Annotated in this window: 405 protein-coding genes, 3 tRNA genes, 1 pseudogene, 2 riboswitches and 1 other annotated feature (2 of these 412 running past the window's edge); of the genes and pseudogenes, 198 read left to right on the top strand and 211 right to left on the bottom strand. The window is 67.9% G+C overall.

All coding sequences use genetic code 11. The features are described 5' to 3' along the window. The 3 genes in view from SPHME3_RS0108910 to glmU are tightly spaced (at most 51 nt apart) and all read right to left on the bottom strand, a layout consistent with a single transcriptional unit that may run on beyond the window. Positions 1–818: the 5' portion of an ROK family protein gene (locus SPHME3_RS0108910; RefSeq protein ID WP_017979506.1), read on the bottom strand. 115 nt of this gene lie to the left of the window's left edge; only the first 818 of its 933 coding nucleotides appear in the window; it begins with the start codon at positions 816–818; the stop codon falls past the left edge of the window. A gap of 51 nt (positions 819–869) precedes the next feature. Next, positions 870–2,693 carry a glutamine--fructose-6-phosphate transaminase (isomerizing) gene (gene glmS, locus SPHME3_RS0108905; RefSeq protein WP_017979507.1) on the bottom strand — a complete coding sequence of 608 codons (1,824 nt, stop codon included), beginning with the start codon at positions 2,691–2,693 and terminating at the stop codon, positions 870–872. 1 nt (position 2,694) lies between these two features. After that, positions 2,695–4,047, bottom strand: a complete 1,353-nt coding sequence (glmU, locus tag SPHME3_RS0108900; RefSeq protein ID WP_024310413.1) for a bifunctional UDP-N-acetylglucosamine diphosphorylase/glucosamine-1-phosphate N-acetyltransferase GlmU — start codon at positions 4,045–4,047, stop codon at positions 2,695–2,697. A 62-nt stretch (positions 4,048–4,109) separates the two neighbouring features. On the opposite strand from glmU, the gene SPHME3_RS0108895 reads away from it, so the two are divergent. Further along, positions 4,110–4,802, top strand: coding sequence for an HAD-IA family hydrolase (locus SPHME3_RS0108895; RefSeq protein ID WP_017979509.1), 693 nt, complete (start codon positions 4,110–4,112; stop codon positions 4,800–4,802). Positions 4,803–4,935: 133 nt separating this feature from the next. On the opposite strand, the gene SPHME3_RS0108890 is transcribed toward SPHME3_RS0108895, so the two are convergent. Genes SPHME3_RS0108890 through SPHME3_RS0108875 form a run of 4 tightly spaced genes read right to left on the bottom strand, consistent with a single transcriptional unit; the run spans position 4,936 to position 7,529 of the window. Then, the gene (locus SPHME3_RS0108890; protein ID WP_017979510.1) at positions 4,936–5,970 is read right to left on the bottom strand and encodes a nucleotidyltransferase domain-containing protein; all 1,035 of its coding nucleotides are present in this window, start codon (positions 5,968–5,970) and stop codon (positions 4,936–4,938) included. Continuing rightward, positions 5,955–6,809 carry an HprK-related kinase A gene (locus SPHME3_RS0108885; RefSeq protein WP_017979511.1) on the bottom strand — a complete coding sequence of 285 codons (855 nt, stop codon included), beginning with the start codon at positions 6,807–6,809 and terminating at the stop codon, positions 5,955–5,957. Before SPHME3_RS0108885 ends, SPHME3_RS0108890 begins: the two co-directional genes overlap by 16 nt. After that, a complete protein-coding gene (locus tag SPHME3_RS0108880) occupies positions 6,806–7,087 on the bottom strand; it encodes an HPr-rel-A system PqqD family peptide chaperone (RefSeq protein ID WP_017979512.1) in 282 nt (93 codons plus the stop codon). Before SPHME3_RS0108880 ends, SPHME3_RS0108885 begins: the two co-directional genes overlap by 4 nt. Before the next feature lie 4 nt (positions 7,088–7,091). Beyond that, entirely contained in the window at positions 7,092–7,529 is a 438-nt protein-coding gene (locus SPHME3_RS0108875; protein WP_017979513.1) for a hypothetical protein, read from the bottom strand. 166 nt (positions 7,530–7,695) lie between these two features. Between SPHME3_RS0108875 and SPHME3_RS0108870 the strand changes: the two genes are divergently transcribed. From SPHME3_RS0108870 to SPHME3_RS0108830, 9 genes are all read left to right on the top strand, one after another. Then, positions 7,696–8,931 (top strand): ATP-binding protein, encoded by a 1,236-nt coding sequence (locus SPHME3_RS0108870; RefSeq protein ID WP_017979514.1) that lies wholly within the window; start codon positions 7,696–7,698, stop codon positions 8,929–8,931. Positions 8,932–9,228: 297 nt separating this feature from the next. Beyond that, a complete protein-coding gene (locus SPHME3_RS0108865) occupies positions 9,229–10,299 on the top strand; it encodes a substrate-binding domain-containing protein (protein ID WP_051066234.1) in 1,071 nt (356 codons plus the stop codon). 169 nt (positions 10,300–10,468) lie between these two features. Next, positions 10,469–11,845 carry a phosphate ABC transporter permease subunit PstC gene (gene pstC, locus SPHME3_RS0108860; protein WP_017979516.1) on the top strand — a complete coding sequence of 459 codons (1,377 nt, stop codon included), beginning with the start codon at positions 10,469–10,471 and terminating at the stop codon, positions 11,843–11,845. Then, positions 11,838–13,088 (top strand): phosphate ABC transporter permease PstA, encoded by a 1,251-nt coding sequence (pstA, locus tag SPHME3_RS0108855; protein ID WP_020486555.1) that lies wholly within the window; start codon positions 11,838–11,840, stop codon positions 13,086–13,088. The genes pstC and pstA overlap by 8 nt, the downstream gene beginning before the upstream one ends. Beyond that, positions 13,082–13,843, top strand: coding sequence for a phosphate ABC transporter ATP-binding protein PstB (gene pstB, locus SPHME3_RS0108850; RefSeq protein WP_221204744.1), 762 nt, complete (start codon positions 13,082–13,084; stop codon positions 13,841–13,843). Before pstA ends, pstB begins: the two co-directional genes overlap by 7 nt. After that, positions 13,843–14,547: a phosphate signaling complex protein PhoU gene (gene phoU / locus SPHME3_RS0108845; protein ID WP_017979519.1), complete on the top strand. Its 705-nt coding sequence runs from the start codon at positions 13,843–13,845 to the stop codon at positions 14,545–14,547. The genes pstB and phoU overlap by 1 nt, the downstream gene beginning before the upstream one ends. Then, on the top strand, positions 14,547–15,239 hold the full coding sequence (gene phoB, locus SPHME3_RS0108840; protein ID WP_020486556.1) for a phosphate regulon transcriptional regulator PhoB: 693 nt from the start codon (positions 14,547–14,549) through the stop codon (positions 15,237–15,239). The genes phoU and phoB overlap by 1 nt, the downstream gene beginning before the upstream one ends. Positions 15,240–15,349: 110 nt before the next feature. After that, positions 15,350–15,772, top strand: coding sequence for a hypothetical protein (locus tag SPHME3_RS0108835; RefSeq protein WP_017979521.1), 423 nt, complete (start codon positions 15,350–15,352; stop codon positions 15,770–15,772). 100 nt (positions 15,773–15,872) lie between these two features. Next, entirely contained in the window at positions 15,873–16,778 is a 906-nt protein-coding gene (locus SPHME3_RS0108830) for an SDR family NAD(P)-dependent oxidoreductase (protein WP_017979522.1), read from the top strand. A gap of 49 nt (positions 16,779–16,827) precedes the next feature. On the opposite strand, the gene SPHME3_RS0108825 is transcribed toward SPHME3_RS0108830, so the two are convergent. Further along, complete coding sequence (locus SPHME3_RS0108825; RefSeq protein WP_018250683.1) at positions 16,828–17,649, bottom strand: ferredoxin--NADP reductase; 822 nt, start codon at positions 17,647–17,649, stop codon at positions 16,828–16,830. 137 nt (positions 17,650–17,786) lie between these two features. Between SPHME3_RS0108825 and uvrB the strand changes: the two genes are divergently transcribed. The 3 genes from uvrB (at position 17,787) to SPHME3_RS0108810 (ending at position 20,638) form a co-directional block, all read left to right on the top strand. Further along, on the top strand, positions 17,787–19,982 hold the full coding sequence (uvrB, locus tag SPHME3_RS0108820; protein ID WP_017979524.1) for an excinuclease ABC subunit UvrB: 2,196 nt from the start codon (positions 17,787–17,789) through the stop codon (positions 19,980–19,982). A gap of 82 nt (positions 19,983–20,064) precedes the next feature. Next, positions 20,065–20,346 carry a type II toxin-antitoxin system RelE/ParE family toxin gene (locus tag SPHME3_RS0108815; RefSeq protein WP_017979525.1) on the top strand — a complete coding sequence of 94 codons (282 nt, stop codon included), beginning with the start codon at positions 20,065–20,067 and terminating at the stop codon, positions 20,344–20,346. Next, the gene (locus SPHME3_RS0108810; RefSeq protein ID WP_018250682.1) at positions 20,318–20,638 is read left to right on the top strand and encodes a HigA family addiction module antitoxin; all 321 of its coding nucleotides are present in this window, start codon (positions 20,318–20,320) and stop codon (positions 20,636–20,638) included. Before SPHME3_RS0108815 ends, SPHME3_RS0108810 begins: the two co-directional genes overlap by 29 nt. On the opposite strand, the gene SPHME3_RS0108805 is transcribed toward SPHME3_RS0108810, so the two are convergent. Continuing rightward, positions 20,635–21,012 carry a PRC-barrel domain-containing protein gene (locus tag SPHME3_RS0108805; RefSeq protein ID WP_017979527.1) on the bottom strand — a complete coding sequence of 126 codons (378 nt, stop codon included), beginning with the start codon at positions 21,010–21,012 and terminating at the stop codon, positions 20,635–20,637. The genes SPHME3_RS0108810 and SPHME3_RS0108805 overlap by 4 nt on opposite strands. A 103-nt stretch (positions 21,013–21,115) precedes the next feature. Here SPHME3_RS0108805 and SPHME3_RS0108800 point away from each other — a divergent pair, with 103 nt between their 5' ends. Further along, positions 21,116–21,658 (top strand): hypothetical protein, encoded by a 543-nt coding sequence (locus SPHME3_RS0108800; protein WP_017979528.1) that lies wholly within the window; start codon positions 21,116–21,118, stop codon positions 21,656–21,658. A 365-nt stretch (positions 21,659–22,023) separates the two neighbouring features. On the opposite strand, the gene SPHME3_RS0108795 is transcribed toward SPHME3_RS0108800, so the two are convergent. Next, positions 22,024–22,515, bottom strand: a complete 492-nt coding sequence (locus SPHME3_RS0108795; RefSeq protein WP_017979529.1) for a GNAT family N-acetyltransferase — start codon at positions 22,513–22,515, stop codon at positions 22,024–22,026. After that, entirely contained in the window at positions 22,512–22,940 is a 429-nt protein-coding gene (locus SPHME3_RS0108790; protein WP_231292038.1) for a hemerythrin domain-containing protein, read from the bottom strand. The genes SPHME3_RS0108795 and SPHME3_RS0108790 overlap by 4 nt, the downstream gene beginning before the upstream one ends. Positions 22,941–23,083: 143 nt before the next feature. On the opposite strand from SPHME3_RS0108790, the gene SPHME3_RS0108785 reads away from it, so the two are divergent. The 4 genes from SPHME3_RS0108785 to SPHME3_RS0108770 are packed head-to-tail and all read left to right on the top strand — an operon-like array spanning position 23,084 to position 24,850. Continuing rightward, the gene (locus SPHME3_RS0108785; RefSeq protein ID WP_017979531.1) at positions 23,084–23,320 is read left to right on the top strand and encodes a helix-turn-helix transcriptional regulator; all 237 of its coding nucleotides are present in this window, start codon (positions 23,084–23,086) and stop codon (positions 23,318–23,320) included. Beyond that, positions 23,320–23,832, top strand: a complete 513-nt coding sequence (locus SPHME3_RS0108780; RefSeq protein ID WP_018250680.1) for a hypothetical protein — start codon at positions 23,320–23,322, stop codon at positions 23,830–23,832. The genes SPHME3_RS0108785 and SPHME3_RS0108780 overlap by 1 nt, the downstream gene beginning before the upstream one ends. Next, a complete protein-coding gene (locus SPHME3_RS0108775; RefSeq protein WP_017979533.1) occupies positions 23,829–24,335 on the top strand; it encodes a hypothetical protein in 507 nt (168 codons plus the stop codon). The genes SPHME3_RS0108780 and SPHME3_RS0108775 overlap by 4 nt, the downstream gene beginning before the upstream one ends. Then, positions 24,332–24,850, top strand: coding sequence for a hypothetical protein (locus SPHME3_RS0108770; protein ID WP_017979534.1), 519 nt, complete (start codon positions 24,332–24,334; stop codon positions 24,848–24,850). The genes SPHME3_RS0108775 and SPHME3_RS0108770 overlap by 4 nt, the downstream gene beginning before the upstream one ends. 128 nt (positions 24,851–24,978) lie before the next feature. Here the strand turns inward: SPHME3_RS0108770 and SPHME3_RS0108765 are convergent, their stop codons facing one another. Next, positions 24,979–26,511 (bottom strand): fumarate hydratase, encoded by a 1,533-nt coding sequence (locus SPHME3_RS0108765; RefSeq protein WP_020486557.1) that lies wholly within the window; start codon positions 26,509–26,511, stop codon positions 24,979–24,981. 160 nt (positions 26,512–26,671) lie between these two features. On the opposite strand from SPHME3_RS0108765, the gene SPHME3_RS0108760 reads away from it, so the two are divergent. From SPHME3_RS0108760 to SPHME3_RS0108745, 4 genes are all read left to right on the top strand, one after another. Continuing rightward, positions 26,672–29,266: a putative bifunctional diguanylate cyclase/phosphodiesterase gene (locus SPHME3_RS0108760; protein WP_018250679.1), complete on the top strand. Its 2,595-nt coding sequence runs from the start codon at positions 26,672–26,674 to the stop codon at positions 29,264–29,266. Positions 29,267–29,413: 147 nt separating this feature from the next. After that, positions 29,414–30,151, top strand: a complete 738-nt coding sequence (locus SPHME3_RS0108755) for a prolyl hydroxylase family protein (RefSeq protein ID WP_017979537.1) — start codon at positions 29,414–29,416, stop codon at positions 30,149–30,151. 13 nt (positions 30,152–30,164) lie between these two features. Then, positions 30,165–30,494 carry a hypothetical protein gene (locus tag SPHME3_RS0108750; RefSeq protein ID WP_017979538.1) on the top strand — a complete coding sequence of 110 codons (330 nt, stop codon included), beginning with the start codon at positions 30,165–30,167 and terminating at the stop codon, positions 30,492–30,494. 78 nt (positions 30,495–30,572) lie between these two features. Beyond that, positions 30,573–31,100 carry a P-loop NTPase family protein gene (locus SPHME3_RS0108745; RefSeq protein ID WP_017979539.1) on the top strand — a complete coding sequence of 176 codons (528 nt, stop codon included), beginning with the start codon at positions 30,573–30,575 and terminating at the stop codon, positions 31,098–31,100. A 60-nt stretch (positions 31,101–31,160) separates the two neighbouring features. On the opposite strand, the gene SPHME3_RS0108740 is transcribed toward SPHME3_RS0108745, so the two are convergent. Beyond that, positions 31,161–32,072 carry a protein-L-isoaspartate(D-aspartate) O-methyltransferase gene (locus SPHME3_RS0108740; protein WP_017979540.1) on the bottom strand — a complete coding sequence of 304 codons (912 nt, stop codon included), beginning with the start codon at positions 32,070–32,072 and terminating at the stop codon, positions 31,161–31,163. 413 nt (positions 32,073–32,485) lie between these two features. Here SPHME3_RS0108740 and SPHME3_RS0108735 point away from each other — a divergent pair, with 413 nt between their 5' ends. After that, a complete protein-coding gene (locus tag SPHME3_RS0108735; RefSeq protein WP_017979541.1) occupies positions 32,486–34,396 on the top strand; it encodes a ribonucleoside-diphosphate reductase subunit alpha in 1,911 nt (636 codons plus the stop codon). Between the two features lie 137 nt (positions 34,397–34,533). Continuing rightward, positions 34,534–34,926 (top strand): endonuclease domain-containing protein, encoded by a 393-nt coding sequence (locus SPHME3_RS0108730; RefSeq protein ID WP_018250678.1) that lies wholly within the window; start codon positions 34,534–34,536, stop codon positions 34,924–34,926. Between the two features lie 77 nt (positions 34,927–35,003). Here the strand turns inward: SPHME3_RS0108730 and SPHME3_RS0108725 are convergent, their stop codons facing one another. After that, positions 35,004–35,252, bottom strand: a complete 249-nt coding sequence (locus SPHME3_RS0108725) for a DUF2171 domain-containing protein (protein ID WP_024310411.1) — start codon at positions 35,250–35,252, stop codon at positions 35,004–35,006. A gap of 74 nt (positions 35,253–35,326) precedes the next feature. Between SPHME3_RS0108725 and SPHME3_RS0108720 the strand changes: the two genes are divergently transcribed. The 5 genes from SPHME3_RS0108720 (at position 35,327) to SPHME3_RS21025 (ending at position 38,527) form a co-directional block, all read left to right on the top strand. Next, positions 35,327–35,527: a hypothetical protein gene (locus SPHME3_RS0108720; protein ID WP_017979544.1), complete on the top strand. Its 201-nt coding sequence runs from the start codon at positions 35,327–35,329 to the stop codon at positions 35,525–35,527. Beyond that, positions 35,524–35,736 (top strand): hypothetical protein, encoded by a 213-nt coding sequence (locus tag SPHME3_RS0108715; RefSeq protein ID WP_017979545.1) that lies wholly within the window; start codon positions 35,524–35,526, stop codon positions 35,734–35,736. Before SPHME3_RS0108720 ends, SPHME3_RS0108715 begins: the two co-directional genes overlap by 4 nt. A 4-nt stretch (positions 35,737–35,740) precedes the next feature. Further along, positions 35,741–36,802, top strand: a complete 1,062-nt coding sequence (locus tag SPHME3_RS0108710; RefSeq protein WP_017979546.1) for a ribonucleotide-diphosphate reductase subunit beta — start codon at positions 35,741–35,743, stop codon at positions 36,800–36,802. Between the two features lie 77 nt (positions 36,803–36,879). Beyond that, positions 36,880–37,644, top strand: coding sequence for a HipA family kinase (locus SPHME3_RS21530; protein WP_231292039.1), 765 nt, complete (start codon positions 36,880–36,882; stop codon positions 37,642–37,644). Continuing rightward, a complete protein-coding gene (locus tag SPHME3_RS21025; RefSeq protein ID WP_145957878.1) occupies positions 37,628–38,527 on the top strand; it encodes a hypothetical protein in 900 nt (299 codons plus the stop codon). The genes SPHME3_RS21530 and SPHME3_RS21025 overlap by 17 nt, the downstream gene beginning before the upstream one ends. A gap of 21 nt (positions 38,528–38,548) precedes the next feature. On the opposite strand, the gene SPHME3_RS0108700 is transcribed toward SPHME3_RS21025, so the two are convergent. Continuing rightward, complete coding sequence (locus SPHME3_RS0108700) at positions 38,549–38,974, bottom strand: ExbD/TolR family protein (protein WP_017979548.1); 426 nt, start codon at positions 38,972–38,974, stop codon at positions 38,549–38,551. A gap of 119 nt (positions 38,975–39,093) precedes the next feature. Here SPHME3_RS0108700 and SPHME3_RS0108695 point away from each other — a divergent pair, with 119 nt between their 5' ends. The 3 genes from SPHME3_RS0108695 (at position 39,094) to SPHME3_RS0108685 (ending at position 40,117) form a co-directional block, all read left to right on the top strand. After that, positions 39,094–39,294 carry a hypothetical protein gene (locus SPHME3_RS0108695; protein WP_017979549.1) on the top strand — a complete coding sequence of 67 codons (201 nt, stop codon included), beginning with the start codon at positions 39,094–39,096 and terminating at the stop codon, positions 39,292–39,294. Between the two features lie 176 nt (positions 39,295–39,470). Next, entirely contained in the window at positions 39,471–39,800 is a 330-nt protein-coding gene (locus tag SPHME3_RS0108690; protein ID WP_024310410.1) for a hypothetical protein, read from the top strand. Beyond that, positions 39,797–40,117 carry a hypothetical protein gene (locus SPHME3_RS0108685; RefSeq protein WP_017979550.1) on the top strand — a complete coding sequence of 107 codons (321 nt, stop codon included), beginning with the start codon at positions 39,797–39,799 and terminating at the stop codon, positions 40,115–40,117. The genes SPHME3_RS0108690 and SPHME3_RS0108685 overlap by 4 nt, the downstream gene beginning before the upstream one ends. 48 nt (positions 40,118–40,165) lie before the next feature. On the opposite strand, the gene SPHME3_RS0108680 is transcribed toward SPHME3_RS0108685, so the two are convergent. The 6 genes from SPHME3_RS0108680 to glnE form a co-directional block, all read right to left on the bottom strand. Further along, positions 40,166–40,501: a hypothetical protein gene (locus SPHME3_RS0108680; RefSeq protein ID WP_017979551.1), complete on the bottom strand. Its 336-nt coding sequence runs from the start codon at positions 40,499–40,501 to the stop codon at positions 40,166–40,168. Between the two features lie 115 nt (positions 40,502–40,616). Continuing rightward, on the bottom strand, positions 40,617–41,276 hold the full coding sequence (locus SPHME3_RS0108675) for a hypothetical protein (protein ID WP_017979552.1): 660 nt from the start codon (positions 41,274–41,276) through the stop codon (positions 40,617–40,619). Between the two features lie 349 nt (positions 41,277–41,625). Further along, a complete protein-coding gene (locus SPHME3_RS0108670; RefSeq protein ID WP_017979553.1) occupies positions 41,626–41,967 on the bottom strand; it encodes a hypothetical protein in 342 nt (113 codons plus the stop codon). Between the two features lie 54 nt (positions 41,968–42,021). Continuing rightward, on the bottom strand, positions 42,022–43,290 hold the full coding sequence (locus SPHME3_RS0108665) for a multidrug effflux MFS transporter (RefSeq protein ID WP_018250676.1): 1,269 nt from the start codon (positions 43,288–43,290) through the stop codon (positions 42,022–42,024). A 73-nt stretch (positions 43,291–43,363) separates the two neighbouring features. After that, the gene (locus SPHME3_RS0108660) at positions 43,364–43,819 is read right to left on the bottom strand and encodes a peroxiredoxin (RefSeq protein WP_017979555.1); all 456 of its coding nucleotides are present in this window, start codon (positions 43,817–43,819) and stop codon (positions 43,364–43,366) included. After that, positions 43,812–46,502 carry a bifunctional [glutamate--ammonia ligase]-adenylyl-L-tyrosine phosphorylase/[glutamate--ammonia-ligase] adenylyltransferase gene (gene glnE / locus SPHME3_RS0108655; RefSeq protein WP_017979556.1) on the bottom strand — a complete coding sequence of 897 codons (2,691 nt, stop codon included), beginning with the start codon at positions 46,500–46,502 and terminating at the stop codon, positions 43,812–43,814. The genes SPHME3_RS0108660 and glnE overlap by 8 nt, the downstream gene beginning before the upstream one ends. Positions 46,503–46,575: 73 nt before the next feature. Here glnE and SPHME3_RS21325 point away from each other — a divergent pair, with 73 nt between their 5' ends. Continuing rightward, positions 46,576–46,746, top strand: coding sequence for a hypothetical protein (locus SPHME3_RS21325; RefSeq protein ID WP_017979557.1), 171 nt, complete (start codon positions 46,576–46,578; stop codon positions 46,744–46,746). Positions 46,747–46,770: 24 nt separating this feature from the next. On the opposite strand, the gene SPHME3_RS0108645 is transcribed toward SPHME3_RS21325, so the two are convergent. The 3 genes from SPHME3_RS0108645 to SPHME3_RS0108635 all read right to left on the bottom strand — a co-directional run bounded on the left by SPHME3_RS0108645 (position 46,771) and on the right by SPHME3_RS0108635 (position 48,569). Next, positions 46,771–47,427, bottom strand: a complete 657-nt coding sequence (locus SPHME3_RS0108645; RefSeq protein WP_017979558.1) for a sigma-70 family RNA polymerase sigma factor — start codon at positions 47,425–47,427, stop codon at positions 46,771–46,773. A gap of 99 nt (positions 47,428–47,526) precedes the next feature. Further along, positions 47,527–47,664, bottom strand: a complete 138-nt coding sequence (locus SPHME3_RS21320; protein WP_024310409.1) for a hypothetical protein — start codon at positions 47,662–47,664, stop codon at positions 47,527–47,529. Between the two features lie 95 nt (positions 47,665–47,759). After that, the gene (locus tag SPHME3_RS0108635; protein WP_017979560.1) at positions 47,760–48,569 is read right to left on the bottom strand and encodes a response regulator; all 810 of its coding nucleotides are present in this window, start codon (positions 48,567–48,569) and stop codon (positions 47,760–47,762) included. Positions 48,570–48,812: 243 nt separating this feature from the next. On the opposite strand from SPHME3_RS0108635, the gene SPHME3_RS21315 reads away from it, so the two are divergent. From SPHME3_RS21315 to SPHME3_RS0108620, 3 genes are all read left to right on the top strand, one after another. Then, a complete protein-coding gene (locus tag SPHME3_RS21315; RefSeq protein WP_017979561.1) occupies positions 48,813–48,983 on the top strand; it encodes a NepR family anti-sigma factor in 171 nt (56 codons plus the stop codon). Between the two features lie 62 nt (positions 48,984–49,045). Next, positions 49,046–50,584 carry a sensor histidine kinase gene (locus SPHME3_RS0108625; protein ID WP_017979562.1) on the top strand — a complete coding sequence of 513 codons (1,539 nt, stop codon included), beginning with the start codon at positions 49,046–49,048 and terminating at the stop codon, positions 50,582–50,584. 278 nt (positions 50,585–50,862) lie between these two features. Further along, positions 50,863–50,997 (top strand): entericidin A/B family lipoprotein, encoded by a 135-nt coding sequence (locus tag SPHME3_RS0108620; RefSeq protein ID WP_017979563.1) that lies wholly within the window; start codon positions 50,863–50,865, stop codon positions 50,995–50,997. 66 nt (positions 50,998–51,063) lie between these two features. Here the strand turns inward: SPHME3_RS0108620 and tatC are convergent, their stop codons facing one another. The 31 genes from tatC to SPHME3_RS0108465 form a co-directional block, all read right to left on the bottom strand. Beyond that, positions 51,064–51,843 (bottom strand): twin-arginine translocase subunit TatC, encoded by a 780-nt coding sequence (gene tatC, locus SPHME3_RS0108615; RefSeq protein ID WP_017979564.1) that lies wholly within the window; start codon positions 51,841–51,843, stop codon positions 51,064–51,066. Continuing rightward, the gene (gene tatB, locus SPHME3_RS0108610; protein ID WP_017979565.1) at positions 51,840–52,247 is read right to left on the bottom strand and encodes a Sec-independent protein translocase protein TatB; all 408 of its coding nucleotides are present in this window, start codon (positions 52,245–52,247) and stop codon (positions 51,840–51,842) included. Before tatB ends, tatC begins: the two co-directional genes overlap by 4 nt. Positions 52,248–52,276: 29 nt before the next feature. Next, a complete protein-coding gene (locus tag SPHME3_RS0108605; RefSeq protein WP_017979566.1) occupies positions 52,277–52,516 on the bottom strand; it encodes a twin-arginine translocase TatA/TatE family subunit in 240 nt (79 codons plus the stop codon). A 27-nt stretch (positions 52,517–52,543) separates the two neighbouring features. Next, positions 52,544–53,122, bottom strand: coding sequence for an SMC-Scp complex subunit ScpB (gene scpB, locus SPHME3_RS0108600; protein WP_017979567.1), 579 nt, complete (start codon positions 53,120–53,122; stop codon positions 52,544–52,546). Further along, the gene (locus tag SPHME3_RS0108595; protein ID WP_017979568.1) at positions 53,119–53,844 is read right to left on the bottom strand and encodes a segregation and condensation protein A; all 726 of its coding nucleotides are present in this window, start codon (positions 53,842–53,844) and stop codon (positions 53,119–53,121) included. Before SPHME3_RS0108595 ends, scpB begins: the two co-directional genes overlap by 4 nt. Before the next feature lie 10 nt (positions 53,845–53,854). Beyond that, a complete protein-coding gene (gene nagZ, locus SPHME3_RS0108590) occupies positions 53,855–54,856 on the bottom strand; it encodes a beta-N-acetylhexosaminidase (protein WP_017979569.1) in 1,002 nt (333 codons plus the stop codon). Between the two features lie 59 nt (positions 54,857–54,915). Continuing rightward, on the bottom strand, positions 54,916–55,635 hold the full coding sequence (locus SPHME3_RS0108585; RefSeq protein ID WP_017979570.1) for an SPOR domain-containing protein: 720 nt from the start codon (positions 55,633–55,635) through the stop codon (positions 54,916–54,918). Continuing rightward, complete coding sequence (gene argS, locus SPHME3_RS0108580) at positions 55,635–57,362, bottom strand: arginine--tRNA ligase (protein ID WP_017979571.1); 1,728 nt, start codon at positions 57,360–57,362, stop codon at positions 55,635–55,637. The genes SPHME3_RS0108585 and argS overlap by 1 nt, the downstream gene beginning before the upstream one ends. A gap of 267 nt (positions 57,363–57,629) precedes the next feature. Then, entirely contained in the window at positions 57,630–58,778 is a 1,149-nt protein-coding gene (locus tag SPHME3_RS0108575) for a DUF1501 domain-containing protein (RefSeq protein WP_017979572.1), read from the bottom strand. Positions 58,779–58,782: 4 nt separating this feature from the next. Beyond that, on the bottom strand, positions 58,783–60,297 hold the full coding sequence (locus tag SPHME3_RS0108570; RefSeq protein WP_024310408.1) for a DUF1800 domain-containing protein: 1,515 nt from the start codon (positions 60,295–60,297) through the stop codon (positions 58,783–58,785). A gap of 191 nt (positions 60,298–60,488) precedes the next feature. Next, complete coding sequence (locus SPHME3_RS0108565) at positions 60,489–61,655, bottom strand: deoxyguanosinetriphosphate triphosphohydrolase (RefSeq protein ID WP_017979574.1); 1,167 nt, start codon at positions 61,653–61,655, stop codon at positions 60,489–60,491. 10 nt (positions 61,656–61,665) lie between these two features. Next, positions 61,666–63,684 (bottom strand): tetratricopeptide repeat protein, encoded by a 2,019-nt coding sequence (locus SPHME3_RS0108560; protein WP_017979575.1) that lies wholly within the window; start codon positions 63,682–63,684, stop codon positions 61,666–61,668. 552 nt (positions 63,685–64,236) lie between these two features. Then, the gene (ftsZ, locus tag SPHME3_RS0108555; protein WP_017979576.1) at positions 64,237–65,763 is read right to left on the bottom strand and encodes a cell division protein FtsZ; all 1,527 of its coding nucleotides are present in this window, start codon (positions 65,761–65,763) and stop codon (positions 64,237–64,239) included. A 113-nt stretch (positions 65,764–65,876) separates the two neighbouring features. Then, on the bottom strand, positions 65,877–67,139 hold the full coding sequence (gene ftsA, locus SPHME3_RS0108550) for a cell division protein FtsA (protein WP_017979577.1): 1,263 nt from the start codon (positions 67,137–67,139) through the stop codon (positions 65,877–65,879). Further along, entirely contained in the window at positions 67,139–68,107 is a 969-nt protein-coding gene (locus SPHME3_RS0108545) for a cell division protein FtsQ/DivIB (protein ID WP_017979578.1), read from the bottom strand. The genes ftsA and SPHME3_RS0108545 overlap by 1 nt, the downstream gene beginning before the upstream one ends. After that, a complete protein-coding gene (locus tag SPHME3_RS0108540; RefSeq protein WP_017979579.1) occupies positions 68,104–69,036 on the bottom strand; it encodes a D-alanine--D-alanine ligase in 933 nt (310 codons plus the stop codon). Before SPHME3_RS0108540 ends, SPHME3_RS0108545 begins: the two co-directional genes overlap by 4 nt. Positions 69,037–69,193: 157 nt before the next feature. Continuing rightward, positions 69,194–70,075, bottom strand: coding sequence for a UDP-N-acetylmuramate dehydrogenase (gene murB, locus SPHME3_RS0108535; protein WP_017979580.1), 882 nt, complete (start codon positions 70,073–70,075; stop codon positions 69,194–69,196). A 5-nt stretch (positions 70,076–70,080) separates the two neighbouring features. Further along, positions 70,081–70,281, bottom strand: coding sequence for a hypothetical protein (locus tag SPHME3_RS0108530; RefSeq protein ID WP_024310406.1), 201 nt, complete (start codon positions 70,279–70,281; stop codon positions 70,081–70,083). Next, positions 70,278–71,693: a UDP-N-acetylmuramate--L-alanine ligase gene (gene murC, locus SPHME3_RS0108525; protein ID WP_024310405.1), complete on the bottom strand. Its 1,416-nt coding sequence runs from the start codon at positions 71,691–71,693 to the stop codon at positions 70,278–70,280. The genes SPHME3_RS0108530 and murC overlap by 4 nt, the downstream gene beginning before the upstream one ends. Beyond that, complete coding sequence (gene murG, locus SPHME3_RS0108520) at positions 71,693–72,850, bottom strand: undecaprenyldiphospho-muramoylpentapeptide beta-N-acetylglucosaminyltransferase (protein ID WP_017979583.1); 1,158 nt, start codon at positions 72,848–72,850, stop codon at positions 71,693–71,695. Before murG ends, murC begins: the two co-directional genes overlap by 1 nt. Next, positions 72,835–74,052 carry an FtsW/RodA/SpoVE family cell cycle protein gene (locus SPHME3_RS0108515; RefSeq protein WP_020486562.1) on the bottom strand — a complete coding sequence of 406 codons (1,218 nt, stop codon included), beginning with the start codon at positions 74,050–74,052 and terminating at the stop codon, positions 72,835–72,837. The genes murG and SPHME3_RS0108515 overlap by 16 nt, the downstream gene beginning before the upstream one ends. Before the next feature lie 11 nt (positions 74,053–74,063). Next, on the bottom strand, positions 74,064–75,356 hold the full coding sequence (gene murD, locus SPHME3_RS0108510) for a UDP-N-acetylmuramoyl-L-alanine--D-glutamate ligase (protein WP_018250675.1): 1,293 nt from the start codon (positions 75,354–75,356) through the stop codon (positions 74,064–74,066). Between the two features lie 157 nt (positions 75,357–75,513). Next, positions 75,514–76,584: a phospho-N-acetylmuramoyl-pentapeptide-transferase gene (gene mraY / locus SPHME3_RS0108505; RefSeq protein WP_017979586.1), complete on the bottom strand. Its 1,071-nt coding sequence runs from the start codon at positions 76,582–76,584 to the stop codon at positions 75,514–75,516. Continuing rightward, positions 76,585–77,994 carry a UDP-N-acetylmuramoyl-tripeptide--D-alanyl-D-alanine ligase gene (locus tag SPHME3_RS0108500; RefSeq protein WP_017979587.1) on the bottom strand — a complete coding sequence of 470 codons (1,410 nt, stop codon included), beginning with the start codon at positions 77,992–77,994 and terminating at the stop codon, positions 76,585–76,587. 157 nt (positions 77,995–78,151) lie between these two features. Next, a complete protein-coding gene (locus SPHME3_RS0108495; RefSeq protein WP_017979588.1) occupies positions 78,152–79,567 on the bottom strand; it encodes a UDP-N-acetylmuramoyl-L-alanyl-D-glutamate--2,6-diaminopimelate ligase in 1,416 nt (471 codons plus the stop codon). A gap of 25 nt (positions 79,568–79,592) precedes the next feature. Then, complete coding sequence (locus SPHME3_RS0108490; protein ID WP_017979589.1) at positions 79,593–81,308, bottom strand: peptidoglycan D,D-transpeptidase FtsI family protein; 1,716 nt, start codon at positions 81,306–81,308, stop codon at positions 79,593–79,595. Further along, the gene (locus tag SPHME3_RS0108485) at positions 81,305–81,940 is read right to left on the bottom strand and encodes a hypothetical protein (protein ID WP_017979590.1); all 636 of its coding nucleotides are present in this window, start codon (positions 81,938–81,940) and stop codon (positions 81,305–81,307) included. The genes SPHME3_RS0108490 and SPHME3_RS0108485 overlap by 4 nt, the downstream gene beginning before the upstream one ends. Then, on the bottom strand, positions 81,937–82,863 hold the full coding sequence (rsmH, locus tag SPHME3_RS0108480) for a 16S rRNA (cytosine(1402)-N(4))-methyltransferase RsmH (RefSeq protein ID WP_026151831.1): 927 nt from the start codon (positions 82,861–82,863) through the stop codon (positions 81,937–81,939). Before rsmH ends, SPHME3_RS0108485 begins: the two co-directional genes overlap by 4 nt. Beyond that, on the bottom strand, positions 82,856–83,359 hold the full coding sequence (locus tag SPHME3_RS0108475) for a division/cell wall cluster transcriptional repressor MraZ (RefSeq protein WP_024310403.1): 504 nt from the start codon (positions 83,357–83,359) through the stop codon (positions 82,856–82,858). The genes rsmH and SPHME3_RS0108475 overlap by 8 nt, the downstream gene beginning before the upstream one ends. A 301-nt stretch (positions 83,360–83,660) precedes the next feature. Further along, positions 83,661–83,930, bottom strand: a complete 270-nt coding sequence (locus SPHME3_RS0108470) for a hypothetical protein (protein WP_286165109.1) — start codon at positions 83,928–83,930, stop codon at positions 83,661–83,663. 206 nt (positions 83,931–84,136) lie between these two features. Next, positions 84,137–85,105: a cysteine synthase A gene (locus SPHME3_RS0108465; RefSeq protein WP_017979594.1), complete on the bottom strand. Its 969-nt coding sequence runs from the start codon at positions 85,103–85,105 to the stop codon at positions 84,137–84,139. A gap of 141 nt (positions 85,106–85,246) precedes the next feature. On the opposite strand from SPHME3_RS0108465, the gene SPHME3_RS0108460 reads away from it, so the two are divergent. Together SPHME3_RS0108460 and SPHME3_RS0108455 are read left to right on the top strand one after the other, a co-directional pair. Continuing rightward, positions 85,247–85,633 carry a hypothetical protein gene (locus tag SPHME3_RS0108460; RefSeq protein WP_017979595.1) on the top strand — a complete coding sequence of 129 codons (387 nt, stop codon included), beginning with the start codon at positions 85,247–85,249 and terminating at the stop codon, positions 85,631–85,633. 167 nt (positions 85,634–85,800) lie between these two features. Next, positions 85,801–87,900: a TonB-dependent siderophore receptor gene (locus tag SPHME3_RS0108455; protein ID WP_017979596.1), complete on the top strand. Its 2,100-nt coding sequence runs from the start codon at positions 85,801–85,803 to the stop codon at positions 87,898–87,900. Positions 87,901–87,921: 21 nt separating this feature from the next. Here SPHME3_RS0108455 and SPHME3_RS0108450 read toward each other — a convergent pair whose 3' ends face one another. Continuing rightward, positions 87,922–88,920, bottom strand: coding sequence for an alpha/beta hydrolase (locus tag SPHME3_RS0108450; protein ID WP_018250674.1), 999 nt, complete (start codon positions 88,918–88,920; stop codon positions 87,922–87,924). A gap of 185 nt (positions 88,921–89,105) precedes the next feature. Here SPHME3_RS0108450 and SPHME3_RS0108445 point away from each other — a divergent pair, with 185 nt between their 5' ends. Continuing rightward, complete coding sequence (locus tag SPHME3_RS0108445) at positions 89,106–89,816, top strand: ParA family protein (RefSeq protein WP_017979598.1); 711 nt, start codon at positions 89,106–89,108, stop codon at positions 89,814–89,816. A 109-nt stretch (positions 89,817–89,925) separates the two neighbouring features. Beyond that, positions 89,926–90,669 (top strand): leucyl/phenylalanyl-tRNA--protein transferase, encoded by a 744-nt coding sequence (gene aat / locus SPHME3_RS0108440; protein WP_017979599.1) that lies wholly within the window; start codon positions 89,926–89,928, stop codon positions 90,667–90,669. 35 nt (positions 90,670–90,704) lie between these two features. On the opposite strand, the pseudogene SPHME3_RS21020 reads toward aat, so the two are convergent. The 5 genes and pseudogenes from SPHME3_RS21020 to SPHME3_RS0108415 form a co-directional block, all read right to left on the bottom strand. Further along, positions 90,705–90,938 (bottom strand): annotated as a pseudogene (locus SPHME3_RS21020) (DUF2155 domain-containing protein); the annotation flags it as partial. A 209-nt stretch (positions 90,939–91,147) separates the two neighbouring features. Continuing rightward, a complete protein-coding gene (locus SPHME3_RS0108430) occupies positions 91,148–91,543 on the bottom strand; it encodes an NADH:ubiquinone oxidoreductase subunit NDUFA12 (protein WP_017979601.1) in 396 nt (131 codons plus the stop codon). Positions 91,544–91,655: 112 nt separating this feature from the next. Further along, positions 91,656–92,165 carry a DUF192 domain-containing protein gene (locus SPHME3_RS0108425; protein ID WP_017979602.1) on the bottom strand — a complete coding sequence of 170 codons (510 nt, stop codon included), beginning with the start codon at positions 92,163–92,165 and terminating at the stop codon, positions 91,656–91,658. Continuing rightward, positions 92,165–92,779, bottom strand: a complete 615-nt coding sequence (locus SPHME3_RS0108420; protein ID WP_020486563.1) for a cold-shock protein — start codon at positions 92,777–92,779, stop codon at positions 92,165–92,167. The genes SPHME3_RS0108425 and SPHME3_RS0108420 overlap by 1 nt, the downstream gene beginning before the upstream one ends. A 133-nt stretch (positions 92,780–92,912) precedes the next feature. Then, positions 92,913–93,476, bottom strand: a complete 564-nt coding sequence (locus SPHME3_RS0108415; protein WP_017979604.1) for a RecX family transcriptional regulator — start codon at positions 93,474–93,476, stop codon at positions 92,913–92,915. A gap of 98 nt (positions 93,477–93,574) precedes the next feature. Between SPHME3_RS0108415 and SPHME3_RS0108410 the strand changes: the two genes are divergently transcribed. Together SPHME3_RS0108410 and SPHME3_RS0108405 are read left to right on the top strand one after the other, a co-directional pair. Continuing rightward, positions 93,575–95,344: a fatty acyl-AMP ligase gene (locus tag SPHME3_RS0108410; RefSeq protein WP_017979605.1), complete on the top strand. Its 1,770-nt coding sequence runs from the start codon at positions 93,575–93,577 to the stop codon at positions 95,342–95,344. A 72-nt stretch (positions 95,345–95,416) separates the two neighbouring features. Beyond that, the gene (locus SPHME3_RS0108405; protein ID WP_017979606.1) at positions 95,417–97,774 is read left to right on the top strand and encodes a putative bifunctional diguanylate cyclase/phosphodiesterase; all 2,358 of its coding nucleotides are present in this window, start codon (positions 95,417–95,419) and stop codon (positions 97,772–97,774) included. A gap of 2 nt (positions 97,775–97,776) precedes the next feature. Here the strand turns inward: SPHME3_RS0108405 and SPHME3_RS0108400 are convergent, their stop codons facing one another. From SPHME3_RS0108400 to SPHME3_RS0108375, 6 genes are all read right to left on the bottom strand, one after another. Continuing rightward, entirely contained in the window at positions 97,777–98,121 is a 345-nt protein-coding gene (locus SPHME3_RS0108400; RefSeq protein WP_024310400.1) for a DUF3140 domain-containing protein, read from the bottom strand. Positions 98,122–98,177: 56 nt separating this feature from the next. Next, positions 98,178–99,587, bottom strand: coding sequence for a hypothetical protein (locus tag SPHME3_RS0108395; RefSeq protein WP_017979608.1), 1,410 nt, complete (start codon positions 99,585–99,587; stop codon positions 98,178–98,180). A 140-nt stretch (positions 99,588–99,727) separates the two neighbouring features. Continuing rightward, entirely contained in the window at positions 99,728–101,122 is a 1,395-nt protein-coding gene (gene lpdA, locus SPHME3_RS0108390) for a dihydrolipoyl dehydrogenase (RefSeq protein WP_017979609.1), read from the bottom strand. A gap of 47 nt (positions 101,123–101,169) precedes the next feature. Further along, positions 101,170–101,556, bottom strand: a complete 387-nt coding sequence (locus SPHME3_RS0108385) for an acyl-CoA thioesterase (RefSeq protein WP_017979610.1) — start codon at positions 101,554–101,556, stop codon at positions 101,170–101,172. Further along, positions 101,553–101,786 carry a hypothetical protein gene (locus SPHME3_RS0108380; RefSeq protein WP_017979611.1) on the bottom strand — a complete coding sequence of 78 codons (234 nt, stop codon included), beginning with the start codon at positions 101,784–101,786 and terminating at the stop codon, positions 101,553–101,555. Before SPHME3_RS0108380 ends, SPHME3_RS0108385 begins: the two co-directional genes overlap by 4 nt. Before the next feature lie 16 nt (positions 101,787–101,802). After that, positions 101,803–103,140 carry a pyruvate dehydrogenase complex dihydrolipoamide acetyltransferase gene (locus SPHME3_RS0108375; RefSeq protein WP_017979612.1) on the bottom strand — a complete coding sequence of 446 codons (1,338 nt, stop codon included), beginning with the start codon at positions 103,138–103,140 and terminating at the stop codon, positions 101,803–101,805. Positions 103,141–103,250: 110 nt separating this feature from the next. Between SPHME3_RS0108375 and SPHME3_RS0108370 the strand changes: the two genes are divergently transcribed. From SPHME3_RS0108370 to SPHME3_RS0108360, 3 genes are all read left to right on the top strand, one after another. Then, the gene (locus SPHME3_RS0108370; protein WP_017979613.1) at positions 103,251–103,706 is read left to right on the top strand and encodes a universal stress protein; all 456 of its coding nucleotides are present in this window, start codon (positions 103,251–103,253) and stop codon (positions 103,704–103,706) included. A gap of 75 nt (positions 103,707–103,781) precedes the next feature. Then, positions 103,782–103,931, top strand: coding sequence for a hypothetical protein (locus SPHME3_RS21310; RefSeq protein WP_017979614.1), 150 nt, complete (start codon positions 103,782–103,784; stop codon positions 103,929–103,931). Positions 103,932–104,044: 113 nt separating this feature from the next. Beyond that, positions 104,045–105,349, top strand: coding sequence for a M20/M25/M40 family metallo-hydrolase (locus SPHME3_RS0108360; RefSeq protein ID WP_017979615.1), 1,305 nt, complete (start codon positions 104,045–104,047; stop codon positions 105,347–105,349). Between the two features lie 15 nt (positions 105,350–105,364). On the opposite strand, the gene SPHME3_RS0108355 is transcribed toward SPHME3_RS0108360, so the two are convergent. From SPHME3_RS0108355 to SPHME3_RS0108340, 4 genes are all read right to left on the bottom strand, one after another. Continuing rightward, positions 105,365–106,216, bottom strand: a complete 852-nt coding sequence (locus SPHME3_RS0108355; protein ID WP_018250673.1) for a D-alanyl-D-alanine carboxypeptidase family protein — start codon at positions 106,214–106,216, stop codon at positions 105,365–105,367. 14 nt (positions 106,217–106,230) lie between these two features. Then, positions 106,231–106,563 carry a hypothetical protein gene (locus SPHME3_RS0108350; protein WP_231292041.1) on the bottom strand — a complete coding sequence of 111 codons (333 nt, stop codon included), beginning with the start codon at positions 106,561–106,563 and terminating at the stop codon, positions 106,231–106,233. Positions 106,564–106,578: 15 nt separating this feature from the next. Continuing rightward, positions 106,579–108,033 (bottom strand): L,D-transpeptidase family protein, encoded by a 1,455-nt coding sequence (locus tag SPHME3_RS0108345; protein WP_375292650.1) that lies wholly within the window; start codon positions 108,031–108,033, stop codon positions 106,579–106,581. A 255-nt stretch (positions 108,034–108,288) separates the two neighbouring features. Then, positions 108,289–109,782: a replicative DNA helicase gene (locus tag SPHME3_RS0108340; RefSeq protein WP_017979619.1), complete on the bottom strand. Its 1,494-nt coding sequence runs from the start codon at positions 109,780–109,782 to the stop codon at positions 108,289–108,291. A gap of 74 nt (positions 109,783–109,856) precedes the next feature. On the opposite strand from SPHME3_RS0108340, the gene SPHME3_RS0108335 reads away from it, so the two are divergent. The 3 genes from SPHME3_RS0108335 to SPHME3_RS0108325 are packed head-to-tail and all read left to right on the top strand — an operon-like array spanning position 109,857 to position 111,465. After that, complete coding sequence (locus SPHME3_RS0108335) at positions 109,857–110,339, top strand: UPF0262 family protein (RefSeq protein ID WP_017979620.1); 483 nt, start codon at positions 109,857–109,859, stop codon at positions 110,337–110,339. An 11-nt stretch (positions 110,340–110,350) separates the two neighbouring features. Next, positions 110,351–111,016, top strand: coding sequence for a GH25 family lysozyme (locus SPHME3_RS0108330; protein ID WP_024310398.1), 666 nt, complete (start codon positions 110,351–110,353; stop codon positions 111,014–111,016). Next, complete coding sequence (locus SPHME3_RS0108325) at positions 111,013–111,465, top strand: cytidine deaminase (RefSeq protein ID WP_017979622.1); 453 nt, start codon at positions 111,013–111,015, stop codon at positions 111,463–111,465. The genes SPHME3_RS0108330 and SPHME3_RS0108325 overlap by 4 nt, the downstream gene beginning before the upstream one ends. A 54-nt stretch (positions 111,466–111,519) precedes the next feature. Here the strand turns inward: SPHME3_RS0108325 and SPHME3_RS0108320 are convergent, their stop codons facing one another. The 4 genes from SPHME3_RS0108320 to SPHME3_RS0108305 all read right to left on the bottom strand — a co-directional run bounded on the left by SPHME3_RS0108320 (position 111,520) and on the right by SPHME3_RS0108305 (position 114,473). Continuing rightward, complete coding sequence (locus tag SPHME3_RS0108320; protein WP_017979623.1) at positions 111,520–112,758, bottom strand: RcnB family protein; 1,239 nt, start codon at positions 112,756–112,758, stop codon at positions 111,520–111,522. 111 nt (positions 112,759–112,869) lie between these two features. Continuing rightward, positions 112,870–113,352, bottom strand: a complete 483-nt coding sequence (locus SPHME3_RS0108315; RefSeq protein WP_017979624.1) for a GAF domain-containing protein — start codon at positions 113,350–113,352, stop codon at positions 112,870–112,872. A gap of 28 nt (positions 113,353–113,380) precedes the next feature. Next, on the bottom strand, positions 113,381–113,806 hold the full coding sequence (arfB, locus tag SPHME3_RS0108310; protein WP_017979625.1) for an alternative ribosome rescue aminoacyl-tRNA hydrolase ArfB: 426 nt from the start codon (positions 113,804–113,806) through the stop codon (positions 113,381–113,383). 10 nt (positions 113,807–113,816) lie between these two features. Next, positions 113,817–114,473: an RluA family pseudouridine synthase gene (locus SPHME3_RS0108305; protein WP_017979626.1), complete on the bottom strand. Its 657-nt coding sequence runs from the start codon at positions 114,471–114,473 to the stop codon at positions 113,817–113,819. Positions 114,474–114,521: 48 nt separating this feature from the next. Between SPHME3_RS0108305 and SPHME3_RS0108300 the strand changes: the two genes are divergently transcribed. Further along, positions 114,522–115,289: a M15 family metallopeptidase gene (locus SPHME3_RS0108300; protein WP_017979627.1), complete on the top strand. Its 768-nt coding sequence runs from the start codon at positions 114,522–114,524 to the stop codon at positions 115,287–115,289. A 3-nt stretch (positions 115,290–115,292) separates the two neighbouring features. On the opposite strand, the gene trmB is transcribed toward SPHME3_RS0108300, so the two are convergent. After that, positions 115,293–115,973, bottom strand: coding sequence for a tRNA (guanine(46)-N(7))-methyltransferase TrmB (trmB, locus tag SPHME3_RS0108295; RefSeq protein ID WP_017979628.1), 681 nt, complete (start codon positions 115,971–115,973; stop codon positions 115,293–115,295). Between the two features lie 96 nt (positions 115,974–116,069). Here trmB and SPHME3_RS0108290 point away from each other — a divergent pair, with 96 nt between their 5' ends. The 3 genes from SPHME3_RS0108290 to SPHME3_RS0108280 all read left to right on the top strand — a co-directional run bounded on the left by SPHME3_RS0108290 (position 116,070) and on the right by SPHME3_RS0108280 (position 117,670). Then, positions 116,070–116,885 carry a formate/nitrite transporter family protein gene (locus tag SPHME3_RS0108290; RefSeq protein WP_017979629.1) on the top strand — a complete coding sequence of 272 codons (816 nt, stop codon included), beginning with the start codon at positions 116,070–116,072 and terminating at the stop codon, positions 116,883–116,885. Next, positions 116,882–117,247 carry a hypothetical protein gene (locus SPHME3_RS0108285; protein WP_231292042.1) on the top strand — a complete coding sequence of 122 codons (366 nt, stop codon included), beginning with the start codon at positions 116,882–116,884 and terminating at the stop codon, positions 117,245–117,247. The genes SPHME3_RS0108290 and SPHME3_RS0108285 overlap by 4 nt, the downstream gene beginning before the upstream one ends. An 81-nt stretch (positions 117,248–117,328) precedes the next feature. Continuing rightward, positions 117,329–117,670: a PilZ domain-containing protein gene (locus tag SPHME3_RS0108280; protein ID WP_017979631.1), complete on the top strand. Its 342-nt coding sequence runs from the start codon at positions 117,329–117,331 to the stop codon at positions 117,668–117,670. Between the two features lie 92 nt (positions 117,671–117,762). Here the strand turns inward: SPHME3_RS0108280 and metK are convergent, their stop codons facing one another. Together metK and lnt are read right to left on the bottom strand one after the other, a co-directional pair. Next, positions 117,763–118,980 (bottom strand): methionine adenosyltransferase, encoded by a 1,218-nt coding sequence (gene metK, locus SPHME3_RS0108275; RefSeq protein WP_024310397.1) that lies wholly within the window; start codon positions 118,978–118,980, stop codon positions 117,763–117,765. Between the two features lie 42 nt (positions 118,981–119,022). Then, positions 119,023–120,564, bottom strand: a complete 1,542-nt coding sequence (gene lnt, locus SPHME3_RS0108270; protein WP_017979633.1) for an apolipoprotein N-acyltransferase — start codon at positions 120,562–120,564, stop codon at positions 119,023–119,025. 473 nt (positions 120,565–121,037) lie between these two features. Between lnt and SPHME3_RS0108265 the strand changes: the two genes are divergently transcribed. Beyond that, positions 121,038–123,782 carry a [protein-PII] uridylyltransferase gene (locus SPHME3_RS0108265; protein ID WP_026189068.1) on the top strand — a complete coding sequence of 915 codons (2,745 nt, stop codon included), beginning with the start codon at positions 121,038–121,040 and terminating at the stop codon, positions 123,780–123,782. Positions 123,783–123,860: 78 nt separating this feature from the next. On the opposite strand, the gene SPHME3_RS0108260 is transcribed toward SPHME3_RS0108265, so the two are convergent. The 5 genes from SPHME3_RS0108260 to SPHME3_RS0108240 form a co-directional block, all read right to left on the bottom strand. Further along, positions 123,861–125,624, bottom strand: coding sequence for a cation:proton antiporter (locus SPHME3_RS0108260; protein ID WP_017979635.1), 1,764 nt, complete (start codon positions 125,622–125,624; stop codon positions 123,861–123,863). 183 nt (positions 125,625–125,807) lie between these two features. Further along, positions 125,808–128,642 carry a TonB-dependent receptor gene (locus SPHME3_RS0108255; RefSeq protein ID WP_017979636.1) on the bottom strand — a complete coding sequence of 945 codons (2,835 nt, stop codon included), beginning with the start codon at positions 128,640–128,642 and terminating at the stop codon, positions 125,808–125,810. 218 nt (positions 128,643–128,860) lie between these two features. Further along, positions 128,861–129,394, bottom strand: coding sequence for a translation initiation factor IF-3 (gene infC / locus SPHME3_RS0108250; RefSeq protein WP_017979637.1), 534 nt, complete (start codon positions 129,392–129,394; stop codon positions 128,861–128,863). Between the two features lie 86 nt (positions 129,395–129,480). Continuing rightward, entirely contained in the window at positions 129,481–131,478 is a 1,998-nt protein-coding gene (thrS, locus tag SPHME3_RS0108245; protein ID WP_024310393.1) for a threonine--tRNA ligase, read from the bottom strand. Between the two features lie 395 nt (positions 131,479–131,873). Continuing rightward, entirely contained in the window at positions 131,874–132,689 is an 816-nt protein-coding gene (locus SPHME3_RS0108240; protein WP_024310392.1) for an LD-carboxypeptidase, read from the bottom strand. A gap of 63 nt (positions 132,690–132,752) precedes the next feature. On the opposite strand from SPHME3_RS0108240, the gene SPHME3_RS0108235 reads away from it, so the two are divergent. From SPHME3_RS0108235 to SPHME3_RS0108195, 9 genes are all read left to right on the top strand, one after another. Then, the gene (locus tag SPHME3_RS0108235) at positions 132,753–134,273 is read left to right on the top strand and encodes a glutamate ligase domain-containing protein (protein ID WP_017979640.1); all 1,521 of its coding nucleotides are present in this window, start codon (positions 132,753–132,755) and stop codon (positions 134,271–134,273) included. A gap of 22 nt (positions 134,274–134,295) precedes the next feature. After that, positions 134,296–134,532 (top strand): DUF6356 family protein, encoded by a 237-nt coding sequence (locus SPHME3_RS0108230; RefSeq protein WP_017979641.1) that lies wholly within the window; start codon positions 134,296–134,298, stop codon positions 134,530–134,532. 68 nt (positions 134,533–134,600) lie between these two features. Beyond that, positions 134,601–135,035, top strand: a complete 435-nt coding sequence (locus SPHME3_RS0108225) for a hypothetical protein (RefSeq protein WP_017979642.1) — start codon at positions 134,601–134,603, stop codon at positions 135,033–135,035. Beyond that, a complete protein-coding gene (locus SPHME3_RS0108220) occupies positions 135,032–135,235 on the top strand; it encodes a helix-turn-helix transcriptional regulator (RefSeq protein WP_017979643.1) in 204 nt (67 codons plus the stop codon). The genes SPHME3_RS0108225 and SPHME3_RS0108220 overlap by 4 nt, the downstream gene beginning before the upstream one ends. Position 135,236: 1 nt before the next feature. Next, a complete protein-coding gene (locus tag SPHME3_RS0108215; RefSeq protein ID WP_020486564.1) occupies positions 135,237–136,139 on the top strand; it encodes an alpha/beta fold hydrolase in 903 nt (300 codons plus the stop codon). Positions 136,140–136,510: 371 nt separating this feature from the next. Then, positions 136,511–137,605: a YjgN family protein gene (locus SPHME3_RS0108210; RefSeq protein WP_017979645.1), complete on the top strand. Its 1,095-nt coding sequence runs from the start codon at positions 136,511–136,513 to the stop codon at positions 137,603–137,605. Positions 137,606–137,609: 4 nt separating this feature from the next. Further along, entirely contained in the window at positions 137,610–138,662 is a 1,053-nt protein-coding gene (locus tag SPHME3_RS0108205) for a M48 family metallopeptidase (protein ID WP_017979646.1), read from the top strand. 427 nt (positions 138,663–139,089) lie between these two features. Continuing rightward, positions 139,090–140,370: an ATP-binding protein gene (locus SPHME3_RS0108200; RefSeq protein ID WP_017979647.1), complete on the top strand. Its 1,281-nt coding sequence runs from the start codon at positions 139,090–139,092 to the stop codon at positions 140,368–140,370. Further along, complete coding sequence (locus SPHME3_RS0108195; protein ID WP_017979648.1) at positions 140,367–140,903, top strand: response regulator transcription factor; 537 nt, start codon at positions 140,367–140,369, stop codon at positions 140,901–140,903. The genes SPHME3_RS0108200 and SPHME3_RS0108195 overlap by 4 nt, the downstream gene beginning before the upstream one ends. Before the next feature lie 157 nt (positions 140,904–141,060). Here SPHME3_RS0108195 and SPHME3_RS0108190 read toward each other — a convergent pair whose 3' ends face one another. The 9 genes from SPHME3_RS0108190 to wrbA form a co-directional block, all read right to left on the bottom strand. After that, positions 141,061–141,363 carry a polyhydroxyalkanoic acid system family protein gene (locus tag SPHME3_RS0108190; RefSeq protein WP_017979649.1) on the bottom strand — a complete coding sequence of 101 codons (303 nt, stop codon included), beginning with the start codon at positions 141,361–141,363 and terminating at the stop codon, positions 141,061–141,063. Further along, positions 141,360–141,791, bottom strand: a complete 432-nt coding sequence (locus SPHME3_RS0108185) for a VOC family protein (protein ID WP_017979650.1) — start codon at positions 141,789–141,791, stop codon at positions 141,360–141,362. The genes SPHME3_RS0108190 and SPHME3_RS0108185 overlap by 4 nt, the downstream gene beginning before the upstream one ends. 136 nt (positions 141,792–141,927) lie before the next feature. Beyond that, positions 141,928–142,290: a hypothetical protein gene (locus SPHME3_RS0108180; RefSeq protein WP_017979651.1), complete on the bottom strand. Its 363-nt coding sequence runs from the start codon at positions 142,288–142,290 to the stop codon at positions 141,928–141,930. Further along, positions 142,287–142,706: a hypothetical protein gene (locus SPHME3_RS0108175; protein ID WP_231292043.1), complete on the bottom strand. Its 420-nt coding sequence runs from the start codon at positions 142,704–142,706 to the stop codon at positions 142,287–142,289. The genes SPHME3_RS0108180 and SPHME3_RS0108175 overlap by 4 nt, the downstream gene beginning before the upstream one ends. 29 nt (positions 142,707–142,735) lie before the next feature. Beyond that, positions 142,736–143,464, bottom strand: coding sequence for a hydroxyacylglutathione hydrolase (gene gloB, locus SPHME3_RS0108170; RefSeq protein ID WP_017979653.1), 729 nt, complete (start codon positions 143,462–143,464; stop codon positions 142,736–142,738). A gap of 4 nt (positions 143,465–143,468) precedes the next feature. After that, on the bottom strand, positions 143,469–143,918 hold the full coding sequence (locus SPHME3_RS0108165) for a VOC family protein (RefSeq protein ID WP_017979654.1): 450 nt from the start codon (positions 143,916–143,918) through the stop codon (positions 143,469–143,471). Positions 143,919–144,324: 406 nt separating this feature from the next. Beyond that, positions 144,325–145,095 (bottom strand): tetratricopeptide repeat protein, encoded by a 771-nt coding sequence (locus SPHME3_RS0108155; protein ID WP_017979656.1) that lies wholly within the window; start codon positions 145,093–145,095, stop codon positions 144,325–144,327. Beyond that, positions 145,092–145,826, bottom strand: a complete 735-nt coding sequence (locus SPHME3_RS0108150) for an alpha/beta hydrolase (protein WP_017979657.1) — start codon at positions 145,824–145,826, stop codon at positions 145,092–145,094. Before SPHME3_RS0108150 ends, SPHME3_RS0108155 begins: the two co-directional genes overlap by 4 nt. Positions 145,827–146,020: 194 nt before the next feature. Beyond that, positions 146,021–146,623 carry an NAD(P)H:quinone oxidoreductase gene (gene wrbA / locus SPHME3_RS0108145; RefSeq protein ID WP_024310391.1) on the bottom strand — a complete coding sequence of 201 codons (603 nt, stop codon included), beginning with the start codon at positions 146,621–146,623 and terminating at the stop codon, positions 146,021–146,023. 136 nt (positions 146,624–146,759) lie between these two features. Here wrbA and SPHME3_RS0108140 point away from each other — a divergent pair, with 136 nt between their 5' ends. Then, on the top strand, positions 146,760–147,665 hold the full coding sequence (locus SPHME3_RS0108140; RefSeq protein WP_017979659.1) for a LysR family transcriptional regulator: 906 nt from the start codon (positions 146,760–146,762) through the stop codon (positions 147,663–147,665). A 121-nt stretch (positions 147,666–147,786) separates the two neighbouring features. Here SPHME3_RS0108140 and SPHME3_RS0108135 read toward each other — a convergent pair whose 3' ends face one another. Beyond that, positions 147,787–148,536: an SDR family NAD(P)-dependent oxidoreductase gene (locus SPHME3_RS0108135; RefSeq protein ID WP_017979660.1), complete on the bottom strand. Its 750-nt coding sequence runs from the start codon at positions 148,534–148,536 to the stop codon at positions 147,787–147,789. Positions 148,537–148,716: 180 nt separating this feature from the next. Here SPHME3_RS0108135 and SPHME3_RS0108130 point away from each other — a divergent pair, with 180 nt between their 5' ends. Further along, positions 148,717–151,917 carry a TRCF domain-containing protein gene (locus tag SPHME3_RS0108130; protein ID WP_018250669.1) on the top strand — a complete coding sequence of 1,067 codons (3,201 nt, stop codon included), beginning with the start codon at positions 148,717–148,719 and terminating at the stop codon, positions 151,915–151,917. Between the two features lie 170 nt (positions 151,918–152,087). On the opposite strand, the gene SPHME3_RS0108125 is transcribed toward SPHME3_RS0108130, so the two are convergent. After that, positions 152,088–152,897, bottom strand: a complete 810-nt coding sequence (locus SPHME3_RS0108125) for a DUF1134 domain-containing protein (protein ID WP_017979662.1) — start codon at positions 152,895–152,897, stop codon at positions 152,088–152,090. Between the two features lie 162 nt (positions 152,898–153,059). Between SPHME3_RS0108125 and SPHME3_RS0108120 the strand changes: the two genes are divergently transcribed. Continuing rightward, positions 153,060–153,149: transfer RNA gene (locus SPHME3_RS0108120), tRNA-Ser, on the top strand. A gap of 120 nt (positions 153,150–153,269) precedes the next feature. On the opposite strand, the gene SPHME3_RS0108115 is transcribed toward SPHME3_RS0108120, so the two are convergent. Together SPHME3_RS0108115 and SPHME3_RS0108110 are read right to left on the bottom strand one after the other, a co-directional pair. After that, positions 153,270–154,820, bottom strand: a complete 1,551-nt coding sequence (locus SPHME3_RS0108115; RefSeq protein WP_018250667.1) for an alginate export family protein — start codon at positions 154,818–154,820, stop codon at positions 153,270–153,272. A gap of 63 nt (positions 154,821–154,883) precedes the next feature. After that, on the bottom strand, positions 154,884–156,230 hold the full coding sequence (locus SPHME3_RS0108110; RefSeq protein ID WP_017979664.1) for a dicarboxylate/amino acid:cation symporter: 1,347 nt from the start codon (positions 156,228–156,230) through the stop codon (positions 154,884–154,886). A 224-nt stretch (positions 156,231–156,454) separates the two neighbouring features. Here SPHME3_RS0108110 and SPHME3_RS0108105 point away from each other — a divergent pair, with 224 nt between their 5' ends. The 7 genes from SPHME3_RS0108105 to SPHME3_RS0108075 all read left to right on the top strand — a co-directional run bounded on the left by SPHME3_RS0108105 (position 156,455) and on the right by SPHME3_RS0108075 (position 165,150). Then, on the top strand, positions 156,455–158,170 hold the full coding sequence (locus tag SPHME3_RS0108105) for a sensor histidine kinase (RefSeq protein ID WP_017979665.1): 1,716 nt from the start codon (positions 156,455–156,457) through the stop codon (positions 158,168–158,170). Continuing rightward, on the top strand, positions 158,167–159,483 hold the full coding sequence (locus SPHME3_RS0108100; RefSeq protein WP_017979666.1) for a sigma-54-dependent transcriptional regulator: 1,317 nt from the start codon (positions 158,167–158,169) through the stop codon (positions 159,481–159,483). The genes SPHME3_RS0108105 and SPHME3_RS0108100 overlap by 4 nt, the downstream gene beginning before the upstream one ends. Positions 159,484–159,727: 244 nt before the next feature. Then, a complete protein-coding gene (locus SPHME3_RS0108095) occupies positions 159,728–160,348 on the top strand; it encodes an RNA polymerase sigma factor (RefSeq protein WP_017979667.1) in 621 nt (206 codons plus the stop codon). Positions 160,349–160,439: 91 nt separating this feature from the next. After that, positions 160,440–162,161, top strand: coding sequence for a vWA domain-containing protein (locus tag SPHME3_RS0108090; RefSeq protein ID WP_018250666.1), 1,722 nt, complete (start codon positions 160,440–160,442; stop codon positions 162,159–162,161). A gap of 102 nt (positions 162,162–162,263) precedes the next feature. Next, entirely contained in the window at positions 162,264–163,229 is a 966-nt protein-coding gene (locus tag SPHME3_RS0108085) for a tetratricopeptide repeat protein (RefSeq protein WP_017979669.1), read from the top strand. A gap of 51 nt (positions 163,230–163,280) precedes the next feature. Continuing rightward, the gene (gene der / locus SPHME3_RS0108080; protein WP_017979670.1) at positions 163,281–164,654 is read left to right on the top strand and encodes a ribosome biogenesis GTPase Der; all 1,374 of its coding nucleotides are present in this window, start codon (positions 163,281–163,283) and stop codon (positions 164,652–164,654) included. Between the two features lie 82 nt (positions 164,655–164,736). After that, the gene (locus SPHME3_RS0108075; protein ID WP_017979671.1) at positions 164,737–165,150 is read left to right on the top strand and encodes an Hpt domain-containing protein; all 414 of its coding nucleotides are present in this window, start codon (positions 164,737–164,739) and stop codon (positions 165,148–165,150) included. A gap of 301 nt (positions 165,151–165,451) precedes the next feature. Here the strand turns inward: SPHME3_RS0108075 and SPHME3_RS0108070 are convergent, their stop codons facing one another. Then, a complete protein-coding gene (locus SPHME3_RS0108070) occupies positions 165,452–166,510 on the bottom strand; it encodes a threonine aldolase family protein (RefSeq protein ID WP_017979672.1) in 1,059 nt (352 codons plus the stop codon). A gap of 57 nt (positions 166,511–166,567) precedes the next feature. Further along, positions 166,568–166,675: riboswitch (SAM-I-IV-variant riboswitch) on the bottom strand. Positions 166,676–166,681: 6 nt separating this feature from the next. Then, a complete protein-coding gene (queG, locus tag SPHME3_RS0108065; protein ID WP_017979673.1) occupies positions 166,682–167,752 on the bottom strand; it encodes a tRNA epoxyqueuosine(34) reductase QueG in 1,071 nt (356 codons plus the stop codon). A gap of 66 nt (positions 167,753–167,818) precedes the next feature. Here queG and SPHME3_RS0108060 point away from each other — a divergent pair, with 66 nt between their 5' ends. Genes SPHME3_RS0108060 through SPHME3_RS0108050 form a run of 3 tightly spaced genes read left to right on the top strand, consistent with a single transcriptional unit; the run spans position 167,819 to position 171,284 of the window. Next, positions 167,819–168,772 (top strand): ABC transporter ATP-binding protein, encoded by a 954-nt coding sequence (locus SPHME3_RS0108060; protein ID WP_017979674.1) that lies wholly within the window; start codon positions 167,819–167,821, stop codon positions 168,770–168,772. Then, the gene (locus SPHME3_RS0108055; protein ID WP_017979675.1) at positions 168,769–169,998 is read left to right on the top strand and encodes an ABC transporter permease; all 1,230 of its coding nucleotides are present in this window, start codon (positions 168,769–168,771) and stop codon (positions 169,996–169,998) included. The genes SPHME3_RS0108060 and SPHME3_RS0108055 overlap by 4 nt, the downstream gene beginning before the upstream one ends. A gap of 50 nt (positions 169,999–170,048) precedes the next feature. Beyond that, on the top strand, positions 170,049–171,284 hold the full coding sequence (locus tag SPHME3_RS0108050) for a cytochrome P450 (RefSeq protein ID WP_018250665.1): 1,236 nt from the start codon (positions 170,049–170,051) through the stop codon (positions 171,282–171,284). A gap of 120 nt (positions 171,285–171,404) precedes the next feature. On the opposite strand, the gene SPHME3_RS0108045 is transcribed toward SPHME3_RS0108050, so the two are convergent. Further along, positions 171,405–171,683 carry a hypothetical protein gene (locus SPHME3_RS0108045; RefSeq protein WP_017979677.1) on the bottom strand — a complete coding sequence of 93 codons (279 nt, stop codon included), beginning with the start codon at positions 171,681–171,683 and terminating at the stop codon, positions 171,405–171,407. Between the two features lie 110 nt (positions 171,684–171,793). Between SPHME3_RS0108045 and msrB (SPHME3_RS0108040) the strand changes: the two genes are divergently transcribed. Beyond that, the gene (msrB, locus tag SPHME3_RS0108040) at positions 171,794–172,288 is read left to right on the top strand and encodes a peptide-methionine (R)-S-oxide reductase MsrB (protein WP_026151835.1); all 495 of its coding nucleotides are present in this window, start codon (positions 171,794–171,796) and stop codon (positions 172,286–172,288) included. Between the two features lie 129 nt (positions 172,289–172,417). On the opposite strand, the gene SPHME3_RS20015 is transcribed toward msrB (SPHME3_RS0108040), so the two are convergent. Together SPHME3_RS20015 and SPHME3_RS0108030 are read right to left on the bottom strand one after the other, a co-directional pair. Continuing rightward, positions 172,418–172,975, bottom strand: coding sequence for a CHAP domain-containing protein (locus tag SPHME3_RS20015; protein ID WP_017979679.1), 558 nt, complete (start codon positions 172,973–172,975; stop codon positions 172,418–172,420). 169 nt (positions 172,976–173,144) lie between these two features. Further along, positions 173,145–174,542 carry an MFS transporter gene (locus SPHME3_RS0108030; protein ID WP_017979680.1) on the bottom strand — a complete coding sequence of 466 codons (1,398 nt, stop codon included), beginning with the start codon at positions 174,540–174,542 and terminating at the stop codon, positions 173,145–173,147. A 219-nt stretch (positions 174,543–174,761) separates the two neighbouring features. On the opposite strand from SPHME3_RS0108030, the gene SPHME3_RS0108025 reads away from it, so the two are divergent. Together SPHME3_RS0108025 and SPHME3_RS0108020 are read left to right on the top strand one after the other, a co-directional pair. Then, positions 174,762–175,907, top strand: a complete 1,146-nt coding sequence (locus SPHME3_RS0108025) for an acyl-CoA dehydrogenase family protein (RefSeq protein WP_017979681.1) — start codon at positions 174,762–174,764, stop codon at positions 175,905–175,907. Positions 175,908–176,026: 119 nt separating this feature from the next. Then, the gene (locus SPHME3_RS0108020) at positions 176,027–176,815 is read left to right on the top strand and encodes an SDR family oxidoreductase (RefSeq protein ID WP_017979682.1); all 789 of its coding nucleotides are present in this window, start codon (positions 176,027–176,029) and stop codon (positions 176,813–176,815) included. 46 nt (positions 176,816–176,861) lie between these two features. Here the strand turns inward: SPHME3_RS0108020 and SPHME3_RS0108015 are convergent, their stop codons facing one another. Further along, entirely contained in the window at positions 176,862–178,133 is a 1,272-nt protein-coding gene (locus SPHME3_RS0108015; protein ID WP_231292044.1) for a hypothetical protein, read from the bottom strand. A gap of 89 nt (positions 178,134–178,222) precedes the next feature. Next, positions 178,223–180,481 carry an NADP-dependent malic enzyme gene (locus SPHME3_RS0108010; RefSeq protein WP_017979684.1) on the bottom strand — a complete coding sequence of 753 codons (2,259 nt, stop codon included), beginning with the start codon at positions 180,479–180,481 and terminating at the stop codon, positions 178,223–178,225. A gap of 89 nt (positions 180,482–180,570) precedes the next feature. Between SPHME3_RS0108010 and SPHME3_RS0108005 the strand changes: the two genes are divergently transcribed. From SPHME3_RS0108005 to mutS, 3 genes are read left to right on the top strand one after another with little or no spacing between them, the layout of a single operon-like run. Continuing rightward, positions 180,571–180,759: a hypothetical protein gene (locus tag SPHME3_RS0108005; protein ID WP_017979685.1), complete on the top strand. Its 189-nt coding sequence runs from the start codon at positions 180,571–180,573 to the stop codon at positions 180,757–180,759. Next, positions 180,752–181,030, top strand: coding sequence for a type II toxin-antitoxin system RelE/ParE family toxin (locus SPHME3_RS0108000; RefSeq protein ID WP_017979686.1), 279 nt, complete (start codon positions 180,752–180,754; stop codon positions 181,028–181,030). The genes SPHME3_RS0108005 and SPHME3_RS0108000 overlap by 8 nt, the downstream gene beginning before the upstream one ends. 24 nt (positions 181,031–181,054) lie before the next feature. Beyond that, positions 181,055–183,634 (top strand): DNA mismatch repair protein MutS, encoded by a 2,580-nt coding sequence (gene mutS / locus SPHME3_RS0107995; protein WP_017979687.1) that lies wholly within the window; start codon positions 181,055–181,057, stop codon positions 183,632–183,634. Positions 183,635–183,846: 212 nt separating this feature from the next. On the opposite strand, the gene hslU is transcribed toward mutS, so the two are convergent. The 4 genes from hslU to SPHME3_RS0107975 form a co-directional block, all read right to left on the bottom strand. Beyond that, entirely contained in the window at positions 183,847–185,139 is a 1,293-nt protein-coding gene (gene hslU, locus SPHME3_RS0107990) for an ATP-dependent protease ATPase subunit HslU (protein WP_017979688.1), read from the bottom strand. 67 nt (positions 185,140–185,206) lie between these two features. Beyond that, a complete protein-coding gene (gene hslV / locus SPHME3_RS0107985; protein WP_017979689.1) occupies positions 185,207–185,752 on the bottom strand; it encodes an ATP-dependent protease subunit HslV in 546 nt (181 codons plus the stop codon). A 273-nt stretch (positions 185,753–186,025) separates the two neighbouring features. Then, on the bottom strand, positions 186,026–186,292 hold the full coding sequence (locus SPHME3_RS0107980) for a 3TM-type holin (RefSeq protein ID WP_017979690.1): 267 nt from the start codon (positions 186,290–186,292) through the stop codon (positions 186,026–186,028). Continuing rightward, positions 186,289–186,828: a glycoside hydrolase family 108 protein gene (locus tag SPHME3_RS0107975; RefSeq protein WP_017979691.1), complete on the bottom strand. Its 540-nt coding sequence runs from the start codon at positions 186,826–186,828 to the stop codon at positions 186,289–186,291. The genes SPHME3_RS0107980 and SPHME3_RS0107975 overlap by 4 nt, the downstream gene beginning before the upstream one ends. 397 nt (positions 186,829–187,225) lie before the next feature. Continuing rightward, positions 187,226–187,281, top strand: a sequence feature (sul1 is cis-regulatory element that is thought to sense ions involved in sulfur or methionine metabolism; They are found in Alphaproteobacteria). Between the two features lie 75 nt (positions 187,282–187,356). Here SPHME3_RS0107975 and SPHME3_RS0107970 point away from each other — a divergent pair. Further along, positions 187,357–188,826, top strand: coding sequence for a SulP family inorganic anion transporter (locus SPHME3_RS0107970; protein ID WP_017979692.1), 1,470 nt, complete (start codon positions 187,357–187,359; stop codon positions 188,824–188,826). Between the two features lie 155 nt (positions 188,827–188,981). Here SPHME3_RS0107970 and sdhA read toward each other — a convergent pair whose 3' ends face one another. Genes sdhA through sdhC form a run of 3 tightly spaced genes read right to left on the bottom strand, consistent with a single transcriptional unit; the run spans position 188,982 to position 191,595 of the window. Continuing rightward, entirely contained in the window at positions 188,982–190,787 is a 1,806-nt protein-coding gene (sdhA, locus tag SPHME3_RS0107965) for a succinate dehydrogenase flavoprotein subunit (RefSeq protein ID WP_017979693.1), read from the bottom strand. Continuing rightward, positions 190,784–191,167, bottom strand: coding sequence for a succinate dehydrogenase, hydrophobic membrane anchor protein (gene sdhD / locus SPHME3_RS0107960; RefSeq protein WP_017979694.1), 384 nt, complete (start codon positions 191,165–191,167; stop codon positions 190,784–190,786). The genes sdhA and sdhD overlap by 4 nt, the downstream gene beginning before the upstream one ends. Further along, positions 191,167–191,595 carry a succinate dehydrogenase, cytochrome b556 subunit gene (gene sdhC, locus SPHME3_RS0107955; RefSeq protein ID WP_024310390.1) on the bottom strand — a complete coding sequence of 143 codons (429 nt, stop codon included), beginning with the start codon at positions 191,593–191,595 and terminating at the stop codon, positions 191,167–191,169. The genes sdhD and sdhC overlap by 1 nt, the downstream gene beginning before the upstream one ends. 166 nt (positions 191,596–191,761) lie before the next feature. On the opposite strand from sdhC, the gene SPHME3_RS0107950 reads away from it, so the two are divergent. From SPHME3_RS0107950 to SPHME3_RS0107935, 4 genes are all read left to right on the top strand, one after another. Next, positions 191,762–193,123, top strand: coding sequence for a methyl-accepting chemotaxis protein (locus SPHME3_RS0107950; protein ID WP_017979696.1), 1,362 nt, complete (start codon positions 191,762–191,764; stop codon positions 193,121–193,123). 48 nt (positions 193,124–193,171) lie between these two features. Continuing rightward, positions 193,172–194,500, top strand: a complete 1,329-nt coding sequence (locus SPHME3_RS0107945; protein ID WP_017979697.1) for a methyl-accepting chemotaxis protein — start codon at positions 193,172–193,174, stop codon at positions 194,498–194,500. Between the two features lie 64 nt (positions 194,501–194,564). Continuing rightward, positions 194,565–195,272 carry an SDR family NAD(P)-dependent oxidoreductase gene (locus tag SPHME3_RS0107940; RefSeq protein ID WP_017979698.1) on the top strand — a complete coding sequence of 236 codons (708 nt, stop codon included), beginning with the start codon at positions 194,565–194,567 and terminating at the stop codon, positions 195,270–195,272. After that, positions 195,262–196,224, top strand: coding sequence for a 50S ribosomal protein L11 methyltransferase (locus SPHME3_RS0107935; protein WP_024310389.1), 963 nt, complete (start codon positions 195,262–195,264; stop codon positions 196,222–196,224). Before SPHME3_RS0107940 ends, SPHME3_RS0107935 begins: the two co-directional genes overlap by 11 nt. Before the next feature lie 176 nt (positions 196,225–196,400). On the opposite strand, the gene phhA is transcribed toward SPHME3_RS0107935, so the two are convergent. Next, a complete protein-coding gene (phhA, locus tag SPHME3_RS0107930) occupies positions 196,401–197,270 on the bottom strand; it encodes a phenylalanine 4-monooxygenase (protein WP_017979699.1) in 870 nt (289 codons plus the stop codon). A gap of 26 nt (positions 197,271–197,296) precedes the next feature. Here phhA and SPHME3_RS0107925 point away from each other — a divergent pair, with 26 nt between their 5' ends. Together SPHME3_RS0107925 and SPHME3_RS0107920 are read left to right on the top strand one after the other, a co-directional pair. Continuing rightward, positions 197,297–197,971 (top strand): DUF2459 domain-containing protein, encoded by a 675-nt coding sequence (locus SPHME3_RS0107925; RefSeq protein ID WP_231292045.1) that lies wholly within the window; start codon positions 197,297–197,299, stop codon positions 197,969–197,971. Next, positions 197,962–198,750, top strand: coding sequence for an alpha/beta fold hydrolase (locus tag SPHME3_RS0107920; protein WP_017979701.1), 789 nt, complete (start codon positions 197,962–197,964; stop codon positions 198,748–198,750). The genes SPHME3_RS0107925 and SPHME3_RS0107920 overlap by 10 nt, the downstream gene beginning before the upstream one ends. A gap of 587 nt (positions 198,751–199,337) precedes the next feature. Here the strand turns inward: SPHME3_RS0107920 and SPHME3_RS0107915 are convergent. Then, entirely contained in the window at positions 199,338–199,625 is a 288-nt protein-coding gene (locus tag SPHME3_RS0107915) for a hypothetical protein (protein ID WP_017979703.1), read from the bottom strand. Further along, positions 199,626–200,645, bottom strand: coding sequence for a glycerophosphodiester phosphodiesterase (locus SPHME3_RS0107910; protein ID WP_020486569.1), 1,020 nt, complete (start codon positions 200,643–200,645; stop codon positions 199,626–199,628). 141 nt (positions 200,646–200,786) lie between these two features. Between SPHME3_RS0107910 and SPHME3_RS20010 the strand changes: the two genes are divergently transcribed. From SPHME3_RS20010 to SPHME3_RS0107875, 6 genes are all read left to right on the top strand, one after another. Beyond that, positions 200,787–201,335 carry a 2Fe-2S iron-sulfur cluster-binding protein gene (locus SPHME3_RS20010; RefSeq protein WP_017979705.1) on the top strand — a complete coding sequence of 183 codons (549 nt, stop codon included), beginning with the start codon at positions 200,787–200,789 and terminating at the stop codon, positions 201,333–201,335. Further along, positions 201,332–202,312, top strand: a complete 981-nt coding sequence (locus SPHME3_RS0107900; protein ID WP_017979706.1) for an FAD binding domain-containing protein — start codon at positions 201,332–201,334, stop codon at positions 202,310–202,312. Before SPHME3_RS20010 ends, SPHME3_RS0107900 begins: the two co-directional genes overlap by 4 nt. Positions 202,313–202,315: 3 nt before the next feature. After that, positions 202,316–204,550, top strand: a complete 2,235-nt coding sequence (locus SPHME3_RS0107895; protein ID WP_017979707.1) for a xanthine dehydrogenase family protein molybdopterin-binding subunit — start codon at positions 202,316–202,318, stop codon at positions 204,548–204,550. Between the two features lie 216 nt (positions 204,551–204,766). Beyond that, complete coding sequence (locus SPHME3_RS0107890; protein WP_017979708.1) at positions 204,767–206,971, top strand: xanthine dehydrogenase family protein molybdopterin-binding subunit; 2,205 nt, start codon at positions 204,767–204,769, stop codon at positions 206,969–206,971. Positions 206,972–207,126: 155 nt separating this feature from the next. Beyond that, complete coding sequence (locus SPHME3_RS0107880; RefSeq protein WP_017979710.1) at positions 207,127–208,050, top strand: XdhC family protein; 924 nt, start codon at positions 207,127–207,129, stop codon at positions 208,048–208,050. Continuing rightward, entirely contained in the window at positions 208,037–208,651 is a 615-nt protein-coding gene (locus tag SPHME3_RS0107875) for a nucleotidyltransferase family protein (RefSeq protein WP_017979711.1), read from the top strand. The genes SPHME3_RS0107880 and SPHME3_RS0107875 overlap by 14 nt, the downstream gene beginning before the upstream one ends. Before the next feature lie 258 nt (positions 208,652–208,909). Here SPHME3_RS0107875 and SPHME3_RS0107870 read toward each other — a convergent pair whose 3' ends face one another. From SPHME3_RS0107870 to SPHME3_RS0107850, 5 genes are all read right to left on the bottom strand, one after another. After that, the gene (locus SPHME3_RS0107870; protein WP_017979712.1) at positions 208,910–210,115 is read right to left on the bottom strand and encodes an ABC transporter permease; all 1,206 of its coding nucleotides are present in this window, start codon (positions 210,113–210,115) and stop codon (positions 208,910–208,912) included. A gap of 154 nt (positions 210,116–210,269) precedes the next feature. Beyond that, positions 210,270–210,983, bottom strand: coding sequence for an ABC transporter ATP-binding protein (locus tag SPHME3_RS0107865; protein ID WP_017979713.1), 714 nt, complete (start codon positions 210,981–210,983; stop codon positions 210,270–210,272). A 218-nt stretch (positions 210,984–211,201) separates the two neighbouring features. Then, a complete protein-coding gene (locus SPHME3_RS0107860; protein WP_017979714.1) occupies positions 211,202–212,599 on the bottom strand; it encodes an efflux RND transporter periplasmic adaptor subunit in 1,398 nt (465 codons plus the stop codon). Further along, complete coding sequence (locus SPHME3_RS0107855) at positions 212,599–214,092, bottom strand: efflux transporter outer membrane subunit (protein ID WP_017979715.1); 1,494 nt, start codon at positions 214,090–214,092, stop codon at positions 212,599–212,601. Before SPHME3_RS0107855 ends, SPHME3_RS0107860 begins: the two co-directional genes overlap by 1 nt. 70 nt (positions 214,093–214,162) lie before the next feature. Then, a complete protein-coding gene (locus SPHME3_RS0107850; protein ID WP_017979716.1) occupies positions 214,163–214,945 on the bottom strand; it encodes an enoyl-CoA hydratase-related protein in 783 nt (260 codons plus the stop codon). A 366-nt stretch (positions 214,946–215,311) separates the two neighbouring features. On the opposite strand from SPHME3_RS0107850, the gene SPHME3_RS0107845 reads away from it, so the two are divergent. Continuing rightward, the gene (locus SPHME3_RS0107845; RefSeq protein WP_018250663.1) at positions 215,312–218,362 is read left to right on the top strand and encodes a TonB-dependent receptor domain-containing protein; all 3,051 of its coding nucleotides are present in this window, start codon (positions 215,312–215,314) and stop codon (positions 218,360–218,362) included. Between the two features lie 47 nt (positions 218,363–218,409). Next, the gene (locus tag SPHME3_RS0107840) at positions 218,410–218,685 is read left to right on the top strand and encodes an XRE family transcriptional regulator (protein ID WP_017979718.1); all 276 of its coding nucleotides are present in this window, start codon (positions 218,410–218,412) and stop codon (positions 218,683–218,685) included. Between the two features lie 100 nt (positions 218,686–218,785). Here SPHME3_RS0107840 and SPHME3_RS0107835 read toward each other — a convergent pair whose 3' ends face one another. Together SPHME3_RS0107835 and SPHME3_RS0107830 are read right to left on the bottom strand one after the other, a co-directional pair. Beyond that, complete coding sequence (locus SPHME3_RS0107835) at positions 218,786–219,562, bottom strand: enoyl-CoA hydratase (RefSeq protein WP_017979719.1); 777 nt, start codon at positions 219,560–219,562, stop codon at positions 218,786–218,788. Positions 219,563–219,575: 13 nt separating this feature from the next. Further along, complete coding sequence (locus SPHME3_RS0107830) at positions 219,576–220,643, bottom strand: enoyl-CoA hydratase/isomerase family protein (RefSeq protein ID WP_020486570.1); 1,068 nt, start codon at positions 220,641–220,643, stop codon at positions 219,576–219,578. 104 nt (positions 220,644–220,747) lie between these two features. Here SPHME3_RS0107830 and SPHME3_RS0107825 point away from each other — a divergent pair, with 104 nt between their 5' ends. Then, entirely contained in the window at positions 220,748–223,750 is a 3,003-nt protein-coding gene (locus tag SPHME3_RS0107825) for a PAS domain-containing protein (RefSeq protein ID WP_017979721.1), read from the top strand. Between the two features lie 28 nt (positions 223,751–223,778). Here SPHME3_RS0107825 and SPHME3_RS0107820 read toward each other — a convergent pair whose 3' ends face one another. Both SPHME3_RS0107820 and SPHME3_RS0107815 read right to left on the bottom strand, forming a co-directional pair. After that, positions 223,779–224,279: a methylated-DNA--[protein]-cysteine S-methyltransferase gene (locus SPHME3_RS0107820; protein WP_017979722.1), complete on the bottom strand. Its 501-nt coding sequence runs from the start codon at positions 224,277–224,279 to the stop codon at positions 223,779–223,781. 41 nt (positions 224,280–224,320) lie between these two features. Next, positions 224,321–224,740, bottom strand: a complete 420-nt coding sequence (locus tag SPHME3_RS0107815) for a DUF3597 family protein (protein WP_020486571.1) — start codon at positions 224,738–224,740, stop codon at positions 224,321–224,323. A gap of 132 nt (positions 224,741–224,872) precedes the next feature. On the opposite strand from SPHME3_RS0107815, the gene SPHME3_RS0107810 reads away from it, so the two are divergent. Next, positions 224,873–225,478 carry a DUF4142 domain-containing protein gene (locus SPHME3_RS0107810; RefSeq protein ID WP_024310388.1) on the top strand — a complete coding sequence of 202 codons (606 nt, stop codon included), beginning with the start codon at positions 224,873–224,875 and terminating at the stop codon, positions 225,476–225,478. Positions 225,479–225,497: 19 nt separating this feature from the next. Here the strand turns inward: SPHME3_RS0107810 and SPHME3_RS0107805 are convergent, their stop codons facing one another. Continuing rightward, positions 225,498–225,869 (bottom strand): reverse transcriptase-like protein, encoded by a 372-nt coding sequence (locus SPHME3_RS0107805; RefSeq protein WP_017979725.1) that lies wholly within the window; start codon positions 225,867–225,869, stop codon positions 225,498–225,500. A gap of 73 nt (positions 225,870–225,942) precedes the next feature. Here SPHME3_RS0107805 and SPHME3_RS0107800 point away from each other — a divergent pair, with 73 nt between their 5' ends. The 7 genes from SPHME3_RS0107800 to treY all read left to right on the top strand — a co-directional run bounded on the left by SPHME3_RS0107800 (position 225,943) and on the right by treY (position 235,343). Next, positions 225,943–226,194, top strand: a complete 252-nt coding sequence (locus SPHME3_RS0107800) for a glutathione S-transferase N-terminal domain-containing protein (RefSeq protein WP_017979726.1) — start codon at positions 225,943–225,945, stop codon at positions 226,192–226,194. A gap of 16 nt (positions 226,195–226,210) precedes the next feature. Next, a complete protein-coding gene (locus SPHME3_RS0107795) occupies positions 226,211–226,762 on the top strand; it encodes a DNA-3-methyladenine glycosylase (protein WP_017979727.1) in 552 nt (183 codons plus the stop codon). A gap of 234 nt (positions 226,763–226,996) precedes the next feature. Then, positions 226,997–227,239: a hypothetical protein gene (locus SPHME3_RS0107790; protein ID WP_017979728.1), complete on the top strand. Its 243-nt coding sequence runs from the start codon at positions 226,997–226,999 to the stop codon at positions 227,237–227,239. 106 nt (positions 227,240–227,345) lie between these two features. After that, a complete protein-coding gene (gene glgX, locus SPHME3_RS20005; protein ID WP_231292046.1) occupies positions 227,346–229,469 on the top strand; it encodes a glycogen debranching protein GlgX in 2,124 nt (707 codons plus the stop codon). After that, positions 229,466–231,160, top strand: a complete 1,695-nt coding sequence (gene treZ / locus SPHME3_RS0107780; protein ID WP_017979730.1) for a malto-oligosyltrehalose trehalohydrolase — start codon at positions 229,466–229,468, stop codon at positions 231,158–231,160. The genes glgX and treZ overlap by 4 nt, the downstream gene beginning before the upstream one ends. Next, entirely contained in the window at positions 231,157–233,052 is a 1,896-nt protein-coding gene (malQ, locus tag SPHME3_RS0107775) for a 4-alpha-glucanotransferase (RefSeq protein WP_017979731.1), read from the top strand. The genes treZ and malQ overlap by 4 nt, the downstream gene beginning before the upstream one ends. Next, entirely contained in the window at positions 233,049–235,343 is a 2,295-nt protein-coding gene (gene treY / locus SPHME3_RS0107770) for a malto-oligosyltrehalose synthase (RefSeq protein ID WP_017979732.1), read from the top strand. The genes malQ and treY overlap by 4 nt, the downstream gene beginning before the upstream one ends. On the opposite strand, the gene nhaA is transcribed toward treY, so the two are convergent. Further along, on the bottom strand, positions 235,317–236,714 hold the full coding sequence (gene nhaA, locus SPHME3_RS0107765) for a Na+/H+ antiporter NhaA (RefSeq protein ID WP_018250662.1): 1,398 nt from the start codon (positions 236,712–236,714) through the stop codon (positions 235,317–235,319). The two genes, treY and nhaA, sit on opposite strands and share 27 nt — an antisense overlap. Positions 236,715–236,829: 115 nt before the next feature. Here nhaA and SPHME3_RS0107760 point away from each other — a divergent pair, with 115 nt between their 5' ends. Beyond that, complete coding sequence (locus SPHME3_RS0107760) at positions 236,830–238,095, top strand: hypothetical protein (protein ID WP_017979734.1); 1,266 nt, start codon at positions 236,830–236,832, stop codon at positions 238,093–238,095. Positions 238,096–238,114: 19 nt separating this feature from the next. On the opposite strand, the gene SPHME3_RS0107755 is transcribed toward SPHME3_RS0107760, so the two are convergent. Together SPHME3_RS0107755 and SPHME3_RS0107750 are read right to left on the bottom strand one after the other, a co-directional pair. Beyond that, on the bottom strand, positions 238,115–239,560 hold the full coding sequence (locus SPHME3_RS0107755; protein ID WP_017979735.1) for a sugar porter family MFS transporter: 1,446 nt from the start codon (positions 239,558–239,560) through the stop codon (positions 238,115–238,117). 124 nt (positions 239,561–239,684) lie between these two features. Further along, positions 239,685–240,713, bottom strand: a complete 1,029-nt coding sequence (locus tag SPHME3_RS0107750) for a LacI family DNA-binding transcriptional regulator (RefSeq protein WP_017979736.1) — start codon at positions 240,711–240,713, stop codon at positions 239,685–239,687. A 451-nt stretch (positions 240,714–241,164) separates the two neighbouring features. Between SPHME3_RS0107750 and SPHME3_RS0107745 the strand changes: the two genes are divergently transcribed. Genes SPHME3_RS0107745 through xylA form a run of 3 tightly spaced genes read left to right on the top strand, consistent with a single transcriptional unit; the run spans position 241,165 to position 244,997 of the window. After that, entirely contained in the window at positions 241,165–242,241 is a 1,077-nt protein-coding gene (locus SPHME3_RS0107745) for a glycoside hydrolase family 43 protein (RefSeq protein ID WP_017979737.1), read from the top strand. A gap of 4 nt (positions 242,242–242,245) precedes the next feature. Continuing rightward, positions 242,246–243,688, top strand: coding sequence for a xylulokinase (gene xylB / locus SPHME3_RS0107740; protein ID WP_017979738.1), 1,443 nt, complete (start codon positions 242,246–242,248; stop codon positions 243,686–243,688). Position 243,689: 1 nt separating this feature from the next. Continuing rightward, complete coding sequence (gene xylA / locus SPHME3_RS0107735; RefSeq protein WP_017979739.1) at positions 243,690–244,997, top strand: xylose isomerase; 1,308 nt, start codon at positions 243,690–243,692, stop codon at positions 244,995–244,997. Between the two features lie 98 nt (positions 244,998–245,095). Here xylA and SPHME3_RS0107730 read toward each other — a convergent pair whose 3' ends face one another. Then, positions 245,096–246,592, bottom strand: a complete 1,497-nt coding sequence (locus tag SPHME3_RS0107730) for a glycerol-3-phosphate dehydrogenase (protein WP_017979740.1) — start codon at positions 246,590–246,592, stop codon at positions 245,096–245,098. 122 nt (positions 246,593–246,714) lie between these two features. On the opposite strand from SPHME3_RS0107730, the gene glpK reads away from it, so the two are divergent. Beyond that, positions 246,715–248,205, top strand: coding sequence for a glycerol kinase GlpK (gene glpK / locus SPHME3_RS0107725; protein ID WP_018250661.1), 1,491 nt, complete (start codon positions 246,715–246,717; stop codon positions 248,203–248,205). Positions 248,206–248,295: 90 nt separating this feature from the next. On the opposite strand, the gene SPHME3_RS0107720 is transcribed toward glpK, so the two are convergent. Together SPHME3_RS0107720 and cpdR are read right to left on the bottom strand one after the other, a co-directional pair. Beyond that, a tRNA-Val gene (locus SPHME3_RS0107720) sits at positions 248,296–248,370 on the bottom strand. A gap of 61 nt (positions 248,371–248,431) precedes the next feature. Further along, the gene (gene cpdR / locus SPHME3_RS0107715) at positions 248,432–248,809 is read right to left on the bottom strand and encodes a cell cycle two-component system response regulator CpdR (RefSeq protein WP_017979742.1); all 378 of its coding nucleotides are present in this window, start codon (positions 248,807–248,809) and stop codon (positions 248,432–248,434) included. A gap of 102 nt (positions 248,810–248,911) precedes the next feature. Between cpdR and SPHME3_RS0107710 the strand changes: the two genes are divergently transcribed. After that, complete coding sequence (locus SPHME3_RS0107710) at positions 248,912–249,829, top strand: N-formylglutamate amidohydrolase (protein WP_017979743.1); 918 nt, start codon at positions 248,912–248,914, stop codon at positions 249,827–249,829. Between the two features lie 209 nt (positions 249,830–250,038). Here the strand turns inward: SPHME3_RS0107710 and SPHME3_RS0107705 are convergent, their stop codons facing one another. The 3 genes from SPHME3_RS0107705 to SPHME3_RS0107695 form a co-directional block, all read right to left on the bottom strand. Beyond that, positions 250,039–250,593, bottom strand: a complete 555-nt coding sequence (locus SPHME3_RS0107705) for a cytochrome b (protein WP_017979744.1) — start codon at positions 250,591–250,593, stop codon at positions 250,039–250,041. Between the two features lie 151 nt (positions 250,594–250,744). Continuing rightward, on the bottom strand, positions 250,745–251,515 hold the full coding sequence (locus tag SPHME3_RS0107700) for a SapC family protein (RefSeq protein ID WP_017979745.1): 771 nt from the start codon (positions 251,513–251,515) through the stop codon (positions 250,745–250,747). Between the two features lie 69 nt (positions 251,516–251,584). Continuing rightward, positions 251,585–253,018 carry an FAD-binding oxidoreductase gene (locus SPHME3_RS0107695; protein WP_020486572.1) on the bottom strand — a complete coding sequence of 478 codons (1,434 nt, stop codon included), beginning with the start codon at positions 253,016–253,018 and terminating at the stop codon, positions 251,585–251,587. Between the two features lie 121 nt (positions 253,019–253,139). On the opposite strand from SPHME3_RS0107695, the gene SPHME3_RS0107690 reads away from it, so the two are divergent. The 7 genes from SPHME3_RS0107690 to SPHME3_RS0107665 all read left to right on the top strand — a co-directional run bounded on the left by SPHME3_RS0107690 (position 253,140) and on the right by SPHME3_RS0107665 (position 259,415). Then, a complete protein-coding gene (locus tag SPHME3_RS0107690) occupies positions 253,140–253,628 on the top strand; it encodes a hypothetical protein (protein WP_020486573.1) in 489 nt (162 codons plus the stop codon). Between the two features lie 380 nt (positions 253,629–254,008). Next, the gene (locus SPHME3_RS21015) at positions 254,009–254,296 is read left to right on the top strand and encodes a hypothetical protein (RefSeq protein ID WP_156002634.1); all 288 of its coding nucleotides are present in this window, start codon (positions 254,009–254,011) and stop codon (positions 254,294–254,296) included. Positions 254,297–254,376: 80 nt separating this feature from the next. After that, entirely contained in the window at positions 254,377–254,706 is a 330-nt protein-coding gene (locus SPHME3_RS0107685) for a hypothetical protein (RefSeq protein ID WP_017979749.1), read from the top strand. A 110-nt stretch (positions 254,707–254,816) separates the two neighbouring features. Beyond that, positions 254,817–256,238 (top strand): DEAD/DEAH box helicase, encoded by a 1,422-nt coding sequence (locus SPHME3_RS0107680; protein WP_017979750.1) that lies wholly within the window; start codon positions 254,817–254,819, stop codon positions 256,236–256,238. 21 nt (positions 256,239–256,259) lie between these two features. Continuing rightward, positions 256,260–256,442, top strand: coding sequence for a DUF1289 domain-containing protein (locus tag SPHME3_RS0107675; protein ID WP_017979751.1), 183 nt, complete (start codon positions 256,260–256,262; stop codon positions 256,440–256,442). 37 nt (positions 256,443–256,479) lie between these two features. Next, positions 256,480–258,267 carry a copper resistance system multicopper oxidase gene (locus SPHME3_RS0107670; protein ID WP_017979752.1) on the top strand — a complete coding sequence of 596 codons (1,788 nt, stop codon included), beginning with the start codon at positions 256,480–256,482 and terminating at the stop codon, positions 258,265–258,267. Then, on the top strand, positions 258,264–259,415 hold the full coding sequence (locus SPHME3_RS0107665; RefSeq protein WP_017979753.1) for a copper resistance protein B: 1,152 nt from the start codon (positions 258,264–258,266) through the stop codon (positions 259,413–259,415). Before SPHME3_RS0107670 ends, SPHME3_RS0107665 begins: the two co-directional genes overlap by 4 nt. Here the strand turns inward: SPHME3_RS0107665 and SPHME3_RS0107660 are convergent. After that, on the bottom strand, positions 259,383–259,844 hold the full coding sequence (locus SPHME3_RS0107660) for a MarR family winged helix-turn-helix transcriptional regulator (protein WP_024310385.1): 462 nt from the start codon (positions 259,842–259,844) through the stop codon (positions 259,383–259,385). The two genes, SPHME3_RS0107665 and SPHME3_RS0107660, sit on opposite strands and share 33 nt — an antisense overlap. Positions 259,845–259,953: 109 nt before the next feature. Between SPHME3_RS0107660 and SPHME3_RS0107655 the strand changes: the two genes are divergently transcribed. The 7 genes from SPHME3_RS0107655 (at position 259,954) to SPHME3_RS0107625 (ending at position 268,138) form a co-directional block, all read left to right on the top strand. Then, positions 259,954–260,379 (top strand): organic hydroperoxide resistance protein, encoded by a 426-nt coding sequence (locus SPHME3_RS0107655; RefSeq protein ID WP_017979755.1) that lies wholly within the window; start codon positions 259,954–259,956, stop codon positions 260,377–260,379. Positions 260,380–260,542: 163 nt separating this feature from the next. After that, positions 260,543–261,112: a type 1 glutamine amidotransferase domain-containing protein gene (locus tag SPHME3_RS0107650; protein WP_017979756.1), complete on the top strand. Its 570-nt coding sequence runs from the start codon at positions 260,543–260,545 to the stop codon at positions 261,110–261,112. Next, positions 261,109–261,876, top strand: a complete 768-nt coding sequence (locus SPHME3_RS0107645) for an SDR family NAD(P)-dependent oxidoreductase (RefSeq protein ID WP_017979757.1) — start codon at positions 261,109–261,111, stop codon at positions 261,874–261,876. The genes SPHME3_RS0107650 and SPHME3_RS0107645 overlap by 4 nt, the downstream gene beginning before the upstream one ends. A gap of 10 nt (positions 261,877–261,886) precedes the next feature. Then, complete coding sequence (gene msrB / locus SPHME3_RS0107640) at positions 261,887–262,336, top strand: peptide-methionine (R)-S-oxide reductase MsrB (RefSeq protein WP_017979758.1); 450 nt, start codon at positions 261,887–261,889, stop codon at positions 262,334–262,336. 111 nt (positions 262,337–262,447) lie between these two features. Further along, positions 262,448–265,198 (top strand): TonB-dependent receptor, encoded by a 2,751-nt coding sequence (locus tag SPHME3_RS0107635; RefSeq protein WP_017979759.1) that lies wholly within the window; start codon positions 262,448–262,450, stop codon positions 265,196–265,198. Positions 265,199–265,232: 34 nt separating this feature from the next. Continuing rightward, on the top strand, positions 265,233–267,047 hold the full coding sequence (locus SPHME3_RS0107630; RefSeq protein WP_017979760.1) for a methyl-accepting chemotaxis protein: 1,815 nt from the start codon (positions 265,233–265,235) through the stop codon (positions 267,045–267,047). 26 nt (positions 267,048–267,073) lie between these two features. After that, entirely contained in the window at positions 267,074–268,138 is a 1,065-nt protein-coding gene (locus SPHME3_RS0107625) for a DUF2332 domain-containing protein (protein WP_017979761.1), read from the top strand. 72 nt (positions 268,139–268,210) lie between these two features. On the opposite strand, the gene SPHME3_RS0107620 is transcribed toward SPHME3_RS0107625, so the two are convergent. The 12 genes from SPHME3_RS0107620 to SPHME3_RS0107560 form a co-directional block, all read right to left on the bottom strand. Beyond that, positions 268,211–269,914 (bottom strand): hypothetical protein, encoded by a 1,704-nt coding sequence (locus tag SPHME3_RS0107620; RefSeq protein WP_018250660.1) that lies wholly within the window; start codon positions 269,912–269,914, stop codon positions 268,211–268,213. Positions 269,915–269,958: 44 nt separating this feature from the next. Beyond that, complete coding sequence (locus SPHME3_RS0107615; RefSeq protein WP_017979763.1) at positions 269,959–271,032, bottom strand: protein-glutamate methylesterase/protein-glutamine glutaminase; 1,074 nt, start codon at positions 271,030–271,032, stop codon at positions 269,959–269,961. 1 nt (position 271,033) lies between these two features. Beyond that, the gene (locus tag SPHME3_RS0107610; protein WP_017979764.1) at positions 271,034–271,888 is read right to left on the bottom strand and encodes a CheR family methyltransferase; all 855 of its coding nucleotides are present in this window, start codon (positions 271,886–271,888) and stop codon (positions 271,034–271,036) included. Between the two features lie 108 nt (positions 271,889–271,996). Next, positions 271,997–272,476, bottom strand: coding sequence for a chemotaxis protein CheW (locus SPHME3_RS0107605; protein ID WP_024310384.1), 480 nt, complete (start codon positions 272,474–272,476; stop codon positions 271,997–271,999). An 88-nt stretch (positions 272,477–272,564) separates the two neighbouring features. Continuing rightward, positions 272,565–274,361, bottom strand: a complete 1,797-nt coding sequence (locus SPHME3_RS0107600) for a methyl-accepting chemotaxis protein (RefSeq protein ID WP_017979766.1) — start codon at positions 274,359–274,361, stop codon at positions 272,565–272,567. 41 nt (positions 274,362–274,402) lie between these two features. Further along, positions 274,403–274,924 (bottom strand): chemotaxis protein CheW, encoded by a 522-nt coding sequence (locus SPHME3_RS0107595; RefSeq protein WP_018250659.1) that lies wholly within the window; start codon positions 274,922–274,924, stop codon positions 274,403–274,405. After that, positions 274,911–276,926 (bottom strand): chemotaxis protein CheA, encoded by a 2,016-nt coding sequence (locus tag SPHME3_RS0107590; RefSeq protein WP_017979768.1) that lies wholly within the window; start codon positions 276,924–276,926, stop codon positions 274,911–274,913. Before SPHME3_RS0107590 ends, SPHME3_RS0107595 begins: the two co-directional genes overlap by 14 nt. Then, complete coding sequence (locus SPHME3_RS0107585; RefSeq protein WP_017979769.1) at positions 276,923–277,291, bottom strand: response regulator; 369 nt, start codon at positions 277,289–277,291, stop codon at positions 276,923–276,925. Before SPHME3_RS0107585 ends, SPHME3_RS0107590 begins: the two co-directional genes overlap by 4 nt. Continuing rightward, positions 277,288–277,602 carry an STAS domain-containing protein gene (locus SPHME3_RS0107580; protein ID WP_226341841.1) on the bottom strand — a complete coding sequence of 105 codons (315 nt, stop codon included), beginning with the start codon at positions 277,600–277,602 and terminating at the stop codon, positions 277,288–277,290. Before SPHME3_RS0107580 ends, SPHME3_RS0107585 begins: the two co-directional genes overlap by 4 nt. A gap of 240 nt (positions 277,603–277,842) precedes the next feature. Further along, positions 277,843–280,332, bottom strand: coding sequence for a sulfite reductase flavoprotein subunit alpha (locus SPHME3_RS0107575; RefSeq protein ID WP_017979771.1), 2,490 nt, complete (start codon positions 280,330–280,332; stop codon positions 277,843–277,845). Positions 280,333–280,638: 306 nt separating this feature from the next. Beyond that, positions 280,639–280,893: a hypothetical protein gene (locus tag SPHME3_RS0107565; protein ID WP_017979773.1), complete on the bottom strand. Its 255-nt coding sequence runs from the start codon at positions 280,891–280,893 to the stop codon at positions 280,639–280,641. A gap of 10 nt (positions 280,894–280,903) precedes the next feature. Then, positions 280,904–283,468: an ATP-binding protein gene (locus tag SPHME3_RS0107560; RefSeq protein ID WP_231292047.1), complete on the bottom strand. Its 2,565-nt coding sequence runs from the start codon at positions 283,466–283,468 to the stop codon at positions 280,904–280,906. A gap of 197 nt (positions 283,469–283,665) precedes the next feature. On the opposite strand from SPHME3_RS0107560, the gene SPHME3_RS0107555 reads away from it, so the two are divergent. Together SPHME3_RS0107555 and SPHME3_RS0107550 are read left to right on the top strand one after the other, a co-directional pair. Further along, on the top strand, positions 283,666–284,076 hold the full coding sequence (locus SPHME3_RS0107555) for a hypothetical protein (protein ID WP_017979775.1): 411 nt from the start codon (positions 283,666–283,668) through the stop codon (positions 284,074–284,076). A 34-nt stretch (positions 284,077–284,110) separates the two neighbouring features. Then, positions 284,111–284,392 (top strand): hypothetical protein, encoded by a 282-nt coding sequence (locus SPHME3_RS0107550; protein WP_017979776.1) that lies wholly within the window; start codon positions 284,111–284,113, stop codon positions 284,390–284,392. Here the strand turns inward: SPHME3_RS0107550 and SPHME3_RS0107545 are convergent. From SPHME3_RS0107545 to SPHME3_RS0107520, 6 genes are all read right to left on the bottom strand, one after another. Then, on the bottom strand, positions 284,370–286,160 hold the full coding sequence (locus SPHME3_RS0107545; protein WP_017979777.1) for a discoidin domain-containing protein: 1,791 nt from the start codon (positions 286,158–286,160) through the stop codon (positions 284,370–284,372). The two genes, SPHME3_RS0107550 and SPHME3_RS0107545, sit on opposite strands and share 23 nt — an antisense overlap. After that, on the bottom strand, positions 286,157–286,837 hold the full coding sequence (locus SPHME3_RS0107540) for a DUF6445 family protein (RefSeq protein WP_017979778.1): 681 nt from the start codon (positions 286,835–286,837) through the stop codon (positions 286,157–286,159). The genes SPHME3_RS0107545 and SPHME3_RS0107540 overlap by 4 nt, the downstream gene beginning before the upstream one ends. A gap of 60 nt (positions 286,838–286,897) precedes the next feature. Then, complete coding sequence (locus SPHME3_RS0107535; protein WP_017979779.1) at positions 286,898–289,945, bottom strand: outer membrane beta-barrel protein; 3,048 nt, start codon at positions 289,943–289,945, stop codon at positions 286,898–286,900. Positions 289,946–290,157: 212 nt separating this feature from the next. Next, the gene (locus SPHME3_RS0107530) at positions 290,158–291,705 is read right to left on the bottom strand and encodes a tryptophan halogenase family protein (protein WP_017979780.1); all 1,548 of its coding nucleotides are present in this window, start codon (positions 291,703–291,705) and stop codon (positions 290,158–290,160) included. A gap of 56 nt (positions 291,706–291,761) precedes the next feature. Next, positions 291,762–293,183 (bottom strand): glucoamylase family protein, encoded by a 1,422-nt coding sequence (locus tag SPHME3_RS0107525; protein ID WP_017979781.1) that lies wholly within the window; start codon positions 293,181–293,183, stop codon positions 291,762–291,764. Further along, positions 293,180–294,181, bottom strand: a complete 1,002-nt coding sequence (locus SPHME3_RS0107520; protein ID WP_017979782.1) for a LacI family DNA-binding transcriptional regulator — start codon at positions 294,179–294,181, stop codon at positions 293,180–293,182. Before SPHME3_RS0107520 ends, SPHME3_RS0107525 begins: the two co-directional genes overlap by 4 nt. A gap of 180 nt (positions 294,182–294,361) precedes the next feature. Between SPHME3_RS0107520 and SPHME3_RS0107515 the strand changes: the two genes are divergently transcribed. Continuing rightward, positions 294,362–296,638, top strand: a complete 2,277-nt coding sequence (locus SPHME3_RS0107515; protein WP_017979783.1) for a glycoside hydrolase family 3 N-terminal domain-containing protein — start codon at positions 294,362–294,364, stop codon at positions 296,636–296,638. A 158-nt stretch (positions 296,639–296,796) separates the two neighbouring features. Here SPHME3_RS0107515 and SPHME3_RS0107510 read toward each other — a convergent pair whose 3' ends face one another. Both SPHME3_RS0107510 and SPHME3_RS0107505 read right to left on the bottom strand, forming a co-directional pair. Next, positions 296,797–298,122: an MFS transporter gene (locus tag SPHME3_RS0107510; RefSeq protein ID WP_017979784.1), complete on the bottom strand. Its 1,326-nt coding sequence runs from the start codon at positions 298,120–298,122 to the stop codon at positions 296,797–296,799. Positions 298,123–298,164: 42 nt separating this feature from the next. After that, positions 298,165–299,157 carry an alpha/beta hydrolase gene (locus SPHME3_RS0107505; RefSeq protein WP_017979785.1) on the bottom strand — a complete coding sequence of 331 codons (993 nt, stop codon included), beginning with the start codon at positions 299,155–299,157 and terminating at the stop codon, positions 298,165–298,167. A 141-nt stretch (positions 299,158–299,298) separates the two neighbouring features. On the opposite strand from SPHME3_RS0107505, the gene SPHME3_RS20000 reads away from it, so the two are divergent. Next, positions 299,299–301,668, top strand: coding sequence for a hypothetical protein (locus SPHME3_RS20000; protein ID WP_020486576.1), 2,370 nt, complete (start codon positions 299,299–299,301; stop codon positions 301,666–301,668). Positions 301,669–301,765: 97 nt separating this feature from the next. Here the strand turns inward: SPHME3_RS20000 and SPHME3_RS0107495 are convergent, their stop codons facing one another. After that, the gene (locus SPHME3_RS0107495; protein ID WP_020486577.1) at positions 301,766–302,869 is read right to left on the bottom strand and encodes an SGNH/GDSL hydrolase family protein; all 1,104 of its coding nucleotides are present in this window, start codon (positions 302,867–302,869) and stop codon (positions 301,766–301,768) included. A gap of 207 nt (positions 302,870–303,076) precedes the next feature. On the opposite strand from SPHME3_RS0107495, the gene SPHME3_RS0107490 reads away from it, so the two are divergent. Beyond that, positions 303,077–305,572: a TonB-dependent receptor domain-containing protein gene (locus SPHME3_RS0107490; RefSeq protein WP_017979788.1), complete on the top strand. Its 2,496-nt coding sequence runs from the start codon at positions 303,077–303,079 to the stop codon at positions 305,570–305,572. A gap of 66 nt (positions 305,573–305,638) precedes the next feature. Here the strand turns inward: SPHME3_RS0107490 and SPHME3_RS0107485 are convergent, their stop codons facing one another. Together SPHME3_RS0107485 and SPHME3_RS0107480 are read right to left on the bottom strand one after the other, a co-directional pair. After that, positions 305,639–306,832 carry an MFS transporter gene (locus SPHME3_RS0107485; protein WP_020486578.1) on the bottom strand — a complete coding sequence of 398 codons (1,194 nt, stop codon included), beginning with the start codon at positions 306,830–306,832 and terminating at the stop codon, positions 305,639–305,641. 55 nt (positions 306,833–306,887) lie between these two features. Continuing rightward, complete coding sequence (locus tag SPHME3_RS0107480) at positions 306,888–309,155, bottom strand: beta-glucosidase (protein WP_017979790.1); 2,268 nt, start codon at positions 309,153–309,155, stop codon at positions 306,888–306,890. A 201-nt stretch (positions 309,156–309,356) separates the two neighbouring features. Between SPHME3_RS0107480 and SPHME3_RS0107475 the strand changes: the two genes are divergently transcribed. The 5 genes from SPHME3_RS0107475 to SPHME3_RS0107455 all read left to right on the top strand — a co-directional run bounded on the left by SPHME3_RS0107475 (position 309,357) and on the right by SPHME3_RS0107455 (position 316,777). Then, a complete protein-coding gene (locus SPHME3_RS0107475; protein WP_017979791.1) occupies positions 309,357–312,383 on the top strand; it encodes a TonB-dependent receptor in 3,027 nt (1,008 codons plus the stop codon). Between the two features lie 108 nt (positions 312,384–312,491). Beyond that, the gene (locus SPHME3_RS0107470) at positions 312,492–313,214 is read left to right on the top strand and encodes a SapC family protein (protein ID WP_017979792.1); all 723 of its coding nucleotides are present in this window, start codon (positions 312,492–312,494) and stop codon (positions 313,212–313,214) included. Then, positions 313,207–314,238 (top strand): cupin-like domain-containing protein, encoded by a 1,032-nt coding sequence (locus SPHME3_RS0107465; protein ID WP_017979793.1) that lies wholly within the window; start codon positions 313,207–313,209, stop codon positions 314,236–314,238. The genes SPHME3_RS0107470 and SPHME3_RS0107465 overlap by 8 nt, the downstream gene beginning before the upstream one ends. Continuing rightward, entirely contained in the window at positions 314,235–315,728 is a 1,494-nt protein-coding gene (locus SPHME3_RS0107460; protein ID WP_018250658.1) for a tryptophan halogenase family protein, read from the top strand. The genes SPHME3_RS0107465 and SPHME3_RS0107460 overlap by 4 nt, the downstream gene beginning before the upstream one ends. Continuing rightward, entirely contained in the window at positions 315,728–316,777 is a 1,050-nt protein-coding gene (locus SPHME3_RS0107455) for a LacI family DNA-binding transcriptional regulator (protein ID WP_024310382.1), read from the top strand. Before SPHME3_RS0107460 ends, SPHME3_RS0107455 begins: the two co-directional genes overlap by 1 nt. A gap of 6 nt (positions 316,778–316,783) precedes the next feature. Here SPHME3_RS0107455 and SPHME3_RS0107450 read toward each other — a convergent pair whose 3' ends face one another. Together SPHME3_RS0107450 and SPHME3_RS0107445 are read right to left on the bottom strand one after the other, a co-directional pair. Further along, positions 316,784–317,719: a FecR family protein gene (locus SPHME3_RS0107450; RefSeq protein WP_017979796.1), complete on the bottom strand. Its 936-nt coding sequence runs from the start codon at positions 317,717–317,719 to the stop codon at positions 316,784–316,786. Further along, on the bottom strand, positions 317,716–318,261 hold the full coding sequence (locus SPHME3_RS0107445) for an RNA polymerase sigma factor (protein ID WP_017979797.1): 546 nt from the start codon (positions 318,259–318,261) through the stop codon (positions 317,716–317,718). The genes SPHME3_RS0107450 and SPHME3_RS0107445 overlap by 4 nt, the downstream gene beginning before the upstream one ends. Before the next feature lie 170 nt (positions 318,262–318,431). Here SPHME3_RS0107445 and SPHME3_RS0107440 point away from each other — a divergent pair, with 170 nt between their 5' ends. From SPHME3_RS0107440 to SPHME3_RS0107430, 3 genes are read left to right on the top strand one after another with little or no spacing between them, the layout of a single operon-like run. Then, on the top strand, positions 318,432–321,830 hold the full coding sequence (locus tag SPHME3_RS0107440; protein ID WP_017979798.1) for a TonB-dependent receptor: 3,399 nt from the start codon (positions 318,432–318,434) through the stop codon (positions 321,828–321,830). Further along, positions 321,830–323,566 carry a gamma-glutamyltransferase gene (gene ggt, locus SPHME3_RS0107435; RefSeq protein ID WP_017979799.1) on the top strand — a complete coding sequence of 579 codons (1,737 nt, stop codon included), beginning with the start codon at positions 321,830–321,832 and terminating at the stop codon, positions 323,564–323,566. Before SPHME3_RS0107440 ends, ggt begins: the two co-directional genes overlap by 1 nt. Before the next feature lie 23 nt (positions 323,567–323,589). After that, positions 323,590–325,047: an amidohydrolase gene (locus SPHME3_RS0107430; RefSeq protein ID WP_017979800.1), complete on the top strand. Its 1,458-nt coding sequence runs from the start codon at positions 323,590–323,592 to the stop codon at positions 325,045–325,047. Positions 325,048–325,207: 160 nt separating this feature from the next. Here the strand turns inward: SPHME3_RS0107430 and SPHME3_RS0107425 are convergent, their stop codons facing one another. The 5 genes from SPHME3_RS0107425 to SPHME3_RS0107405 all read right to left on the bottom strand — a co-directional run bounded on the left by SPHME3_RS0107425 (position 325,208) and on the right by SPHME3_RS0107405 (position 333,275). Then, positions 325,208–326,686 (bottom strand): tryptophan halogenase family protein, encoded by a 1,479-nt coding sequence (locus SPHME3_RS0107425; RefSeq protein ID WP_017979801.1) that lies wholly within the window; start codon positions 326,684–326,686, stop codon positions 325,208–325,210. Positions 326,687–326,725: 39 nt separating this feature from the next. Then, complete coding sequence (locus SPHME3_RS0107420; protein ID WP_017979802.1) at positions 326,726–328,774, bottom strand: glucosidase family protein; 2,049 nt, start codon at positions 328,772–328,774, stop codon at positions 326,726–326,728. Next, positions 328,771–331,644, bottom strand: a complete 2,874-nt coding sequence (locus tag SPHME3_RS0107415) for a TonB-dependent receptor domain-containing protein (protein WP_017979803.1) — start codon at positions 331,642–331,644, stop codon at positions 328,771–328,773. The genes SPHME3_RS0107420 and SPHME3_RS0107415 overlap by 4 nt, the downstream gene beginning before the upstream one ends. A 90-nt stretch (positions 331,645–331,734) precedes the next feature. Continuing rightward, positions 331,735–332,685 carry a FecR family protein gene (locus SPHME3_RS0107410; RefSeq protein WP_017979804.1) on the bottom strand — a complete coding sequence of 317 codons (951 nt, stop codon included), beginning with the start codon at positions 332,683–332,685 and terminating at the stop codon, positions 331,735–331,737. Continuing rightward, positions 332,682–333,275: an RNA polymerase sigma factor gene (locus SPHME3_RS0107405; protein WP_226341845.1), complete on the bottom strand. Its 594-nt coding sequence runs from the start codon at positions 333,273–333,275 to the stop codon at positions 332,682–332,684. Before SPHME3_RS0107405 ends, SPHME3_RS0107410 begins: the two co-directional genes overlap by 4 nt. A 161-nt stretch (positions 333,276–333,436) precedes the next feature. On the opposite strand from SPHME3_RS0107405, the gene SPHME3_RS0107400 reads away from it, so the two are divergent. Next, on the top strand, positions 333,437–334,291 hold the full coding sequence (locus SPHME3_RS0107400) for an alpha/beta hydrolase family protein (RefSeq protein WP_017979806.1): 855 nt from the start codon (positions 333,437–333,439) through the stop codon (positions 334,289–334,291). Between the two features lie 6 nt (positions 334,292–334,297). On the opposite strand, the gene SPHME3_RS0107395 is transcribed toward SPHME3_RS0107400, so the two are convergent. The 3 genes from SPHME3_RS0107395 to SPHME3_RS0107385 all read right to left on the bottom strand — a co-directional run bounded on the left by SPHME3_RS0107395 (position 334,298) and on the right by SPHME3_RS0107385 (position 339,382). Further along, on the bottom strand, positions 334,298–335,503 hold the full coding sequence (locus SPHME3_RS0107395) for a DUF1624 domain-containing protein (protein ID WP_375292662.1): 1,206 nt from the start codon (positions 335,501–335,503) through the stop codon (positions 334,298–334,300). A 148-nt stretch (positions 335,504–335,651) separates the two neighbouring features. Continuing rightward, the gene (locus tag SPHME3_RS0107390) at positions 335,652–336,968 is read right to left on the bottom strand and encodes an alkaline phosphatase family protein (RefSeq protein ID WP_017979808.1); all 1,317 of its coding nucleotides are present in this window, start codon (positions 336,966–336,968) and stop codon (positions 335,652–335,654) included. Next, entirely contained in the window at positions 336,968–339,382 is a 2,415-nt protein-coding gene (locus tag SPHME3_RS0107385) for a TonB-dependent receptor domain-containing protein (protein ID WP_018250656.1), read from the bottom strand. Before SPHME3_RS0107385 ends, SPHME3_RS0107390 begins: the two co-directional genes overlap by 1 nt. A 272-nt stretch (positions 339,383–339,654) precedes the next feature. Between SPHME3_RS0107385 and SPHME3_RS0107380 the strand changes: the two genes are divergently transcribed. The 3 genes from SPHME3_RS0107380 to SPHME3_RS0107370 all read left to right on the top strand — a co-directional run bounded on the left by SPHME3_RS0107380 (position 339,655) and on the right by SPHME3_RS0107370 (position 344,757). Next, complete coding sequence (locus tag SPHME3_RS0107380; protein WP_017979810.1) at positions 339,655–342,219, top strand: TonB-dependent receptor; 2,565 nt, start codon at positions 339,655–339,657, stop codon at positions 342,217–342,219. Positions 342,220–342,365: 146 nt separating this feature from the next. Continuing rightward, a riboswitch (cobalamin riboswitch) is annotated at positions 342,366–342,589 on the top strand. Positions 342,590–342,713: 124 nt separating this feature from the next. Continuing rightward, complete coding sequence (locus SPHME3_RS0107375) at positions 342,714–343,700, top strand: putative oxygenase MesX (RefSeq protein ID WP_017979811.1); 987 nt, start codon at positions 342,714–342,716, stop codon at positions 343,698–343,700. A gap of 28 nt (positions 343,701–343,728) precedes the next feature. Further along, on the top strand, positions 343,729–344,757 hold the full coding sequence (locus tag SPHME3_RS0107370; protein ID WP_024310380.1) for a methionine synthase: 1,029 nt from the start codon (positions 343,729–343,731) through the stop codon (positions 344,755–344,757). A gap of 28 nt (positions 344,758–344,785) precedes the next feature. Here the strand turns inward: SPHME3_RS0107370 and SPHME3_RS0107365 are convergent, their stop codons facing one another. From SPHME3_RS0107365 to SPHME3_RS0107330, 8 genes are all read right to left on the bottom strand, one after another. Next, a complete protein-coding gene (locus tag SPHME3_RS0107365; RefSeq protein WP_018250655.1) occupies positions 344,786–345,775 on the bottom strand; it encodes an alpha/beta hydrolase in 990 nt (329 codons plus the stop codon). A gap of 50 nt (positions 345,776–345,825) precedes the next feature. Next, positions 345,826–348,861, bottom strand: a complete 3,036-nt coding sequence (locus SPHME3_RS0107360) for a TonB-dependent receptor (protein ID WP_017979814.1) — start codon at positions 348,859–348,861, stop codon at positions 345,826–345,828. Between the two features lie 243 nt (positions 348,862–349,104). Further along, positions 349,105–350,664: a carboxylesterase/lipase family protein gene (locus tag SPHME3_RS0107355; RefSeq protein ID WP_017979815.1), complete on the bottom strand. Its 1,560-nt coding sequence runs from the start codon at positions 350,662–350,664 to the stop codon at positions 349,105–349,107. Then, on the bottom strand, positions 350,651–351,661 hold the full coding sequence (locus tag SPHME3_RS0107350; protein ID WP_017979816.1) for a sugar kinase: 1,011 nt from the start codon (positions 351,659–351,661) through the stop codon (positions 350,651–350,653). The genes SPHME3_RS0107355 and SPHME3_RS0107350 overlap by 14 nt, the downstream gene beginning before the upstream one ends. Then, positions 351,658–352,410, bottom strand: coding sequence for a 2-dehydro-3-deoxy-D-gluconate 5-dehydrogenase KduD (gene kduD / locus SPHME3_RS0107345; protein ID WP_017979817.1), 753 nt, complete (start codon positions 352,408–352,410; stop codon positions 351,658–351,660). Before kduD ends, SPHME3_RS0107350 begins: the two co-directional genes overlap by 4 nt. 147 nt (positions 352,411–352,557) lie before the next feature. Then, positions 352,558–353,400, bottom strand: a complete 843-nt coding sequence (gene kduI / locus SPHME3_RS0107340) for a 5-dehydro-4-deoxy-D-glucuronate isomerase (protein ID WP_017978069.1) — start codon at positions 353,398–353,400, stop codon at positions 352,558–352,560. 2 nt (positions 353,401–353,402) lie between these two features. Further along, a complete protein-coding gene (gene uxaC, locus SPHME3_RS0107335; protein ID WP_018250654.1) occupies positions 353,403–354,851 on the bottom strand; it encodes a glucuronate isomerase in 1,449 nt (482 codons plus the stop codon). Positions 354,852–354,930: 79 nt separating this feature from the next. Beyond that, on the bottom strand, positions 354,931–355,959 hold the full coding sequence (locus tag SPHME3_RS0107330) for a LacI family DNA-binding transcriptional regulator (protein ID WP_017979819.1): 1,029 nt from the start codon (positions 355,957–355,959) through the stop codon (positions 354,931–354,933). A gap of 113 nt (positions 355,960–356,072) precedes the next feature. On the opposite strand from SPHME3_RS0107330, the gene SPHME3_RS0107325 reads away from it, so the two are divergent. The 6 genes from SPHME3_RS0107325 (at position 356,073) to SPHME3_RS0107300 (ending at position 366,187) form a co-directional block, all read left to right on the top strand. Next, the gene (locus SPHME3_RS0107325) at positions 356,073–357,572 is read left to right on the top strand and encodes a UxaA family hydrolase (RefSeq protein ID WP_017979820.1); all 1,500 of its coding nucleotides are present in this window, start codon (positions 356,073–356,075) and stop codon (positions 357,570–357,572) included. Further along, positions 357,569–358,999: a mannitol dehydrogenase family protein gene (locus SPHME3_RS0107320; protein WP_020486580.1), complete on the top strand. Its 1,431-nt coding sequence runs from the start codon at positions 357,569–357,571 to the stop codon at positions 358,997–358,999. Before SPHME3_RS0107325 ends, SPHME3_RS0107320 begins: the two co-directional genes overlap by 4 nt. 63 nt (positions 359,000–359,062) lie before the next feature. Further along, the gene (locus tag SPHME3_RS0107315; protein ID WP_051066235.1) at positions 359,063–359,857 is read left to right on the top strand and encodes a 2-keto-4-pentenoate hydratase; all 795 of its coding nucleotides are present in this window, start codon (positions 359,063–359,065) and stop codon (positions 359,855–359,857) included. A 59-nt stretch (positions 359,858–359,916) separates the two neighbouring features. After that, positions 359,917–361,203, top strand: a complete 1,287-nt coding sequence (locus SPHME3_RS0107310; protein ID WP_017979823.1) for an MFS transporter — start codon at positions 359,917–359,919, stop codon at positions 361,201–361,203. Next, positions 361,200–365,000, top strand: a complete 3,801-nt coding sequence (locus SPHME3_RS0107305) for a LamG-like jellyroll fold domain-containing protein (RefSeq protein WP_017979824.1) — start codon at positions 361,200–361,202, stop codon at positions 364,998–365,000. Before SPHME3_RS0107310 ends, SPHME3_RS0107305 begins: the two co-directional genes overlap by 4 nt. Then, positions 364,997–366,187 carry a DUF885 family protein gene (locus SPHME3_RS0107300; RefSeq protein WP_026189065.1) on the top strand — a complete coding sequence of 397 codons (1,191 nt, stop codon included), beginning with the start codon at positions 364,997–364,999 and terminating at the stop codon, positions 366,185–366,187. The genes SPHME3_RS0107305 and SPHME3_RS0107300 overlap by 4 nt, the downstream gene beginning before the upstream one ends. A 19-nt stretch (positions 366,188–366,206) precedes the next feature. On the opposite strand, the gene SPHME3_RS0107295 is transcribed toward SPHME3_RS0107300, so the two are convergent. Next, positions 366,207–367,811 (bottom strand): family 43 glycosylhydrolase, encoded by a 1,605-nt coding sequence (locus SPHME3_RS0107295; protein ID WP_017979826.1) that lies wholly within the window; start codon positions 367,809–367,811, stop codon positions 366,207–366,209. 133 nt (positions 367,812–367,944) lie between these two features. After that, positions 367,945–371,493, bottom strand: a complete 3,549-nt coding sequence (locus SPHME3_RS0107290; RefSeq protein WP_231292049.1) for a TonB-dependent receptor domain-containing protein — start codon at positions 371,491–371,493, stop codon at positions 367,945–367,947. Positions 371,494–371,977: 484 nt separating this feature from the next. On the opposite strand from SPHME3_RS0107290, the gene pelA reads away from it, so the two are divergent. The 5 genes from pelA to SPHME3_RS0107265 all read left to right on the top strand — a co-directional run bounded on the left by pelA (position 371,978) and on the right by SPHME3_RS0107265 (position 378,439). Beyond that, entirely contained in the window at positions 371,978–373,258 is a 1,281-nt protein-coding gene (pelA, locus tag SPHME3_RS0107280) for a pectate lyase (protein ID WP_231376746.1), read from the top strand. Between the two features lie 164 nt (positions 373,259–373,422). After that, a complete protein-coding gene (locus SPHME3_RS19995; RefSeq protein WP_196795642.1) occupies positions 373,423–375,222 on the top strand; it encodes a flavin-containing monooxygenase in 1,800 nt (599 codons plus the stop codon). Continuing rightward, complete coding sequence (locus SPHME3_RS21305) at positions 375,219–375,986, top strand: alpha/beta hydrolase fold domain-containing protein (RefSeq protein ID WP_196795643.1); 768 nt, start codon at positions 375,219–375,221, stop codon at positions 375,984–375,986. The genes SPHME3_RS19995 and SPHME3_RS21305 overlap by 4 nt, the downstream gene beginning before the upstream one ends. Then, positions 375,983–376,750, top strand: a complete 768-nt coding sequence (locus SPHME3_RS0107270) for an SDR family oxidoreductase (protein ID WP_017979830.1) — start codon at positions 375,983–375,985, stop codon at positions 376,748–376,750. Before SPHME3_RS21305 ends, SPHME3_RS0107270 begins: the two co-directional genes overlap by 4 nt. Positions 376,751–376,807: 57 nt before the next feature. After that, positions 376,808–378,439: a GMC family oxidoreductase gene (locus SPHME3_RS0107265; RefSeq protein WP_018250650.1), complete on the top strand. Its 1,632-nt coding sequence runs from the start codon at positions 376,808–376,810 to the stop codon at positions 378,437–378,439. Here the strand turns inward: SPHME3_RS0107265 and SPHME3_RS0107260 are convergent. Both SPHME3_RS0107260 and SPHME3_RS0107255 read right to left on the bottom strand, forming a co-directional pair. Then, on the bottom strand, positions 378,428–379,468 hold the full coding sequence (locus SPHME3_RS0107260) for an AraC family transcriptional regulator (protein ID WP_017979832.1): 1,041 nt from the start codon (positions 379,466–379,468) through the stop codon (positions 378,428–378,430). The two genes, SPHME3_RS0107265 and SPHME3_RS0107260, sit on opposite strands and share 12 nt — an antisense overlap. A 219-nt stretch (positions 379,469–379,687) precedes the next feature. Continuing rightward, positions 379,688–379,778 (bottom strand) — tRNA-Ser (locus SPHME3_RS0107255). 86 nt (positions 379,779–379,864) lie between these two features. Here SPHME3_RS0107255 and SPHME3_RS0107250 point away from each other — a divergent pair. Next, on the top strand, positions 379,865–380,719 hold the full coding sequence (locus SPHME3_RS0107250) for a peptidylprolyl isomerase (RefSeq protein ID WP_017979883.1): 855 nt from the start codon (positions 379,865–379,867) through the stop codon (positions 380,717–380,719). 139 nt (positions 380,720–380,858) lie between these two features. On the opposite strand, the gene SPHME3_RS0107245 is transcribed toward SPHME3_RS0107250, so the two are convergent. The 7 genes from SPHME3_RS0107245 to SPHME3_RS0107215 form a co-directional block, all read right to left on the bottom strand. Continuing rightward, complete coding sequence (locus SPHME3_RS0107245) at positions 380,859–381,446, bottom strand: ABC-type transport auxiliary lipoprotein family protein (protein WP_017979884.1); 588 nt, start codon at positions 381,444–381,446, stop codon at positions 380,859–380,861. 4 nt (positions 381,447–381,450) lie between these two features. Next, positions 381,451–382,413, bottom strand: a complete 963-nt coding sequence (locus SPHME3_RS0107240) for an MlaD family protein (RefSeq protein WP_017979885.1) — start codon at positions 382,411–382,413, stop codon at positions 381,451–381,453. Next, positions 382,413–383,309: an ABC transporter ATP-binding protein gene (locus SPHME3_RS0107235; RefSeq protein WP_018250648.1), complete on the bottom strand. Its 897-nt coding sequence runs from the start codon at positions 383,307–383,309 to the stop codon at positions 382,413–382,415. The genes SPHME3_RS0107240 and SPHME3_RS0107235 overlap by 1 nt, the downstream gene beginning before the upstream one ends. Then, complete coding sequence (locus SPHME3_RS0107230) at positions 383,309–384,415, bottom strand: ABC transporter permease (RefSeq protein ID WP_017979887.1); 1,107 nt, start codon at positions 384,413–384,415, stop codon at positions 383,309–383,311. Before SPHME3_RS0107230 ends, SPHME3_RS0107235 begins: the two co-directional genes overlap by 1 nt. Before the next feature lie 123 nt (positions 384,416–384,538). Next, a complete protein-coding gene (locus SPHME3_RS0107225; RefSeq protein ID WP_024310370.1) occupies positions 384,539–385,804 on the bottom strand; it encodes a DUF445 domain-containing protein in 1,266 nt (421 codons plus the stop codon). 282 nt (positions 385,805–386,086) lie between these two features. Further along, entirely contained in the window at positions 386,087–389,308 is a 3,222-nt protein-coding gene (locus SPHME3_RS0107220; protein WP_018250647.1) for an efflux RND transporter permease subunit, read from the bottom strand. Between the two features lies 1 nt (position 389,309). Beyond that, positions 389,310–390,485 (bottom strand): efflux RND transporter periplasmic adaptor subunit, encoded by a 1,176-nt coding sequence (locus tag SPHME3_RS0107215; RefSeq protein WP_017979890.1) that lies wholly within the window; start codon positions 390,483–390,485, stop codon positions 389,310–389,312. A gap of 220 nt (positions 390,486–390,705) precedes the next feature. Between SPHME3_RS0107215 and SPHME3_RS0107210 the strand changes: the two genes are divergently transcribed. Further along, positions 390,706–391,440: an SIMPL domain-containing protein gene (locus tag SPHME3_RS0107210; RefSeq protein WP_017979891.1), complete on the top strand. Its 735-nt coding sequence runs from the start codon at positions 390,706–390,708 to the stop codon at positions 391,438–391,440. 231 nt (positions 391,441–391,671) lie between these two features. On the opposite strand, the gene SPHME3_RS0107205 is transcribed toward SPHME3_RS0107210, so the two are convergent. Then, positions 391,672–391,929: a GlsB/YeaQ/YmgE family stress response membrane protein gene (locus SPHME3_RS0107205; protein ID WP_017979892.1), complete on the bottom strand. Its 258-nt coding sequence runs from the start codon at positions 391,927–391,929 to the stop codon at positions 391,672–391,674. Between the two features lie 98 nt (positions 391,930–392,027). After that, positions 392,028–392,327: a CtrA inhibitor SciP gene (gene sciP, locus SPHME3_RS0107200; RefSeq protein WP_024310369.1), complete on the bottom strand. Its 300-nt coding sequence runs from the start codon at positions 392,325–392,327 to the stop codon at positions 392,028–392,030. Between the two features lie 494 nt (positions 392,328–392,821). On the opposite strand from sciP, the gene mnmA reads away from it, so the two are divergent. Both mnmA and SPHME3_RS0107185 read left to right on the top strand, forming a co-directional pair. Next, positions 392,822–393,934, top strand: coding sequence for a tRNA 2-thiouridine(34) synthase MnmA (mnmA, locus tag SPHME3_RS0107190; RefSeq protein WP_017979895.1), 1,113 nt, complete (start codon positions 392,822–392,824; stop codon positions 393,932–393,934). Further along, positions 393,931–394,185: a UvrB/UvrC motif-containing protein gene (locus tag SPHME3_RS0107185; RefSeq protein ID WP_018250646.1), complete on the top strand. Its 255-nt coding sequence runs from the start codon at positions 393,931–393,933 to the stop codon at positions 394,183–394,185. Before mnmA ends, SPHME3_RS0107185 begins: the two co-directional genes overlap by 4 nt. 138 nt (positions 394,186–394,323) lie before the next feature. On the opposite strand, the gene SPHME3_RS0107180 is transcribed toward SPHME3_RS0107185, so the two are convergent. Genes SPHME3_RS0107180 through pdxH form a run of 3 tightly spaced genes read right to left on the bottom strand, consistent with a single transcriptional unit; the run spans position 394,324 to position 396,649 of the window. Beyond that, positions 394,324–395,121 carry a PhzF family phenazine biosynthesis protein gene (locus SPHME3_RS0107180; RefSeq protein WP_017979897.1) on the bottom strand — a complete coding sequence of 266 codons (798 nt, stop codon included), beginning with the start codon at positions 395,119–395,121 and terminating at the stop codon, positions 394,324–394,326. Then, positions 395,121–396,074: a cation diffusion facilitator family transporter gene (locus SPHME3_RS0107175; RefSeq protein WP_017979898.1), complete on the bottom strand. Its 954-nt coding sequence runs from the start codon at positions 396,072–396,074 to the stop codon at positions 395,121–395,123. Before SPHME3_RS0107175 ends, SPHME3_RS0107180 begins: the two co-directional genes overlap by 1 nt. Continuing rightward, positions 396,071–396,649: a pyridoxamine 5'-phosphate oxidase gene (gene pdxH / locus SPHME3_RS0107170; protein ID WP_017979899.1), complete on the bottom strand. Its 579-nt coding sequence runs from the start codon at positions 396,647–396,649 to the stop codon at positions 396,071–396,073. The genes SPHME3_RS0107175 and pdxH overlap by 4 nt, the downstream gene beginning before the upstream one ends. 121 nt (positions 396,650–396,770) lie before the next feature. Between pdxH and ku the strand changes: the two genes are divergently transcribed. From ku to SPHME3_RS0107150, 4 genes are all read left to right on the top strand, one after another. Then, the gene (ku, locus tag SPHME3_RS0107165) at positions 396,771–397,646 is read left to right on the top strand and encodes a non-homologous end joining protein Ku (protein WP_017979900.1); all 876 of its coding nucleotides are present in this window, start codon (positions 396,771–396,773) and stop codon (positions 397,644–397,646) included. After that, a complete protein-coding gene (gene ligD / locus SPHME3_RS0107160; RefSeq protein ID WP_017979901.1) occupies positions 397,639–400,143 on the top strand; it encodes a DNA ligase D in 2,505 nt (834 codons plus the stop codon). Before ku ends, ligD begins: the two co-directional genes overlap by 8 nt. A 229-nt stretch (positions 400,144–400,372) precedes the next feature. After that, positions 400,373–402,847: a circularly permuted type 2 ATP-grasp protein gene (locus tag SPHME3_RS0107155; protein WP_017979902.1), complete on the top strand. Its 2,475-nt coding sequence runs from the start codon at positions 400,373–400,375 to the stop codon at positions 402,845–402,847. A 25-nt stretch (positions 402,848–402,872) separates the two neighbouring features. After that, a complete protein-coding gene (locus SPHME3_RS0107150; protein ID WP_024310368.1) occupies positions 402,873–403,751 on the top strand; it encodes a transglutaminase family protein in 879 nt (292 codons plus the stop codon). Between the two features lie 126 nt (positions 403,752–403,877). On the opposite strand, the gene SPHME3_RS0107145 is transcribed toward SPHME3_RS0107150, so the two are convergent. Further along, positions 403,878–404,141, bottom strand: a complete 264-nt coding sequence (locus tag SPHME3_RS0107145) for a hypothetical protein (protein ID WP_017979904.1) — start codon at positions 404,139–404,141, stop codon at positions 403,878–403,880. Between the two features lie 97 nt (positions 404,142–404,238). Between SPHME3_RS0107145 and SPHME3_RS0107140 the strand changes: the two genes are divergently transcribed. From SPHME3_RS0107140 to SPHME3_RS0107115, 6 genes are all read left to right on the top strand, one after another. Then, positions 404,239–405,180 (top strand): DnaJ C-terminal domain-containing protein, encoded by a 942-nt coding sequence (locus SPHME3_RS0107140; RefSeq protein ID WP_017979905.1) that lies wholly within the window; start codon positions 404,239–404,241, stop codon positions 405,178–405,180. After that, the gene (locus SPHME3_RS0107135) at positions 405,138–406,124 is read left to right on the top strand and encodes a YihY/virulence factor BrkB family protein (protein WP_018250645.1); all 987 of its coding nucleotides are present in this window, start codon (positions 405,138–405,140) and stop codon (positions 406,122–406,124) included. Before SPHME3_RS0107140 ends, SPHME3_RS0107135 begins: the two co-directional genes overlap by 43 nt. A gap of 24 nt (positions 406,125–406,148) precedes the next feature. Continuing rightward, positions 406,149–406,940, top strand: coding sequence for an enoyl-ACP reductase FabI (gene fabI, locus SPHME3_RS0107130; protein ID WP_018250644.1), 792 nt, complete (start codon positions 406,149–406,151; stop codon positions 406,938–406,940). Beyond that, positions 406,940–407,458: a GNAT family N-acetyltransferase gene (locus SPHME3_RS0107125; RefSeq protein ID WP_017979908.1), complete on the top strand. Its 519-nt coding sequence runs from the start codon at positions 406,940–406,942 to the stop codon at positions 407,456–407,458. The genes fabI and SPHME3_RS0107125 overlap by 1 nt, the downstream gene beginning before the upstream one ends. Beyond that, positions 407,455–408,525, top strand: coding sequence for a chorismate synthase (gene aroC, locus SPHME3_RS0107120; protein ID WP_017979909.1), 1,071 nt, complete (start codon positions 407,455–407,457; stop codon positions 408,523–408,525). The genes SPHME3_RS0107125 and aroC overlap by 4 nt, the downstream gene beginning before the upstream one ends. Positions 408,526–408,593: 68 nt before the next feature. Then, positions 408,594–409,019 (top strand): hypothetical protein, encoded by a 426-nt coding sequence (locus tag SPHME3_RS0107115; protein WP_018250643.1) that lies wholly within the window; start codon positions 408,594–408,596, stop codon positions 409,017–409,019. A 63-nt stretch (positions 409,020–409,082) separates the two neighbouring features. Here SPHME3_RS0107115 and SPHME3_RS0107110 read toward each other — a convergent pair whose 3' ends face one another. The 4 genes from SPHME3_RS0107110 to SPHME3_RS0107095 form a co-directional block, all read right to left on the bottom strand. Beyond that, the gene (locus tag SPHME3_RS0107110) at positions 409,083–410,372 is read right to left on the bottom strand and encodes an adenylosuccinate synthase (protein ID WP_017979911.1); all 1,290 of its coding nucleotides are present in this window, start codon (positions 410,370–410,372) and stop codon (positions 409,083–409,085) included. A gap of 188 nt (positions 410,373–410,560) precedes the next feature. Continuing rightward, a complete protein-coding gene (locus tag SPHME3_RS0107105; RefSeq protein ID WP_026151845.1) occupies positions 410,561–411,661 on the bottom strand; it encodes an ATP phosphoribosyltransferase regulatory subunit in 1,101 nt (366 codons plus the stop codon). Between the two features lie 68 nt (positions 411,662–411,729). Continuing rightward, on the bottom strand, positions 411,730–413,307 hold the full coding sequence (gene serA, locus SPHME3_RS0107100; protein WP_017979913.1) for a phosphoglycerate dehydrogenase: 1,578 nt from the start codon (positions 413,305–413,307) through the stop codon (positions 411,730–411,732). 117 nt (positions 413,308–413,424) lie between these two features. Further along, positions 413,425–414,582, bottom strand: a complete 1,158-nt coding sequence (locus SPHME3_RS0107095; RefSeq protein WP_017979914.1) for a phosphoserine transaminase — start codon at positions 414,580–414,582, stop codon at positions 413,425–413,427. 168 nt (positions 414,583–414,750) lie between these two features. Between SPHME3_RS0107095 and SPHME3_RS0107090 the strand changes: the two genes are divergently transcribed. The 5 genes from SPHME3_RS0107090 (at position 414,751) to SPHME3_RS0107070 (ending at position 417,754) form a co-directional block, all read left to right on the top strand. After that, positions 414,751–415,404 (top strand): DUF4328 domain-containing protein, encoded by a 654-nt coding sequence (locus tag SPHME3_RS0107090; protein WP_017979915.1) that lies wholly within the window; start codon positions 414,751–414,753, stop codon positions 415,402–415,404. 86 nt (positions 415,405–415,490) lie between these two features. Then, complete coding sequence (locus SPHME3_RS0107085) at positions 415,491–415,955, top strand: DUF4328 domain-containing protein (protein ID WP_017979916.1); 465 nt, start codon at positions 415,491–415,493, stop codon at positions 415,953–415,955. After that, positions 415,956–416,114 (top strand): hypothetical protein, encoded by a 159-nt coding sequence (locus SPHME3_RS21300; RefSeq protein WP_017979917.1) that lies wholly within the window; start codon positions 415,956–415,958, stop codon positions 416,112–416,114. Positions 416,115–416,212: 98 nt separating this feature from the next. Beyond that, a complete protein-coding gene (locus SPHME3_RS0107075) occupies positions 416,213–416,839 on the top strand; it encodes an extensin family protein (protein WP_017979918.1) in 627 nt (208 codons plus the stop codon). 39 nt (positions 416,840–416,878) lie between these two features. After that, complete coding sequence (locus tag SPHME3_RS0107070; protein ID WP_017979919.1) at positions 416,879–417,754, top strand: LOG family protein; 876 nt, start codon at positions 416,879–416,881, stop codon at positions 417,752–417,754. 281 nt (positions 417,755–418,035) lie between these two features. On the opposite strand, the gene SPHME3_RS0107065 is transcribed toward SPHME3_RS0107070, so the two are convergent. After that, positions 418,036–418,740: a c-type cytochrome gene (locus tag SPHME3_RS0107065; RefSeq protein ID WP_017979920.1), complete on the bottom strand. Its 705-nt coding sequence runs from the start codon at positions 418,738–418,740 to the stop codon at positions 418,036–418,038. 114 nt (positions 418,741–418,854) lie between these two features. Here SPHME3_RS0107065 and SPHME3_RS0107060 point away from each other — a divergent pair, with 114 nt between their 5' ends. Further along, complete coding sequence (locus SPHME3_RS0107060; protein WP_017979921.1) at positions 418,855–419,745, top strand: prephenate dehydratase; 891 nt, start codon at positions 418,855–418,857, stop codon at positions 419,743–419,745. Here the strand turns inward: SPHME3_RS0107060 and SPHME3_RS0107055 are convergent, their stop codons facing one another. The 5 genes from SPHME3_RS0107055 to SPHME3_RS0107035 all read right to left on the bottom strand — a co-directional run bounded on the left by SPHME3_RS0107055 (position 419,746) and on the right by SPHME3_RS0107035 (position 423,486). Beyond that, complete coding sequence (locus SPHME3_RS0107055) at positions 419,746–420,519, bottom strand: hypothetical protein (RefSeq protein ID WP_017979922.1); 774 nt, start codon at positions 420,517–420,519, stop codon at positions 419,746–419,748. A gap of 68 nt (positions 420,520–420,587) precedes the next feature. Further along, positions 420,588–421,037 carry a membrane protein gene (locus SPHME3_RS0107050; protein ID WP_033374148.1) on the bottom strand — a complete coding sequence of 150 codons (450 nt, stop codon included), beginning with the start codon at positions 421,035–421,037 and terminating at the stop codon, positions 420,588–420,590. A 66-nt stretch (positions 421,038–421,103) separates the two neighbouring features. Continuing rightward, the gene (gene rlmN / locus SPHME3_RS0107045; RefSeq protein WP_017979924.1) at positions 421,104–422,342 is read right to left on the bottom strand and encodes a 23S rRNA (adenine(2503)-C(2))-methyltransferase RlmN; all 1,239 of its coding nucleotides are present in this window, start codon (positions 422,340–422,342) and stop codon (positions 421,104–421,106) included. 23 nt (positions 422,343–422,365) lie between these two features. After that, entirely contained in the window at positions 422,366–422,842 is a 477-nt protein-coding gene (locus SPHME3_RS0107040; RefSeq protein WP_017979925.1) for an invasion associated locus B family protein, read from the bottom strand. Then, on the bottom strand, positions 422,839–423,486 hold the full coding sequence (locus SPHME3_RS0107035; protein WP_017979926.1) for a histidine phosphatase family protein: 648 nt from the start codon (positions 423,484–423,486) through the stop codon (positions 422,839–422,841). The genes SPHME3_RS0107040 and SPHME3_RS0107035 overlap by 4 nt, the downstream gene beginning before the upstream one ends. A gap of 136 nt (positions 423,487–423,622) precedes the next feature. Here SPHME3_RS0107035 and SPHME3_RS0107030 point away from each other — a divergent pair, with 136 nt between their 5' ends. The 12 genes from SPHME3_RS0107030 (at position 423,623) to SPHME3_RS0106975 (ending at position 435,456) form a co-directional block, all read left to right on the top strand. After that, entirely contained in the window at positions 423,623–424,228 is a 606-nt protein-coding gene (locus SPHME3_RS0107030; protein ID WP_017979927.1) for an outer membrane protein, read from the top strand. Positions 424,229–424,426: 198 nt separating this feature from the next. After that, complete coding sequence (dnaN, locus tag SPHME3_RS0107025; protein WP_017979928.1) at positions 424,427–425,542, top strand: DNA polymerase III subunit beta; 1,116 nt, start codon at positions 424,427–424,429, stop codon at positions 425,540–425,542. 67 nt (positions 425,543–425,609) lie between these two features. After that, positions 425,610–425,849, top strand: a complete 240-nt coding sequence (locus tag SPHME3_RS0107020) for an exodeoxyribonuclease VII small subunit (RefSeq protein WP_017979929.1) — start codon at positions 425,610–425,612, stop codon at positions 425,847–425,849. A gap of 4 nt (positions 425,850–425,853) precedes the next feature. After that, on the top strand, positions 425,854–426,756 hold the full coding sequence (locus SPHME3_RS0107015; protein WP_017979930.1) for a polyprenyl synthetase family protein: 903 nt from the start codon (positions 425,854–425,856) through the stop codon (positions 426,754–426,756). Between the two features lie 45 nt (positions 426,757–426,801). Continuing rightward, a complete protein-coding gene (gene coaD / locus SPHME3_RS0107010) occupies positions 426,802–427,308 on the top strand; it encodes a pantetheine-phosphate adenylyltransferase (RefSeq protein ID WP_017979931.1) in 507 nt (168 codons plus the stop codon). A 228-nt stretch (positions 427,309–427,536) separates the two neighbouring features. Continuing rightward, entirely contained in the window at positions 427,537–428,274 is a 738-nt protein-coding gene (locus tag SPHME3_RS0107005; protein WP_017979932.1) for a peptidylprolyl isomerase, read from the top strand. Then, a complete protein-coding gene (gene queA, locus SPHME3_RS0107000; RefSeq protein WP_017979933.1) occupies positions 428,271–429,305 on the top strand; it encodes a tRNA preQ1(34) S-adenosylmethionine ribosyltransferase-isomerase QueA in 1,035 nt (344 codons plus the stop codon). The genes SPHME3_RS0107005 and queA overlap by 4 nt, the downstream gene beginning before the upstream one ends. A gap of 40 nt (positions 429,306–429,345) precedes the next feature. Then, the gene (locus SPHME3_RS0106995) at positions 429,346–429,795 is read left to right on the top strand and encodes an EF-hand domain-containing protein (protein WP_017979934.1); all 450 of its coding nucleotides are present in this window, start codon (positions 429,346–429,348) and stop codon (positions 429,793–429,795) included. A 43-nt stretch (positions 429,796–429,838) separates the two neighbouring features. Next, positions 429,839–430,975 (top strand): tRNA guanosine(34) transglycosylase Tgt, encoded by a 1,137-nt coding sequence (tgt, locus tag SPHME3_RS0106990; RefSeq protein ID WP_017979935.1) that lies wholly within the window; start codon positions 429,839–429,841, stop codon positions 430,973–430,975. A gap of 2 nt (positions 430,976–430,977) precedes the next feature. Continuing rightward, complete coding sequence (locus tag SPHME3_RS0106985) at positions 430,978–431,166, top strand: hypothetical protein (RefSeq protein WP_017979936.1); 189 nt, start codon at positions 430,978–430,980, stop codon at positions 431,164–431,166. Positions 431,167–431,369: 203 nt separating this feature from the next. Continuing rightward, entirely contained in the window at positions 431,370–434,201 is a 2,832-nt protein-coding gene (locus SPHME3_RS0106980; RefSeq protein WP_018250642.1) for a M16 family metallopeptidase, read from the top strand. A 211-nt stretch (positions 434,202–434,412) separates the two neighbouring features. Continuing rightward, complete coding sequence (locus SPHME3_RS0106975) at positions 434,413–435,456, top strand: cell wall hydrolase (protein ID WP_017979938.1); 1,044 nt, start codon at positions 434,413–434,415, stop codon at positions 435,454–435,456. Between the two features lie 4 nt (positions 435,457–435,460). Here SPHME3_RS0106975 and SPHME3_RS0106970 read toward each other — a convergent pair whose 3' ends face one another. Continuing rightward, a complete protein-coding gene (locus SPHME3_RS0106970; protein WP_017979939.1) occupies positions 435,461–437,362 on the bottom strand; it encodes a S9 family peptidase in 1,902 nt (633 codons plus the stop codon). A gap of 113 nt (positions 437,363–437,475) precedes the next feature. Here SPHME3_RS0106970 and SPHME3_RS21295 point away from each other — a divergent pair, with 113 nt between their 5' ends. Beyond that, complete coding sequence (locus SPHME3_RS21295; protein ID WP_017979940.1) at positions 437,476–437,649, top strand: hypothetical protein; 174 nt, start codon at positions 437,476–437,478, stop codon at positions 437,647–437,649. 54 nt (positions 437,650–437,703) lie between these two features. Here SPHME3_RS21295 and SPHME3_RS0106960 read toward each other — a convergent pair whose 3' ends face one another. Continuing rightward, on the bottom strand, positions 437,704–438,102 hold the full coding sequence (locus tag SPHME3_RS0106960; RefSeq protein WP_024310365.1) for a glycine zipper 2TM domain-containing protein: 399 nt from the start codon (positions 438,100–438,102) through the stop codon (positions 437,704–437,706). A gap of 63 nt (positions 438,103–438,165) precedes the next feature. Then, positions 438,166–438,618, bottom strand: a complete 453-nt coding sequence (locus tag SPHME3_RS0106955) for a hypothetical protein (protein ID WP_017979942.1) — start codon at positions 438,616–438,618, stop codon at positions 438,166–438,168. A gap of 167 nt (positions 438,619–438,785) precedes the next feature. Between SPHME3_RS0106955 and SPHME3_RS0106950 the strand changes: the two genes are divergently transcribed. The 4 genes from SPHME3_RS0106950 to gyrB all read left to right on the top strand — a co-directional run bounded on the left by SPHME3_RS0106950 (position 438,786) and on the right by gyrB (position 444,245). Continuing rightward, a complete protein-coding gene (locus SPHME3_RS0106950; RefSeq protein ID WP_017979943.1) occupies positions 438,786–439,568 on the top strand; it encodes a Coq4 family protein in 783 nt (260 codons plus the stop codon). 30 nt (positions 439,569–439,598) lie between these two features. Next, a complete protein-coding gene (recF, locus tag SPHME3_RS0106945) occupies positions 439,599–440,654 on the top strand; it encodes a DNA replication/repair protein RecF (RefSeq protein WP_017979944.1) in 1,056 nt (351 codons plus the stop codon). A gap of 116 nt (positions 440,655–440,770) precedes the next feature. Next, entirely contained in the window at positions 440,771–441,538 is a 768-nt protein-coding gene (locus SPHME3_RS0106940) for an OmpA family protein (protein ID WP_018250640.1), read from the top strand. Between the two features lie 211 nt (positions 441,539–441,749). Next, positions 441,750–444,245, top strand: a complete 2,496-nt coding sequence (gyrB, locus tag SPHME3_RS0106935; protein ID WP_017979946.1) for a DNA topoisomerase (ATP-hydrolyzing) subunit B — start codon at positions 441,750–441,752, stop codon at positions 444,243–444,245. 153 nt (positions 444,246–444,398) lie between these two features. Here gyrB and SPHME3_RS0106930 read toward each other — a convergent pair whose 3' ends face one another. Beyond that, positions 444,399–445,283, bottom strand: coding sequence for a LysR family transcriptional regulator (locus SPHME3_RS0106930; RefSeq protein ID WP_017979947.1), 885 nt, complete (start codon positions 445,281–445,283; stop codon positions 444,399–444,401). Between the two features lie 80 nt (positions 445,284–445,363). On the opposite strand from SPHME3_RS0106930, the gene SPHME3_RS0106925 reads away from it, so the two are divergent. The 4 genes from SPHME3_RS0106925 (at position 445,364) to mmsB (ending at position 449,526) form a co-directional block, all read left to right on the top strand. After that, complete coding sequence (locus SPHME3_RS0106925) at positions 445,364–446,860, top strand: CoA-acylating methylmalonate-semialdehyde dehydrogenase (protein WP_017979948.1); 1,497 nt, start codon at positions 445,364–445,366, stop codon at positions 446,858–446,860. 5 nt (positions 446,861–446,865) lie between these two features. Continuing rightward, complete coding sequence (locus tag SPHME3_RS0106920; RefSeq protein ID WP_020486595.1) at positions 446,866–447,393, top strand: hypothetical protein; 528 nt, start codon at positions 446,866–446,868, stop codon at positions 447,391–447,393. A 7-nt stretch (positions 447,394–447,400) separates the two neighbouring features. Next, entirely contained in the window at positions 447,401–448,546 is a 1,146-nt protein-coding gene (locus tag SPHME3_RS0106915) for an acyl-CoA dehydrogenase family protein (protein WP_018250639.1), read from the top strand. A gap of 92 nt (positions 448,547–448,638) precedes the next feature. Further along, a complete protein-coding gene (gene mmsB, locus SPHME3_RS0106910) occupies positions 448,639–449,526 on the top strand; it encodes a 3-hydroxyisobutyrate dehydrogenase (protein ID WP_257785353.1) in 888 nt (295 codons plus the stop codon). Here the strand turns inward: mmsB and SPHME3_RS0106905 are convergent. Next, complete coding sequence (locus SPHME3_RS0106905; protein WP_017979952.1) at positions 449,513–450,442, bottom strand: DUF4886 domain-containing protein; 930 nt, start codon at positions 450,440–450,442, stop codon at positions 449,513–449,515. The two genes, mmsB and SPHME3_RS0106905, sit on opposite strands and share 14 nt — an antisense overlap. Before the next feature lie 105 nt (positions 450,443–450,547). Here SPHME3_RS0106905 and SPHME3_RS0106900 point away from each other — a divergent pair, with 105 nt between their 5' ends. Genes SPHME3_RS0106900 through SPHME3_RS0106890 form a run of 3 tightly spaced genes read left to right on the top strand, consistent with a single transcriptional unit; the run spans position 450,548 to position 453,491 of the window. Further along, positions 450,548–451,642 (top strand): 8-amino-7-oxononanoate synthase, encoded by a 1,095-nt coding sequence (locus tag SPHME3_RS0106900; RefSeq protein WP_017979953.1) that lies wholly within the window; start codon positions 450,548–450,550, stop codon positions 451,640–451,642. Further along, entirely contained in the window at positions 451,639–452,256 is a 618-nt protein-coding gene (bioD, locus tag SPHME3_RS0106895) for a dethiobiotin synthase (RefSeq protein ID WP_017979954.1), read from the top strand. The genes SPHME3_RS0106900 and bioD overlap by 4 nt, the downstream gene beginning before the upstream one ends. Next, positions 452,253–453,491 carry an adenosylmethionine--8-amino-7-oxononanoate transaminase gene (locus tag SPHME3_RS0106890; protein WP_017979955.1) on the top strand — a complete coding sequence of 413 codons (1,239 nt, stop codon included), beginning with the start codon at positions 452,253–452,255 and terminating at the stop codon, positions 453,489–453,491. Before bioD ends, SPHME3_RS0106890 begins: the two co-directional genes overlap by 4 nt. 403 nt (positions 453,492–453,894) lie before the next feature. On the opposite strand, the gene SPHME3_RS0106885 is transcribed toward SPHME3_RS0106890, so the two are convergent. The 5 genes from SPHME3_RS0106885 to SPHME3_RS0106865 all read right to left on the bottom strand — a co-directional run bounded on the left by SPHME3_RS0106885 (position 453,895) and on the right by SPHME3_RS0106865 (position 458,907). Beyond that, complete coding sequence (locus SPHME3_RS0106885) at positions 453,895–454,836, bottom strand: Gfo/Idh/MocA family protein (RefSeq protein WP_017979956.1); 942 nt, start codon at positions 454,834–454,836, stop codon at positions 453,895–453,897. Then, the gene (araD1, locus tag SPHME3_RS0106880; protein ID WP_017979957.1) at positions 454,833–455,822 is read right to left on the bottom strand and encodes an AraD1 family protein; all 990 of its coding nucleotides are present in this window, start codon (positions 455,820–455,822) and stop codon (positions 454,833–454,835) included. Before araD1 ends, SPHME3_RS0106885 begins: the two co-directional genes overlap by 4 nt. After that, positions 455,819–456,457: a 2-dehydro-3-deoxy-6-phosphogalactonate aldolase gene (locus tag SPHME3_RS0106875; protein WP_017979958.1), complete on the bottom strand. Its 639-nt coding sequence runs from the start codon at positions 456,455–456,457 to the stop codon at positions 455,819–455,821. Before SPHME3_RS0106875 ends, araD1 begins: the two co-directional genes overlap by 4 nt. 151 nt (positions 456,458–456,608) lie before the next feature. After that, the gene (locus SPHME3_RS0106870) at positions 456,609–457,496 is read right to left on the bottom strand and encodes a 2-dehydro-3-deoxygalactonokinase (protein WP_017979959.1); all 888 of its coding nucleotides are present in this window, start codon (positions 457,494–457,496) and stop codon (positions 456,609–456,611) included. A gap of 4 nt (positions 457,497–457,500) precedes the next feature. Next, the gene (locus tag SPHME3_RS0106865) at positions 457,501–458,907 is read right to left on the bottom strand and encodes an MFS transporter (protein WP_231292051.1); all 1,407 of its coding nucleotides are present in this window, start codon (positions 458,905–458,907) and stop codon (positions 457,501–457,503) included. Positions 458,908–459,023: 116 nt separating this feature from the next. Here SPHME3_RS0106865 and SPHME3_RS0106860 point away from each other — a divergent pair, with 116 nt between their 5' ends. Next, positions 459,024–459,666, top strand: the 5' portion of a protein-coding gene (locus tag SPHME3_RS0106860) for an aldose epimerase family protein (RefSeq protein WP_018250638.1). The gene runs 506 nt beyond the window's last position; only the first 643 of its 1,149 coding nucleotides appear in the window; the start codon lies at positions 459,024–459,026; the stop codon falls past the right edge of the window.

Below are 459,666 nucleotides of genomic sequence, written 5' to 3'. Positions count from 1 at the left end.
ACGATGAACGCGGGTTCGGCGATCTCGGGCAGCGCGATATAGCCGGCGAGGCTCTGCACCATCGCGTCGCGGACGCGCGGGAACAGATGGTCGTTGCCGACCATCACGCCACCGCCCATCACGATCCGCCGCGGCACGCCGGTCAGCACCAGCGTATGGCACAATTGGCCCAGCACATGCGCGACGGGTTCCCACACCGGATGGTCCGCGGGAATGTCTTCCCCCTTGCAGCCGGCGCGCGCGCCGATCGCGGGCCCGGCGGCCAGGCCCTCCAGGCAGCTGCCGTGGAACGGGCAGATGCCCATCCAGTCGTCGCCCGGCATACGCTGCGGCCGGATATGGCCGAATTCGCTGTGCGTCAGGCCGTCGACCGGCTTGCCGCCCGCGATCAGGCCGACGCCGATGCCCGTGCCGACGGTGACATAGGCGATATCGGGCAGGCCCTTCGCTGCGCCCCAGCGCGCCTCGGCCAGCGCCGCGCCGACCACATCGGTGTGGAAACCGGTCGGCACCTGATAGCGCGCGGACAGACGGCCCGCGACGTCGGTGCCCGCCCAATGCGGCTTGGGCGTCGAGGTGACGTGACCGTAATCGGCGGCATGCCGGTCGATCGAGATGGGGCCGAAGCTCGCGATACCCAGCGCCTCGAACCCGCCCCAACCGTCCAGCACGGCCTCGACCGCCGCCAGCGCCTCGTCGGGCCGGGTCGTCGGGATCTGCACGCGGTCCTGGATGTCGTCCGGTCCGCGCGCGAGGATGCAGACGATCTTCGTGCCCCCCAATTCGATGCCGGCAACCAACGGGGGCACACGGTCCATTCTGTCATCCCATCCCATGAAAGCAGCGCAACGATCGCGCGGGGCCCGCGCTTATTCTACCGTCACCGATTTGGCGAGGTTGCGCGGCTGGTCGACGTCGGTGCCCTTCGCTACCGCGACGTGATAGGCGAGCAGCTGCACCGGCACCGCATAGACCAGCGGAGCGATCAGCGGATGGACCTTGGGCATCGTGATCGTCGCGACGCAATTCTCGCCCGCGGCCTGGATGCCGTCATAGTCGCTGATCAGCACGACCTTGCCGCCGCGCGCCTGCACTTCCTGCATGTTGCTGACCGTCTTTTCGAACAAAGGACCCGACGGTGCGATGACGATGACGGGGACGTTTTCGTCGATCAGCGCGATCGGCCCGTGCTTCATCTCGCCGGCGGCATAGCCCTCGGCGTGGATATAGCTGATCTCCTTCAGCTTCAGCGCGCCCTCCAGCGCCAGCGGATAATCGGTGCCACGGCCCAGATACAGCACGTCGCGCGCGGCGGCGACGACGCCCGCCATCTCCTGGATCGATTCGTCATAGGCGAGCGCGGCGTTGAGCGCCGCCGGCGTCTCGGCGAGATGCTTGACGATCTCGCGCTCCTCGCCGTCCTTGAACTTGCCCTTGGCGCGGGCGAGGTTCGCGGCAAGCGCGGCGAGCACCGCGAGCTGGCAGGTGAAGGCCTTGGTCGAGGCGACGCCGATCTCCGGCCCGGCATGCGTCGGCAGCAGCAGGTCCGCCTCGCGCGCCATGCTGCTCGTCGGCACGTTGACCACCGCGGCGATCGTCTGCCCTTCCGACTTGGCGTGGCGCAGCGCGGCGAGCGTGTCCGCCGTCTCGCCCGACTGGCTGATGACGATCATCAGGCCGCCCGGCTCCATCACCGGCGCGCGGTAACGGAATTCGGACGCGACGTCCAAATCGACCGGCACGCGCGCGAACTGTTCGAACCAATATTTGGCGACCATGCCGGCGTAAAAGCTGGTGCCGCACGCGACGATCGTCACGCGCTTGATGCCCGCCAGGTCGAAGTCGGGGATCGGCAGCGTCACGCGATCCTCCATCCGCTGCAGGTACGACCGCAGCGTCTGGGCGACGACGATCGGCTGTTCGTAGATCTCCTTCAGCATGTAATGGCGATGATTGCCCTTGCTGATGAGTTCGCCGGTGACGCCCGAGATGGTGATCGGCCGCTCGACCGGATGATTGTCGCGGTCATAGACCTGCGCGCCTTCGGTCGTGCAGACGACCCAGTCGCCCTCGTCCAGATAGGCGATGCGCTGCGTCAGCGGGGCGAGCGCCAGCGCGTCCGAGCCGAGATAGGTCTCGCCCTCGCCATAGCCCACGACCAGCGGCGAACCGAGGCGCGCGCCGATCAGCATGTCGGGGTGCTTGCGGAACAGGATGGCAAGCGCGAACGCGCCGTGCAGGCGCGGCAGCACCTCGCGCACCGCGCCGACGGGATCGAGGCCGGCTTCCACCTTCTCGCTCACCAGATGCGCGACGACTTCGGTGTCGGTCTCGCTGGTGAACACGCGGCCGCGCGCGATCAGTTCGTCACGCAGCGCCTTGAAGTTCTCGATGATGCCGTTGTGGACCACCGCGACCTCGTCGGTCGCATGCGGGTGGGCGTTGTTGGTGGTCGGGCCGCCATGCGTCGCCCAGCGCGTGTGGGCGATGCCGGTCGTGCCGGGCAACGGCGCGGCGGCGAGTTCCTTCGCAAGGTTGACCAACTTGCCCGATGCACGACGCCGCTCGATCATGCCGTCATGGTCGGTTGCAATACCCGCCGAATCATAGCCGCGATATTCCAGCCGCTTCAGACCGTCGAGCAGACGATCCGCAACATCCTCGGCCCCGACGATCCCTACGATTCCGCACATGTTATTTCGCTTCCTTCTTGGCGCGCATCATCGCGCGGAATTTGGTGGCCCAGCCGGGTTTGGCAATCTGCGGCGGCCGGACGAGCGCGAGCGCGCCGGCTTCGACGTCCTTGGTCAGCACCGATCCCGCCGCGACGATCGCGCCGTCACCGACCGACACCGGCGCGACGAGCGCCGAGTTCGATCCAATGAAGGCGTCCGCGCCGATGCTGGTCTTGTACTTGAAGAAGCCGTCGTAATTGCAGGTGATCGTACCGGCGCCGATATTGGCGTTCGCCCCCACATCGGCATCGCCGATATAGGACAAATGATTGACTTTCGCGCCTTTCCCGATCGTCGCCTTCTTCACCTCGACGAAATTGCCGACCTTCGCCTTTTCGGCCAGGTCCGCGCCGGGGCGCAGGCGGGCATAGGGGCCGACATCGGCCCTGGCGCCGACCTTTGCGCCCTCCAGATGGCTGAAGGCGCGGATCGTCGCGCCATCAGCGATGGAGACGCCGGGGCCGAAGACGACGTTGGGCTCGATCACGACGTCGCGGCCGATCTGCGTATCATGGCTGAACCACACCGTGTCGGGCGCGATCAGCGTCGCGCCGTCCGCCATCGCCTGAGCACGGCGCGCCGCCTGCCAGCCTGCCTCGACCGCGGCGAGTTCGGCGCGGCTGTTGACGCCCGCCACCTCGTCCTCGCCCGTTTCGATCACCACCGCGCGGCCGCCTTCGGCGACGGCGAGCGTGACGATATCGGGGAGGTAATATTCACCCGCCGCATTGTCGTTGCCGACCGCCTCCAGCAGCCGCCACAGGTCGCGCGTGCGCACCGCGGTGACGCCCGAATTGCACAGGTCGACCGCGCGCTCCTCGGGCGACGCGTCCTTGAACTCGACCATCTTGGCGATCGTGCTGTCCGCATCCGCAATGATCCGGCCATAGGCGCGCGCATCGGCGGGGCGGAAGCCGAGCACCGCGACCGTCGGCGCATCCTCCGCCTCCAGCCGCGCCGCAAGTCGCGCCACCGTCTCGGTCGCGAGCAAAGGCGTGTCGCCGAAGCAGACGATCGCGACCCCGTCGAAATCGCTGAGAGCGTCCTTCGCCTGCAACGCGGCATGCGCGGTGCCCAGCTGCTCGCGCTGCCACGCGATCTCGACACCCGTGGCGGCGACCGCCGCTTCGACCTGCTCGCCGCTCGCGCCGACCACGACGACGCGGCGCGTCGCCCCGGCCTGGTTCAAACTGTCGATCAGGTGGATCAGCATCGGCCGCCCGGCGATCGGGTGCAGCACCTTGTGCAGATCGGACTTCATGCGCGTACCCTTGCCCGCGGCAAGGATGATGACGGCGAGAGGACTGGTCATGGCGACGTCGCCTGCCACGGAAGACTTGCCATTTCCATAGGGAGACGTCACCGGCCCGGCATATGACGCTAAATTCATCGCCCGATCCGTTTTTCGACATTGTCGGCTTCGACCTGGACGGCACGTTGCTCGATACGAGCGGCGACCTGGCGGCGGCGGTGAACCATGCACTCGCCTCCATCGACCGGCCGCTGCTGACCGTCGAACAGGTGAAGCCGATGATCGGCGGCGGTGCGCGGCACATGCTGGCACAGGGGCTCGCCGCGACCGGTGGCTGCGACGACGCGACGCTCGACATGCTGCATCGGCGGCTGCTCGACCATTATGAAGCAAACATCGCGGTCTTGACCCGCCCCTATCCCGGCACGCTCGCGGCGCTCGACACATTGGCGGCGCGCGGCGTGCGGATCGCCGTCGTCACCAACAAACTGGAATCGCTCGCCCGCAAGGTGATCGACGCATTGGACCTGACGCGGCGCTTCGCGTGCATCATCGGCGGGGACACGATGGGCCCGGGCAATGGCAAGCCCAGCCCCAAGCCGATCTACGAAATGCTCGCCCGCTGCGGCGGGGGCACCGCGGCATTCGTCGGCGATTCGATCTTCGACGTGCAGGCGGGCCATGCCGCGGGACTGCCGACCGTGGCATGCTCGTTCGGATTCCTGATGCAGCCGGTCGAGGAACTCGGCGCGGATGCGATCATCGACGGCTTCGACGCGCTGATCCCGACGCTCGAGCGGCTGGCGGTGCGCTAAACCCCACCCACCCCGTCACCCCGGACTTGGTCCGGGGTCCACTATGCGGCGAGGGGGACGGCTTGAGGCTCGTACGCTGCCCCCGCGGCCCGGTGGACCCCGGACCAAGCCCGGGGTGACGGAGCGGGTGGGGCTAAGGTCGCGCCCCACGCCGCCACTTGATCCACAGATGCCGCGCCAGCATCGCCGGCGGCATACGCAGCCAGTGCGAGCGCACATAGAACGCCAGCCGCGTCACCGGACGGATCGGCCGCCCCCAGTCGTCCCGCGCCAGCAGGCGGCGGCGGAAGAGTCGGTCGCTCCACCGCGGCGTCAGGCGGATACGGCCCGAACTTTCGTACGCCCGCACCTGCGTCCCGAACAGCTGCTGCGACAGCCGCAGCGCGCGCACCACCGCATCGTGCAGGCTATGCCGCGCCGCCTCGTCGACCAGCGTCAGGCCGAAGGCGGCATCGCCCTCCGCCGCCTCGCCATACAGGCAGTGGATATCCCACAGGTTGCGCAGGCCGCCCGCCAGATCGCCGTCGGCGAGCAGATGCGCCGCCGCATGGACGATCATCGCCGCGGGCGACAGCACCGACAGCCCGTTGCCCAGCGGCACCGCCCTCGCGATCAGCGCCGCCGCGTCGGGCCGTACCCGCGCGGTCAGCGGCAGGATCGTATGGTGGACGTCGATCATCCGGTCGCGCTCCGCATGGATCAGCGGCGGCAATTCGTGCATCCAGCGCCGGTAATAGGCGTCATCATACGGATCGGGCTTCACCCATTCCCAGCCCGCCGCGATCAGCGCCGCCTCAACGGCCTCCATCGACTCGCGCGGCACCAGGATATCGAGGTCGCCGATCGACCGCCCCTGCCCCGCCGCCAAGCCCGCTGCGACGAAAGCGGTCCCCTTCAGCAGCACGACCGGAACGCCGAGCGGCGCCAGCGCCCGCCGCGCCATCTCCGCCTCCCACAAGGCCGTGCGGCGCCCATTCTCGGCCGCGGCGCGCGCATCGCTCAGCAGCAGCGCGACGTCCTCGGGCAGCGGCAGGCCGTGCAGCCGCCACGCGAGCGTGCCCAGCAACTGTTCGGCGCGCGCCATGGTGACGAGGCCCGCCCAATCGGTGTCGAGCGCCAGACTGGTCGGATCGGCGAGCGCGCGGGCGAGGATCAGAGCGTCCGCCACAGCGCCTCCACCTGCTCCACCGCCGCCGCGCCGTCGGGATAGTCGATCGCCATGGCCGGCGTGTCGCACACCAGGCGGGTCAGTGCGTCGAACCCGGTCTCGCCGAGCATGACGTAATTGGTCGACGCCTGCGTCAGCCGAACGAACGCCTCCGATGCGGCAACCGCGCGGGTTTCCGCTGCAAAGCCGTGCCGTGGGAAAAGCAGCAGGGCGGGCTGCGCCGGCTCGTCCATCGCGCCGACACTCAGCGCATCGGGCACCATGTGGCGGATGTCACCCTTGGGCGTAGCCGCCAGCAGTGGCCCCATTCGCGCGCTCGGCCAGGCAGCCATCGCCGCGGCGATCCCGTCGTTCTTCAGGCTGATCAGACGCGGAAAGGCGTGGACCAGCCCCGTCTCGGGATCGATCAGCGCGAACTCATCCCCCATGAAGCGCCAGCCGCGCACGGCGAGCAACGTCGCCAGCGTCGATTTGCCCGCTCCCGATTCGCCCGTCATCAGGAGCGCCCGCCCATCGCGTTCGACGCACGAGGCATGGATCAGCAGATAGCGCCGACACCCCAGCGCCAATTGCAGGTTCATCGCCATCTCGGCGGCGAGCAGCCCCTGCGCCAGCGGCAGCGGCGCGGCTTCGGGCAGCATGTAATCGCCGCCGATCCGCACCGACGGCCGCACCCAGCGCCGCCACGGCCGCGTCGCCTCCAGCCGCACGGTGAAGTCGGGCAAATTGGGCGAGGGATAATAGCGATACAGCTCTTCCAGCGCCGCAATCGGCGCGCGCCAGTCGCTGCCGATCCGAAAGCCGATCGGTCCGATCCGAACGCAGAAGACGTGCCTCATGCCGCCCCGATCGGCTCCGCTTCGACCAACCCGGCCACGACCAGCTCGTCGAGCCGCGCCGCCAGTGCATCGGCACCGCCGTCGCCCAGCTCGAACGCCTCGCCGAGCCGGGCGAGCAGCTCGTCCCGATCGAGCGGTCCCGCAGCCAATGTCTCCAGAATTTCGGGCGCGGGGCTGGCAAGCAGATGCGTGATCCCCGACGATCGATGGAAGACCGCGACCAGCATATCCAGCTCGCGCCTCAGCAGCGTGTCGGGCGCCGCGGCGCGATAGCGCATCGGGTCAGCGCGGCATCTGCAACGAGGCGAAACAGGTAAAGCCGCCCTGCCCGCGCTGCAGCCGCCGGATATAGGCCATATAGGCACGGCTGCTGTCGTAGGTCGTACCGGGCAGCTGCCCGCCGGCGAGCGCGCGCTTCACCTCGTCGCCCTTGAACGGGCGACCCGGCGGCGCGAACGCGCCCTTGGTGCCCGCCGGCACGACATTGCCATATTGGTCGATATACTGGCCCGCCCGGCCCAGGTCGGGCACCGGGATCTCGCATGTCATCACCGACGCCGCGCTCTGTGCCAGCGCCGGGCGGATCGAGACGACCGCACCCGCGGTCACCGCGCCCAGCATCAACACCCGGCGACGCGTCGACACGCCCTCCGTCACCGGCGCAGCATCAGGCTGTCCGGCGGTCTGGTCCGCACCGTCGATCGGCGTTTCGTCGCTCATGACACCCCTGTTATCGCAAGCGTGCCTTTCATATTCGTAAGCCACTGGCAAGTATGGCGGGCGTACCGTGGCGGGACGGCCAGCCGGGACGCTGGTGCCGCGCGGCCCGCAAATTGCGTCGCGATCCCCCTCCCGCAAGCAATCATCCTCCGCTAGCGAGGGCGCCATGCTAACCCGATTCGCCCGGCGGCTCAGCGGCGCGCTCGTCATCGCGCTCGGCACGGGCGTGGGCGTCTATGCGGTCGGCGGCAGCATCGACGGCGCGGCGGTGACGGTGGTCGGCGCCATGGCCGCCGCGCTCGCCGCCATGGGCCGCGGCGATCAGGGACAAGCGGCCGCCCGCGCACGGGGGCCCGACGCCGATACGCTGCTCGGCGAGGTGCTCGACGTCATCGCCGAACCCGTCTTGCTCGTCCGCCGCGGCATCGTCACCTGCGCCAACGCGTCGGCGCGATCGGTGCTGGGCAAGCATATCGTCGGCGAAGACGTGCGCGTCGCCATCCGCCATCCCGCCGCCGCCGACCGCCTGGGCCCGACCGGCACGCTGCCCGGCCGCCCGGTCGAGCTGGTCGGCGTCGGCGCGCCCGACCAGCGCTGGGAGATGCGCACCGGCGAAACCGCCGACGGCATGCGCATCGTCCATCTCGTCGACCAGAGCGGCAATTATGCCGCCGAAAAGATGCGCGTCGATTTCGTCGCCAACGCCAGCCATGAATTGCGCACCCCGCTCGCCTCGATCCTCGGCTTCATCGAGACGCTGAACGAAGAGGCCGGCGAAGACCCCGCCCTGCGCGCCCGCTTCCTGAAGGTGATGTTCGACGAAGCCCGGCGCATGCAGCGGCTGGTCGAAGACCTCATCTCGCTGTCCCGCATCGAGGCGGAGAAATACCGTCTGCCCGGCGAACGGCTGGACCTCGGCGAATTGCTGGAAGACGTCGCCGCGGAGATCGCCGCCGCGCGCAGCCCGCGGGCGGGCGATGTGTCGGTCACGATCGATCCCGGCCTGCCCGCGGTCACCGGCGACGAGGCGCAGCTGTCGCAGCTGTTCCACAACGTCATCGGCAACGCGATGAAATACGGCCGTGCGAACACGCCGGTGCGCGTGTCGTTGAGCCTCAACCGCTCGAAACTGGTCCAGCTCGTCGTCCGCGACGAAGGCGAGGGCATCGCGCCGCAGCACATCCCGCGCCTCACCGAACGCTTCTACCGCGTCGATGCCGGCCGGAGCCGCAGCGTCGGCGGTACGGGGCTGGGCCTCGCGATCGTCAAGCATATCGTCGAACGCCACCGCGGCCGGCTGGATATCGCGAGTCGCGTCGGCATCGGCACCACGGTGACGATCGCGCTGCCGGCAGCGGAGGCGGAGACGGCGGTCGCCACGCCGACGGCGGCGAAGGCCTGACGCCGACCGTTCGGCTGCGAGCCGCGCGACGCGTCCCCACCCCCACCCCGTCACCCCGGACTCGTTCCGGGGTCCACCGGGCCGCGGGGGCAGCGTGCGAGCCTCCTGCCGTCCCCCTCGCCGCGAAGTGGACCCCGGACCAAGTCCGGGGTGACGGGGGAGGTGCGGCGGCCGCCTGCACATTAAAAGTGCCCTTACGGCCCCGACCACCCCCCACCCGCCACCCATGTCATCAAAAGGCAACAAAACCGTCACAGAGGCGGGTTGGGCGACGCGCGAGTCGCCCGCGGGGATCCGATGCGCTGTCTTCCTTCCGGCCGCTTGCTGGCCGGCTCTCTGCTGACGCTGGCGCTCTGCCTTGCAGGGTGCAAGGATCAGGCGAATGGCGGCGGCAGCGGCGCGCGCGATCAGATCGCCGTCGTCGGCTCGTCCACCGTCTATCCCTTCACCACCGCGGTGGCCGAGGCGTTCGTGGCGGACAATCCCGACGCACGCTCGCCGGTGATCGAATCGACCGGCACGGGCGCCGGCATGAAGCTGTTCTGTGCTGGCATCGGTGCGGGACACCCCGATATCGAGGATGCCTCGCGCCGGATGAAGCGCAGCGAATATGCCGCCTGCGAGGCGCACGGCGTCGGGCCGGTGCTCGAAATCCAGATCGGCATCGACGGCATCGCCTTTGCCGAGGCGAAGAACGGGCCCGGCATGCGCCTGACCCCCGCCGATTTGTATCGCGCGCTCGCCGCGACGCCCTTCGGCAAGCCCAATCGCGCGAAGACGTGGCGCGACGTGAACCCGGCGCTGCCCGCGACGCCGATCCAGGTCTATGGCCCGCCCGCGACCAGCGGCACGCGCGATGCGCTCGCCGAACTGATCCTGACGCGCGGCTGCGACGCGATCGATCCGCAGGCGCGCCTGCTGGCGCGGACCAAGCCCGACGCGCATCGCGCACTCTGCACGCGGGTTCGCGAGGACGGCGCCTATGTCGATGCGGGCGAGAACGACAATCTGATCGTCCAGAAATTGAGCGCCAACCCCGATGCGATCGGCGTGTTCGGTTACAGCTATCTCGAACACAATGCCGATACGGTGAACGGCGTCGCGATCAACGGCGTGCTGCCGACCTATGCGGCGATCGCCGACGGCCGCTATCCGGGGTCGCGCCCGCTGTACCTCTACGTCAAGAAGGGGCATCTGCGCGCCATCCCCGGCCTCGACACCTTCCTGCGCCTGTATGCCGCGGCTTGGGGACCGGGCGGCCCGCTCGTCCGCCGCGGCCTGATCGCGGCGCCCGCTGCGGTGCGTGCGGCGTCGGCGGCGGTGATCGCGAACGAGACGCCGCTGAACCCGGCGGATTTGCCGTCGTGACGGCCGCCAACCTCACTCCGTCACCCCGAACTTGGTCCGGGGTCCACTTTGCGGCGAGGGGGCGGGCTGGAGGCTCCGGCGCTGCCCCCGCGGCCCGGTGGACCCCGGACCAACTCCGGGGTGACGGAGTGCGTGTGGCCGGCGTCCCAAGCTCCACGCGAGCCGCAGCATGAGCGGCCTCGCCCTCGTCATCGTCGTCTTCGGCCTCGCGCTGATCGGCTGGCTCGCCGCGCGGATGCGGGCGGCGACGTTCCGCAAGCCGGGGGTCGCGCGCTTCACCGCTCTGCCCGTCCATTACGGCTATTTCGTCGCGCTTGCCGCCTTGGTGCCGCCGCTCCTGTTCCTCGCAGCATGGAGCCTCACCTCGCCCGCGCTCGTCACCGATGCGGTGATCGCCACCCCCGCCGCCGCGACGCTGCCCCCGCCGGGCTTCGAGCGCGCCTCGATCCTGTCGGAAGCACGCGCTCTGGCAAGCGGGCGCAGCCATGTACCGTTCCACGCGCTCTCGGTCCGCCTCGCCCCCGCCTATGCCGCCGCGCAGGCGCGCTACGACTGGATCGCCACCGCGCTGGCCTTGTGCCTCGCGATCGGCGGCGGCGCGCTCGCCTTCACACGCGTCCGCCCCGATTTCGCCGCACGCACGCAGGTGGAGCGCGTCGTCATGCTGCTGCTGCTGTGCGCGTCGCTCATCGCGATCCTCACCACGGTCGGCATCGTCGCGTCGCTGCTGTACGAATCCGGGCGCTTCTTCGGCATCGTGCCGATCGGCCAGTTCCTGTTCGGCACGCATTGGAGCCCGCAGGTCATCCTCCCCGACGATCCCGGCGCCAGCCTGGGCGCGGTGCCGCTGTTCTGGGGCACGTTCTTCATCGGCGCGGTGATCGCGATGGCGGTCGCCGTCCCCTTCGGCTTAATGAGCGCGATCTACCTCACCCAATATGCGCATGCCGCGACGCGCCGCTGGATGAAGCCGGTGCTGGAGATGCTCGCAGGCGTCCCCACCGTCGTCTACGGCTATTTCGCCGCGCTCACCGTCGCGCCCGCGGTCCGCCAGCTGGGCCTTGCGCTCGGCATTGCGAACGCCTCGTCCGAAAGCGCGCTGGCGGCGGGCGTGGTGATGGGGATCATGATCATCCCCTTCGTCTCGTCGATGGCCGACGATTCGATCGCGGCCGTCCCCGCCGCGATGCGCGACGGCAGTCTGGCGATGGGCGCCACGCAATCGGAAACGATCCGCAAGGTGATCCTGCCCGCGGCCCTGCCCGGCGTCGTCGGCGGTATCCTGCTCGCCGTTTCCCGCGCGATCGGCGAGACGATGATCGTCGTCATGGCGGCGAGCGGCGTCGCGACGCTCACCGCCAACCCCTTCGCCAGCACCACCACCGTCACGAAGCAGATCGTCGACCTGTTGACCGGCGAGGCGGAGTTCGACAGCGCCAAGACGCTCGCCGCCTTCGCGCTCGGCCTTACCCTGTTCGTCATCACGCTGGCGCTCAACGTCGTCGCGCTGACCGTCGTGAAGCGGTATCGGGAGGCCTATGACTGATCCCCGCCCCCTCCGCGATCCCGCCGCGGTGAAGCGGCGGACGCAGCGTCGCTATGCCGCGGAACGTCGCTTTCGCCGGCTCGGCCTTGCCGCGGTCTGGCTATCGGCGGGGTTCCTCGCCTTCCTGCTCGCGACGATGATCTGGCAGGGGGCGAGCGGCTTCCGCCAAACCCGCATCGCGCTGCCGGTCGATCTCGCCGCCGCGCACCTGCCGATCGCGTCGGCACAGCTGAAGGGCCGCGGCGCCAATCTTGCGCTCGCCGATGCGGGGCTCGAACAGGTGGTCGATGCCGCGGCGATCCGTGCCTATGGTCCGCGCGGGCCGGAGCTGTTGTCCGACGCCGCCTGGCTCACCGTGCGCGACGCGATCAAGCGCGACCCCGCACTGCTCGCCACGCGCACCACATTCGCCCTCCCCACCGCGACCGAGATCGACGTCGCCGCCAAGCATGACGGCACGCGCAGGGCCGAGGCGGTCGTCGCCCGCCTACAGGCGCGCGGCGTGCTGTCCGAAGGGTGGGACATGCGCTTCCTCGCCGGCGCCGATGCGACCGACCCGGTGCGCGTCGGCATCTGGGGCGCGCTCAAGGGATCGCTGCTCACCATGGCGGTGACGCTGGGCCTCGCCTTCCCGATCGGCGTGCTGTCTGCGCTCTACCTCGAGGAATATGCGCCGCGGAACCGCTGGACCGACCTGATCGAGGTATCGATCAACAATCTCGCCGCCGTGCCCTCGATCATCTTCGGGCTGCTCGGCCTCGCGGTCTTCCTCAACACCTTCCACCTGCCGCGCTCGGCGCCGCTGGTCGGCGGGCTGACGCTGGCGCTGATGACCATGCCGGTCATCGTCATCGCCGGCCGCAATGCGATCAAGGCGGTGCCGCCGTCGATCCGCGACGCCGCGCTCGCGATCGGTGCCTCGCCGGTGCAGGTGGTGTTCGACCATGTCCTCCCCCTCGCGCTGCCCGGTATCCTGACCGGCACGATCATCGGCATGGCCCGCGCGCTGGGCGAAACCGCACCGCTGCTGATGATCGGCATGCGCGCCTTCATCGCCGCGCCGCCCTCGCGCCTGACCGATCCCGCCACCGTCCTGCCCGTGCAGATCTTCCTCTGGTCGGATGAGGTCGACCGCGGCTTCGTCGAAAAGACCAGCGCCGCGATCATCGTGTTGCTCGTCTTCCTGCTCGCGATGAACGGCCTCGCCATCTACCTCCGCAACCGTTTCGAGACCCGCTGGTGACCCCCAAGATTTCCGCTCGCGATGTCAGCGTCCGCTATGGCGACACGCAAGCGATCGACCACGTCTCGATCGACGTCGATTCGGACAATATCGTCGCCTTCATCGGCCCGTCGGGCTGCGGCAAGTCGACCTTCCTGCGCACGCTCAACCGCATGAACGACACCGTCGCGAGCGCGCGCGTCACGGGCCAGATCCTGCTCGACGGCGAGGATATCTACGCCCCCGACATGGACGTCGTGCAGCTGCGCGCGCGGGTCGGCATGGTGTTCCAGAAGCCGAACCCCTTCCCCAAATCGATCTACGAAAACGTCGCCTACGGCCCGCGCATCCATGGCCTGGCGACAGCCCGCGCCGACCTGGACGATCTGGTCGAGGAATCGCTGCTGCGCGCCGGTTTGTGGGACGAGGTGAAAGATCGCCTGTCCGACAGCGGCACGGCCTTATCGGGGGGCCAGCAGCAGCGGCTGTGCATCGCCCGCGCCATCGCGGTGGAACCCGAAGTCATCCTGATGGACGAACCGTGCAGCGCGCTCGATCCCATCGCCACCGCGCGCATCGAGGAGCTGATCCACGAACTGCGCGGTCGCTACGCCATCGTCATCGTCACGCACAACATGCAGCAGGCCGCGCGCGTCTCCCAACGCACCGCCTTCTTCCACCTCGGCCAGCTGGTCGAATGCGGCGCGACCAGCGACATCTTCACCAACCCGCGGGAGGAACGGACCCGCGACTATATCACCGGACGGTACGGCTAATGGTGGATCACACGGTCAAGGCATTCGACGCCGATATCGGCCAGCTGCGCGGCATGATCTCGCAGATGGGCGGGCTTGCCGAGGATGCCATCGCACTCGCCATGCAGGCGCTCGCCCGCCCCGATCCCGAACTCGCCGCGCGCGTGCGCGCCGACGACAAGGCGATCGATGCGATCGAGGCGGAGGTGGAGCGGCTCGCGGTCCGCATCATCGCGCTGCGTGCGCCGATGGCGGTCGATCTGCGCGAGGTGGTGGCGGCGCTCAAGATCGCCGCCGTCGTCGAACGCATCGGCGATTACGCCAAGAACATCGCCAAGCGCGTGCCGATGATCGATGCCGATGGCGGCAGCCACCGCATCGAACCTTTGTCACTGCTCCCCTCGATGGCGCGCATGGCGAGCGACATGGTCCGCGCCGCGCTCGACGCTTTCGCGGCGCGTGATCCGGAAGCCGCGATCCGCGTCGTCGAAAGCGACGCCGCGCTCGACGATTTCTACGACAGCATCTTCCGCACGCTCGTCACCTACATGGTCGAGAACCCGCGCACGATCAGCCAGGTCGCCCATTTGCTGTTCGTCGCCAAGAACCTGGAGCGCGTCGGCGATCACGCCACCAACGTCGCCGAGATGGTCTATTTCGCCGCAACCGGAACCCAGATGGCCGATCGCGACCGCGACGGCGCTACGCACGAGGACATATTCTGATGGCACGCGCATCCATGCTGCTCGTCGAGGACGATGCCGCTCTCGCCGAATTGCTCATCTATCACTTCAAGCGTGAGGATTTCGACGTCGCCCATACTCCCGATGGCGAGGAGGCGTTACTGCTCGCCAAGGAGAAGACGCCCGACATCGTGCTGCTCGACTGGATGGTCGAAGGGCTGTCGGGGATCGAGGTCTGCCGCCGCCTGCGCCGCATGACCGAAACGCAGAACGTGCCGATCATCATGCTGACCGCGCGCGGCGAGGAAGAGGATCGCATCCGCGGTCTGGAGACCGGCGCCGACGATTATGTCACCAAGCCCTTCTCGCCCCGCGAACTCGTGGCCCGCGTCAGCGCGGTGCTGCGCCGCGTCCGCCCGGCGCTGGCCGGCGAAGCGCTGACCTATGACGACATCGAGATGGACACGGTCGGCCATAAGGTCCGTCGCGGCGGCGAGGTCGTGCCGCTGGGGCCTACCGAATTCCGCCTGCTCAAGCATTTCCTGGAACACCCCGGTTGGGTGTTCAGCCGCGAACGCCTGCTCGACGCGGTATGGGGCCACGACAGCGATATCGAGAGCCGGACGGTCGACGTCCACATCCGCCGCCTGCGCAAAGCGATCAACATCGGCGACCGGCCCGATCTGATCCGCACCGTGCGCTCTGCGGGTTATTCCCTCGATTCAGGGACTTAATCGCAAAGAATCGAATCGGCGGCGAAACGAAGGAGAAAAGTTTGCGATGAGACGTTGGGCCTCGGTGCTGACACCTGTCGGCGCATGAGGTTTCAAAGGAGATTCCCGCGATGAAGCTCATTCTGCTCGCCGCCACGGCGATGATCGCAGCGCCGGTGATGGCGCAGACCACGCCGGCCCCCGCGCCCGCCGACCAGACGATGACCCCGGCTCCGGCCGATCCCGCCGCGGCGCCCGCCGACGCGCAGACCCCGCCGCCGCCGCCCGCCGCCCCGGCACCGCAGGCGAGCATGCCCCCCGCCGAGACCACCGGCTCGCCCGCCGGCGGCTATGCGCCGACCGGCCCGGCCGTGACCGGCGGTACGCCGGGTTCGACCCTGCCCCCGGTCTTCCGTCAGGCGCCGACCCCGGATCAGGCCTTCCCGCCGCCCCCGGCGAAGGAAAGCTACCCGATCTGCAAGAAGGGTCAGTATGACGGCTGCATGCAGGCGAGCCAGGCCCCGCACAAGGCGAAGCGCCGCGCGCGTCGCTAAGCAAGGCTGACCATCGGCGGGCGCGACATCCTGTGTTGCGCCCGTTCGAAGGTCCGGTATGGAAGGCGCTTCATTCCATCGTGGAAGGAGCGCCTTTTCCATGTCCAGTCCGATCCGCTTCGATGATCGCGTCGCTATCGTCACCGGAGCCGGCGGCGGCCTCGGTCGCCATTACGCCCTCGAACTCGCCAGGCGTGGCGCCAAGGTCGTCGTCAACGATCTCGGCGGCGCCCGCGACGGCACGGGCCATTCCGACGCGGCGCTCGCCGTGGTCGAGGAAATCCGCGCTGCTGGCGGCGAGGCGATGTCGAACGGCGGCAACGTCGCCGAATACGATCAGATGGTCGAGATGGTCGCCCGCGCCAAAGAGGCTTGGGGCGGCGTCCACGTCCTCATCAACAACGCCGGCGTCCTGCGCGACAAGACCTTCGCGAAGATGGAGCCCGCCGATTTCGAATTCGTGGTCCGCGTCCACCTGCTGGGCTCGGCCTTCGCCACCAAGGCGTGCTGGGAGACGTTCCGCGAGCAGAATTACGGTCGCGTGCTGATGACCTCGTCGTCCAGCGGCCTCTTCGGCAATTTCGGCCAGGCCAATTACGGCGCCGCCAAGCTAGGCCTCGCCGGCCTCGCCAAGACATTGGGGATCGAGGGCGCGAAGAACGACATCCGCGTCAACACCATTGCCCCGACCGCCGGCACGCGCATGACCGAGGATCTGTTCCCCGCCGCCGCCTTCGAAGCCTTCGCTCCCGAAAAGGTCGCGCCCGGCGCGCTGTATCTGGTCAGCGAGAACGCGCCGAGCAACGTCATCCTCGGCGCCGGCGCCGGCGTCTTCCAAGCTTCCTATGTCACGCTGACGCCCGGTACGCTGCTGACCGGCGAGGCGCTCTCACCCGAAGGCGTCGCCGATGCGTGGGACGCGATCGCCGACCGCGAGGGAGAGATCGTGCCGAAGACCGGGGCCGAACAGGCGATGACGATCGGCAAGCTGCTCCAGGGCGGCTGAGCCGCCAGCCTGCGCGCCCCGCCGGCTCGGGCCGGCAGGGCGCCAGGGATCAGTCGACGAACGCGCGCTCGATCACATACGTCCCGGCCTTGGCGTTCGAGCCTTCTTCGAAGCCGATGCCGTCCAGCATCGCCGCCGTTTCGCGGATCATCGCCATCGACCCGCACAGCATGATGCGGTCGGTTTCGGGATCGAGCTTCTTCGCGCCCTGCACCGGGTCGCCGAATAGCGCCGCGCTCTCGATCAGGTCGCCGATGCGCCCCGTCGTACGGAACGGCTCGCGCGTCACCGTCGGGATATAGTGGAACTGCGTCGCCGCTTCCTCCGACACCAATGGATCGTCGGCAAGGCGCGCCTCCAATTCGTCGTGATAGGCCAGGTCGCTGACCTGCCGCACCGAATGGACCAGGATCACCTGGTCGAACATGCTGTACACGTCGGGATCGCGTGCCAGGCTGAGGAACGGCGCAAGGCCCGTGCCGGTCGAGAAGAAGAACAATCGCTTGCCGCCGATCAGCGCGTCGGTGACGAGCGTCCCCGTCGGCTTCTTCCCCATATACACTTCGTCGCCCGCCTCGATCAGCTGCAGCTTCGACGTCAGCGGCCCGTCCTCGACCTTGATCGACAGGAACTCCAATTCCTCGGCATAATGCGGGCTGGCGATCGAATAGGCGCGCATGATCGGCTTGGCGCCCTCGCCGTCACCGGGCAGGCCGATCATCACGAACTCGCCCGAGCGGAAGCGGAAGCTGGCCGGGCGCTCGACCGCGAAGCTGAACAGCCGGTCGTTCCAGTGGCGCACCCACAGCACCTTGACGTTGGCGAACGCCTTGGTTTCGGGGATCGTCTTCGGCGTGCGGGTATCGGTCATCGCGGGCAGGACTTCGGGTTGTTCGAGAAGCGTTCGCAATATGAAGCACGCGCCCCACGGTCAACCGAAGCAAAGCTTGTCGGGGCCCCGTCCGGACATTGCCGAGCCTTGCCCCCCACCCCATATCCGTTCCCGATATGGTCATCCAGATTCGCACCACCCTCGACGAGCCGGAAACCGGCCAGAGCTTCATCCCCCACCGCCCCGCGCGCCCCGACAAGGTGGAGGGCGGCCGCCCGTTCAAGCTGGTCAGCGAATATCAGCCATCCGGCGATCAGCCGACCGCGATCGCCGAGCTGACCGCGACCGCGCGCGCGGGTGAGAAGGACCAGGTGCTGCTCGGCGTCACCGGCTCGGGCAAGACCTTCACCATGGCGAAGGTGATCGAGGAATTGCAGCGGCCGGCGCTGATACTCGCGCCCAACAAGATCCTCGCGGCGCAGCTCTACGGCGAGTTCAAGAGCTTCTTCCCCGATAACGCCGTCGAATATTTCGTCAGCTATTACGATTACTACCAGCCCGAGGCGTACGTGCCCCGGTCGGACACCTATATCGAGAAAGAGTCGTCGACTAACGAATCGATCGACCGCATGCGCCATTCGGCGACGCGTTCGCTGCTCGAACGCGACGACGTCATCATCGTCGCCTCGGTGTCGTGCCTGTACGGTATCGGCTCGGTCGAAACCTATTCGGCGATGATCTTCGACCTGAAAAAGGGCACGACGGTGGACCAGCGTGAGATCGTGCGCAAGCTCGTCGCGTTGCAATACAAGCGCAACGACGCCGCCTTCCAGCGCGGCAACTTCCGCGTGAAGGGCGACACGCTCGAAATCTTTCCGTCGCATTATGAAGACAGTGCGTGGCGGATCAGCTTCTTCGGCGACGACATCGAAGAGATCACCGAATTCGATCCGCTGACGGGCAAGAAAGTCGCCTCGCTCAACAGCGTGCGCGTCTATGCCAACAGCCACTATGTCACCCCTGGCCCGACGCTCAAGCAGGCGGGCGAGGCGATCAAGCACGAGCTGTCCGAACGGCTGAAGGAGCTGATCGCGGAAGGCAAATTGCTCGAGGCTCAGCGCCTCGAACAGCGCACCAACTTCGATCTCGAAATGATCGCGGCGACCGGCAGCTGCGCGGGCATCGAGAATTACAGCCGCTTCCTCACCGGTCGCCTGCCCGGCGAGCCGCCCCCCACCCTGTTCGAATATCTCCCCGAAAATGCCGTGCTATTCGTCGACGAAAGCCACCAGACCGTGCCGCAGATCGGCGCGATGGCGCGCGGCGACCATCGACGGAAAATCACGCTCGCCGAATATGGCTTCCGCCTGCCGTCGTGCATCGACAACCGGCCACTCCGCTTCAACGAATGGGACGCGATGCGCCCGCAGACGGTCAGCGTCTCGGCGACGCCGGGCAATTGGGAGATGGAGCAGACCGGCGGCGTCTTCGCCGAGCAGGTGATTCGCCCCACCGGCCTGATCGACCCGCCCGTCGAAATCCGCCCGGTCGAGGAACAGGTGCAGGACCTGATCCAGGAGTGCAAGGCGACCACCGCCAAGGGCTATCGCACGTTGGTGACGACGCTCACCAAGCGCATGTCCGAGGACCTGACCGAATATATGCACGAAGCGGGGATCAAGGTCCGCTACATGCACTCCGACGTCGAGACGCTGGAGCGTATCGAGCTGATCCGTGACCTGCGGCTGGGCGTCTACGACGTCCTCATCGGCATCAACCTGCTGCGCGAAGGCCTCGACATTCCCGAATGCGGGCTGGTCGCAATTCTCGACGCCGACAAGGAAGGTTTCCTGCGCTCCGAAACCTCGCTGATCCAGACCATCGGCCGCGCCGCGCGCAACGTCGATGGCCGCGTGATCCTCTACGCCGACCGCATCACCGGCTCGATGGAGCGGGCGATGAACGAGACGCAGCGCCGTCGCGAAAAGCAGGAAGCGTATAACGCCGAACACGGCATCACGCCGACGACGATCCGCCGCAATATCGGCGACATCATCGCGCACGTCAGCCAGGGCGATCAGGTCACCGTCCCCATCGACGAAGACCGCCCCCACATGGTCGGCCACAACCTGCGCGCCTATATCGAAGACCTCGAAAAGCAGATGCGCAAGGCCGCCGCCGACCTCGAATTCGAAACTGCCGGCCGCCTCCGCGACGAAATCCGCCAGCTCGAAAACGAAGAACTCGGCCTGCCCGTACACGAGCAAAAGGCCCCGATCATGGGCCGCAGCAACGAAGGCAAACCGGGAACGCGCAAGACGCGCTATGGGAAGGAACAGAAGATGCGGATGGGAGGCCGACGGGGGCGGTAGTCTTGTAGAATTGCATTCTACAAGGGCAGGGAGTTAACTGCCTCAGCTACTGCAGCTACGGATCAGGGGAAAGGACGATGCCATGATCCGTAGCTTCGCCGACCCCGAAACCGAACGCATATGGAACCGCGACCGCAGCCGCCGATTGCCCCCGGATATTCAGCAACGAGCCGTGCGGCGACTGACGCTGTTAGACGCCGCGCTTAGTCTCGAAGAATTGGCCGCAATGAAAAGCAACCGCCTGCATCCCCTGAAGGACGACCGCGCGGGACAGCATGCGATTGCCATCAACATGCAATGGCGGATATGCTTCGTGTGGAAGGACGGAGACGCACATGACGTCGAGATCACCGACTATCACTGATGCGGACTGGCTGGAGAACGAGCATGCCGGCCAGCTGCTGGTCAGCGAATTTCTGGAACCAGAAGAGTTGAGCATTGACCAGCTCGCTCGGGCGATCGATGTCGACAGCGATCGCGTGTTGGATGTCGTCGAAGGACGCCGCGCGATCGACGCCGAGCTCGACCTTCGCCTCGCCCGCTATTTCGGCCTCTCGGACGGCTTTTTCCTGCGCCTGCAGGATCGGTATGAAATCGTCGAGGCCAAGCGCGCCCTAAACGACGCGCTCGACCGGATCGTGCCGCGCGCCGCTTAACCCGCCGCCAAATTCTCGCTGCCGACGCCGTAGTAGCTCGCGACGCGATCGGCATAGGCCTGATCGAACACGGGGGCGTTGTTCGCCCAGCTCGGGCCGCCTTCCAGGATACGGCGATCGATGGTGATGACGTACAGGTCGCGGACGGGATCGAACTGCAACAGGCCGAACGGCACCGGGTAGAAGCTCTTGCCCATCCCCAGGAATCCGCCGAGGCTCAGCACGGCGTGCGTCGTGCGGCCCGATCCCTTGTGGACCATCAGCGCATAGACCGCGCCCACCTGGTCCCCGTCGCGGCTTTCGACCTTCAGCGAATGGGCGATATTGGCCTGCGCGAGCAGCTGGGTGGTGGCGGTCTGCGTGTCGGTGGACATCGAAAAGCTCCTGTTTCGTGCCGGGTGAACCGCCTTGTGGCCGCGCCGGTTCCATGTTCACGCGCCTTGAGCGCGCCTGCCGCTTCGCCCATAAGCCCCGCCCATGCGCCGTCTCGCCTTCAATCCTGCCCCGGGTCTCGCCATCGCCCTGCTCGCCGCACTCGGTGCCTGCGTGCCCCAGCCGATCGCGCCGCCGGCCACGCCGACGCCTGCTCCGGTTCGCCCGCAGCCTGCACCAGTCGCAGCGCCGCGCGGCAGCGACTGGCGCGACTGGCCGCTGACGCCGGGCACCTGGACCTATCGCCGCGATGCACGCGGCAGCCTGGCGCTGTTCGGGATGGCGGGCAGCGACGCGGTGGTGACGCTGCGCTGCGACCTGTCGGGCCGTCAGATCTTCCTGTCGCGCGCCGGCAGCGTGCTCGCGCCGCTGACGATCCGCACCACCAGCACCACCCGCGCACTGGCGATGCGCCCGACCGGCGGCACGCCGCCATATGTCGCGACCACGCTCGCGCCCAACGACAGCCTGCTCGACGCGATGGGCTTCAGCCGCGGACGGTTCGTAGTGGAGCAGCCCGGCAGCGGCACGTTGGTCCTGCCCGCCTGGGCGGAGATCGAGCGCGTGACCGAGGATTGCCGGCGCTAGCCCAAAGGCCCGGGGCCAAGGGGCGCGATGCTCGTGCAAAACGCGTTACATTACAAGTCTTGCATGTGGCCGCGGCGATGCGCACATTGCCGGTGTGGCGGGGGTCCCCGGCACATGGCTATCACAAGCGAAAGGAGGTGATCCGATGTCTCATGGTTCAGCAGTGGGGTCGGTTCAGTTCGTTCGGGGGACTGGCTTCTAACACCCGATACGGCGGCACCGGGGGGTATCCTCCCCCAATCAACGATGTCGTCATGGGTTGAAGAGGCCTCATGGTCTCCCGGGCTGGAGCTCTCCGGCCGCTGACCATGTTTGGGGGGTGTCGGGTCGCCGCGAGGCGCCCGGCACCCTCTTCTCATTTCGGGCTACAGGAAGCGGTGCATCACCAAGGCATCGACCGGGCCCAGCCGCGGATGGTCGAACGCCTCCGGCACCCGCCCGACGATCGCAAAGCCCAGCGCCTGCCACAGCTTCGCCGCCACCGTGTTGCTGGCAAGCACGAAATTGAACTGCATCGCGCGAAAGCCCGCTGCCCGCGCCGCGTCGAACGAATGTTCCGCCATCGCCCGCGCGACGCCCTGCCCGCGCGCCGCTTCGGCCGTGACATAGCCCGCATTGGCGACATGCGCGCCGCCGCCCGCCTGATTGGCTTGTATGTAATAACTGCCCAGCAGCACGCCATCGCGCTCGGCCACGAACACCTGATGCGCCGCCGCGAACCAATGGTCCGCGATGGCCGCCGACGTCATGTCGCGCGGCAGGGCATAGGCCTCGCCCAGGGCAATCACGGGCGCGAGCATCGCGACGACGCCCGCCACGTCGTCGGGGCTTGCCGGGCGGATCGTCGGCGCCGTCACGCCGCTGTCCGCCGCGACGGGGTCTCCTCGATCAGCGTGTAGAGCATTGTCTCTTCCCCCTCGATCCGACGCAGCAGCAGCTGCAGGATCTGCCGCGTGGCGGCCCCGAAGGCAATCCAGTCGTCCGCGATCCGCTCCGCCGGCCAGGCCGCGACATAAGCGCGGTAGCGGTCGGCGAGCGACCCCATCTCGGCGGCGAAGCGGGTTGCGACGGCCGCCACCCGCGGATCGGGGCTCGCGCACAGCCGAGGATAGAGCAACGCATCCTCCTTCGCGAGATGCGCCAGCAGCTTGCGGGTCAGCAGCCACCGCGCCTTCCCCAATGTCGTCAAATCGGGCTGCGGCGCCGCCACACAGGCCAGCAGCGCTGCAGTCAGCTCGCGCAGCTCGTCATGCTCGGCGGACAAAGTCCTCCTGCTCAACATGAGCCATCCCCACATATTTCGCGTCGAATCAAATACTAAGCCGTCTCGGTTTCTGGCGGGTAAATGCGGGAGGCCGCCAAGCCCCCTTCTTGAAGCCAAAACGAATCGTTGTGTAAACACAACAGATCATGCAGAATGGACGCATGCACAACCGCATCGCCTTGTTCCGGAACGACCGCAACGTGTCGCGGCGCGAGCTGGCGGAGGCGGTCGGCGTCAATCCGCAGACGATCGGCTATCTCGAACGCGGCGATTACAACCCCAGTCTGGAATTGGGCCTGAAGATCGCCGCCTATTTCGACGTCCCCGTGGACCTGATCTTCTCGCTCGCCCCCTTCCCCTCGCTCACCGACGCGCTGCGCCGGGCCGGAGACGCCTGATGGGCTATGACAGCCGCCGCTGGACCGGGCGCTATGCACCCGGGGAGATGCCGCCGGAGTTTGCCGGTGGCCGGCCCTATCGGCGTCGTTCTTTGCGATGGTGGCTGATGGCCGCCGTGGTCGTCAGCCTTGGCCTAGCTCTCGTCCAGTTCTGGGTGCCGGGCGACCAAAGAACCGGCCTGCCAATCGGATGGTTCGTCGTCATCGGCATCATGAACATGGGCTCGGGCCGCTCACCCTTTGCCAAGGGAGGCTGGATGCAAGACTCGTACGACGAGTTCGAACGTGCCGCCCTGATGCGCGCGACACAGCGCGCCTATTGGGTCGTCACATTGCTCGGCGCCGGTGCGCTCGGCTGGTGCGCACTCGCCACGTCCTATGGCTGGCCGATGCCGCACCGCTGGGGCGACTGGGCGGTCTGGGGCCTTGCGCTTGTCGCCACCGCCTCCAACCTGCCGACCCTGTTCGCCGAATGGGCGATCCCTTTTCCCGTTTCCGAGGACGCCGCATGAGCTACCGCGACGGCTACGACATCCGCAAATGGCAGGCGAACGAGATCAAGCAGCGTCCGCGTCGATACTGGGTTCGCTGGGGCATGAGCGCTGGCCTCCTCTTCGTTCTCACGATTCCCGTCTTCGCGATGGTCGGCGCCTATGATCGCGGCTCCACGCTGCCGAACGTCATGCCGATGAGCATGCTGCTGTTCATCACCTCGCTCCAGTCCCCTTTCACGCGCGAGGCGTGGCTGAGTCCGGCCGGATTTGCGACCTTCGACGAGTTCGAACGTACCGCGCTGTCGGACGCGATGCGCCGCGCCTATCTGATCGACATCCTCGTCGTCAGCATGCTGTTCGTCTGGCTGATGCTCGCCAGCCGCCTCGACTGGCCGATGCCGGCGACCACCAGCCAATGGGGCGCGATCGGCTATGCCACGGTGATGACCATGCTGACGCTCCCCGTCCTCTTCGCCGAATTCATGGTGCCGATGCCCGACCCGGAGGATGAGCCGCTGTGACCGACAAGACACCCCTTCAGCGCCTCGACGCGCTCGTCGGCTGGACCGGCATTCCGGCGCTGTCGCAGCACCCGCCCCGCCGTCGTCCCTTGCGCTGGCCCGCGACGATCGCGCTGGCCCTGGCCTTCGCCGGCATCGCCCTGTCGCTCAGCCGCGGCATGCAGACGCCGCTCGCGCTCGCCGGTTATGGCATCGAAATGCTGGGCTTCATGCTCGCCATGGTCGTCAAGATCGTCGGCCCACTCAAACCCTATGGCGGCGTCGAGAAGGCCGACGAATGGGACCGCGCGGTCCGCGCCCGCGCCTATCTGTCGACCTTCGCCGTCTTCGCGATCACGACGATGCTCGCGCTGTTCGCGCTGATGGCCGGCCTCGCGCTCGACTGGCCCAAGCCTGCGCTGATGCAGGGCGCGGCACAGACGCTGTTCCTGCTCTTCACCATCCTCAACGCCACCCCCGCCGCCCAGGCGAGCTGGGCGGTCCGCTGGCAGCAGGACGACGATCAGGCGGGGTGAGGCCTTACCCCGCGCCCCGAAGTCCCCGGCGTCGCCCCAGTGCAGGCTGTGGCCTCTGCCGGTTCTTGTCGCGAGCTCTCACCGGAAGATCCCAGCCTGCGCTGGGATGACGGACATGGCCACCAGCATCACGCCGGCTGCAACAACCCTTCCTTCGCGATCTTGTCGCGCCACACCAGCGGCGCGAGCTGGTGGACGTTGTTGCCCTCGCTATCCACCGCGACGGTGACGGGGAAGTCGCTGACCTCGAATTCGTAGATCGCTTCCATCCCCAGGTCCTCGAACCCGACGACCTTGCTGCCCTTGATCGCACGCGCCACCAGATAGGCCGCGCCACCGACCGCCATCAGATAGGCGCTCTTCGCCTCGCGGATCGCGTCGGTCGCGGCGGGGCCGCGCTCTGCCTTGCCGACGCAGGCGAGCAGGCCCTGATCCAGCATCATGCGCATGAACTTGTCCATGCGGGTGGCGGTGGTGGGGCCGGCGGGACCGACCACCTCTTCACCGACCGGATCGACCGGACCGACATAATAGATCACCCGGCCCCTGAACTCGACCGGCAGCTCCTCGCCCTTCGCCAGCATGTCGGCGATGCGCTTGTGCGCCGCGTCCCGCCCGGTCAGCATCTTGCCGTTGAGCAGCAACCGGTCGCCCTGCTTCCACGACTGCACCACCTCCGGCGTCAGCGTGTCGAGATCGACGCGGATCGCGGCCTTGTCGGGCGTCCAGTTGACGTCGGGCCATTCGCTGAGCTTCGGCGCCTCCAGATAAGCCGGGCCGCTGCCATTGAGCGTGAAATGCGCATGGCGGGTCGCGGCGCAATTGGGGATCATCGCCACCGGCTTGCCCGCCGCATGGCACGGCGCGTCCTTGATCTTGACGTCGAGGATCGTGGAGAGGCCGCCCAGCCCCTGCGCGCCGATGCCCAGCGCATTGACCTTGTCGAAAATCTCGATGCGCAGCGCCTCGATATCGTTCTTCGGCCCGCGCGCCTTCAGCGGCCCCATGTCGATCGGCTCCATCAGCGCCTGCTTGGCGAGCAGCACGCAATGCTCCGCGGTGCCGCCGATGCCGATGCCCAGCATGCCCGGCGGGCACCAGCCCGCGCCCATCTGCGGCAGCATCTCGATCACCCAGTCGACGATCGAATCGCTGGGGTTCATCATCTTGAACTTCGACTTGTTTTCGCTGCCGCCGCCCTTCGCCGCGACATCGACCGAGACGGTCGCACCCGGCACCATCTCGACATGCAGCACGCACGGCGTGTTGTCGCGCGTGTTGCGACGCGTGAACGCCGGATCGGCCAGCACCGAGGCGCGCAGCTTGTTCTCCGGGTGGAGGTAGGCGCGGCGCACGCCCTCGTCGATCACCTCCTGCATCGATCGGCTGTTGTCGTCCAGCCGGCAGTCCATGCCCCACTTCACGAACACGTTGACGATGCCCGTGTCCTGGCAGATCGGGCGATGCCCCTCCGCGCACATACGGCTGTTGGTCAGGATCTGCGCGATCGCATCCTTGGCGGCCGGGCTCTGTTCGGCCTCATAGGCCTCGCCCAGGGCGCGGATGTAATCCATCGGGTGATAGTAACTGATGAATTGCAGGGCGTCGGCGACGCTGTCGATCAGGTCGGCGGCGCGGATGGTCACGGGCAGGCTGGTCACAGGCGAAAGCTCCTTCGGGAAATAGCCTTTACCCCCCGGCTGCGCGCCCGCCAAGCATCGCTGCGATGCAGCCGTTTCGGCCCCCTTTGCAGGGATTTATCAAGGATCGCGGGGGTATTCCGGTGCCATGAATCGCATGACCCGACCTCAACCTCTCGATATGCGGGGACCGGACGCGTCGGCGATGACGATTCTGGGCGTGCGCTACGACAGCCCGGACTATGTCGTCGTGTCGCTCGGGCAGCGGCTCGGCATGGTCGCGACGCTGTGGCCGCTGGCCTGCGCGTCGCTCGCCGCAATGTCCGTGCTGCTGGGCGTCGGTGCCCATGCGACGGGCCTCTCCCTGCCCTTCGTCATCGCCATCCTGCTGATGATCGCAAGCGCCAGCGTGCTGTGGTTCGCCGCGTTCGGGCAGCATAGCGATCGCTGGCCGGTGTTCCAGCGCGTGCGCGTCACCGGGGTCGCCGCGCTCTCCATCGGTGGCGCGCTGGCCGTACTCGCCGCCGATCTACCGCACGGGTCGTTCGCCATCGTCTGCTGGGTCAGCATCGCGGCGACGATCGCGCTGGTCGCCCTCGCGCTCCAGCCGATCCGCATCGCCACGCTGTCGCTGGCGGTCGGTTTCTCGCTGATGCCGGCGGCGGCGGGTCATATCCTCGCCACGCTCGCCGCGCTCCCCTTCGTCATCGCCTTCGGCTTCGTGATCGTCCGCCTCGCCCGGATCGACGCGCGCACCGCTTATGATCATATGATCGACAGCGGCAACGGCCGCCTCGCGCTCAAGATGATCGCCGAATTCGAAGATCACGGCACCGGCTGGTTCTGGGAAAGCGACCGGCAGGGCCGGCTGACCTATCTGTCGCGCAAGGTCGCCGACGATCTGGTCCAGAACGGCCAGCCGCATCCAATCGGCCAGTTCCTCACCGACGTCTTCCGCATGGACGGCGCCGCGATCGGGACCGAGCGCACGCTCGCCTTCCATCTGTCGTCGCGTACCGCCTTTGCCGATTACATGATCTGCGGCGCGGGCGACGCGCCGGAGGTTGCCGAACGCTGGTGGTCGATGTCCGGCCGGCCGATGATCGACGATCTCGGCCGCTTCGGCGGCTTCATCGGCTCGGGTAGCGACCTGACCGAAAAGCGGCGGTCGGATGCCGAAATCACGCGCCTCGCCCTGTTCGACAGCCTGACCGGTCTCGCCAACCGCCAGCGCATGCGCCACAGCCTCGACAAGACGCTGCAGCAGCAGGCGATCACGCACAGCCCCGCCGCGCTGTTCCTGATGGACCTCGACCGGTTCAAGGCGGTGAACGACACCTTAGGCCATCAGGCGGGCGACGAGCTGTTGAAACAGGTCGCACAGCGCCTGCAACGGATCGTCGGCGATGCCGGCCTCGTCGGGCGCCTCGGCGGCGACGAATTCCAAGTCCTGCTGCCCGGCAACGACCGCGGCGACGCGCTCGCGCTTCTCGCCCGCGATCTGATCGCCGGCCTGTCGCAGCCCTATTTCGTCGCCGCCACGTCGGTGACGATCGGCTGTTCGATCGGCATCGCGATCGCGCCCCAGGACGGCAAGGATGCCGAGGCGCTGATCCGCAACGCCGACCTCGCGCTCTATGCCGCCAAGGCGGACGGGCGCGGCGTCCACCGTTTCTATTCCGACGACATGCTGGCCGGGGCGAAGAGCCGCAAGGCGCTCGAAGACGACATGCGCCTCGCGCTGACCGAGGGCGGCTTCGTCCTCCACTATCAGCCCGTCGTGTCGACCAAGGACGCGAAGATCGTCGGCTATGAAGCGTTGATCCGTTGGCACCATCCGGTACGCGGGCCGATCTCGCCGGCCGATTTCATCCCGGTTGCCGAGGAATGCGGACTGATCGAGCCGCTGGGCGAATGGGTGCTGCGCACCGCCTGCGCCGATGCCGCGCGCTGGCCGGGGGACGTGCGCGTCGCGGTCAACGTCTCGCCGATCCAGTTCGCCAACCCCGCCTTCCCCGCGCTCGTCACCTCCGCGCTCGCACATAGCGGCCTGCCCGCGCGCCGCCTGGAATTGGAGATCACCGAAGGCGTCTTCCTCGCCGGCTCGGGCTCGACCGATGCGATGTTCAAGGCGCTGAAGGCGATCGGCGTCCGCCTAGCGCTGGACGATTTCGGCACCGGCTATTCCAGCCTCGGCTATCTGCGCACCGCGCCGTTCGACAAGATCAAGATCGACCAGAGCTTCGTGCGCGGCGCCGCCGCGCCGGGCAACCGCAACGCCGCGATCATCCGCGCGATCGTCTCGCTTGCCGAGACGTTGGGCATGGAGACGACCGCGGAGGGCGTCGAGATCCAAGACGAGATCGACTTGGTCCGCGATCTCGGCTGCAGCCACATCCAGGGCTATGTCTATGGCCGCGGCGTGCCCGCCGCCGACGTCATGGCGCAGCTTGGTGAAGCCGCACCCGCCCACCCCGTCGGCCACCGCATCAGCCGGGCGCCGCGCACGCGCATGCTGCGCTCCGCCCGGATCGAGATCGGCCGCAAGCAGGGCGACGTGCGCATCCGCAACATGTCGAGCAGCGGCGCGCTGATCGACGGCATCAACATCGATGGCGAGGCGGTGGGCGTCGATGTGATGCTCGAGGTGGCGGAGGACATGATGGTCGCCGCGCGCATCGCCTGGGCGCATGACGGCCGCGCCGGCATCGCTTTTAACGAACGCATCGACCTCGACCGGCTCAGCACTCTACAGAACCGCCTGCGTCACGGCTGATCCGACGTCACCCCGGCCGCGCGCCACAGTGCTCCAAGCGCCGCCGCCCTCACGCCATCCCGGCGTTAAACACGCATTTACCATCACCCGCTAACCCGGTTCGCACCCGCCGGCATTCCGCCGAGCGGGTGGCAGGAACCGCCCTCGATGAGCATGCACGCGCCGATCGACATCACCACGCTCGGTCTCGACGAAGCCGCCATCCACGCCATGCGCTTTGCGGGCGGGGTCGAACTGCACAATCCCTACATCGATCTCGTCATGGCGCGCGGATTCCTCAATGCCGACGAATGCGCGCTGATGTGTACGATGATCGATGCCAACCGCCAGCGGTCGCGCGTCGCCGATGGCGTGTCGCAGATGCGCACCAGCGAAACCTGCGCGTTCGATGTCGACGAGCCGCTCATCCAGTTGCTCGACCTGCGCATCTCGCTGTTTCTCGGCGTCGGTCCGCAGTTCGGCGAAAGCGTGCAGGGTCAACGCTATGCCGTCGGTCAGGAATTCCGCAGCCACGCCGATTATTTCAAATCGACCGATCCCGAAGACACCTCGCACCTGCGGCGCTGCGGGCAGCGCACGTGGACCGCGATGATCTACCTCAACGAGCCAGAGGCAGGCGGCGAGACCTATTTCCACCATCTCGACCACGATTTCGTGCCCGAAATGGGCACCATGTTGTGCTGGAACAACATCGACGCCGAAGGCAAGCCCAACCCTTACACGGTCCATCAGGGCAAGCCGGTGATCGCCGGCACCAAGTACATCGTCACCAAGTGGTTCCGCGAGCGCCCCTGGAACAGCCCGCTGCCCACGCCGGCGCCGGTAGCGCCCCCCGCCGTCGACAGCTCGGTCCGCGCGATGCGCGCGCTAAAGGGTCGCCGCTGACACGGACGCGCCGGTGCTGCTCGCCCTCCTCCTCGCCCAGCTCGCCACCGCGCCCATCGGGCCCGCCGCGCCGCCGCAACCCGACATAGAAGTCACCGGCCGCCACCTCTCGCGCCTGCGCCTCTCGCTCGACCTCGACGGCGGCGTGCTGAAGGCCTGCCGCATCACCGTCTCCAGCGGCGACGCGCTCATCGACGCGCTGGCCTGTCCCGCCGCCCGCACCTGCGTCGCACAGCGGCCGCGGACCAGCACCGTCCTGCTCGCCTGCATCGACCAGCGCATCGGCACCGCGGTGCGGGCGCATGATGGCGTGCCAGGCAGCATCAACGGCGCGGAACGTTAAGTCTCGATCCCCCTCCACCATCCGTTGTGAAGCCCCACCCGCAGGCATAGTACATCCCGCGAGGAGCTATGCCGCGCCATGACGCTGACCGAGCTGGGCACACGCATCTGCATCATGGGGCCGTCGAACAGCGGCAAGTCGACGCTGGCGCAGGCGATCGCGAAGGCCCGGGGCTTGCAGGTGGTCCACCTCGATCAGCTCCACCATCTCCCGCACACCGACTGGGTGCCACGACCGCCAGCCGAGTTCGCGGCGCTCCATGATGCCGCGATCGCCGGCGACCGCTGGGTGGTGGACGGCAATTACTCGCGGCTGCTCCCGCAACGCCTGCAGCGGACGACCGGCCTCATCCTGCTCGACGTTCCGACGACGACCAGCCTGTATCGATACATCCGACGTTGCTGGTTCGAGCGCGACCGCCGCGGCGGGCTGGAAGGCGGTCGCGATAGCGTGAAATGGGATATGATCCGGCACATCGCCATCGCCACCCGAGCCAACCGGACCCGCTACCGCACCCTGTTGGACGGCATCGCCCTGCCCAAGATACAGATCGCGTCCACCGCGATGCTAACCGCCTTCTACCGCGCCAACGGCTTGCGGCGATAAGGTCGCAACTGTCATTTGACGGACAGCGGGGTCAGCGCAAACAGACGACGCCCCGCCCCCTCAAACCACCCCCACAATCGGCGCGCGGAAGCAAAGAGGGATCGACCGGTCGGTCAGTGCGCGCGGCGCGAACGGGGGAACGCGGCCGCCGGTGAAGGGGACGAACAGCGCCGGGCCGAGCGTGCATCGATCCAGCGTACCGTCGGCGCGCTTGGTCATGCGCAGCAATTGGGTGCTCGTGTCGGACGGGCCGATGGGCATGACGATGCGGCCGCCGACCTTCAGCTGGTCGACCAGCGGTTGCGGCACCGCGGTGGCGCTGGCGGCGACGACGATCCCGTCGAAGGGCGCCCGCTCCGGCCAGCCGAGGAAGCCGTCGCCCGCCCGCACGGTGACGGTCGCATAGCCCATCCGGCGCAGCCGCGCGGCCGCCGTGCGGGCGAGCGGCGCGACGATCTCGACCGAGGCGACGCGCGCCGCGACCGTCGCGAGCACCGCCGCCTGATAGCCCGATCCCGTGCCGATATCGAGCACATGGGCGCTACGATCCGCGGGCAGGTCCAGCGCCGCGGTCATCACCGCGACGACATAGGGATCGGAAATCGTCTGGCCGTGGCCGATGTCCTGCGGCAGGTCGACATAGGCCGCCGCGCGTCCCCTGGCGTCGACGAAGTCCTCGCGCGGGATCGTGCCGATCGCCGCCAGCGCGCGCGCCAGGGCCGGCGTGTCCGCCGCCGGATCGTTGCTGCGAATATCGGCACGGATGTCGGCGACCATCGCCGCGCGCTGCTGCGCCGGGGTCTGGTGCGCCCGCGCCTTGGCCAGCATGGTCAGCATATCGACCCCCGCCACCGGTCGCGGCGCACAGCCGGCGAGCGTCAGGGCGGAGAGGACGAGGGCGAGGGACGAACGACGGCGCATCGCCGCGGCTTCGACGGTATCCCGGGCCGCCGCAACGAAACTTTCGTTCATGTTTGGCGGACGGGACGACATGGGTTGAATCGCGTCCGAATTGGCCTCTTCGGTCGCTAAAAAAATTTTCATCGCGCCACTCGCCGCTTGCACTTTCCGGAAGCCGCGGAAGTCCACGCGTCGCGGCCCCTCGACCGACCCGCCGCGCCCCGTCCGCACCGGAACCACACGGCTGCCGCGTCATTAAGCCTCTTGCCCGCGGCGACGCTTTGCCACAATTTGTGGGGGTTGCGTTCGGGGGTGAACCCAATCGCTGGTAGAGATCGATGGCGGCATCCCGTGCCGGATTCGCCATGGGGCACAACGCGGCCGTGAACCGCGACCCCTTTTTGTTCTCACCATCGGGGCGCCCGGGTGATATGCTGTGCATGTCGCCCCGAGTCGAACATGTATGGAACAAGGGACGGTAATCGATGGATTTCAGGGACACGCAGGGTGAGGCCATGACCGATACGATCGACGCCACCGTCGCCGCCGAGGCGCCCGCCGCAGAGGCGAATGGCGGCAGCAAGGCGATCCACGCCCGCCCCTATCCCGTCGAGGTCGATCATAGCCGCGATGCGCTGCTGACCGATTTCGGCAAGGAAACGCTAAACGATCGCTACCTGTTGCCGGGCGAAAGCTATCAGGACCTCTTCGTCCGCGTCGCCTCGGCCTATGCCGACGATGCCGCGCATGCGCAGCGCCTGTACGATTACATCAGCCGCTTGTGGTTCATGCCCGCAACGCCGGTGCTGTCGAACGGCGGCACGGGGCGCGGCCTGCCAATCAGCTGCTACCTCAATTCGGTGCCCGACAGCCTGAACGGCATCGTCGACACCTGGAACGAGAACGTCTGGCTCGCCTCGCGCGGCGGCGGCATCGGCACCTATTGGGGCAGCGTGCGCGGCATCGGCGAACCCGTCGGCCTCAACGGCAAGACCAGCGGCATCATCCCCTTCGTCCGCGTGATGGACAGCCTGACGCTCGCGATTTCGCAAGGGTCGCTGCGCCGCGGTTCGGCCGCCTGCTACCTCGACGTCAGCCACCCGGAGATCGAGGAATTCCTCGAAATCCGCAAACCCAGCGGCGACTTCAACCGCAAGGCGCTGAACCTGCACCACGGCGTGCTGCTGACCGACGCCTTCATGGAAGCGGTGCGCGACGGCCGCGAATGGAATTTGCTCAGCCCCAAGGACGGCACCGTCCGCGCGACGCTCGACGCGCGCTCGCTGTTCCAGAAGCTCGTCGAAACCCGCCTGCAGACGGGTGAGCCGTACATCGTCTTCGCCGATCACGTGAACAAGGCGATGCCCAAGCATCACCGCGACCTGGGGCTGAAGGTCTCGACGTCGAACCTGTGCTCGGAAATCACGCTGCCGACCGGCCGCGACCATCTCGGCAACGATCGCACCGCGGTCTGCTGCCTGTCGTCGCTCAACCTCGAAACGTGGGACGAGTGGAAGGACGACAAGGTCTTCATCGAAGACGTGATGCGCTTCCTCGACAACGTGCTGCAGGATTATATCGACCGCCACGAACCGGGCATGGAACGCGCCGCCTACAGCGCCGCGCGCGAACGCTCGGTCGGCCTCGGCGTCATGGGCTTTCACTCCTTCCTCCAGGCGCGCGGCCTGCCGTTCGAAGGCGCGATGGCGAAGAGCTGGAACTTGCGCATCTTCAAGCACATCAGCGCGCAGGTGAACCAGGCGTCGATGACGCTCGCCGCCGAGCGGGGCCCTTGCCCCGACGCCGCCGACGTTGGCGTGATGGAGCGGTTCAGCTGCAAGATGGCGATTGCGCCGACCGCGTCGATCAGCATCATCTGCGGCGGCACCAGCGCCTGCATCGAGCCGATCCCGGCGAACATCTACACGCACAAGACGCTGTCTGGCAGCTTCTCGGTCAAGAACCCGTATCTGGAAAAGCTGCTCAAAGAGAAATCCAAGAACAGCGACGCGGTGTGGAATTCGATCCTCGAACACGGCGGCTCGGTCCAGCACCTCGACTTCCTGTCGGTGGAAGAGAAGGATTGCTACAAGACCAGCTTCGAAATCGACCAGCGCTGGCTGCTCGAACTCGCCGGCGACCGCACGCCGTACATCGACCAGGCGCAGTCGCTGAACCTGTTCATCCCGGCGGACGTCGAGAAGTGGGACCTCCTGATGCTCCACTTCCGCGCCTGGGAGCTCGGCATCAAGTCGCTCTATTACCTGCGCTCGAAGAGCGTGCAGCGCGCGGGCTTCGCCGGATCGGGCGGCGTGGAAGCGGACAACACCATCGCCGCGCCGAAGTTCGAGATCGGCGAGACGACGGACTATGACGAATGCCTGGCGTGTCAGTGAGGTGTGGGAGTCCGCTGATCGCCTGACTTGAAGGTCACGGCATGCCGCAACCCCCTCGCCCTTCCGCGCCCTCGGCGCTCCCTCCCTCTCCCCTTGTGGGAGAGGGAAGGGGCCCGCGGCCGCAGGCCGTGGGAAGGGTGAGGGGGAATGCGGACGGCCTGACCAAGCGGCAGCAGTTGCCGGCCTCGACCGTAGCCCGCTCGCGCACGCTCCGTCAGGAAGCCGGCGAACCCGAACGCCGCCTCTGGCGGGCCTTGCGCGAGGCTCTGCCCAAGGCAAAGTTCCGCCGTCAGGTTCCGTTCGGCCCGTATCATGCCGATTTCTGCGCGCACGCTGTACGACTGATCGTCGAAGTCGACGGCGACGACCATGCCGCCAAAGTCAAACGCGACGCCGCCCGCACCCGCTTCCTCAAGAACGAAGGCTATGACGTGATCCGCTTCGCCAATGCCGATGTGATGGGGAACCTCGAAGGCGTCATGACCGCGATCGCTGCGGTTGTCGCGACTAAGCAAAAGGGCTGCCCGTGATGGACAGCCCCCTCACCCTCCCGCAGCCTGCGGCTGCGGGCCCCTCCCTCTCCCACAAGGGGAGAGGGGATCATGGCTCACGCCTCTTCGAACATGTCCTGGGCGTTCTGCGCGGTGGCCGACAGGCGGACCGTGTCGCCTTCGATCTCGGCGACCAGGCCGGCCGGCAGGTAATGGTGCTTGGCGCCCTGCCCGTCTTCGGTGCTGGGGCTGTCGGTCTTGGTCAGCTTGATGCGCTCGCCCTCGACATGGTCGACGGTGCCGACGTGGACGCCGTCCGCGCCGATGACCTTCATATGTTCCTTGATGTTGCTGTGATCGTGCATCATGCGTCTCCTGGCTTGGGTTCGGCGATGAAACGACCCGTGTTCCAAATGGATGCATCGGAGGCGCAGCACTGATGCCGCGCGAGAGCCTCATCATGTTCGCCGTCGCCGCGGTGCTGGGCCTCGCCGGCCTGTGGCTGCTGCTCCAGTTGCGCAGCCCCCAGGGCCCGGCGCGCGTCTACGTCTATCGCATGGCCGGCATCATGATGGTCGCCGGCGGCATCGTCCTCGGCTTTTCGGCCTATGCGATGTGGCAGTGGAGCGCGCAGCCATGATCGCTGCGATCGAACCGTGGATTCGCGTCGCGTTCGGTGCATGGCTAATCGTTCTCGGCTATCGCTGGGCGCGCCACCCGAACCGATTCGTCGGCCACGGCGTGATCCCCATCACCGTACCCCGCACGATCCGCGGCCTCGGCATCGTCGCGATCCTCGTCGGCGCGATGACCCTGGCCAGTTATTCTTCCAAGCTTATCCCGGAGTAACCCCATGTCCCTCCTCCAAGCCTCCAAGCAGTACAAGCCGTTCGAATACCCCTGGGCGTTCGAATTCTGGAAGCGTCAGCAGCAGCTCCACTGGCTCCCCGAAGAGGTGCCGCTGGGCGAGGATTGCCGCGACTGGGCGCAGAAGCTGACCGACCACGAGCGCAACCTGCTGACGCAGATCTTCCGCTTCTTCACGCAGGCGGACGTCGAGGTGCAGGATTGCTACCACGAGAAATACGGCCGCGTGTTCAAGCCGACCGAGATCAAGATGATGCTGACCGCGTTCAGCAACATGGAGACGGTCCACATCGCCGCCTACAGCCACCTGCTCGACACGATCGGCATGCCCGAGAGCGAATATGGCGCCTTCCTCGAATATGCCGAGATGAAGGAAAAGCATGATTACATGCAGAACTTCGGCGTCGACAGCGACGAGGATATCGCCCGCACGCTCGCCATGTTCGGCGGCTTCACCGAAGGCGTGCAGCTGTTCGCCAGCTTCGCGATGCTGATGAACTTCCCGCGCTTCAACAAGATGAAGGGCATGGGCCAGATCGTCAGCTGGTCGGTGCGCGACGAATCGCTGCACTGCGAAGGCATCATCAAGATGTTCCACACCTTCGTGAAGGAACGTCAGTGCCTGACCAAGGCGGTGAAGGACGATATCGCCGACGTCTGCCAGACCACGATCCGGCTCGAGGACAATTTCATCGACCTCGCGTTCGAAATGGGCCCGGTCAACGGCATGACGCCCAAGGAGATCAAGAAGTACATCCGCTACATCGCGGACTGGCGCCTGGGCCAGCTCGGCCTGAAGCCGATCTACATGATCGACGAACACCCCCTGCCCTGGCTCGCCCCGCTGCTCAACGGCGTCGAGCACGCCAACTTCTTCGAAACCCGCGCGACCGAATATTCGAAGGCCGCGACCAAGGGCCAGTGGAACGACGTCTGGGACAGCTTCGACAAGCGCCAGAAGGCCAAGGCGGTCAAGCCCGCGAACGAGGACCTAGGACTGCTTGACGGCGGCGACATGTTCTCGCGCGCTGGGGTTGCGGCGGAGTAAAGGGAATGCCGACATTTAGGGGATCCCGACCTGAGGACTTGCTTATCAAGAGCGATGGTAGGATCGTGCCCCCATTCATGTCGGCCGAACCAAGCCTTTTTCCTGTTCGCGCGAGCACGATCTATCCAGCTCCCCCAAATGGGGCAGATATACTATTTCACTGTGAGGGAGACCGGGGCGGGACATACTACTGCAAAGGGGATCACAGCGGCCGACAAATTCGAGCCACTGAATGGTTCTTCACGCACCTTGCTCATCATGTCGGCTTTGCCACACCAGAGTGCGCTATCGTCGAACGAAGGGACGCAAACACCTCCTTCTTCGGCTCGCGCCAAATTGCATCCCCGGCATCGGCGATGGAACTCCACAACCTCTTGATGACCCCCCAGCGGGGGGAACTTGGCCAGCCTTCAAGCTGGCCGGGCGCATACCTTTCGCAGTTATATGCCTTTGACCTTTTCGCCGGAAACTGGGACCGAAGCATCCAGAATTTTCTGCTGCAAAATGAGGGCTTTACGAGACGGCTATGCGTTTTCGATTTTGCCTCATGTAGCTTAGAAGGGCTGGCGGCTATCAAGTTCCCGGTTGCCAGCGACCCCACAGTCCGCATAGGTAAGTTCCTACGGCTTCGGCACGGCTTTTTTCCGAAAGCGGCGATCGAAATGATCGACCGACTTGCGGCAATTCCGGCAGAGACGATCACCCGTTTTCTGAGCCTAATGCCGGATGACTGGATGAGCGCCGAACAGAAAGAGAGCATCTGTGAGCTTTGGTCAAAACACCAGATTGCGAGTCGGCTTGCGGCCTTACGGTCGGGGCTAGGCGATGAGTCACTGCTATAAATTCGCAGTTGCACAATTTCCCGCGGACGAAGTGCGCAACGAGCGCCTGAACCTCGCGATTGTAATCCTCAAAGACAATAAGCTGGATGTACGCGCGCCCAAGAGCCTTGATAAGCTTCGCGCCATTTCCGGGGCGGTAGACCTTGACGCCGTTCGTGAGACGCTAAACGATCTAGCCGTTATTGATGATTTTGCTCGCGAGAATGTGAGCGCGAATGCAATCGATCGCATTGCCTTTATGTCAAATGCAACGCCCATAGCTTTCTCATCGCTAGGGGAATTCTATTCTAACGACGAAGCTTCTTATAACGCAAATATAAGCAAGCTACTAGAAAAGCTAGTCGAGCCGGAAAAGGCACCGCCTCGCGCAGTGCGCCGTCGGCCTACTAAGCTTTTGCTGGAGGTTAAATCCGCATTTAAATCTGAACGTGTCCTTGCCAAAAAGGGTGAGGGTTTGGAAACACATCGGATTGTTGAGAATCACAAAGTAGCGGAAGGGCTATCAGCAGATTTAATCCTGAAAAATGGCGCAATGCACGTTATTCAGACTGCGGACGCCTCAGCCGAAGACAGTTCGGTTCGTCGCACGATCGCCAATATCGCAATATCTGCACTTGTATTTGAACAGGCTCGCATGACGTTCGGCGAGGATAACACCAAGCCAAAGCTTGTTTACAAGGCAAGCTCAGGCATGGAATCCATTATTGCCCCGTCACTTGAAGCGGCTGAACACCAGGGCGCAACGCTGATCAATTGGGAAAGCCGCGACGACCGCAATCGGTTCGTTATAGAACTGGCATCTCTAGCCGAACCGACTCCCAAGAAAGGTCAGCCAAACATGAGTGTCCATGCGAGTGTGCAGCCTCGACTAAAACTTAACTAGGTTTTAGTTTCAAAGTAATCCTCACTCCACCATCGCCTCATTCCCCGCGAACCCCAGCCGCGTGATCCCGGCGCGCTTCACCTCGGCCAGCACCGCATCGAACCGGGCGTAGCGCGCCTCCGGGTCGGTGCGCATCACCAGCAGCGCCTTGGGGTCGGCGTCCAGCGCCTTGAACCGCGCGGGCATGCCGGCGTCGCTCAGGCCCACGCCATCCAGCGTCACCGTGCCGTCGCGCGCGAGCACCAGCGGGTGCGTCACCGTTTCGGACGGCGGTGCCTTGCCCTGCGGCAGGTCGATCGGCACTTTGTGCAGCACCGTCGGCAACGTCAGGATCATCATCACCAGCAACACCAGCATCACGTCGATCAGCGGCGTGATGTTGAGGTCGGACAGCGGCGCGTCGAAGGCGGGGCCGGCCGGGGCGGAGAAGGCACGCTTGCGTGGCATCCTGACGTCTCCTTATTGATGTGATGGTAGAACATCACGACGCCTGTCCGTCGTCAAGGGGCGGTGATTAACCCTCCCCCGCAACCATCCGGCAAGGCGGGCCGGGCCAGACTGCCGCGATGCTCCCCAACCCGCGCCTCTTTCGCAGCCGCTGGGCGGCGCTGCTCTGGGCGGGCGGCGTCCTGTGGTTCGCCTATGACGTCGCCGGATCGGCGCCCGCCGGCAACGGCGCCGCCACCCCTGCGACCACCACAGATGCGACCGCCACGGGCGCCAATGCCGCCGACGTCGCCGCCGTCGCCAACCTGCTCGCCCCCTGATCGCGCGCACCGGGGCTGCCCCGCGGCGCTCCGGCATGGCCTGTTGGATCGCACCGCCCCCGCCGCCCGGCCAAGCCGCTGATCGATGGCGGCTTTTCCGGCGTCCCATGACGCCCCCTGTCCTACACGCCCGATCGCGCGTAGCTGGATCGGCTCCTCGAACAGGAGCATCGTGCATGTCATCCTTCCCCGACGACGATCCCGGCCCCATCCCGCGCTCGCATGCGGACGACGACGCCTTCGACCCGCCGTCCTATCGCCGGCCCAAGCGCAAACCCCCGCCCCGCGCGCCGCGCGAGATCGTCGAGGATCGCCTGACCGTCGAGCTGCGCCGTCGTCACGACGGCTGGACCGCGGAACGCCAGCGCATCTTCCTCAACACGCTGGCCAACACCGGCCGCATCACCGAAGCGGCGGAGATGGCGGACATCACACCGCGCTACGCCTATCGCCTGCGCAACCATCCGCAGGGCGCGCCCTTTGCCAGGCGTGGGATGCCGCGATGATGCGGGCCAGCGGCCGATTGCTCAGCGTCGCGATGGAGCGCGCGATCAGCGGTACGCCGCAGGTCGTCTGGCGCGAAGGCCGCATCGCCGCCGAAATCTGCCGGCCGTCGGACCCGATGCTGATGTTCCTGCTGCGGCACCTCAATCCGGGGCTGTTCGATTCGCGCGATGCGGCGAACCTGCGCGCGCATCATCTCGCCGCGCGCGCGATGGGCTTCGGGCCGGCGATGGACGCGATCACCGACACCGATGTCGAAGCGGACCTGATCGACATCGACGATTACCGCCCGCACCCGCCGCCCGACCATGAACCGTAAAACACGTGCGTCGGCGTGACTTTTGTGACTTTTCGAACCGTCCGCGGCTCAGCGTCGCCGCCGCACCGGCACATGGAAGTCGGCGGGCTTGTCGGCGATCCACGCCAGAAAGCGCGCGATATCGGGATGCGCGCGCAGCACCGCGGGCTCGGCATAGTCGCGGGCCAGCTGCGCGTTGGGCAGGGTCGCATGGATGGTGCGATGGCAGATCGGATGGACCGGCGCGGTCACGCGCCCGCCTTCGGATTTGGGGACCAGATGGTGCCACTCCACCTTTGCGCCCAGCGGCCGCTCGCACAGCGCGCACGTCGCGGGCGCCGTGGTGCGGGCGGCCAGGGCCTCGGCGGCGGCCAGCCCCGCCTTGCGCTTCACGCGTCCGGTCATGGCCCGGATATAGGGACGCCCGCGCCCCGCCCCAATGCAAAGGGGGCGGACCTGCCCGCAGCAGATCCGCCCCCTCGCGTGTCAGTCGTCACCCGTTGCCGGGTGCGTCATGCCCTTAGAAGTGCGCGACCACGCCGCCCATCGGACGGAAGCTGTGCGCGTTGTCGAAGGTCGACACTTCGAGACGCAGGCGCAGGCCCGAATTGCCGGTCAGGCCGCCCAGGCCGATGTCCTTCGGGCCGACTTCGGTGCCGATGCCGTACACGGTCGCGTGATAGTCACGCTTCAGGTCGCCCTGCACGCCCGGTGCGAAGTTGTTGAAGTTGTTCCAGCGGTAGCCGACCTTGCCGTAGAACAGGCCGCTGTCGCCGGCGCGGAAGCCGAAGCGGCCATACGCGCCATACTGCCAGTCGATGTCACCCGACACGCCCTTGGCAACCGCGCCCTCGGCGCCGACGAACACGGGGCCCAGCGGCACGTTGAAGCCGACGATGCCTTCGATCAGCGCGCCGTCCAGGTTATAGCCCTTGGGCTGCGCGGGGATGCCGGCGACGGTCTGACGATCGAACTGCTCCCAGCCGCCCATCACGGCGACATAGGGCTCGATACCGAAAGCGCGCGTGCCGTCCGGAGCCTTGGGAGCGGTGTCGGCCTGCGCGTCAACGGGGGCCGGCGCAGTCGCGTCGGTCGTCGCGGTGGTCGACATGTCCTGCGCGAAGGCGGGGACGGCAAAAGACGCTGCCGCAACGGCGGCCGCGAGGGCGAGCTTACGCATGATGTGAATACCTTTATTGCCTCAACTCGGGCGGCGGGGACCGTGTCCGCTCGCTGCCCAGGCCCCTCCAAACACGGAGATTACGGCTTTGTTGCAGCGCGGGACGGCTTTTACCGGATCGGCCGGGAAACGTGACAAACTTGCCACAGTTCCTGTCTAGCCGATGAACGAAAGCGCGCAATTCCAAGGCAGATGCCCCAGCAGCGCCGCAATTTCGGTGTGACGGAAATACCAAGGCGCTGGCAAATCTACTAACGCAGGTGCGAAAGGATCGGGGCCAGACGTGGCTACGGCGCCACCTTATGAATGGAAGGCAGCGCCGTCAGCGCATGGTGGAACGGGGGGTCGATCAGGGACGCAGCGCGGCGTCGTCGGCGTCGTCCAGCGTGTCGTCGTCGGTCGCGTCGGCGTCGAAATCGTCCTGCGCGTCGTCCTCGTCCATGTCGGCTTCGTCCATGGTCACGCTGGCGTCGGTCTCGCCGACCTCTTCGGAATCCATGTCGACCTCGTCGATCGATTCGTCCTCGACGTCGTCATCGCCCAGGTCGGGGTTCAGATCGGTCAGGACCAGGCCGTCGCTGGGGCCGTTGCGCGTCGCCTCCAGGATTTCGGCGCGCTGGCTCTCGTCATAGCCTTCCTCGTCATAGCCGTCGTCGCCCGACCCGTGGCTCTGCACCTGATGTCCACCCATCGTATCTCTCCTGGATTACCCGGGTCGAACGGCGGGGATGCGGGCCGGGTTCCGTCAGGCGGGACGGAACAGGCGGAAGCGCTCGGTGATCGCGACGACCAGCAGTGACATCAGGCCGCAGATCAGGAACCCCGCGGCCAGCGGCGCGGTGGTCCCGTTGAACGCCTGCCCGATGACGACGCCCACCACGGCGCCGACGGTGATGCTGGTGAACCCCTGCACGCTGGAGGCGGTGCCGGCGATCCCGCCCATATTCTCCATCGCCATCGACGAGAAGTTGGACGTGGCGAGGCCGAAGCACCCCATGGTCAGCGCCTGCAACACGACGAAGCCGACCAGCGTCTCATAGCCGGCCATCGCGATGGCGAGGTGGATCGCGCTCAGCACCACCAGCATCGTCACCGCGCTATGGCTGATCAGCCGCGTGCCCAGCCGCATCACCAGCCGCGCATTGGTCAGGTTCGCGCCCGCCATCAGCGTCGCGGTCACGGCGAACATCACGGCGAGCAGCTTGGGCCGGTCGAACGTGTCGAACATGATCTGCTGCACCGAATTGAGGTAGCCGTACAGCGCCCCCATCAGCGACGTCGACGCCAGCGTGTACCCCAGCGACAAACGGTCGCCGAGCGTCTGCTTCCACCCCGCCCAGATCCGCGACACAGACAGCGGCTGCCGCGCTTCGGGGCGCAGTGTCTCGGGCATGCGCACGAAGAACCACATCCAGATGCCGAGGCTGAGCCCCGCGACCACCCAGAAGATGCCGCGCCAATTGGCGAACAATAGCACCGTCTGTCCGAACGCCGGCGCCATGACCGGCACGACCATGAACACCATGAACGCGATCGACATCACCCGCGCCATCGGCCGGCCGTGATAGCAATCACGCACGATCGCCACCGTCGCCACCCGCGTCGCCGCGACCATCGCACCACCGAACACGCGCGCCGCGAGCAAGAGCGTGAAGCTCGCCGACACCGCGCAGGCGATATTGGCGACCACATAGCCCCCAATCGCCCACAGCAGCACCGCCCGTCGCCCATAGCGATCCGCCAGCGGCCCATGCGCCAGCTGCGCGATGCCGAAACCCAGGATGAAGGCGGTGATGATGAACTGGCGCTGGTTCTCGGTCGCCACGCCCAGCGACCGCCCCATCGCCGGCAGCGCGGGGAGCATCGAGTCGATACCCAGCGCCGCCAGCGACATCAGCGCCGCCACCAGCGCGACGAATTCGACGAAGCCGATCGGGGCGCCCGCAGGCTCCGGGGCAACGATGGACGGGGCGCCGGCAACGGCCGGCGCGGTGGACAAGGTCTGACGGGTCACGATGGCTTCCCTGTAGGCGCAAGCGACGCGAACAGGAACCCGCTACGGCACCGATGGTGCCGCCCACCTGCCGTCAGAGCGCGCGCACCGCCTCCAGTACGGCAGCGGCATGGCCCGGCACCTTCACCTTGCGCCACGCGCGCACCAGCGTGCCGTCGGCGCCGAACAGGAAGGTCGCGCGCTCGATGCCCATATACGTCTTGCCGTAGAGCTTCTTCTCACCCCACACGCCGAACGCGTCGCAGACGCTGCCGTCCTCGTCACTGCCCAGGTTCACGGTCAGGCCATGCTTGGCGCTAAACTTGGTGTGTGAGGCCGGAGAGTCCTTGCTGACCCCCATCACACGCGCGCCCGCCGCGGCGAAGTCCTCGGCCAGCGCGGAGAAATCCTGTGCCTCGCGGGTGCAGCCGCTGGTGTCGTCCTTGGGGTAGAAATAGACGACGGCCGGCAGCGGCAGATCGTTCAGCTGGATCGTCTGGCCATCCGGGGTCGTCACGCTCACCGCCGGGATCGGCGCACCGTCATCCATCGCATCCTCCTGTCATGCCGCGCCATACGGCCTCCACCTCCTGCCGCGTCGCCGCGAAGGCAGCAAGCACCGCCGGCCAGTCGGGCAGCCGCAACGCCCGCGCAATCAGCACCTGCGTCGCGGGCGGCGGCTCCTGCGCATCCGGCGCGACCAGCCGCAGCGTCACCAGCAGCCGCGTCAGCAGATCGTGCGCGGTCAGCAGCCCATCGGGCAACGCCCCCGCCGCGGTCAGGGCAGGGATGGCGACGCGCAGATCGGGATCGAAGCCACTCCGATGCAGCAGCTGCGCCAGATGCACGGTGAACTCCAGATCGACGAGCCCTCCCGGTAGTAGCTTCGCGTCGAGCGGCCCGGCGGGCGGCTTGTGCCGCGCCATGTCGGCACGCATCGTTGCCGCCTCTGCGGGCAGATCCCGCTCGGGCCGCGCGCCCTCCAGCACCTCGGCGATCACCCCGGTGACGGCAGCTCGGGCTGCGGGCGATCCGAACACCGGCCGCGCCCGCGTCAGCGCCATATGCTCCCACGTCCAGGCGTCCTCCCGCTGGTAGCGCGCGAAGGACTCGACCGACACCACCAGCGGCCCTTGCGTTCCCGATGGCCGCAGCCGCGTATCCACCGGATAGAGCGGCCCCGCCGCCGTCGGCACCGACAGCGCGGCCGTGATCCGCTGCGCCAGCCGATTATAATAGAGCGTCGCACCCAACGGCTTCGCGCCGTCCGACTCCGCTGCGAAGTCGCCGGTAAACAGATAGACGAGATCGAGATCGCTGGCGTGCGTCAGCGCACCACCGCCCGTGCGACCGAAGGCGAGGATCACCAATTCACTGTCCGGCACCCGGCCATGCGCCCGCGCGAATTCGGCGACCGTCCCCGCCGCCAGCACCTCGATCGCCGCCTCCGCCAGCCGCGCGTAGCCGCCCGCCGCATCGAGCGGGTCCGCCGCCCCCGCGACGATCTGCGCGCCCACCGCAAAGCGCTTCTCGCCGACCAAGCGCCGCACGGTATCGAGCAGCGCTTGATAATCGCCCTCGTCCGCCGCCCCCAATTCGGTGGCCAGTTCGACGACGCTCCCCAGAGGTTCGAACGCGCTCGCGTCGATCAACCAGTCGATCAGTTCCGGCCGTGTCGCCAGGGCGTCGGCGAGCGGCGCAGCATGGCTGAGAATCGTCGCAAGCAAGGTCGCCAGCCCCGGCCGTGCCTCCAGCAAGCGCAGGATGTTGATCGCGCTCGACAGCCGCTCGAACAGGACATCGAGCCGCAGCAGTGCCGCGGCGGGGTCCGGCGCTCCGGCCAGCGCCGGCATCAGCACGGGCAGCACCGCCTCCAGCGCCGCGCGCGCCGCCGGGCTGCGGAGAGCGGGATAGCGTCCTGCCCGCCACCCTGCGATGCGCGCGGCGGCCTTGCTCCCCCCCTCGCCATCGGCCGCGAACCCCGCCGTCTCGAGCCAGTCGGCCAGCGCCTGTGGCTCGTGCGGCAGCCCCGCCGCCTGCCCGTCGTCGAGCGCATCGTAGATACGGCCAGCGGTCGCGACCGGTTCGCGCAGCAGCTCGACCAAGTCGGCGCCGTTGGCCAGCCCATGAAGCCGCGCCACCCCGTCCAGCGCCTCGCCGGTCGGCAGCGTGTGCGTCTGCCGATCGTCCACCATCTGAACGCGATGCTCGATCGTGCGCAGCAGGGTATAGGATCGGGTGAGCGCAGCAGCCTCGTCGGCGCCGATCCAGCCCGCCCCGGCAAGTGCCGCCAATGCATCGCGCGTCGCCGGTGCCCGCAGCGCCGGGTCGCGCCCGCCGTGGATCAGTTGATGGATCTGCGCGAAGAACTCGGCCTCGCGAATACCGCCCCGCCCCCGCTTCAGGTCGTAGCCGGGGCCGAAGCGTTGACCACTCGCATAATGGTCGCGAATGCGCCGCGACAGGTCGCGGATTTCGCCGATCGCGCCGAAGTCCAACCCGCGCCGCCACACGAACGGCCGGATCGCATCGAGGAAATAGCTGCCGAGCGCCTTATCACCAGCCGCTACCCGGGCCCGGATGAACGCCGCCCGCTCCCATGCCAGCGCCTGACTTTCATAATAGCCGATCGCCCCTTCGACCGGCAGCGCGATCGGCGTCGCTTCGGGCGATGGGCGCAGCCGCAGATCGACACGCAGCACATAGCCATCGCCATCGCGCGCCTGCAGCAACTCGACGACACGCTTGGCGATCCGCACCGCCGCCTCTTCCGGCTCCTCACGGGCGCGGTGCGGCAGCGTTTTCGGGTCGAACAGCAGGATCGGATCGATGTCGGACGAATAGTTAAGCTCGCGACTGCCCTGCTTGCCCAGCGCGATCGCGACGAAGCCGCGCGGCTCCTCCCCCGGGGTACGCTCCGCAATCGCGGCACGGATCGCGCGATCGAGCGCTGCGTCGGCGAAATCTGTCAAGGCGTGTGTGACCGCGGTGAGATCGAGCGCCCCGGCAAGATCGCCGATCGCCACCGACAGCGCCAGCGCCCGCCGATCCAACCGCAATTGCCGTGCGACTGGCATATCAGAATGGGCGCTGGTGAATCCCAGGTCGATCTGCCCCGCCGCCAATCGCTCCGCCAGCACCGGCTCACGGTCGAGCAACAGCGACAGGAAGGGCGCATGTACTCGCGCACGCTGGATGGCATCGGTAAAATCGGGGCCAAAACCGGGGGGCATCGCGTCACATCCTTCGCGAACGACCGGTTTCGTTCGCACGCAACAATTCGCGTATCCGGCCGTTGGAACGATTATGAACGCCAATGCGCATCCCGTCGAGAAAAGCCGTCAGGGCGACTATGTCGTCCGGCGCCCGCGCTCGACCGACGCACTCGGCCACAGCCTGCGCGGCGCGTTCGGCAGCTCCGACATGCCCGATGACTTCGCGATGCTGCTAAAGCGGATTGACCGCGCGACACATTGATTGCGGCACTAGCCGCGGGTCGCTTCAGCGCCCCCGGCTGAGTTCGTCGACTTCACCCATGATCGTATCGAGCGCCGTTTTGTTGACGTCCTGCTCGTGCTCGCGGCGCGACGGCAGCGTGCCATCGTTCAGGATCGTTTCCAGCGCCACACGCCCACGCGCGACGCGGCTCTTGATGGTGCCGACCGCGACCTGACAGATTTCGGCGGCTTCTTCATAAGCGAAACCGCCGGCACCAACGAGGATCAACGCCTCGCGCTGCGGCTGCGGCAGGTGGAGCAAGGCGCGCTGCATGTCGCCCAGTTCGACGTGACGATCCTGGCTTGCCGGAGCCGCCAGAATGCGGTCGGCGACCAGATCGTCCCACTCGCCCTTGAAGCGCGCACGCCGCATCTGCGACAGATATAGATTGCGCAGGATGATGAAGGTCCAGGCACGCATATTCGTACCGGCCTGGAAGCGCTGACGCGCCGCCCATGCCTTCAGCAGCGTTTCCTGAACAAGATCGTCGGCGAGATCGCGGCTGCCCGACAACGAGCGACCGAAGGCGCGCAGATGAGGGATGACCTGCGCCAGCTGTTTCTTGAACTCGGGATCCGACAGCGCAACGTGTTCGACCGGCTCGACCACCGCATCGTCGTCATCGTCATACTGGTCATCACGCGTAGCGGGCTGGGTCATGCAAATCCGTTCGAAGCCGGGGACAACATCGCCGCCTGTCTGGCGAAAATAGGTGTCTCTTCCGGCAAATACCAGTCGTGCGGCCGAAAAGCCTTGCGGTCAGCGCAAGATCAGAAAGGCGAATATGGCGATGACGAGCACCAGCGAAATGCCGAGCACATAGCGGGCAACTCCCGGAGTCGCGCCCGCACGGGCCTCGGTTGCGGTGACATGCACTGGTTCGTTCGGATCAGCCATGATCATCAAACCCCCGAAACCCGTTTTGGGTCCGTAACTTTTCGTCAATGCCTCACGGGCGGGCGGGACAGCGCCCGACCACGCCCGCTACGCCGTCACGCAACCGCCGTCGGCACCGTCGCTTCGTCGAAGAACAGCGCCTGACTGATCGCCGCCTTCACCGTCGACCGCTGGAACGGCTTGGTGATGAGGAACGTCGGCTCGGGCCGCTCGCCGGTCAGCAGGCGCTCAGGGAAGGCCGTGATGAAGATCACCGGCACTTCGAACTCGGCAAGGATGTCCTTCACCGCGTCGATGCCCGAGCTATCGTCGGCCAGCTGGATGTCCGCCAGCACCAGACCGGGGCGATCTTCCATTGCCAGCGCGACGGCTTCGTCGCGGGTGACGGCAACACCGGTCACCTCATGGCCCAGATCACGGACGATCGTCTCGATATCCATCGCGATGATCGGCTCGTCCTCGATGATCAGCACGCGCGCACGCGTCTGCTTCTCGATCTCGGCCAGCGCCTCGGTGACCAGCGTTTCCACCTCGCTGGTGTCGACCTCGATCAGATACGCGGCATCCTCGGGGGAGAAGCCTTCCATGGCGGTTAGCAGCAGCGCCTGCCGCGACAGCGGCGTCATGCGAGCGAGGCGCGCACGCGCCACCGCTTCGGTGCCCTCGGCGTCGCTCTGCGAGGTCTGCGCTTCACCATCGGCATTGGCCGACGCCCAGATACCCTGGAACATACGATACAGGCCAAGCCGCGGATCGACGTCGCGCGGGAACTGGTCCGGCGCCGCAACGATCGCCTCCAGCGTCGCACGGACGTATTTGTCGCCTTGATTCTGGCTGCCGGTCAGGGCCCGGCCGTAGCGCCGCAGGAAAGGAAGGTGCGGTGCGAGTTGCTGTCCAAGCGACATGGGTCGTGTTCACTCCCTGAGATACTGAACGGGCACCCCATCTGAGCGGGCGCCCGTACCTTTACAACGGTGTTTGTCGAAGAACCCACCCGCCCCCTCGGACCTGCGGAATTTTCGCGCTGCAATGGAACCAACGAACGCGACTTTGGTTTCATCGCCACTTGAACGGCCAGACCGCACCTGCAAAGCGGGGCTGTTCGTGTAGCGTCGACTGCCCGGGTTCAGCCGGGTCACCAGGGGGACATGTTGGATTTGCCCGGCAACAAGGACAAGAAGGCGTCTTCCAAGAAGTCTCCTGCCAAGGTTCAGAGCAAGGATCGCGACATGGGCGCGGCCCTGCGCTCGGCCTATCAAAAGACGATCGAGGAACAGGTGCCGGACGAAATGCTCGACCTGCTGAACAAGCTCGCCTAGCAGGGGGCATGGCCTCCCAACCCGACGCAGCCTCGTTACCGCGCCGTACGGCGATGGCCCCCATGTTCATGCTGTCGCGCCTGCCAACTGGCGCCAAGCTCTTCATCACGCTCAGCGTCGCGTTGCTCCTGCTCGCCTTGATCGCGATCGGCGCGACATTGCAGACCGGGCGGACCGCCGACGCCGAGGCACGCGCCCGGCTGCGCATCGCCGCTAACGAAAGCGCGCGCAGTATCGCCATCGAGCTTGTCGGCGACATGACCGCATTGCGCGTCGCCGTCACCGCATTGCAGGCCGACGCCGGTGACGCGCCCAGCTGCGCCCGTGCGCAGGGTGTGTTCGCCCAGCAATCGACGATCGGCACGCGCTTTTCGATCGTCGATCGCAATGGCCGATTGCTGTGTGGCGAACCGTTCGACGCCAATGTCGCGCTTGATACCAGCACGCCGGTCGGCGCGGCCATCGTACCCGACCGCGGCCTGATCCTGTCACTGCCGGGCTTGCGCCATGGCCCCTCGGCGCGCGTCTTCTTCCCCAAAGCCTTTCTGACGCAACTTGCAGCCCCCGGCACGCGGGCGATGCCGCTCGCGAGCGCGCTGGTGCATGACGACGAAACGCTGACCCTCTCGCGCATTCCTGACCTGGGCGCGTTCGATCGGGTCGAGACTGTACAGACCGATCTGGGCCTCGGCGGCCTGGCGTTGCGCACCAGCATCCGCAGCGCGCCCATCACCTCGTCCTTCCTCGTGGCGCTGATGCTGCCGCTGCTGATGTGGGCCGCTGCGGCAGGCCTGTCATGGTTCATCGTCGACCGGCTGCTGATTCGGCCGCTGCGCGTGCTCCGTGCAAGTGTCGCTGCCTACACGCCCGGTGAGGTGATCGATCCGGGCAAGCTCGGCCCTCTGCCCGCGCAGGAGATCCGCGAACTCGGCGATACCTTCCGCGCGATCAGCCGCACGGTCGCGCTGCACGAAGCCGGCCTGGCGGAGGCGGTGGTGCGTCAGACCAAGCTGACGCGCGAAGTCCATCATCGCGTAAAGAACAACCTCCAGGTCATTTCCAGCCTGATCAACTTCCACGCCCGCGGCGCACCCAGCCCCGATGCGACGGCAGCCTATGCCTCCATCCAGCGCCGCGTCGATGCCCTCGCCGTCGTCCACCGCAACCATTTCGCCGAGATGGAGGACAATCGTGGCCTTAACCTGCGATCGGTGATCGGCGAACTCGCCTCCAACATCCGCGCGACCGCACCGGAAGGGGCCACCAGCCTGTCGATTGTGCTGGATGTCGATCCCTACCTTGTGAACCAGGACGTCGCCGTCGCCGTCGCCTTCCTCGTCACCGAGACGATCGAACTAGCGATGAACTGCGATGCCGCCGCCCAGGTCCGGGTCGCAATCAAACCCGGCGAGGACGACAAGAAGGCAAAGCTGCGCGTCGTCTCGCGCGCTTTCGTGGAAAGCGAACGCCTGGAGACGTTGCTGTCGACCCGCTACGGCCGCGTGATCGAGGGTCTGTCGCGCCAGCTGCGCGCGCCCCTGCATCACGATCCGATGACCGGTGCCTATGAAATCGCGATCGCCGTGATGGGCCGCGATTGACGGCTTATCGACGATAAAGATTCGCAAAAATTCGCCGAAGGACGTGGAACCGCGGTCCGTCGGCCGTGTTATGCACTGCGGATCGCGGCCTTATGCCCCCCGCTCTCGCGATCCACGACATAGGCCCGGAAGCATCCACCCTCCCCCCCCCGGTGATGCTTTCGGGCCTTACTCATTTCCAGCCGGAAAACTTTCGTCTCCCTGCCCGCTCAGTTGCGGAGCCGGAACGAATGGCCCGACCGATCATTGTTCTCGGGCTATCACGTTCAGGAGGTTTTATGCGCAAGGTTCTCGGTTTTGCCGTCGTTGCTGGCGCGCTCATGGTCAGCGCGTGCAACACGGTGGAAGGCGTCGGCAAGGACGTCAGCTCGGCGGGCCAGACGGTCGCCAAGACGGCCGACAAGTCCAAGTAAGCCTTCGGGCTCAGCCTCACCCGGCTGCGCAGGGCCTTCGCTCCTCGACGAGCGGAGGCCCTTTTCTTATGCCTCGACGATGTCGGTGCCGGTGTCCTTGCTCCGGCGACGCTCGGTGAACCAGATACCGATGATGGCGAGTTCGTAGAGCAGGATCAGCGGCACGGCGAGCAACACCTGGCTCATCAGGTCGGGCGGCGTCAGCACCGCCGCAATCGCCGTCGCCGCGACGATGGCATAGCGGCGCGCGCCGATCAGCTGCTTGCGCGTCACGATGCCTGCGCGCTCCAGCAGCATCAGCAACACCGGCAGAAGGAAGGCGAGACCGAAGGCGAACAGGAACTGCATTACGAACGACAGGTAGTTGCCGATGCCCGGCAGTGCCTCCTGCTGTACGCCGCCGATATTTCCCTGGAATCCTAGCAGGAAATGCAGCGCCATCGGGATCGCCATATAATAAGCGAGCGCCGCGCCGGCGATGAACAGTACTGGTGTCGCGAGCAGGAACGGCAGCAGTGCGCGCTTTTCTTTGCGGTACAGGCCCGGCGCGACGAACTGCCAAAGCTGGTTGGCGATCACCGGAAAGGCGATCATCATTGCCGCGAAGAAGGCGACCTTCACCTTGACGAAAAACGCTTCGAAAATCTGGGTGTAGATCAACGTCTTCTGCCCCACGGCCAGCAACGGCTGGACGAGGAAGGCAAAGATATTCTCGGCAAAGAAATAGCTGACGCCGAAGGCCAGGACGATCGCGACGATGCAATAGAGCAGGCGACGGCGCAATTCGATCAGGTGATCGAGCAGGGGCGCGCGGCTGGCATCGATCTCGTCTTCCACGTCGCTCATGACGGCGTAACGTCGGACTGCGGGGCGGGTTTATGCTCGGGCGCGGGGGCAACCACGGGCTTTTCCACCATAACCGGCTCTGCCTCGTCATGCTGGACCTCATGCTGCCCGGCAGGCGTCGGCGCGGGCGAGACACCAGCCGCCGCCTCGGACTCCGCATCGGAGGTCATCGGATGCTCCGCCATGATCCGCGCATTTTCGGCGGCCCAGCGCTTTTCCATCTCGGCCAGTTCCGCCTCACGGACCATATTGTCGAAGCCCTGCCGGAATTGGCGCGAGACACCGCGCGCCTTGCCGACCCAATAGCCGACGACGCGCATCGCCTTTGGCAGGTCCTTTGGCCCGATCACGACAAGCGCCACGATCGCAACCAGCAGGAACTCGCTCGAATCGATGTTGAACATGGACGCCGGATACTATCGGGCGACGCGGATCAACGCTGTTCGTCGCGGATGCGGTTACCGTCGCGATCGAACGCAGGGTCGGCAGTCTTCTGCGCCTCGATGCGCGCGGCAGGCTTGGCGGCCGCGTCGTCGTCTTCGGCCATCCCCTTCTTGAAGTTCTTCACACCCTTGGCGACGTCGCCCATCAGGTTCGAGAACCGCCCGCCACCGAGCAGCAGGATCGCGACGACGGCGAGGACGAGCAGATGGATCGGGCTGAAGCTGCCCATGGCATATCTCCTAGAATGCCCAACTATCTAGTCGCTCTCATCGTCCTTTGCCACCTCCAAAGCTTCCTCCAGTGCAAGATCGACGGGGTCGAGCAGACCAGCGGCGCGCAGGTCGTCAATGCCCGGCAGATCGCGCCGACTGGAAAGCCCAAAATGCGCGAGGAAACCGGGCGTCGTCGCGAACATCAGCGGGCGCCCGGGCACCTCGCGCCGACCGGCAGGACGCACCCAGCCTGCCTCCATCAGCACGTCGAGCGTGCCCTTCGCGGTCTGTACGCCGCGGATCGCTTCGATCTCGGCGCGCGTGACGGGCTCATGATAGGCGATGATCGCCAGCGTCTCGGTCGCGGCGCGGCTGAGGCGGCGCACCTCGTCGCGGTCGCGGCGCAGCAGATGCGCCAGATCGGGCGCGGTCTGGAAATGCCAGCGCCCACCACGGTGGACGAGCGTGATGCCCCGCCCCGCATAATCCTGCTCCAGCCGGGCCAGCGCCGCGCGCACGTCGATGCCGCCGACATGCGCACGGATCGTATCGATTCCCAATGGTTCGGCGGCGGCGAACAGCAGCGCCTCCACCGCCCGCACGCCATCGTCCGACGGAGTCATGCGAGCGCCCGAACGTAGAGCGGTGCGAACGCGGACTGCTGGCGCAGTTCGACGCGCCCCTGCTTGGCGAGTTCCAGCGCGGCCAGGAACGACGAGGCGAGCGCCGACTTGCGCAACCGCCCCGACCCTTCCGGCAGGAAACTCTCGAGCATCGACCAGTCGAGCCGCTCGCCGACGAGGCTCGCCACGCGCTCCAGCGCCGCCTCCAGCGTCATCACCTCGCGATCGGCGACGACGTGCATCACGGGCCGCGTTCGCGCGCTGACGCGGCCGTAGGCGGCGATGAGGTCATAGATCTCTGCCTGCCATTGCGCGTGCCGGATCGTGCGTAGCCCCTCCGGCGCGGCACGCACGAAAACGTCACGGCCCAGCCGGTCGCGCGCCATCAGTCGCGCGCCCGCCTCGCGCATCGCCTGCAACCGTTCGAGGCGCAATTGCAGCCGCAGCGCCAGTTCCTCGGGATCCGCTTCGTCCTCCGCCTGGCGCGGCAGCAACAGCGCGGATTTCAGATAGGCCAGCCATGCCGCCATCACGAGGTAATCGGCCGCGACCTCCAGCTGCACCGACTGCCGTTGGTGGATGTAGCGCAGATATTGCTCGACCAGCGCCAGGATCGAAATGCTGCGCAGATCTACCTTTTGCGATCGCGCCAGCGTCAGTAGCAGGTCGAGCGGCCCTTCCCAGCCCTCGAGGTCGAGCGTCAGCTGTTCGGGTTGCGCCACCGATCCGCCGTCAGGCCAGCGCGAGGAAGGCGTCGCGGCGTGCGATCAGCTCCGCGAAATCGCCCTCGGGCGCGCCGACGCTCGCCATTGCCGTGTCCAGCCGCGCGCGTGCCGAGTCGCTGATCGACCCCAGCCGCCCGGCGATCTCGACCATCTCGTCCATCCGCGCCCAGCAGTCGAGGACGAGGTCGCATCCCGCGGCGATCGCGCCTGCCGCCTTTTCGCCTGCGGTGCCCGACAGCGCCTTCATGTCGATGTCGTCGGTCATGAGCAGCCCGTCGAAACCGATCATCTCGCGGATCACGTCGTTGACGATGGTCGGGGAAAGGGTTGCCGGACGCTCGGCATCCCAGGCCTCGAACACGATGTGGGAGGTCATGCCCATCGGCGCATGGCGCAGGGTACGGAACGGTTCGAGGTCCGCCTCCAGCGCCTCCGCCGACGCGCTGACCGTGGGGAGCAGATGGTGGCTGTCCACCACCGCGCGGCCATGGCCCGGCATATGCTTCACGACGCCGACGACCCCGCCGGCCGCCAGTCCCTCCAGCATCGCACGTCCCAAGGCGGCGACCTGCATCGGCTCGGCGCCATAGGTCCGGCAGCTGATCGCCTCCGTCGTATCGGTCTGAGCGATGTCGAGGATGGGCGCGCAATCGACGGTGATGCCGACCTCTGCCAGCATGAGCCCCAGCGCCTGCCCGTTGGCGCGCATTGCCTGGATCGCCGACATGGGTGCGGTGTTGTACAATTTGGCGAAGGCCGGACCGGCAGGGAACGCCGGCCATTCGGGCGGCCCCATGCGCGCGACACGTCCGCCTTCCTGATCGATCAGGATCGGCAGGCGATCGTTGCCCGACAGCGCGCGTAGCGAATCGGTCAGCGCCCGCACCTGTTCGCGGGTCGCGATGTTACGCTTGAACAGAATGTAGCCGGCGGGCTCCGCCTCGGTGAAAAAGGCGCGTTCGTCGGGGGAGAGCTCTAGGCCGGCGATGCCGAAGATGACGGGCTTCATGCCGAACCGGTTAGCGCGGACGCCGCCAATATGCGAGCGCCGCGCCACCGCATCACGCCTCAGCTGGCGACGAAGCAGCTTTCGCCGGCCACACGCAGGCGGCCGCAGATGTCCGCCGCCTGGTTGGCGCTGCCCGCGTTGACGCGCAGGCGGTACAGCGTGCGGCCGCCGATCGCGACCGACTGGACCGACTTGCCGAGCGGCGCGAGATAGCTGAACCGCTTCGAAAAACCGGTCCATGCCGTGTTCGCCGCCGCCTCGCTGGGATAGGCGCCGAGCTGGACCAGCGAGCCGCTGGCCGCCGGGCCCGCCGCCGCGCTGCGCTGCGCGCTGACCGGCTGTGCCGCGACGAGGCGACCGCCCGAGGCCGGCACCTGCGCCACCGCATTGGCACCGCCCGTACCGCTGGGCTTTGCGGTCGGCGCGACGCGATGGCCGTCGATCGGCTTCTCCGGCACCGCGCTCAAGTCGATCGAACCGTTGCCCGCCTTGCCGGCGCTGGTCGCGATGGCGGCATTGCCCTCGCCCTTCACCTTCAAGCCGCCGGGATCGTCGGGCTTGACCTTATAGTCACCCTCCTGCGCGGCGATCAGATCGCCGTCGGGGGTGGCGCGGTTCTGAAGCTTGTAGATGCCGAAGATGATCGCGGCGAGTACGGCCAGGCCCAGTACAACCAATGCGAGCACCTTGCCGATCGGCGCGCCGCGCTCCTCGTCCGGCTCGACCGTTTCGAGCCAGGGCAGCCGCTCCTCGTCGCGCAGGTCCAGACCGTCCGTCATCACTTCATCTCCGAAACCGCGACAACACCCATGATGCTGAGGCCATTACGAATAATCTGTGCGACGGCGCTCGCCAAGGCGAGACGCGCACGCGTGGCATCATGATCCTCGACCACCAGGAAACGCCGCTCCGGACGATCGTTACCGACGTTCCACAGGGCATGGAACGCAGCAGCTAAGTCATACAGATAAAACGCAATTCTGTGCGGCTCGCGTGCCGTCGCGGCGGTTTCCACGATACGCGGAAATTGCGCCGCCAGCTTCACCAGCGCCAGCTCTTCCGTATCAAGCCGGGACAGGTCGGCACCCTCGGCCGCGATCCCCGCTTCCTCGGCACGGCGGTGGAGCGAGGCGACGCGGGCGTGGGCGTATTGGACGTAGAAGACCGGATTGTCCTTTGACGCTTCGACCACCTTGGCGAAATCGAAGTCCATCTGCGCGTCCGACCGGCGGGTCAGCATCGTGAAGCGGACGACGTCCTTGCCGACTTCGCGCACGACGTCGGCGAGAGTCACGAAATTGCCCGCGCGCTTCGACATCTTCACCGGCTCGCCGCCGCGCAGCAGGCGGACCATCTGGACGAGCTTGACGTCGAAGCGCGTCTTGCCCTCGGTCAGCGCGGCGACGGCGGCCTGGATACGCTTGACGGTGCCGGCGTGATCGGCGCCCCAGATGTCGATCAGCTGGTCGGCGGACTGGCTCTTCTGGAAATGATAGGCGAGGTCAGCGCCAAAATAGGTCCACTGACCGTTCGACTTCTTGATCGGGCGATCCTGATCGTCGCCGAATTGCGTCGAGCGGAACAGCGGCAGCTCGACAGGCTCCCAATCCTCGGGCGTTTCGCCCTTGGGGGCTTCGAGCACGCCGTCGTAGACGAGGCCATGCTCGCGCAGCCACTTCTCGGCGGCTTCGGGCTTGCCCGCCGCCTGCAACTCCGCCTCCGACGAGAACAGGTCGTGGTGGATGCCGAGGAGGGCGAGATCGTCCTTGATCATGACCAGCATCGCCGCGACCGCGCGGGCGCGGAACAGCGCGAGCCATTCGCCTTCCGGCGCCGTCGCATAGCGGTCGCCAAATTCGTCGGCGAGCGCCTTGCCGACCGGGACCAGATAGTCGCCCGGATAGAGGCCTTCGGGGATCGCGCCGACGTCTTCGCCCAGCGCCTCGCGGTAGCGCAGGTGCGCCGAGCGGGCGAGCACATCGACCTGGCCGCCGGCGTCGTTGACGTAATATTCGCGGATCACATCGTGCCCGGCGAATTCGAGCAGGCTGGCGAGCGCATCGCCGACCACCGCGCCGCGGCAATGGCCCATGTGCATCGGGCCAGTCGGGTTGGCCGAGACATATTCGACGTTGACGCGCACGCCCTTGCCGCTGGTCGAGCGGCCGTAATCGTCGCCCGCCGCCGCGATCTGGGTCAGTTCGTCGCGCCACGCCGCATCCGTCAGGCGCAGGTTGATGAAGCCGGGGCCTGCGACGGTTGCTTCCGCCACTTCGTCCAGCGTGCCAAGTTCGGCCGCCAGCGCTTCGGCGAGGGCGCGGGGGTTGGTCTTGGCGGGCTTGGCAAGCACCATCGCCGCGTTGGTGGCGAGGTCGCCATGCGTCACGTCGCGCGGGGGCTCGACCGTCACGTTGCGGCGGTCGAGATCGGCGGGCAGCGTGCCGGCGGCGACCAGGGTATCGAGGGCCGCGGCGACATGCGCGGCAAAGCGGGTGTAAAGCGTCATGAGCGTCCGTTCGGCGAAAGCGCCGCGCTCTACCGCAAGACGGGGGTGGGTTCAAATCGCCCGAAGATAGACACCATGAACACCTTGAGCGAAACGATCCGGGGTTATCGTTTCCGTTTGCGAGACAGTGAGAACGAGCCGTGTGAGACCATAGCCTGCGCTGGGGTGACGGTGTGGGCGATGAAGCACAAACTTGCCCTGCGGCACAGAGCCGCTCGATTAAACTTCGTACTCAGCGGGTTACGCCACACACCCGCCAACACTCGATCAGACGCGCAGCAATCCGCCGATCGCCGCGGTGCGCTGGCTGGCCGGGAAGAGCGCGGTCATCGCGCGGGAGGGGTCGACGGCGAAATGGTCCGCCACCGCGCCGCCGATCAGCGCATCGAGCTGCGTGGTCGGTTTCAGGTCACGCGCTTCGTACAGGTTGGCGGTGGCGAGGCCGGGCCAGTCGGCGAGGACGCGGCCGCCCTTCACCGCGCCACCGAACAGCATCGTAGCGGTGCCGGTGCCATGATCGGTGCCGCCGGTGCCGTTGACCGCGACGGTACGGCCGAATTCGGTCGCAACGAGGACCAACGTGTCATCCCACACCGGTCCAAGTCCCGTCTGGAGCGCGGCGAGCATCGCATCGAGGCCCTTCAACTGCTGCGCCAGCCGGCCACGCTGACCGGCGTGCGTATCCCAGCCGCCGGTTTCGATCGTCGCAATCCGAGCCCCATTGGCGGGGGCGAGCAGCCGCGCGGCGAGTGCGCCGGTGGCGGCGGCGTTGCGGCCATTATCCTTGGCCAGATCGTCGGTCAGCTCGCGCGTCTGAATCGCCTCGCCCCAAAGACGGTGGAGCTGGTCGTCGCCGCGATAGAGCTGCGTCACCCGCGCCATCAGGTCACCCGAAGCATCGGGCAGCGACGAGGGCGCGTAACTGGCCACCTCGCGCGCGCCGCGCAGCGCCATCGGCACGGTGGCAGCGACGGCGATCGCCTTGGCATCGTCGGTCGGCACGATCCCGAGCAGCCGGTTCATCCAGCCGTCCTTCAGCTGGTAGGCGCCGGTGCCGCCCGTCTCAAGCACGTTCTGCCCGTCGAAATGCGACCGATCACGGTAGGGCGAGGCGACGGCGTGCGCGAACAACGCCTGCCCCTTGCCGTACAGCGCCGCCGCCGTCGTCATCGCCGGGTGGAGCGCGAACATCGCGTCGAGCTTCGTACCGTTGGCGACATCGGCGGCGAGATCGCCGCGCGCGCCGACGAAGGCCGGATCGCCGACTGCGCCGATCGTGCCCAGGCCGTCGGCGGCGCCGCGCTGGATGATGAAGACGAAGCGCTTGGCCGTCGCCGCCTTGGCGAAGGCGATGCGGGGGGCGAAGGTGCCGAGCAGGCCAAGGCCGCTGCGGGCGAGGAAGGCACGACGGTCCATGGGATTACCTCCGCATCATTTCGGGCGAGACGAGCAGCAGCGCGAGCGCCTGCGTCGGGCTTTCGGCACGGGACAGCGCCTGAGCGGTCATAGGGGTCAGCGCGGCGGGAAACAGCTGCGGCGCCAGCGCGCGCGCGTCGATCGAGGGCGGCGCCTTAGACGCGAAGCGCTGTGCCGCCTCCACCCGGCGCAGCACCGCGTCGGGGGCCGCCCAACTGGCGGCGGTGTCGTCGTAACCGATCGGCTGACCCGGCTTCCACATCGGCTGGCCCAATTGGTCGAGCAGGCCCTGCATCGCCTTCGCCGGCACCTCCGTAGCCCCGAGCGCGCGATAACTGGAGACGCTCCATTCCCATGGTGTCTTGAACTTGGCGGGCGCCGCAACCCAGGCTTCGGGCGAAGCGATCAGTGCGCGATAGACCGTAGGCAGATCGCCGCGCGACGACAGGAACGCTTTTTCTAGCCGCGCGACCATTGCGGGGGGCGGATTATCACCGGCGAAATGGCGGGCGAGCTTGGTCGCGATATGGCCTGCGGTCGCGGGATGCACCGACAAATCGGTCAGGACCGCGGAGGCCTGCGCCTCGCCGTCCTGCCCGTACGCCTTGCCCATGATCGTGCGCGTGCCCGGTTGATGCACCTGCGGCACGAAGGCGAAGTTACCCACCGGCCGATCGGCGACGAAGCGCGCCGCCGGGCCGCCGCCGATCCCGCCGACCGTCCAGCCGGTCATCGCGCGGGCGAATTCGGTCACGTCCGCCTGGGTATAGCCGGTGCGCACGCCGAGCGTGTGCAGCTCCATGATCTCGCGGGCGAGGTTTTCGTTGAGGCCGGAGCGGCGGCGGCCCTTGGCGCGCAGCCCAAGCGGGCTGTCGGGGCCGATCGACACCGCCTGATCGAGGTAGATCAGCATCGCCGGATGCCGCTCGACGGCGAACAGCATGTCGGCGAAGCGGCCCATGACGTGCGGGCGGATCGCCTCATTCTCCAGCGTGCCGGCGAGGCCGATCAGTTCGAGCTTGTCGGCCGAAGTGGCGAAATGGTTCGACCAGAAATGCACCAGCCGTTCGGCGAAGGGCGTCGGCGTGGTGAGCGCGGAGGCGGTGCGCAGGCCGACGAGGTTGGTGTAATCGTCCTGCGCGAGCCGCCGGGCATCCTGTCGCGCGACCTGCTGCGCGCTGCGTTTTTCCTGCGCGGGCGATGGGGGTGCCATGACGGTGGCCGCCATGTTGGACGTCATCGGCGTAATCGTCGACGCGGGTGGTGGTGTCACGACCGCCGCCGGAGCGGGAACGCCCTGCCTGGCCATTGCGGCTTGCCGAATGGCCCGCTGTTCGGCTTGATAAGCGGCGATATCCTCCGCCACCGCGGCGCTGGTCGGGGCGGTGGCCAGCACGGGCGTGGCGGGTTGATAGGCGTCGATCTGGTCGAGCAGCCACCGTTTGGGATTGCCGGGCGGCTCCTGCCCCCGCGTGGCCCCCAGGCCAAACCGGTTCATTGCTACGGCAGCGTCCGACATCACGACTCACTCCACCTCGTAAGAGTGGGCATAATCGAGGTTTGTCGCAGAAGTATGCCGGTGGGACGGGCAATGGGACGTCACCCCAGCGCAGGCGCAGGCTGGGGTCCTTCGCGGCTCTTGCATCGTGCCATGCCAGCCAGCGCTGGGATGACGCGTCTAGATGACGGATGGGGTGGCTGCACCTTGCCTCAGAACCCTTCGGGCAGGTCGATGTCGCCGACCAGTTCGCGGTAGCGCGCGATGGCGTAGCGGTCGGTCATGCCGGCGATGAAGTCGGCGATGTGGCGGCTGCGGGCGGGCTCTTCCGCCGGCACGTCGGCGGCCCATTCGGGACTCATCGTCGCGGGATCGTCGCGATAGGCGGCGAACAGGCCGCGGACGATACCATGCGCGGCATCCGCCGCCGCGAGCTGGCGCGGGTGGTGATAAAGGTTGGCGTACATGAAGCGTTTGAGGTCGCGCTCCTCCTCGCGCATCGCAGGCGAGAAGCCACACAGCGCCTGGCCCGCTGCGCGCACGTCATCGACGGTGGCGACGCCCGACGCGGAGATGCGCCGGCGCGTTTCCTCGATCAGGTCGTTGACCATCATGCCGATCTGGCTGCGCACCAGCTCATGCGCCAGCCGGCGCGGCGTGATGTCGGGGAAGCGCGCACGCGCCGCATCCCAGCCGCGCGCGACGATCGGCACCGCGAGCAGCTGGTCGAGCGTCAGCAGCCCGGCGCGCAGGCCGTCGTCGATGTCGTGGTTGTCGTAAGCGATATCGTCGGCGATCGCGGCGACCTGCGCCTCCAGGCTGGCGTGGCTGGTCAGGTCGAGCGAGAAGGCGTCGTCCGCCTCGCGCAGCGCCCAGCCGGGATGGCGGACCGGGCCGTTGTGCTTGGCCAGCCCCTCCAGCATCTCCCACGTCAGGTTGAGGCCGTCGAAGCGTGGATAGGGCCGTTCGATATGCGTCAACGTGCGCAGCGTGTGGCCGTTGTGGTCGAAGCCGCCCGCGTCGGCGAGCGCCGCCTTCAGCGCATCCTCACCGGCATGGCCGAAGGGCGGGTGGCCGATGTCATGTGCGAGGCATAGCGCCTCGGTCAGATCCTCGTTGAGGCCGAGCACGCGCGCGATCGTGCGGCCGATCTGCGCGACCTCCAGGCTGTGCGTCAGGCGGACGCGGAAATGATCGCCGTCGGGGGCCATGAACACCTGCGTCTTGTGGCGCAGGCGGCGGAAGCTGATCGAATGGATAATACGGTCGCGGTCGCGCTGGAAATCGTCGCGGGGGCCGCGCGCCGTCCCCTCCCCTTCGGGATGGAGGCGGCCACGGCTGGTGGCGGGATGGGAAGCCCAGGGGGCGATGGCGGTCATGCCGCCGGCCTTACTTTGCCGACAGCCGCTCCACCACCTGTCCCGCGTCGCTGGTGAAGGTAAAGGCGCCGATCCCCTGCTTGGTCAGCTGGTTGACGAAGCTGCGCGCCTCCGCATCGGTCTTGAACGGGCCGGTCAGCACGCGGTTGGTAGCGCGCAGCGGCGTCTTCCACCCGCTCTTGCCGGCGAGCGCGGGTGCCTTTGCCTTGGCCGCCGCCCAAGCCTTGGGCAGATCGTCCTCGTTCGCGCCGCCCGCCACCTGTACCCAGATCCGCGAGGGATTGGCGCGGGCGAGTTTCTTCGCCTCGGCGGCTTCCTTGGCCTCGGCGAGTTTCTTCTCGGCCGCTTCCTTCTTGGCGGCGGCGGCTTTCTCGTCGGCGAGCTTCTTCGCGGCGAGCGCCTTCTTGTCGGCCAGCGCCTTGCGATCGGCGGCGCGCTTGTCGGCGGCGGCCTTCAGCGCGAGCGCCTTTTCGGCGGCGGCGTCGCGTTCCTCCTTGGCCTTCGCCTCGGCGAGCACGCGGGCGGCGGTGTCGTCGGCGGTGGCGGGAGCGGGCGTGGCGCGGACCGGCTCGGTCACGCCCAATTCGGACGCCGGGATCGACAGGCTGGCGACGATGCGCGCGAGCACCGAATCGCTGTCGGGCTTGGCCGGGGGTACGGACACGATGGGTGTCGCGGTCGCGACCTCGGCCGGGCGGGTCGCGGGGAGCGGCTGCACGACCGCGGTCGCTGGCGTGGATGCCACCGTCGTGCTGACGGCGGCTGGCTTGGTGGGCGTTGCCGTGGCGGGCGTTGGCGCGACTGCCGCCGCCGTGACGACGGGCTGTTGCGGCGTGACGGTGGCGGCCGCCGGGTTCGCCGTAGCCGGCGCGGGCGTGACCACCGGGCGCGTGATCGCGCTGGCGATCGCGACATTCGCGGCGGACGCGGTGGTCGGGGTCGCCACTGCGGGCGCGCGCGACGGCAAGGGCTGCACCATCGCCGTCGTACTCGCCTGCGTGACGGGGGCGGGACTGGTGGCGGCGTGCACCGGCTGGACGCGCGCGAGGGCCGCGGTCACCGCTTGATAGGACGGAGCGCCCGCGGGCGTGGCGACGGGCGGCGTGTTGGCCGCCAGCGCGACCGTCGGCTGCTTCGTCTCGCGCGTAATCCGGCCGCGACGCGCTTCGCGACCCGTGGGACGCGTCGGCGTCTGGACCGCGGCCAGTGCCACCGGCGGCCGCTCGGGCGCCAGCTGCGGCAGGACGGGCGCGAGGCGGGCGTCGGCGATCCGTTCTGGCGAAGTGTGAACCTCACCGAAATGGACGGCGAAGGCGCGATCGGCAGGCGACAGCGCCGGCAGGCGCTGGAAGAAAGGCAGCAGCCCCTGCGCCATGCCCTGCGGCAGCATCGTGGTGACAATCTTTTCCGCGCCGGGCTGGTCGCCGGTCATCGCCAGCACGAAAGCGCGCGTCCGCCATGCGCTGCGATCCTGCTTGCGGACCAAGGGATCGAGCAGCTGCAAGGCCGCGTCGCGCTGGCCGACGATGCCGAGCGACAAAGCGTAACGCTGGATGACCTCGTCATTCGCGCCGGCCTGCATCGCCAGCCGATAATCGCGCTGCGCCCGCTCCGGCTGGCCGATCAGATCGTAGGCGAGGCCGCGATCGCCGGCATAACGGCGCACGTCATATCCCGCCGCCTCGGCCTGCGCGAAATAGCGCAACGCCTCGCCGGGCCGTTCCGACCGGACCAGGATCGCGCCCTCCCCCGCCTTGATGCGGGGATCGTTCGGCGAGACCTTTTCGGCGCGCGCATACAGCGACGCCGCGCCGCTGAGGTCGCCCAGCGACAGCGACAGGTCCGCCGCGGCGACCAGCGCGTTCAGATCGCGGGGATTGGCAGCGAGCGCCCGCATCTGCTCGGCGAGCCGATCCGCGTCGGTGGTGCCGGGCAGCGGCTGCACGACCTCCTGCGCCGGAGATGCGGCCTGGACGGATGCCAGCAGCAGGGCCGCGGACGCCAACAAAGCGGGGACGATGACACGCATGAGATACCATCACGCTAAAGCCGGAACCGGCTGAACCGGCAATGTCCGGCGCCCGGCGGCGCGGTGAAGCGAGACGCGCCGGCGACGAATGCGGCTTAGGTGGTCAGGAATGGGACGCGGTGGCGGTGAGGAAGGGGCGCGCTTGGAATCGGCATTGCCTGAGACCTACGCACCGCCGGTTGGTGGGGGCAGCGGCGTTGACCCCAAGTACCACGTCACCCCGGAACAAGTCCGGGGTGACGAACGACGTGGGACAAGCGGTCCCTGCCAATCGGTCACGGGGCGTTAGGAGGTGGGCAGTCCGGACGATGCCCTTGCTCTCGCCCGCCGGTGGCGTGCATGATTGATGGAGCGGGTCGGAAGCCCTGCGAACCGTCAGTTTGGGAACCGGCGCGGCTTGCCCCAAGTACCACGTCACCCCGGACTTGGTCCGGGGCCCACTGCACGGCGAGGGGATGGCTGGAGGCGCCAGCGTTACCCCTGCGGCCCGGTGGACCCCGGAACGAGTCCGGGGTGACGGGTTGGATGGGGCGAGCGGTCGCCCCAATCCGATTACTGGTTGTTCTGGCGGTGCAGGAAGCGCGGCAGGTCGAGCGGCTCCTTCGAATCGCCTTCGCTGTCGTCGCGCGCCGGGCCGCGGGCGGCGTTCGACATGCGTTCGAACAGCGTGCCGCCCAGCTTCACGCGCGGCTGCGGGGCGGCGTCCGCGGGGGCGGCGTCGCTGCCGGGCGCGATCCACGAGCGGCGGCCGGCGGGGGCCTGAGCCGGCGCGGCAGGCTCTTCGCCGTAGGTCTTGGGCGTCGGCGGGACCATCGTTTCAGCGCCCAGCACTAGCTCGTCGTCCGCGGCGGCAGGCGCGGAGGGCTGCACCGCCTGCGTCGGCTGCAGATCGAGCGGCGCAGGCTGCGGCACAGGCTGGGCGGCCGGCGGCGCGGTGAACGACACCGACGGCGACGGCGAGGCAGCCGGGGCGGGCGCGGGTTCCGGCGCGCTCACCGGCGTCGACGCGGTCGCGCTGGGACGGAACGAGGTGCTGTCGTCGGTCTTGCGGCCCATGCCGAAGCTGAACGACTTGGTCGGCTCGGTCGCCGGCGCGGCGAGGCCGGGCTTGGCGTCCGAATCGATGCCGGTCGCGACGACCGACACGCGGATGCGGCCTTCGAGTTCGGGGTTGAACGCCGAGCCCCAGATGATGTTCGCGTCGGGATCGACTAGATCGCGGATGTGGTTCGCCGCTTCGTCGACCTCGAGCAGGCGCATGTCGTCGCCACCCGTAATCGAGATGATTACGCCTTTGGCTCCCTGCATGCTGACGCCGTCGAGGAGCGGATTGGCGATCGCCTTTTGCGCCGCCTCGAGCGCGCGATTGTCGCCGGACGCTTCGCCGGTGCCCATCATCGCCTTGCCCATTTCCTGCATCACGCTGCGGACGTCGGCGAAGTCGAGGTTGATGAGGCCGGGCATGACCATGAGGTCGGTGATGCCGCGCACGCCCTGCTGCAGCACCTCGTCCGCCATCTCGAACGCTTCCTTGAAGGTCGTGTTCGCGTTGGCGATCAGGAAGAGGTTCTGGTTGGGGATGACGATCAGCGTGTCGACATACTTCTGCAGTTCCTCGATGCCGCCATCGGCGCTCTTGGCGCGACGGTTGCCTTCGAAGCTGAACGGCTTGGTGACGACGCCGACGGTCAGGATGCCCATGTCGCGCGCGGCCTTGGCGATGACGGGCGCGGCGCCAGTGCCGGTGCCGCCGCCCATGCCGGCGGCGATGAAGCACATGTGTGCGCCTTCCAGACGCTTGGCGAGATCGTCGATCGTCTCTTCGGCAGCGGCACGGCCGATTTCGGGCCGCGAGCCGGCGCCCAACCCTTGCGTGATCTTCGCACCCAGCTGGATGCGTTGCGGCGCGATCGACGACTTCAGCGCCTGCGCGTCGGTGTTCGCGACCAGGAAGTCGACGCCCTGCACGTCGGCACGCATCATGTTGGCGATGGCGTTGCCACCCGCGCCGCCCACGCCGATCACGGCGATACGGGGGGTCAGTTCGTCGACCTCGGGAGTGATGAATTCGATGCTCATGGCCTAAACTTTCTCCGCCCCTGTCCGGAATTGCGCGCCGGGACCCTGATTAACCTTTTGCCTCAACGATTCACGCTCTTCCATAGGAAAACAGCGCGAAAGGTCATCGGCGCTTAATAATTTGCCCGTGCCGCCTGAATCAGCTTGCGAACCATGCCCATGCCACGCTGGCGATGAACGGTGGTTTGCTGGGGTGCCACCCCGCGCAGGTCGATCGGATCGGACGCTGCGTAGAAGGCAAGGCCCGCCAATGTCGCGAACGCGGGCCCACCATGCGCCTCCGGCAGCGCGGTCAGCCCGCGCGGCCGGCCGATACGTACCGAACGGCCGAGCGCCTGCTGCGCATAATCGGCGATGCCCTTCAGCTCCGCACCGCCGCCGGTCAGCACGACCTGCCGCCCCACGGGCCCTTCGAACTTGAGCTGGGCGAGCGACTTGCGGATTTCGTCCATCTGATGCTCCAGCCGCTGGCGGACGACGCCGATCAGCTGCGCCTTGGTGATCTGCATGCCGCCATGCACATCGTCCTCGGCGGCGATCGGCATCACCGGGATCATCTCGTGATTGTCGCGTGGGCTAGCATTGGCCGATCCGTGGAAGCACTTCATCCGCTCGGCCTGCGCGCGGCGGGTGCCAAAGGCGCTGGCGATATCGTCGGTGATGTCCTGCCCACCCATCGGGATCGAGCAGAGGCCGACGAGCATGCCGCCCGCGAACAGCGAGACGTTGGTGATCCCCGCCCCCATTTCGACCAGCGCGACACCCAGCTCGCGCTCTTCGTCGCTGAGGCAGGCGAGACCGGTCGCGACTGGCGCGGCGATGATCGACTTCACTTCCAGATGCGCCGAGCGAACGCACAAGTCGAGGTTGCGCACCGGCGAGCCATCTGCGGCGACGACGTGGATGTGGACGCCGAGGCGATCGGCGTGGAGCCCCAGCGGCTTCTTCACCCCGGTGAGCCCGTCGAGCGTGTAGAGCGCGGGCTGCGCGTGCAGCACCATCCGCCCCTGCGGGTCGATCGAATTGCGCCCGGCCGCGAGCAAGGCGTCGATATCCTGCTGTTCGACGCGATGGCCGCCCAGTTCGAACTCGACCTCGGCGACGTCGCTGACGAGGCCGCCGGCGGAGAAGCCGACCCAGACGTTTTCGATGTTGATGCCGGCGATGCGTTCGGCCTGCTCGACCGCCTCGCGCACCGCGGCTTCGGTGGCGCCCATGTCGGCGATATAGCCGCGCTTGACGCCGCGGCTTTCGCGCTGGCCGGTGCCGAGCACGATCAATTCGCCGCCGTCACCCTTTTGCGCGATCATCGCCGACACCTTGGACGAGCCGATGTCGAGCGCGGTGATGAGTCCTTCCGGTGCTACTTTCGCCATTATCCCTCGGCCCCCGTGTGCGCGTCTGCCGCGTGTCGATCGCCGGTGTTTCCCGCACCGGTATCGGTCTGTGTACCCGCCGGTGCCGCGATCTCACTGGGATCGGGCACGTCATGCGCCATGCTGGCGCCGGGCTTGCGCGCGACGAGCTTGCTCGGATCGCGCATGTCGAACCGCATCCAGCCGCGCCCCAAAAGGGGCCGCGCGCCGTCGAGTTCGGCGAATTTGAGCAAGGCTGCGGGCGCGCCGTCTTCGGGCAGCGCCAGCGTCTCGCCGCTGTCGAAGGTCAGGTCCCAGCGGCGGTTGCCGATCCAGGTCGCCGCCTTGACGCGGGGCTTGAGCGCAGGGGCCGCGGCGAGCAGCGCCTGATAGCCTGCCTCCTGCCGGTCCGCGCCGGGGCCGATCACCAGCGGCAAATCGGGGATCGCATCCGGCTTCACCGGTTCCAGCAGCACGCCGTCCTTGTCGATCAGCGTCAGCTGGCCATTGTCCTGCCACACCGCGGCGGGGCTACGCTCGACGATGTCGATCAGCAGCGTGTCGGGCAGCCGGCGCGAGACGTGCGCGTCGGCGATCCAGCCGTAGCGCAGCAGCTTCTGGCGCACTGCCTCCAGATCGACGAGCGGCATCGCGCGGCTCTGCTGGTCGAGCGCGACGGCATAGACGCTCATCCGGTCCATGCGCTTGAGGCCGGTGACCTCGATCTGCTCGACGCGGAAGCCCGCCTGCCCCGCGCCTTCGGCGATGGCGGTGCCGATCATGCCGGGAATGCCGATCCAGGTTAGCGCGGCGAGCGCCACGGCGATGCCGCCGCCGGTGATCGTCCACGTCGCCGCCTTGCGGATCGTCTCCTCGCTGACCGGCAGCGCGGCGATCGCACGCTCGAACAGCCCGACCTTGCGGACGGGCTGTTTGCGCCGGGCAGCGGGGCGCTTGGGCGGCGGGCCGCGCTTGATCGTGCGGCTCATCCCGCAGCAGCTTTCGCGTCGGCGAGCGCCTCGTCCACGATCGCCTGGACGAGCTGTTCGTAGCTCATTCCGATGTGGCGCGCCTGTTCGGGGACGAGGCTCAAGGGCGTCATGCCGGGCTGCGTGTTGACCTCGAGCAGGAACAGGCCGTCGACGCCGCGCTCGTCGTCCCAGCGGAAGTCGGAGCGGCTGGCGCCCTTGCACCCCAACAGGCGATGCGCCTCCAGTGCGAGCCGCTTGCAGGCGTCCGCAATCTCGTCGGGGATGTCGGCAGGGCAGACGTGTTCGGTCAGGCCATCGGTATATTTGGCGTCGAAATCGTACCAGCCGGTCTTGGGCTTCAATTCGGTGACGCCCAGCGCGCGTTCGCCCAGCACCGCGGTCGTCAGCTCGCGGCCGCGGACATAGGGTTCGGCGAGAAGTTCGTCGAACTCGGCCCAAGGTCCCGCCACGTCGCGGCCGATCGGATTGCCGTAATTGCCGTCATCGGTGACGATCGCGACGCCGACCGACGAACCTTCGTTGATGGGTTTGAGGACATAGGGGCGCTGCAGCGGATCGCGTTCGTGGATGTCGGCGGACTTGACGATCCGGCCGCCTGGCATGGGGATGCCGGCGGGGACGAGCACCTGCTTGGTCAGCACCTTGTCGATCGCGATGACCGACGTGGCGAGGCCCGAATGGGTATAGGGGATGCCCATCAGGTCGAGCATGCCCTGCACGCTGCCGTCCTCGCCGGGCGAGCCGTGCAGCGCGTTGAAGACGAGATCGGGCTGCGCCGCGGCAAGGCGCGCGGCGACGTCGCGGCCCATATCGATCCGGGTGACGCGGTGGCCGTTCGCCTCGAGCGCATCGGCGCAACCCTTGCCCGACAGGAGCGATACGGGGCGTTCGGCGGACCAGCCGCCCATGAGAACCGCGATGTGCATCAATTCCTCCCCCGCAAGGGGGAGGTGGCATGCGCAGCATGACGCAGGGGGAGGACACGGAACAGCGGAGAGGACACTGCCGTCCTCCCCCTCCACCACTCGGCTGACGCCGAGCGGTCCCCCTCCCCCTGGCGGGGGAGGAACTGGATCACGCCGCTCACGCCGCCACTCCCACGCGCTGAATTTCCCATTCCAACGTCACGCCCGACTGCGCCTTCACCTTGTCCCGCACCTCTTCGCCCAGACCTTCGATATCGGCGCTGCTGGCCGAGCCGAGGTTGAGCAGGAAATTACAATGTTTCTCAGATACCTGAGCGTCACCGCGCCGCAAGCCCCGGCAGCCGGCGGCGTCGACCAGCGCCCAGGCCTTGTGCCCATCGGGGTTCTTGAATGTCGAGCCGCCGGTCTTCGACCGCAGCGGCTGCGATGCCTCGCGCGCGGCGGCGATGCGATCCATTTCCGCCTGAATCACGGCCGGCTCGGCGGGCGCGCCGCGGAAGGTCGCGGATACGACGACCGCGCCGTCGGGCAGCGCGCTGTGGCGATAGGTGTAGCCGAGGTCCGCGAGGCCGAGCGTCACGCGTTCGCCAGAGCGCAGCACGACATCAGCCTCGACCAGCACGTCCTTGACCTCACGGCCGTAGGCGCCGCCGTTCATCCGCACGAAGCCGCCGACCGTGCCGGGGATCGAGCGCAGGAATTCGACGCCGCCGATGCCCGCATCGCGCGCGGTCGAAGACACGAGGATGCCGCTCGCTCCCCCGCCACAGCGGAGGGAGACGTCGTCGAGCCGCTCGACTTGCGCGAAGGCCTTGCCGAGCCGCACCACGACGCCCGGCACGCCACCGTCGCGGACGATCAGGTTCGATCCCAGCCCCAGCGCCATCACCGGCACCGCCGGGTCGAGCGCGGCGAGGAACGCGGACAGATCGTCCGCGTCCTTCGGTTCGAATAGCCATTGGGCATTGCCCCCCGCCTTGAACCAGACGAGCGGCGCCAGCGCGGCGCCCTCCGTCAGGCGCCCGCGGACCGGGGGCATTGCTTTCACCAAGGCCCGACGCCCCAGAGTCGCGTCCACGCCTGGAAGGCGGCGAGGTTCGCCTCGGCCGCCTTGCGCGTCGCCTCCTGGGCCTCGACCATCGCAGCGCCGGCGTCGACCGCGTGACCACCGGCCTCCAGCGCCTGGCGCTGCGCGTCGAGCATCTGCTTCTGGAGCTTCAGGCCTGCATCGAACCAGTCGGTCATCGCCGCGCTCCGATCGCGGCGGCGAGGCCCGCCGCCCATTTGGTGATGTCGCCCGCACCCAGGCAGACGACCATGTCGTTGGGCTGCACGGTCGCGGCGAGTTCGTCGGCGAGCGCATCGGCATCGGCAACGGTCGCGGCGGAGCGGTGGCCGCGACGCTTCAATCCCTCGACCAACGCCTGCGCGTCGACGCCCTCGACCGGCGCTTCGCCCGCAGCATAGACTGGAGTCACGAGCACGCGATCGGCGTCGTTGAACGCGGTCTGGAACTCTTCCATCAGGCTACCCAGGCGCGAATAGCGGTGCGGCTGGACGACCGCGATGACGCGGCCCTCGGCGCCCTCGCGGGCGGCGGCGAGCACGGCGCGGATTTCGACCGGGTGGTGACCGTAATCGTCGATGATCGTGACGTTGCCGTCCTCCATCGCCACCTCGCCGACGTGCGTGAAGCGGCGCTTGACGCCCCCGAACGCGGAAAAGCCACGCTGGATCGTCTCGTCGGGAATGCCGAGCTCCAGCGCCACGCCGATCGCGGCGAGCGCGTTCTGGACGTTGTGGCGGCCGGGCATCGGCAGCTCGATATTCTCGATCGAGCGGCTGGTGCCGTCCCGCTCGCGCACGATGCATTCGAAGCGGTTGCCGCCCGGCACCGGGGTGACGTTGACGCCGCGGACGTCGGCCTGCGCCGAGAACCCATAGGTCACGACGCGCCGGTCCCGGACGCGCGGCAGGATGTTCTGCACCTCCGGGTGGTCAAGGCACAGAAGCGCCGCGCCGTAGAAGGGGACGTTTTCGACGAACTCGACGAACGCGTCCTTCACGCCATCGAAGTTGCCGTAATGGTCGAGGTGTTCGGGATCGATGTTGGTGACGACCGCGATCGTACCGTCGAGGCGCAGGAAGCTGCCGTCGCTCTCGTCGGCCTCGACGACCATCCAGTCGCTCGCGCCGAGGCGTGCGTTGCTGCCGTAGCTGTTGATGATGCCGCCGTTGATGACGGTGGGGTCGACGCCGCCCGCATCGAGCAGCGCCGCGACCATGCTGGTCGTCGTCGTCTTGCCATGCGTGCCCGCGACCGCGACGGTCGACTTGAGGCGCATCAGTTCGGCGAGCATTTCCGCGCGGCGGACGACGGGGATGCGCCGTTCCAGCGCCGCCTCAACCTCCGGATTGGTGCGGGTGATCGCGGTGGAAGTGACGACGACGGCGGCGTCCGCGACGTTCTCGGCAGCGTGGCCGATCGTGACGGCGATGCCCTTGTCGCGCAGGCCCTGCACGACATAGCCCTCGGCAACGTCGGAGCCCTGCACGGTATAGCCGAGGTTCTTCATCACCTCGGCGATGCCGGACATGCCGATACCGCCGATGCCGACGAAGTGGATCGGGCCGATGTCGGTCGCGACGCCCCTAATCATGCGGTCACCGCCTTGGGCTTGGTCGGCACGCCGACGGGGAGGCGCGACAGCGGGGCGTCGAGGCTTTCGACCAGATCGGCGAGGTCGCTGACCGCGGTCGGGCGGCCGACGCTCTTCGCGCGCGCGGCGGCGTTTTCCAGTGCCGCGGGGTCGAGGCCCAGTTTCTGCATCTGCTTGGCTAGCTCCACGGCGGTGAATTCGGGCTGCGGGATGGTGCGCGCGCCGCCCGCCTTGGTGATCTCGCGCGCGTTCGCGGTCTGATGGTCGTCGGTGGCGCCGGGCAAAGGCACGAGGATGGCGGGCCGACCCGCCGCGGTCAATTCCGCGATCGTCGAGGCACCGGCGCGGGCGATGACGAGGTGCGCCCAGGCCAGTTGCTCAGGCATGTCGGGCAGATAGGTGGCGAGTTCGGCCGGGATCTGATGCTCGGCATATTGCGCGCGCACCGCGTCGATATCCTCGATCCGCGCCTGATGCGTCACCTGCAGGCGGCGGCGGAAGGTGACGGGCAGCATGGCGAGGCCGTCGGGCACCACCTGGCTGAGGATGCTCGCCCCCTGGCTGCCGCCGGTGACGAGGACGCGGAAGATGCCGTCCTCTTCCAGCAGCGGATAGGGTTTCGCGCGCAGTGCCAGCACCGCGTCGCGGACCGGATTGCCGACGAGATGGACCTTGTATTCGTGCTTCGCCGCCAGCCGTTCGGTCGTCTTGTACGAGGTCGCGATCGCATCCACCTTGCCCGCGACGACGCGGTTGACGCGGCCGAGGACGGCGTTCTGTTCGTGGACGGCAGTCGGGATCTTCTCCGCGAACGCCGCGAGCAGCGCGGGGAACGCGGGATAGCCGCCGAAGCCGATCACCGCGGCGGGCTTGAACGTGCGGTACAATTCGCGCGCCATCGCCCGGCCGCGCAGCATCTCGCGCACCGCGCTCGCCCAGCCCTGCGGCTTCTTCACCTGGAAGCGGCCGGCGGGCAGGACGTGCGTCTGGACGTTGTCGAATAGGCCGGGAAAGCGCACGCCGCGCGCGTCGCTGACCAGCGCGACGCGATGGCCGCGCCGGGTCAGCTCCTCCGCCAGCGCCGCGGCGGGGACCATGTGACCGCCCGTGCCACCGGCTGCCAGGACGTAATGCTTGCTCAATTCGAACCCCATCTCACCACATACGGGCTGCGCGTCAGGAACGGATTGCGCCGGGTGAAGGCAAGCAGCAACCCCATGCCGATCGACAGCGCGATCATCGACGACCCGCCATAGCTGATGAACGGCAGCGTCATACCCTTGGACGGCGCGAGGCCCGTGTTGACCGCCATCGATACCAACGCCTGCGCGCCGAACTGCACGGCGAGGCCGCTGGCGGCGAGCAGCTTGAATTCGTCCTGTTCGTCCAGCAGCTTGACGAACACGCGCACGACGATCGCCAGGAAGACGAGCGCGATGATCGCGCAGGCGATCAGGCCGAATTCTTCGCCGATCACCGAATAGATATAATCGGTATGCGCTTCGGGCAGACCGAACTTCACGGTGCCGCCGCCGGGGCCGGTGCCGGTCCAGCCGCCGCTGGTGATCGTCGCATGCGCGGCATTGGTCTGGAAGTGATCGCTCGCGCCCTCCCCCTCGACGCTCGGGAACAGGAAGGCGTCGATGCGGTTGCGGGCGGTGCTGTAGAACATGTAGGCGCAGACGAGGCCGACCGGCACCATCGCGATAATCCCGCCCAGCACGCGCATCGGCGTGCCGGCGATCATCAGCAGCGCCATCCATACGGTGCAGAAGATCACCGTCTGCCCGAAGTCGGGCTGCATCATCAGCAGCAGCGCGATCAGCCCGGTCATCGCGCCGGTGATGAGCACGGTGGGCAGCGTCGGGTCCTTCGCCTTCAGCGACAGCAGCCAGGCGACCGTGACGATGAAGAGCGGTTTCAGAAACTCGGACGGCTGGAACGAGGCGAAGCCATAGCCGATCCAGCGCCGTGCGCCGTTGATGCTGTTGCCGACGAAGGGCGTAAGCGCGAGGCACACGATCAGCACCGCAGCGCCGATCAGCGCGAGCCGCCGCGCGAGCGGCACCGGCAGCATCGACACGCCGAACAGCACGGGCAGCGAAATGCCGACCCAGATCAGCTGGCGCCAGAAGTAATAGAGCGCGGTGAATTTGTGATGTTCGCCCGAATAGCGAACCGCGGTCGCGGGGCTCGCTGCCGCCACCGCCACCAGCCCGATCGCGATCAGGAACAGGGTGAGCAGCAGGAGCATCCGGTCGATGTCCCAGAACCAGGTGCCGAGCGGCGATCGGTCGCCGCGGCCGCCGGAGCGCTTCACCTTGGCGATCAGGGTGTCGCGCTTGTCGTCGGTCATGCTGGCGCCCGTCATGCTAGAGCCTCGACAGCCGCGCGGAACGCAGCGCCCCGCGCCTCGTAATCGCGGAACTGGTCGAAACTAGCACAGGCCGGCGACAACAGCACGACCTCTCCGGGCTGAGCCGCAGCGGCGGCGGCGCGGACGGCGGTGGCGAGGTCGCCGCTGCGTTCGACGTGGGGGAGTTTTGGCGTCAGGATGTCGGCGAACAGCTCGGCCGCCTCGCCGATCGTATAGGCCGCGACGACGTGGCTGAGGTACGGCGCGCAGGCGTCGAGATCGTCGCCCTTGCGCTTGCCGCCGACGATCCAGTGGATGCGCTCGAATGCGCCGAGCGCGGGCGCGGTGCTTTCGGGGTTGGTGGCCTTGCTGTCGTCGATGAAGGCGACGCCGTTGCGCTCGGCGACGCGCTCCATGCGGTGGGGCAGGCCGGTGAAGGTTTCGAGCGCTGCGGACAGTTCGCCGGCGGGCACGTCGAGCCTCGCCGCGACGATACGTGCGGCGGCGACGTTCTGCGCATTGTGTGGACCGCGCAATGCGGGTCCGAACACCGCGCCGTTGTATTCGGCGGTCGACACTTCGATCAGATCACCCTGATCGCGAAGCGCGATGGCAATGTTCCGCGTGGCGTCGTCGTCGATGCCAACAACCGCGAGATGACCCGCTGATTGCATCTCGAACAGCCGCGCCTTGGACGCCGCATAGCCCTCGAAGCCATCATAGCGGTCGAGGTGATCGGGCGTGATGTTGAGCAGCACCGCGACGTCGCAGTCGAGCGTCTGCGTCAGGTCGATCTGGTAGCTCGACAGTTCGAGCACGTAGACGCCGCCGTCCGGCAGCGGGTCCTGTTCCAGGATCGGCAGGCCGATGTTGCCGCCCATCAGTGTGGGCACGCCTGCGGTCTTGAGGATATGATGGACCAGCGCGGTCGTGGTCGACTTACCGTTGGTGCCGGTGATGCCGACGACCTTGTGCGGCGGCAGTTCGGCGCGGGCCTGGGCGAACAGTTCGATGTCGCCGATCACCGGCACGCCCGCCGCGCGCGCCTGCGCGACCAGCGGATGGGTGTTGAGCGGCACGCCGGGCGAGACGACCAGCCCGGCCGCGCCCGTGAGGTCGAGGGCGGCGGGATCGTGGACAATGACGCCGTCGATCGCTTGCGCCCGTTCGCGCGCGGTGGGGTCGCTGTCCCAGGCGACGACGTACGCTCCGGCGGCGGCGAGCGCGCGAACGGCCGCCATGCCGGAACGGGCGAGGCCGAGGACGGCGTAGCGTTGGACCTTCCAGGCGGTGGAGAGGATCATGCAGCGTTTGCCCAAATCGATCCGTCACCCCGGACTTGGTCCGGGGTCCACTTTTCGGCGAGGGGGATGGCTAGAGGCGCACAACGCCCCCATGTGGCCCGGTGGACCCCGGACCAAGTCCGGGGTGACGGTGTGTTTGGGGCGACCGGCATCGTCCTCACCGCAGCTTCAGCGTGGACAGGCCGGCAAGCGCCAGCACCAGGCTGATGATCCAGAAACGAATGACGACGGTCGGCTCGCTCCAGCCTAATTGTTCGAAATGATGGTGGATCGGCGCCATGCGGAACACGCGCTTGCCGGTGCGCTTGTAGAAGAACACCTGGATGATGACCGACAGCGCCTCGACGACGAACAGGCCGCCGATGATGCCCAGCACGATCTCGTGGTGCGCGACGACCGCGATCGTCCCGAGCGCGCCGCCCAATGCGAGGCTGCCGGTATCGCCCATGAACACCGCAGCGGGCGGTGCGTTGAACCACAGGAAGGCGAGTCCGGCGCCGACCACCGCGCCGCAGAAGATCGCGAGCTCGCCCGCGCCGGGGACGTGCGGGATGCCCAGATACGTGGCGAACTTCACGTTGCCCGCCAGATACACGATCAGCATGAACGCCACGCTGGCGATGATGACCGGCATCGTCGCCAGGCCGTCGAGCCCGTCGGTCAGGTTCACCGCATTGCCGAAGGCGACGATCGTGAAGGCGGCGAACAGCGGGAAGGCATAGCCGAGGTCGAGGTACAGCCGGTCGGTGAACGGCAGATACAGGTGCGGGCCGTTCTGCTGCATGATGATCCACGAGGCGATGCCGGCGATTGCGAATTCGAGCAGCAGCCGCGTCTTACCCGAGACGCCGGCGGTGCTCGCCTTTCGCACCTTGTCGTAATCGTCGAGGAAGCCGATCGCCCCGAAGCCGAGCGTCACGAACAGGCACGCCCAGACATAGGGGTTGCTGAGGTCCATCCAGATCAGGATCGCGAGCGCCATGCTGGTCAGGATCATCAGTCCGCCCATCGTCGGCGTGCCCCGCTTGGCGAGGTGCGTCTGCGGGCCGTCGGCACGGATCGGCTGCCCCTTGCCCTGGCGGACGCGCAGCCAGCCGATGAAGCGCGGCCCGATGATCAGGCCGATGAACAGCGCGGTCGCCACCGCCGCGCCCGTCCGGAAGGACTGGTAGCGGATAAGGTTCAGCAGCCCGGTGAAGCCCAGGTGCTCGGCGATCCAGTACAGCATTTACGTTCCGCCCCCCATGCGATCTGCGATCGCAACACCTGCCTCCAGCCCCGCGACCAGGCGCGACAGGCCGACACCATTAGACCCTTTGACGAGTACCGCGTCTCCTGCCCGGACCAGGTTCTTCAGCCGGTCGAGCGCCGTCGCAGCATCCGGCACATGCATGATGTCGACGCGTCCCTCAAGGGCCTGTGCCAGCGGCGCCATCGCTTCGCCGACGAGCAGCGCCGTTTCGACGCGCGCGGCCAGGATCGGTTCGGCGAGGGCGGCGTGATAGGTGGCGGAATCGTCGCCGAGCTCGCGCATCTCACCCAGCACCGCGACGTGCCGGCCTGGCTCTTCGGCCAGCACCGCCAGCGTCGCGCGCATCGAGGCGGGGTTGGCGTTGTAGCTTTCGTCGATGACCAGCATCTCGCCTTCACCCACACGCGCCGTGACGCGGAGGCCGCGCCCGGCAAGGCCGCCCATCTCGGCGAGCGCGAGGCCGGCACGGGCGAGGTCGGCGCCGGCGGCATCGACCGCCGCCAGCACGGCCAGCGCGTTCGACACCCAGTGCATGCCCGGCTGCGACAGGGTGAACGACAATTCGCGGGCGCCGACCTTCGCGGTGACGAACGACCCGCCCGAGGGCAGACGCATCGCCTCGACCGCATGGACGTCGGCGCCCTTGGTCAGACCGAAGGTGACGGTGCGCGCGGCATAGGGGGCGGCGGCCGCCATCAGCCGGTCGCGGTGCGGGCTGTCATAGGGGACGATGGCGATGCCGCCGGGTGATCCGTCAGACGCCTCAAGACCCTGGAAGATCTCGCCCTTGGCATCGGCGATGGCGCTTTCGTCGGCGAAGAATTCGGTATGGGCAGGCGCGATGGCGGTGACGATCGCGATGTGCGGACGCACCAGGCGCGTAAGCTGGGACAGCTCGCCCGCGTGGTTCATGCCCATTTCGAACACGCCGACCTTCGTGTCGCGCGGCATGCGGGCGAGGCTGAGCGGCACGCCGGTGTGGTTGTTGTAACTCTTGACCGAGCGATGCACCGCGCCGGTCAGCGAGCGGTCGAGCGCGGCGAACAGCGCCTCCTTGGCGCTGGTCTTCCCCACCGAGCCGGTGACGCCGATCACCGTGCCGCTCATGCGGGCGCGGGCGGCACGACCGAGGTCATTCAGGGCCGCGAAGGTATCGGCGACGCGGACGTGCGGATGGGGCGTGTCGGCGGATACGATCGCGCCGGCGGCCCCTTGCGCGAAGGCCTGATCGAGGAAGCGGTGGCCGTCGGTGCTGTCGCCGGTGAGCGCGATAAACAGGTCGCCGGGACCGACCTCACGGCTGTCGAACGCGACGCCGGTGACGGCGAAGTCGGTCAAGGCGGTGCCCGAGGTGGCAGCGGCGATTTCGGCGGCCGTCCAGAGCATCAGATCCTCCCCAAGCGCGCTTGGGGAGGGGGACCAGCGAAGCTGGTGGAGGGGCGGCGGGCGCAGGCCGCCGTCTGCGACGGCGCCCCCTCCACCACCGGTCTGCGACCGGCGGTCCCCCTCCTCCCGCTGCGCGCGGGGAAGACTGACAGAGGACTCACGCCGCATACTCCCGGGCCACGCTGACGTCATCGAACGGCAGCACCAGGTCGCCGACGATCTGGCCCTGTTCGTGGCCCTTGCCGGCAATCAGCACGATATCCTGCGGGCCGGCTTCGCGGATCGCGGTGGCGATGGCTTCGCGGCGGTCGCCGATCTCGCGGGCGTCGGGCGCGCCCTTCAGGATGGCGGCGCGGATCGCGGCGGCATCCTCGGTGCGGGGATTGTCATCGGTGACGATCGCGAGGTCGGCCTGCATCTGCGCGACCTGCCCCATCGTCTCGCGCTTGCCGGCATCGCGGTCGCCGCCCGCACCGAAGACGACGATCATCCGGCCACCGGCATGCGGCTTCAGCGCGGCGATCGCCGCCTCCAGCGCGTCGGGCGTGTGCGCGTAATCGACGTAAACGGGCGCGCCGCCGCGCGCGATCGCGGCGCGCTCCAGCCGCCCGCGTACGGGTTGCAGGCGGGCGAGATTGGCGATCGTTTGCGTCACGTCGCCGCCGGTCGCGATGACCAGCCCCGCCGCGACGAGCGCATTCGCCGCCTGATAGCCGCCGATCAGCGGCAACGTGACGCGATGCGTTGCGCCCTCCGCCTCGATCACCAGCCCCTGCCCCAGCAAGGTCGGATCGCGCTCGACCAGGCGCAGCGTGCTGCCGCGTTCGCCGACCGTCACCAGCCGGTTGCCGCGCGCCTGGGCGAGATCGATCACCCGCGCCGATTCGACGTCGTCCGCCCAGACGACCGCGGCGCCATCCGGGCTGAGCACTTCGGAAAACAGCCGCAGCTTGGCGGTGAGATAGGCGCCCATGTCGCCATGATAGTCGAGGTGATCGCGGCTGAGGTTGGTGAAGGCCGCCGCGGCGACGCGCAGCCCCTCGGTGCGATATTGCGTCAGGCCGTGGCTCGATGCCTCGAAGGCGACATGCGTCACGCCCTCGCGCGCCAGCCCGGCGACGTTGGACAGGAAGGTGACGACGTCCGGCGTCGTCAGGCCGGTCGTCACGCGCTCGTCGGCGGTGGTGACGCCCAGCGTCCCGATCGAGGCGGCATGCTCGCCCGCCATCCGCCACAATTGCCGCGTCATTTCGACGGTGGAGGTCTTGCCGTTGGTGCCGGTCACGGCGACCGCGACCTCGGGAAACGGCGCGAAGAACTGCGCGGCAAGCTGCGCGAAGCGTTCACGCGGGCTGTCGGAGGGGATTGCCACCGCCCCCTCCACCGGCACGCCGGGGCGCGTCACGACGGCGATCGCACCCGACCGCACCGCGTCGGCGATATAATCCTCGCCATTCACCCGCGCGCCCTGAAACGCGCCGAAGACGGTGCCCGGCGCGACCTTGCGATGGTCGATCGCAAAGCCGGTGACCACCGCCTCTTCACTACCGCCGGTGAGCGTCCCCAGCTTCATGTCGCGCTCCTCAATAGTCGGCTCGTCAATTGCCGTTCGCCTGCTTCGGCGGCGTCTCCTGCCAGATCAGCGGCATCATGTCAGCGACGTCGATGTCGCGCTGCGCATCGGGCACCACGCCGAGCATCGATCCTACGCGCGCGATCGTGCGGCCGACGACGGGCGCGGCGTTCCAGGCGGCGGTCTTCCACCCGCCCGTCTCCTTCGTGCCCTGCGGCGAATCGAGCATTGCGAGCACGACATATTTCGGCGCGTCCATCGGGAAGGCCGCAGCGAAGGTCGCGACGTTGCGCGAATGGTCATAGCCGCCCGCGACCGCCGCCTCGGCGGTGCCGGTCTTGCCGCCGACGCGATAGCCCGGCGCATCGCCCTTGCGGCCCGTGCCGCGCATGACGATCAGCCGCAGCATCTGGCGCATCTTGTAGCTCGTCGCCTCGCTGATCACGCGGCGGCCGGCGGGGGCTTGGCCGGGGGCGATCTTCATCAGCGTCGCCGGGCGCCAGATGCCGCCGTTGACCAAAGCCGCATAAGCGCTGGCGAGGTGCAGCGGCGTCACCGCGATGCCGTGACCATAGGCCGTCGTCATCGTCGTCGTCCGCGCCCAATACCGCGGCCAAAGCGGCCGGCCCTTTTCGCGCAATTCGATGTCGGGCCGGGTGTCGAAGCCCAGCTTGCGGAACATCGTCTGCATCTTCTGCGGACCCACCTCGTCGGCGATGCGCGCGGTGGCGATGTTGGACGAATAGATCAGCGTTTCGGGCATCGACAGCCAGCGCTGCGGATCGCCGCGCTCGTCATGGATGGTGAAGCCGCCGACCTTCAGCGGATGCGTCGCGTCGAACTTGCGGTTCATCGTGATCGTGCCGGTGTCGATCGCGGTCGCAACGGTAATCGGCTTGAACGTAGAGCCCAGCTCGAACACGCTTTGCGTGGTCAGGTTGCGCAGTTCCTCGCTGCCCGCCATCCCGACGCGATTGGGGTTGAACGTCGGCAGCGAGACCATCGCGAGCACTTCGCCGGTATGGACGTCCATCACGATGCCGCCCGCCCCGCGCGCGGAGAAGGTGCCCATCGCGCGACCGAGTTCGCTTTCCATTGCCGCCTGCACGCGTGCGTCGATCGCCAGCGCGACCGGCTTGCCCGCCTGCGCCGGATCGAGCAGCCGCTCGTCGAGCACGCGCTCCATGCCGCTCATGCCGTGGCCGTCGGTCGACAGGAAGCCCAGCGCATGCGCCGCCATCGTCGACTGCGGGTACAGGCGCTGCGTTTCGCGCGCGAAGACCAAAGCCGGCTCGCCGATCGCATTCACCTGCTCGACCAGCGCGGGGCTGGCGCGCCGCTGGAGGTAGACGAAGCTGATGTTGCGGGTGAGCTGGTGGTAGAACCACGCCTGATCGCCACGATCGGGCATCAGCGCCGCGAGCCGGGCGGCGATCTCCATCTTGTCGCCGATGATCTTGTTCGGATGGACGGCAATCGTCCACGCATCGATCGTCCGGGCGAGCGGCGCGCCGTTGCGATCGACGATATCGCCGCGAGCCGCCAGCGCCGCCGTGCGCGCCGCCGCCTCGCCGCCCGACAGGATGCCGAGCATCGCCAGCCGGCCGATGATCAGGACCACCGCCGCCGCGAACAGCATCATCAGCATCATCAGCCGCATATGCGACGTCGCGACCAGCGCGTGACGCTGGCCGGCGCTGCGATGCTGGGCCTGGGCCGGACGGGCGACGATGACGGTCAACGTTTGCGGGCCTCGGCGCGCGCGCTGCTGAGGATATCGCCCAGCGTGCTGTCGGACAGCAGCTTCTTGTCGAGCATCGCGACCGCTTCGGGCCGAACCTTCGCCACCGCCGCCTTGGCGCGGGCCGCCTCGTTCAGCTTCGCCATCATCGGCGCGCTCTTTTCGATGGCCGCGACCTTGATCACCGCGCGCTGCGCCTTGGGCATGGCGGCGGCGACCTGCACCACGGCGGGGGCCGGCGTGGCGGCGGGCGCGGCGGCGCTGACGCCCGGCTGCGACGGCACGACCAGCGACGCCATTTGCATCCCGGACTTGCCATCGGTGGGCACGCCCACCTGATTGACGTCGAGGCTGGCGAGCGCCGCCTCATCGGTCACGAACTGGCCCGCGGTCGGCGCGGCGAGCGACAGCGTCTCCCCGTTCCACTTTTCGAGCTGGGCGAGATTGGCGCGCGTTTCGAACTCCGTCTCCAGCGCGCGGATATCGCGCTGCGCGGCATCGATCTTGCGATCCATGCTCTCGAGCTTCTTGCGCTCGGTCGCGACCTGCAGCGAGACCAGGTAGAAACCGAGGACGATGGCGACGCAGCCACCGAACCATCCGATCCCCTTCAACCGATACGCCGCCGTCATGCCGTCACCTCTTCATTCCATGCAGGGGCGGCCGTCCGGATGGCGGTCCGCAATGTTGCCGATCGTGCGCGCGGGTTGCGCGCGAGTTCCGCCTCGCCGGCACGGATGCCGCGGCCGACGGTCGCGAAGCTGGGTGCTCGCGTCGCCCCCGCCTGCGGCAGGTGCCGAGAGCCGCCGGGCGTGTTGCCCGAGCGTTCGCGCAGGAAGCGCTTGACCATGCGATCCTCCAGGCTGTGGAACGTCACCACCGCCAGCCGGCCGCCGGGCTTGAGCAGCCGCTCGGCAGCGGCGAGGCCGTCGGCCAGCTCACCCAACTCCCGGTTCACATGGATACGGATCGCCTGGAAGGTCCGCGTCGCCGGATCCTTCTTGTCGTGCGGCCGGTGGCCCAGCGCCTTGCGCACGACGGTGGCCAGTTCGCCCGTACGGGTCAGCGGCCGCGCGGCGACGATCGCACGCGCGACGCGGCGCGACTTGGGCTCGTCGCCATACTGGTACAGCACGTCGGCGATGGCTTCCTCGTCGGCGGTGTTGAGGAAGTCCGCCGCGCTGGGGCCGTCCTGCGCCATCCGCATGTCGAGCGGGCCGTCGGACTGGAACGAAAAGCCGCGCTCCGCCTGATCAAGCTGCATCGACGACACGCCGATATCCATGGTCAGGCCATCGACGGGGGCATCGATCGCCGCCTCCATCGCGGAGAAGTCGCTGTGGACCAGCGTCAGCCCCTCGATCCCGGCGGCCCGCCCTTCGCGAATCGCGTCGGGGTCGCGATCGAAGGCGATGACGGTGGCGCCGGTCTTCAGGATCGCGCGCGTGTAGCCGCCCGCGCCGAAGGTGGCATCGACCATCACCTCGCCCGGGGCGGGGGCGAGTGCGGCGACCACTTCGTCGAGCAGCACGGGGATGTGGGGGGCGTCAGTCAAGCGGCACCCCCTTGTCCTGGCAATAATAGCGGCAGGCAGCGACCATCTGGGGCGCGATGCCCGGCGTCGACAGCAGCGTCTTGGGGTCCCAGATCTCGATATAGTCGAGCGTGCCCCAGAAGAAGGCGTGCGCGCCGATATTGGCGTAGAAGCGCGGAAATCCGGGCATGATGAACCGGCCGGAGCCGTCGAAGGGCACCGCCTCGCCGTTCGCGCCGCCGCGCTTGATATTGTGGTCGATCTTGCCGTCGGCGCCGCGCGACAGGGCGACGCGCTCGTTTAGTTCGCGCTTCAGTTCGGCGATATAGGCGGGATCATAGGCGATCAGGCAGGGCTGATCCTCATGCGCGGCGATGATGACGGTGCCGCCGTCCTTGCCGTCGGCGCGGGGCGCATTGGCGGCCAGCGTGTGGCGGAGCGCATTGGGGATGGCGACGCGACCCTTGTCATCGACAAGAGCGAGTCCACTTCCCTGATAGTCGCCCCTTTCCAACACGCCCGTCTCGCACCCTGACGCGCACGGCTCATCGTCTGGAAAGTCGGACTTTCACCGCCTCCCACGCATTTGCGCCCAAACGCAAACGATGATGCCTGCCCCGTTGTTAACTGTCGCTACCAACAGCCAACCGGGGATGCAACGGGATTTTTGGGGATGAGCGGGGAAAAGCCCCCTGAAGGCGGCTAATCGAGCGGGAAACACCCCCATGGTGGCATGGATGCCACAACCGCCAACCGCCCGTGCGGGCGTGCGATTCCGCCGGCGCGGGGCGCCGTCCCCGGTTTTCCCCGAAAATGGATCATCGTGCGGCTTGCGCGTTGCCCGTGGCTGGCGCGACGCCGAGTTCGGCCAATGGCTCGCCCGAGGCATCGGCCGCCGCTGCGGCGCCGGCATTGGTCATGGCGATATTTGCGACGACGTCGGCCTGGGCGGATCCGGCGGTGGCGATGGGCTTTTCGCGCGTTGCCGACCCCAGAATCGCGGTGGCGATCGCGATGAGCATGACGACGGCGACAAGGCCGATCACGCCGACCTTGATCCGTTGCATCGTCTGGTGAGTGTCTCGCACGGCTCTCATCTTGTCGCGCGGCTGTACCGCTTTGTCGGGCACTTGTCGATTGGGCGGCGAGTCGGGGGCGCTTTCCGCCCATTCTTCCGTCACCCCGGACTCGTTCCCGGGTCCACTCCGCGGCGAGCGGAGTGGCTCGAGGAGCAGGCCGCCCCCGCGCGGATGGGTGGACCCCGGAACACGTCCGGGGTGACGGGGGAGTAGTGTTACGCCAGCCCCTTCTCCGCGCGCCATGCCGGATCGTGCAGCGTCGAGAGATACCGGAAGCCCGTGTCGCACAGGATCGTCGCGATCCGTTTGCCCGGCCCCAATTGCTCCGCCAGCCGGACCGCGCCCGCGACGTTGATGCCCGACGACAGGCCCAGGCACAGCCCTTCCTCGTCGAGCAGGCGGCGGACCCAGTGATAGCCTTCCTGGTCGGAGATACGGAACTGCGTGTCGATCGGCGCGCCCTCCAGATTGGCGGTGATCCGCCCCTGCCCAATCCCCTCGGCGACCGACGATCCCTCGCTGCGCAGCTCGCCGTGCGCGTAATAATCGTACAGTGCCGCGCCGTGCGGGTCGCTCAGCGCGATGCAGACGCTTTCGTCCTTCGCCTTCAGCCCCAGGCCGACGCCCGCGATCGTACCGCCGGTGCCCGCCGCGCAGGTGAAGCCGTCGATCCGCCCGTCCATCTGCTGCCAGATCTCCTCCGCCGTGCCGACGATGTGCGCGCGGCGGTTGGCGACATTGTCGAACTGGTTCGCCCAGATCGCATTGTCGCGTTCCTCCGCGATGCGGCGGCTGGTGTGGACGAAGTGGCAGGGGCTGGAATAGGGCGCCGCCGGCACCAGCACCAGTTCGGCCCCCAGCGCACGCAGCGTGTCCATCTTCTCACGGCTTTGCGTTTCGGGCATCACGATGATCGTGCGATAGCCCTTGGCATTGGCGACGAGCGCCAGACCGATGCCGGTATTGCCCGCCGTGCCTTCGACGATCGTACCGCCGGGATGCAGCACGCCCCGCGCCTCCGCATCCTCGACGATGCCCAGCGCCGCGCGATCCTTCACGCTCGCGCCCGGATTGGCGAATTCGCATTTGCCAAAGATGTCGCAGCCGCTGGCCTCGCTCGGCCCCTTCAGCCGGACGAGGGGCGTGTTGCCGATCAGGGCAAGCGTGTCTGGGGTCGTATGCATGCCTGCTAGATGGCGCGTGGCCGGGCCTGCGACAAGCAAAGCTGCACTTGGGAAGCGCAAAGCCGCGCGATCAACCGAACGACCAAATCCGACGGATCGCCTTGACGCTCCCCCTTCGCATGCGCAAAGCGTGCCCTCGCTATGAAGAGCCTCCCCCTGTTCGCCGCCACCGCCGCGCTTCTCGCGCTGGCCGCCTGCAACTCCAAGCCCGCGCAGCCGGACGTGCTGGATTCGAATCCGGATCCGATGGCCAACCAGCTCGCCAACCGCGCGCCGGTGGAACTGCCGCCCGCGATCAAGGCGGAAAAGACCTTCCGCTGCAAGGACAACAGCCTGCTGTACGTGACGCTGTTCGACGGCGACAAGCTCGCCCTCGTCAAGACGTCGCAGACCGGCACGCCCACCCGCCTGACCGCCGAAAAGGCCGGCGAGCCGCTGACCGCCGAGGGTGGCTGGAAGCTGACCGGCAATGCGTCGAACATCACCGTGTCGCAGCCGGGCAAGGCCTCGCAGACCTGCAAGTCGTAAGCCACGACGGACCGACTTTTCACAAGGGCCGGCGGAGCGATCCGCCGGCCCTTTTCTTATGCGCGGCGCACGACCACCCTTCCCACATTGCTATTGCGAACGATCCGCAGGTTCAGTAGCTGGCCGTCGAGACCGGAACTGTCCGGCCGATTCCAGGAATTTGCTGCGTGATCCTTGCACACGACCGGCGCGTCGCCGTGTCCGTTCTTGCCATCGCCTTCGGGCTTGCGGCGCCGGCCATGGCGCAGACCACCGACGGCGATGCGGCCTCGCCCGAGACCCCTGCCGACATCGTCGTCACGGCGCGCTCGGCCAGTGCCAGCATCACCGGCAGCCACACCCCGCTGCTCCGCTATCCGCAGTCGGTGCGCGTGCTGGACGAGGACGACCTCACTCCGCTCAACGCCACGCGGCTACAGGATGCGCTGGATTATGCGGGCGGCGTCACCCGCCAGAACGATTTCGGCGGCCTGTGGGACAAATATGCGATCCGCGGCTTCGCGGGCGACGAGAACACCGGGCCCGATATCCTGATCAACCGCTTCGGCAGCAACCTCGGCTATAATCCCCCGGTCGACAGCGCGACGATCGAACGCGTCGAGGTGATGAAGGGCGCGAGCGCCGCTTTGTCCGGCCGCGGCGAGCCGGGCGGATCGATCAACATCGTCACCAAGGCGCCGCTCGATCACGCGCATGCCGCCGTCAGCGCGATGGTCGGCAGCTGGGACCAGCGGCGCGTGACGGGCGACGTCGGCGGCCCGATCGCCGATGGCCTGTCCGTCCGCCTGATCGGGGTCGTGGAAGACCATGACAGCTTCCGCGACCATGTCGGCGGATCGCGCCGCCTGATCGCGCCCTCGATCGCCTGGACGCCCGCGCCGGGGCTGCGCCTGCTGTATCAGGCCGAATATATGCGCAACCGGTCGGTGCTCGATCGCGGCGTGGTCGGCATTGGCGGCAACGCCCGCGCGATGGGTCGCACCACCTTCCTCGGCGAGCCGGCAGACGGCCGCATCACGCAGCGCATCCTATGGCAACAGGCCAGCCTGTTCGCCGATCTGGGATCGGGCATCGGCCTGGAGCTGGGCGGCAGCCAGCGCGACGGGTCGCTGCGCGGATTCGGCACGATGGTCGATTTCGGCGCCCGCGGTCTGCAAAGCGACGGACGCACCGCCGGGCGCGACCGCCGCTATCACGACTTTGCGTGGAACGATCTGTCGTTGCGTGCCGAACTGACCGGACGCGTCCGCCTGCTGGGGCTGGAGCACGACCTGCGCGTCGGCATCGACCGCGTACGGCACGCGCTCGACTTCCGGCTGGATCGCGCACGCGGCACGACGACGCGGCCGATCCTGCTCATCGATCTGTTCGCCCCCGTCTACGGTCAGCCGCTGCCGACCCCGCCCGCCTCGCTCAGCCGTACCGCATCGTTTCGCAGCGAGAGCCTCTATGCGCAGGACGTGATCCGGCGCGGTCCCCTCACCTTGCTGCTCGGCGCACGATGGAACAGCTTTCGCGAGGACGTCTTCAACCGCCTGACCGTCCGCGAACTCGACACGCGCGACGCCGGCGTCACGCCGCGCGCGGCGGTGTCGTGGCAAGTCCGGGAGGGCGTATCGCTTTACGCCAGCCGGGGCGATTCGCTGCGGCTCAACCCGTCCGACGGCACGGCGACGTTCGATGCCGAACGCAGCCATTCGACCGAGGCGGGGGTCAAGGTCAGCCTGTTCCAGCGCCGCCTGACCGGCACCGCCGCCGTGTTCGACATGGAAAAGCGCAACGTCCTCAACCCCAATTCGGTCGATCCGTTCGTCAAGAGCCAGATCGGCCGCCAGCGGTCGCGCGGCGCGGAGGCGGAACTCACCTATGTCCGCCCCGACGATCTCTACGTCACCGCCGCCTATACCTATGTCGACGCGACGATCCGCAACGATCAGGACCGCACGCTGATCGGCAAGCCGCTGTCGAACGTGCCGCGCCATGCGGGCAGCCTGTTCGCGCTGAAGACGGTCGGCCGCCTGGGCGTGGGTGGTGGGATCACGTACGTGGGCACGCGCGCTGGCGATCCGTTCGGCACCAGCTATCGCCTGCCCGCCTATACGATCGCGCGGGCGACGCTGAGCTATGCCGTCACGCCGCAGCTGAGCGTGCGGGCGGACGTCGATAACCTGTTCGACACTTATTATATCGCCAGTTCGTACGCGAACGTGTGGACCGTTCCCGGTGCGCCGCGGAACGTGCGCGTGACGCTGGCGAGCCGGTTCTAGGGCGATCCGCGGCCGGACCGGTCACAGCATGCCGATATCGCGCAGCCACTGCTTGAGCGCCCCCGGCCATTCGCGCGTCACCGGGTCGGCGGTCGGGCGCATCCCAAAGGCGTGGCCGCCTTTGGCGTACAGGCGCATGTCGACCGGCACGCCCGCGTCGGTCAGCGCCAGGGCATAGGCCATGGGCTGGCGGATCGGGTCGGTGGCATCGTTCATCGCGTGCAGGATGAAGGTCGGCGGCGCCTTGGGGCTGATCGTCACCCATGGCCGCAATTCCAGGCTGTTGCGGCCCTTGCTGTCGTCGAGCATGCGCGCGGTATAGGCGATCACCGCAAAGTCGGGGCGCGGCGATTGGCGATCGGCGGCATCGGCGATGGGATAGGTTCGCGCTTCGGTATTGCTCATCGCCGCGGCCAGATAGGCGCCCGCCGAAAAGCCGATGACGCCGATACGATGCGGATCGATGCCATAGCGCGCCGCCCGCACGCGCAGCAGCCCCATCGCGCGCTGCGCGTCCTCCAGCCCCAGCAACACCTTGGGCCGCTGCTGCCGGCCGTTCACCACCGGCCATGCTTGCGGCACGCGGTATTTCAGCACCGCGCAGGTGATCCCCTGCCGCACCGCCCAGTCGCAGATTTCGGTCCCCTCCAGGTCCATCGCGACGACGGTGAAGCCGCCGCCCGGCAGGACCAGCATGGCCGTGCCCGTGTTGCGCCCCTGCGGCCGGAACACCGTCATCGTCGGCCGCGTGATCGATCCCGCCCAATGCCACATCCGCCCGCCGACGATCGCCGAACCGTTGCCGGTTTCCTCCGGCGCATCCCCGCTGTCCGGCTTGGCGAGCGGGACGGCGGCCGCCCATAACGGCTCCTGCCGCCCACCGGCCGGCGCCTGCCACACGCCGGGCCGCGAAACGATCGGCACGGTCTTGCGCACCGGCCCGGTTGCCCGCCCACCCGTCGACGATGCAAGCGACACGGCAAGCAGGATCGCAGACCCAAGGACGGCACGGCGCAGCATATCGAACTCCCGATCCCGACAGCGACGCAGCGCATCGCCACCCGATGCCGCCGCGTCTTGCGTCCGGTCCGTATCGGGCGGCCTCGCGCCCGACAAAGCACCTTTGCTCGGGCCAGCCCCCAGTTTCCCTCATGGCGCGGATGGCGCATTGCCCCATCGGGTCCAGAACGGTACGATCCCGCCCCATGGCAACGATCGCGATCTACAGTTCGAAGGGCGGCGTCGGCAAAACCACGCTGGCCGTCAATCTGGCCTATTGTGCCGCCACCCTGTCGAAGCGGCGCACCGCCTTGTGGGACCTCGATCCCCAGGCGGCGAGCAGCTGGGTGCTGGGTCGCGATCCCGCGGGCGATCAGGCGCGCGCGTTGTTCACGAAGGATACGAAGGTCGCGCGCCACGCCCGCCCGACCGAGATCGCGAAGCTCGACCTGATCCCCGCCGACGCATCATTGCGCGACCTCGACGTGCTCCTGCACGATCTCGGCAAGAAGCGGCGGCTCGACAAGCTGGTCGCCGACCTCGGCAGTTACGATCACGTCCTGCTCGATTGTCCGCCGGGGCTTACCGAAACCAGCGAGCAGGTGATCCGCGCCGCCGACCTGATCGTGATGCCGATCATCCCCTCCGCCCTGGCGCAACGCGCCGCAGAGGAAGTGGTGCGCCATCTCGGCGGCAAGGTGCCGGTTCTGCCCGTCCACATGATGGTCGACCGCCGCCGCCGCCTGCACGCCGCCGCGCTCGCCGCGCAGCCCGACTGGCCCGCGATCCCGATGGCGAGTGCGGTCGAAGCGATGGCGGATCATCGCGCGCCCGTCGCCACCTATGCGCCGCGCAGCGCCGCCGCGACCGCCTTCGGCGAGCTGTGGCGCGCGATCGAGAAGCGGGTGGCGCGCTGATCCGGCGCGGGATGCGGGTCGCCCGGATCTAGGCCCGTACGGCCGCCCGTCGTCCGGCCGGAGCGGACCACCTTGCCATCGCCCCTGGGCGCCGCCACCTTGGCCGGCGATGGAGACGCTCGACCCGAAACTCGTGCTCGGCGCCTATGCCATGGGCGTCTTCCCGATGGCGGATCACCGCGACGCCGACAGCGTCTATTGGGTCGAACCGCGCACCCGTGCGATCCTGCCAATCGATGGCTTCCACCTCTCCGCGTCGCTGCGCAAAACGATCGCGCGTGACCGCTTTCGCGTCACCGCCGACACCGCCTTCGAGCGAATGATCCAGCTGTGCGCCGAAAGCGCCGACGATCGCCCGGAAACCTGGATCAACAGCGGCATCGAGCAGGTGTTCGTGACGCTGCACCGCATGGGCTATGCGCATTCGATCGAATGCTGGGACGGCGACGATCTGGTCGGCGGCCTGTACGGCCTGGCGCTGGGCCGGGCCTTTTTCGGCGAATCGATGGTCAGCCGACGGACCGATGCGTCGAAGGTCGCGCTCGCCTGGCTCGTCGCGCGTCTCAAGGCCGGCGGGTTCACCTTGCTCGACTGCCAGTTCCAGACGCCCCACCTCGCCTCATTGGGCGCGGTGGAGATCGACCGGAGCGATTATTGCGCGTTACTGGCCGGCGCGCTCGACGGGGCGACCGGCTCGTCGGCGGGCGCCGCATCGTCGCCCTCGCTCGCATCGGCGTCCGCCCCGCCCGATTTCTTCGCGCTGGAGCGCGCCGCGCCGCCACTCGCCGCCGACACCGTGTCGGGGCCGGTTTCCGGCCAGGACATCGTGCAGCTCTTGGTCCACACGTCATAGACGGGGTGCTGGACGACGTTCAGCGCCGGCCGTTCCTTGAACAGCCAGCCGGAAAAGGCGCGACGCCAGTGCCGGTCGGTGCCGCGCACGTCGAGCTGGACGAAGGCGCCGGTCAGCGGATCCTGCTCCCACGGCGCGGTCTTTTCGCAGGCGCGCAGGCGCACGATCGCATCGCCGACGCGCACCGCCTGCCCCGGCTTCAGCGTCAGGTCGCGGCTAACGCCGTTGCGCTTGTTGAGCAGGCCGACGACGGCGACCCGCTCGGCCATCGGCGTACCGCCGGTGGGCAGCGTCGTATCGGAGGCGGCGATCGTCTCGATCCCGTCGCCCTTGGCGGGATCGGCGGGCAGGTCCTGCGTCGCGACCGTCCGGTTCGCCGGGCCGTTACTACCATGCCAAGCGCGATAGCCGAAGACGCCGGCCACCGCGAGCGCGACCAGCAGGACGCCGGCGGCCAGCCAGCGGCCGATCCGTGGACTCACCCTTCGGGCGTCCACGCCTCGTAATCGCCGGTCGCGGCGGCGCGCTTGCCGCCCTTCTCCAGCGAGCCCGAGGGACGATAGGCGAGCGGCGTGCCGGTCATGTTGGGGATCGCCGGCTTCTGCCACGCACGCACCGGCGGCAGCGCGCGATCGGGCACGTCGTCGATGTGATGGTGCAGCCAGCTGAACCATTCGGGCGGCACCCGGCTGGCATCGTTCGCACCCTCATAGATCACCCAGCGCCGCTTGCGGCCGCTGCCGTCCTTGCCGCCTTCGTAATAGACGTTGCCGAGCTGGTCGGTGCCCATCTGCGCCATGCCGCGCAGGCCATAGAGCATCGTGCCCCACGACGCGCCGGTCCACCAGGTGAAGGGATTGAGGTTGATGCCCATAGTGGCTCAGCGCTTACCCGTGTCCGCTGCGCCCTTCAACAGGGGATCGCGATCGGGGATGACGGCCGTGACGAGAATCCGCGCGAAGAGCGTCGGCGGTCGGGCCGCCCCCTCACTTGGCCCAGGTCACCTTGTCGCCTTCGGCGATGCCAAGGTCTGCCGCGCGGCCGCCGACCAGTTCCAGCACTGCGGCCACCGGCTCGCGCGACAGGACCGGCGTTTCGGAGAAGGGCACGGCATTTTCGGCGATCGTCGCGATCGTGCCGTCGGCGCGGATGAACAGGATGTCGAGCGGCGTCGGCGTGTTCTTCATCCAGAAGCTCGCCTGACGCGGACCGCCGCCCTCCGGCGGATACGGCCAGAACAGCATGCCGCCATCGGGCTTCAGGTCGGTGCGATACATCAGCCCGCGTTCCTGCTCAGCGTGCGTCACCGCGCGTTCCACCGTAAACTTATGCGTGCCGTTGGCGCTGGTGATCGTAATCGGCAACAGCGTCTTGGCCTGCGACGCGGTGGCGTCACCGTCCTTCGCGCCCGACGAGCAGGCCGTGGTCGCCATCGTCAGCGCCATGGCGGCGGCCAGCGCCAGCCGCCTGCCACGCACACCCATCGGGATCGTCATCACGCTTCCTCTTCGACGCTGACCGCCAGAGGCCCCTTGTTGCCCGCGACGATCCGCGCGCGCAACCGCTGGCCGGGTTCGACCACCGCCAGCCCCGCACGACGCAGCGTTTCCATATGGACGAACACGTCCGCCCCATCCGCATCGCGGACCAGGAAACCATAGCCCTTCAGCCGGTTGAACCATTTCACCACCGCGCCTTCGAACGCGCCGGCCGCATCGATCAGGCTGAGCGGATCGACGCGATCGGGATTGCGCGGCGGCCGGGGCGCATCCTCGATCGCGTTGGTCAGGTCGATGCCGATCACTTCGCGCGCCTGATAGCCGCGGCCGCGCTGCACCGACAGCGTCTCCACCCGCGCCCCTTCGGGCAGGCTGCGCCGGCCGTGCGGCTGCAACACCGAAAAATGGATCAGCACGTCGCCATAGGCCGGATCGTCCGCCACCGCGAAGCCGAAGCCGCGCGTCGCGTCGAACCATTTGACGACGCCGCCGATCGCGATGGGGCCATCGTCTGCGACGGCGGCGCGGGTCGTCGCGTCCGGCGCGGCGGTGTCGATCGTATCCCCGGATTCCACCTGTCGGCCGAACGCGCGTTCGCGGTCGCCGGGCATCTGCCCGTCGTCTCGCTCGTCGCACTCCCGTTGCGGCTCGCCACGCATCACTGCACCCCTGTCGCCGACACGCTAGCACGGTTCGTCGCAGCCGCAATTATGAAACGAAAGCCTTTGCGGGTTTTTAGGCCGCTCAGGGCAAGAAAAAGGCTTGAACCGCAGCCTCATCGTCCGATTCGAGCCCCAGATCGGACAGGTCGCGCGCCGCCAGGATGCGTCGGGACAGGTCGAGCGGATGGCCGGCGCGCAGCATCGCGGCGAGCTGCCGGTCACGGAGCGCGCGGTCCGCGACCTCTGGCCCGAACGGTCCGACGCGCCGTCGCCGCGCAAAGGTGAGCGCGGCGGTCAGCGCCCGCGCGGCGATGTCCGGCGCCAGATCCTCCGCCACGTCCGCAACATGCGCCTGACGCAGCGCCGCGCCGACCCGTCGTGCGCCCAGCCCGCGCCGCGCCAGCGCCGCCGCCTTGCTCTCGGCGTAGAGGCGGTCGTCGACATAGCCCAGCGCCGCCATGCGCGCGGCGATCGCTGCCGGATCGGCGGGCTCGCCCTCCCAGCCCCTTTCGCGCACCTTGCGCCGCAGATAATCCGCCAGTTTGCCTTGCGTCGTCGCGAACCGTTCGACGTAGCGCAGCGCCAGTCGGTCGAGCGCGGCAGCGTCCAGGGGACGCGGAGGGCGACGTTCGGCGGGCATGGCCATGTTGTTGCCACAGTGGCAACGGAATGAGAACGTTGATCGCGCGTTAAAGCGCCAGGATATGACAGCCGCATGATAGCGGCGCGTGAACAGGAATTTCGATGACCGATCAGTCTGCGGCTTCGCCGACTCCCCGACCGGCCCCTACCCCGACGCTCGACGCGCTGCCGCGCCGCTTCGCCGATTTCGCCACCTTGGGCGAGGCGCTGGACTATGCTGCCACCGGCGTGCGCGGGCTGAATTTCCATGACGCGCGCGGCACGCTGGCGCGCCCCTATCCCTTTGCCGAGCTGCGCAGCGACGCGATCGCCGCCGCCTATCGCCTGATCGCGGCGGGCGTGCAGCCCGAGGACCGCATCGCGCTGGTCGCCGAAACCGGGCCCGAATTCGCCGCGCTGTTCTTCGGCACCATCTATGCCGGCGCCTGGCCGGTTCCGCTGCCGCTGCCGACCAGCTTTGGCGGCCGCGACTCGTATATCGAGCAGCTGCGCGTCCAGCTGGCGAGCTGTGACCCCAAGATGCTGATCTTCCCGCCCGAACTCAGCGCGATGGCGGCAGAGGCTGCGCGGCTTGCGGGCACGGACGGCATCGACTGGTCCGAATTCGCGACCCGCGCGGCACCGGAGGCCATGCTGCCGCAGGCGCATGGTGAGCAGATCGCGTACCTGCAATATTCCAGCGGCTCGACCCGCTTCCCGCACGGCGTCGCGATCACGCACCATGCGCTGCTCAACAACCTCGCCGCGCACAGCCACGGCATGCAGATCGACGGCACCGATCGCTGCATCAGCTGGCTGCCCTGGTATCACGACATGGGCCTCGTCGGCTGCTTCCTGTCGCCGATCGCCAACCAGGTCTCGACCGATTACCTGAAGACCGAGGATTTCGCGCGCCGCCCGCTCGCCTGGCTCGACATGATCTCGCGCCATGACGGCACTGCTTTGTCCTATTCGCCGACCTTCGGCTACGACATCTGCGCGCGCCGCATGTCGTCGCAGACCAAGGCCGCCGAGCGGTTCGACCTGTCGCGCTGGCGCGTCGCGGGCAATGGCGCCGACATGATCCGCCCGGATGTGATGCAGGCGTTCGTCGACGCCTTCGCCGATGCGGGCTTCAAGGCGAGTGCCTTCCTGCCCAGCTACGGCCTTGCCGAAGCGACGCTCGCCGTATCGCTGATGCCGCCGGGCGAAGGCATCCGCGTCGAGCTGGTCGAGGAAACGCAGCTGTCGGGCGGGGGCGATTCGCTCGCTGCCAACGACGGCCCCCGCCCGCAGCGCTTCCGCGCCATCGTCAATTGCGGCAAGCCGGTGCGCGACATGACGGTCGAGATCCGCGAAGAGGACGGCACGCCCCTGCCCGACGGTGCGATCGGCAAATTGTGGTGCAAGGGCCCCAGCGTCATGGTCGGCTATTTCCGCGATCAGGAGGCAACCGACGCCTGCATGGTCGACGGTTGGCTGGATACCGGCGACATGGCCTATATGTCGGACGGCTACATCTATATCGTCGGCCGCGCCAAGGACATGATCATCGTCAACGGCAAGAACCACTGGCCGCAGGACATCGAATGGGCGGTCGAACAGCTCCCGGGCTTCAAGTCGGGCGACATCGCCGCCTTCGCGATCACGACGCCCGGCGGTGAGGAGACCCCCGCTGTCCTCGTCCAGTGCCGCAGCAGCGACGATGCCGAGCGGCTGCGCCTGCGCGACGAAATCCGCGAGCGCGTCCGGTCGGTCACCGGCATGAACTGCGTGATCGAGCTGATCCCGCCGCGCACGCTGCCGCGCACCAGCTCGGGCAAGCTCAGCCGGGCCAAGGCGCGCAACCTGTATCTCAGCGGCGACATCAAGCCCTATCCGATCGCCGCATAATTCGGTCGTCAGGGCGGCGAACCGGCGCCGCCCTAACTATCCGTAAACGTTCAACACCTTACCATCTCAGGCGTGACAGTCGCGCCGCTCCAAACCCTCGATTCCGAAACGATCGGATTCGCCCAATTGCTGGGCCTGACCGACGGCGCCGATGCCGCGCAATGGGCACGGATCCGATCCAAACAGCTCGATGCAGGGCGCCATCTGGCGCTGTTCCTGCTCGCCGCGAATCTGATCGGCGCGGCCCTGGTCGTTCCCCTGTTCGCGGGCAACGAGCCCCTAACGTATCTGATCGGCTGGGCCGCGCTGGTCGGCATCGTGGCGGTCGCCGTGGCGATCCGCCGCCTGAGCACGCATCACCGCGACGGCGGCTATGCCAGCGCCCGCGACGTCCGCACCACGCTGTGGGAAGGGGTGGCGCTCGCCGTCGTCTGGGCGGTTCCCGTCTTCGCCTTTCGCGTCGATCCCGGCTCGCACGGCACCTACGCCCTCTGGATGATCCTCGCGCTGCTGATGACCGCGGGCGCGATGGCGATGGCACCGCTGGCGCTGGCGACGATCGCCTTTTTGGGCGGATTGGGCGCCGCCGTGTCGCTGGGCATCGCGTTGGACGGCAGCCCGACCGGCGCCGCGGCGACGGCGCTGTTCACCGTCATGCTGATCGTCATCTGCCTCCATCGCGCGCGCGCGCTGGTGGTGATCCGCGCGGTCCAGATCGCGCTCGCCGAACGGAACGACACCGTCAGCCTGCTGCTGCGCGAATTCGAAGAGACCGCCGCCGACTGGCTGTGGGAAACCGACGCGGGCAAGCAGATCGTCAAGGCCTCGCCGCGCTTCGCCTATGCCTGCGGCCTCGATCCGATCGCGATCAACGGCCAGTCCTTCCTGCGCGTCCTCGCCGGGCCGGCATGGGACACGGGCCACTTTTCCGACGCACTGCGCGAGCTCGCCGCCAAGATGAAGGCGCGCGAGAGCTTCCGCGACCTGCGCATCCCGGTTGAGGTGAATGGCGAGCAGCGCTGGTGGCAGGTCTCGGCCAGCCCGCGATTCGACGAAAAGGGCAGCTTCTGCGGTTTCCGCGGCGTCGGGTCCGACGTCACCGAACAATGTATGAGCGCCGATCGCATCGCCCGGATGGCGCGCTTCGACACGCTGACTGGCCTGCCCAACCGCCTGATGATCAACGAAACGCTGGTTCAGGCGATGGCGGAGGCGGAGCGCAACGGCCAGCGCTGCAGCTTCATGATGATCGATCTCGACCGGTTCAAGGCGGTCAACGATACGCTCGGCCATCCTATCGGCGACCGTCTGCTCGCCCGCGTGTCGGCACGGCTGGCGCAATTGATGGACGCCTCCACCGTCTGTGGACGGCTGGGCGGTGACGAATTCGCCGTCGTCGTGCGCGACGCGACGCGGATCGACGCGGTCGAGGCGCTCGCCCGCCGCATCATCGACACGCTGTCGCAACCCTATGAGATCGACGCGCACACGCTCTACATCGGCGCGTCGGTAGGCCTGGCGATCGGTCCGCGCGACGGGCGGACAGCCGAGATGCTGATCCGCTCCGCCGACCTTGCCCTCTATCGCGCCAAGGATGCGGGCCGCGGCGTCTACCACGCCTACGAACCCGAACTCCACGTCCAGGCGGAGGAGCGCCGCGTGCTCGAAATGGCGCTGCGACAGGCGGTGGAACGCAACGAGCTCCACCTGCAATACCAGCCCGTGGTCGATGCCGGGAACGGGCGGCTGACCGGTTTCGAGGCGTTGCTGCGCTGGCGCCACCCCGAGCTGGGGCTGATTTCGCCCGAGAAATTCGTCCCCCTGGCCGAGGAATCGCGCCTGATCGGGCCGATCGGCGAATGGGTCGTGCGGACCGCCTGCGCCGAAGCCGCGCAATGGCCGTCGACCGTCCGCATCGCGGTCAACGTGTCGCCGGACCAGCTGCAAAACCCGCAGTTCGTCGCCGTCGTCGCCTCCGCCCTCGCCAACTCGCGCCTGCCCCCCGAACGGCTGGAGCTGGAGGTCACCGAAAGCGTGTTCCTGCACGAAGGGCTCGGCACGACGAAGGTTCTGGACCAGCTGCTGTCGCTCGGCATCCGGCTGAGCCTGGACGATTTCGGCACCGGCTATTCCAGCCTCGGCTATCTGTCGCGCACGCGCTTTTCGTCGATCAAGATCGACCGCAGCTTCGTGCAGGGCGCGTCGAGCGGCGTGAAGGAAGCGGTGGCGATCATCCGCGCCGTCGTCGCCCTCGCCCAGAGCCTGGGCATGGCGACCACGGCCGAGGGCGTCGAGACCGAGGAGGAGCACCGGCTCGTCCAAGAGCTGGGCTGCACGAAGGTGCAGGGCTTCTTCTTCAGCCGCCCGCTCAGTGTCGAAGACGCCCGCGCGCTCGTCGCGCGCAGCTGGAACGCCTCGGCCGCCGCCTGACCCTATTTCTCGGGGTCGTGCCCCCAGTTCATCAGCGAATAGCGCCAGTCACTGTGTGCCTTGTCCTTGTCGGGTCCGCCCTGCGCTAGATGGCGGCGGACATAGCCGACCACCTTCTTCATATGCGCATAATCGTCGTCGGTCAGGTCCGCCTTGGCCTTGCGCTTGATCGCAACGATCCGCTTGCCCGATTTGTGGCCGACGCTCTCGCCCGATCCCTCGCCGTCCTCGCCCTTCCAGCCCACGCGCTTGCTGTCATCGGTGTCGAGGAATTTCTCGAGTTCGGCCGGCGCCATGTTCACCGCGTCCTTGAAATCCTTGTAGATCTGTTCGTGATCGTCGGCCATCGCATCGCTCTCCTTGCGCGCCGCCAACGATCGCCCGCTGCCACAGTTGCACGCGATCAGCCGAGCATCCCGCTATAGGTCTGCGCCGCCTGCGGCAGCCAGAGGCGCGCCGCGATCCCGCCGACGAGCACGACGATCACCGCACCCCACGCCCATCGGCCCCGCGGCATGCGGCCCAGCACCACCCAGCCGATCGCGGTCGCTGTCATCGCCCACAGATGATAGCGCAGGTCGGACGCGATGCTGATCACGGCAAAGCTCGCCTCCTGCCCGACCGCCGAGGCGAACAGCGCCGCCGCGAGGCCGCCCGCCGCATCCTCCGCCCGCCATGTCGCGGCCAGACCGATGACGGCGAGCACCGCCCAGAGCACCGGCCAGCCGAATGGCGTTTCGACGAGCACGCCGGCCAGCTGCTGCCAACGCCCCGCCGCCTTGCCCGGCACGCGGAAATCATAGGGGTTGGGCTCGTTGGCCACGGGCGGCGCCGCGCCATACCAATGCAGGGGCACCAGCCAGCGATCGGTCGCATTCAGATGGGCCAGCCGATGCGCGGCATAGGCGAGCGGATGATGTAGCACGGCCCGCGCCAGCGCGCCGTAGAGCGCCCCGACCGACGCTGCGCGCAGCTTGGCCGTCTCCGCCCCGCATCGCCCGCCGTCGCCCAGCGGGTCCCAGAAGAACGGGCGCACGCAAGTCTTGGCCCGCAGCGTCGCGATCTCGGGCCGCGTCAGGCCGGTGTCCGTGTCGTCGGTCGCGACCGCAATGCCCGACAGGTCATACATCGCCTGCGTCCGCTCCACCCCGCTCGCGCCCGCGCCGAGCAGCCGATGGTTGATCGGCCCCGCCGCCGCAAGCACCAACGGTACGGCCACAGCGATCGCCGCCAGCCGCCAGACCGTCCAGCGCGGCGGGATCGCCGCCATCGCCGCCAGCGGCAAGACGGCAAAGACCGCATTGGCGCGGACCAGCATCGCATAGCCCGCCAGACACCCCGCCGCCGCCCATGCCCCCGCGGGCACGCGCATCCCGCGCAGCCGCCACGTCGCGACCAGCCCGGTCGCCGCCAGCAGCGCCGCGAGCATCTGCAGATCCTTCAGCACCACCGCCTGCCAGCCGAGCAGCGCCGGCCAGCACGCCAGCCCCAGGATCGCGAGCGCCGCCAGCCGCCGCCCCTGCGCGGTCAGCGTCACCGCTAGCGCGCCGAAGCCACCCCAATAGCAGAGCATCTGAAGCACCAGCATCGGTGCGGGGCCATGGGCGCCGAACAGCGCCCACAGATGCGCCATCGCCGGCGGGTGCCAGTCGTCATACCGGCCGCTAAGCGCCTGCCGATATTGGGCGAGGCTGTCGTATGAGACGTAGCCCGGCCAGAACAGGGCAAGGCTGCCGCCGAACAGGATCGCGACCGCAAGCGCCACGCGCGCGGCGGTGACGCGGTCGGTATGTGGATCAGACGCTCGGTTCATCGCCTCGTGTCCATCAGTGCGCGATTAGTCGACGGACGTCGTCATTGCGAGCGCAGCGAAGCAATCCAGGGCGTCGTGGTACGGCTCTGGATCGCTTCGCATGCGCTCGCAATGACGGTAAATCTCGGCGTCTTACCGCCCTAGAAGTGCAGCGCGCGACCGTAGGCGCTGAGCGTGCTTTCGTGCATCATCTCGCTCAGCGTGGGGTGCGCGAACACCGTTTCCATCAGCTCGTGCTCAGTCGTTTCCAGCTGGCGCGCGATGACATAGCCCTGGATCAGCTCGGTCACTTCCGCGCCGACCATGTGCGCACCCAGCAGCTCGCCGGTCTTGGCGTCGAACACCGTCTTGATGAAGCCTTCCGCCTCGCCCAACGCGATCGCCTTGCCGTTGCCAATGAAGGGGAACTTGCCGACCTTCACGTCATGGCCCGCATCCTTGGCCTTCGTTTCGGTCAGGCCGACGCTGGCGACCTGCGGGCGGCTGTAGGTGCAGCCGGGGATGTTCCACGTCTCGAACGGGTGCGGGTTCTGGCCGGCGATCTTCTCGACGCAGACGATGCCTTCGTGGCTCGCCTTATGCGCCAGCCAGGGCGCGCCGGTGACGTCGCCGATCGCGTAGATGCCCTCGACGTTCGTCCGGCCGTAGCCGTCGACCTTGATGTGGCCGCGCTCCGTCTCGACGCCCAGCGCCTCCAGCCCGATATTCTCGGTGTTCGGCACGATGCCGATCGCGACGATCGCATGGCTGAATTCGGTGCTGGTGACCTTGCCGTCTGCGTCCTTGATCGCGGCGGTGACGCCGTTCGCGCCCGGCTCCAGCTTTTCGAGGCCCGACTTGGTGAGGATCTTGATCCCCTGCTTGGTCAGCGCCTTGGTCATGAATTCGCTGACTTCGGCATCCTCGACCGGTAGGATACGGTCGAGCATCTCGACGATCGTCACGTCGGCGCCCATGTCGTTGTAGAAGCTGGCGAACTCGACGCCGATCGCGCCCGATCCGATGACCAGCAGCTTGGTCGGCATCACTTCGGGCACCATTGCGTGGCGATAGGTCCAGATGCGCTTGCCATCGGCCTTGGCGAACGGCAGGTCGCGCGCGCGCGCGCCAGTGGCGACCATGATGTGCTTGGCGGCAAGCTCGACGGTCTTGTCGCCCTGCTTGACGCTGAGCTTGCCCTTGCCGGTCAGCGTGCCGAAGCCCTCGACCACCGTGACCTTGTTCTTCTTCATCAGGCCTTTGACGCCGGCGTTGAGCTGCCCCGCCACCTTGCGGCTGCGATCGACGATCTTGCCAAGGTCGAAGCCGACATTGTCCGCCTTCAGCCCATAGGCATCGGCGTGGGTCATATAGTGATAGACCTCCGACGTGCGCAGCAGCGCCTTGGTCGGGATGCAGCCCCAGTTGAGGCAGATGCCGCCGAGGCGTTCACGCTCGACGATCGCGACCTTCATGCCGAGTTGGCTGGCACGGATCGCCGAGACATAGCCGCCGGGGCCGGAGCCGAGGACGATGAGATCGTAGGTGTCAGCCATGGTCGTTCCCTGGGGAAAGGAGTTTGGGGAGAGAAGAGATCAGAATGTCACGCCGGCAACGACGCGACGCGCCGGGGCTGGCGGTTGGTGTCGGTGGCGACGAAGACGAAGCGCGCCTGCGTCACCTTGCACGCATCGTTGGCATGACGGGCGCGGCGCCATGCCTCGACCTCGATCGTCATCGACGTGTTGCCGACCGCGACGAGGCTGGCATAGACCGACACCTCGTCGCCGACGAGCACCGGCGCGTGGAACTTCATCGCGTCGCAGGCGATCGTCACCGCCCGGCCGCCGGCATGGCGCGAGGCGACAGAGCCTGCGGCCAAGTCCATCTGTCCCATCAGCCAGCCACCGAAGATGTCGCCATAGGGGTTGGCGTCGGCAGGCATGGCGGTGACGCGGATCGTCGGCGATCCGTCCGGCAGGCCGCTCATGCGCTCATCCGATCGGCAGCGCGGGCACGGCGCAGCGGGCCGATGCCCATCAGCACCGTCGCGACCATCGCGGCGGCGCCGCACCACCAGATCACCTCACGGCCCAGCGGATAGGACCAGGCGGCGGCCCAGGTCATCGCCACGGCCGCGATCAGGCCCGCTGCGATGGAGATCACCTCCATCGCCGCGCGCGAGATCGGCAGGCGGGACAGGAAAGCCAGACGCGTCATCGCAGGCGTTTCCCGGTCAGGCGAGCATGCCGAGCGGACGCTCGACCAGATCCTTGAACACCTTCATCAGCTCGGCGCCATCGGCCCCGTCGATCGCGCGGTGATCGAAGCTGCCGGTCGCCGACATGACGGTCGCGACCGCCAGTTCGCCGTTGACGATATACGGACGCTTCTCGCCCGCGCCGATCGCCATGATCATGCCCTGCGGCGGGTTGATGACCGCTTCGAACTGCTTGATGCCGAACATGCCCATGTTGCTGATCGACGCGGTGCCGCCCTGGAATTCCTCCGGCTTCAGCTTGTTGTCCTTGGCGCGCGCAGCGAGGTCCTTCACTTCCGTGGAGATCGCCGACAGGCTCTTGGTGTCCGCGCCGACGACGATCGGCGTGATCAGGCCCGACGGGGTCGACACCGCGACCGAGATGTCGGCGCGCTTGAAGCTGATCAGCTGGTCCGGCGTGAACATGACGTTGCACTTGGGCACCGCGATGAGCGCCTGGGCCAGCGCCTTCACCAGCATGTCGTTGACCGACAGCTTGACGCCGCGGCTTTCCAGGCTGGCGTTCAGCTCGCCGCGCAGCTTGAGCAGCGCATCGAGCTGGATATCCACCGTCAGGTAGATGTGCGGCACCGTCTGCTTCGATTCGGTCAGGCGGCGCGCGATCGTCTTGCGCATGTTGCTGAGCTTGGTCGCCTCGTGCGGGATATCCGGCACGGTGGCGGGCTTGGCCACAGCGACCGGCGCCGGAGCGGCGGTGGGGGCGGCGTCGGCCTTTGCGGCAGCCGGAGCGGCGCCGGGCTTGGCGCCCTCGACGTCCGCCTTCACGATGCGGCCGTTCGGCCCGGAACCGCTCAGGCCGGACAGGTCGATGCCCTTGTCAGCGGCGATACGGCGCGCGAGCGGGCTCGCCTTGACGCGGCCGCCCTTGTCGGATGCGCCGGCATCGGCGGGACGACCGTGGTCCTCCGCCTGCGTGACGGTGCGTTCGACGGGCTTCGCCTCGCTGCCGGTCTTGTTGGGATCGGCGGGGTTGGGCTTGGCCTCCGATTCCTTGGCGGCCGGCTGCGGCGTCTCGCTCTTCGTCGGAGCGGATACGGAGGCGGCGTCTTCGCCTTCTTCGGCCAGGATCGCGATCACCGCGCCGACCTTCACGCCGTCGGTGCCTTCGGCGATCAGGATCTTGGCGATCGTGCCTTCGTCGACCGCCTCGAACTCCATCGTCGCCTTGTCCGTCTCGATCTCGGCCATGATGTCACCGCTCTTGACGGTGTCGCCTTCCTTGACGAGCCATTTGGCCAGCGTACCCTCCTCCATCGTCGGCGACAGCGCGGGCATCTTGATCTCGATCGACATGCAGGTCCTCTTGCCTGGGGAGCGGATTGCTCCTTCGCGCCGCAAAGCCGGGGGGTCAACCCTTGCACGCGCTTCATCCACGCGGCACGTAACGGAAAAGGGGAGCAGCCATGCGGATCTACCTGGTCGTGATCGACGATAGCCCGGAGGCGGAGATCGCGCTGCGCTTTGCAGCGCGCCGCGCCGTGAAGACCGGCGGCGGCGTCGAAATTCTCACTTTGATCCCGCCGCAGGAGTTCATCGCCTTCGGCGGCGTGCAGGCGACGATCGAGGAAGAGGCGCTGCAACACGCCGAAGGACTCGTCGCCGCCGCCGCGGGCACGCTGGTCGCCGAATCCGGCCTGAAGCCGGCGATCACCGTCCGTCAGGGCGACGGCCCGCGGATCATCCGCGAGATCATTGCGGCCAATCCCGATATCGCCGCGCTGGTGCTGGGCGCGGCGGCCGGCGGTGCGCCGGGCAAGCTCGTCGCGCATTTCACCGGGACCGACGCAGGCGCCCTGCCCGTCCCGGTCATGATTATCCCCGGCTCGCTGACCCGTGAGGCAATCGATCGCCTCAGCTGAACCCAATGAAAAAACAATGGAAATTTGCTTTTGAATAGCATAAAATAGGACATCTTGGAGACCAGCATGATACCTGTGGCGCGATACATCGACACGCTGGCGCTCTTGACCCAGGCGCTGCAGACGCTCGACGAACTGGGCGAAGGCATCGCCGCCGCGCATCTCAGCGGCGTGATCGACATGATCAGCCAGTGCGGCGACGTCCCCTCGCACCTGCACCACTGACAACCCTGCACCACTGACAACTCGGATGGCGCACCGGCCAAGCCGCTGGCGTGCCGGATAAATCCGCGCCTTCCCTCTTGAGCCGACCCGCGCGGCGGTCCACACCGTCGGCCATGATCCTCGCGCCGCTTCTCGCCGCCGCCGTTGCGGCCGCCACGCCCCCCGCACCGCCCCCCGCACCGCCGATGCCCAGCGCCGCCCGCCTGCGCGGCGACGTGACCGCGCTGGTCGGCTTCGGCACGCGCCACACGCTGTCATCCACCACCGACCCCAAGCGCGGCATCGGCGCCGCACGCAACTGGATGGCGGCGCAGCTGACCGCGATCGGCAAGAATTGCGGCGGCTGCATCCGGGTCGAGCGGATCAGCCGCCGCTTCACCGGTCCGCGCGCACCCAATGGCGTCGTGGTCGAGGATGTGCTGGGCATCCAGCCCGGCCGCGATCCCAATCGCGTCATCATCGTCGGCGGCCACATCGACAGCCGCGTCACCGACGTGATGGACGCGACGCACGACGCCCCCGGCGCCAACGACGATGCCTCTGGCGTTGCGCTGGTACTGGAGACCGCGCGCCTGCTGTCGAAGCGGCAATTCGATGCGACGATCATCTACGTCGCCTTCTCGGCCGAGGAACAGGGGCTGTGGGGCGCCGAACTGCTCGCCGATACCGCGCAGCAGCGCGGCTGGCAGGTCAGCGCGATGCTCAACAACGATATCGTCGGCAATTCGATCGGCCAGGGCGGCGTGAAGGACGCCGGCCGCGTCCGCGTCTTTTCCGAAGGCATTCGCGCCGCCGAGGACCTGCCCGGCCAGATGCGCCGCCGCGGCGATGGCGGCGAGGACGACGGCCCCAGCCGCGCGCTCGCCAAGGTGATCGACGGCATCGCCCGCCGCATCCCCGGCGGCCTCGACGTGGTGATCGACCGCCGCCCCGATCGCTTTGGCCGCGGTGGGGACCACGAACCGTTCCTGAAGCGCGGCTATCCCGCGGTCCGCTTCTCGGTCGGTGCAGAGAATTGGGACGCGCAGCATCAGGACCTGCGCACCGAAGCCGGCGTGACCTATGGCGACACGATCGACCGTATGGACTTCGCCTATCTGGCCAAAGTGACCGCCATCAACGCTGCGACGATCGCCCGCCTCGCCGCCGCTCCCGCTGCGCCGGCCGCCGTGACGCTGTCGGGCGACCTGTCGCGCGACACGAAGGTCAGCTGGACGCCGGTGCCGGGCGCCGCGGGCTATCGTGTCCGCTGGCGCGCGAACGACACGCAGGACTGGAGCACCGCGCGCGACGTACAGGGGGATCAGACGACGATCGCGCAGGTGCCGGTCGACGACACCTTCTTCGCCGTATCCGCGCTGGCGGCGGACGGCAGCGAGAGCGTGCCGACCTTCGGGGGGCGTGCCGTCCGGCGCTGACCGGACGGCCGGCGGTCAGCCCTTCGCGCCGCCCTTGCGCGCGTCGGCAATCTCCGCAAACCCCTGATCGAGCAGCCTTTCGACCCGCCGGTCGCGCGCCTGGATCGATCGTTCGCCGATCACCACCGCAATCAATCGCCGGCCGGCGCGCTTCGCCGATGCGGCCAGCGCGAATCCGGCCTCGGCGGTATAGCCCGTCTTGATCCCGTCCGCGCCTTCGAACGCGCCGAGCAGATGGTTGTGATTCTGCACGCGCCGCCCGGCCCAGCTAAACGAGCGCGTCGAAAACACCGCATAGCGTTTGGGATGTTCGCGCAGCAGCGCGAGCGACAGTTTCGCCATATCCTCGGCGGTGCTGAGGTTCGCGCCGGGCAGGCCCGTGGCGTTGGTGAAGGACGTGTCCGTCATGCCCAGCGCCCGCGCGCGTTCGGTCATCATCCGGGCGAACCGATCCTCGGTGCCGCCCACCGCCTCTGCCAGCGCCACCGCGACATCGTTGGCGGAGAGTACAGCAACCGCGCGAATCGCGTCCTCCACCCCCATGCGCGCGCCCGGCTTGAACCCGACGCGCGAGGGTCGCTGGCTCGCGGCATAGCGCGAGATGAGGATCGAGCCGCTGGGATCGAGCTTGCCGTCGTCGATCGCATCGAACGTCAGCAACAGCGTCATCATCTTGGTCAGCGATGCCGGCCGCCGGACGATGCCGGCATTTTCCGCATACAGGACGCTGCCGTCGCGCGCGTCCATCACGATCTCGGACACCGGACGCGGCGCCGCCAGCGCCGGCACGCTCCCGCCGACGAGTCCCGTCAGGGCCAGCGCCACGCCCCAGCGATGAAGCGCGCGCCGGTTCGGCATCCGCGTCATGGCGCGACCGTCGCTTATTGCGGCGCCGCGTCGTTGCCCGCGGCGGTCGGCGCATCATCGCGCGAGACGCGCGCGGTCATGCCCGTCGCGTCGGCATCCTCGATCATCTGCGCATCGGGAGCGACCGGCTTTTCGGGCGGCACGTCCGCGACATTGGCGATCGGCGTCGGCGTGGCCACCGGCTCGGCGGAGGGCAACGCCTCGGGCGTCGCATCCGCGGTCGGCATGGTCTCGACCACATTGTCTTCCCCAGCGGGCTGCTCGGGCTCGGGGCGCGAGCAGGCGGCCAGCGCCAGCAGCCCCGCCGCCGCCAGCAGCGTCGTCATCCGAATCGTGCGTCGTGTCATCTGCGTCGTTCCTCGTCAGCGGCTGGCCAGAACGGCGCGCGCCGAGCGCGCCTCGATCTTCGCGGCGAGTGCCGCATCCCAGCCATAGGGATCGTCCCGGAAGTTCATCTGCCCGTTACCGCTGGCAAAGGCAGTCCAATAGAGCAGGTATACGGCCACCGGCTTGGGCAACCGCGCGCGGACCGTCTCGCCCTTCTGCACCTGCGCGGCGATCGCCTCGGGCGTCCAGGTCGGATCGCCCTTCAGCAACAGGTCGGCCAGCTGCTCCGGCTTTTCCAGCCGCACGCAGCCATGGCTCGCGAGCCGGCTGAAGCTCGCGAACTTCGCGCGCGACGGCGTGTCGTGCAGATAGACCGAGAAATTGTTGTCGAAGTCGAACTTGAACCGGCCCAGCGCGCTCTGGTCGCCCGCCTGCTGCTGCAGCCGGGTGCCGTCGATCACCTTGAAGCCGTTGCGCTTCAGATAACCGGGGCTCTTCTTTTCCTTCGGCCACAGCTCCTTGGTCGCGATCGACGTCGGCACGTTCCACGGCGGATTGATGACCACGCTGTGGATCATCGACGACAGCATCGGCGTCTCGTCGCCCGGCCGCCCCGTCACCGCGCGCATCGACAACACGGGTGCATCGCCGTCGAACACCGTCATCACCGCCGCGGCGATATTCACCTGCACGCGATCCTTGGGCAGCTCCTGCGGCAACCAGCGCCAGCGCTCCATATTCGCCATGATCTGGCGCACGCGCGCGATGGCCGGCACGTTGAGCGCCGCCAGCGTCTGCCCGGCGACGGTGCCGGTGGGATTGAGGCCATAGCGGCGCTGCGCCCGACGCACCGCCTCCAGCAACGCAGCGTCGAAGGTGGTGCCGCTGGTCGCGACGTCCTTGTCCTCGACCGCCAGGCGCTGGCGCAGCGCAAGTACGCGCGCGCCGCTCGACCCCAGCGTCAGGTCGGGGCCCGCCGCCAGCGTCGGCCAGCCGCCCGCCGCGGCAATGGCACGATAGCGGACCAAGCCCGCCTTCAGCCCGTCGTAGCCGGCATAAGGTGGTGGCAGCGATGCGATCCACGCCGCGATCCGGTCGGTGCGGACGGCTTCGGCGAATCCCGGCAGCGGGTCATAGGCCGGCGGCCGCAGGCCCCAGTCGCGTTGGAAATCCTCTTCGGCGAGCCGCCCCGAATGCACCGCGCGCGCATGGTCCAGCGCGTCGCGTACCAATTGCTCGCGCGCCGCCGGGTCCTCAGGACGCGGGTTCAGGCTCAGTCCCTGGGCGATCGTGTCGGCGGGCAGCAACGCCGCCAGCTGCGTCGCCTGCGCCTCGCTGATCTGCGGCAGCACCACCGGCGCAGCCGCACTGGCGGGCACCGGCACCTGCTGGATCGTCGGCTGTACGGTCGGGGGCGCCACCTGCGCCGCCGCGGGCAGTGCAGACAGGATGGTGGCCGCCATGGCAGCCGCCGCGATCGTTCGTCTCATGTCGTGTCCCTACGGGGTATGCGTCACCGGCGCTGTCGCACCGGCTACCTCGCTCTAGGCTGAACGCGATGCGCGTGGCCATGGCTTGGGCATGGTTTATTTTGCCGGCGGGGTGGGCGAACCGCCCTCCGCCACCCCGGACTTGGTCCGGGGTCCACCGGGCCGCAGGGGGATGGCAGGAGGCGCGGGCCGCCCCCTCGCCGCAGAGTGGACCCCGGACCAAGTCCGGGGTGACGAAGGAATGGGGAGCTTGCCTCAATACCCCGCGTAATCGCTGAACTTCGTGATCGTCGGATCGAACTTCAGCACCACCTTGCCCGTCGCACCGTGACGCTGCTTGGCCACGATCATCTCGGCCAGGCCATAGACGCGCTCCATGTCGCTCGCCCATTTTGCGTGATCTTCGAACACCTTGGCCTCGTCGCCTTCCATCGGGCGCTTGGGCTCGCGCTGCGCGGTGTAATAATCCTCACGGAACACGAACCACACCATGTCTGCGTCCTGCTCGATCGATCCCGATTCGCGAAGGTCGGACAGCATCGGGCGCTTGTCTTCGCGACTTTCGACCGCGCGGCTCAGCTGCGACAGTGCCAGCACCGGCACGTTCATGTCCTTGGCTAGCGTCTTCAATCCACGCGAAATCTCGGAGATTTCCTGCACGCGGTTCTCTTTGCCGCCCTTGCCGCCGCTGGTCAGCAGCTGGAGATAGTCGACGACGACCAAGCCGATCTGGTTGTTGTGGCGGCGTTGCAGGCGCCGCACGCGCGTGTGCAGCGCGCTGATCGACAGGCCGCCGGTATCGTCGATGAACAAGGGCAGCTTTTCGAGCTCGGCTGCTGCGGCGGCGAGCTGGCCGAACTCCGCCTTGCTGATCTTGCCCATGCGCAGCGATTCGGAACTGATCTGCGACTGTTCGGCCAGAATACGCGTCGCCAGCTGGTCGGCGCTCATTTCCAGGCTGAAGAACACGACCTTCGCGCCGACCGATTCGCTTGGCGGGATGCCGTCCTCCATGTCGCGCATCCAGCGCCGCGCCGCATTGAACGCGATGTTGGTGGCGAGCGAGGTCTTGCCCATGCCGGGGCGTCCGGCGAGGATCATAAGGTCGGAATGGTGCATGCCGCCGATCTTGGCGTTGACCGAATCGAGACCCGTGGTGACGCCCGACAGGTTGCCGCCGCTGTTCAGCGCACGCTCGGCCATCTTGACCGCCATCGTCGTCGCCTGCGCGAAGGTCTTGGTGGCGTTTTCCGCGCCGCCGTCGCCCGCGACCTTGTACAATTCCTCCTCGGCCAGCTCGATCTGCGCGCGCGGATTGACCTCCTCGGACGTATCCATCGCACGTTCGACGAGCGTCCGGCCGACCTGCACCAGCGCGCGCAGCATCGCGAGGTCATAGATCTGCGTCGCGAACTGGCGCGCACCGATCAGGCCGGCGCCCGATCCGGTCAGGCTGGCGAGATAGGACGGACCGCCCAGCTCCTTCATCCCCTCATCCGCTTCGAACATGGGCCTGAGCGTGACGGGGGTTGCCAGCATGTCGTTGACCCGCAAAGTCTTGATCGCGGCGAAGATGCGGCCGTGGACGGGTTCGTAGAAATGCGCGGGTTCCAGCCGGTCGATCAGGTCGTCGGCCAGCCGGTTGTCGATCATCATCGCGCCCAGCATCGCGGCTTCGGCTTCGACGTTGCGGGGCAGCTGCAGGGGTTCGGCGGGGGCCGCCGGGGTCGGAAATGCTAGAGTCGCCATGGGAGACGCTCTTACCCGAAATTTCGCGCGACGACACGATTTGTCGGATCGCCTCAACCCGACTATCGGACCGTATGGCCGACCCGCGGATCATCGACATCACCCTGGACGAGCACAGCATCGGCTGGCGCTCGGCCGATGTCGAGCAGGAGCGGCGGATCGCGATCTTCGACCTGTTGGAGGGCAATCACTTCGCCCCCCAGCGCCAGCACGCGGACGGCTATGCCGGCCCCTACAAGATCAAAATCGAATCGGCGGAGGGTCGCCTCGGCATCCACATCCATCGCGCCGACGATACCCATCTTGAGACGCTGGTGCTGGCGCTCGGGCGATTCCGGCGCGCGATCAAGGACTATTTCGCGATCTGCGACAGCTATTACCAAGCGATCCGTGCATCGACACCGCAGCAGATCGAGACGGTCGACATGGCCCGCCGCGCCATCCACAACGATGCCGCCACGTTGCTGCGCGAACGGCTGGAGGGAAAGATCGACGTCGATTTCGATACCGCACGCCGCCTGTTCACATTGATCTCCGTCCTGCACCTGCGCGGCTGATGGCCTACGGCATGTTGAAAGCGGTGGGCGCGATGGTCGTCGCCGGTGCGATCGGTATCGGTGGGTGGAGCTATGCGACGGCCTGGCATCCCAAGACCAGCCAATATCCGTTGCAGGGCATCGATCTGGACGAGCGCCCCGGACCGATCGAATGGGGCACGGTGCGTGCGCGCGGCGCCGACTTCGCCTATCTCGTCGCCACCTCCGGCGCCGACCGCCGCGATCCGGGGTTCGAGGCGAATTGGGCGGCGCTGCCCGATGCCGGGCTACGCCGCGGCGCGATCCATCTCTATTCTCTCTGCCAGCCGGCGAAGGATCAGGCGAACGCGGTCAACGCCTTCGTGCCCCGCACCACCGACGCGTTGCCGATGGCCGTCGACGTCAGCTTCCGCGGCGATTGCACCGCGCGGCCGGATCGCGACGCGCTGATCGCCGACCTGAAGACGTTCATCCATATGGTCGAGACGCACACCGCCAAGCCGGTGATGCTGCGGGTCAGCAAGCCCGTCGAATCGACCTATCAGCTCACCGCCGCGATCGAGCGCCCGATCTGGGCGATGCGCACCTTCTTCGCCCCCACCTATCCGGCCCGCCCGTGGCAGATGTGGCGGGCAAGCGATGTGCGCCGCATCGACGGCATCGAAGGCCCCGTGAATTGGGACGTAGTCGCACCATGACCGAAACCACCCCCGCCGATCTGATCGCCGCTGCACGCGAAGCGGCGACACGCGCCCATGCACCCTATTCGCGCTTTGCGGTGGGCGCGGCGCTGCTGATGACCGACGGCAGCCTCGTCACCGGCGCGAATGTCGAGAATGCGAGCTACGGCCTGTCGCTTTGCGCGGAGACGGTGGCGATCGCCACGGCCAGCGCGGCCGGACGGCTGCGCGAAGTCGTCGCAGTGGGCGTGATCGGCGGCGCGATGGATGCGGAAGGCCGTGCGACCGGCACCACCCCCGTCAGCCCGTGCGGCCGCTGCCGCCAAATCCTCAACGAAGCCGCACAATTGGGCGGCCGCGACCTGCTCGTTCACTGCGGCGCGGCCGAGGGTGACGCGATCGCGACCTACCGTTTGTCGGAACTGCTGCCCGCCGCGTTCGGACCGGCGGATTTGGGGATCGGGTAACCACTCAGGAGAAAGCCGGCGCGACGCGGATCGCCGCATCGCGCCGTGCTTCGCTTATTGGCAGGCGCAGGTCGGCGCCGGGCGCCAGACGCGCTTGGTCTTCGTATGCGCCGCGATCGGGCGCCGCACAGCCTTGGCGCGGCGGGTGTAGGTCACCGCATCTTCATAGGTTTCCGTCGTCGTCGTCGTCGTGACCACGGGCGCGGTCTGCACTACGACCGTCGTGGTCGTCGCGCCGGGGTAATAATAGCCGCCCTGGTAATAACCCGAGCCACCTGCGCTGGTCGTCACCGTAGTGACTCCGTCAGCCGAGCGCCATGCGCGACCATTGTCGACATAACCCACCGGCGGGGGCGGGGGCGGGGCATAAGCCGGAGGCGGGGGTGGCGGCGGCGCATAGGCCTGCGGCGGCGGGGGCGGCGGATAATCCGGCGCGACCGGGATCGCATAGCCCCGATCGTCGCGGCGATGGCGGCGGCCACGGTCCTCCGCCTTGTCGATCGCATAGCCCGCTGCGGCCCCTACGCCCGCGCCGATCAGCGTGCCTCCCAGCCGATTGCCGCGCCCGGCGATCAGATTGCCCGCGACACCACCGACGACGGCGCCCGCCACGGCACCACCGACGCCATTGTCGCGGTGCTCATAGGCACGGGGATCGTAGCCGCTATCCGCATAGACGCGGTCATCGCTGGCATAATAGTCGCTGTCATAGGCATCCCAATTGATGCCGGGCCGCGTGTCGTAGACCGCGCCGTGCCCATCGACGAGCACTGCATCGTCATAATAACGGACCCAATTATAGCCCGCCGTCGGCTGCGTCAGGCCATAAGTCTGCCAGTCGGTGATGTAGAAGCGCGGCGACACCCAATAGCTGGGCAGCGCATAGCCCCGATACGGCCGGCGATAGGCCCGCCAGCCGCCGGGTGCGTTGGCCCCGCCCCACCAGCGGCCATCCACCTTACTGCCCCAGCGCGACCGGCCGAGTTGCACGCGTGGCGGCTGACCTGCCGGGCCGTTCCACTGCGGCTGTGGCTGCGGCGGGACGGGGCGCACGACGGGCGCCGGTCCGGGCTGCCCCGGATAGCCGCCGCGCTGCCACGGCGCCGGCTGCCACACGCCGCGCCCCTGGATCGCCGGAGCCGGTGCCATGCCAGCGCGGGGTACCGGGAAGTTCGCCCCCGGCCCCTGCATCACCACGCGCTCTTGCGCGCTCGCACCGGTAGCGGTCAGCGCAAGAATGGCGGTCGCGATCAGCACGCTGCGCATCGTCGTCTCCCTGTTGCCGAGGCGCATGCCTTCGCCCCGGATATTAACACGTTATTCACCTTGCGGCGTATCACGCGCCAAACGGAGTCGCCAGAGCGCGGGTTCCCTGCCCTGTGAGGTGGCCTGTCCCGATTCGGTTCAGGCGATCCGCGCGGCCAGCCGCGCGCACAGCGCCTCGCACCCTGCGGCATCCTCCGCATCGAAGCGGGCGGGCTCGGGACTGTCGAGGTCGAGCACGCCGATCAGCCGCCCATCGTGGACGATCGGCACGACCAGTTCGGACCGGCTTGCCGCGTCGCAGGCGATATGGCCGGGAAAGGCATGGACGTCCTCGACCAGCTGCGTCTCGCGCGTCGCCGCAGCGGTGCCGCACACGCCCTTGCCCAACGGGATCCGGATGCACGCCGCCTTGCCTTGGAACGGCCCCAGCACCAGCTCGCCCTCGACCATGCGATAGAAGCCTGCCCAGTTAAGGTCCGGCAGATACTGCCACACCAGCGCGGCGGCATTGGCCATGTTGGCGATGGCGTCGGGTTCGTCGGCGGTCAGCGCGTCGAGCGCCCCCAACAGGTCGCGGTACAGATCGGCCTTGGAGCCAGCGGTGATATCAAACTGGTACATGGCCCGCGATGTAGGCAAGCGCCGCGCATCAATCCAGCCGCACGCGACCGCGGTTCGCCTTCACCGTGCTGCGGCCCTTTTTCTCGTCGACGCGCTTCGCCTTGGCCGATCGGCTCGGCTTGGTCGGACGGCGCTTCTTGGGGACGATCGTCGCCTCTTGGATCAGCGCAACGAGCCGTTCGCGCACCTCGCGCCGATTCAGTTCCTGCGACCGCGATCCGTCGCCGCGAAGCGTCAGCACGCCATCCTTGCTCAGCCGCGATCCAGCGAGCACGGTCAGCCGCTGCTTCACCAGATCAGGCAGATTGGGCGATCCCCACACGTCGAAGCGCAGCAGCACCGCGCTGTCGGTGGTGTTGACGTGCTGGCCGCCGGGACCGGACGCGCGGGTGAAGCTTTCCTCGACCTCGCGCTCGTCGATCGCGATGGCACGGGTGACGTGGATCAGCGGCACGGGGGCACCGTCAGGCCTCGGCGAGATCCGGCCAGGCGCCGAACCGCTCGGGCAGCGGCGCCTCGGCACGCACCGGCTCCTTATTGGCGCGCGGCACGGTCAGGGCGGCGGCGTGCAGCATCATGCCGCCCGTCTCGCCCGCGCCATAGATCGGATCGCCGACCACCGGCAGACCCAGACCGCTTGCCGCATGGACGCGGATCTGGTGGGTGCGCCCCGTCGTCGGCCGGAATTCGACCAAGGCGCGCCCGTCCTGCACCGCGAGCGTCCGCCATGCGGTATGCGCGACCTTGCCGGCCGGATCGGCGACCATGCGCCAGCCCGTCTCACGCGTGCTGACCTTGGCGAGCGCCAGATCGATCTCGCCCGCCGATTCGCGCGGCACACCCGCCAGAATGGCGAGATAGCGCTTCTCGACCTCGCCGCGCTCGAAAGCCTGCTGCAAACGCGCATGCGCTTTCGGATTGCGCGACAGCAGCAGACACCCGCTGGTATCCCGGTCCAAGCGATGCACCGCCTGCGGCCAGCGCTGGAAGCCGAACTTCAAAGAATCGAGATGGTTCTCGAGACTGAGGGAGCCGTCACGGGGCTTGTCCACCGGCAGCCCGGCGGGCTTGTCGATGACCAGGGCCTCGCCGTCGATGAACAATACGCGGTCGCCATGCATGCGAAACGCCTTGCCACTCCATCGGTCTTCGCGCCAGAGGCAGCCGCGATGCGCCTCCCCGCCCTTCTCGCCTTGCTGTCCCTGGCATCGCCCGCCGGTGCGCAGGTATGCGCCGGTGCCGCAGCGGCGATGGCGAACGACGGTCGCGTCTATGGTCACCTGGCCTATGGCGACGCGCCGCCGGACGATCTGGTCGAGGCGCCGCGCGGCTTCGGGCTGCACGGCTGCCTGTTGCGGCGCGACGTCATCCCCGATCTCGAACGCCTGCTCGCCGCGGCAAAGGGCGATCCCACAGTGATGGGCACGCTACGTGGCCTGTCCTGCCATCGTTCGATCCTGCGCCAGGCATCGGTGTTCTGTCGCGAACATCCCGACAGCGCCGTCAATGCCGATGCCACGCGTGCGATTTCGGTCGCCCCGCCCGGGCATAGCGAACATGCGACGGGCTATGCGCTCGATTTCGCGGTCCGCCCGGCGAACGGCTGCCCCGATGCCGAAGCATGTATGGCGGCGACCCCGGCCGCGCGCTGGCTGCTCGCCAATGCGCCGCGCTTCGGGTTCGAGCTGTCCTTCCCGGGCGGCAATCGTCAGAATGTGAAGTGGGAGCCGTGGCATTGGCGTTGGGTCGGCACTAGTGCGACCGCGCCGGGCGCCGCCCGCGCCCGCTTCCTCTTCGCTCGCGCGCGCGATCAGTTCCCCGCCGACCCCGCGGTCGACCCGGTCAGGACGATCGCCCGCGTGACGCCGGTGGTCTACGTCGCCGTGCCGACCTGGGTCGCCCCACCCCAAAAGGGAAAGACGAAACGCCGCCGCTGACGGCTACCGTCGGACGTAGCGGAAGTACCACACCTCGTGACCCTGCCGGCGCGCCTTGCGCTCGTAGCGGGTTTCGGGCCAGTCGTCGGGACGGACCAGGAAGTCGGCCGGCTCGCGCGCCTGCCATTCGAAGTCGCGGCGCTGGTCCATCACCATCATCGCCCAGCGGCAATAGGTCGGATCGTCGGTGCCCAGCCGGAATTCAGCGCCCGGCTTCAGCTTGGCAGCGATCGCGTCGAGCGGGCCATGGTTGACCATGCGGCGCTTGGCATGGCGCGCCTTCCGCCACGGATCGGGGTGGAGCAGATAGACGCGCGACAGGCTGGCATCGGGCAGACGCTCCACCACGTCGAGCGCATCGCCCATGTGCAGCCGCACGTTGGTGAGGCCGCCATCGCGGATATGCCCCAGTGCGCCGACCACGCCGTTCAGGAACGGTTCGCAGCCGATGAAACCCGTTTCCGGCCGCATCGTCGCCTGCCCCGCCAGATGCTCGCCCGCGCCGAAGCCTATCTCCAGTTCCAGCGGCCGGTCATCGCCGAACAGCGCCTTACCCTCGATCGGTCCCGTCTCGGGAACGCTGAGCGCGTCGAGCGTCTCCTCGACCAGCGCGGCCTGACCGACGCGCAATTTGTGGCCCTGACGGCGGCCGTACAGGCGGCGGATGGTGGCGGGATCGTTCATGGCGCCGCGCCCTAGAACAGATGGGGGAAGAGGGAAACGCCCCAATCGCCCTGACACGCGGGAGCCAAGCGCCACCACCGACCGTTGCACGTCACGATGGACGCCCCTTCAGACACCTCCGACGATGACGATCTGAAGGCGGCGGACGCCAAGGATCTGCACCGCACCGTTCGTGAAGAGGGTGAGGAGGAACTGCGCCGCCCGATCCGATCGCTGTTCTTTTCCGGGCTGGCGGCGGGCATTGCGATCACCGTGTCGCTGCTGGCCGAGGCCGCGTTACATGCAGCCCTGCCCGCCATGCCCTGGCGCGAATTGGTCGTGGGGCTTGGCTATCCAGTCGGGTTCATCGTCGTCATCCTCGGCCGGATGCAGCTGTTCACCGAAAGCACGATCACCGCGATGCTCCCGCTAGTCACGCGGCCGTCGCGTTGGGCGCTGGGGCGAACGCTGCGCCTGTGGGGCATCGTGCTCGCCGCCAATTTGTGCGGGACCGCCATCGCCGCCTTCGCAATCGCCAGCGGCGCCATGGGCAATGCGGCGATTCACGATGCGGCACTGACCATCTCACAGGGGATTACCGAGCTGTCGCCGGGGCGCACCTTCGTCAATGCGGTGCCGGCCGGCTTCCTGATCGCCGTCCTCGCCTGGGCGCTGCCCAATGCGCGGGAACAGAGCGTGACGGTCATCGGCATCTTCACCTATGTTCTGGCGATCGGCAGCTTCAGCCATTCGATCGTCGGGTCGGCGGAGGCATTTCTATTATGGTTCGCCGGTCAGACCGGGGCGTGGCAGACGCTGGGCGGATTGATCGCGCCGGCCGTGCTTGGCAATCTGTTCGGCGGCGCCGGCATCTTCGCACTGCTCGCCCACGCACAGGTTCGTGGCGAAATGCCACAGGGAGACAATCGGTGAGCCACGCTATCGTACCGGCAAACGACACCACGCGACGTCTGCCGGCATTTCTGGGAGATATCGCGCAGCAGCCCCAGTTGGTCGCGGCATCGGTTGGCACGATCGCCGCCGGGCTGGTCACCCGCCGGCCCGACCTGATTCGGGGCGGGGCGCGGATGCTCGCGGTGCATGTCGTGGCCAGCGCGGTCCGTACGGCGATGCGGCAGCGAACGCATGCCGCGAAGCCGGCGGCGAATACCGCTGGGTCGCCCTCGCCCCTGTCGGAGGCGATCGTGGCAGGCCTAGTAGGATGGGTTGCGGAAGCCGCGATCGATAGCGCGCTCAACCACTTAGTTCCGGACCGCGAAACAGCGCCGAAATAGCCCCATTTGAGGGGCAACCGCCCCACATCGGGTCGTTTACAAACCGGTGACTAATCTCTGTCAGATCGATCCGCGCACGCCATGGAACCGATACCCGAACCCACGCGCGAAAAGCGCAACAGCGTCATTGTCCGCGCCATCGTGATGACCGCCGATGGTCGATCGCGCGAGCGCCGCGTCCGCAATCTGTCGCGGCATGGCGCCTGTATCGAACATGACAACGACCTCACCACCGGCGCGACGGTCATGCTGCACATGGGTTCGATGCCCGATCTGGTCGCGACGGTGCGGTGGGTCAGCGACCGGCTCGCCGGACTGAGCTTTAACGAGCTGATCGACCTCGACGAGGCGCGCAAACCGCGCGGCGTCGGCGTCACGCCCCGTGCGGGCTGGATCGCCGAGCTCAACAATCCCTACCGCTGACGCCCAGGGCGTCTCTGACCCCAAACCGAAACGCCCTCCCCCATCATACGACGGGGAAGGGCGCTGTCATGCAACCTCAGGATGCGTGATCGTCAGGCGACGGCGGCCTTCAGCGCGTCGACCAGATCGGTCTTTTCCCAGGTGAACAGATCGCCTTCCGGTTCGCGGCCGAAGTGACCGTAAGCGGCCGACTTCACGTAGATCGGCGCGTTCAGCTTCAGATGCTGGCGGATGCCCTTGGGGGTCAGGCGCACGAGCTGCGGCAGCACCGCCTCCAGCTTGTCCTCGGCGACCGTGCCGGTGCCGTGGGTGTCGACATAGACCGACAGCGGCTCGGCGATGCCGATCGCGTACGACAGCTGGATCGTGCAGCGCTTGGCGAGGCCGGCGGCGACGACGTTCTTGGCGAGATAGCGCGCGACATAGGCGGCCGAGCGGTCGACCTTGGTGGGATCCTTGCCGCTGAACGCGCCGCCGCCGTGCGGCGCGGCGCCGCCGTAGGTGTCGACGATGATCTTGCGGCCGGTCAGGCCTGCGTCGCCGTCCGGACCGCCGATTTCGAACGCGCCGGTCGGGTTGATGTACACCTTGGTCTCGTCGGTGACGAAACCGTCGGGCAGCACGTCGGTCAGAACGCCGGTGACATAGGCGCGCAGTTCCTCATACTTGGCCGGATCGGCGTTCTGGCCCTGCAGGCAATAGCCCGCCTTGTGCTGCGTCGAGACGACCAGGGCGGTCGCGCGGACCGGCACGCCGTTTTCATACTGCAGCGTGACCTGGCTCTTGGCGTCCGGCTCCAGGAACGGCGCCTTGCCCGAATGGCGGTCGGCCGCCATCGTTTCCAAGATCTTGTGGCTGTAATAGAGCGTCGCCGGCATCAGGCCCGGCGTCTCGTCGGTCGCATAGCCGAACATGATGCCCTGATCGCCCGCGCCCTCGTCCTTGTTCGAGCCTTCGTCGACGCCCATCGCGATTTCAGCGGACTGGCCGTGCAGGTTGTTTTCGAACGTGAACTCGTTCCAGTGGAAGCCCGACTGTTCGTAGCCGATGCGCTTCACCGTCGCGCGGACCGCCGCCTCGATCTCGGCGAGCGCGCCGTCGGCCCAGGCGTTGTTCTCATACACGCCCTTGCAGCGGATTTCGCCGGCCAGCACGACGAGATTGGTCGTGGTCAGTGTTTCGCAGGCGATGCGCGCTTCCGGGTCCTTCGACAGGAACAGATCGACGATCGTGTCGCTGATCTGATCCGCGACCTTGTCCGGATGACCTTCCGAAACCGATTCCGACGTGAAGATGTAATTGCCGCGCATCATTGCCTCATAACGATATAAAGATACCTTTATATGTCGTCCTTACCGCGCTGAACGGCGGTTGGCAATTGCCGCCACCAGGAAGGCGAGCGCGACGATCAGCGCCGCCCAATTGCCCAGCCGGCTGAACAGCGTGGGCGGCAACGCGGGCGGCATCCGCACCTCCAACACCCCTGCCCGCTCATGCGGGATCGTCGCGACGAGACGCCCATCGGCGGCGATGACCGCGCTGATCCCCGTAGGCGTCGCGCGGACGATCGGCAGCCCCTCCTCGATCGCGCGCATGCGGGTCTGCGCCAGGAATTGCGGCGATCCCCAGCTGCCGAACCAGGCATCGTTCGAAGGATTGAACAGCAACCGCGGGCGGTGGCCCGGCTCGATCAACTCGCCCGAGAAGATCGTTTCGTAACAGACCTGCACGCCGATCGCGCCGAAGCCGGGCAGGCTCAGCGTCCGCGGGCCGGGGCCAGGCGTGAAGTCCATGTCGCCGGGCACCAGCCGGGCAAGGCCGAGCGGGCGCAGCAGCCACGGCATCGGCAGATATTCGCCATAGGGGACGAGATGCGCCTTGTCGTAGCGGCCGACGATCCGGCCGACGGCATCGATCGCGAGCACGGAATTGGCGGCGCCGGACACCTCGCCGCGCGCGTCGAAGGACAAGGTGTCGGCGCTGGTCATCAGGATGTCGCCCGGGCGCAGCGCGGCGGCGATCCGGCGGCGCGTCCACGACGACGGCCGATCGCCATAGATCCAATAGGGATAGCCGCTTTCCAACAGGTCGCGCAGCAGCCCTTCGGGCCACAGTACCAGCCGGGGCGCACCGGCGGCGTGACGCGTACCGCGCAGCAACGTCGCCAAAGCATATTCGCCCGCATTCTCGCCGCGCACGTCGTTGCCGATATTGGGCTGCACGACACGCAGGATCGGTGCATCCGGTGCTGCCGGGGGCGCATGGGTCCACAGCGCGGATAGTGCGGCGCCGGCCAGCACCACCGCAAGGCCCGCCGCCAACCGCCAGTGCCGCCGCACCGCCATCAGCAGCGCTACCGCGAACAGCACGGTCACGCCGGACAGCGCATAGGTGCCGATCCACGCCGACAGCCGCGCGATGCCGATGACGGGCACCCAGATCACGCCGATCGGGTCCCAGGCGTAGCCGGTGAACAGCGTGGCGCGCAGATATTCGCTGCCGATCCATGCCGCGGCGAAGACAAAGGCGAAGGCCGCATCCACGCCGCCGCGCCCCCGTAAGCGCCAGCCGACCAGCGACGCCAGCATCGGAAACACCGCCAGATACAGCGCAAGCCCGACCGCCGCGAAATAGCCGAGCACCGGCGGCATCTTGTCCTGGAAGTCGAAGGCGTGCTGGAACCAATTGTTGTTGATCGTGAAATGTCCGACGCCCCAGCACCAGCCGATCCACGCGGCGCGGCGACCGGTGGGCGCGGCCTGCACCAGCGCGGCGAGGCCCGCGAGGCCGAGGAGCGTCAGCGGCCACAATTGCAACGGCGCAAAGCCGGTGGCGGCGACGGCGCCGAGCAGGAGGGCGGTTAGCGCGGGACGGCGGGACACAGCGGCGATCATGCGCGGCGCTTTACTGTACCGCTGGTGGCTTGTCCCAGGCCTTTCACCCCCACGCGTCACCCCGGACTGGTCCCGGGGACCACTCTGCGGCGAGGGGGTGGTTCGAGCCTCCGGCCATCCCCTCGCGGCCCGGTGGACCCCGGAACCAGTCCGGGGTGACGGGGGATTTGTGGCCGCGTCGCGCATCCACCACCCACCGATTCGCGGGCTCGCTTCGACGCCCTGAGGCCCCGATGAACCGCGGAAGTGGACGAAGTGGACGGTACGTTATCGTCGGAATGCCCTCCCGTCCGTTGGCACGCGCAAAAGCCGGCTTCACGGTATCAAAGAGCGATGGGAGGGTAGGCACAATCGGGTCGTGTAGGACAGCGAAAAATGCGGACGTCGCCGGCGCGAGACGACCGGGACAGGCGACCGCGGCCACCCCACCAAGCCCATGTCGCGTTAACCCTGTCTCCGCTATGACCGCCGCCATGCAGGGCCGTTTCGACCACATCCCCAATCGCCGCGCGATCATCGATCGGCGCGCTCTTGCCGAGCGGATCGCGGCGATCGATGCCGCCGATGCGCCGTTGCGCGCGCAGGCGACGCAATTGCTCAAGGCCGCGCTCGCCGACGGGCGCACCGAAATCCAGCGCCGTCTCGCCGCGCATCCCTCGCGCGGGCTGGAGGCATCGAACGCGCAGGCGTATCTGACCGACCAGCTGCTGAGTCTGCTCTACGATCTCGCGACGCAGCGGCTGCATCCGCTCGCCAACCCCACCGCGGGCGAGCGGATGACGCTGATCGCGGTCGGCGGCTATGGCCGTGCCGAGATGGCGCCCTATTCGGATGTCGATATCGGCTTCCTGACGCCGGGCAAGCAGACGCCCTGGGCCGAGCAGGTCATCGAATCGATGCTGTATGCGCTGTGGGACCTGGGGCTGAAGATCGGCCATTCCAGCCGCTCGCTCGACGAGATGGTGCGCCAGGCGAAGGCCGACGTGACGATCCGCACCGCGTTGCTCGAGGCGCGCTACGTTATCGGCGACCAGTCGCTGTACGACGAGGCGGCGCGGCGCTTCAAGTCGGAGGTGCAGCACGGCACCGAGCGTGAATTCATCGCCGACAAGCTCGCCGAACGCGACGCGCGCCACCGCAAGATGGGCGACACGCGCTACGTCGTCGAACCCAACGTCAAGGAGGGCAAGGGTGGCCTGCGCGATCTGCATGCGCTCTTCTGGATCGGCAAATATATCTACGACGTGCAGCGTGGCGCCGATCTCGTCGGCGTCGGCCTGCTGACGCCGGAAGAATATAAGCTCTTCCACCGCGCCGACAATTTCCTGCAGGCCGTGCGCTGCCACCTGCACAGTATCACCCGCCGCGCGGAGGATCGCCTGACCTTCGACGTGCAACGCGAAGTGGCGGCGCGGATGCGCTTTTCCGACCGGCCGGGCAAACCCGCGGTCGAGCGGTTCATGCAATATTACTTCCTGCAGGCGCGCACCGTCGGCGACCTGACCGGTGTGTTCCTGGCGCATCTGGACGAGCGGTTCGCGGCGCGTGGGCGCCGGTTCGGCCTGCCGACCATCCGGCGCCGTCCGGGCAAGCTGCACGGCTTCGTCCTCGATCGCGGACGCCTCGCGCTGCCCCGCGACGACTATTTCGCCGAAGACCCGGTGCGGCTGATCGAGATCTTCCAGCTCGCCGACCTGCACGGCGTCGAAATTCACCCGCTCGCGATGCGCGCCGCCAAGCGCGATGCCAAGCTGATCGACGGGCACCGCCGCGATGCGCGCGCCAACGCCTTCTTCCTCGATGTGTTGACGTCGCCGCGCGATCCCGAACTCGTGCTGCGCTGGATGAACGAGGCGGGCGTGTTCGGCCGCTTCGTGCCCGATTTCGGTCGTGTCGTCGCGCAGATGCAGTTCGATATGTACCACCATTATACGGTTGACGAGCATACGATCCGCGCGATCGGGCTGCTGAGCCGGATCGACAAGGGCGAGCTGAAGGAGGACCATCCGCTGTCCTCCGCGATCATCAAGCACATCATTTCGCGCCGCGTCCTCTATGTCGCGGTGCTGCTGCACGACATCGCCAAGGGGCGCGGCGGCGACCATTCGATTCTGGGCGCGGAGGTGGCCGAGCGGCTGTGCCCGCGCTTCGGCCTGTCACCCGCCGAGACGGAGACGGTGGCGTGGCTGGTCCGCTGGCACCTGCTGATGTCGGCGACCGCGTTCAAGCGCGACCTGAGCGATTTCAAGACGATCCTCGATTTCTGCGAGGTGGTGCAAAGCCCCGAACGCCTGCGCCTGCTGCTGGTGCTGACCATCGTCGACATTCGCGCGGTGGGGCCGGGCACGTGGAACGGCTGGAAGCGGCAGCTGCTCGCCGATCTGTTTGAGGCGGCGGAAGAGGTGCTGCGCCTGGGCCACAAGCAGCGCGGGCGCGCCGAGCGGATCGCCACGCGGCAGGAAACGCTGCAGGCGACACTGGGGTGGGACGACGCGCGCTTCGCCGCCTTCGTCCGTCGCTTTCCCGAGGCCTATTGGATCGCCGAGCCGGACGACGTGCTGGCCCATAACGCGCGCTTCATCGATGCCGCCGGGGACGCGCAGCTCTCCATCGACGCGCAGGTCTATGCGACGCGCGGCGCGACATTGGTGACGATCTATGCCGCCGACCATCCAGGGCTGTTCTATCGCATCGCCGGCGCGATCCATGTCGCGGGCGGCAACATCATCGACGCGCGCATCCATACGACGCGCGACGGCATGGCGATCGACAATTTCCTCGTGCAGGACCCGTTCGGCCGCCCGTTCGACGACGCCAGCCAGCTGACGCGGCTGACGATGGCGATCGAGGATGCGCTGGCCAATCGCGGCAAGCTCGCCGACCGGCTGGTCGCCAAACCTGCGGCGCGGACACGGGCTGATGCGTTCGAAATCGTGCCGAACGTGTTGATCGACAATCATGCGTCGAACCGCTTTACGGTGATCGAAGTGAACGCCCGCGACCGGCCGGCGCTGCTGAACCAGCTGGCGCATGCGCTGTTCCAGTCGAAGGTGACGCTGCATTCGGCGCATGTCGCGACCTATGGCGAGCGGGCGGTCGACACGTTCTACGTCACTGATCTGACGGGCGACCGCATCACCCAGCCGGCGCGTCTGAAGACTTTGGAACGGCGGCTGCGCACCGCGGCGGCGGGCGAGACGGAGGACGTGACGGCTTAGGGCCCTTTCGCCGGCACCCCGGACGTGATCCGGGGTGACGGTGGATTGTGTGGGATCACGGGATGATGAGTGGTTTCGTCACACCGGTTCGGGCGGGGCGAAGGTGAGCATCGTGTCGCCCGGCTCCACCACCGGACGCTGCGTCGTCGAAAAGAGCAGCAGGCGGCGGTCGGGCTTCATCACCGCGACCGGCTCCGCCTCGGGGGCGAGGCGTGCGCGATAGGCTTCGTAGGGGAAGACGCTGGTGATCCGCGTCCGGCCGAACGCCCAGCCGGCGGCGACGCGCACCTGCAATTCGTCCACCGTCTCGCCGCCTTCCAGCAACATGCGCGCACGGCGGCGGCTGAGGCGCGTTTCGTCGACGCCCGTCTGTGTCAATTTGTCCTGCCCGACTTCGGGGCCGAGGTCTGCGCAGACGAGGCTGTTGTAGGAATCGTTGTCAGTCGCGGCAATCACATGCTGGAACTGCTGCATGTCGAGCGTGTCCTGCGTCACCTCGTCCAGGATGTCGCCCTGATGGACGTCGAGCGACTGTTTGCGCGCGGCACGGAGCGCGAACTTGGCGGTGTCGGCGATCATCACCGTCAGCCCCATCTTCTGCAACGCGCCGCCCAATGCGGTGGTGAAGGCGTTGGCGCCGACCAGCAGCACGCCCTCGCCCTTCCCCTTGTCGATCCCCAGCCGCCGCGCGACCCAGCCCGCGGAGAAGCCGTGCGCGAAGATCGTCGCGACGACGACACCGAACACCAACGGCACCAGCGCGTCGGCATCCTTCATGCCGAAATCCTCGAGCCGCAGCGCGAACAGGCTGGTGACCGCGATCGCGACGACGCCGCGCGGCGCGATCCACGCGACGAACAGCCGCTCGCGCCACGGCATCTTCGAAAAGGCGAGGCTGGCGATGACGGTCAACGGCCGCACGACAAACAGCAGCAGGAAGAGGAAAATGAGGAATCGCGCCTGGAAGCGCTCCACCACCTCCCATTGCAGCGTCGCGGACAGGATGACGAAGACGCCCGAAATCAGCAGGACGGCGAGGTCTTCCTTGAAATGCTTGAGCGCGGCGGTCGACTGGGTCTGGCGATTGCCCATGACGACGCCCATCAGCGTGACGGTGATGAGGCCGGTTTCGTGCTTGATCAGGTCTGCCGCGACGAAGCCGGCGATCACCGCGACGAGGACGGTCGGCGCCTTGAGATATTCGGGGATATAGGCGCGGCGGAACGCGGTGGTGAGGCCGAAGCCCAGACCGACGCCGATCGCGCCCGCGATCAGCGTCGCCGCGGCGACGTCCAGCCCGATCGCGATCGCGCTGCGGTCCGGGCCGATATAGGTGATATAGGCATAGATCGCGACGGCGAGCAGCGCGCCGATCGGATCGTTGACGATGCCTTCCCATTTCAGCGTGTCGCGCACCCGTGCGGGGACGCGCAGGGATCGCAGCATCGGTCCGATTACCGTGGGGCCGGTGACGACGAGGATGCCGCCGAAAAGCGCCGATATGCCGAGCGGCAGTCCCGCACCGTAGAAGGCCGCGGCGGTGCCGAGCACCAGCCCGACCGGCACGCCGATGACCACGAGCCGCAGCACGGCCGGGCCGGCGTGGCGCAGATCGCGGAAGTTGAGGCTCAATCCCCCTTCGAACAGGATCACCGCCACGGCGAGCTTGATGATCGGCTGTTGCAGCGCGCCGAAATCGCGTTGCGGATCGATCAATCCCGTCACCGGGCCTGCCAGCACGCCGGCGATCAGCATCAGCGCGATGGCGGGCTTGCCCGTCCGCCACGCGATCCACTGCGCGCCGATGCCGAGCAGGCCGATCAGCGCGAATTTGACCAGCATCGATTCGAAGATCAGCGATCGTCCCCTTCATCGCTCCAATCGGCGATAGCGGGTGCCGGTTCCCTACCCCCCGTCAAAACGCTTGCGGTACGACGAGCCTGCGGCCGGGTCAGCCGTGCCGCAAAAGAAACGGGCCGGCGCGCATCGCTGCGGCCGGCCCAGGGGTCGTTGCCTGGCTTGAGGTCAGAAGCGCGCGCGGATCGTCGCACCATAGGTGCGCGGTTCGGCGAGATATTGCGAGAACAGCTGGCGGCCGCCCGGATATTGCGGATCCTGGAACGCCGCGGTCGCGGCGCCTTCCTGGAACGGCGAGTTGAACGCGACCTGCGCGTAATTCACGTTGGTCAAATTCTGCGCCCAGAATTCCAGGCTGAACTTCTCGTCCGGCGTACGCAGGCCGATGCGGGCGTTCACGATCGCATAGCCGTCCTGCACCTTCTGCGGGAACAGATCCGACCCGGTGTTATAGTCGCTGGTCATGCGCGTATCGACGTAGAACAGCGCCGAATAACCACCGCCGAGCTGCGGCGTCCACGCCGCCGACGCGGTCGTCACCACGTCCGCCGAGTTGGACATGCGATTGCCCGGCAGCTTGCGCAGCGCCTGATCGAGCGGTGCGCCCGCGTCGGTGCCGACCAGCTGGTCGCGATAGCTGGTGTCGGTCAGCGTCAGGCCCAAGGTCACGCGGAAGTCGCGCGCCGGGACCAGCGAGGCCTCCAGCTCGACGCCCTTCGACCGGACGCCCCAGCCCACGTCGCCCGACGGGCAGGCACCGGTGGTCGCCGCTGCGGCATTGTAATTGCCGGCCGCGGCGAACTTGCTCTGGTCGCGATCGCCGCCGTTGAGGTTCGACGAGCAGCCGTTGATGTTCTGGACCAGGAAGACGGTGCCGTTGAACGTGTTGAGCTGGAAGTTCTTGAAGTCCTGCAAGAACGCCGCGGCGGTCAGCGTGAACGGTCCGGTCGCGTATTTGGCGCCGATTTCATAGGCATTGACCGTTTCCGGCGCGAATTGCAGCGCATTGACCAGCGCCTGCGCACCGCCCGAGGCCGAGAAGGGCAGGATCGGCGACTTCAGCGCCGAACGGTCGAGGTTGAAGCCACCCGCCTTGTAGCCGCGCGAATAGCTGCCGTAGACGAGCAGGTCGTCGATCGGCTTCCACGACAGCACCGCCGTGCCGGTGAACTGGTCTTCCTTGCGGACGCTGTTGATCGACACGCCGTTGAGCTCTGCGGTCGAATTGCCCTGGCACGACAGGCCGATGATGCCGCCCGCGGTGGCGGCAAGGCCAGCGTTCGACAGGAAGGGCAGCAGCGCGCGCTGGTTAGCGACGCAGCCGACGTTGTCGTTGGTGAAGGTCGCGTCGAAGCGCTTGCGTTCGTTGGTGTAGCGCAAGCCCAGCGTCAGATCGACGGTGCGGGTGACGTGGAAGATGTTATGCGTGAACAGCGCCCAGTTGCGGCTGTTCTGATTGTAGACGTCGCGCGTCGCGCCCTTGTCGTTGATCGCATCCAGCGTATCGATCGCGCCGACGATCGTCGGACCTGCCGCGCCGAAGGGCGAGGCGACGCCCGGCACCACGCCGCTGAGGACCGCACGGCCCGTCGCGCTCAAGCAGCCCGCATTGCCCGGCGCATAGAATTGCGCGAGCGCGCTGCCCGACACCAGGCGGCAGGTCGCGAAGCGGCCGTACTGGCTGCCGAAGCGGAGGTTATCGAGGACGCGGAGGTCTTCGTTCGCGAAGAAGCCGCCGACCAGCCAGTCGAGCTTGTCGTTGAACAGCGAGCCGTTCAGGCGGAGTTCCTGCGTGAAGGTGCGGAAGCGACGCGCCGAATTGCCGTTGGCGGCGCGATACAGGATGTCGACGCGGCTATAGTCGGTGTCCGACCCCTGGCTCGAATCGTAATCGCGATAGGCGGTGATCGAGGTCAGCTTGGTGCCGCCGATATTCCAGTCGAGCTGACCGGACACGCCCCAATCCTTGGTGATGCCGGCGAAGCTGCGGCCGGGGCTGACCGACACGTCGCGGCTATAGCCGGCGGCGTTGACGTAGTTCAGCGGCTGGCCGAGGTCGCGGATGACGTTGACGATGTTGTTGCCGTTGCTGCCCGCGGCGAGACCCGCGTTCACCGAAGCGACCGGATCGTTCAGGTTGCCGACGGCTTCGTTGACCGAACGATCGACATAGGTCGCCGCGCAGCACTTTTCGTCGCGATGCGTATAGTCGCCGATCAGGCGGAAGGTGACGTCGCTGCTCGGTTCGAACAATAGCTGGCCGCGCAGGAAGTAGCGATCGCGGTTATTGACGTCGGTGTTGTTGGTGTAATCGCGGTAGAAGCCGTCGCGCTTTACATAGACGCCGTCGACACGCGCCGCGATCGTTTCGCTCAGCGGCAGGTTGAGATTCCCGGCGAAGCGGTAGAAATTGTAGTTGCCGTAGGTCGCTTCCGCGCCGCCGCTGAAGCCCGAGAAGGACGGCGCCTTGCTGACGATGCTGATCAGGCCCGCCGACGAGTTGCGGCCGCCGAGCGTGCCCTGCGGGCCGCGCAGCACCTCGACCCGGTCGATTTCACCGAGTTCGGTGAGGCCGATGCCGGAGCGCGAGCGATAGACGCCGTCGATGAATACCGCGACGGAGCTTTCGAGACCGGGGTTGTCGCCGACCGTACCGATTCCTCGAATACGCGCCGAGCCGTTAGCTTCCGATCCGGTCGACGAGACCAGCAGCGACGGCGCGAGCTGGTTGAGCTGACGGATGTCGCTGGCGCCCGAATTCTGCAGCGTTTCGGCCGAGACGGCCGAGATCGCGACCGGCACGTCGGCCAGCGCCTGCGCGCGGCCCTGCGCGGTGACGACGATGTCCGCCCCCATCTGGTCGTCCTGCGTCACCGACCCGGCGGCGGTGGGCGTCGTCGTCTGCGTCGCCGCGCTCGAGGGTTCGGGGCTGTTGTTCTGGGCCATCGCGGGCGAGGCGATGGCGATCGTCGCTGCCGACAGCAGGTACGCGGTAAGGCGCATGGGCTTCCTCTCCAGATCGATTTCGATTGTTTTCGAATATCGGGTTTTCTTTTGAGGCTAGGTGGTCGCAGGCGTGAGCGTCCACTATTTTCATAATGGCGTCATGCTTTTCGAATGCAGTGTCTCCCATACGCAACACCGGGCCCGTTGCCGGACCCGGTGTTCAAAAAAGACCGATTTCAGATGACGCTACGGAAAGCGCCGATCCGGCCGGATGCTTATTTCGGCGCGAGCACCATGAGCATCTGACGGCCTTCCATGCGCGGATAGGCTTCGACCTTGGCGATCTCCTGCACCTGCTCCGCAACGCGCTGCAGCACGTTCATGCCAAGCTGCCCGTGGCTGAGCTCGCGACCGCGGAAGCGCATGGTGACCTTCACCTTGTCGCCATCCTCGATGAATTCGGCGACCTTCTTCATCTTGGTATCGTAATCGTGGTCGTCGATGTTCGGACGCATCTTGATCTCCTTGATCTCCTGCGTCTTCTGCGACTTCCTCGCGAGGTTCGCCTTCTTCTGCGCCTCGTACTTAAACTTGCCGACGTCGAGGAACTTGGCGACGGGCGGATCGGCGTTCGGCGACACCTCGACCAGATCCAGGCCGACTTCCTGCGCCTGCGCCATCGCCTCGCGCGTGTACATCACGCCAAGATTCTCACCCTCATGGTCGATGACGCGGACCTTGGGGCTCTGGATCCATTCGTTGAAACGAGGACCGTTCATCGGCGGCGCCTGGTTCGGCCGGCGCATCATGGGAGGACGTATGGGTATTGCTCCTGTGGTGGTTTGCCAACGTATATAAGGGATCGGCGCGCCTTTTGAAAGACGCGCCGTCTCCTTCAGCCGCGCATGTCCGGCGCCAGTGCCTCGTCGCGGAGCATAGCGAGCGCTTCGTCGATGGTCACGATCTGCTGGGCCTGGCTGCCGAGACGGCGGATGGCGACCTTGCCTTCTTCCGCTTCGCGCTTGCCGACGACGAGCAGGACCGGGACCTTGGCGACGGAGTGTTCGCGGACCTTGTAGTTGATCTTCTCGTTGCGGAGATCGGTTTCGACGCGCAGGCCCGCCTTGCGCAAGCGCGCCGCGACGTCCTCGGCATAATCATCCGCATCCGAGACGATCGTCGCGACGACCGCCTGCACCGGCGACAGCCAGAGTGGGAAGCGGCCGGCGTGGTGTTCGATCAGGATGCCGATGAAGCGTTCGAACGTGCCGAGGATCGCGCGATGGAGCATGATCGGACGGTGACGGTTGCCGTCCTCCCCCACATAGCTCGCATCGAGCCGGTCGGGCAGCACGCGGTCGGACTGGATGGTGCCGACCTGCCACGTCCGGCCGATCGCGTCGGTCAGATGGAATTCGAGCTTGGGCGCGTAGAAGGCGCCCTCGCCCGGCAGTTCCTCGAACTTCGCCTTGATGTCCTCAGGGAGGTTCGACGCCTGCACCGCGTCGCGCAGTTCCTGTTCGGACTGGTCCCACATTTCGTCAGAGCCGAAGCGCTTTTCGGGGCGCAGCGCCAGCTTCACCGCATAATCGGTGAAGCCGAGGTCCTGATAGACCGAGTGGAGCAGCTCGCAGAACTTGCGGACCTCCTCGACCAGCTGGTCCTCGCGCACGAAGATATGTGCGTCGTCCTGCGTAAACTGGCGGACGCGCATGATGCCGTGGAGGGCGCCGTGCGGCTCGTTGCGGTGGCAGCAACCGAATTCGGCCATGCGGATCGGCAGGTCGCGGTACGATTTGATCCCCTGTTTGAAGATCAGAACGTGCGCGGGGCAATTCATCGGCTTCAAAGCCATCAGGTCGGCATCGCCCGACAGGATTGCGCCCTCGTCCTCGGTGTTCGGAATCTCGTCCGGCACCACGAACATATTTTCGCGATACTTGCCCCAGTGGCCCGACTGTTCCCACTGGCGCGCGTCCATCAGCTGCGGCGTCTTCACCTCGGCATAGTCGGCGGCGTCGAGACGGCGGCGCATATACGCTTCCATCTGCCGCCACAGGACGAAGCCCTTGGGGTGCCAGAACACCGAGCCTTGCGCCTCCGACTGGAGGTGGAACAGGTCCATCTCCGCACCGATCTTGCGATGGTCGCGCTTGGCGGCCTCTTCCAGCATGAAGAGGTGCTGGTCGAGCTGCTTCTTGTTGAGCCAGCCGGTGCCGTAGATGCGGCTGAGCATCGCGTTCTTCTGATCGCCGCGCCAATAGGCGCCCGACACGCGCGTCAGCTTGAAGGCGTTGGGATCAAGCTTGCCGGTCGAGACCATGTGCGGCCCGCGGCACATGTCGAGCCATTCGCCCTGACGGTAGATCGTCAGTTCCTCGCCCTCAGGCAGTTCGGCGGCCCATTCGGCCTTGAAGGTCTCGCCCTGCTTCGTCCAGGTCTCGATCAGCTGTTCGCGGCTCCACACTTCGCGCGTGAACGGTTCGTTCTTCGCGATGATGCGGCGCATTTCGGCCTCGATCGCGGGCAGGTCGTCCTCGGTAAAGGGGCGGTCCTTGGGCGCGAAGTCGTAATAGAAACCGTCGTCGGTCGCGGGACCGAAGGTGATCTGCGTGCCCGGGAACAGATGCTGCACCGCCTCGGCCATCACGTGCGCGAGGTCGTGGCGCACGAGTTCGAGCGCGTCGGCTTCGTCCTTCGCGGTCACCAGTGCGAGCTGCGTGTCGCCGTCGAAGGGGCGATTGAGATCGCGCACCTGCCCGTCGATGCGCGCGGCGAGCGCCGCCTTGGCGAGACCCGGACCGATGGCGGCGGCCACGTCCGCGGGGGTAGTCCCCGGCGCAACCTCGCGGACGGAACCGTCGGGCAGCGTGATACGGAACATGACAGACATGGGTTCAAGGCTTCCTTGGGTATTGAGAGCGCGGCTTATGCACGCGGGGGAGCGAAGGACGCAAGGCGAGTCGCGGGGGCGATTCGGGGGCGCGGCGGCCGTTCGGCGCGCTGGAAGTGGACGAAGTGGACGATAGGTTATGGTCGGAAGGGCCACCCGTGCTGTCCCAACGCGGCGGTGCCGGCGTGATGGGCGGAGGCGCGACATGGGCCATCGCGGGGAGCTTAGGCATAAACGGGGCGTGTAGGACAGGGCCTCTTTTCGTCACCCCGGACTTGGTCCGGGGTCCACCGGGCCGCGGGGGCGGGGCTAGAGCCTCTGGCCTCCCCCCTCGCCGCGGAGTGGACCCCGGAACGAGTCCGGGGTGACAGAGTGGAGGTGGCTACCGTCGCGCCTCACACGATCCCGAACGGCACCACGCGGTTGGTCTGGGTGTGGCCGACGTCGGCCCTCCCCAAATAGGGCACGCCGAGGTCACCGCACCAGCGGCGGACCATGTATTCGATGTCCTCGTTCCACTGCGGCTCGTTCGGGGTCACCGCGGTGACGCTGCCGAGGCGGACGCCGGCGATGCCCTTCAGCTGCGTCGCATGGCCCATGTGGAACAGCAGCCGGTCGATATTGTACATGGGTTCCGACACTTCCTCGATGATGAGGACGTGGTCGGTGAGGTCGGGCAGATAGGGCGTGCCGATCAGCGCGCCGAGGATCGACAGGTTGAACGCCGCCGCCGGACGCCCGTCGAGCCCCGGCTCCAGCCCCTGCCGGTCGCCGCGCGCCAGCCAGCCGAGCGAGCGCGCGATCGTCTGGTCGCCGTGCGTACGGCGGATGTCGCTCGCCATCGGACCATGGACCGGCCGGCCGATCCGCCGGGCATAGAGCGCGCCGAGCAGGAAACCCATGTCGGAATAGCCGAGATACGTCTTGTGCCGCGCCGCCGGCCCCAGCTGCGGCATGACCAGCGGCAGGATGCGGTTCGAACCATAACCGCCGCGCAGGAACCAGATCGCGTCGAAGCCGGGATCGTTGGCGAATTCGAGGAAGGCGTCGGCGCGGCGGCGGTCGCTGCCCGCGAAATGGCCGTCCGTCTCCCAGCATTGCGGGTGAACGATCAGGTCGACCTCGGGATAGGCCAAAGCGGTGAAGGCGATGAACGGCGCCTCGGCATCCTTGTTGCCGATGCTCGCCGGCGCCACCACTCCAATCCGCATGCGCGTATCCCCGCTCGCCGACAGAGCCTTGTGCCTGCCGATGCCCGGCGATAGCGCGGGCCGATGGCGAACGGCAACATTTCCGAGACGGTACAGGGTCAGCGCTTCTTTCTGGTCGGCATCGGCGGATCCGGCATGCTGCCGCTGGCGACGATCCTGGCCGGACGCGGCGCGATCGTCGAAGGATCGGATCGCGGGCTGGACCAGGGGCGCGTGCCCGCCAAGTTCGACAGCCTGATCGCGCGCGGCATCCGCCTGCATCCGCAGGACGGCAGCGGCATCGTATCGGGGGAACAGATCGTCGTCGCCTCCGCCGCGGTCGAGGACACGGTGGCGGATATTGTCGCCGCCACGCGGCTGGGCTGCGCGCGGATGAGCCGCGCCGAGCTGCTGAGCGCCCTGTTCAACGCGAGCGACCTGCCGATCGGCATCGCCGGCACCAGCGGCAAATCGACCGTGACGGGCATGATCGGCTGGATCCTGCACGCGATGGGGCGCGACCCCACGGTGATGAACGGCGCGGTGATGAAGAACTTCGCGGCACCGGATGCGCCGTTCGCGAGCGCGCTGGTGGGGGCCAATAGAAAGGAGGGGGGCGACGCCTTCGTCAGCGAGGTGGACGAAAGCGACGGATCGATCGCGCGCTACGTGCCGCGGGTTGCGGTGCTGAACAACGTCAGCCTGGATCACAAGGCGCTGGACGAATTGCGGCGGCTGTTCGCAGACTTTGCGGGCAAGGCGGAGGTCGTCATCGCCAATGTCGGGGATGCGGAAACGGCGGCGCTGGTCGCCGGGATGGCGAATGTGGTTCGGGTTGCGGTGGAGGCGGAGGCGGATCTTCGCGCCGAAAATTTGGTGCCGGAGCCGTTTGCGATTGGGTTCGATCTCGTGATCGCCACACCCTCACCCTTCGGGCGCTTCGCGCCCTCTTCCCTCTCCCGATGGAAGAGGGAGGGAGCGCCGGAGGCGCGGAAGGGTGAGGGTGAGACGCGGTTGCGGGTGCAACTCGCCGTGCCCGGCCGGCACAATGTCGCCAACGCGCTCGCGGCGATCGCCGCCGTCGTTGCGGCCGGCATTCCGCCGGAGCAGGCGGTGGAGGCGATCGGCGGCTTTACCGGCCTCAGGCGCCGGTTCGACTTCGTCGGCGCGGCGGGCGGGGTCGCGGTGATCGACGATTTCGGGCACAACCCCGACAAAATCGCCGCGACGCTCGATACGCTGCACGCCTTTCCCGGGCGCCTGCGCATCCTGTTCCAGCCCCACGGCTATGGCCCGCTGAAGGTGATGCGGCGCGAGCTGGTCGAGAGCCTGACGCAGCGGCTGCGGCCCGACGACCTGCTCGTCCTGCCCGATCCGGTCTATCATGGCGGCACGGTGAACCGCGAGGTGACGAGCGCCGACATCGTGGCGGACCTGACCGCCGCCGGCCGCGATGCGCGCCATGTCGCTAACCGGGCGGAGGCGGCGGCGCTGCTGGTCGCCGAAGCGCGGCCGGGCGATCGAATCGTCGTGATGGGCGCGAGAGACGACACGTTGAGCCTGCTCGCCGCCGAGATGCTGGAAAGCCTGCGCGCGAGAGGATAGCATCCGGGGCAGGAGGTGTCCGATGAACCCCTTTACCCACCACCCCGCCTCGGTCGGCGAAAGCTATACGCAGCATCTGGGCGTCGCGACGCGGTTCGGCCTGCGGATGATCGCGGGCGGGCTCGGCGCGCTAGCGCATGGCGTCTTCCCGTTCCTGTTCACCACCACCGGCAGCCGCACGATCAGCGCGCTCCACGCCGAAATCGTCGCCAAGCGCGCCGACGAGGCGCAGCGCCGATCGGTGGAGTTCGTTATCTGATGTAAAGCGTGCTTGACGTAAAGCGAGCTTTCCATGTAAAGCCTCCTTCACATACGAAGGAGGCCGTGATGTTCTCGATTCGACGCAGCGAAAAGCTGAACCCCGCGCAGCGCCGCTATCTGCGCCGCTTCTTTCCAGCGATGACGATGTACGTGCTGGTGCTGTTCGCCTGCACGGCCATGATCCGTGATCAGAAGCCGCAGGGGGCGCTGCTCGCGCTTCTGTCCGTAGCGCCGGCGCTGCCGATCGTGGCGGCGATCCTAGTGATGGGCGCCTATCTGATCGAGGAGCGCGACGAGTTCATCCGCACGCGGCTGGCCACGGCGATGCTGGGCGGGCTCGGCGTCATGCTGGTCATCACCACCGTCTGGGGGTTTCTGGAGAATGGCGGCGCGGTCGGGCACTTCCCGACCTTCCTGACCTTCCCCGTCTGGTGCGGCTGTTTCGGCCTGTGGCAGTGCGCGATGGGGCTGCGCGACCGCCTTGCCGGGGACGGCGCATGAACAACCACCTGCGCGCGCTGCGGGCGACGCGGGGGTGGAGTCAGCAGCATCTCGCCGAACAGCTCGAGGTCAGCCGGCAGAGCGTCAATGCGATCGAAACGGGGCGCTACGATCCCTCGCTCCCCCTCGCCTTCCGCATCGCCGAACTGTTCGAGCTTGCCATCGAAGACGTCTTCGTCAGTCCGTCCAAGGAGAAGTAACATGATCCGGTTTCTCGGTATGCGCCTTGCCGCCTCCGCCCTGACGCTGGGCGTCGTCCTGCAGCCGGCGCCGAGCCATGCCGCGACGCCGGCGGCCGAAACGCGGATGCCGCATATCTCGGTCGTGGCGACCGGCAAGGGCAGCCCAGTGATCCTGATCCCCGGCCTGTCATCCCCGCGCACGGTGTGGGACGGCGTGGTGCCGGGCCTTGTGAAGACCCATCGCGTCTATGTGGTGCAGGTCAACGGCTTCGGTGGCGATGCGCCGGGGGCGAATTTGTCGCCGGGGGTGCTGGACGGCGTGGTCGCGGACCTGCACGCGCTGATCGCCAAGGAAAAGATCGCAGGCGCTGCGGTGGCTGGCCATTCGATGGGCGGGCTCGCCGCGCTGATGCTGGCGAAGGCGCATCCGGGCGATGCGGGCAAGCTGATGATCGTCGATTCGCTGCCGTTCATCGGCACGCTGTTCGCGCCGACCGCGACCGTCGCGATGATCGAACCGCGCGCGAAGGCGATGCGCGACATGCAGGCGGCGAGCTATGGCAAGCCCGCCGATGCCGCGACCGCGACCGCGATCGCCGACCGGCTGGCGCTGCGCCCGGAAGCGCGTGCCAAGGTGACGGCCTGGGCGATGGCAGCCGATCCGCGCGTTTCGGCACAGGCGATGTACGAGGACATGACCACCGACCTGCGTCCCGCGATGCCGCAGATCGCGACGCCGATCACGCTCGTCTATCCCTGGGCGGCGTCGGGACCGAGCGAGACGCAGGCGAAGGCGCTGTACACCGCGGCCTATGCGGGCGCGCCGAACGTGCGGTTCGTGGGGATCGGCGATGCGGCGCATTTCGTGATGCTCGACCAGCCCGCGGCGTTTCAGGCGGCGGTGGAGAAGTTTGCGGGGTGATGCTGGTTCGGTCTTGATCTGAGCGGCCGTGGTGCAGAAGCGGGACCCCGGATCACGTCCGGGGTGACGGAGGGGGTTTGGGGTGGCGGTCCGTTTTTGCCAGCGCGCCCGTCATCCCGGCCTTGAGCCGAGATCCCGCTTCTTCTCTTGGGGGCGAGGAAGCGGGACCCGGGACCCGAGCCGTCGTCCCGCTTCAGTGGCAAAAAATGCTGGATCATGATCCGGGCGACGAAGGCGAGCGTGGTGAGGGGCTTAGGCGCCGGCTAGCCGTGCGGACGGCTCGCCGGCGGGGGGATTGCCCTGTCCATGGCCCAGATTGTCGTTGACCCGTCCCCGGCGCTCGGCTCCACTGCCCCGCGAGGGGGACGGACATGAGTGACGAACAGGCAGCGACGCGGGCGTTCCGCTTCACCGGGCGGTGGCAGGATTATGCGCCGATCGCCTTCACCAACCTGCTGCTGACGATCGTCACCCTGGGCGTCTACGTCTTCTGGGCGCGGACGCGGACGCGGCGGTATCTATGGAGCCGGACGCAGTTCATCGACGACCGGCTGGAATGGACGGGCACGGGGCTGGAGCTGTTCGTCGGCTATCTGCTCGCCTTCGTCCTGTTCGTCCTGCCGCTCGGCATCATCAACCTCGTCCTGCAGGGCGTGATGATGCGCGGGCATCAAGGTGCGGCGGGGCTGATGGTGGGGCTGCTGTATCTCGCGATCCTCTACCTGTTCGGCGTCGCGCGGTTCCGGGCGCTGCGCTACCGCCTCAGCCGCACGCTGTGGCATGGCATCCGCGGCGGCAGCGACGACCAGGGCGTCGCCTATGGCTGGAGCTATTTCTGGCGGACATTGCTGTCGTTCCTGACCATCTATCTGATGACGCCCTGGGCGATGGCCAGGCTGTGGAACCAGCGGTGGAATGCGATGAGCTTCGGCTCGCTGCCCTTCCGCAGCGAGGCGCGCTGGCAGCCGGTGTTCAAGCGGTTCCTGCTGTTCTACGTCGCGCCGATCCTCATCGTCGTGGCGGCCGGCATCCTGGGCTTCCTGTTTGCAGGGGCGTTTGCCGGGATGAAGCCCGGTACGCCGCCGACGGCGGGCGTGATCGCGACGGTGGTCTTGGCCGTCGTCGGCTTCTACGTGCTGTTCTTCGGCGTGCTGGGCCTGATCGCCATGGCCTTCTACGCCGCCTTCTTCCGCGAAGCGATCGGCGCGACGTCGCTGGGCAAGCTGGAGTTCGGGTTCGAGGCGTCGACGATGGACTGGGTGAAGCTGTACCTCGGCAATTTGGGACTGACGGTGGTCACCTTCGGCGTCGGCTATATCTTCGTGCCGTACCGCAACTGGGCGTTCTTCATCCGTCACCTCGCGGCCTATGGCGAGGTGGAGATCGACACGCTGACCCAGTCGCGCACGCGCGAACCGGGCCAGGGCGAAGGGCTGCTCGACGCGTTCGACGTCGGCGCGTTCTGAGCCCATGCGCGCAGGCGTCTGGCATTACGACGGCGTCACCGCGCTGCGCCGCCGGGTGGAGCTGGTCGCCGAGGGCGACGGCTTCACGCTGGTGGACGACGGGCAGGCCGGCGCGCGGGTGCCGTTCGCCGAGCTGACGCCGGGCGACGGCGACGCCGGCCATGCGAGCTTCGGGCGCAAGGGGCACCCCGGCTGGCGCATCACCTTCGATGGCGCGGTGCCGGCCGATCTGGCCGCGGCGCTGCCGGGCGCGCATCGCTATGGCCGCTGGGTCGACCGGCTGGGGCTGTGGCGTGCGGTCGGCATCTTTGCGGTGCTGGCGGCCATCGTCGTGGTCGTCGTCCTGCGCACCCCTGCACTGCTCGCGCGGCTGATCCCCGCATCGGCCGAACAGCGGCTGGGCGACGTGATGATGGGCGATTTCGGTCGCAAGGGCTGTTCCGATCCCGCCGGACGCGCCGCGCTGGCGACGCTGGTGCAGCGCATCGACCCCGACGATCGCACGCTGGAGGTGCATGTCGTCAAACTGCCGATGGTCAATGCGGTGACGCTGCCCGGCGGGCGGATCGTGGTGTTCGACGGGCTGATCCAGGCGGCGCAGTCGCCCGACGAGGTGGCGGGCGTGATCGCGCATGAAATCGGCCATGTCCGCGGGCGCGATGTGATGGAATCGCTGCTGCGGCAGATGGGCCTGTCCGTGCTGCTCGGCGGGATGGAGGGGCATGTCGGCGGCTATACCAACGCGCTGCTCGCCACCGCTTATTCGCGCGATGCAGAGGCGCGCGCCGATGGCCGGGCGATCGAGATGCTGCGCGACGCCAAGCTGTCGCCGGTGCCGACCGCGCGCTTCTTCGACCGTCTGGGCAAGGGCGCGGGCGGGACGGAGCGGATGTTCGCCTATATCGCCAGCCATCCGATGTCCGCAGACCGGGCGAAGCGGTTCCGGGCGAGCATCGTGAAGGGCGCGGTGTATACGCCTGCGCTGGACGCACGCGAGTGGGCGGCGTTGCGCGGGATCTGCAAGGGCGAGACGGATAGGGTCGACTGGGGGTTCTGAGGGGGGCGTCGTTTGCTTCGTTGCTCCGGGGTTTGTTCTGCGGCGAGGGGGGAGTTGGAGGCGCTGGCCGTTCCCGTGCGGCGCGGTGGACCCCGGACCAAGTCCGGGGTGACGCGGTGGGTGGGATAGGCGGTCGGGCCGATTTCCGTGGATGGGTTAGACAGGGTGGCGGCTTGGGGCATCCAGCTCGTACGCCTGCTCTTGTCGGCTGGCGGCCGTGCGGGGCGTTGCCCCACCCGCTCCGTCACCCCGGACTTGGTCCGGGGTCCACTCTGCGGCGAGGGGGGCGCTAGAGGCTCTGGCCGTTCCCGTGCGGCGCGGTGGACCCCGGAACGAGTCCGGGGTGACGGCGTGGGTGGGGTGTGTTTCGGCCCCTCCCCTTTGCGCCGGGATGACGGGCGGGGCGCCGCGCGCTACCACGGTGAGTATGACCCATGCCGTCCGCCTGCCGCCGCCTGCGCCTGACGATGCCGCGGCGCGCAATATGCGGCAGCTGGTGCTGCTGCGCTGGATGGCGGTGGGTGGGCAGCTCGCGACGATTCTGACGGTGCATTACGGCTTCGGGATCACGCTGCCGATCGCGCAGATGTTCGTCGTGCTCGCCGGGCTCGTGATGCTGAACGTCATGACGTGGTTGGGACATCCGCATTGGCCGGTCACCAATTTCCAGCTGTTCGGCACTTTGGTGTGCGACGTCTTCGCGCTGTCGGTGCAGCTGTATCTGTCGGGCGGCGCGAACAATCCGTTCGTGTCGCTGTACCTGTTGCAGGTCGTGATGGGCGCGGTGCTGCTACATGCCTGGTCGAGCTGGGCGCTGGTCGGCTTCACCGCCGTCGCCTTCGCGGTCGTTGCGGCGGTCAGCCCGCCGCTGGCGTTGCCGCCGTGGTTCGCGACACATCTGTCGCCCGTCTATGTGCTGGCGCTGTGGTGCAATTTCGTACTCGCCGCGGTGCTGCTGGTGCTGTTCGTGACGCGGATCGCCGCCAATCTGCGCGAGCGCGACGCCTATCTGGCCGACCTGAGTCGCCGAGCGGCGGAGGAGGACCAGATCGTGCGCATGGGTCTGCTGGCCAGCGGCGCGGCGCATGAGCTGGGTACGCCGCTCGCGTCGATCGCGGTGCTGCTGGGCGACTGGAAGGCCGATCCGGCCGTCACGCACGATCCCCGCCTCGCCGCCGAAGTCGCGGAGATGCAGGCCGAGGTGATGCGCTGCAAGACGATCGTGTCGGGCATCCTGTTCGCCGCGGGCGAGGTGACCGGCGTCGCCCCCGAACGCACGACGGTGCGCCGGTTCCTGCGCCAGCTGATCGACGCCTGGCCAGGCACCGTCGCCTTCCACGATGCGTTGTCCGACGATACGCCGATCGTGGCCGATCGCGCGCTGGGGCAGGCGCTGACCAACCTGCTCGACAATGCGGTTGAGGCGGGCGCGGAGCGGATCGCGCTGACAGCGCAGATGGAGGAGGCGATGCTGGTGCTGACGGTGCAGGATGACGGCAGCGGCTTTCCCCCGCAGGTGCTGGACAGCCTGGGGCGGCCGTACAACACCAGCAAGGCGCGACGCGGCGCGGGGCTGGGCCTGTTCCTCGCGACCAACGTGTTGCGGACGCTGGGCGGCACGTTGCAGGCGCGCAACCGCGCGGAGGGCGGCGCGGAGACGGTGCTGCGGCTGCCGATCGCCAGCCTGGCGCTGGAGGCGCGCGGATGAGCGAGGCCCGCCGCCTGCTGATCGTCGAGGACGACGCCAATTTCGCGCGCACGCTGGGCCGATCGTTCGAGCGGCGCGGCTATGCGGTCGCGATGATCGACGGGCCGGACACGCTGGAGGCAACGGCGACGGCGTTCAAGCCCGACCATGCGGTGGTCGACCTGCGGCTGGGCGGGGCGTCGGGCCTTACCTGTGTCGCGGCGCTGCATGCGCTCGATCCGGGGATCAAGATCGTCGTCCTCACCGGCTTTGCCAGCATCGCGACCGCGGTGGAGGCGATCAAGCTGGGCGCGACCAACTATCTGACGAAGCCCGCCAATACCGACGATATCGAGGCGGCGTTCGCACGCGTCGAGGGCGATGCCGACGCGACGATCGCCCCTGCCCCGCCGACGTCGATCAAGACGCTGGAATGGGAGCATATCCACCAGACGCTGGCCGATGTGGACTTCAACATTTCGGAGGCCGCGCGGCGGCTGGGGATGCACAGGCGAACCTTGGCGCGGAAGCTCGACAAGCGGCATATGGGGTAGCATCGATCCTCCCCCGCCAGGGGGAGGTGGCGCCGCGTAGCGGTGACGGAGGGGGAGGTAAGAATTGCCCTCAGTCATGACGGGCGCCGCCGTCCGCCCCCTCCACCATTCGGCTGACGCCGAACGGTCCCCCTCCCCCTGGCGGGGGAGGAATGTTTCACTTTAGCAGCTTGGGCGCTTCCTGCTGGATCACGTCGCGGATCTTGCCGGCGAACAGGCCGAGGAAGCCGGGCAGGTCGACGATCGCGTGGACGTTGCTGTCCGACACAGTGGCGCGGCAGCCGATCTGCTGGCCCATCGCGCCGACGGTGAAGTGCATCGTGTCGCCCTCCCACCGGTGATCGACCTGCGCGCCGCCGGGGATCAGCCGGCCGATCTTGCCGATACCGCCGTCCAGGCGGTCGCGGACGCCCTGCTTGCCGAGCTGGTGGGGGATGTTGATCTCGATCGGCGCGGTCATGCGGGGTCCTTCGTGGTGGCGAACAGCATCGCGTCGTCTGCAAACGCCTTGAACTCCAGCGCGTTGCCAGAGGGGTCGTAGAAGAACATCGTCGCCTGCTCGCCGGGTTGGCCGACGAAGCGGACATGCGGAGCGATGCCGAAGTGCGTGCCCGCCGCGACGAGGCGGTCTCGCAGGGTTTCCCAGTCCGGCATGGTCAGCACCACGCCGAAATGCGGGACCGGCACGTCATGGCCGTCGACGGCATTTCGGACGCGCACCGCGCGGGCGGCGGGATCGAGATGGGCGACGATCTGATGGCCGTACAGGTCGAAATCGATCCAGGCATCGCTCGACCGGCCCTCCGCGCAGCCCAGGGTGCCGCCGTAGAAACCGCGCGCGGCGGCGAGATCGTGGACGGGAAAGGCGAGGTGGAAGGGGCGTATCATGCCGGCACGATAGGGGGATCGTGGTGCCGGTGCCAGCGTCGCCGTCATCCGATCCGGCCATCATCCCGGCATAGGCTGGGCGCGGCAGGAGCCGCGAATAACTCCAGCCTGCGCTGGGGTGACGTCTACAGGTCAATCAGCGCTTGTCCGGCAGCGTATAGGGCGTGAAGCGGGTGAAGCGGCAATAGGGGGAGGGGATCGACGTACCCGGCGTCAGCACGCGGAAGCGATCGTTGCGGCAGAGCTGCCCGCCCCACACGTCGACGATCAGCGTATTGAGCGGCGCGAGCGACGGGCAGGCACCGACCGGCCCCGTCTTCCACACCGTGCGGCCCGCACCCTGGCGATAGAGGATGGTGTGCGCATCGACGATCTCCGGACCGTTGGTGCTCGACAGCGAGATGCAGTCGGCGGGCTGCCCGGCGATGCGGTCGGCAAGCGGGTCCGACCGTGCCGCCATCAGCGGCAGCGCGAGGGCGAGCAGCGCCAGCGCCTTCATCGCGCCGGCCGCTCGTAGCGGACGAAAGGACCGAGCGAGCAGCTGCCCGACATCATCCGCGATCCCTGGTCGACGGTGGTCGCGATATCGCCCTGGCACGCCTGGCTCATCGGGCTTTGCGTGACGAGGATGTCGCCGCGCGCGACGCGCTCGCAGCCGCCCGACGTATCGGTGCGGTATTTGAGCGTACGGCTGACCGAATAAACCAATGTCAGGCCGAACGCCTTGACCTGCGTATTGTTGAAACGCGGCATGCACGCCATCGGCTGACCGGGGGTGAGGCCGGCGAGTTCCTTCTGTAAGCCGCTGGCCGCGGCGGCGCTGTCATGTCCGGCGGCAAGGCGCTGCTGAGGCGTCTGGGCACAGGCCGCCGCCAGCAGCAGCGTCGCCAACGCAAGGGGTGTCCTGATCGCCATATGTCGCTCCTGTCGCCGGGTAAAACGTCTTAGCCTTTGAAATTGTCCTTGCCGGCCCGCAGCTTGGCAAATTCGTCCGCATCCCCTGCCCGCAGGAACGGGTTGGTCGCGCGCTCCAGACCGATGGTGGTGGGCACGGTCGCCTCGCCGGCCGCGCGCGCCGCGTCGACGTCGCGCATCCGCTCCACCAGCGCCGCATTGTCCGGCTCGACGCTGAGCGCGAAGCGGCCGTTGCTTTGCGTATATTCATGGCCGCAATAGACACGCGTCGCGTCGGGCAGCGCGGCGTAGCGCTGCATGTTGGCGAACATCTCTGCCGGCGTGCCTTCGAACAACCGGCCGCAGCCGAGCGCGAACAACGTGTCGCCGGTGAAGATCGCCTGATCATCGGCGAGGTGGAAGGCGATGTGGCCGGCGGTGTGGCCGGGCACGTGCAGCACCTGCGCAACCGATCCGCCGATGCGGACCACGTCGCCTTCGTCCACCGTCGCGTCGAGCGTCGGGATCTTCGCGGCCTCGCGCGCCGGACCGGTGATGCGGGCGCCCGCCGCCCGCAACGCCGCGTTGCCGCCGACGTGATCGGGATGCCAGTGCGTCGTCCACACCTGATCGATCCGCCAGCCACGCTGCGCGGCGGCAGCCTGCACCGGCGCCGCCTCGCCGGGATCGACCGCGACCGTCTCGCCGCTGGCATCGTCATGAATCAGCCAGGCGTAATTGTCGCTGAGCACGGGAACGCGGACGATCTCCAGCGTCATGGCGTTACCAGCTGCCGGTGTTGGGCATCGACGCCCAGGGCTCGGCCGACGGCAGCGGGTCGCCCGCCTGCAACAGCTCGATCGAAATGCCGTCGGGGGTCTTCACGAACGCCATGTTGCCGTCGCGCGGCGGGCGGTTGATCGTGACGCCGTGGTCCATCAGCGCCTGGCAGCTGTCATAGATATTGTCGACGCGATAGGCGAGGTGACCGAAATTGCGGCCGCCGGTGTAGCTTTCGGGCGCGCTGCCGTCCTGTGCCGGCCAATTGTAGGTCAGCTCCACCTCGGCGCGGCGTTCGCCGAGCTTGGCGTCTTCGGGCGTCGCGAGGAAGATCAGCGTGAAGCGGCCCTGGTCGTTGTCGATGCGGCGGACTTCGTGGAGGCCTAGCACGTTGAAGAAGGCGATCGTCGCGTCGGGATCGCTGACGCGGATCATGGTGTGGAGGTAATGCATGCCTTGCCCTTGGACTTGGGGAACGATCGTGCCCCAACGCGTAAGGGACGGCGTCGGTGCCGTCGAGGGGGTCCACTTCGTCACCCCGGACTTGTTCCGGGGTCCACCGTGCGGCGGGGGGACGGCAAGTGGCTCAGGCGCTGCCCCTGAGGATCAGTGGACCCCGGACCAAGTCCGGGGTGACGGGGTGGGGGTGGCGGCCTTATTCCTCCCCCGCCAGGGGGAGGTGGCGCCGCCGAAGGCGGTGACGGAGGGGGAGGTAAGGGTAGCGCTTCGTTACTAGAGACGTTCCCGTCCGCCCCCTCCGTCATGCCTTCGGCATGCCACCTCCCCCTGGCGGGGGAGGACTGAGGGCCGCGCGGATCGTCGGCTTGCCCTTCTGCTGCATGACGGAGTGGGGCTGGCGTCAGCGGCCCACCGGCGCCGCCTTTGCCGCCGACACGTCGCCGAACTGAGCAAGCGCGGCGCGGGCTTCCTTGCCGGCGGGGGCGTTGGGGGCGAGGCGTGCGGCTTCGGCCCAGGCGGCGCGGGCGCCGGCCTCGTCGCGGGCGAGTGCGGCGATATTGCCCGCCTCGAGTTGCACCGAGGCGTCGTCGGCGGAGCGTTTCAGCGCCTCGGCAATGTCCGTCTTGGCGCGGATCACGTCGCCCTCGCGCCGCGCCAGTGTCGCCGACAGCAGCCACGCCAGCGGATCGTCGCCCGCGGTCTTGAGCGCCATGTCGATATCACGACGCGCGCCCTCGGGCTCGCCGGCCGCGACCAGGACGCGGGCGTGGTCGAGCTGTGCCTCGCCGAGCGCCAGCCCCTCCAGCGTCCCCGCGATCAGCGCGGTGTCGAGGTTGGACCGCGCCTTGGGCACGTCGCCGGCCGCGAGCCAGGCATTGCCCGCCTGCGCACGGTAATTGGCGGCGCGTTTGTCGTGCGCGGTTTCAGCCGCCTTGGCCGCCGCTTCGAATTCGACGGCGGCGGCGGGGAAGTTGCCCTCCTGCGTGTACGCCAGGCCGGCGCATTGGCGCGCGAACCAGGCGCCGCCGCTGGCGCCCCAGCGGACCGCTTCGGCGCGGGCGGCGGCGGGATCGGTGCGGGCGAGCGCGACGCAGCGGTCGAAGCGCGCCTCCCTCGGGTCGGCAGGTTGGGCGGTGGCGGATTGCAATGCGGCGGCGAACAACAGGATCATAAGCGGCTCAGCACGTCCTCGACCGCGCGGACGATCAGCGCGACGTCGGTGTCGCGCGACAGGCGGTGGTCGCCGTCCTTGACCAGCCACGTCTGCACGTCGGCTGAACGGATCAGCTCGGCCAGATGCACGGTGCGATGCCAGGGCACGTCGGGGTCCGCCTGCCCCTGCACCAGCCGCACCGGACCGTCGAAGGGAATAGCGCCGAACATCAAGCGGTTGGCTTCGCCCGACTGAAAAAAGGCGCGGGTATAGAGCGTCGGTTCGGGGCCATAGGGGTTGGCGTGCTCCAGCTTGCCCTGCTGCAGGATCGCCATCTTTTCGTCGAGCGTGAAACCCCAGTCGGTGAAATCGGGGGCGGGCGCGATGCCGACGAGGCCGAGCACGCGATCGGGCCGTGCCCTGGCGGCGAGCAGCATCAGCCAGCCGCCCATCGACGAGCCCACCAGCACCACCGGCCCGGCGACGATCTGGTCGATCATCGCCAGCGTATCGTCGCGCCAGCCGGCGAGCGTCTGGTCGGCGAAGTCGCCTTCGCTCGCACCGCAGCCGCCGTAATCGAAGCGCAGGAAAGCGCGGCCGGTGCGGCCCGCCCAGGCCTCCAGCGCCAGCGCCTTGGTGCCGGTCATGTCGGAGGCGTAGCCGGGGAGGAACACGATCGTCGGACCGGTGCCCGGCGTGTGGTGATAGGCGAGACGCGGGCGTGGGGTGTGCGTGGGGGCTTGGGTCATGCGCGGGTGGTAGCGCGGTGACGGGCGGGCGTCATCATGGCGTGGGGGGCGTGACGCGTGCCCCAAATATCCCGTCACCCCGGACTTGTTCCGGGGTCCACCGTGCGGCACGGGGATGGCCGGAAACTCCAGCCTTCCCCTTGCAGCGCATCGGCATAGTCCTCCCCCGCCAGGGGGAGGAATGAGCACGGCCGTTACGCCTTCAGCTTCGCCGCCGTCTCGGCGATGCGCTTGCCCTGGTAGCGGGCGCCGGCGAGTTCCTCGGCATGCGGCTGGCGCGAGCCGTCGCCGCCGGCGATCGTGGTGGCGCCGTAGGGCGAACCGCCGCGGACTTCGTCGACGCCCATCTGGGCCTGGAAGCCGTAATCGAGGCCGACGATCGCCATGCCGTGGTGCAGCAGGTTGGTGATGAGCGAGAACAGCGTCGTTTCCTGCCCGCCGTGCTGGCTGGCGGTCGAGGTGAAGGCGCCGCCGACCTTGCCGATCAGCGCGCCCTTGAACCACAGGCCGCCCGTCGTGTCCCAGAAGGCCGCCATCTGGCTGGGCATCCGGCCGTAGCGGGTCGGCGCGCCGACGATGATCGCGTCATAGTCGGCGAGCGCATCGGGCCCCTCGATCAGCGGGTGCGCGGTGTCGGTCTTGAAGCCTGCCGCCTTGACGATCTCGTCCGGCGCGGTTTCGGCGACGCGGCGTATGGCGACCTCTGCCCCACCCTCGCGCGCGCCCTCGGCGACGGCGTCGGCCATCTTCTCGATATGGCCGTAGGAGGAATAATAGAGCACCAGAACCTTGGTCATCGCGAACATCTCCATCTGTCGTGGGCAGCAAGATGGCGCGCGGCCATCAGCGCGTAAACGGAAACGCTGGAAACCGATCGTTTCCTCAAGCGGTTCCTTTGGGTAAGGCTGGCGGTTGCAACCTGTGGGGGGATCGATGCGACTGCCGGATCTGGAAGCCTGGGCGATCTTCGCCGCGGTGGTGGAGCACCGATCCTTTAGCGGCGCCGCCGATGCGATCGGGTTGAGCAAGGCGACCGTGTCCAAGGCGATCAGCCGGCTGGAGGCGCATATCGGCCAGTCGCTGTTCCACCGCACGTCGCGCCGGCTGGCGCTGACCGAGGCGGGGCGACCGCTCGCCGACCATGCGACGCGCATCCTGGGCGAGGCGCGCGCCGCGGAGGAAGCGGCGCGCGATGCGGCGAGCGTACCGACCGGACGCGTCCGACTGGCGGCGCCGATGAGCTTCGGGATCAGCAACGTCGCGCCGCTGCTCGCGACGTTCCTGAAAGAGCATCCGGGCGTCGAGATCGACCTGCATTGTTCGGACGCACGGGTGGATATCGTCGCCGAAGGGTTCGACGTGGCGCTGCGCATCGGCGAACTGGCCGACAGCAGCCTGCGCGCGCGGCGGCTGGGTGATATCGCGGCGCATCTGGTCGCGTCGCCTGCCTATCTGGCCGAGCATGGCACGCCCACGCATCCGGCGGAGCTGTCGGCGCATCGGCTGCTCGGCTATTCGAACGTCACGGGGCCGTGGCATTTCCAGCACGCCGACGGCAGCGACGTCGCGATCCGACCGCAGGGGCCGCTGGTCGCCAACAGCGGCGAGGCGCTGGTGCCCACGCTGCTCGCCGGCCTGGGAATCGCGCGCCTGCCGGCCTTCATCGTCGGCCCGCACCTGGCGAGCGGCGCGCTGGTGCCGCTGCTGGCGGACTGGGCGTCGGCGCCAATCGGGCTGCACATCGTCACCCCGCCCAGCGCGCTACGCCCCGCCCGCGTCGAGGCGCTGATCGCCTTTCTGTCGCAGCATCTGCGCGACCCCTGCGCGGGGCGGGACTAACGGGCCATATATCCCCCGTTCGTGCTGAGCCTGCCGAAGCACGCCTGTACGCACGAACCGCACCGCGCGGAGCACCCAGCCCTTCGACAGGCTCAGGGCGAACGGAGTTTTTAGTCCGCCCCTACCCCTTCCGCGCCACCTGGAAGCCGGCGAAGGACTGGCTGACGGGCATCAGTTCCAGCCGGTTGATGTTGAGGTGCGGCGGCAGCGTCGCGACCCAGAGCATCGTCGCGGCGATATCCTCCGCGGTCATCGGGTCAGCGCCTTTGTAGAGCGTGTCGGACGCGCCCTGATCGCCGCCGGTGCGCACGACGGTGAATTCCGTTTCGACCATGCCGGGCTCGATCGAGGTGACGCGCACGCCGGTGCCGTGCAGGTCCGAGCGTAGCCCCAGCGAGAATTGCTCCACGAACGCCTTGGTCCCGCCGTAGACGTTGCCGCCGGTATAGGGATAGGTCGCCGCGACCGACGACAGGTTGATGATCGCGCCCTGGCGTTCGATCAGGCCGGGGAGCAGCCGGTGCGTCAGCGCGACGAGCGCCGACACGTTGGTGGCGATCATCGTGCGCCAGTCGTCGAGCTTCGCCTCCTGCGCGGGCTTGGTGCCGAGCGCGAGGCCGGCGTTGTTAATGAGCAAGTCGATATCGCGCCAGTCCGCGGGCAGGCTGTCGAGCGCGGCGGCGGTGGCGGCGTCGTCGGCAATATCGAAGGCGAGCGTGTGGACCGCATCGCCCAGTTCCGCCTTCAGCGCGTCCAGCCGGTCGGCGCGGCGGCCGGTGGCGATGACGCGCCAGCCGGCGCCGACGAATTCTTGGGCGGCAGCGGCACCGATGCCGGCGGTGGCGCCGGTGATGAGGGCGGTCTGGGTCATGGCGTCTCTCATGAAAGGGAGGAGTGTCTGCGGGTCTGATGCCGCGACGCGGGCGCGCTGCCAACGATCATCTGCGCGGGGCGATCCGCGGGCATGCGGGCGATCTTCTTTTGCCGACGCGCGGAACGGCGATGGGCGGGCGGGTGTTTCCCGTTATCCTTCAACAGGATGCCCCAGTTCATGCGTACGCTGTCCGCCGCAGAGATCGCGACCCTCGCCCCCGGCGACGACCGGCCCCACCGGCGGCTGGGCATTGCCGAAACCGCGGCGGGGCTCGCCGGCCTGCTGCGCAAGGGCGACGTGCTGGCGGCGGAGGCGGACGAGGTGCGCGCGGCGGCGCTGGCCCGCGCGCTCGCCGCGATGATGCCCGCGGCGACGGTCGTGGTGTGTCCGGGCACCGACGCGCTGCCCGGGGACGAGGCGCCCGCCTCCCCCGCCAATGTCGGGCAGCGCGTGTCGGCGCTGCGCACCGTCCGCTGCACGCTCGCCAAGCGTCGCCGGCCGCGGATCGCGCTGATCACGACGGGTGAGGCGCTTGCCCGCGCCTGCCCTGCCCCCGCGGCCTTCGACGCCGAACCGCCGCGGGTGACGGTCGGCAGCGCATGCGATCTGGCGACGCTGGCCGAGACGCTGACCGACCTTGGCTATATCGCCGACGAGCGGGTCGACGAACCGGGCGAGCTGGCGCTGCGCGGCGCGGTGCTCGACGTGTTTCCCGCCGATGCGGACGCGCCGCTGCGGATCGAGGTGGGCGATGGCCATGTCGTCGCGATCCGATCCTACGACCCCGCCGACCAGCGCAGCACGGGCGAGGTCAAGCAGCGCGAGCTGGGCCGCGTCGCCGAACCGCCGCTGGGCGAGGCACGCTGCACGCTGATCGACCATCTCCCCGATGCGACGATCGTCGTGTCGCCCGCGGCGGACGATCGCCGCCGCCGCCTGCTGCTGCTGAGCGCGGATGCCGCCACGCGGGGTGCCCGCCGGGCGGCGCGCGAGGTCGTGGACGAAGACGCGTGGACCGCGGCGATGGCCGAACGGACCGTCAAGACTCTGCCCAAGGCGGGCGATCCCCCGCCCCGCTTCGTCGAACAGCGCGGGCCGATGCGAGCCTTCGCGAAGGTCGCCAAGGCGGCGCTGGCCGCGGGCACGCGGGTCGTCCTGCTCGGCAGCGCGCGCGACCTGCGCTTCCTGACCAAACGGATCGAGAAGGCGGTCGACGCAAGCGCGACCGCGCTGGACGACTGGACCGCCGTGGCCAAGGCGCCGAAGGGATCGCTGCTGACGCTCGCCGCCCCCGCCGATCGCGGGTTTACGACGAAGGGCGTGCTGGCGGTCGCCGCTGCCGACCTGATCGGCAGCCGTGCGGATCGCGACGACGGGGCGGTGCGGCGCGTCGACCCGGACCTGCTCCAGACCACCGAAATCCGCGTCGGCGATACGGTGATCCATGAGGATCACGGCATCGGCACCGTCGCAGGGCTGGAGTCGCTGGCCGAGGACGGGGAGACCGGCGGCGACGCGATCAAGCTGGTCTATGCGCGCGACGCGGTGCGGCTGGTGCCCGTCGCCGACGCCGACCGGCTGTGGCGCTATGGGGCCGAGGACGATGCGGTGAAGCTCGACACGCTCGACGGCAAGAGCTGGCACGAGCGCCGCGTCGGCATCGACGCCGCGATCGCCGAAACCGCGCGCGGCCTGACGAACCTCGCCGCCGAGCGCGGCGAGCGGACGGCGCCGGTGCTCGATCCCGATCCCGCCGCATATGAACGCTTCGCCGCGGGCTTTCCCTTCTCCGAAACGCCCGACCAGCTGCTCGCGATCGAGGCGGTGCGCAGCGATCTGGCCTCCGGGCGGCCGATGGACCGGCTGGTGATCGGCGACGTCGGCTTCGGCAAGACCGAGGTCGCGCTGCGCGCCGCGGCCATCGCCGCGCTGTCGGGCAAACAGGTGGCGCTTGCCGCGCCGACGACGGTGCTCGCCCGCCAGCATCTCGACAGTTTCACGCAGCGCTTCGCAGGCACGGATATCGTCGTCGCGGGCCTGTCGCGCCGGTCGACCGCCGCCGAGGCACGCCGGGTGAAGGCGGGGCTGCAGGACGGCAGTATCCATATCGTGATCGGCACGGGCGCGGTTGCCGGCAAGGGCGTCGCCTATCGTGACCTGGCGCTGGTGATCGTCGACGAAGAGCAGCGCTTCGGCGCCGCGGACAAGGCCAAGCTGCAGGCGCTGTCGGCCGGCGATGGGTCGGCTGGCCATGTTCTGACGCTGTCGGCGACGCCGATCCCGCGCACGCTGCAGGCGGCGCTGGTGGGGCTGCGCCAACTATCGGTGATCGCGACGCCGCCGGCGCGCCGCCAGCCGATCCGCACCGCCGTCTCCACCTTCGCGCCCGAGACGCTGCGCGCGGCGCTGTTGCGGGAGCGCGCGCGCGGCGGGCAGAGCTTCGTCGTCGTGCCGCGCATCGCCGACATGGCGCCGCTCGCGGACCAGCTCGCCAAGCTGGTGCCCGAACTCGAGCTGTTGCAGGCGCATGGCAAGATGCCGGCTGCCGAGATCGACGAGGCGATGGTGCGCTTTGGGCGCGGCGACGGCGACGTCTTGCTCGCAACCAACATCATCGAGGCGGGGCTGGACGTGCCGCGCGCCAATACGATGGCGATCGTCCACGCCGACCGCTTCGGCCTCGCCCAATTGCACCAGCTGCGCGGGCGCGTCGGGCGCGGGCATCGGCGCGGGCAGGTGCTGCTGTTCACCGATGGCGAGCATGACATCGCGCCGCGCACATTGAAGCGCCTCAGGACGCTGGAGGCGTTCGACCGACTGGGCGCGGGGTTCGCGATCAGCGGGCGCGATCTCGACATGCGCGGCGCGGGCGACCTGCTCGGCGAGACGCAGGCGGGGCATATGCGGCTGATCGGCGTCGAGCTGTACCAACAGTTGCTCGAAGGCGCACTGCGCACCGCGCGCGGCGAGACGGTGGAGCGCTGGACGCCCGAACTGCATTTGGGGCTGGAAGGGCAATTGCCGGCCGACTGGATTCCGGACGAGGATTTGCGGCTGTCGCTCTACGCCCGGCTCGCGCGATTGCGCGACGTCGAGGACGTCGAGGCGTTCGAGGAGGAATTGCGCGACCGGTTCGGTGATGTGCCCGACGCGGCCATGCGGCTGATCGCGCTGGCCCGGGTGCGCGAACTGGCCCGCGCACATGGCGTCGCACGGATCGATGCCGGCCCCGCCGCGGTGGCACTGACGCCGCGGGCGGACAGCGATATCGCCGGGCAGCTCGAGGGGCTGGAGGCAAAGAACGGCCGGCTGATCCTGGCCGAACGGATTGCCGACGCTGGCGAACGGATGGAGCGGATCGCGACGCTGCTCGCCTGAGCTTCACTGCAAAGGGCTGCGGGTCTCCGTCGTCATTGCGAGCGCAGCGCAGCAATCCAGAGCCGGACTAGGACGCCCTGGATTGCTGCGCTGCGCTCGCAATAACGGATGGGCCTAGGCATTACGGGTGGAGCGTCGCTCCGACCAGCGTACAGCGCTCGCCCGACCGATCAGAACGGCAGCCACTTCGCCTTGTGCGTAATCTTCATATAGCCGACGTTGACGCCCGCGCGGTAACCGACGCCGAGGCGGATCGGGATCAGCACGATGTTGCCGCGGCGCAGATAGGTCGCGGCAAAGCCGCCGACCAGATACAGCCGCCCTTCCACCGCCGGGAAGCGGCGGAACAGCTCTTCGGTATCGTAGAGGTTGTAGACGAGGACGAACACCTTGTTGGCGTCGCCGCCGACGTCGAAGCCCACCGACGGGCCGGTCCAATAGACGGGCTGCTGCCCCTCCACCTTGTGGCTCATGATCCCCGAGCCATAGCGCACGCCCAGCACGAACGCGCCCGCGGCTTCGCGGCCTGCGATATAGGCGTTGGGCTCGCCCTGCTCCTTCAGCACCTTTTCCAGCATGCCGGCGAGGCCCGCGGCGCCCTTGCCGAACACGCCCTCGCCCGCGGCGAGCAGGTCTTCGCGCTGATAGGTGGAAGCGGCCTTCAGGGTGGCGTCGGCCTGCGCCTGCTGCTGCGCCTCGGTTGTCTGACCGGCATAGGCGGGTGCGGGGGCCTGGGTGAAGCCGGCACCGGACGCGCCGGCCGTGGTCTCCGGCTGCGCCGCCCAATCCCGCTCCACCGAGGGAGCCGGGGTCGGCGTGGGGCGCGGCGCGGTGCGCGGGGTGGAGGATGTCGTCCGCCCCTGCGTCGACAGATCGCCGTCGATCGCGCGATTGGGATCGATCGTCGTCACCTGTGCGGGCGCACTTGCTGCCACCAGCGCACTCGCCGCCAGCGCGAAACCGATCACCCGCATCACCATTCCCCCTCGTCGCGCCACACGGCGCCGCCCCTCGTTAACCACCCCGGCGCTTGCCCGGCAATGAACGAACGGCGGGCGGCGCCGAAATTACGATCGAATGCGGGCCTCAACCCCGTTGATCCCCCGAAAGACCCTCGCTATAGCCGCCCGACGCCGCAGCTCGGAGACGTGGGTGAGTGGCTGAAACCAACGCTTTGCTAAAGCGTCGTACGGGAAACCGTACCGAGGGTTCGAATCCCTCCGTCTCCGCCACTTGCTTGTTCAGGTGGTTCGTTCAGCCGACGATGAGCGGCGGCGTGTATCTCGTTCGAGACGACATTAGGCCACGTTCCCCGCGGGACGTGGCCTAATGTCATATGGGCCCCCGCCCGATCAGAAGCGCAGGCTGAGCCAGCCGGCGAGGAAGTCCGAACTGCTGTAGCCGGCGTTCTTCAGCGCCGGACCCGCCATCAGATGTTCGTAGCGGCCGGTGACGCTGACGCGTGGCGAGATCGTCCAGACCGCTTGCAGGCGCGCGGTGTCGGCGATCTTGCGGCCGGGGACATTCTGCGTGCCGGCAAAGGCGGTGCCATTCGCACGATACACCGCATCGCGGACCGTATCGCGCCAGCTGAGTTGATATTCCGCCGACAGGCGCACGGTCTTCAGCGGGTTGAAGGTGAAGGTCGGCGCGAGCGCGATCAGATTGGTCGGCGTCGCGTACAGCTGGTAGCTGTAATAGATGTTGTTGCCGAAGGGCGCGAGCGCATTGCGCAGCGTGCCGCCGGTATAGGCCCCGCCGCCCGACGCGTAATCGGCGTGGAAGCCGACGCGCGGGGCGCCGCGATCCTTGCCAAGGCGATAGTTCTGCGCGAACAGCAGCAGCCAGGCGCTGATCGGCCGACCGTCGTAATGGCCGCCCTGATGATTGACCGTCCAGTCGAGGTTGACCGGGCCGATGTCCCCCAGCGTGTGCAGGCCGTAGAAGAAGCGTTCTTCGCGGGTCGTCGTACGGCCCCAGGTGGCGGCACTATTGCGCAGCCGCCAGAAGAAGGGGTCGAGGTAGAGCTTCGACCCGCCGAACAGCGTCTTGGGCAGAACGATACCGCCCGAAATGCCCGAGAAGCGGCGGCCGCGATCGCTGATGTCGTCGCCGGTGCCGCCGACGCCCAATTGGGTCGTATGGAAATCGAACAGGTCCACGCGCACCTGCTTCGCGCGCGCCCAGGCGCGGGTGCCGTTGTAGACGGTGAAGATCGTATTGTTGTCACGCGGCACGACCATCAGGTTCGGACCGTCGGCGAAGGTCTGGCGACCGTAGCGGATGCCGACGTCGGCCTGCGCGATGGTGCCGGTGAGGTCGACGAAGGATTGCTGGACGACCAGATCGTTGCGCATCTGCGGCGTGATCGTACCGAGATTCTGGCCGGCGAGGCCGCCATGCGCCAGTTCGCCGAACAGACGGACGTGGCTGCCCAGATGCAGATCGGCACCGCCGACGATGCGTGTGATGTCCTGCCGTTGCGCCTCACCCGCGCGCAAATTGGGGTTGGTCGTTTCGTTGACGCGGAAGCGTAATTCGCCCGACAGCGTCAGATAGATGTCGCCCTTGCCGTCGAGCGGGATGAACTTCAGCCGGTCGAGGATGTCGTCGCGCTTCTTGGGGTCGCGATAGCGGCGCCAGTCCTCCACCCAGCGCGACTGGTTGTAGCCGCCGCTGGTGACGCCATCGCCGATCGCTTCGGCGGGATAGGCTTCGGACACGGGAGAGGCTGGAACCTGATTGCCCCGTTCCTTGGGCGGTAGCGCCTGTCCGGCGGTCGCGGTTGCAGTTGCGGCGGCGGTTGCAGTTGCGGGGGCGGCGGGAGTCTCGGCCAGCGCCGGAGTGGCGGCGAGAAGGGCGAGCGTGGCGGTGGCGACCAATTGGCGCGCGATGTTCGACATGGGATCGATCTTTCAGTCGGTGGTGGGACGGCGGCGCATCACCGGCGCCGCCGTCTGGTGCGGTCATTCGGCCGCGACGGCACCCGCGGGCAGATCCTCGACGCGGGGCAGACGACCGGCCACCGCCAGGTCGAACTGCTGCTGGTCGAACTTGCCCTCCCACCGCGCGACCACGACGGTGGCGACGGCGTTACCGATGAAATTGGTCAGGCTGCGGCATTCCGACATGAAGCGGTCGATGCCCAGGATCAGCGCCATGCCGGCGACCGGCACCGACGGAACGATCGACAGCGTCGCCGCCAGCGTGATGAACCCGGCCCCGGTGACGCCCGCCGCGCCCTTCGACGAGAACATGGCGACGCCCAGCAGCAGCAATTGCTGGCCGATCGTCAGATCGACGTTGCACGCCTGCGCGATGAACAGCGCCGCCAGCGTCATGTAGATGTTGGTGCCGTCCAGGTTGAACGAATAGCCGGTGGGGACGACCAGGCCGACGATCGACTTGGGGCAGCCGGCGCGCTCCATCTTTTCGATCAGCGCCGGCAGCGCGCTTTCCGACGACGAGGTGCCGAGCACCAGCAGCAATTCCGCCTTCAGATAGCGGATCAGCGTGAAGATCGAGAAACCGGCGAGCTTCGCGACGATACCGAGGACGACGATGACGAAGAGGAAGGAGGTGAAGTAGAAGCTGCCGACCAGCCAGGCGAGGCCCTTCAGCGCCACAATCCCGTATTTGCCGACGGTGAAAGCCATCGCGCCGAACGCGCCGATCGGCGCGACCTTCATGACGATGCCGACCAGCTTGAAGAAGGCGATCGACACGTCCTCGAGCAGGTCGAGCACACGCGCGCCGCGATCGCCGACCAGCGCCAGCGCCACGCCGAACAGGATCGAGACGAGCAGGACCTGCAGGATGTTGCCTTCCGTCATCGACGACAGGAACGTGTCGGGGATGATGCTCATCAGGAAGCCGACCAGCGTCGTTTCATGCGCCTTTTCGGCAAAATCGGCGATCTTGCTGGTATCGAGCGTCGCGGGATCGATGTTGAGCCCCGCGCCCGGCCGGACGACATTGGCGACGACCATGCCGATGATCAGCGCCAGCGTGGAGAAGAACAGGAAGTAGATGAACGCCTTGCCCGCGACGCGGCCGACCGAGGCGAGATCGCGCATGCCGGCGATGCCGGTGACGATGGTGAGGAAGATGACCGGCGCGATCACCATCTTCACGAGCTTGATGAAGGCGTCGCCGAGCGGCTTGAGCGCTTCGCCGGTGGTGGGCGCGAAATGGCCGAGCAGCACGCCCGCGACGATCGCGGCGAGCACCTGGACATAGAGGTGTGCGTACCAGGGGCGTGCCGCGGGCGGAACCGCGTGCGGCGTTCCGCTGGTGGCCGGATAGATCGTCATGGATGCGGCTCCTCTCGAATGACCCGCGTGCGTCGCGGTGTGGTTGGGTCGAGTGTTGCCGGACGCGCCGCGCGGACTGAAACAGTGCACCGCGTATATTTAAATCTTTTTTTTGTAGCGGCTTAGCGTAGATCATCCGTTGAACGACGTGTCACTATTCGCCTCCGCCAGACCGTCCAGTGCCGAAAATTGCACACGCGCCGTCACCGGCGTACGATGCCGGCATGCGGGATTCGAGAATCGTGCGCCGGATCGGATGGGTGCTCGCCGCGCTGGCAGCCAGCGTGCTGGCGGCACTGGCGATCGGCATGGTCGCCGAACGCAATGCACGCGCGCGGTTCGAGGCCGCGCTGACCGCCGACGTCCGCCTGCGCCAATCGCTGCTGACCAGCGAGATCGCCCGGTTTCGCCTGTTGCCCGAAGCGCTGTCGGACGATCGCGACGTCGTGGGCACGCTGGCCGGCATGCCCGGGATGGCGGCGGCACTGAACCGGAAGCTGGAGGGGCTGGCCACGAGCACCGGCGCGGCGGTGATCTATGTGATCGACCGCGACGGCAACACGCTGGCGGCGAGCAACTGGCGCATGCCCGACAGTTTCGTCGGCAACAATTATCGCTTCCGCCGCTATTATGCTCAGGCCGCGCGGACCGGTCAGGCGGAGCAGTTCGCGCTCGGCACCGTCAGCCATCGGCCGGGCCTGTACCTGTCCAGGCGCACCCGCGACGGCGGCGTCGTGGTGGTGAAGCTGGAGCTCGACCGGGTCGAGCGCGAATGGCGGCAGGCCGGCGGCATCACCTTTGCCACGGGACCGCAGGGCGTCATCCTGGTCACCAGTCGCGAATCGTGGCGCTTTGCCGAGACGCGCCCGCTGGCGCCCGCCGCCGCCGCCGCCGCCCGGGCCGACTTCGGCATCGCGGCGCTGGGCCCCCGCCCCTGGCGCGATGCCGACGGCCGCCTGACCGATGGCGCGAGTGGCGAGACGCTGATGATGGCGACCAGCCCGGCCGATGCTGCCGGCTGGCGGGTGACGCTGGCGATGCCGACGCGCGGCGCGATCACCGCGGCGATGCGCAATGCCGCTGGCGCGGCGGCGCTGGCGATGCTGGCGCTCGTCGCGATGGGCTGGGCGTTGCGCGAGCGTGCCCGCCGCCGCGCCGAACGGACAGAGGCGCTGGAGGCGGCGGTGGCCGAACGCACCGCGGACCTGAGCCGCGAGATCGCTGAACGGGCCGCGGCGGAGGCGCGCGCCGACGACCTGCGCGAGGGACTGCGCCAGGCGAACCGCCTCGCCGCACTGGGCCAGATCACCGCCAGCGTCGCGCATGAGACCGCACAGCCGGTCGCGGCGATCCGTACCTATGCCGCCGCGGGCGAGGCGCTGCTGGATCGCGGCGCACTGGAGGAGGTGCGCGGCAATTTGCACGCCATCGCCCGGCTGACCGAACGGATCGGCGCGGTGACGGCGGAGCTGCGCGGCTTTTCGCGCAAGGGGTCGGGCGCGATCGGCCCGGTGGCGCTCGCCGAAGTGCTCGACGGCGCGCGGCTGATCCTGAAGGAACGGTTGGCGCGCGTCGCGGTGCGCTGGCCCACCCTGCCGCCCGGCCTGATGGTGGTCGCCGGTCGCGTGCGGCTGGAACAGGTGGTGGTCAACATCCTGCAGAATGCGGTCGAGGCGCTGGATGGCCAGCCGGCACCCGCGATCACGATTGCGCTGGACGATCAGGGCGAGTGCGTGGTGCTGACGATCGCCGACACCGGCCCCGGCATCGCGCCGGACATCGCCGAACGGCTGTTCACCCCCTTCGCCACCAGCCGCCCGACTGGGCTGGGGCTGGGGCTGACGATCGCGCAGGATATCATGCACGACCTCGGCGGATCGCTGCGGCTGGTGCCGAGCACGCACGGCGCCGCCTTCGCCATCGCGATGCGGCGCGCATGAGCGATATCACGCCCCGCGTCGCGCTGGTCGACGATGACGACGATCTGCGCGCCGCAACCGCGCAATGGCTGTCGCTGGCCGGCTTCACCGTCGACAGCTTCGCCGCCGCGCCGCCCGCCCTCGACGCGCTGGGCGCCGACTATCCCGGCGTCGTGGTCAGCGATATCCGCATGCCGATCATGTCCGGGCTGGAGCTGTTCGCCACACTGCATGCGCGCGACCCGGCGCTGCCGGTGATCCTAGTGACGGGCCATGCCGATGTGGCGACCGCGGTCGGCGCGCTGAAGGCGGGCGCGTGGGATTTCCTGAGCAAGCCGTGCGATCCCGATGCGCTGGTCGCGGCCGTCGGCCGCGCCGCGACGGCCCGGGCGCTGACGCTGGAAAACCGGCAGTTGCGCGCCGCGGCCGAGGAGGCGGAGAGCGGCGGCGTCGCCGCGGCGCTGGTCGGCCGCAGCCCGGCGATCCGGCGGCTGCGCGAAATGGTGCCGGTGCTGGCCAATGCCGACATCGACCTGTTTATCGAGGGCGAGACGGGGACGGGCAAGGAATTGCTCGCGCGGCTGATCCACCGGGCGGGGCGCCGCGGGCGGCACCGCTTCGTCCCCGTCGCCTGCGCCGCGATCCCTGAGGAGCTGATCGACGGCGAGCTGTTCGGCCCCGGCGACACGGGCGTGATGGCGTCGAGCCGGGGAACGCTGTTCCTCGACGATATCGATCGCGCCTCGCCGCGCCTCCAGGCCCGGCTGGTGCCGCTGATCGAGGAGCGCGCGGTGCGGACGGGCACGCGGGCGCCCGCGCCGATCGATCTGCGTATCATCGCGGCGGGCGGCGAAGCGGGTGAGCATGGGCCGGCGGCGATTAGCCCCGAGCTCTTCTATCGCCTCGCCGCAGTCCGCCTGCGGCTGCCGCCGCTTCGCGAACGGCGCGAGGACATCCCCCTGCTGTTCGCGCATCTGGTCGACGCGTCCGCCGCGCGGCTGCGCATGCCGGTGCCGCCGCTGACCGCGATGGCGCGCGAGCGGCTGGCGGAGCATCACTGGCCGGGCAACGTGCGCGAGCTGGCGCATTTCGCCGATCGCGTCGTGCTGGACCTGGAACCGGGCGATGGCGCCCCCGCCGTGTCCTCCGCGACGCTGCCCGACCGCGTCGCCGCCTTCGAACGCGAAGCGATGGTCGAGGCGATCCGCGCGGCGGGCGGCGACGCCAGCATCGCGATGGAGCGGCTGGGGCTGCCGCGAAAGACCTTCTACTATAAGGTGCAGCGGCATGGCATCGATCTGACCGCGCTACGCCGAGGATTGCGCAGCGATTAGGGGCGTATTCGTCCAATTCGCTGGGGCCGCGGTCAGCCACGCATAGCCGGCCTAAACCTCTTGGCGACGCCAGAGACGGCACCGCAGAACATCCCCGATCGTCATTGCGAGCGCAGCGAAGCAATCCAGAGCCGGATCAGGACGCCCTGGATTGCTTCGCTGCGCTCGCAATGACGAAGCATACTGCTCTCATCCCACGACGTCGCCCCGCCGCTGGTGAAAACGGGTGTCCTGCACACCGGCCATGGCGTCGCGCGGCGCGATCGGGCAGACAGCGGGCATGGCGGGGGACGGTCTTGATGGGCAGGCGCGATCGGACGATGCGCTGTCATCCACTGCGCCGACCACAGACCCCGACGCCGATCTGGTCGCTGCGGCGATAGCGGGAGATCGCGACGCGTTCGGGACGCTGATCGATCGGCATTATGACCGAATCCACGCGCTCGCCTGGCAGCTGACCGGATCCCGCAGCGATGCGGAGGATATCGCGCAGGATGTCTGCTGTGCGCTCGTCCGGCGGATTGGCAGCTTTCGCGGCGAGGCGCGCTTTTCGACCTGGCTGTGCGGTATCGTCTTCAACGCCTGCCGCGATGCGCGGCGCCGCGGCCGCGCGTTTCGGGGGCTGACCGACCGGCTGGCGGTGATCGCCGGGATCGGGCGCGGCGGCGACCCTGCCGATCTGCACGATGCGATGTGGGTGAAGAGCGCGGTGATGAAGCTGCCCGCCGCCTATCGCGACGCCGTAGTGCTGGTTGCGGGGCAGCAGCTGACCCATGCCGAGGCGGCGGCGATCCTGGGTGTCGCCGAAGCGACGGTGTCGTGGCGCCTGCACGAGGCGCGCAAGCGGCTGGGCGGGGGCGTGTAAAAAAATGCGCGGGCGCTCCCAAGGATCATGCGGGCTGCCGCGTCGAAGGAACAGGCGGACGATGTGCCGCCGGTTCTTCGAGGAGACTGCCATGACCCGTGCCCGCTTCGCCCGCCCTGTCCTGCTCGCCGCACTGGGCCTGCCCGCGCTGTTCGTCGTTGGATGTGCCGATACCACGCGGCGGACCGGCGCAGAGAGTCCGACGCCTGTCGCGCAGGAGGCGGCCAACGATATCGTCCTGACGGGATCGCGCGTCACCACCCCCAACGAACCGGCACCGCCGCCCCCGCCGCCGCCCGCACCGGCGCCGATCATGATGTCGTCAGCGTACCGCGTGAACGCCCCCTTCGCGCCGCACCTGCCGCCCCGCCCGATGACCGGCCGCGACCGCTTCACGCCGATCAAGCAGAATGCCTTCCAGCGCGTCGCCGAGGCGCCCGTCTCCACCTTTTCGCTCGATGTCGACACCGCCTCCTATGCGTTCGTGCGTGCGTCTTTGAACCGCGGCACGCTGCCGCCGCGCGACGCAGTGCGGACCGAGGAGCTGGTGAACTATTTCCCCTATGACTATGCCCCCGCGAAGAGCGCGGCGGAGCCGTTCAGCACCGATCTGTCGGTCTTTCCCAGCCCCTGGGCGCCGGGGCGGCTGATCGTCCGCGTCGGCGTGCGCGGCTATGACCTGACCCGTACCACGCGGCCCCGTGCGAACCTCGTCTTCCTGGTCGATACGTCGGGATCGATGATGAAGCCCAACAAGCTGCCATTGGTGAAGCAGTCGCTGACGCTGCTGCTCGACAGCCTGGGCGAGGACGACCGGGTCGCGATCGTTGCCTATGCGGGTCAGGCCGGCACCGTGCTGGAGCCGACGCCCGCCAGCGACCGGACCCGCATCCTCGCGGCGCTCGACCGGCTGGAAGCGGGCGGCAGCACCGCGGGCGCCGAGGGCATCCGCCAGGCCTATGCGCTCGCCGAGCGCGACTTCGATCCCAAGGGCGTGAACCGCGTGATCCTTGCGACCGACGGCGATTTCAACGTCGGCATCACCGATCAGGACCAGCTGAAGGGCTATATTGAGGCGGAGCGGACGAAGGGCGTCTATCTGTCCGTGCTGGGCTTTGGCATGGGCAATTACAACGATGCGCTGATGCAGACGCTGGCGCAGAACGGCAATGGCGTCGCCGCCTACATCGACACGCTGAACGAGGCACGCAAGACGCTGGTGACGGAGGCGACCTCGTCGCTGTTCCCGATCGCCAAGGACGTGAAGGTGCAGGTGGAGTTCAATCCCGCCGCGGTCGCCGAATATCGCCTGATCGGCTACGAAAACCGGCTGCTGGCGCGCGAAGACTTCAATAACGATAAGGTCGATGCCGGCGATGTCGGCGCCGGGCGGACGGTGACGGCGCTGTACGAAGTGGTGCCGGTCGGCGGTCCGCGCACGGTCGATCCGCTGCGTTATCGCAAGGACGCCAAGGCCAGCGCGGCAAAGGCGCGCGCCGCCGAGCTGGGCTTCGTCAAGATCCGCTACAAGCTGCCGAAGGCATCGACCAGCCGGCTGATCGCGCGGCCGATCCCCGCCACGCATGCCGCCCGCTTCGCCGATGCGCCGCGCGACGCGCGCTTCGCCACCGCTGTGGCCGGGTTCGCCGAACTGCTGCGCGGCGGCACCTATGAAGGGCGGTTCGACTATGGCGATGTCGCGCGCATCGCGATGGGGGCGAAGGGGGCCGATCCGTTCGGCTATCGCGCCGAGTTCGTCGACCTCGTCGCCAAGGCACGCGCCGCGCAGGCGATGCCGCCGCTGGTGCGCTGAGCGATGGCGGGCGGCATTGACGCTTTCGGTGGCCGCGTCGATGCCGCTATAGCCGGGGGGATGGCGCGCGTCCTTCCCCCCTGCCCGGCCGGTTGAGCCGCGATGGACGACGATCTCGCCCGCCAGCTGCCCGATCCACCGCCGCCGCGCCCCGCCGCGCGGCGGGCGGCGCTGGATGCGGCGATGGCGCGGTTCGATGGGGTGGAGGCGCCCGCTCCGCCCAGCCGCCGACCGCCCGCACGTGCCGGCTGGCGCTTGCGGCCGGGGCCGGTGGGCGCGCTCGCCTCGATCGCGCTCGTCGCACTGGTGGGCATCCCGATGGCGCTCGATCATCGCGACGTGCCAAGCGAGGTCGCGCGCCAACAACCCAACGGCGATGCACGGCCGGAACGGATCGTGGCGGACCGGACGACGCCGGCGCCGCCATCCGCCGTGAAGGCCGAACCGACCCCCACCCCCGCCGCAACGGCACGCCGCGCGACGGATACGCAGGAGGATGCCGTTCCGCCGCCGCCTTCTGTGCCCGCGCCGGTATCCGCGCCCGCACCCGTGTCCGCATTCGCGCCCGCGCCGGTGCCGGAAGCCGTGGTGGAACCTGCGCCGCCTCCACCGCCGCCCCCGCCCCCCGCGCCCGCGGCACCGATGTCCGCCCCGGCTCAGGCGCAGGACGTCGTGGTTACGGGATCGCGCGTCGCGCGCCGCACCGGCGTCGGTCGCTACACGGAACGCGCCTCCAGCATTGCCGCCGACCCCGCAGATATGGCCTTGCGCACCGGTCTCGCCGCGCTGGAGACTGGCGATTCTACTGCCGCGATCGGCGCGTTGGATCGCGCCATCGCGCTGCGCCCCGACCTGGCGAGCGCCTACCTGAACCGCGCGCTCGCCTATCGGCAGCGCGGCGACCTGGCGCGGGCGGAAAAGGATATGGACCACGCGATCCGCCTCGATCGCTCCGCCCGCGCCTATCGCCTGCGCAGCGACATTCGGGAGGCGCGCGGCGATGCCAAGCGCGCGCAGAAGGATCGCGAGCGTGCCGAGCGATTGGAGGCGGACGGCGCCGGGCGATAGGCGTGTCCCCCGGGACTTGGTGTTTGCACCCGCCTCCCCTAAAGCACCGCCATGTCCCGTCTTCCTATCGTCGCGATCGTCGGCCGTCCCAATGTCGGCAAGTCGACGCTGTTCAACCGCCTCGTCGGCAAGAAACTCGCGCTGGTCGACGATCGGCCGGGCGTAACGCGCGACCGGCGCGAGGGCGATGCGACGCTGATCGGCATGGACTTCCGCGTCGTCGATACCGCCGGCTACGAGGATCACGACGCCCAGACGCTGCCCGGCCGCATGCGCCTGCAGACCGAGGCGGCGATCGGCCAAGCCGACGTCGCGCTGTTCCTGGTCGATGCGCGCGCGGGCGTCGTGCCGCTCGACGAAGAGATCGCGCGCTGGCTGCGCTCGTCGTCCACCCCCGTCGTGCTCGCCGCCAACAAGGCGGAGGGGAAGGCCGGCGAACAGGGCGTGCTCGAGGCACTGGCGCTGGGCTTCGGCGATCCGGTGCAACTGTCCGCCGAACATGGCGAAGGCATGAGCGACCTGTTCGAGGCGCTGCTGCCGCATTTGGAAGCCGCGATCGAAGCGATGCCGGTGGAAGAGGACGACGACTCCCCCGACGCGCCGCTGAAGCTCGCCATCGTCGGGCGCCCCAATGCGGGCAAGTCGACGCTGATCAACAAGATGCTGGGCGAGGACCGGATGATCACCGGGCCCGAAGCCGGCATCACCCGCGATTCGATCGCGGTCGACTGGACGTGGTACGACCGCGATAACATCCCCCGCGCCGTCCGGCTGATCGACACCGCCGGCATGCGCAAGCGCGCCAAGGTGCAGGACAAGCTGGAAAAGCTGTCGGTCGCCGATGCGCTGCATGCGGTCGACTTCGCCGAGGTGGTCGTGCTGCTGCTGGATGCGACGCTGGGGCTGGAGGCACAGGACCTGCGCATCGCCGACAAGGTGCTGTCCGAAGGCCGCGCGCTCGTGATCGCGCTGAACAAATGGGACGTCGCCGAAAACGCCTCATCGCTGTTCAACGGCGTCAAGCGCGCGCTGGAGGACGGGCTCTCCCAGGTGAAGGGCGTCACGGTGATGACCGTGTCAGCGGCGACCGGCAAGGGTATCGACCAGCTGATCCAGGCCTGTTTCGAAACGCGCGAAGCCTGGTCGCAGCGCGTCGGCACCGGCGAGCTCAACCGCTGGTTCGAACGCGCGGTCGAAGCGAATCCCCCGCCCGCCCCCGGCGGCAAGCGGATCAAGATGCGCTACGTCACGCAGATCAAGACACGGCCGCCCAGCTTCGTGATCTTTGGCACGCGCGTCGATCAATTGCCGGCGAGCTATGAACGCTATCTGGTCAATTCGATGCGTAAGGATCTGGGATTTGGGGCAGTTCCTGTTCGCCTGACCTTCCGCGCGCCGAAGAATCCCTTCGACACCAAAGATTAGGGTCCGCCCTAATCGGCCGCATCGGCAACCAGCTGTTTACCGCTGCTCAATATGGTTGGCCTGATCCTGAGGGGAGAAGGCCGTGTCGTTCGAAGGCAGCACGTTGGTGGATTGGGCGGCGTTCGCCCAGGCGCGCGCCGAACTGGGCGCCGGCTTCGTGCGCATATTGGGCTATTTCCGCGAAGACGGCGTGAAATCGGTGTCGGCGATCGAACAGGCGATGCGCGCGCAGACCGCCGCCGCGATGGTGATTCCGGCGCACACGCTGAAGGGCGAGGCGCGTCAGTTCGGTGCCGAGCCGCTGGCGATGCTGGCCGAGACGATCGAGGAATTCGCGCGCGACTGCGTCGAGCGCCACGAAACCTGCGAAGAGGCGCTGGAGCATGTCGTGCGCCTGCGCCCGCTGTTCTTCGAAACGCTGGCGCTGCTGGAGCGCGAGGCGAACCCGCTCGTGCCGCGGCGGCCCGGTGCAGGTTTCGGGCGGCGGTTGGGGTGAGCCAAGGCCGATCGGCATTCACCGTCGTGATGGATTTCCCGACGAGCGGAAAGACCTGAAGAAAAAGAGTTTTGTTCGCGTGGAGGACGCAGAGGTGTCACGCGCGTTGCAACGCTTCGCCTTGACCTCGACCAAGATAGACAGGCCGCTCGCGCGGCCGACCCCACACCTCTGCGTCCTCCGCGCCTCCGCGTGAATCGTCTTGTCTTCATGTCTTCGCATCTTGGCGTGAAGGAATGTCGATCGATCCTGGGGATACGTCATCCCAGCGCAGGCTGGGATGAGGAAGAAGGCGGGGCCGCTACGCCGCCAGTTCCACCTGTGATCCGACGCACGCCTCGCGAATATCCGCTGCGAGTGCATCGACCCGCACCGGATCCGCATCCCATGCGAACATGAAGCGCGCGCCGCCGCCGATGAAGGTGTAGAAGCGCCAGCCGCGCTGCCGCAGCGCATCGAGCACCGGTTCGGGCGCGATCAGGAACACCGAATTGGCCTGGACCGGGAACAGCAGGTCGATACCGGGCAGCCCCGACACCTGATCCGCCAGCCGCCGCGCCGCGGCATTGCCGTGTTCGGCGTTGCGCAGCCATGCGCCGCTGTCGATCAGCCCGATCCACGGCGCCGACAGGAAGCGCATCTTGGACGCGAGCTGCCCCGCCTGCTTGCAGCGATAGTCGAAATCCTCGGCAAGGCTGCGGTCGAAGAAAATCACCGCCTCGCCGATCGCCAGGCCGTTCTTGGTGCCGCCGAAGCACAGCACGTCGACGCCCGCTTCCCATGTGATCGCGGCGGGGGAGCATCCCAGCGCCGCACAGGCATGCGCGAAGCGCGCGCCGTCCATGTGCAGCTTCAGTCCCAGTTCGCGGCACACCGCGGAAATCGCCTGCACCTCGGCAATCGTATAGACCTGCCCCGTCTCGGTCGGCTGGGTGATCGTGACGACGCGCGGCTTGGGAAAGTGAATGTCCGACCGGCTGGTGGCCAGCGCGCGGATCGCATCCGGCGTCAGCTTGCCGTCGGCGGACGGCGCCAGCAGCAGCTTCGATCCGTTCGAGAAGAACTCCGGCGCGCCGCATTCGTCGGTTTCGACATGCGCCGCCGACGAACAGATAACGCTGTGGTACGATTGGCACAGCGAGGCGAGCGCCAGCGAATTGGCCGCGGTGCCGTTGAACACGAAGAACACCTCGGCATCCTTCGCGAACAGCGCGCGAAGACGGTCGGCGGCCGCCTGCGTCCAGTCGTCGTCGCCATAGGCGACCGCCGATCCGGCATTGGCAGCGAGCATCGCCTGCATCGCCTCGGGGCAGGCGCCCGCATAATTGTCGCTCGCGAATTGCTGGGGCTGGGCGGTCACGGCGTCGGATCCTTGTGCAAAACGGTCTGCACCCGGAGACGAACGACGATGTGGCGTGAGGTCCCGTTTGGTTGCCGGTCCGGCCACATCCCCCCGTTGCCGGGGGCGCCACCTTGCTCGGGGAGCAGGTTGGCGTCGAACGTCGTTCGACTCTTGATGCTGGCGGGGCGGTTAGCCGCCGCTCCCCGTGCGGTCAAGCCGCGCGCGGGCCCAGGCCGCCGCCTCCGCCACCACCGGGTCATCGTCGCCAAGCAACCGATCGAGCGCCGGGATCAGCGCCGGCGAGCCGCTGTTGCCCGCGGCAATCGCAGCATTGCGGACCATGCGATTGCGCCCGATGCGCTTGATCGGCGATCCGGAAAAGACCTGCCGGAACCCCGCATCGTCCAGCGCCAGCAAATCGGCGAGCGCAGGCGCGGTCAGCTCGGCACGCGGGTGGAACGCCATGTTGGCCGCGGCGCTGGCGGCGAACTTGTTCCAGGGGCACACCGCCAGGCAATCGTCGCAGCCATAGATGCGGTTGCCGATGCCGTCCCGAAACTCCTCCGGGATCGGCCCGGCATGTTCGATGGTGAGGTAGGAGATGCAGCGCCGCGCATCGAGGCGATAGGGCGCGGGGAAAGCATCGGTCGGGCAGGCGCGCTGGCAGGCGTCGCACGATCCGCAGCTGTCGCGCCCTGGCGTGTCGGGCACGAGGTCGAGTGTCGTGTAGATCGCGCCGAGGAACAGCCAGCTGCCGTGATCCCGGCTGACGAGATTGGTGTGCTTCCCCTGCCAGCCGAGGCCCGCCGCCTCGGACAGCGGCTTTTCCATCACCGGCGCAGTGTCGACGAACACCTTGAGATCGCACCCCGCCTCGCGCGCCAGCCAGCGGCCCAGCGCCTTCAGCGCGCGCTTGACGACATCGTGATAATCGCCGCCCTGCGCATAGACGGAGATGCGGCCGCGCTCCCCCTCGCCCGCCAGTGCGAGCGGATCGCGTGCGGGCGCGTAGCTCATGCCGAGCGCGATGACGCTGCGCACGTCGCTCCACAGGGCGGCCGGCGCGGCGCGCTGGGCACTGCGTTCCTCCATCCAGATCATGCCGCCGTGACGGCCTTCATCGAGCCATTGGCGCAGCCGTTCGCCACTGCGCGGCGCGGCATCGGCGTGCGCGATCCCGCACGCGACGAAGCCGAGCGCCGCCGCCTCGGCCTTGATCCGCGCTTCGATAGGGGTCGGGGAAGGCTTGTCTTTCGCCACGCGCGCCCGCTACCACAGACGTCACGACGACACACTCACCCATTCGGGTCGAGCGAATGGGGGCGGATGGTGGGATCAAGCGAACCGGCGGTTTTTGCCGAACATCTGGTCAAGCGCTTCGGCGAGCGGCGCGTCGTCGACGGCGTCGATCTGTCGGTGCCGCGCGGCGCGATCTACGGCGTGCTCGGCCCCAATGGCGCCGGTAAGACGACGACGCTGCGCACCCTGCTCGGCATCATCGAACCCGACGAGGGGCACCGCTCCATCCTGGGCCACGCCGCCCCACGCGAGGCGAGCGACCGCGTCGGCTATCTGCCCGAAGAGCGCGGCCTGTACCCGTCGATGAAGGCGCGCGACGCGATTGCCTTCATGGGCGCACTGCGCGGCCTCGATCGCCGCACCGGCCGCGCACGGGCCGCCGAGATGATGGAGGCGGCGGGCCTCGGCCATGCGATCGACGAAAAGATCAAGAAACTGTCGAAGGGCATGGCGCAGCTCGTGCAGCTGCTGGGGTCGGTCGTGCATCGCCCCGATCTGCTGGTGCTCGACGAACCGTTCAGCGGCCTCGACCCGGTCAATCAGGAAAAGCTCGAATCGCTGATCCTCGCCGAGCGCGACCGCGGTGCGACGGTGCTGTTCTCGACGCATATCATGGCGCATGCCGAGCGCGTGTGCGACCGGCTGGCGATCATCGCCGGCGGCAAGCGCCGCTTCGAAGGGACGGTGGACGCGGCGCGGGGCACGTTGCCCAGCCAGGTCCGCTACCTGCCGACGCATCCTGATGCCGCGATCGCCGAGGTGTTGCCGCACGATGCCGTCCGCGACGGCGAAGGCTGGCGCTTCCAGCTGCCCGGCGAGGGGATCGAAGGGCTGCTCGGCACGCTGATCGCGCGCGGCTATGGCATCGGCGGCCTGTCGATCGAACGGCCCAGCCTGCATGACGCCTTCGTCCGCATCGTCGGCCGCGATGCCGCCAACCCGCCGGGCGCCAGTCAGCCGAATGGGGGAGCCACCGCATGACCAACCTCGCCCGCACGCTGCGCCAGGCGCTCACCATCGCACGCCGCGACTTCATAGCGACCGTGTTCACGCCGATCTTCCTGTTGTTCCTGTTCGCGCCGGTCATCATGGGATCGTTCGGCGCGATCGGCGGCATGGGTGCGGCGAGCGTCGCCGATGGCCGCGCCGACAAGACGCGGATGGTCGCCATCGTATCGCCCGATCAGGCGCGCGTGATGACCGACGCGGACGATCGCCTGCGCGACGTGTTCCGCCGCGACGAGGAAGCGCCCCCCGCCCTCGCCACGCTGACGCCGACGGGCGACGCCGCGGCGCAGGCGCGCGCCGCGTTCGAGAGCAAGGATTACGAGGCGAGCGCCGTGCTGTACGGCCCGCTCGACCGGCCGCAGATCCTGTACGGCCCGCGCGGCAAGCGTGCCGCCGATTATCTGGGCGTACTGGCGCAGGAAACGCTGACCGCCGACAGACTGGGCAGCGCCGTGCCGCGCGTCGTCGCGACCAAGATGCCATTGGAACGGCAGAGCGGATCAGCGGGCAATCGCCGCCAGTCCGCGTCGTTCGCGGTGTTCGGCGTGTTCCTGCTCAACCTGTTCCTCGCCAGCCAGGTCGTCGGCACGATGGCCGAAGAGCGCAACAACAAGGTGATCGAGGTGCTCGCCGCCGCGGTGCCGCTGGAAAGCGTGTTCCTGGGCAAGCTGCTCGGCATGTTCGGCGTCGCGTTGCTGTTCGTCGGCTTCTGGGGAACGATCATCGCGAAATTGGGCTCGTTCCTGCCGCCAGAGATCGCGCGCGCGCTGGCGATCCAGACCGCGGTCGGCACGCCGGTGTTCGTCGCGCTGTTCGTCACCTATTTCACCATGGCCTATCTGCTGCTCGGCTCGGCCTTCCTCGTCGTCGGCGCGCAGGCATCGACCCCGCGCGAGATCCAGATGCTCGCGCTGCCGATTTCGGTGTTGCAGATGGGCATGCTGGCGCTGGCGCTGGCCGGCACCGCCAACCCCACCGGCTGGGTGGCGACGGTGGCGGAGCTGTTCCCGCTGTCGTCGCCCTTCGCGATGGCCGGCCGCGCCGCGACCTCGCCGGCGATCTGGCCGCATCTCGCGGCGATCGCCTGGCAGCTGTTGTGGGTATCGATCTTCATCACGCTCGGCGCGCGGCTGTTTCGGCGCGGCGTGCTGCAATCGGGCAGCGCCCGGCCGTTCTGGAAGCGCGCGAAAGCCAATTGACATAAGTGTCAGTCGGGTATCTCCTGTCGGCAAAAGACGGGAGAGTGATGATGGCGACCCTCATGCAGGCGACCGCACCCGCGGTCGATCCGTTCGACGTCAGCCGCGCGGAGCTGTACCGCGACGACACCTGGCACGCGCCCTTCGCGCAATTGCGAGCCGAGGCCCCGGTCTATCGCTGCGAGCATAGCGACTACGGCCCCTATTGGTCCGTCTCGACCTACAAGCCGATCGTTGAGGTCGAATCGCTACCTGAGATTTATTCGTCCGAGGTCGGCGGCATCACCCTCGCCGACTTCATCCCCGAAAGCGACGTGCGCATGCCGATGTTCATCGCGCGCGACCGGCCGGTGCATACCGGGCAGCGGCGCACCGTGGCGCCCGCCTTCACGCCGTCCGAAATGGTGCGGATGAGCGACGACATCCGCCGCCGTACCGCCGAAATCCTCGACAGCCTGCCGTGGAACACGCGGTTCGACTGGGTGGATACGGTCTCGATCGAGCTGACGACGCAGATGCTCGCGATCCTGTTCGATTTTCCGTGGGAGGACCGGCGCAAGCTCACCTTCTGGTCCGACTGGGCGGGCGATATCGAGCTGGTGAAGAACGAGGAACTGCGCAAGCAGCGCCTCGGCTACATGTACGAATGCGGCGCCTACTTCCAGAATCTGTGGAACGCGAAGGTCGGCCAGCCGCAGACGCCCGACCTGATCAGCATGATGATCCATTCGGACGCGATGAGCCACATGGATCATTTCGAATTCATCGGAAACCTGATCCTGCTGATCGTCGGCGGCAACGACACGACGCGCAACTCGATGACCGCGCTCGCGTATGGCCTCGATCGTTTCCCCGACGAGCGGGCGAAGCTGGAGGCGGACCCATCGCTGATCCCCAACACGACGCAGGAGATCATCCGCTGGCAGACGCCGCTCGCGCATATGCGCCGGACCGCGACGCGCGATACCGAACTGATGGGGCAGACGATCCGCGAAGGCGACAAGCTGGCGCTGTGGTATATTTCCGCCAACCGGGATGAGAGCGTGTTCGGCCCGGATGCCGACAAAATCGTGGTCGACCGGCCCAATGCACGCCGGCACCTCGCCTTCGGCCACGGCATCCACCGTTGCGTGGGCGCACGGCTGGCCGAGTTGCAGATCGGCATCCTGATGGAGGAAATGGCGAAGCGGCGGATGCGGGTGAACGTGGTCGGGGAACCGACGCGCGTCGCCGCCTGCTTCGTGCATGGTTACCGGCAGTTGCCAGTGGAGATCAGCCGCTATTGAGCGTCACGTCCGGAATTTCGTCATTGCGAGCGTAGCGAAGCAATCCAGAGCCGCACCAGGACGCCCTGGATTGCCGCGCTTCGCTCGCAATGACGAAGGAGGGTCACGCAGGGCCGTCCCTCAGTTCGGCTTCACCACCTCGACGCTCACCGGCGCCACACCCGAGCAGTCGCCCGCTTCCGCCTTGGCGACCGCAGCCGGCTTCCTGCGACCCATCGTCCAGTTCGCCTGCATCCGCACGCGTGGGTTGGGCGCGCACCAGATTTCGCCGGTGTCGTTGATCGCGGTGACCCAGATGAGATTGTGCTCCTGCCCGTAATCGATGACGGCGAAGGCATAGCCTGCCCCCTTGTCGAGGACGTGGACGGGAAGCGGCGGATCGAGCTGCTGAAACGACATGGTATCACCTCTCGGTCATGCCAAGCGCGCGAATGGGAAGCGAGGTTCCCGGCTAGATCAATAGCATGGGTGGGGATGAAACCCGCCGCATCGCGTCTTACATCACGATCATGACCGATCAGCCCAGCCGCCGCTCGCTTCTCTCCCTCGCCGCTACCGGTGCCGTCGGCGCCTTTCTGTGGGGGTGCCGCAACGCGCCCGCCGCAGCCGCGGAACGCTATCCTGTGGAGATGAGCGATGCGGCCTGGCGGAAGAAGTTGGGCGATGCAGCGTGGACCGTGCTGCGGCACGAGGGCACCGAGCGGCCCTATTCCAGCCCGCTCAATGGCGAACATCGCGCCGGCACCTTTGCCTGCAAGGGCTGCGCGCAGCCGCTGTTTTCGTCCAAGACCAAGTTCGAAAGCGGCACCGGCTGGCCCAGTTTCTATGCGCCGCTGAAGGGTGCGGTCGGCACGCGCAGCGATCGGTCCCTGATGATGGAGCGTGTCGAGGTGCATTGCAGCCGCTGCGGTGGGCATCTGGGCCATGTGTTCGACGACGGGCCGAAGCCGACCGGCAAGCGCTATTGCATGAACGGCGTGGCGATGACGTTCCGGGCGGGATAGTCGTCCGTGCTCTTTTGTTCGCGCTGAGCCTGTCGAAGCGCGCCCCTGCCCCAAGCGTCACATCCGCGGATAGCTGCCCTTCGACAGGCTCAGGGCGAACGGCGCTGAAGGTAAGCCCGTGAGTGTGGATTACTTCGCGGCGACCGGAACCACCGGCACGGCGGCAGCGGTGGCGATGATGCTGGTGTCCATGTCGACCGTCGGCGTGGCGGGCTCGTCATCGATCGCCGGGGCATGGCCCGAATAGATGAAGCCGTTGGTGGGATAGCTCGAGGTGCCGAGGCCGCCGGTCGGGCCGTACCACACCTTCACTTCGCTCCAGTCGCCGGCCGCCGAGACGTCGATCGCGCGAACGTTGCGCTCGATCGCGCCGGGGCGCGACCAGTTGGCGTGGGTGAGGAGCACTTCGCGATCGCTGACGACCCGCGACACCATCGCGACATGGCCGACGCGCATGCGGCGGGTGGACTGGAAGGCGAGGACCGCACCGACCTTCGGCGTGTGGCCGCGTTCGTACCGGCCGGCGGCCTGGCTCCACCAGGTGTTGGCGTTGCCGTGGATGTCGATGCCCGAGATTTCGCGAGCATAGGGCGCGCACTGCCAGAACTGCGCCATGGCCGGGGTGGCCATCATCAGGCCGCACGATACCACCAGCGCAAAACGCGCTGCCAACGCCTTCAAAGTCATTTGCTGACCCCCCGGTCAAAACCCGTTCGTCGAGGATGTCGCTACACAGGGGGTCGGCTTTCGCCAACAGGCGCGGGAACCATAAGCGCCCAACGGTGTTTGCGCGCCGACGAAGCGATGGGATGAGCGGTGAATCGCGATCCTGTCGCCAGGCTGAACGGCGAAATGCTCAGGAATCAGCCAGTTTTGCTGCCCCAAGTCGCGCCAGCCGCGCTTCATGCTCAGCACGGCCGAACGGAAAGCGGGTGAAGACGAACGCCGCGCAGCCGGCGATCAGCAGATAGGTGACGCCGAAGGTCAGCGTCAGCCGGTTGATCGTGTCGACCGGTACGGTGCCGGGCACCGCCTTTTCGGGGAAGCCGGCGATCGCCAAGATGACGCCCGCCAGAAAGATGCCGATCCCCGACGTGCATTTCTGGACGAAGAAGGAGCCGGCGAAGAACACTCCTTCCGAGCGGCGACCGGTGCGCATCTCCGAATCCTCGACGACGTCCGCCATCATCGACGCGCCCAGGATGAACGCGCTGACGTTGCAGGCGGTCGCGGCGGCGAAGAAGACGAGCAGGATCGGCAGCAGCGCGGGTTGCCCCACATCCGGCAACACATGAAGCAACCGCAGCGCGTACGGCGCGATGTTGAGCGTCGCGCCGATCGCCACCGCGCCCGCCGCCGCGCGCGGCTTGCTCATCTGCTTGCCGATGCGCGGCGCGGCGACGAAGGCGACCAGGACGCCGCCGAACAGCGCGACCGTCGCATAGACGAACACGACGCCCTGGAAGCCCCAGACATAGGTGTAGAGATAGGTCGACATCGCATAGCTGATGCCCTGCACCGTATAGGCGCACAGGCCCGCCAGCATCAGGATGGCGAAGGCGCGGTTCTTCACCGTGTCCGCCAGTTCGCGCAGGTTCTCGCGGAACGTCTGACGCTCGATCGGCGGGTTGGGCAGATTGGGGATCTCCTTATGCGTCCCCGCCGCCGAGGTCAGGATCGCCGCGCCCATCAGCAGGGCGCCGAGGATCGAATAGCCGATATAGCCCTGCCGGTTGAGCAGCCCGTTGGCATGCTCCGGCGTCGGCGCGAGGAAATAGAGATAGGCCGACACCAGCATGGTGAGCCCGCCCGCCCACCCGAACAGATAGCGCCACGCCATGATCCGCGTCCGCTCGTCATAGTCCGACGACAGTTCGGGTGTCAGCGCGACCGAGGGGACCTCATAGGCACTCACCGCGGTGCGCACGAGGACGGCGCAGGCGAACAGCCAGCCGAGCGTCGCGCCCTGCCCCCAACCGGCCGGCGGATTCCACAGCAGCACCCAACCGACCATGATCGGCAGCGCCGAGCCATACATCCACGGGTGCCGCCGTCCCCAGCGCGTGCGCGTCCGATCGGACAGGAAGCCCACGGCGGGGTCAACGAAGGCATCGATCAGCAAGGCGACCATCACGACGAGGCCGACGGTGGCGGAGGGCAGGCCGACGACCTGATTGTAGAACAGCAGCAGGAAGGTGCCAAACCCGGCATCCTTCACGCCATAGGCGACCGCTCCGAAGGCGTAGCTGCCCATCGCACCGCTTCGCAGGCGCCGTGCCGCCGGTACGGCCGCCGTCCCTGCTGTCGCCTCTGCCACCGGTCGCATGCAAGCTCCTGTTTTGTCGGGGATCATAGCCGCGCACCGGGGGTGGTCAATCACGCTTTCGAATTTCGGGTTTGCAGCCGCTTCGTCCAGATCATAGGATAATCAGGTCACAACCCGCCCGCATCAGGGCATCGCAGTGGATACGGCATGGCCCTCGACCCCGAAACCTTCGACGCGCTGATCGACACCGTCCGTCGCTTCGTCGGCGAACGGCTGCGCCCCCTCGAAGCCGATGTGGAGGCCGCCGACGCCATCCCCGACGCGGTCGTCGCGGAGATGAAGGAGATGGGCCTGTTCGGCCTGTCGATCGCCGAGGAATACGGCGGTTTGGGCCTCGACATGGTCGAGGAATGCCGCGTCGCGATCGAGATGGGGCGGACCACGCCCGCCTTCCGATCGACGTTCGGCACCAATGTCGGGATCGGCAGCCAAGGGCTGGTGATGGCCGGCACGCCCGAACAGAAGGCCGAATGGCTGCCGCGCATCGCGAGCGGCGAGATCGTCACCAGCTTCGCGCTGACCGAACCCGATGTCGGCAGCGATTCCGGCAGCGTGAAGACGCGCGCGGTGCGGGATGGCGACGTCTACCGCCTGTCAGGCACCAAGCGCTACATCACCAATGCCGACAAGGCGCAGCTGTTCACCGTGATGGCGCGCACCGGCGACGAGAAGGGCGCGCGCGGCGTCTCGGCCTTTCTGGTGCCCAAGGACCTGCCCGGCATCACCATCGGCGAACCCGAAAAGAAGATGGGGCAGAAGGGCGCCAAGGTCGCCGACGTCCATTTCGACGACGTGCCGGTGCCGGTCGCCAATCGCTTGGGCGCGGAGGGCGAAGGCTTCAAGATCGCGATGCGCGTGCTCGACCGCGGCCGGCTGCACATCAGCGCGGTCTGCGTCGGCGTCGCCGAACGGCTGATCGCCGACAGCGTCGCTTATGCCACCGGCCGCCAGCAATTCGGCAAGGCGATCGCCGAACACCAGCTGATCCAGGGCATGATCGCCGACATGAAGACCGAAGCGCTCGTCGCCCGTGCGATGGTGCTGGAAACGGCGGCCAAAAAAGATCGCGGCGAAGACGTGGTGCTGGAAAGCGCGGCGGCGAAGTATTTCGCCAGCGAGATGGTGGGTCGCGTCGCCGACAAGGCGGTGCAGGTCTATGGCGGCGCCGGCTATATCGCCGATTACGGCATCGAACGCCTGTACCGCGACGTCCGCTTGTTCCGCATCTACGAAGGCACCAGCCAGATCCAGCAGGTCATCATCGCGCGCGAAACGATGAAACGCGGGGGGTAGGCCGCAGCGGATCAGCCCGCTGATCCGCGACTCGGCGGCCTACCGCGGCCTGCGGGACGCGGCACGCAAACCCGACTGACGACGCGGCTTTGCCGCGGCGCGTAACCAGGAGAAACATCATGGACACCACCAACCTCTTCCGCCTCGACGGCAAGGTCGCGCTCGTCACTGGCGGCAGCCGCGGCATCGGCAAGATGATCGCCGCCGGCTTCATCGCCCAGGGCGCGAAGGTCTATATCTCTAGCCGCAAGGCGCCGGCCTGCGACGACACCGCAGCCGAACTCGGCCCCAATTGCATCCCCTTGCCGTGCGACGTCAGCACCGTCGCCGGCTGCAAGGCGCTCGCCGAGCAACTCGCCGCGCATGAGGACAAGCTCGACATCCTCGTCAACAACGCTGGCGCCGCCTGGGGCGTGCCGTTCGAGGAATTCCCGGAAAGCGGCTGGGACAAGGTGATGGACCTCAACGTCAAATCGCCCTTCTTCCTGACGCAGGCGCTGCATGGTCTGCTGAAGGCCGCCGGCACACCGGGCCGCCCGGCCAAGGTCATCAACATCACCTCGATCGACGGTCAGCGCCTCAATCCGTGGGAGACGTACAGCTACCACGCCTCCAAGTCGGCGCTGATCTATCTGACGAAGCGCATGGCCGCGCGGCTGGTGCGCAACCACGTCAACGTCACCTCGATCGCGCCGGGCGCCTTCGCCAGCGACATGAACAAGGCCGCCCGCGACCATGGCGACGACGTCGCGCAAGGCATACCCGCCGGCCGCATCGGCACAGATGAAGACATGGCTGGCGCCGCCATCTACCTCGCGTCGCGCGCTGGCGATTACGTGATCGGCGAGACGATCACGGTCGATGGCGGCCTGGTCCACGCCGCGCTGGGCACCAGCATCGACGCCTGAGCGGAGCGGCCGGGACGGCGATGTCCGTCCCGGCCAGCGCGTCCCCTCACCCCGCCGCGCTGACGGCAGCCGTCTCGGCGGGTGCGGGCGTATCGGGCAACGCCTCGACGCCGGGCAGGTCCCAGCGATCCATCGTGATCGCCGAACAGGCATAGGTCGCCTTGTTGCGGAAGGTCGCAGGCTTCATCGCGGCGGCGAGGGCCGGCTGCGATCCGGCCAGCGCCTTTTGCGCGTCATCGGCATGGCGGACATAGGCGATGCCGGAGGTCGAGACGCCGAGCGCCGACTTGCTGTCGACGACAGGAATGAAGTCGCCGAGATAGGCCACCTCGCCCGCCTCGACGTGGAAGGTCGGAGCGCCGAAGCAGTTGGTCGTCGTCGCCATCTTGGTGATGACCGCGGTCGAGGCGATGACATAGTCGCCCGGCGTCACGCGCAGCACCTGCACCTCATAGGGCGCCTTGCGATCGGCGCTGCCGACGGCGAGGTCGTAGACGGTCTTGTCGCCCGTCTTCTTCCAGTCCTTGGGGCGATAGACGAGGTCCCGCCCCTTCGTGTCGTACCGCGTCAGCTGCACGAAGCCGGAGCGGCCCGCGCTCGCCGCGTTCGGGCGGCGGAAGGCGACGACCACCGCCGCCTCGCCGGGCGCCAGGACGAAGGGCGCGGCGGCATCCACCTTCTTGCCCAGGAACAGCGTACCGGGTGCGCTGAGCGGCGCATCGACGCGTGCGACGAGGTCCTCGGGCTGCGCGAAGGTCGTGCGTTCGGTGATCGTGCCATCGACGGTCTGCGCGCCAACAATGCCGTTGAAATAGGCGTCGCGATCCGCGTCGGTCATCGCACCGACCCGCGCGGCATTCTCCTTCGACACCTCGACCACCCGCCAGCCATCGATCAGCAGGCAATTGCGGCGGTTGGCGCGGCGCTGCTGCCCCTCGGCGATCGCGCCGGCGATCAGGCCGCCCAGCCCGCCGCCGATCCCCGCGGCGATCGGCGACATCAGCGCCGGGTTGTAGTAATAAGGGATCGACCCCGACGGCGTCCGCGACCCGCGCGCGATCAGGCGGCAGCGCTGCCAGGCCGCGTCATATTGCGCGCGCGTCGCGCCCGGCCGATTATAGAAATGGCTGTCCTTCAGGTCGCGCGCCGCATCCTTGGCGATCTCTTCAGGCGTATCGCGCGGATCGGCGGCCGGCGTCTGCGCCACGGCGGGCGGTTTGGTGCCGCCATAGGTCACCGGCAGCGTCGCCTGTGCGTAAGCGATATGCGCCGTGCCGCACGCCGCGAGCAGGCTCGCGGCCACCATCATCCTGTTCATGCATCCCCCCGGAACTGGTTCCGAAGCGGATCATACGCAGGCCGAGACCGGCGGCAAGACGCTATCGCCCGCCGCCGGCCCGTGTCCGGTCAGCGCGCTATGCCGCCCGCCGCCAGCACCGCCAGCGTCACCAGCTCGCTCGCCGTCGAGGTCATCGGCGCGATCTGCACGGGCTTTTCCATGCCGATCAGCATCGGGCCGATCACGCTGTCGCCACCCAGTTCGCGCAACAGCTTGGCGGCGATGTGCGCCGATTGCAGGCCCGGCATGATCAGGATGTTGGCGGGGCCCGACAGGCGCGCGAAGGGATAGTTGGCCAGCTGCTTGGGGTTCAGCGCGACGTCGGGCGGCATCTCACCTTCATATTCGAAGCCGACATTGCGCTTGTCGAGTTCGGACACCGCGTCGCGGATATTGTCGACCCATGCGCCCTTCGGGTTGCCGAAGGTCGAATAGCTGAGCATCGCGACGCGCGGTTCGTGGCCCATGCGGCGCGCGACCTGCGCGGTCTGTTCGGCGAAGTCGGCGAGCTGTTCGCCGGTCGGCCGTTCGTTCACCGTCGTGTCGGCGATGAAGACGGTGTGGCTCTGCCCGACGAGGACGTGGATGCCGAAGGGGGTGCGCCCCGCCTCGGGATCGATCACGCGCTTCACCTGGCGCATCGATTCCGCCCAGGTGCGGGTAATGCCGGTGATCATCGCATCCGCTTCGCCCAGCTGGAGCAGCGCAGACCCGAAGACGTTGCGGTCCTGGTTGATCATCCGCTCGACATCGCGACGCAGATAGCCGCGGCGTTGTAGGCGGTTGTACACGAAGTCGACCATCTTCGGCACCAGCGGCGAATGGCGGCTGTTGTGAACCTCATATTCCTGCGGATTGGAGACGCCGAGCGCCTTCAGGCGATCGTAGACGTCGTCGCGGCCGACCAGCACCGGCGTGCCATAGCCGCCTTCCTTGAAGGCGATGGCGGCGCGCAGCACCACTTCCTCCTCGCCCTCGGCGAACAGCACGCGCTTGGGCCGCGCGCGCGCGCCTTCATAGGCGAGGCTGAGCACGGACGTCGTCGGGTTCAGCCGCGCGCGCAGCTGCTGGCGGTACGCCTCCATGTCGAGGATCGGCTTGGTCGCGACGCCCGAATCCATCGCCGCCTTGGCGACGGCGGAGGGCACCAGCTCCATCAGCCGCGGATCGAACGGCGCGGGGATGATATATTCGGGGCCGAAGCTGTGCTGCACGCCATAGGCCATCGCCACCTCTTCCGGCACGCGTTCGCGCGCCAGTTCAGCGATGGCATTGGCGGCGGCGATCTTCATCGCATCGTTGATGCCGGTCGCGCGCACGTCGAGCGCTCCGCGGAAGATGAAGGGGAAGCCGATGACGTTGTTGACCTGGTTCGGATAGTCCGACCGGCCGGTGGCGATGATCGCATCGGGGCGCGCCGCCTTGGCGAGTTCGGGACGGATTTCCGGTTCGGGATTGGCCATGGCGAAGATGATCGGCGCCTTCGCCATGTCCTTGACCATCTCGGGCTTCAGCGCGCCCGCGGCGGACAGGCCCAGGAAGACGTCGGCGCCGTTCAGCGCCTCGGTCAGCGTGCGGCGGTCGGTGGCGGCGGCATGCGCCGACTGCCACTGGTTGATGTCCTCGCGACCCTGGTAGATCACGCCTTCGCGATCGCACATGATGACGTTGTCGTGGCGCACGCCCATCGCCTTCATCAGTTCGGTGCAGGCGATCGCCGCGGCGCCCGCGCCGTTGACGACGACCTTCACCTCGTCCAGCCGACGCCCGGTCAGCAGGCAGGCGTTGATCAGCCCCGCCGCACAGATGATCGCGGTGCCATGCTGGTCGTCATGGAAGACCGGAATGTTCATGCGTTCCCGAAGGGTCTGCTCGATGATGAAGCATTCGGGCGCCTTGATGTCCTCCAGGTTGATGCCGCCGAAGCTCGGTTCCATCAGTTCGATCGCATCGATGATCCGGTCGACGTCCTCGGTCTTCAGCTCGATGTCGATCGAGTCGACATCGGCGAAGCGCTTGAAGAGGACTGCCTTGCCCTCCATCACCGGCTTGGACGCCAACGCGCCCAGATTGCCCATGCCCAGGATCGCGGTGCCGTTCGAGATGACCGCGACGAGGTTGCCCTTGGCGGTATAGTCGTAGGCGGTGGCGGGATCGTCGGCGATCGCCTGCACCGGCACCGCGACGCCGGGCGAATAGGCGAGCGCGAGGTCGCGCTGCGTCGCCATCGGCTTGGACGCGATGATCTCGATCTTGCCGGGGCGCCCCTCCGAATGGAACAGCAGCGCCTCGCGCTCGGAAAACTGGACGGACGCTGTGTCGGACATGGGACCTCGCTGCCGGGGAAGGACGCTACGGCTCTTGGCCGTTCCGGCACAGGCTTTCAACCCAAAGGCGGAGCAGGTATGATCGCGGGATGAAGCACGAGGCCGACATCGTCCCCCGACCGCGCCGCATTCCGGACGCCGGCGACTTTGCGCGTGCCAAGGCGGCGTGTGCCGCGGGCGCCCCGGTCGAGCACGCCGTCGTCGGACAATGGCTGCTGACCTGGGGCAAGCCCGGTCGCAAGACTTTCGAGGACTGGCTCAACGACCAGAATGGCTGAGGTCGTCTGGGACCCAGCGGCGCTCGCAGACCTGAACAGTACGATCGCCTATATCGAACAGTTCGATCCACAGGCGGCGGACAGGATCGGCACGAGGCTGTTCAACCTCGGCGAGAGCCTTGCCGACTTCCCCCATCGCGGGCATCCCGCGGGTGGCAGTCAGCGCGAGATGACGAATGTTCCGCCCTATATTCTACGTTACGACGTACACGGCGATCTGGTCACGATCCTCGCCATCCGGCATGGCGCACGCCAACCCGATGCCGACTGACGAATCATGACCCCCCCCACCCCGATGATGGCGCAATACCTCGGTCTAAAGGCGGAGGCGGAGGATTGCCTGCTGTTCTACCGCATGGGCGACTTCTTCGAATTGTTCTTCGACGATGCGCGGGTGGCGAGCCAGGTGCTCGACATCGCCCTTACCGCGCGCGGCGAGCATGACGGCGAGAAGGTGCCGATGTGCGGCGTGCCCGTCCATGCCGCGACCGCCTACCTTCAGCGCCTCATCAAGGCGGGCCACCGCGTCGCCATCGCCGAACAGACCGAAAGCCCCGAGGCCGCCCGCAAGGCCCGCGGCAGCAAGGCGCTGGTCAACCGCGCGATCGTGCGGGTCGTCACCGCCGGCACGCTGACCGAGGAGGCGCTGCTCGACGCGCGTAGCGACAATTGGTGCGTCGCCATCGGCGAGGCGGCGGGCGCGGTGGCGCTGGCGGCGGCGGACGTGTCGACCGGGCGGTTCGTGGTGATCGACTGTTCGGCCGACGCGCTGGGTGCGGAACTGGCGCGCCTGGGTGCGGCCGAGGTGGTGGCGTCCGAAACCAGCGACCATGCGGACGCGGCGACCAGCCTGCGGCCGCGCGGCGGCTTCGACAGCGGCAGCGCGGAGGCGCGGCTGAAAGCCCTGTTCGGCGTGGCGACGCTCGACGGCTTCGGCAGCTTCTCCCGCGCAGGCCTGGCGGCGGCGGGCGGCCTCGTCGCCTATCTGGAGCATACCGCCAAGGGCGCCCTGCCCTTCCTCCGCCCGCCGCAGCTGGCCCGTGCCGCGGAGACGATGGCGATCGACGCCGCAACGCGCGAAAGCCTGGAGCTGACCTGCACCACCAACGGCCAGCGCAAGGGCAGCCTGCTCGACTGTATCGACCGGACGGTGACGGGCGCGGGCGCACGGGCGCTGGCGAGCGATCTCGGCGCACCGCTGATGGACGCCCGTGCGATCGACGAGCGGCTGGATCTGGTGCAGCACTTCCACGATCAGGCGGGCCAGCGCGAGCAGGTGCGGGCCGCGCTACGGGCGCTGCCCGATATCGGGCGCGCCATCGGCCGGCTGGCGGCGGGGCGCGGGTCGCCGCGCGATCTGGGGCAGCTGCGCGACGGGCTGGACGGCGCGTGGCACCTCGGCGAGCGGCTGGGCCAGATCGACGCGCCGCTGGCGCTGCTCCGCCGGATCGCGCCCGCGCTGCGCGGCCATGGCGCGTTGATCGACCTGCTCCGCCGCGCGCTCGTCCCCTCGCCGCCGATCGAGGCGAGCGACGGTGGCTATATCGCGGCGGGCTATGACGACGCGCTCGACGCGCTACGCGATACCGGCGCGGGCGGGCGCCGTGCGATCGCCGCGCTGGAAGCGGAGATGAAGGCCGCGACCGGCATCGCAACGTTGAAGGTCCGCCACAACAATGTGCTCGGCTATCACGTCGAGGTGCCGGCGCGATCGGCCGACGCGCTGATGCAACCAGATAGCGGCTTCACCCATCGCCAGACGCTGGCGGGCGTCGTGCGCTTCAACACGCCCGCACTGCACGAGGTCGCCGCTAAGGTGTCGCAGGCTGGCGCGCATGCGCTCGCCGCCGAAGCGGCGCACTTGGAAGAGCTGACCGCCGCGGCACTGGCGCAGCGCGAGGCGATCGCCGCCACCGCCGATGCGCTCGCCCGGATCGACGTCGCCGCAGGCCTTGCCGAACGCGCGGCCGAAGGCGGCTGGGCGCGCGCGACGATCGCCGACCATCCCTGCTTCGACGTGATCGGTGGTCGGCATCCGGTGGTCGAGGCCGCCGTCGCCAAGGCCGGCGAGCGCTTCGTCGCCAACGACTGCACGCTGTCGCCCGACTCCCGCCTGTGGCTGGTGACGGGCCCCAACATGGGCGGCAAGTCGACCTTCCTCCGCCAGAACGCCCTCATCGCCGTGCTGGCGCAGGCTGGCAGCTTCGTGCCCGCGACCAGCGCGACGCTGGGGCTGGTCGACCGTCTGTTCAGCCGTGTCGGCGCGTCTGACAATCTCGCCCGCGGCCGCTCGACCTTCATGGTCGAGATGGTCGAGACCGCCGCGATCCTGGCGCAGGCGACACCGCAGAGCTTCGTGATCCTTGACGAGGTCGGTCGCGGCACCTCGACCTATGACGGCCTCGCGATCGCCTGGGCGGTGGTGGAGGCGATCCATGAGGACAATCGCTGCCGCTGCCTGTTCGCGACGCATTACCACGAGCTGACCCGCCTTGCCGAACGCTGCGACGCGCTGACGCTTCACCATGTCCGGGCACGCGAGTGGAAGGGCGAGCTGGTGCTGCTCCACGAACTGGCCACCGGGCCGGCGGATCGCAGCTACGGCCTCGCCGTCGCGCGGCTGGCGGGGATGCCGCCGGCAACGGTGGCGCGGGCGAAGGCGGTGCTCGCCAAGCTGGAAGCGGGGCGCGCGAAGACCGGCGGTCTGGCTGCGGGGCTAGACGACCTGCCGCTGTTCGCGGCCGCCGCGCAGGTGGAGGAAGAGACGTGCGACGCGATCCGGGCGGAGGTGGAGGCGCTCGACGTTGACGCGCTGACGCCGCGCGAGGCGCTGGACACGCTGTATCGCCTGAAGGCGTTGGCGAGGGAGGGGTGAGCAGGTTGCCGGGCCAACGGCCCGGTTGAAACCATCCGGGGGATGGTTTCACCTGCTCACATTCCGGGCGGATCGCGGGGTGCGTATGCGCCTGCCCTACACCCGCCGTAACCCCGGGCTTGACCCGGGGTCCCGCTGTTTTGCGGCGGTGCAGAAGAAGCGGGACCCCGGCTCAAGTCCGGGGTGACGGGTTGGGTGGGGCGGCGTCCCGGTTACAACACGAACCGGCTCAGGTCCGTGTTCCTTGCGATCCCGGCCAGTTGCTTTTCCACATAGGCCGCATCCACCGTCACCGGTTCGCTGCGGTCCTCGGCATCGAAGCTCACCTCTTCCAGCAGCTTTTCCATTACCGTCTGCAGGCGGCGCGCGCCGATATTCTCGACCTGGCCGTTCACTTCCGCAGCGATGCGGGCGATCGCGGCGATGCCGTCGTCGGTGAAGGTGACGTCGACGCCCTCGGTCGCGATCAGCGCCTTGTACTGCGCCGGCAGCGACGCCTTGGTGTCGGACAGAATCGCGATGAAGTCGGCTTCGGTCAGGCCCTTCAGTTCGACGCGGATCGGCAGGCGGCCCTGCAACTCGGGCAACAGGTCGCTGGGCTTAGCGACATGGAAGGCGCCGCTGGCGATGAAGAGGATATGGTCCGTCTTCATCGGCCCGTATTTGGTCGCGACGGTCGTGCCCTCGATCAGCGGCAGCAGGTCGCGCTGCACGCCTTCGCGGCTGACCGAACCGCCGCGGACGTCGCTGACCGCGATCTTGTCGATCTCGTCGAGGAAGACGATGCCGTTCGCCTCGGCGTCGGCCAGCGCGGTGCGGCTCACCTCATCCTGGTCGAGGCGCTTGTCGGCCTCTTCCTCGACCAATTTGTCCCAGGCCGCGCGCACGGTCAGCTTGCGGCGCTTCAACTGCTGGCCACCGCCGAACGACTTCATCATCTCGGTCAGGTTGATCATCTGCGGCGCGCCACCGGGCACCTCGAACGGCATCGACGGCGCCTGTTCCAGCTCGATCTCGATCTCGGTCTGGTCGAGATGGCCGTCGGCAAAGCGCTGCTTGAAGCTTTCGCGCGTCGCCTGGCTGCTGTCCTTGCCGACGAGCGCGTCGAGCAGCCGCTTCATCGCCGCATCCTCCGCCTTGTCCTTCACCGCGAGGCGGCGGCGCTCCTTCTCAAGCCGGATCGCTTCCTCGACCAAGTCGCGGGCGATCTGTTCGACGTCGCGGCCGACATAGCCGACCTCGGTGAACTTCGTCGCCTCGACCTTCAGGAACGGCGCGTCGGCCAGCTTCGCAAGGCGGCGGCTGATCTCGGTCTTGCCGCAGCCGGTGGGGCCGATCATCAGGATATTCTTCGGCGTCACCTCATCGCGCAGGTCGGGCGAGAGCTGCTGGCGGCGCCAGCGGTTGCGCATCGCGACCGCGACCGCGCGCTTGGCGTCGGCCTGGCCGATGATATGGGCGTCGAGCGCGGCGACGATCGCCTTGGGGGTAAGATTTTCGTTCATTATCTGCCTGTTCGCCGGAATCTGGCGATCTGAAAGGTCACAAAAGTCACGCGGATGCGCGTGTTTTTCAGCTCGCGCTGTCGAGCATTTCGATCGTCGTGCGGTCGTTGGTGTAGACGCAGACCTCCGCCGCGATCGCCATCGCCTTGCGGCAAATCGTCTCGGCGTCCTGTTCGTAATCGACCAGTGCGCGGGCCGCGGCGAGCGCGTAATTGCCGCCCGATCCGATCGCCGCGACGCCGTTTTCCGGCTCCAGCACGTCGCCGTTGCCGGTCAGGATCAGCGTGACGTCCTTGTCCGCGACGATCATCATCGCTTCCAAGTTGCGCAGGTACTTGTCGGTGCGCCAGTCCTTCGCCAGCTCGACCGCGGCGCGCATCAGCTGGCCCTGATGGCGCTCCAGCTTCGCCTCCAGCCGCTCGAACAGCGTAAAGGCGTCGGCAGTGGCGCCGGCGAAGCCGCCGATCACCTGTCCCTCGCTGCCGAGGCGGCGGACTTTCTTCGCATTGGGCTTCATAACCGTCTGGCCCATCGAGACCTGGCCGTCGCCGATGACGACGACCTTGCCATTGCGACGGACGGACAAAATGGTGGTGCCATGCCAGACCGGCATGGCGTGTGGATCGTTCCCGCTCATGGCCCGCGATGTAGGGTCGCGCACCGGGGGTGCAAAGGGGGCTGCTCACGCGAAGACGCGAAGACGCGAAGAGGGGGTTCACGCGGAGACGCGGAGACGCGGAGGGGTTGCGCCTGACGCGAAGCGTCTCTCCCCCCAACGAGACGATCGCAGGGGGGCCGCTAACGCGGCGCGCCCTCTTCTTCTCCGCGGCTCCGCGTCTCCGCGTGAATCACCCTTCTCCTTCGCGTCTTAGCGTCTTAGCGTGAATCACCTTTCCACCCCCTTCGCCTTCCCCCACGCCCGCGCGGCCGTGTAACCGAGGTAGCCTGTACCGAAGAGCGCATAGAGCGGTTCGGGAATGGCATTGAGGTACGCGCCCGCCCCCCGCGCCATGGCGATGGCGACATCGGGCCGGATCGCGGCGATCAGGCTCATCGGGATGGTCCACAGGATCAGTGCGTACATCACGTAGAGGAAGGCGGGACGCGCACGCCGCACCCAGGGGTCCTCCGCAGACGGCCGGCGCGGCGTCACGAGACGCGCCCCGCGAGCCAGCCGTACAGAAAGGCCTCGTTGGCGGGGCGGCGCTCGGCGAGCGTGACATAGCGTTCGCCCTGCAAGGCATCGATCGCCTTGACCAGCACCGCCTCCCCCGCTTTGCCGCGCCGCGCGAGGAAGGCATCGAGCGCCGCGAGCGTCCGCGCGCCCACCGCTCCGTCGGCGGCGAGGTCGGGATAATCGGCCTGCCCGCGGTTGAGTGCGTTGAGCGCACGCTGGAGAAACCCGATCGCGGTCGCGGTGCCCATGTTGACGCCGGTATCGAACAGCTCGCCCGCCAGCACGGGCGCCCGCGTGGCGATCCGGTCGAAGCCCGGCCCCCGCCAATAGACGCGTTCGTAGATTTCGGCGGCACGCATCCGCGGCAGATCGCGGATCGCCCCCTGCCAGCCGTTGGCACGGGCGACCGCGGTGGTGATCCCCCAATTGGTGGCGCCGCCCCGATCGGCGGGATGGTCGACATAGCCGCCCTCGCGGGCGATCAACCGGTCGATAAGGGCATGGATGGTCATGATGCGCTCCCCTGCTGTGACGGTGTGGGAGGATCATGGTTTTGGGGAATAGGACAGGGGGTGGGTCTGGCGGCGGGATTTCCGGTTGCCGGGCAATGAGATGCGCCGACCGGGTTGTGATCGGCGTCCAACACGCTTTGGCGGCGACTCATTTCCGTCGCCCTGCACACTTCGTCACCCCGGACTTGGTCCGGGGTCCACTGGGCCGCGGGGGAGCGTTCGCGCCTCCAGCCTTCCCCCTCGCCGCGGAGTGGACCCCGGACCAAGTCCGGGGTGACGGAGGGGGTGGGGCGGCCGCGGCGATCCCCTCGCCGTCCCCCATCCTCCCCATCGCCCCGGATTTGCATCGCCTCGGATTTGCATCGCGGCGCGCTTCGCGCTAACCGCGCCGCATTCGCATGGACCCGGTGCAATTCCGGGTGGCTATTCCGGCCGCCGATCCGCCGGACAACGTATACCGCGCCACTTCATACCATTGCCTTTGCCGGTGATGCCTCACCTTGCGCGGTCGATACGGACCCTCGTTACATGACTTTCGATTTCGCCCGCTACCGCGCCGAATGGTATAGCGGCCCCGCCGCCGCGCGCCGCGACATCCTCGCCGGCATGGTCGGCACCTTCGCGTTGATCCCAGAGGTCATCGCCTTTTCCTTCGTCGCCGGCATCGACCCGCAGGTCGGCCTGTTCGCCTCCTTCGTCATCGGTATCGTCATCGCAATCTTCGGCGGGCGCCCCGCCATGATCTCGGGCGCGGCCGGCTCGGTCGCGCTGGTCGCCGCCGCGCTGGTGACGGCGCATGGCCTGTCCTACCTGCTCGCCGCGACCGTGCTGGCGGGCCTGTTGCAGGTGCTGTTCGGTCTGCTGCGGCTCGACGTGCTGATGCGCTTCGTGTCGCAGTCGGTGCGCACCGGCTTCGTCAACGCACTCGCGATCCTGATCTTCTCGGCGCAGGTGCCGCAGCTGCTCGGCGTCGACTGGCACACCTATGCGATGATCGGGCTGGGCCTCGCAATCATCTACCTCACACCGCGCGTGACGACCGTCATTCCGTCGCCGCTGATCTGCATCGTCGTGCTGACCGCCGTCAGCGTCGCGTTTCCGATGCCGCTGCGCACGATCGCCGACCTCGGGCGCCTGCCCGACGCCCTGCCCGCCTTTGCGCTGCCCGCGGTGCCGATCGAATGGCGCACGCTCGCCATCGTCGCTCCCTATGCCCTGGCGATGGCCGCGGTCGGCCTGCTCGAATCGCTGATGACCGCGCGCGTCGTCGACGACTTGACCGAGAGCGGCAGCGACAAGGCGCGCGAGGCGACCGGCCTCGGCCTCGCCAATGTCGCCGCGGGGTTGTTCGGCGGCATCGCCGGCTGCGGCATGATCGGCCAGACCGTCGGCAACGTCCGCTATGGCGGGCGCGGGCGGCTGTCGACGCTGGTCGCGGGCGTGTTCCTGCTCGTCGTGATGGTGCCGCTGCGCCCCTGGGTCGCGCAGGTGCCGGTCGCAGCGCTGGTCGCGATCATGGTGATGGTGTCGATCAGCACCTTCTCCTGGGGATCGCTGCGCGACCTCGCCCGCCATCCCAAGGTGTCGGGCGTCGTCATGCTGGCCACCGTCGCGGTGACGGTGGCGACGCACGATCTGTCGGCGGGCGTCGCGGTCGGCGTGCTGCTGAGCGGCGTGTTCTTCGCGTTCAAGGTGATGCGGATGATGCGCGTCGACGTCGCCTATGACGCCGGCATCGACACGCGCGTCTATACCGTGTCGGGGCAGGTGTTCTTCGCCAGTGCCGAAATGTTCGCCGACCGGTTCGACCTGCGCGACACCGCGACGCGCGTGCGGATCGATCTGACGCACGCGCATCTGTGGGACGTGACGGCGGTCGCGGCGCTGGACGACGTCGTCGCCAAGATGCGCAGCCATGGGATGGTGGTGGAGCTGGTCGGGCTCAACGCGGCGAGCGCGGTGCTCGTCGACCGGCATGCGCCGCTGGTGATGGGCTGACGGTAAAGCCTCCCCCGCCAGGGGGAGGTGGCAGTGCGAAGCACTGACGGAAGGGGAGGATACGGCACGGGCGCCGTATGCGGAGACGCCCCCTCCACCACCGGCTACGCCGGCGGTCCCCCTCCCCCGGCGATGCCGAGGGAGGAATTAGGCGATCAATACACCCGCTTCTTCGGCTTGATGTATTCGACGTCGTCGGTGAGCGTATAATCGTGGACCGGGCGATAATCGATCGCGGTCGCGCCGCCGACGCCGCCCCAGCCGGTGAAGGTGGCGATCGTGTGCTTCATCCAGTTCGCATCGTCGCGATCCGGGTGATCCTCGTTCACATGGGCGCCGCGCGATTCCTTGCGGTTGGCCGCCGAATCGATCGTCACCAGCGCCTGCGCCACCAGATTGTCGAGTTCCAGCGTCTCAATCAGGTCGGTGTTCCAGATCAGGCTGCGGTCGTTGACCTGCACGTCCTGCATCGAGGCGTAGATGTCCTTCATCAGCGCCTGGCCTTCGCTGAGCAGCGCGTTGTCGCGGAACACCGCGCAATGCTTCTGCATCGTGCGCTGCATCTTGCCCCGGATTTCCGCGGTCGGCGTGCTGCCGGCGGCGTTGCGGAACTTGTCGAGGCGCGTCAGCGACAGCTCTTCCGAACCCTTGGGCAGCGGATTGTGCGTCGTGTTGGGCTTGCAGATGTCGGCGATGCGCTTGCCGGTCGCGCGGCCGAACACCACGAGGTCGATCAGCGAGTTCGAGCCAAGGCGGTTCGCGCCATGGACCGACACGCACGCCGCTTCGCCGACCGCGAACAGGCCGGGGACGACCGTGTCCGGATTGCCGTCGACCAGGTTGACGACCTCGCCGTGGAAGTTCGTCGGAATGCCGCCCATGTTGTAATGGACGGTCGGCGTGACGGGCAGCGGCTGGCGCGTCAGGTCGACGCCGGCGAAGATCTTGCCCGTCTCGGTGATGCCCGGCAGGCGCTCATGCAGCACCTTGGGATCGATGTGGTCGAGGTGCAGGAAGATGTGGTCGCCGTTCTTGCCGACGCCGCGGCCTTCGCGCATCTCCATCGCCATCGAGCGCGACACGACGTCGCGTGACGCCAGGTCCTTCGCCGACGGGGCATAGCGCTCCATGAAGCGCTCGCCTTCGGAATTGGTCAGATAGCCGCCCTCACCGCGCGCGCCCTCGGTGATGAGCACGCCGGCGCCGTAGATGCCGGTCGGGTGGAACTGGACGAACTCCATGTCCTGCAACGGCAGGCCCGCGCGCAGCACCATGCCGCCGCCGTCGCCGGTGCAGGTGTGCGCCGAGGTGGCCGAGAAATAGCAGCGGCCGTAGCCGCCCGTCGCCAGCACGGTGTTGTGGCTGCGGAAGCGGTGGATGCTGCCGTCTTCCATGCACAAAGCGATCACGCCGCGGCAGACGCCGTTTTCCATGATCAGGTCGAGCGCGAAATATTCGACGTAGAAGTCGGCGTCATAGCGCAGCGACTGCTGGTAGAGCGTGTGGAGCATCGCATGCCCCGTACGGTCCGCCGCGGCGCAAGTGCGCTGTGCGGGCGGGCCTTCGCCCATGTTCTGCATCATGCCGCCGAACGGGCGTTGGTAGATGCGGCCCTCGTCGGTGCGGCTGAAGGGCATGCCGGCATGTTCCAGCTCGTACACTGCCGCCGGCGCCTCGCGGACCATGTACTCGATCGCGTCCTGGTCGCCGAGCCAGTCCGACCCCTTGACGGTGTCGTACATATGCCAGGTCCAGTGATCCGGGCCCATGTTGCCGAGGCTCGCGGCGATGCCGCCCTGCGCCGCGACGGTGTGCGACCGGGTCGGGAACACCTTAGTAATGCAGGCGGTCTTCAGGCCGTTCTGCGCACATTCCATGACGGCGCGCAGGCCCGAACCGCCCGCGCCGACGACGACGGCGTCATAGGTGTGGTCGATGATCTTATAGGCAGGCGCGTTCATGCCGCAGCTCCGAAGGCGACCTTGAGGATCGCGAAGATGGCGATCGCGGCGGTCGCGACCGTGAAGAAGTTGAGCGCGATCATATAGGCGACGCGCTTTTCGCCGTGCTGGTAATCCTCGATCACCACCTGCAGCCCGAGCCGGAAGTGGTAGAAGACCGACACGATCAGCAGGATCATCGGCACCGCGACCCAGCTGTTGCGCAGCCAGTCGTGGACGCTGGCATAGTCATAGCCCGGCAGGCGCAGCAGCGAGAAGACGAACCAGAGCGTCAGGAACAGGTTCGAACCCGCGGTGACGCGCTGGCGCCACCAGTGATGCGCGCCTTCCTTGGCGCTGCCGAGGCCGCGGACGCGGCCGATGCTGGTGCCCGAACCCATTACTTCATCCCCAGGTAGAGCCAGAAGGCCGCGGTCAGCACCACGCCGCCGACGATGACGACCATGCTGAACATCTTGTTGCGCTTCAGTTCGAACGCGGCGCCCGCGTCCATCACCAGGTGGCGGATGCCGTTCAGCGCGTGCGTGAAGAACGCCCAGGTCATGCCGACCCCGATCACCCAGCCGAGCGGATTGAGCGCGCCGCTGTCATGCGTGAAGACGTCGCGGAAGGTCGCGTAGCTTTCCGCCCCGCCCGCGATCGCGGCGAGCCACCACACCAGCAGCACCGTGCCGACCGTCGCCATCCCCGAACCCGTGGCGCGATGGAGGATGGAGACCAGCATATGCGGCCCCCAGCTGTAGTGGAGCTTCATAAAGCCCGAGAAAAGATGCGGGCTGCGCGGGCGCGCCGGGGTACGGGATGCCATGAACGGTCCTCGGGCAAGATCGATTGCAGTGCCTATTAGGCCACGCGTTCGCCGATGCAACCCATAGCATCCGCTCCTAACGGAGCATTAACCACTTGGGCGGTAGGCACGACGGTCGAGAGGCCCGTTTACCGGGCACGTCGCTCGTTCGCCGGAGACTTCAGCTTTGCCCGACATTGCCCTGCCGCCCCCGGCCAGCATCGCCGCCAGGATCGACCTGCCGAGTCGAATCAAGGCGTTCGACGGCGGCGACGACACATTGGTCGCGCAGGCACGGGAATTGTGGACGATCATCGAACCCGATGCGGGCGAGATCGTCGATGCCTATTGGGATCATTGGCGCGCCGCCAATCCGGGCGCGCCGACCTGGACGCCGATGGAAGGCGAGCGTCGCCGCGCAGCGGGCGTGGCCTATCTGCGCAACCGCTTCTGCCATCTGGAAGGGATCGCCTGGGTCGAATCGCTCGAACGCTCGGTCGCCGCCGCCTATGCAGCGGGTGTCGAGACGATGGAATTGCTCGCCATGTCGTGCGCCAGCGACCGCGCCGTCCTGAAGGCGCTGAAGAAGCGCCTGCCCGAAGATACGATGCACCGCACCGGACTGGTGGACGCACTGATGCGGCTGTTCGGCATGGAGACCGAGCTGACCGTCGCCCTGTTCGCCGGCTTTGCCGGCTATAGCGCCCATGCGGCGCGCGAGCGGCTGGCGGGCGATTTCCGCGAAGGCATCGCCGACGCGGTCGAGACCGCGACCGTCGAAGGCCGCACCTTGCGCGCACAGGCGGAGCGCAGCTCCGGCTCGGCACGCGGCATGCTGGGCAAGACCAGCGAGGTCGCCGCCGCCGCCGAACAATCCGCCGTCGCGATGCGCGAGGCTGCGCAGACCGCCGCGGGCCTGATCCGCGCGATCGAGGACGCACGCACCGAGGTGGAGGCCGCCGCCGAGATCGCCAGCCGCGCCTCGCGCCAGGCGACCGATGCGGTCGGCATGTCGGAAACGCTGTCCGACCACGCCAAATCGATCGAATCGATCCTGGGCCTGATCCGCGACATCGCCGGCCAGACCAACCTGCTGGCGCTGAATGCGACGATCGAGGCGGCGCGCGCCGGTGACGCCGGCCGCGGCTTCGCCGTCGTCGCGCAAGAGGTGAAGAGCCTCGCCAACCAGACCGCGCGCGCGACCGACGACATCGCTGCCAAGATCGCCTCGATCCAGTCGGCGACGAAATCCACCGTCGAAACCAACGCCAGCATCCGCACGACGGTGACCGAGGTGCAGGAATCGGCCGATCGCATCCGCTTCGCCATGGAGGCGCAGGCGCAGACGGTCACCGCGATCACCGCCGCGGTCGACGAAACCGCGCTCGCCGCCGATTCGATGGCGAGCACGATCGCCACGATCCGCATGGACACCGAAACCGTCGCCGCCGAGATCGACGGCGTGGGCCGCGGCTTCGACAGGCTCGACGGGCGCTTGCAGACGCTGAAGAGCAGCGCGGGCGATTTCGTCGCCAAGGTCGCCGCCTGATGGCCCGTGCCATTCCGTCGCTCCGTTCGCAGCGGGGCTGACAGCATCATGCAACGCCGCATCGTCGACCATCTGGGCGAATATGACTGGGACGGCACGCTCGCCGACACCTCGCGCGATATCTGCGCCTTGCTGTCGGAGGCGGATTATCGCGACATCGCGCGCTGCTTCTGGGACCAGTATCTGTCGCTGCCCGCGACGCAATCGGTCCGCCACCTGTTCCATGGCGATCGGCTGGAGCGCCGGATGCGCGAGAGCATCGAATATGCCCGGCTGAAATACGGCGACCCGTTCGACGACGGCTGGGTGAAGATCGCCCACCGCCATGCCGACCAGTGCATGCGATCGAACGTCCCCCTGCCCAGCTTGCAGGCCGCGCTCGCCCATTCGCACAGCCACACGGTCCGGATCCTCGAAGGCTATTGCACGGGCGACACGCCGCGCCTGCTGCGGATGTGCGATGCGGTGCAGCGCATCTCGCTGGTCGAGGCCGATCTGATGTCGGGCTATCTTGCCGAGGTTCATGAGAACGAGGCGCGCAGCGAACGGCAGGAACGCTCCGCCGCCTTCCGCGAAAGCATCGCCGTCTCGATCGAAGCGGCGGTGGCGCTGGGCGCGCGCATCCGCGTGCAGGCCGACGCGGCCTCCACATCGACCCGCACCGTCATGGAAAAGGCGCGGATCGTCGCCAGCAACGCCGAGGAAACCGCGCTGGCGATGCGCAGCGCCGCGCAGACCGCCGCCGGCCTGACGCATGCGATCGACAGCGCCCGTACCGAGGTGGAGGCTGCCGCCGGCATCGCGACGCGCGCCAGCGAACATGCCGTCGATGCGGTGCGTGCCAGCGAAACGCTGTCCGATCACGCCAAATCGATCGAATCGATCCTGGGCCTGATCCGCGATATTGCCGGGCAGACCAACCTTCTTGCACTCAACGCGACGATCGAGGCGGCGCGGGCGGGCGATGCCGGCCGCGGCTTCGCCGTCGTCGCGCAGGAGGTGAAGAGCCTCGCCAACCAGACCGCGCGCGCGACCGACGATATCGCTGCCAAGATCGCCGCGATCCAGGCAGCGACGCGGTCCACCGTCGAAACCAACATCAGCATCCGCCAGACGGTGGACGCGGCGCGCAACTCGGCGCTGCGCATCCGCAGCGCGATGGAGGAACAGGCGCGCACCGTCGACACCATCACCGCTGCGATCGACGAAGGCGCGCTCGCCGCCGACACGATGGCGGCGACGGTCGATACGATCCGCGACGACACGCATGCCGTCGTCGGCGAGATCGTGTGCCTGGGCGCCGGCTTCAGCGAGGTCGGCGACCGGCTGGCGCAACTGCAACGCTCCGCCGAAAGCTTCTCCGCCAGCGTGGGCTGACGCGGCTTTCCGCGCCTATCACCGACGGTTGCCCGCCCGGCCACCGCCGGTTAGGGCCGCGGCCATGACCATCATCGTTACCGGATCGAGCCGCGGCATCGGCGCCAGCATCCTCGCGACGCTCCGCGACGGCGGCCATGCCGTCATCGGCCAGGCGACCGCCACGGGCAACGGGGCCGACATCGCCGCCGATTTCGCCGACCCCGCCGCCCCCCGCGCGCTGTGGGATGCCGCGCTCGCCCGCGCGGGCGGCACGATCGACGTCCTGATCAACAATGCCGGCGTGTTCGAGGCCAATCCGCTGGACCGCGCGTCCGACGACTGGGTCGCCGACTGGGAACGGACGCAGCGCATCAACCTGACCGCCGCCGCCGAACTGTGCCGCCTTGCCGTGCTGCACTGGCAGGACCGGAAGGTCGGCGGCCGCATCGTCAACATCGCCAGCCGCGCCGCCTATCGCGGCGACAGCCCCGCGCACTGGCATTATGCCGCGGCCAAGGCAGGCATGGTCGCGATGACCAAGACGATCGCGCGCGCCTATGCGAAGGACGGCATCCTCGCCTTCGCCATCTGCCCCGGCTTCACCATGACCGGCATGGCCGACGACTATCTGGCCAGCCGCGGTGGCGACAAACTGCTCGCCGACATTCCGCTGGGCCGCGTCGCCGATCCGGACGAGGTGGCGACGCTCGCCCGCTTCTGCGCGCTGGAGGCACCCGCTTCGATGACCGGCGCGGTGCTCGACATCAATGGAGCCTCCTATGTCCGCTGAGTCCAACGGCACGAGCTGGCGGATCACCCTGCCCTGCACCCGCGCCGAGGCGGAGGCGATCGACAGCGCGTCCGATCTCGCGATCGATGCCGTGCTGATGACCACCGAAGAGGTCGAGGACGACGTCGAACGCTGGCGGCTCGACGCCTATGTCGAGCATGAGCCCGACGCGGCGATGCTCGCGACGATCCACGCCCTGGTGCCGAGCGCGAGCGGCCACGATCCGGTGGTCACGCAGCTGGGCGACGAGGATTGGATCGCGATGAGCCAGGCGGGATTGGAGCCGATCCGCGAAGGCCGCTTCGTCGTCCACACCAGCGCGCATCCCGTCGCGGCGCCCGCGGGTGGGCGCGCCTTCCTGATCGATGCGGGGCAGGCCTTCGGCACCGGTCATCACGGCACGACCAGCGGTTGCCTCGCCATGCTCGATGACCTGGCGGTGGCGGGCAAGACCTTCACCCGCGCGATCGACGTCGGCACCGGCACCGGTCTGCTCGCCTTCGCCGCGGTCGAGCTATGGCCCGACGCGCTGGTCGTCGCGACCGACATCGATCCCGTCGCGGTCGACGTGACGCGCGACAATGCTACGCTGAACGGCATTGCGGCAGACGCGGTGACGCTGTTCGTCGCCGACGGTGCGCGCCACCCCGATATCGACGCCGCCGCGCCCTACGATCTGGTGATCGCCAACATCCTCGCCGGCCCCCTGGTATCGATGGCGCCCGAGCTCGCCGCGATCGCCGCGCCGCACGCGACCATCGTGCTGGCGGGCCTGCTGGAAACGCAGCGCGACACCGTCGTCGCGGCCTATGTCGCCTGCGGCTGCACGCTCGACGCGATCGACCGCCGCGGCGACTGGACCGTCCTGCGCCTCACCGCCGGCGCGGAGCGCTACGTGCCGACGGCGCCCTTCGACCCCAAGGGCCGCGACGGCTGGGCGTTGGATCTGTAATCCCCCTTCCCCCCGTCACCCCGGACTTGTTCCGGGGTCCACTCCGCGGCGAGGGGGGGGGGGCAAGAGGCTCAAGCGACCCCGTGCGGCCCGGTGGACCCCGGAACACGTCCGGGGTGACGAATCGTATCGGGAACGACTGCCCCCCCCCCCCNCGCGTGACATCGGCGGAACGCTCAGCCCGCCTTCCCCCGCGCATACTCCTGCGTGCCGTGCGTCAGCACCTCGTCCCCCTCGACGATCGCCGCGACCGGAATGTCGTCCTGCGCCTTCAGCGCTTCGTACAAAGGCGCGAAGTCCGTCTCGACCGTCACCCGCAGCAGTTCGTCGAAGCTTGGAATGACGAAGTAATTCTGCTGGAAATCGTCGATCCGATACTCCGTCCGCATCACCCGCGCGATATCGAAGCCGATGCGATTGGGGCTGGGATCGTCGAGCGCGAAGCGGCTTTCGGCATAGCTCGACACGATGCCCGAGCCGTAGATACGCAGGCCTTCCGGCTCCTGGATCAGCCCGAATTCCACCGTATACCAGTATAGCCGCCCCAGGTATTTCAGCGCATCATGCTGCATCGCGCGCTGGCCGCCGCGGCCGTACGCCTCCAGGTAGTCGGCGAACACCGGATCGGCGAGCATCGGCACATGGCCGAACACGTCGTGGAAGACGTCGGGCTCCTGCAGATAGTCGAGCTGGTCCGGCCGGCGGATGAAATTGCCCGCGACGAAGCGGCGATTCGCCATGTGATCGAAAAAAACATCGTCCGGCACCAGCCCCGGCACCGCCACCACCTGCCACCCGGTCAGCTTCATAAGCCGTTCGGACAGTTCCTCAAAATCCGGGATGCCCGGTTTCGACAGCTTCAGCACGTCCAGCCCGCGCAGATAGGCGTCCGATGCGCGGCCGGGAAGCAGTTGGGATTGGCGCGCGAACAGCGTATCCCAGGTCGCATGCTCCTCCGCCGTGTAATGCTGCCAGTTCTGGGGGATCGTCCAGTCTGCGGCGGCATCGGTGGGGGGCGAAGCGAGCGCGTGCGTGTCTGTGGCCATGACGACGGCGTAACATAAGGTTTCGGATGATACTATATGCGGCGATACGACGGATGGGACGGGGGCTGCTCGTGGCGCTTGCCGTGCTGGCCGTCGTCGTCGCAGGCTATGCCGGCGCCGGGATGATCGGTGGGGCGATCCCCGCCAACGCCGGCTGGCGGCCGCCGACGCGCGGCATACCCGTCTATCTCGAATCGAACGGCGTGCATGTGTCGCTGGTGCTGCCCAAGGTCGCGGCCGGAATCGACTGGCGCGACTGGGCCCCGGGAGCCGACCTCGCCGATCCGCGTTATGCCCGTTATGACCATATCGCGATCGGCTGGGGCGAACGGACCTTCTTTCTCGATACGCCGACTTGGGCGGACGTACGGCTGGCGACCATCCTGCACGCCGCGATCGGAAGCGACGCGACGCTGCTCCATGTCGAGCACGTGCCTGCGCCCGCGCCTGGCGACGGCATCCGCGTCGTGACGCTGCGGCCCGAGGAATATCGCCGGCTGGCGGCCGGCATCCGCGCCAGCGCCGCGCCGGTCCGCCGCAGCTTCCGCGGCTATGGCGCGAACGACGTCTTCTATGCCGGCACCGGCCATTACAGCGCGCGGCGCACGTGCAACGCCTGGGTCGGCGCGACGCTGGCGAACGCGGGCGTGCGGGTCGGGCGCTGGACGCCCTTCCCGATCACGGTGCTGTCATGGTTCTGAGCCGGTTGCAGACGGGCCTCGCCCGCTGGCGCAGCGAACCGCCGTCGCACGCCCGCTTCGGCGACCGCTTCGACGCGCCCCCGCCCCCGCCCAAGGCGCTCGCGGCGAGCGAGGTGCCGCGCGTCGCCTGGATGCTCGCGACCCGCTGGCGGCACGCCGCCGCGCTCGCCGCCGTGCCGCAGGGCGCGGGCGGCACGGTAATGATCCTGCCCGGCCTGTTCGACGCCGACGGCTCCAGCCTGGTGCTGCGGCGCTTCCTCGAAGGCCTCGGCTATCGCGCCGAAGGCTGGGGGCTGGGCCGGAACCTGGGCGTGAAGAGCGTCGGCGCGGAGGCCGAACGGCTGATCGCCCGGGTCGAGGCATTGGAGGCGGAGGACGGGCCGGTGACGCTGGTCGGCGTCAGCCTCGGCGGCATCATGGCACGGCTGGTCGCGCATCGCCGGCCCGATCTGGTGCGGCGCGTGGTGACGGTCAGCTCGCCCTATGCCGGCTGGGGCCGCGCCACCAACGTCTGGCGCGCGTTCGAATGGGCGACAGGCGAGCGCGTCGACGACCCCGCCGTCATCGCCCGCAGCGAAGCGATCGCCGCCCCGCTGCCGGTGCCCTGCACCGCGATCTGGAGCCCGCACGACGGATTCGTCAACGGCTTCATCTGCCACGATCCGAGCGCCGAGGCGGTGCAGGTGAACAGCGGCCACCTGGGCGTGCATATCCATCCGGAGGTGATGATCGCCGTGGCCGCGGCGCTGGCGAAGGGCGCAGTGGCGCAGGATCGGTGAGGAGACGTTCGGGAACGCCTTGCCCACCACCACCCGTCATTCCCGCGAAGGCGGGAATCCATACGGGCTGACCGTGCGGCTCCATCGCAACCGTTAGAGGTTCTGAATTCCGCCTTCGCGGAAATGACGGACGTGGGGGTCTCAGGCGCCGCCTCTCCCCCTCTCGTCATCCCGCCGAACGCCGGGATCCATCGTTGCGGTGAACGCCATCGTCGCGCGGCTCTATCAGTCGCCCGTGTCCATGGATCCCGGCGTCCGCCGGGATGACGAATTGGCGGGGGCGTGCCGGATGAATACTTTAGCTAAAGCCATATAGGTGTCATTCCCGCGTAGGCGGGAATCCAGACTGGCTGACCGTGCGGCTCCATCGCAACCGTTAGAGGTTCTGGATTCCCGCCTTCGCGGGAATGACGGACGTAGGGGTCGCAGGCGCCGCCTCCCCCCTCTCGTCATCCCGGCGGACGCCGGGATCCATGGTTGCGGTAAACGCCGTTGTCGCGTGCTACCATCAGTCGCCCGTGTCCATGGATCCCGGCGTTCGCCGGGATGACGGAAGGGGCGTAAGGAAACGCGACGCCACGCCCCCCTCAATACCCCGCGCGATACCCGGAATAGCGGCACGCATCCTGATCGTCGGGATGCTTGCGGCATTGCTCTGCGGCCTTGCGGCGTTCGCGCCCCTCTTTCGCTTCCTGCTTGCGCATCTTGCGGCCGTAATTGCGGTCGGCCTCGTCCTGGCTGGTCGTCGTCCAGTCGATCGCCTTGCCGGCGACCTTGAACGGCGCCTTCACGATCGTAGCGGCGGTGCTGACGCAGCCGGTGGTGGCGAGCGCGAGCGGTATCAGAAGAACGCATGAAACAGGAGCGATACGCATTTACGGATGATCCTTGGCCGACCGAAGGGTCTCTACGCCAATTAGCGGATAATCCGTGAAGAATCCGTCGATCCCCTGCGCCAGCCCCGCCGTGATTTCGCCCGCGATATCGCCATGCGCGGCCTTGTCCGTCCCCCGCTGGAAGCGCGGCGGCAGGAAGGCGTTTTCGGCGCGGTACGTCCAGGGGTGGACGCGGACGCCGGCGGCATGCGCATCGGCGACGAGCGTGGAGGGCGTGGTCGCCGTCTTGTCCGTCCACAGCTGCGCCTTGTCGGGCCCGATGCCAAAGGCATAGGTCCCGATTTGCTTCAGCCCCCCCGGCGTCAGCATCGCGGCATAGGAGGGCGCGGCGCCGTCCGCAGGCGCCCCCTCGCCCGCGACGAGCTGGATCAGGCGGATGCCGGTCATCGCGTGGATGCGTTGCAGGTTCTTCACCTCGAACGACTGGATGAACACCGGTGCGCTGGCGTCATGCCACCCCGCCTTGCGCAACTGTTCGACCAGAAGGACGTCGGTCGGATGGCCGATGCTGGCGAAATAGGTCGGATGCTTGGTTTCGGGATAGATGCCGATCGTCCGCCCCAGTTCCTTGGACCGCCGCTTGGCGAGGTCGATGATCTCGGCCAGCGTCGGCACCTGATACTTGCCGTCGTAGGTCGCATTACCGGGGCGCAGCTGCGGCAGGCGCTCCTTCGCGCGGAGCGTCTTCAATTCGGCGAGCGTGAAATCCTCGGTAAACCAGTCGGTCAGCGTCTGGCCGTCGATCGTCTTGGTCGTCTTGCGGCTGGCGAATTCGGGATGTTGCGCGACGTCGGTGGTGCCACCAATCGCATTTTCGTGGCGCGCGACCAGCACATTGTCCTTGGTCGGCACTAGGTCGGGCTCGATGAAATCGGCGCCCTGTTCGATCGCGAGCTCGTACGAGGCCAGCGTATGTTCGGGGCGCGATCCACTCGCGCCGCGGTGCGCGATCACGATAGGGGGCGACAGGGGCGGCGATGACAGGGGAGCATGCGTCATGGGGCGATCCTGCCCGGTTGCGGGAACGGATGCCAGCAGCATCCCGGTGAGAGCGATTCGCAAAGCGGAAACCATCATGACCCAGAGCGTTACGGCCCTAATCTGACAGGGGTGCGACACCCCCGAACTGCGAGGGTTTCCATGCACTTCACGATCAACGGGCAGTCCTATCAGGCGGAGCCCGATATCCGCACCTCGCTGCTCGACCTGTGTCGTGAGCATCTGGGGCTGACGGGCAGCAAGAAGGGCTGCGACCACGGCCAGTGCGGTGCGTGTACGATGCTGGTCAACGGCCGCCGCATCAACAGCTGCCTCAGCCTCGCGGTGATGCACCAGGACGACGAGATCGTGACGATCGAGGGGCTGGGCACGCCCGACGACCTCCACCCGCTCCAGGCCGCCTTCGTCCGCCACGACGGCTATCAGTGCGGCTATTGCACGCCGGGCCAGATCTGCTCCGCGGTCGGCATGATGGACGAGGTAAAGAAGGGCTGGCCCAGCCACGTCACCGACGACCTCGACGCGCCGCGCTTCGACGATGGCGAAATCTCCGAACGGATGAGCGGCAATCTGTGCCGCTGCGCCGCCTATCCCAACATCGTCGATGCAATCCGCGAGGTGGCGGAGGCGAACGGTACGGTCGATATCGCGCTGCGCCATAGCAACACCAAGGCGGAGGCAGAGGCATGAAGACCTTCACCTATGCCAAGGCGGACAGCGCCGATGCCGCGGTGCGCGACGCGCACAGCTCGGGCGCCAAATTCATCGCGGGCGGCACCAATCTGCTCGACCTGATGAAGCTGCAGATCGAAACGCCCGAAAAGCTGGTCGACATCAGCCGGCTGCCCTTGGGCGAGATCGAGGAGCGCGAGGATGGCGGGCTGACGATCGGCGCGCTCGTGCCCAATTCGGACCTCGCCGCCGACCCCCGCGTCATCGCCAAGTACGAGGTGCTGAGCCGCGCCCTGCTCGCCGGCGCGAGCGGCCAGTTGCGCAACAAGGCGTCCACGGGCGGCAACCTGCTGCAGCGGACGCGCTGCTATTATTTCTACGATACCGCCATGCCCTGCAACAAGCGCGAGCCCGGCACCGGCTGTTCGGCGATCGGCGGGTTCAACCGCATCCTCGCGGTGCTCGGCACGTCGGAGCAGTGCATCGCGACGCATCCCAGCGACATGGCGGTGGCGATGCGCGCGCTCGATGCCACGATTATCACGCAGCGCCCCGACGGCGACAAGCGCCGTATCTCCATCCACGAATTCTACCGCCTGCCCGGCGACACGCCGAACATCGAGACGGTGCTGGAGACGGGCGAACTGATCACCCACATCGAACTGCCTGCGCCGCCTAAGGGACGCCAAGTGTACCGCAAGGTCCGCGACCGCGCGTCTTATGCCTTTGCGATCGTGTCGATCGCGGGCGTGGTGAGTGTCGAAGACGGCAAGATCGCGTCTGCATCACTCGCCTTCGGCGGCCTTGGCCCGATGCCGTGGCGCAACCCGGCGGTGGAGGCCGCTTTGGTCGGCCAGGCGCCGTCCGACGCCGTATTCAACGCCGCCGCCGACGCGCTGCTGGCGGATGCCACGGGCTATGGCTCGAACGACTTCAAGATCCCGCTGACGCGCCGGGTGCTCGTCGCCACGCTTCGCGACCTGACGGGAGAATAAGGCATGTTCGGTTTCGGTAAGGGCGACACCAATTCGCTCACCATGAATGCAAGCCATCCCGATAGCTTGCTCGACACCTCGTCGCAGGACGTGATCGGCAAGCCGATCGACCGGATCGACGGCCCCAAGAAGGTGTCGGGCAAGGCGACCTATGCGGCGGAATATGCGCTCGACAACGTCGCCTACGGCTATCTCGTCCGCGCGACGGTGGGTGCGGGCAAGATCACGTCGCTCGACGCAAGCCGTGCCAAGGCGCTGCCCGGCGTGATCGACGTCATCACCGACTACGCCAGCTTCATCCGCAACCCGCAGCAGGGCGGCGAGACGACCGCGCCGACGCAGGGCGTCGAGGATGTCGCTTACCACGGCGAGATCATCGCGATCGTCATCGCCGAAAGCTATGAGGCGGCACGCGACGCCGCCTTGCACGTCGACGTGCAATATGACGCCGCGGAAGGCCGCTACGACTTCGAGGCGCACAAGGGCGAGGCGGAAAAGCCCAAGCCGCAGCAGATCCCGCCGCACCACGATCAGGGCGATATCGACCAGGCGATGGCCGACGCCGCCTTCACCGTCGACGTCACTTATACCACGCCCTCGCAGAACTCCGCCGCGATGGAGCCGCATGCCAGCCTGGCGGTGTGGGAAGACGGCGCGCTGACGCTGTACGGCGCCTACCAGATGCCCTCGTCCGACAAGCAGCAGCTTGCCAAGGCGCTGGGCGTGTCGGCGGACAAGGTGCGCATCGTCGCGGCCTATGTCGGCGGCGGCTTCGGGTCGAAGCTCGGCATCGCTCCCGAAAGCGTCGCCGCGGCGATTGCCGCCAAGCGTCTGAACCGCCCGGTGAAGGCGGTGATGGCGCGCCAACAGGTGTTCGACGCGACCGTGCGCCGATCGAACACCGAACAGCGGATGCGCCTCGGCGCCACCGCCGACGGCAAGCTCACCGCGATCGGCCACGAGACGCTGGTCAGCAACCTGCCGGGCGAGGATTTCTTCGAACCCACCGGCATGGCGACGCACTTCCTCTATGCGGGCGACAACCGGCGCATCACGCACGACATCGTCCGGCTCGACTGGATGCTGGCGGGATCGATGCGCGCGCCGGGCGAAGCGGTCGGGCTGATAGCGCTGGAGGGCGCGATCGACGAACTGGCGGAAAAGATGGGCATCGATCCCATCGAGTTGCGCCGCCGCAACGAGCCTGAGAAGGATCCGGAAAAGAACATCCCCTATTCGTCCCGCTCGCTGATCCCCTGTCTGGAGCGGGGTGCGGAAGCATTCGGCTGGTCGAGCCGCAAGCCCGCCGGCACCGACCGGCGCGGCGACTGGCTGCATGGCATGGGCGTCGCCTCCGCCGCGCGGTCGAACATGCTGATGAAGTCCGCCGCCAAGGTTTCGATCGACGGCCAGGGCAAGGCGCATGTCGAAACCGACATGACCGACATAGGCACCGGCACCTACACGATCCTGGGTCAGATCACCGCCGAGATCCTTGGCCTGCCGATCGAGGACGTCACCGTCCACCTCGGCGATACCGATGCACCGCCAGGCGCGGGGTCGGGCGGGTCGTGGGGCGCGGGATCGTCCGGCACCTCAGTCTATCTCGCCTGCGAGGCGTTGCGCGCCAAGATCGCCAAGGCGATGGGTGTCGCCGAAGACGCGATGACGCTAAAGGACGGCCGCGTCATCGCCGACAATCGCAGCGTGCCGCTGGCCGAACTGGTCGGCGACGGCATCGAGGCGACGGGCGAAGTCAGCCCCGGCCGCCAGGAAAAGACCTTCAACCAGGCGAGCTATGGCGCGCATTTCTGCGAGGTCGCGGTCCATGCGGTGACGGGCGAGGTGCGCGTCAAGCGGATGCTCGGCGTGTTCACCGCTGGCCGCATCCTCAACGCCAAGACCGCGCGCTCGCAATGCCTGGGCGGCATGACCTTCGGCATCGGTTGCGCGTTGTCGGAAGAGCTAGTCCACGATCCGCGCAACGGCAAGATCGTCAACCGCGACCTCGGCGAATATCACGTCCCCGTGAATGCCGACGTGCCGCAGCTGGACGTCGAATTCCTGCCCGAACGCGACATCCAGGCGAACCCGCTCCACGCCAAGGGCATCGGCGAACTCGGCATCTGCGGCGCGGCGGGCGCGGTGGGCAATGCGATCTACAACGCCACCGGCGTGCGCGTCCGCGACTTCCCGGTGACGCTCGACAAATTGCTGGAGGGCCTGCCCGCGGTGTGATGCCCTCGCCCCGCCCCTCAACCGTCATTCCCGCGAAGGCGGGAATCCAGACGCGCTACCGTCGCGCCTCTGTCGCAATCGTCAGAGGTTATGGATTCCCGCCTTCGCGGGAATGACGGGAAGGGTGATGAAGTATGAAGGGGCCACCCTTTCCCCTCCCCGCCCAACACCTTACATTCGCCCTCACCCGGTCCCGGGCAAGGATCAGAAGCCTGTATGAACGAGATGACGATGGACCGCGCGTATCGCCCCCACGGGCTGGCGCACGGGCAACAGGGCGTGCTCGGCGCGCCGATCGCGCGGATCGAAGGGCCGGCGAAGGTCAGCGGCACCGCCACCTATGCCTATGAGGACGCGCCCGCGGGCACGCTCTACGCCGCGATCGTCGGCGCCCCGGTGCCGCGCGGCCGTGTGACGGGGATCGACGCAGCGGCGGCCGAAGCACTGTCCGGCGTCGTCGCGGTCATCCACGACGACCCCCGCATGGTCACCGGTGGCAGCAATTCGCAGGGCGCCGCGCACAGCGGCACCGACGCGATCTTCCATTACGGCCAGCCCGTCGCGATCGTCGTTGCGGAGGATCAGGCGATCGCGCGCGACGCCGCCAGCCGCGTCATCGTATCGGTCGAAGAGGCCCCCGCCCGCCTCGCCATGGCGGAGCAAGCGATCGAGCAGGACCACGACCTTGGCTTCCTGCCCGCGATCGACAAGGGCGACCTCGACGCCGCGCTGGCCGACGCGCCGGTGACGGTCGACCTCGCCTACACCACCCCCGTCCATTTCCCCGCCGCGCTCGAGCCGCATGCCAGCACCGTCTGGTGGCAGGACGGCACGCTCACCGTCCGTACCAGCAACCAGGTGATCGGCGCCGCGCGCACCACGATCGCGAAAGCACTCGGCCTCGACACGGACAAAGTCCGCGTCCTTGCCCCCTTCGTCGGCGGCGGGTTCGGCGGCAAAACCGGCGTCGGGCCGGAGGTGATCCTCGCCGCCATCGCCGCACAGAAGACCGGCCGTCCGGTCAAGGTCGCGCTCCCCCGCGGGCAGACCGCCTATCTGGTCCACCACCGCTCGGCGACGACGCAGCGCGTGCGGATCGCCGCCACGCAGGATGGCCGCATTACCGCCTTCGCCCACGAAGGCGTCGCCGCGCAGAACGACGATGCGCGCTTCCTCGAACCCATCCCGTTCGGCTCGCTACCGCTCTACGGCGGCGAAAACCGTCGCTTTCGCACTGACCTCGTCCGGCTCGACCTGCCTGCTACCGGCGCGGTGCGTGCGCCTGGCGAAGCGATCGGCACCTTCGCCGTCGAATGCGCGATGGATGAGCTCGCCGAACGGCTGGGGCTGGACCCGGTCGAGCTGCGCCGGATCAATGAACCCGATGTCGATCCGGTCAGTGGCAAGCCCTTCTCCACGCGCCGCCTGCTCGATTGCTATGACGAGGGCGCCCGCCGCTTCGGCTGGGACCAGCGCAACCGCACGCCCGGTGCGCGCCGTGAGGGCGAATGGCTGATCGGCCACGGCATGGCCGCGGCACTGCGCGGCAACTTCACCGTCAAGGCCGAAGCCGAAGTGCGGCTGGAGGCGAACGGCCGCGCGGTCGTCGCCTGCGACATGACCGACATCGGCACCGGCACCTACACCATCCTGGCGCAGACCGTCGGCGAGATGCTCGGCCTGCCCATCGCCGCTGTCGAGGTTCGCCTGGGCGACAGCGACCTGCCGCCCAGCGCCGGCTCGGGCGGATCGTTCGGCGCGGGCAGCGCCTGCGCCGCCGCGGCGCTTGCCTGCGAGGATATCCTCAGCGACCTCGCCCGCCGCATGAATGCCGCGCCCGAAGACCTGACGCTGAAAGACGGCTGCGTCACCGCCGGCGGCCGCAGCGTCGCGCTGCCCGACCTGTTGCGCGGGGAGCCAATCGTCGCCCGCGGCAAGACTGCCCCCGGCAAGGAAAGCCAGCGCACCAGCCAGGCAAGCCACGGCGCGCATTTCGTCGAGGTCGCGGTCAACGCGATCACCGGCGAGGTGCGCGTGCGCCGTATGCTCGGCGTGTTCGACGTCGGCCGCGTCCTCAACGCAAAGACCGCCGCGAACCAGCTGATCGGCGGCATGGTGTGGGGCATCGCCTATGCGCTCAGCGAGGAGGCGGTCGTCGACCCGCGCTCGGGCCATTTCGTCAACCCGGACTTCGGCGAATATCACGTCGCGGTGAACGCGGACGTGCCGCAGATCGAGGTGCATTTCGTCGAGGAGATCGACGACAGCGCCAACCCGGCGGGCGCGAAGGGGGTGGGCGAACTCGGCATCTCGGGCGCGGGCGCGGCGGTGATCAACGCCATCTACAACGCGACCGGCGTGCGGGTGCGCGACTTCCCCGTCACGCTCGACGCCCTGCTGCCGGGCTTGCCCGCTCTCTAAAACTCCTCCCCCGCCAGGGGGAGGTGGCAGCGAAGCTGACGGAGGGGGAGGTACGCGACGGCCTCGGTCGCTTGCGGAAACGCCCCCTCCACCATTCGCTGCGCGAACGGTCCCCCTCCCCCGCTGACGCGAGGGAGGACTGAAGGAAAGACGATATGGCCGAAAACGACTCCGTCCTCGCCGCCGCGCGCGAATGGAAAGGCGAACCGCTCGCCCTCGCCACCGTGGTCTCCACCTGGGGCAGCGCGCCGCGCCCCAAGGGCAGCCACATGCTCGTCCATGGCGACGGCCGGTTCGAAGGATCGGTGTCGGGCGGCTGCGTCGAAAGCGACATCCTGCAGACCGCCGCCGACGTCATCGCCGGCGCGCCCTTCCAGCTGAAGCGCTACGGCGTCGCCGATGCCGCGGCCTGGGAGGTCGGCCTTCCCTGCGGCGGCGAGATCGCGGTGATGGTGCAGCCCGTCTCTGCCGCCGGCTTCGACCCCGAACTCTTCGACCGCATCGCCGACGCGCGCGACCGCGGTGAGGCGCTGACCGTCACCACCGACCTCGCCACCGGGCATAGCGATCTCAGGCCCCAGGAGACGGGAGAGGTCTTCGTCAACCGCTACGATCCCCCGCGCCGCCTGCTGATCGTCGGCGCGGTGCAGATCGCGCAGAGCCTCGCCGCGCTGGCGACGACGCTCGGCATCGCCACGACGGTCATCGACCCGCGTGCGCGCTTCCTCACCGAAGAGCGCTTTCCCGGCGTAACGCTCGACGACCGCTGGCCCGACGAGGCGATCGCCGCGCTGAAACCCGGCCCCGCCACCGCCGTCGTCACCTTGAGCCACGACATCAAGATCGACGATCCCGCGCTCATCGCCGCGCTCGCCACCGACGCGCCGTATGTCGGCGCGCTCGGCAGCCGCCGCAGCCACGCCGCGCGCCGCGAACGGCTAGCGGCGGAGGGCCTCAGCGCGGTGCAGATCGATCGGATCGACGCGCCCGTCGGCATCGATATCGGCGCGATCGGCCCGTCGGAAATCGCGCTGTCGATCGCCGCGGCGATGGTGGGGGCGTTCCATGATCGCCGCTGAAGACTGCGTGCTTGTACTGCTCGCCGCCGGGCGTTCGCAGCGGATGGGTGACCTCGGCAGCAAGCTCGACGAACCGTTCCTCGGCCGCGCGCTCGGCCTGCACGTCGCGGTCGCGCTCGAAGACATGCCGTTCCGCGAACGCGTCGCCGTCGTCGGCAAGGCACAATGCAATTATGCCGCGCACGGCTATACGACCGTGCGGAACGACGATCCCGCACTTGGGCTGGGTCGATCGGTCGCGCTCGGCGTCGACTGCGCGCGGGCGCATGGCGCGCAGGCGGTGGTCGTCGCGCTCGCCGACATGCCACGCGTCACCGCCACGCACATCTGGCATTTGCTCGAAGCCGCGGACGGCCCCGACGCCGTCGTCGCCTCCAGCGACGGCATCAGCCCCAAGCCCCCCGCCATCTTCGGCCGCAACCGCTTCGACGCCCTGCTGGCGCTGGAAGGCGACCAGGGCGCCCGCGACATGGTCCGCGGCGGCAAGCACGTCGTCACGACCCCCGCCGAACTGATCGACGTCGATACGCCTGAGGAACTGGAGCGGCTCCGCGCGCTGGTCGGCGACCCCGAAACCTACACCCGCCTTCGGCGGTCGTAAGGCACCGCCACCTTTCCCGTCACCCCGGGCTCGACCCGGGGTCCCGCTTCTTCTTCGACCGCCCCGACAAACAGCGGGCCCCCGGATCAAGTCCGGGGTGACGATACACTCAGCGGCGTAGCGCCCCGCCCCTCACCCAGTCGTCATTCCCGCCTGCGCAGGGATGACGAAGGCTGACGTCTTCGGGCCCGCGACGGCGTTGGACGCAACCCACCCCAACCCATTCAGGCGTTCATCTTGTCCATGTTGCCGCGCACGTCACTCGTGGCGCAGCGCATCGATCGGGTTCAGCGCCGCCGCGCGCCGCGCCGGGAAATAGCCGAACACCACGCCGATCACCGCGGATATGCCGAACGCGATCAGGTTGATCTGCGGATCGAACGTCCAGGGCACCTGCATCAGCGGCACCAGCGCCAGGATCACGCCCTGCGCGATAATCAGCCCGACGATCCCGCCCAGGCACGACAGGGCCACCGCCTCGACCAGGAATTGCAGCAACACCTCGCGCGCCACCGCGCCGATCGCCAGGCGAATGCCGATCTCGCGCGTGCGCTCGGTCACCGACACCAGCATGATGTTCATGATGCCGATCCCGCCCACCACAAGGCTGATCGCCGCCACCGCTGCGACGATGCGGGTCAGCAAGGTCGTCGTGCCGGTCAGCGTGTCCGAAATCTGCTTGGTGTCGAAGATGTTAAAATCGTCCGGCCGCGCGCCGGTCAGGTGGCGGCGTTCGCGCAGCAGTGCGGTGATCGACGATTGCACCGTCGCGCTGGAATAGGCCGGATCGACGCCGACCAGCATCACGCGCACGTCGTCGTTACCGACGAAGCGGCGCTGCACCGTCTTGATCGGCATGACGACCACATCGTCCTGGTCGCCAAAGCCGCCCTGCCCGCGCGTCGTCAGCACGCCGATGACGTCGCAGCTGACATTGCCCAGCCGGATGCGCGTGCCCACCGCGTTGCCGGACGGGAACAGGTTCTTGCGCACGGTATTGCCGATCAGGCACACCGCCTTGCCCGCCTCCTGCTCCGCCGGCGACCAATAGCGCCCGGCGGCGAGCGGCCACGGCTGCACCGTGTTGAACGCCAGCGTCGTGCCGTTGATCGTCGTCGACCAGTTCGCGCCTTCGTAGATGGCGGTGGCGCTGGCGTTGGTCTGCGGCGCGACCGCTGTGACGCCCGCGATCTGCGTCGCGATCGCGTCGGCATCGCCGATCTTGAACGGCGGCGGGGGCGGACCACCGCCACCCCGGCCAAAGCCTTGGCCGGGTCGCACCTGCAACACGTTGCTGCCCAGCGCGCTGATCTGCTGCTGCACCGCGGCCGTCGTCGCCTTGCCCAGCGTCACCATCGTGACGACCGCGCCGACGCCGATGACGATGCCCAGGATCGTCAGGAACGAGCGCAGCAGATGCCGCCGGATCGACCGGATCGCGAGGATGAAGGTGGTGCCTAGCATTGATGATCCTTCTTCCCCTCTCTCGTCGGGAGAGGGGCAAGCCGCCTTCGGCGGCGCCGGGTGAGGGTGGGAGCGTGACGGCTGCGCCCAGTCGCCCTCACCCTTCCGCCGACCTCCGGCCGGCTCCCTCCCTCTCCCGATGGGAGAGGGACCGTCATGCCACCGCCTCGCCCTGCCGATGCTGAGCCTCGATCCGCTCGACCAAGCCGTCCTTGAAATGCACCACGGTGCGCGCGAACGCCGCCATGTCGGGTTCGTGCGTCACCATCAGCACGGTGATGTTGGCGGTGCGGTTGAGGTCGGTCAGCAACTCCATGATCTCGACCGAGCGTTCGCTGTCGAGGTTGCCGGTCGGTTCGTCGGCGAGCAGCACGTCGGGCTGCGTCACGATCGCCCGCGCGATGGCGACGCGCTGCTGCTGGCCGCCCGACAGTTCCGCGGGCGTATGATCCCACCAGCGATCGAGCCCCACCTTCTCCAGCGCCGCCATACCCAGCTCGCGCCGCGTCTTCTTGTCCTCGCCGCGATAGAGCAACGGCAGCTCGACATTCTCCAGCGCGCTGGTGCGGCTCAAGAGGTTGAACCCCTGGAACACGAAGCCCAGGTAGCGCCGCCGCAGCAGAGCGCGCTGGTCGCGATCCAGCGTTTCGACATGGTGGCCGCGGAACAGGAAGGTCCCGCCCGACGGCACGTCGAGGCAGCCAAGAATGTTCATCGTCGTCGACTTGCCCGACCCCGACGGCCCCATGACCGCGACGAAATCACCCGCCTGGATGTCGAGATCGACGCCCTTCAACGCCTGAAACTGCGTCGCGCCGGTGCCATAGACCTTCGTGACGTTGCGGAGGGAGATGAGCGGGTCAGCCATGGGCAACGTCCCGCTTTCCCGCCACGGAGAGAGGCACGCAACAGCGCCACGCCCTACCCGTCACCCCGGACTCGTTCCGGGGTCCACTCCGCGGCGAGGGGAATGGCTGGAGGCTCAAGCGGTGCCGCCGCTGCCCGGTGGACCCCGGAACGAGTCCGGGGTGACGGGGGTGGCTTGGCAGACGTCGCCGCATTTCCACAATCCCCGCAACGGCGCGCTTACTGCCCACCGGCCCCGCCCCCGCGACGGCCGCCACCGGCACCGCCCGCACCGCCACCGCGCCGCGATCCGCCGGCTTTGTCGCCATTGCCCGCCAGCTGGCCGGTGATCACCTGCTGGCCCGGCTTCAGGTCGCCGCTCAGCACCTCGGTCATCGTGCCGTTGGTGTCGCCCGTCGTCACCTGCACCGGCTGCGGCTGGGCGTCGGCGCCCTTGACGTAGACCGTCTGCGTCGCGCCGCGGCCCAGCGTCGCAGTCCGCTCCGGCCGGTCGCGGCGCGGGCGGAAGGTCAGCGATCCGGCGATACCGCCGCTCGATCCACCAGCCGACGCGCCGTCGCTCGGCTTGAAGCGCAGCGCTGCATTGGGGACGAGCAGCACGTTCTGCTTGTCCGACGTCACGATATCCGCGGTCGCGGTCATGCCCGGGCGCAGCTGCAACGACGGGTTGGCGACGGTCAGGTCGGCGGCATAGCTCACCACCTGGTTCGACGAAGCGGTCGTCGCCGTCGTCGCGGTGGAGCTCGCCGAATTGACCGTCAGGTTCGATCCCAGATCGACGCGGCTGATCGTCGCGGGAAAGGTGCGGCCGGGGAAGGCGTCGACGGTGAAGGTCGCTTTCTGCCCGGTCTTCACCTCGCCCACGTCGGCCTCGTCGATCGCGACCTCCAGCTTCATCTGGGACAGGTCTTCGGCGATCACGAACAAAGTGGGCGTGTTGAACGAGGCGGCGACGGTCGCACCCGGATCGATCTGGCGCGCCAGCACCACGCCGTTGACCGGCGAGCGGATGATCGCGCGCTGCCGCTGCGTCTGGCTCTGCGCCAGCAGGGCCTGCGAGGCGCTGACGTTCGCCTGCGCGGTCTTCAGCGCCGCGATCGCCCGCTGGTAATCGGCGCGACCGGACTGGAGCTCGGTGCCCGACGGCACGCGCCCGTTCGACAGCTTGTACACCTCTTCGAGGCGGGCGAGCTGCGCGCGGCTTTCGGCGACGGTCGCCTGCGCCTGGTTCACCTGCGCCTGGTTGGCGGCGATCTGCGCGCGCTGCTGGCGAATCTGGTCGTCGATCTGCTGCGGGTCGATCAGCGCGAGCGGCTGGCCCGCCCGGACGCGATCGTTGACGTCGACCACCACCTTGGTGACGAGGCCCGACAGCTGCGAGCCGACCGTCACCTGGTTGGTGGGCGCGAGCTTGCCCGTCGCGGAGACGGTAACGGTCAGGTTGCCGCGCTCCACGCCCTGCGTCGCATAGCCCGCCTCGGCCTTGCCGCCGAAGCAGCTCTTCAGCAGCAGTGCGAGCAGCACCACGCCGATCGCGACCAGCGCCCATTTCACATAGCGGCGCCACACCGGCACCGGCTTCACGCCGAGGAAATCGTCGAGCTGTGCGTCGGCCATCAGCGGGGTTCCGTTGCGAAAATGGGGGTAGCGCCGCGCTCGGGCGCCTGCGGCACGACGCTGGGGTCCCAGCCACCGCCCAGCGCATCGTACAGCGCGATCAGTGCCGTCGCTTGGTCGGAGCGCGCCTGCGTCAGGCCGTTCTGCGCCGAAAGCAACGCGGCTTCCTGCTGGTTCAGCGTCGTGAAGTCAGTAAGCCCGGTGCGATACTGGCTGCGGCTCAAGATCGCCGAGGCGTTGGCGGCATCATAGGCGATGGCGAACTGCGTCTCGCGCCGCCGCGCCGAATCCAGCGCGACGATGGCATTTTCGATATCCTCGAGCGCCAGCAGCACCACGCCCTTGTAATTGGCGAAGGCCGTATCCGCCGCCGCCTCGTTGCTCCGCACCTGCGCGCGCAGCCGGCCGCCGTTGAAGATCGCCTGCGTCAGACCCGCGAACAGGCCGCCGGTGATCGCATCGCCGAGGCCCGTCAGGCTGGTCGCGTTGCTGTTGATGTTCCCTGTGATCGCCAGCGCCGGATAGAGTTGCGCCTTGGCGACGCCGATCCGCGCGGTGGCGGCGGCCAGCGTGCGCTCGGCACTGCGCACGTCCGGGCGGCGGCGCAGCGCATCGGCGGGGATGCCGACGCCAACACTCGCCGGCCCCTTCGGAATGGCACGCGGCGCCGCGAGCGCACTACGCAGCGCGCCAGGCGCCTGCCCGGTCAGCACACCCAGCCGCGCGACGGCGGCGGCATATTGCTGTTCGATCTGCGGCACGCTCGCCGCGGTCTGCGCCCGCTGGCTGCGCGCCTGTTCGACATCGACCGACGAGACGAGGCCCGCCTGCACGCGGAACCCCGCGATCTCCAGATTGTCGTCCTGGATGGCCAGGCTGGCGCGCGCATTGGCGAGCTGCGCCTGATAGGCGCGCGCCAGCACGTAGTTACGCGCGACCTCGCTTTCGACGCTTAGCAGCACGGTCGCATAGTCGAACCCGCTCGCGTCATATTGCGCGCGGCTCGCCTCCACCGTCCGGCGGATCTCGCCGAACAGGCCGACCTGATAGCTCGCCGACAGGCCGGCCGAGAAGCTGTTGGTGCCGCCGCCACCCGTGTCGACCACGGTGCCGTCGGGCAGCGTGAACGAGCGGCCACCGCCGCGCAGGTTCTCGTTGCGCTGATAGCCCGCCGACCCGGACAGCGTCGGCAGCAGCGACGCGCGGCTCTGCACCAGCGCCTCGCGCGCCTGCCGCAGCCGCCCGATCGCCTGCGCGATATCGGTGTTGGCGCCACGCGCCTGCTCGACCAATTGGCCGAGCACGGGGTCGTCGAAGTTCGACCACCAGCGCGTCAGATCTTCCGGACTGGCCGGCGCCGGCACCGAATAGGCGGTAGGAACGCCCAGCTCGGCGGGCGTCTTCGCGCGATAATCGGGGCCGACGGTGCAGCCCGCCAGGGCCAGCGCGGCGAGCGCCGGAGCGGCGAACGGGGAAGCGGTCAGGCGAGCCATGCGTCCTGTGTGATCAACACACCGCACCGCGTCCAGCGCTTTTATGTCGCAAAATGTCACGTCCGCGTCATCAGCGCCCCTGAAACGCCGGCTTGCGCTTTTGCAGGAACGCCATGCCGCCCTCGGTCGAATCCGCCGATCCCCGCGCGGTGCGTTGCGCATCCGCCTCGGCGGCCAGCGCCGCGGCATAGTCGCTTTCCATCGCCCGGCCCAAGGCGCGCCGCATCAGGCCAAGCGCCACCGTCGGCCCGGCCGCCAGCCGCGTCGCGAGCGCCAGTGCCTCGGCTTCCAGCGCTTCGTCGGCAACGACGCGGTGGATCATGCCCCAGTCGAGTGCCTTGGCCGCCGGCACACGCTCGCCGAGCAACATCATCTCCGCCGCCCGCGCCCGCCCGATCAGCCGTGGCAGCATCCACGACGCGCCACCGTCCGGCACCAGCCCGATATTGACGAACGCCTGCAGGAAATAGGCGGTCTCGCTCGCCACGCAGAAATCCGCGGCCAGCGCCAGGCTGCACCCGATCCCCGCCGCCGGTCCACGCACCGCGCTGACCACCGGTACGCCAAGATCGGCGATCGCCAGCATCGTCGGGTTGTACTGGTCAGTCAGCGCCGCATAGGTCGCCTCGCCGGGATCGTCGGCGCCCAGCGCGCCGCCGCCGACGTCCGCGCCCGAACAAAAGGCCCGCCCCGCCCCCGCCAGCAGCACCGCCCGCGCGCCATCCAGTCGCGCCAGCGCGTCGCGCAGCTCGTCGAACAGCGCTGGCGGCGCCGCATTCAGCCGATCGGGCCGGTTGAGCGTCAGCACCAGGACCGCGCCCTGCCGCTCGGCCAGAATATGCTCATACGCCATGGTCACGTCTTCCTCTCCCGTACAGCGTCGATTCCACCGGTCCGTCCGCCGCTCGCCCCGAGACATAGCGAAGTGCGGAGCGGGTGCCATAGGGGACTTCGGCCGATCCCGGATCAGCCCATGATGCGATGCGCGATGGCACAGGCATCAGCGTCCGTCAGCAATTCGGACCTTTCATGCGCCAGAGACCGTCATCGCGACGTTTTCCAATCCCCGAGCGCAACATAATAAGACAATGTTGCATACATATCACAATGCCAAGAAACGTTCACAATGCTGTCATTTTGTTGCTTGATCCGAATGCGGCGAACCGATCTTATGGCCCCTAGAGGCTCCGTAAGGGGCTGGGACCAAAGGGGTTAATTCGTGAAACTGTCGCATCTCTATGCGGCGACGGCGATCCTGCCGCTCGCCCTCGCTACTGCTTTGCCTGCGTTCGCGCAGACCACCGCCACCGATACCCAGACCAGCCCGGTCCCCGATCCCACCCAGGTCCCGACCGACCAGCAGAACCCGCAGTCGCCCAACGCCGACGCGGGCAGCAACACGCAGAGCGGCGGCGACATCGTCGTCACCGGGTCGCGCATCCGCCGCGACGAATTCTCCGTTTCCGATCCGATCACCGTCATCGGCAAGGACGAGATCACGCAGGCCGGCTTCGCCAGCGCCGCCGACGCGCTGCAGAGCAACGCGATCACCCAGGGCACGTCGCAGATCAACAACACCTACGGCGGCTTCGTCACCGACGGCGGCACCGGCGCGAACACGCTCGGCCTGCGCGGCCTCGGCCCGAACCGCACGCTGATCCTGCTCAACGGCCGCCGCCTGGCGCCAGGCGGCACGCGCGGCTCGGTGGTCGCCGCCGACCTCAATGTGCTGCCGACTGCGATCATCGACCGGATCGAAGTGCTGAAGTCCGGCGCGTCGTCGGTCTACGGCTCCGACGCGGTCGCGGGCGTCGTCAACATCATCACCGACAAGGCGCTGACCGGCCTGCAGCTCGACCTGCAGACCAACGTGCCCGCCGTCGGCGCCGGCGTCGATCGCCGCGCCAGCGCCAGCTTCGGCATGCAGACCGATCGCCTCGGCATCGTCGGCTCGCTCGAATATCGCAAGCGCAACGCGCTCGCCCGCGGCGACGTGCCGTTCTTCAACTGCCCGATCGGCGGGTTCCTCGATGGCGAGGGGTCGGCCTTCGGCTCGGGCGATCCCTTCCCGGTCGGCGATCCGCGCAACTGCTTCACGATCGACAATGGCGGCACCACGATCAACACGCTCGGCCTGCCGACGCGTCAGGCGATCGGCCGCACCAGCGGCGTGCTCGGCAACTTCAACCGCTTCGTCCCCGCCCCCGTCGTCACCACCGGGCCGTTCCCCGGCTATCTCGGCGTCGGCAATTATGATCGCGACACGTTCGATCCGGCGATGCAGCGCGAACCGCTCGTCACCGGCGTCGAAACCTACACGGGCTATCTGTCGGCGACCTACAAGCTGCAGGCGCTCGGCAATGCAGAGGTCTATGGCGAACTGCTCGGAACCCGCCGCAAGTCGGGATCGCCGCTGTATCGCCAGCTGTCGCTCGACTATCTCCAGGGCAGCCCGCTGCTCCCGGCGAACATCCGCAACGGCTCGTTCGCCAACCCGACAAACACGTCGAGCGGCAGAATCATCGCGGCGCGCGCCTTTATCGGCTTCGGCCTGACCGAAGACGCGCAGACCGTCGATTACGTCCGCGCTTCGGGCGGCATCCGCGGCGACTTCTTCTTCCCCGGCTGGCGCTATGACGCCTATGTCGGCAAGTCGTGGAACGATGGCGTCTACACCGGTCAGTCGTTCCTGATCGATCGCCTCGCCAACTCGCTCAACGTCGTCGCCAACCCCGACGGCACCTTCAGCTGCGCCAGCGCCGCCTCCAACCCCAATTGCGTCGCCGCCCCTGCGCTGACCGCCGGGGTGATCGGCGGCCAGCTGCCGCAGAACTTCCGCAACTACATCTTGGCGAATACCCGCGGCACGACGGCGTTCCGTGAGACGACTTATGCCTTCAATATCGACGGCCCACTGTTCAAGCTGCCGGGCGGCGATGCGCAGCTGGCCCTGGGCGTCGAGCACCGCCGCCAGAGCATCAACGACCAGCCCGACCTCAACTCGATCAACGGCAATCTGTACGGCCTGACCGCCGCGACGCCGACGGTCGGCAAGGACAACGTCAAGGAAGCGTTTGGCGAAATCTTCCTGCCGCTGCTGCAGGACCTGCCCTTCGCCTATCGCCTGAACGTCACCGCCTCGGGCCGCTATACCGATTACGCCTCCTACGGCTCGGGCACGACCTACAAGGTCTCGGCGGAGTGGGAACCGTTCCGCGGCTTCGGCTTCCGCGGCAGCTACGGCACGTCGTATCGCGCGCCGGCGCTCGCCGAACAGTTCCTGGGCGCGACCAGCGGCTTCCTGCCGACCAACTCGGACCCGTGCAGCGGCCTGCCGGTGCCCGCGCAGCAGTCGCCCAACCAGCAGATCATCGCGCGCAACTGCGCCTCGATCGGCCTGCCGGCGGACTTCGAACAGCGCAACAGCATCACCTCGTTCCGCGTCGGTGGGGCAGAGGCGGGCTTGAGCGCGGAAACCTCGACCAACTGGACGGTCGGCGCGGTGCTGCGTCCGCGCCTGCCGGAATCGGTCGGCCAGCTGTCGCTGTCGCTCGACTATTTCGACGTGAAGGTCGACAACGGCGTGTCGGACCTGTCCGGTGCGACGATCCTGTCGCGCTGCTACAGCAACCCGAATTTCGATGCGAACGCCGGGTTCTGCCGCTTCGTGCAGCGTGACGCCAATCAGGCGCTTACCGTCACCAGCAGCTTCGTGAACCTGTCCGAAAACATCGTGAAGGGTTACGAGTTCAACGGCCGCTACGCCCGCAACCTGTTCGGCGGCAAGTTCGTCTTCAACGCGAACGTCACCAAATACACCGAACAGTCGACCCGCCTGTTCCCCGAGGAATTCCTGACCGACGCCAACGGCATCGTCACCTCGCCGGAATGGGTCGGCAACTTCGACGCCAACTACACCGTCGGTCCGATGACGGTCCGCTACGGGCTCGACTGGATCGGCGGTGACCACAACAAGACGTACAATTACTTCGCATTCGACAATTTGACCGGCATCACCGATCCGGCGCTGGTTCAGCAGTATCGCGACAATTACTTCCTGGAAGCGGACGGCTACGTCCTCCACCAGCTGTCGGTGCAGTTCAACGTGCAGAAGAAGTACCAGTTCACCTTCGGCGTGCGCAACCTGCTCGACACCAAGCCCCCGCGGATCACCTCCATCGGGTTCACGACCATCGGCAACGCCCCACTCTATTCGGGCTATGATTATGTCGGCCGGTCGTTCTTCGCGAACGTCAACGTCAAGTTCTAACCTGTATCGGAAGGCTCCGGGGCAACCCGGGGTCTTCCTTTTCCCTCATGACGACGATCGACCCTCAACCGCCCTGCGACGCTCGAGCCGAAGCGATCCGGGCAAACCTGCGCCTGGCCCTGGCCGATCAGGTGAAGGCGTGGCAGGTGCCGCAATCGACCGCCGCCGCGCGGCTCGGGATCGGGCGCTCGACGCTCAACAACATCCTCAACCACGACAACCGCCGGATTTCGATCGCGTCGCTGATCACGATGCTGTCGCGCGCCGGCGCCGATGTGTCGGTGGAGGTGGCACTCGCGCCGGCTTGGCCTGAGGCGCAATGAGGCACCGGATTCGTCATCGCGAGCGAAGCGTGCTTCGCTTGTGCTCGCAATGACGGACTAAACCGGGCTGCCGTTTCTTAACAAGACGGCCGAAACACCCTTACCGCCCGGACCAATTCCCCGGCCGCTTCTCGACGAAGGCCGCCATGCCTTCCTTCTGGTCCGCCGTGCCGAACAGCCCGTTGAACAGCCGACGCTCGAACTGGATGCCCTGCGCCAGCGGCGTTTCGAACGCGGCGTTCACCATTTCCTTGTTCGCCAGCACGGCAAGCGGCGCCATCGCGGCGATCGACGCGGCGGTCTTCACCGCCTCCTCGACCAGATCGGCCGCCGGGACGATCCGACTGACGAGGCCGGCGCGCTCCGCCTCGGCGGCATCCATCATCCGTCCCGTCAGGCACATCTCCATCGCCTTCGCCTTGCCGACCGCGCGGGCGAGCCGCTGCGATCCGCCCATACCGGGGCTGACCGCCAGCTTCACTTCGGGCTGACCGAATTTGGCGGTGTCGGCTGCTAGGATGAAGTCGCACATCATCGCAAGCTCACAGCCGCCGCCCAGCGCATAGCCGGCCACCGCCGCGATCACGGGCTTGCGCGTCTGCGTCAGCCGCTCATAGCCCGCGAAATGGTTCGTCCCGTACATGGCGGCGAAGTCCATCGCGGCCATTTCCTTGATGTCCGCACCCGCTGCGAACGCCTTGGCGCTGCCGGTCAGCACCGCGCAGCCCTGGCTTGCGTCGGCGTCGAACGCCGCAAGCGCCGCCAGCAGGTCGGCCAGCACCTGCGCATTGAGCGCGTTCAGTGCCTCCGGCCGGTTCAGCGTGATGAGCGTCACGGCATCGCGCCGCTCGACGAGGATGGTCTTGTAATCGGACATAGGGGGCCTCTCCTTAATTCGGCGTCCACGCCTCGGCGGGCGGCAAAGGCGCAAAGATCTGGTCGATCAGGTGATCGGTCACGGCCTCCGGCGTCGCCGGGTTCCAGCGCGGGCTATTGTCCTTGTCGACGATCACCGCACGCACGCCTTCCAGGAAATCGTGGCGCTGCACGACATGCGTCGCGACCGCATATTCTTGGCGCATCTCGTCGGCGAAGCTCTGCATCAGGCTGCCGTCGTACAGCAGGCGCAGCGACACCTTCATCGACTGCGGCGACTTGGTCTTGAGGATCGCCAGCTGTTGCGCGGCGAAGTCACCCCCATCCGCCTCCAGCGCCGCGAACACCTCTTCCAGCGTGTCGGAGGCGAACAGCCGGTCAATGTCGGCGCGATGGTCGAGCAGCGCTGCATGCGGCGCCGCGACGCTCGCCGCAGTCAGGATCGCGTCGATACCGTGCGGGTCGGCGGCGATCGCCGCCTTCACCTCAGGCAGCGCGCTCGCGGGCAGGTAATGCGTCGCCAGGCCCAGCGCATGCGCCTCGGCCCCGTCGAGTCGGTGGCCGGTGAGCGCGATGAACTGGCCGATCCGCCCCGGCAGGCGCGACAAATACCAACCGCCGCCGACGTCGGGGAACAGGCCGATTCCCGTTTCCGGCATCGCGAACTTCGTGTTCTCGGTGGCGACGCGATAGCGGCACGGCAGCGCGATGCCGACGCCGCCGCCCATCGTCACGCCGTCCATGAACGCGACGGTCGGCTTGGCATAGGCGAACAGCCGATGATTGAGCTGATATTCGGTATGGAAGAAGGCCCGCGCCGCCGCCCCGTCGCCCGCGCCGCTGTCGGCCAGCATGCGGATATCGCCGCCCGCACAGAAGCCGCGCGCGCCCTTGGGATCGCCGTCCGCTGAGGGCGCGTGGTCGATCATCACCGCCGCGATGTCGCCATCGGTACGCCAATCCTCCAGCGCCGCAAGCATCGCCTCGCACATCGCCATGTTGAGCGCATGCAGCGCGCGCGGCCGGTGCAACCGCAGCCGCCCGAGCGCGCCATTGATCTCGATCAAAACATCCTGGGTCATGGTCGCGAGCTTTGCCGGGCGGCAGGCCGCGCGTCCATACCGATCCGACGAATTGGCCTGCCTAAGGGTTTGACTCGCGCCCGACCCCGGCCCATTTCAACACCATGCCCGCGTTGCGTCCGAAACAGACCCTTGATTCCGCCCCTCAATGGCCGCTCGGCGGCGGAGAGTGCGGTGCGCTGATCCGCGATCATGACTGGTCCGCGACTCCGCTGGGGCCGGTTGCTGACTGGTCGGGCGCGCTGCGTACGACGGTCGCCAATATCGTCAACTCGCCGGTGCCGAAGGTGCTGATGTGGGGGCCGGACAATGTCCTGATCTACAACGACGCCTACACCGCCATCGCGGGCGACAAGCATCCGGCGGCGCTCGGCGGCACCGCCGAAGGCGTCTGGCCCGAAATCTGGGACTGGAACCGCGCGATCCTCGATCGGTCCGCGACCGGAGAGGTCGTCGCCTATCGCGACCAGCCGATGACGCTGCTGCGCGACGGCGTACCGCAGACCTTCTTCTTCGACCTGTTCTACACCCCCGTCTACCTCGACGACGGGACGGTCGGCGGCGCGATGTGTACGGTGATCGACAATACCGCGCGCGTCAGCGCGGAGGTGGCGGTCGCGCACAGCGTCGCCGAATTGCGCACCATCACCGACGCGTTGCCGGTCCTCATCTCGTATCTCGACCGCGATCTGGTCTACCGATTCGCCAACGGCGCCTATCAGCAGTGGTTCGGCCGTACGCCGGATCAGATGGTCGGCTGCCACCTGCGCGAGGTGTTGGGCGAGGAGAGTTACGCCGAGCGCCTGCCGCTGGTCGAACGCGCGCTCGCGGGGGAACCGATCGCGTCGGAAGGACGTCTGCCGCATCGCGACGGCAGCTTCCACCGCGCCGACATCCGGTACATCCCCCGCATCGGTGACGATGGCGACGTGCTGGGCATCCATGTTCTGGTGACCGACGTCGAAGAGCGCGCGCAACGCGAAGCGGCGGTCCGTCGCAGCAACGACCGCTTCCGCGGAGCGATGGAGGCGGTCCACGGCGTCTTGTGGACCAATTCGCGGGATGGTCAGATGACCGGCGAGCAGCCCGGCTGGGCGGCGCTGACCGGGCAATCGCGCGAAGACTATGCCGGCTATGGTTGGGCGGACGCCGTCCATCCCGAGGATTCGGATGCGACCGTCGCGGCGTGGAATGCCGCGGTCGCCGCCAAATCGGTCTTCGTGTTCGAACATCGCGTCCGCCGCCATGACGGCGCGTGGCGCAACTGCCTGATCCGCGCGCAGCCGATCACGGATGCCGACGGCGAGATCGTCGAATGGGTCGGCGTCCATACCGACATCACCGAACAGCGCGCCGCCGAACAGTCGCTGCGCGATCAGGCCGAGCATCTGCAACGACAGGTCCGCCATCGCGAACGGGCCGAGGAACAGTTGCGCCACCTCAACGAACATCTCGAAGCGCGCGTCATCTCCGAAATCGGCGAGCGTCGCCGCGCCGAGGCGGCGCTGGCCCAGGCGCAGAAGATGGAGACGATCGGCAAGCTGACCGGCGGCGTCGCGCACGATTTCAACAACCTGCTGCAAGTCGTGTCGGGCAACCTTCAGCTGCTCGCCAAGGACATCGCCGGCAACGATCGCGCCGAACGCCGCGTCGCCAATGCGATGGCCGGCGTGTCGCGCGGATCGAAGCTCGCCGCGCAGCTGCTCGCCTTCGGCCGGCGCCAGGCGCTGGAACCCAAGGTCGTCAACGTCACCCGCTTTGTCCAGGGCATGGACGACATGCTGCGCCGCGCGATCGGCGAGGGCGTCGAGGTGGAGACGGTGTTCGGCGGCGGCCTGTGGAATTGCTTCATCGATCCCGCGCAGATTGAGAATGCGCTGCTCAACCTCGCGATCAACGCGCGGGACGCGATGAGCGGCCAGGGCAAGCTGACCATCGAACTCTCCAACGCGCATCTCGACGACGAATACGCTCGCACCCATGACGAGGTCGAGCCGGGCCAGTATGTCATGCTTGCGGTCAGCGACACGGGCACCGGCATGACGCCCGATATCGTCGACAAGGTCTTCGAACCTTTCTTCTCGACCAAGTCCGAGGGCAAAGGATCGGGCCTTGGCCTCTCCATGGTCTATGGCTTCGTCAAACAGTCGGGCGGCCATGTGAAAATCTATTCGGAGCCCGGCCACGGCACGACGATCAAACTGTACCTGCCGCGCAGCATGGACAGCGAGGACGTCGAGGTCATCGTCAATACCGGCGCGATCGAGGGCGGCACCGAAACGGTGCTGGTCGTCGAGGACGATGACGAGGTGCGCGCCACCGTCGTCGAGATGCTGGGCGATCTCGGCTATCGCGTGCTGAAGGCGGTCGACGCGCAAAGCGCGCTCAGCGTCATCGAAAGCGGCATCCCGATCGACATGCTGTTCACCGACGTGGTGATGCCCGGCACGCTGAAGAGCCCCGAACTCGCGCGCAAGGCGAAGGAGCGCCTGCCCGAACTCGCGGTGCTGTTCACCAGCGGCTATACCGAAAATTCGATCGTGCATGGCGGCCGCCTCGACGCCGGCGTCGAGCTGCTGTCGAAGCCGTATACGCGCGAGGCGCTGGCCCGGAAGTTCCGCACGGTCCTCGCCAACCAGCGCCAGCGCAGCGCCAGCCTGGCCGCGCGCGATCTGACCACGGCGCCTGCCCCGCTGCGCAGCGCCGCGGGTGCGGCAGGACAGGTCACGGTGCTGCTAGTCGAGGATGACGAGGTGATCCGCGCGACCACCGCCGAAATGCTGCAGGCCTGCGGCTATGTCGTCGTCGATGCGGCGAGTGCGGAGGATGCCGCCACCGCGCTCCAGACGGTGCCGATCGACGTGCTGGTCACCGACGTCAATCTGCCCGGCGCCTCCGGCCCGGCCTTCGCGGCCCGCGCGCGCGATCTGCGTCCGGGTGTCGGCATCGTCTTCGCGACCGGCGACACCGCGGGCGTGCCCCCGGGCACCGGCGCGGTGCTGCTCGCCAAACCTTATGGTGCCGATGCGCTCCAGGCCGCCATCGCCGCAGCGCGAACGGGCGAGACACCGGTGCAGGCGCGCAAGCTGGAACGCGAGGCGGACTGACCGTAACGACCGGCGGGGCGCCTCGCCCTCAGCCGAACGGCAGTTCGCCGTCGCGTCGTTCCAGCGCCAGCAAGTGCGCCTTCGCCGTCATGCCGCCCGCAAAGCCGGTCAGCTTGCCCGTCGATCCGACGACGCGGTGGCAGGGCACGATGATCGAGATCGGGTTGCGCCCGTTCGCCGCGCCGACTGCCCTCGACGCATCCGGCCGGCCCAGCGCCAGCGCGATCGCGCCATAGCTGCGCGTCTGGCCATAGGGGATGGTCAGCAGCGCCGCCCACACGGCCTTTTGAAAGTCGGTGCCGCGCATATCGAGCGGTACGTCGAAGACCCGCCGCTCACCCGCGAAATAGGCCGTCAGCTGCGCGGTCGCGGCCCGTAACATTGGATGGTCGTCATGCTGGCCGAGCGTGGGCAGTGGCACGCGTCGCGGATCGTCATCCGGCCACAGCACCGCGACCAGCCCGACGTCGCTCGCCACCAGCGTCAGAACACCCACGGGGGAATCGAGGCGCGTGGCGGCGAGCGTCATGGCGTCCGGGCTAACCCGAACGCCGACATCGGGAAAGCCCGTCAGTTGCGCAGCGAATCCGGCACGATGCCGCCATTCTCGGCCAGCTTTGCCATCACCGCCTTGTGCAGCGCGATATTCTGTTCGGCACTGCCGTCCTCGCCCGCATGGACGCCCAATTCCTGTCCCAGCTCGCGCCGCGCGGCGAGGCTGGAATCGAGGTCGAGCAGCTTCAGCAGATCGACGATCGACGATTGGTAATTGCCTCCGCCATTCTTCATCGTCGCCATTTCCGACAGCACCGCGCCGACATCGACCGGCGCCGCGGGCGTCGGCGCAGCGGGAGCGGCAGGAGCCTGCGGCGGCGCGGAGGTCGGCTGCGGCGCCTGCGGAGCAGCCTGGGCCGGCGCCGGGGTCGGGGCGGCCGAAGCGGCAGGCTTGTGGCCGAAAACCTTGCTCATGATGCTGCCGAAGATGCTCATCGTCATGCTCCCGTTGCGTCGCCGAAACAGCGACCGTCGCGCCATCAAACGTCGATGCGCGCCGAATGCTCCCCGCGCCGGAACGCAGCGCCGCGTCCGAACGTTGGCCACCCCGGATTGAGGGAGTGGACAATGTCTAAGAATTTCATGGGGATCGCGTCGGCCGCAGCGCTCGCGCTGGCGCTGTCCGCCTGCGGGTCGCGCACCGATACCGCCAACAGCGCGGACGCCACAATGGCGAACGACACCGCAGGCTTCGACGCGGCCAACGCCGGTGCGACCGGCGCCAACATGGGTGCCGCCTCGCGTCCCGCCGCCGGCCAGACCTTCGTCAACACCGCGGCGGCAAGCGACGCATTCGAGATCGCTAGTTCGAAGCTCGCGCTCGACAACAGTTCGTCGGCCGCGATCAAGAAATACGCCAACCAGATGATCGCCGCCCATACCGCGTCGACGGACAAGCTGAAGGCGACCGTTTCGGGCCTCACCCCGGCGATCACGCCCGACCCGACGCTCAACGCCGATCAGCAGGCGAAGCTCGATTCGCTGAAGGGCCTGACCGGCACCGCCTTCGACACCGCCTATATCGCGGCACAGCAGCAGGCGCACCAACAGGCCTATGACATGCTGACCGCCTATGGCGCGAGCGGCGACGTACCTGCGCTGAAGACCTTCGCCACCGGCCTCGCCCCCACCGTCGCGGCGCATCTCAACATGGCCAAGGGCCTGAAGGCCTAAGCCACGCCCGGTATCACGCTCAGCGCGGATGACGCCGCGCGAGAGCGATGCCGGCCAGGTTCTTCGATCGCGGCACATGGCGGACATGGACGCGATCGAAGCCCTTGCGCGCCTGTACCCAGGCATCGCGATGCGGCAGCAGTTGCGGACTGCGGCATGCCCAGCGCCCCAGCGCCTGTTCGACGATGGTCCGCGCATCGCCGATGAACAGCACATCGCGCGCGCCCGCGGCGGTGGCGATCGCCGCGGCGTACCGCAGCGCCAGCCACTCCGCCGTGCAATTGTCGCCGACGCCCATGTCGTCCCGAATGTAGCTGTGGCCATGCGCGACCACGCCGATTTCCATCCGCGCCGGATCGCCGCGCGCGCCGCCATCGAAATACAGCGTCATCCGATCCCTTGCGGAACGGCGCTGGCCCTCCACCTTTATGTCCCCGAACACCGCAGAGTCGTCAGGAGCCGTCATGACCGATACCCGCAAGGCCGTATTGCACCGGATGGTGCTTGCCGACCATATCTGCCCGTTCGGTGTGCGCGCCAAGCAGATCCTGCAATCCGAAGGATTTGAAGTCGAGGACCATATCCTGCGCACCCGCGAAGAGGTCGATGCGTTCAAGGCGGAGCGCGGCCTTGCGACCACGCCGTTGATCGAGATCGACGGAGAGGTCATCGGCGGCAGCGACGATCTGGAGCGCTGGCTCGCCAAGGTCGACTGAGCGCGAGGCCCGCGCCATGCCGGCGCCCGCCGTCGCCTTCGATCGCGACGTCGAACAGGTCGCACGGGCGCTTATCGGCGCGACCTTGCTGGTCGATGGCGTCGGCGGCACGATTGTCGAGACGGAGGCCTATGATGCCGACGATCCCGCCTCGCACAGTGCGCGCGGGCCGTCGCCACGCAATGCCGCGATGTTCGGGCCGGCGGGCCGCGCCTATGTCTACCGCAGCTACGGTATCCACTGGTGCTTCAACATCGTGTGTGCGCCCGGCAGCGCGGTGTTGATCCGCGCGCTCGAACCCACGCACGGTCTCGATACGATGATCGCGCGCCGCGGCCTCGCCGATCCGCGCCTGCTCTGCGCCGGCCCGGGGCGGCTGTGCCAGGCGCTCGGCATAGATGCGCGGCTCGATCACGCCCCGATCGATGCGCCACCCTTCACGCTGATCCCCGCCACCAGCGCAGCGCCCCTGCACGCCGGCCCCCGCATCGGCATTACCCGCGCGATCGACACGCCATGGCGCTTCTGTCTCGCCGGTTCGCGCTACCTGAGCCGGCCTGCGCGTTAGAGGGACAACGGTCGATCCGTCATTGCGAGTGCAGCGAAGCAACGACGCAGGGTGGGCGGCTCAAACCGCCCAGGCCAAAGCTGCCGACGATCGGCAAGATGCACCAGCTTTCGGTGTGTTTCGCGCTTCACCAAAACCAAAAACCGCAGATTTCCGCCATTCCAGTGTTTGGCATGCATAATGCACTACCACAGTCGCAGCCGCATCGGGCTGTCGCCTTTGGGAGGAAAGTCCATGTTCGCCACCACGCTCGCCGCCGCCATCCTGTCGATCACCACGCCCGCCGCCGCGCCGGCCCCGGCCCCCGCAGCGCCCGCCGCCGGCCAGAGCGACGCCGCCGCCCAGCCCGCCAAGGGCCGCTACAACCCGCGCGTCTGCATCGTCGATTACCCGACCGGCACGCGCATCCCCACCAAGACCTGCAAGCTGCTCGGCCAATGGCGCACCGACGGTATCGACCCGCTGCCGGGCAAGTGATCCTCCGGAATGCTGACCGCACGCCCGCCTCATGGCGGGATGTGCGGTCGGGCTGCGATCGACGGGGACCTTCCATGCTGCGCCTGCGTTCTCGCACGCACACATCATGGGGGTCCTCATCTTGCACAGCCTGCCCGACCGGCTCGACGCCGGCTCGCCCTATCCGCTCGGCGCGACGTTCGACGGCCTCGGTGTCAATTTCGCGGTCTATTCCGCCAATGCCGATGCGATCGAGCTGTGCCTGTTCGACGCCACCGGCAAGCGCGAGCTGAAGCGCATCGCCTTGCCCGAATGCACCGACGAGGTGTGGCACGGCTATCTGCCCGACGCCGGCCCGGGCCTGCTTTACGGCTATCGCGCGCATGGCCGCTACGAGCCCGAGAACGGCCACCGCTTCAATCCTAACAAGCTGCTGCTCGATCCCTATGCCCGCAAGCTGCACGGCCAGATCAAATGGACCGACGCGCTGCACGGCTACAAGGTCGGCCATCCGAAGGAGGACCTGTCCTTCGACAAGCGCGACAGCGCGCCCGCGATGCCCAAGGCGGTCGTCGTCGACGATCATTGGGACTGGTCGCGCGATACCAAGCCCAACACCCCCTGGTCCGACACCGTCATCTACGAAGCGCATGTGAAGGGTCTGACCAAGCTGATGGAGCTGGTTCCGCCGAACGAGCGCGGCACCTATGCCGGCCTCGGCCACCCCGCGGTCATCGCGCACCTCAAGCGCATCGGCGTCACCGCGCTCGAACTGCTGCCCATCCACAGCTTCACGCAGGACCGCTTCCTCCAGGAGAAGGGCCTGAAGAACTATTGGGGCTATAACACGCTCGGCTTCTTCGCCCCGGAACAGGCGTATATGGCGTCGGACAGCCAGGACGAGCTGCGTCGCGCCGTCCATCGCCTGCACAAGGCAGGGATCGAGGTGATCCTCGACGTCGTCTACAACCACACCTGCGAAGGCAGTGAAAAGGGCCCCACCCTGTCGTGGCGCGGGCTCGACAACGCCAGCTACTACCGCCTGGTCAAGGACCAGCCGCGCTACAGCATCAACGACACCGGCACTGGCAACACGCTGAACCTCAGCAAGGCGCGCGTCATCCAGATGGTGACCGACAGCCTGCGCTACTGGGCGACCAGCTTCGGCATCGACGGCTTCCGCTTCGACCTCGGCCTGACGCTGGGGCGTGAAGAGCATGGCTTCGATCCCGGTGCCGCCTTCTTCGATGTCGTCCGGCAGGACCCGGTACTCGGCCGCCTGAAGCTGATGGCGGAGCCGTGGGACGTCGGCCCCGGCGGCTATCAGCTCGGCAACTTCCCGCCCGGCTTTGCGGAGTGGAACGACAAATATCGCGACACCGTCCGCCAGTTCTGGCGCGGCGATGCCGGCCAGCGCGCCGATCTCGCCGCGCGCCTGTCGGGATCAGGCGACCTGTTCGACCGGCGCTCGCGCCGTCCCTGGGCGAGCATCAATCTGCTCTCGGCGCACGACGGCTTCACCCTCGCCGACACGGTGATGTACGAAGAGCGCCACAACGAAGCGAACGGCGAGGACAATCGCGACGGCCACGACAACAACCATTCGCGCAACTGGGGCCACGAAGGGCCGACCGACGATTCCGCGATCAACGATGCGCGCGGACGCGTGCAACGGTCGATGCTGACGACGCTGCTCGCCTCGCTCGGCACGCCGATGCTGGTCGCGGGCGACGAATTCGGTCGCACGCAACAGGGCAACAACAACGCCTATTGCCAGGACAATGCGATCAGCTGGCTCGATTGGGACGCCGCGGCGACGCCCGAAGGCCAGACGCAGATCGATTTCGTCGCCCGCCTGACCGACCTGCGCCGCCGCTACGCCGTGCTGCGCGCGCCGACCTTCCTCTACGGGCAGGATACGCCCGGACAGGGCGTCAACGACATCGAATGGTGGGACGAGCGCGGGCAGCAGCTCAGCGCGGAGGATTGGCAGAACCCCGAAGGCCGCGCGCTGATGATGCGCCGTGCCAGCCGCAATGCGGCCGGCGAGCTGGACGTCGTGTCGCTGTTGCTCAACGGTTCGCCCGATCCCGTCACCTTCCACCTTCCCCCGCCGCACGCGACGCGCATCGTCCTGATCGACAGCGCCAAGCCCGATCAGGGCGAGGTGGAGATCGAGGACGCCTATGAGGTTGCGCCGCAAGGCGCGGTCCTCCTCACCTGGACCGGCGCATTCGAGGACCAGGCATGACCAAGTGCTGGGGCGCGACGCCGCTCGACGACGGGCGCACCCGCTTCGCGCTCTGGGCGCCGGACGCTGCTGGCGTCGAGCTGGAGATCGACGGCGCCCCGCCGGCCGATATGGTGGCGGGCGACGACGGCTGGTTCGTCGCGACGACGCAGGCCCCTGCCGGAACGCGCTATCGCTTCCGCATCGGCGACACGATCGTCCCCGATCCTGCGTCCCGCGCGCAATCGGGCGGCGTTCATGGCTGGAGCTTGGTCATCGACCCGGCCTATCCCTGGACCGTCACCGACTGGCGCGGGCGGCCATGGGAAGAGACGGTGCTCGTCGAGCTGCATCCCGGCCTGCTCGGCGGTTTCCGCGGCGTCATCGATCAGCTCCCCGCCATCGCCGCGACCGGCATCACCGCCATCGAGCTCATGCCCGTGGGTGCCTTCGGCGGTACGCGCGGTTGGGGCTATGACGGCGTGCTGCCCTATACGCCGCACGAAAGCTACGGCGCCCCCGCCGATCTGCATGCGCTGGTCGACGCCGCGCACGGCTTCGGCCTCTCCGTCTTCCTCGACGTCGTTTACAATCACTTCGGTCCCGACGGGAATTACATCGGCCAATATGCCGCGGGCTTCTTCGATGCCGAGGTCCAGACGCCCTGGGGCGGCGCAGTCGCGATGCACGAAGAGTCCGTGCATCGCTTCTTCGTCGACAACGCGCTGATGTGGCTGCGCGACTATCGCATCGACGGCCTGCGCTTCGACGCAGTCCACGCCATCGCGGACGACGCCTTTCTCGACGCCATGGCCACGGAAATCCGCGAGGCGCTGCCCGATCGCCACATCCACCTCGTGCTCGAAAACGAACGCAACGATGCCGCACGGCTGCGCGATGGCGGCTATGATGCGCAGTGGAACGACGATTTCCACAACGTCCTGCACGTCCTGCTGACCGGCGAAACCAGCGCCTATTACACCGACTTCGCCGATCGCCCGGCCGAGCGCCTCGCCCGCTGCCTCGCGGAAGGCTTCATTTATCAGGGCGAAGGATCGGCGAACCATGACGGCACGCCGCGCGGCACGCCCAGCGCGCATCTGTCGCCGACCCGCTTCGTGTCGTTCCTCCAGAACCACGACCAGATCGGCAATCGCGCGCTCGGCGAGCGGCTGACCGTACTAACCGATCCCGCCAAGCTGCGTGCCGCGACCGCCTTGCTGCTGCTCGCCCCGCAAATCCCTTTGCTGTTCATGGGCGACACCGACGGCAGCGAGACGCCCTTCCTGTTCTTCACCGATTTCCACGACGACCTCGCCGATGCGGTGCGTGAGGGGCGGCGCAAGGAATTCGCCAAGTTCGACGCTTTCGCCGATCCGCAGGCGCGCGCACGCATTCCCGATCCCAACGCCCGCAGCACCTTCGAAGCATCGCGGCCCGAGCCCGGCCCGGACGCCGCCACATGGCGTGCGCTGTACCGCGACCTGATCACGCTGCGCATGACCCATATCGTCCCCCACCTTGCCGGCGCGATGGCGATCGGTGCGGAGGCGACCGGCGACGCCGCGGTCACCGCCCGCTGGCGCCTGGCTGACGGCAGCATGCTCACCATCGCGCTAGACCTCGCCGACACGCCCGCGCCGCTTGCCGCAGGCGACGGCGACCTGCTGCATGCCGAGGGCGACCGGTTCGCCGCCTGGATCGCGCGATGAGCGACCTCGCCACCCGCGCCAAGGCCGCCGGCATCGCCGTGCACTGGGAAGATGCGACCGGCCGCCAGCGCACCGTCGCCGACGATACGCTCGCCGCCATTCTCGACCGGCTCGACCGCTCGACCGACGGCGAGGCGACCTTCGTCACCGCCGATGTCGGCATGCCGATCGTCACCACCGCCGCACCCGGCGCCGCGACGCTGGCGCTGGAGCATGGCCCCCAGCGGATCGTGCAGGTCGCGTCCGACGGCACCATCCCACCGATAGGCGAACCCGGCTATCACCGGCTCGACACCGCGCGCGGCGCCATCACCCTCGCCATCGCGCCGCGTCGCTGCATTCCCGCGCCGCCCGGCCACAGCTGGAGTCCGGCCGTCCAGATCCCGGCGCTGCGCGGATCGCGCCCTGCCCCGTATGGCGACTTCGGCAGTCTTGCCGAGGCCGCCCGTGCCTTTGCCGGTGCCGGAGCCGACGCGCTGGCGATCAGCCCGACGCATGCGCTCTTCCCCGCCGACCCGTCGCGCTTCAGCCCCTATGCTCCGTCGAGCCGGCTGGTCCACCACGCCCTGCTCGCCAGCACCGCCGACGATGACACGGACTCGGGCGCACTGATCGACTGGCAAGCCGTCCTCCCCCGCCGCCTCGCCGCGCTGCGCCACGCCTTCGACCGCGCAACGCCGGACGAGATCGCCCGCTTCGACGCCGCCGCCGCCCGCCGCCCCGACTGGCAGCAGCACGCCCTTTACGACGCGCTGCACGCCCATTTCTTCGCGGAGAGCGGCGCGCACGGATGGCAGGACTGGCCCACCGCCTATCATGATCCCACCGCCCCGGCTGTCGAGGCCTTCGCGCGGGAGCATGCCGACGCCGTCCGTTTCTATAGCTTCCTGCAATGGCGCGCCGACACCGGCCTTGCCGACGCGCACGCCGCCGCGCGCGACGCCGGGATGCGCATCGGCCTGATCGCCGATCTCGCCGTCGGCATGGATGCGGGCGGCAGCCATGCGTGGAGCCGCCGCAGCGACCTGCTGACCGGCCTGTCGATCGGCGCGCCGCCCGATCCGCTCGGGCCGCAGGGGCAGAATTGGGGCATCACCGCGCTCTGCCCGTTCGCGTTGCGCCGCACCGGCTTCGACGCTTTCATCCGCACCGTCCGCGCAGGCCTGGCGCACGCGGGCGGCATCCGCATCGACCACGCCCTCGGCCTGTGCCGCCTGTGGGTCATTCCAGAGGGCGGCAAGCCCGGCGACGGCGCCTATCTCGCCATGCCTTTCACCGATCTGCTCCGCATCCTCGCCATCGAATCGCATCGGGCGAACGCGATCGTCATCGGCGAGGATCTCGGCACGGTGCCGCCCGGCTTCCGCGACACGCTGACCGCGCGTGGCATCTACGGCATGCGCGTCCTGCCCTTCGAGCGCGACGCGAACAGCTTCACCCCCTCCAAGGCATGGGACGCCTGCGCCGTGGCGATGACCGGCACACACGACACCGCGACGCTCGCCGGCTGGTGGACCGGGCACGACATCACCTGGGCGCACAAGCTGAAGCGCAGCGACAGCGATGAACCCAGCGACCGCCTCCGCCGCATCGGCGAAAAGAAGGCGCTATGGACCGCCGCCACGCAGGCCGGTGTCGCCAGCGGCCCCGTGCCGCACGATGCCGCGCCCGCGATCGACGCCGCGCTCGCCTTCACCGCGCAGGCACCCTGCCCGCTCACCATCGTCCCGCTCGAGGACCTGGTCGGGATCGAGGAACAGCCCAACCTGCCCGGCACGACCGACGAACACCCCAATTGGCGCCGCCGCATGCCCGACACGACCGAGGCGCTGCTCGCCCGGCCCGAGGTCGCCCGCCGCACCGCCATCCTCTCGCACAAGAGCCCCGCATGAGCCCCCGCGCCACCTATCGCCTGCAATTCCATAAGGGCTTCACATTCGCCGACGCCGAGGCGCTGGTCCCCTATCTCGACCGGCTCGGCATCAGCCACATCTACGCCTCGCCGGTCACCACCGCGGCAGCCGGGTCGATGCACGGCTACGACGTCATCGACCCCACGACGATCAATCCGGAACTCGGCGGCGAGGACGCCTTCCGCAGCCTCGTCGCCGCGCTCAAGGCGCGCGACATGGGGCTGATCATCGATATCGTCCCCAACCATATGGGCGTCGCTGGCGGCGGCAACGTATGGTGGAACGACGTCCTCGCGCGCGGGCAGGACAGCGAACACGCCCGCGTCTTCGACATCGACTGGAGCCGCCCGATCCTGCTCCCCGTGCTCGGCGATACGCTCGACACCGCGCTCGCCAACGGCGACATCGCGGTCGAGGGCGATCAGATCGTCGCCTATGGCGAACATCGTTTCCCAATCCGCCCCGAAGACCGGGGCAACACCGCCGACCTGCCCGCTCTGCTCGACCGCCAGCATTATCGCCTCGCCAGCTGGCGCACCGCCAACGACCTGCTAAACTGGCGCCGCTTCTTCACCGTCAACGACCTCGCCGGCGTCCGCATCGAAGACCCCGCCGTGTTCGAGGCGACGCACGCGCTCTATGTCCGCCTGTATGACGAAGGGCTGATCGACGGCGTCCGCATCGATCACGTCGACGGCCTGACCGACCCGATCGGCTATTGCCGCACGCTGCGCGACCGCCTTAGCCCCGATGCCTGGATCGTCATCGAGAAGATCCTCGGCGCCGGCGAAGGCCAGCCCGTCGGCTGGGGCGTCGACGGCACCAGCGGCTACGACTTTATGGAGCAGGTCGCGACGCTGATCCACGAACCGCTCGGCGCGCTGCCGCTCGAGGAGCTGTGGCAGGACATGAGCCACCGCTACCTCGATTTCGAAAGCGAGGAATTCGCCGCACGGCAGGACCTGCTGGCCTGGCAATTTGCGGGCCAGCTCGACGCCTGCGTCGCCGCCTTCGTCGCGCTCAACACCGATGACGCCGTCACGCCCGCGATGCTGCGCCGCGCGATCGAGCGATTGTTGTGGGTCTTCCCCGTCTATCGCACTTACGGCACCGGCGGTGCCGCCCCCGCCAGCGACGCCGCGATCCGCGGCGCGGTGCGCGAACGCGTCACCGACCTCATCCCGCCGGGCGAGGCGCATGTCGTCGATGCGATCCTCGCGTGGCTCGCCGGTGAAGGGCCAGGCGACGCGGCCGACGCGGTCCGTCGCTTCCAGCAGCTTTCCGCGCCGATCGCCGCCAAATCGGTCGAGGATACCGCTTTCTACCGCTCCGCCCGCCTGCTCTCCCGCAACGACGTCGGCTTCGACGCGACGATCCTCGGCATCGGCGTCGATGCCTTCCATGACCTGATGGCCGCCCGCGCGCACGACGTGCCGCACGCGATGCTCACCACCGCGACGCACGACCACAAGCGCGGCGAGGACCTCCGCGCCCGCCTCGCCGCACTCAGCGTCATGCCCGACGCCTGGCGTTCCCGCGTCGAGGCATGGGACCAGCTCTCCTGGGCCTGGGATCACGACGTCTCGGGCGCCGACCGCTACATGCTGCTCCAGACCATCGTCGGCGCCTGGCCGGACGAGGGCGCGACGCCCGATTTCGCCGACCGCATCAAGGCCTGGCAGCAAAAGGCGCTGCGCGAAGCACGCCTCCGCTCGTCATGGGAAGCCCCGGACGAGGCCTATGAAGCCGCCGCCGCCGCGCTGACCGATGCCTTCCTCGCAGATGCGCGCTTCGTCGCGGAGGTCACCGCCTTCGTCGCCGACCTGGCGCCGATTGCAGACGCCAATACGCTCATCCAGACGCTGCTCCGCTACACCGTGCCGGGCGTGCCCGACCTATACCAGGGCACCGAACTCGCCGACCTCAGCCTCGTCGATCCCGACAACCGCCGCCCCGTCGATTATGCGCAGCGTCAGGCGCTGCTCGACGCACCGCACGCGCCGGCCAAGTTCCGCCTGATCGCCGACCTGCTCGCGCAGCGCCGCGCCGCGCCCGCGCTGTTCGCCGACGGCGACTATCGTCCGGCACAGGTCGAGGGCAGCGACCGCATCCTCGCCTTCAGCCGCCACCACGCTGGCGCCACGCTGCGCGTCGCCGCGCTGATCCGCGGCACCGAGGTTCCGGACGCGACGATCCGCTTCGCCGACGGCACCACCTGCGCCGCCGCCGACATCTTCACCGCCTCACCGGTCTGGTACGCGCTCGGCTGAGCGCGTCGCCAGCCAGAAGATGGCATAGCCGAACAGGCCGGACACCAGCGATGCGCACAGGATCGCCAGCGACGCCATCTCGGTCTGCGCCACGTCGGTGAAGGCGAGTTCGGTGATGAACAGCGACAGCGTGAAGCCGATCCCGGCGACGCCACCGATCCCCAGCACCATCCGCCACGTCACCCCGTCGGGCAGGCGCGCGCCCAGCACGCGTGTCGCGATCCATGTCGACGCCATGAAGCCCAGCGGCTTGCCGATCGCCAGGCCGGCGACGATGCCCAGGCTCAGCGGTGCGTGCAGCGCCTCGGCGATCGCGTCGGGCGACAAATGGATGCGTACGTTGGACAGCGCGAACAGCGGCAGCACGACATAGGACACCCACGGCGTCAGGATGCGCACCAGCCGCTCCGCCGCCTCGTCGGTCGCCGCGACCATTTCGTGGATGTACCCTAGCTTCGCCTCGACCGCTTCCTCCTTTTCCTCCGCCTCCGCGGCATCGCCCGCGCGCGCCTGTTCGGATTGCGCCGCGCGCAACTCGTCCAAGGGCCGCTCGACGCGTTCGGCGAAGTCACCATGGCTGAGCCGCGACCGCGTCGGCAGCAACAGGCCGACCGCCACGCCCGCGATCGTCGGATGCACGCCCGACCCGAAGATGCCGATCCACACCACGGCGCCGAGCAGCACATAGGGGATCGACGCCACCCAGCGCAGCCGCAACAGTCCGACGATGCCTAGATACGCCGCGGCCGCCACCCCCAGGAACACCGGCTGTACCGACGCGGTATAGGCGAAGGCGATCACCAGCAGCCCGAACACATCGTCGATCGCCGCGAATGCCAGCAGCACCGCACGCACGGCCGGCGGCAGCCGCGTCGTGAACATCGCGACGACCGCCAGGCTGAACGCGGTATCCATCGCCGCCACCACGCCCCAGCCATGCGCGGCCGGCGTACCCCAGTTGAACGCCAGATAGATCGCCACCGGCACCACCAGCCCGCCGATCGCGCCCGCCACCGGGAATAGCGCGGTCTTGCGCGACGCGAGCGATCCCTTGACGAACTCGCGCTTCACCTCCGTCCCGATAATCAGGAAGAACAGCGGCATCAGCAGGTCGTTGACCCATTCCGCCGCCGGCCGCGCGAACGCCCAGGCGCCATAGCTCAGCCGGATCGGCCGATCCCACAGCCGCACATAGTCCGCACCCCAGGGCGAATTGACGACGATCAGCGCGACGAGCGACGCGATCAGCAACGGCCCGCCGGACACTTCGCCGATCGCGAAGAAGGGCCCGATCCGCTCTAGGATACGCGCGGCGGGGGAGTGATGCGCCCGGGCTTCCACCCGCCCGGACAGGCGCGGAGCAAGGCCCATGCGATCTCCTGATGGCATAAGTGCCATCCCCCATACGGCTCAGCCGCCCGTGCGTTCCGTAGCCGAAGCGCAACGTCATCAGCCTGTTAACCATTCCGCGCCTAATAGGTCGACAATGGACAGCGCATTCCTGCGCGACACCGATGCCGTACGGACCCGATCGATGCGCCTCACCGCCCCGCTTCTCGCCCTCGCCACCGTCCTGCCGGCGCTGCCTGCCGCGGCGCAGACGGTGACGCCGCTTGCCGAGGCGCGGCTGCGGTACGAACATGTCGAACAGGATGGCCTGCCGCAGGATAGCGACGCGGTGACGGTGCGGCTGCGCACCGGCGTGCAGGCTGCGATCGGCCGCCTCTCCGGCCTCGTCCAGGCGCAGGGGAACCTCGCGATCCTGCCCGACTATTTCGACGGCCTGCACGGCCCCGCCACGCTGCGCCCGCTGATCGCCGATCCCGACAGCGTCGCCATCTATCGCGCGCAGCTGCGCTATGCCGCGCCGGGCGTCGCGATCACCGCGGGGCGACAGGTGATCCAGCTCGACGACGAACGCTTCGTCGGCGCCGCCGCGTTCCGTAACAACGGCCAGACCTTCGACGCCGTGCGCACCGAGATCACCGCCGTGCAGGGCCTGAAGGCCGACGTCAGCTATGTCTGGTCGGTCCGCACGGTGAACGGCATCGAGGGGCGCGGCGCGCGGCCGACCGCGATCGGCGGCAACACCGTCCTCGCCAACCTCGGCTGGGATTCGCCGATCGGCAAGGTCACGGGCTTTGCCTATCTCATCGATGAGGACGAAGCGGCGGTGCAGGGCTATCGCCTGTCCAGCCAGACCTATGGTGGCCGCCTGGCCGGCGCGCAGCCGCTTGGCACCGCCAAGCTCGCCTATCAGCTCAGCTATGCGCGCCAGTCCGACTATCACCGCAACCCCAATATGTACGCCGCGGATTACTGGCTCGCCGACCTGTCGCTCGATCTGAACGGCCCGAAGGTCGGCGGGGGCTATGAAGTGCTCGGCGCGGGCCGTGGCGCCAGCGCAGGCGCCGCATACGCCAGCTTCCAGACACCCTTTTCCGCGATCTTCAAGTTCCAGGGCTGGGCCGACAAGCTCACCACCACCCCCGCCGACGGCATTCGCGACGCCTATGCGAGCGCCGGCTGGGGGTGGAAGCAGATCGGCACGCTGAAGGCGGTGTCGCTGACCGCCGTCTACCACCGGTTCGACAGCGACCGCCTGTCGCGACGCTACGGCGACGAACTCAACCTGCTTGCCAGCGCCAAGCTCGGCAAGACGACCGCCAGCCTGCGCTATGCCGATTATCGCGCCGACCGGCTGTTCACCGACACGCAAAAGCTTTGGATGCAGCTCGACTGGGCGCTGTAACGCCAGCGCCCAATCGCCCTTATCCCTGCATATCCTCGAGTTCGCGCCCGCGCGTCTCGTGGACCAGCTTCTGCACGAACACGAACGAGATCGCCGCGAACAGCGCATAGCCGGTATAGGTCACCGCCAGCCCCGGCGACACGGCGAGCGCCGGGAAGCTGACCGATATCGCCGCATTGGCGATCCACTGCGCAAAGCCCGACACGGCAAGCCCCGATCCGCGGATCTGGTTGGGGAACATCTCGCCCAGCATCACCCACATCACCGGTCCCCACGACGCGTTGAAGAAGATCACGTACAGATTGGCCGCGACCAGCGCGATCAGGCCGTTATGTCCGGGCAGGCTCACCGTGCCCGCCGCATCGGTGACCGCGGTGGAGAACGCCCAGGCCACTGTCGCCAGCGTCACCGCCATGCCCGCCGATCCGACCAGCAGCAGCGGCTTGCGGCCGATCCGGTCGACGGTCGCGATCGTGAACAGGCAGGCCGCGATCGACAGCACCCCGGATAGGATGTTGATCTGCAGCGCATTGTCCTCGGTGAAGCCCACCGCTTCCCACAGCACCGCGCCGTAATAGAAGACGACGTTGATGCCGACGAACTGCTGGAACACGGCGAGGCCAATGCCCGCCCACAGGATCGGGCGGATCTTGCCCGTCGTCTTGTCGATCAGGTCGGACAGTTTCGGTTTGTGGTGATCGGCGGCGAGCGAATTGCGGATCTCGACCACCTTGCGCTCCGCCTCGCCCGCGCCGAACAGACGCGTCAGCACGGCCCTCGCCTCGCCCTCGCGGCCCTTGGCGACCAAAAAGCGCGGGCTTTCCGGAATGACGGTCAGCGCCGCCAGATAGATCGCCGCCGGGATCGCCTGCAGCCAGAACATCCAGCGCCACGCCGGAAAGTCGAGCCAGAACGGCGCGGTCGAACCGCCGGCATAGCGGGCCAGCACGAAATTCGCGACGAACGCGCCGGTCAGGCCGGTGATGATCATCACCTGCTGCACGCTCGACAGCCGCCCGCGGATCGCGGCGGGCGTCACTTCGGAAATATAGACGGGCGAGATCACGCTCGCCGCGCCGACGCCCAGGCCGCCGATGATCCGCGCCAGGATGAACACGATCGAGCCGCCCGCCGCACCGGCGAGGAGCGCGCTCACCAGGAACAGCAGCGCGGCCAGCATCATGACGCGCCGCCGCCCGATCGCGTCGGCCAGCCGCCCCGCGCCGAACGCACCGATCGCCGATCCCACCAGGATCGCGCCGACGTTGACGCCGATGCCTAGGTGGCCGAGCGAAAATGCCGCCTCCAGCCCCTTTTGCGTCCCGTTGATGACGCCCGAATCATAGCCGAACATGAAGCCGCCGATCGTCGCGACCGCGACGATGCCGGCGATGAAGCCGTGATTGACGCCCTGCCCGGCATCCAGATTCCCCGGGGCATGCCCCGCCCCCCGCCTGTCCGTCACATCGCTCTCCTCATGCCGGTCGTCCGCCAGCCGTGTGCAATGTGATATCGCTATCACGCCAGTCCGGGCGGTCAAGCCGTTTGGCGCGTGCCGTGGCCACCCTGCGCAGGGCGCCGCGGCAGACCTATCCCTCGATCACCCGCGGCCGGCGCCGTGGCGGCGCGTCGGACTGGCGGCGGATCAGCGTATAGTCGAGCAGCCGCGTCGGCTCTTCGGGCGCGGCATCGTCGCCTCCGCGCTGGCGGCGCAGCAGCGCGACCAGCCCTTCGATTGCGCCGCGCGCCATATCGGCGATCGGCTGGCGGATCGTCGTCAGCTCGGGCCAGATCGCGGTCGACAGCACCGTATCGTCGAAGCCGCAGACGGTCAGGTCGCCCGGCACGTCCAGCCCGCGGCGGTGCGCCACCGCCACCGTCGCCGCCGCCATGTCGTCGTTCGACGAGAAGATCGCCGTCGGCGGTTCGGCGAGGTCGAGCAGCTGCTCCGCCGCATCCAGCCCCGACCGATAAGTGTACAGGCCATCGACGACCAGCCCGTCCTCGATCCCGATCCCCGCCCCTTCCAGCGCGGCGCGATAGCCCGCCAGCCGGGCACCGCTCGCCGACAGATTGGGATCGCCGCCGATGAAGCCGATCCGCCGATGGCCCAGGTCCATCAGGTGCCGCGTCATCGTCATCGCCGCGGCACGATCGTCGATCCCGATCGCCAGCCCGCCCTCGCCCGCGCGCCCCGTCGCCAGCCCGACCATCGGCACGCCCGCCTGGGCCAGCAGGTCGAGCAGCGCGGGCGATTCGCACAGGGGCGGCGGCAGCACGATGCCGTCGATGCCGCCCTTGATCATGTGCCGTGCGACCGCGAGCTCGTGATCGTCGCCGATCTCGCATTTCTCGATCACGATCTGCACATCGTTGCGGCTCGCCTGATCCAGGCTGCCGAGCAGCATTTCGGACAGAAAGCCGCCCGACGGATTGTTGTACAGCAGCCCGACCCGCAATTGCCCCGCCCCCGCCAGGCTGCGCGCGGCGCGATTGGGCGCATAGTTCAGCGTCTGGATCGCCACGTTCACCGCATCGCGCGTCGCAGGCCGCACGTTGGTTTCGGCGTTGATGACGCGGCTGACGGTCATCGGCGACACGCCGGCGAGCTTCGCCACATCGCTGATCGTCGGTGCCGAACCCGATCGACGGGAGGGTCGCGAGGGAGGGGGTGAGGAAGCCATGCGGGCGGATCGGGTCCCAGAAGAAACAGCCCCACCGACATGGACGCAAAAGCGCGTCCACGGCAAGCGCCACGTTGCGACCGTTACCGTACCGCTGTCCCCAATTGGTCTCCTGTCGCCCCGCCGGTTGACCTGCGCCGACGCTGGTAGCTCCACGTCGGCGTCATCATCGGGACGCCGTATCCGACACCAAACACCAGCGAGATCACCCACATCGGGCCGCGCATCGCGCCACGCACGATCAGCACCCCGCGGCCTCCCCCCGCGCCCGATCGTCGAAATCGCCGCCATCGGCCCTTGCCGCCGGATGGCAATCACCATATGGTAGCGCTATCCAGATGTTTCAGGCCTCGCCAGAGGGCCGATCTTAGGAAGGACAATATCGATGCCCGCCCGCGGCCCCCGCCTGCTCGCGCTCGCTGCTCTGTTGTCGAGCGGCCTCGCCCTCGCGCAAAGCGCCGAACCGCGCAGCCCCGACGGCAAGCGCTACCTCGCACAGCCGTTGGTCAAAGACCTCTATTTCGCCGATCCATCCGCGCACGTCTTCAACGGCAGACTCTACGTCTATCCCAGCCACGACGTCGACGCCGGCATCGCCGACGACGATCTCGGTAACCAATATGCGATGCACGATTATCGCGTGCTCGGCATGGACCGGATCGGGGGCCCGGTCACCGTCCACCCCGTCGCGCTCGACGTGAAACAGATCCCCTGGGCCTCGAAACAGACCTGGGCACCCGACGCCGCCTATAAGAACGGCACCTATTTTCTGTACTTCCCCGCGCGCGACAAAGCCGGCGTGTTCCGCATCGGCGTCGCCACATCCAAGTCACCGACCGGCCCGTTCAAGGCCGATCCCCAGCCGATCCGCGGCAGCTTCTCGATCGACCCCGCCGTCTTCACCGATAGCGACGGCGCCAGCTACATGTATTTCGGCGGCATCTGGGGTGGCCAGCTGCAGCGCTGGCAGGGCAATCGCTACGAGGCCAAGGCCGGCGACACGGACCTGCACCGCGACGACCAGCCCGCGATCGCCCCGCGCGTCGCCAGGATGCGCGCAGACATGAAGCAATTCGCGGAAAGCCCGCGCCCGATCGTCATCCTCGACGAACGGGGCAAGCCCGTCCTCGGCGGCGATCACGAGCGCCGCTTCTTCGAGGCCGCCTGGATGTTCAAGCGGGGCGGCACCTATTATTTCACCTATTCGACCGGCGACACGCATTATCTGAACTACGCCACCGGCACCTCGCCCTACGGTCCGTTTCGCTATGCGGGGCATATCCTGAAGCCCGTTCAGGGCTGGACCACGCACCATTCGATCGTGGAATTTCAGGGCAAGTGGTGGCTGTTCTACCACGACACGCAAGCGTCGGGGAAAAACCACCTGCGCTCCGCCAAGGTGACGCAGCTGCACTTCACCCCGGACGGCAGCATCCAGACCATCGATCCGTTCAAGGACTGAGGGCATGTTCCTCGGCATCGATATCGGCACGTCGGGCGTCAAGGCGGTCGTCGTGGACGCGTCGGGCACGCTCGTCGCGCAAGGCACCGCCCCGCTCACCATCCAGCGCCCGCAGCCCCTGTGGTCGCAGCAGGACCCCGTCGCCTGGTGGCAGGCGACCTGTGCCGCAGTCCTTGCCATCGATCCCGCGGTGCGGCGATCGGTGCGTGGCATCGGCCTGGCCGGCCAGATGCACGGCGCGACTCTGCTCGGCGCCGACGACCGGCCGCTGCGCCCCGCCATCCTGTGGAACGACGGCCGCTCCTTCGCCGAATGCGCTGGCCTAGACGCCGCGACGCCCGCCTTCCGCGAACGTGGCGGCAACCTCGTCATGCCCGGCTTCACCGCGCCCAAGCTGGCCTGGATCCGCCACCACGAACCCGAGACGTTCGCGGCGATCAAGACCGTGCTGCTCCCCAAGGACTATGTCCGCCTGCTGATGACCGGCGAAAAAGCCTCGGACATGTCCGACGCCGCCGGCACGCTGTGGCTCGACGTCGCCGCCCGGCGCTGGAGCGAGACGTTGCTCGCCGCCACCGGCCTGACGACCGACCAGATGCCGCGCCTCGTCGAGGGCAGCGACACCGCCGGCACGCTGCTTCCCGCGGTCGCCGAGCTGTGGGGCATGGCGCCGGTCCCGGTCGCGGGCGGCGGCGGCGACAATGCCGCGGGCGCCGCCGGCGTCGGTGCGGTGCGCGACGGCGACGCCTTGCTCTCGCTCGGCACGTCGGGCGTCATCTTCGTCGCGACGCAGGACTTCCGCCCCAATGTCGCCGACGCGGTCCACGCCTTCTGCCATTGCGTGCCCGCCATGTGGCATCAGATGGCGGTCCACCTTTCCGCCGCTGCCTGCATCGACTGGGTGGCGCGGCTCACCGGGGCGAGCAGCGCCGCCGATCTGTTCGCCCGCGCCGAACAGGCCGGCCCGGCCAGCGGCCCCGAGCTGTTCCTCCCCTACCTCTCCGGCGAGCGCACGCCGCACAACAACACGCAGGTCCGCGGCGCCTTCCTGCGCCTCGACCACGACACCGGCCCCGAACGCCTGGCGCAAGCCGTGCTCGAAGGCGTCGCCTTCGCGCTGGCGGATGGCGTGCGCGTGATGCGCGAGGCGGGCACGACGATCGAGCAGCTCTCCGTCATCGGCGGCGGCGCCCGCTCGCTATACTGGGGCGAAACGCTCGCCGCGGCGCTCGACGCGCGCCTCGTCTATCTCGACGGGGGCGAGGTCGGCCCCGCGCTCGGCGCCGCCCGCCTCGCGCAGCTCGCGGTCGATGGCGGCCCGCCCGCCGACATCTGCATCGCGCCCCGCACGGCGCACGTCATCGAACCCGATGCGGTCCTGCGCGACCGCCTCGCCCCCAAATACGCCGCCTTCCGCGACGCTTATTCCCGCATCAGGAGCCTCTAAAATGGCCGAATACTTCGCCGACATTCCGACGATCCGTTACGAAGGGCCGGAGAGCGACACCGAACTCGCCTATCGCTATTACGACAAGACCCGTGTCGTCCTCGGCAAGACGATGGAGGAGCATCTCCGCTTCGCTGCCTGCTTCTGGCACACCTTCTGCTGGCCGGGCAGCGACGTCTTCGGCGGCGGCACCTTCGATCGCCCCTGGCACCGCGGCGCCAACGATGCCGCCGCAGCGGAACACAAACGCTCGGTCGCCTTCGACTTCTTCAGCAAGCTCGATGTGCCCTATTATTGCTTCCACGACGTCGACGTGATGGCCGATGCCACGACGGTATCCGAACACCGCGCACATTTCGCGGACGCCGTCGATCACCTCGAACAGCTTCAGGCCGCCTCCGGCCGCAAGCTCCTGTGGGGCACCGCCAATCTGTTCAGCCACCCGCGCTATGCCGCCGGTGGCGCCACCAACCCGGATCCGGAGGTGTTCGCCTGGGGCGCGATGCAGGTGCGCGACGCCCTCGAAGCGACGCACCGCCTCGGCGGCGCCAACTACGTGCTGTGGGGCGGTCGCGAGGGCTATGAGACGCTCCACAACACCGACATGAAGCGCGAACTCGACAATCTCGGCCGCTTCCTCAGCCTCGTCGTCGATCACAAGCATAAGATCGGCTTCACCGGCACGATCCTGATCGAACCCAAGCCGCACGAACCGACCAAGCACCAATACGACTTCGACACGGCAACGGTGTACGGCTTCCTCAAGCGCTATGGGCTGGAGGACGAGGTCCGCGTCAATATCGAGGCGAACCACGCGACCCTCTCGGGCCACACCTTCGAACATGAGATCGCGACGGCGGGCGCGCTCGGCATCTTTGGCTCGATCGACGCCAACCGCGGCGATCCGCAGAACGGCTGGGATACCGATCAATTCCCCAACTCGGTCGAGGAAATGACGCTCGCGATGCTCGAAATCCTGCGCGCGGGCGGCTTTACGACGGGCGGCTTCAACTTCGATGCCAAGGTCCGCCGCCAGTCGATCGACGCCGCCGACCTGTTCCATGGTCACGTCGGCGGGATCGACGTCGTGGCGAAGGGCCTGCTCAACGCCGCCGCGCTGATCGAGGACGGCCGTCTCGATGCGATCAAGGCCGAGCGGTACGCGGGCTGGACCGGCGCCCTGGGCCAGCAGATCGCCGACAGCGACCTTGCCGCCATCGCCGACCTCGCCGTCAGCCAGAACCTCAACCCCCGCCCCCGCTCGGGCCAGCAGGAGCGGATCGAGAATATCATCACCCGCGTGCGCTGAACGGCGCGGGTCTCGACGCACCGACCGCCACCCACCGATCCGTCATTGCGAGCCCTCGCGACGCAATGACGGATCGGGGCGCCGTCGATGGCGCCAGTCTATGCGCCTATGTCCCGCAAATACGCCGCCACCCGCGCCGCCGTCTCGTCCGGCACATGCAGCCCCAGCTTGCTACGCCGGAACAGCACATCCTCCGCCGTCCGCGCCCATTCCTGCGCGACCAGATAGTCGACCTCGCGCGCGGTCAGCCCGCCGCCGAAATCCTCGCCCAGATCGCGCATCGCCTGCGCATCGCCCAGCACCGCCGCCACCCTGGTGCCATAGGCGCGCGCCAGCCGCCGCAGCAGCGTCGCCGGCAGCCCTGGCCGCGCCCGCACCAGCGCCGCCACGAACGCCTCGAAATCCCCGCCGGGCAGGTCGCCACCCGGCAGCACCGCCCCCGCCGTCCACGCCCCCGTTATATCCGGCAGCACCGCGCCCAGCTCCGCCAGCGCATGTTCGGCGAGCTTGCGATAGGTCGTGATCTTACCGCCGAAAATGCTCAGCATCGCCGCCCGCCCCGGCGCCGCGTCGAGGTCGAGCACATAGTCGCGCGTCACCGCAGAGGCATTGCCGGCATGGTCGTCGTGCAGCGGCCGGATCCCGGCATAGCTCCACACGATATCGCTCTCGCGCAGCCCGCGCGCGAAATAGCGGTTGGCCGTGTCGAGCAGATAGGCAGTCTCGCCCGCATCGATTGCGGCTTTCGCCGGCGGCCCCTCCCAAGGCTGGTCGGTCGTCCCGATCAGCGTGAAGTCGCCTTCATAGGGAATGGCGAAGACGATCCGCCGGTCCGGGTTCTGCAGCATGAAGGCATGATCGCCGGCATACAGGCGCGGCACGACGATATGGCTGCCCTTCACCAGCCGCACGGCGTTCTTGGCATGCCCGCCCGCGACGCGGGACAGCACGTCGTCCACCCACGGCCCCGCCGCGTTCACCAGCACCCGTGCCGACACCATGCGCTCGCCCGCGGCATCGGCGATCGACGCGACCCAGCGCTCGCCCTCGCGCCGTGCCCGCACCAGCCGCGTCCGCGTCGCGATCGTCGCCCCGCGATCCGCCGCGTCGCGCGCGTTCAGCACGACCAGCCGGCTGTCCTCGACCCAACAATCCGAATAGACGAACGCCTTGCCCGCCGTATTGCGCAGCCCCGCGCCATACGGCGTCGCTGCCAGCCCCACCGTCTCGGTCGCCGGCAGCCGTTTACGCCCGCCCAAATGGTCGTAGAGGAACAGCCCCAGCCGCACCATCCACGCCGCCCGCGGCGAATGCGTCTGCGGCAGCACGAAGCGCAGCGGCCAGATGATGTGCGGCGCCATGCCCCACAGTCGCTCGCGCTCGATCAGCGCCTCGCGCACCAACCGAAATTCGCCATATTCCAGATAGCGCAGGCCGCCGTGGATAAGCTTGGTCGACGCCGACGACGTGTGCCCGGCCAGATCGTCCGCCTCGACCAGCAGGACGGTCAGGCCCCGCCCCGCCGCATCGCGCGCGATCCCGGCGCCGTTGATGCCGCCGCCGACGATCAGCAGGTCGTAATCCGTCTCCGCCACGCACGCCCTCCGTCCGGCGATCCTAACGCCGAACCGCCGCAGTGCGATCCGAAAATCGGCCCACGCCATTGACGCCGCCCGCCGGCCCGCGACACTGGAAGGCCGGACGGGAGAGGACCCTCATGGCCAAGCACATTCCCGCGATTGATCAGGGCACCACCTCGACGCGCGCGATCCTGTTCGACGCACAGGCGCGCCGCGTCGCGGTCGCCCAGACCGAATTCGCGCAGCATTACCCGCAACCCGGCTGGGTCGAGCATGACCCCGAGGATATCTGGCGCGACGTCCTGTCCACCGCGCGCGAGGCGATCGACGCCAGCGGCGTGGGCGCGCGCGACATCGCCGGCATCGGCATCACCAATCAGCGCGAAACCGTCGTCGTCTGGGACCGCGCCACCGGTGAACCCATCCACCGCGCCATCGTCTGGCAGGACCGTCGCACCGCCGACGTCTGCGCCGCGCTCCGCCGCGATGGCGCCGAAGATAGCGTGCGCGAGGCGACCGGCCTGTTGCTCGATCCCTATTTCTCCGCGACCAAGATCGCCTGGATCCTCGATTCCGTTCCCGGCGCGCGCGCCCGCGCCGACCGCGGCGAGCTTGCCTTCGGCACGATCGACAGCTTCCTGCTCTGGCGCCTCACCGGTGGCACGACGCACGCATCCGACGTCACCAACGCCGCCCGTACATTGCTCTGGAACATCCGCGCCGGCGACTGGGACGCGGAGCTGTGCCGCCTGCTCCGCGTGCCGATGGCGATCCTGCCGCAGGTCCACGACAATGCGCACATCTTCGGCACGACGGCTCCCGACCTGTTCGGTGCGCCCATCCCGATCGCGGGGATTGCAGGCGACCAGCAGGCCGCGCTGTTCGGCCAGGCCTGCTTCACCCGCGGCATGACGAAATCCACCTACGGCACCGGCTGCTTCATGCTGCTCAATACGGGAACGGAGGCGATCCGCTCGCAACAGCGCCTGCTCACCACCCCCGCCTACCGGCTGGACGGGCAGACCACCTTCGCGCTCGAAGGCTCGATCTTCGTTGCGGGCGCGGCGATCAAATGGCTACGCGACGGCATCGGCGTCATCACCCACGCCCGCGATACCGACGACATGGCGACGCAGGTGCCCGACAATCACGGCGTCTACATGGTCCCTGCCTTCGTCGGCCTCGGCGCACCGCATTGGGATGCGGAGGCACGCGCTGCGATCTTCGGCCTGACGCTGGGCGCGACGCAGGCGCATCTCGCCCGCGCGGCGCTGGAGGCGGTCGGCTATCAGACGCTCGATCTCGTCCAGGCGATGATCGCCGACGGCGGCGGCCATCCCGCCAGCGTCCGCGTCGACGGCGGCATGGCCGCGAACGACTGGCTGTGCCGCTTCCTCGCCGATCTGCTCGACGTGCCGATCGAGCGCCCCGCCGACCTCGAAACCACCGCGCGCGGCGCCGCCTTCCACGCCGGCCTCGCCACCGGCATCTGGTCTGGCCTGCCCGAACTCGAACGCCTCTGGGCCCGCGACGCCTGTTTCGAACCCGCCATGCCCGCCGATCGCCGCGCCACGCTCGTCGCCGGCTGGCACGACGCCCTGCGCCGCACGCTGCGCCACGCGGAGTGATCGATAGAGGATGGCGACGGTCGCCAAATCAGGCGCAAGGGCCTGAAAACCAAAAACCCCGCTAAGCCATTGGCCTAGCGGGGTTTTCGATGGTGGGCGTGGCAAGGATTGAACTTGCGACCCCTGCGATGTCAACACAGTGCTCTACCACTGAGCTACACGCCCGCCGGAGGTGGGCCAATTAGCAGGTTGCTTCGGGCTGGCAAGCCCTGATTTCACGCCGCGCTCAATTTAATCCGCTGGCGCTGCCCATTTCGAACACGCGGTCCACCTCGGCGACCAGGTCGCGCAGGTGGAACGGCTTGGACAGGACGCGCGCATTGGGCATTTCGCGCCCCGCCTTCAGCGTCACCGCGGCGAAGCCGGTGATGAACATCACGCGCAGGCCCGGCACCATCTCGGCGGCGCGGCGGGCGAGTTCGATGCCGTCCATCTCGGGCATCACGATATCGGTCAGCAGCAGGTCGAACGGCTCGGTTTCGAGCAGTGGGATCGCCGCGGTGCCGCGGTCGACCGCGGCGACGGCATAGCCCGCGCGTTCCAGCGCCCGCGTCAGATATTCGCGCATGACCTGGTCGTCTTCGGCCAGCAGGATACGGATCATCGCCTTTTCGGGTCCTTAGCGTTGCGGTCGATCCTGTATGGACCGGCAGATATGAAGATTTCCAGAGCGCCGAACGCGCGGATGGGCTAAGGCGTGCCACAGATGGACGCTTCGTTCGACCGGATCGACGGCGCACAGGCGCACAATGTGCCCCCCGGCACACCCTTCGCCTCGCCGCAAAGCCCCTCCGGCCTCGACACTCCGCCCGTGCCGGCCAGTCCCGTGGTCCTCTCGGTCCCGCATGCGGGCCGCGACTATCCCCCCGCCCTGCGCGCCGCGTTGCGCCTCCCCGAATCGGCGCTGGTGGTGCTGGAGGATCGCCACGTCGATGCCGTCGCCCGCGCCGCGCAGACGAACGAGACGATGCTGGTGCAGCGCCGCGCCCGCGCCTGGATCGATCTCAACCGCAGCGAATATGAGCGCGACCCGCGCGTCGACGACGGCGTCCGCCCGCAGGCGCAGTCCGGCCAGTCGATGAAGATCCGCAGCGGCCTGGGCCTGGTGCCGCGTCGTGCGGGCGGTGCGGGCGACCTGTGGCGCGGGCGGTTCACCGGCGCCGACGTCGCGCGCCGCATTGCGGAGGATCACCGCCCCTATCACGCGACGCTCGCCGCCACGCTGGCCGCGGCACGCGCCCGCTTCGGCGTCGCAATATTGGTCGACATCCATTCGATGCCGACCGTCGGCCCGCACGCGCGCCTCGTCCTCGGCGATCGCTTCGGCGCGACCAGCGATGCGCGCTTCCTCGCGCGGATCGAGGGCGCGGCGGCGCAGATGGGCATCGCGACGCAGCGCAACACGCCCTATGCCGGCGCGCATATCCTGCAGACGCACGCCGCGCCGGCCCGCGGCATTCATGCCGTGCAGGTGGAGATCGACCGCGCTCTCTATCTCGACTCCCGGCTCGACGGCCTCGGCCCCGGCTTCGATCGCACCGTCGCGCTGCTGCGCAGCCTGCTCGCCGCCGTCGCGGACGAGGCGCTCGCCGGCACGCCCCCCTTCGCCCTCGCCGCCGAATAAGACGCGGGCCCATAAAAAAACCACCCCGTGCTGAAAGCACGGAGTGGCCAAGGTTCAGGGAGGAGACACACCCGAAGGTGTGCCATACGGTCTCGCGAAAGGGGGGACACGAGCGCCGTACAAGTCACAAAATAGGCGAGGCGCGATTTGGTTCAACCCCCGCAACACTTCGTGACGTTTTTTTCACCGCACCATCATGAACGTTCGTCTCAACGGCGCAGCGACGGCGCCATCCGCGCCAGTACAGTATCCCGCAGGATCAGATGATGGCGCAGCGCCCCGGCGACGTGCAGCACGACCAGCGCCACCATCACCCAGCCGAGCAGCTCGTGCGCTTCATGCCCGAAGCCTGCCGCCCCCGCACTGGCCGGCAGGCGCGGAATGTCGAACAGGCCGAACCACGTCAGCGGCCGCGCCGGCCCGTCGGTCGGCGGCGCGCTCACCATCAGCCACCCGGTCAGCGGCAGCGCGAGCATCAGCAGGTAGAGCGACCAGTGCGTCGCATGCGCCAGCCCCTTTTCCCAGCCGGGCATGTGCGCGGGCAGCGGCGGCGGCCGATGCGCGATCCGCCAGGCGACGCGCGCCAGCGTCAGGGCCAGCACGGTGATGCCGATCGCCTTGTGCGCCCCCATCAGCGCGCGCAGCGCCGGAATGCCGTCATGCCCGATGCCGATGATCAGATTGGCGATGATCAGCACCGCGATCGTCCAGTGAAACGCGATCGCCACGGTCGAATAGCGTGCGTCGCGAGCCCAGCCTGTCATCCGTCATGTCCCTTCGAGGTCGGAACGACAGTCTGCCGGATCGGCGACCGGGTCAAGCGGGCTGCCCCAACGCAAACGGGCGGGCGTCGCGCGTTGCGACACCCGCCCGTCTAAGTATCGGCGGTTCCGGCTGGCGGAACGGCCCCGGTCTTTAACCGACCGGCGCGAACTGCGGCTGCGGCATCTTGCCCTGCTGCGCCTGGCGGCCGAAGATTTCGCGCATCAGCGACAGCGAGAACAGGTGCGCGTACAGCAGCGGCAGCATGCCCGACTGGCTCATCTTGCGCAGCTGGTCACCGCGCAGCGCGGCCAGCTTTTCCTCGTTCACCATCTGGAAGCCGCGATAGACGAACGGCGGCTGCTCCTGCTCCGGCTGGATCGTGACCTCGCCTTCCATCAGCAGGTCGAGCTCGCGCAGTTCGTTCATGAACGCCTGCGTGCGCGCGCCGGCCTGTTCGAACTGTTCGGAGAAATCGAGGATCGACTTCGTCACCTGGCTCGGCTGGCCGTTTTCGAACAAGGCATCGCCCTCGTCGAACGCACCGATCGCTTCCGACGTCGGGTCGAAGCACAGCGACAGCTCTTCGCTGTCCGGGCGCAGGCGCGCCAGCATGTACGGATAGCGGCGGACGTAGGCGGGGACGTACAGATTGTTTTCGGTCAGCTTGCCGTCGTCGCCGACGAAGACGTTGACGCCTTCGTTCAGGCCCATCAGCGCCAGCGGAATGGCATCGTCACCGATCGAGAAGACGATCGGCATGAAGCGCTGCACCAGCGGGAATTCGTCGGTGGTGATCGGAATGGCATGCTGGCCGACCAGGAAGGGGGCGGCATCCAGCTGGCGGACGCGCCAGGTGGCGTGCGTCTCGCTCGAGAGCGGCTCCAGGCCGTTGTAGAACAGGGGAAGCGGCGCGCTGGCCATGGGAACTCTCTCCGTCGTGGATAGTTTGCGGACCCGCAATGCCTGCGGGCCGCACGCTGGCGCGTTGCTCTATTGATCCGGCTGCCCCGGCGCAAGCGTCACAAGCTTGCCGGGGTTCAGGATTCCGAGCGGGTCCAGCCCCGCCTTCACCCCGCGCAGCGCCGCAAGGCGTGCGGGCGAAGACAGCCGCTCCAACTCGTGCAGCTTCATCTGGCCGATGCCATGTTCGGCCGCGATCGATCCGCCCGCCGCGATCACCAGATCGTCGACGAAGCGTGTGACCACCGGCACATCCTCGGCATACCAGCGCGCCGGGTCGGTGCCGGGCGCCGCGCGCACGTGGAAGTGGATGTTGCCGTCGCCCAGATGGCCGAAGCCGCTGGCATGCGTCCCGGGAAAGCGCGCCTCGCACGCCGCCGCCGCCTCGATCATGAAGCGCGGCATGCCCTCGACCGGCACCGAAATGTCGTGCTGCGATGCCGGCCCCAGCGCGCGCTCCGAATCGGAGATCGATTCGCGAATGCGCCAGAAATCCGCCGCCTGGGCCTCGCTCGCCGCGATCGTCGCGTCCTGGATCAGCCCATCCGCCAGCGCGTCGGCCAGCACCGCCTCGGTCAGCGCCGCACCGCGCGGGTCGGTCTGTTCGATCAGCAGGTGCCAGCGATGCGCCCCCGCCACCGGCGCGCGCGCACCCGGGACATGCGCCAGCACCGCCGCGAGCGATTCGGCGGGCAGGATCTCGAAACTCTCCAGCGCCTCGGTCGCCGCCTGGAACCGACGCAGCAGCGCCAGCGCCGCCTGCGGATCGCCCGTCGCTGCCCAGGCGGTCGTGCGTGTGGCGGGCAGCGGCACCAGTCGCAGCGTCGCCGCGGTGACGATCCCCAGCGTCCCCTCCGCGCCGACCAGCAATTGCGTCAGGTCGTAACCGCGATTGTCCTTCTTCAGCGCCGCGAGGCCATCATGCACGCTGCCATCTGCCAGCACCGCCTCGACGCCCGCGACCAGCCCGCGCATCGACCCGAAGCGCAGCACCTGCGTGCCGCCCGCATTGGTCGAGACGAGGCCACCGACCGTCGCATTGCCCTTCGCCCCCAGCGTCAGCGGAAAGCGCCGCCCCTCCGCAAGCGCCGCATCGTGCAGGTCGGACAGGATCACCCCCGCCTCCGCGACGGCGAGCCCCGCCGCCGCATCGACGCTCCGCATCCGGTTCATCCGCCGCAGCGACAGGATCAGCGCCGATCCGTCGCCCGGCGGCGTCGCCCCGCCGACCATCGAACTGTTGCCTCCCTGCGGCACCAGCGCCACCCGATGCCGCGCCGCCGCAGCGACCACCGCCGCAACCTCGGCGGTCGAGGCCGGTGCGAGCAGCGCCGGCGCGGTGCCGCGAAACCGCTGCCGCCAGTCGATCGTCCAGGGCGCGATATCGGCGGGATCGGTCACGATACCCTTCGGCCCCAGCATCGGGGCGAGATCGGCAAGCAGTGCGGTTTGGGCGGGAGTCATGCGCGTCCGCTACCCCCGGACGCCCCGCCGCTCAACCATAGGTGGCCCCTGCCCGCCTTCGCCGCCGATGGCGCAAGTTCATCCTCCGTTCAACGATCGCCGCTAGGAGCCGACACCGAACATGCCGACTCCTGCGTTTTCCGCCGCGCTGATCGCACCCATGCTCCTGGCCGGCACCGCGCCCGTGCTGGTCTCCGCCAGCGAGTCGCCCGACCGGCTGAACGGCGTCCAGTTCGCGCAGATGACCGTCCGCGAACGCATTATCATCCGCGTGCCGCGCGTGGGCCCCGCGCGCGGCCCCGCCGCCGCGCCGCGGCTGTCGGTGCCGCAGCCGATGCAGTGGAAGGAAAAGAAGGGGCCCAAATGCATCGCCGTCGCCGACATCGGCGGTGCGCTCGTCTCCGCCCCTGACGCGGTCGACCTGGTGATGGCCGGCGGCAAGCGCCTGCGCGCGCACCTCGACGACGATTGCGGGCCCATGGATTTCTACAACGGCTTCTATCTGCGCCCCAAGGCCGACGGAAAGGTCTGCGCCGACCGCGACGTCCTGCGCATGCGCTCCGGCGCCAGCTGCGGCATCGCCAAGTTCCGAACGCTGGTCGCCCGCTGAGGGGGCGAGGCCCTCAGCTATCGAGCCATCCGCGCCGCAGCCACACACCCCGTCACCCCGGCCGAAGAGCCGGGGTCCCGCTTCTTCTACCGGCGCAAGAAGCGGGATGCCGGATCAAGTCCGGCATGACGGGCTTCGTGGTTCGGCGATCCGCACGAAAACGCTGTCCTACACGCCCCGATTATGCCTATCGTCGTGCCCGCTTTTTGACACGGTGAACCACGCCCGAAACGTGTCCTCGCCGGGGAAGGCATTCCGACGATAACGTACCGTCCACTTCGTCCACTTCCGCGCCATTGCCAGTCTCCGCTTGCCCGTGACATCGTCCGAATCGGGCGATCGCCCGGTGGAGAACAAACTTGGCGATAAGCAGACATGGAATGGGGCTGGCGCTTGTACTGATGACCGCAGGCTGCGCGACTGACAGGGGCGAAAAGCCGCTGCTCACCGCACGCACCAGCCAGCAAATGGCAAGAGCATGCGGAGCGATACGGAGCGAATTTCACCGGAACGCGCCCGGACTTCCCTACGCCACCTTCGTGCTCAAAGTGGACGAAGCCGTCCCGCAGGATGCGCCCCCGCCAACAGTCAAATGCCTTAGCGAGGCGTTGCACGCGTTCCGACATTCGATGCTCTCTTTCCGCGCCGAAGAAGCCGGCAATCCCTAGGCGCCACCGACGCTTTCGTCTCCTTTCGCCCCCGAATCGCCCCGCTTGTCACCCCGCGAACGCCGCCGCATGATGACGCCATGCTCTTCAGCCCCTCGCCCCTGATCGCAACGCTGAGCTGGATCGTCGCTCTCGCCTTGGGCGCGAAGCTCGTGGCGACGATCATCCTGCTGAGCGTCGGCAAAGGCATGCGCGATCGGCCTGGCTGGGGCGCGATGCTGTGGTGGCTGACGAAGATCACGCCGGTGATCGCCGTCCCTTGCGCCATCCTGATCGCCTGGCTGCAAGGGTTGACCGGTCCGCTCTGGCTTTTCGTAGGCCTGATGCTGTTCGTCCTCGTCGCCGTCCCCCTCAAGATACGGGGACGCCGGACCCGCATCGCGAGGCAGGCCAGACACGCGCCGTCATAGCCCCTCCACCCACCCTTTCCTTGACTTTCGCGCCCAGATCGGCAAGCGCGACGCTCGGCGTGCCGCACCCGTGTGCGTCTATTTCCGGACCCTTGCATGAGCCTTTTGGCATGAGCTTCGCCGATCTCGGCCTCTCCCCCGAACTCCTGACCGCGGTCACCGACGCGGGCTATAGCGAACCCACGCCGATCCAGGCGCAGGCGATCCCCAGCGTCCTGATGATGCGCGACCTGATCGGCATCGCGCAGACTGGCACCGGCAAGACCGCCGCCTTCGTGCTGCCGATGATCGACATCCTGGCGCACGGCCGCAGCCGCGCGCGCATGCCGCGCAGCCTCATCCTCGAACCGACGCGCGAACTCGCCGCGCAGGTCGCCGAGAATTTCGAGAAGTACGGCGCCGGTCACAAGCTTTCGATGGCCCTGCTGATTGGCGGCGTGTCGATGGGCGACCAGATCAAGGCGCTGGAAAAGGGCGTCGACGTGCTGATCGCGACGCCGGGCCGCCTGATGGACCTGTTCGGCCGCGGCAACATCTTGCTGACCGGCTGCTCGATGCTCGTCATCGACGAGGCGGACCGCATGCTCGACATGGGGTTCATCCCGGACATCGAGGAAATCTGCACCAAGCTGCCCAAGCAGCGCCAGACCCTGCTGTTCTCCGCGACGATGCCGCCGCCGATCAAGAAGCTCGCGGACAAATTCCTCGACAATCCCAAGACGATCGAGGTGTCGCGCCCTGCCTCGACCAACCTCAACATCAAGCAGTATCTGGTCCCCACCCCGACCAACGCGTTCAAAAAGCGCGAGGCGCTGCGCCGCCTGCTCCGTCAGGACGAGGTGCGCACCGCGATCATCTTCGCCAACCGCAAGACGACGGTACGCGAGCTTAACAAGAGCCTGAAGAAGCACGGCTTCCAGTCGGGTGAAATTCATGGCGACATGGAACAGCCGCAGCGGCTCGCCGAACTCGACCTGTTCAAGTCGGGCAAGATCAACATCCTGGTCGCCTCCGACGTCGCAGCGCGCGGCCTCGACATCAAGGGCGTCAGCCACGTCTTCAACTTCGACGCGCCCTGGCATCCCGACGATTACGTCCATCGCATCGGTCGCACCGGCCGCGGCGGCGCGACCGGCGTCGCCTATACGCTGATCACCAGCGAGGATGCCGAGAACATCCAGAATATCGAAAAGCTGACCGGCCAGACGATCGAACGCCTCGACCTCGGCGACGCGCCCGAGGCGGACGCGCCGGCGGCCGAGGAACCTCGCCGTCCGCGCCGCGGTCGCAAGGCGAACGACAGCGCCCCCGTCGAGCAGGCGCCCGCACCGGCCCCCGCCCGCCCGGCCCGCGACGATCGCCGTCCCGCTGCCGCCCCAGCCGCCGCCGCGTCGCAGCCGCGCAACGACGACCGCCGCCGTCCCCGCCGCGACGATCGCTACGCCGATCGTGACCCCAACCGTGATGACGGCCCGGACGATGGCTGGAACGGCCCGATCCCGGACTTCCTCCACGCCACGATCGCACCCTGAGCGCATCCGGGGACGTCCGTCATGGTGATCGAGCGGACGCCCCCGGTCGCGATCGACACGCCTTGCATCGGCGTTTGCGTGATGGAGCCGGACGGCCTGTGCCGCGGCTGCGCCCGTACGATCGACGAAATCGTTGCCTGGGGCCAGATGACGCCCGACCGGCGCCGCGCGATCATGGCCACCCTGTCGGACCGGCGGCCCTGACCCTATATCGGCGACCGTTCCGCCAAAGGATACCCGCTTGCCCCTGACGCGCCGCCATCTGTTGCAGGCTGCCCCGCTCGCTGCCGCCGTGCCGTGGCTCCCCGCATGGGCGCAGCCCGTGTCCGCCGGCATCGCCGCCCCGCTGCCGACGCTCACCGGCCCGGACGTCACGCTCCACGTCGCGCATCAGATGATGACGATCGACGGCAAGCCGCAACATGCGATCGGCATCAACGGCTCGGTGCCGGCGCCGCTGCTGCGCTTCCGCGAAGGGCAGGATGCCACGCTCACCGTCGTCAACGATCTGGACGAAGAGACCTCGATCCACTGGCACGGCCTGCTGCTGCCGTTCCAGATGGATGGCGTGCCCGGCATCAGCTTCCCCGGCATTCCGGCGCGCAGCCGCTTCACCTACCGCTTTCCGATCCGCCAGGCGGGCACCTACTGGTATCACAGCCATTCGGGCCTGCAGGAGCAGATGGGGCATTACGGCCCGATCGTCATCGATCCCGCCGGCCCGGACCCGATCGCGAGCGACCGCGAACATGTGATCGTCCTGTCCGATCACAGCCCACTGCACCCGCACGCCATCTTCCGCCGCCTGAAGTTGCAGGGCGGATATTTCAATTACCAGAAGCAGACCTTCGCCGGCCTGCTCGCGGGCAAGGACCAGCCGCTCAAGGACCGCCTCGCCTGGGGCGCGATGCGGATGGACCCGACCGACGTGTCCGACGTGACGGGCAGCACCTACACCTATCTGATCAACGGCCATGGCCCCGCCGACAATTGGACCGCGCTGTTCGCGGCCGGCGAGCGGGTGCGGCTGCGCATCGTCAACGCCTCGGCGATGACGAACTTCAACGTGCGGATTCCAGGCCTGAAACTGACGATCGTCCAGGCCGACGGCCTCAACGTCCGGCCAGTGACGGTCGACGAATTCCAGATCGCCGTCGCCGAAACCTATGACGTGATCGTGGAGCCGGAGGCGCAGGCCTATACGCTCGTCGCCGAAGCCTGGGACCGTTCCGGCATGGCGCGTGCCACGCTTGCCCCGCAGGTCGGCATGGTCGCGCCGGTGCCCGCGCTCCGTCCGCGCCCGCTCGCCACCATGACCGACATGGGTATGGGCGACATGGACATGAGCGACATGAGCCACATGGACGGCATGGCCCGTATGAGCGGCATGGACCACGCCGCCGCGCCCGCCGCCTGCCCACCCGAACACGCCGCCATGGGCCATTGCAAACCCGCAGGCCCTGCCGAGCCGATGCACCACAGCATGCGCGACTTCGCGAACGCGCCGGGCCTGCCCAAGACCCCTGCCGTGCAGACGGTCGCCCCCATGCCGATGGACCGCACCGGCGAACCGCCACAGGGCCTCGCCGACGTTGGCCATCGGGTGCTCGTCTACCGCGATCTCGTTGCATTGGATCGCAATCCGGACGTCCGCGCGCCGTCGCGCCAGCTCACCATCCACCTCACCGGCAACATGGAACGCTATATGTGGGCGTTCGACGGGGTGAAGCTGAACGCCGTCACCGCGCCCATCCCCTTCCGTGCCGGCGAGCGCGTCCGCGTTCGCCTCGTCAACGACACGATGATGGCGCATCCGATCCATCTGCACGGCCATTTCTTCGAACTGGTGACGGGCCATGGCGACCACGCGCCGCGCAAGCACACCGTCAACGTCGCCCCCGGCGGCACCGTCACCTTCGACCTGACCGCCGACGCGATCGGCGACTGGGCGTTCCACTGCCACCTGCTCTACCACATGCACGCCGGCATGATGCAGGTCGTGACGGTGCGCGCGGAGGATGCCGCATGAGGGCGGCGCTGGCGATCCTTGCCCTGCTCCCCGCGCCGGCGATGGCGCAGATGCACCATATGGACGGCATGAGCATGCCGGGCATGACGATGCCCGCCGCGCCGAAGCCTGCCGCCAAGGCTAAGCCGAAGCCCAAGACGAAGCCCAAGCCCCCGGCCCGCTCCCCGGCACGGCCGCAAAGCCACGCGCACCCCGGCCCGGATCACGTGATGGCCATGCCAGTGACGCCCGTCGCAGCCGATCCGAACTGTCCGCCCGACCATGCGGCGATGGGCCATTGCACGCCTGCGGCATCCGCTGCTCCCAAGACTGCGATGCCGGCCATGCCCCAAGACATACCAATGCATGCGATGCCGGGCATGCACGCCATGCCAGCGGCAGCGGCCACCAAAAGCGGCACCGACCTGCCCGCCGGTAACGCCCCGCCGCCCCCGCCCCCGACCACCCGCGCCGCCGATCGGTTCTACGACCCCGCCGCCATGGCCGCTGCCGATCGCACGATGCGCGCCGAGCATGGCGGGATGCGCTTCTCCCAGATCCTCTTCAACCTTGCCGAGGTGCAGGTCCGCCACGGCGGCGACGGCTATCGCTGGGACGGCGAAGGCTGGTTCGGCGGCGATATCGACCGCGTCGTGCTGAAGAGCGAAGGCGAAGGTACGTTCGGCCGATCGATCGACCAGGCCGAGGTGCAGGCGCTCTACGCCCATGCCATCGGCCCCTATTTCAATTTGTTGGCCGGCGCCCGGCAGGATCTCGGGCCGAACGGCGGCCGCACGCATGCCGCGATCGGCGTAGAGGGCCTCGCGCCCTATTGGTTCGACGTCGAGGCGACGCTGTTCGCCTCCGACAAGGGCGTCCGCGCCCGCGGATCGGCATGGTATGACCAGCGCCTGACCCAGCGCGCGATCCTGCAACCCCGCGTAGAGGTGAACCTGGCCGCCCAGGACGAACCCGACGCCCGCATCGGTGCCGGCCTGTCCAGCGTCGAGGCGGGGCTTCGCCTCCGCTACGAAATCGCCCGCGAATTCGCGCCCTATGTCGGGGTCAACTGGGAACGCCGCTACGGCGCTACCGCGCGCTATGCCCGCGCGGATGGCGAGGGCAGCGGCGGCGTGTCACTCGCGCTCGGGATCCGCGGCTGGTTCTGATGCCAGCGCGCGCTGCAACCGCCGGACGTTCTGGGTCAGCGCCCGCAATTCGTCGATGCTAAGGCCCGTCTTCGCAAACACCGCCTCCGCCAGGCATGTCGCCTCGCTGCGCAGCCCCTGCCCCGCCTCGGTCAGCAGCACGCGCACCTGCCGCTCGTCCTGCGTATCCCGCGCCCGCCGCACCAGCCCGCCCGCCTCCAGCCGCTTCACCAGCGGCGTGATCGTGCTCGATTCCAGCGACAGACGCTCGGCGATCGCCCCAATCGTCCGCCCGTCCTCTTCCCATAAGGCGTGCAGCACCAGATATTGCGGATAGGTGATGCCGATCCGGTCGAGCATCGGCTTGTACACGCGCGTCATCGCGATCGACGCGCCGTACAGCGAGAAGCAGAGTTGCTCGTCCAGCGACAGCGGGTGGGACGGCGGCATGGTCATCGACAGGTCGTACACGCTTTTCCTCCACGGCGGAACGCCACTGGACAAATCAGTATCGCGATATACATTGTTGCAATAACAGTTTCTGCAAGGAGCATGCATCATGTCCGTCGACGTCAAATACGCCACCCGCGCCACCGCCACCGGCGGCCGTGAAGGGAATGCCCGCAGCGAGGACGGCCGCTTCGAAGCCAAATTGTCGACGCCCAAGGAACTGGGCGGCGCGGGTGGCGATGGCACCAACCCCGAACAATTGTTCGCCGCGGGTTATTCGGCCTGCTTCATCGGCGCGTTGAAGGCCGCCGGCCAGCAACTGAAGGTGAAGGTGCCCGACGCCACCACCGTGACCGCGACCGTGGGGATCGGCCCGCGGGATGCCGGCGGGTTCGGCATCACCGCCGATCTGCTCGTCGATCTGCCTGGCCTGGAGCGCGATCAGGCGCAGCAGCTGGTCGATGCCGCGCATCAGATCTGCCCCTATTCGAACGCGACCCGCGGCAACGTCGACGTCGGCCTGACGCTCGCCTGATCCGCAATAGGCTTAGAACAGCGGGGCGTTGCCGATCGCGGCAGCGCCCCGCTGTCGTTTCGGGGGCGTCCGACATTATCCCGCCCCCCACGCAACCGCTGCGAAAATCGATCGTTCGAGGGAGCCCCCTTTCAAAGACTTCCCTGACCTTCGGAGACATTCCATGACCCTCGACGGCAAGACGATCGCCATTCTCATCGCCCCCCGCGGCACCGAGGAACCCGAATTCGCGCAGCCCAAGGATGCCGTTGAGCAGGCCGGCGGCAAGGTCGTCGTCATCAGCCTGGAAACGGGCGAGGCGCAGACGGTGAACAACGACCTCGACCCCGGCAAGACCTTCGCGATCGACAAGGCGATCGGCGACGTGTCCGCGGATCAGTTCGACGGCCTCGTCATCCCCGGCGGCAGCGTCGGCGCCGACAAGCTGCGCGCCTCGAAGGAGGTCGTCGCCTTCGTCCACGCCTTCTTCGAAGCCGGCAAGCCCGTCGCCGCCATCTGTCACGCGCCCTGGACCCTGGTCGAGGCGGATGTGGTGAAGGGCCGCACGCTCACGTCCTTCCCCAGCCTGCAGACCGACATCCGCAACGCCGGCGGCAATTGGGTCGATCAGGAGGTCGTCGTCGACAAGGGCCTCGTCACCAGCCGCAACCCCGATGATCTCCCCGCCTTCTGCGCAAAGCTGATCGAGGAAGTCGCCGAAGGTCGCCACGCCGAGCAGGCCGCGAGCGCGTGAACAGCAGTCGGTTCGCCGGCAAGGTCGTCGTCATCACCGGTGCCGCCTCCGGCATCGGTGAGGGCGCGGCGCGGCGCTTTGCGGCGGAAGGTGCGCACCTCGTGCTAGGCGACAAGGACGCGGCGGGCCTCAAGCGCCTCGCCGCGGAGCTGGGCGATGCAGTCGAGACGTTGGAGGTGGACGTCAGTCGCATGGCCGATTGCGAGGCGCTGGTCGACCTTGCCGTCAGCCGCTTCGACGGCATCGACGTGCTGGTCAACGACGCCGGTGTCGATCATCTCGGCAAGCTCGACGAAGGCGATTTCAGCGCCTTTTCCAAGGTGATCGAAACCGACTTGTACGGCGTCGTCCAGATGAGCCGCGCCGCGATCGCGCATCTGCGCGCGGCCAAGGGCTGCATCGTCAACGTCTCTTCGGTGTCGGGTCTTGGCGGCGACTGGAACCACAGCTTCTATTGCGCGGCCAAGGGTGCGGTCACCAACTTCACCCGTGCATTGGCGATGGACGAAGCGAAGGCCGGCGTGCGCGTGAATGCGGTCAACCCGTCGCTCACCTATACCGCGCTGACCGAAGGCATGAAGGACCAGCCCGACCTCATCGCGAAATTCGAGGAGCGCATCCCGATCGGCCGCGGCGCGGAGCCTGCCGACATCGCCGGGGCCATCGCCTTTTTGGCGAGCGAGGATGCGCACTATATTACCGGTGTGAACCTGCCCGTCGACGGTGGCCTCTCGGCCTCCAACGGACAGCCGCCGCTTAGCTGAGGAGCCGACCATGGCCGATTACCGCAAGACCGACGAAGCGATCGCGAAGCTGACGCCCGAACAATATTATGTGACGCAGGAAAGCGGGACAGAACGCCCCGGTACGGGCGAATATCTCGGCAACAAGGCCGCGGGCATCTACGTCGATATCGTCTCGGGCGAACCGCTGTTCGCCTCGACCGACAAATATGAATCGCATTGTGGTTGGCCGAGCTTCACCAAGCCGATCGAGCCCGCCAATGTCGAGGAACTGCACGATCGCAGCCACGGCATGGTGCGCACCGAAGTGCGTTCGAAGCATGGCGACAGCCACCTGGGCCATGTCTTCCCCGACGGTCCGCGCGATCGCGGCGGGCTGCGCTATTGCATCAACTCCGCTTCGCTGCGCTTCGTGCCCCGCGATGCGATGGAGGCGGAAGGCTACGGCGCCTATCTGGATCAGGTCGAAGACGTCGGCTGATCCGACGCATGTCCTGAAGATCACGCGGTAAATTCCGCACGGTTAACGCCTCTTTATCCCCTTTCCGGCCAAGGCTTGGCCAAGGGAATGGATCAAAGAGGGGCATAATCGATGCGGAAGTGGGTATATCTGGCAGCGGCGGCGTCGTGCGTGGGCGCGGTCGCGCCAGCCGGCGCGCAGGGCCTGCGCGGCGTTGTACCGTCGGGGAAGCAGGCCGAAGCGGAAAAGGCCCGCGCCGAAGCCGAATCGAAAAATACTGCCGATATCGTTGTGACCGCCACGCGCCGCTCGCAGCGCCTGTCGAACGTGCCGATCGCCGTCAGTGCCTACAGCACCGCAGCGCTCCAGAATTCGGGCGCGACCGATATCCGCCAGATGGCGCAGCTGGCGCCGTCGCTGATCGTGTCGTCCACCGGATCGGAAGCCAATGCGACCGCGCGTCTGCGCGGCATCGGCACCGTCGGCGACAACCCCGGCCTCGAAAGCTCGGTCGCGGTGTTCATCGACGGCGTCTATCGCAGTCGCACCGGCTCGGGCCTCAACGACCTAGGCGAAGTCGAACGCATCGAGGTGCTGCGCGGGCCGCAGGGCACGCTGTCGGGCCGCAACTCGTCGGCGGGTGCGATCAGCATCTACACCAAATATCCCGAATTCAAGTTCGGCGGCTATGGCGAAGCGAGCTACGGCAATTACGATGCCGTCCGCCTCGCCGGCGCGCTGACCGGCCCGATCATCGCCGACAAGCTCGCCTTCCGCATCGACGGCGTCTACGGCAAGCGCGACGGCTTCCTGCACGATGTCGTCAACAACACCGACTTCAACAACCGCAACCGCTATTTCGTCCGCGGTCAGCTGTTCTGGAAGCCGTCGTCCGACTTTTCGGTCCGCCTGATCGGCGATTACACGCATCGCGACGAAAAGTGCTGCGGCGCCGTCTATATCGACACGCGCGAAAAGTTCGATCCGACGCCGGGCGTACCGGGCGACTTCTCGATCGCCTCGCAGAACCGCATCGTCTCGATACTGCAGAGCCTGGGCGGCGTGCTGCCCAGCATGGGCAATCCCTACAACCGCCAGATCGCCCAGACCAAGGGCCAGGCCTATTCGAACGTCACCACCGACGGCGGCGTGTCGGCGCGCATCGGCTGGACGCTGGGCAACGTGCAGCTCATCTCGATCAGCGCCTATCGCGAGTACAAGGCCGGCGGCGCAGGCGACATGGACTACGGCAACGTCGACATCGTCTACCGCCCCAACGACGGCAACGCCTATCGCCAGTTCAAGACGTTCACGCAGGAAACCCGCCTCAGCGGCGGCCTGTTCAACAACCGGCTCGACTGGCTGGTCGGCGGCTATTACGCGCACGAGGATCTCGACGTCGTCGATAATCTGCGCTTCGGCTCGCAATATGGCGCCTTCGCCGCATGCCGTGCCGTCGCGACGGTGAACCCGGCCGCCGCGCTGCGCGATCCGACGGCGAGCGGCTGCCTGAGCGCTGCCGGCCGCGCCGTGCTGACCCCCGCGGTCGGCCAGGCGGTGATCAGCGGCATCGATCGCCTCAGCACCGTCAACAACGTCGGCAGCGTGCGCGACCTGTATCACCAGACGAGCAGCAACTACGCCTTCTTCACGCACAACATCTTCAAGATCACCGACACGCTCAGCATCACCGGCGGCCTGCGCTACACCAACGAGCACAAGCGCCTGGATGCGAGCTTCAACAACAACAACACCGTCTGCCCGGCGCAGCAGGCCGCGCTCAGCCCCCTGCTCGCCAGTGCGGCGGTGCCCGCAGCGCTCAAGCCACTGATCGGCGGCATCATCACGCTCACCTGCACCGGCAATTCGACGTCGGCGCTGACCGGCGTGCCGATCAAGGACAAGATCGCCGAGGGTCAGTTCACCGGCACCGGTGTCGTATCGTGGAAGCCCGCGCCCAGCACCTTGCTGTACGCGTCCTACGCCCGCGGCTACAAGGCGGGCGGCTTCAACCTCGACAAGTCGGATCTGTCGGCCACCGTCTTCGCCACGCCGACCGCGGCGGCCGCATCGAACCTGCGCTTCGATCCCGAGACGGTGCAGGCGTTCGAAATCGGCATCAAATATGCGACGCCCAAATTCACCGCGAACCTCGCGGGCTTCCGTTCGGCGTTCAAGAACTTCCAGCTGAACACCTTCAACGGCACCAACTATATCGTCCAGAATATCGGGTCGTGCAGCACCGGCCTGAACGGTGCCGATCGTGACAATTCCTCGACCACCGGCGCCTGCACGGGCAAGGTGCGCTCGGGCGTCATCACGCAGGGCTTCGAACTGGAGGCAGGCGCCTATCCGACCGAGGATCTGACCTTCAACCTCGGCTACACCTATGCGCACACGCAATATCGCAACAATCTGGTCGGCAGCGATGCGGGCGAGGCGCTGAACGCCGCGCTGTTCCTACTGCCGGGGGCGCAGATGTCGAACGCACCGCGCCACACCGTCACCAGCTCGGCGTCGTGGACGCCGCCGATCGGCGACAATGGCATGCACGCGCTGTTCTACGTCGATAGCCGCCTGACCAGCGATTATAACACCGGCTCCGACCTGTTCCTGGAAAAGCGCCAGGACGGCTTCTTCCTGGTCAACGCGCGCATCGGCATCCGCGGCCGCGACCAGCGCTGGGCGTTGGAATTCTGGGGACAGAACGTCCTCAACACCAATTACCAGCAGGTCGCCTTCGCCGCCCCCTTCCAGGGTGCGGGCAGCGCGTCGCAGGTCGCCGCCTTCGGCTCGCCCGACTTTGCGACGGGCAATGCGATCTTCTCGTCGTACCTCGCCGAACCGCGTACCTATGGCGTGACGCTGCGCTCGCGCTTCTGAACGCCCTTCCACTGATCCGGGACCCGTGGACATTATGAAGATACCGCGCAAACTGGGCCTGTCGTTCCTCACCATCATCGCGACCGCAGCGGTCGTGATGATGGTGCTCTTCGGCACGATCATGCTGATCAGGCAGTCGACGGATCGGAACAACTTCGCCCAGACGATCTATGCCAAGGCCTTGACGCTGGAGACGGCGATCCTCCGCCAGAACAGCCAGTTCCGCGGCTTTCTGGTGACGGGCGACGTCACCTACCTCAAGTCATACGAGGAAGCGCGCAAGGAGTTCGACGGGACCGCCGCAGAACTGGACACGCTGCTGACCGATCCGGTCAAGTTGCGCCAGCTCGACACGGCCCGTCGCGAAACGCTGAAATGGCGCCGTAACTGGGGCGACCGGCTGATCGGCTGGGTGAAGGCCGGGCGCCGCGACGAAGCGCAGCAGGCGGTGCGGGACGCTGGCGCTGCGGTGCTGGTCAGCAAGATCGCCCTCCCCCTGCGCGATCTGCGCGCCGCGGAAACGCAGGACATCGAGTCTGCCGCGGCCAGCCAGGAAAAGGCGATCCTGACCGCACTGATCGCGCTGGCCATCGGCGGCATCGCGCTGATCGGTGTGGCAATCACCTTGTCCGTCCTGCTCAGCCGCCAGATCGCGCGGCCGATCACGCTGCTGACCGATGCGATGGCGCAACTCGCCAGCGGACGGCATGACATCGTGGTCGAGGCGGACCGCACCGACGAACTGGGCGACATGGCGCGCGCGGTGGCCGTGTTCCGCGACACCGCCGCGGCCAAGGTGGCCGACGATGCCGACCGCGAGGCGGCGATGACCGCGATCGGCGGCGGCCTGCATCGCCTGTCGGACGCGGACCTCACGGTACGCATCGCCGACGTGCCGCAGGCATTCCGCCTACTGTCGGACGATTTCAACACCGCCACCGCCAGCCTGTCGCGCGTGCTGGGCGAGGTGCGCGGCAGCGTGCAGTCGATCAAGCACAATTCGGGCGAGATCAATCAGGCCGCGCTCGACCTCGCGCAGCGAACCGAACAGGAAGCCGCCGCCTTGCAGGAATCGGCTGCGGCGCTCGACGAGGTGACGAAGTCGATCCGCGAGGGCGCGGGGGCGGCGATCGGTGCCAGCTCCGCCATGGCGCAGGCCCGCACGGAGGCCGAACGCGGTGGCACGATCGTGCGGCAGGCGATCGACGCGATGCAGGGCATCGAACAGGCCAGCAACGAGATCGCGGCGATCATCAGCCTGATCGACGGCATCGCCTTCCAGACCAATCTGCTCGCGCTCAATGCCGGCGTCGAGGCAGCGCGCGCGGGTGAAGCCGGCAAGGGCTTCGCGGTCGTCGCATCCGAAGTCCGTGCGCTCGCCCAGCGCTCGGCGGATGCCGCGACCGAGGTGAAGACGAAGGTCACGTCCGCTTCCACCCATATCCGCGCCGGCGTCGATCTGGTCGACCAGACCGGACAGGCATTGTCGCGGATCATCGACAGCGTCGGTGCGGTCAGCGGTTCGATCGACTCGATCGCGCAATCGTCCGATCATCAGGCCAAGAGCCTGGGCCAGATCAACGTCGCGATCGGCGAGATGGACCAGATGACGCAGGAGAACGCCGCGATGGTCGAACAGACCTCCGCTGCGGCGCGCCAGCTGGTGGCGGAAGCGCAGCAGCTCGCCGCATCGGTCGCGACCTTCGAAATCGACGGTCAGGCCCCTGCCCCCGCTTCTGCCCCTGCCGATTACCGGCCGGCGCGATCCCGTCCCGCGGCCGCGGCTCCGCGTCCGACCGCCATTCCTGCGCCGCGCCGCGTCGCGAATGGCGACTGGGACGCGTTTTGATCGCAATGGCCGTGCGCCCCGGGCCCATGCGCGGGGCGCCCCTGCCCGACACGATCGGCGGCATCGATCCGGGGCCGCTCGCCCGGCAGGCGATGGCCGTCCGCGAGATGGGATCGCCGTTCGTTGCCGCGGTGCTCGCAGCGGGAGAGCGTCAGCTGTACCGCGCGCCACGCACCGCGGCCTTGATCGCCGACTGGCCGCGCGATGTCGCCGCCGACGCGCTGGCGATGCGGTTCAACGCCGCGCTGCATGCGCTGGCGCGGGCCGGCCACGACACGGCCCTCACCGACCTGTACCGGCGGCTGGACGGCGATTTCGATGCCGTGATCGGCGCAGCGATGCACGCTGCCGATGCGCATATCGCCGAATGGATGCGCACGCCGCCGCAGACCAACGAAGTCGGGCGTACCGCCGCGATCATGGCGGCGCTGATGACGCTGCGCAGCCGGTTCGACATGCCGTGCGAGTTGCGCGAACTCGGCGCCAGCGCCGGACTGAACCTCAATCTCGATCGCTATGCCTATGATCTGGGCGGCCATGTCGCCGGGGATCCGGCCTCGTCCGTCCGCGTCGCGCCTGCATGGCACGGCGCCGTGCCCGTCATCCGTCCCATCGCCGTGGCGTCCGTGCGCGGTGTCGATCTCAGCCCCCTCGACGTGACCGACGCCGCCGCCTGCGAACGGCTGATGGCCTTCATCTGGGCGGACGAGGCCGACCGCGCCGAACGCCTGGCGCAGGCGCTGCGCATCGCACGCGCACACCCGCCCGTCGTCGATACGGGCGACATCACCCGGTGGCTGCCGGCGATGCTCACCGCACCGCAGACCGCAGGGGTCTGCCGCACGATCGTTCATTCGATGGCGCTGCAATATCTGGACGCCAGCGGCCATGCCGCCGTGGAGCGGGCCTTTGCCGAGGCGGGCGCGCAGGCGAATGCCGATCGCCCGCTGGCCCGCATCGGGTTCGAATGGACCGAGGCGCGCGACGCAGTCCATCTGTGCCTGACGACCTGGCCCGACGGGGTGACCCGTCATCTCGCCACCTGCCACGCTTATGGGGCGTGGATCGACTGGCACGACACAGGGGCCTGACGGCCCCTCTCTTAGATACAGCCTCTGTAACGGATGCCCCGTGCCGCCATCGCGGACACGGGGCTTTCTTCGTCAGAACAACCCGTCGTCGTCGTCATCCTCGGCGACGGCCGCCACGGCCGGCGCGGGCGCGAGGTGCGCGGGCAGATAGGCGGCATGGACTTCGCGCTCCTGTGCCATCGTGTAGAGCGCAGCGATGCGCGGCAGCACGTCGGCGAGGATCGCCGTCGCCGCCTCCGACGGATCGCTCATCGCGGGCATCACGCCGAGCACGAGCGCCGCGTCGCGCATCTTGCCCCCCAGCGCCATTTCCGCGCCGATCTCATCGCCGACCGAGGCCAGCATCTCGATGATCTGCCGCGCATCGTCACCGCCGACGCGCACCGCGCCCTCGGTCCGCTGACACCCTTCGCGGATCACCGCCAGCGCATCGGACAGCTTGCTGCCCAGATCGCGATCGTCCGCCGCCGCGCGCTTTTCGACCAGCGTCGCGTTCACCGCGGCCAGCTCGTCGAGCGGCTGGCGGATTCCGCCCATCGCCTTGCCGAGCGACTGGGCGTGGACGTCCACCTCGCCCGCGACGACCGATACCGCCTTGCCGAGGTCACCGTGCCGGCGGCACAGCAGCCGCGTATTGGTGGCGATGTCCTGCACGTCGAACTGCACGCGCTGCAACAGCGCCAGCCGCCCGGTCAGTTCGGACACCGTCTCGCCGATCATGCCCAGCATCGCGGTCGAGCGCCGGTCGGCATCCTGCAACTGCGCGGTGATCGACGCGACCTCGCCTACCGCCTTGTCGATCTCGGCGAGGAAGGGGCGGCCGTTGCTGCCTGCGTCGTTGTCGATCAGGCCCAGCAGCGCGGTCGTGTCGGGGCTCAGCGCCCGCAGCGCATCGACTAGCAGGCGCGTGTCGCGGTCGAAATCGACCGCGCTCGCCTCCAACTGCGCCGCGAGCATCGGATGGATGACCGCGCAAACCTCCATGCGCACCATGGGATCGATGGAGGGGCCTGTGACCTCCAGCATCTGCAACGCGGACACGACATGCTCCAGGCGCTGGCGCGTGCTGTCGCCGACCTGCAACGCGCCCAGCATCGTCGCGACGCGCCCCTGCACCGTGCGGGCGATCGACGCCACCTGCTGCGCCATCGTGGCGGTCGTGCCCAGATGCGCGTGCAGCGCGATGGCGTGACGCACCAGGTTTTCTGGTACTGCGGGAACGACCTGTCGCGCCTCCTTGGTGACGAGGCGCCCGGCCTGCTGCACCGCGCCGACGCTGTCCTTCAGGTCCTTCAGCTTGGCGAGGAAGCCTTCCAGATGCTCCTCGCCCGCCGCCAGCCGATGCCCCATACTGTCGACGAAGCCGACGAAGGCGGGCTCGCCCGACGCCGCGATCTTGATATTCAGCCCGTAGATATGGAGCACGCGCAACGCTTGGCGCATCTCCATGATGTGATCGCGCAACATCCGCGCCGCGCCGCTCACCCGCACCATGTCGGTGTCGCGCTCCTGCTGCACCACGGGCAGGTTGGCGAGATCGGCCGCGACCCCTTTCAGATTAGTCACTGCGATCCCCGCGACGCTTTCGTCGAGTGCGCCGGTGACGCCGTCGATCGCGGAGATGATCCGATCGATCGTTTCTATGGCTCCTGCGAGCGTGGTCCCAGCGCGTACGAAATGCGCATCCATACCCGCCGCCATCAGCGCCAGCGTCCGTTGCAGATCGCCGACACTCTGGTCCAAGGCGTGATCGGCCGTGATGGAGGTGTGCAGCATGGCCTATCCTTTGCGGGCGAGAAGAAAATGCGGGACAGGCGCGCTCATCGCGCCGTCGCCTGGAGCAGTTCGCGGGCGATATTGCCCAATGGTATGACCTTGTCGGCGGCGTTGCGGGCGATGGCTTCCTTGGGCATGCCAAACACGACGGAGGTTGCTTCGTCCTGGGCGAAAGTTCGCGCTCCTGCCTGCTTCATTTCCAGCAAACCGCGCGCGCCGTCGTCGCCCATGCCGGTCATGATGATGCCGACCGCATTGGACCCGGCATTGCGCGCCGCCGAGCGGAACAGCACGTCGACGGACGGGCGATGGCGCGACACCAAGGGCCCTTCCTTGACCGAGACGACATAGCGCGCGCCCTGCCGTTCGAGCAGCGTATGGCGCAGCCCGCCCGGCGCGATCAGCACGTGGCCGCGCATCACCGTGTCGCCATCCTCCGCCTCCTTGACGTCGACCTGGCACAGGCCGTTGAGCCGCTTGGCGAAGGCGCGGGTGAAGCTTTCGGGCATGTGCTGGACGATGACGATGCCGGGCGAATTGGCCGGCAACGCCTCCAGCACCTCGCGCAGCGCCTCGGTGCCCCCCGTCGACGCGCCGATGCACACGACCATCTCCGTCGTCCGGCTCATCGCGCGACCGGTGGGAGGCGGCAGTACCGCATCGGCGGTCAGCTTCTGCGCCGGCGACGCTGCCCGCGCCTGGCGCCGCGCGCCGAGCCGTGCCTTGGCCGCGCCCTTCACTGTCTCGCGGATCATCAGCTTGGCTTCGGTGAGATGCTCGGCGACGCCCATGCGCGGCTTGAGGATGACGTCGACCGCCCCGGCTTCCAGGGCTTGCAGCAGCGTTTCCGACCCCTCCTCGACCAGCGAGGAGCACATGACGACCGGGATCGGGCGCTGGCTCATCAGCTTGCGCAGGAAGGTGACGCCATCCATCCGCGGCATTTCGACGTCCAGCGTGATGACGTCGGGCACCTCTTCCTGGATGTAGCGGGCGGCGGCGAAGGGATCGGCGGCGGCGGCGATTACCTGAATGTCGGGATCCTCGCCGAGGATCGCGGTCATGGCCTGGCGGACGCTGGCGCTGTCGTCGATGATGAGGACGCGGACGGGTTTCATATCAGCAGCGCTCGAATACGGTGTAGGACACGGTCTTCACGGGCAGATCCATGCCCGCGATCGATTCCGAATGACCCAGGAACAGATAGCCGCCGGGGCGCAGGCAGTCGCACAATCGTCGGACCACCGCCTCCTGCGTCGGCTTGTCGAAGTAGATGAGCACGTTGCGGCAGAAGATGATGTCCATCGGCTCGCCGACGGGATAATGCGTGTCCATCAGGTTCAGCCGCGCAAAGCCGATCGCGGACCGCAGTTCGGGCGCGATCCGCACCTTGGCCGCCCGCCGGTCGGTCGAGGCGGCGACGTAGCGCTGACGCATCACCGACGGCACCGGATCGACCTGCTCGGCGGGATAGATGCCGCGCCGCGCGGTCTCCAGCACCTCGGTATCGATATCGGTGGCGAGGATGCCATATTCCATGCGGTTCGCTTCGGCGAAGCGATCCAGCACCATCGCCATCGTATAGGGCTCCGCCCCCGTCGAACAGGCCGCGCTCCACGTGCGGATCCGGCGCCGGCCCTGTGCGAGCATGGTCGGCAGCACCGTGCCCGCCAGAAAGTCGAAATGACCGGGTTCGCGGAAGAAGTCGGTCTTGTTGGTCGTCACCGCATTGATCAGATGATCGATCTCGCCATTGGCGGTCGGATCGGCGAGCAGCAGGTCGCAATAGGCGTTGAGCGACGCGGTCCCCGTGTCGCGGACGCGGCGCCGCAGCCGCCCCTCCAGCATCGTCGCTTTGGTCCGGGGCATTTTGATGCCCGTTTCATCATAGATCAGCGCGGCGAGACGGGTGAACCGGTCGGCGCTGAGGTGATCGAGATCGGACGGGGCAAGCGCTTTGGCGACAGCAGCCATGATGGTCGTTCCATCAACGGGAACCGGGGGTCCGGGCCGTCGTCAGTGAGAGAAAGGGGGGTGGGAGCCGCAGCGACTGCGGCTCCTCTTAGAAAGACCGACGCCGGGTCAGGCCGCGGCGGCGAGCGCGGTGGCGTCGATGTCGTCGCGGGAGAAGATTTCGGCGACGTTGATGACGACGACGAAGCCCTCGGGTTCGCGCACGACGCCCTCGATATAGTCCGAGCGCCAGCGCATGCCGATGTCGGGCGCCGATTCCAGCCGTTCTGCGGCGAAGGTGGTGACCGCGAGCACGCGATCGACCACCAGGCCCAGCGACACGGTGCGGTCGGCGAGCGGCACGTCGACGATCAGCACTCGCGTCGACAGCGTCGGTTCCGCAGGCGTGAGGCCCAGGCGCACGCGCAGATCGACCGTCGGCACCCCCTGCCCGCGCACGTCGGTCAGCCCGAGCAGCCAGCCGGGTCCGTTGGGGACCCGAAAGGCGGGGGCATAATCGAGGATTTCGCGGACCAGCGTCACCGATACCGCGAACACCTCATCTCCAAGGCCGAAGGTGACGGCCTGTACTGTCGCATGCTCACTCATGCCGCGTCTCCGAAGTCGGCCGCGTGCGGCCGAGCGTCTTGATACAAAAAGGTTGGGGGCGGGCGCCGGCCCGCCCCCGATGCGTGGATCAGGCAGCCTGACCGAAGTCGGCGTCCTCGCTGTCCGGGCCGCCCTGGGTCAGGTCGAGGGCGAAGCCGCGGGCGCGGGCCTGCTGGTCGGCGACCGAGTTGGCCTTCGGGCGCGGGGCCGGCGCAGCCTTCTTGGCGGGCGCCGCCTTGCGGGCCGGGGCGGCCTTGCGCTGCGCGGTGGCGGCGCGGGCGATCGGCGAGGCGCGATCTTCGACCCGGAAGAAGGCGATGCTCTGCTGCAGTTCCTCGGCCTGGGCCGCCAGCTCTTCCGAGGTGGACGAGATCTGCTCGGAGGCGCCGGCATTCTGCTGCGTCACCTGGTCGAGCTGCTGGATCGCCTGGTTGATCTGGCTGGCACCGATATCCTGCTCACGGCACGCCGCACTGATTTCGGACACCAGTTCCGCGGTGCGGCGGATATCCGGGACCAGCTTGCCCAGCATCTCGCCCGCATCGGCCGCGGCCTTCACCGTCTCGGTCGAGACCGAGCTGATTTCGGCCGCCGCGGTCTGGCTACGCTCGGCGAGCTTGCGCACTTCCGATGCGACCACCGCAAAGCCCTTGCCATGTTCGCCGGCGCGGGCCGCCTCGACCGCCGCGTTCAGCGCGAGCAGGTCGGTCTGGCGGGCGATTTCCTGCACGATGCCGATCTTGTCGGCGATCGTGCGCATCGCTCCCACCGCACGGTCGACCGCCACGCCGCTCGCTTCGGCGTCCTTCGACGACTGGCGCGCGATCTTTTCGGTCTGCGCCGCATTGTCGGCGTTCTGCTTGATGTTGGCCGCCATCTGCTCCATCGACGCCGAGGCTTCCTCGGCCGCTGCGGCCTGCTCGGTCGCGCCCTGCGAGACCTGCTCCGACGACGCCGACAGCTGCTGGCTGCCCGCCGCGACGTTATCCGCCGCCGCCGAAGCATCGCCCACGACGTTGCGCAGACGCTCGATCATCGACACCAGCGCCAGACCCAGGCCGTCCTTGTCCGACAGCGGCTGGTGGTTGACGGTGAGGTTGCCGCCGGCGATCTCGGTCGCCAGCCCCGCGCTCTTGCGCAGGTTGGCGGTCATGCCGTTGACGGTGTTGACCAGATCCTTGATCTCGTCGTTGCTGTTGACCTTGACCTCCTGGTCGAGGTCGCCGATCGCCACCGCGTCCAGCGCGACGCCGATCCGCTTCAGGCCGTTCGACACGAGCAACGAAATCCAGATGGCACCTGCCACAGCGATGAGCGTGGCGATCGCCGCGACGATGATCAGCATCGTCCGCGATTCCGTGTAGAGCGCGTTGGTGTCTTTATCCGCCTGCTGCATCTGATCCTGCTGGATCGACACGAGTTGGTCGATCGTCGCGGTGAGCTCGCCCGCCACCTTGCGCGATTGCGTGATCGACAGATTGGCGGCTTCGACGTTCTTGTTGGCCAAGCCTAGTGCGCGCACGCGATCATTGACCGGCTTGAACGCTTCCCACTGGCTTTGGACCTTGAGCCACGACGGCTTACCCTGTTCGCTGGCCGTCGAGACGCCTTCGACCACGAGACCGTCGATCTTCTTGCGATGTTCGGTGATCTGGTTGTCGAACGTCCGCATCAGCGCCTCGTCGTTGGTCAGCGCGAGGTTCTTTTCGTAACGCAAGACGAAATTGACTTCGGTCGCGATCTGCTGGGCGACGCTCAGACGATGGGCCGGGCCGGAAATGACCTCGGAGATACCCTCATTGAGGCTGGCCATCCGCGTAACGCCAACGGTCACGACGGCGATCAGGGCCAAGATGAGGACACCGAATGTTGCCCCCAGTTTCATTTTAATCGTAGCACGCATGTGTTGGGTCCCCCCCGTTGAAATCAGTGGATGGAGCGCGCCGCGGCGTCGCCGTGCGCGAGGTTCAGGAAAATCGCTTCGAGATCGGGCAGCACGACGATGTCGTCGCCCTCGTGCCGGATCAGTGCGCGCACCAGATCCCGGCGCCAGCGCAGCCCCACGACGGGTGCATCCTCGCTGGTATTCGCATGGAACGTCGCGACCTCGTGCACCTTGTCGGTGCGCAGGCCGATCAACGTCGCCTCCCCATCGAGATCGAGTTCGATCACGACGATGCGGCTGTCGAGCGTCGCGCCGGTGACAGGCATGCCGAAGGCGAGACGCAGGTCGGCGAGCGGAATGATCCGCCCACGGAAGTTGAGGACATGTGCGACCAGCGGTGGCGCCCCCGGCACCATGGTTTCGGGCATCATGTCCAGGATCTCGCGGACCAGCACCGCCTCGAGCGCGAAGCTCTGGCCGCCGAGATCGAACACCAGCACTTCGAGCTGGCCGTCATCGGTCCATGGTATGGCCGTGGATCGGCGCGATTCATCCGGCTGCACGCAGGCTCTCCTCTTGGGGTTGGCCCGCGGCGACGAGCTGGGCGATGTCGAGGATCAGTGCGACCTCGCCATCTCCGAGGATCGTCGCGCCGGCGAAGGTGGATACGCCGCGATGCAGCGGCGACATGGGCTTGATGACGGTCTGGTGATTGCCGATGATCTGGTCGACGACCAGCCCGACGCGACCCTGCCCCGTCGCGACCACGACGATCTTCTGATAGGGATCGGGCTTCGTACCGCTGGCGAACAGTTCGCGCAGGCGCAGGAACGGCACCAGCTTTTCGCGCAGCGTGATGAGGCTGCGGCCGCGATGGCGCATATCGTCCTCGAGGCTCAGCTCCAGGCATTCCTCGACCGCGGTCAGCGGAATGACGTAGCGGCTGGCGCCGACGCGGACGAGCAGGCCGTCGATGATGGCGAGCGTCAGCGGGATGCGGAGGGAGATCGTCGATCCCTGCCCGTCGACCGACTGGATGTCGATCGTGCCGCGCAGCCCCTCGATCGTGCGCTTCACCACGTCCATGCCGACGCCGCGGCCCGACAGGTTGGTGATCTGCGCCGCGGTCGAGAAGCCGGGCGCGAAGATCAGCTGCAGCAGCTCCTGATCGGACAGCACCTGATCGGGCTGGATCAGGCCGTTCGCCTCCGCCTTGGCCCGGACGCGGGCGCGATCGATGCCGCGGCCGTCGTCGCGAATGGTGATCACCACCTCGCCGCCGCTCTGATGCGCGCCGAGGCGCACGGTGCCCGCCTCCGGCTTGCCTGCGGCGACGCGCTGTTCGGCGTTTTCCAGGCCATGGTCGCAGCTGTTGCGGACCAAATGGACCATCGGATCGAACAGGCGCTCGATGACGGTCTTGTCGACCTCGGTCGCCTCGCCCTCAGTGACCAAAACGATGTTCTTGCCCGTGTCGCGTGCCAGATCGTGGATCAGGCGGCGGAAGCGGCCGAACAGGCTGGCGACCGGCACCATGCGCAGCACCATCATCGTGTCGCGGAGTTCGCCGGCGAGCCGTTCGATCTCTTCGGAGACGGAGCGGAGCACGAGGTCGTGGCCATGATGCGCAAGCTGCGACAGGCGGCTTTGCGCGATGACCAGCTCGCCGACGCGATCCATCAGCGAATCCAGCCGTGCGGCGGGAACGCGGACGCTTTCGTCGGCCTTCACCGGGGTGCGCGCGGCGGCGGCATCGTTGGCGGCGGCGGGCGGCGCAGCGGACGGCGCCACTGCCGCCTCCACGACCGCTGTCGGGGCAGCCTCTTCCACCGCAGCCGGCTCGGCCGCATCGGCGATCGGCGTGACCGTCAGCTCCATGTCGTCCATCACGAAGATGAAGACATCGTCGATCGCATCGCGGCTGACGTCGCCCATCAGCGTGACGTCCCAGCCGATGTGGCAGTGCGTCGGATTGAGGTCGGGCAGCGGCGGCACCTGATCGGTCAGCGCGACGACGGTGCAGCTGCCCAGCTCGCGCAATTCGTCGAGCAGCATCAGCGGGTTGGTGCCATTCGCCATCGAATCGGGCGGCAGGCGGAAGCGGATGTTCCAGCCGGCGGCCTGTGCGACGGCGGTGGTTGCCGAAGCAGGCGCCGCCGGGGCGGCATCCTTTGCCGGGGCCGCGGCACCGCCGGAGGCGGCGTCCACCGCCTCTTGCAGCGACGCGAGGATCGCGGCGCCTTCGCTTTCGGAGGCATTGCCCTCCACCAGCCCGCGCATATGGTCCTGTGCGGACAGGATCACGCCGACCAGCGCGGGCGTTGCAGGTACCTGCCCCTTGCGGACGCGGTCGAAGGCGGTTTCGCAATGGTGGGTGAAGCCGGCGAGCGCGTCGAAGCCGAACATCGCGCCCGAGCCCTTCAGCGTGTGCAGACCGCGGAACACCGCATTGACGAGGTCCATGTCGCCGAGCCGGTGAGTGAGATCGAGCAGCCCCTGTTCGACTTGGTCGAGCAGCTCGCCCGCCTCCACGCGGAAGGCGGCGATCGGATCGTCGGCGCTCACTGCCCCAGCACCTTGCGGGCGACCTTCACCAGCTGGTCGGGCACGAACGGCTTGACCAGCCATCCGGTGGCGCCGGCCGCCTTGGCCTGGTTCTTCATTTCGGGATCGGATTCGGTGGTCAGGAAGATGATCGGCACACCCGCCTGCGACGGGTTCTTGCGGATTTCCTTGATCATCGTCAGCCCATCCATGTTGGGCATGTTGAGATCGGTGACGATCATGTCGAAGCGGGTCGCATTGGCCTTCGTCAGGCCATCGACGCCATCGGACGCTTCGGTGACGGTATAGCCCGCGCCGGTCAGTGCGATGCGGATCGCCATGCGCAGGCTGGCGGAATCATCGACGGCAAGAATGGAAGCGCTCATTGTGGCAGGTCTCCGTGGAACCAGAAATCGAGGTCGTCGGGCGTCATCGCGTCGGTGAAGCCGGCGCGGCCCAGCAACGCCGCGAGCGGACCGGCAGCCGGCGCCGACAGGCGGACGCTGCCGCCACCGACGCGCGCCTGCGCACGGGCGCTTTCGACGAGCTGCAAAAGGCTGAGATCGGGTGCTGCGACCTGCGACAGGTCGAGCGTCAGCGGGCCTTCGCCTCCCTGCTGGCACTGCCCGATCGTCAGGGCGAAGTCGTGTATCGACGCCATCGTCAGCGACGATGGCGCAGTTGGGATGCTAGTCATGTCGGTGCCCCCTTGGCTGATTAGGCCAATTAGGACTTAACGGTTAATGTCCATTTAAGACTGACTGGCCGGCGGCAATTCGACGAAGTAAAAAATTCGAGCCGCAAAGGCTTTTCTACTCAAAATGGTGGTTTAAGGTAATGCTCGCTGTCATACCTCAATAAACAGAGCGCCAAATGAGGTTTTCAACCCATAGATCGGGCTGGATTTTATTTAGTCAGTATAACGGGTTGATACGGATCAATAGATGTCCCGCCGATACCGGCCTGTTTCGAGCAACATCTCCAGGCACGTTTCGCCCAGTATCGACGCCAACGCGTTATGGACGTCGCTCGCCATGCCCTGAAGGCTGCCGCAGACGTAGATCGCCGCGCCGTCCGCCACTGCCTGCGCGATGATCCCGGCCTGTGCCGTCAGCGCATCCTGAACGTAGCGGGGGCCGCTGCCCAGGCGGGACCATGCGACATGCTCCGCCGTCAGCGTATTGCTGTCGCGCAGTGCAGCACGCTCCGCGGCATGATAATCGTCCTGCGCCGGGTGGCGCTCGCCCCAAAACAGCCACACCGGACCGCCGCCGGTCACATGCCGGTGGCGTGCGTGCGCGAGCAATCCGGCAAGGCCCGTGCCGTTCCCGATCAGGATCAGCGGCGTCGCATCCGCCTGCGGCGCATGAAACGCCGGGTTGCTGCGGACGCGCGCGCGTACGACGCCCCCGATCGGCGAGCCCTGCGTCAGCCAGCCCGATCCCAGCCCCGGCAGTCCGTCTGCGGCAAGACAGTGCCGCACGATCAGCTCGACGCGGCCCGACGGCGCGATCGAGGCGATCGAATAGTCGCGATGCGCCAGCGGCGGCAGCGATTCGGGATCGAGGACGCCTGCATCGACATCCGGCAGGATCCGGGTCGCGAGCCATGCGCGCAGCTCGGGCGTATCGTTCCAGCCCACGCGCTGCAGAACGGCCTCGACCCGCCGCGGGTCGTGCTGCGGCAGGATTTCCACGATATCGCCCGCCGCCCAGTCGGCCGGCGCGTCCATGGGTTCGAGGGCGACATGCCATGTCGCGCCGCCGCTGCTGCCTGGATTGAGCAGGCGCCGCTCCATCAGCCGCCAGTCGCCCATCGGTGCCGGTGCCCAGTCAGGCTGATCGGTGCGCGCGCCGAGCGCGCTGAGCTGCTGCTGCCACTGGCGTTGCGCGTCGGCCGCATCACCGTCCATCTCGATACAATCGAACAGCCGCGTCGCACCGCCCGCGTGCAGCCAGCGATCGATTCGATGACCGAAGGCGCAGAAATCGGGATATTCGCGATCGCCGAGCGCCAGCACCGCATAATTGAGGTGCGACAGGTCGCCGGACGCTTGCGTGAGGCGCCGGGCAAAGGCGCGTGCCGTGTCGGGGGGCTCGCCCTCGCCATAGGTGCTGACGACCACGAAGAGGCGCGAGGCGCGGGCCAGCGCCGCCTCGTCCAATGCCGACAGCGGCATGGCAACCGCATCGGGCAAGGCCTGCGCGGTCAGGCGCGCGATCCGTTCGGCCGTGCCGGTCTGCGACGCATAAGCAACCAGCGTCCGGGCATCGTCCGGCACGATCGTGGGCGAATCGTCCGCCATCACTTCGGCGAGCGCGGCCTTGCGACGGCGCCGCGCCAGATACAGCAGGAAGCCGGTGATCGTGAACAGCGGCATCGTCAGACTGGCGAGCGTCATCGCCAGCCGGCCGACCAGACCGAAATACGCGCCGCGATGGATTTCGTAGATGCCGAAGACGATGTCCTGCCCCCAGCTGCGCTGCGCATAGGGGGTGTAGGTAGTCACCCTGTTCGTACGCGCGTCGATCGTCACCTCATCCGACACGCGATCGTGCCGCGCATCGGGCAGCTTCGCGCGGAATTCGATCTTGCCCTCGCGCGCGGTCGCCGTCACCGCCGCATAGGATCGGCCCGCCGTGGCGCGGTCGAACGCCGTCCAGGCGGCGCGCCAGTCGACGGGCGCATCGGCCTTGCCCTTACCCTTGCGCTCTCCAGCGGCGCCCGCTTTGCCTGTGGGCTGTTCGGCGACGAGCAGATGCCGCACACCGGTGCGATACCAGTCGTACGACCACCACAAGCCCGTGCTGGCGCTGATCAGGTAGAACAGCACCACCCATCCGCCGACCACGGCATGCAGCGCACGGTACAGGTTGCGCCCGGTGCGCCGCAGGTCGAGCACGAACCAGTTGCGCCAATCGAGCGGGCGGCGCGGCCAGCGCAGATACAGGCCGGACAGCGCGAAGAAGATCAGCGCCAGCGCCGAAAAGCCCGTGATCTGCCGCCCGATCCCCTTGCCCCCGCCGGGCAGCGCGAGCCACCGGTGCAGATTTTCCACCGTGTCGAGAACGGCTTCGCCACGCGGCGTGCCCAGCGCCCGACCCGTCACGGGATCGAGATAGGTGACGTGACGTGTCTTTGACGCTCCCGTCGTATAGCTCGCCATCGTGGCGCGGGTGGGATCGCGTTCGACCACCAGCCGGCCGATCCGGGCATCGGGCCGTTGCGCCTGGAACCGGGCGACAAGATCGGGCCCGGACAGATGCGGTCCGGGCTGCGGCGTGACGGTGACGATGCCGGGATTGATCGCCGCGATGATCTCCGGCGAAAAGCTGATCATCGCGCCGGTCACGCCCATGACCGCCAGCACCAGGCCCGCAGTGATCCCCAGGAACCAGTGGATCTGAAACAGGATCCTGCGCGTCATCCGGCTCTTTCGTTCCGCTGTTGTTATTGCGATTTAGTTGCGTTAGCGGGCGCCGTATTATGGGTCAATGACGGAGCGGTGTTGCGCGACCGTGCCGGTGAGGGCTCAAGCGCAGGCGCTCGAAATGGCCGCGCGGGCGCAAGATATCGGCATTGCGGGTGAACATCGCCACCCAGTCGATCGACATCGACGACGACCGCGTGCTCGATTGGCAGATCGCGGTCTTCCCAAGCGATGGCAGTCTCCACGCTCCCTCCGGCGCCGACGCTGACGCTTGGCGGGGGACGCATTCTCGATCCGCGACGCTCAGCTTTCGACGAGCTCGACGACCTCGAAATCGTAGCGGGTCCAGCCGCGCTGCCGGGCGGCGTCGGCCGTGGCGGCGCGCTTGCCGTTCGCCTCGCGCAGCGAATTGCTATGGCCCCAGAACACTTCGGTGCCGCCCGCCTCGGTCACCGCGACGATCCGCCAATAATGGGTGAAGGGCGCGGCTGTCGGCCCGATCGTCTTCACATAGCCATCTGACAGAGTGGCGGTCAGCAGCCGCTTGCGCTTCGCCATGGCGCGTGGCTCAGGCGGCGGTGGCCGGCAGCACGACGGACGCCGGCGCCGACGCCAGGCTGGCGGCCAGCTCGGCATTGCGGAACGGCTTGGTCAGACGCGGGATGTCGGGGTCGATCCCCTCTTCCTCGGCATAGCCCGACACGATCAGCACGGGCAGGCCGGGCCGCAACCGGCGAATCTCGCGTGCCAGCTGGGCGCCGCTCATGCCGGGCATCAGATGGTCCGAAACCAGCACCGCCGGCTCCAGCCCGTTGTGGATCAGCCGCAGGCCCTCTTCCGCCGATGACGCCTCGACCACGTCGTAGCCGAGATCGGCGAGCATGTCGGCGGTGCTCATCCGCACCAAGTCCTCGTCGTCGATCAGCAGCGCGATGCCGAGGCGCTTGACGACGTGCGTCACTTCGATCGGCGGCTCGTCGTCGAGCGCCGCGGTCGCGCTGATCGGCAGCCACAGGCTGATCGTCGTGCCCGCGCCCGGCGCGCTTTCGATCGTCAGGCCGCCACCAAGCTGAGCGGCCAGGCCATGCACCATCGACAATCCCAGCCCGGTGCCCTTGCCGACGCCCTTGGTGGAAAAGAACGGCTCGATCGCGCGGCGCAGCGTATCGGCATCCATGCCGACGCCGGTATCGCTGACGCTCAGCCGCACGTAATGGCCGCGCGGCAGCGCACGGTCGTCGAGCGCCGCCACGCTTTCGCGCCGTGCGCTGATCCTGAGTTCGCCGCCGTCGGGCATGGCGTCGCGCGCGTTGACCGCCAGGTTGAGCAGCGCCATTTCCAGCTGGTTGAGATCGGCGCGGGCGGGCGGCAGATCGGACAGGTCGACCCGCACGTCGATCATCGGGCCCAGCGTTGCCGCCATCAGACCCGCCATATTCTCGACCACGCGCTCGACATCGATCGCGGTCACCTGCAACGGCTGGCGCCGCGCGAAAGCGAGCAGGCGCTGCACGAGCGTCTTCGCGCGTTCCGCCGATTGCAGCGCGCCCTCGATCAGCCGTTGTTCGCGTTCGGTGCCGACGCCCTTGCGCACCAGCAGGTCGAGCGAACCGATGATCGGGGTGAGCAGATTGTTGAAATCGTGGGCGACGCCGCCGGTCAGGCTGCCCATCGCCTCCATCTTCTGGCTTTGCCGCAGCGCTTCGCGCGCGGTTTCCAGATCCGCCTCGCGCGCCTTGGCATCGCTGAGATCGCGGCCGATCGCGACGAAATTCACGCCGTCCGCTTCGGGCGAGACGGTCCACTCGATATGCTTCCAACCCCCGTCGCGCGTCGCGATCCGGTTTTCGAACCGGGCCGGGCGACGCGTTTGCGCCATGTCGGCGATCGCGGCCGTCGTGTGCGCCACATCCTCGGGGTTCATGATGCTGATGTAGCTACGGCTGAGCAGCTCCGCTTCGCTCCAGCCCAGCACCTGCGTCCAGGCCGGGCTGACGGCGGACATCATCCCCACATAATCGGCGCGCGCCAGCATGTCCTGCGACAGCGTCCACAATCGGTCACGCTCGGCGACGCGCGCGGCGACCTGTTCCTCCAGCGTTTCGTTGAGCTGGCGCAGCCCCTCTTCGGCGCGGGCCCGCTCGATCGCGGTCTTGACGCGTTCGGCGACGTCCTGGACCAGCGCGATCTCCGCCGCCGTCCAGACCCGCGGCGTCGCCGACTGCGCGGCCAGCACGCCGACATATTCGGTCTCGTCGAACACCACGACGTCGATGAAGGCGGCGACCCGGCGCTCCGCCAGTCCGGCGCGCGCATCCAGGCTCAGCCGCTCGTCACCGGGAATGTCGCAGGCGACGATCGGCTGCCCTGAGCGATAGGCCTTGAGCAGGTCCGGCCCGAAGGATTCGAGCGAATGCAGGCCGGCGATCGAGGGCACGCCCCGACAATGATCACACGGCACCGTCATCCAGCCGCTATCGGCGATTTCGGCGTAGAAGGTACGATCGGCGTCCAGCCATTCGGCCAGCCGTTCGGAGGCGAGCGCATTGATCGCTTCCCGCGTGCCCAGCCCGCGCAGCGCATCGGACAGGGACAGCAGAAAGGCGGTACGCCGCTGGGCCGCGACGCGTTCGGTCGTTTCCGCCAGGACGCAGATGACGCCACCCGGCGTGCCGCTTTCGTCGAGGACCGGCGAATAATCGAGGTCCATCCACACGCGCTCGGGCGAACCGTGACGATAGAGCGTCAGTTTCTGGTCATGGTAATGCAGCGTTCCGCCCGACAGGCAGACGCGCATCACATTGTCGTTGAAGTCGGCGACCTCCGGCCAGCCCTCGCGAACCTTCGATCCCAGCAGCTGCGGATGCCGGCCGCCGGCAAAGACCGAATAGGCATCGTTGTAGAGCATGACGCCGTCTTCGCCCCACAGCATCACGATCGGCACCGGCGAGCGGAGCAGCAATGCCGTCGCGGTGCGCAGGCTTTGCGGCCAGTCGCCAATCGGTCCCAGCGGCGTCGCCGACCAGTCACGCTCTCCAATCAGCGTGCCGCATGCCCCTCCGCCGGTCAGGAAATCCTGTCCGGTCGCGCGGTTAGGGACCTGATCGACGTCCGCCATGGAGTAGTAGCTCATTCTACATCGGGTAACGCACCACCCCGAACATCGGGTCATTGCGTCACCACCTTCTTTTTACACTAGACCAATATCGACCCACTGCAAAGCGGGCGCCCTGTGAACGCCCATCGACGCCGGACCGCTCACTACCCGATCCCCGCACGACTCGTCGCCGGTCAGGCTCGGTTCAGCCTGTTCGTGATAGGGTTCGAAGTATGAAAAAGCCCCTGCTCCTCGTCGGCGTCGCCCTCACGCTGACCACCGCCGCGGCCTCCGCCGCCAAGCCGCAACCCACGCCGGACGAGCAATTGCAGACCGCGCTTGCCGGACGCGTCGCCGGCAAGCCGACGAGCTGCATCAACCTCGCCAGCGTCACCTCGACCCGCATCATCGACGGCAAGGCGATCCTGTACCGGGTCGGCGGGCGCCTCTATCTCAACGAACCGCGATCGGGTGCGCCCTCGCTGCGCGACGACGACATTCTGGTGACCAACACCATCGGATCGCAATTGTGCAGCATCGACACGGTCCGCCTGGTCGATCGTGCCTCGCAATTCCCGCGCGGCTTCGTCTCGCTGGGCGATTTCGTCCCCTATACGATGCCCGCCAAGGACACGCTGCGCTGATGGCATCGGGGGTCGTCCCGCGTTAGGGGGCGGGATGGACCTCGATGACCAGATGCGCCGCTATTTTGGCACCGCCGACCTCGATGCGGTGCCGCCCGCGGCCTATGACGCCGGGATCGAGCGGATGCAGGTCGATCTCGGCCTCGAAACCGATCGCGCACGACGGTTCGCCCTGTGGACGCTGCTGCACATGCTGGGCGCGGCACCTGCTCTCGATATCGTCTTTCCCGACGCTGCCGATCGCGATGCCGCGCGCAACTGGATGGAATTGACCGAGCGGCTCGCGGACGCGGCTACATCGCCACCACGCGACTGAGCCGTGACACGCCGCGCTCGTCGAACGCCTCCACCGCGACATAATAGCGCTGGCCCGTGGTCAGCGCGCGCAGCGGCAGCGTTGCCGCGTCGCCACGCGCGACCCGGTCGGCGAATACTTGGTAGGTCAGCGCCAGACGATCGGGGCGGATGCCCCAACGCACATTATAGCCGACAGCGCCCGGCACGCGCCGCCAGCGGATCGTCGCATCACGCGTGTCCGCCGCCCGCGTCGCCGCGAGCAGCTCTGGCGCGCCCGGCGGCGGGCCATCGGCATTGCCGAACACGCGCAGGTCGCTGATCGCGAGGTGCGCCCCCCCGATATGGCCGTGGACGTAGCGAACATAGCGGGTGCGTGCTGGCTGCGGCAGCTCGATATAAGCGTTGGGCCGATCGCGACGCGGCCCCTCCGTCGTGGCGAGCGGTCGCCATGTCCGGCCGTCGAGCGACTGTTCCAGACGAAACTCGGTGTAGATATCCGGCGCATCGCCGAAGCGGCCCGCTTTGTAATCGGCAAAGTTGACCTGCACCGCACGCACCGTCTTCGGCCCGCCCAGATCGACGGTCAGCGTCGCGCCCGGCGCCTTGCTCGGCGACAGCCAGAAGGTGCGCGGGTTTTCGTCGGTCGCCTGGTCCGGCGCGAAGCCGGGAACGCTGGCGCTCGCCGTCGCGGGCTTGCGATAGGACAACAGCATCCAGCCGGTGAACAGCGAATCCGGATCGCTGAAGCGGCGCGTCGGCATGCGCTGCGGAAAGTCGCCGAAGCGCGTCGACACGCGCATCTGCCCGTCCGCGTCGAACACCGTCGGCCACATCCCGATCCGCCGCTCGAACGTCCAATTGTAGCCGATCCACGGCGTACCGGTATTCCACCAATTGCCGTTGAGATCCTGGAACGTATTGCCGTGCCCTGCCCCCTGCACGAACCCGCCGGGCTTGTAGCCGACGGGATTGTAGGCGGCGTAGGTGAACGGCCCCATCGGCGACGTGCCGACATAGGTGCCCGTGGCATAGGCATTATATTCGGTGCCGGGCGCGCCATATTGCAGATAATAGCGTCCGCCGACCTTCGTCATCCAAGCCCCCTCCATGAAGGGCTTGATCGGCGTACCGTTCGGCAACGTGCCGCTGTGATCCTGGCCGAAGCGTTCCCAGCCATGATGATCGGGATCGAGCAGGATGAACGATATGCGGGGCGTGCCATAGGTCATCTTGCCGTCCGCGAAGTGGACCGGCGCGCCATAGATCGGAAAGACGTTCGACGAGTTCCAATAGAGATACCAGCGCTTGTCGTCGTCCTGAAACAGGTCCGGGTCCCAGGGGCCCGGCGGCACCTGCCCCGGCTTGATCGTATCCTCCAGCCCCGATTTTACCGCGCTGGGCAGCGGCGGCATGCGGCGGACGTAATAGTCGATTTTGCCGCTCGCCGGGTCTTCGGTGCTGTAGATCGTGCCCTGCGTCGTCATCGACGGCATGATGAGCAGGCGCGTGCCGTCGGACGTGACGGCAGGCGCGACGATCCCCTCGGCCGGCCAGCGGCTCGGCGTGATGAAGTGCCACGTGAGGAGGTCGGTCGATCGCCAATATCCGTCGGCGAGCGTCAGGAACAAATAATAGGCGCCCTTGAACGGCACGATCACCGGGTCGGCACCGGTGCGGTACGACACCCCCTCGTTCACCTGCTCGAAATTGTAGCGATAGTCGATGTCGACCGGATTGGCGTAGGTCTGCGGCGTCGCGGCCGCCAGGATCGAGAGCAGCAGGGTCATCGGTGCGCCTGTACGAAGAGGTTGGTGGTCAGCCGCCCGACGCGCGGATCGGTGGACAGCGGCATGTCGGCGGGGATGATGCCCGAATGGAGCAGGCAACCCTGATAGAGAACGACGCGGTCCCGCTTCGCCGCGACCGCGCCGATCTGGTCGAACGCGGCGTTGCTGGCATTGGTATAGCCCGACAACAGAGCGCTATCGCGGCGGGCGGCGGCGATGAAGGCGTCGCGGTTGCCGGCATCGACCCGCTCGATCCCGGTGCTGCGCTGGCGATAGAAGGCGGTGCCGCTGCCCGGCGTATCGGACAGATAGTGGAGCACGGCGAGATAGCCCGGATCGACCGCATCGAAATGCGGCGCGCGCTGCGCCGGTGACAGCGTGGCGGGCGGCGCCGTGACCATCGAGAAGCTGCCCTCGATCCAGTCGAAGCCCTCGACATCGAACGCCCCGCCGATGAAGGGCGCCAGCGTCTGGAGCAGCGCGGTCGCATAATCATGCGCCGCGCCGTCCGCCGGCGTCAGCACTCGCCGCACGCCGGGATAGTAGCTGCCCGCCACCGCCGGAAACGGCGCCAGCGCCGCAGCCAGATCGACGATCCGGCCGACATCGCCGACGACATCGTCGACCACGACGACGGGACTGTCGCTGGCCCCGACCCGGATCAGCCGCGGCGTCATGCGACCGCCGCGGCCATGCGTGCAGACGCGGGGATCGTCACGACCCCCGCCCCCACCAGATCAGAAGCTGAACTTCGCACCGACCTGGAACGACCGCGGAACACCCGTGGTGCCGTCGCCGTCATTCTTCTTGATCGGGTTGGTGCCCGATCCGGCGCCCCAAGCCGAATAGTTGCGGTTGATCGAGTCGAACAGGTTGAAGGCAGCGAAACTGACCTCCAGCCCGCGGCCCCAAGGCAGGTTGAACGTCTTCGAGATGCGGGCATCGACACTGCCGTAGCCGACGACTTCACCCGGCCAGAACACACCGCCGAAGTTGCCGTAGCAGCAAGCGTTCTCCGGCTTGTTGGCCGGGAAGATGACCTGGCCGAACGACGGACCCGAGCTGAACGTGCCGGTCAGCGACACCTTCGTATCCCACGGACCACGTGCGATGCCGGTGCCGACGAAGCGCCACTTTTCGACGCCCGCGACATAGTTCATGCCATAGGCACCGAAGCGCGGTGCGTTGTACAGCTCGTCACCCTGCAGTTCCTGCGGCACGTTCGAACGTGCGCGCTGCAGCGTCAGCGTCGAGGTGAAGCCCCACCTCGACCCGGTCACGAACGGCTTTTCCGCAGTGAAGTAGATCGCGGTGTAATAGGCCTTGCCGTCGTTCGAGCCGATGTTCAGCTTGCCCGAATAGCCCGGCAACTGGCCCGACTCTGGGAAGCCGTCTTCGATCCATTGGTCGCCCTGCGTGGTGTACAGGCCGTTGGGCAAGCGGTTGCCGCGCACGAATTTGAAGATGTTGTGGCTGCGGACGTGGCTGAACGTCACCGCCGTTTGGATCCCGCCGAAGCGCTTGCGCACGCCGAAGTTGAACTGATCCGAATAGGGCAGCTTGGTATCGTTGTTGAGCAGCCAGACGTCACCACCCAGACCCGAAGCGGTCACCGCCGAGCGCAGGCCATCGACCGTCTTCAGCGACGCATTGTAGGCGAGATAGTTGTTCGGCAGCACGCCGCCGTTGGATGCGCGCGCCTGCGCACAGGTCGGCTGGCCGGCGCCATCGCAGAAATACACCGTCGGCGCCGACTGGTAGATCGCCTTTACCGTCTCGATGCCCGCCGTGATGAACAGCGGACGGTCGTAATAGCGGCCGGCACCGGCAAACAGGATCGTGTCGCGATCGCCGTACACGTCGTACGATACGCCGAGGCGCGGCTGGAACGCCTTCCAGTAGGGCTTACGGTTGTTGCCGGTCGAGATATAGTCCTCGGGGTTGATCCCCGCGGCCTTCCAGCCCTGATAGTTACGCAGCGCAGTCGCGATACGCGCGGGGGTCACGAAGTTCTCGTTCTTGGCGTTGCTTTCATAGTCCCAGCGGATACCGGCATTGATCGTCCAATGCTCGTCGGGCGACCAATCGTCCTGCAGGAACAGGCCCACCTGCGTGTTGTTCGCGGTCGCGGCGCGCACCGGCACCGTCGTCACCGAACCCGCAAACGGAGTCGATGCATCGAAGGTGCTGTAGGACGGCGCGGCAAAGAAGAAAGTGCCGTTGCTGCGCGAATCCTCAGTCCGGCCGTATTTGTTGAAGGCTACGCGAACGCCGCCCTTCACGATGTGCTTTTCACCGAAGAAAGTGACGTTGTTCTTGATCGTCCAGCTCTTCTGATCGTCGGACTGCTGGAACGACGCTCCGCCAAGCGCCGCCTGCGTATCGGTCGACGCGCCGACACCAACCGGCCCGGATGCCGGCCCCTGCGACAGAATGATTTCCGGCCCCGAGCCAATGCGCGGAGTGCCGTTGAAAACCTTCTGATACGCGCCGGTAAACTCGTTCAGGAACCCATCGCCGCGGTGGGTCCATTCCAGCTGATAGGTGTCGTTGTTGCTGGTAAGTAGGCGGCCGTGCTCAGGCACCGACGTTCCGCCAAAGTCCGACAGATTGCTTTCGCGACGCAGGAACGCGCTGGCGTTGATCGTGTCCTTGTCGCCCGCGAACAGGGTCAGCTTACCGAAATACAGGCGCTGCTTGAAGCTCTGCGGATAAGTCCCGTTGAACTGGCTCGCGATCGACTGTGGCACGTTGGGTACAACGGTGCCGTTGTCGAGGGTACGCGTGGTCTGCAGGTTAACCGCCGTCGACGGCAGCTTCTGGTCCGTCGCCTCGAACGCGCCGTAGAAGTGCAGCACGTCCTTGATGATCGGACCGCCCAGATCGCCGCCATATTGCTTGCGATCGTAATCCGCCTTCGGGCGGCCCTCGCGGTTGTTCGTCTTGCCGGGCCGATCGAAATACGGAATGCCGATGAACGCCTTGGGCTGCCATTCGCCGAAGATGTCGCCGTGGAAGCTGGTGCCGCCGGTTTTCGTCACCGCGCTGATGATCGCGGAGCCGGCCTGTTCGTATTCCGCCTTGAAGTTCTGCGTATCGACGCGGAATTCCTGCACGGCCAGCTGCGGGAAGGGATTGCCGCGGCTGAAGTTCTGGCCGGCGATACCGCCGTGGTTGACGGGATTCTTTTGGCTGAGGCCGTCGATGAAGACGTTGATGTTGTCGGCGCTGACCGCACCGGCCTGCACCTGGCGGCTGCCCGGCGAGTTCGAGATCGCGACGCCCGGCGCGAGCGCGGCGAAGTTCAGGAAGTTGCGATCGTTCTGCGGCAGGCTGTCGATCTGCTGCGTCGACACGTTGGTTGACACGATCGCCGAGCGGACTTCCTGCCCACGGCGACCCGTGACGACGATGTCGGTGCCCGTGCCTGCGTCCGTGCCGGCGGTATCGGCCACAGGCGCCGCCGCACCGATGTCGAAGGTTACGACCTGACCGACCGGAATGACCAGCTGCTCGGCGGGCAGACCGGTCGCCTCGACGCGATAGGTGCCCGGGCGCAAGCCCGCGATCGTGTAGCTGCCGTCGGCGTTGACACGGCCGCTGATGCGCTGGCCGGTATTCACGTCGGTCGCAGTGACGGTCGCGCCTGCCTGCGCGCCGGTCACGCGGCCGCGCAGCGTCGAGTTGATCTGCGCCATCGCCGGCGCGCTGATGACCAGCGTCGCGGCGAGGGCCGCTGCCGAAATGCCGCGCCCGAAGCGCGCACGATGAATCCTGGATGCCATTTCAAACCCCTCCACGTCGGTCCCATCGCCCCGTTTTTGCTCCCGTGGAAACCGCCGACGCGCGACGGCTCCACGGATCGCGGAGGGCGTATGGAACCGGTTACTCGCCCGCGTAACCGGTTACAACCGCCTGTCTGACGCGCCGGTCAGGATCGGTTCATTATCCGCCGGATTGTTGCTTGCGTGTCACAGTCGGTGGCGGGCGGAGCCGCTCAGCCGACTTTGGGCGCCTGGCAGTGGCGCGCGATGAAGGCTTCGTGCGTCGGCAGGCCGGCGGCGACATCGGCGACCACGTCCTCGACATCCTTCAGGAAAGCGGTGGTGTGTTCGGCGGGAATCATGTCGACCATCGGGTCGTGATGCGCCTGCAACCCCTGCCCCAGCAGCACCTGCACCCAGCTCTCCTCGCGGAACAGTTCGGCCTTGGCATGCATGAAGAACCGGCCCGAGGATCGGAACAGCTCCAACCGCTCGGTCAGGCTGTCGGGCACGGGCATATGCTTCAGGTAACGCCAGAACTCCGTGTCCTCGCGCGCCGTCACCTTGTAATGCGCGATGATGAAGTCGCGCACGTCGCGATATTCGAAATCGGTCTGGCGGTTGTATTCGTCCGTATCGGCGGCGTTGAAGCCGCGCCCGGGGAACAGCGCGATCAGCCGCAGGATGCCGGTCTGGATCAGGTGGATGCTGGTCGATTCGAGCGGCTCGAGAAAGCCGCCGGCCAGACCCAGCGCGACGACGTTCTTCTCCCACGCGCGGTGGCGCTTGCCGGGGCGGAAGCGGACGGGGCGCGGATCGCCGAGCGCGGGGGTGTCGAGATGTTCGAGCAGCGTCGCCGCCGCCGCCTCGTCCGACACGAAGCGGCTGGCATAGACATGGCCGTTCCCGGTGCGATGCTGCAACGGGATGCGCCACTGCCAGCCCGCCCCGTGCGCGGTCGCACGCGTGTACGGCGTCAGCGGCCCCGTCCCGCGCGCGCTCGGCACCGCAAGGGCACGGTCGCACAACAGCCACTCGCTCCAGTCCTCATAGCCCACGCCCATCGCGTCGCCGATCAGCAGGCCGCGCATGCCGGAGCAGTCGACGAACAGGTCGCCATCCACCCTGCTGCCATCGGCGAGCACGACATGGTCGAGGAAGCCGTCACTGCCACGCCGGTTGGCGGCGACGATCCGTCCCTCGATCCGCTCGACGCCCGCCGCCTCTGCCCGGCCGCGCAGGAAGCGCGCGAACAGCGAGGCATCGAAATGATAGGCGTAATCGATGTCGGCGATCGGCGACTGCGGATTGCTGGGGTCGGGCATCGCGAAGCGATTCATCCGCGCCGCCAGCGTGTTGAGCGCATAATGGTCGAGGTGCTTCGCCCGCCCTGCCGCACGCTCCTTCAGCCAGAATTGGTGGCAGTGCAGCCAGTACAGGTCCTGCCCGATCTTGCCGAAGCCATGGATATAGCTGTCGCCGGGCGCGCCCCAGTTGCGGAATTCGATGCCGAGCTTGAACGTCGCCTGCGTCGCGCGGACCATCTCGAACTCGTCGATGCCGGCGAGGCCGTTGAAGGTACGGATCGCGGGGATGGTCGCCTCGCCGACGCCGATCGTGCCGATCTCTTCCGATTCGATCAGCCGGATCGTGTAGGCGCCCAGCGTCAGGCGCGACAGCAGTGCCGCAGCCATCCAGCCAGCGGTGCCGCCGCCGACGATCGTGATCGTCTTGAGCGGGGGGTTGGGATGGGCGTCGGTCATCGAAGGCTCGCTCAACATATTACGTCCCAATAGCCGTCATCCCCGCGCAGGCGGGGATGACAGGCGGGCTTATCTCACCCCAGCCATCCCCCGGAGAACCCCGCCCGCTGCAAGCCGCGGCGGATCGCGGGCGAGCGGCGCATGACGCGCCACACGCCCTCGTCGCGGGTGTTCGCGATGGCGCCGGCGATCGCACCCTGGTCGATGCCCAGGTAATCGCGCGCCACCCAGCCGCTCTTCGGGTCGACCGACCCCGTCTCCAGCTTAACGTCGGTATAGCGGAACGAGGGGTTGAAGCTGTCGAGGAAGCCGTATTTGCCATACAGGTGCGGCCAGCGCTGCATCGCATTGGCCGCCGGTATGCAAATCTCGGGCGCGAAGGCGAGGCTGCCCAGCGCCGCGGTCGGCGCGATCGTACCGTCGTCGCGCTCGTCGGGCTGGCCGAGCGGGCCTCGGGCGGCATAGCCGAAGAACTCCGCGGTCCGCCCCTTGAACGGCAGCTGAAAGTTGCCGGGGCCGTCGCAGGCGGTCAGGCCCCAGATGTCGCGCGAATAACCGTCCCAGTGCATCGGATTGGCGATGCAATAGGCCCGATTGGCATAGGTCGCGCGGCGGCTGTTCTCGAAATAATCGAAGCCGGCGGCCCGCATCGTCTCATCGCGAATGCCGCGGAAGTCGATCCACATCTGGCTGTATTGATGGCCGAACAGCGGCGCGAAGGCGAGGTGCCGCGTGTCCCCCTGCCCGCGCCAGAAGGCGGGATAGCTCTGCGCCCAGGCGTCCCACGCCCCGTCGGCAAGCGACCGGCCGCGGCTGCCGAGGCCGACGACATAGACCATCATCCCCTCGTTATACCCGTCCCACGCGCGCTCGATGAAGCCCTTGCCGGGATGCCAGCCCATCGACACGGTGCCGCGCGCATTGGTGAACCACGGCCAGTCGGCCCGATCGGTGATCAATTCGGCAAGCCGGCGGATCTCCGCCTCCACCGGATCGGCCTGATCGTACCAGGCACCGGCGAACAGGATGCCGAGGAACAACAACGTCGTGTCGACGCTGGACAGTTCGGTGTCGCGATAGCGCTGCCCGGTTTCCATATCGAGGAAGTGGTAGAAGAAGCCCTTGTTCCCGGTCATGCCGGTCGGCGCATCGCCCTGCGGCGCAGTCGCGAAGAAGCGCAGCGTCGTCAGTGTCAGGTCGCGGGCTTCCTTGCGCGTGATCCAGCCACGCTCCACGCCGATCGGATAGGCCGTCAGCGCGAAGCCGACCGCGGCGATACTGGCGAAGGACGGCGTCGGCCAGCGATCGGGCACCAGCCCGTTCTTGCGATTGGCGAGGTCCCAGAAATAGCGGAAGGTGCGCTGTTCGAGGTCGCCGAACCATGCCGGCAGCGTGGTTGCGGCAGGGGCGGCCAGCGCGTGGCGGGGCAGCGCGCTCGCGGCGGCGGCAAGCGGCGCATGGCGCAACAGCGCGCGGCGATCGAGAGACAGGGTCATGACGTTAGGGCTTCCGTGGTGGTGCGGATGACGAGATCGGTGGCGACGACCTGCGTGTCGGGGGTCAGCGTGCCGCCCTGCAGCGCGTCGATCAGCCGGGCGACGGCCCGCGCGCCCATTTCCGCGAGCGGCACGCGCATGGTGGTGAGGCCGAGATACCGCGCGAGGGGAATGTCGTCGAAGCCGGTGACCGCGACGTCGCCCGGCACCGACAGGCCCTGTTCGCGCAAGGCCGCGAGCACGCCCAGCGCCATCATGTCGTTGGCCGCGACGATGCCATCGAAGGCGACGCCGCGCGCGCGCAGCATGGCGACCGCCGCCGCGCCCGAATCCTCGCGGAAGTCGCCTTCGATCACCACCGGTTCGATGTCGGGCGCGTGGCGCGCCATCGCGGTGAGGAATCCCTCGCAGCGTTCGCGCGCGTCGATATTGCCCGCAGGCCCGCCGACATGGACCAGCCGCCGCCGCCCGGTCGCGGCGAGGTGCGCGACGACCGTCGCGATCCCTTCGGCATTGGCGATGCGGAAGCCGGCGCGCCCTGCCCCGTCGAGCGAATTGACCAGCACAGCCGGCACGCCGCCCGGCAGCGCCTCGCGCAAGCCCTCCGCATCCAGCTGCGGCGCCATGACGATCAGCCCGTCGACGCGCCCGCGCATCGATCGCATCGCCTGCGCCGCCAGTTCGGCATCGGCGTGCATATTGGACAGCAGCAGATGATAGCCGCGCGCGCCGACCTCACGGTCCATGCCGCGCACGATTTCGGAAAAGAACTCGCCGTGCAGGTCGGGCAGCACCACGCCGATCGCATGGCTGCGCGCCAGCGACAGGCTGCGCGCGCCGGCGTGCGGCACATAGCCCAGCGCCTTGGCCGCCGCGAGTACGCGCGCGCGCGTATCGGGATGGACACTGCTATGGCCGTTCAAAGCACGCGAGACAGATGCGACCGATACTTCAGCGACTTGCGCGACGTCGCGGATCGTGGCCGATGCCGACTTCAACCCTTATCCTCCCCCTGCCGTCCGCTGGCCGCGAACGATCATCCGTGCGTGAACCGACACGTCTTGTACCGCACGCCCGGCCTGTGTAACCGGTTACAGGCAACGGTCAACGCGAAAAGCCGGAAGCATCCGTGCAAGCGCGGACGCTGGACGATAGCAGATCAGGGGAGAGGCTGGAACATGACGGATCACACCATTTCGCGCCGCGCGGCGCTGCTCGGCGCGGGCGCGGTCGCCGCATGGGCGGCCAGCCCGGCGCGCGCGCTGCTGGCGCAGGCGGACGGCGTCGCATTGCCGCCGCGGGTCGAGGCGATCCTGGCGGCGATGACGCTGGAGGAAAAGGCGGGTCAGCTGCAGCTCAACGCCGCGGCGTGGAGCGGTGGCGTCGCCACCGGCCTCAACCCGCCGTCGAACGGGCCCAGCTTCGACGGCCAGGTCGCCGACGCGGTCGCGGGCAAGCTGACCGGCGTGTTCAACGGCAATGGCGCGGAAATGGCGCGGCGGATGCAGGCCGCGGTGATGCGCGATTCGCGCCTCAAGGTCCCGCTGATCTTCGCCGCCGACGTCATCCACGGCCACCGCACCATCTTCCCCGTGCCGGTCGCCGAAGCCGCCAGCTTCGACCCCGATCTGGCAATGCGCACCGCGCGCATGGCAGCGTTCGAGGCCGCGGCGGCCGGCATCGACTGGACCTTCTTCCCGATGGTCGACATCGCGCGCGACCAGCGCTGGGGCCGCACGATGGAGGGCGCGGGCGAGGACGTGTTGCTCGGCAACCTGTTCGCCGCGGCGCGCGTGAAGGGCTTCCAGGGCAAGAGCCTCGACGCGAACGATGCCGTCATGGCCTGCGTCAAGCATTTCGCTGCTTATGGTGCGGCGGAAAGCGGCCTCGACTATAATATCGTCGACCTGTCCGAACGGACGCTGCGCGAAGTCTATCTGCCGCCATACAAGGCCGGGTTCGATGCCGGCGCGATGAGCGGCATGGCCTCGTTCAACGAGATCGACGGTATCCCGTCCACCGGCAACCCCTGGCTGATGAAGCAGGTGCTGCGCGACGAGTGGAAGTTCCCGGGCATCATCGTGTCCGATTACACCGGCGACGAAGAGATGATCGCCGCGGGCTTCGCCAAGGACGGCAAGGACGCCACGCGCATCGCCTTCCTGGCGGGCGTCGATATGAGCATGCAGTCGAACTATTACGCACAATACCTCCCTAGTCTCGTGCGTGAAGGCGTGGTGCCGCAGGAGGTGCTCGACCGGTCGGTGCGGCGCGTGCTCGCGGTTAAGCAGATGCTCGGCCTGTTCGACGACCCCTTCCGCCGCATCGACCGCAAGCGCGAGGTGGCGCGGTCGCGGACCAAGGCGGCGATCGCGTTGTCGCGCGAGGCGGCGCAGAAATCGATGGTGCTGCTGAAGAACGACGGCGACCTGCTGCCGCTCGACCCCGCCCGCAAGATCGCGCTGATCGGCCCCTTCGCAAGCGGCCAGCACGACCTCAACGGCCCATGGGTCGTCTATGGCGACAACAAGCAGGCGATCGACCTCGCCACCGGCCTGCGCAATGCGGGTGCTGCCAATGTCACGGTGACGCAGGGGTCGAACGTCGAGGAGCCGCTGGCCGGTGGCATCGACGCGGCGGTCGCGGCGGCGCAGGCCGCGGATGTCGTCGTGCTCGCGATCGGCGAGAGCGAGAATATGTCGGGCGAGGCGCAGTCGCGCACCTCGATCACCGTGCCCGCGCCGCAGATGGCGCTCGCCGAAGCGGTGGCGAAAACGGGGAAGCCGATCGTCGTCCTGCTCAAGAACGGCCGCGGCCTCGCGCTGGAAGGTGCGGTGAAGGACGCATCCGCGATCCTCGTCACCTGGTTCCTCGGTTCCGAAACCGGCAACGCCATCGCCGACGTGCTGTTCGGCAAAGTCGGGCCGTCGGGCCGCCTACCGCTGAGCTTCCCGTATGAAAGCGGGCAGGAGCCTTATTATTACGCGCACAAGGCAACCGGCCGCCCCGCGCCCGCCGGCCCGCGCCAGCCGTACAAGGCGCAATGGCGCACCGCGCCCAATGCCGCGCTCTATCCGTTCGGCCACGGCCTGACCTATGGCGCAGTCAGCTACGACGCGCCCGTCGTGCCCGCGACGCTGCCATGGGATGGCAAGATCACTGTGTCCGCCACGGTGACCAACACCGGCAAGCGCGCGTGCGAGGAACTGGTACAGCTGTATATCCACGACCGTGTCGCCAGCATCACGCGGCCGGTGCGCGAGATGAAGGCGTTCCGCAAGGTTGCGCTAAAGCCCGGCCAGAGCGAGACGGTGACGTTCACGCTCACCCGCGCCCAGCTGGAATTCCTGGGCAAGGATCTGGCGCCGACCGTGGAGCCGGGTACGTTCGACATATGGATCGCGCCGTCCGCCCAGGCCGACGGCGTCCACGGGACCTTCGATCTGGTCCGCTGAATGCCCATAGCGTGATGACAGGGCGTTGATCCCACCGCACCGTTCGCCCTGAGCCTGTCGAAGGGCGGGGCGCCCCTTGCAAGGTCCGTCCTTGCGGGTGCCTGTGCTTCGACAGGCTCAGGGCGAACGGTTCTCCGTCATGCCGTCCGGCTTTATGGCTACCGACGGGGGCGGATCGGGTTGAACGCCATCACCAGCGCGGACAGCGCGAAGCAGGCCAGCGGGATCAGCGCAATCGTCGTCCGCATCGTCGCCAGCATTTCGGGCGTCTGCGCCACATTGGCGACATAGCCCGCCTGTCCGAACGCCTGGCCGATCACCACCGTCGCCAGGCCGATCGCAACCCGCTGCAACAGCGCGGCGAGGCCGAACAGCGTACCCTCGACCCGCACGCCAGTGGTGCGCTGGCCGTGCTCGACCGCATCGGGCAGCATCGCCCAAAAGGCGAAGTGCAGGCCGACCGTCGCCGCCTGCATCGCGATCAGGAACAGCTGCGCCGTGCCCGCTCGGGTGACATCGGCCAGTGCGAAGACGATCAGGCCGGCGGCACACAGGCCGACCGCAACGAACCACAGCCGCCGCACGCCGATGCCGCGCGCCACCGCCATCCACGCCGGCACCGCCACCGCGCTCACCGCCATCATCGACGCCAGCGCCAGCTGCCCAGCGCCCTCGTCGCCGACCGCATATTTGAAATAATAGAGCACCGATTTGTTGAGCACAGTGGTCGCGACGATCATCGCCATCATCGCCCCCGCCAGCGTCACGAACGCCCGGTTGCGCGCCGCCAGCAGCAGCGAGGTGGCGATCGAGGGCACCGGCCCTGCCGGCCCGTCCTGCGCCGCGATCGCATCGCGAAACGTCCAGCCGACGCCGACCAGCACGAGGCTGGCGATCCCGGCGAACAGCCACGCCGCGCCCAGGAAGGCGCGCGGCCCCTCCCCCACCTGCATCAACGCGCCGCCCAGCGGCACCGTGCCGATCGCCACGACCACCGCGGCGAGCGTGCCGGCCAGCATCCGCAAACCCGCGACGAACGAGCGGTCGCGATCGTCGCCGCTCACGCGCGCCGACATGGCGAGATAGGGGATGTTGACGCAGGCGTAGGCGGTGCGGAACAGCAGATGGCCGACGACGACGAACACCGTCGCCGCCACGCCCGTCACCGGCGGCGGCGCATAGGCGGCGACGAAGGCGAGCCCCAGCGGCACCGCGCCCCCGACCAGCGCCAGACGATAGCGGCCGGGTGCGGCGTGCCGATCGACCAGCGCGCCGACCGCGAAACTGACGATACCGTCCCACACCGATGCGGCGAAATAGATCGCTGCCGCCGTCTCCACCCCGATGCCGAGCGCGTCGGTGTAATAGAACAGCAGGTAGAGCATGGCGCTCTGCCAATAGAGGTTGAAGGCGAAGTCGCCGGCCGCAAAGCCCGCAAGGCGCCATCGGCCGACACGGCCCGGCTCACGCTGTTCCTGCTCCATCCCCGCCCCATCGACTGCGCGGCCGGCGATGTCGAGAGGGCGTTACCCCAGCGTCCGGTCGAGCCAGCGCGCGAACAGCTGCGGCCACAGGCCGGCAGGCGCATTGTCGGGGCCGATGCCGTAGCCGTGGCCGCCCTCTTCGAAGAAATACGCCTCCGCCTTCACCTTCGCGGCCTTCAGCGCGGTGAGGAACAGCTCGCTATTCTGCCACGGCACCGCGCCGTCATCCATCGAATGCGCGAGGAAGGTCGGTGGGGTCGTCGCGGTGACATGCTGGGCGGGCGAACGCCGCGCCACCAGTGCCGCATCCGGGTTCGGCCCCAGCAGCAATTGTGCGGACAGCGGATGGGTAAGCGGCGGCGCGGCGGCGATGACCGGATAAAGCAGCCCGCCGGCATCCGGTCGCGCGCTGCCCCGGTCCGCGGCGTCGCGCGGGGCGTAGACGCGCTCGTCAAACCCCGTCAGCAGCGAGGCGGCGAGGTGCCCGCCCGCGGAAAAGCCCAGCACTGCGACCTTGGCGGGATCGACGCCATATCGCGCCGCCCGCGCCCGGATCAGTCGCATCGCCCGCTGCGCATCCTGCAACGGCACGTCGGCGCGCGGCGTCCAGCCCTCGCCGGGCAGGCGATAGGTCAGCACGAACACGGTATAGCCCAATCTGGCGAACACGTTCGCCACGCCGACACCCTCGTTGCGGATCGATACGAAGCTGTAGGCGCCGCCCGGCATGACCAGCAGCGCCCGGCCGTTCGTCTTGGCGGGCTGGAAGACGTGCAGGTCGGGCATCGTCACGCCGGTAACGAACGTGGGGCCGCGCCGGTCGAGGTCCTTGCGCGCCACGAACGGACCGCCCGGCGGCGCTCCGTCCCACAAGGGTATCCGCTCCGCCGCTTCCCAGGCCGGCGGCAGTTCGCCGCCGCCGGGCGGCGTGTGCAGCGGCTCGCGCGCCGCGGATGCCGCGCCGGCCACCATCGCAGCCGCGCCTGCGCCCAGCAGCAGCGCGCGCCGATCGATCCGTCCCGTGGCGTCGTCCATGCGGCCCCTCCCTCGTCACTCTGGTCCGGACGGATGCCATAGCGGAGTCCCGGTGCATAGGCCGTCGCTGCCCGGGCCACGATGCCGGAATGCGACCAGTGGCGATTGCCTTGATGCGCCGCGGGAGTAAGAGGCGAGGCCGTGACCGCTACCGCCCTCGCTCGCCGGACCCGCGTCCTGTTCGCCGCCTGTGCGCTCGCCGCAATGGGTGTCGGCAACGCCGGGGCGCAATCGACGGGGTTCGATCTGGCAGGCCCGTCGCTGACGGTCAGCGTCACGCACGGCGGCGTCACACTCCCTTTGTCGCAGGTGCCCAATCTGGCGGTCGGCGACCGCGTCCGCGTCGCGGTCGACCTGCCGCGGGCGCAAGGCGCGCGCTATCGGCTGGTGCTCGCCTTCCTGCGCGGCGCGACCAATCCGCCGCCCAAGGACTGGCTGTTCGACGCCGAACCGTGGAAGGCGAAGAAGGCGACGATCGACGCGACCGTCCCCACGGGCGCGGAGCAGGCGATCGTGCTGCTGGTCCCCGATACCGGCGGCGCGCTGGATGCCGTGTCGTCGGCGATCCGGGGGCGACCCGGTGCGTTCGTGCGCGCATCGCAGGAGCTGAATCAGGCGATGCTCGACCGGGCGCGACTGGAGACGTTCATCGCCAACGTCACCCATCGCGATCCGGCAGAGCTGGCCGACGTCTCGCCGCAGCTCGCGCGCAGCCTTGCGGTAAAGCTCGATACCGACTGTCTGCTGCGCCAGCCCGATGCGCGCGCCGCCTGCCTGACCCAATCGAGCAACGCCGCCGTGCTCGCCGATGCGCAGACCAGCTCGATCGCGCAGACCCTGGCCGGGACGCCTGCCGACATCGCCTTGCAGCTCAGTTCAACGCCCCAGGCGGGCTATGGCTATTACAGCCCCTATATCGGCGTGATCCGCGACGTCGTGCGCCTGTTCGGCGCGTTCCAGTCGGCGCAGCTCCAGTTCATTCCGGCGCTCGGCGTACAGCATGACGCGAGCACCGCGTTGCTGCTCAACACCGTACCCTCGTTCCGCAAGCCGCAATCGGTGCTGGTCGCCGCGCTGCCCGGCGTCGCCGCGCCGATCCTGCCGCCGCTGTCGGCGCGGGTGGAGGGCGCGCTGTGCGCCAGCCGGCCCGGATTGCTGCTGCCGGTCGCGGGGGCGCCTTTGGTGTTCGCGACCCGCTATGCCCGCGACCTGTCGCTGCGCGTCAAGAGCGCGAACGGACAGACGCGCGAGGTGCCGCTGACGATCGATCCGGTCGGCGGCGGCTTCGTCCTCGGCAAGACCGACGGCGCCTTCGAACCCAGCGCGGACGCGACGGTCCACGGCCTGTGGGGCTATCAGCCGTTCGAGGGGCCGACGTTCCGATTGGTGGCGACCGCGGGCCGCACGTGGCGCGTGGCGGACGACGCCACGCTGATCGTCGGGCGCGAAACGCCGCTACGGCTGGTCGGCGGCGCCGCGCCCTGCGTCACGCGCGTGGTGCTGGAACAGGCGGACGGTGCCGCCCGCCCGGTCGCTTGGACGGCAGCGGATGCGGACAGCCTGTCGCTGAAGGTGCCGCTCGCCGATGCGACGCCGGGGCCGGTGACGCTGGCGCTGTACGGCTATGGATCGGACCAGCCGCAACGGCTGGCCTTGCGCACCTTCGCCGAATCGAGCCGGATCGCCGGGTTCGACCTGCACGCGGGTGACCGGCAGGGTGTGCTGACCGGCACGCGGCTGGATCAGGTCGCCAGCCTGGACATGGCGGGCGTGCTCTTCCGCCCTGGCGCGCTCGAGCGCTCCGGCACGGGCGACCGGCTGCCGATGGTAACGGACATGGCCGATGTCGGCGCCTTCCAGCCCAAACAGGCACGCGAGGCGAAGGTGACGCTGCGCGACGGCCGCCAGATCGCGCTGAAGGTGACGATCGGCGCACCCCGCCCGCAGGCGACGCTGGTTGCGAAATCCGTGGAACGGGTCGGCCCCGCCCCTGCCTTGCCGATCGCGCTGACGGGGGACGATCTGGTGCCGCAGGATGCGCGGCTGACCTTCTCGCTGCGGGTCGGGGGCGATGCGCGCCTGTCACCCGGCGATGCGGTAGAGGTGACGGCAAGCGACGCCTCGCGATCGGTGACGGTGCCGCTGCAGCTCCAGGATGCGGAGGTGGGGATCGCGTCTCTCGTCCCCGCCACGGCACTGGGCGCATCGGCGCACGGGGCGCTGCGCTTCCGGCTGCTGCAAGGCGGCGTCGCGGGTCCGTGGCAGCCGCTGGCGACGCTGGTGCGCCTGCCGACGCTGACCGCCTGGCACTGCCCGAAGAGCGGGTCCTGCACGCTGACCGGCGACGCGCTGTTCCTGATCCGCAGCATTGCCAGCGGCGGACAGAGCGTGCCGGTGCCGGACGGATTTACCGGCGCCTCGATTCCCGTGCCGGCCCCGGCGGACGGGACGCTGAGGCTGACGTTGCGCGACACGCCGCAGCCGGTGGTGACGGTGCGTCTGGCGCCATAGCCGGACAGGACGGCGCCACGCGCGGGACAGGCGGCGTGCTCCCACCGGAAGATGCCAGCCTCCGCCGGGATGACCGCCTGGGTGTCCCCGTGGCCTCCTAACGCCAGCCGGGCCGGTTGGCAGCGATCGCCGCGCCGATCCGATCGGCAATGATGCGCTGATCGCCGAGCGAGGGGTGCGCGTTGCAGCCCCCGAAGACGAGGCCCGTCACCGGCACGAAGACGATGCGGCGATCCCCCGCCGCGCGCATCGCGGCGACCACCTTGCCTTCCTCCGCCGCGATCTCGCCATCGGCGAGGTCGGTCGCCCATAGGACGATCAGCGCATCCGGATCGCGCGCCCGCAGCGTCCGCAGGAAGCGCAGATAGGTCGCCTCATAATCGGCGTGCAGCGCCGCGCGCGTCGCCCATCGCTCACCGGCATGCAGCGGCGTGCTGAAGTCGTTGGTGCCGAGCGCCGCGACGATCACCTGCGGGTGCCACTCCGGCTCCGACGCCTGCGTCGCGCGATCGAACAGGACGTACGGATAGGCCTCGGGCAGTTTCGGTGCGGCGAAGCCATTATAGTTGCGCACGACGCCGCGGCCGGAGATCGCGTTCACCTGATAGTCCGCCCCATAACGCCGGGCCAGCATCGCACCGAAGCCGCGGGACGTATCGGTCGTCGCCCATACATCCGCCTCCGAGCAGGTGCGTGTAGGCGATGTGACACCATAGCCAACGGTGTGCGAGTCGCCGACGAACTCGATCTGTCGCGCACGGCGGGGCAGCGGCTCGGCCACGGTGCCGGGCTCGGCATAGAAAGGGCCGAAGCCGGTCGGCGCCGCCTGGCTTTCGGACGTGACCTCGACCCGTACGACATGGCGCGCGTCCGACAGCCCGCCGATCCGGTAGAGCCCCGGCGCGGGCTTGACGAGCGTGTCCACCACCTGTCCGTCGACGAGGACAAGGAGCGCCACCTCCCCCGCGCCCACCCGGAACAGCACGCCACCGCCGCGCACCGCCGTTTCCATATAGCCGCCCGGCCACTGACGGACGATTCCCCCTCCGTCCCGCGCCGCGCGCCCATGGACCGCCATCGGCAGCGCGGCGAGGCGCGGCGGCGTGATCGACACGCGCGTGACGCGTTGCGCCAAGCCCGCGGCGGGCGCGGCCGCGATCAGGACCACGCCGGCCAGCCATCCCGTCATCGCCCGTCGCATCGCCCTCATCCTCTCCGCCGTGTGGCCCCCTCATGGCAGAGCAAGCCCTGCAACGCCAAGGGCGCCTGCGCCGCGCCACCGTGTCGCCCATCGGCCACACGTCTGTCGTAATCGCAATCGATTGAAAATGAGCGTTGCAATCGATTGCCGTCATGCTATTGGCAGTCTTGCAGACTTCGAAAGAGAGTCGGTGTCAGGGAGGATCGCATGAAGGCTCGCCATTATCTGTTGACCACTGCCGCGCTGCTGATCGCCGGCACCGCCCACGCACAGGTCGCGCCCGCGCCTGCAGATACGGCAGCGAACGATACCGCGCAGACCGATGCCGCGCCGGCGCCCGATCAGGGTCAGGACATCGTCGTCACCGGCGTCGCCCAAGGGCGCAATCGCCTCGACACGTCGATCTCGGTCAGCTCGCTCGACGCCGATCTCACCTCGAAGATCCCGCCGCGCAACACCGCCGAAATCCTGCGCAACCTGCCCGGCGTTCGCGTCGAGGCATCGGGCGGCGAAGGCAATGCCAATATCTCGGTCCGCGGCCTGCCCGTCGCCTCGGGTGGTTCGAAGTTCCTGCAATTGCAGGAAGACGGCCTGCCGGTGCTGGAATTCGGCGACATCATCTTCGGCAATGCCGACATCTTCATCCGCAACGACCTGTCGCTCGCCCGCATCGAATCGGTTCGCGGCGGCTCGGCCTCGACCTTCGCCAGCAATTCGCCGGGCGGCATCATCAACTTCATCTCGAAGACGGGCGAAAAGGACGGCGGCTCGTTCCAGCTGTCGAGCGGCCTCGACTATCGCGAATATCGCGCCGACTTCGCCTATGGCGGCCATATCGACGCCAACACCCGCTATGAAATGAGCGGCTTCTACCGGATCGGCGACGGCCCGCGCCATGTCGGCTATGACGCCATGCGCGGCGGCCAGATCAAGGCGAACATCACCCGCGAATTCGACGGCGGCTATATCCGCCTCTACGGCAAGTATCTCGACGACCGCAGCATCGCCTTCCTCCCCAATCCGGTGCGCGTGACGGGCAGCAACGGCGACCCCAATTATCAGAACGTCCCCGGCTTCTCTATCAACGAAGATACGCTGCACAGCCGCTATATCCAGTCGGTGCTGACGCTGGACGGCAACAACAACCCCGTCCGCCGGCAGATCGGCGACGGCATGCATCCGGACGTGAAGTCGGTCGGGTTCGAAGGGCAGTTCCGCATCGCCGACGGCTGGAACATCACCGAACGCTTCCGCTATTCGGCGATTTCGGGCGACTTCGTCTCGCCCTTCCCCGCATCGGTAGGTGACGCGCAGACGACCGCCAACGGCTTTGCCGGCGCCAATGCGCAGCTCTTCTACGCCAGCGGGCCGCTCGCCGGACAGCGGATCACCAACCCGTCGGCGCTCGGCGGCAACGGCCTGCTCGCCAGCGTCGTGCTGTTCGACGTGAAGCTCAACAGCCTCGACAACATCACCAACGACCTGCGCATCAACGGCAAGGTCGATCTGGGCGGCGGCGCGCTGTCGATCGCGGCCGGCATGTACAATTCGCGGCAGGACGTGAAGACCGACTGGCTGTGGACGTCCTTCTTCCAGACGGTGCAGGGCGATGGCCGATCGGTGCTGGTCGACATCCGCAACGCGGCGGGCGTATCGCAAACCGCGGGCGGCACGCTCTATTCGGCGGCCTTCTTCGGCAATTGCTGCCGCCGCAGCTATGACGTGCGCTACACCACCAACGCGCCGTTCGCGCAGCTGGGCTTCGAGGTCGGGCGGCTCAACGTCGACGCCAGCGTCCGCTACGACTTCGGCTCGGCGAAGGGCGGGATTCGCGGCGATCTGCCGGGCGCGGTCACGACGCGGGCGCAGGACATGGACGGCAACGGCGTGATCTCGCCCGCCGAACAGACGGTGGCGTTCCTGCCCGCCAACCGCGCGCCGGTGAACTACGATTACAACTACCTGTCCTATTCGGCGGGTGCGAACTATCGCCTCAGCGACACGCTCGCGGTCTTCGCCCGCTACAGCCGCGGCGGCCGCGTCAACGCCGATCGCCTGCTGTTCGGCCCGCTGGTCAACACCACCACCGGCGCGCTCGTGAACGGCGCTAAGCCCTACGACTTCGTCAAGCAGGCCGAAGGCGGCGTGAAGTTCAATTCCGGCCCGATCGGCCTGTACGCGACCGTGTTCAACGCGCGGACGCAGGAGACGAACTACCTGCTCTCGCAGCAGCAATTCACCAGCCGCGATTACGAAGCGACCGGTGTCGAGCTGGAAGGCCGCTTCCGCCGCGGGCCCTTTTCGTTGACCGCCGCGGGCACCTACACCGACTCGAAGATCACGCGCGATGCGACCGACGCGACGCTGAACGGCAAGCGCCCGCAGCGGCAGGCGTCCTTCGTCTATCAGGCGACGCCGCAGGTGGATTTCGGCCGGATCAGCGTCGGCGCCAACGTCATCGGCACCACGTCCAGCTACACGCAGCCGGTCAACCAGCTGAAGATGCCGGCCTATACGCAGGTCAACGGCTTCATCGTGATCCGCCCGGCGGACAATGTCAGCATCAACGTCAACGCCAACAACATCTTCAACGTAAAGGGCATCACCGAAGCGGAAGACGCCGCGATCCCGGCCAACGGGCTGGTCCGCGCGCGCTCGATCAACGGCCGTACGATCGGCGCCGCGATCCGCTTCGACTTCTGACGCGTGCGAAGGCGGCAGGCGGAGACCGGCATCCCGGTCTCCGCCTGTGCCGTCACGTCCGATCCGCTATCGCTCCGTCCGAACGCACAGCATCGTCAGCCCGCCGCCCACCGCCAATACGGCCAACGCCAGCATCACGCCGACGAAATCGTGCGGCGTCGCAAAGACCCAGGCGAGCGGCGGCCCCAGCAGAGAGGGCAAGGTGTTGGCGAGGTTGAGCAGGCCCAGGTCGCGCCCGCGATGGCGTGGATTGGGCAGCAATTGCATCGCGACGCCCGCGTTGAGCGCGACGAACACCGACGACCCCAGCGTATAGACGACGAATGCCGCCGCCCCGGCCGGCCATCCCCGCGCCAGCGCCATCCCTGCGAGCCCCGCAGCCGCGATCAGCGCGGCCAGCAGGATCGCGGGCTTCCGCCGTCGCGTCAGGTCGGACAGACGGCCCAGGATCAGTGCCGCGGGCAATGGGACGATGAACGCAATCGTCAGCAGGTGCCCGATCCGGCCGGGCAATCCCGCTCGCTCCGCCGCGGGCACGATGCTTTCGAAATAATAGAGCAGATAGGTCTGCGTCACGACGCCGGCGATCTGGACGAACAGGCGCGCCACGCCCGCGACGATCAGGTCGCGACGCGACGCGCGCACGTCACCACGCGGATCGCGATCCGCCACCGCGATGCGGGCGCGGGCCAGCAGGAGCGGCGCGATACAGGCGGCAACCGCCGCCGGCAGGATCGCGAACCGTGCCGCCTCCGTCAGCGTCGCCTGCCCGACCAGCACGGTCGAAACGATCGACGCGAGCGGTCCGCCCAGCGCGAACAGGCCGCCCGCGACGCCTTTCTGCGCGTCCGGCACCTCTTCCGCCATGATCGCCATCATCGGCGCGAGCAGCGCATTCACCGCGATTTGAAACGCGACGAGCGCCGCGACCAGCGCGAGCGGCGTCGCCGCGACGATCAGCCCGCCATAGCTCGCCGCGGTCGCCGCCACGCCGCCCGCCATCCACGCCCGTCGCCCGCCGCCGCGCGCCACCGACCGGTCGCTGAGCCAGCCGAACAGCACGTTCGATATGCTGGCGGCGATGGCACCGGCGAATACCGTGGCGGTAAAGACGCCGATCCGCGCCTCACCGCTCAGCCCCTCGACCTTGAGCGGCAGCAGCAAAGTCAGCAGCGGCAGATAGGCGATGACGCCACCGGCATTGGCCAGCGCCACCGCCCCGAGGAAGCCGGGCGAGCGCAAGGGAAATCGGGACGCCATCGTCCTCCCCTGCGCTCCTTTGCGCCGCCCGGCAATCCACGTCAGCGGCCGTGCCCTATGGCTTCATCGTCTGCGCTTCGAGCGTCGCGGTCGACACCATCGTACGATCCGCCGCATCCTGCGCCAGCGCGACCCGATAGCGCCCGCCCGCGATCCGCCAGCCGGGCAGTCCGGTGTCGTAATCGGCGACGATGCGCGGTTCGGCGGTCAGCGTCACGCGCCGCGTCTCGCCCGGCTTCAGGGCGAGGCGGGTGAAGGCACCGAGCCGCATCGGCGTCGCGCCGTCGTCGCGCGCGACGTACATCTGCGGCACGTCCACGCCCTCGCGCCGTCCGACGTTGGTCACGGTGAACGTCACGCTCAGCGTCTTGCCGCCGGTCACCACCGGGTTGCTATAGGCGAAGCGCGTGTAGGTGAGACCATGGCCGAACGGGAACAGGGGTTTCAGCCCCTTCTTCTCATACCAGCGATAGCCGACATCGGCACCCTCGACATACTCGACCGGGAAGCTTTGCAGCTGATAATTGGAGGCTGCCGCCGGGTTCGCCGCTGCCGCCGCCTGCAGGTCGGTCATTGTGTCGAGGCCTACCGGCCGCGGGCGCGGCGGCTGCGACGCGTCGGCGGGGAAGGTGATCGGCAGGCGTCCGGACGGCGCGACCTTGCCGGTCAGGATCGCGGCCAGCGCCTCGCCGCCACGCTGGCCCGGATACCAGGCCTGCACCACGGCCGGCACCTTGGCGATCCAGGGCATCAGCACCGGACCGCCCGTTTCCATCACCGCGATCGTCTTCGGCTGAGCGTCCGCGATCGCAGCGATCAGCGCGTCCTGCTGGTTGGGCAGATGCAGGTCGGGCACGTCGTCCGCCTCGGTCGTCCATTGCGTCGCAAAGACGATGGCGAGGTCCGCCGAGCGCGCGGCGTCCAGCGTCGCGTTGAAATTGCGCCCGTCGACCCAATCGACCTTCACCCCCGGCAGCGCCTTGCGCAATGCGTCGAGCGGCGAGGAGGCGTGATAGGTGATCCGCGCGAACGACGCCGATCCGCCGGTCGACAGCGGAATCTCCACCGGCGCCCCGCCGACCGATCGGACCTGGCTGGACCCGCCGCCCGACAGGACGCCGACATCGGCATTGCCCCCGATCACGACGATCCGCTTTGCGGTGCGCGCGATCGGCAACAGGTCACCCTGATTCTTCAGCAACACGATGCCTGCCTCGGCGGTACGCTGCGCGACCAGCGCATGCGCGGCATAATCGGGGGTGACGGTGCGTGCGGGCACCGCCCGGTCGAACGCGCCCGTCTCGATCAGGCCGGTCAGATAGCGCGCGACCATGTCGTCCAGCCGCGCCTCGGAGACACTGCCCTTTACCACCGCCTCAGCCAGCGGCGCGCCGAAATAGATCGCCTTGTCGAGTTCCTGCCCCGATTCCTGGTCGAGCCCCGCATTGGCCGCCTTCACGGTCGAATGCACCGCGCCCCAATCGCTCATCACCCAACCGGGATAGTTCCAGTCACGCTTCAGCACATCGGTCAGCAGGTGCTTGTTCTCGCACGCCCAGTCACCGTTGACCTTGTTGTACGCGCACATGACCGATCCGGGATGCCCCTTTTCGATCGCGATCTGGAAGGCGAGCAGATCGCTCATGCGCAGTGCCGCCTCGCCGATCCGCGCATCGACCACCATGCGGCCAGTCTCCTGCGAGTTGAGCGCGAAATGCTTGATCGTCGAGACGATGTTGTTCGACTGGACCCCGGCGATATGCGCGCCGCCCAGCGTGCCCGCGAGCAGCGGATCCTCGCCCAGATATTCGAAGTTGCGGCCGTTCCACGGATCGCGCGTCAAATTGACGCCACCGGCCAGCAGCACGTTGAAGCGCTTGTCGCGCGCCTCCGACCCGATCATCGCGCCGCCCGCCTGTGCGATCGCGGGATCGAAGCTGGCCGCAGTGGCAAGGCTGGAGGGTAGCGCGGTAGCGACGTCGCCCTTGCGCTGTTCCACCTGATTGGCAACGCCAAGCGACGCATCGCTTTCGCGCACCAGCGGCACGCCGAGGCGCGGGATGCCGTCGATATGGCCGGCGGAGGGGATGAGTTCGTTCGGCGTCTTGCCCGCCGCCATCGGTGGAAACAGGCCATGGACCAGCGCGAACTTCTCCGCCTGCGTCATCCGCGCGACGATCCGGTCGGCGCGGGCACGGGGCGACGAGGGCCCGCGTGTTTCGTCGCTCGCCGGGGTTTGCGCTTTCGCCGAAACCGCCTGCGCGTGCGCCTGTGCGGTCATGCCCGCTGCGACCAGCGCGATCGTCGCCAGCCCGCCGGCCATCCTTGCCTTCGTCACCGTCATCCTCCCGACTATCCGATTTTGGCCGCTTGTGTTGCATTTCTGCCAGCCTGTCCAGAGAACGTTCACAATTGCGGATCGCGCAGTTCGGACACGTCTTGACACATTCGGGCCTTTGCACGAGTGAACGTTCCCAAGAAGCGCGGCGACAACCGCGCCCTTTTGTTATTGGGGAGGATTTCCATGCGCAGCGTCCATGCTCGCCTGCTTTCGCACTTCGCTATCGGCGTTTCGACCGCCGCCCTGATGCTGCCGGCTGCCGCCGCGGCGCAGGATGCCGCCGCCACCGTCGGCCAGACCGGCCCGGCGCAGACCGATCCCCAGCCCGCCACCGCCGATGGCACCGCGGGCCAGGCGGACGGCGACATCGTCGTCACCGGCATCCGCGCGTCGCTTCGCGACTCGGTCAACATCAAGCGCAACGCCCAGGGTATCGTCGACGCGATCAGCGCCGAGGACATGGGCAAGTTCCCCGACACGAACCTCGCCGAATCGCTGCAGCGGATCACCGGCGTGTCGATCGACCGGTCGAACGGCGAAGGCCAGTTCGTCACCGTCCGTGGCTTCGGCGCCGACTATAACCTCGTCACCCTCAACGGTCGCCAGATGCCGACGTCGTTCATCGGCGACGGCAACAGCGCGCCGGGCTCGCGCGCGTTCGACTTCGCCACGCTCGCGTCCGAAGGCGTGGCCGCGCTGGAGGTCTACAAGTCCGGTCGCGCCAGCATTCCGACCGGCGGCATCGGCGCGACGGTCAACGTCCGCACCCCCCGCCCGCTCGACAAGCCCGGCCTGCGCGGATCGATCGCGGCACGCGGCGTCGTCGACACCTCGCAGAACGGCCGCAAGGACGTCACGCCCGAAATCTCGGGCATCATTTCCGATACGTTCGCCGACGACCGGATCGGGATCCTGATCAACGGCACCTACCAGCGCCGCAACTTCAGTTCGAACACCGCCAACATCGGCTGGCGCGACGGCTATCTGGGCAACGAGAACAACTGGGGGTCGCTGGCGATGCCGGGCGACCCGCGCTACGCCAACATCACCAACCGGCCCAAGGCCACCGACGTGTATCAGGTGCCGCAGAACGGCGGCTACGACGTCATCAACGGCCGGCGCGAGCGCATCAACGGCCAGGCGGTGCTGCAATTCCGCCCGACCGACGATCTGACCGCAACGATCGATTACACCTACGCACGCAACACGATCGACATTCGCGATAATAGCGTCGGCATCTGGTACAACCACAACGACACGCTGAGTGCGTGGACCAACGGCCCGGTCGCCGGCCCGATCTTTTACACCGAGCGCTTTGGCGCGGGCGAAACCAAGGATCTGGCCTATTCGGCGTCGCAGACCTCGGTGCGCAACGAAAACAAGTCGCTCGGCGGCAACCTGACGTGGAACGCACCGGGTGGCGTGACGATGACGCTCGATGCGCATCACTCGACTGCCGAATCGAAGCCGAACAGCCCGTACGGCAACAGCAACTCGGTCGGCACCGCCGTCTTCGGCGTCCAGAACCAGACGCTGAACTTCGATCACGAACTGCCCGTGATCTCGTACAACATGTATTCGGGCATCGATCCGCTGAATGCGGCCAATATCGTTCCCACCGGCAACGCGTTCCGCAATTCCTATTTCCGCGACGAGATCAACCAGGTCATGGTGCGCGGCCATTACGACCACGGCCACGGCTTCATGGACAGCCTGGACTGGGGCACCGAATATACCGACAACTCGGTACGCTCGGCCTACAGCGTCCTGCAGAACGATACCTGGGGCGGCACCGGCGGCGACAGCCCGGCGCAGCGCGCCGCGGCGGCGGCATTGCTGCCCGACAATCTGTTCAAGCTGACCAGCATCCCCGATAAGTTCTCCGGGATCAGCGGCGCGAACGATCCGAACATCATCAAGTCGTTCTACAGCTTCGACCTGCCGAGCGTCGTCAAGCTGCTCGACCAGGCGTACAAGATCTGCGGTGGCAACGGCCAGTGCCTGATCCCGTACAACACCGATTCGCGCGTCCACGAAAAGACGATGTCGGCCTATGCCCAGTTCAACGGCAAGTTCGACCTATTCTCGCGCACCGCGCACCTGATCGCCGGGCTGCGGTACGAACATACCGACGTTTCCGCGTCTGCGCTCGTGCCCACGCCGGTCGGCGCGCGGCAGAATTCGCAGAACGAATTCAACGTGCTGTTCCAGGGCAGCGGCTTCACGACGTTCAAGGGCAGTTACGAGAACTGGCTGCCCTCGGTCGACTTCGACTTCCAGCCGCTGGAGAACGTCAAGCTGCGTGCATCGTATAGCCATACGATCGCCCGTGCGGATTACGGCAGCCTGCAGGGCGGTCGCCGGATCGACCAGCTGTTCCGCGTCGGTGGCGGCACCGGTGCGGTCGGCAACCCCAACCTCGTGCCCTACAAGTCGAAGAACATCGATCTGTCGGCGGAATGGTATTACACCCGCGACAGCTACATCTCGGTCGGCTACTTCCACAAGGACGTGTCGAACTACATCAGCACGACCCAGGTCAACACGACGATCCCGGGCATCACCACGCCGTATAACGGCCCCCGTTATCAGGCGGCGGTCGCAGCTCTTACCGCGCGTGGCCAGGATCTGACCTTCGCCAACATCCGCGATTACATCGGTACCAACTATCCGGGCTCGGTGGTCAACGGCACGATCATCGCGCAGGCGAATGATCCGCTGGTGAATTTCATCGTCTCGACGCCGTTCAACAGCAGCCAGACCGCCGCGATCGATGGCTTCGAATTCGCGATCCAGCACAATTTCTGGAACACCGGCTTTGGCACGATCCTCAACTACACGATCGTCAACAGCAATCAGAAGTACGACAACACCAAGCCCTCGAGCGTTGCGCAATTTGCGGTGCTGGGTCTGTCGGACAGTGCCAATGCCGTGCTGTTCTTCGACAAATACGGCATCAACGCACGTGCGGCCTACAATTGGCGCAAGGGGTTCTTGGCCGCAGCGGGCACCAACCCGGTCTACGTCAACACCTATGGCCAGCTCGACGGCACGATCAGCTATGCGATCACGCCGCACGTCACGATCTTTGCCGAAGGGATCAACATCCTGGGCGAAAATCGCGGCGGCCACCTTCGCTCGGACCGCAACATCAATTTCGTGACCAAGCAGGATGCGCGCTACTCGGCGGGCGCCCGCTTCACCTTCTAATTCCCCCACGGGCCTGCCAGCCTTCTCCCTCCAGAGAAGGCTGGCTTTTTTCGTGCAGGGACGGCACCCCTGCGCACGAGCAGATTTTGACTAAGAGTGGTGCGTTCGATGACCAGCCAGCACGCGATCCTGACCGCGGAGGCGCACCGCGATCTCGCCATCCGTACCGAGCGGGCTGCGGCCCTCGGCGACGCCCAGATGTGCTGCATCACCGTCCCCACCGAATTTCGCGCGGTGCAGGGCACCTACCCCATCCTGTTCCGGCTCAGCGACACGCGCGATCGCTTCACCGCGCTCGCCATGTTCGGCTTCGAAAATGGTGAAAACCTGTTCCTCGACGGCCATCGCTGGGACGCGCGCTATCGTCCGCTAGCGATGGAGATCCAGCCCTTCCTGATCGGCGGCAGTGCCACGCACGAAGGACCGGGGCAGGTCCACATCGACCTCTCCTCCCCCCGGATCAGCGCCACGGGAGAGGGCACGCGGCTGTTCGACGACCTGGGCCAGCCCACCCCCTATCTGGATCGCATCGCCGGTCAGCTGGGTACGCTCGACGAGGGCTATCGCGCCGCCCCCGCCTTCTTCGCCGCGCTCCAACGCTACGACCTGCTCGAACCCTTCACGCTCGACGTGACGCTGGACGACGGCGCCCGCAACCGACTGGTCGGCTTCCACATCATCGATGAGGATCGGCTCGCGGCCCTCGACGGGGCGGCGCTCGCCGACCTGCACGCCGGCGGCCATCTGGAGCCCATGTTTATGGCGATCGCCTCGCTGGCGCAGCTCGGCGATCTGGTCGAGCGCCGCAACCGCCGCCTCTCCCATGGCTGAGGCGGATCCGGGGCCGCTGGCCGGCCTTGCCGCCGTGCCCGAAGTCACGGTTGCCGACGCCGCCGACCTCGACGCGCGGCTGCGCACGGCCGACACGCCCTTCGTCGTCCGCGGGCTGGCGCGCGACTGGCCACTGGTCCGCGCCGGCCTGCAATCGGCGGACGCCGCGCGCGACTATCTGTTGCGCCATCATCGCGATCGTCCCTTCACCGTCGCGGTCGGCCAGCCGGGCAGTGGCGGGCGCCTGTTCTATGACGCCGCGATGGCGATGAACTTCCGCACGTTCGATGCGAAACTGCCCGAGATTTTCGCGCGCATCGCCTCCTTCACCGGACAGGCGGAGGCGCCCGCCGTCTATCTCGCCTCGATCGACATGCACCAGTATTTCGACGGGCTGCACGCCGCCAACCATATCGATCTGGGGACGCGCGAACCGCTTGCCAGCATCTGGATGGGCACGCGCACGCGCATCGCCGCGCACAATGACGTGCCGGACAATCTTGCGGTCGTCGCGGTCGGGCACCGGCGCTTCACGCTGTTCCCGCGCGACCAGTTTCGCAACCTCCATCTCGGCCCCGTCGACAACACCCCCGCCGGCCGCGCGGTGAGCATGGTCGATTTCCACAACCCCGATCTCGCCCGCCATCCGCGCTTCGCCGAGGCGATGGCGCATGGCCAAATGGTGGAGATGGCGCCCGGCGACGCGCTCTACATCCCGGCTTTATGGTGGCACCATGTCGAGGGGCTGGACGATTTCAACGTGCTGGTGAACTATTGGTGGCGCCAGACGCCGCGCTGGATGGGTCAGCCGCAGGAGGCGCTCAACCACGCGCTGATGGCGATCCGTGACCTTCCCGCCGACCAGAAGGCCCATTGGCGCGACATGTTCGACTATTACGTCTTCGACAATGACGACGCCGTGACGGCGCATATTCCCAAAGGGGGCCGCGGCGTGCTCGACCCGATGACACCCGAGCTCGCCGCGCGACTGCGCGCCTATCTGTTGCGAGCGCTCAGCCGATGAACGCCGTCACCCCGCGCCGTATCGTCATCGCCGGCGGCGGCACCGCCGGCTGGATGGCGGCCGCCGCCCTCACCCGCACGCTCGGCCGCACCGCGACCGTTACGCTCGTCGAATCCGATGCGATCGGCACCGTCGGCGTGGGGGAATCGACGATCCCGCCGCTCATCACCTTCAACCGGCTGCTCGGCATCAACGAGGCCGAGTTCATGGCGGCGACGCAGGCGACCTTCAAACTCGGCATCCAGTTCGACGGCTGGAAAGGCCCCGACGACAGCTACTTCCACGCCTTCGGCCTGACGGGGAAGGACCATTGGGCCGCCGGCTTCCAGCATTTCTGGCTCGACGGCCAGGCACGCGGCCATACCGAGTCCTACGACGACTATTGCCTCGAACTGGTCGCGGCGCGCGAGGGCAAGTTCGCGCATCTGCCCGACGACCGGATGAGCTACGCCTACCAGCTCGATTCGACACTGTACGGCCGCTTCCTGCGCCGGATGGCGGAAGGCGACGGCGCGACGCGGATCGAGGGCAAGATCGCCCGTGTCGAACTGGACGGCGAGAGCGGCGACATCGCCGCGCTGGTGCTGGACGGCGGCACCCAGGTGGAGGGCGACCTGTTCCTCGACTGCACCGGCTTTCGCGCGCTGCTGATCGAACAGGCGCTGCACGTCGGCTATGACGACTGGACGCACTGGCTGCCGTGCGACGCGGCAATCGCCGTGCAAACCGAAAGCGTCCGCCCCCCCGTCCCCTTCACCCGCGCGATGGCGCATGACGCCGGCTGGCAGTGGCGCATCCCGCTGCAGCATCGCGTCGGCAACGGCATCGTCTATTGCAGCCGCTATCTGTCGCAGGACGCCGCGCTCGATCGCCTGCTCGGCAATGTCGAGGGTGCGGTGCTGACCGAGCCCAATCGCCTGCGCTTCGTCACCGGCGCGCGCCGGAAGCAATGGCACCGCAACTGCATCGCGATCGGTCTGGCGGGCGGGTTCATGGAGCCGCTGGAATCGACCAGCATCCATTTGATCCAGCGCGCGATCCTGCGGCTTATTCGCCTGCTGCCGCCGGCAGGTGCGATCTCGGCGCACGACATCGCCGAATTCAACGACCAGCAGCTGACCGACATGGATCAGATCCGCGACTTCCTGATCCTGCATTACAAGGTCACCGAACGCCGCGATTCCCCGTTCTGGCGTCAGTGCGCCGCGATGGACATCCCCGACAGCCTCGCCCAGAAGATCGGCCTGTTCCGCGAGACCGGGCGCGTCTTCCGCCGCAACGACGAGCTGTTCGCGGAAAACAGCTGGATTCAGGTGATGCTGGGTCAGGGCATCGTGCCGCAGACCCATCACCCGATCGCCGCCAAGCTGCCCGACGACGAACTCGCCCGCTTCCTCGGCGGCCTGCGCCAAGGCGTCGCGACGACGGTGCGCGGCCTGCCCGCCCATGCCGATTATGTCGCGCGCTATTGCGGCGCGGCGCCGGCCTGATGGTCCGCCGTCGTCAGGCGGTGACGATCCGCCACGTCGCCGCCGATGCGGGCGTGTCGCTTCAGACCGTCAGCCGCGTCATCAACAAGGAGCCGAACGTCCGGCCCGAGATGATGGAGCGCGTGCAGGCGTCGATCGCCAAGCTCGGCTACGTCCCCTCGATCGCCGCACAGCGCATGGCGGGGTCGCGATCCTATCTGATCGTCGCGCTCAACGATCGCGAACGCACCATCGCCGGCTGGCGCAATCGCGAAGGCACCGACTGGGTCGACCAGATGCTGCTCGGCGGCATGCTGACCTGTGCCGAACACGGCTATCGCCTGATGGTCGAGCTGATCGACACGCACAGCGACCATATTGCGCGCGAATTGCTCGGCGCCATCGCCGCGCTGCAACCCGATGGCGTCATCCTGACCCCGCCGCATTCGGAAAACCCGCTGATCACGCAGCTGCTCGAGGCGCAGGGCATCAGCTTCGCGCGCATCGGCTCGCGCCAGCCCGGCAGCGGCTTTGCGGTGGCGATGGACGAGGATGGCGCCGCCCGGCTCGCGACGGAGCATCTGATCGGCCTCGGCCACGAACGGATCGGCTTCATCGCCGGCCCCGACGATTATGCGTTGAGCGGCTGGCGTGTCGACGGCTGGCGCCAGGCGATGGCCGATGCGCGGCTTTCGACCGAGAACCTGCTCGCGCAGGGCGATTTCGGCTTCGCATCCGGCCGCGCCGCCGCCACCTTTTTGCTGGACGGCGCGACCCCGCCCACCGCGATCGTCGCGAGCAGCGACCAGATGGCGCTCGCCACGCTGGAACTGGCGCGCGAGCGCGGCCTCGACGTTCCCGCCGACCTGTCGATCGTCAGCTTCGACGACACGCCGATCGTCCGCTTCGTCCACCCGCCGCTCACCGCGATCGTCCAGCCGATCGCCGAGGTCACCGCCAACGCCGTCGAGCGCGTCATCGCCGACAAGGCGGGTCGCGAACCCTCGACCGAACCGCTTATCGTCCCCGCGACGCTCGCGATCCGCGCCTCCACCGGCGCACCGCGTTAGCGGGCATCACCGCGGCGCCATCGCTCCGTCGCGACGCGGCGCGACGGCCTCCGGACGATCGATCAGATCGCGGATCGCGGCGGGATCGCCCTGATCGACGATGCCGAAGACCGGCGTGCGCGCGGCGCTGCGATCGGTCAGCGACAGTTCGTCGGCAGGACGGACGGCATAGCGATTGACCGCGTCGATCACCTCCTCCAGCGGCTCGCCATGGAAGACGAGCTGGCCGCGCGTCCAGGCGTCGGCATCGGCGACGCCGACCGGTTCGGCCTGGCTGATGAAGCCCATGCGCGCGCCGCCCTGTTCCATCGTCCCGAACGCCACGCGTTCGCCTTTGCGTGCCAGCTTGGCGACCGGCGTGCCCTCGTCACGCGCATCGACCGCGACCGTGACGCGGACCGTGCCGTCCGTCACCGCGACATCGGCCGCCCGGCGACCGATCGTCACATCGAAGGCGGTGCCGACCGCGGTCACCGCCCCGAATGGCGTCTGCACCACGAACGGCCGGCTGGTATCGTGCGCCACCTGGAACAGCGCCTCGCCCCCCTCCAGCGCCAAGCGACGCCGGTCTGCCGTGAAGCTGACCGTCAGCGCGCTCCGGGCGCCCAGGATCACGGTGGAGCCATCGTCCAGACGGATGACCTTGCGCTCCGCCCGCCCGGCGACATAGCGGGTCGACGGCGCATGCGTGTCGCCATCCGCCAGCCACGGCTGCGTGCTGGCGCCGACCGTCAGCACCAGCGCCGCAGCCGCCGCCCAACCGATCCACGCCGGCCGGCGCGGCATGTCGCGCACCGGCGCGGGGCGTGGCTGTTCGCCCAGCCAGTCCCAGAAAGCGGCGGCCTCGGCGCGATCGTCGGGGTGGAGATCGTCGGCCCGCTCGCCGAGCAGCGCATCGAACACCGCATCGCGGCGCCGGCCCAGATCGTGACGATCGCTCACGGCGTCACCTCGCGCAGATGCCCCAGCCGGGCATAAAGGTGGCTGACCGCATGCGTCAGATGCTTCTGGACCATGCGCGGGCTGATCCCCAGCGCGCGGGCGATATCGCCCGTCCCCATCTCATCGAACCGGCGCATCACGAAGATCGTGCGTGCCCGCGGGCTGAGTTCGGCGAGCGCCGCCTCCAGCGCCTGTTGCAGGTCGACGACGCGGCGGCGTTCCTCCTGTCGCGGCGCGATCGACGGATGCATCTCGTCGGTCAGCGGCACCACCACCAGCCCGCGGCGGCCGCGATCGGCGATCAGATTGGCGGCGATGCGGAACAGATAGGCCTGCGGCTCTTCGAGCGACCGCTGCTGTGCGGTGGCGATCAGCCGCGCGCATGCCTCCTGCACCAGATCCTCGGCCTCGTGCGGATCGGCGATGCGCCGCGCGACGAACGCCCGCAGCGCGGCACGATAGGCGCCGAGCGAGTCGGCCACGATCGTCGCGCCCTCCCCCTCGCCAGCCGGCGGTATCCGGTTGTTCGCATCCTGCTGCACGTCTCTGTGCGTCCCCCCTGTCCTCTATGACGCGGGTTCGGGCGGATCGCGAACCCCGCGACGTAAAAATGTAAAGAAATGTCGTGCATGGGGTTCGCATTGGTGGCCGCGTTGCGTCGATAGGATCGGGGGCAGCGGAAAGCTGCGATACCGATCCGGGGGGACACGACATGACCAGGGCCTATCGACTGCTGCTGTCCGCATGCGCGACGGCGATGATATTGCCGAGCGCGGCGACGGCGAAAGAACAGCGGATCGTTGCGATCGACGTGCCGGCCGGCCGTCTGGACGAAGCGTTGATGCGCGTGGCGCGGCAGGCCGGGCTGCAACTCGTCTTCACCGATCCCGCCGTCGCCGATCGCCAGGCGCCCCGGATCGCCGGCCGCTACACGCCCGACGCCGCGCTGAACATGCTGCTCGCGCGCAGCGGCTTCGGCTGGCGCTATACCGGCCCGCGCACCGTGCGCGTCATGCCGATCGACACGGCGTCGCTCACGCCCGTCAACTTCGTCCAGGCGGCGCCGGCCCCGCAACAGGTGGGCGACGAACGCCTCGCTCCTTCGAACGCCGCGGTCGAAGCGGCGGTCAACGCCGACCCCGGCGCCGCGGCACCCGCATCGGACATCGTCGTCGTCGGATCGCAGATCAAGGGCGCGAAGAACACCGCCGCGCTGCCCGTCACGATCGTCGACGAACAGCAGATTGCCGCCACCGCCGCGGTCAGCGGCGACGAGCTGTTCCGTTCGATCCCGCAGCTGGGCGACGTCACGTTCAACAGTTCGTATTTGCCCAACAGCTCGAACGCGGCGCGCGGCGATGTCGGTTCGGTCAACCTGCGCAACCTCGGCGTCGGCAACACGCTGGTTCTGCTCAACGGGCGCCGCGTGGTGAACCACCCGACCAGCCGCGCCGACGACAATCTCGTCCCCGTGCTGACCTACAACACCAATGCCATCCCCGTCTTCGGGCTGGAGCGGCTGGAGGTGCTGCGCGACGGTGCCGCCGCCATCTACGGCTCGGACGCGGTGGCGGGCGTCGTCAACACCGTGCTGCGCACCGACTTCACCGGCGTCCAGATCGAAGGGCAGGTCGGCTACCCCGAGCGCACCAGCCAGACCGAAAGCACCGTCAACCTGCTGGTGGGCACCGACATCGGCAAGGGCCGCGGCAACATCACGCTGTTCGCCAATTACACCAACCGCACGCCGCTGCGCAGTTCGGAACAGGATTACACCGCCTCCGACGACAAGCGCCCCTTGTTCGCCGGCACGCGCTTCGACGGCGCGACCGCGCTCGACGGCCGCTCGTCGATCACACCCTGGGGCTCGTTTCAGACGGTCGGCAACGTCCAGGTGCGTCAGGGCACGACCGTCCTGACCAACGCATCGGGCCAGTTCCACATCCAGCCGCTCACCAATGCCGGCTGCCAGACCAACGCGACGACGGGCCTCAAGAACGGCCTGTGCATCGACGACGGCACCAACACCGCCGCCGCCGACCGCAATCTGCGCTTCGATCCGCGCGCGGCCTACGACACCTACATCATCCCCTCGGTCGAGCGGATCAACCTGTTCGCCAACGGCCATTACGAGCTGACGCCGGGCCTCGAGCTGTTCGGCGAGGCCGGCTATTACAAGGCGACGACCGACAGCATTCAGTCGTCGTCGGGCACGCTCAGCTCGCTGCCGATCATCGTGCCGGCGACCAATTACTATAACCCCTTCGGTCCGACGACGCTGAACGGCGCGGCCAACCCCAACCGCCTGCCCGGCATCAACGCACCCGCCAGCGGCCTCGCCGTCACGCTGTCGAGCTACAATGTCGCCGACGCCGGCCCGAACCTTGTCCACGTCGAAAACGACCAGTATCGCGTGCTGGCCGGACTGCGCTGGGACTGGCTCGGCTTCCAGTGGGAAAGCGCCGCGCTCTATTCGGAAGCGCGCGTGCGCGACACGTCGGACGGGATCAGCGCGACGCTGCTCCAGCGGCAGCTCGCGCTGTCGACACCGGATGCCTACAACCCCTTCAACGGCAGCGACCTCACCACGCCCTCGGGCCGCGATGCGACGCCCAGCAATGACGCGGCGCTGCAGGCGATCCGCATCAAGACGACGCGCTTCAGCAAGGCGACGCTGGCGCTGGCGGACCTCAAGCTGTCCAACGCCCGCCTGCTGTCGCTGCCCGGCGGCAATCTCGGCTTGGCGCTCGGCGCCGAAATCCGCCGCGAAACGCAGCTCGACGACCGCGATCCGCGCGTCGACGGCACGACGACCTTCACCGACAGCGTCAGCGGCATCACCTATGGCTCGGACCTCGTCGGCACCAGCCCGTCGCCCGACACCAGCGGCCGGCGGATCGTCGCCGCCGCCTATGCCGAACTGGCCGTCCCGGTCATCAGCCCGTCGATGAATGTGCCGCTGGTGCGCAATCTCGAATTCCAGCTGGCGGGACGGTTCGAACATTACAGCGACGTCGGCTCGGTCGCGAAGCCGAAGATCGCGGGCGCCTGGGACGCGGTCAGCGGCATCCGCCTGCGCGGCAGCTATGCGCAAGGGTTCAAGGCGCCCAACCTCGAACAGATCAACGCGCGCGTCGTCACCCGCTCGAACACCCGCGTCGACTATGTCCGCTGCGAGGCGCAGCTGCGCACCGGGGCGATCAGCTCCTTCGCCAATTGCGCCCAATCCTTCGCGATCAGCGCGCAGCGCGCCGGCAACCCCGACCTGAAGCCGGAAACATCCACCACCTGGAGCGCGGGCGTGGTGCTGGAGCCGCACTTCCTCGATTCCGCGATCGGCCGGATCACGCTGACCGCCGATTATTGGAACGTGAAGCAGAAGGGGATCGTCGGCATCTTCGGCGAAGGCAACGCGCTGATCGCCGACTATCTGGCTCGCGTACAGGGCACCACCAACGCCAATGTCGTGCGCGCCGCGCCGACCGCGGACGATATCGCGCTGTTCGCCGGCTCCGGCCTGCAACCGGCGGGCCGCGTGCTGTTCGTCAACGACCGCTACGTCAACCTACTGCCGCAGGAGGCGTCGGGCCTCGACCTCGGTCTCAACTGGCGGTTGCCGGACTTTGGCGCGGGGCGCCTGACGCTGTCGGCCAACGCCGCCTACCTCGGCCGCTTCTTCCTCGAACCCTCGCAACCGATCCAGCAGCTGATCGACGCGCGCGCGGCGGGCACGATTAACGCCGGCACCGCGATCGCCGATGCGGGCGACCTCGTTCGCCAGAACGGCAAGCCGCGCTGGCGCGTGACGGGCACTGCGACGTGGAATTACCGCTGGTTCCAGCTCGGCGGCTTCACCCAATATACCAGCGACGTCGACGACACGGGCCTCATCGATTCGACCGGCGCGGCCTGGTTGATCAAGGACCAGATGACGTACAACCTCTACGGCCAAGTCAGTGTCGGCAACAAACGCGAAGGCCAGTACCGCATGCGTATCGGCGTCCGAAACCTCACCAACGCAGCCCCGCCGCTGTCGTCGAACGGCTTCCTCGGGTCGTTGTACAACCCGTACGGCCGCTATTGGTATGCCAACATCCGGGCGTCGTTCTGATGCGCGTGCGGCACCTCGCCCTCGCCCTGTTGCTCGTTCCGTCGCTCGCCATCGCGCAGGAAGAAGAGCCGCAGGCGCGATCGCCATCGGGTGGTGACATCGTCGCCTACGACCAAATCCACAAGCCGATCGTCGGGCGCGGCGGCATGGTCGTCAGCCAGAACAAGCTCGCCGCCGCCGTAGGCGCCGACATTCTGCGCAAGGGCGGCAATGCGGTCGACGCCGCGGTGGCGGTCGGCTTCGCGCTGGCGGTGACGCTGCCGCGCGCGGGCAATGTCGGCGGCGGCGGCTATATGCTCGTCCATATGGCGGCGACGGACGGCAAGCCCGCGCAGGACATCGCGATCGACTATTACGGTCAGGCGTCGCGCCACATCACCGACGATCTGTTGCTTGGTCCGGACGGCAAGGTCGACGCCAAGAAGGTGATGTCGATGAAGGGCGTCGCCATCCCCGGCACCGTCGCCGGACTATGGGAGGCGCACCGCCGCTTCGGCTCGCTACCCTGGGGCACGCTGATCGCCCCCGCGATCGCCATGGCCGAACAGGGCGTCATCCTCTCGGACGACGAAGCGCAGGCCCAGTCCGCACAGCGCAAGCTGATGGCCGACGATCCCGCGGCGATGGCGATGTTCTTCAAGCCCGACGGGGCGGCCTATGCCGCTGGCGAGACGTTCCGCCAGCCTGACCTTGCTGCGACGCTGAAGACGATCGCCGCCAAGGGTCGCGACGGCTTCTACACCGGCCCGCTCGGGACCCGCATCGCGGTGGGCATTCGCGCCGGCGGCGGCGTCATCGATGCTGCCGACCTTGCCGGCTATCGCGCGATTGTCTCGACGCCGATCTGGTCGAGCTATCGCGGCAAGCGCATCGCCTACATGCCGCCGACCGCCTCGGGCGTCAGCGTCGCGGAGGCGATGAACATCCTCGAAACCTTCCCCGTCGGCGCGCAAAAATGGGGCAGTGTCGCCAACCTGCACCTGCTGTCAGAAACGATGAAGATCGTGTCCGCCGACCGCCGGCTGGTGGGCGGCGGTCCCGACTGGCGGACCCCGGCGATCGGCCTCGCCAGCAAAGGCTATGCGACTCAGCGCGCCAAGCTGATCCGCCCCGACCGCGCCCTCGGCAAGGACGACGTGCCCGACGGCAACCCTTATCCGTACGAAAGCCGCGACACGACGCACTTCTCGGTCGCCGACGCGGCGGGCAACGCGGTCAGCAACACCTATACGCTGTCCGCCTCTTATGGCGCGCACGTCGTCGCACCGGGCACCGGTATTCTGCTCAATAACTCGCTCGGCAATCTCGCCTGGGGTCGCCGCGGCGCCGCAGCCGAGCGCCGCGCCACGCTGCCGGTGCCGGGCAAGCGCGTCGGATCGACGATCACGCCGATAATCGTCTTCGACAACGACCGCCCGTGGCTGGTCACCGGCACACCGGGCGGCGGTTATATCATCGCGACGATGGTGCAATTGCTCTCCAACGTCATGGACCATGGCCTCAACGTCAGCGAGGCGGCCGAACGGCCCCGCATCAACCAGGGCGGCGGCGATTCCGCGCTGGAGCTGGAGGAAGGCTTCTCGCCCGACATCGTGCCGCTGCTCGAGGCGAAGGGCCACAAGGTCCGCCGCTCGAACACGATGGGCTCGATCCAGTCGATCATGGTCGAGGGCGCCCGCTTCCTCGGTGCCGCCGACACCCGCCGCCCCGACGCCGCCGCCGTTCCCGTCAAGTGACGCACCGAAGCAGGATGCCCGCCATGCACCGCCCCGCCATCGCTCCTATCATCGCCCTTCTCATCGCGACCCCGGCCACCGCGCAGATTGCCGCCCCGGAGCGGCAGGCGATCCTCGCCGACGTCGACGCTCGCTCGCCCGATCTCGCCAAGACCGCGCTCGCGATCTGGAATGCGGCGGAGGTCGGCTATCAGGAAACGAAGAGCAGCGCGCTGCTCCAGGCCGAACTGAAGCGCGCCGGCTTCGCCGTCACGCCGGGCGTCGCCGGCATGCCGACCGCCTTCGTCGCCAGCTTCAAACGCGGCGGCAAGGGGCCAGTGATCGGCATCCTCGCCGAATATGACGCCCTCCCCGGCCTCGCCCAGCGTGCCGATACCAAGCGCGATCCCATTCCCGGCCAGGCCGCCGGCCACGGCTGCGGCCACAACATCTTCGGCGCGGCGTCGGTCACCGCGGCGATCGCGGTCAAGGACTGGATGGTTGCGAACGCGATCGATGGCGAAGTCCGCGTCTACGGTTCGCCGGCAGAAGAAGGCGGATCGGGCAAAGTCTATCTGGTTCGCGCCGGCCTGTTCAACGATGTCGACGCCGTCCTCCATTGGCATCCCAGCGATTCGAACGGTGTCAGCACTGGCGCCAGCCAGGCCAATATCTCGGGCAAGTTCCGCTTCCACGGCGTGTCGGCGCACGCCTCCGCCGCGCCCGACAAGGGCCGCTCCGCGCTCGACGGCGTCGAGGTGATGAACGTCGCGGTCAATTATCTGCGCGAACACATCCCGATGAAAACGCGCATCCATTATGTCATCACCAACGGCGGCGAGGCGCCCAACGTCGTCCCCGATTTCGCCGAAAGCTATTATTACGTCCGCCACACCGACCCGCAGGTCGTCCGCGACGTCATGGCGCGCGTCCAGAAGGCGGCGGAGGGCGCGGCGCTGGCGACCGGCACGACATCCGAGTTCGAGGCGACCGGCGGCGTCTATTCGATGCTGGCGAGCGAGACGCTGGCCAAGGTGATGGACGCCAACCTGCACGCCGTCGGCGGTCCCCGCTGGACGGCGGAGGAAACCGCCTGGGCCGGTCGCCTGCAGCCGACGCTGCCGACGCAGCGCGCGCTGGACAGCGTCTCCACCGTCGCGCCGATCTCCGATGGCGATGGCGGCGGATCGACCGACGTCGCCGACGTATCGTGGGTGGTGCCGACCATCGGCCTCGGCGCGGCGACCTGGGTGCCGGGCACGCCCGCCCACAGTTGGCAGGCGGTCGCCGCCTCGGGCATGTCGATCGGCGCGAAGGGCGGTACGGTCGCGGCGAAGACGATCGCGCTCACCGCCGCCGATCTGATGCGCAGCCCGCAGACCCTCGCCGAGGCCAAGGCCGAACTCAACCGCCGCCGCGGCCCCGGCTTTACCTACAAGGCCATGCTCGGCGATCGCAAACCCCCGCTCGACTATCGCAAGACCGCGACGCCGGCGAACTGACCGGCCTATCGGGCCGGCAGGTCGGGGAGCGCATCCGCCAGCCGCTTGGCGTTCGCGGCGTTGCCCGCCGCGTTCGCCAGACCATCAACACGGAACGGGGTGGCCTCGCCGCTCGCGGATGCGGTTCCGACGCAGGTCGGGGCGCAACATCAGCGGCGCATCACGCCGGTAGCGGTAGCAACGTGGCCGTCACCTTCGCAATGTCGGCGCGCAACGCCGCCAGCTGGCGCAAATTGTCGTCGCGCCCCACCGCTTCGATCAATGGATTATGATCGCCCGGCCGCACCCCCTGCCCGTCGAGCACCGCGAACCAGCTCGCGTCGCGGAACAGCTCGTCGCTCGACAGCACGATCCGGCCCGAGGCACGGAAGTGCGCGATCTTCTCGGCGAGCGTGTCTGGGATCGCCATGGCCTGCCGCTCCTGCCACATCGGCTCGGTACGGCCCGTCGTGGCGTGATAGTGCAGGATCAAGAAGTCGCGCACGTCGAGCATTTCCTGCCCGAACACGCGGTTGAACTGCCGCGCCAACAGCGGTGAGCAATCGGCCGCGGGAAACAGCGACAGCAGCTTGGCAATGCCGCTCTGGATCAAATGGATGCTGGTCGATTCCAGTGGTTCCAAAAAGCCGCTCGAGAGGCCGATCGCGACGACATTAGCGCGCCACGCCTCACGTCGCATGCCGGGCGTAAAGCGGATCAGGCGCGGATCGGCGAGCGGCGGCCCGTCCATCCCGGCGATCAGCGACGCGCGCGCCGCCTCTTCGTCCTGAAAGCGGCTCGCGAAGACATAGCCGTTGCCGACCCGGTGCTGGAGCGGGATGCGCCAGCGCCACCCCGCCTCGGCTGCGGTCGCACGGGTGAAGGGCGTGCGGCCGACCTCCGCCGCGCTGGGCGCTGCCCAGGCCCGATCGCAGGGCAGCCAGTGCGACCAGTCGTCATAGCCGACGCCCAACGTCTCGCCGATCAGCAGGCCGCGTAGCCCCGAACAGTCGATGAAGAGGTCGCCGGCGACGACCTGTCCATCCGCCAGCGTGAGCGACCGGACGTGTCCGCTGTCGTCATGCCGTTCAACCGACGCGACCATGCCCTCGATCCGCGTGACGCCCGCGCGTTCGGCGAGCCCGCGCAGGTAGCGCGCATAGAGCCCGGCATCGAAGTGATAGGCATAGCCCAGCGTCGACAGCAGCGAGCGTCGATCGGGCACCGGTCGCGTGAAGCGGCCGGCGCGCGCGGCCTGCGCGGTCAACGAATAGGCTTCGGTGGACGCGGTATCGCCATCGGCGCGCGCGCGGATCAGGCGGTGGAGGAACATCGCGCCGTCGCCCGGCGGCCCGAACGTGCCGAAGGGGTGGAAGTAGCGACTGCCCTCGCCGTTCCAGCCGACGAACTCGATGCCGAGCTTTACCGTCGCCTTGGTTTCGGCCATGAACTGGCGCTCGTCCAGGCCGATGATCTGGTTGAACCAATGGATCGTTGGGATCGTCGCCTCGCCGACCCCGATCGTCCCGATCGCGTCGGATTCGACCAGCGTGATGGCGACCCCCTGCCCCGCCAGCGCGCGCGACAAAGCCGCGGCGGTCATCCAGCCCGCCGTTCCCCCGCCCAGGATCACGATGCGGCGAATACGTGTGTCGCTCATACCGCCGAGCCTATCCGATCGGGATTGTGCCGGCGAGCGTCATCGCCCCGTGCAGGCCACCGCTGTCCCGGTCGGTCGGCGCAGCGCGAGGTAGACCGTGCTCCACAATTGCGCCGCGTTGGATTCGTCGACATCCGCGCCCGCCGCGCCGAACGGCACGACACTGTAGCGGCCATCGGCGTAGCGCCACGACCACAGCTCCGAACTCTGGACGCTCTTCGTCGCATCGATCCCGTCCCAAAGGCAGGATTGTGCGCGGGTCAGTTGTGCGCGGACGTCGGCCGGCAGATCGCGCCGTTCGAGCTGCCGCGCCAGCCCGGCCGCGACCAGCGCCTGCTGCCAGCTCCACACCACCGTGCCGTGATAGGCGTTGGGCGAGAATTTCCGCTGGATCGCCGCATCGGCAAAGGCGGGATTGGCGACAAGCATGCCCGCGCCCGTGCGCAGCCCCGCCGGGAACGCATCGATGAAGCCACCCGCCATCACGCGCAGCGCGTCGGCCGACGGCGTTTCGAACAACAGGGCAAAGCCCGGATCGCTGTTCTGCACCGGGATCGGACGTCCCTGCGCGTCGAGCGCGATCGCCGGGAACCGGACCGGCGCAGTGCCGATTGCCGCAAGCGCGGGCGACGCGGGCACGCCGATCGTGGCAGCGTAGCGGCTCACCGCCTGCCGTGCCGCGGCGGCGGGCAGGCTGACGTCGAACAGCGGCGGGGCCTTGGCGCGCCATACATCGGCGACTGCACGGGCGCCCGCGAACGCCGGCGCGTCGCTGGCCGCGAGATAGGGACGGAGCAGCCCGCTCGCCTGCAACGCCGCGGCGGAATCCAGCGCGGCGGGGACCAGCACCGCGTTGACGTCATAGGGGATGCGCCCCCCGGCCAGCCCATCGTTGCTATCGCGCCATTCGCCGGCATCCATGCCGGGCTTCAGCGCGATCAGTTTGGCGGCGACCGGATCGCTGGCGAAGGGAGCCGCCTGCTGCAGCACGAAGCGCAGGTTGCGCACCATCCGCGCGCCCATCGTCTCAGCCCCGACACGCTGCGCCAGGAACGCCACCGCCCGCGCCCGCCCACGGGCATCATCGAGCAGCCACGCCCGCGCGACCGGGGCGAGCATATAGTCGCTGTCGACCATGTTGTAATTGTAGACCGGCGCGTCGGACAGGCTGCCGTCCGCCTTCTGATGATCGAGGATCGCGAACTCGCCGATATCCTCCTCATGCGCCACCTCGCCCTGCGGCGACAGGCGGGCGAGAACCGAGGCCAGCCCCGTTTCCACCGCCGCGGGTTGCAGCGCCGGCATCAGCAGCCGGACGGACATCAGCGTGTCGCGCCCGAAATAGGTGTCGAAGCGCCACGACCCCGCCAGATACTTTTCGGCATAGCTGAGGAAGGTCAGCGCGTTGCGCGCACCCGGATCGGGCTGGGCCTTGGTATTGAGCAGGTCCGCGCCGCCGCGCGGGGTCAGCGGCGTCTCGCCGGTCAGCGCGGTGACGACGAAGCGGATCGTTCCGTCCTTGCCGGCAAGGATGGCGCCATTTTTGATCGCACCGTCGGTCACCCGCATCGCGAGATCGTACCCCGCCGCCCCGTCGAGCCGATCGCGCGACCAGCGGATCGTGTCACCGGTCATCCGGGCCGCGGTCAGCACCTCGGCGGGTGCCTTGCCCAGCGCCTGATAGTCGCGCAGCACGCGGATGCTGGAGAGCACCGCCTGACGCGGCACCAGCCGGTCCGCCGCGATCGTCGCCACGAAGCGCACGCCATGCAGCGGGCGCCCCTTGGCATCGCGCACCGTCACCGGTTGCGGTTCGCCCTCCAGCCGCCATTCGGCGTCCTTGGCCAGCGGCTCGAACCAGAGAGCGGTGCCGCTATTGCCCGCCGGAAAGGCGACGAGCAGGCGGGGTTGCTTGCCCGATCGCAGCACGACATGCGCCGCGACCGGGCCGGCGCGCGTGAAGCTGTTGACGTTCAGCCCCTCGCGCACCGCATAATGCTCGACCTGAGCAGGCGCGGCGCCCGCCCCGGTCAGCACCAAAGCCATCGCCAGACCCAGCGACAGCCGCAACCCCGCCTTCACGCTCACAGCTTCAGCGTCGCGCTGAACAGCGCGTTGCGACCGACGATCGCACGACCGTAGAAATAGCCGTTGACGATCGTCTGCGTCTGGCCCTGCCGCGGGTTGCCTTCGGTGAAGCCCTTCGTGTCGGTCAGATTGTCGACGCTGACCGACAGGTTGAGCCGCGGCGTCGCGTCGATGCTGGCACCGACCGAGAAGACGCTATAGTCGGGCAACGCGATGCCGTTGCCGCTGTCGGCGAAGATCTTGCCGATATACTTCCAGCGACCATAGATCTCGCCCAGCCCGCCCGGCAGGATGAACGACGGCGTCACCGTCAGCAGCTTCTTGGGCGTCCGCTCCGGCGTGTTGCCGTTATATTGCGGCTGCGCGACGCCGTTGAAGCGCAGGTTGCTGAGCTTGGGGTCCTGATAGACGCCCTGCACGTCGACGCTGAAGAATTGCACCGGACGCAGCGTCGCATTGACCTGTACGCCATTGGTGAAATTGTCCGCCAGCGCATTGCTCGCCTGTGCCGGGTTGGCCGGGTTGATGAACTGATAGTTCTGGTCCCGGAATTCGGTGCGGAAGCCGATGACCGAGGCGTTGAAGCCCCGGGCATTGAACCGCACGCCGCCTTCATACAGCGTCAGCCCGGTCGGCGCATGCGTACCGCCCGTGTCGCCGCCATTGGTCTGGAAGCCATGGGCGCCGCGCACGTACAGCGCGACATGGTCGGTCAGCTCATAGTTGATACCGGCGGTATAGGCCCAGTCGGAGTAATTCGCCGTCTGGCGCGTGTAGGTGCCGTTAAACGTGCTGCCGACATTGTCGTAGATACCCGGCGTGCCGGCCGGGACGAGCGCGTTGGTCCCGGCGGTATTGCCGATGTCGACGCGGACGTGCTGGTGTTCGTAGCGCGCACCAAAGTCGATGTGCAGCTTGTCGCCGATCGTCAGTTCGTCGTTGAAATAGGCCGAGAGCGACGTGACCTCGTCGTTGAACAGACCCTGGCCCCAATTGCCGTAATTGACCATGCCATTGTTGGTCAGCGATCCGATCACGCCGCCACCGGCGTTCAGCGCCACCATATCATAGACGTTGGAATCGTTACGCACGTCGTTCAGCACGGTCGCGACCGCCGACTGGTTGTTGCGACGGCGTACGTTGTACACCATGCCGCCGACGGTCAGCGAGTTGTCGATATTGCTGCCGCCCGCATCCCACTTCACGCCGAAGTCGCTACCGAAGTCCTTGGTCGCGAGCGTCTGGTGGTTGAGCACCGTCTGCTGGAGCAGGCCGTTGCCGTTCAGCGCGTTCAGCGTCGCCGTATCCGATGCGGCGATCACCTGGCCGGTACGGATGTTGCGCAGGCCATATTGCGCGGTGTTGGGGAAGCGCGCCGCCGCCACCTGGAAATAAGTGAGCGTCGAGCCATTGAGCGGCGTCAGCCCGGCGAGCGGCGAGACGGCGGGATTGAGGTAGTTGACCGCCGAGGTCAGGCCCGCCGTGCCCGAACCGCTGCCCGGGAAGATGCCGTTGAAGTCATACGATCCGTCCAGATAACGCGCGCGACCGAACAGGCGCAGGCTCGGGGTAACCGGCACCTCGACATCCATGCGATAGGTCGTCGACTTGACGTGGACGCCATCCGCCGAGCTGAAGCGGCGCAGGCTCTGGCCCGTCGCGGGCGCATTGGGCACGAGGAACTGGGTGAAGCCGCGCCCGCCGACGTCGTCGCGCTTCAGGTCCAGGCTGGGCACGCTGCTGATCGTGCCGTCGGTCGCCACCCGGAACGGCATGTCGGCGTAATAGGGGAAGTGCTTGTCGCCATGCTTGACGGTGAAGCGCACGAAGCCGCCACCGGCGAACTGCTTCTCCAGCATCGCCTTCACGTCATAGGCGTTGAAGGTGAACGGCGTGCGCCGCACGCCGCGCTGCGACGTGACATAGCCGCCGACGTTGAATGCCCAGCCATCTGCGATCGGTGCGGAGAAATAGCCGTCGGCGCGCAGGTCGCCATAGGTGGTGCCGGTGTAGCGCACCATCGCGGTCGCCTTGTCGTGATCGGGCTTCATCGAGATGAAGTTGATCGTCGCACCCGCGCCGTTCGGCGCCAGCACGCCCGACGTGCCGCCCTGCACCGCTTCCATGCGGGCGATCGTAATGTCGTTCTGGAAATAGAAGTCGGCACCGCCGCCGCCGTACAGGATCGGCATGCCGTCCTCTTCCAGCGTGATGAAGCTCTGGCCGCCGCCACGCAGGCCGCGCACCGAATAATTGTTCGAGATCGGGCCCGCCGTGCCTTCGACGAACACGCCCGGCACCAGTTCGAGCGTGTCGGCGGTGGAGCGCGGCGCCTTGCGCAGCAGGTCGGCGGCGTTGACCAGCGTCACGTTCGACGACGAGTTGAACAGCGTCCGCTTGTCGGAGGTGTTGCCGGTGACGATGATGTCGTTCTGCGGGTTGTCGTCCGCGGCGGCGGTGTCGGCGACCTGCGTGGGGTCCGTGCCGGTCGGCGCGGCGGTCGTGTCCTGGGGCGCGCCATAGCTGACGGTGCGCGGGACAGCCCCCTGCGCGCCCGCGGCGATCACCGCGGTACGGCCGTCGAACGAGACGAGGCGCAGGCGGCTGGTCGCGATCAGGCGACGCAGGCCTTCCTGGATGCTGAGCTGGCCCTTCACAGCCTCGACCGTCTGGCCGCGGGTGACGTCGCTGGGTGCGAGGATCTGGATGCCGGCCTGCTGCGCGAAGCGGACGAGGCCCGTGGCGGCGGGCTGGCGCGGCACGTTGAACGTGCGGACCGCGGGCTGGGCGGCGACGGCAGGCGTCGCGATCCCTGCGGCGATCGCCGCGACCGAAACCAGAGGCAGACTGAAGATATGACCGGTGCGCATGGAACCCCTCCCTGAAACTGTGTCCGCGCTTCGCATGGCGCGTGCCCTCAAGGATGTATTGCGGCCCTATTTCCGTCAGTGGTGGACGAATTATTTTGCGGGGACGATCCGCGTCACCTCGCCCCCGCCGGACAGGGTGTGCCGTTCGACGCGGCCGCCGACCATCGCCGCGCTGGCGTTGGCGAACCCTTCCATGTCGTAGGTGCGGAACCAGCCGACCACGCGCCGCCCGGCCAGCGCCGGCGCCACCTCCAGCCGATCGCTATTGTAGCGGTTGAACTCCGCGACGGCGTCGCGCAGCGTCATGTCGTCGAGCACGATGCGCCCGTCGCGCCACGCCAGTTGCTGGTCCGATGTCTGGGCGGATACCGTCCGCACCGCGATCCGCTCGCTGGCGTCGATCGTCGCGGCATGGCCGGCGCTGACATCGATCGGTGCGACGCCGCTTCCCTCGGTCCAGATGCGCACGACGCCCTTGGTCACCACGACCCGCGCCGCATCCCCCTGCCGCCGGACGTCGAAGGCGGTGCCGACCGCCTGCACGCGCACGGGTCCGCTCGCCACCACGAACGGCCGCTTCGGATTGTGCGCGACCTGGAACCACGCCTCGCCGCTCGCCAGTTCGACATTGCGGCGCGCGGGCGTGAAGGCGACGCGCAGCGCCGTGCCGCTGTTGACCACCGCGACCGATCCGTCGGCCAGCGGCATGCGCCGGATCTCGCCGAGCGCCGTGTCGATCCGCGCCGCCCGATCGGGCCATAGACCGATGCCGACACCGGCGACCAGCGCCGCCGCAACCGCCGCACCGCCCAGGCGCCACCACCGCCTGCGCGATGGCAGGGGTGCCTCGTCCTGCGCCGCCTGCTCGATGCCGGACAGCGCGCGACCACGGTCGAGCAGGCTCAGCGCCGCCTGCGCGCGGAGTAACGCGCCGCGGTGGCGCGGATCGTCCTGCAACCAGGCGGCCAACTGGGCCTGCTCCGGCGCATCGAGCCCGCGATCCAGCGCGGCCGCCCAGCGGCTGGCGGTTTCCGCGATCATCGCCGCGTCTCCCCGTCGCGGCCGCGCGCCCGCGGCACGGCCGCCGGTCGGCGGCGACGGATCGGCAGTTCCGCTTTCTCTTCCTCGGTCAGCTGTTCGAGGATGCGGCGCAGACCCCGCGCCACGTCATTCTCGACGACCGTTTCCGATATCCGCAGCCGTGCGGCGATATCGCGCTGGCCGATGCCTTCGATCTTGCGCAGGCGGAAGATGGTACGCGCGCGATCGGGCAGCGCATCGATCAGTCGCTCGATCCGTGCCAGCGCATGACGGCCGGCGACGATCTCTTCGGGCGATCCGGCGGGCTCAGGCACCAATTCCAGCTCGGCCAGCCCGCTCGCCGCCTCGATGCTCACCACGCGTTCGCGCCGGATCTGCTCCAGCACCACGTTGCGCGCGGTGCGGAAGACGTAGCGCAGCGGATCGTCGATATGATCGAACCGGTCCAGCCCGCTGATCCGGCAATAGGTTTCCTGCACCACATCGTCCACGTCCACCGTCGGGAAGGCCGCACGCAGCCAGACGCGCAACCGCCGCTCATGCGGCAGGATGTGACGACCGACCCAGGCAACTAGCTGATCCGAATGCACGGCTTCTCCCCGACACCCCTAGATGCAGCAGCGCGCACTTTCCGTCGATGGCCTGTCGCAATTGACGCCGGACATGTCGGAAACCTGTCACCGAGTTCACTTGCCTCGCCCCCGCGCCGCGCCGCATCCTGCGCCGCACACGACGCTGGAGGGCAGTTCGAATGCGCAAGGTCCTGATCGCGGCACTGACGACATGCGGCATCGCCATCGCTTTGCCCGCGATGGCGGCGCCCCGCGCGACGGTGGCCGACGGCACGCTGCCCATCACGATCGACGGCACCGGCTATCAGCTTGCCGCGCGCGTGTACCGACCGGCGGGGTCGGGACCCTTCCCGCTGGTCGTGATCAACCACGGCACGCCGCCCGACAAGAGCAAGTTCCCCGGCGTCGAGCTCGGCTTCGTCCGCGCCGCCGCGTGGTTCGTCGACCATGGCTATATGGTCGTCACCGCCCTCCGCCCCGGTTTCGGCACGTCGAGCGGATCGTATCTCGAGGCCGCCGGGCGATGCCAAGACGAGAATTACGTCGCCGCGGGAGAGAAGACCGCCGCGGTCGAGCGTGCCATCGTCACCGCCGCCGCAACGCTGCCGGGCGCCGACCCCGCGCGGATCGTCGTGGTCGGCCAGTCCGCCGGCGGTTTCGGCGCGGTCGCGCTCGCCGATGCGCCGCCGCCGGGTGTCGTCGGCGTCATCAGCTTTGCCGGCGGGCGCGGCGGCGACGGCAAGGAGCATATCTGCGGCAGCGAAGACCGGTTAATCGCCGCCGAGGGCCATTTCGGCGCGGGCAATCGCGTGCCGCAAGTGTGGCTCTACGCCGCTAACGACCATTTCTTCCGCCGCGACCTCGCCCATCGCATGTATGCGGCCTATGCCGGTGCTTCGACGCCGCCGGTCACCTTCGTCGGCCTGCCGTCCTTCGGCGACGATGGCCACAAGACCTTCGCCAAGGCCGATCCGTCGGTGTGGGAACGGCCCGTCTCCGCGTTCCTGAAGCGCGTGGTGCCGGCGGCACGATAGCGGCCGCTACAGATATTTCAGCCAGGCGATGTCCCGCCGCCGCGCCTTGAACCGCGCGAACCAGGCCGTCGGCAGGTAGAGCGGCACGATCAACGCGACATACCACAACAGCACCCAGCCGTAGTCATCCACGCCGAACGTCGCGCCATGCGTCGCCCCCCAGATCGCGAAGGCGCTATGGTAGAGCAGGCGCAGGACGGTCAGGTGCAGCAGGTAGAAGAACATCGGCGCCGCCCCGAACACCGCCAACGCCGCAACCAGCCTGGTGCCATCCAGCCGGTCGAACGCCGCGAGCAGCAGCGCACCGCAGCCGAGCGTCAGCAGCAGGAACAGCAGCGAGGGCGGATATTTGGTGAGCGCCAAGACACTCATCCACGTTCGCATCGCATCGCCCGCGACGACGAACCAGGGCGCATCGCCGTAGACGTTGGCCAGCCGCAGCGCCGCGAACAGCAGCAGCATCGCGCCGCCGGTCATGACCAGCCGCCGGCGACGGGCGGCCGCGGGTACGTCGCCGCCGAACCACGGCCCAATCGACCAGCCGAGCAGGATGACGCCGATCCACGGCAGCACCGGATAGGTCGTCTTGGCGACCAGTCCGAACGGCAGCGCGATCACGTCACGCTGGTGCAGCATCGCCCATAACGGGAACAGCGGATCGCCGGCACGCAGATGGATGGGATCGAGCAGATTGTGCCCGCACACGATTGCCAGACCCACCGCCAGCAGCACCCGGCGCGGCAGACCGATCAGCGCTGCGAGTACGATCATGCATACGCCGATACACCACATCACCTGCAGCCAGATCGTCGGACTCGCGACGCCCCAATACAATTCGGATAGAAAGAAGACGTCGAGCGCCATCAGCACCAGCCCGCGCTTCACCAGAAACGCGCGCGTCTCCGCCAACGTATGCCGGGTGTAGAACAGATAGGCCGACAGGCCGGTCAGCACGACGAACACCGGCGCGCACAGGCTCGCCGCCAGCCGACCCAAATACAAAGCGGGCAAGATCACTCGCGCATCGACCGGATCGGGCACGGGAACGTGTAGAAACCATGTTTCGCGTAAGTGATCGAGCAGCATCACCAGCATGACGAAGCCGCGCAGCGCGTCGATCCCCTGCAATCGCAGGCGCGTCGTGGGACGAGCGGCGCGCCGCTCCCCCGTGTCCGCCACCATCGTCACCGTGGCGGGCAAAGCAGCCGTCATCGTCGCCAGTCTCCGTGGGTTCGCCCGGTGCGCAGGACCACGACGATGCGGCGCAACGGCCGGTGCCCTTTGGTCGATGGCGGCATCCGGCACAAGCCGAATGTTACACTGTATCAGGACGGATGCGGCCGAACGGTGCCCCGGATCGTCAGAAGACCGCGGGCACCTCCGCCGACGGCAGGCTCGCGCCCAGCCGCCGTGCGATCGACGGCGCGATCGCGCGCATGTCGACGACGCCCAGATCCTTGCCTTTGGCGATCCCCGGCCCGGCGACGATCAGCGTCGATCGCATCGCCGGGTCCCAGGGGACGTAGCCGTGCATGCCCTTATAGACGGACGGCTTCGCGATCGGCGCCGCCGGATCGCGCCCCGTCTCCGTGCCCGGCTGCATCGCGACGAGGAAGCTCGCCTCGCCATCCCCGCCCGCCTTGGCGATCGCGCTGCGGTCGAGGACGCTGGCGATCTTATACGCCGGATCCGAGGCCATCGCCGCGAGCACGCCGCGCACCTTGGCGATCAGCGCGGCATCGTCGGGCCGGGCGAGGCGGATCGCCGCCGTGCCGCCCGCAATCCACGGCATCGCCTGCCAGCCCGTCACCTGCCCCTTGGCATCGAGCGTGATGAGCCCCGCATCGATGAACGGCTTGAACAGGTTGATGTCCGTGCTCACCGGCAGGAAGCCATGGTCGGACACGACGACCACCGTCACGTCCGGCATCGCCGCGCGCGCCGCGCGCACCAGCCGCCCGACCAGCGCATCGGTCGCCTCGATCGCCGCCTTCGCCGCCGCCGAGTCCGGGCCGTCGTGATGTTCGGTATGATCGATACCGGCGAGGTACACCGTCGTGAATTGCGGCTTGTCGGCCAGCAGCGCCTCGGCAAAGGCGACGCGCTGCGCATCGCCCTCCACCGTCTCGTCGATCCCCTGCGGATAGCGGGCACCGACGCGGCGTTCCAGCCGCGCGACGAGGCCGGGCGTGGCCAGCGCGGTCAGCAGCTTGCGATCGTCCTCGGTGCCGGCCCGCCAGATCTGCGGCAAATTCTCATCGATCCCGGTCGCGCCGACGGTCACCGGCCAGTGGACGTTGGCGGTCGATAGGCCCGCGGCATGCGCCGCCTGCCACAGGGTCGGCACCTTCACGTCCGACGTATACCAATACCAGCCGCCCTGGTTCTTCTGTTCGGGATCAAACGTCAGGTTGTTCACCACGCCATGCCGGCCGGGCGACACGCCCGTCACCAGCGTGGTGTGGCTGGGGTAGGTGAGCGTCGGCAGCACGCCCACCACCCCTTGTGCGCTCGCGCCCTCCGCCCGCAGGCCGCTGAGCACGGGGAGGGTCATGCCCCGTACCTTCGCGTCGCTGATATCGCCGGGGCGCAGGCCGTCGAGCGAGATCAGCAGCACCGGCGATGCCGCTGCCGGGCTTGCCAGCAGCAGCGCGATGAGGGTCGCGAGCCGCCGCATCAGAAGCCCCGACGCAGCGTGACGAAGAACTGGCGCGGCGCGCCCGCGAGCAGCGTCTGATTGTCCCCGCTCGCGATGAAGCCGTTCGACCCGATCGTCGAGATGTGCTTCTTGTCGGTCAGGTTGGTCACGCTGCCCTCGATCGCGAAGCCATGGAACATACCCGTGCCCTCGCCGAAGCGATAGCCGATGCTGGCATCCACCAGCACGCGGCCGGGCACCGACTGGTCGTTCAGATAGGTGAAGTAGCGCTTCGACATATAGTCCGCGCCGGCGCGGGCGAAGACGCTGCCGTCGTCATAGACGATCTCGCCCTTCACCATATGCTCCGGCGTATCCACCACCGTCTTGCCTGCGGTTGCGGTCAAAACGGTGCCCGCGGCATTGCGCACGTCGTTCTGATAGGTCGCGTGGTTGTACGAATAGCTGGCGAACAGCGAGAGCGGCTGGACGACGCGGTAATAGGCCGACACTTCGGCGCCATAGCTGTGGACGCTGCCCGCATTGTTCAGCGTCGGCGGATTGCCGATGATCCCCGCGCCGTTCGAGAAGGTGAGCAAGCGGTTCGAAAAGTCGATGAAATAGCCCGCCGCCGACAGCTGCAAACCGCCGCTGCGCACACGCGCGCCGCCCTCCACCGTCTTCGACGTTTCGGGCTTCAGCGTGTTGCGGATGCCGTTGAAGCCATCCTGCGTCGTCGCGAACGGACCGGTCGTCGCCGACGAGACGAAGGCGCGCATGTTTTCGGTATAGCTGGCGAACAGCTCCGCGCCGCCACCCAGGCGATAGACCGCGCCGACCTGCGGCAGGAACCAGTCCTCCGCCTTGATCTTGCCGTTGACCAGCGTGCCGACCAGCAGGTTCGCCTGGTTCTTGACGCGCATGCCCTTCCAGCCGCCGTTCAGCGTCAGGTCGCCGAGCGTCAGCGTATCCGCCACGAAATATTGCAGCGTCTCGGTGTCGTACTTGCCGTTCCACTGCGTACGATAGGCGTTCGACTGGAAATCGCGGGCGTTGCGATCGGGCGTCGTGTTGCTCATCCCATAGAAACGCCGCGCCTGGGTGAAGCTGTTGCTTTCGTACCAGCCGCCGAACTCCAGCCGGTTCGCGCCCGTCTCCAGCGTCAGGCGGGTGATGTTGCCGCCCCGATCGATGCCATATTCGGTGGTGCGGAAGCCGAGCGGCGAGGCGAGGTTATAGGCCGCGGTCGACGCGAGCGGCAGCGGCTGGCCATTGCCGCCGAGCGCGCCGGCCGGCGTCGGCGAATAGGGCGTGATCCACGATCCCTGCCCCTTGTTGTGATGGTAATAAGTGGTCGAGACGATCGACAGCGCGTCGGTCAGCTTGCCGTCGAACGTGACGCCGGCCAGCCAGTCGCGACGCAGGCCCGCCGCGTCGTAATAGGCATCGTCGGCCGTGCCGAACCCGCTCGGCAGGGTGAAGCCCGCGCCGGTCCAGGGCGCGACATACCCCACCGACGATCCATTGTTCGCCGCCTGATAGGCCGCCAGCGTCGCCTGATTCTGGTAGACGCGCGCGATCTGCAGCGCGAGCGGGTAGTTGTCCGAGATATTGTCGTTGTTCAGCCCGCGGCGACGGATGATGTCGAGGCTAAGGTCCTGATAGTCGTTTTCGCGACGGTCGGAATAATCGACGAAGGCGGTGATGCTGCCACGCGATCCCAGATCCTTCATCAGCTTCGCATTGACCTGATGCTGGCGCTGCGAACCGAAGCCCTTCCACTTGTCGGTGGTGAGATAACCGTAGCTGATATAGCCCTTCAGCCCGCCGCCGAGATCACCCGTGTCGAGCCGCGCGAAGCCGCGCCACGTGTTGTTGCTGCCATAGGTGCCGGAGCCGACCAGGTCGAACGTGTCCGACGGCTTGCGGCTGACGAATTCGATCGTACCGCCGAGATTGCTGGTCGATGCGGTGCCGAGCGCACCCGCGCCCTGCGCCACGGTGGTGCTGGCGAGGTTTTCCGAAATCACCGCGCGGCTGATGTGCAGGCCGTTGACGTTGCCGTAGCTCATGTCGCCCAGCGGCACGCCGTCGAGCGTGAAGCCCAGCTGGTTCTGGTTGAAGCCGCGCAGCGATATGCGTGTCGACCATTCATAGGCCCCGAAGGCATCGGCCGACTGGAAGTTCACGCCGGGCAGCTTGGCGATCGCCTTCAGCGGCGACGTGCCGGGGGTCAGGCGCTCCATCTCGATCGCCGACACGGTCTGCACCTGACGCGTCCGGCCGAAGCCGAGCACGACGATGTCGCCCGACGGAGCGTCGGTGGCATCCGTGGCGGCGGGCGTTTCGACCTGCGCCGTCGCGGCGGCATCCGCCGACACGGTCTGCGCCGCGGCATTGCCCGCGACGAGCGCCATCGGCGCGGCACACAGAAGCCATTTGCAAGCGATCATGATGTAGGTCCCCTTTGGCCCATTCGGCCTGTCGGGGCGGCATTGGGCGGCGATCGTTACGGCCGTGCTACAATTCGGCATGCCCGTCATGACGCGTCAAAGACAGTTTCGTGACACCCCCCACCCTTGTTCGGGCCTTGCGCCACGGCGTCATCGAACCGCCGCAGACATGTCACCGATCTGTTGTCGCGGTGCAGCAAAACTGCCGCGAAAGCGCTCTACCGCGCCGCTCAGCCGCATACGTCTTTGCGGTTGTGGGGGAAAAGCCGAACATGATCCGTCCGTCCGTGTCGCTACTGGCCGTAGCCGTCGCATCCGTCAGTCCCGTCGCCGTCCGTGCGCAGCAGGCGCAGACGGCCCCCGCCCCTGCGGACGACACGGCGGATGCCGCCGGGGAGCCCGCCGCCATCGTCGTCACCGGTGGCCGCACGCGTACCGCGGTGGAGCTGCCCGGCACCGAGATGCAGAAAATCCTGCCCGGCGTCAGCCCGCTCAAAGCAATCCAGACGCTGCCCGGCGTGCTGTACGTCACCGCCGACCCGTGGGGGAACAACGAACAGAACGCCCAGATCTTCATCCATGGCTTCGCCGGCAACCAGCTCGGCTATACGATGGACGGCATTCCGCTCGGCGACCAGAGCTACGGCAATTACAACGGCCTGTCGCCGCAGCGCGCGGTGATTTCGGAAAACGTCGGCCGCGTCGTCGTCGCGACCGGCGCGGGCGACCTGGCCACCGCGTCGAACAGCAATTTGGGCGGCACGGTCGAAACCTATTCGTCCAGCCCGCTGTCCACGCTCGGCATTCAGGCCGCGCAGACCGTCGGCAGCTACGACACGTCGCGCACCTTCGTGCGGATCGACACCGGCACCTTCGGCGGCGGTACCAACAGCGCCTATGTGTCGGGCGTCCGCCAGCGGGCCCGCGCCTGGGACTTCAACGGTATTCAGGGCGGCTGGCAGGCGAACGCCAAGTTCGTCCACGATGACAGCCTCGGCAAGCTGACGCTGTACTTCGACTATAACGACATGACGCAGCCGAACGAGGATTCGACGGTCTTCTTCAAGCCCTCGGCCGGCGGCACCGCCAGCGCGACGCAGCTCTACACGCCCTATACCAAGCCGTTCTTCTACCCCGACTTCAACGGCTATCGCACCAATTACCTCAGCGCGCTCGGCAACTCGCCCGCGGCGGAAGGCGGCAATTACCGCAATTATTACTCGGACGCGCAGCGCACCGATTACCTCGCCTACGGCCGGTACGAGGCACGCCTCGCCAAGAACATCACGCTGACCAACACGGCCTATTATCATCACAATGACGGCGTCGGCGTCGTCGCGGGGCCGCTCGGCCAGTCGATCACGACCGCGCAGGCCTATCTCGATCCGGCGTATGCGACCTTGCCCAGCAACTGCCGCTTCACCGCCAATACCAACGGTATCCGCCCGACGAACTGCACTGCGCGCACCGATGCGCAGGCGGCGGCGGCCGGGGCCGCGCTGGTCGCCGCGACGGGCGGGTCGGGCCTGATCACCCGCACCACCGAATATCGCATCGATCGCTGGGGCGTCATCTCCGCGCTCGACCTCGATCTCGGCGCACACAAGATCGAACTGGGCGGCTGGTTCGAACACAACAGCACGACGCAGTGGCGCCGCTGGTATGGCGTCGACGTCAATACGCCGGGCAACAGCACGCCCTACATCCGCCCGCTCTCGGTCGCACAGCCACTGTTCACGCAATATCAGGGCGATGCGAAGATCGAACAGCTCCAGCTGCACCTGCAGGACAGCTGGCAGGCATTCGACCGTCTGCTGATCCAGGCGGGCTTCAAGACCAGCGCGCAATGGGCGACCGGCCGCTTCCCGGTGCAGCCGGTGGTCGGCTCGCTCTCCGGCCTGACCGGCAACCTGCCGCAGGGGCGGATCGACACGCTGCGCTGGTTCCTGCCCGCCGTCGGCGCGACCTATGACGTCAACGGCCACGAACAGCTCTATGCCAACGCGCAGAAGAACCTGCGGCAATATCAGGCCTATCTGGCGGGCGGCGGCGGCCCGTGGTTCACCGGCAGCCAGGCGGCGTTCGACGCCTTCGCGCAGAGCGGCCGGCCGGAAAGCAGCTGGACCTATGAAGCCGGCCTGCGCAGCAACCGCAGCTTCGGCGGCGGCATCGGCTTCAGCGCGCAGGTCAATTACTACCACGTCGACTTCCAGGACCGGCTGCTGGCGATTTCGACCAATCCGGGCGGCATCGCCGGCGGTGCGATCACCGGCGGCACGTCGATCCTGGTCAACGTCGGCAACGTGAAGACCGATGGTGTCGACGCCGCCTTCACGCTGCGCTTCGGCCGTGTCCTGTCGCTGTACAATGCCGCGTCGTACAATCTGTCGAAGTACAAGCGCGACTACACTTCGACCGCCAGCGGTATCGGTGCGGCGACGGACACGTGCATCGGCGGCTATCTGGTCAGCGGCGGCATCGTGCCGACCTGCGGCAAGCAGCTGCCCGGCATTCCCAAATGGATGAACAAGTCGGTCGCGACCCTCTCGCTCGATCCGGTCGAGGTGCAGGTGATCGGCGATTATGTCGGCGCGCGCTACGCGACGTTCAGCAACGATGCGAAGGTGCCCTCCTACTTCCTCACCTCGCTGCGCGTCGCGGCGCGGGTGCCGGAGGGCGTCATCCCGCTGCGCAAGGCGGAGTTGGCGCTCAACGTCACCAACCTGTTCGACAAGAAGGGCATTTCGACCCTCGGTGTCGGCTCGGCGACGAACAATTACTCGGGCTTCCCGATCCCGCCGCGCCAGTGGTTCCTGACGCTGTCGGCCGCCTATTGAGGCCGCCCGCCAGCCAAAAGCAGGCCTTCCTCAGCAGCGCCGATGCACCCCATCGGCGCTGCTTTTCTATGGCTGCATGCCCACCAACCCGACATAACGATATAAAGATATCTTTATATCGCGCTTGACAAATGCCCCGCGATCCTGCCTAAGACGCGGGTCGAGGTTCCCCATCCCAGGCATGGCGATGGGGCTAAGACGGGAAGCCGGTGATGCCCCCTGCGGGCAAAATCCGGCGCTGCCCCCGCAACTGTAAGCGGCGAGCGGCGGTTCCAATTCGTGTCACTGGGCGCTGCACCCGCGCCCGGGAAGGCCGGAACCACCGCGTTGACCCGTGAGCCAGGAGACCTGCCTCCGACGCCATAACGTTCCTCGGACGGGGGTTCCTCCGGTGGATCGCGCTTGACGCGGACGGTCCACGGCGCACGCCATCCGGGCCTCGCTCACGCCTTGCGCGCTCTTCCATGCCCCTGTTCGTCAACAGCAGGTGAGTCATGACGAATAGCGGCTTTACGTTCACCATAAGCAGCATCCCGTTCGACGAGGACTATCGCCCCGCCGACACCACGCGCATCACCACCAATTTCGCCAATCTGGCACGCGGGGAGAGCCGCCGGGACAATCTGCGCAACACGCTGGTGATGATCGACCGGCGCTTCAATTCGCTGATGCATTGGGACAATCCGACGGGTGACCGCTACACCGTGGCGCTCGACATCGTGTCGGCCGCGCTGCGCATCGGCCCCGATGCGCAGGACGAGGCGTTTCCGCTGATCGAAATCCTGCACACGCGTGTCACCGACACGCGCAGCGGCGCGTGCATCGCCGGCATGGTCGGCAACAATTTCTCGTCCTACATCCGCGATTACGACTTCAGCGTCGTGCTGCCCGATCATCTGCGCCAGTCGGGCAACACCGGTGCGCCCGCCCAGTTCGGCGACCTGCACGGCAATCTGTTCAAGCATTTCCTGTCGTCGGACGCCTATCGCGAGCAATTCGACAAGCCGCCGGTCATCTGCCTCAGCGTGTCCAGCAAGCAGGTCTATCACCGCACGACCAACGTCCACCCCATCCTGGGGGTGGAATATGCGGCCGACACGCGTTCGCCCACCGATCTGTATTTTGCGAAGATGGGGATGACGGCGCGCTACTTCATGCCACCGCACAGCGTCGCGCCGCTCGCCTTCTACCATATCGGCGATCTGGTCGACGGCTATACCAACCTAGAACTCGCCAGCACGATCAGCGTCATGGAGACCTTCCAGAAAATCTACCGCCCCGAAATCTACAACGCCAATTCGGCGGCCGCCGCCCGCTATCAGCCCAGCCTGGACGAGCAGGATTATTCGCTGACCCGCATCGTCTACGATCGCGAAGAGCGCAGCCGCCTCGCCGTCGAGCAGGGCCGATTTGCCGAAGCCCATCTCATCAAACCGCATGGCCCCGCGCTGCAGCGCTGGTCGGCGACCTGCGGCCTGTGATCGCCCCGAACGCGAAGGTATCCTGATCATGACGACACTCCTGCCGACGACCACCGCGGGCAGCCTGCCCAAACCGGCCTGGCTCGCCCAACCCGAAACGCTCTGGTCGCCGTGGCGGCTGGAGGGCGACGACCTGACCACGGGCAAGCAGGACGCGCTGCGCCTCGCGGTCGACGACCAGCGACAGGCGGGGATCGACATCGTCGGCGACGGCGAACAGACGCGCCAGCATTTCGTCACCACGTTCATCGAACATCTGGACGGCGTCGATTTCGAACAGCGCGAGACGGTACGCATCCGCAACCGCTATGACGCCAGCGTTCCGACCGTCGTTGGTGCGGTGTCGCGCCCCGCGCCGGTCTTCGTCGACGATGCCCGCTTCCTGCGCGCGCAGACCCGCCAGCCGATCAAATGGACGCTGCCCGGGCCGATGACGATGATCGATACGCTCTACGACGCGCATTATCGCAGCCGCGAAAAGCTGGCCTGGGAATTTGCCTGCATCCTCAACGAAGAAGCCCGCGAGTTGGAAGCGGTCGGCGTCGATATCATCCAGTTCGACGAACCTGCGTTCAACGTCTTCTTCGACGAAGCGAACGATTGGGGCATCGCCACGCTGGAACGCGCCGCGCAAGGGCTGACGGCGAAAACCGCCGTCCACATCTGCTATGGCTACGGCATCAAGGCGAACACCGACTGGAAGAAGACGCTCGGGTCCGAATGGCGGCAATATGAGCAGACCTTCCCCAATCTGCAGGCCTCGACGATCGATATCGTCTCATTGGAATGCCAGAATTCGCGCGTGCCCATGGACCTGATCGAACTCATCCGCGGCAAGACGGTGATGGTCGGCGCGATCGACGTCGCGACGGATCGCGTGGAAACACCCGAAGAGGTCGCGGACACGCTGCGCAACGCGCTGCGCTTCGTCGATGCGGACAAGCTTTACCCCGCCACCAATTGCGGCATGGCCCCCCTGTCGCGCGGCGTCGCCCAGGGCAAGCTGCACGCGCTGGCGGCAGGCGCCGCGATCGTCCGCGCGGAAGTGTCGGCCTGATCATCCGGCACCGGGCTGACGGCGTCCGTCAGCCCAGTCCCTGCGACATCGCCCATTGGCGGAACAGCTCCGGCCATGCCGCCGCCGGCTTGCCGGCCGCGCGGCGCAGGCCGAAGCCGTGGCCGCCTTTCGCAAACAAATGAGTTTCCACGGAGACGCCCGCCGCCTTCAGCGCCGCGCGCATCGCCAGCGTGTTGTCGACGGCCACCGCATCATCGTCTTCGGCATGGACCAGAAAACAGGGCGGCGTATCGCGACGGACGTTCGCGGCCGGACTGTGCGCCTTCTCGAGTGCGGGCGAGGGATCGGGCCCGAGCAAGCGCGCCCGCGACCCCGCATGGGCGAGCGGCGGCGTCATCGACTGGACGGCATAGAGGAGTGCGGCGACGTCGGGCCGGGCGGACAGCCGGTCCGCCGCATCGACCGGCGCGTAGGTCGACCGGGCGAAGCGCGTCGCCAGGTCGCCGCAGACGTGGCCACCCGCCGAAAAGCCCATCGCCGCGACGCGATCCGGGCGGATGCCATAGGTATCGGCCCGCGCGCGGATCAGGCGCATCGCGCGCTGCGCGTCGGACAGCGCGACGTCGGGGCCTGCCGCCCACCCCTCGCCTGGCAGGCGATAGAACAGGACGAAGACCGTATAGCCTCGCTCCGCGAGCCAGCGGCCGATCTCATAGCCTTCCTTGTCGACGACGACCCAGCGATAGCCGCCGCCGGGCATCACCAGCACCGCGCTGCCATTCGGCACGCGGGGCCGGAAGACGACGAGCCGCGGCCGGGTGATGCCATGGACCGCGCGGTCGCGGACCGCCGGATCCGTGCTGCGCTCGTCGATCACCTCTTTGGGCGGCGTCGCGGGCATACCGGGGGCGCCGCCCGGCCATAACAGGATGGTTTCGGACGGATCGGCGGGGCCCACCCCCGCCGCGGGGCGGCGCGCGCGCGTCGATGCCGCCATGCCAGCCGCCGCCAGCGTTCCGAGCAATGCCTGACGGCGATCGATGCCAGCCACCCGCATATCCTCCATCAACGCGTGCGCCGGCGTTGATGACCGGCGCACCCACCCCCTCACATCTTGAAGCGCGCGCCGATCAGCACCGTTCGACCGAAGTGATTGTATTCGTAGTTCCGGTTGGCATCGAGATCGGTGTAGCGATCGCGATACTCGTCGGTCAGGTTGGTGCCCTCGAGCGACAGTTCGACATTCGGCGTCAGCTTGTAGCGGACGGAGGCATCGACGTTGATCGTCGAATTATAACCTTCGAAGATGTTGCCGGTGCCGCTGTTGGCATCGATATACGGCCCACGATAGCTGATCGACCCGCGCGCCGAGAACTTGGCGTCCTCATAGTAGAGCGTGCCGTTATACTGCCGCTTCGACAGACCGAACAAGGTCGCGTTGCGCGTCGAGCTGACGAGCGGCCCGAACGAGCAGGCCGCCGCTGGCGTGGCTCCCGGCACGCAAGCCGACACCGCCGGACCCTGTACCAGATAGTTCGCGTTCGAATCGACGAAGGTCGCGTTGGCGAGCACGCCGAAATTCTTGAGGAAGCCCGGCAGGAACTTGAACGTCGCCTGCAGCGCGATCTCCGCGCCCTTCAGCGAAGCGCCCGTGCCGTTCACCGTGGTGGTGATCGTCCAGATCGGCTGTGCCTGCTGCGCCGGGTTGAGCGCCGCGGGCGAAGACGCCGCGAGCACCGAGGTTGGCAGGCCGGTCGAGGTGAAGGTCGCGTTGGTGATCGACTGCGAGACCGGGAAGCTTTCAACGTTTTTCTTGAACAGCGCCACCGACAGGATCGACTGCGGCGCGAAATACCACTCCGCTGCGAGGTCGTAAGCGGCGGCACGGAACGGATTGAGCTGCGGATTGCCGAACGACACGCGATAGTTGAAGCCGTCGGCCGAACCGCCGGGCGTCAGATTACCGAGCGTCGGGCGCGTCATCACCTTGGCGGCGGAGGCGCGCAGGATCAGCTTCTCGGTCGGGAACAGCGCGAGGTTCACCGCCGGCAGCCAGTCGTCATAGTCGCGCTTCACCGTCACGACCGCACCCGAGTTGATGCCCGTCGATCCCTGGGCGGTGTGCGCGTAGCGCATGCCTGCGTTTAGCGCGTAGCGGAGGCCGGCGAGTTCGCCCTTCGCATCGACCTGGAAATAGCCTCCGCTCACCTCTTCGGTCACGCTGCGGTTGTCGCCGACGACCAGCGTCGGCGTACGGCTATACAGCTTGGTGTAGGCGGTGGCGGCATCGAGGTTGGGAACCAGCCATTGCGTCGTCGTGCCCGACGGCTGGCCCGCATTGCCGAGCGTGAACAGCTCGCTGAGCGCGGGCGTCACCTGATAGCCGTAGACGGCGTTGGGACCGAACGCGCTGGTCGGCGAACAGGTGATGGTGCCCAGCACCAGGTCCGTTCCGCCATTGCCGCAGATCGCCGTATCGCGCTGGAACGAGACGCTGTCGAAATCGAAACGACGGTACATGCCGCCGAGCTTCAGCGTATAGCCTTCGGCGACGTCCCATTCGGTCCGCAGCTGAGCGGTGCGGAACTTATTGGTCACGGTGGACGGGCGATCGCGGATTTCGGCGAGCTGGAAGTTCGCCGGATCGGTGACGCTCGTGCCGAAGCTAAGAAGCGGCGTGCGGCTGTTGGTGTAATCGAACTTGTAGCCCTGCGCGTCGCGATCGTCGAACACGACGGTAGTTTCCACCGGAATGTCGGCGGTCGACTTCGAGAAGCCGCCGAGCACCGTGAAGCGGAACGTGTCCGTCACGTCCTGATCCCAGCTGCCGCCAAGCTGGTAGAATTCCGTCTCCGATTGACGCTTGTAATGCTCGGTCCGCACCCACGCGTCGTTGAGCGTGCCTGAGACGAGGTTGTTCTTCGAATCGTACACGGGGTTGATGAGGTCGATCGAACGCTCGTTGGAACGCAGCAGCACCTCCGCCCATTTCTCTTCGCGCGTTTCCTTGAAGCGCGAATAGAGGCCGTCGATCGAGACCTTGGTTGCCTCCGACGGCGCCCATTGGACGCTGCCGGTGACCCCCAGACGCTCGCGGCCGTGGAATACTTCGCCATAGCGCGGGATGCGCGGGTGGAAGGCGAGCGCCGCCTGGTCGCACGCTGCGCTGGATCGGTAGAAGCCGCCCGCATTGGCGACAGGGGTCGTGCCGGTGTTGCTGTTATAGAAGCACGGCGTGCCGTTGACCGAATCGAACCGTGCCTGCGCCCAGCGCACCGTGTTGTTGCCGAGTTCGAGATTGTCGGTCTTCTGATACGCCGCCGATACCGACGCGCCGAACGTGCCGTCGGGCGATTTGTACGACAGCAGCCCGGCGAGGCGCGGCCGCGTGTTCTTGCTGAGATCGTTGTAGCTCGCCTGCGCCGACAGCACGCCGGTGAAGCCCGTCTTGCCGCCCAGCGGGTTGCCGGTGTTGAGGTCTACGACCGCGCCCAGTGACCCTTCGTCCAGCGACGCTTCCGCCGTCTTGTGGACAACGATCGAGTTGAAGAGCTCCGAGGCGAAGACGTTGAAGTCGAAGGCGCGATCACGGTTCGATGAGGCGCCGTCGGTCGAGGTCGCCACCGTCTCCAGGCCGTTGACGCGCACGCGGGTGAACTGCGCGCCAAGACCGCGGACGGTGATCGCGCGGCCTTCGCCGGCGTCGCGCTGGATCGAGATGCCGGGAATGCGCTGCAGCGATTCCGCGAGGTTCTGGTCTGGGAACTTCGCGATGTCTTCGGCGACGATCGCATCGACCGAAGACACCGATTCGCGCTTAACATTCAGCGCGGCGTCAAGGCTGCGGCGGAAACCGGTGACGACGATATCGGGCGCGGCGCCGTCGCCGTCCTGCTGCGGTGCGGTCACCGCCGCGCCGTCCGCGGCCTGCGGCGTCGCTTCCGTCGTCGTCGGCACGACGGCGGTCTGGGCGGGGGACGGATCGGTGTGGGTCGGCGTTCCCGGTGACGCGGTGGCCGGGATCTGCGCCGCCTGCGCCAGCGCTGCACCCGGCATCGCCAGCGCCAGGATCAGCGCGCCCGCAGAAATCCCGCGCAACTGCCCTGCGCGCACCGTCTTCCGTATCGCAACACCGTTCGCCATCTTGCTCTCCCCTGCGGCGAAACCGCACTGACACCGGTTACGGACACGAACGGTGTGACCGGAACCGGATTCATGATGAGGAGGGCCTTTTGCCGCGGATTTTCCGCGCGCCGTCTCGATCCTCCCCGGACATCGCAGGTCTTCGCCTGCTGATCCACGTCGTGTGTGCGTCCTGTGGTAACCGGTGTCAACAGCCTTTTTGGCTGATGCCTGTTAGTCTTGCGCCGATGTGGCGTGGTCGCGTCAGGTGCCGGGCTGGATGTAGGGCACGCGCGCGAACAGCTCGCGCTGCCAGCGGCGGGGATCGTTCTCGACGCGTGATTTGGCGTCGAAGATCATCGTCGCGCGGCGGCCCAGGTCATAGGCCGGCCAGGGTGCAAGGCCGGTGCGATTGGGCGTACCGGTCCGCGCGAAGGTGACGAAGCGCTCCTGCATCGCCGCACTCGCCGCACGGGCGTCGGCAGCCTGCCCCGTCTGCGATCCGGTCGCCCCCAGCGTGCCGAACACCAGCGGGATATCCATCGTATGGAAAGCACCGCGACGCGGATCGGTCCGCGAAGTGAAATCGACCTGGTAGACGAATCCGGGCACGCCCGCCGCCGCCCGCGCCTCCGCCTCGATCACCTGCCCGCGCCAGCTGCGTCCCGCGGTCGTCGCATCGTAGAAGACCTGCGTCGGCGACCAGGTCGGAAAATGCGCGCGATATTGCGCGACGACCCATTCGGGCAGGATGTCGATCTTGAGTTCGGGCGCCATCCGGTCGGCGAGATTGTCCCAGCTCAGCCCCCGTAGCGTTGGCGAATCGGGCGACAGGAAGCCGCGCGTTTCGTCATGGACGTTGCCGAGCATCATCGGGATGCCGTTGCCGATCGGATTGGCGTCGGGCCAGAACGGGTGACGGGTCAGCCAGTGCATGTCGAGCACCGGCCCGAAATAGAGCCCGCCGCCCAGGATCGGATCGCGTGTGTCGAGCGCCTCCACCAGCCGCTGCGTCGGCACCGCCAGCACCGCCGACAGGTCGTGTTCGGGCACGCGCAGCGCGGCCAGATAGGCGCGGGCGCGCTCGGTCGCGTGCAGCGGACCCGAGGCGGTCACCTGCTGTCCGCTCATCGTCGCAGCGCGGTGGAACAGGCCGCGCGCGGCGGGCATGCCCATCAGCGTCGCGATCTTCGCGCCCCCACCCGACTGGCCGAAGACCATCACCCGCCCCGGATCGCCCCCGAAGGCGGCGATATTGTCGCGCACCCATTGCAGCGCCAGGATCAGGTCGAGCTGCCCGACATTGCCGCTATCGGCAAAGCGCGAGTCGAACCGCGCGAGGTAGAGATAGCCCAGCGCGTTGAGGCGGTGGTTGACGGTCACGACCACCACATCGCCGCGCGCCGCCAGCGCCTGCCCGTCGTTGAGCGGATCGGTGACGCTGCCGTTCGAATAGGCCCCGCCGTGGATGTAGAGCATCACCGGCTTGCGCGCGCGGGGATCGGCCTCCTCGGTCCAGATGTTGAGGTACAGGCAGTCTTCGTCCTGCGGGCCATAGGGGCCGCGCTGCGGACAGACGGGCCCGAAGGCGTCCGCCGCGATGGTCTGGCCGGGCGCTGCGAAGGCGACCGGCGCGCGGAACCGTGGCGCGGTGCCGTAGCGGATACCACGAAACGCGCGCACACCGCCGTCGCGCGTGCCGATGAAATTGCCCACGCGCGTACGAACCGCGCCCGGCGGCGCGGCCCCCGTCGCCGCGCTCGCGAGCAGAGCGGCGCTCCCGCCGATCGCCGCCCGCCGCGTCCAGCCCTCAGCGCCGGACATCGAGCCCGCCGGCCAGATAGGCGTCGAGATCGGCCTGGCGGAACAATGCGGCGTCCCCGGGCAGCGAGTGTTTGAGCGCGGCGAGCGCCAGTCCCGTGCGCGCGGCGTCAGCGATCCCCGCGCCCGTCTCCAGCGCGTGCAGCACGCCGGCGGCAAAGGCGTCGCCGCCGCCGATCCGGTCGACGATGCCGGCAAGCACCACTGTCTCGGTCTGCGCCGTGTCGTCGCGCGTGTCGATCCGCGCCGACAGGTGGTGCAGGTCGACATGCTCAACCTCGCGCGCGGTCGATGCGATCGTCTGAAGGCGGGGGAAAGCGGCAAAGGCGGCCTCGCTTGCAGCCCGGCGACGATCTTCGCCCTCACCCGCAAAATCGTCCCGGCCCAGCAGCAGCGCGATGTCGCGATGGTTGCCGAACATCAGGTCGGCGTGCGCGACGATGCCCGACAGGATCGCGCGCGGATCGCCGTTCCAGCGCGCCCACAATTTGCCGCGCCAATTGCCGTCGAACGAAATCGCGATGCCGCGTGCCGACGCCGCCTCGACCGCAGCAAGCGCGCTTTGCGCCGGGACCGGGCCGAGCGCAGGGGTGATGCCCGACAGATGCAGCCGGGTGACGCCGGCGAGCAGCCTGTCCCAGTCCCAATCCGCCGCCGACGCCTCGGCGAAGGCAGAGCCGGCGCGGTCGTACAGCACTTCGGTTGCCCGCAGGCCCGCGCCCGATGTGACGAAATACAGCCCCATCCGGTCGCCGCCGCAGGCGATGCCGGACGTGTCGACGCCATGCCCGCGCAGGGTGGCGATTGCGGCGCGCCCCAGATCGTTGTCCGGTACGCGGCTGGCGAACCGCACGTCGTGCCCCAGCCGCGCGAGCTGCGTCGCGACATTGGCCTCCGCCCCCGCAACCCAGACGTCGAGCCGCGGCGTCTGCATCAGCAACTCGCGCCCCGGGGGCGACAGGCGCAGCATGATCTCCCCGAAGGCAAGCAGCCGGCTCATCGCGCCAGCCACCCGCCATCGACGGCGAGGATATGGCCCTGGACGTACGCCGCGGCGTCGGAGGCGAGGAACACGGCTGCGCCGCCGAGGTCGGCGGCATCGCCCCAGCGCCCCGCCGGAATGCGATCGAGGATCGCGGCGTTGCGCGCTTCGTCGGCTTGCAGCGCGGCGGTGTTGTTGGTCGCAATGTATCCCGGCGCGATCGCATTCACGCTCAGCCCATGCTTCGCCCATTCGTTGGCGAGCAGCTTGGTGAGGCCCCCGATCCCCGACTTCGACGCGGTATAGCTCGGCACGCGGATGCCGCCCTGGAAGGTCAGCATCGAGGCGATGTTGATAATTCGCCCCCTGCCCTGCGCGATCATGTGGCGCCCGGCGGCCTGGCAGAGGAAGAACACCGACTTCAAATTGGTGTCGACCACCGCATCCCAATCCGCTTCGGTGAAGTCCACCGCATCGGCGCGGCGGATGATGCCGGCATTGTTGACCAGAATGTCGAGCCCGCCGAGTCCCGCCACCGTCTCGTCGACGATGCGCTGTACAGGCGCGATGCTCGACAGGTCAGCCGACACGATCAGCGCCCGGCGGCCGAGATCGCGGATCGCGGCGGCGGTATCTTCGGCCGGGGTGCGCCCGACCAGCGCGACGTCCGCGCCCGCTTGCGCCAGCGCGATCGCGATCGCCTGCCCGATGCCGGTGTTCGCACCGGTCACGACCGCCACGCGGCCCGAAAGATCGAAGGGGTTCATCGTTATGCTCCTCCCCTCCCTGGAAGGGAGGGGCCGGGGGTGGGTGGGGTCCGGGGAGACGGTGGCCGGCCGGCAGCGCTCGCCCGTCCGTACCGCGAGCACGCCACCCCTCCCCGACCCTCCCCTGTCAGGGGAGGGAGGATCGGCTTACGCCAGCTGGCAGATATCCAGCACGTTCATGTCGGTATAATCCTGGTTCTCGCCCGCCATCGCCCAGATGAAGGCATAGGCCTTGGTCCCGGCGCCCATATGGATCGACCAGGGTGGGCTGATCACCGCTTCCTCGTTCTGCATCACGATGTGACGCGTCGCCTCGCCCTCGCCCATGAAGTGCATGACGCGGTCGGTATCGAGATTGTCGAGCTCGAAGTAGAAATAGATTTCGCTGCGGCGCTCGTGAATGTGCGGCGGCATCGTGTTCCACACGCTGCCGGGCTTCAGCACGGTGAGGCCCATCACCAGCTGCGCGCTGTCGCAGATGCCGGGGATGACGAGCTGGAAGATCGTGCGCTCGTTCGATTCGGCGAGGCTGCCGCGCTCGAGCGCATTGGCGTCGGCGATGCCGAGTTTGCGCGTCGCATAGGCCTGATGCGCCGGGCACGAGGCGAGGTAGAAGCGCGCGCCGTCGCCGGAAAACTGAACGTCCTTCGCGCCCATCGTGACGTACAGGCAGTCCTTGTTGCCCAGCGTGAAGCTCTCGCCATCGACCGTCACAATGCCGTCGACCTTGCCGACGTTGACGACCGCCATCTCGCGGCGTTCGAGGAACGGGTGCCCCGCCGCCGATGCCGGCTCGGTCTGGTCGGGCAGCTTCACGCTGCCGCTCGCCACCGCGACGCCGCCGATCACGAAGCGCTCGGCGTGCGTGTAGTTCAACACGCACTCGCCGTCGCGGAACAGCCCCTGGATCAGATAGCGGTCGCGCAACTCGTCGTTCGACACGCACTCCATCATGTCCGGATGCGTCGCGTAATAGGTCCGGTCGTACATGGTCACTCCTTCGGGCCGCGCGCGGCAGCCGTGCTCTGGTCGATACGATAGGCGCGGCGGACGAGGCCGGCGGTCAGCTCCTGCGCGAGGTCCGCCGCCTCCCAGTCCGCGATGCGATGTTCGGCGACGAGCCGCGCCAGGAAGGCACAGTCGACGCGGCGCGCGACGTCGTGCCGCGCGGGGATCGACAAGAAGGCGCGCGTATCGTCGTTGAAGCCGACGGTATTGTAAAATCCGGCGGTCTCGGTCGTCATCTCGCGGAAGCGGCGCATGCCTTCGGGACTGTCGTGGAACCACCAGGACGGGCCCAGCTTCAGACACGGATAATGGCCGGCGAGCGGCGCGAGTTCGCGCGCATAGGCGCTCTCGTCCAGCGTGAAGAGAATGATCGACAGATCGGTCGAGGTGCCGAACCGGTCGAGCAGCGGCTTGAGTGCGCGGACGTAATCGGTGCGCGTCGGGATGTCCGCACCCTTGTCGCGACCGTGACTGGCGAACAGGCCGGCATTGTGGTTGCGGAAACTACCGGGATGGATCTGCATGACCATGCCATCCTCGATGCTCATCGCCGCCATTTCGGTCAGCATCTGCGCGCGGAACAGCTCGGCGTCCGCCGGGGTCCAATCGCCGCCGACGATCCGCGCGAACAACGCTTCGCATTCCTGCGGCGTCAGATTGGCGGTCGCTGCCGTCGGATGGCCGTGATCGGTCGCGGTCGCGCCCGCCGCCCGGAAGTGGGTGCGGCGCTTGCGGTGGGCGGCGAGATAGCCCTGCCAGCCATAGACGTCCTCGCCGGTCAACTCGGCGAAGCGCGCCATCGCCGGCACGAACGCCTCATGTTCGACGTCGATGACGCCATCGGGGCGATAGGTGGTGACGACGCGTCCGCCCCAGCCCGATGCGTGGATCGCATGATGCGCATCGAGGCTGTCCTGCGCGCCCTCGGTCGTCGCGAGAAAATCGATGCGGAAGCGATCGAAGAGCGCGCGCGGCCGAAATGCATCGGTGGCGAGCGCCTCTCCGATCGCGTCGAAATAGAGGTCGGCGGTTTCCGCCTCCAGCGCCACCTCGATCCCGAACACCTCGGCGAAGACATGATCGAGCCACAGGCGCGAGGGCGTCCCGCGGAACAGGTGATAATGGTCCGCGAACACGCGCCATGCCGCGCGCGGATCGGTGGCAGGCACGCCGCTTTTGTGCGGAATCGCCAGCGCGTCGAGCGCGATGCCTTGGCTGTAGAGCATGCGATACAGATAATGATCGGGCGCCAGCAGCAGCGAGGTCGCGTCGGTCCAGTTCGTATTCTCGGCGAACCAGCGGGGATCGGTGTGGCCGTGCGGGCTGACGATCGGCAAGTCGGCGACACCGGCATAGAGCGTGCGCGCGATGCTGCGTGTCGTCGGATCAGCCGGAAACAGGCGGTCGGGGTCGAGGCGCAAAGCCCGGGCCATCTCTATCCTCTCGAAGCGCCCTTCGGCAGGCGGCTGCCAGCTTGGTAACCGGTGTCAAATCGCGACGCAACCCCCAGCCTCATTCGCGCGGCGCCGCGACCGATGCACGGCGGATCAGCGTCGACAGAAAAAGCGAGGGTTCTTCCACGTCCGGTTCCTGCTCCATGCCGCCCGCGATCAGCTTGAGCGCCGCCGATCGCGCCATGGAGGCGATCGGCCAGCGCACCGTCGTCAGCGGCGGCCAGACATGCGCAGCGATCGGCGTGTCGTCGAAGCCGATGATCGACAGGTCGCGCGGAATCTCCAGGCCGCGCTGGCGGGCGGCATGGATCACGCCCGCCGCCATTTCGTCGTTCGAGGAGAAGATCGCCGTCGGGCGCGGCACGACATCGAGCAATCGCTCCGCCGCGACCAGCCCCGAATCGAAGGTATAATTGCCGTCGGCGATCATCGATCGCGGCAGCGCGATCCCCGCCTCCGCCAGCGCATCCTCGAAGCCCTGCCGCCGCTCGCGCGCCGAGCGGAAGCCGTGCGGCCCCGCGACCAGGCCGATGCGCCGATGCCCCTGTTCGATCAGATAGGCGACCGCGCCGTGCACCGCCTCGCGGTCGTTGGAAGCGACCATATGGTCGGCCGCATCCAGCACCGCAGACCCCATACGCACGTAACGGCAGCCGATATCGTCGCACAGCTTCGCCACCGAATCGTTCTCGCTGATCGGCGGCATCAGCAACACGCCGAACAGGCGCTGGCGTTCGAGGAAGTGGCGCAGATCCTCCAGCATCGTCGCCGAGCCGCGATCGAGCGGGCGCACCACCATTTCGAATTCGGTATCGTGCAGCGCCTCCAGCATGCCCTGCTGGACATTCATCACCGTCTGCGCATTGGGATTGTCGTGGACGAGGCCGATCAGGAAATTGCGGCGCAGCGCCAGCGCCCGTGCCTGCGGGTTCGGGATATAGCTAAGATCCGCGATCACCTCTTCGACGCGTTTGCGCGTCTCTTCGTTGAGCAAGGGCGAACGGTTGATGACCCGGCTGACGGTCTTCTTCGATACGCCGGCGACGCGCGCCACATCGTTGATCGTCGGCTGGCCGGTCTTCTGCATGCCACCGGGTGTAAAGCGGGCGAAACGATCCCGCCAGTCCCACGCCCTTGCAAAGATCGTCCGGACAGGACACATCTGACACCGGTTACCGAAACGAATGTCGAGAGGATGGCATGGCGAGGGCATGGAAGGTGGCGCCGACCGATACGGTCGCCACGATGCTGGACGATGCACGCGCCGGCGACACGCTGACGGTCGACGGCGCCGCCGGGGACGCGATCGGCCGCGCGATCACGCTCGAAGACGATATCGCGCGCGGGCACAAGGTTGCGCTGCTGCCGATGGGCCTCGGAGCGCCCGTCCTCAAATACGGCTTTCCGATCGGCCATGCCACGGCCGCCATCCGGCCCGGCGCGCACGTTCACAGCCACAATCTGTCGACCGCGCTCGATGCGACGCTCGACTATCGCTACGCGCCGGTGCCCGCGGCGACCCTGCCGCAGGCCGAGGCCCCGACCTTCATGGGCTATCGTCGTGCGGACGGGCGGGTTGCGACGCGTAATGAGATCTGGGTGCTGCCGACGGTCGGTTGCGTCGCGCGGACGGCGCAGCGGATCGCGGCGGGCGCCGCGGCACAGGTCGGCGATGCGGTGGATGGCGTCCACGCCTTCACCCACCCGCACGGCTGTTCGCAGCTGGGCGATGACTTGGGCGGCACCCGCGCGATCCTGGCCGGACTGGCGAGCCATCCCAATGCCGGCGGCGTCCTGATCGTCGGGCTGGGCTGCGAAGAGAATCAGGTCGCGGCGTTGCTCGATGCGGTTCCTGCGGAGCATCGCGGCCGGGTCCGCTCGCTGACCGCCCAGCTCAGCGCCGACGAGGTCGAAGAGGGCATCGCCGCGGTCGTCGCGCTTGCCGACGCGGCACGGGCGGACCGCACGCCGTGCCCGCTCAGCGATCTCGTCCTCGGCGTGAAATGCGGTGGATCGGACGGCCTGTCGGGCCTGACGGCCAACCCGCTGGTCGGGCAGATGAGCGACCGCGTCGTGGCTTCGGGTGGGCGCGTCGTCTTCACCGAAATCCCCGAGATTTTCGGCGCCGAACAGACGCTGATGGACCGCGCCGCCGCACCGCAGGTATTCGACCGGATTGTCGGCGTCGTGAACGGCTTCAAACGCTATTTCCTCGATCACGGCGAGCCGGTGTCGGAAAACCCCTCCCCCGGCAACGTCGCCGGCGGGATCACGACGCTGGAGGAGAAATCGCTCGGTGCCGTGCAGAAGGCCGGGCGGGCCCGCGTCGGCGCGGTGATCGATTACGGCGACGAGGCGACGCAGACCGGCCTCACCTTGCTGGAGGCGCCGGGCAACGATGCGGTATCCTCCACCGCCCTTGCCGCCGCGGGGGCGACGGCGATCCTGTTCACCACCGGACGTGGGACGCCGCTGGGTTTCCCGGTGCCGACGATCAAGATCGCATCGAACAGCGACCTTGCCGCGCGCAAGCCCGGCTGGGTCGATTTCGATGCGGGCGCGGTGCTCGACACCGGGTTCGACGCCGCATCCGAGGCCCTGCTCGCGCGCATCGTCGCGGTCGCGTCGGGCGAGACCACTGCCGCCGAACGCAACGGCGAGCGCGAGATCGCGATCTGGAAACGAGGCGTCACGCTATGAGACTATCCCGCGCCACCCTGCCCCAGGTGCCGGACGCCATCGCCGCGCCGCGCGAGCGGCCGGAGGGCAAGATCGGCATCGTACATTTCGGCCCCGGCGCCTTCCACCGTGCGCATCAGGCGACCTATATCGACGATCTGCTGGCACGCGACCCCTATTGGGGCATCGCAGCCGTGTCGCTGCGCAGCGCCGGCACGGTCGAAGCCTTGGCCGCGCAGGACGGCCTGTATACGCTCGCGGTGCGCGACGCTGAGCCGGCCATGCGCATCATCGGGGTACACAAACGCTTCCTGGGGCCCGACGACCATGCAGAGGTCGCGGCGCTGCTGGCCGACCCCAACGTCCGGCTGGTGACGATGACGGTGACCGAAAAGGGGTATTGCCTGCGGGCCGATGGCACGCTGGACATGACCCACGCCGATATCGTCCACGATCTGGCGGGCGCGCCGCCTCGCAGCATCGTCGGCTGGCTGGTGGCGGGGCTCGCCGCGCGCCGGGCCGCAGGCGTCGCTCCGTTCGTGGCGATGCCGTGCGACAATCTGGCGAGCAACGGGCGCAAACTGCACGCCGCGCTCGTCGCCTTCGCCGCCGCCCGCGATGCGGACCTGGCGGCATGGATCGCCGAGACGGTGCGCGTCCCCTCGACGATGGTCGATTCGATCACGCCGGCAAGCGATGCGACATTGCTCGCCGACGTGGCCAACGCGATCGGTTTGGATGACGACACTCCCGTCCAGCGCGAGGCGTTCGTCCAATGGGTGATCGAGGACGTCGGGGCGGACGCCATCACGGCCCTGGGCAGCGTGGGTGCGACGCTGACGCAGGATGTCGCCAGCTATGAGCGGGCTAAGCTGCGCATCCTCAACGGCGCACATTCAACCCTCGCCTATATCGGCCTGCTGCGCGGCGCGACGAGCGTGGCCGAAGCGATGGCGGATGGCCCCCTCGCCGCATTCGTCGCCGCGATGATCCAGCAGGATATCGCGCCGATGCTGACCCCGGTGCCGGGCTTCGATCTCGACGCCTATGCAGAAGCGATCCTGACGCGGTTCCGCAATCCCGCAATCGTCCACCGGCTGGACCAGATCGCGCAGGACGGTTCGCAGAAACTGCCCTATCGCCTCGGCGATACGTTGGTCGCCAACCGGCAGGCGGGGCGCATGCCGGCCCATGTGGTCCGCGCGCTCGGCGGTTGGGTCGCGTTCCTGATGGCGCGCGCGCGCACGGATACGGCGATCGTCGATCCGGCGGCCGACACGCTGCTGTCGATCGCGCGGCGACCGGACGTGGCGGCGGTGGTCGACGCGCTGATCGCGGCCGGACATCTGGTGCCGTCCGCCATCGCCGCCGACGCCGAGGTGCGCACCGCGATCGCCGCCGCCGCGACGGCCGCCGCGTCGGCGGACTGGCCGCGATTTTTCGTGTGAGGATGCTCGCGATGCTTGCCAATGACACCGGTTTCCCATATCCATCCGATAACGACGAATGACATGGGAGGGGCTGCGGTGAAGCCGGACAGCGATATCGCGCAGGTTGCGCAGGCGTTCGTGGAGGCGCGACGGACCGCCACGGCTTTGCCGGACTATCCGGGTACGATTCCGCACGATCTGGCGAACGCCTATGCGGTGCAGGATGCCGCGCTGGCACTCAGTGATCGTCCGGTCGCCGGCTGGAAGGTCGGCCGGATCAACCCGCCCGCCGAAGGGTTCGACCGCCTGGCCGGCCCGATCTTCGCCGATCAGGTCACCGACACCGAACATTGCGAGATGCCGATCTTCGCCGATGGCTTCGGCGCTGCGGAGGCGGAATTCCTGCTGCGCATCGGCCGTGCGCCCGATCCGGCGCAGCGAGACTTTTCCATGGCGGACGCGCGCGCGCTGATCGATGCGGTGCATGTCGGCATCGAGATCGCGAGCTCCCCCTTCCCCGGGATCAACACCAACGGGCCGACCGTCACCATTTCGGATTTCGGCAACAACAACGGCCTCGTCATCGGCGCCGCGATCGACGGCTGGCAGGATACCGACCTCAATTGCTGGCCGGTCGCGCTCTACATCAACGATGCGGAGATCGGCACCGGCATCGCCGCCGACATGCTCGATGGCCCCTTCGGCGCGGCGCGCTTCCTGTTCCAGCATCTCGCCGCACGCAATATCCCGGTTACGGCAGGACAGTGGATCTCGACCGGTGCGGTCACCGGCGTCCATCAGGTCGCCGTCGGCGACCGGGTGGAGGCGCGGTTCGACGGCCGCCTGTCGATCCACTGCACGATCACCGCGCAATAACGCGCCATCCCACGACGAACGGCCCGCCAAGAGGCCGCTGACACAGGAGAGACAGACCGATGGCAACGATCGAAGCGCCGGAGGTCACGGCCGCACCCGCCAGCGTCGGCCGCTATCGCTGGGTGATTTGCGGCCTGCTGTTTGCAGCGACCGCGATCAACTATGTCGACCGCCAGATGATCGGGGTGCTGAAGCCGACGATCTCGGCCGAACTCGGCTGGTCGGAAACGACCTATGCCGACGTCATCTTCTGGTTCCAGGCCGCTTATGCGATCGGCTATCTCAGCTTCGGGCGGATCGTCGATGCGGTCGGCGCGCGGATCGGCTATTCGATCGCCTTCGTCATCTGGACGCTCGGCCATACGCTGTGCGGCTTCGTCGGCTCGGCGTTCCAATTCTCGGTCGCGCGCTTCATTCTGGGCATCGGCGAAAGCGGCAATTTCCCAGCGGGCCTCAAATCGGTGACCGAATGGTTCCCGGCGAAGGAACGCGCGCTCGCGACCGGCATCTTCAACGCCGGCGCCAATGTCGGCGCGGTGGTGACGCCGCTGATCGTGCCGGTCATCACGCTCGCCTTCGGCTGGCGGATGGCGTTCATCGTGACGGGCGCCGTCAGCCTGTTGTGGCTGGTCGCCTGGATCGCGCTGTACCGCCGCCCGCGCGAAAGCACGAAAGTGTCCGCCGCCGAGCTCGCCTATATCGAAAGCGATCCCGCCGACCCGGTCCAGAAGATCGGCTGGCTGAAGCTGCTCGGCTATCGCGAGACCTGGGCCTATGCGCTCGGAAAGTTCCTGATCGATCCCATCTGGTGGCTGTTCCTCTTCTGGACGCCCGATTTCCTCGCCAAGACCTATCACCTCGACCTCGTCAGCTTCGGGCCGCCGCTGGTCGTCATCTATCTGATCTCCGACTTCGGCAGCATCGCGGGCGGCTGGTCGTCGTCGCGGCTGATGAAGCGTGGCTTCACCGCCAATGCCGCACGCAAATGGACGATGTTCGCCTGCGCGCTGCTGGTGACGCCGATCTTCTTCGCGCAATATGTCGACCATCTGTGGCTGGCGGTCGCGATCGTCGGCCTCGCCACCGCGGCGCATCAGGCCTTCTCGGCCAACCTCTACACCATCCCGTCGGACATGTTCCCGCGGGCGGCGGTCGGATCGGTGGTTGGCATCGGGGGCACGGTCGGGGCAATCGGCGGCATGATGATGGCGAAATTCACCGGCTATATCCTGCAGACGACGGGCAGCTACACGATCATCTTCGCGGTGGCGGGCAGCGTCTATCTGATCGCGGTCGGCGTCGTCCATCTGCTCAGCCCACGCCTCGCGCGGGTCGACGCGTTGTGAGGGGCGGCAGGCGCTCGCTGACCTCCGCGCTCGCACTGGCGACCGCCGCCCTTACGGCAGCGACGGCTCAGGCGCAGGAGACATCGCCCGGCCTGCTGTTCCACGCGCCGCTCGACACCGGCTTCGACGCGACCGTCGCGCACGGGGAGGCCGTGCCGAACTTCCGCGCCAACGTGCGCATCGTGCCCGACGGTGCGATCGGCGGTGCGGCGCATTGGGCGGACGACGGCTATGTCGCGTGGCGGGCGCCGGGCAATATGCGCGGCACCCGCGGCACCCTCTCCTTCTTCTGGCGTGCGCGTGAACCGCTGGGCGAGGCGCCGTTCGTCATCTTCCGCGCCGGATTCGCCGATCATACCAGCTGGGACATGGCGTTCCTGCGGATCGACTGGAACGGCCACGGCTTCGACGCCTTCGTCACCGACACGAACCTGTCGCGCATCCGCGTGTCGTGGCGCATGCCGACCATCCCCGATGCGAAGGCGTGGCAGCATATCGCCTTCGCCTGGGACGAGACCAAGGGCGTGACGCTCTACGTCGATGGCAGGGAGGTCGCCCGCAAGGACCAGACCGCCGACCTCGACACCGGCCTCGACCAGTTCGGCCTGGCGGGGCGCGTGCTGGCGCCGCATCAGGTGCAGAGCCGCTATAATTTCATGCGCGGGTCCGACGTCGACGATATCCGCGTCTATGACCGGATGCTCTCCCCCGCCAACGTCGCCGCGCTGGCGGCGAAGGCGGAACCGGGGCCCCTGCCCGCTGCCGACCCGCAAGGGGAGCGGCAGGCATGGCTGCACCGCTACGGCTGGGACAAAGGCTTGCCGCCTTTGCTCGACGCGCCGGTCACCCGCGTGCGCAAGGTCGAGTTCGCGGATGCGAAGGACCTGAAGGAGTGGATGTGGAAGGGTGTCGACGGCATCGCCGAGACGACGTGGCCCGGCGTCTACAACCGGTCGCGCCTGCCCGGTCGCGACGATTATTTCGAGCTGCCCGACTGGAACGTCTATGTCGAAGGCGGCAAGCGCTACGACCTGACCGTGCCGGCGGGCGAACGCTTCAACCGCGTCGAACTACGCGGCGCGGCCTATGGCAGCCTCAGCTGGACGGGTGACGGCAAGGACACGCTTCTCGCCACCCGGCCGAAGGGCGTGGTGCGCAGCGTCGATCAGTTCGCGCCCCGCACCGGCGGCACGCTGCACTTCACCAACGTGATGCAGGAACAGCCGATCCAGGAGCTGTGGGCCTATGACATCGGCGCCGGCACCGAACCGGCGGGCAGCTTCAAGCTCGACTATACGATCCGGGCCGACATGGCGCCGACACTCGCGGCGCTGGCACCGCTCAACGGCTTCATCGCCGGCCGCTACGCTCCCGACGAGCGGGCGACGGTCGTCGCGATGCCGACCGCGGGCGTAAAGGCTGCGGTGGGCGCCGGCGCGGCGGGCGGTGGCGGCACTGTGGCGCGCCCCGCCGGCATGGCGCCGATCGTCCATATCCTGATCCCGGCGAGCCTGGGCGATGCGCTGCCCGATCAGCCGGTCGCCCGCGCCTTCGATTACGGTTGGCAGAATCTGCGCGACGGGCTGGACGGCATCGCGATCGACCTGCCCGCGCTGCCGGGCACCAAGCCGGTCGCACTCGACATCCGCGTCAAGGACCCGATCTGGCCCGAGCGTGACATGATCGACCTGTCGGTCACCGTCCCGCCGGGGCAGAAGCGCACGCTGTGGCTCGACCTGCGCGATCGCATCCTGCCCAACGACAGCCTGTACCTGTCGATCGCCGCGTCCGACCCCGCTTTCTCCGCCAAGAGCCTCGACGGCGCGCGCATCCGATTGGTGTTCAAGCCGCGCGCGCAGGCCATCACCGAACATGTCGCGGACCGCTTCAACCAGGTGAAGGACAATTGGGCCTTCCTGGTCGAGGAGCATACTTCATCGAAGCGCATGGCGCTGTATCGCCGCCTGTTCGCCGACATCACCGATCTGCTGCGGGTCGATCCGGACCATAAGGAGGCGCAGGCCTATTGGGCGGATATCGACTATCGCCCCGAAAACCTGCCGCCCTTCACCCAGCCCGTCCCGACCAAGGGCGAGCCGCTGTGGGCGTTCCGCCAGCTTGAGGACCTGAAATACGTCCGCCGCTTCGTCGACTGGTGGATCGATCACCGCCAGGTCCCCTATGGTGACTTCGGCGGCGGCATTTCGGACGATACCGACCTGACGCAGCAATGGCCGGGCTTGGCGCTGATGGGGGTCAATCCCGACAAGGTGAACGCCTCGCTGCGCGCGCTGTCCGATGCGGTCTACACCAACGGCATGCGCGTCAACGGCCTGGGCTATATCACCACGGACGAGCTCCACGCCTATGAGGAGGGGCTGAACTCCGACGCCGAACGCCTGTACCTCAACTGGGGCGAGCCCAAGGCGGTCGAGCGGCTGATGGAAACGACGCGCGCCTTGCAGGGCGTGATCCTGAAGAACCCCGCCGGGCACCTGCATTTCGCCTCCAGCTGGTACGGCGGGCGCAAGATGTATCGCGACGCACCCTGGGCGTGGCAGAAGCCCTATGCCTTCACCGTCATGCACGCACCGATCCTGATCGGCCTGTACAACGGCAATCCCGCCGCGCGCGGGCTGGTGACCGGCGTGATCGACGGCTGGATGGCGCACGGCAAGCAGGATGCGAAGGGCGTCTGGAGCTATCCCAACGAAATCCACTGGGACAGCGACGCCGAGCGGACCGGCGATGGCGGCGGCATCTCGACGCCGTTGCAGAGTGCGTGGAGCGCATGGCGCTTCACCGACGATGCGAAATACCTCCGCCCGTTGACCAGCCGCATCGCCAAGTCGGGACCGGCATCGCTTGCCGAAATGAACGAAAATGCCTTCGCCGTCCTGCCCGAAGGCACGCGCTATCGCGACGCCATCGCGGCGGCGGCGAAGGACGATCCGTTCGCGCTCTACACGCGCTGGGATGCGACGGGCGACGTCACCGCGCTCGAACGGCTGCATGCCGACGCCATCGCCGACAAGGCGCGGCACGAATATATGTACACCGAGGGCCATTGGTGGTCCGACCGCGTCGAACAGCCCAATGAGATCCTGCAACGCGAACGGCTGGGCGGCATCGCGCTGCGCCGGAACCAGACGTGGCCCGGCAATACGGTATCGTGGCGCTTCGCTGAGCCCGACGCCGCCGGCGACGTCGCGATCCTGATGCCGAACGCGACGCCGAACCACTTCCGCGTCATCGCCTACAACCGCACCGATCGCGTGCAGCGGGCGGAGATGACGACGTGGAACGTCACCGCGGGTCAATGGACGATGCAGCGCGCGACGAGCAGCGACGGCGGCAAGACACTGGTGGCCGATGGCGGCGCGGCCACGCTGCCGCTCGAACGCAGCCTCGGCACCACCGTCGCCTTCGCGCCGCACACCACCACCGTCTATGACTTTACGCTCGCCAAGCCGATCGCGCCCGTCGAGCAGCGTCCCGATATCGGCATCGGCCGTGACGATGTGGTGCGCAACGGCCGCGGCCTGACGGTGACCGTCCATAGTCTCGGCGCACAGCCGACGACCGGGGGCACGCTGACCGTGCGCGGCGCCGACGGCGCGGTGCTGGCGACGTCGGCGATCCCGCCGCTCGCCGCGCCGACCGATCTGCGGCCCCGCACCGCCACGATCCGCATCGCCGCCCCCGCCAAGGCGACGAGCGTCGAGATCGCCTTGCCCGGTGACGCCCCCGAAGTGACGCGGCTAAACAACCGGGTGGCGCTGGAGCCCACGCGATGATGCGGCGGCGGCAGGTCCTCGCGGCGCTCGGCACGGGGGCGGCCTCCGCCCTCGCCGCGCCGGTCTTCGCCCGAACGGACGACGACCAGACGATCGGCGCCGCGCTCGACACCGCGGCGACGCTGCCGGCCGCCCAGGCGCTGGACCTGCTCGCCCCGCTCTCCGCGGCGGGCGCCGGCACCGGCCGCCGCCTCGACCTGCAGGCCGCCCGCGCCGGCCTCGCGATCGACGTCGCCCTGACGAACGCCAGCGACGCGGCGACGCGCTTTTCGTTGCAGACGCAGCGGGTCGCGGGCAACGACGCGCGGCTGGATACCGTCGCGCGCGATCTCGCCGCCGCCAAAGCCGCGCTGGACGCGCGCGCGAAGCGCCTGTTCGACCGGCTGGGCATCGCAGGTGGCACGACGGGTGCCCGGTTCGAGGCGCTGTGGCGCGACCCGCGCTGGCTGTTTGCCGACGATGCCGCCGGGCGCGAGGCGGCGGTGGCGGCGATGCGCGCGACGCTGGCGACGATCCGCCCGCAAATGCCCCGCCTGATCGGCCCGCTGCCCGCCGCCTGCCTGTCGGTCGACGTCCGCCCGCTCGACGCTGCCGAGATCGCCGCGGGCAAGGGCGGCTACCGCATCCTTCCCGCCCCGGGCGTGCAGGGCCTGTACGTCGTCGACCTCAAGGACATCCGCCGCCGCCCGCGCTTTTCCCTCCCCAGCGTCGTCGCGCATGAGCTTCTGCCCGGCCATATGGCGCAGATGCCGCTGGAGGCGCTCGCCCACCCCCACCCGCTGCGGCTCCGCTATGCCGCCGGCTTCAGCGAAGGGTGGGGCGTCTATGCCGAAATGCTGATGGCCGAGGCCGGCCTGTTCAGCGATCCGGCGACCATGCTGGGTCACATCCACTGGATGCTGTTCCGGGTGACCCGCGGCCTCGCCGACATCGACCTGCATGTGCGGGGCGTCGATACGGACAGCGTCGCGGCCCGGATCCGCGAGAGCCTTGGCGAATCCGTTTATTTTGCCCCCATCGATCGCGACGTGGTGCGGATCGCCAGCGACCCGGGGCTGCGCGCCGCCGATGCGTGGGTGCCCCTGCGCATCACCGCGGCACGCCCGCGCGCGCGCCATCGCTGGCCGCAATTCCATACGCCCCTGCTCGCCTTCGGCCGGCGCAGGACCGAACAGATCGCCGGATAAGCGCCGCGGCGCGCGCGCGTTACAGCGCGCGGAACCGGAAATCGCGGAAGCGCGCCTCGCCCGCGCCGGCCGCATACAGCCCCGGCCGCAGCATCAGGAAACCGCCGCGGACATTGTGGTGGTAGCCCGACACCTCCATCCCCCGATCGAACCGCCGCCAGGTCGCGCCGCCGTCTCCCGAGGTGTGGATTGCCACGATGTGCCGTGTGTTGGCGATGCGGATCAGCATGCGGCGTCCGTGCGGATTGGCGGGGCGCCCGCGTTCGTTGCCATATTGATGGGTGACGAAGCGCTTTTCGTCGAAGCCGAGCCCGCAATAGAGCTTGTCGTCGTAGAACAGGATCAGCCCCGCCGTACCGCCCGGCGCAATCTCCACATCGCACTGGAATTCGTAAGCCTGATCGCCGGCGGTCAACAGCAACGGCGCGGAATCCACAGGCGCCGTGCCGCGCCCCGCCAGATGCAGCGTGCCCGCATCGACGCGCACCCGCGCGTGTTCTTCGGGGCCGGGACGAAAGAAATTCCAATGCGCGCCGAGCGCCAGCGGCCGGGTGAAATCGTCCGACAGCGGCTGCCCGTGCGGACCGCCCTCGCCGCCTTTCGGTTTGGGCAGCGGCTTGGACAGGTCGCCGCCCGTCATGCGGAACCAGCCGTCGGCGGTCCAGCGGACGGGATCGAGCAGCACCTGCCGCCCCAGCGTCCAATACCCGTTCTCATAGCCGTGATACACCGACCACCAGCTGCCGTCCGGCCCCTCGACCAGGCTGGCATGGCCGCGCGACCACCATGTCTCGTCGTTGGAGACGGTGCGGACGACGGGATTGCCCGGATCGTTGACCCAGGGGCCGTGGATCGACCGCGATCGCGCGACGATCACCATATGCCCCGTCGGCGGTCCGGCGGTGCCGCCGACCGCGGTGATCATGTAGAACCAGTCGCCGTGGCGATGGATCTTGGGCCCTTCCGGGCTGAAGCCTTCGACGTCCCAATCGTCGGGATAACGCCAGGGATCGTAGACATGTTCGACCGGTCCGACCGTCGACAGGCCGTCGTCGGCCAGGCGGATCCGGTCGCCGCCGGACAGGAACAGCCAGCGCGAGCCATCCTCGCCCACCGCGTGACAGGGATCGATATGGTCGTGGAGGCCGAGGCTGATGGGCTCGGACCAGGGGCCATCGATATGATCGGCGTGGATGACGTAGATGTCGTTCCGGGGGCTCGCCTTGACCGGGATATACAAGAGATAGCGGCCGTCATGCTTGTCGAGGCTGACCGCCCAGACCGACCCGATGTTGCGGGTCAGCGCCGCCGTCCGCGGACGCCAGTTGACCAGGTCGCGGCTGTGCCAGATCGTCAGCCCCGGATAGCTGTCGAAGCTGGAAAAGGTCATGTAATAATCCGCGCCATCCTTCAGGATCGCGGGATCGGGCCGGTCGCCGCCGATCAGCGGATTAAGGAAGCGACCATCGCCAAGGTCGGCGATCCGCTGCCCTTCGTACCCGCGCCGCCACGGCGACGGCCTGGCTGCCGCACCGGCTGCGGCGGCCGGACTGGCGGGGATCAGCGCGCCGCCGCCTGCCAGCGCGGCAAGGCCGAACGCATCGCGCCGACTATATTCGGTCATGCAGCGTCCCGGATCGGGCGGCGAAGCGACACGTCATATCGTTGCATGGGCACGCCTTTTTCCGAATAAAGCGACTCCGCATACCGTTACCGGTACACGGAGCCGAAGTCGCCCCCGGGGAGATGGGGGAATGTCAGAAGCTGAAGCGCGCCCCCAGGCGATAGACGCGGCCCGAGCTGCCATATTGCGACACCGCTTCCTGCCCGGAATAGGCGTAGCGATTGCTGGTCTGGTTGGTCAGGTTCAGCCCCTCGGCCGAAATCGACAGCCCCTTCATCAGGTTGATGTTGAGCGAGGCGTCGACGTTGGTCGTCGCCCGGCTGTAGGCGAAGTCGTTGATCAACGGGCTGTCGCAGCCGACGCTTTCGACGCTGCCGCCGCCGACGGTGATCAGGCCCGGGCTGCACGATCCTGCCGCCAGCGGATAGGTCGTGCTGTAGCCCGCCCGCTGCGCCAGCGACACGCGGGCGCGGAACCCCTTGGTTTCGTAGAACAAGGTGGCGTTGATCGCGTCCGGCGACACGCCGAGGAACGGCCCCTTCCCCAGCAGCTGCGGCCGGATCGTCACGCCGGTCCCGGACACCGCGCCCGGATCGAGGATATAGTTCAGCTCCGATTTGATATGCGTGTAGTTGAACAGCACGCCGAAGTTGCGGAACACCCACGGCAGGAACGTGAGGTTCTGCTGGAAGTTGATCTCGATCCCCTTGATGTAACCACCCGGCGCATCGCGATACTGACGGGCGATGAAGGGATTGTTGTTGTCGAGATAGGCGAGCTGATTGACATTGGTATATTGCGCGCGGATCGCGGCGCGCGTCGCATCGTCGACGAATTGCGACAGCGGCGCGGCGAACAGCACCGTCTGCGGGAAGTTCTCGACGTCTTTCTTGAACACCGCGACCGAGAACAGGCTGCTGCGCGTGAAATACCATTCGGCGCTGAGGTCGATGTTGGTCGACCGGAACGGCGCGAGCTTGGGATTGCCGATGGTGAACGAAGCACCCTGATTATCGCCGTTGCTTGGGATCGAGATCGAGGTGATCGTGGGGGACAGATTGCCCAGCAGCGGGCGCGCCATCACCTTCGACGCGCCGATCCGCAGGATGAGGTTGCGGACGATCTCGTAATTGAGGTTCATCGACGGCAGCCAGTCGGTGTAGCTGTTCCGCCCGATGATCGGACGCCCCGCTTGCGAGGTCCCGGTCGACGTCACATCGGTGAAGGCGACGCGCGTGCCCGCATTGCCGCGCAGCGATCGGCCGAAAATCTCCGTGTTGAAGTCGAACTGGAGGTAGAGCCCCTTGTCATATTCGTCGACGCCATAGCTCGCCGACCCGCCGTTGCGCTTGGTGGTCAGGCGCCAGTCGCCATATTTGTTGATACAGTCGCACTGGAAGCCGAGCAGGTCGTTGAACTTGGCAAGGTCGGGCACGAGGAAGCGCGACACGGTGCCGGCCGGCGTCTGCAGCCCCTGGCCGAACGACACGATCTTGCTGTTCGCCGCGGTGGTCGACCCCGCCTCCAGCAGCGTCGGGTTGAGCGTATCCAAGTTGCGCTCGCCCTGCGACGTCTCGAAGCCGAAGCGGCGCAGCGTACCACCAAAGCCGATGTTGAACTGGTCGTTGATCCGCCAGTCGAAATCGGCGCGCATCGCCTGATAGGTGTTGCTGACGTAGCGTTCGTAGTGACGGATCGCCGAAAAGCCCTTCACCGTCGTCCAGTTCGCCGGATTGGCGACGTCGAACCCGAAGTCGAGCAACGGCATGTCGCCGTGGGCCCGATCATCGTAGACGAAGTTCTGGGGCGAATCCATGCGGTTGAACTCGACGAGCAACCCAGTGCTGTAGTTCACCGACTTCGACCGGCCATAGATGGCGGTCATCTTAAAATTGTCGGTGAATTCCTGATCCAGGCGGAACGTGCCCTGCCAGAACTTGGTCGTATATTCCGAATAATCGACCGCCGATCGCATGTCGACGTTCCGCAGCACCAGGTAATCGGCCAGCCCGTTCGTCACGTTCGCATCGAGGACGTCGACGCTCGGCCGACCGATCAGCTGGCCGCGATAGGCCAGGCCGTTGCTCGACGGAATGTACCCGACCGAATTCGGGTTGTTGTAATAATCATACGGGTCGAGATTATTGGGATTGGTGGAGAAGATATTGGCATTGCTCGGGTTGGTCGCGCCCGGCACCACCGCCGCAGTGCCGAGGACCGAGGACACCAATTGCCCTTGCGCGTTGAGCGCCGTGGCGAACGCCGGCTTCGTCCCGTACAGCGACTGGCCGCAATCCTGTGACACGGCGATGTCGCTGCCTGCCGCCGGGGTGCAAAGCCCCGGATAGGCCGCGCGTGCCGCCGCCGGCGTCAGCCGCCCCGCGGCCGTATTGTAGGCGGCGCTGGTATTGTTGCGATTGAGCCCGACCGGCGAGAGCTGGTCGTTTTCGCTGCTGTTGTGGAAGCGCGAATAGAGCCCGTCGATCGAGATGCGCGTCTTGTCGGTCACGTCCCATTGATAGGCCGCGGTCAGGCCTAGGCGCTGGTTGCGCACGACCTGATGCGTCAGCGACGGCAGAGCGGGAATCCGCACCGTCGAATCGTCGAACCGCCCCGGCGTATTGTACGGCGCGCCCGGATAGAGCTTGGCATAGGCCGTCGGGTCCGATCCCGTCTGGAAGGCCGTCGCATCGGGATTGGCATAATTGATCGTGCCGACCGGCGCCGAAAAGCCGGCGCGCTGCGGCGTGCCTTCGCCGACGAACTGGCTGCTGCGGTACAGATAGTCCGACGCGCCGACGCCGCGGTTATACTGGTCGATGATATTGTCGGTTCGGTTGTACGCGCCCGAGACGAGCAGCCCCATCCTTTTGTCCGCCCCGAAGCGGAAGGAGGCGAGCCCAGCGAGGCGCGGATTGGCCTTCTTGCTGTTCTCGTTATAGCTGGCCGTCGCCGACCCGCCGATGCGCGTCCCCTTGAAATCGAAGGGTTTGCCCGTCTCCAGATCGATCGTCGCGCCGAGCGAGCCTTCGTCGGTTTCCGCCGACGCGGTCTTCTGCACCTTCAGCGCGCTGAACAATTCGGAGGCGAAGGTCGAATAATCGAAGCTGCGGCTGCGATTGGGGCTGGTGCCCGAATCGTTCGATCCTGCCGTGGACAGCGCCTCGATCCCGTTGAGGCGCGTGCGGTTGAAATCGCCGCCCAGGCCGCGAACAGTGATGCCGCGCCCTTCGCCATTGTCACGATCGATCGACACGCCGGGCAGGCGCTGGAGCGATTCCGCCAGATTGGCGTCCGGAAAATCGGCGATGTCCTGCGCGTTGATCGCATCGATCTGCACGTCCGAATAGCGCTTCTGGTTGAGCGAATTCTGGATCGATCCGCGAAAGCCGGTGACGACGATATCCTGGGTCGGATCGAAATTGTCGGCGTGCGCGCCCTTCTGGCCATCGACGATCGATGGCGTGTGCGTGGCCTTCCCCGCGGTGTCGTGAGCGCCTGACGCCTTGCCGTCGGCGTGAGTCGACGCGGGGGTGCCGCTGGTCACGACCGGACCGGCCTGTTGCGCCGGGGCGATCGGGGTGGCCTGTCCCTGTGCCGATCCGGCGAACAGGCTGGCGAGCGACAGCGCGCCGAGCGACGCCCCGAGCTTGAGGAAGGGCATGGTCGAACAGGTCATCATCTTCTCCCAGGATATGGCCGGTGACCTCATGGGACCCGGCCTTGTCGACGTGCGTGCCGCGCGGGGTCTATGCCCCGTCGCCGGTCAGATCGTTGCGTGAGGGGCTCGCGGTTCGGTCAGCGACGCGATGGCGATTCGCACCCGTTCGATGCAGGCGGCAGACCGGGTCACCGGAGCAAAAAACCCTTTGTTACCGGTGTCATAGCAAGTTGTTTGGGCGCTGAAGGAAGCTACCGACAGTGTAGAAACCGGTGCCACCGCCGCGGTAACTATCGGCCTGCGCCAGAGAGGGCGTGACAACTCAAGTCGTTGTAAATACGTCATACTATCTGTCATTGCCCCCTCCTTGCCAGCGGTCCCGTTGAACTCTGATGGCAGCCTTAAAGCTATTCGATTCGAAGAAAGTCGCAAGCGTTTATTGTCACCGGTGTCATTGGCTGGCACGATGGTCTTCACAGACACGAACGGTGGAGAGGATCACGCGATGAAACGCTTTGTTCTGGCGTGTATATTGGCCACATCCCTGGCCCCGGCAGCCGCCACGGTGATCGGGCATATGGCGCCGCCCCCGTCCCTGACCGTCGACCGACTGGCAGGCTTACCGCCAGCGCAGCGGCACGCGTGGGAAGAGTATATCGCCCGCTCGACCGCGGCGATGGCCCGCGACAAAGCGGCGCTGGCCGCCGAACGGCAGGGCCTCGCCACGATTCCGGCGGCGCCGCCCGAAGGCAAGATCAAGACGATGCCGCTCGATCGCGATCCCGCCTGGTATACCGGCGACGCCGCGCGCGCGATCGCGGACAATATCGTCAGCTTCCAGACGCCGACCGGCGGCTGGGGCAAGAACCAGGATCGCAGCGCGCCGGCCCGCGTCCGTGGCCAGATGTACATCCCCTTCGACAGCAAGGCCGGCGCGCATGCGGCCGCCGATCTCGCGGGCGGCTGGGGCTTCGTGGGTACGATCGACAACGATGCGACTACGACCGAGCTCGCCTTTCTGGCGCGCGCGCAGGCGGGGCGGCCGGGCGCTGACGGCGCACGCTATCGCACCGCCTTCGTTCAGGGCATCCGCTATCTGTTGCAGGCGCAGCAGCCGTCGGGCGGCTGGCCGCAGGTCTATCCGTTGCAGGGCGGCTATCACGACGCGCTGACGCTGAACGACGATGCGATGCTGCGGGCGACTGCGCTGCTGCAGCGTGTCGCCGCCGGGACCGGCGACTTTGGCTTCGTGCCCCCCGCGCTGCGCACCGCCGCGCGAGAGGCCGCGGCGCGCGCGATGGCGACGCTGCTCGCGACGCAGGTGGTCGTGGACGGCCGGCCCACGATCTGGGCGCAGCAATACGACCCACTCACGCTCCGCCCGGTCGGCGCCCGCAATTTCGAGCCCATCGCGCTCGCCACCGCCGAAAGCGCCGCGGTCCTGCGCTTTCTGATGGCGGAACCCGACCCATCGCCGGCACTGCGCGCGGCGATCACCGCCGGCGCCGCCTGGTTCGCCGCCCATGGCATCGAAAACCATGTGTGGACGGACGCCAGTGCACCGGGCGGCAGGCGATTGACCGATCAGCCCGGCGCGAAAACCTTATGGGCGCGCTTCTATGACCCGGCCACCGAACGCCCCGTCTTCGGCGACCGCGACCGGTCGATCCACGACGACGTCAACGCCATCAGCCTGGAACGCCGCAACGGCTATGCCTGGTTCAACACCAGCGGCGCGAACGTCGCCGCCGCCTATGCGAAATGGCGCCGCCGCTATGGCGGCTGAGCGCGAGCGCTGGTTAGGGCGCTTGCCATACCAAGCGATCCCATCCGAGCGACGCCATGTTTGGCCCATTTGATAAAGTGATGGCCTGCCCCGCTCTTCCCCGCTGACGCGCAAGGTTCCACCCTGTCCTGCACGGCCGGCGTGATCGGCAACGGGAGAGGTGCATGTCGATCGACACGGCAGACACGATGGTGCGCAGGCCACCGCCGCAGGCGAGCGCGGCAGCAGGCGAGGAACAGCGTGGCGCCGGCCGCCGATGGTCCGCCGTCATCATCGGCACGGGCTTTGCCGGCATCGGCATGGCGGCGGGGCTGAAGCGCCAGGGCGTCGAGGACTTCGTCGTGCTGGAAAAGGCCGACACCGTGGGCGGCGTCTGGCGCGACAACACCTATCCCGGCGCGGCCTGCGATGTCCCGTCGCACCTCTATTCCTTTTCCTTCGCCCCCAATCCCGACTGGACGCGGGCCTTTGCCACCCAGGCCGAAATCCACGCCTATCTCGAACGCTGCGCCGACGATCTGGACGTGCGCCGCCATGTCCGGTTCGGGACGGAGGTGCTGGGCGCGGCCTTCGATGAGGCTGAGGCATGCTGGACCGTACGGACCGCGGATGGCGGCGTCTTCACTGCCGACCTGCTGATCAGCGCCGTCGGGCAATTGAGCCGCCCCGCCATCCCCGTGCTGAAGGGGCAGGAGGCCCTGAGCATTCCCGCCTTCCATTCCGCGCATTGGGATCACTCCATCCCGCTGGTGGGCAAACGGATCGGAGTGATCGGCACCGGCGCCTCGGCCATCCAGTTCGTGCCGAAGATCGCCGCCGATGCAGCCAGCGTCAGCGTCTTCCAGCGCTCTGCCGCCTACATCATGCCGAAACCCGATCGTCCGTACACGGAGCGGGAGAAACGCCGGTTTCGCGCGGTGCCGTCGGCGATGCGGCTGCACCGGCTGGGCATCTACCTGCGCTATGAATCGCGTGCGCTGGCGTTCACGCGGTTCAAGGGACTGATGGAAATCGCCGCCGCGCGGCCGTTCCGCCGGATGCTCGCGCGGGAGGTGGCGGACCCGCGGACGCGCGACAAGCTGCGGCCTGACTATCCGGTGGGATGCAAGCGGTTGCTCCTCTCGGACGACTATCTCGCGACGATGGCGCGACCCAATGTCGACCTGGTCACCGATCGCATCGCTCGCCTGACCGCCACCGGCGTCGAGACGGTCGATGGACGATCGCACGATGTCGACGTGCTGATCTACGGCACCGGCTTCGCCGCGACCGAATTCCTGTCGCCGATGACGATCCGGGGCCGGCAGGGCATCGCACTGAACGATGCCTGGCGCGACGGCGCCAGCGCCTATCTGGGCATGGCGGTGCCCGGCTTCCCCAATTTCTTTATGCTCTATGGCCCCAACACCAATCTGGGCCACAACTCGATCGTCTACATGATCGAATCGCAGATCGCGCATGTCCTGCGGTGCCGCACGCGCATGCAGGCCACCGGCGCCGAAACGATCGAGGTCGATGGCGATGCGTTCCGGCGCCACGACAGCCATGTGCAGGATCGGCTCGCGCGCACCGTCTGGGCGGGGTGCAAGAGTTGGTACGTCGACGCGCGCGGGCGCAACACGACCAACTGGCCGGGCTTTACCCTGTCGTATCGCGCGTTGACGCGGCGCCGCAGCCTCGATGCCTATACGTTCCAGAGCCGGTCGGCCCGGTCAGGCGCGGTGACCCTGTTGCCGCCGTCTGGGATCGTCGAGCGGGCGACGGCGCAGTCGCTTCGTCTGTTCCTGAGAGCTGCGTTTCGGCCGCTGATCGGCCCGCCCTTCCCCGTCGCGATCCAGCGTGGCGTCGTGGCACTGCTGTCGGGCCTGATGCCGGGGGTGAAGGGCGTGACGCGACGCAGCGCGGACGTGAACGGTTTGCGGATCGAGGTGATCGCGCCGCGCAAGCGGAGCGCAATACGGTGAGCGCGTTGCACGCGGGTGCGATCCTGTACCTCCACGGCGGCGCTTTCTGCCTCGGCAACGCGCGGTCGCACCGCTCCGTCACGACGCGGCTGGCGGCAGCGGCGGGACTGCCGGTCTGGGTGCCCGAATATCGGCTTGCACCGGAACACCCCCATCCCGCCGGGCTGCAGGACGCGCGATCCTGCTGGCGGGCGATGCGGGATGCCGGTTACCCGGCCGAACGGATCGTCGTTGCCGGCGACTCAGCCGGGGGTGCACTCGCACTGGCGCTCACCCTGTCGCTGCGTGACGACGGGGAAAACCTTCCCGCAGGCCTGGCGCTGCTGTCGCCGGTGACCGATCCGAGCCTGTCGGGATCGGTGCCGGGCACCCACTCCGGTGTCGCCGATCCGATGATCCGGCGCGGATGGCTGCGACAGGCGCTGGGCTGGTATCGCCTGCCCGCCAACGATGCCACCGGCCGACCGTTGCGGACCCCGCTGACCGGTCTTCCCCCCATGCTGATCCAGGCGGGCGATCAGGAAATCCTGCTGTCGGATGCCGTCCGGCTGGCAGCCCATGCGCGCCGATGCGGGGTCGAGACCCGGCTCGAAATCCATGCGCAGCGGTGGCATGTCTTCCACCTTCAGGCGGCATATCTCCGATCCGCCCGCCGGGCGCTAATCACCGTCGCGGAATTCGCACGCGCGCGCGTCACACCCACCATCGACACCGGCGATTCCGCGGTCTGTCGCAGGGCTTTTGCCGGGGAGCGGGCATCATGAGCCGTGGCGGCGTCATCATCACCGGCGCGGCGCGCGGCATCGGCCGTGCGACCGCAGAGCTGTTCGCCGGGCAGGGCTGGACGGTCGGCGTTGCCGATATCGACGCTGCGGAATGTGCCGTCGTGGCCGCGGCACTCGGCGGGCAGGCGATTCCGCTGCATCTGGATGTGGCCGACCAGACGGCCTGGATCGCGGCGCTCCGTCGCTTCGTGGCCCATGCCGGCGGCCTCGACCTGCTCGTAAACAATGCCGGTATCCTGATCTCGGGCCCCTTCGAGGACCAGCCCGTCGAACGTCACCTGTCGCTGATCGGAATCAACGTCATCGGCACGATCCTGGGGTGCCATAGCGCCCGCCCCTATCTGGCGGGCCGGCCCGGCGCCTGCATCGTCAACATGTCGTCCGCATCGGCGATCTACGGCCAGCCCGAACTCGCCACCTATTCGGCCAGCAAGTTCGCGATCCGGGGGCTGACCGAGGCCCTCAACATCGAATGGCAATCGGACGGTATCCGCGTCGTCGATGTCATGCCGTTGTTCGTCCGCACCGACATGGTTCAGGGGATGACCGCGCGCAGCTTCGACCGCATGGGTGCCAGGCTGACGCCGTCCGACGTCGCACGCACCGTCCATGCGGCGGCCACGGCCAGGGACGATCCGGGCAAGGTGCATTGGCCTGTGGGCAGGATGACGGGCCTGATGCGTCGGCTCGTGGACCTCGCGCCCGACCGGCTGGTCCGCAGGATGATGAGCCAGACAAGCTGACGATCCCACGAAGGACAGGACGGCCCCGCCGCAAGAGCGGGCATCGAGAGGAGCAGGATGATGATCGAGACGGCAGATTATATCGTGGTGGGAGCAGGCCCCGGCGGTTGCGCGGTCGCCGCACGCCTTGCCGCCGCCCGTCCCGACCGCACGGTCGCGCTGCTGGAAACCGGGCCGGCACGCGCGTCCATACTCTCCGATATCCCGCTCGGCATTGCGGGCCTCGTCGCCTTTCGGGGCCGTCACAATTATGCCTATCAGACCGAACCGCAGCCCGCGCTTGGCGGACGGCGTGGCTATCAGCCCCGCGGGCGCGGCCTTGGGGGGTCGAGCCTCATCAATGCGATGATCTACATCCGGGGACAGCCGCAGGATTTCGACGGCTGGGCCGCCGAGGGATGCTCGGGATGGGGATGGCATGATGTCCTCCCCTATTTCCGGCGCGCCGAAGACAATGCCCGCGGCGCCGATGCGCTGCACGGCGCGGGCGGTCCGCTGCGCGTCGAGGATCTGCGCGAGCCCAATCCCGCGACCGCGGCCTTTATCGAAGCCGCGCGTCAATGCGGCTATTCGCATAACGGCGACTTCAACGGCCCCGAGCAGGAAGGCATCGGCGCATATCAGGTGTTCCAGAAGGCCGGACGCCGGTTCAACGCCGCCGCCGCCTATCTGGGTATGGTGGCCGGCCACCAGAACCTAGTCGTCATTGCCGATGCACTCTGCACCGGCATCACCTTCGACGGCCTGCGCGCGGCCGGCGTCCGCTATCGGCGCAGCGGCGCGGAGCATCGACTTGCCGCGCGGCAGGAGGTCATTCTCGCCGCGGGAGCATTCGGCACCCCGCAACTGTTGATGACGTCCGGCATCGGCCCCGCGGCCGAACTGGCGCGCCACGGCATTCCCGTCGTCCACGACCTCATGGGGGTCGGCCAGAATCTACAGGATCATATCGACTATACGATCAGCGCGCGTTCGGCCGCATCCGGGCTGTTCGGCGTCAGCGGTGCCACCGCGATCGGCGGCATACGCGACCTGTATCCCTGGATGCGCAAGGGCCGCGGCATGCTGACCACCAACGTCGCCGAAGCGGGCGGATTCGTGAAAAGCGATCCGAATCTGTCCCGCCCCGACCTTCAGCTTCATTTCTGCCTGGGGGTCGTCGACGACCACAATCGCAAGGTCCACCTCGGTCGCGGCTATTCGCTCCACGTCTGCTCGCTACGCCCCTACAGCCGCGGCGAGCTACGGCTGCGCAGCGCCGACATGCGCGACGCACCGGTCATCGATCCCCGCTTTCTGTCCGATCCGCGCGACATGGATACGCTGCTGGCGGGCGCGCGCATTTCGCAGAGGATCATCACGGCCCCTGCGCTCGCCCGGCTGAAGGGGCGCCCGATCTATGGCACCGGCCAGGACGACGACGACACGTTGCGCCAGCTCATCCGCGACCATGCCGATACGATCTATCACCCCGTCGGTACGTGCCGCATGGGCAGCGATGCCGCCTCCGTCGTCGACCCGCAGTTGCGTGTGCGCGGCGTCGCCGGGCTGCGCATCGCGGACGCCTCGATCATGCCCCATCTCGTCAGCGGCAATACGCAGGCGCCGACCGCGATGATCGGCGAAAAGGCGGCGGACCTGATCCTCGGCTCGAACGCCTATGCGGCGGACCATCGGTCAGTCGCCTGAGGTCTCTGCGCCCAACGCCTGCCGACGGTAGGCGCTGGGCGCCACGCCCGTCCATCGCTTGAACGCCTGCGAAAAGCTCGACAGGTCGCTGAAGCCGAGCTCTGCGGCAATGTCGCCGATCGACAGGCGGTTGGCCGCCAACAGGGTTTCCGCCCGTGCGCGCCGGCTTTCGGCGGACAAAGCGCGGAAGGACGTGCCCTCCGCCTTCAGCCGGCGCTTGAGCGTCCGCTCGCTGACGTTGGTCATCCGTGCGAGTTCCGTCAGCCGGACCGGCGCGCTCGCCGACGCGGCGTTGCGATAGTGCGATGCGAATCCGGCGATCGGCGGGCTGGCAGGCTGCCGGTCCAGCTGATGCCGACACAGCGTCTGGCACGTCGCGGCGGTCGCGGCATTGGCTTGCGGCAGCGGTCGTTCCAGAAACACACGGTCGAAGACGATCCGATTGCCTCCCACCCCCAGTTCCACCTTGGCGCCCAGGATGTCGGGCAGCGCTGCCGTGTCTTCGCTTGGTCGCGACATCGCGAGGGTGAAGCGCCTGAGGGAAAAGTCCGGCCCCACGACCTCACGCTGCAGAAGCGAGGCCGCGGCCATGTCCCGTGCGATCAGGAAGGCCTCCAGATCGGCCGGCAGGCCCGGCTCGCCGAAGACCAATGCGGCGTGGTGCGCGGTTTCCTCATAGTCGATCGTCGTAAAGGCGTGGGTCAGCGGCAGCGACCGCAAGGCGAATTGCATCGCGTCCCGGCCGGTCGCGCTGCTGATCAGGGCCAACCCCCAGATGCCATAGGTCGCGAAATGGAAGCTCAGCCCCATGTCCAATCCCAGGCGCACGGGATCGCCGAGGCGCTGGACGATATTGGCGATGACGCGCAATTCCTGGGTGGCCGCCACGTCCGCGTTAGGCTGGCGGAGCTGCGCCTGCGTGATCCCGCTCTCCGCAAGCGTGTCGCTCAGCGACATGCCATGCCGTCTCGCGAAATCGATCAGCACCAGGATACCGCCCAATCCGCGCGAAAATGCCCAATGTTGCATCACATCTCTCGCCACCCCGCCCGCACACCGCGATCCACCGCGGTGAGTGACACATCCTATGGCCTGCAAACCGGAAAAGGGAGCCTGGGCGATGACAGATAGATTCGCAAAACCGTGCATCAGGCTTTCACGAAAACCAAGCATCGTATGGGGTTCTAAAGTTGGGCCGCCCATCCGACCTGGACGAACCCATTAAGCCTTAAGATGTATTCGGAGATGTGGCGGAGCGGGAGGGATTCGAACCCTCGATACGCTTTTGGCGTATACTCACTTTCCAGGCGAGCGCCTTCGACCACTCGGCCACCGCTCCGCATGTCCTGGAAGGGGGCGCCTAGCCTGTCCGTCGGCGCGCTGCAAGTGATTGCGCGTGGCCGTAGGTTGCGTCAGTCTGGCGCCATGATCCTGAGCCTGCTTCTCGCCGCCGCGCCGCTCCAGGCAACGCCCCCCTCCCCGGCCGTAACGCCCGCCGATCCGATCGAGGCCGATTGGCGGACGATCCCCGATGACGAACTGCTGGTGATGACGCTCGCAAGCGGCAAGCAAGTCATCATCCGGCTAGCGCCGAGGTTCGCCCCCGCGCATGTCAGCAATGTCCGCACGCTGGCGCACGCGCGCTGGTGGGACGACGCCAGCGTCTATCGCGTGCAGGAAAACTGGGTCGCGCAATGGGGCGATGCGACCGAGAAGAAGCCGCTGCCCGCCGGCGTGACCGACCGGCCGGCGCCCGAGTTCGGCATTGCAGCGTTCGACCCCGCGGTGCGGATGACGCGGGCCGATCCCTATTCGACCGCCTCCGGGATCACCGCGGACGGCTGGCCGATCGCGACCAACGGGCGGCAGGCGTGGCTGACGCATTGCTATGGCATGGTCGGTGTCGCACGCGATGCGTTGCCGAGCACGGGTTCGGGGGCAGAGCTGTTCACCCCGATCGGCCAGTCGGCGCGGCGACTGGACCGCAACTATACCGTCGTCGGGCGGATCGTTGAGGGGATGGGCTATCTGTCCGGCCTGCCGCGCAGCGATGCGCCGATGGGGGTCTATGCGACACCGGGCGAGCGCACGGGCATCGTGTCGGTCCGGCTGGCGAGCGACATGCCGGCAGCCGAACGGCCGCACTTCCAATATCGCGCGGCGGACAATCCCCGCTTCGCCGCAGCGGTCACCCGGCGCGAGAACCCCGACGCGCCGATGGTCAGCCTGGGCGGGGCAGCGGTGTGCGACGTCCTGCCGGCGGTGCGGCGGCGGCCGTAACGTTGAGGGCGTTAGGCCGTTACCGTGAGATAACGGCCGTCGCGGGTTAGACGTTCGTGTCATCTGGCAGGGCGACCTACCGCCCTCCCGCTCATGCTAACACGTCACGCCAAGTCGGCAGCGATTGCCGCCCCTAAGATCAGTTAGCCGCGACCCAGGTCGCGACCTCACCAGCGATCCGATTGGCGGCATTGCTGAGCGCGGGCCCAGCATTGGCCGCATCGATCGCGCCGATCGGGACATGCGCTTCGAACCGGCGCTTGACGACATTGTCCTTGCCCGCCGGCGTCAGCGCCGCGTCATAGACCACCACCGCCTCGCGCCGGGTCGCGTCGAGGCCGAAGCGACGCAGTTCGCCCGCCAGCGTCGCTGAAGGATCGGCGATCGACTGGACCGACGACAGCACGACCATGTTGGTGCGCGCCGTGACGGTGTCCGCCAGCAACCGGGCGAACAGGCGCGCGGGCGGCTCGGCCCATTGCGCGTTCTTGACATAGGCGAGGCTGGTCGGAGTTTCCTCGACCGGAACGCGCGTCACCGCGATCGCGGCGGGCGTCGTCGGCACCTGGATCACGATCGAACGGGCGTTCGCCGAATTCTCGACCTTGCCGACCGCCGGCATCGCCGCCTCCTCCAGCGTCAACAGCGAGGGCGGCGGCTTGGCACCGAAGCTGATGCAGCCGGCGAGCGGCAGGGCCGCGGCGAGAAGGAGAAGTCTGGTCTTCATGATCTCACTTGCCCTTGTAATCGGGGAGCTTCTGCTGGCCGATCAGCGATCCTGCCCCGCCCTGATCGACCTTGTCGGCGATCGAGGACAGCGCGGTCGCGGTGACGCGCAGGTCGCGCACCAGACGGTTCGCTTCCGGGATCGTCTGCTTCGAGAAGGTCTGCAGGCCCGGCCGCGCATCCTGGATCGCCGAGTTGAGCGTTTCCGCGCTCTGCTTGGCCGCCGCGATCGTCTGGTTGAGGTTGGCGAGCGTCGGCTTGACGTCCTCCGCCAGCACGCCGTTCGTCGTGTCGGCGAGCTTGCCGATCGACTGGGCGGCATCGCCCGCCTGCTGGATCGCGATGCGGGTCTGCGCCAACGTCGCCGCAATCTCCGGCCCGCGATCGGCGAGCGCGTCGGTCAGGCGGTTGGTATTGTCGAGGATGCCGGCGATCGACGCCTGATTGCGGTCGGTGAGCAGGCCGGTCAGCCGCTCGGTCAGCGTCGACAGGCGCTCGAGCAGCTGCGGCGCGCTGTTCAGGATCGCGCCGATGCCGCCCTGCTTGGTCGGGATCACGGGCACGCCATAGGGGCATTGCGTCGGATCGGGGCGTTCGGGGCAGACGATCGGCGGCGCACCCTTGCGCGCGCCGTCCAGCGCGACGGTGCTGGTGCCGGTGAAGCTGCCCTGGATCGTCGCGGTCGTGCCCTGCAGGATCGGCGTATCCTCGTTGAGCGACACGCGCACGCGCACGAACTGGGGATCGGGCTTCCACAGCGCGATCTTCTTCACCTGCCCCGTCGGCACGCCCGAATAGGTGACGGTCGATCCCGTCGCCAATCCGTCGACGGATTGCTTGAAGAAGATGTCGTATTCGTGCGTCTTCGCGCCGCCAAGGCGGGCGATCCAGACGGTGAAGATCGCCAGCACGGCGAGCAGGATCAGCACGACCGCGCCGACGATCACATGGTTGGAACGGGTTTCCATCAGTCGCTTCTCGCCTGTTCGGCCGGTTCGGTCGCTGCGGCGGGACTTGCCGCGAGTTGGTTGGTCTTCACTTCGGTGGGGTGATCGCGCGCATTCGCCTCTTGCGTGGCGATCGCGGCGCGGCCGCGCGGGCCCTTGAAATATTCTTGGATCCAGGGGTGATCGAGCGCGAGCAGCTCGTCGATCGTGCCCACCGCGATCACCTTCTTGTCCGCCAGCACCGCAACGCGGTCGCAGATCGCGTACAGCGTATCGAGATCGTGGGTGATCAGGAACACGGTCAGCCCCAGCGTCTTCTGGAGCGATTGGGTGAGGTCGTCGAACGCCGCGGCGCCGATCGGGTCGAGACCCGCCGTCGGTTCGTCGAGGAACAGCAGTTCGGGATCGAGCGCCAGCGCGCGCGCCAGGCCGGCGCGCTTTTTCATGCCACCCGACAGTTCGGCGGGATATTTGGGCCCGGCATCGGGCTTCAGGCCGGTCATCACGACCTTGTACGCGGCGATTTCCGCCATCAGCGCGGGGTTCAGGTCGCGATAGAATTCGCGCAGCGGCACCTGGACATTCTCCGCGACCGTCAGCGTGGAGAAGAGCGCGCCGCCCTGGAACAGCACGCCCCAGCGCTTGCGGATATTCGTGGCCTCGGTTTCCTCGCGGCCGATCGTCGGTTCACCGAAGACGGTGATCTCGCCCTCGACCGGCGTCTGCAACCCGATGATCGAACGCATCAGCACCGACTTGCCGGTGCCCGATCCGCCGACGACGCCCAGGATCTCGCCGCGCCGCACGTCTAGGTCGAGCCCGTCGTGGATCACCGAATCGCCAAAGGCATTCTTCAGGCCGCGGACCTGGATGACATGCTCGCCGTCGTCGCCGGGAGCGGTGTTGCGCTGCGCCATCAGTTCCACCCCACCCAGGTGAAGAACACCGCGAAGAAGGCGTCGAGCACGATGACGAGGAAGATCGCCTGCACCACCGCCGACGTGGTGCGCAGGCCGACCTGCTCGGCGTCCGATTCGACCAGCATGCCCTGGAAACAGCCGGCGATCGCGATGATCGCGCCGAAGACCGGCGCCTTGATCAGGCCGATGTACAGATCGGTGATCGGCACGACTTCGCGGATGCGCTGGATGAACGTGACTGGCGGAATATCGAGCGACGCCCAGGCCAGCAGGCAGCCGCCGATGATCGCGATCAGCGACGAATAGAAGCCGAGCAGCGGCATCAGCAACACCGCCGCGATCGTGCGCGGCAGCACCAAGGCCTCCATCGGCGAGACGCCGATCGTCCGCATCGCGTCGATCTCTTCGGTCAGCTTCATCGTGCCGAGCTGCGCCGCGAAGGCCGACCCCGAGCGACCCGCCACCATGATCGCGGTCATCAGCACGCCGAGTTCGCGCAAGGTCAGGCGCCCGACGAGGTTGATCGTGAACACCTCCGCGCCGAATTGTCGAAGCTGCACCGCGCCCTGTTGCGCGATGACGATGCCGATCAGGAAACTCATCAGCCCGACGATCGCCAGCGCCTGCACGCCGACCACCTCGAACCGGTGAACCGTCGCGTTGAAGCGGAAGCGGCTGGGGTGGCGCACGACGTTGACGAAGGCGATCGTCGTCGCGCCCAGGAAGCCGAGCAGGCCGTACAGCGTGCGGAAGGTAATGACGACCGCATCGCCCATCTCGCCCAGCAAGCGGACGAAGGCGTTGGACGGGCGCTGCGGCAGCGCAACCGGCTGGTCGGCGGCGACGACATGGTCGAGCAGGTAACGCCCGCCCTCGTCCAGGCCGTCGATTTCGGCGTCGTGGCGGGCGGCGAAGCGATGGATCACCCAGGCGCCGACCGTATCGATCCGCCCGACATCGCTGAGATCGATGCGAGAAACCGGCCCTGCGACGCCGTCGAGTCGTTCGGGCAGCGTACCGATGGTACGCAGCAGCAGATCGCCGGAAAAGCGCAGCGTTCCGCCGCTATCCTGCTGGAAGTCCGGTGAGCCGCTCATCGCCATGGCTTGTGCGGCAAGTTGCCCTAAACGGCAAGGCGTTTCGCAGGTGCGACGGCCCACGGCGGGACGGTCGGTGTGTTCAGGTCAGGTTCGATCGGTCACGACGCGCGCGACAGGCTGCCCAAGTCAGAGCAGAACGTCGACGCTATGGATGACGAGGCCGACGAGCCCGCCCACCAGCGTCCCGTTGATCCGGATATATTGCAGGTCGCGGCCGACGGCGTTTTCCAACCGGCTGGTGATCGTACGCGTATCCCAGCCGCGCACGGTTTGCGACACGAGCGCGACGATGCCCTCGCCATAATCCGCGGCGATGCCCACGACGGTACGGCGAACGAAGCGATTGATCGTACGGGCGAGGCGCGGGTCGCTGGTCAGCGTTTGCCCAAGCTGGCGCAGCAGGTCGCCGATCTGGCCCTGCATCGCGCCTTCGGGATCGCGGGCGATGCGCAACAGGCCGGCACGCGCCGATTCCCACAGGCCGTCCATCCAGCGCTGCATCGCGGGATTGGCGATCAGCTCGACCTTCATCGCCTCCACTTTCGCCTGCGTTTCGGGGTCGAATTGCAGGTCCCAGGCGAGCCGATCGAGCCCTTCCTCGACCTTCAGGCGCAGCGGATGCTGCGGGTCTTCGGCCATATCGACGATCAATCGGTCGAGTCCGTCGATCAACTTGTCCGCGACGGTTTCGTCGAGCCCCGTCCAGCGCAGGATCGATCCCGCTCGTTCATGCACCATCTGGCGGATCAGATGTTCGTTGGCGGCCAGCGCCTTGGCACTCCAGCGGATCGCGCCGTCCAGCAGTGGGGCATGACGATTGTCGGCCACCGTGGCGGTGAGGATCCGGCCGAGGATCGGCGACACGTCGGTCTCGCGCAGTCGCGCCGCGATCCCCGCCTTCACCATGCCACCCAGCCGCTGTGGATCGAGGCCGTCGAGCACCTGCGCCACCAGCTTCGACGCACCCTGGCGGAACCGCCCCCCCGCCCCTTCCGGCGGATCGGTCAGCCAACGGGCGATCGCTGTGGCGACGTCGACGCGGCGCATCTGGCGGGCGATAATGGCGGGCAACAGGAAATTGGTGCGCAGGAAGGTCGCGAGCGTGTCGCCGATCCGATCCTTGTTGCGCGGCACGATCGCCGTGTGCGGGATCGGCAGCCCCAGCGGGTGGCGGAACAGCGCGGTCACAGCAAACCAGTCGGCCAGGCCGCCGACCATCGCCGCCTCGCTGAACGCCTGCACGAACCCCGCCCAGGGGTAAAGGGGCGCATAATGCCGGCTGACGAGGAAGATCGCAGCCATCGCCAACAGCAATCCACCCGCGATCCGCCGCATCCTGACGAGGGCTGGCGGGGCCGCCTCGCCGGCGCGGATACGGGAAACGGACGTCATCGGCGAAACAATCCCCGAAAGCCGGGGAAGTTCAAGAGGCGTGATGGATGAGGCATGCGGTGGTCATGGCGCCTTCTGTCGCTCGACGTCATTGCCGCTACCCGGCCCCCTCCAACGCCCCTCTTTCTCCGTCATTCCCGCGAAGGCGGGAATTCAGACGCGCTACCCTCGCGAAAGAGTCGCCACGTCAGCGGTTATGGATTCCCGCCTTCGCGGGAATGACGCGGAGGGAAGCCGTGCAGCCCTTCCCTCCGTCATCACAGCAAACGCCGGGTCCCGCCCTTACTCCGCCGGTTGGTCCCCATGGCCCAGCCGCCCGGGCACCGGCCCCAGCGTCGGCGTGTCCGGCCCCGCGATGCCGACCACCGTGCTGCCATCGTCGCCGGGGCGGTAGGTGAGCAGGCGCCGGCCCAGCCGCGGGCCGACATAGCGCTCCACCCCCACCGCCAGGCTGAACGCAGCAGGCACGATCACCAGCGTCAGGATGGTCGACAGGATCAGGCCGCCGATCACGACGATGCCCATCGGCGCACGCCACGATCCGTCGCCGCCGATCGACAGCGCCGTCGGGATCATGCCTGCGACCATCGCGACCGTCGTCATCACGATCGGCTGCGCGCGCTTGTGCCCGGCGTCGATGATCGCGGTGAGCGTGTCGACGCCCTTGTTCATCTCCTCCAGCGCGAAGTCGATCAGCAGGATCGAGTTCTTGGCGACGATGCCAAGCAGCATCAGCAGGCCGATGAACACCGGCAGCGACAAGGGGTTACCCGTCGCCCACAAAGCGATCAGGCCGCCCAGCGGTGCCAGCAGCAGCGACGCCATGTTGACGAACGGCGGCAGCGCCCGGCGGTACAGCAGCACCAGCACCGCGAACACGAGGAACGTCCCCGATATCACCGCGACGACGAAGTTCTGCAGCATCTCCGCCTGCCACTTCGCCTGCCCCAGCGTCAGCTTGTTCACGCCGATCGGCAGGTTCTTCATGATCGGCAGATTGTCGATCTGCTTCTGCGCGACCCCGGAGACGATACCCGGCGCAAGGTCCGCGCCCACCGCGATGCGGCGCTGCTGGTTGACGCGGTCGATCTGCGTCGGCCCCGAACCCAGGCTGATATCGGCGATCAGGCTGAGCGGCACCGATCCGCCCGTCTGCGTCGCGACCGGCAGGTTCTGAATCGTCGACAGCTCGGTCCGCGCGCCCTGATCGAGCGCAACGCGGATCGGCACTTGGCGATCGGCCAGGCTGAAGCGCGCCGAATTCTGGTCGATGTCACCCAGGGTCGCGATGCGGATCGCGCTGGACAGGGCCTGCGTCGTCACGCCCAGATTAGCGGCGAGGTCGAAGCGCGGCTTGATGATGATTTCGGGCCGCTGGAGGTTGCCCGAGATGCGCGGCTGGGTGATCGTCCCCAGCTTCGCCATCTGGTCGACCAATGTGTTCGCGGTCTTCTGCAGCAGCTCGGGATCGTCGCTGCCGAGGACGACAGTCATGTCTCGACCCGACGAGCCCCAGCCGAACTGCGACCGGAAGCCGACGCGGGCGTCGGGGATCTTGGCGAGCTCGGGCGCGAGCTTGCGTTCGAATTCCGTGCTGGTGACCTTGCGGTCGTCGCGCAGCGTCGCTGTCACGCGGCCATTGGCGACCGATCCATTCGATCCGGTGCGGGCGTAGACCGACTGCACCTCCGGCTGGCGACGGAGCAGGTCGGCGACACGCGTCACCACCGCGTCGGTCTGCGCGAGCGTGGTGCCCGGCACCATCTCGATCGTCGCAGTCGAATCGTCATTGTCCTGCGGCGGCGAGAATTGCATCGGGATGACGGTGAACATGAACAGCGTCGCGACGAATGCGGCGACGCCCAGGCCCATCACCCACATGCGATGGTCGCGCCAGCGGCTGGTGACGCGGTGATAGCTGCCCCGCGCTGCACTCGCCTTTTGCCGCGTGCTGTCGAGCGTCCAGCGCAGGACGGCCATATAGGCGTCCATCAGCCGCCCCTCGCCGTGGCTGGCGTGGCCGAAGCTCTTTAGGAAATAGGCCGCGATCATCGGCGTGATGAGGCGCGCGACGGCGAGGCTCATCAGCACCGACACGACGACGGTCAGGCCGAAGTTCTGGAAATACTGGCCGGAAATGCCCGGCATCAGGCTGACCGGCATGAATACCGCGACGATCGACATCGTCGTCGCCAGCACGGCAAGGCCGATCTCGTCCGCCGCGTCGATCGACGCCTGATAGGCGGATTTGCCCATGCGCATGTGACGGACGATATTTTCGATCTCGACGATCGCGTCGTCGACCAGCACGCCCGCGACGAGGCTGAGGCCGAGCAGCGTCATCTGATTGAGGTTGAAGCCCAACAGCTCCATGAACCAGAAGGTCGGGATCGCCGACAGCGGGATCGCCAGCGCCGAGATCAAAGTCGCGCGCCAGTCGCGCAGGAACAGCAGCACGACCAGCACCGCCAGCACCGCGCCCTCGATCATCGCATGGATCGCGGACTTGTACTGCGCCTCGGTATATTTGACGCTGTTCGAGCGCAGCACGAAATGGACGCTCGGGTTGCGCTTTTCGAGCGCTTGCAGCTTCTTCACCGTCTCGTTGAAGACGCTGACGTCCGAGGCCCCCTTGGCGCGCTGGAAGTCGAAGCTGATCGCCTGACGCCCGTCTACCGCGGCGCGGCTACGCTGTTCGGCGTAGAGATCGCGCACCGTCGCGATGTCCGCGAGGCGGATCGTCCGCCCATCCCCGACGCTGATCCGGGTCTGCGCAAGGTCGTTGGCGTTGCGCGCATTGCCGAGCACGCGGACGGATTGTTCGGACCCGGCGATCTCGGCGCGGCCACCGGCGGCGTTGAGGTTGATCTGCCTGAGCTGCGCGTTGACCTGCGCCGCGGTGAGGCCCTGCGCCTGCAGCTTCAGCGGATCGAGGATGACGCGGATTTCGCGGCTGACGCCGCCGTTGCGGTTGACCGCGGCCATGCCGGGCACCGACAGCAATTCCTTGGCGACGGTGTTGTCGATGTACCAGCTAAGCTGTTCGACCGTCATGTCGCTGGCGATCGCCGAATAGCTGGCGAGATCGTTGTCCGTCGTGTCCGCGCGGAAGATCTGCGGTTCCAGGATGCCTTCGGGCAGGTTGCTGCGGATCTGCGCGATCTTGTCGCGCGTGTCGTTGACCGCGCGGTCGATCGGCGTGCCGATCGCGAGCTGGACGACGGTGGTCGATTGACCCTCGGTGACGGTCGAGGTGATTTCGTCGATACCTTGCAGCGACCGGACCGCCGATTCGACGCGGTTGGTGACCTGATTTTCCAGCTCCGTCGGCGCCGCGCCCGGCTGGCTGATGACGACGATGACGACCGGGAAATCGATGTCGGGATCGTTGTTCACGTCCATCCGCATGAAGCTGACGATGCCCGCCAGCGTCAGCGCGATGAACAGGACGATCGGCGGAACGGGGTTCCGGATCGCCCAGGCGGAGATGTTGCGAAAGCTCATGTCAGCTCGCCTTTCCCACGACCGGCTTCACCTTCTGGCCCGGGACGAGGAAGCCGCCCGCGGCCCGCACCACGCGCTCGCTGCCGTCCAGCCCTGAGGTGATCGTCACGCCCGCGTCCGACACCTGGCCGATCTTGACGTTGCGGCGTTCGACCTTGTCGTCCTTGCCGACGATATAGACGAAGCTGCCCTTGTCGTCGCTCTGGATCGCCGAATCGGGGAGCAGCGGCGCGACCGCCGCGCCGCCGACGATCGTCGCCGAAGCGAAGCCGCCCGGCCGCAGCGCCGGATCATAGGGCAGCGCCACGCGGGCGATGCCCTGCCGCGTCTGCGTGTCGATGACCGGCGACACCTGCCACACCTCGCCGGCGAAGCTGCGATCGCTGCCGACCGGCGTCACCTGCGCCCGCGCGCCCGTGTGGAGCGTCGCGAGATCGGCTTCGGAGAGCTGTGCCCGCATCTCGATTTGGCCGCCCTGCGCCATGCGGAACAGCACGCCCGAACCGGCGCTGACGATCTGGCCGGGTTCGGCCTGGCGCGTCAGGACGAGGCCCGCGGCGGGCGCGCGGATGTCGAGGCGGCCGTTACGCGCCTGCGCCTCGCGCAGCCCTGCGGCGGCGACCTGCACGCGCGCGGCGGCGGCGTCGCGCGTGGCGGCCTTGCGCTGGAGATCGGCCTTGGAAATGAAGCCGCGGTCGACCAGCTGCTGGGCGCGGTCGAGTTCGGCCTGGGCGATCGTCTGGTCGGATCGTGCGACCGCGACCTGCGCGGCCAGGCTCTGCGCGGTCTGCGTCTGCACCGAACGGTCGACGGTGGCGAGCACCTGTCCCGCGTTCACCCACTGCCCCGGCTCGACCAGCACGCGGGTGATCATGCCGCCCTCGCCCGCAACGCCGACCGGCATCTCGCGCCGCGCGGCCAGCGTGCCGGTGGCGTTGATCGTGCGATCCACCGTCTTGCGACCCGGCACCACATAGGTGACGGCGGGCATCTGCTCGGTCTTCTTGCCGGCGTTGGGATCGGCCTTCTTGTGCCCGAACATGACATAAGCGAGCACGCCGATGAGCGCGATCACGATCACGGTGATGACGATCGTCCGTCCGCGGCCCGACGGCGCCGGTTCCCCCGGCAGCGCCATCCGCTCTTCGTGACCGATCGACCCGTTATATTCGTTCATGCCCGTCCCATCCCCGTCCCGGCTTACGTCCGGCCTGTACCCGTCGCACTGTGTTATCGGAATATATCACCGCACTCAAGCCCTGGTCGCGACGATGGGCGGCACGGTCGCCGCGTCATGCCGCAAGCCATTGATCTACGCAACGGATCGACGTCGTTCAGCAACGGTTGACCTTATCGGCGGCAAAGACCGCCCCACACGCAACAACGGGAGTCTTGCGATGAAATATTGGACCGCGCTGGCCGGAGCCGCCGCCGGATTGGTGACGATGACGGGCGCCGCGCACGCGCAGAGCCTGCCGACCACGGTCGAGCCACTGGTGCCCGCGCAGGGCACGATCCTCGACATCCAGGCGGAAGGCCGCACCACGCGCGTGCCCGATATCGCGACGATCCGTGCCGGCGTCGTGTCGCAGGCACCGACCGCCGCCGCCGCGCTGCTCGACAATGCGCAGCGGATGGCGCGCGTCATGGCGGGCCTGAAGCGCGCGGGCATCGCGCCCCGCGACATCGCGACGTCGAACGTCGGCCTCAACCCGCAATATCGCTACACCGACGGCCAGCCGCCGGCGATCACCGGCTATCAGGCGACCAACACGGTCAGCGTCCGCTTCCGCGACGTCGCGCGCGCCGGCACCGTGCTCGATACGCTGGTGGCGGAGGGGGCGAACCAGATCGAGGGCCCCAATCTGTCGATCGACAAGCCCGATGCCGCGCTGGACGAAGCCCGCGCTGATGCGGTGAAGCGCGCCCGTGCGCGGGCCGATCTGTATGCGTCGGCGGCCGGCATGCGCGTGGTGCGCGTCATCTCGATTGCCGAAGCAGGCCAGAACGACGGCGGATCGCCGGTCGTGCCGATGATGGTCCGTGCGATGAAGGCGGATGCTGCCACCGAGATCGCACCGGGCGAGAAGGACGTCACCGTCACGCTGTCGGTGCGCTACCTGTTGCAGTGAGGGGAACGGGGGCGGTGGCGATGAACCGCCCCGCCCCTTCGTCATCCCGGCGCACGCCGGGATCCATGGTTGCGACGCACTTGAAGGCGGGCACGCCCCTCGCCCCGGCACCGCCTCCATGGTTCCACGCGTCCGCCGGGATGACGATCAAGTGATGGATCCCGAACATAGAAAAAGGCCGCCCGGTTGCCCGGACGGCCCTTTCTTCAACCTTCGAGGGGGAAGCGGCGCTTAGCGCACGCTGCCACGACGCACGAGGTTCACGATCCCGAGCAGGATCACCGCACCCAGCAGCGACACCAGGAACGACGTGACGTTGAGCGGCGCATTGTTGATCGAACCGCCCGAGATGATCAGGCCGCCGATGAAGGCGCCGACGATGCCGACGACGATGTTCAGGAAAATGCCCTGCTGCGCGTCGGTGCGCATGATGATGCTGGCGAGCCAACCGATGACACCGCCGATGATGAGCCAAAGAATGATACCCATAAGTCCCTCCGTTTATCGCCCGGCGTGGGCTCTGGCGGAAAGACTCATGAGGCCGGATAAATGTTCCGCACGCGTTTCGGTCTAGCGTGCGATATCGCTCAATATTTCTGCTGGCGCTCGTACAACGACTTATAGTGCTGGATGCGCGTGACGCGCAGGCCCGGCATGCCCGACCGGTCGATCGCGCGCTGCCAGCCTGCGAATTCCTCGACGGTCAGGCCGTAGCGCGTGCAGACCTCGTCCACCGTCAGCAGCCCGCCGTTCACCGCGGCGACCACCTCTGCCTTGCGGCGTACCACCCAGCGCGTCGTCGACGGCGGCGGCAGCGTATCGAGCGTCAGCGATTCGCCGAGCGGGCCGATGACCTTGGCGGGGCGGATTTTCTGATTTTCAATCATCATTCAACCTCGATCGGGGCGGGGGGCCCCCTCTCTGAAAGCAGCACTGTCCTTAGCGACACGGTCTTGAAGATCGGCTGAAACGCCGAGGTAAACGCCGTCTTCATGTTCGGGAGCATCGCCGGTCCCGGCACCGGTCAACGTCCGCAGCAGCATCGCCACCGCGCCGTTGAAGGCACAGTTGAGCGGGTGCAGCAGCCGTGAGCGATGTCCCGTCCGGCCGCTCCGCATGTCGGAACGGAGCGCCGGTGGCACACCCTGCCGCGTCGCCACATCCGCCACGGCCGCGGACAGATCGCGGGGAAGCCGGCTGACTTCGCTACGTCTGTCGAAACCGGGAAAGCTGAGATCCAACGCGGCTGCACTCGTGTTACTCACTAAGGAGACACGGCTTTATCCCCGTTCGGGTGAAGGTCGGGTAAAGCCCGGCGCAAGAATATGTGAACCATCCTTACTTTGCGGTTCCACCGCCATCGGCGTATGGGAAGACCGTTATGGACGACACGGATTTCCAGCTGCCCGCCCCCCTGTCCGCGCGGCGCATCGTCGTCGCCATGTCGGGCGGCGTCGACAGTTCGGTGGTGGCGGCGCTCGCCGCGCGCACCGGCGCCGAGACGATCGGCGTGACCTTGCAGCTTTACGATCATGGCGAGGCGACGGGGCGCTCGGGCAGCTGCTGCGCGGGCCGCGATATTCGCGACGCACGCGCGGTGTGCGACCGGCTGGGCATCGCGCATTACGTCTTCGACCATGAAAGCCGATTCCGCGAGACGGTGGTCGATACCTTCGCTGACGCCTATCTCGCCGGCCAGACGCCGATCCCCTGCGTTCAGTGCAACACCGGCCCCAAATTCACCGACCTGCTCGCTTTGGCGCGCGATCTCGGTGCGGACTGCCTTGCGACTGGCCATTATGTCCGTCGCGTCGAAGGGGCCGCGGGCGCCGAGTTGCATCGGGGCGCCGATCCCGCGCGCGACCAGAGCTATTTCCTGTTCGCGACGACGCAGGAGCAGCTCGATTATCTGCGCTTTCCGCTGGGCGGCCTGCCCAAGGCGCGGGTGCGCGAGATCGCGGCGGAGATGGGCCTCGCCGTTGCGGGCAAACCGGACAGCCAGGACATCTGCTTCGTCCCCGACGGCGATTATGCCGGGCTGGTCCGCAAGCTGCGGCCCGAGGCGGACACGGCAGGCGATATCGTGGACCTCAACGGTACGAAGCTCGGCACCCATCGCGGCATCATCCACTTCACCGTCGGCCAGCGCCGCGGCCTCGAGATCGGCGGCAGTCCCGAGCCGCTCTATGTCGTGCGGGTCGATGCCGCGAACCGGCAGGTCGTCGTCGGCCCCCGCGCGGCGCTGGCGGTGGCGGCGGCGCGGCTGAGCGGGGTGAACTGGATCGGTGGCGACCATGGCGGGCCACTCACCGCCAAGGTGCGCTCGATGGCCAAGCCAGTGCCGGCGCGACTGGCAGGTGACCGCTTGCTGTTCGATGCCCCCGAATATGGCGTCGCGCCGGGCCAGGCGGCGGTGCTTTACGCCGGCGACCGGGTACTCGGCGGCGGCTGGATCGCAGCGACCGAAGCCGCAGCGCTCGCGGCGGCGGCATGACTGTTTCGATCGCGTCGCTGCAAGCGGAGATGGAGGCAGCGGCGGAAGCGCTCGATTTCGCGCGCGCCGCGGCGTTGCGCGACCGCATCAGCCTGTTGCGCGCCGGCGGCGAGGACGCGGACCCCGCCGGCCTGACGCGCCAACAGCCCGGTGCGATGGGCCTCGGCACGAGTCGCCAGCAGGTCGAACCGCCGGCAGGATGGGTGAAGCCGAAGAAACCCGATCCGATGACCAAGGGGCGGAAGCGGTAGGCCTCCTCCCCCCAATCATCGTCATTCCCGCGCAGGCGGGAATCCAGAACCGCTAACGGTGCGGCTCTTTCGGGAGGTCCGCGCGTCTGGATTCCCGCCTCCGCGGGAATGACGTTGGTTTATGAAACGGGGACCACCCTACGGCAGCAGGAACGTCCCCTCGATCACCGTCACGCAGGCCCCGCCCAGCACCACACGCTCGCCCTCCAACGCACAGGACAGCAGCCCGCCGCGCTTGCTCGCCTGAAACGCTGTGAAGCGATCGCGCCCCAGCGTCTGCGCCCAATAGGGCACGACCACCGCATGCGCCGCGCCCGTCACCGGGTCTTCGGAAATGTCGTAATAAGGCGTGAAGGCACGGCTGACGATGTCGGTCGCCTGTCCCCGCGCGGTGACGATCGCGACGATCGGGCCCTCTGCGGTCAGCGCGCGATCGTCCGGGCGGACGGCGCGCACCGCCGCCTCGTCAGCGAGCACGACCACCGCATAGCCCTTGTCATGCCACAGCGTCTCGACCGGATCGGTCACGCCCAGCGCCGCGACGACGCCCTCCAGCGGCTTCGCGCTCGGCCCCCATGCCGGCAGCGCCACGCGATAGCGGTCGCCATCGCGCGCCACCTCCAGGATGCCCGCCTGCCGCGTCGCGAAGCGCACCCGCGTCAGCGCCGCATCCGATGACAGCACGAAATGCCCGCTCGCCAGCGTCGCGTGGCCGCACAGCGCCACCTCCGCGGCGGGGGTGAACCAGCGTAGATCGAAATCGGCGTCCTCCCCCTCGTGCGGCACGATGAAGGCCGTCTCGCTGAGGTTATTCTCGCTCGCGATCTGCTGGAGCACGTCATCGGCGAGCCACGCGGCGAGCGGCATCACCGCCGCCGGATTGCCGCCGAACGCACGTTCCGCAAAGGCATCGATCTGGGCGAAGGGGATGCGCATCAATAGCCGACCCGCTTGCCGAACCAGTGCGGCGTCACGTCGGCCTCGACCAGCGGATTGTCGGTATCGACATGGCCCTCGGGATCGAGGTGGATCAGCACCTCCACCTTCGGGAACATCTGCCTGAGGTTGCGCTCGACGCCCTCGACGATGTCATGCGCGGCGCCGACCGTCAGGTTGCGATCGACCTCCATGTGGAATTGCGCGAAATCGTGGCTGCCCGACCGGCGCGTGCGGAAATCGTGGATGCCCTTGAGGCCCGGCTGGCGCGCGGCGACGTCGAGGAAGGCGGCCCGCTGATCCTCGGGCCATTCCTTGTCCATCAGCTGGTCGATCGCGTTGGACGACGCCTGGAACGCCCCCCAGGCGAGCCACAGCGCGATCGCGATGCCGAAGATCGGGTCCGCCTTGTGCCAGCCCAGATACTGGTCGACCACCAGCGCCAGGATCACCGATCCGTTGAGCAGCACGTCGGACTGATAATGGACGTTGTCCGCCATGATCGCGACCGAGCCCGTCGATCGGATGATGCGGCGTTGATACCACAGCAACACGATCGTCGCGACGATCGCGATCAGCGACACGCCGATGCCGAATTCGGCGTCCGCCGTCGGCCCGTTCTCGCCCAGCGCGGTGATCGCGCGCCATGCGATGCCCGCCGCCGATGCGGTGATCAGCGCGACCTGGAACAGGGCGGCCAGCGCCTCCGCCTTGCCATGGCCGAAGCGATGATCGTGATCCGCCGGCGTCGCCGCGAGCCGCACGCCGTACAGCGTCACGAGACTGGCGAGCAGATCGAGTGCGGTATCGGCCAGGCTGCCGAGCATCGCGACCGATCCTGTGTGCCAGGCCGCAAAGCTTTTGAGCGCCAGCAGGAAGCAGGCCATACTGACGCTGGCAAGCGCGGCGCGGGTCGCCAGCGGCAGAAAACGGCGTTGTTCGTCGCGCGTCATGGGAACAGCAATCCTTCGGTCCAGCCCGTATCGGTCCGCGTGAACAGGCGGCGTTCGTGCAGACGATGCGCGCGATCCTGCCAGAATTCGATCGCCTGCGGCGTCACGCGATAGCCGCCCCAATGCGGCGGCCGCGGTACGTCGCCGCCCTCGAACCGGGCTTGCATCTCGGCAAACCGCGCCTCGAACGTCTCACGCGTATCGAGCGGCCGCGACTGGTCCGATGCCCAGGCGCCCAGCTGCGAATCACGGCCGCGCGACGCGAAATACGCATCCGACTCTGCATCGGTCGCTCGGGTCACTGCGCCCTCGATGCGAATCTGCCGGCGCAGCGACTTCCAGTGGAACAGCAGCGCCGCCTTGGGCACCGCCGCCAGATCGCCCGCCTTGCGGCTTTCGCGGTTGGTGTAGAAGACGAAGCCGTCGGGGCCGTGCCCTTTCAGCAGCACCATGCGCACCGACGGCTGCCCGGCGGCATCGACGGTGGCGAGCGCCATCGCATTGGGGTCATTGGGTTCGCTGTCTTTCGCCTCGGCATACCAGGCATCGAACAGCGCGAAGGGATTGTCGGCCATGGCCGGCCCCTTAGCGGAAAATGGCCGCAAACAAAAATCCTCCCCCGCCAGGGGGAGGAATTGGCGGGAACGACTCTTTCTCCCATGAATTGAATCGCTTCCGCAACGGAAAGCCCTCGCAATGCCCGCACGCGCCTATTGGCAAGGACAGATCCGGCTCGCGCTGGTGTCGATACCGGTCGAAATCTATTCGGCGACAAAAAGCGGTGCCAGCGTCGCCTTCAAGCAGATCCACGAACCCAGCGGCAAGCCGATCCATTACGAGAAGGTCGTCACCGGCGTCGGCCCCGTGGACACCGACGAGATCATGAAGGGCTATGAGGTGTCGAAGGGCGAATTCGTGCTGCTGGAGCAGGACGAGATCGACGCAGTAAAGCTCGAATCGAAGAAGACGCTGGAGCTGACCCAGTTCGTCGATGCCGACGAAATTCCCGTCCTCTATTACGAAAAACCCTATTTCGTCGTGCCTGCGGACGATCTGGCCGAAGAGGCGTTCATCGTGCTGCGCGAGGCGCTGCGGCGGACGAAAAAGGTGGGCCTCGGCCAACTGGCGATGCGCGGGCGCGAATATGTCGTCAGCCTGAAGCCGTGCGGCCGCGGCATGGTGCTGGAAACGCTGCGCTACGCCGATGAGGTGAACAAGGCACAGAGCTATTTCCGCGAGATCCCCGACGCCAAGCCCGACAGCGAATTGCTCGACCTTGCCGAAGCGTTGATCGACAAGAAGAGCGGCGCCTTCGATCCGCAGGAATTTCACGACCGCTACGTCGATGCGCTGAAGGATCTGATCGCGCGCAAGCGCAAGACCAAGGGCAAGGTGATCGAGGATGTCGACGACGACACACCCGCCAAGAGCAGCAATGTCGTCGATCTGATGGCGGCGCTAAAGAAGTCGATGGAGAAATCGGGCGGGTCGGCAGCCAAAGCCGCGCCGGCGAAAAAGCCCGCCGCGAAGAAGGCCCCCGCCAAACGCGCCCCGGCGAAGAAGCGTGCCTGAGACAGACCCGCTCGCCCGCTACAATGCCAAGCGCGATTTCGCGAAGACGGCGGAGCCGGCGGGTACGCTCGCGCCGGGCAACGGCAATAGCTTCATCGTCCAGAAGCATGACGCCACCCGCCTCCATTGGGATTTCCGCCTCGAAGCGGACGGCGTTCTTAAAAGCTGGGCCGTGACGCGCGGCCCCAGCCTCGATCCCGACGAAAAGCGTCTCGCGGTGCGCACCGAGGATCATCCTTTGTCGTATGCGACGTTCGAAGGCACGATTCCCGAAGGCGAATATGGCGGCGGCACGGTGATGCTGTGGGACCGCGGAACCTGGGCGCCGGTCGCGGGCAAGTCCGCCAAGGACATCGATAAGGGCCATCTCCACTTCGTCCTCGATGGCGAGCGGATGCAGGGCGAATGGCTGCTGATCCGCCTGAAGCCGCGCGGCAAGGAAAAGCGCGAGAATTGGCTATTGCGCAAGATCGACGACGCTCACGCCGGCGGGACGGACACGTTGGTCGAGGAAGGCCTCACCAGCGTCGCAACCGGCCGCACGATGGCGGAGATCGCCGACGGTAAGTCCTCTCCTGCTCCGCGGGGGAGGGGGACCGCCCGCGCAGCGGGTGGTGGAGGGGCAGCCCCGCGCGCGACGCGTGCGAAAAAGGGCAAGAAGGCCAAACTCCCCGCCTTCCAGAACCCCCAACTCTGCACCTTGGTCGACAGCGTGCCCGCGGGCACCGGCTGGCTGCACGAGATGAAGTACGACGGCTATCGCGCCCTCGTCGCGGTCGCGGATGGGGCGGCAAGGGTCTACACCCGCAACGGCCTCGACTGGACGGACAAATTTGGGGGGATAGCAGAGGCCGCCGCCGCCCTCCCCGTGTCCTCCGCGCTGATCGACGGCGAGATCGTCGCGTTCAAGGATGGCAAGCCCGATTTCTCAACGCTGAAGGACGCGATCGGTGCGGGCGGCGCGATGACGCTGTTCGCCTTCGATCTGCTGTCGCTCGACGGCGAGGATGTGACCGGCCTGACGACGGTCGAGCGCAAGGAGCGGCTGCGCGGCATCGTCGGCGATGACGGACACCTGCAATTCTCGGAGCACGTCTTGGGCTCGGGCGAGCAATTGTTCGATACGATGTGCCGCGAGGGGATGGAGGGCGTCGTGTCGAAGCGCGCCGACGCGCCCTATACCGGCGGCCGCAACCGGACGTGGCTGAAGGCGAAATGCACCCGCCGCCAGGAATTCGTCATCCTCGGCTGGGTGCCGTCCGACAAGCGGCGGGGATTCAAGTCACTGCTGCTGGGTGTACGCGAAGGCGATGGCAAGACCGGGGGCTGGCGCTACACCGGCAAGGTCGGCACCGGCTTCGATACCGCGACGATGGACGATCTCATCGAACGCCTCGCGACGCTCAAGACGGACGCACCACCGGTCGACGCGACCGCGCTGAAGCCCTTCCGGGCCGCCATCCGCGGCGCGCGCTGGGTTCGCCCCGATTTGGTCGCGGAGATCGCCTTTGCCGAGACGACGCCCGATGGCCTGCTACGCCACGCGAGCTTCCTGGGTCTGCGCGGCGACAAACCCGCCGATACGGTCGTCGCGGAAGTGCCCGAACCCGCCCCCGACCAGGCCGATACGCCAGCGATCCACGTCAAGGTCAGCAATCGCGACCGCGTGATCTTCCCCGAAAGCAACGTCACCAAGGGCGAGCTCGCCGATTATTACGCCGCGGTCAGCCCGATCATGCTGCCCTGGGTCGCCCGCCGCCCGCTTAGCCTGGTCCGCTGTCCGCAAGGCCGCGCCAAGCAATGCTTCTTCCAAAAGCACGACGCAGGCAGCTTTGGCGAACACGTCCACCATGTCGACGTCCATGAAAAGGACGGCAGCGTCGAACCCTACCTCTACGTCGACAGCGCCGACGGCCTCGTCGCCTGCGTGCAGATGGGGGGCATCGAATTCCACGGCTGGGGGAGCCATGTCGACGCGATCGAGCGGCCTGACCGGCTGGTGATCGATCTCGACCCCGACGAGGGCCTGGGATTCGCGGACACCAAGGCGGCCGCCGATCACGTCCGCGCGCAGCTTGCCGAGATCGGCCTCGTCAGCTTCCCGTTGCTATCGGGCGGCAAGGGTGTCCATGTCGTCGTGCCGCTCACGCCCCAGGCGGAATGGCCAGGCGTGAAAGATTTCGCCGACCGCTTCGCGCGCGCGCTGGCCGCGGCGGAGCCGGACCGCTTCGTAGCGGTTGCGACCAAGGCGAAGCGGAAGGGCCGCATCTTCATCGACTATCTGCGCAACCAGCGTGGCAGCACCGCGATCATGCCCTATTCGGCGCGAGCCCGGGCCGGCGCACCGGTGTCGGCCCCCGTGTCGTGGACCGAGCTGCGCGACATCGACACGGCCGCGCGCTGGACCGTCCGCGACGCGGACGAACTGCTGAAGCGCGCGACGTCGCGCGCGCTGGCCGGCTGGGGCGTGGCGGATCAGGTGCTGCCGGACGTGTGAGGCGTTCCGGGCGCCTGCCAACCTTCGTCACCCCGGACTTGGTCCGGGGTCCACCGTGCCGCTAGGGGGCGGCTGGAGGCGCAAGCTATCCCCAAGCCGCAGAGTGGACCCCGGAACAAGTCCGGGGTGACGGCCGGCATAGTACCCACCCCTCCCCAAACCCTGTTGCATCCGCCCCAGCATGTGTAGACGGTGCGCCGCACCAAAAGCGGGGGACGGACGGACAGCGATGGCGACGCAGGCGGCGCCCATATTCGATGCCGAGACGCATGCCCGGCGCTGGATCGCCGACTATTGCGCACGTACGCGCGGCGGCGACGTGCTGTGCGACAGCGGCGATCCTGCCTGGGCCGCGATGTTCGCCGAACTCGCCAGCGTCGCCTCCGACGACCTCGATCATGTCCGCGAACGCGTGCGTCGCCACGCCGCCGACATCGGCACCGGCTTTCGCATCATCGGCGAGGCGGACGAGCGCCCCTGGCCGGTCAGTCCGGTGCCGCTGCTGATCGAGGCAGACGAATGGGCCGGCATCGCCCGCGGAGTCACGCAACGCGCCGAGTTGATGGAGACGGTGATCGCCGATCTCTACGGCCCGCAGCGCCTGGTCGAACGCGGCCTGATCCCCGCGGCGCTGGTTACCGGCAGCCCCTATTTCCTGCGGCCGATGGTCGGGCTGGATCCGCCGGGCGGCAAGCATCTGCACTTCATCGCGATCGATCTCGGCCGCGGGCCGACCGGCGAATGGCGCGTGCTCGCCGATCACCTGCGCGCGCCTGCGGGCGCCGGCTACGCGCTCGAGAATCGGCTGGCGGTCAGCCGCACACTCGGTGGGCTTCAGGCGCGGCTCAACGTGCAGCGGCATGCGCCCTTCTTCGCCGCCTTCCGCGCCGGCATCGCCGCCATGTGCCGCCGCGCCGACCCACGCATCGGCCTGCTGACGCCGGGGCGGTATAACCCCAGCTATCCCGAACAGGCGCATCTCGCACGCTATCTCGGCCTGCTGCTGGTCGAGGGCGCCGACCTCGCCGCACTGGAAAACCAGCTCTACGTCCGCACCATCGCCGGCCTCAAGCGCATCGACGCGCTCTGGCGACGGGTTGATCCGCGCATGCTCGATCCGCTGGCGTTCGATTCGCACTCGCAGATCGGCGTCGCCGGTCTTATCGACGCCTATGCCGCGGGCAATGTCGTGCTGTCGAACGCGCCGGGCGCGGGCGTGCTGGAGGCGCCGGCGTTCGGCGCCTTCCTGCCGCAGCTCGCGACGCGGTTGCTGGGCGAGAGCCTGCATCTGCCCAATATCGCGACCTGGTGGTGCGGCCAACCGACCGAGCGTGCGCGCGTCGCCGAAGACCTCGACCGCATGCTGATCGGCACCGCCTTCGGTCCCGCCCCGCTCGGGTTGCCGCAGGGGCGCACCGTGTATGGCGGCGAGCTGGACGACGACGCCAGGGCTATGCTCCTCGCCGACATGGACCGGCGCCCGCAGGATTATGTCGGGCAGGAGATCGTGCGCCTGTCGACCATGCCCGTCGTCATCGGCGATACGCTGGAACCGCGCCCCTTCACGCTGCGGGTCTTCGCGGCGCGCGACGCGAGCGGCGGCTGGACGGTCATGCCCGGCGGTTTCGCCCGCATTGGCGAGGCGACCGACCCGCGCGCCAGCGTGCTGGGCGAAGGGCTGTGGTCCGCCGACGTCTGCGTCCACGGCGCCGAGGCAGTGGAGCCCGTCTCGCTCCTCCCCGCCCCCGATTCGCACAACGTCCGCCGCAACCCCGGCACATTGCCCAGCCGCGTCGCCGACAACGTCTATTGGCTCGGCCGTTACCTGGAGCGCGGCGAGGCGCTGCTCGCGGCGATCCGCGTGATGCTGGGCCATTCGATCGCGGCGGACGGCGGCGCGGCCTTGTCCGACGCCACCGTCGCCAAGCTGGTCGGATTGATCGCGGGCAATGGCGCCGCCCCTCACCCCGACTCGATGCGCCGCGGCGACCTCACTGCCTTCGCGCGTACCGCGATGGAGGACGAGGGCTGGCATTCGGTCGCGAAGATCAATCGCCTGGCCCGCGGCATCGGCGAAGGATCGCGCGACCGCCTGTCCGCCGACATGATGCGGCTGCTCGAAGCGCCCTTCCCCACCCATCGCGGCATGCTCGACCGGGCGGGCTCGCTCCAGCGCCGCTATGCCGCAATCCTCGGTCTGTCGGCGGAGCATATGGGGCGCACCGCCGCCTGGCGCTTCCACGACATCGGCAGGCGTATCGAGCGCGCCATCGCGATGACGCGCGCGCTGCGGCTGTTCGGCATGCCCGGCGCGACCGCGGACGATCTGTCGACCCTGCTCGACCTCGCCGACAGCCAGATCAGCTATCGCCAGCGGTATCTGACCGGGATTGCGCGCGTCCCCGTCGTCGATCTGGTCGCGCTCGATCCCGGCAATCCGCGCAGCCTCGCGTACCAGGCCGAGCGCATCACCCAGCGGCTCGCCGACCTGCCGGTGCTGAGCGACGACGGCATGCCCGAACCGCAGCAAAGCCACGCCGCCGCGCTCGCCGCGACGCTGGCGATGACCGACGCGGCGGCGATCGACGCCGATGCGCTCGGCGATATCGAACGGCGCCTTGCGCAATTGTCCGACGCGATCGCGCGCCGCTACTTCCTGCAAGGCGCCGAACCCCTGCGCGCCGTCGGGCTTACCCTGGCATGAGGTGGGGCGCATGACCACGCACCCGATGCGCTACGACGTCCGACACGTCACCCGTTTCGACTATGGCGGCAACGTCAAGTTCGCGCGCTGCAACCTGCGGCTCAAGCCGATCAACTGGCCGGGGCAGGTGCTGGAGGATTACCGCCTGACCGTCGAGCCCGCCGGGCGGACGAGCACCGGCCTTGCCGAAGCGGGCCTCGCCCATGTCACGCGGCTGGTGGTCGATACGCCGGTGCGCAGCCTGACGATCGAGAGCGTCGCGCGTCTGACGGTCGACCGGCTGGTGCCGGTGCCTGCCGCCGACGACCCGACGCTGGGCGAGATCGCCGCACTGGCGCTCGCCAGCCGTGACCTGTCGGCGGCGGGACCGGCGAATTACCTGTTCCCCTCGCCGCTCATCCCGCTCGACCGCGACATCGCCGCCTATTGCGCCGAAGACCTTGCGCCCGGCCGCGGCAGTCTGGAGGCGGGGATTGCGCTCGCCCGCCGCATCCAGCGCGATTTCGCCTTCGATCCGCACGCGACGCTGGTCGACACGCCACCGCGCGAGGCGTTCCGGCAGCGCAAGGGCGTGTGCCAGGACTTCGCGCAGATCATGATTACCGGCCTGCGCGCCGCCGGCCTGCCCGCAGCCTATGCCAGCGGCTATATCCGCACCATACCGCCGGAGGGGCAGCCGCGGCTGGTCGGGGCGGACGCGACGCACGCCTGGGTGCTGCTGTGGTGTGGCCCGGTGCGCGGCTGGATCGGGCTCGATCCCACCAACGGCATCTGGATGGCGGGCGACCATATCGTGATGGCGGTCGGCCGCGACTATGCCGAGATCGCGCCGGTCGATGGTGTGGTGCTGGGCTCGCAGGCGCAGAGCATGTCGGTGAGCGTGGACGTGGCGCCGCTGTCCTAAATCCCGCCGTCACCCCGGACTTGGTCCGGGGTCCACCGGACCACCAGGGAATGGCAAGAGGCTCGAATCGTCCCCCTCGCCGCAGAGTGGACCCCGGACCAAGTCCGGGGTGACGGAATCAGCCTCCTACTTCGTCACCGCATTCGCGTTGCCGACATCCTCGTCCGTATCCCCATCACCCGTGCCGGAATAATCCATCCCGCTCTGCCCGCCATGACCCAGGAAGCCACCGCCGACCCCGTCGCGGTCCTTCGCGTCCTTGCCCGTATGCGGATTGGAATACGCCCCACCGTTGCTCTCGCTCGCGGACTTGCCGCCCGGCGCCTCGACGCCGTCGTTCGATCCGCCGCGATCCGTGCTCATCGCCTGCGTGGGCTGTGTGTCGGTCATCGTCACTCTCCTCGATGACCCACCAACGAAGCAGCCACCGATTGCGTTGCGACGCGGCCTCCCCCACATAGGTTCATAATACACCAACGGGGAACCAATGGCCGATCCATATCAGACTTTGGGCGTCGCGCGGGGCGCGTCCGAGGCCGACATCAAGAAGGCGTATCGCAAGCTCGCCAAAGAGCTGCATCCCGACCGCAACAAGGACAATCCGAAGGCGGCCGAACGCTTCAGCCAGGTGACCGGCGCCTACGATCTGCTGACCGACAAGGACAAGCGCGCACGCTTCGACCGCGGCGAGATCGACGGCGACGGCAACCCCGCCTCGCCCTTCGGCTTCGGCGGCGGCGCGCGGCCCGGCGGCGGGCGCACCAATGCGGGCGGCGGCTTCAGCAGCGCCGGCTTCGAATTCGGCGCCGGCGACGCCGATATGAGCGACATTTTCGAAGGATTGTTCGGCGGCGCACAGCGCGGCGGTGGTGGCGGATTCGCCAGTGGCTTCGGCCGCCGCCCGCAGCCCAAGGGCGCGACGATCACGTACCGGTTGCAGGTGCCCTTCGTCGATGCCGCGACGCTGGCGCCGCAGCGCGTGACGCTCGGCGACGGCAAGGCAATCGACCTGAAGCTGCCTGCCGGGGTCGAGACGGGCACGCAGATGAAGCTCGCCGGCAAGGGCGAACCCGGCCCGGGCGGCGCGGGTGACGCGATCGTCGCGATCGAGGTGCAGGGCCACCGCTTCTTCACGCGCGACGGCGACGACGTGCGGCTCGACCTGCCGATCACGCTGACCGAAGCGGTGAAGGGTGGCGCGGTCCGCGTGCCCACCGTCGATAAAGCCGTGATGCTGACGATCCCCAAGGGCACCAGCTCGGGCAAGACGCTGCGCCTGAAGGGCAAGGGCTTCCACAAAAAGGATGGCAGCCGCGGCGACCAATTGGTCACGCTGATGATCGACCTTCCGACCGATGATGCAGCGTTGCAACAGTTCGCCGACGGATGGCAGGACCCACGGAACCCGCGCGCCGCGATGGGCGTCTGACGGGGGTAGTGACCGATACGACAGCCCTGACCCCCGAAGCCCGCGCGCATCTGCGCAAGGGCGCCCGTCATCAACTGGCTAAGCTGAAGCCCGGCCCCGCCGCGATCGAGGTCGTGAAGCGGGCCGGTCTCGGCGTGTTCAACGACGGCTTCATCCACGCCGGCAATCTCGCCTATCTCGCGCTGATGACGGTGTTCCCGTTCTTCATCACCGCGGCGGCGGTGCTGTCGTTGCTGGGGCAGAGCGCCGAAACGCAACGCGCGGTCAGTTCCTTCCTCCATGTCCTGCCGCCCAACGTCGCCGATATTCTGCGCAAGCCGATCGCCGACGTGCTCGTCGCGCGGACGGGGTCGCTGCTGTGGCTCGGCGGCCTCGTCGGCCTATGGACCGTCGGCAGCTTCGTCGAGACGATCCGCGACATCTTCCATCGCGCCTATGGCGTGAAGGCCAGCGTGCCCTTCTGGCGGTCGCGCCTGTCGTCGTCGGGCGTCATCATCCTGTCGGTCATCATCGCGCTGATGAGCTTCCTGGTGCAGGGTATCCTGACCGCTGCCGAACAGTTCATCTATCGCCTGCTGCCCTTCGCGCGCGACGCCGCAGGCTGGGTCGGCCTGTCGCGACTGATCCCCGGCCTCATCATGTTCGGGGCGCTGTATCTGCTGTTCTACTCGGTGACGCCGGGCAAATATCGCCACAGCGACTGCCCGAAATGGCCGGGCGCGCTATTCACCGCAGGCTGGTGGGTCAGCATGACCGCGCTGCTGCCGCTCGTCCTTAGCCAGCTCGGCGGCTACGACCTTACCTATGGCAGCCTCGCGGGCGTCGTCGTCATGCTGCTGTTCTTCTATCTGATCGGTCTGGGCCTCGTCTTCGGCGCCCATCTCAACGCAGCACTGGCGGAACCCCCCGAACCGGCGCTACAGGAGGCCGCGACCACAGGATAAGGTAATGAGCGCGTGACGGGTTTGATGGCAGGCAAGCGGGGGCTGATCATGGGCCTCGCCAACGACAAGTCGCTGGCCTGGGGCATTGCCAAGCAATTGTCGCAGCAGGGCGCGGAACTTGCCTTTTCCTATCAGGGCGCCGCGATGGAAAAGCGCGTACGCCCGCTCGCCGAACAGCTCGGCGTCGCCCGCCTGTTCGACTGCGACGTGTCGGACATGGCGGCACTGGATGCGACCTTCGCGGCGCTGGCGCAGGAATGGCCGACGATCGACTTCGTCGTCCATGCGATCGGCTTTTCCGACAAGTCGCAGCTGCGCGGCAAGTTCTACGACACCACGCTCGACAACTTCCTGATGACCATGCACATTTCGGCCTATTCGCTGGTCGCCGTCGCGCAGCGTGCGCGCGCGATGATGCCGCAGGGCGGGTCGATCCTGACGCTTACGTATTACGGCGCGGAAAAGGTCATTCCGCATTACAACGTCATGGGCGTCGCCAAAGCCGCGCTGGAGACAAGCGTGAAGTATCTGGCGGTCGACCTCGGCCCGGAAAACATCCGCGTCAACGCCATCTCGGCCGGCCCGATCCAGACACTGGCGGCGCGCGGCATCGGCGACTTCAACTACATCCTGAAGTGGAACGAGCTGAACAGCCCACTGCGTCGCACCGTGACGATCGAGGATGTCGGCGGCGCGGGCGTCTACATGCTGTCCGACCTGTCGGCGGGCGTCACCGGCGAAATCCACCATGTCGACGCCGGCTATAACGTCATCGGCATGAAGGCAGAGGACGCGCCCGACATCGCGCTGGCGTGATGCCGACGATCCGCCCCGCCGCCGGCCGCGACGTCGCCGCGATCGACGCGCTGCTGCGCGACTGTTTCCCGGCGCCCGACGAGGCGACGCTGGTCCGCGACCTGTGCGTGGAGGGCGACATGGTGCTCGTCCTCGTCGCCGAGATCGACGGTGCGCTCGCCGGGCTCGTCGCGTTCAGCCGGATGCGGGTCGACGTCGGCGGCAAGTCCGTTGCCGCGGTCGCGCTGGCCCCGCTCGCCGTCACGCCGGAATGGCGGCGGCAGGGCGTGGCAGAGGCGTTGGTCGCCGCCGGGGTCGAGCAGCTGGAGGCGGCGGGTATCGTGCTCTGCTTCGCGCTCGGCGAACCGGCCTTCTACAACCGCTTCGGCTTCGCCACCGATGTCGCGAACGGGTTCGCGTCGCCCTATGCGGGCGACTATTTCATGGCGCTGCCGCTGCAGGGCGGACTGATCCCGTGCGGCGTGCGGGGCGAGGCGGCGCATGCACCCGCCTTTGCGCGACTGGGGGCATCGGAATGAGCATCAACAGCTTCGGCCATCTGTTCCGCTTCACCACTTGGGGCGAAAGCCACGGTCCGGCGATCGGCGCGGTCGTCGATGGGTGCCCGCCGGGGATCGCCTTGAGCGAGACCGACATCCAGCCATGGCTCGACAAGCGCCGCCCGGGCACCAGCCGCTTCACCACGCAGCGGCGCGAGCCCGATCAGGTGCGCATCCTGTCCGGCGTGTTCGAGGGCAAGACGACCGGCACGCCGATCAGCCTCATGATCGAGAATGTCGACCAGCGCTCGAAGGATTATTCCGAGGTCGCGCTCGCCTATCGCCCCGGCCATGCCGATTACGCCTATGACGCCAAATACGGCTTTCGCGATTACCGCGGTGGCGGGCGGTCGTCGGCGCGCGAGACGGCGAGCCGGGTCGCGGCGGGCGCGGTGGCGCGCGCAGTGATCCCGCAGGTCAAAATCCGCGCCTGGGTCGAGGCGATCGGCGGCGACCGGATCGATTACGCCGCATTCGACGATGCGCAGATCGACGCCAACCCCTTCTTCTGTCCCGACGCTGCCGCCGCCGCCCGCTGGGAAGCGATCGTCGATGCGGCGCGCAAGGCCGGCTCGTCCGTCGGCGCGGTCGTCGCGTGCGAGGCGACGGGTGTGCCGGCCGGCTGGGGCGCACCGCTCTATGCCAAGCTGGACAGCGAACTCGCGTCGGCCTGTATGAGCATCAATGCGGTGAAGGGCTTCGAGATCGGGGACGGCTTCGCCGCCGCCGCGCTGACCGGCGAACAGAATGCAGACCCGATGCGCGCCGGCAATACCGGCCCCCGCTTCCTTGCCAATCATGCGGGCGGTATTGCGGGCGGCATCGCGACCGGCCAGCCGATTACCTTGCGCGTCGCGTTCAAGCCGACCAGTTCGATCCTGACCCCCGTCGACACGATCACGCGCACCGGCGAGGAGACGCAAATCGCCACGAAAGGCCGCCACGACCCCTGCGTCGGCATCCGCGGCGTGCCCGTCGTCGAGGCGATGACGGCATTGGTTTTAGCCGACCAAGCGTTGCTTCACCGGGGCCAGACGGGCGGCTGAGGCCGCGAAGGGCGGAACACTCTCCATGCTAACCCGTTGGGGTCAAGCAATTTTTGCAGGAGAGAACAATGCGTAAGGTCCTTCCGATCATGGCAGCTGCCATGCTGATCCCGACCGCCGCTTTCGCCCAGACTACGATGGGCGGTTCGACCACCGGCTCCATGGGTGGCCAGACGACGACCACGTCGCCGACCGACCAGAGCACCACCACCACGACGACGCAGAGCCGTTCGTCCAAGTCGATGAAGCGTGGCCGTAGCGGCACCGCCGGTATGAACGGCAGCACGACCGGCACGACGAATTCGACGACGACCACCACCCCCGCCCCGGGCACGACCGACACGATGGGCGGCATGACCGGCACCGGCACGGGTAGCACCACCGGTACGATGGGCGGCACCGGTACGACCGGCACCATGGGCGGTACGTCGACCACGGGTACGATGGGCGGCACCATGGGTGGCACCACCGGCACCACCACGCCGACCCCGTAATCTTTGGCGAATGCCTTAAAAAAAGGCCGGGTGGCTTGGCCACCCGGCCCTTTTTCTATGTCGTCAGTCGGCGAAGGGATCGCGGACCAGGATCGTGTCCTCCCGCTCGGGGCTGGTCGACACCAGCGCGACCGGGCAGCGGATCAGTTCCTCGACGCGGCGGATATACTTGATCGCCTGTGCCGGCAGGTCTGCCCAGCTGCGCGCGCCGGCGGTCGACTCCTGCCAGCCTTCCATCTCTTCGTAGATCGGCTCGACATTCGCCTGATCCGCGGCATGCGCCGGAAAATAGTCGAGCTCCGCGCCATTCAGGCGATAGCCGGTGCAGATTTTCACCGTCTCGAACCCGTCGAGCACGTCGATCTTTGTCAGCGCGATCCCGGTAATGCCGCCGACCGCCGCCGACTGGCGCAGCAAAACCGTGTCGATCCACCCGCAGCGCCGCTTGCGCCCCGTAACGGTGCCAAATTCATGGCCGCGCTGCCCCAACCGCTCGCCGGTCTCGTCGTCCAGCTCGGTCGGGAACGGCCCCGATCCGACGCGCGTCGTATAGGCCTTGGCGATGCCGAGCACGAAGCCGACCGCGGCCGGCCCCAATCCCGAACCGCCCGCCGCGGTGCCTGCGATCGTGTTCGACGAGGTAACGAACGGATAGGTGCCGTGATCGACGTCGAGCAGCACGCCCTGCGCGCCTTCGAACAGGATGCGCTTGCCCCGCCCGCGCGCCTCGTTGAGGTCGCGCCACACCGGCTTGGCGAAGGGGAGGACGAAGCCTGCGATCGCGCGCAGTTCCTCGAGCAGCCCCGCCCGGTCGATCGGCGCCGCACCGAACCCGGCCCGAAGCGCGTCGTGATGCGCCAGCAGCCGGTCGAGCTGCGGCCCCAGATCGTCGAGATGCGCCAGATCGCACACGCGGATCGCGCGGCGACCGACCTTGTCCTCATAGGCCGGACCGATGCCGCGGCGCGTGGTGCCGATCTTACCCGCGCCCGAGGCATCCTCCCGCAGCCCGTCGAGATCGCGGTGCAGCGGCAGGATCAGCGCACAGGTATCCGCGATGCGCAGCGTCTCCGGCGTCGCCGATACGCCCTGCTCGCCCAGCCGCTCGATCTCGGCCTTCAGCGCCCAGGGGTCGAGCACCACGCCATTGCCGATCACCGACGGCGTGCCGCGCACGATGCCCGAGGGCAGCAGCGACAATTTGTAGACGTTCTCGCCGACGACGAGCGTGTGGCCGGCATTATGGCCACCCTGAAAGCGCACGACCATGTCGGCACGCTCGGCGAGCCAGTCGACGATCTTGCCCTTGCCCTCGTCGCCCCATTGCGCGCCGATGACTGCTACGTTGGCCATGGATACAGGTCTCCGCCTGCCGGCGTGATCCCTTGCGCCCTTCGACAGGACTCGGCGCAACGGATGGTCCTGAAATGCGAGGGCGCAGCTACCGGGATGCGGACGGCGGGTCAACCGGGTAGTGGTGGATCACCTTCACCCTGCTGGGCTGGCAGAGGGCAAGGACGAGAACGAAACGATCGTCGGAACTAGAGCGCCCGCGCCGTACCGTCTGCGTACACATGCGTCGCCAGCTGCGCCTCGGGCGTATCGTTCGCCTCCAACGCCGCCACCGTCACCCAGCCGGCCGCGCGCATCGCCGCACCCGCGTCGGCCGGCGTGCCGAAGGGCAGGAAGAGGCGGCGGCGCTCGACCGGGCCGGCGGTCGCCAGAATTGCGTCGGCGTAGAGCGAGAAGCCCGTGGCCGCTTCTTCCGCCCCGCCTTCGTGCATCACGGTATAGGTCCCGCCGCGGCCCACCTCGCGCGGCGCCCCGGCGATGAACAGCGAGAACCCCAGCCACGTCTGATATTCGAAGCCATGCCGCTCGGTCGGGTCGAGCGTCAGCGCGACGCCCTCCCCAAGCCCGGCGGCAATCGCGGCGAGGCCGTCAAGCCGGCTCGCCAGCACGCCATCACGATCGAACGCGCGCAGTCGCTCCAGTGCCGATGCGAACGGCCCCGCCGCCTCGACCAGCGGCAGATAGTCGGGTGCCAGCGCCGCCACCGCGCCAGCATCCTTGGCGTCCAGCCGATCGCGTAACGTGTCGATCTTGTCCGCCGCGACCGGGAACGGCCCGGCGGCCAGCGTATCGACCAGATCGGGCAAGGTGAAGTCGATCGACAGCCCGCTCGCCCCCGCCGCGGTCAGCGCCGACACCGCGACCGCCACCACTTCCTGCGCCGCGGGAATCGAATCGAGGCCGATCAGCTCGCAGCCGATCTGCCGCCATTCGCGCGCCGGCGCGAGTTCGGGACTGCGCAGCTTCAGCACGGGGCCGGCATAGGACAGGCGCACGGGCCGGGGATGATGCCCCATCCGCGTTGCCGCGATGCGCGCGATCTGTGCGGTCACGTCCGGCCGGATCGCGAGCGTTCGCTGCGACACGGGATCGACGTAGCGCACCGCATCGGTCAGCGCGCCGTCCTTCAACCGCGATCCCAACGCATCGGCATATTCCACCAAGGGCGGATCGGCGCGCTCGTAACCATAGAGGCGCGCCGCCTCCAGCGCGCGCGCCTCGATCGCCGCGGCGGCATCGGCATGGGGCGGCAGGCGGTCGCGAAAACCTTCGGGAAGCAGGGGAGTCATGATCACGCCGCCCTATCGCCAGCCGCGGGACCGGGCAACGCCGTATCGCGGCGCTGCCCGGCCCATCATCAGAACGCCAAGCCCATTGCGGTCTTCACGCCGGGCAGCGCCTTCACCTTCGCGAGCAGGTCCGCGCTCACCGCTTCGTCGACCGACAGCAGCAGGACCGCCTCACCGCCTGCCGAACGGCGGCCGAGGTGGAAGGTGCCGATGTTGACGCCCGCCTCGCCCAGCGTCGTGCCGAGACGGCCGATGAAGCCCGGCGCGTCCTCGTTGACGACGTAGAGCATCGGGCCGGCCAGATCGGCCTCCACCTTGATGCCGAACAGCTCGACCAGGCGCGGCGCCTGATCGCCGAACAGCGTGCCCGCGACCGAGCGTTCGCCGTCCGCGGTCTTCACCGACACGCGCAGCAGCGTGTGGTAATCGCCCTCGCGCTCGGTCCGCACCTCACGCACCTCGACACCGCGATCACGGGCGAGCAGCGGTGCGTTGACCATGTTCACCGTGTCGGTCTGGTTGCGCAGGAACCCGGCGAGCACCGCACTGACGATCGGCTTGGCATTCAGGTCTGCCGCCGCGCCTTCGGTATGCACCGAGATGCGGCTGATCGCACCGGTGGTGAGCTGGCCGACGAGCGAACCCAGCTTCTCTGCAAGCGCCATATAGGGCTTCAGCTTCGGCGCTTCCTCGGCCGACAGGCTCGGCATGTTGAGCGCGTTGGTGACGCCGCCCGACACCAGGAAGTCGGCCATCTGCTCGGCGACCTGAATCGCGACATTGACCTGCGCTTCGGTGGTCGATGCGCCGAGGTGCGGCGTGCTGACGAAGTTCGGCGTGCCGAACAGCGGCGATGCCTTGGCCGGCTCCTCTACGAACACGTCGAGCGCGGCGCCGGCGATATGGCCCGAATCGAGCCCCGCCTTCAGCGCCGCCTCGTCGATCAGGCCGCCGCGCGCACAATTGATGATGCGCACGCCCTTCTTGGTCTTGGCGAGGTTTTCCGCCGACAGGATGTTGCGCGTCTGGTCGGTCAGCGGCGTGTGCAGCGTGATGAAGTCGGCGCGGGCGAGCAATTCGTCGAGCGTCACCTTCTCGACGCCCATCTCGATCGCACGTTCCGGCGTCAGGAACGGATCGAACGCCACGACCTTCATCTTCAGGCCACGCGCGCGGTCGGCGACGATGCTGCCGATATTGCCGGCACCGATCAGGCCCAGCGTCTTCGCGGTCAGCTCGACGCCCATGAAGCGGTTCTTTTCCCACTTGCCCGCCTGCGTCGAGGCATCCGCCTCGGGCAGTTGGCGTGCGAGCGCGAACATCAGCGCAATGGCATGTTCGGCGGTGGTGATCGAATTGCCGAACGGCGTGTTCATCACCACGACGCCCTTGGCGCTCGCCGCGGGGATATCGACATTGTCGACGCCGATGCCGGCGCGGCCGACGACCTTAAGGTTGGTCGCGTGCTCGAGGATATCCTTGGTGACCTTGGTCGAGCTGCGGATGGCGAGGCCGTCATACTGGCCGATGATCGCCTTCAGTTCGTCCGGCGTCTTGCCGGTGATCTCGTCGACCTCGACGCCGCGCTCGCGAAAGATCTGCGCGGCCTTGGGGTCCATTTTGTCGCTGATGAGGACTTTGGGCATAAGAGTGTCCTTGAAGAGATACGCCGTCACCCCGGCCTTGAGCCGGGGTCCCGCTTAATTGCAGCGGGCAGCGGGAAGAAGCGGGACCCCGGGTCAAGCCCGGGGTGACAATGAGGATTAAGCCGCAGCCTTGGCGGTCGCGTACGCCCAGTCGAGCCAGGGACCGAGCGCCTCGATATCCGCTGTATCGACCGTCGCGCCGCACCAGATGCGCAGGCCCGGCGGGGCATCGCGATATCCGGCGACGTCGAAGGCGGCGCCTTCCTTTTCCAGCGCGCCGGCCATCGCCTTGATGAACGCCTCGTCGGCGCCCTCCACGGTCAGGCACACGCTGGTCTTCGACCGCGATGCCGGGTCGGCGGCAAGATGGCCCAGCCAATCGCGTGTCTCGACGATCCGGTCGAGCGCCGCGGCATTGGCGTCCGATCGCGCGATCAGCCCGCCCGCGCCCAGCGACTTCGCCCATTCGAGGCTGGCGATGCAATCCTCCACCGCCAGCATCGACGGCGTGTTGATCGTCTCGCCCTTGAAGATCCCCTCGGTCAGCTTGCCCTTCGACACCAGGCGGAACACCTTGGGCAAAGGCCAGGCGGGCGTGTAGCTTTCCAGCCGCTCGACCGCGCGAGGGCCGAGGATCAGGACGCCATGACCGCCCTCGCCACCCAGCACCTTCTGCCAGCTGAACGTCGCGACATCGATCTTCGACCAGTCGATATCATAAGCGAACACGCCGCTGGTCGCGTCGGCGAAGGACAGGCCCTCGCGGGTTTCCGGGATAAAGTCCGCGTTCGGCACGCGGACGCCGCTGGTGGTGCCGTTCCAGGTGAACAGCACGTCGTTCGTCCAGTCGATCTGGCCGAGGTCGGGCAGCTGGCCATAATCGGCGCGGATGACGGTGGGGTCGATCTTGAGCTGCTTGACGGCATCCGTCACCCAGCCTTCACCGAAGCTTTCCCACGCGAGCGCGGTCACGGGTCGCGCGCCCAGCATCGTCCACATCGCCATCTCGAACGCGCCCGTGTCGCTGCCCGGCACGATGCCGATGCGGTGCGTGTCCGGCAGGTTAAGCAGCTCGCGCATCAGGTCGATGCAATATTGCAGGCGCTGCTTGCCGATCTTTGAGCGATGCGAACGGCCGAGCGAATCGGTAGCGAGCTTCGACGCATCCCAGCCCGGAGGCTTGGCACAGGGACCGGAGCTGAAGAAGGGGCGTGCCGGCTTGGTGGTCGGCTTGGTCGCACCCGTAACGTCGGGTGCGGTGGCGGTATCCGTCAATGTATCTCTCCTCACAGAGAGCGCGCGCCGCGTTGGGACGGCGTGGCCCGCCGACGGCCCTAGTGGCACGTGCCGACGCTGGCAACTCAAAAGGCGCGCAAAAGTTCGGATCGACCATTTGCGCGGGCTGCACGATACTAACCTGACAGTGCGAAGGGGGATGAGGCCATGGACATTGCGGCAGCGCCGAAGACAGGCGCGAAGGCGACCGTGGCGTGGCTATGGATATGGCTGGCCTGTCAGGCCGCGGTCGCGGCCTATGCCGTCTTTGCCCTGAACAGCGTGGCGGCCTTCGGCGGCACGCCCTCACCCGACCGTCTTGCCCAAGCGGCACCGGTCGGCGAGGCGATCGGCTTGGTCGCGATCCTGGTCCATCTCGTCACGATCGTGATGGTCCTGCGCTGGGTGTATCGCGCCGCCGTCCGTGCGCATGCACTGAGCGACCGGATCGCGGTGTCGCCGGGCTGGGCGGTCGGACGATTCTTTCTTCCCGTGCTCAACCTGTGGCGCCCGTTTCGCGGCATGGTCGAAATCTGGCGGACGAGCGTCGATCCGGTCGCGCCCGACACGGTGCCGGTGCCGGTGCCAGCGCTGCTGCGCTGGTGGTGGGGGTTGTGGCTGCTCGCCAATCTGTTCGGACCGATCGGCGGACCGCTGATGGATGAGGCGCACCGTGCGTCGCACCTCGCGGCCGCACGCTGGGCGGACGTGGTGCTGCTCGCGATCGACGTACCGCTCGTCATCCTGCTGGTGCGGATTGTCAGGCAGGTTTCGGCGCGACAGGCCGCGCTGCTGACGCAACGGGGCACGACCGCGCGCTGATCCCGGCCATCGCCGGGAAAGCCCCTCGACAGGGCACCCTCGATCGGAGAATGTTCGAATCGGACACATTGCCGATAGGAGCCGTCATGACGACCGACCCTAAACGCCCCGCGCGCCGCGCCACCATCCTCGTCTGGCTCTGGCTGGCCAGCGATATCGCCATCGCGCTGGCCAGCCTGTGGCAGATCAACGCCCTCGGCGGGTTCGGCGGCCCGATGCGCGATCATGCCGCCATCGAACTCTCCGACGATATTGCGGCGGTGACCGGCGGCGTGTTCATGCTGATGTTTCTCCTCAGCGGTGTCGCCGTCCTGCGCTGGATTTTCCTGGTCAACCGCAACGCGCATCAGTGGAGCGAAACCATGACCATTTCGCCCGGCTGGAACGTCGGCTGGTTCTTCGTGCCGATCGCGACGCTATGGAAGCCGTTCGTCGGCGTGCGCGAGAGCTGGGCGGCGACCGTGTCACCCGACGATCCGGAGGCGGTGACCACGCCCTATTGGATGCGCGTCTGGTGGGGTCTGTGGCTCGCGACCAACGTGTTCGGCTAGGTGACCTTCCGCGCGACGATGGCGGCGAAGGACGTCGCCACCGCGATCGAGGCCAATTGGCTGTATGTGCTCGGCCTCGCCATCGACGTCCCGCTCGCGATCCTGCTGGTGAAGCTGATGACCGAGCTGTCGTCGCTCCAGCGGCACCGGTTGTCGTAACCCCCCTATCGCCGAGCGTGCCGATCGCCGAACGTCCCCGGGCTGGGACTGGGGGGCATGTGCGTATTGCGGTAAACAGGGTTTGGACGGCGGCCGCCTTGCTTGCGCTCGCCGGTTGCGGCAGCCGCGAGCGGCCTGCGCCTGCGCCGGCGCGCGCACCCCGCGCGTCGATCGCGACCCCGTCGATTCGCGAGACCGCGCAATGCCTCGCCGACTTGCGCGCCATGAATGTCGCCTATCGCGTGCTGCCGGACAAGGATTACGGCAACGGCTGCGGCCTGTCGGGCGCGGTGCAGCTGGTCGAAATCGGCGTGCCCGTCCCCGGCCTGGGCGCGGTCCGCTGCGGCGAGGCACGCGCTTTTTCAGCCTGGGTACGCAATGCGGTGGCCCCCGCCGCTTACCAGATCCTGGGCAGCGAACTCGCGAGCGTGCAGAGCATGGGCAGCTATGCCTGCCGCAACGTCGTCGGCACGGCGCACGGCAATCGCCGCTCCGGCCACGCGATCGCCAACGCGATCGACATCGGCGGCGTCACGCTGAAAGACGGGCGGCGCGTCTCGATCCTCAATGACTGGACCTCGCCGGACCCGGCGGTGCAGCGCTTCCTGACGACGATCCACGCCTCGGCTTGCCGGCGGTTCGGCACGGTCCTGTCGCCGGCTTATAACGCCGCGCACCGCAACCATCTGCACCTGGAAGACGATCATGCCGGCCTGTGCCGATAGGCCGTTGAGCGGGCCGAAGCTTTGCTCTACTTCCCTCGGATGACCGATACACGCGTACCCGAGCGGGTCTTCCCCCGCGCCAGCCAGGATGCCGCCTCCGCCCAACAGGCGATCTCGACGCCGCAGACCGAGCACCCCGCCTACAAGCTCGCCTTTCAGGACATGGACTTCCTGCTGCGCGAGGATCTGCGCCCCGTCCGCTTCCAGCTCGAACTGCTGAAGCCCGAGCTGCTGCTGGAAGAGGCAAAGATTGCCTCCACCTTCGTCATGTACGGCTCGGCGCGCATTCCGGAGCCCGCCAAGGCGCAGGCGATGCTGGAGCTTGCCACCGACGACACCAGCCGCGCGATCGCGCAGCGGCTGGTCGACAAGAGCCGCTATTATGAGGTCGCACGCGAACTCGCGCAGATCGCCAGCCGCGTGCCGCGCGACCAGAAGGGGATGCGCCAGTTCGTCGTCTGCTCCGGGGGCGGCCCGTCGATCATGGAAGCAGCCAACCGCGGCGCGACTGATGTCGGCGCCGAATCGATCGGCCTCAACATCGTCCTGCCGCACGAACAGGCGCCCAATCCCTATGTCACGCCGTCGCTAAGCTTCCAGTTCCACTATTTCGCGCTGCGCAAGATGCACTTCCTGCTCCGCGCCCGCGCGCTGGCCGCCTTCCCCGGCGGGTTCGGCACGTTCGACGAACTGTTCGAACTGCTGACGCTGATCCAGACCGGCAAGATCAAGCCGATCCCCGTGCTGCTGTTCGGCCGCGAATTCTGGGAAAAGGTGGTGAACTTCCAGGCGCTGGTCGACGAAGGCGTCGTCAGCCAGCGCGATCTCGGCATCTTCACCTATGTCGAAACCGCCGAAGAGGCGTGGGACGTCGTGCGGGCGTTCTACGAAGAACAGGCCAAGCAGGAAGGCTGAGCGGGGGCGCGCCTGTCAGTGCGGCAACGCGCCATCTGACGGAGTACCCGTTTCCCTTCGACTTCCGCTACCCACCGTCACCCCGGGCTTGACCCGGGGTCCCGCTTTGGACGTCACGTAAGCCTGCGTTGCTGCCGGAGGCGAAGCGGGACCCCGGCTCAAGGCCGGGGTGACGGGTGATGGGTAACCGGGTCTTGCCGCCCCCTCGCGGCATGGTGGCCCCCGGAACCAGTCCGGGGTGACGGATCGCTTTCGGCAGACTTTTAGCCCAAAGATGCGGCTTACTTCCCCGCCTTCGCGCCTTCCTTGGCGGCATTGGGATCGACCGACGGTGCGCCCGATGCGGGCGTGCCGGTGTTGCCGAGGTTGTTCGCGGCGTCGGTGTTGGTGATCGAATCCTTGGCGGCGTTGGTCGCAGGCTTTTCCGCGCCTTCCTTCGCCGGCGCAGCGCCCGCGGCCGGTGCCGCCGGCAGCGGCAGGTTCGAACCCTGGCTGTTCAGATAGGCGATGACGTTGGCGCGATCCTGCGCATTGCCGAGGCCGGCGAAGGTCATCTTCGTGCCCGGCGCGAACTTGCGCGGGCTGGTCAGCCACGCGTTCATCTTGTCAAAGTCCCAATTGCCGCCGACGCCCTTCAGCGCGTCGGAGAAGGCGAAGCCGCCCTTGCCCTGGCCGATCGGTTCGCCGAGCGTCGCGTAGAGGTTCGGGCCGATGCCGTTCGCCCCGCCCTGGTTGACGGTGTGGCAGGCGGCGCACTTCTTGAAGACTTCGGCGCCCTTGGCGACATCGGCGGTCGGCAGCAGTGTCGCGATCGGCACCGCAGCGGCCTCGCCGCCGCCACCGGCTTCCTCGACGCCCTCGATCGCATAGCCCATCTTTTCGGGGCGCTCGCTGTGGAAGGCCATGCCGCCGACGATCGACAGACCGAGCGCGAGCCCGCAGGCTGCCAGCGTCCACCCGGCGATCGTATTGGTGCGGTTATCCATCTGCCTAACGCTGCCCCTGTTTTATACTTTGCGCAGCGAACCCATAGGAAAGCCGCGGGCCGTCCGCAAGCATCGCTTGCCGGTCGCGGCCCACGCCACTAGGCCCGCGGCCCCATGGAGACCTACGCCGCCCCCGCCCGCCCGATCGTCGCCGCGATGACCGCCGCCGCCGCCGCCGAGCCGGAACGCGCCGTCGCCTTTCAGGGCGCGCCGGGCGCGAACAGCCATGTCGCCGTCACCGAATCCTTTCCCGGCGGCCTGCCTTTGCCCTGTTTCAGCTTCGAAGATGCGATCGACGCGGTGCGCGACGGGCGTGCCGATTGTGCGGTGATCCCGATCGAAAACTCGCTGCACGGCCGCGTCGCCGACATGCATTTCCTGCTGCCGGAATCGGGGCTGGTCATCACCGGCGAGCATTTCCTGTCGATCCGCCACGCCTTGATGGGACCCGGCACGCGCGACCAGGTGCGCGAGGCGATGAGCCACCCGCAGGCGCTGGGCCAATGCCGTCACTGGCTGAAGGCGCACGGCATCGCGCAGGCCGCCTATCCCGACACCGCTGGTGCCGCCGCCTACGTGGCCGAGCTGGGCGATCCGGCGATCGCGGCGCTTGCCCCGCCGGGCGCGGCGGCGATCTATGGCCTCAACCTGCTGGGCGTCGATATCGCCGATGCCGAACATAATACGACGCGCTTCGTCGTGCTGGCGCGGGGCGGCAAGCTGCCGGTCGGCGAGGGCCCGTGGATGACGACGCTGATCTTCGAGGTAAAGAATATCCCCGCCGCGCTCTACAAGGCGATGGGCGGCTTCGCGACCAATGGCGTCAACATGACCAAACTGGAAAGCTATCAGCGCGGCGGCCAGTTCGTGGCGACCGAATTCTTCTGCGATATCGAGGGGAAGCCGGGCGACCCCGCGGTCGACCGCGCGCTGGAGGAACTGGGTTTCCATTCCAAATGGGTGCGCGTGCTCGGCACCTATCGCCGGGCGCGGGCGCGGGGCTGATCAGCCCGGATCGCGATCGACGATATCATAGTGGATGCGCACCCACGCACCGATCTGCGGCTTGCCGTTGATCCGCGGCGGACGGACCTTGAACTGCCACGCCGCCTCGCGCAGCGCGCGGGCCAGCCCCAGGCCGGGGCGCGAATCGCCCAGCTGGACGCAGTCCTCGACACGGTAATTGGGGGCGGTCTTGCACGCGATCTCGCCCCACGATCCCGCCGGCAGCTCGCGCGGCATGTACGGGCCGGTCTGCGATGCGCTGGGCCGCACATACCATTCGGCGGCATAGAGCCGCTGGCCGCCGGGGCCGATGCCCGCCGACGCGCTCGTCTCGCCCGCGTCGCCGTCACCCTGACCGTCCGCCGCGGCCAGCTGTTTGCCGGCGCTGCCGCCCGATCGGGTCGAGGGCATCTTGCCGACGTCGGACGCGCGAAAATCGTTCCGGCTGAGCACCAGATAGCCGGGGAACGGCGTCTCGACCGGGGGCGGCACCGGCGTGTCGTCGGCGGGCGTCCGGGGTGCGGCGGGCGGTTCGGGCGCGGTGCGCCGGCTCGCCCGCGCGGCGCGCGCAGGCGCCTTCGCACTTTTCGTCGCAGTCGACTGATTATCCCCAATCGGCAGCATGTTGACGGTGAGCGAGCGGCCCGGCTCCTTCTGCACGTCGAACACGGGAGCCAGATGGATCAGCAGCCAGACGAGCAGCAGGTGCGCGGCAATGGTCAGCGCCAGCGACAGCGCTCGACGACGGTCCGACGATGGCTGATAGGACCGCATCGAAGGCGGCGCCTAGCGCGCGGCGATGACGGCCGCAATGGGCCGGCCGCTCGGCAAACGAAAAGGCCTCAGCGCGCGGGCAGACGCGCGATGGCGATACCGCCGGCCAGCACGGCGGCATCCTCGACGAAGCCGGTCGCGGTCTGTCCCCAGCGCCGCATGCCATAGCGCCGCAGCGCGAGACCCGCATAGGCCGCGGCCACCGCGGTCGTGGCGGCGACGAGCGCGCTCGTCACGCGCCGCCGCTCCGCAAGCGCTGCCCCCGCAAATCCGGCGCTCATCGCGCGGGCGATCAGGCCCGGCGGGATCGTGCGGTCGGGGGCGGTCGCCATCTTGTCCCCCGTCATCTCCGCCGCCGCCATCGCAACCGCGCCCCCGGCGCCGACCGGATGCGCCAACAGGCGAGTGCCCGGCATCTCGGCCGACAGCGTCCCCCGCCGCGCCGCACCAGCGACCACCGCCAGCGGCGTCATGCCGCGCTGGCCCGCGACGAGGCCGATCAGGAAAGAGCGTAGCATGAAGGACATCCCATAATGGCGTTGCCCGGGTCATAACCCGCGCTACGCCAACGGGTTGCCCGGGGCTCAGCCGAGCGCCGCCATCTTTTCCTCGGCCTCGCGATCCATTTGCGCGCGGCTCTTCTTCTCCGCGGCGGTCTTCAACTGGCCGCAGGCGGCGTCGATGTCCCGGCCGCGCGGGGTACGCACCGGCGCCGAGATGCCCGCTTCGAAGATGATGTCGCTGAACCGACGCACCCGCTCCGGCGTCGACGTATCGTACGGCGCACCCGGCCAGGGGTTGAACGGGATCAGATTGACCTTGGCGGGCAGCTTGTACTTGCGCAGCAGGCGGACGAGCTCGTGCGCTTCCGCATCCGAATCGTTCTTGTCCTTCAGCATCACATATTCGAACGTGATGCGGCGCGCGTTGTTGGCGCCGGGATAGTCGGCGCACGCCTGCAACAACTCCTCGATGCCGTATTTCTTGTTGAGCGGCACGATCTCGTCGCGCACCTCCTTGGTCACGGCATGCAGCGACACGGCGAGGTTGACGCCGATCTCTTCGCCCGCGCGCGCCATCATCGGCACGACGCCGCTGGTGCTGAGCGTGATGCGGCGCTTCGACAGCGCCAGGCCGTCGCCGTCCATCACCAGCTTCAGCGCATCGCGGACGCTATCAAAGTTATACAGCGGCTCGCCCATGCCCATCATCACGATGTTGGTGAGCATCCGCCCCTCGGGCTGGCTCGGCCATTCGCCCAGCGCGTCGCGCGCCAGCATCACCTGCCCGACGATCTCGCCCGCGGTCAGGTTGCGGACGAGACGCATCGTGCCGGTATGGCAGAAACGGCAGTTGAGCGTGCAGCCGACCTGGCTCGACACGCACAGCGTCCCGCGATCGGCATCGGGGATGAACACCGCCTCATAATCCTGCCCGTCGGGCGAGCGCAGCAGCCATTTACGCGTGCCGTCGGTCGACACCTGCGCCTCGACCACCTCCGGCCGGCCGATGACGAAACGCTGCTCCAGCCAGGGATGCTGCGCCTTGGCGATATCGGTCATCGCCGAAAACTCGGTCGCGCCGCGATTGTACAGCCAGTGCCAGATCTGCTTGGCGCGCAGCTTCGCCTGCCGCGGCTCCATGCCGGCGTCGAGCAGTGTCTGGCGGAGTTCGTCCTTGCCGAGGCCGATGAGGTCGATCCGACCATCCTCGCGCAGCGTCTTCGCGCGCGGCACGGGCACAGGATCGATATGGCCCGGAATGGGCATGGGGGGCGCAACGCTGTCGAGCATCGCGGGCCTATAGCGGAAAACCGCGTCCATTTCCATCCCGCCGCCGGGACGGGCTATCCGACGCAGCCCAGGGTCGCCGCATCGATGGCGGTGGCGGCACCGGCGAGCGAGTAGACGTCGGCGAAGGGGCGCCCCCCGCCGCCCACCGCCTCGACGCTCATGCTGCGGCCCGAGCGCAAGGCGGCGACGATCGCGCGGTCGCTGGGTGCATCGGTCGCCCAGGCGTCGAGCCCGCCCGCGGCGAGTTCGAACCGGCGCTCGCCGATGGTCAGCGTGACGGGGGCGGAGCGGTCGCGCTCCCGCGACAGGCGGATGTGGAGCGAGGCGCTGAGGCCGCGGCCCGGCCAGCTCGCGACGCTCGCCCAGCCCGCGCTGCGTCCCCCCGCCGTCACCGGCCGAGCGATGGCATAGCAGCGGTGCGGCGCCGCATCACGGAACGCGCCCCAGCCCTTGTAGACGCCCAGCGTCTCGCGTGCCGCCGCGGGCCCCGCGACCGCCATCGCCAGCAGCAGGACCGCCCCCAGCCTCACGCGGGGGCGTGGCCCGTACCGCGGTGTACGAGCGTTTCGACGCCGCCTTCGATCATCACCAGCGATCCTTGCGCCAGGCCGTCGGCGATCGGCGCGCGCCATTCGGGGTGATCGGGCAGACCCGTCATGACACCCCGCAGCACCCGGCTGGAAATGCCGTGCATGATCACCAGCCGGTCGCCGGGATCGTCCGCGGTCGCTTCCAGCCATGCGGTCACGCGCGCCGCAATCGCCTCATAATCCTCGCCATCGGGGGCGGGACGCAGCAGGCCCTCGGGGGTGATCACCGGCCCCACCTCCCCAACGACATCGGCATAATAGCGCCCGCCCCAGCGCCCCATGCCGATTTCCACCAGCCGCGCGTCATGATGCGCGCCATGCCAGTCGAGTTCCAGACGCTCGGCGATCACCGCCAGCGTCTGCAACGCGCGGCCTGTCGGCGAGGCCCACAAGGTCAGCGCCGGCGCCGCCCCCAGCGTATCGCGCAGCGCCCGCCCCATCTCATCGGCCTGCGCAAAGCCCGCGCGGGTCAGCGGCGTATGCGGGGCATCGCCCTGCAACCGTCGGGCGGCATTGAACACGGTTTCGCCATGTCGCGCGATAAAGTCGCGGCCCTTGCGGACCGGCACAATGGTGGACGTCATCCCCGCTGTCTCGGATTGCTGTGGCGTAAAAGCAACGGTTTTCCGTGTTTAGCTGAGGTTCATGCAACGCCGTTCCGTCTGGGCCATTGACCCATCGCGCCCCAGCGTTCGGGGCGCCCGTCATACGGAGTAGCTTATGCGTAACCTGATTCTCGCCGCGGTGGCCACCACCGCCCTCGCCGCCCCCGCGTTCGCGCAGACCACCACTGGCGCCCCCTTTACCGGCCTGCGCATCGAAGGCGTCGCCGGCTATGACGCGCTGAAGGACGGCCACGACACCAGCGACGGCTTCGTCTACGGCGGCGCGGTCGGCTATGACGTGCAGCTCAACAATCTCGTCGTCGGCGCCGAGGGCGAGCTGACCGGATCGACCACCGACACGCGCACTGACAATCTGATCAACACCGGCGATCGTTTCCGCGTCGGCATGGGCCGCGACGTCTATCTCGGCGCGCGCGTCGGCGTGCCGCTCAACCCGACCACGCTCGCTTATGCCAAGGGCGGCTATACCAACGCCCGCGTCGACACCCGCTACACGCAAGGGACGACCGAGACGCGCGATCACACCGATCTCGACGGCTTCCGCCTCGGCGCGGGCCTGGAGCATCAGATCGGCGCGAACACCTATATCAAGGGCGAATATCGCTACTCGAACTACGGCAAGGCCGACAATTCGGTCGGCCGCTACAATATCGACGTCGATCGCCACCAGCTTGTTGCCGGCGTCGGCATGCGCTTCTGACGGTCAGCCCTCTCCCGCCACCCCGGCTCTTCGGCCGGGGTGACGGATCAGGGGCAGGACGGCACCGGATTTGCGGCCAATCCGCTAACCGGCTGTTAACCGGAATCGCCCGAGGGGTCGGAGTGCTTGCTCCGACCCCTTTTTCGTGGGTAGGACTGATGAGGAACACGCCCCGGACTCGGGGGACGGGGGATATCCATGAAGGCGACGATCGAACGTGCAACGCTCCTCAAGGGACTGAGCCATGTCCAGTCCGTCGTGGAGCGGCGCAACACCATTCCGATCCTGTCGAACGTGCTGCTCGAGGCGACGGCCGAGGGCCAGCTGCGGCTGATGGCGACGGACCTCGATTTGCAGATCAACGAATCGGTGCAGGCCGCGGTCGACCAGCCGGGTTCGACCACCGTGTCGGCACACACCCTGTTCGACATCGCGCGTAAGCTGCCCGAAGGCGCGCAGGTGCAGCTGACCGCCGCCGAAGGCCGCATGACGATCGTCGCCGGCCGCGCGCGCTTCAGCCTTGGCACGCTGCCGCGCGACGACTTTCCCGTGATCGCCGAGGGCGAGCTGCCGACGCAGTTCGAAATTCCGGCGGACACGCTGAAGCAGATCATCGACAAGACGCGCTTCGCCATCTCGACCGAAGAGACGCGCTATTACCTCAACGGCATCTTCCTGCACGTCCAGGACGAAGCATCGGAGCCGACGCTGAAGGCGGCCGCCACCGACGGCCACCGCCTGGCCCGCGTCACGCTGCCGCGCCCCGAGGGCGCTGCGGGCATGCCCGACGTGATCGTGCCGCGAAAGTGCGTCGGTGAACTGCGCAAGCTGCTCGACGAGATCGACGGCTCGGTCGGCGTCTCGCTGTCGGGCACCAAGATCCGCTTCGACCTCGGCAATGCCATCCTGACCAGCAAGCTGATTGACGGCACGTTCCCGGATTACAGCCGCGTCATCCCGACCGCGAACGACAAGATCCTGAAGCTCGATCCCAAGAGCTTCATGGAGGGCGTCGACCGCGTGTCGACCATCGCGACCGAAAAGACGCGCGCGGTGAAGATGGCGCTTGATCGCGACAAGATCACTTTGTCGGTCACCAGCCCCGAAAACGGCACCGCCGCCGAAGAGGTGCCGGGCGATTATGCCGCGATGCCGTTCGAAATCGGCTTCAACAGCCGCTATCTGCTCGACATCCTCGGCCAGATCGATGGCGATGTGGTGGAAGTGCATCTCAACGATGCCGCCGCCCCGACGCTGATCCGCGAAAACGACAAGGCGCCCGCACTCTACGTGCTCATGCCGATGCGCGTCTGATTCGGCTAAGCGGCGGGGTCTGCGCGCATCCTTGCGTGCGTCCCGCTGCTGCCCCATAGCGACGCGCATGGATACGCCGATCGAAACCCTGTCGTTCGAAGATGCTTTGAAGGAACTGGAACGCATCGTCAGCCGCCTCGAAAGCGGTGAAGCGACGCTCGACGAATCGATCCAGCTTTACGAACGCGGCGATCGGCTGCGCCAGCGCTGCGCCGATCGCCTCGACGCAGCCCAGGCCCGGATCGAGGCGATCCGCCTGGATGCCGAGGGCAAGGCTGCCGGCACCCGCCCCTTTGCAGCCGGCTGATCCGATGACCAGCGCGACCGCGCCCTCGCTCGAACAGGCGCTCGCCGCCGTCGCTGCGGATATCGACGCACGCTTCGACCGGCTGCTCACTGTACCCGACGATCCGCGCGCCGACCTCTACAAGGCTATGCGCCATGCCGCGATCGGTGGCGGCAAGCGACTGCGCCCCCTGCTGCTGTGCGCGACCGCCGACCTGTTCGGCGTCGACCGCGACTGCGCGGGCGAGGTCGCGATGGCGGTCGAGGCGATCCACGTTTATTCGCTGATCCATGACGATCTGCCTGCGATGGACGACGACGACATGCGCCGCGGCAAGCCGACGGTCCACAAGGCGTTCGACGAGGCGACCGCGATCCTGGCGGGCGACTGCCTGCACGCCCTCGCCTTCGAAGTGCTCGCCGATCCCGAGACGCATGCCGACCCCTTCGTTCGCGCCGAACTGGTGATGGAACTGGCGCGCGCCTCCGGCCCGTCGGGCATGGCGGGCGGGCAGATGATGGACTTGGTCGCCGAACGCATGACGTTCGACCTCGCCACCGTCACCCGGCTTCAGCAGATGAAGACCGGTGCGCTGATCGGCGTGTCGGTGGAAATGGGCGCAATCCTGGGCCGCGTTCCGCCAGAGGGACGCCGCAGCTTGCGCGGCTATGCGCACGACCTGGGCCTCGCCTTCCAGATCGCCGACGACCTGCTCGACGCCGAGGGCGACGAGGCGGTGGTCGGCAAGGCGCTGCGCAAGGACGGTGCGGCCGGCAAGGAGACGTTCCTGTCGCTGCTCGGCGTCGACCGCGCGCGCGACCAATGCCGCATGCTGGTCGACCAGGCGATCGCGCACCTGCATGGTTTCGGGCCTGAGGCCGATGTGCTCCGCGCGATTGCGCGCTACGTCGTCGAGCGGGATCGCTGACCGACATTCATCCAACACTATAATGATCGAACACAGGGGGCGGACATGAGCGAGCGGATCGGCGTCTATCCGGGCACCTTCGACCCCATCACTTTGGGGCACATGGACATCATCCGCCGTGGCGCCAAGCTGGTCGACCGGCTGGTGATCGGCGTGACCACCAACCCCTCCAAGTCCCCCATGTTCAGCCTCGACGAGCGGATGGCGATCGTCCGCCGCGAGGTGGAGGGGATCGCCGGATCGATCGACGTCGTTGCCTTCGATTCGCTGCTGATGGACTTCGCCGAGCGCGAGGGCGCGAAAGTCATCGTCCGCGGCCTGCGCGCCGTCGCCGATTTCGAGTATGAATATCAGATGGCGGGCATGAACCAGCAGATCAATCCGCGCGTCGAAACCGTCTTCCTGATGGCCGACGTCGCGCTGCAGCCGATCGCCAGCCGTCTGGTCAAGGAAATCGCGATGTTTGGCGGGCCGATCCAGCGCTTCGTCACGCCGACCGTGTGCGAGGAAGTGGTGGCACGGGTCGAAAAGCTAGGCCGCCGGGGCAGCTGACGCCCCCTTCCCCTCCCCGTCACCCCGGACTCGTTCCGGGGTCCACCGGACCGCGGGGGAATGGCAAGAGCCTCCAACCATCCCCCTCGCCGCAGAGTGGACCCCGGAACCAGTCCGGGGTGACGAAAGAGTGAGGCACCCGCCCGCCCCATTGCCGCCACGATGTTCAGTTTGGTGCAACCTGCGATTTGCTCTAAGCCGCACCGCATCACCTAGGTTGGGAATCTCATGCGCCCGTTCGCCCGTCTGTTTGCGTTTCTGTTGTGCCTGTTCGCCGCGCCTGCCTTTGCGCAGAGCGCACCCGGCACCGACGACGTCACCCAGCGTGCGACGCCGCCGCTGACCACCGATAAGGAAAACCTCTGGCTGCTCGACCTGTCGGACGGTGGCCGCGTCACCATCTGGCTGCGTCCCGACGTGGCGCCCAAGATGGTCGAGCGGATCAAGACGCTGACCCGCCAGCATTTCTATGACGGCCTCGCCTTCCACCGCGTGATCGACGGCTTCATGGCGCAGGGCGGCGACCCCAAGGGCGACGGCACCGGCGGATCGACGCTGCCCAACGTGCCGTCGGAGTTCAACTATCTGCCCCACGTCCGCGGTGCGGTGTCGGCGGCACGTGCGGACGATCCGAACAGCGCGAACAGCCAGTTCTTCATCGTCTTCCAGCCGAAGCTCAGCCTCGACAAGAAATATACCGTCTTCGGCCGGGTGATCGACGGCATGCAATACGTTGACGCAATCCAGCGTGGCGAGCCGCCCGCGGATCCGACCAAGATCGTCCACGCGTATATCGCCGCCGACAATCCTCCTGCCTACACCCCCGCGCCTGCTCCGGCCCCGGTGACGCTCGGCGCGCCGGTGACGCTGCCCGGCGGCGAATCGGCTGGCACCGCTGCGCCGAAGAAGGCGGTCGCCCCGGCCCGCAAGACGGCACCCGCCAAGAAGGCGCCTGCCCGCAAGTGAGGGTCGAGCTTTTCGATTTCGAGCTGCCGGCCGAGCGGATCGCGCTGCGGCCGGCATCGCCGCGCGATTCGGCAAGGCTGCTGGTGCTCGACGGCGATGCGACCCGCGACCGTATCGTCCGCGACCTGCCGGCCGAATTGCGTGCCGGCGACTGCCTTGTGTTCAACGACACGCGCGTGATCCCCGCGCAACTCGAAGGGCGACGTGGCGAGGCGAAGATCGGCGCGACGCTGCACAAGCGCGAAGGACCGCGCCGCTGGCGCGCTTTCGTTCGCAACGCGCGCCGCCTGCGCGACGGCGACAGCATCGATTTCGGGTCGGGAGTCACTGCCATCGCCACCGATCGCGGCGAGGATGGCAGCCTCGCGCTCGACTTTGCGGGGGACGAGCCGGTCGAACTGCTGCTCGAACGCGCCGGCCGCATGCCGCTGCCGCCCTATATCGCCGCCAAGCGCCCGACCGATGCGCGCGATGCCGACGATTACCAGACGATGTTCGCCGCCGAACCCGGCGCCGTCGCCGCGCCTACGGCGGCGCTGCATTTCACGCCCGATCTGATCGCCGCGCTGGATGCCGCCGGCATTGGCCACGAGACGCTGACGCTGCACGTCGGCGCTGGCACCTTCTTGCCCGTCAAGGCGGACGACACCGACGACCACCGGATGCACGCCGAATGGGGCCGCATCGACGCCGCCACCGCCGACCGCCTGAACGCGGTCCGCGCCCGCGGCGGCCGGGTGATCGCGGTCGGCACCACCTCACTCCGCCTGATCGAAAGCGCGAGCGGCGAAGACCAGGTGATCCGCCCGTTCGAAGGCGACACCGCGATCTTCATCACCCCCGGCTACACCTTCCGCGGCATCGACGGCCTGCTCACCAACTTCCATTTGCCCAAATCGACGCTGTTCATGCTGGTATCGGCGTTGATGGGGCGCGAGCGGATGCAGGCGGCCTACGCGCATGCCATTGCCGAGGGATACCGTTTCTATTCCTACGGCGACGCCTCGCTGCTGCTGCCGACGCGCGGATAGCGATGGCGCGCGGGGCCGCCCGCTGGCATGATCGCGGCCGATGCTGCTGACGCTTTTTCTTCAGGTGGCGACGCCTGTTGCCGCCCCGGCCCAGCCCCCCGCAACGCTGGTTGTCGAGCCGGTCGCGATGGCGATCGCCGCGTTCGACAGCGACGGCGACGGCCGCACCACCCGCGCCGAGCTTGCCGCCGGCGTGGCGCGCAGCTTCGCTGCGATCGACACCGCTCACACCGGCTCGCTCGGCTATATCGACTTCGCCGACTGGTCGACGCGCTGGCTGGGCGATCCCAATGCGCTGCCCAGCCCGTTCGAAGTGGATAGCGACGGCGACAATCGCATCACCCTCGCCGAATTGCAGGCGGCGATGGCGCGGGTGTTCGCGCGGCTCGACATCGACAGGGACGGCGTCGTCACGCGGAAAGAATGTTTGACGATCCGCAGCATGGCGACCCACGCCCCGGATCCGCGCGGCGGCAAGCGCAAGCGGTAGCGGCGGCTCGACACCGCTGATCGCTTTCGCCAAAGCGCAGGACATGTCTTCCCGTTTCGCCTTTACCATCGCCGCCACCGACGGCCGCGCCCGCACCGGCACGATCCAGATGCAGCGCGGGGTCATCCGCACGCCCGCCTTCATGCCGGTCGGCACTGCCGCCACCGTGAAGGCGATGAAGCCCGCCGACGTCGCCAACGCGGGCGCCGACATCATCCTGGGCAACACTTATCATTTGATGCTGCGTCCGGGCGCGGAACGGGTCGCGCGGCTGGGCGGCCTCCACGGTTTCATGGGCTGGGACAAGCCGATCCTGACCGATTCAGGCGGCTATCAGGTGATGAGCCTCGCCGACCTGACCAAGCGATCCGAAGAGGGCGTGTCGTTCAAGAGCCACCTCGACGGCACGCGCCACCTGCTCAGCCCGGAGCGATCGATCGAGATCCAGCGGCTTTTGGGCTCCAATATCGTGATGGCGTTCGACGAACTGGTTCCGACCACCTCGACGCGCGAGGTGCAGGCCGCGGCGATGGAACGCTCGATGCGCTGGGCGAAGCGCAGCCGCGATGCGTTCAACAGCGGTGGCGAGCATGCCGAGAACAATGCGATCTTCGGCATCCAGCAGGGCGCGCTCGACGAGGGCCTTCGCAAGGCGAGCGCCGACGCGCTGATCGACATCGGCTTCGATGGCTATGCGGTCGGCGGCCTCGCGGTCGGTGAGGGGCAGGAGGCGATGTTCGGCTGTCTCGACTTCGCACCCGGGCAATTGTCGCAGGACAAGCCCCGCTACCTCATGGGCGTCGGCAAACCCGACGATATCGTCGGCGCGGTGGAACGCGGCATCGACATGTTCGACTGCGTGATGCCGACGCGCTCGGGGCGGACCGGCCAGGCGTTCACCCGCAACGGCCCGATCAACCTGCGGAATGCGAAGTTCGGCGAGGATCAGGCACCGCTCGACCCGACGTGCGGCTGTCCGGTCTGTGCGACATGGAGTCGCGCCTATATCCACCACCTCGTCCGCGCGGGCGAAATTCTCGGTGCGATGTTGATGACCGAACATAACATCTGGTTCTACGAAGCCTTGATGGCGGACTTGAGAGCCGCCATTGCGGCTGGTGAACTGACCTCGTTCGCGAATGGTTTTCGCGCAGCGTATCAACGGGGCAAGGGAGAGTGAGTATGTCGGATCAGCCCAACGAGATCCTCGAAGCCGCCGCCGCCGCCAAGGCGCAGCAGGATGCCGCCGCGCAGGCGAAGGTGCAGGGCCGCAAGAGCCATTGGCCGATGCGCATCATCGGCGTCGGCATCGGATCGGCCGCGGTCGCCGCGGCGGTGCTGTTCGCCAATTCGGGGAAGAAGAAGGACTAAGGGGCGGCTGCCCGACTGTCGCCCCGTCATCCCGGCGCACGCCGGGATCCATGGACACGGGGAGCCTCATCGGTTGTGCACCATTCACGACCGCTCGCAACCATGGATCCCGGCGTGCGCCGGGATGACGAGCGGTACGATTGACACGGTCCCCAAGCTCCGGTTCAACCGACGGCATCATCCCGTCCTAACCGGAGCATCCCATGCGCCTCGTTCGTGCCGCCCTTCTGCTCGGGGCCGCGCTGCTCCCCCTCGCTGCCACCGCGCAAACCGCCGCGCCGGTGGCGACCGCCGTCAAGCCGATCGCCTATACCGAACGCACGCTGGCGAACGGCCTGCGCGTCTATGCGCTGCGCGATACGTCGACGCCCAATGTCGCGGTGCAGGTATGGTATGACGTGGGGTCGAAGGACGATCCCAAGGGCCGGTCGGGCTTCGCGCACATGTTCGAACATCTCATGTTCAAGGCGACGCGCAACCTCGTCTCCGAACAGATGGACCGCCTGACCGAGGACGTCGGCGGCTATAACAACGCGTCGACCAACGACGATTACACCAATTATTACGAGGTCGTCCCCGCCAACCATCTGCAGCGGCTGCTGTTCGCCGAGGCCGATCGCATGGCGAGCCTGGTGGTCGAGCCCAAGAGCTTCGCATCCGAGCGCGACGTAGTGAAGGAAGAGCTGCGCCAGTCCACGCTGGCCCGCCCCTATGGCAAGCTGTTCTCCACCTATCTGTCGGCCGCATCCTACACGACGCACCCCTATGCGCGCTCGACGATCGGCAGCATCGAGAATCTGGAAGCGGCCTCGATCGACGACGTCCGCGCCTTCCACGCCACCTATTATCGCCCCGACAATGCGATCCTGGTCGTCGCCGGCAATTTCGATCCCAAGCAGCTCGACGCCTGGGTCGATCGCTATTTCAGCAAGATCGTCCGGCCGACGACGGCGATCCCGCGCGTCACGGTGCAGGAGCCGATGCGCGCCAAGCCGGTGAGCTACACCGTCTACGAACCCAACACGCCTTTGCCGGCGGTCCTCATGACCTGGCACGTCCCCGCTGACCGGAGCGCCGACATTCCCGCGCTGACCGTGCTCAACACGATCCTGTCGACGGGCGAGAGCAGCCGGATGTACGAAAGCCTCGTCTACCGCGACCAACTGGCGCAGGATGCCTCGTCCTTCCTCGACAGCAAGCAGGGGACGGGCAACCTCGTCGCCTATGCGATCCTGGCCGACGGCAAGACCGCGGACCAGGGCGAGGCCGCGCTGAAGCGCGAGATCGCGCGGTTCCGCGACGCACCGGTCAGCGCCGCCGAACTCGCCGAAGCGAAGAACGAGATCGTCACCGCCGCGATCAAGAGCCGCGAAACCGCGGAGGGCAAGGCGCGCCTGCTCGCCTCGTCGGTGATCATCGATGGCGACCCCCGTGCCGCCGATCGCCAGCTCGCCGCAATCCAGCAGGTCACCGCCGCCGACGTCCAGCGCGTCGCACGCCAGTATCTGGGCGACGCCCAGTCCGCGACGATCCGCTATCTGCCCGATAGCGCCAAGCCCGCCGGCCAGACTGGCGACAGGATCACGGTCGCGCCGACCGTGCAGACCGAAGCGCTCACCCCGCCTGCCGACATCGCGATCGTCACGCCCGCGCCCGAAGGCCAGCGCATCCTGCCGCCCGCCCCCGGCGCACCGGTTTCCGCCAATTTGCCGCAGCCGGTCGAGACGCGGCTCGCCAACGGCCTGCGCGTCGTCACGGTCGAGCGCCACGACCTGCCGATCGCCACCGCCTATCTGGTCGGCACGGGCGGCCAGGCGCTCGATCCGGCAGACCGTTCGGGCGTCAGCAGCCTCGCCGCCAATCTGATGACCAAGGGCACGACGACCCGCTCGGCGACCGAGATCGCGCGCCAGGTCGAAAGCCTGGGCGGCTCGATCGGCGCCAATGCGGCAAGCGAGGGCGGCAGCGTCGAGGTGACGGTAAAGTCCGACCAGCTGGCCCCGGCCCTCAACATCCTCGCCGACGTGGCGCAGCATCCCGTCTTCGCGCCCGAGGAACTGGAGCGTGCGCGGACGCAGCAGGTCGATGCGGTGAAGGTCGCGATGAAAAACCCGGCGCAGCTCGCCGCGCTGGTCGCCGATCGCGCGACCTTCGGCGCCTCGCCTTATGGCGCGCCCGGATCGGGCACGCCGGCCTCGCTGAAGGCGATCACCCGCGCCGACGTCACCGCCGCCTATGCGCGCACATGGCGGCCCGATCAGGCGACGCTGATCCTGGTCGGCGACGTGACGCGGGCACAGGCAGAGGCGCTGGCCAAGGCGCAGTTCGGCGGCTGGCGTGCGCCGGCCGGCGCGCCGACGCCACTGCCGGCGGTCGGCACGCTGCCGGCACCGCGTACCGTCGTCGTCGACATGCCGGGCGCGGGCCAGGCGGGCGTCGTCGTCGAACGCGTCGCCATCCCGCGGTCCGATCCGCGTTATTATCCGTTTGCGGTCGCCAACACGGTGCTGGGCGGCGGCTTCTCGTCGCGGCTGAACCAGGAGGTGCGGATCAAGCGCGGCCTTGCGTATGGCGCGGGCAGCAGCGTCGATGCGGCACGAACCACGGGCAGCATCGCGGCGCGGACGCAGACCAAGAACCAGACCGCGGCAGAGGTCGTCTCGCTGATGACCGCCGAAATGGCGCGGATGGGCGCGACGCCGGTGCCCGAGGCGGAGCTGTCGACGCGCAAGGCGGTGCTGGTCGGCAATTTCGGCCGTGGCGTCGAGACCACCGACGGGATCGCCGGAATCATCGGCGAATATGTACTCGACGGCGTGCCGCTGACCGAATTGCAGCGCTACACTGCAAAGGTGGAGGCGGTGACGCCGGCGGCGGTGCAGGCGGCATCGGCCGCGCTGCTCGATCCCAAGGCGGCGAGTGTCGCCGTGGTGGGCGACGCCAAGCAGTTCCTCACGCCGCTGAAGGCCGCGCGTCCGGCCACAGAAACGCTGACCGAGGGCGAGCTGAATCTGAACAGCGCGACGCTCAAGTAAGAGCGCGGGTGGGCGGGGCAGCCGACGTCTGCCCCGCCCATCTGGTCAACCAGACATATTCCAGTCACGCATTCGCGGGGACGCCGTCCCAAAAGTCCTACCGCACCGCCCCGTCGTACCAGTCCGGCACGTCCGGAAATCCATGGCGGACGCAGCACGTGCCTTACGCTATGGCGGCGGCATGCAGGTCCGCAGGCAGACGATCCGGAGGTTGACGCGGGCGTGGATCGCGCTCGTGGCCATCGGGCTCGGTATCCTCGCGCTGCTCGCGGCACAGGGCGCATGGCGGGCGATCGTAGCGCATGGGGCAGGCGATCCGCCGCCGATGCCCGCTCCCGCCGGCTATGAGGCGGAGGATCATTTCCCCGGCGCTGCCCTGCTCTACACCGATGTCGCCATGCCCGTCGCGTCGACGGCGAGCGACGGCGCCGCCCCCGCACCGGGCGTGACCGGTACGATTGCGCTGCCCGCCACGCCGGTCTCGCCGTCGCTCGCAGCTGCAGCGATGCGCGCCGATGCCGGCGTGGTCGCCGCGGCCCCCTTTTCCACGAAAGCCGCCTCCAGCGTCGATCGCGCCCGCGCGCTCGAATGCCTCACCGCCGCCATCTATTACGAGGCCGCGTCCGAACCCGACGCCGGCCAGCTCGCCGTGGCGCAGGTGATCCTGAACCGCGTGCGTCATCCCGCCTTCCCGCACACGGTGTGCGGCGTCGTCTATCAGGGGTCCGAGCGGTCAGGCTGCCAGTTCAGCTTCGCCTGCGACGGCGCCATGGCCCGGATGCCGTCGCGGGCGGCCTGGATCAGGGCAGCACGCCATGCCGGCATGGCGCTCGCCGGCTATGTCTACGCACCGGTCGGGCTGGCAACGCACTACCACACCTATGCCGTGACCCCCGCCTGGAACCGCAGCCTGGTGATGACCGACGTGGTCGGCGCGCATCTGTTTCACCGGTGGAAGGGCTATTGGGGCACCAGTGCCGCGTTCAGCGCGCCCTATCGTGGCGGCGAGCCGGTCCCCGGCCCGCACATGCCCCTGATCGCGCCGCCCGTCGCGACGTCGCCGGCGCTGATTGCCAGCGTCGCACCGGTGCCGCCGATGACGCGGCCCGAGCAGGTCCAGCCCGGCTATGTGGCGAGCGGCAGCCCTATCGCTCCGCCCGCCGCCACACCGGACAAGGCGCGCCCGACCGACAACCTGCCCGCCGCACCCCAGGTGCTCGACCGGTTCAAGGATTCGGGCAAGCCCCTGCTCTGACGCCTTACTTGGCGTTCTTCACGTATGTGTCGAACCACGCGATCGCCCGCGCGCGTACGTCGGCGGCCTGCGCCGGCGCGGTCACGCAATGGCCGGCATCGGGATAGATCACCAGGCTGACCGGCACGCCCTTGGCCTTCAGCGCGTGCCACCATTCGACCGACTGGGTCGGCGGCACCTCGATATCGCGCTCGCCGACATAGATGAACGTCGGCGTCTGCGCGCTCTTCAGGCGATACACCGCCGACACGTCCTCATAGGCCTTCATGTCGTCGTACATCGACTTGCCGAAGAACGGCAGCATCCACTGGTCGATGCCGTTGGTGCCGTAATAGCTGATCCAGTTGGAAATGCCGGCGCCCGCGACGATGCCCTTGAACCGGTTCGTCTGGGTGTTCGCCCACATCGTCATGAAGCCGCCATAGCTGCACCCGCCCAGCCCCAGCCGGTTGTCGTCGATCGGCGCGACGCGCTCCACCGCGTCGATCCCGGCGAGGATATCGCGCAGATCGCCGCCGCCGAAGTCGCGCTTGTTGGCGGCGGTGAACGCCTCGCCCTGACCGAAGCTGCCGCGGGCATTGGGCAGGAAGACATAATAGCCCGCCTTCAGCAGCGCGCCGTTCATCGAATTGGGCGTGACATAGCCCGGCACCGACGCCGACGAGGGGCCGCCGTGGACCATCGTGATCATCGGCGCCTTGCCGGTGGGCGCATTCAACGGCGCGAGCAGCCAGCCCTGCACGTCGTAGCCCTCGTTCTTCCAGCTAACGCTCTTCGCGCGGGTCAGTGCGGGCGCGGCGTCATTGTCGTGCGTGACCTGCCGTACCGCGGCGATCGGCCCGGCGTAGATCGCCGGCGCATGTTCGTAATCCTGCACCACCGCGGCGACCGAGCGCCCGTCCGCGGAGAAGGCGGCGCGGCCGTCGCCGGCGCTGGCCGTGGCAGGCTTGGCGAAACCGGGGGCGACGGGCTTGCCGGGCACCAGCGTGCCGAATTGCGTCGCGTCACCCGCCAGCGTCACCGTACGCAGGCCGCCCGCAGTCCAGTCGAGCGTCGTCACCGTCGACTTGGCGCCCGCGGTGATGTTGGTCGGCGTACCGCCCGCGAGCGGTACGGTGAAGACGTCGCCGCCGATCGAGCCGTAATCGCTCATCAATCCGCCGATATAGGCCACCGTGCGGCCGTCGGGCGAGACGCGCGGATGCTTGATCTGCGTCGCGGGCTTGGCGATCGAGCGGACCGCGCCGCTCTGCGCGTCGATCGCGTCGAGCGTCGCCACCCACCAATTGTTGTCGCCATTGCCCAGCGCCGTCGTCGCGACGAAGCCGCGCCCGTCGGGCGTCCAGTCATATTCGTAGACGTAGCGGCCGGCCGGCGACAGCGGCGTCACCGTCGACGACGGGCTGGCGACATCGAACACGGCGAGCCGCTGTTCGTCGTTCTTCTCACCGATCTCGCCGATCATGCGCACGCCCGGTTGCGTCGCGCCCGCTTCCTTTTCGGCGCCCAGCGTCACCAGCAGCGCGATGCGCTTGCCGTCGGGCGAGACGCGCGGCGTCTGCGCGATGCCGGGGACGGTCGCGATCGTCCGCGTCGCCGTGCCGCTCGCATAGTCTAGCATCACGCCCTTGCTGGCCGGATCGCGCGCAAGGAAGACGAGGTCGCCATTGGGCGCGAAGCTCAGGTCCGAATAGCCGCAGGTCGCGCAGGGATCGATCGTTCGCAGCACGCGCCCGTCGGTCGCATTGCGCAGCGTGATGACGTTGTGGCCGCCGCTGCTTTCGATCGTCGCGGTACGGCTGCCGTCGGGGGCCATGGCGAGGCCGTAATATTGGTGAAGCCCCTGCGCGACGGCAGGCGCAGCGACGGCGGTGGCGAGCAGGGCGGCGAACAGGGTCTGACGCATCGGAACTCCGGGCAAGGCAGGATATTCCCGCCATGCTTAACCGAAGAGCGCGGCGCGGCAAGCGGAACGGCGCCCTGTCGCCGGCCGTTCGTGCCGGCATAAGGAGAGATAGCATGCCCCATTCGTCTGACGACGCCACCGCGCCCACCACCGAAACGCGCGCGCCCAATCTGTCGACCGAGCATCAGCGCGACGGCGACGCACGCCGGCCGAGCGAAACGCTCGACAAGGGACAGCCCAAGGGCGAGACGATCCCGCGGAAATCCTCATTGCTCGGGAACGACTGACACGAAAAAGGGCGGCCCGCCAAGGCCGCCCTTCGTCGCGTCAGCCGCCGTCGATCAGCGGCAGCGCACGTTGTTGCGGTCGACCGACTGACCCAGCGCCGCACCCGCTGCGCCGCCAAGCAGCGCGCCAAGCAGGCCCGATCCACCCGGCGCGATCGCCGCACCAAGCGTACCGCCCGCGGCCGCGCCGACGATCAGGCCGGTCGTGCCATCGTTGCGACGGCAATAATAGCGCCCATCCTGACCGCGATAGATGCGATCGTTCGACGACAGGCGGCGTTCGCGATAGCGCGCATTATCGACGTAATAGCGATCGGCGTAATAGCCGTTATAGCTCGGATCGACCCGGTCATAGTCATAGGCCGAATAGCTCCGATAGCGATCGTCGCCATAGGTCGCGCATCCCGCCAGCGTCGTCGCCGCCGCCATTACCGCCAAAATCGCTGTCCGCATTGCATCCTCCTGTTCCCCGCAGTGAGGCCAGAATGTCCCGGCCCCCTGAAAGGTTTCACGCGATCAGGCCGCTCCGGTCGCTTCGCTGAAGCCGCTGCCGCGATCAGCCACCAGTGTCGGGGCGGGGCCGGTGGCGGGGCGCAGCGCCTCTTTCTCATCCTCGGTCGGCACCGCGGTGGGATCGGGACGGAAGGGTTCGGCCGCCCGGCTGTCATTGCCGGGGTGCGTGTCGCCCATCAGATCGGTCGGCACATGCTCGGCCGCGGGATTGCCGGCACGTTCGGTGAAATGCTTGTCGGTCTCCGCCATGCCGACCGGGGCCGCCGCCATCGTCGCAGGGCGCGGCGCGATCGGGCTAGTCGTGCTGTCGCCCGGCACGGCGCCCGCGCCTTCGTCGTCGTTGGACGCCGCGCGCCGTGCCCCGACCTTCGGGCCGATCAGTGCCGTCCCGGCGGTCCAGGCCGCCGCGCCCACTGCAAAGGCCCCGAGCCCAAAGCCGATCTTCTTGTAATCCATGGCATATCGTCCCGTCGTTGCTCGCAATCTCAGATCCAACCAACCACAGGCTGCGACCGCTTGTTCCGATCGATGTGCGATCGGCCGCATCATCGGTGCAGCAACCGCTTGCCAAGCCACGACTTCCGCGCCATGCTGACATCATTGTCAGTAAAGGAGTCGGTCCGATGGCCAAGCTTCCTCCCTTCCCCGGCACGACCGGCCGCCGCGACTGGCGCACCGCCTTCGGCGCGTTGCGCAAGCTGCTCGCCAATGGCGACGACACCGGCCAGGTGTTCCGCATCATGCGTTCGCTGAACGTGGGTGACACGGCAGAGGCCTATGCCCGTCTGATCGCGACGCCCGAGGGCGGCCGCATGGCCTATGAGCGGGTCGAGCTGGCACGCCGCTTTGCGGACCGCGACTGGGTGAACGGCTTCGCGCCCGGCACGGTGGGCGCCGCCTATCGCGAGTTTCTCGACACCACCGGCTATTCCGCCGACGGACTGGTCCAAGTCAGCCGGCTCGATCCGTCCGAAACCGACGTCATCCACCCTTATGCCTGGATGGGGCGGCGCACCCGCGACGTGCATGACATCTGGCACGTCCTCACCGGTTACAAGGCCGACGAAACGATGGGCGAGGCCTGTCTCGTCGCCTTCTCCTACGCGCAGACGCGGGGCCTCGGCTGGGCGTTCATCGCCACCGGCGCGGCGTTGAAGTCGATCCGCGAGACCGGCGGCACCCTGCTCGCGAAGGCGGTGCGCGAAGGCTATCGCAACGGCAAACGCGCCGCGTGGCTGCTGGGCGAGGATTATGAGGCGCTGATGCACGAACCGCTCGACGCGGCGCGCGCGCGGCTGGGGATCGCCGATCCGGTGATCTATCGCCATGCGCAGGTCGCGCTGGGGCCGCAACTCGCCTCCTACGCCTCCACGCAAAAGGCGCGGGCGCAAGCCGCGCTCGCCTAAGCGCTTCAGAACCTGCTAGGCGCGACCGCGATGCTGTCGCGCCTGATCCTCACCGATTTCCGCAACCATGCGGAGCTGGTGCTGGCGCCCGCCCCCGGCTTCGTCGTGCTGACCGGAGAGAATGGCGCGGGCAAGACCAACGTGCTGGAAGCGGTGTCGCTTCTGTCCCCCGGCCGCGGCCTGCGCCGCGCGTCGCTGTCGGCGATGCAGCGGCAGCACGGGCCGGGCGGATTCGGCATCGCGGCGACGCTGGCGCTGCCCGATGGCGATGTCGAGATCGCGACCGGCACGCTGGCGGCGGCGCCCGAACGGCGCCAGCTGCGCATCCAGGGCGCCGCCGCGACCGCCAATACGCTGGCCGAATGGCTGACCGTCCTGTGGCTCACCCCCGCGATGGACCGGCTGTTCGTCGAGCCGGCGGGCGAGCGGCGCCGCTTCCTCGACCGGCTGACGCTGGCGCTGGTGCCGGCGCATGCGCAACATGCCGCGCGCTACGACGCCGCGATGCGCGCCCGCACCCGGCTGTTGACGGCGGACGAGCCGGCCGATCCGCAATGGCTCTCCGCACTCGAGGCGCAGATGGCGCAGCATGGCGCGGCGGTCGATGCCGCGCGGCGTGAGACGGTAGCGGCGCTCGGCGAGCGGCTGGCGGAGCAGCCCGACGGGCCGTTCGCGCGCGCGGCGCTGCTGCTGGAGGGGTGGAGCGGCACCGCCGACGCGCTGCTTGCCGATCTGCGAAGCGGCCGCGCCCGCGATGCGGCGGCCGGCCGCGCGCTTGCCGGGCCCCATCGCGCCGACCTTGCGGTGACACATCTTGGCAAGGGACAGGCCGCGGCGCTTGCCTCCACCGGCGAACAGAAGGCGCTGCTGCTCGGCATCGTCCTCGCGCATGCCGAACTGGTCGCCAGCCGCACCGGCCATGCGCCGATCCTGCTGCTCGACGAGGTGGCGGCTCACCTCGACCCCCTTCGCCGTGCCGCACTGTTCGAACGGCTCGCGAGCCATGGGCAGGTGTGGATGACCGGCACGGAGCCCGCGCTGTTCGCCGCGATCGGCGCAGAGGCGACGCGCATCGCGCTCGGCTGAGCGGCCCTCGGAGGCGCATGCGCGGCTGAACCCCGGCTGTCGGCGCGGCTCACGGAACGTTCAAGCCACATCGGCCATTCGGCTCGCCATCGGGCGTGGGGCCAATGGAGAGTATCATGAGCAAATCCATCATCATCGCCGCCATGCTGGCCGCCGGTATCGCCACCCCGGCTCTGGCGCAGGACCGCTGGGACTGGAGCGGCGGCCGACCGGGCGATCGCCCCTATCGCCTGATCGGCGCGGGCGTGCAGGGCCTAATCCCCGAATTGCGCGACACGCCCCGCGGCCGCGCGTTCGTGATGCGCAATTTCGACCGCAATCGTGACGGCCGCATCTCGCCCGCTGAGGCGGCCGACGCCAACGGCGCCTTTCTGCGGATCGCCGGCCCGCGCCGCGATCGCTTCGACTGGGATGCGCGCGACCGTACCGTCGTGGTCGAGACGCGCGAGGTGCTCGCCCCCGGCTGGGATCGCCGCGCGATGCATGACTACGGCTTCCGCCAGACGCCGCGCGGCGCGACGCTGACGCTGTCCGAAGACGTGCTGTTCGCCACCGACAGCGATCGTCTGCGTCCCGGCGCGATCGAGAAGCTGCGTCCCCTCGCACGCTACCTGCGCGATAATCCGGGCGTCCGCGTCGCGATCGACGGCTACACCGATTCGCGCGGCACCGATGCCCACAACCAGGATCTGTCGGAACGCCGCGCCGCCAGCGTCCGCGCCGCCTTTGACGCGATGGGCGTGACGCGCGCCCGCTTCAGCGTGGTCGGCCATGGCGAGCGCGATCCCGTCGCGACCAACGCCACCGCTGCCGGCATGCGCCAGAACCGCCGCGTCGAAGTAACGCTGCTCGGCCGCCGCGCGACCGAATTCGCGCGCTATTGATCGGCCAGTTCCTCCCCCGCCAGGGGGAGGTGGCAGCGCTCAGCGCTGACGGAGGGGGAGGAAAGGGTAGAGCTCAATCGGTAAGCGTGACCGCCGCCCGCCCCCTCCACCATTCGGCTCACGCCGAATGGTCGCCCTCCCCCTTGCGGGGGAGGACCTTGCCCACCCCATTTCGCTTTCGTTACAGCCGTCCCGCCCCTATATCGGCACGATGGCAGAACCCCAGAATGCGAACGAATACGGCGCCTCGTCGATCAAGGTGCTGAAGGGCCTGGACGCGGTGCGCAAGCGGCCGGGCATGTATATCGGCGACACCGACGACGGATCGGGCCTCCACCACATGGTGTTCGAGGTCAGCGACAATGCGATCGACGAAGCGCTCGCCGGCCATTGCGACCGGATCGATATTCAGTTGAACGCCGACGGATCGGTCAGCGTGACCGATAACGGCCGCGGCATCCCGACCGGCATCCACCCCGAAGAGGGCGTATCGGCGGCCGAGGTCATCATGACCCAGCTCCACGCCGGTGGTAAGTTCGAAAACACCAGTGACGACAACGCGTACAAGGTGTCGGGCGGCCTGCACGGCGTCGGCGTATCGGTCGTCAACGCATTGTCCGAATATCTCGACCTCACCATCTGGCGCGATGGCGAGGAGCATTACATGCGCTTCGCGCACGGCGACGCGGTCGCACCGCTCAAGGTCGTCGGCCCGTCGGAGGGCAAGAAGGGCACGCGGGTCACCTTCCTGCCCTCGCCCGCCACGTTCAAGATCACCGAATTCGACTTCGACAAGCTCGAGCACCGCTATCGCGAGCTCGCCTTCCTCAATTCGGGCGTGCGCCTGTTCCTCACCGACGCGCGGCATGACGAGCCGAAGACGGTGGAGCTCTATTACGAGGGCGGCATCGCCGCGTTCGTGAAGTGGCTCGACCGCGCCAAGACCCCGCTCTTCCCCGAACCGATCGCGATCAACGGCCAACGCGACGCGATCGGCATGGACGTGGCGCTGGAGTGGAACGACAGCTATTACGAGAACGTCCTCGCCTTCACCAACAACATCCCCCAGCGCGACGGCGGCACGCATATCGCTGCCTTCCGCGCGGCGCTGACCCGCACGCTCAACAATTACGCCGAAAAGTCGGGCCTTCTCAAAAAGGAGAAGGTGACGCTGACCGGCGACGACATGCGTGAAGGCCTGACCGCGATCGTCTCGGTCAAGCTGCCCGACCCCAAGTTCAGCAGCCAGACCAAGGACAAGCTGGTCAGCTCCGAAGTGCGGCAGCCGCTCGAAAGCCTGATGGCAGACAAGCTTGCGGAATGGCTGGAGGAGAATCCGGCGCACGGCCGTTCGATCGTCGGCAAGATCATCGACGCCGCCGCCGCACGTGAGGCGGCCAAGCGCGCGCGCGAATTGACCCGCCGCAAGGGCGTAATGGATATCGCCAGCCTGCCCGGCAAGCTCGCCGATTGTCAGGAGAAGGACCCCGCCAAGTCCGAACTGTTCCTCGTTGAGGGCGATTCGGCAGGTGGATCGGCAAAGCAGGGCCGTGATCGCCACTTCCAGGCGATCCTGCCCCTCCGCGGCAAGATCCTCAACACCGAACGTGCGCGTTTCGATCGGATGATCTCGTCGAAGGAAATCGGCACGCTGATCCAGGCGATGGGCACCGGCATCGGCCGCGACGACTTCAACGCCGACAAGCTGCGCTACCACAAGATCGTCATCATGACCGACGCAGACGTCGACGGCGCGCATATCCGCACGCTGCTGCTGACCTTCTTCTACCGCCAGATGCCCGAGTTGATCGAACGTGGGCACCTCTTCATCGCCCAGCCGCCGCTATACAAGGCGACGCGCGGACGGTCGGAAGTGTATCTGAAGGACGATGCCGCACTCGACGATTATCTGGTCGAGGCGGGCGCATCCTCGATGGTGTTCGAGGCGCCGGGCGGGCCGAGGTCGGGGGCCGACCTCAAGCATCTGGTCGACCATGCCCGCCGTATGCGCACGCTGATGCGCTACGTGCCGCGCCGATACGACGCCGGGATCATCGAGGTGCTGGCGCTCGCCGGTGCGCTCGACCCGACCTTCACCCGTGACCAGCGCGCCGCGACCGTTGCGGAGGTGACGCGCCGGCTCGACGCGGGCGATGAAGAAGCCAAGTGGACCGCGCGCCTGACCGAGGACGGCGGCATCCACTTCGAACGGCTGTGGCGCGGCGTCACCGACCACCACATCGTCGAGGCGACGTTCATCGCCAGCGCCGAGGCGCGCAAGCTCCACGGTCTGGCCGCGGAACAGGCGGAAAGCTTCGCCCATGCCGGCAAGCTGATCCCCGCCAAGGGCGCGGCCGCCGTAGAGGCGGACCCCGTCGCTGACGGAGACGGCCAGATCGGCAGCGTCAACACCACCGTCGGCCGCGGCGAAAGCCTGGTCGCGCGGCCGTCGCAGCTGCTTGAGGCAATCCTGGCGGCGGGCCGTAAGGGCCTTGCGATCCAGCGCTACAAGGGGCTGGGCGAAATGAACGCGGAACAGCTATGGGAAACCACGCTCGACCCGTCGAACCGCACCATGCTGCGCGTCACCAGCGACGACGTCTCGGCCGCCGACATGATCTTCACCCAGCTGATGGGCGAAGTCGTGGAGCCGCGCCGCGAATTCATCCAGGACAATGCGCTGAACGTCGCGAACCTGGACGTGTAATCCGTCAAATTCCTCCCTCGCTTTAGCGGGGGAGGGGAACCGTTCGCGCAGCGAATGGTGGAGGGGGCGTTTCCGCGAACGCGGCGCATGCCGTATCCGCCCCCTCCGTAGCGCCTTCGGCGCGCCACCTCACCCTGGCGGGGGAGGATTTGGCTATACGAACCGCCCCCGCTGCGCCGTCACCAGCGCGGTCAGCCACTCCCGAAACGCGCGCACCCGCTTCGCCCCACGCGTGTCCTGGTGCGTCACCAGCCAGAACGACCGGCGGATCGTCCGCTCGGGCAGCACGCGCCTGAGCGACTTGTCCGCGTCGCCGATGAAGCGCGGCAGCACCCCCAGCCCCGCCCCCGCGGCGATCAGCCGATATTGGCCGTTGATGCTGGAGCTGCGGATACGCGGGGACAGCCCCTCCTCGATCTCGGCGAGATAGCGCAGTTCGGGCGCGTACAGCAGATCGGGGACGTAGCCGACCAGCGGATGGTCGCGCACCTCCGCCGCAGTCGTCGGCAGCGCGTGGCGGGCGGCATACAGCTCGCCGGCATATAGCCCCAAGGTGTAATCGGTCAGCTTGCTGCTGACGAGCGGCCCGGTTTGCGGCCGGGCGAGCAGGATGGCGACATCCGCCTCACGCCGCGATGGATTGAGGAAACCGCTCGACGCGACGAGGTCGATCGTCAGGTCGGGATGGCGCGCGGTGAAATCGGGCAGGTGATGTGCCACGAACCACGTGCCGAACCCTTCCGATACGCTCACCCGCAGCACCCCGGACAGGCGGTCGGGATCGTCGTCGGTCGGCACGATCCCTGCCGCCGCCTGCCCCATCGCCTCCACCGCGACCAGCAGCGCCTCCCCCGCCGCGGTCAGCACCTGCCCCTCCCGCGACTGCTCAAACAACGTCTGGCCGAGCGCGCCCTCCAGCCGGCGAAGGTGCCGCGCCAGCGTCGTCGCATCGACCCCTGCTGCAGCCGCCGCACGCGCGATCTGGCCGGCGCGGGCGACGCGCAGAAAATCCTGAAGGTCATCCCAACGCGGCTGCATAATTGCAGCTATGGGTCGCACTTTACGCCCTTGCCTGCAATCCTGCGCAGGCCGATCCTATACACAAACGGAGAGGCATCATGCGCGACATCGACCATTTCATCGTCGGCCATGCCGGCGGCACCGCCACGCGCCACGGCGACGTATTCGATCCCAATAGCGGTAGCGTGCAGGCTCGCGTCGCGCTCGGCGAGCAGGCCGACCTCGACCGTGCCATCGCCGCCGCGCAAAAGGCGCAGCCCGGCTGGGCGGCGACCAATCCGCAGCGCCGCGCCCGCGTCATGTTCCGCTTCAAGGAACTGGTCGAGGCGAACATGGACGCGCTCGCCCACCTGCTCAGCTCCGAACACGGCAAGGTGATCGCCGATGCCAAGGGCGACATCCAGCGTGGCCTCGAAGTCATCGAATTCTGCTGCGGCATCCCCCACGTGCTGAAGGGCGAGTACACACAGGGCGCCGGCCCCGGCATCGACGTCTATTCGATGCGCCAGCCGCTCGGCATCGGCGCCGGCATCACGCCGTTCAACTTCCCGGCGATGATCCCGATGTGGATGTTCGGCGTCGCGATCGCCTCCGGTAACGCCTTCATCCTGAAGCCGAGCGAACGCGATCCGTCGGTGCCCGTCCGCCTCGCCGAACTGATGCTGGAAGCGGGTGCGCCCGAGGGCATTCTGCAGGTCGTCCACGGCGACAAGGCGATGGTCGACGCGATCCTCGATCACCCCGCGATCAGCGCGGTCAGCTTCGTCGGCTCGTCCGATATCGCGCACTATGTCTACCGCCGTGGTGTCGAGGCGGGCAAGCGCGTCCAGGCGATGGGCGGCGCGAAGAACCACGGCATCGTCATGCCCGACGCCGATCTGGACCAGGTCGTCGCCGATCTGTCCGGCGCGGCCTTCGGCTCGGCAGGCGAGCGGTGCATGGCGCTGCCGGTGGTGGTGCCGGTGGGTGACAAGACGGCGGATGCACTGCGCGAAAAGCTGATCCCGGCGATCGAGGCCCTGCGCGTCGGCGTCTCGACCGATGCCGAGGCGCATTACGGCCCGGTGGTGAACGCCGCGCACAAGCAGCGCGTCGAAAACTGGATCCAGACCGGCGTCGACGAAGGCGCCGAGCTGGTCGTCGATGGCCGCGGCTTCACGCTGCAGGGACATGAGGACGGCTTCTTCGTCGGCCCGACTTTGTTCGACCGCGTCACGCCCGACATGTCGGCCTATAAGGAGGAAATCTTCGGCCCCGTCCTCCAGATCGTCCGCGCGGCGAGCTTCGAGGATGCGGTGCGCCTGCCCAGCGAACACCAGTACGGCAACGGCGTCGCGATCTTCACCCGCAACGGCCATGCCGCGCGCGAATTCGCCGCGCGCGTCAACGTCGGCATGGTCGGCATCAACGTGCCGATCCCGGTGCCCGTAGCCTATCACACCTTCGGCGGCTGGAAGCGCAGCGCGTTCGGCGACACCAACCAGCATGGCATGGAGGGCGTCAAATTCTGGACCAAGGTAAAGACGGTGACGCAGCGCTGGCCCGATGGAGCGGTCGAGGGCGGCAATGCGTTCGTCATTCCCACCATGGGATGAAGACAATGCGTACGACACTGATCCTCGCCACCGCGCTGACTCTCGCCGCCTGTTCGGGTGGCGAGAACCTCGACAATCAGTCGGGCGGCAGCGCCGCGGTCGAGCCGACGCCGTCCAACCTGACCGACGATCCGCAGAACATGGTCGTGCCGCTCGAGGCGCCGGGCAACCAGGCGGCGCCGGTGCCGCTGCCCACCGCATCGCCCGTGGCGCTGACCACGATCCCGCAAGGGTTCCAGGGCCGCTGGGGCGTCAACGCCGGCGATTGCGATCCGTCGACCGGCGCCGACAAGGGCAAGCTGACCATTACCGGCAATACATTGTCCTTCTTCGAATCGCGCGGCAACGCCAAGACGATCACGCGCACCCAGGCCGACCAGATCGCCTTCGACCTGCCGATGAGCGGCGAAGGCATGACGTGGAGCGAACCCACCACGCTCACCCTGCTCGACAACGGCAAGACGCTGGTCCGCGTGGTGAAAAGCCCCGCCGATCGTGCCACCACCGACCGCTACAGCCGCTGCCCGGCCTAGGACCATCATGACCGACCAGTTCGACCTGACCGCAGACCAGCGTGAGATTCAGGATCTCGCGCGCCGCTTCACCGCCGATCGGATCACGCCGTTCGCAGCGGAATGGGACGAGACGCACCATTATCCCGTCGACGTCTGGAAGGCGGCGGGCGACCTCGGCTTCGGCTCGATCTACGTCAGCGAGGAATCGGGCGGGATCGCGCTCGGGAGGCTGGAGGCGGCGCTGATCATGGAGGCGATGGCCTATGGCTGCCCCGCCACATCCGCGTTCATCTCGATCCACAATATGGCGGCGTGGATGATCGACCGCTTCGGATCGGCCGAGCTGAAGGCGCGATTCCTGCCCGATCTCGTCAGCATGGAAAAGATCGCCAGCTATTGCCTGACCGAGCCGGGTTCAGGCTCCGACGCCGCCGCGCTGAAGACGAGCGCCCGCCGCGACGGCGACGATTTTGTGCTGAACGGCACCAAGCAGTTCATCTCGGGCGCCGGCTATAACGACGTCTATGTCGTCATGGTCCGCACGGGTGAGGAAAAGAGCCGGGGGATCAGCGCGCTCGTCGTTGAGAAGGACACGCCCGGCCTGTCGTTCGGCGCGCCCGAGAAGAAGCTTGGCTGGAACGCCTCCCCCACAGCGCAGGTGATCTTCGAGGATTGCCGCGTGCCGGCCGCCAATCTGGTCGGCGGCGAGGGTGAGGGGTTCAAGATCGCCATGGCGGGCCTCGACGGCGGCCGGCTCAACATCGGTGCCTGCTCGCTGGGCGGCGCGCAGCGCTGCCTCGACGAGGCGATCCGCTACACCAAGGAACGCCAGCAGTTCGGCCAGCCGGTTGCGGAGTTTCAGAACACACAGTTTACGCTCGCCGACATGGCGACCGACCTCGAAGCGGCGCGCGCGCTGCTCTACCTCGCCGCCGCCAAGGTGACCGCCAACGCCCCCGACAAGTCGCGCTTCTCGGCGATGGCCAAGCGGCTGGCGACCGACAACGGCTCGGCGATCGTCGACGCGGCGCTTCAGCTCCACGGCGGCTATGGCTACCTCAAGGACTATCCGATCGAGCGCTTCTGGCGCGACCTGCGCGTCCATTCGATCCTGGAGGGGACCAATCAGGTCATGCGCATGATCGTCGGCCGCGACCTGCTGCGGCAGTAAGACAACAGAACACCATCCGACCGTTCGTGCTGAGCCTGTCGAAGCACAGGTGAGTCTCAGGGCCTTCGACAAGCTCAGGCCGAACGGCACACTTGAGGAGAGCATCAATGGCACGCGTCGCCTTCATCGGCCTGGGCAACATGGGCGGCGGCATGGCCGCGAACCTTGCGAAGGCGGGGCATGACGTTCGCGCCTTCGACCTCAGCCAGGATGCGCTCGACAAGGCGAAGGCGGCCGGCTGCCTGCCCGTCGCCAGCGCCGCCGAGGCGGTCGAGGGTGCCGAGGCGATCGTGACGATGCTGCCCGCCGGCAGCCACGTCGAGGGCGTCTACAATGATGCGGTCTTCGGTCGGGCGCAGCCGTCGGCGATCCTGATCGACTGTTCGACGATCGACGTCGCCACCGCACGACGCGTCGCCGAAGCCGCCGCGGCCAAGGGGCTGACGGCGGTCGACGCCCCCGTCTCGGGCGGGATCGCGGCGGCGAATGGCGGCACGCTCACCTTCATGGTCGGCGGCAGCGCCGAAGGGTTCGATCGCGCGCAGCCCTATCTGGCGCAGATGGGCAAGGCGGTGATCCACGCCGGTGCCAGCGGTTCTGGTCAGGCGGCCAAGATGGCGAACAACATGCTGCTCGGCGCGACGATGATCGCGACCTGCGAGGCGTTCCGCCTTGCCGAACGGCTGGGCCTCGACCCGCAGACCTTCTACGATATTTCGTCGGTCAGTTCGGGGCAGAGCTGGTCGATGACCAGCTATTGCCCGGTTCCCGGCGTCGGTCCCGAGACGCCGGCCGATCGCGACTATCAGGGCGGGTTCGCCGCGGCGCTGATGCTGAAGGATCTGCGCCTCGCGATGCAGGCGGCGGACGAGGCCGGCGCGTCGACGCCGCTCGGCGCGCACGCCGCACAGCTTTATGAAGCGTTCGTCGCCGACGGCCACGGCGGCACGGACTTTTCCGGCATCATCAAGACGCTGTAAGCCTGTCCGCCCGATCGCGCAGCTGTTCGTGCGCCACGCGTTGCAGCGACGCGGCGAGATCGGGCGACAGGCCCAGTTCGTCGGCCGCCCGCTCGCCCCGGCCCAGGCTGCGCGGATCGACGCCGGTCACCGCGCCGAAGACGGTCAGCGCCTCGAGATAATAACCCGCGGTGCTGGCGTGATATTGGTCGTACGACCACAGGTTCGCCTGGCCAAAGGTGATCCCGTCATAGGGGTTGGGATCGGCGATGCCGAGCGCGAAGGCGCGGGTCCAGGCCTGCCCCACCGGCACGACGCCCGCCACCCAGGGATGCGCGCGGCGGGCGCGATCGGCGGCGCGGCGCAGATCGTCGGCCATTGCCGCGATCGGCCGGCCATACCAGCGGCCCGCGGTCAGGTAGGTCAGGTCGGCGCGGCTCCACGTCGCGGTCAGATGGACGCGCACCGCCGGATTGCGCGCCCGGAAGAGCTTGCCGAGCAGGCCCACCGCGCGGATATAGGCGGCGGGATCGCCTGGCCGGTCGCGGTCGAGTGTGCTATATTCCTGCAGGACCACCGCATCCCACGGCCGGTCGAACAGCTGGCGCCGCTGGTCGTAGTGGAAGGTGAGGCTCTGCCCGCCCTGCGTTTCCAGGCTGACGGCATAGTTGAGGCCGGATTCGTCGGCGAATTCCTTGAACAGCGCCGGCACGCCGCCATAGCCTTCGCGGTTGATATCGGTGACGCGGCTCGCGTGCCAGTTGCGCACCGCGGAATGCGCGCCCTGGGTGAAGCTGTTGCCGAGGAACAGGATCGTCCGCGGCGCCGCGGCGACGGGGACCTGTTGCGCCCCGCCCTTCGCATCGGCCGCCGCCGTATGACCCGCCAACGCGATGGCCAGCATCGTCCCCAGCAGCCGCATCCTCGCCATCATCATCCACCCTGCCGTGACATCGCCCGCCGCCTACCGGATCGCGGCCCCACAAGGCCAGCCCCGTCGTCGCGGACTGGAACGGGACGGCCGAGTTGCTAAGGCGGCGCGATGCTGGACTTCTACCGCGACGATTTGTCCCAACTCGATGGCGCCGGACGATTGCGCCGGCTGTGCGGGCGGACGGGCCGCGACTTCACCTCGAACGACTATCTCGGCATCGCCCAGTCGGCGCGGCTGCGGGACGCCGTGGCCGCAGCGCTCGACCGCGGCGTGGCGGTGGGATCGGGCGGATCGCGGCTGTTGCGCGGCAACGATCCCGAACATGAGGCGCTGGAAGCAGAGGCGTCGGCGCATTTCGGCAGCGAGGCGGCACTGTTCTTCGCCAACGGCTATGGGGCCAACATGGCGGCGCTGGCGACCTTGCCGCAGCGCGGCGATATCGTCCTGCATGACGCGCTGATCCACGCCAGCGCGCATGACGGCATGCGGCTGGGCCGGGCACCCGTCCGGTCGGTGGCGCACAATGATGTCGGCGCGTTCGAGGATGCGATCCGGGCGTGGCGTGCCGATGGTGGCACGGGCCTGCCCTGGATCGTCGTCGAAAGCGTGTATGGCATGGACGGCGACCGCGCGCCGCTGGCCGAACTCGCCGCGCTGGCTGACCGGCACTGCGCCATGCTGGTGATAGACGAGGCGCATGCGACCGGCGTGTTCGGCGCGGGCGGGCGCGGACTGGCGGCCGACCTTCATGGCCGCGACAATGTCGTCAGCTTGCACACCTGCGGCAAGGCGTTGGGCGCGGAGGGCGGGCTGCTGTGCCTGCCCGCCGTGCTGCGCGACTTTCTGGTCAACCGCGGGCGGGGCTTCATCTTTTCGACCGCGCCGTCGCCGTTGGTGGCGGCCGCGGTGCGCGAGGGGCTGCGGATGATCGCCGACGAGCCCGAACGGCAGGCGCGGTTGTGGGCGCTCGTCGCACTGGCCGAAGCCGCATTGGGCTTTGCGACGGGATCGCAGATCCTGCCGGTGATCGTCGGCGACGACGGCGCGGCGGTGGATCGGGCCGCACGGCTGCAGGCGGCGGGATATGACGTGCGCGCGATCCGGCCGCCGACGGTGCCGGTGGGCACGGCACGGCTGCGACTGTCGATCACGACGCAGGTCGACGCGGCGGCGATTACGGGACTGGCGGAGGCTTTGCGATGACCGATACGATCGTGGTGACGGGGACGGATACCGATGTCGGCAAGACGGTGTTCGCCGCCGCGCTCGCCGCCGCGCTGGGGGCGACCTATTGGAAGCCGGTACAGGCGGGGCTGGCGGACGGCACCGACGAAGGCACGGTGCAGCGGCTGGGCGTGACCCGCGTCCTGCCCGAGGCGTATCGGCTGGTGACGCCCTGTTCGCCGCATCGCGCCGCCGCGATTGACGGTGTGACGATCGATGCCGATCGGCTGGCGCTGCCGCAGGTCGCCGGCCTGCTGGTCGTCGAGGGCGCCGGCGGCGCGCTGGTGCCGTTGACCGACGACCTGCTCTACGCCGACCTGTTCGCCCGCTGGGAGGCGCCGGTGGTGCTAGTCGCGCGCACGCAGCTCGGCACGATCAATCACAGCTTGCTGAGCCTGGAAGCGTTGCGCGCCCGCGGCGTGCCGGTACTGGGCATCGCGTTCAACGGCCCGCCCGAGCCGGACAGCGAGGCGACGATCGCGCGCATCGGACGGGTCAAACGGCTGGGGCGGCTCGACCGGGTGGAGCATCTCGACGCCGCCAGCCTCGCTGCCGCTTTTGCCGCCGGGTTCGACGTGGAGGATTTCCGGTGAGCTCGTCGATCTGGCACCCCTTCACGCAGCATGGTCTGCGCGAACCGATCCCGGTGGTCGCGCGGTCGGAGGGCGCGGCGCTGTATACCGTCGACGGGCGGCGGATCGTCGATGCCATTTCCAGCTGGTGGGTGACGACGCACGGGCACCGCGAGCCCCGGATCATGGCGGCGATCGCCGAGCAGGCGGGGAAGCTCGACCAGATCATCTTTGCCGGCTGGAGCCACGAGCCGGCCGAGGCGGTGGCGGCGGGCCTCCGGCGGATGATGCCCGCCGAGCTGACGCGGGTGTTCTTTTCCGATTCGGGATCGACCGCGGTCGAAGTGGCGCTGAAGATGGCGCTGGGCTTCTGGCTTCACCGCGGCGAGGATCGGCACCGTATCCTGGTGCTGGAACATGGCTATCACGGCGACACGATCGGCACGATGTCGGTCGGCGCGCGCGGCGCGTTCAACCGCGCATACGAGCCGCTGCTGTTCGACGTGGAGACGATCCCCTTCCCTGGCGCAGGCGCGGAGCAGGCGACGCTGGACGCGCTGGAGGCGGCATGCCGCGCCGGGCCGGCGGCGCTGATCGTCGAGCCGCTGATCGTCGGTGCGGGCGGCATGCTGATCTATCCGCCCTGGGTGCTGGCCGAGATGCGGCGCATATGCGCGCGGCACGACGTGCTGTTCATCGCCGATGAGGTGATGACCGGCTGGGGTCGGACGGGCACCCTGCTCGCCTGCGAACAGGCCGATGTCGTGCCCGATATCCTGTGCCTGTCGAAGGGGCTGACCGGCGGCGCGGTGCCGCTGGCGGTGACGATGGCGCGCGAGGATATCTATCAGGCGCATTATTCCGACGATCGCGCGAAGATGTTTTTCCATTCGTCGAGCTACACCGCCAATCCGATCGCCTGCGCGGCGGCGGCGGCGAATATCGCGATCTGGGAGGACGAGCCGGTGCTGGCGCGGGTCGCCGATCTGGCGGCACGGCAGGCCGAGCGGCTCGCGGCGCTGGAGGGCGTGCGCAACACACGCGCGCTGGGCACGATCACCGCGGTCGACCTGGGGACCGAGGCGGCAGCCTATCTGTCGACGCTGGGGCCGCGATTGCTGGCATTCTTCCGGGAGCGCGACCTGTTGCTGCGGCCGCTGGGGAATACGGTGTACGTGATGCCGCCCTATTGCATCACGGATGCCGATCTGGACGCGATCTATGCGGCGATCGGCGAGGCAGCGGCGCTGGCGTGAGCCCCGAGTCGCGACGTACCGCAATTTCCAAAGTGGACGATGTTGACGGCACGTCACCCTTTGGTGGGGCGGGGTGGATGTTCGGACCGGTTGCTGGAAGAATGCGGCGGGTGAGGACGCGCGCGGCATACTGCCGGGCTGTCACAGCTGTTCCAACATTGCCAGCGGTTTTTTGGTTCGCGCGAAGCCGCAAAGCCGCGAAGAGAAGAAGGTTGGTTCGCGCGGAGACGCGGAAACGCGGAGGGGTTTCGCCCGGCGCCGACGGCGCCCTTCCTTACCAACCGTTCCGCTTGGCCGAGCGTCCGAGGGAGAAAGCGGCTTCGCCGCAAGAACGACATCTCCGCGTCTCCACGTCTCCGCGTGAACAAACCTTCTTCGCGCCTTCGCGTCTTCGCGCGAAAACCTATTCGATAAATGCATCCACCACGTTGCGTGTGCCGCGGAGGAAGGCGTCGGCGACGTGGCGCAGGGGGGCGATGTCGACGTCGCTCTCCCCTGCCCGCACCAGTTCTGCAAAACGCCGGTAGAGGCCGGCATATTCGCCGTGAAGCGCGGCCGCCTTTGTCGGGGAGCTGCCGTCGGGTAGCACTAAGCGCGCGCCGCCGTCGTGGAGCGTCAGCGTACCCCTGTCCGTCTCGACGACGATGTCCCAGCTTTGCGGGCCTTGCTGGCGGAAATCGAAGTCGGCGGCGATGTGGAGGCCGGCATCGTCGGTGAAGGCGATGCGCGCGGCGATCGGGGAATCGCGGTTTTCGGGGTAATCCAGCTCCGCCTCGGTGACGAAGAACGGGCGCGGCAGGATGCGGGTGACGATCGAGAGGGCGTTGATGCCGGGGTCGAACACGCCGAAGCCGCCCGCGTCGAGGATCCACGCCTGGCCCGGGTGCCAGACGCGAATGTCCTCGCGCCACGTCACCGTCACCCGGTCGATCCGCGCGTCGGCCAATGCGGCGCGGGCGGGTTCGACGCCGGGGGCGTAGCGCGAATGCCAGCTGGCGAAGAGGGTGACGCCCGCCGCCCGCGCGGCAGATTCGAGATTGGCGACCTCTGCCAGCGTCGCGCCGGGTGGCTTTTCGAGGAAGACGTGCCAGCCGGCCTGGATCGCCTGCATCGCGATGGCGCGGCGCACCTGCGGCGGCGTGCAGAGCGCGACGGCGTCGATCCCCTGCCCGCTCGCGATCAGATCGGCGATGTCGTGGAAGTGCGGCACGCCCTCGACGCCTTCGCCGTTGCGGCTGACGGTCGCGGCGAGCGCGATGGCGGGCTCGCCGGCGATGGCGGGGACGTGCTGGTCATGGGCGATCTTGCCCATGCCGATCAGCGCGAGGCGGATCGGCGCGCTCACAGCGGCTTCACCGTGACGGTGTCGGCCGGGGCGGTGGCAAGGGCGTTGCGCAAGGGCAAGGTGAAGGGTGCCGCCTCGATTTCGAAGACGTCGCCGTCCTGCGTCTGGACGCCGTCCGCGCACGACAGCGTTGCGGTGCCGAAGAAGTGGACGTGGATGTCGCCCGGCCGGCGGAAGGCGGCGTATTTGAAGTGATGGTGTTCGAGGTTGGCGAGGCTGTGCGACATGTTCGCTTCGCCGGTGAGGAACGGCTTTTCCCACAGCGTCTTGCCGTCGCGGACGATACGGCTGGTCCCGCGGATATCCGCCGGCGGTTCGCCGAGCAGCAATTCGGGGCCGAGCGACGCCTGACGCAGCTTCGAATGCGCGAGCCACAGGTAATTGTGGCGTTCGGTGACGTGGTCGCTGAATTCGTTGGCGAGTGCGATCCCGAGGCGGAAGGGTGTGCCGTCGTCGCCGATCAGATAGATGCCGGCGAGTTCAGGTTCCTCGCCGCCGTCCTGCGCGAAGGCGGGCGAGGCGAAGGGCGCTTCGGGGGCGACGAGGCCCTGGCCGTCGCCCTTGTAGAACCATTCGGGCTGCGCGCCGATCACGCCCGCGGCGGGGCGGCCGCCCTCCATGCCTTCGAGGAACAGGCGCATCGAATCGGTCTGCTTCCCCTCGGCGGCGGCCTTGTGCATCGCATCGCGGCCGGCGGCGGAGCCAAGATGCGTCAGGCCGGTGCCGGCGAGCATCAGCCGGGCGCTGTCCGGGTGGTCGATCGCGGGGAGCAGTTCGCCCGCTTCGAGGGCGGCCATCAGGTCGACGCTCTCGTCCGAGCGGCGCGCGCGGGCGGCGTCGAGCAGGCTGACGCCCTCGGCGATCGCGGTCTGGGCGAGGTCACGGGTGGTGGCGACGCCGGTGAGGACGTGCGCGGCCTCTTCGGCCAGGATCACGCGGCGCGTGCCGTCCGGGAGGCGCTGTTGGAGCAGGCGGGCAGCGGTCATGCGAGATCCTTTGCGGCTTGGACGAACGCCGCGGCATCACGCGCGACGTCAGCGGCGGACTTGCCGGCGCGGTAGAGGTTGGAGCCGAGGCCGAAGCCGTCCGCACCCGCCGCGCGCCATGGCGGCATCGTGTCGGGGGTGATGCCGCCGACCGCCAGGACCTTGGTCGTTTTGGGCAGGACGGCGCGCTGGGCCTTCAGGAAGGCGGGCGCGGCACCTTCGGCCGGGAAGAGTTTCAGGCCGTGCGCGCCAGCGTGGAGCGCGGCAAAGGCTTCGCTGGGGGTGAAATAGCCGGGGAGCGAGATGAGGCCCCGCTCCACCGACGCACGGATGACGGCCGGGTCGGTATTGGGCGAGACGATGAGGGCGCCGCCCGCGTCGGCGACGGCGACGACGTCCTGCGGGGTGAGGACGGTGCCCGCGCCGACGATCGCGCGCCCAGCGTAGCGCTTGGCCATGGCGGCGATGCTGGCGAGCGGGTCGGGCGAGTTGAGCGGGACTTCGAGCAGCGTAAAGCCGGCATCGACCAAAGCGTCGCCGATGGGGGCGGCTTCGTCCGGCTTGAGGCCGCGGAGGACCGCGACGAGCGGACAGGTGGCGAAGGCTGCGGCGAAGCGGGTGGCGGGGTCGGTCATGCTTGGGGCTCCGGGTGGAATGCGGGGCGGTTGCCGACCCACACCGTCACCCCGGGGTTGGGCGGGGGTCCCGCTTTTTTTGTCACCGCCCGGATGAAGCGGGACCCCGGCTCAAGGCCGGGGTGACGATGCGGGTGGGGCAAGGAAAGCGTCACAGAAACGCCCGCAGGTGGTGGATGCCGGCGACGAACGCCTGCGTCGCGTCGATCGGCACCACCGCGCCGCCACGCGTCACGATCGCGGCGGCGTAGAGGTCCGCCAGCGCGCCGGTGGCGAGCAGGTGGACCGCGCGGCCGGCCACATCACGGGCGCCGACGTCGTTGCCGATCAGCACGCCGCTGGCATAGGCGGCGGCCTCCACCGCCGGGAGACGGCCGAGCAGCACGCCGCTGCGCACTTCGAATAGCGCAGCACCGAGGTCGCAGGCCCCTGCCCCGCGCGCGATGCCGTCGCGGAAGGCCGGCCCCTCCGCCACCGCGCCGTCGAGCATGCCGGCGAGGATGCCGTGGCTTTTCAGCAGCGCGAACAGTTCGCCGGTCATCACCGTGGCGATGTCGGTAATGCGGCCGCCGTCGGTCGCGACCCATTTGTTGTGCGTGCCGGGCTGGCAGAACAGCGCGTCGGCGGGCGCGAGGCCGGCGGCGATAGCGCCCAGCACCTGCACCTCTTCGCCGCGCATCACGTCGGCGCGCGGACCGTCCAGCAGCGCGACGCCGGGGACGATCGTCGCGCGCTCGGGCTCGATACGGAGCGCCGCCGCGGCGAGCGCGGCGAGGTCGGCGGGCGCGGCCGCATAGGGTGCTTCGTGCCAGCCGCGCGTCGAGCCGACCATGCCGGCGGCGATCACCGGCAGGTCGCCGAGCCGCGCGCGCAGATCGGCGAGCGCCGGGGCATAGTCGCCCGGCGCCAACCCGAGCACGCCCGCGCCGCCCTCGACCCGGTCCCCGATGCGGCCATCGGGCTCGATCCGATAGGCGCGCCGGTTGGTCGTGCCCCAGTCGATCGCGATCACCGCGCCGTTGGTCATGCCCTGCGTCATCGCTTCAGACGGTCGGCTCGACCGTCTCCTCGATGACGTGCGTCGGGGCCTTCAGCGCCGCGCGCGCATACCAGAGGACGTAGAGGTAGCAGACCAGCGGCACGACGAAGGCGAGCGAGCGTGCGCCGTCGGGTGCGAAGCCGGCGAAGGCGTCGATCACCGCGCCGTACAGGATCGACACGAAGCCGCCGCCGCAGATCGCCATGCACATCAGACCCGACGTCGCCGAGGCGGGTGCGGTCGATCGCTCCAGCGTCAGCGTGAAGATCGTCGGGAACATGATCGAGTTCATCAGGCCGAGCAGCAGCGCCGCGACCGCGGGGACGAAGCCCATGGTCAGCGGCGCGACATAGCCACCGGGCAATGTGATCGTGCCGCCGAGCGGCGTCGCCGCCATGTCATAGGTCGCGATGATGACGAGGCACAGGATCGATGCGCCCGCACCGACCAGCGTCAGCAGCGTCGTCGCCTTGGCATAGCGCAGCAACACGCTGCCGCCGAAGCGGCCGATCATCGCGAGCAGCATGAACAGCGGCGCGATATAGCCGGCGATCTGCGCCGGCACGTCGAGGATGTGGCGCTGTTCGAGGAAGAAGATCATGCCCGAAATCACGCAGACCTCGGCGCCGACGTACAGGAAGATGGCAACCGAGCCGAGGTTCGCCCAGCGCGAGCGCAGCGCCGACAGCGGCGATTCGACGTTGGTCGCAAGCGCGGGCGCATGTGCGTTGATCGTGCGCTTGGCGAAGAAGACGAGGCCGGTGAAGACCGCGAGGATCACCGCGATCATCAGATAGACGTGGGTGACGAAGCCGAGGCTGTCCGCCTTCAGCGCCGGCGTCAGCACCGCATCCTTGGCGAACAGGTCGCCGCGCAGCAGATAGGCTGCGCCAAATGTGCCGCCGACATAGGCGCCGAGCGAGTTGAACGCCTGGCTGAGGTTGAGGCGGAAGTGCGAGCCCTTCGGATCGCCCATCGACGCGATCAGCGGGTTGGCCGCGACTTGCAGCAAGGTGACGCCCGACGCGGCGACGAACAGCCCGAGCAGCACGGTGACGAAGCTGTTCGACCATGCGGTCGACCAGGCGACGAGACAGCCGGCGACGACGCCCAGCAGGCCGAGGACGATCGAATTGGCGTAGCCGCGGCGCGACAGATACCAGGCCGACGGAATCGACATGACGCCATAAGCGATGAAGAAGGCGAACTGGTTGAGCTGCGTTTCGAAGTCGCTGAGCGTGTAGATGACCTTCATGCTCTTCACGAGCGGGTCGATCAGGTTCGTCACGAACGCCCAGATGAAGAACAACGTCGTCACATAGACGAGCGCAAGCGCGACGCCCGCCTTGCGTCCGCCCGCCACGCCGCTGCCTGCGGCCGCGGGCGGTGGTGCCATCATCGGTCCAGCCATGTCCTCTCCCCTATTTGTATCGCTACCACAGGCTGCCTTGCGCCCCGGCTATTTGTCTGACTATATAGCGAAGAACCACCGGGTCAATGCCGGGGACGAACGGGGAGAGGCGCAACATGAAAGTGGGTTTCGCGTTCCAGATGGCCTGTGCGGGGATATTGACGATCGCGGCGGCCGATGCCGCCTGCGCCGCGACCGCGACGCGCGCCGATTTCGGCCGACTGCCCGACGGCACCCGGATCGAGGCGGTGACGCTGACCGGGGCGAATGGCGTGCGTGCGCGGGTGATGACGCTGGGCGCGACGTTGCAGGCGTTCGAGGCACCAGACCGCAACGGCACGCTCGCCGACATCACGCTGGGCCATGACACCGCCGCCGCGTATGTCACGCAGCCCAATTTCTGGGGCCAGACCGTCGGCCGCTACGCCAACCGGATCGCCGGCGGTCGTTTCACGCTGGACGGCAAGACGTATCAGCTGCCGCTCAACGACAAGACCAACTCGCTGCATGGCGGCACCACCGGCTTCGACAAGGCGGTGTGGCGGATCGTGTCGGTCACGCCGAGCGGCCCCCGCGCGAGCGTGACGATGGCGCTGACCAGCCCCGCGGGCGATCAGGGCTATCCGGGCAAGCTCGACGTCGAGGTGACCTATGCGCTGGACGACGCGGGCGCGCTGACGATCGATTTCACGGCGAAGACGGACGCGTCGACGATCGTCAATTTGACCAATCATGCGCTGTTCGATCTGGCGGGCGAGG

The organism is Sphingomonas melonis DAPP-PG 224, from assembly GCF_000379045.1.
Lineage (GTDB): Bacteria > Pseudomonadota > Alphaproteobacteria > Sphingomonadales > Sphingomonadaceae > Sphingomonas > Sphingomonas aquatilis.
This window is presented reverse-complemented; position numbering and strand designations above follow the sequence as displayed.

Coding starts and splice junctions, on each gene's coding strand:
- glmS (WP_017979507.1), bottom strand. CDS start 2,693: ATGTGCGGAATCGTAGGGATCGTCGGGGCCGAGGATGTTGCGGATCGT.
- glmU (WP_024310413.1), bottom strand. CDS start 4,047: ATGACCAGTCCTCTCGCCGTCATCATCCTTGCCGCGGGCAAGGGTACG.
- SPHME3_RS0108895 (WP_017979509.1), top strand. CDS start 4,110: ATGACGCTAAATTCATCGCCCGATCCGTTTTTCGACATTGTCGGCTTC.
- SPHME3_RS0108885 (WP_017979511.1), bottom strand. CDS start 6,809: ATGAGGCACGTCTTCTGCGTTCGGATCGGACCGATCGGCTTTCGGATC.
- SPHME3_RS0108880 (WP_017979512.1), bottom strand. CDS start 7,087: ATGCGCTATCGCGCCGCGGCGCCCGACACGCTGCTGAGGCGCGAGCTG.
- SPHME3_RS0108875 (WP_017979513.1), bottom strand. CDS start 7,529: ATGAGCGACGAAACGCCGATCGACGGTGCGGACCAGACCGCCGGACAG.
- SPHME3_RS0108870 (WP_017979514.1), top strand. CDS start 7,696: ATGCTAACCCGATTCGCCCGGCGGCTCAGCGGCGCGCTCGTCATCGCG.
- SPHME3_RS0108865 (WP_051066234.1), top strand. CDS start 9,229: ATGCGCTGTCTTCCTTCCGGCCGCTTGCTGGCCGGCTCTCTGCTGACG.
- pstC (WP_017979516.1), top strand. CDS start 10,469: ATGAGCGGCCTCGCCCTCGTCATCGTCGTCTTCGGCCTCGCGCTGATC.
- pstA (WP_020486555.1), top strand. CDS start 11,838: ATGACTGATCCCCGCCCCCTCCGCGATCCCGCCGCGGTGAAGCGGCGG.
- phoU (WP_017979519.1), top strand. CDS start 13,843: ATGGTGGATCACACGGTCAAGGCATTCGACGCCGATATCGGCCAGCTG.
- phoB (WP_020486556.1), top strand. CDS start 14,547: ATGGCACGCGCATCCATGCTGCTCGTCGAGGACGATGCCGCTCTCGCC.
- SPHME3_RS0108835 (WP_017979521.1), top strand. CDS start 15,350: ATGAAGCTCATTCTGCTCGCCGCCACGGCGATGATCGCAGCGCCGGTG.
- SPHME3_RS0108830 (WP_017979522.1), top strand. CDS start 15,873: ATGTCCAGTCCGATCCGCTTCGATGATCGCGTCGCTATCGTCACCGGA.
- SPHME3_RS0108825 (WP_018250683.1), bottom strand. CDS start 17,649: ATGACCGATACCCGCACGCCGAAGACGATCCCCGAAACCAAGGCGTTC.
- uvrB (WP_017979524.1), top strand. CDS start 17,787: ATGGTCATCCAGATTCGCACCACCCTCGACGAGCCGGAAACCGGCCAG.
- SPHME3_RS0108815 (WP_017979525.1), top strand. CDS start 20,065: ATGATCCGTAGCTTCGCCGACCCCGAAACCGAACGCATATGGAACCGC.
- SPHME3_RS0108810 (WP_018250682.1), top strand. CDS start 20,318: ATGACGTCGAGATCACCGACTATCACTGATGCGGACTGGCTGGAGAAC.
- SPHME3_RS0108805 (WP_017979527.1), bottom strand. CDS start 21,012: ATGTCCACCGACACGCAGACCGCCACCACCCAGCTGCTCGCGCAGGCC.
- SPHME3_RS0108800 (WP_017979528.1), top strand. CDS start 21,116: ATGCGCCGTCTCGCCTTCAATCCTGCCCCGGGTCTCGCCATCGCCCTG.
- SPHME3_RS0108790 (WP_231292038.1), bottom strand. CDS start 22,940: ATGTTGAGCAGGAGGACTTTGTCCGCCGAGCATGACGAGCTGCGCGAG.
- SPHME3_RS0108785 (WP_017979531.1), top strand. CDS start 23,084: ATGCACAACCGCATCGCCTTGTTCCGGAACGACCGCAACGTGTCGCGG.
- SPHME3_RS0108780 (WP_018250680.1), top strand. CDS start 23,320: ATGGGCTATGACAGCCGCCGCTGGACCGGGCGCTATGCACCCGGGGAG.
- SPHME3_RS0108775 (WP_017979533.1), top strand. CDS start 23,829: ATGAGCTACCGCGACGGCTACGACATCCGCAAATGGCAGGCGAACGAG.
- SPHME3_RS0108760 (WP_018250679.1), top strand. CDS start 26,672: ATGCGGGGACCGGACGCGTCGGCGATGACGATTCTGGGCGTGCGCTAC.
- SPHME3_RS0108755 (WP_017979537.1), top strand. CDS start 29,414: ATGAGCATGCACGCGCCGATCGACATCACCACGCTCGGTCTCGACGAA.
- SPHME3_RS0108745 (WP_017979539.1), top strand. CDS start 30,573: ATGACGCTGACCGAGCTGGGCACACGCATCTGCATCATGGGGCCGTCG.
- SPHME3_RS0108740 (WP_017979540.1), bottom strand. CDS start 32,072: ATGAACGAAAGTTTCGTTGCGGCGGCCCGGGATACCGTCGAAGCCGCG.
- SPHME3_RS0108735 (WP_017979541.1), top strand. CDS start 32,486: ATGGATTTCAGGGACACGCAGGGTGAGGCCATGACCGATACGATCGAC.
- SPHME3_RS0108725 (WP_024310411.1), bottom strand. CDS start 35,252: ATGCACGATCACAGCAACATCAAGGAACATATGAAGGTCATCGGCGCG.
- SPHME3_RS0108720 (WP_017979544.1), top strand. CDS start 35,327: ATGCCGCGCGAGAGCCTCATCATGTTCGCCGTCGCCGCGGTGCTGGGC.
- SPHME3_RS0108715 (WP_017979545.1), top strand. CDS start 35,524: ATGATCGCTGCGATCGAACCGTGGATTCGCGTCGCGTTCGGTGCATGG.
- SPHME3_RS0108710 (WP_017979546.1), top strand. CDS start 35,741: ATGTCCCTCCTCCAAGCCTCCAAGCAGTACAAGCCGTTCGAATACCCC.
- SPHME3_RS21530 (WP_231292039.1), top strand. CDS start 36,880: ATGTCGGCCGAACCAAGCCTTTTTCCTGTTCGCGCGAGCACGATCTAT.
- SPHME3_RS21025 (WP_145957878.1), top strand. CDS start 37,628: ATGAGTCACTGCTATAAATTCGCAGTTGCACAATTTCCCGCGGACGAA.
- SPHME3_RS0108700 (WP_017979548.1), bottom strand. CDS start 38,974: ATGCCACGCAAGCGTGCCTTCTCCGCCCCGGCCGGCCCCGCCTTCGAC.
- SPHME3_RS0108695 (WP_017979549.1), top strand. CDS start 39,094: ATGCTCCCCAACCCGCGCCTCTTTCGCAGCCGCTGGGCGGCGCTGCTC.
- SPHME3_RS0108690 (WP_024310410.1), top strand. CDS start 39,471: ATGTCATCCTTCCCCGACGACGATCCCGGCCCCATCCCGCGCTCGCAT.
- SPHME3_RS0108685 (WP_017979550.1), top strand. CDS start 39,797: ATGATGCGGGCCAGCGGCCGATTGCTCAGCGTCGCGATGGAGCGCGCG.
- SPHME3_RS0108680 (WP_017979551.1), bottom strand. CDS start 40,501: ATGACCGGACGCGTGAAGCGCAAGGCGGGGCTGGCCGCCGCCGAGGCC.
- SPHME3_RS0108675 (WP_017979552.1), bottom strand. CDS start 41,276: ATGCGTAAGCTCGCCCTCGCGGCCGCCGTTGCGGCAGCGTCTTTTGCC.
- SPHME3_RS0108670 (WP_017979553.1), bottom strand. CDS start 41,967: ATGGGTGGACATCAGGTGCAGAGCCACGGGTCGGGCGACGACGGCTAT.
- SPHME3_RS0108660 (WP_017979555.1), bottom strand. CDS start 43,819: ATGGATGACGGTGCGCCGATCCCGGCGGTGAGCGTGACGACCCCGGAT.
- glnE (WP_017979556.1), bottom strand. CDS start 46,502: ATGCCCCCCGGTTTTGGCCCCGATTTTACCGATGCCATCCAGCGTGCG.
- SPHME3_RS21325 (WP_017979557.1), top strand. CDS start 46,576: ATGAACGCCAATGCGCATCCCGTCGAGAAAAGCCGTCAGGGCGACTAT.
- SPHME3_RS0108645 (WP_017979558.1), bottom strand. CDS start 47,427: ATGACCCAGCCCGCTACGCGTGATGACCAGTATGACGATGACGACGAT.
- SPHME3_RS21320 (WP_024310409.1), bottom strand. CDS start 47,664: ATGGCTGATCCGAACGAACCAGTGCATGTCACCGCAACCGAGGCCCGT.
- SPHME3_RS0108635 (WP_017979560.1), bottom strand. CDS start 48,569: ATGTCGCTTGGACAGCAACTCGCACCGCACCTTCCTTTCCTGCGGCGC.
- SPHME3_RS21315 (WP_017979561.1), top strand. CDS start 48,813: ATGTTGGATTTGCCCGGCAACAAGGACAAGAAGGCGTCTTCCAAGAAG.
- SPHME3_RS0108625 (WP_017979562.1), top strand. CDS start 49,046: ATGTTCATGCTGTCGCGCCTGCCAACTGGCGCCAAGCTCTTCATCACG.
- SPHME3_RS0108620 (WP_017979563.1), top strand. CDS start 50,863: ATGCGCAAGGTTCTCGGTTTTGCCGTCGTTGCTGGCGCGCTCATGGTC.
- tatC (WP_017979564.1), bottom strand. CDS start 51,843: ATGAGCGACGTGGAAGACGAGATCGATGCCAGCCGCGCGCCCCTGCTC.
- tatB (WP_017979565.1), bottom strand. CDS start 52,247: ATGTTCAACATCGATTCGAGCGAGTTCCTGCTGGTTGCGATCGTGGCG.
- SPHME3_RS0108605 (WP_017979566.1), bottom strand. CDS start 52,516: ATGGGCAGCTTCAGCCCGATCCATCTGCTCGTCCTCGCCGTCGTCGCG.
- scpB (WP_017979567.1), bottom strand. CDS start 53,122: ATGACTCCGTCGGACGATGGCGTGCGGGCGGTGGAGGCGCTGCTGTTC.
- nagZ (WP_017979569.1), bottom strand. CDS start 54,856: ATGAAGCCCGTCATCTTCGGCATCGCCGGCCTAGAGCTCTCCCCCGAC.
- SPHME3_RS0108585 (WP_017979570.1), bottom strand. CDS start 55,635: ATGACGGACGGTCTGGACCTGCGCGACGAGGAGCGGCTGCCCTGGCTC.
- argS (WP_017979571.1), bottom strand. CDS start 57,362: ATGACGCTTTACACCCGCTTTGCCGCGCATGTCGCCGCGGCCCTCGAT.
- SPHME3_RS0108575 (WP_017979572.1), bottom strand. CDS start 58,778: ATGGACCGTCGTGCCTTCCTCGCCCGCAGCGGCCTTGGCCTGCTCGGC.
- SPHME3_RS0108570 (WP_024310408.1), bottom strand. CDS start 60,297: ATGTCGGACGCTGCCGTAGCAATGAACCGGTTTGGCCTGGGGGCCACG.
- SPHME3_RS0108565 (WP_017979574.1), bottom strand. CDS start 61,655: ATGACCGCCATCGCCCCCTGGGCTTCCCATCCCGCCACCAGCCGTGGC.
- SPHME3_RS0108560 (WP_017979575.1), bottom strand. CDS start 63,684: ATGCGTGTCATCGTCCCCGCTTTGTTGGCGTCCGCGGCCCTGCTGCTG.
- ftsZ (WP_017979576.1), bottom strand. CDS start 65,763: ATGAGCATCGAATTCATCACTCCCGAGGTCGACGAACTGACCCCCCGT.
- ftsA (WP_017979577.1), bottom strand. CDS start 67,139: ATGGCGAAAGTAGCACCGGAAGGACTCATCACCGCGCTCGACATCGGC.
- SPHME3_RS0108545 (WP_017979578.1), bottom strand. CDS start 68,107: ATGAGCCGCACGATCAAGCGCGGCCCGCCGCCCAAGCGCCCCGCTGCC.
- SPHME3_RS0108540 (WP_017979579.1), bottom strand. CDS start 69,036: ATGCACATCGCGGTTCTCATGGGCGGCTGGTCCGCCGAACGCCCCGTA.
- murB (WP_017979580.1), bottom strand. CDS start 70,075: ATGCCCCCGGTCCGCGGGCGCCTGACGGAGGGCGCCGCGCTGGCGCCG.
- SPHME3_RS0108530 (WP_024310406.1), bottom strand. CDS start 70,281: ATGACCGACTGGTTCGATGCAGGCCTGAAGCTCCAGAAGCAGATGCTC.
- murG (WP_017979583.1), bottom strand. CDS start 72,850: ATGGGGTTCGAATTGAGCAAGCATTACGTCCTGGCAGCCGGTGGCACG.
- SPHME3_RS0108515 (WP_020486562.1), bottom strand. CDS start 74,052: ATGACCGACGACAAGCGCGACACCCTGATCGCCAAGGTGAAGCGCTCC.
- murD (WP_018250675.1), bottom strand. CDS start 75,356: ATGATCCTCTCCACCGCCTGGAAGGTCCAACGCTACGCCGTCCTCGGC.
- mraY (WP_017979586.1), bottom strand. CDS start 76,584: ATGCTGTACTGGATCGCCGAGCACCTGGGCTTCACCGGGCTGCTGAAC.
- SPHME3_RS0108500 (WP_017979587.1), bottom strand. CDS start 77,994: ATGCTCTGGACGGCCGCCGAAATCGCCGCTGCCACCTCGGGCACCGCC.
- SPHME3_RS0108495 (WP_017979588.1), bottom strand. CDS start 79,567: ATGAAGCTGGGGACGCTCACCGGCGGTAGTGAAGAGGCGGTGGTCACC.
- SPHME3_RS0108485 (WP_017979590.1), bottom strand. CDS start 81,940: ATGACGGCGGCGTATCGGTTGAAGGGGATCGGATGGTTCGGTGGCTGC.
- SPHME3_RS0108465 (WP_017979594.1), bottom strand. CDS start 85,105: ATGCATACGACCCCAGACACGCTTGCCCTGATCGGCAACACGCCCCTC.
- SPHME3_RS0108460 (WP_017979595.1), top strand. CDS start 85,247: ATGAAGAGCCTCCCCCTGTTCGCCGCCACCGCCGCGCTTCTCGCGCTG.
- SPHME3_RS0108450 (WP_018250674.1), bottom strand. CDS start 88,920: ATGCTGCGCCGTGCCGTCCTTGGGTCTGCGATCCTGCTTGCCGTGTCG.
- SPHME3_RS0108445 (WP_017979598.1), top strand. CDS start 89,106: ATGGCAACGATCGCGATCTACAGTTCGAAGGGCGGCGTCGGCAAAACC.
- aat (WP_017979599.1), top strand. CDS start 89,926: ATGGAGACGCTCGACCCGAAACTCGTGCTCGGCGCCTATGCCATGGGC.
- SPHME3_RS0108430 (WP_017979601.1), bottom strand. CDS start 91,543: ATGGGCATCAACCTCAATCCCTTCACCTGGTGGACCGGCGCGTCGTGG.
- SPHME3_RS0108425 (WP_017979602.1), bottom strand. CDS start 92,165: ATGACGATCCCGATGGGTGTGCGTGGCAGGCGGCTGGCGCTGGCCGCC.
- SPHME3_RS0108420 (WP_020486563.1), bottom strand. CDS start 92,779: ATGCCCGGCGACCGCGAACGCGCGTTCGGCCGACAGGTGGAATCCGGG.
- SPHME3_RS0108415 (WP_017979604.1), bottom strand. CDS start 93,476: ATGGCCATGCCCGCCGAACGTCGCCCTCCGCGTCCCCTGGACGCTGCC.
- SPHME3_RS0108410 (WP_017979605.1), top strand. CDS start 93,575: ATGACCGATCAGTCTGCGGCTTCGCCGACTCCCCGACCGGCCCCTACC.
- SPHME3_RS0108400 (WP_024310400.1), bottom strand. CDS start 98,121: ATGGCCGACGATCACGAACAGATCTACAAGGATTTCAAGGACGCGGTG.
- SPHME3_RS0108395 (WP_017979608.1), bottom strand. CDS start 99,587: ATGAACCGAGCGTCTGATCCACATACCGACCGCGTCACCGCCGCGCGC.
- lpdA (WP_017979609.1), bottom strand. CDS start 101,122: ATGGCTGACACCTACGATCTCATCGTCCTCGGCTCCGGCCCCGGCGGC.
- SPHME3_RS0108385 (WP_017979610.1), bottom strand. CDS start 101,556: ATGAGCGGCCTGCCGGACGGATCGCCGACGATCCGCGTCACCGCCATG.
- SPHME3_RS0108380 (WP_017979611.1), bottom strand. CDS start 101,786: ATGACGCGTCTGGCTTTCCTGTCCCGCCTGCCGATCTCGCGCGCGGCG.
- SPHME3_RS0108375 (WP_017979612.1), bottom strand. CDS start 103,140: ATGTCGATCGAGATCAAGATGCCCGCGCTGTCGCCGACGATGGAGGAG.
- SPHME3_RS0108370 (WP_017979613.1), top strand. CDS start 103,251: ATGCGGATCTACCTGGTCGTGATCGACGATAGCCCGGAGGCGGAGATC.
- SPHME3_RS0108360 (WP_017979615.1), top strand. CDS start 104,045: ATGATCCTCGCGCCGCTTCTCGCCGCCGCCGTTGCGGCCGCCACGCCC.
- SPHME3_RS0108355 (WP_018250673.1), bottom strand. CDS start 106,216: ATGACGCGGATGCCGAACCGGCGCGCGCTTCATCGCTGGGGCGTGGCG.
- SPHME3_RS0108350 (WP_231292041.1), bottom strand. CDS start 106,563: ATGACACGACGCACGATTCGGATGACGACGCTGCTGGCGGCGGCGGGG.
- SPHME3_RS0108345 (WP_375292650.1), bottom strand. CDS start 108,033: ATGAGACGAACGATCGCGGCGGCTGCCATGGCGGCCACCATCCTGTCT.
- SPHME3_RS0108340 (WP_017979619.1), bottom strand. CDS start 109,782: ATGGCGACTCTAGCATTTCCGACCCCGGCGGCCCCCGCCGAACCCCTG.
- SPHME3_RS0108335 (WP_017979620.1), top strand. CDS start 109,857: ATGGCCGACCCGCGGATCATCGACATCACCCTGGACGAGCACAGCATC.
- SPHME3_RS0108330 (WP_024310398.1), top strand. CDS start 110,351: ATGTTGAAAGCGGTGGGCGCGATGGTCGTCGCCGGTGCGATCGGTATC.
- SPHME3_RS0108325 (WP_017979622.1), top strand. CDS start 111,013: ATGACCGAAACCACCCCCGCCGATCTGATCGCCGCTGCACGCGAAGCG.
- SPHME3_RS0108320 (WP_017979623.1), bottom strand. CDS start 112,758: ATGCGCCTCGGCAACAGGGAGACGACGATGCGCAGCGTGCTGATCGCG.
- SPHME3_RS0108315 (WP_017979624.1), bottom strand. CDS start 113,352: ATGTACCAGTTTGATATCACCGCTGGCTCCAAGGCCGATCTGTACCGC.
- SPHME3_RS0108305 (WP_017979626.1), bottom strand. CDS start 114,473: ATGCATGGCGACCGCGTATTGTTCATCGACGGCGAGGCCCTGGTCATC.
- SPHME3_RS0108300 (WP_017979627.1), top strand. CDS start 114,522: ATGCGCCTCCCCGCCCTTCTCGCCTTGCTGTCCCTGGCATCGCCCGCC.
- trmB (WP_017979628.1), bottom strand. CDS start 115,973: ATGAACGATCCCGCCACCATCCGCCGCCTGTACGGCCGCCGTCAGGGC.
- SPHME3_RS0108290 (WP_017979629.1), top strand. CDS start 116,070: ATGGACGCCCCTTCAGACACCTCCGACGATGACGATCTGAAGGCGGCG.
- SPHME3_RS0108280 (WP_017979631.1), top strand. CDS start 117,329: ATGGAACCGATACCCGAACCCACGCGCGAAAAGCGCAACAGCGTCATT.
- metK (WP_024310397.1), bottom strand. CDS start 118,980: ATGCGCGGCAATTACATCTTCACGTCGGAATCGGTTTCGGAAGGTCAT.
- lnt (WP_017979633.1), bottom strand. CDS start 120,564: ATGATCGCCGCTGTGTCCCGCCGTCCCGCGCTAACCGCCCTCCTGCTC.
- SPHME3_RS0108265 (WP_026189068.1), top strand. CDS start 121,038: ATGCAGGGCCGTTTCGACCACATCCCCAATCGCCGCGCGATCATCGAT.
- SPHME3_RS0108260 (WP_017979635.1), bottom strand. CDS start 125,624: ATGCTGGTCAAATTCGCGCTGATCGGCCTGCTCGGCATCGGCGCGCAG.
- SPHME3_RS0108255 (WP_017979636.1), bottom strand. CDS start 128,642: ATGCGCCTTACCGCGTACCTGCTGTCGGCAGCGACGATCGCCATCGCC.
- infC (WP_017979637.1), bottom strand. CDS start 129,394: ATGATGCGCCGGCCGAACCAGGCGCCGCCGATGAACGGTCCTCGTTTC.
- thrS (WP_024310393.1), bottom strand. CDS start 131,478: ATGTCTGTCATGTTCCGTATCACGCTGCCCGACGGTTCCGTCCGCGAG.
- SPHME3_RS0108240 (WP_024310392.1), bottom strand. CDS start 132,689: ATGCGGATTGGAGTGGTGGCGCCGGCGAGCATCGGCAACAAGGATGCC.
- SPHME3_RS0108235 (WP_017979640.1), top strand. CDS start 132,753: ATGGCGAACGGCAACATTTCCGAGACGGTACAGGGTCAGCGCTTCTTT.
- SPHME3_RS0108230 (WP_017979641.1), top strand. CDS start 134,296: ATGAACCCCTTTACCCACCACCCCGCCTCGGTCGGCGAAAGCTATACG.
- SPHME3_RS0108225 (WP_017979642.1), top strand. CDS start 134,601: ATGTTCTCGATTCGACGCAGCGAAAAGCTGAACCCCGCGCAGCGCCGC.
- SPHME3_RS0108220 (WP_017979643.1), top strand. CDS start 135,032: ATGAACAACCACCTGCGCGCGCTGCGGGCGACGCGGGGGTGGAGTCAG.
- SPHME3_RS0108215 (WP_020486564.1), top strand. CDS start 135,237: ATGATCCGGTTTCTCGGTATGCGCCTTGCCGCCTCCGCCCTGACGCTG.
- SPHME3_RS0108210 (WP_017979645.1), top strand. CDS start 136,511: ATGAGTGACGAACAGGCAGCGACGCGGGCGTTCCGCTTCACCGGGCGG.
- SPHME3_RS0108205 (WP_017979646.1), top strand. CDS start 137,610: ATGCGCGCAGGCGTCTGGCATTACGACGGCGTCACCGCGCTGCGCCGC.
- SPHME3_RS0108200 (WP_017979647.1), top strand. CDS start 139,090: ATGACCCATGCCGTCCGCCTGCCGCCGCCTGCGCCTGACGATGCCGCG.
- SPHME3_RS0108195 (WP_017979648.1), top strand. CDS start 140,367: ATGAGCGAGGCCCGCCGCCTGCTGATCGTCGAGGACGACGCCAATTTC.
- SPHME3_RS0108190 (WP_017979649.1), bottom strand. CDS start 141,363: ATGACCGCGCCGATCGAGATCAACATCCCCCACCAGCTCGGCAAGCAG.
- SPHME3_RS0108185 (WP_017979650.1), bottom strand. CDS start 141,791: ATGATACGCCCCTTCCACCTCGCCTTTCCCGTCCACGATCTCGCCGCC.
- SPHME3_RS0108180 (WP_017979651.1), bottom strand. CDS start 142,290: ATGAAGGCGCTGGCGCTGCTCGCCCTCGCGCTGCCGCTGATGGCGGCA.
- SPHME3_RS0108175 (WP_231292043.1), bottom strand. CDS start 142,706: ATGGCGATCAGGACACCCCTTGCGTTGGCGACGCTGCTGCTGGCGGCG.
- gloB (WP_017979653.1), bottom strand. CDS start 143,464: ATGACGCTGGAGATCGTCCGCGTTCCCGTGCTCAGCGACAATTACGCC.
- SPHME3_RS0108165 (WP_017979654.1), bottom strand. CDS start 143,918: ATGCATTACCTCCACACCATGATCCGCGTCAGCGATCCCGACGCGACG.
- SPHME3_RS0108155 (WP_017979656.1), bottom strand. CDS start 145,095: ATGATCCTGTTGTTCGCCGCCGCATTGCAATCCGCCACCGCCCAACCT.
- SPHME3_RS0108150 (WP_017979657.1), bottom strand. CDS start 145,826: ATGACCCAAGCCCCCACGCACACCCCACGCCCGCGTCTCGCCTATCAC.
- wrbA (WP_024310391.1), bottom strand. CDS start 146,623: ATGACCAAGGTTCTGGTGCTCTATTATTCCTCCTACGGCCATATCGAG.
- SPHME3_RS0108140 (WP_017979659.1), top strand. CDS start 146,760: ATGCGACTGCCGGATCTGGAAGCCTGGGCGATCTTCGCCGCGGTGGTG.
- SPHME3_RS0108135 (WP_017979660.1), bottom strand. CDS start 148,536: ATGACCCAGACCGCCCTCATCACCGGCGCCACCGCCGGCATCGGTGCC.
- SPHME3_RS0108130 (WP_018250669.1), top strand. CDS start 148,717: ATGCGTACGCTGTCCGCCGCAGAGATCGCGACCCTCGCCCCCGGCGAC.
- SPHME3_RS0108125 (WP_017979662.1), bottom strand. CDS start 152,897: ATGGTGATGCGGGTGATCGGTTTCGCGCTGGCGGCGAGTGCGCTGGTG.
- SPHME3_RS0108115 (WP_018250667.1), bottom strand. CDS start 154,820: ATGTCGAACATCGCGCGCCAATTGGTCGCCACCGCCACGCTCGCCCTT.
- SPHME3_RS0108110 (WP_017979664.1), bottom strand. CDS start 156,230: ATGACGATCTATCCGGCCACCAGCGGAACGCCGCACGCGGTTCCGCCC.
- SPHME3_RS0108105 (WP_017979665.1), top strand. CDS start 156,455: ATGCGGGATTCGAGAATCGTGCGCCGGATCGGATGGGTGCTCGCCGCG.
- SPHME3_RS0108100 (WP_017979666.1), top strand. CDS start 158,167: ATGAGCGATATCACGCCCCGCGTCGCGCTGGTCGACGATGACGACGAT.
- SPHME3_RS0108095 (WP_017979667.1), top strand. CDS start 159,728: ATGGCGTCGCGCGGCGCGATCGGGCAGACAGCGGGCATGGCGGGGGAC.
- SPHME3_RS0108090 (WP_018250666.1), top strand. CDS start 160,440: ATGACCCGTGCCCGCTTCGCCCGCCCTGTCCTGCTCGCCGCACTGGGC.
- SPHME3_RS0108085 (WP_017979669.1), top strand. CDS start 162,264: ATGGACGACGATCTCGCCCGCCAGCTGCCCGATCCACCGCCGCCGCGC.
- der (WP_017979670.1), top strand. CDS start 163,281: ATGTCCCGTCTTCCTATCGTCGCGATCGTCGGCCGTCCCAATGTCGGC.
- SPHME3_RS0108060 (WP_017979674.1), top strand. CDS start 167,819: ATGGTGGGATCAAGCGAACCGGCGGTTTTTGCCGAACATCTGGTCAAG.
- SPHME3_RS0108055 (WP_017979675.1), top strand. CDS start 168,769: ATGACCAACCTCGCCCGCACGCTGCGCCAGGCGCTCACCATCGCACGC.
- SPHME3_RS0108050 (WP_018250665.1), top strand. CDS start 170,049: ATGGCGACCCTCATGCAGGCGACCGCACCCGCGGTCGATCCGTTCGAC.
- SPHME3_RS0108045 (WP_017979677.1), bottom strand. CDS start 171,683: ATGTCGTTTCAGCAGCTCGATCCGCCGCTTCCCGTCCACGTCCTCGAC.
- msrB (WP_026151835.1), top strand. CDS start 171,794: ATGACCGATCAGCCCAGCCGCCGCTCGCTTCTCTCCCTCGCCGCTACC.
- SPHME3_RS20015 (WP_017979679.1), bottom strand. CDS start 172,975: ATGACTTTGAAGGCGTTGGCAGCGCGTTTTGCGCTGGTGGTATCGTGC.
- SPHME3_RS0108030 (WP_017979680.1), bottom strand. CDS start 174,542: ATGGGCAGCTACGCCTTCGGAGCGGTCGCCTATGGCGTGAAGGATGCC.
- SPHME3_RS0108025 (WP_017979681.1), top strand. CDS start 174,762: ATGGCCCTCGACCCCGAAACCTTCGACGCGCTGATCGACACCGTCCGT.
- SPHME3_RS0108020 (WP_017979682.1), top strand. CDS start 176,027: ATGGACACCACCAACCTCTTCCGCCTCGACGGCAAGGTCGCGCTCGTC.
- SPHME3_RS0108015 (WP_231292044.1), bottom strand. CDS start 178,133: ATGAACAGGATGATGGTGGCCGCGAGCCTGCTCGCGGCGTGCGGCACG.
- SPHME3_RS0108010 (WP_017979684.1), bottom strand. CDS start 180,481: ATGTCCGACACAGCGTCCGTCCAGTTTTCCGAGCGCGAGGCGCTGCTG.
- SPHME3_RS0108005 (WP_017979685.1), top strand. CDS start 180,571: ATGAAGCACGAGGCCGACATCGTCCCCCGACCGCGCCGCATTCCGGAC.
- SPHME3_RS0108000 (WP_017979686.1), top strand. CDS start 180,752: ATGGCTGAGGTCGTCTGGGACCCAGCGGCGCTCGCAGACCTGAACAGT.
- mutS (WP_017979687.1), top strand. CDS start 181,055: ATGATGGCGCAATACCTCGGTCTAAAGGCGGAGGCGGAGGATTGCCTG.
- hslU (WP_017979688.1), bottom strand. CDS start 185,139: ATGAACGAAAATCTTACCCCCAAGGCGATCGTCGCCGCGCTCGACGCC.
- hslV (WP_017979689.1), bottom strand. CDS start 185,752: ATGCCGGTCTGGCATGGCACCACCATTTTGTCCGTCCGTCGCAATGGC.
- SPHME3_RS0107975 (WP_017979691.1), bottom strand. CDS start 186,828: ATGACCATCCATGCCCTTATCGACCGGTTGATCGCCCGCGAGGGCGGC.
- SPHME3_RS0107970 (WP_017979692.1), top strand. CDS start 187,357: ATGACTTTCGATTTCGCCCGCTACCGCGCCGAATGGTATAGCGGCCCC.
- sdhA (WP_017979693.1), bottom strand. CDS start 190,787: ATGAACGCGCCTGCCTATAAGATCATCGACCACACCTATGACGCCGTC.
- sdhD (WP_017979694.1), bottom strand. CDS start 191,167: ATGGGTTCGGGCACCAGCATCGGCCGCGTCCGCGGCCTCGGCAGCGCC.
- sdhC (WP_024310390.1), bottom strand. CDS start 191,595: ATGGCATCCCGTACCCCGGCGCGCCCGCGCAGCCCGCATCTTTTCTCG.
- SPHME3_RS0107945 (WP_017979697.1), top strand. CDS start 193,172: ATGCAACGCCGCATCGTCGACCATCTGGGCGAATATGACTGGGACGGC.
- SPHME3_RS0107940 (WP_017979698.1), top strand. CDS start 194,565: ATGACCATCATCGTTACCGGATCGAGCCGCGGCATCGGCGCCAGCATC.
- SPHME3_RS0107935 (WP_024310389.1), top strand. CDS start 195,262: ATGTCCGCTGAGTCCAACGGCACGAGCTGGCGGATCACCCTGCCCTGC.
- phhA (WP_017979699.1), bottom strand. CDS start 197,270: ATGGCCACAGACACGCACGCGCTCGCTTCGCCCCCCACCGATGCCGCC.
- SPHME3_RS0107925 (WP_231292045.1), top strand. CDS start 197,297: ATGATACTATATGCGGCGATACGACGGATGGGACGGGGGCTGCTCGTG.
- SPHME3_RS0107920 (WP_017979701.1), top strand. CDS start 197,962: ATGGTTCTGAGCCGGTTGCAGACGGGCCTCGCCCGCTGGCGCAGCGAA.
- SPHME3_RS0107915 (WP_017979703.1), bottom strand. CDS start 199,625: ATGCGTATCGCTCCTGTTTCATGCGTTCTTCTGATACCGCTCGCGCTC.
- SPHME3_RS0107910 (WP_020486569.1), bottom strand. CDS start 200,645: ATGACGCATGCTCCCCTGTCATCGCCGCCCCTGTCGCCCCCTATCGTG.
- SPHME3_RS20010 (WP_017979705.1), top strand. CDS start 200,787: ATGCACTTCACGATCAACGGGCAGTCCTATCAGGCGGAGCCCGATATC.
- SPHME3_RS0107900 (WP_017979706.1), top strand. CDS start 201,332: ATGAAGACCTTCACCTATGCCAAGGCGGACAGCGCCGATGCCGCGGTG.
- SPHME3_RS0107895 (WP_017979707.1), top strand. CDS start 202,316: ATGTTCGGTTTCGGTAAGGGCGACACCAATTCGCTCACCATGAATGCA.
- SPHME3_RS0107890 (WP_017979708.1), top strand. CDS start 204,767: ATGAACGAGATGACGATGGACCGCGCGTATCGCCCCCACGGGCTGGCG.
- SPHME3_RS0107880 (WP_017979710.1), top strand. CDS start 207,127: ATGGCCGAAAACGACTCCGTCCTCGCCGCCGCGCGCGAATGGAAAGGC.
- SPHME3_RS0107875 (WP_017979711.1), top strand. CDS start 208,037: ATGATCGCCGCTGAAGACTGCGTGCTTGTACTGCTCGCCGCCGGGCGT.
- SPHME3_RS0107870 (WP_017979712.1), bottom strand. CDS start 210,115: ATGCTAGGCACCACCTTCATCCTCGCGATCCGGTCGATCCGGCGGCAT.
- SPHME3_RS0107865 (WP_017979713.1), bottom strand. CDS start 210,983: ATGGCTGACCCGCTCATCTCCCTCCGCAACGTCACGAAGGTCTATGGC.
- SPHME3_RS0107860 (WP_017979714.1), bottom strand. CDS start 212,599: ATGGCCGACGCACAGCTCGACGATTTCCTCGGCGTGAAGCCGGTGCCG.
- SPHME3_RS0107855 (WP_017979715.1), bottom strand. CDS start 214,092: ATGGCTCGCCTGACCGCTTCCCCGTTCGCCGCTCCGGCGCTCGCCGCG.
- SPHME3_RS0107850 (WP_017979716.1), bottom strand. CDS start 214,945: ATGGCGTATGAGCATATTCTGGCCGAGCGGCAGGGCGCGGTCCTGGTG.
- SPHME3_RS0107840 (WP_017979718.1), top strand. CDS start 218,410: ATGACGACGATCGACCCTCAACCGCCCTGCGACGCTCGAGCCGAAGCG.
- SPHME3_RS0107835 (WP_017979719.1), bottom strand. CDS start 219,562: ATGTCCGATTACAAGACCATCCTCGTCGAGCGGCGCGATGCCGTGACG.
- SPHME3_RS0107830 (WP_020486570.1), bottom strand. CDS start 220,643: ATGACCCAGGATGTTTTGATCGAGATCAATGGCGCGCTCGGGCGGCTG.
- SPHME3_RS0107825 (WP_017979721.1), top strand. CDS start 220,748: ATGCCCGCGTTGCGTCCGAAACAGACCCTTGATTCCGCCCCTCAATGG.
- SPHME3_RS0107820 (WP_017979722.1), bottom strand. CDS start 224,279: ATGACGCTCGCCGCCACGCGCCTCGATTCCCCCGTGGGTGTTCTGACG.
- SPHME3_RS0107815 (WP_020486571.1), bottom strand. CDS start 224,740: ATGAGCATCTTCGGCAGCATCATGAGCAAGGTTTTCGGCCACAAGCCT.
- SPHME3_RS0107810 (WP_024310388.1), top strand. CDS start 224,873: ATGTCTAAGAATTTCATGGGGATCGCGTCGGCCGCAGCGCTCGCGCTG.
- SPHME3_RS0107805 (WP_017979725.1), bottom strand. CDS start 225,869: ATGACGCTGTATTTCGATGGCGGCGCGCGCGGCGATCCGGCGCGGATG.
- SPHME3_RS0107800 (WP_017979726.1), top strand. CDS start 225,943: ATGACCGATACCCGCAAGGCCGTATTGCACCGGATGGTGCTTGCCGAC.
- SPHME3_RS0107795 (WP_017979727.1), top strand. CDS start 226,211: ATGCCGGCGCCCGCCGTCGCCTTCGATCGCGACGTCGAACAGGTCGCA.
- SPHME3_RS0107790 (WP_017979728.1), top strand. CDS start 226,997: ATGTTCGCCACCACGCTCGCCGCCGCCATCCTGTCGATCACCACGCCC.
- glgX (WP_231292046.1), top strand. CDS start 227,346: ATGGGGGTCCTCATCTTGCACAGCCTGCCCGACCGGCTCGACGCCGGC.
- treZ (WP_017979730.1), top strand. CDS start 229,466: ATGACCAAGTGCTGGGGCGCGACGCCGCTCGACGACGGGCGCACCCGC.
- malQ (WP_017979731.1), top strand. CDS start 231,157: ATGAGCGACCTCGCCACCCGCGCCAAGGCCGCCGGCATCGCCGTGCAC.
- treY (WP_017979732.1), top strand. CDS start 233,049: ATGAGCCCCCGCGCCACCTATCGCCTGCAATTCCATAAGGGCTTCACA.
- nhaA (WP_018250662.1), bottom strand. CDS start 236,714: ATGGGCCTTGCTCCGCGCCTGTCCGGGCGGGTGGAAGCCCGGGCGCAT.
- SPHME3_RS0107760 (WP_017979734.1), top strand. CDS start 236,830: ATGGACAGCGCATTCCTGCGCGACACCGATGCCGTACGGACCCGATCG.
- SPHME3_RS0107745 (WP_017979737.1), top strand. CDS start 241,165: ATGCCCGCCCGCGGCCCCCGCCTGCTCGCGCTCGCTGCTCTGTTGTCG.
- xylB (WP_017979738.1), top strand. CDS start 242,246: ATGTTCCTCGGCATCGATATCGGCACGTCGGGCGTCAAGGCGGTCGTC.
- xylA (WP_017979739.1), top strand. CDS start 243,690: ATGGCCGAATACTTCGCCGACATTCCGACGATCCGTTACGAAGGGCCG.
- glpK (WP_018250661.1), top strand. CDS start 246,715: ATGGCCAAGCACATTCCCGCGATTGATCAGGGCACCACCTCGACGCGC.
- cpdR (WP_017979742.1), bottom strand. CDS start 248,809: ATGATCCGTATCCTGCTGGCCGAAGACGACCAGGTCATGCGCGAATAT.
- SPHME3_RS0107710 (WP_017979743.1), top strand. CDS start 248,912: ATGGACGCTTCGTTCGACCGGATCGACGGCGCACAGGCGCACAATGTG.
- SPHME3_RS0107705 (WP_017979744.1), bottom strand. CDS start 250,593: ATGACAGGCTGGGCTCGCGACGCACGCTATTCGACCGTGGCGATCGCG.
- SPHME3_RS0107700 (WP_017979745.1), bottom strand. CDS start 251,515: ATGGCCAGCGCGCCGCTTCCCCTGTTCTACAACGGCCTGGAGCCGCTC.
- SPHME3_RS0107695 (WP_020486572.1), bottom strand. CDS start 253,018: ATGACTCCCGCCCAAACCGCACTGCTTGCCGATCTCGCCCCGATGCTG.
- SPHME3_RS0107690 (WP_020486573.1), top strand. CDS start 253,140: ATGCCGACTCCTGCGTTTTCCGCCGCGCTGATCGCACCCATGCTCCTG.
- SPHME3_RS21015 (WP_156002634.1), top strand. CDS start 254,009: ATGGGGCTGGCGCTTGTACTGATGACCGCAGGCTGCGCGACTGACAGG.
- SPHME3_RS0107685 (WP_017979749.1), top strand. CDS start 254,377: ATGCTCTTCAGCCCCTCGCCCCTGATCGCAACGCTGAGCTGGATCGTC.
- SPHME3_RS0107680 (WP_017979750.1), top strand. CDS start 254,817: ATGAGCTTCGCCGATCTCGGCCTCTCCCCCGAACTCCTGACCGCGGTC.
- SPHME3_RS0107675 (WP_017979751.1), top strand. CDS start 256,260: ATGGTGATCGAGCGGACGCCCCCGGTCGCGATCGACACGCCTTGCATC.
- SPHME3_RS0107665 (WP_017979753.1), top strand. CDS start 258,264: ATGAGGGCGGCGCTGGCGATCCTTGCCCTGCTCCCCGCGCCGGCGATG.
- SPHME3_RS0107660 (WP_024310385.1), bottom strand. CDS start 259,844: ATGCCGCCGTCCCACCCGCTGTCGCTGGACGAGCAACTCTGCTTCTCG.
- SPHME3_RS0107655 (WP_017979755.1), top strand. CDS start 259,954: ATGTCCGTCGACGTCAAATACGCCACCCGCGCCACCGCCACCGGCGGC.
- SPHME3_RS0107650 (WP_017979756.1), top strand. CDS start 260,543: ATGACCCTCGACGGCAAGACGATCGCCATTCTCATCGCCCCCCGCGGC.
- msrB (WP_017979758.1), top strand. CDS start 261,887: ATGGCCGATTACCGCAAGACCGACGAAGCGATCGCGAAGCTGACGCCC.
- SPHME3_RS0107635 (WP_017979759.1), top strand. CDS start 262,448: ATGCGGAAGTGGGTATATCTGGCAGCGGCGGCGTCGTGCGTGGGCGCG.
- SPHME3_RS0107630 (WP_017979760.1), top strand. CDS start 265,233: ATGAAGATACCGCGCAAACTGGGCCTGTCGTTCCTCACCATCATCGCG.
- SPHME3_RS0107625 (WP_017979761.1), top strand. CDS start 267,074: ATGCGCGGGGCGCCCCTGCCCGACACGATCGGCGGCATCGATCCGGGG.
- SPHME3_RS0107620 (WP_018250660.1), bottom strand. CDS start 269,914: ATGCTGCACACCTCCATCACGGCCGATCACGCCTTGGACCAGAGTGTC.
- SPHME3_RS0107615 (WP_017979763.1), bottom strand. CDS start 271,032: ATGAAACCCGTCCGCGTCCTCATCATCGACGACAGCGCCAGCGTCCGC.
- SPHME3_RS0107610 (WP_017979764.1), bottom strand. CDS start 271,888: ATGGCTGCTGTCGCCAAAGCGCTTGCCCCGTCCGATCTCGATCACCTC.
- SPHME3_RS0107605 (WP_024310384.1), bottom strand. CDS start 272,476: ATGAGTGAGCATGCGACAGTACAGGCCGTCACCTTCGGCCTTGGAGAT.
- SPHME3_RS0107600 (WP_017979766.1), bottom strand. CDS start 274,361: ATGAAACTGGGGGCAACATTCGGTGTCCTCATCTTGGCCCTGATCGCC.
- SPHME3_RS0107585 (WP_017979769.1), bottom strand. CDS start 277,291: ATGAGCGCTTCCATTCTTGCCGTCGATGATTCCGCCAGCCTGCGCATG.
- SPHME3_RS0107580 (WP_226341841.1), bottom strand. CDS start 277,602: ATGACTAGCATCCCAACTGCGCCATCGTCGCTGACGATGGCGTCGATA.
- SPHME3_RS0107575 (WP_017979771.1), bottom strand. CDS start 280,332: ATGACGCGCAGGATCCTGTTTCAGATCCACTGGTTCCTGGGGATCACT.
- SPHME3_RS0107565 (WP_017979773.1), bottom strand. CDS start 280,893: ATGGCGAAGCGCAAGCGGCTGCTGACCGCCACTCTGTCAGATGGCTAT.
- SPHME3_RS0107560 (WP_231292047.1), bottom strand. CDS start 283,468: ATGAGCTACTACTCCATGGCGGACGTCGATCAGGTCCCTAACCGCGCG.
- SPHME3_RS0107555 (WP_017979775.1), top strand. CDS start 283,666: ATGAAAAAGCCCCTGCTCCTCGTCGGCGTCGCCCTCACGCTGACCACC.
- SPHME3_RS0107550 (WP_017979776.1), top strand. CDS start 284,111: ATGGACCTCGATGACCAGATGCGCCGCTATTTTGGCACCGCCGACCTC.
- SPHME3_RS0107545 (WP_017979777.1), bottom strand. CDS start 286,160: ATGACCCTGCTGCTCTCGATCCTGGCGGCCGCGACGCCGCAGACCTAC.
- SPHME3_RS0107540 (WP_017979778.1), bottom strand. CDS start 286,837: ATGACGCCGCGGCTGATCCGGGTCGGGGCCAGCGACAGTCCCGTCGTC.
- SPHME3_RS0107535 (WP_017979779.1), bottom strand. CDS start 289,945: ATGGCATCCAGGATTCATCGTGCGCGCTTCGGGCGCGGCATTTCGGCA.
- SPHME3_RS0107530 (WP_017979780.1), bottom strand. CDS start 291,705: ATGTTGAGCGAGCCTTCGATGACCGACGCCCATCCCAACCCCCCGCTC.
- SPHME3_RS0107525 (WP_017979781.1), bottom strand. CDS start 293,183: ATGACCCTGTCTCTCGATCGCCGCGCGCTGTTGCGCCATGCGCCGCTT.
- SPHME3_RS0107515 (WP_017979783.1), top strand. CDS start 294,362: ATGACGGATCACACCATTTCGCGCCGCGCGGCGCTGCTCGGCGCGGGC.
- SPHME3_RS0107510 (WP_017979784.1), bottom strand. CDS start 298,122: ATGGAGCAGGAACAGCGTGAGCCGGGCCGTGTCGGCCGATGGCGCCTT.
- SPHME3_RS0107505 (WP_017979785.1), bottom strand. CDS start 299,157: ATGGACGACGCCACGGGACGGATCGATCGGCGCGCGCTGCTGCTGGGC.
- SPHME3_RS0107495 (WP_020486577.1), bottom strand. CDS start 302,869: ATGCGACGGGCGATGACGGGATGGCTGGCCGGCGTGGTCCTGATCGCG.
- SPHME3_RS0107490 (WP_017979788.1), top strand. CDS start 303,077: ATGAAGGCTCGCCATTATCTGTTGACCACTGCCGCGCTGCTGATCGCC.
- SPHME3_RS0107485 (WP_020486578.1), bottom strand. CDS start 306,832: ATGGCGTCCCGATTTCCCTTGCGCTCGCCCGGCTTCCTCGGGGCGGTG.
- SPHME3_RS0107480 (WP_017979790.1), bottom strand. CDS start 309,155: ATGGCCGGCGGGCTGGCGACGATCGCGCTGGTCGCAGCGGGCATGACC.
- SPHME3_RS0107475 (WP_017979791.1), top strand. CDS start 309,357: ATGCGCAGCGTCCATGCTCGCCTGCTTTCGCACTTCGCTATCGGCGTT.
- SPHME3_RS0107470 (WP_017979792.1), top strand. CDS start 312,492: ATGACCAGCCAGCACGCGATCCTGACCGCGGAGGCGCACCGCGATCTC.
- SPHME3_RS0107465 (WP_017979793.1), top strand. CDS start 313,207: ATGGCTGAGGCGGATCCGGGGCCGCTGGCCGGCCTTGCCGCCGTGCCC.
- SPHME3_RS0107460 (WP_018250658.1), top strand. CDS start 314,235: ATGAACGCCGTCACCCCGCGCCGTATCGTCATCGCCGGCGGCGGCACC.
- SPHME3_RS0107455 (WP_024310382.1), top strand. CDS start 315,728: ATGGTCCGCCGTCGTCAGGCGGTGACGATCCGCCACGTCGCCGCCGAT.
- SPHME3_RS0107440 (WP_017979798.1), top strand. CDS start 318,432: ATGACCAGGGCCTATCGACTGCTGCTGTCCGCATGCGCGACGGCGATG.
- ggt (WP_017979799.1), top strand. CDS start 321,830: ATGCGCGTGCGGCACCTCGCCCTCGCCCTGTTGCTCGTTCCGTCGCTC.
- SPHME3_RS0107430 (WP_017979800.1), top strand. CDS start 323,590: ATGCACCGCCCCGCCATCGCTCCTATCATCGCCCTTCTCATCGCGACC.
- SPHME3_RS0107425 (WP_017979801.1), bottom strand. CDS start 326,686: ATGAGCGACACACGTATTCGCCGCATCGTGATCCTGGGCGGGGGAACG.
- SPHME3_RS0107415 (WP_017979803.1), bottom strand. CDS start 331,644: ATGCGCACCGGTCATATCTTCAGTCTGCCTCTGGTTTCGGTCGCGGCG.
- SPHME3_RS0107410 (WP_017979804.1), bottom strand. CDS start 332,685: ATGATCGCGGAAACCGCCAGCCGCTGGGCGGCCGCGCTGGATCGCGGG.
- SPHME3_RS0107400 (WP_017979806.1), top strand. CDS start 333,437: ATGCGCAAGGTCCTGATCGCGGCACTGACGACATGCGGCATCGCCATC.
- SPHME3_RS0107395 (WP_375292662.1), bottom strand. CDS start 335,503: ATGACGGCTGCTTTGCCCGCCACGGTGACGATGGTGGCGGACACGGGG.
- SPHME3_RS0107390 (WP_017979808.1), bottom strand. CDS start 336,968: ATGCGGCGGCTCGCGACCCTCATCGCGCTGCTGCTGGCAAGCCCGGCA.
- SPHME3_RS0107385 (WP_018250656.1), bottom strand. CDS start 339,382: ATGATCGCTTGCAAATGGCTTCTGTGTGCCGCGCCGATGGCGCTCGTC.
- SPHME3_RS0107380 (WP_017979810.1), top strand. CDS start 339,655: ATGATCCGTCCGTCCGTGTCGCTACTGGCCGTAGCCGTCGCATCCGTC.
- SPHME3_RS0107375 (WP_017979811.1), top strand. CDS start 342,714: ATGACGAATAGCGGCTTTACGTTCACCATAAGCAGCATCCCGTTCGAC.
- SPHME3_RS0107370 (WP_024310380.1), top strand. CDS start 343,729: ATGACGACACTCCTGCCGACGACCACCGCGGGCAGCCTGCCCAAACCG.
- SPHME3_RS0107365 (WP_018250655.1), bottom strand. CDS start 345,775: ATGCGGGTGGCTGGCATCGATCGCCGTCAGGCATTGCTCGGAACGCTG.
- SPHME3_RS0107360 (WP_017979814.1), bottom strand. CDS start 348,861: ATGGCGAACGGTGTTGCGATACGGAAGACGGTGCGCGCAGGGCAGTTG.
- SPHME3_RS0107355 (WP_017979815.1), bottom strand. CDS start 350,664: ATGTCCGGCGCTGAGGGCTGGACGCGGCGGGCGGCGATCGGCGGGAGC.
- SPHME3_RS0107350 (WP_017979816.1), bottom strand. CDS start 351,661: ATGAGCCGGCTGCTTGCCTTCGGGGAGATCATGCTGCGCCTGTCGCCC.
- kduD (WP_017979817.1), bottom strand. CDS start 352,410: ATGAACCCCTTCGATCTTTCGGGCCGCGTGGCGGTCGTGACCGGTGCG.
- kduI (WP_017978069.1), bottom strand. CDS start 353,400: ATGTACGACCGGACCTATTACGCGACGCATCCGGACATGATGGAGTGC.
- uxaC (WP_018250654.1), bottom strand. CDS start 354,851: ATGGCCCGGGCTTTGCGCCTCGACCCCGACCGCCTGTTTCCGGCTGAT.
- SPHME3_RS0107330 (WP_017979819.1), bottom strand. CDS start 355,959: ATGCAGAAGACCGGCCAGCCGACGATCAACGATGTGGCGCGCGTCGCC.
- SPHME3_RS0107325 (WP_017979820.1), top strand. CDS start 356,073: ATGGCGAGGGCATGGAAGGTGGCGCCGACCGATACGGTCGCCACGATG.
- SPHME3_RS0107320 (WP_020486580.1), top strand. CDS start 357,569: ATGAGACTATCCCGCGCCACCCTGCCCCAGGTGCCGGACGCCATCGCC.
- SPHME3_RS0107315 (WP_051066235.1), top strand. CDS start 359,063: ATGGGAGGGGCTGCGGTGAAGCCGGACAGCGATATCGCGCAGGTTGCG.
- SPHME3_RS0107310 (WP_017979823.1), top strand. CDS start 359,917: ATGGCAACGATCGAAGCGCCGGAGGTCACGGCCGCACCCGCCAGCGTC.
- SPHME3_RS0107300 (WP_026189065.1), top strand. CDS start 364,997: ATGATGCGGCGGCGGCAGGTCCTCGCGGCGCTCGGCACGGGGGCGGCC.
- SPHME3_RS0107295 (WP_017979826.1), bottom strand. CDS start 367,811: ATGACCGAATATAGTCGGCGCGATGCGTTCGGCCTTGCCGCGCTGGCA.
- SPHME3_RS0107290 (WP_231292049.1), bottom strand. CDS start 371,493: ATGATGACCTGTTCGACCATGCCCTTCCTCAAGCTCGGGGCGTCGCTC.
- pelA (WP_231376746.1), top strand. CDS start 371,978: ATGAAACGCTTTGTTCTGGCGTGTATATTGGCCACATCCCTGGCCCCG.
- SPHME3_RS19995 (WP_196795642.1), top strand. CDS start 373,423: ATGTCGATCGACACGGCAGACACGATGGTGCGCAGGCCACCGCCGCAG.
- SPHME3_RS0107270 (WP_017979830.1), top strand. CDS start 375,983: ATGAGCCGTGGCGGCGTCATCATCACCGGCGCGGCGCGCGGCATCGGC.
- SPHME3_RS0107265 (WP_018250650.1), top strand. CDS start 376,808: ATGATGATCGAGACGGCAGATTATATCGTGGTGGGAGCAGGCCCCGGC.
- SPHME3_RS0107260 (WP_017979832.1), bottom strand. CDS start 379,468: ATGCAACATTGGGCATTTTCGCGCGGATTGGGCGGTATCCTGGTGCTG.
- SPHME3_RS0107250 (WP_017979883.1), top strand. CDS start 379,865: ATGATCCTGAGCCTGCTTCTCGCCGCCGCGCCGCTCCAGGCAACGCCC.
- SPHME3_RS0107245 (WP_017979884.1), bottom strand. CDS start 381,446: ATGAAGACCAGACTTCTCCTTCTCGCCGCGGCCCTGCCGCTCGCCGGC.
- SPHME3_RS0107240 (WP_017979885.1), bottom strand. CDS start 382,413: ATGGAAACCCGTTCCAACCATGTGATCGTCGGCGCGGTCGTGCTGATC.
- SPHME3_RS0107235 (WP_018250648.1), bottom strand. CDS start 383,309: ATGGCGCAGCGCAACACCGCTCCCGGCGACGACGGCGAGCATGTCATC.
- SPHME3_RS0107230 (WP_017979887.1), bottom strand. CDS start 384,415: ATGGCGATGAGCGGCTCACCGGACTTCCAGCAGGATAGCGGCGGAACG.
- SPHME3_RS0107225 (WP_024310370.1), bottom strand. CDS start 385,804: ATGACGTCCGTTTCCCGTATCCGCGCCGGCGAGGCGGCCCCGCCAGCC.
- SPHME3_RS0107220 (WP_018250647.1), bottom strand. CDS start 389,308: ATGAGCTTTCGCAACATCTCCGCCTGGGCGATCCGGAACCCCGTTCCG.
- SPHME3_RS0107215 (WP_017979890.1), bottom strand. CDS start 390,485: ATGAACGAATATAACGGGTCGATCGGTCACGAAGAGCGGATGGCGCTG.
- SPHME3_RS0107210 (WP_017979891.1), top strand. CDS start 390,706: ATGAAATATTGGACCGCGCTGGCCGGAGCCGCCGCCGGATTGGTGACG.
- SPHME3_RS0107205 (WP_017979892.1), bottom strand. CDS start 391,929: ATGGGTATCATTCTTTGGCTCATCATCGGCGGTGTCATCGGTTGGCTC.
- sciP (WP_024310369.1), bottom strand. CDS start 392,327: ATGATTGAAAATCAGAAAATCCGCCCCGCCAAGGTCATCGGCCCGCTC.
- mnmA (WP_017979895.1), top strand. CDS start 392,822: ATGGACGACACGGATTTCCAGCTGCCCGCCCCCCTGTCCGCGCGGCGC.
- SPHME3_RS0107185 (WP_018250646.1), top strand. CDS start 393,931: ATGACTGTTTCGATCGCGTCGCTGCAAGCGGAGATGGAGGCAGCGGCG.
- SPHME3_RS0107180 (WP_017979897.1), bottom strand. CDS start 395,121: ATGCGCATCCCCTTCGCCCAGATCGATGCCTTTGCGGAACGTGCGTTC.
- SPHME3_RS0107175 (WP_017979898.1), bottom strand. CDS start 396,074: ATGACGCGCGACGAACAACGCCGTTTTCTGCCGCTGGCGACCCGCGCC.
- pdxH (WP_017979899.1), bottom strand. CDS start 396,649: ATGGCCGACAATCCCTTCGCGCTGTTCGATGCCTGGTATGCCGAGGCG.
- ku (WP_017979900.1), top strand. CDS start 396,771: ATGCCCGCACGCGCCTATTGGCAAGGACAGATCCGGCTCGCGCTGGTG.
- SPHME3_RS0107155 (WP_017979902.1), top strand. CDS start 400,373: ATGGCGACGCAGGCGGCGCCCATATTCGATGCCGAGACGCATGCCCGG.
- SPHME3_RS0107150 (WP_024310368.1), top strand. CDS start 402,873: ATGCGCTACGACGTCCGACACGTCACCCGTTTCGACTATGGCGGCAAC.
- SPHME3_RS0107145 (WP_017979904.1), bottom strand. CDS start 404,141: ATGACCGACACACAGCCCACGCAGGCGATGAGCACGGATCGCGGCGGA.
- SPHME3_RS0107140 (WP_017979905.1), top strand. CDS start 404,239: ATGGCCGATCCATATCAGACTTTGGGCGTCGCGCGGGGCGCGTCCGAG.
- SPHME3_RS0107135 (WP_018250645.1), top strand. CDS start 405,138: ATGGCAGGACCCACGGAACCCGCGCGCCGCGATGGGCGTCTGACGGGG.
- fabI (WP_018250644.1), top strand. CDS start 406,149: ATGGCAGGCAAGCGGGGGCTGATCATGGGCCTCGCCAACGACAAGTCG.
- SPHME3_RS0107125 (WP_017979908.1), top strand. CDS start 406,940: ATGCCGACGATCCGCCCCGCCGCCGGCCGCGACGTCGCCGCGATCGAC.
- aroC (WP_017979909.1), top strand. CDS start 407,455: ATGAGCATCAACAGCTTCGGCCATCTGTTCCGCTTCACCACTTGGGGC.
- SPHME3_RS0107115 (WP_018250643.1), top strand. CDS start 408,594: ATGCGTAAGGTCCTTCCGATCATGGCAGCTGCCATGCTGATCCCGACC.
- SPHME3_RS0107110 (WP_017979911.1), bottom strand. CDS start 410,372: ATGGCCAACGTAGCAGTCATCGGCGCGCAATGGGGCGACGAGGGCAAG.
- SPHME3_RS0107105 (WP_026151845.1), bottom strand. CDS start 411,661: ATGACTCCCCTGCTTCCCGAAGGTTTTCGCGACCGCCTGCCGCCCCAT.
- serA (WP_017979913.1), bottom strand. CDS start 413,307: ATGCCCAAAGTCCTCATCAGCGACAAAATGGACCCCAAGGCCGCGCAG.
- SPHME3_RS0107090 (WP_017979915.1), top strand. CDS start 414,751: ATGGACATTGCGGCAGCGCCGAAGACAGGCGCGAAGGCGACCGTGGCG.
- SPHME3_RS0107085 (WP_017979916.1), top strand. CDS start 415,491: ATGACGACCGACCCTAAACGCCCCGCGCGCCGCGCCACCATCCTCGTC.
- SPHME3_RS0107070 (WP_017979919.1), top strand. CDS start 416,879: ATGACCGATACACGCGTACCCGAGCGGGTCTTCCCCCGCGCCAGCCAG.
- SPHME3_RS0107065 (WP_017979920.1), bottom strand. CDS start 418,740: ATGGATAACCGCACCAATACGATCGCCGGGTGGACGCTGGCAGCCTGC.
- SPHME3_RS0107060 (WP_017979921.1), top strand. CDS start 418,855: ATGGAGACCTACGCCGCCCCCGCCCGCCCGATCGTCGCCGCGATGACC.
- SPHME3_RS0107055 (WP_017979922.1), bottom strand. CDS start 420,519: ATGCGGTCCTATCAGCCATCGTCGGACCGTCGTCGAGCGCTGTCGCTG.
- SPHME3_RS0107050 (WP_033374148.1), bottom strand. CDS start 421,037: ATGCTACGCTCTTTCCTGATCGGCCTCGTCGCGGGCCAGCGCGGCATG.
- rlmN (WP_017979924.1), bottom strand. CDS start 422,342: ATGGACGCGGTTTTCCGCTATAGGCCCGCGATGCTCGACAGCGTTGCG.
- SPHME3_RS0107035 (WP_017979926.1), bottom strand. CDS start 423,486: ATGACGTCCACCATTGTGCCGGTCCGCAAGGGCCGCGACTTTATCGCG.
- SPHME3_RS0107030 (WP_017979927.1), top strand. CDS start 423,623: ATGCGTAACCTGATTCTCGCCGCGGTGGCCACCACCGCCCTCGCCGCC.
- dnaN (WP_017979928.1), top strand. CDS start 424,427: ATGAAGGCGACGATCGAACGTGCAACGCTCCTCAAGGGACTGAGCCAT.
- SPHME3_RS0107020 (WP_017979929.1), top strand. CDS start 425,610: ATGGATACGCCGATCGAAACCCTGTCGTTCGAAGATGCTTTGAAGGAA.
- SPHME3_RS0107015 (WP_017979930.1), top strand. CDS start 425,854: ATGACCAGCGCGACCGCGCCCTCGCTCGAACAGGCGCTCGCCGCCGTC.
- coaD (WP_017979931.1), top strand. CDS start 426,802: ATGAGCGAGCGGATCGGCGTCTATCCGGGCACCTTCGACCCCATCACT.
- SPHME3_RS0107005 (WP_017979932.1), top strand. CDS start 427,537: ATGCGCCCGTTCGCCCGTCTGTTTGCGTTTCTGTTGTGCCTGTTCGCC.
- SPHME3_RS0106995 (WP_017979934.1), top strand. CDS start 429,346: ATGCTGCTGACGCTTTTTCTTCAGGTGGCGACGCCTGTTGCCGCCCCG.
- tgt (WP_017979935.1), top strand. CDS start 429,839: ATGTCTTCCCGTTTCGCCTTTACCATCGCCGCCACCGACGGCCGCGCC.
- SPHME3_RS0106985 (WP_017979936.1), top strand. CDS start 430,978: ATGTCGGATCAGCCCAACGAGATCCTCGAAGCCGCCGCCGCCGCCAAG.
- SPHME3_RS0106980 (WP_018250642.1), top strand. CDS start 431,370: ATGCGCCTCGTTCGTGCCGCCCTTCTGCTCGGGGCCGCGCTGCTCCCC.
- SPHME3_RS0106970 (WP_017979939.1), bottom strand. CDS start 437,362: ATGCGTCAGACCCTGTTCGCCGCCCTGCTCGCCACCGCCGTCGCTGCG.
- SPHME3_RS21295 (WP_017979940.1), top strand. CDS start 437,476: ATGCCCCATTCGTCTGACGACGCCACCGCGCCCACCACCGAAACGCGC.
- SPHME3_RS0106960 (WP_024310365.1), bottom strand. CDS start 438,102: ATGCGGACAGCGATTTTGGCGGTAATGGCGGCGGCGACGACGCTGGCG.
- SPHME3_RS0106955 (WP_017979942.1), bottom strand. CDS start 438,618: ATGGATTACAAGAAGATCGGCTTTGGGCTCGGGGCCTTTGCAGTGGGC.
- SPHME3_RS0106950 (WP_017979943.1), top strand. CDS start 438,786: ATGGCCAAGCTTCCTCCCTTCCCCGGCACGACCGGCCGCCGCGACTGG.
- recF (WP_017979944.1), top strand. CDS start 439,599: ATGCTGTCGCGCCTGATCCTCACCGATTTCCGCAACCATGCGGAGCTG.
- SPHME3_RS0106940 (WP_018250640.1), top strand. CDS start 440,771: ATGAGCAAATCCATCATCATCGCCGCCATGCTGGCCGCCGGTATCGCC.
- gyrB (WP_017979946.1), top strand. CDS start 441,750: ATGGCAGAACCCCAGAATGCGAACGAATACGGCGCCTCGTCGATCAAG.
- SPHME3_RS0106930 (WP_017979947.1), bottom strand. CDS start 445,283: ATGCAGCCGCGTTGGGATGACCTTCAGGATTTTCTGCGCGTCGCCCGC.
- SPHME3_RS0106925 (WP_017979948.1), top strand. CDS start 445,364: ATGCGCGACATCGACCATTTCATCGTCGGCCATGCCGGCGGCACCGCC.
- SPHME3_RS0106920 (WP_020486595.1), top strand. CDS start 446,866: ATGCGTACGACACTGATCCTCGCCACCGCGCTGACTCTCGCCGCCTGT.
- SPHME3_RS0106915 (WP_018250639.1), top strand. CDS start 447,401: ATGACCGACCAGTTCGACCTGACCGCAGACCAGCGTGAGATTCAGGAT.
- SPHME3_RS0106905 (WP_017979952.1), bottom strand. CDS start 450,442: ATGATGATGGCGAGGATGCGGCTGCTGGGGACGATGCTGGCCATCGCG.
- SPHME3_RS0106900 (WP_017979953.1), top strand. CDS start 450,548: ATGCTGGACTTCTACCGCGACGATTTGTCCCAACTCGATGGCGCCGGA.
- bioD (WP_017979954.1), top strand. CDS start 451,639: ATGACCGATACGATCGTGGTGACGGGGACGGATACCGATGTCGGCAAG.
- araD1 (WP_017979957.1), bottom strand. CDS start 455,822: ATGACCGCTGCCCGCCTGCTCCAACAGCGCCTCCCGGACGGCACGCGC.
- SPHME3_RS0106875 (WP_017979958.1), bottom strand. CDS start 456,457: ATGACCGACCCCGCCACCCGCTTCGCCGCAGCCTTCGCCACCTGTCCG.
- SPHME3_RS0106870 (WP_017979959.1), bottom strand. CDS start 457,496: ATGACGCAGGGCATGACCAACGGCGCGGTGATCGCGATCGACTGGGGC.
- SPHME3_RS0106865 (WP_231292051.1), bottom strand. CDS start 458,907: ATGGCTGGACCGATGATGGCACCACCGCCCGCGGCCGCAGGCAGCGGC.